The 461,373-nt window shown below is 72.9% G+C and carries 412 protein-coding genes, 2 tRNA genes, 1 pseudogene and 1 riboswitch (2 of these 416 only partly in view); of the genes and pseudogenes, 239 read left to right on the top strand and 176 right to left on the bottom strand.

All coding sequences use genetic code 11. The annotated features are described in order from the left end of the window. The 4 genes in view from J2S58_RS09845 to J2S58_RS09830 are tightly spaced (at most 58 nt apart) and all read left to right on the top strand, a layout consistent with a single transcriptional unit that may run on beyond the window. Positions 1-1,174, top strand: partial view of a GH39 family glycosyl hydrolase gene (locus J2S58_RS09845; RefSeq protein WP_205258066.1) — the 3' portion only. Its footprint begins 449 nt before the window's first position; the window shows 1,174 of its 1,623 coding nt (coding positions 450-1,623); its start codon lies off the left edge, out of view; it ends in the stop codon at positions 1,172-1,174. A gap of 58 nt (positions 1,175-1,232) precedes the next feature. Next, positions 1,233-2,480, top strand: a complete 1,248-nt coding sequence (locus J2S58_RS09840; protein ID WP_205258067.1) for a Gfo/Idh/MocA family protein — start codon at positions 1,233-1,235, stop codon at positions 2,478-2,480. Further along, positions 2,477-3,631, top strand: a complete 1,155-nt coding sequence (locus J2S58_RS09835; RefSeq protein WP_205258068.1) for an enolase C-terminal domain-like protein — start codon at positions 2,477-2,479, stop codon at positions 3,629-3,631. Before J2S58_RS09840 ends, J2S58_RS09835 begins: the two co-directional genes overlap by 4 nt. Further along, on the top strand, positions 3,621-5,126 hold the full coding sequence (locus tag J2S58_RS09830) for an aldehyde dehydrogenase family protein (protein ID WP_205258069.1): 1,506 nt from the start codon (positions 3,621-3,623) through the stop codon (positions 5,124-5,126). The genes J2S58_RS09835 and J2S58_RS09830 overlap by 11 nt, the downstream gene beginning before the upstream one ends. 197 nt (positions 5,127-5,323) lie before the next feature. Here the strand turns inward: J2S58_RS09830 and J2S58_RS09825 are convergent, their stop codons facing one another. Next, positions 5,324-6,289: an SDR family NAD(P)-dependent oxidoreductase gene (locus J2S58_RS09825; RefSeq protein WP_205258070.1), complete on the bottom strand. Its 966-nt coding sequence runs from the start codon at positions 6,287-6,289 to the stop codon at positions 5,324-5,326. A gap of 40 nt (positions 6,290-6,329) precedes the next feature. Here J2S58_RS09825 and J2S58_RS09820 point away from each other — a divergent pair, with 40 nt between their 5' ends. Beyond that, positions 6,330-6,902 (top strand): TetR family transcriptional regulator, encoded by a 573-nt coding sequence (locus J2S58_RS09820; RefSeq protein WP_205258071.1) that lies wholly within the window; start codon positions 6,330-6,332, stop codon positions 6,900-6,902. Positions 6,903-6,959: 57 nt separating this feature from the next. On the opposite strand, the gene J2S58_RS09815 is transcribed toward J2S58_RS09820, so the two are convergent. Both J2S58_RS09815 and J2S58_RS09810 read right to left on the bottom strand, forming a co-directional pair. Then, positions 6,960-7,580 carry a beta/alpha barrel domain-containing protein gene (locus J2S58_RS09815; RefSeq protein WP_205258072.1) on the bottom strand — a complete coding sequence of 207 codons (621 nt, stop codon included), beginning with the start codon at positions 7,578-7,580 and terminating at the stop codon, positions 6,960-6,962. Beyond that, complete coding sequence (locus J2S58_RS09810; protein WP_205258073.1) at positions 7,577-8,539, bottom strand: sugar-binding transcriptional regulator; 963 nt, start codon at positions 8,537-8,539, stop codon at positions 7,577-7,579. Before J2S58_RS09810 ends, J2S58_RS09815 begins: the two co-directional genes overlap by 4 nt. A gap of 131 nt (positions 8,540-8,670) precedes the next feature. Between J2S58_RS09810 and J2S58_RS09805 the strand changes: the two genes are divergently transcribed. From J2S58_RS09805 to rlmB, 16 genes are all read left to right on the top strand, one after another. Next, positions 8,671-9,723, top strand: coding sequence for an ABC transporter permease (locus J2S58_RS09805; protein WP_205258074.1), 1,053 nt, complete (start codon positions 8,671-8,673; stop codon positions 9,721-9,723). A 106-nt stretch (positions 9,724-9,829) separates the two neighbouring features. Continuing rightward, positions 9,830-10,960 carry a substrate-binding domain-containing protein gene (locus tag J2S58_RS09800; protein ID WP_205258075.1) on the top strand — a complete coding sequence of 377 codons (1,131 nt, stop codon included), beginning with the start codon at positions 9,830-9,832 and terminating at the stop codon, positions 10,958-10,960. Position 10,961: 1 nt separating this feature from the next. Next, on the top strand, positions 10,962-12,551 hold the full coding sequence (locus tag J2S58_RS09795) for a sugar ABC transporter ATP-binding protein (RefSeq protein WP_205258076.1): 1,590 nt from the start codon (positions 10,962-10,964) through the stop codon (positions 12,549-12,551). 14 nt (positions 12,552-12,565) lie between these two features. Beyond that, on the top strand, positions 12,566-13,270 hold the full coding sequence (locus J2S58_RS09790; RefSeq protein WP_205258077.1) for a KpsF/GutQ family sugar-phosphate isomerase: 705 nt from the start codon (positions 12,566-12,568) through the stop codon (positions 13,268-13,270). Continuing rightward, on the top strand, positions 13,267-14,751 hold the full coding sequence (xylB, locus tag J2S58_RS09785) for a xylulokinase (RefSeq protein ID WP_205258078.1): 1,485 nt from the start codon (positions 13,267-13,269) through the stop codon (positions 14,749-14,751). Before J2S58_RS09790 ends, xylB (J2S58_RS09785) begins: the two co-directional genes overlap by 4 nt. Before the next feature lie 36 nt (positions 14,752-14,787). Beyond that, positions 14,788-15,438 carry a transaldolase family protein gene (locus J2S58_RS09780; RefSeq protein ID WP_205258079.1) on the top strand — a complete coding sequence of 217 codons (651 nt, stop codon included), beginning with the start codon at positions 14,788-14,790 and terminating at the stop codon, positions 15,436-15,438. Between the two features lie 284 nt (positions 15,439-15,722). Beyond that, positions 15,723-17,015, top strand: a complete 1,293-nt coding sequence (locus J2S58_RS09775; protein WP_205258080.1) for a L,D-transpeptidase — start codon at positions 15,723-15,725, stop codon at positions 17,013-17,015. A gap of 141 nt (positions 17,016-17,156) precedes the next feature. Then, positions 17,157-18,473 (top strand): D-inositol-3-phosphate glycosyltransferase, encoded by a 1,317-nt coding sequence (gene mshA / locus J2S58_RS09770; protein ID WP_306827901.1) that lies wholly within the window; start codon positions 17,157-17,159, stop codon positions 18,471-18,473. After that, on the top strand, positions 18,470-18,961 hold the full coding sequence (locus J2S58_RS09765) for a type III secretion system chaperone family protein (protein WP_205258082.1): 492 nt from the start codon (positions 18,470-18,472) through the stop codon (positions 18,959-18,961). Before mshA ends, J2S58_RS09765 begins: the two co-directional genes overlap by 4 nt. A gap of 274 nt (positions 18,962-19,235) precedes the next feature. Further along, complete coding sequence (locus tag J2S58_RS09760; RefSeq protein WP_306827898.1) at positions 19,236-22,349, top strand: C40 family peptidase; 3,114 nt, start codon at positions 19,236-19,238, stop codon at positions 22,347-22,349. 163 nt (positions 22,350-22,512) lie between these two features. After that, on the top strand, positions 22,513-23,616 hold the full coding sequence (locus J2S58_RS09755) for a DUF4349 domain-containing protein (protein WP_205258083.1): 1,104 nt from the start codon (positions 22,513-22,515) through the stop codon (positions 23,614-23,616). Between the two features lie 84 nt (positions 23,617-23,700). Further along, the gene (locus J2S58_RS09750; protein ID WP_205258084.1) at positions 23,701-24,444 is read left to right on the top strand and encodes a phosphoglyceromutase; all 744 of its coding nucleotides are present in this window, start codon (positions 23,701-23,703) and stop codon (positions 24,442-24,444) included. Positions 24,445-24,624: 180 nt separating this feature from the next. Continuing rightward, entirely contained in the window at positions 24,625-25,860 is a 1,236-nt protein-coding gene (locus tag J2S58_RS09745) for a sensor histidine kinase (protein ID WP_306827895.1), read from the top strand. Beyond that, positions 25,857-26,537, top strand: coding sequence for a response regulator transcription factor (locus J2S58_RS09740; RefSeq protein ID WP_205258085.1), 681 nt, complete (start codon positions 25,857-25,859; stop codon positions 26,535-26,537). The genes J2S58_RS09745 and J2S58_RS09740 overlap by 4 nt, the downstream gene beginning before the upstream one ends. Positions 26,538-26,553: 16 nt before the next feature. Continuing rightward, positions 26,554-27,417: a TIM barrel protein gene (locus tag J2S58_RS09735; protein WP_205258086.1), complete on the top strand. Its 864-nt coding sequence runs from the start codon at positions 26,554-26,556 to the stop codon at positions 27,415-27,417. A gap of 108 nt (positions 27,418-27,525) precedes the next feature. Next, entirely contained in the window at positions 27,526-28,509 is a 984-nt protein-coding gene (rlmB, locus tag J2S58_RS09730) for a 23S rRNA (guanosine(2251)-2'-O)-methyltransferase RlmB (protein ID WP_205258087.1), read from the top strand. A gap of 16 nt (positions 28,510-28,525) precedes the next feature. Here the strand turns inward: rlmB and J2S58_RS09725 are convergent, their stop codons facing one another. The 3 genes from J2S58_RS09725 to J2S58_RS09715 form a co-directional block, all read right to left on the bottom strand. Then, positions 28,526-29,233, bottom strand: a complete 708-nt coding sequence (locus J2S58_RS09725) for an ANTAR domain-containing protein (RefSeq protein ID WP_306827889.1) — start codon at positions 29,231-29,233, stop codon at positions 28,526-28,528. A gap of 40 nt (positions 29,234-29,273) precedes the next feature. Further along, complete coding sequence (locus tag J2S58_RS09720; RefSeq protein ID WP_205258089.1) at positions 29,274-29,945, bottom strand: ANTAR domain-containing protein; 672 nt, start codon at positions 29,943-29,945, stop codon at positions 29,274-29,276. Between the two features lie 168 nt (positions 29,946-30,113). Further along, complete coding sequence (locus J2S58_RS09715) at positions 30,114-30,893, bottom strand: GAF and ANTAR domain-containing protein (protein WP_205258090.1); 780 nt, start codon at positions 30,891-30,893, stop codon at positions 30,114-30,116. Between the two features lie 291 nt (positions 30,894-31,184). Here J2S58_RS09715 and J2S58_RS09710 point away from each other — a divergent pair, with 291 nt between their 5' ends. Beyond that, entirely contained in the window at positions 31,185-31,871 is a 687-nt protein-coding gene (locus J2S58_RS09710; RefSeq protein ID WP_205258091.1) for a GAF domain-containing protein, read from the top strand. A gap of 50 nt (positions 31,872-31,921) precedes the next feature. Here J2S58_RS09710 and J2S58_RS09705 read toward each other — a convergent pair whose 3' ends face one another. Then, the gene (locus tag J2S58_RS09705; RefSeq protein WP_205258092.1) at positions 31,922-32,743 is read right to left on the bottom strand and encodes a GAF domain-containing protein; all 822 of its coding nucleotides are present in this window, start codon (positions 32,741-32,743) and stop codon (positions 31,922-31,924) included. Between the two features lie 373 nt (positions 32,744-33,116). Between J2S58_RS09705 and J2S58_RS09700 the strand changes: the two genes are divergently transcribed. From J2S58_RS09700 to J2S58_RS09665, 8 genes are all read left to right on the top strand, one after another. Beyond that, positions 33,117-33,350: a hypothetical protein gene (locus tag J2S58_RS09700; protein WP_205258093.1), complete on the top strand. Its 234-nt coding sequence runs from the start codon at positions 33,117-33,119 to the stop codon at positions 33,348-33,350. 151 nt (positions 33,351-33,501) lie between these two features. Next, positions 33,502-34,425 carry a metal ABC transporter solute-binding protein, Zn/Mn family gene (locus J2S58_RS09695; protein WP_306827884.1) on the top strand — a complete coding sequence of 308 codons (924 nt, stop codon included), beginning with the start codon at positions 33,502-33,504 and terminating at the stop codon, positions 34,423-34,425. Continuing rightward, a complete protein-coding gene (locus tag J2S58_RS09690) occupies positions 34,418-35,308 on the top strand; it encodes a metal ABC transporter ATP-binding protein (protein ID WP_205258094.1) in 891 nt (296 codons plus the stop codon). Before J2S58_RS09695 ends, J2S58_RS09690 begins: the two co-directional genes overlap by 8 nt. 20 nt (positions 35,309-35,328) lie before the next feature. Then, positions 35,329-36,198 (top strand): metal ABC transporter permease, encoded by an 870-nt coding sequence (locus tag J2S58_RS09685; protein ID WP_205258194.1) that lies wholly within the window; start codon positions 35,329-35,331, stop codon positions 36,196-36,198. A 231-nt stretch (positions 36,199-36,429) separates the two neighbouring features. Further along, the gene (locus J2S58_RS09680; RefSeq protein ID WP_205258095.1) at positions 36,430-39,042 is read left to right on the top strand and encodes an ATP-binding cassette domain-containing protein; all 2,613 of its coding nucleotides are present in this window, start codon (positions 36,430-36,432) and stop codon (positions 39,040-39,042) included. Continuing rightward, positions 39,042-40,046: an ABC transporter permease gene (locus J2S58_RS09675; protein ID WP_205258096.1), complete on the top strand. Its 1,005-nt coding sequence runs from the start codon at positions 39,042-39,044 to the stop codon at positions 40,044-40,046. Before J2S58_RS09680 ends, J2S58_RS09675 begins: the two co-directional genes overlap by 1 nt. Before the next feature lie 94 nt (positions 40,047-40,140). Then, positions 40,141-41,187 carry a substrate-binding domain-containing protein gene (locus J2S58_RS09670; RefSeq protein WP_205258097.1) on the top strand — a complete coding sequence of 349 codons (1,047 nt, stop codon included), beginning with the start codon at positions 40,141-40,143 and terminating at the stop codon, positions 41,185-41,187. A gap of 50 nt (positions 41,188-41,237) precedes the next feature. Next, positions 41,238-42,260 carry a LacI family DNA-binding transcriptional regulator gene (locus J2S58_RS09665; protein ID WP_205258098.1) on the top strand — a complete coding sequence of 341 codons (1,023 nt, stop codon included), beginning with the start codon at positions 41,238-41,240 and terminating at the stop codon, positions 42,258-42,260. A 29-nt stretch (positions 42,261-42,289) separates the two neighbouring features. Here J2S58_RS09665 and J2S58_RS09660 read toward each other — a convergent pair whose 3' ends face one another. From J2S58_RS09660 to J2S58_RS09645, 4 genes are all read right to left on the bottom strand, one after another. Next, entirely contained in the window at positions 42,290-43,345 is a 1,056-nt protein-coding gene (locus J2S58_RS09660) for a CobW family GTP-binding protein (protein WP_205258099.1), read from the bottom strand. Between the two features lie 106 nt (positions 43,346-43,451). Beyond that, positions 43,452-45,683 carry a heavy metal translocating P-type ATPase gene (locus J2S58_RS09655; RefSeq protein ID WP_306827873.1) on the bottom strand — a complete coding sequence of 744 codons (2,232 nt, stop codon included), beginning with the start codon at positions 45,681-45,683 and terminating at the stop codon, positions 43,452-43,454. Next, positions 45,667-45,951, bottom strand: a complete 285-nt coding sequence (locus tag J2S58_RS09650; RefSeq protein WP_205258100.1) for a DUF1490 family protein — start codon at positions 45,949-45,951, stop codon at positions 45,667-45,669. The genes J2S58_RS09655 and J2S58_RS09650 overlap by 17 nt, the downstream gene beginning before the upstream one ends. 96 nt (positions 45,952-46,047) lie before the next feature. Next, positions 46,048-46,698: a trimeric intracellular cation channel family protein gene (locus tag J2S58_RS09645; RefSeq protein WP_205258101.1), complete on the bottom strand. Its 651-nt coding sequence runs from the start codon at positions 46,696-46,698 to the stop codon at positions 46,048-46,050. Between the two features lie 262 nt (positions 46,699-46,960). Here J2S58_RS09645 and J2S58_RS09640 point away from each other — a divergent pair, with 262 nt between their 5' ends. Further along, positions 46,961-47,296 (top strand): hypothetical protein, encoded by a 336-nt coding sequence (locus J2S58_RS09640; protein WP_205258102.1) that lies wholly within the window; start codon positions 46,961-46,963, stop codon positions 47,294-47,296. 18 nt (positions 47,297-47,314) lie between these two features. Then, positions 47,315-47,521: an RNA-binding S4 domain-containing protein gene (locus tag J2S58_RS09635; protein WP_205258103.1), complete on the top strand. Its 207-nt coding sequence runs from the start codon at positions 47,315-47,317 to the stop codon at positions 47,519-47,521. Between the two features lie 141 nt (positions 47,522-47,662). Here the strand turns inward: J2S58_RS09635 and J2S58_RS09630 are convergent, their stop codons facing one another. Further along, positions 47,663-48,799: an ABC transporter ATP-binding protein gene (locus J2S58_RS09630; RefSeq protein ID WP_205258104.1), complete on the bottom strand. Its 1,137-nt coding sequence runs from the start codon at positions 48,797-48,799 to the stop codon at positions 47,663-47,665. A 290-nt stretch (positions 48,800-49,089) separates the two neighbouring features. On the opposite strand from J2S58_RS09630, the gene J2S58_RS09625 reads away from it, so the two are divergent. Further along, on the top strand, positions 49,090-50,163 hold the full coding sequence (locus J2S58_RS09625) for a LacI family DNA-binding transcriptional regulator (RefSeq protein WP_205258105.1): 1,074 nt from the start codon (positions 49,090-49,092) through the stop codon (positions 50,161-50,163). Between the two features lie 16 nt (positions 50,164-50,179). On the opposite strand, the gene J2S58_RS09620 is transcribed toward J2S58_RS09625, so the two are convergent. After that, a complete protein-coding gene (locus J2S58_RS09620; RefSeq protein WP_205258106.1) occupies positions 50,180-52,489 on the bottom strand; it encodes a bifunctional alpha,alpha-trehalose-phosphate synthase (UDP-forming)/trehalose-phosphatase in 2,310 nt (769 codons plus the stop codon). An 80-nt stretch (positions 52,490-52,569) separates the two neighbouring features. After that, the gene (locus tag J2S58_RS09615; protein ID WP_205258107.1) at positions 52,570-53,139 is read right to left on the bottom strand and encodes a peptide deformylase; all 570 of its coding nucleotides are present in this window, start codon (positions 53,137-53,139) and stop codon (positions 52,570-52,572) included. Positions 53,140-53,278: 139 nt separating this feature from the next. Here J2S58_RS09615 and efeU point away from each other — a divergent pair, with 139 nt between their 5' ends. The 7 genes from efeU to J2S58_RS09580 all read left to right on the top strand — a co-directional run bounded on the left by efeU (position 53,279) and on the right by J2S58_RS09580 (position 61,620). Beyond that, a complete protein-coding gene (efeU, locus tag J2S58_RS09610) occupies positions 53,279-55,009 on the top strand; it encodes an iron uptake transporter permease EfeU (protein WP_205258108.1) in 1,731 nt (576 codons plus the stop codon). Positions 55,010-55,081: 72 nt separating this feature from the next. After that, on the top strand, positions 55,082-56,341 hold the full coding sequence (gene efeO / locus J2S58_RS09605; protein ID WP_205258109.1) for an iron uptake system protein EfeO: 1,260 nt from the start codon (positions 55,082-55,084) through the stop codon (positions 56,339-56,341). 71 nt (positions 56,342-56,412) lie between these two features. Then, positions 56,413-57,726, top strand: coding sequence for an iron uptake transporter deferrochelatase/peroxidase subunit (gene efeB / locus J2S58_RS09600; RefSeq protein ID WP_205258110.1), 1,314 nt, complete (start codon positions 56,413-56,415; stop codon positions 57,724-57,726). Positions 57,727-58,196: 470 nt separating this feature from the next. After that, positions 58,197-58,796, top strand: coding sequence for a helix-turn-helix domain-containing protein (locus J2S58_RS09595; RefSeq protein WP_205258111.1), 600 nt, complete (start codon positions 58,197-58,199; stop codon positions 58,794-58,796). A gap of 101 nt (positions 58,797-58,897) precedes the next feature. Further along, positions 58,898-60,826, top strand: coding sequence for a VanW family protein (locus tag J2S58_RS09590; protein WP_205258112.1), 1,929 nt, complete (start codon positions 58,898-58,900; stop codon positions 60,824-60,826). Between the two features lie 117 nt (positions 60,827-60,943). Further along, a tRNA-Thr gene (locus J2S58_RS09585) sits at positions 60,944-61,016 on the top strand. Positions 61,017-61,428: 412 nt separating this feature from the next. Beyond that, positions 61,429-61,620 carry a hypothetical protein gene (locus tag J2S58_RS09580; protein WP_205258113.1) on the top strand — a complete coding sequence of 64 codons (192 nt, stop codon included), beginning with the start codon at positions 61,429-61,431 and terminating at the stop codon, positions 61,618-61,620. 125 nt (positions 61,621-61,745) lie between these two features. Here J2S58_RS09580 and J2S58_RS09575 read toward each other — a convergent pair whose 3' ends face one another. Next, positions 61,746-62,933, bottom strand: a complete 1,188-nt coding sequence (locus tag J2S58_RS09575; RefSeq protein WP_205258114.1) for a TerC family protein — start codon at positions 62,931-62,933, stop codon at positions 61,746-61,748. A 296-nt stretch (positions 62,934-63,229) separates the two neighbouring features. On the opposite strand from J2S58_RS09575, the gene J2S58_RS09570 reads away from it, so the two are divergent. Beyond that, a complete protein-coding gene (locus J2S58_RS09570; RefSeq protein ID WP_205258115.1) occupies positions 63,230-64,693 on the top strand; it encodes an NAD-dependent succinate-semialdehyde dehydrogenase in 1,464 nt (487 codons plus the stop codon). A 47-nt stretch (positions 64,694-64,740) separates the two neighbouring features. Here the strand turns inward: J2S58_RS09570 and J2S58_RS09565 are convergent, their stop codons facing one another. Further along, positions 64,741-65,331 carry an HdeD family acid-resistance protein gene (locus tag J2S58_RS09565; protein WP_205258116.1) on the bottom strand — a complete coding sequence of 197 codons (591 nt, stop codon included), beginning with the start codon at positions 65,329-65,331 and terminating at the stop codon, positions 64,741-64,743. A gap of 79 nt (positions 65,332-65,410) precedes the next feature. Here J2S58_RS09565 and J2S58_RS09560 point away from each other — a divergent pair, with 79 nt between their 5' ends. Next, positions 65,411-65,653 (top strand): hypothetical protein, encoded by a 243-nt coding sequence (locus J2S58_RS09560; protein ID WP_205258117.1) that lies wholly within the window; start codon positions 65,411-65,413, stop codon positions 65,651-65,653. On the opposite strand, the gene J2S58_RS09555 is transcribed toward J2S58_RS09560, so the two are convergent. After that, positions 65,617-66,903: a DUF4032 domain-containing protein gene (locus tag J2S58_RS09555; protein ID WP_205258196.1), complete on the bottom strand. Its 1,287-nt coding sequence runs from the start codon at positions 66,901-66,903 to the stop codon at positions 65,617-65,619. The two genes, J2S58_RS09560 and J2S58_RS09555, sit on opposite strands and share 37 nt — an antisense overlap. Before the next feature lie 64 nt (positions 66,904-66,967). Continuing rightward, positions 66,968-67,372 carry a TOBE domain-containing protein gene (locus J2S58_RS09550; RefSeq protein ID WP_205258118.1) on the bottom strand — a complete coding sequence of 135 codons (405 nt, stop codon included), beginning with the start codon at positions 67,370-67,372 and terminating at the stop codon, positions 66,968-66,970. 71 nt (positions 67,373-67,443) lie between these two features. Between J2S58_RS09550 and J2S58_RS09545 the strand changes: the two genes are divergently transcribed. Further along, positions 67,444-68,892 (top strand): SDR family NAD(P)-dependent oxidoreductase, encoded by a 1,449-nt coding sequence (locus J2S58_RS09545; RefSeq protein ID WP_205258119.1) that lies wholly within the window; start codon positions 67,444-67,446, stop codon positions 68,890-68,892. Positions 68,893-69,144: 252 nt separating this feature from the next. Here the strand turns inward: J2S58_RS09545 and J2S58_RS09540 are convergent, their stop codons facing one another. Continuing rightward, entirely contained in the window at positions 69,145-69,438 is a 294-nt protein-coding gene (locus J2S58_RS09540) for a hypothetical protein (protein WP_205258120.1), read from the bottom strand. Positions 69,439-69,490: 52 nt separating this feature from the next. Here J2S58_RS09540 and J2S58_RS09535 point away from each other — a divergent pair, with 52 nt between their 5' ends. Further along, positions 69,491-69,832: a hypothetical protein gene (locus tag J2S58_RS09535; protein ID WP_205258121.1), complete on the top strand. Its 342-nt coding sequence runs from the start codon at positions 69,491-69,493 to the stop codon at positions 69,830-69,832. Between the two features lie 142 nt (positions 69,833-69,974). Here J2S58_RS09535 and J2S58_RS09530 read toward each other — a convergent pair whose 3' ends face one another. The 3 genes from J2S58_RS09530 to J2S58_RS09520 all read right to left on the bottom strand — a co-directional run bounded on the left by J2S58_RS09530 (position 69,975) and on the right by J2S58_RS09520 (position 73,141). Continuing rightward, positions 69,975-70,919: an HNH endonuclease family protein gene (locus J2S58_RS09530; RefSeq protein WP_205258122.1), complete on the bottom strand. Its 945-nt coding sequence runs from the start codon at positions 70,917-70,919 to the stop codon at positions 69,975-69,977. 4 nt (positions 70,920-70,923) lie between these two features. Then, positions 70,924-72,297: a GntP family permease gene (locus J2S58_RS09525; protein ID WP_205258123.1), complete on the bottom strand. Its 1,374-nt coding sequence runs from the start codon at positions 72,295-72,297 to the stop codon at positions 70,924-70,926. A 127-nt stretch (positions 72,298-72,424) separates the two neighbouring features. Continuing rightward, a complete protein-coding gene (locus J2S58_RS09520) occupies positions 72,425-73,141 on the bottom strand; it encodes a gamma-glutamyl-gamma-aminobutyrate hydrolase family protein (RefSeq protein ID WP_205258124.1) in 717 nt (238 codons plus the stop codon). 128 nt (positions 73,142-73,269) lie between these two features. Here J2S58_RS09520 and pulA point away from each other — a divergent pair, with 128 nt between their 5' ends. Continuing rightward, positions 73,270-79,149 carry a pullulanase-type alpha-1,6-glucosidase gene (pulA, locus tag J2S58_RS09515; protein ID WP_205258125.1) on the top strand — a complete coding sequence of 1,960 codons (5,880 nt, stop codon included), beginning with the start codon at positions 73,270-73,272 and terminating at the stop codon, positions 79,147-79,149. A gap of 86 nt (positions 79,150-79,235) precedes the next feature. Here the strand turns inward: pulA and J2S58_RS09510 are convergent, their stop codons facing one another. Beyond that, positions 79,236-80,234, bottom strand: coding sequence for a hypothetical protein (locus J2S58_RS09510; protein WP_205258126.1), 999 nt, complete (start codon positions 80,232-80,234; stop codon positions 79,236-79,238). A 93-nt stretch (positions 80,235-80,327) separates the two neighbouring features. After that, positions 80,328-80,897, bottom strand: coding sequence for a DinB family protein (locus J2S58_RS09505; RefSeq protein WP_205258127.1), 570 nt, complete (start codon positions 80,895-80,897; stop codon positions 80,328-80,330). Between the two features lie 84 nt (positions 80,898-80,981). Between J2S58_RS09505 and J2S58_RS09500 the strand changes: the two genes are divergently transcribed. After that, positions 80,982-81,962 carry a helix-turn-helix transcriptional regulator gene (locus J2S58_RS09500; RefSeq protein WP_205258128.1) on the top strand — a complete coding sequence of 327 codons (981 nt, stop codon included), beginning with the start codon at positions 80,982-80,984 and terminating at the stop codon, positions 81,960-81,962. Here the strand turns inward: J2S58_RS09500 and J2S58_RS09495 are convergent. The 3 genes from J2S58_RS09495 to J2S58_RS09485 form a co-directional block, all read right to left on the bottom strand. Further along, a complete protein-coding gene (locus tag J2S58_RS09495) occupies positions 81,940-83,178 on the bottom strand; it encodes a sensor histidine kinase (RefSeq protein ID WP_205258129.1) in 1,239 nt (412 codons plus the stop codon). The two genes, J2S58_RS09500 and J2S58_RS09495, sit on opposite strands and share 23 nt — an antisense overlap. A gap of 26 nt (positions 83,179-83,204) precedes the next feature. After that, the gene (locus J2S58_RS09490; RefSeq protein WP_205258130.1) at positions 83,205-83,852 is read right to left on the bottom strand and encodes a response regulator; all 648 of its coding nucleotides are present in this window, start codon (positions 83,850-83,852) and stop codon (positions 83,205-83,207) included. Positions 83,853-83,944: 92 nt separating this feature from the next. Beyond that, complete coding sequence (locus J2S58_RS09485) at positions 83,945-84,589, bottom strand: TetR/AcrR family transcriptional regulator (protein ID WP_205258131.1); 645 nt, start codon at positions 84,587-84,589, stop codon at positions 83,945-83,947. A gap of 138 nt (positions 84,590-84,727) precedes the next feature. Between J2S58_RS09485 and J2S58_RS09480 the strand changes: the two genes are divergently transcribed. The 5 genes from J2S58_RS09480 to J2S58_RS09460 all read left to right on the top strand — a co-directional run bounded on the left by J2S58_RS09480 (position 84,728) and on the right by J2S58_RS09460 (position 89,935). Further along, on the top strand, positions 84,728-86,272 hold the full coding sequence (locus J2S58_RS09480) for an MFS transporter (RefSeq protein WP_205258132.1): 1,545 nt from the start codon (positions 84,728-84,730) through the stop codon (positions 86,270-86,272). Positions 86,273-86,417: 145 nt separating this feature from the next. Beyond that, complete coding sequence (locus tag J2S58_RS09475) at positions 86,418-86,603, top strand: hypothetical protein (protein WP_205258133.1); 186 nt, start codon at positions 86,418-86,420, stop codon at positions 86,601-86,603. Between the two features lie 267 nt (positions 86,604-86,870). After that, the gene (locus J2S58_RS09470) at positions 86,871-87,407 is read left to right on the top strand and encodes a hypothetical protein (protein ID WP_205258134.1); all 537 of its coding nucleotides are present in this window, start codon (positions 86,871-86,873) and stop codon (positions 87,405-87,407) included. A gap of 75 nt (positions 87,408-87,482) precedes the next feature. Next, a complete protein-coding gene (locus J2S58_RS09465) occupies positions 87,483-88,919 on the top strand; it encodes an amidase (RefSeq protein WP_205258135.1) in 1,437 nt (478 codons plus the stop codon). Positions 88,920-88,945: 26 nt separating this feature from the next. Further along, complete coding sequence (locus tag J2S58_RS09460) at positions 88,946-89,935, top strand: NAD-dependent epimerase/dehydratase family protein (RefSeq protein ID WP_205258136.1); 990 nt, start codon at positions 88,946-88,948, stop codon at positions 89,933-89,935. A 51-nt stretch (positions 89,936-89,986) separates the two neighbouring features. Here J2S58_RS09460 and J2S58_RS09455 read toward each other — a convergent pair whose 3' ends face one another. Then, on the bottom strand, positions 89,987-90,817 hold the full coding sequence (locus J2S58_RS09455) for an SDR family oxidoreductase (RefSeq protein WP_205258137.1): 831 nt from the start codon (positions 90,815-90,817) through the stop codon (positions 89,987-89,989). A 991-nt stretch (positions 90,818-91,808) separates the two neighbouring features. Here J2S58_RS09455 and J2S58_RS09450 point away from each other — a divergent pair. Then, positions 91,809-93,971 (top strand): HNH endonuclease signature motif containing protein, encoded by a 2,163-nt coding sequence (locus tag J2S58_RS09450; RefSeq protein WP_205258138.1) that lies wholly within the window; start codon positions 91,809-91,811, stop codon positions 93,969-93,971. A 157-nt stretch (positions 93,972-94,128) separates the two neighbouring features. Here J2S58_RS09450 and J2S58_RS09445 read toward each other — a convergent pair whose 3' ends face one another. Then, entirely contained in the window at positions 94,129-95,613 is a 1,485-nt protein-coding gene (locus tag J2S58_RS09445) for a neutral/alkaline non-lysosomal ceramidase N-terminal domain-containing protein (RefSeq protein ID WP_205258139.1), read from the bottom strand. Between the two features lie 196 nt (positions 95,614-95,809). Continuing rightward, positions 95,810-96,931 (bottom strand): LacI family DNA-binding transcriptional regulator, encoded by a 1,122-nt coding sequence (locus tag J2S58_RS09440; RefSeq protein ID WP_205258140.1) that lies wholly within the window; start codon positions 96,929-96,931, stop codon positions 95,810-95,812. Between the two features lie 450 nt (positions 96,932-97,381). Between J2S58_RS09440 and J2S58_RS09435 the strand changes: the two genes are divergently transcribed. Next, positions 97,382-98,197, top strand: coding sequence for an alpha/beta fold hydrolase (locus J2S58_RS09435; RefSeq protein WP_205258141.1), 816 nt, complete (start codon positions 97,382-97,384; stop codon positions 98,195-98,197). Between the two features lie 89 nt (positions 98,198-98,286). Then, complete coding sequence (locus J2S58_RS09430; protein WP_205258142.1) at positions 98,287-99,654, top strand: NAD(P)/FAD-dependent oxidoreductase; 1,368 nt, start codon at positions 98,287-98,289, stop codon at positions 99,652-99,654. A gap of 5 nt (positions 99,655-99,659) precedes the next feature. Here the strand turns inward: J2S58_RS09430 and J2S58_RS09425 are convergent, their stop codons facing one another. Both J2S58_RS09425 and J2S58_RS09420 read right to left on the bottom strand, forming a co-directional pair. Then, the gene (locus tag J2S58_RS09425; protein ID WP_344470071.1) at positions 99,660-100,304 is read right to left on the bottom strand and encodes a class II aldolase/adducin family protein; all 645 of its coding nucleotides are present in this window, start codon (positions 100,302-100,304) and stop codon (positions 99,660-99,662) included. Positions 100,305-100,332: 28 nt separating this feature from the next. After that, positions 100,333-101,367 (bottom strand): ornithine cyclodeaminase, encoded by a 1,035-nt coding sequence (locus J2S58_RS09420; protein ID WP_205258144.1) that lies wholly within the window; start codon positions 101,365-101,367, stop codon positions 100,333-100,335. A 141-nt stretch (positions 101,368-101,508) separates the two neighbouring features. Between J2S58_RS09420 and J2S58_RS09415 the strand changes: the two genes are divergently transcribed. Then, complete coding sequence (locus J2S58_RS09415; RefSeq protein WP_205258145.1) at positions 101,509-101,934, top strand: Lrp/AsnC family transcriptional regulator; 426 nt, start codon at positions 101,509-101,511, stop codon at positions 101,932-101,934. A 17-nt stretch (positions 101,935-101,951) separates the two neighbouring features. On the opposite strand, the gene J2S58_RS09410 is transcribed toward J2S58_RS09415, so the two are convergent. Further along, positions 101,952-102,512 (bottom strand): DinB family protein, encoded by a 561-nt coding sequence (locus tag J2S58_RS09410; protein ID WP_205258146.1) that lies wholly within the window; start codon positions 102,510-102,512, stop codon positions 101,952-101,954. A gap of 474 nt (positions 102,513-102,986) precedes the next feature. Between J2S58_RS09410 and J2S58_RS09405 the strand changes: the two genes are divergently transcribed. Then, a complete protein-coding gene (locus J2S58_RS09405) occupies positions 102,987-103,277 on the top strand; it encodes a DUF3263 domain-containing protein (RefSeq protein ID WP_205258147.1) in 291 nt (96 codons plus the stop codon). A gap of 24 nt (positions 103,278-103,301) precedes the next feature. Here the strand turns inward: J2S58_RS09405 and pssA are convergent, their stop codons facing one another. From pssA to J2S58_RS09390, 3 genes are all read right to left on the bottom strand, one after another. After that, entirely contained in the window at positions 103,302-104,210 is a 909-nt protein-coding gene (gene pssA / locus J2S58_RS09400) for a CDP-diacylglycerol--serine O-phosphatidyltransferase (protein WP_205258148.1), read from the bottom strand. After that, positions 104,210-104,965: a phosphatidylserine decarboxylase gene (locus J2S58_RS09395; RefSeq protein WP_205258197.1), complete on the bottom strand. Its 756-nt coding sequence runs from the start codon at positions 104,963-104,965 to the stop codon at positions 104,210-104,212. The genes pssA and J2S58_RS09395 overlap by 1 nt, the downstream gene beginning before the upstream one ends. Positions 104,966-105,104: 139 nt before the next feature. Further along, entirely contained in the window at positions 105,105-106,169 is a 1,065-nt protein-coding gene (locus J2S58_RS09390; RefSeq protein WP_205258149.1) for an NADH:flavin oxidoreductase/NADH oxidase, read from the bottom strand. A gap of 150 nt (positions 106,170-106,319) precedes the next feature. On the opposite strand from J2S58_RS09390, the gene J2S58_RS09385 reads away from it, so the two are divergent. Beyond that, positions 106,320-107,306, top strand: a complete 987-nt coding sequence (locus tag J2S58_RS09385) for a cyanophycinase (RefSeq protein WP_205258150.1) — start codon at positions 106,320-106,322, stop codon at positions 107,304-107,306. A 179-nt stretch (positions 107,307-107,485) separates the two neighbouring features. After that, positions 107,486-110,251, top strand: a complete 2,766-nt coding sequence (gene cphA / locus J2S58_RS09380; protein ID WP_205258151.1) for a cyanophycin synthetase — start codon at positions 107,486-107,488, stop codon at positions 110,249-110,251. 64 nt (positions 110,252-110,315) lie between these two features. On the opposite strand, the gene J2S58_RS09375 is transcribed toward cphA, so the two are convergent. From J2S58_RS09375 to J2S58_RS09325, 11 genes are all read right to left on the bottom strand, one after another. Continuing rightward, positions 110,316-110,846, bottom strand: a complete 531-nt coding sequence (locus J2S58_RS09375; protein ID WP_205258152.1) for a YbhB/YbcL family Raf kinase inhibitor-like protein — start codon at positions 110,844-110,846, stop codon at positions 110,316-110,318. Between the two features lie 62 nt (positions 110,847-110,908). Then, positions 110,909-111,193, bottom strand: a complete 285-nt coding sequence (locus tag J2S58_RS09370) for a GlsB/YeaQ/YmgE family stress response membrane protein (protein ID WP_205258153.1) — start codon at positions 111,191-111,193, stop codon at positions 110,909-110,911. Then, entirely contained in the window at positions 111,190-111,459 is a 270-nt protein-coding gene (locus J2S58_RS09365; RefSeq protein WP_205258154.1) for a DUF6457 domain-containing protein, read from the bottom strand. Before J2S58_RS09365 ends, J2S58_RS09370 begins: the two co-directional genes overlap by 4 nt. 48 nt (positions 111,460-111,507) lie before the next feature. Then, positions 111,508-113,133, bottom strand: a complete 1,626-nt coding sequence (locus J2S58_RS09360) for an ABC transporter substrate-binding protein (RefSeq protein ID WP_205258155.1) — start codon at positions 113,131-113,133, stop codon at positions 111,508-111,510. Between the two features lie 55 nt (positions 113,134-113,188). Beyond that, entirely contained in the window at positions 113,189-114,016 is an 828-nt protein-coding gene (locus J2S58_RS09355; RefSeq protein WP_205258156.1) for an alpha/beta fold hydrolase, read from the bottom strand. A gap of 38 nt (positions 114,017-114,054) precedes the next feature. Further along, positions 114,055-114,903 (bottom strand): ATP-binding cassette domain-containing protein, encoded by an 849-nt coding sequence (locus J2S58_RS09350; protein ID WP_205258157.1) that lies wholly within the window; start codon positions 114,901-114,903, stop codon positions 114,055-114,057. Beyond that, positions 114,900-115,904, bottom strand: a complete 1,005-nt coding sequence (locus J2S58_RS09345) for an ABC transporter ATP-binding protein (RefSeq protein ID WP_205258158.1) — start codon at positions 115,902-115,904, stop codon at positions 114,900-114,902. Before J2S58_RS09345 ends, J2S58_RS09350 begins: the two co-directional genes overlap by 4 nt. Further along, positions 115,901-116,788, bottom strand: coding sequence for an ABC transporter permease (locus J2S58_RS09340; RefSeq protein WP_205258159.1), 888 nt, complete (start codon positions 116,786-116,788; stop codon positions 115,901-115,903). Before J2S58_RS09340 ends, J2S58_RS09345 begins: the two co-directional genes overlap by 4 nt. Beyond that, positions 116,785-117,744: an ABC transporter permease gene (locus tag J2S58_RS09335; RefSeq protein WP_205258160.1), complete on the bottom strand. Its 960-nt coding sequence runs from the start codon at positions 117,742-117,744 to the stop codon at positions 116,785-116,787. The genes J2S58_RS09340 and J2S58_RS09335 overlap by 4 nt, the downstream gene beginning before the upstream one ends. Continuing rightward, a complete protein-coding gene (locus J2S58_RS09330; RefSeq protein ID WP_205258161.1) occupies positions 117,741-118,514 on the bottom strand; it encodes a FadR/GntR family transcriptional regulator in 774 nt (257 codons plus the stop codon). Before J2S58_RS09330 ends, J2S58_RS09335 begins: the two co-directional genes overlap by 4 nt. Then, positions 118,511-119,779 (bottom strand): M20/M25/M40 family metallo-hydrolase, encoded by a 1,269-nt coding sequence (locus J2S58_RS09325; protein ID WP_205258162.1) that lies wholly within the window; start codon positions 119,777-119,779, stop codon positions 118,511-118,513. Before J2S58_RS09325 ends, J2S58_RS09330 begins: the two co-directional genes overlap by 4 nt. 221 nt (positions 119,780-120,000) lie before the next feature. Here J2S58_RS09325 and J2S58_RS09320 point away from each other — a divergent pair, with 221 nt between their 5' ends. Further along, entirely contained in the window at positions 120,001-120,438 is a 438-nt protein-coding gene (locus J2S58_RS09320; RefSeq protein ID WP_205258163.1) for a DUF1707 SHOCT-like domain-containing protein, read from the top strand. A gap of 18 nt (positions 120,439-120,456) precedes the next feature. On the opposite strand, the gene J2S58_RS09315 is transcribed toward J2S58_RS09320, so the two are convergent. Continuing rightward, positions 120,457-121,035 (bottom strand): helix-turn-helix domain-containing protein, encoded by a 579-nt coding sequence (locus J2S58_RS09315; RefSeq protein WP_205258164.1) that lies wholly within the window; start codon positions 121,033-121,035, stop codon positions 120,457-120,459. Positions 121,036-121,112: 77 nt separating this feature from the next. Between J2S58_RS09315 and J2S58_RS09310 the strand changes: the two genes are divergently transcribed. Then, entirely contained in the window at positions 121,113-122,093 is a 981-nt protein-coding gene (locus tag J2S58_RS09310) for an NAD(P)/FAD-dependent oxidoreductase (RefSeq protein WP_240189316.1), read from the top strand. Positions 122,094-122,096: 3 nt separating this feature from the next. Here the strand turns inward: J2S58_RS09310 and J2S58_RS09305 are convergent, their stop codons facing one another. Then, positions 122,097-123,026: an acetamidase/formamidase family protein gene (locus tag J2S58_RS09305; protein ID WP_205258165.1), complete on the bottom strand. Its 930-nt coding sequence runs from the start codon at positions 123,024-123,026 to the stop codon at positions 122,097-122,099. A gap of 247 nt (positions 123,027-123,273) precedes the next feature. Here J2S58_RS09305 and J2S58_RS09300 point away from each other — a divergent pair, with 247 nt between their 5' ends. Further along, positions 123,274-124,644 carry an 8-oxoguanine deaminase gene (locus J2S58_RS09300; protein ID WP_205258166.1) on the top strand — a complete coding sequence of 457 codons (1,371 nt, stop codon included), beginning with the start codon at positions 123,274-123,276 and terminating at the stop codon, positions 124,642-124,644. Positions 124,645-124,700: 56 nt separating this feature from the next. Here J2S58_RS09300 and J2S58_RS09295 read toward each other — a convergent pair whose 3' ends face one another. The 11 genes from J2S58_RS09295 to J2S58_RS09245 form a co-directional block, all read right to left on the bottom strand. Beyond that, on the bottom strand, positions 124,701-125,852 hold the full coding sequence (locus J2S58_RS09295) for a Gfo/Idh/MocA family protein (RefSeq protein WP_205258167.1): 1,152 nt from the start codon (positions 125,850-125,852) through the stop codon (positions 124,701-124,703). After that, positions 125,849-126,685: a sugar phosphate isomerase/epimerase family protein gene (locus J2S58_RS09290; protein WP_205258168.1), complete on the bottom strand. Its 837-nt coding sequence runs from the start codon at positions 126,683-126,685 to the stop codon at positions 125,849-125,851. The genes J2S58_RS09295 and J2S58_RS09290 overlap by 4 nt, the downstream gene beginning before the upstream one ends. An 89-nt stretch (positions 126,686-126,774) precedes the next feature. Further along, positions 126,775-127,992 carry a molybdopterin molybdotransferase MoeA gene (gene moeA / locus J2S58_RS09285; protein ID WP_205258169.1) on the bottom strand — a complete coding sequence of 406 codons (1,218 nt, stop codon included), beginning with the start codon at positions 127,990-127,992 and terminating at the stop codon, positions 126,775-126,777. 124 nt (positions 127,993-128,116) lie between these two features. Next, complete coding sequence (locus J2S58_RS09280; protein ID WP_205258170.1) at positions 128,117-128,302, bottom strand: CsbD family protein; 186 nt, start codon at positions 128,300-128,302, stop codon at positions 128,117-128,119. 112 nt (positions 128,303-128,414) lie between these two features. Beyond that, a complete protein-coding gene (locus J2S58_RS09275) occupies positions 128,415-129,176 on the bottom strand; it encodes a TetR/AcrR family transcriptional regulator (RefSeq protein ID WP_205258171.1) in 762 nt (253 codons plus the stop codon). A 129-nt stretch (positions 129,177-129,305) separates the two neighbouring features. After that, positions 129,306-131,015 carry a Mur ligase family protein gene (locus J2S58_RS09270; RefSeq protein WP_205258172.1) on the bottom strand — a complete coding sequence of 570 codons (1,710 nt, stop codon included), beginning with the start codon at positions 131,013-131,015 and terminating at the stop codon, positions 129,306-129,308. A 34-nt stretch (positions 131,016-131,049) separates the two neighbouring features. Next, positions 131,050-131,913 carry an N-acyl homoserine lactonase family protein gene (locus J2S58_RS09265; protein ID WP_205258173.1) on the bottom strand — a complete coding sequence of 288 codons (864 nt, stop codon included), beginning with the start codon at positions 131,911-131,913 and terminating at the stop codon, positions 131,050-131,052. Then, positions 131,910-133,346: a purine-cytosine permease family protein gene (locus J2S58_RS09260; protein ID WP_205258174.1), complete on the bottom strand. Its 1,437-nt coding sequence runs from the start codon at positions 133,344-133,346 to the stop codon at positions 131,910-131,912. Before J2S58_RS09260 ends, J2S58_RS09265 begins: the two co-directional genes overlap by 4 nt. Positions 133,347-133,626: 280 nt before the next feature. Beyond that, positions 133,627-134,313 (bottom strand): GntR family transcriptional regulator, encoded by a 687-nt coding sequence (locus J2S58_RS09255; protein WP_205258175.1) that lies wholly within the window; start codon positions 134,311-134,313, stop codon positions 133,627-133,629. 129 nt (positions 134,314-134,442) lie between these two features. Then, positions 134,443-135,717, bottom strand: coding sequence for a M20 family metallopeptidase (locus J2S58_RS09250; protein ID WP_205258176.1), 1,275 nt, complete (start codon positions 135,715-135,717; stop codon positions 134,443-134,445). Positions 135,718-135,808: 91 nt separating this feature from the next. After that, the gene (locus J2S58_RS09245; protein WP_205258177.1) at positions 135,809-137,302 is read right to left on the bottom strand and encodes a gamma-glutamyltransferase; all 1,494 of its coding nucleotides are present in this window, start codon (positions 137,300-137,302) and stop codon (positions 135,809-135,811) included. 152 nt (positions 137,303-137,454) lie between these two features. On the opposite strand from J2S58_RS09245, the gene J2S58_RS09240 reads away from it, so the two are divergent. The 3 genes from J2S58_RS09240 to J2S58_RS09230 all read left to right on the top strand — a co-directional run bounded on the left by J2S58_RS09240 (position 137,455) and on the right by J2S58_RS09230 (position 139,914). Then, positions 137,455-138,198, top strand: coding sequence for an SDR family NAD(P)-dependent oxidoreductase (locus J2S58_RS09240; RefSeq protein WP_205258178.1), 744 nt, complete (start codon positions 137,455-137,457; stop codon positions 138,196-138,198). Positions 138,199-138,246: 48 nt separating this feature from the next. Then, on the top strand, positions 138,247-139,407 hold the full coding sequence (locus J2S58_RS09235) for a diaminopropionate ammonia-lyase (RefSeq protein WP_205258179.1): 1,161 nt from the start codon (positions 138,247-138,249) through the stop codon (positions 139,405-139,407). 78 nt (positions 139,408-139,485) lie between these two features. After that, complete coding sequence (locus J2S58_RS09230) at positions 139,486-139,914, top strand: MmcQ/YjbR family DNA-binding protein (protein ID WP_205258180.1); 429 nt, start codon at positions 139,486-139,488, stop codon at positions 139,912-139,914. A gap of 39 nt (positions 139,915-139,953) precedes the next feature. On the opposite strand, the gene J2S58_RS09225 is transcribed toward J2S58_RS09230, so the two are convergent. Beyond that, entirely contained in the window at positions 139,954-141,429 is a 1,476-nt protein-coding gene (locus tag J2S58_RS09225; RefSeq protein WP_205258181.1) for a flavin-containing monooxygenase, read from the bottom strand. 146 nt (positions 141,430-141,575) lie between these two features. On the opposite strand from J2S58_RS09225, the gene J2S58_RS09220 reads away from it, so the two are divergent. Genes J2S58_RS09220 through J2S58_RS09210 form a run of 3 tightly spaced genes read left to right on the top strand, consistent with a single transcriptional unit; the run spans position 141,576 to position 144,258 of the window. After that, positions 141,576-142,616 (top strand): ABC transporter substrate-binding protein, encoded by a 1,041-nt coding sequence (locus tag J2S58_RS09220; protein WP_205258182.1) that lies wholly within the window; start codon positions 141,576-141,578, stop codon positions 142,614-142,616. Between the two features lie 45 nt (positions 142,617-142,661). Next, positions 142,662-143,330 (top strand): amino acid ABC transporter permease, encoded by a 669-nt coding sequence (locus J2S58_RS09215; RefSeq protein WP_205258183.1) that lies wholly within the window; start codon positions 142,662-142,664, stop codon positions 143,328-143,330. Beyond that, on the top strand, positions 143,323-144,258 hold the full coding sequence (locus J2S58_RS09210) for an amino acid ABC transporter ATP-binding protein (protein ID WP_205258184.1): 936 nt from the start codon (positions 143,323-143,325) through the stop codon (positions 144,256-144,258). Before J2S58_RS09215 ends, J2S58_RS09210 begins: the two co-directional genes overlap by 8 nt. 44 nt (positions 144,259-144,302) lie before the next feature. Here J2S58_RS09210 and J2S58_RS09205 read toward each other — a convergent pair whose 3' ends face one another. After that, positions 144,303-144,773 (bottom strand): GlcG/HbpS family heme-binding protein, encoded by a 471-nt coding sequence (locus J2S58_RS09205; protein WP_205258185.1) that lies wholly within the window; start codon positions 144,771-144,773, stop codon positions 144,303-144,305. Positions 144,774-144,851: 78 nt separating this feature from the next. Here J2S58_RS09205 and J2S58_RS09200 point away from each other — a divergent pair, with 78 nt between their 5' ends. The 3 genes from J2S58_RS09200 to J2S58_RS09190 all read left to right on the top strand — a co-directional run bounded on the left by J2S58_RS09200 (position 144,852) and on the right by J2S58_RS09190 (position 146,491). Next, the gene (locus J2S58_RS09200; RefSeq protein WP_205258186.1) at positions 144,852-145,652 is read left to right on the top strand and encodes an SDR family NAD(P)-dependent oxidoreductase; all 801 of its coding nucleotides are present in this window, start codon (positions 144,852-144,854) and stop codon (positions 145,650-145,652) included. Between the two features lie 75 nt (positions 145,653-145,727). After that, complete coding sequence (locus J2S58_RS09195; RefSeq protein WP_205258187.1) at positions 145,728-146,105, top strand: hypothetical protein; 378 nt, start codon at positions 145,728-145,730, stop codon at positions 146,103-146,105. Beyond that, entirely contained in the window at positions 146,102-146,491 is a 390-nt protein-coding gene (locus J2S58_RS09190) for an ester cyclase (protein WP_205258188.1), read from the top strand. Before J2S58_RS09195 ends, J2S58_RS09190 begins: the two co-directional genes overlap by 4 nt. Before the next feature lie 31 nt (positions 146,492-146,522). On the opposite strand, the gene J2S58_RS09185 is transcribed toward J2S58_RS09190, so the two are convergent. Further along, positions 146,523-147,920: a M20/M25/M40 family metallo-hydrolase gene (locus tag J2S58_RS09185; RefSeq protein WP_205255632.1), complete on the bottom strand. Its 1,398-nt coding sequence runs from the start codon at positions 147,918-147,920 to the stop codon at positions 146,523-146,525. A gap of 481 nt (positions 147,921-148,401) precedes the next feature. On the opposite strand from J2S58_RS09185, the gene groL reads away from it, so the two are divergent. Continuing rightward, entirely contained in the window at positions 148,402-150,024 is a 1,623-nt protein-coding gene (groL, locus tag J2S58_RS09180; protein WP_205255633.1) for a chaperonin GroEL, read from the top strand. A 204-nt stretch (positions 150,025-150,228) separates the two neighbouring features. On the opposite strand, the gene J2S58_RS09175 is transcribed toward groL, so the two are convergent. Then, the gene (locus J2S58_RS09175) at positions 150,229-151,533 is read right to left on the bottom strand and encodes an ROK family protein (RefSeq protein WP_205255634.1); all 1,305 of its coding nucleotides are present in this window, start codon (positions 151,531-151,533) and stop codon (positions 150,229-150,231) included. A 157-nt stretch (positions 151,534-151,690) separates the two neighbouring features. On the opposite strand from J2S58_RS09175, the gene J2S58_RS09170 reads away from it, so the two are divergent. The 5 genes from J2S58_RS09170 (at position 151,691) to J2S58_RS09150 (ending at position 157,761) form a co-directional block, all read left to right on the top strand. Continuing rightward, positions 151,691-153,211, top strand: coding sequence for a sugar ABC transporter ATP-binding protein (locus tag J2S58_RS09170; protein ID WP_205255635.1), 1,521 nt, complete (start codon positions 151,691-151,693; stop codon positions 153,209-153,211). Between the two features lie 11 nt (positions 153,212-153,222). Then, a complete protein-coding gene (locus J2S58_RS09165) occupies positions 153,223-154,248 on the top strand; it encodes an ABC transporter permease (RefSeq protein WP_275889286.1) in 1,026 nt (341 codons plus the stop codon). Positions 154,249-154,327: 79 nt separating this feature from the next. After that, on the top strand, positions 154,328-155,401 hold the full coding sequence (locus tag J2S58_RS09160) for a substrate-binding domain-containing protein (protein ID WP_205255637.1): 1,074 nt from the start codon (positions 154,328-154,330) through the stop codon (positions 155,399-155,401). Positions 155,402-155,521: 120 nt separating this feature from the next. Further along, the gene (locus tag J2S58_RS09155) at positions 155,522-156,676 is read left to right on the top strand and encodes a Gfo/Idh/MocA family protein (protein ID WP_205255638.1); all 1,155 of its coding nucleotides are present in this window, start codon (positions 155,522-155,524) and stop codon (positions 156,674-156,676) included. A gap of 74 nt (positions 156,677-156,750) precedes the next feature. Next, a complete protein-coding gene (locus tag J2S58_RS09150; RefSeq protein ID WP_205255639.1) occupies positions 156,751-157,761 on the top strand; it encodes a sugar phosphate isomerase/epimerase family protein in 1,011 nt (336 codons plus the stop codon). A gap of 9 nt (positions 157,762-157,770) precedes the next feature. On the opposite strand, the gene J2S58_RS09145 is transcribed toward J2S58_RS09150, so the two are convergent. Beyond that, on the bottom strand, positions 157,771-159,873 hold the full coding sequence (locus J2S58_RS09145) for an acyltransferase family protein (RefSeq protein WP_205255640.1): 2,103 nt from the start codon (positions 159,871-159,873) through the stop codon (positions 157,771-157,773). 305 nt (positions 159,874-160,178) lie between these two features. Between J2S58_RS09145 and J2S58_RS09140 the strand changes: the two genes are divergently transcribed. After that, positions 160,179-161,192 (top strand): glycoside hydrolase family 26 protein, encoded by a 1,014-nt coding sequence (locus tag J2S58_RS09140; protein ID WP_205255641.1) that lies wholly within the window; start codon positions 160,179-160,181, stop codon positions 161,190-161,192. A 47-nt stretch (positions 161,193-161,239) separates the two neighbouring features. On the opposite strand, the gene J2S58_RS09135 is transcribed toward J2S58_RS09140, so the two are convergent. The 5 genes from J2S58_RS09135 to J2S58_RS09115 form a co-directional block, all read right to left on the bottom strand. Next, positions 161,240-163,381 (bottom strand): acyltransferase family protein, encoded by a 2,142-nt coding sequence (locus J2S58_RS09135; RefSeq protein ID WP_205255642.1) that lies wholly within the window; start codon positions 163,379-163,381, stop codon positions 161,240-161,242. Further along, positions 163,378-164,913 carry a glycosyltransferase gene (locus J2S58_RS09130; RefSeq protein ID WP_205255643.1) on the bottom strand — a complete coding sequence of 512 codons (1,536 nt, stop codon included), beginning with the start codon at positions 164,911-164,913 and terminating at the stop codon, positions 163,378-163,380. Before J2S58_RS09130 ends, J2S58_RS09135 begins: the two co-directional genes overlap by 4 nt. Positions 164,914-165,006: 93 nt before the next feature. Continuing rightward, complete coding sequence (locus tag J2S58_RS09125) at positions 165,007-165,174, bottom strand: hypothetical protein (RefSeq protein ID WP_205255644.1); 168 nt, start codon at positions 165,172-165,174, stop codon at positions 165,007-165,009. Positions 165,175-165,444: 270 nt separating this feature from the next. After that, on the bottom strand, positions 165,445-165,795 hold the full coding sequence (locus tag J2S58_RS09120; RefSeq protein ID WP_205255645.1) for a hypothetical protein: 351 nt from the start codon (positions 165,793-165,795) through the stop codon (positions 165,445-165,447). A 319-nt stretch (positions 165,796-166,114) separates the two neighbouring features. After that, positions 166,115-166,327: a PspC domain-containing protein gene (locus J2S58_RS09115; RefSeq protein WP_205255646.1), complete on the bottom strand. Its 213-nt coding sequence runs from the start codon at positions 166,325-166,327 to the stop codon at positions 166,115-166,117. 100 nt (positions 166,328-166,427) lie between these two features. Here J2S58_RS09115 and J2S58_RS09110 point away from each other — a divergent pair, with 100 nt between their 5' ends. Continuing rightward, the gene (locus J2S58_RS09110) at positions 166,428-166,922 is read left to right on the top strand and encodes a methylated-DNA--[protein]-cysteine S-methyltransferase (protein WP_205255647.1); all 495 of its coding nucleotides are present in this window, start codon (positions 166,428-166,430) and stop codon (positions 166,920-166,922) included. Between the two features lie 2 nt (positions 166,923-166,924). Here J2S58_RS09110 and J2S58_RS09105 read toward each other — a convergent pair whose 3' ends face one another. From J2S58_RS09105 to J2S58_RS09090, 4 genes are all read right to left on the bottom strand, one after another. After that, positions 166,925-167,728, bottom strand: coding sequence for an Fpg/Nei family DNA glycosylase (locus tag J2S58_RS09105; protein ID WP_205255648.1), 804 nt, complete (start codon positions 167,726-167,728; stop codon positions 166,925-166,927). 166 nt (positions 167,729-167,894) lie between these two features. Further along, positions 167,895-168,830 carry an aldo/keto reductase gene (locus tag J2S58_RS09100; RefSeq protein ID WP_205255649.1) on the bottom strand — a complete coding sequence of 312 codons (936 nt, stop codon included), beginning with the start codon at positions 168,828-168,830 and terminating at the stop codon, positions 167,895-167,897. Positions 168,831-168,999: 169 nt separating this feature from the next. Beyond that, positions 169,000-170,262, bottom strand: coding sequence for a hypothetical protein (locus tag J2S58_RS09095; RefSeq protein ID WP_205255650.1), 1,263 nt, complete (start codon positions 170,260-170,262; stop codon positions 169,000-169,002). Between the two features lie 120 nt (positions 170,263-170,382). Then, positions 170,383-171,636, bottom strand: a complete 1,254-nt coding sequence (locus J2S58_RS09090; protein ID WP_205255651.1) for a substrate-binding domain-containing protein — start codon at positions 171,634-171,636, stop codon at positions 170,383-170,385. Between the two features lie 459 nt (positions 171,637-172,095). Between J2S58_RS09090 and J2S58_RS09085 the strand changes: the two genes are divergently transcribed. The 4 genes from J2S58_RS09085 (at position 172,096) to J2S58_RS09070 (ending at position 177,373) form a co-directional block, all read left to right on the top strand. Continuing rightward, on the top strand, positions 172,096-172,935 hold the full coding sequence (locus tag J2S58_RS09085; protein WP_205255652.1) for a class II fructose-bisphosphate aldolase: 840 nt from the start codon (positions 172,096-172,098) through the stop codon (positions 172,933-172,935). Positions 172,936-172,944: 9 nt separating this feature from the next. Next, complete coding sequence (locus tag J2S58_RS09080) at positions 172,945-174,390, top strand: FGGY-family carbohydrate kinase (protein ID WP_205255653.1); 1,446 nt, start codon at positions 172,945-172,947, stop codon at positions 174,388-174,390. A gap of 61 nt (positions 174,391-174,451) precedes the next feature. Continuing rightward, positions 174,452-175,879, top strand: coding sequence for an FGGY-family carbohydrate kinase (locus tag J2S58_RS09075; protein WP_205255654.1), 1,428 nt, complete (start codon positions 174,452-174,454; stop codon positions 175,877-175,879). Positions 175,880-176,023: 144 nt separating this feature from the next. Then, entirely contained in the window at positions 176,024-177,373 is a 1,350-nt protein-coding gene (locus J2S58_RS09070; RefSeq protein WP_205255655.1) for an FGGY family carbohydrate kinase, read from the top strand. On the opposite strand, the gene J2S58_RS09065 is transcribed toward J2S58_RS09070, so the two are convergent. After that, on the bottom strand, positions 177,360-178,118 hold the full coding sequence (locus tag J2S58_RS09065) for a GntR family transcriptional regulator (RefSeq protein WP_205255656.1): 759 nt from the start codon (positions 178,116-178,118) through the stop codon (positions 177,360-177,362). The two genes, J2S58_RS09070 and J2S58_RS09065, sit on opposite strands and share 14 nt — an antisense overlap. Positions 178,119-178,322: 204 nt before the next feature. Here J2S58_RS09065 and J2S58_RS09060 point away from each other — a divergent pair, with 204 nt between their 5' ends. Next, the gene (locus J2S58_RS09060; protein ID WP_205255657.1) at positions 178,323-179,324 is read left to right on the top strand and encodes an alcohol dehydrogenase catalytic domain-containing protein; all 1,002 of its coding nucleotides are present in this window, start codon (positions 178,323-178,325) and stop codon (positions 179,322-179,324) included. A gap of 15 nt (positions 179,325-179,339) precedes the next feature. On the opposite strand, the gene J2S58_RS09055 is transcribed toward J2S58_RS09060, so the two are convergent. Further along, positions 179,340-180,011 (bottom strand): hypothetical protein, encoded by a 672-nt coding sequence (locus tag J2S58_RS09055; RefSeq protein WP_205255658.1) that lies wholly within the window; start codon positions 180,009-180,011, stop codon positions 179,340-179,342. Between the two features lie 190 nt (positions 180,012-180,201). Between J2S58_RS09055 and J2S58_RS09050 the strand changes: the two genes are divergently transcribed. Further along, positions 180,202-180,645, top strand: coding sequence for a YdeI/OmpD-associated family protein (locus J2S58_RS09050; RefSeq protein ID WP_205255659.1), 444 nt, complete (start codon positions 180,202-180,204; stop codon positions 180,643-180,645). Between the two features lie 121 nt (positions 180,646-180,766). Beyond that, positions 180,767-181,543, top strand: a complete 777-nt coding sequence (locus J2S58_RS09045) for a class I SAM-dependent methyltransferase (RefSeq protein ID WP_306827747.1) — start codon at positions 180,767-180,769, stop codon at positions 181,541-181,543. A gap of 110 nt (positions 181,544-181,653) precedes the next feature. Here J2S58_RS09045 and J2S58_RS09040 read toward each other — a convergent pair whose 3' ends face one another. From J2S58_RS09040 to J2S58_RS08990, 11 genes are all read right to left on the bottom strand, one after another. Beyond that, positions 181,654-182,355 carry a maleylpyruvate isomerase family mycothiol-dependent enzyme gene (locus J2S58_RS09040; RefSeq protein WP_240188456.1) on the bottom strand — a complete coding sequence of 234 codons (702 nt, stop codon included), beginning with the start codon at positions 182,353-182,355 and terminating at the stop codon, positions 181,654-181,656. A 71-nt stretch (positions 182,356-182,426) separates the two neighbouring features. Next, positions 182,427-183,038 (bottom strand): TetR/AcrR family transcriptional regulator, encoded by a 612-nt coding sequence (locus tag J2S58_RS09035; RefSeq protein WP_205255662.1) that lies wholly within the window; start codon positions 183,036-183,038, stop codon positions 182,427-182,429. A 78-nt stretch (positions 183,039-183,116) separates the two neighbouring features. Further along, the gene (locus tag J2S58_RS09030) at positions 183,117-184,214 is read right to left on the bottom strand and encodes an alpha/beta hydrolase family protein (RefSeq protein ID WP_205255663.1); all 1,098 of its coding nucleotides are present in this window, start codon (positions 184,212-184,214) and stop codon (positions 183,117-183,119) included. Between the two features lie 502 nt (positions 184,215-184,716). Further along, positions 184,717-186,429, bottom strand: coding sequence for a dipeptide ABC transporter ATP-binding protein (locus J2S58_RS09025; RefSeq protein WP_240188457.1), 1,713 nt, complete (start codon positions 186,427-186,429; stop codon positions 184,717-184,719). A 52-nt stretch (positions 186,430-186,481) separates the two neighbouring features. Then, positions 186,482-187,624, bottom strand: a complete 1,143-nt coding sequence (locus tag J2S58_RS09020) for a serine hydrolase domain-containing protein (protein WP_205255664.1) — start codon at positions 187,622-187,624, stop codon at positions 186,482-186,484. After that, positions 187,621-188,169 (bottom strand): GNAT family N-acetyltransferase, encoded by a 549-nt coding sequence (locus tag J2S58_RS09015; RefSeq protein WP_205255665.1) that lies wholly within the window; start codon positions 188,167-188,169, stop codon positions 187,621-187,623. The genes J2S58_RS09020 and J2S58_RS09015 overlap by 4 nt, the downstream gene beginning before the upstream one ends. 2 nt (positions 188,170-188,171) lie before the next feature. Next, entirely contained in the window at positions 188,172-189,362 is a 1,191-nt protein-coding gene (locus J2S58_RS09010) for an anhydro-N-acetylmuramic acid kinase (protein WP_344470069.1), read from the bottom strand. Positions 189,363-189,370: 8 nt separating this feature from the next. Next, a complete protein-coding gene (murQ, locus tag J2S58_RS09005) occupies positions 189,371-190,297 on the bottom strand; it encodes an N-acetylmuramic acid 6-phosphate etherase (RefSeq protein WP_205255666.1) in 927 nt (308 codons plus the stop codon). Further along, entirely contained in the window at positions 190,294-191,181 is an 888-nt protein-coding gene (locus J2S58_RS09000; RefSeq protein ID WP_205255667.1) for an ABC transporter permease, read from the bottom strand. Before J2S58_RS09000 ends, murQ begins: the two co-directional genes overlap by 4 nt. Continuing rightward, positions 191,178-192,137, bottom strand: a complete 960-nt coding sequence (locus J2S58_RS08995) for an ABC transporter permease (RefSeq protein WP_344470067.1) — start codon at positions 192,135-192,137, stop codon at positions 191,178-191,180. Before J2S58_RS08995 ends, J2S58_RS09000 begins: the two co-directional genes overlap by 4 nt. 41 nt (positions 192,138-192,178) lie before the next feature. Continuing rightward, positions 192,179-193,768 (bottom strand): ABC transporter substrate-binding protein, encoded by a 1,590-nt coding sequence (locus J2S58_RS08990; RefSeq protein ID WP_205255669.1) that lies wholly within the window; start codon positions 193,766-193,768, stop codon positions 192,179-192,181. Between the two features lie 239 nt (positions 193,769-194,007). Between J2S58_RS08990 and J2S58_RS08985 the strand changes: the two genes are divergently transcribed. Together J2S58_RS08985 and J2S58_RS08980 are read left to right on the top strand one after the other, a co-directional pair. Next, entirely contained in the window at positions 194,008-194,895 is an 888-nt protein-coding gene (locus J2S58_RS08985; protein WP_205255670.1) for a MurR/RpiR family transcriptional regulator, read from the top strand. Positions 194,896-195,095: 200 nt separating this feature from the next. Then, entirely contained in the window at positions 195,096-196,217 is a 1,122-nt protein-coding gene (locus J2S58_RS08980) for an SGNH/GDSL hydrolase family protein (RefSeq protein ID WP_205256048.1), read from the top strand. A gap of 52 nt (positions 196,218-196,269) precedes the next feature. Here the strand turns inward: J2S58_RS08980 and J2S58_RS08975 are convergent, their stop codons facing one another. From J2S58_RS08975 to J2S58_RS08960, 4 genes are all read right to left on the bottom strand, one after another. Beyond that, a complete protein-coding gene (locus tag J2S58_RS08975; RefSeq protein ID WP_205255671.1) occupies positions 196,270-196,878 on the bottom strand; it encodes a class I SAM-dependent methyltransferase in 609 nt (202 codons plus the stop codon). Between the two features lie 102 nt (positions 196,879-196,980). Beyond that, entirely contained in the window at positions 196,981-197,409 is a 429-nt protein-coding gene (locus tag J2S58_RS08970) for a pyridoxamine 5'-phosphate oxidase family protein (RefSeq protein ID WP_205255672.1), read from the bottom strand. 222 nt (positions 197,410-197,631) lie between these two features. Continuing rightward, complete coding sequence (locus J2S58_RS08965; RefSeq protein WP_205255673.1) at positions 197,632-198,147, bottom strand: MarR family winged helix-turn-helix transcriptional regulator; 516 nt, start codon at positions 198,145-198,147, stop codon at positions 197,632-197,634. Between the two features lie 4 nt (positions 198,148-198,151). After that, positions 198,152-199,009 (bottom strand): MBL fold metallo-hydrolase, encoded by an 858-nt coding sequence (locus tag J2S58_RS08960; protein ID WP_205255674.1) that lies wholly within the window; start codon positions 199,007-199,009, stop codon positions 198,152-198,154. On the opposite strand from J2S58_RS08960, the gene J2S58_RS08955 reads away from it, so the two are divergent. Continuing rightward, positions 199,002-199,328 carry a VOC family protein gene (locus J2S58_RS08955; protein WP_205255675.1) on the top strand — a complete coding sequence of 109 codons (327 nt, stop codon included), beginning with the start codon at positions 199,002-199,004 and terminating at the stop codon, positions 199,326-199,328. The two genes, J2S58_RS08960 and J2S58_RS08955, sit on opposite strands and share 8 nt — an antisense overlap. A 219-nt stretch (positions 199,329-199,547) precedes the next feature. Here J2S58_RS08955 and J2S58_RS08950 read toward each other — a convergent pair whose 3' ends face one another. From J2S58_RS08950 to J2S58_RS08935, 4 genes are all read right to left on the bottom strand, one after another. After that, positions 199,548-200,138 carry a hypothetical protein gene (locus J2S58_RS08950; RefSeq protein WP_205255676.1) on the bottom strand — a complete coding sequence of 197 codons (591 nt, stop codon included), beginning with the start codon at positions 200,136-200,138 and terminating at the stop codon, positions 199,548-199,550. 1,148 nt (positions 200,139-201,286) lie between these two features. After that, a complete protein-coding gene (locus J2S58_RS08945; RefSeq protein ID WP_205255677.1) occupies positions 201,287-202,063 on the bottom strand; it encodes a DUF6228 family protein in 777 nt (258 codons plus the stop codon). Positions 202,064-202,275: 212 nt separating this feature from the next. After that, the gene (locus J2S58_RS08940; RefSeq protein WP_205255678.1) at positions 202,276-203,943 is read right to left on the bottom strand and encodes a DNA repair helicase XPB; all 1,668 of its coding nucleotides are present in this window, start codon (positions 203,941-203,943) and stop codon (positions 202,276-202,278) included. A gap of 91 nt (positions 203,944-204,034) precedes the next feature. Further along, positions 204,035-204,652 (bottom strand): nucleoside deaminase, encoded by a 618-nt coding sequence (locus tag J2S58_RS08935; RefSeq protein ID WP_205255679.1) that lies wholly within the window; start codon positions 204,650-204,652, stop codon positions 204,035-204,037. Between the two features lie 177 nt (positions 204,653-204,829). Here J2S58_RS08935 and J2S58_RS08930 point away from each other — a divergent pair, with 177 nt between their 5' ends. From J2S58_RS08930 to J2S58_RS08915, 4 genes are all read left to right on the top strand, one after another. Further along, positions 204,830-206,374, top strand: coding sequence for an OFA family MFS transporter (locus J2S58_RS08930; RefSeq protein WP_205255680.1), 1,545 nt, complete (start codon positions 204,830-204,832; stop codon positions 206,372-206,374). Positions 206,375-206,520: 146 nt separating this feature from the next. Further along, entirely contained in the window at positions 206,521-207,723 is a 1,203-nt protein-coding gene (locus J2S58_RS08925) for an MFS transporter (protein ID WP_205255681.1), read from the top strand. Positions 207,724-207,728: 5 nt separating this feature from the next. Then, positions 207,729-208,130 (top strand): YchJ family protein, encoded by a 402-nt coding sequence (locus J2S58_RS08920; RefSeq protein WP_205255682.1) that lies wholly within the window; start codon positions 207,729-207,731, stop codon positions 208,128-208,130. A gap of 75 nt (positions 208,131-208,205) precedes the next feature. Continuing rightward, positions 208,206-210,080: a Na+/H+ antiporter gene (locus J2S58_RS08915; RefSeq protein WP_205255683.1), complete on the top strand. Its 1,875-nt coding sequence runs from the start codon at positions 208,206-208,208 to the stop codon at positions 210,078-210,080. 19 nt (positions 210,081-210,099) lie between these two features. Here the strand turns inward: J2S58_RS08915 and J2S58_RS08910 are convergent, their stop codons facing one another. Beyond that, the gene (locus J2S58_RS08910) at positions 210,100-211,575 is read right to left on the bottom strand and encodes a GGDEF domain-containing protein (protein ID WP_205255684.1); all 1,476 of its coding nucleotides are present in this window, start codon (positions 211,573-211,575) and stop codon (positions 210,100-210,102) included. A 253-nt stretch (positions 211,576-211,828) separates the two neighbouring features. On the opposite strand from J2S58_RS08910, the gene J2S58_RS08905 reads away from it, so the two are divergent. Beyond that, positions 211,829-214,306, top strand: coding sequence for a DEAD/DEAH box helicase (locus J2S58_RS08905; RefSeq protein WP_344470065.1), 2,478 nt, complete (start codon positions 211,829-211,831; stop codon positions 214,304-214,306). Positions 214,307-214,454: 148 nt separating this feature from the next. Beyond that, complete coding sequence (locus tag J2S58_RS08900; RefSeq protein WP_205255686.1) at positions 214,455-215,012, top strand: LppU/SCO3897 family protein; 558 nt, start codon at positions 214,455-214,457, stop codon at positions 215,010-215,012. 35 nt (positions 215,013-215,047) lie between these two features. Here J2S58_RS08900 and J2S58_RS08895 read toward each other — a convergent pair whose 3' ends face one another. Continuing rightward, positions 215,048-216,430 carry a sensor domain-containing phosphodiesterase gene (locus J2S58_RS08895; protein ID WP_205255687.1) on the bottom strand — a complete coding sequence of 461 codons (1,383 nt, stop codon included), beginning with the start codon at positions 216,428-216,430 and terminating at the stop codon, positions 215,048-215,050. A 222-nt stretch (positions 216,431-216,652) separates the two neighbouring features. On the opposite strand from J2S58_RS08895, the gene J2S58_RS08890 reads away from it, so the two are divergent. The 3 genes from J2S58_RS08890 to xylB (J2S58_RS08880) all read left to right on the top strand — a co-directional run bounded on the left by J2S58_RS08890 (position 216,653) and on the right by xylB (J2S58_RS08880) (position 219,816). Next, a complete protein-coding gene (locus J2S58_RS08890; protein ID WP_205255688.1) occupies positions 216,653-217,420 on the top strand; it encodes a GAF and ANTAR domain-containing protein in 768 nt (255 codons plus the stop codon). Between the two features lie 114 nt (positions 217,421-217,534). Next, a complete protein-coding gene (locus J2S58_RS08885) occupies positions 217,535-218,167 on the top strand; it encodes a hypothetical protein (protein ID WP_205255689.1) in 633 nt (210 codons plus the stop codon). Positions 218,168-218,286: 119 nt separating this feature from the next. Beyond that, the gene (gene xylB, locus J2S58_RS08880; protein ID WP_205255690.1) at positions 218,287-219,816 is read left to right on the top strand and encodes a xylulokinase; all 1,530 of its coding nucleotides are present in this window, start codon (positions 218,287-218,289) and stop codon (positions 219,814-219,816) included. 332 nt (positions 219,817-220,148) lie between these two features. Here the strand turns inward: xylB (J2S58_RS08880) and J2S58_RS08875 are convergent, their stop codons facing one another. Then, on the bottom strand, positions 220,149-222,422 hold the full coding sequence (locus tag J2S58_RS08875; protein ID WP_205255691.1) for a helicase C-terminal domain-containing protein: 2,274 nt from the start codon (positions 222,420-222,422) through the stop codon (positions 220,149-220,151). A gap of 69 nt (positions 222,423-222,491) precedes the next feature. Continuing rightward, positions 222,492-223,835, bottom strand: coding sequence for a hypothetical protein (locus J2S58_RS08870; protein WP_205255692.1), 1,344 nt, complete (start codon positions 223,833-223,835; stop codon positions 222,492-222,494). A gap of 455 nt (positions 223,836-224,290) precedes the next feature. Between J2S58_RS08870 and J2S58_RS08865 the strand changes: the two genes are divergently transcribed. The 12 genes from J2S58_RS08865 (at position 224,291) to mmsB (ending at position 236,096) form a co-directional block, all read left to right on the top strand. After that, the gene (locus tag J2S58_RS08865; protein WP_205255693.1) at positions 224,291-225,679 is read left to right on the top strand and encodes an ABC transporter substrate-binding protein; all 1,389 of its coding nucleotides are present in this window, start codon (positions 224,291-224,293) and stop codon (positions 225,677-225,679) included. Between the two features lie 4 nt (positions 225,680-225,683). Continuing rightward, the gene (locus J2S58_RS08860) at positions 225,684-226,619 is read left to right on the top strand and encodes a carbohydrate ABC transporter permease (RefSeq protein WP_205255694.1); all 936 of its coding nucleotides are present in this window, start codon (positions 225,684-225,686) and stop codon (positions 226,617-226,619) included. After that, positions 226,619-227,521 carry a carbohydrate ABC transporter permease gene (locus J2S58_RS08855; protein WP_205255695.1) on the top strand — a complete coding sequence of 301 codons (903 nt, stop codon included), beginning with the start codon at positions 226,619-226,621 and terminating at the stop codon, positions 227,519-227,521. Before J2S58_RS08860 ends, J2S58_RS08855 begins: the two co-directional genes overlap by 1 nt. Positions 227,522-227,623: 102 nt before the next feature. Beyond that, entirely contained in the window at positions 227,624-227,800 is a 177-nt protein-coding gene (locus tag J2S58_RS08850; RefSeq protein WP_205255696.1) for a hypothetical protein, read from the top strand. Positions 227,801-227,802: 2 nt separating this feature from the next. Further along, positions 227,803-228,363, top strand: a complete 561-nt coding sequence (locus J2S58_RS08845; RefSeq protein ID WP_205255697.1) for a nucleotidyltransferase family protein — start codon at positions 227,803-227,805, stop codon at positions 228,361-228,363. A gap of 162 nt (positions 228,364-228,525) precedes the next feature. Then, on the top strand, positions 228,526-229,962 hold the full coding sequence (locus J2S58_RS08840; RefSeq protein ID WP_205256049.1) for a malic enzyme-like NAD(P)-binding protein: 1,437 nt from the start codon (positions 228,526-228,528) through the stop codon (positions 229,960-229,962). Between the two features lie 28 nt (positions 229,963-229,990). Next, positions 229,991-230,485, top strand: a complete 495-nt coding sequence (gene moaC, locus J2S58_RS08835; protein WP_205255698.1) for a cyclic pyranopterin monophosphate synthase MoaC — start codon at positions 229,991-229,993, stop codon at positions 230,483-230,485. Between the two features lie 73 nt (positions 230,486-230,558). Next, positions 230,559-231,044: a MogA/MoaB family molybdenum cofactor biosynthesis protein gene (locus tag J2S58_RS08830; protein WP_344470062.1), complete on the top strand. Its 486-nt coding sequence runs from the start codon at positions 230,559-230,561 to the stop codon at positions 231,042-231,044. Beyond that, positions 231,041-231,466, top strand: a complete 426-nt coding sequence (locus J2S58_RS08825; protein WP_205255700.1) for a molybdenum cofactor biosynthesis protein MoaE — start codon at positions 231,041-231,043, stop codon at positions 231,464-231,466. Before J2S58_RS08830 ends, J2S58_RS08825 begins: the two co-directional genes overlap by 4 nt. Positions 231,467-231,776: 310 nt before the next feature. After that, entirely contained in the window at positions 231,777-233,033 is a 1,257-nt protein-coding gene (gene chvE / locus J2S58_RS08820; RefSeq protein WP_275889275.1) for a multiple monosaccharide ABC transporter substrate-binding protein, read from the top strand. Between the two features lie 133 nt (positions 233,034-233,166). Next, on the top strand, positions 233,167-234,843 hold the full coding sequence (gene mmsA / locus J2S58_RS08815) for a multiple monosaccharide ABC transporter ATP-binding protein (RefSeq protein ID WP_205255701.1): 1,677 nt from the start codon (positions 233,167-233,169) through the stop codon (positions 234,841-234,843). Continuing rightward, positions 234,834-236,096, top strand: coding sequence for a multiple monosaccharide ABC transporter permease (mmsB, locus tag J2S58_RS08810; RefSeq protein ID WP_205255702.1), 1,263 nt, complete (start codon positions 234,834-234,836; stop codon positions 236,094-236,096). The genes mmsA and mmsB overlap by 10 nt, the downstream gene beginning before the upstream one ends. A gap of 96 nt (positions 236,097-236,192) precedes the next feature. Here the strand turns inward: mmsB and J2S58_RS08805 are convergent, their stop codons facing one another. The 4 genes from J2S58_RS08805 to J2S58_RS08790 are packed head-to-tail and all read right to left on the bottom strand — an operon-like array spanning position 236,193 to position 240,464. Continuing rightward, positions 236,193-237,650, bottom strand: a complete 1,458-nt coding sequence (locus J2S58_RS08805) for a metallopeptidase TldD-related protein (RefSeq protein WP_205255703.1) — start codon at positions 237,648-237,650, stop codon at positions 236,193-236,195. Further along, positions 237,647-239,176, bottom strand: coding sequence for a TldD/PmbA family protein (locus J2S58_RS08800; protein WP_205255704.1), 1,530 nt, complete (start codon positions 239,174-239,176; stop codon positions 237,647-237,649). Before J2S58_RS08800 ends, J2S58_RS08805 begins: the two co-directional genes overlap by 4 nt. Positions 239,177-239,217: 41 nt before the next feature. Continuing rightward, positions 239,218-239,904, bottom strand: a complete 687-nt coding sequence (locus J2S58_RS08795) for a zf-HC2 domain-containing protein (RefSeq protein ID WP_205255705.1) — start codon at positions 239,902-239,904, stop codon at positions 239,218-239,220. After that, positions 239,901-240,464, bottom strand: coding sequence for a sigma-70 family RNA polymerase sigma factor (locus J2S58_RS08790; protein ID WP_205255706.1), 564 nt, complete (start codon positions 240,462-240,464; stop codon positions 239,901-239,903). Before J2S58_RS08790 ends, J2S58_RS08795 begins: the two co-directional genes overlap by 4 nt. 392 nt (positions 240,465-240,856) lie before the next feature. Between J2S58_RS08790 and J2S58_RS08785 the strand changes: the two genes are divergently transcribed. Then, the gene (locus tag J2S58_RS08785) at positions 240,857-241,768 is read left to right on the top strand and encodes a DUF4394 domain-containing protein (RefSeq protein ID WP_205255707.1); all 912 of its coding nucleotides are present in this window, start codon (positions 240,857-240,859) and stop codon (positions 241,766-241,768) included. A 176-nt stretch (positions 241,769-241,944) separates the two neighbouring features. Here J2S58_RS08785 and J2S58_RS08780 read toward each other — a convergent pair whose 3' ends face one another. From J2S58_RS08780 to moaA, 3 genes are all read right to left on the bottom strand, one after another. Further along, a complete protein-coding gene (locus tag J2S58_RS08780; RefSeq protein WP_205255708.1) occupies positions 241,945-243,126 on the bottom strand; it encodes a hypothetical protein in 1,182 nt (393 codons plus the stop codon). A gap of 201 nt (positions 243,127-243,327) precedes the next feature. Next, positions 243,328-243,633 (bottom strand): MoaD/ThiS family protein, encoded by a 306-nt coding sequence (locus J2S58_RS08775; RefSeq protein ID WP_306827709.1) that lies wholly within the window; start codon positions 243,631-243,633, stop codon positions 243,328-243,330. Continuing rightward, on the bottom strand, positions 243,626-244,699 hold the full coding sequence (gene moaA / locus J2S58_RS08770; RefSeq protein ID WP_205255709.1) for a GTP 3',8-cyclase MoaA: 1,074 nt from the start codon (positions 244,697-244,699) through the stop codon (positions 243,626-243,628). Before moaA ends, J2S58_RS08775 begins: the two co-directional genes overlap by 8 nt. A 113-nt stretch (positions 244,700-244,812) precedes the next feature. Here moaA and J2S58_RS08765 point away from each other — a divergent pair, with 113 nt between their 5' ends. From J2S58_RS08765 to J2S58_RS08730, 8 genes are all read left to right on the top strand, one after another. After that, complete coding sequence (locus tag J2S58_RS08765; protein WP_205255710.1) at positions 244,813-245,739, top strand: AAA family ATPase; 927 nt, start codon at positions 244,813-244,815, stop codon at positions 245,737-245,739. Between the two features lie 57 nt (positions 245,740-245,796). Next, positions 245,797-246,927: a vWA domain-containing protein gene (locus J2S58_RS08760; RefSeq protein WP_344470058.1), complete on the top strand. Its 1,131-nt coding sequence runs from the start codon at positions 245,797-245,799 to the stop codon at positions 246,925-246,927. Next, entirely contained in the window at positions 246,920-248,056 is a 1,137-nt protein-coding gene (locus tag J2S58_RS08755) for an XdhC family protein (protein ID WP_205255712.1), read from the top strand. Before J2S58_RS08760 ends, J2S58_RS08755 begins: the two co-directional genes overlap by 8 nt. Positions 248,057-248,387: 331 nt before the next feature. After that, positions 248,388-248,981 carry a (2Fe-2S)-binding protein gene (locus tag J2S58_RS08750; protein ID WP_205255713.1) on the top strand — a complete coding sequence of 198 codons (594 nt, stop codon included), beginning with the start codon at positions 248,388-248,390 and terminating at the stop codon, positions 248,979-248,981. Further along, positions 248,978-251,509: a xanthine dehydrogenase family protein molybdopterin-binding subunit gene (locus J2S58_RS08745; protein ID WP_306827704.1), complete on the top strand. Its 2,532-nt coding sequence runs from the start codon at positions 248,978-248,980 to the stop codon at positions 251,507-251,509. The genes J2S58_RS08750 and J2S58_RS08745 overlap by 4 nt, the downstream gene beginning before the upstream one ends. Continuing rightward, a complete protein-coding gene (locus tag J2S58_RS08740; RefSeq protein ID WP_205255714.1) occupies positions 251,506-252,354 on the top strand; it encodes an FAD binding domain-containing protein in 849 nt (282 codons plus the stop codon). Before J2S58_RS08745 ends, J2S58_RS08740 begins: the two co-directional genes overlap by 4 nt. Before the next feature lie 55 nt (positions 252,355-252,409). Beyond that, a complete protein-coding gene (locus J2S58_RS08735; protein WP_205255715.1) occupies positions 252,410-252,841 on the top strand; it encodes a YidH family protein in 432 nt (143 codons plus the stop codon). After that, positions 252,838-253,191: a DUF202 domain-containing protein gene (locus tag J2S58_RS08730; protein WP_205255716.1), complete on the top strand. Its 354-nt coding sequence runs from the start codon at positions 252,838-252,840 to the stop codon at positions 253,189-253,191. Before J2S58_RS08735 ends, J2S58_RS08730 begins: the two co-directional genes overlap by 4 nt. A gap of 8 nt (positions 253,192-253,199) precedes the next feature. Here J2S58_RS08730 and J2S58_RS08725 read toward each other — a convergent pair whose 3' ends face one another. Then, positions 253,200-254,186, bottom strand: coding sequence for a TIGR03560 family F420-dependent LLM class oxidoreductase (locus tag J2S58_RS08725; RefSeq protein ID WP_205256053.1), 987 nt, complete (start codon positions 254,184-254,186; stop codon positions 253,200-253,202). 211 nt (positions 254,187-254,397) lie between these two features. On the opposite strand from J2S58_RS08725, the gene J2S58_RS08720 reads away from it, so the two are divergent. Continuing rightward, positions 254,398-255,159 (top strand): HAD-IIA family hydrolase, encoded by a 762-nt coding sequence (locus J2S58_RS08720; protein ID WP_205256054.1) that lies wholly within the window; start codon positions 254,398-254,400, stop codon positions 255,157-255,159. A gap of 92 nt (positions 255,160-255,251) precedes the next feature. Here the strand turns inward: J2S58_RS08720 and J2S58_RS08715 are convergent, their stop codons facing one another. After that, the gene (locus tag J2S58_RS08715; RefSeq protein WP_205255717.1) at positions 255,252-255,758 is read right to left on the bottom strand and encodes a VanZ family protein; all 507 of its coding nucleotides are present in this window, start codon (positions 255,756-255,758) and stop codon (positions 255,252-255,254) included. A 221-nt stretch (positions 255,759-255,979) separates the two neighbouring features. On the opposite strand from J2S58_RS08715, the gene J2S58_RS08710 reads away from it, so the two are divergent. Next, complete coding sequence (locus J2S58_RS08710) at positions 255,980-256,600, top strand: HAD family hydrolase (protein ID WP_205255718.1); 621 nt, start codon at positions 255,980-255,982, stop codon at positions 256,598-256,600. Positions 256,601-256,649: 49 nt separating this feature from the next. Here the strand turns inward: J2S58_RS08710 and J2S58_RS08705 are convergent, their stop codons facing one another. Beyond that, entirely contained in the window at positions 256,650-256,919 is a 270-nt protein-coding gene (locus J2S58_RS08705; RefSeq protein ID WP_205255719.1) for a hypothetical protein, read from the bottom strand. A 185-nt stretch (positions 256,920-257,104) separates the two neighbouring features. On the opposite strand from J2S58_RS08705, the gene J2S58_RS19195 reads away from it, so the two are divergent. Next, positions 257,105-257,494 (top strand): cold shock domain-containing protein, encoded by a 390-nt coding sequence (locus tag J2S58_RS19195; protein ID WP_205255720.1) that lies wholly within the window; start codon positions 257,105-257,107, stop codon positions 257,492-257,494. A 110-nt stretch (positions 257,495-257,604) separates the two neighbouring features. Here the strand turns inward: J2S58_RS19195 and J2S58_RS08695 are convergent, their stop codons facing one another. Next, positions 257,605-258,123, bottom strand: coding sequence for a DUF2771 family protein (locus tag J2S58_RS08695; protein WP_205255721.1), 519 nt, complete (start codon positions 258,121-258,123; stop codon positions 257,605-257,607). After that, positions 258,123-260,075, bottom strand: a complete 1,953-nt coding sequence (locus tag J2S58_RS08690) for an MFS transporter (protein WP_306827695.1) — start codon at positions 260,073-260,075, stop codon at positions 258,123-258,125. The genes J2S58_RS08695 and J2S58_RS08690 overlap by 1 nt, the downstream gene beginning before the upstream one ends. Positions 260,076-260,189: 114 nt before the next feature. On the opposite strand from J2S58_RS08690, the gene J2S58_RS08685 reads away from it, so the two are divergent. Then, complete coding sequence (locus J2S58_RS08685) at positions 260,190-261,707, top strand: DUF3027 domain-containing protein (protein WP_205255723.1); 1,518 nt, start codon at positions 260,190-260,192, stop codon at positions 261,705-261,707. Next, a complete protein-coding gene (locus J2S58_RS08680; protein ID WP_205255724.1) occupies positions 261,643-264,780 on the top strand; it encodes a sacsin N-terminal ATP-binding-like domain-containing protein in 3,138 nt (1,045 codons plus the stop codon). Before J2S58_RS08685 ends, J2S58_RS08680 begins: the two co-directional genes overlap by 65 nt. Here the strand turns inward: J2S58_RS08680 and J2S58_RS08675 are convergent. Further along, positions 264,765-265,091: a DUF2530 domain-containing protein gene (locus J2S58_RS08675; protein WP_205255725.1), complete on the bottom strand. Its 327-nt coding sequence runs from the start codon at positions 265,089-265,091 to the stop codon at positions 264,765-264,767. The genes J2S58_RS08680 and J2S58_RS08675 overlap by 16 nt on opposite strands. Before the next feature lie 179 nt (positions 265,092-265,270). On the opposite strand from J2S58_RS08675, the gene J2S58_RS08670 reads away from it, so the two are divergent. The 5 genes from J2S58_RS08670 to J2S58_RS08650 all read left to right on the top strand — a co-directional run bounded on the left by J2S58_RS08670 (position 265,271) and on the right by J2S58_RS08650 (position 269,270). Next, the gene (locus J2S58_RS08670) at positions 265,271-265,693 is read left to right on the top strand and encodes a MarR family winged helix-turn-helix transcriptional regulator (protein WP_205255726.1); all 423 of its coding nucleotides are present in this window, start codon (positions 265,271-265,273) and stop codon (positions 265,691-265,693) included. Between the two features lie 94 nt (positions 265,694-265,787). Beyond that, positions 265,788-266,699 carry a TetR/AcrR family transcriptional regulator C-terminal domain-containing protein gene (locus tag J2S58_RS08665; protein WP_205255727.1) on the top strand — a complete coding sequence of 304 codons (912 nt, stop codon included), beginning with the start codon at positions 265,788-265,790 and terminating at the stop codon, positions 266,697-266,699. Next, entirely contained in the window at positions 266,696-267,769 is a 1,074-nt protein-coding gene (locus J2S58_RS08660) for a fatty acid desaturase family protein (RefSeq protein WP_306827691.1), read from the top strand. The genes J2S58_RS08665 and J2S58_RS08660 overlap by 4 nt, the downstream gene beginning before the upstream one ends. 62 nt (positions 267,770-267,831) lie before the next feature. Continuing rightward, a complete protein-coding gene (locus J2S58_RS08655; protein WP_205255728.1) occupies positions 267,832-268,743 on the top strand; it encodes a TrmH family RNA methyltransferase in 912 nt (303 codons plus the stop codon). Continuing rightward, positions 268,740-269,270 (top strand): DUF2537 domain-containing protein, encoded by a 531-nt coding sequence (locus J2S58_RS08650; RefSeq protein WP_205255729.1) that lies wholly within the window; start codon positions 268,740-268,742, stop codon positions 269,268-269,270. The genes J2S58_RS08655 and J2S58_RS08650 overlap by 4 nt, the downstream gene beginning before the upstream one ends. Before the next feature lie 46 nt (positions 269,271-269,316). Here J2S58_RS08650 and J2S58_RS08645 read toward each other — a convergent pair whose 3' ends face one another. Continuing rightward, a complete protein-coding gene (locus tag J2S58_RS08645) occupies positions 269,317-271,203 on the bottom strand; it encodes an ABC transporter ATP-binding protein (protein ID WP_205255730.1) in 1,887 nt (628 codons plus the stop codon). After that, complete coding sequence (locus J2S58_RS08640) at positions 271,200-273,083, bottom strand: ABC transporter ATP-binding protein (protein ID WP_205255731.1); 1,884 nt, start codon at positions 273,081-273,083, stop codon at positions 271,200-271,202. The genes J2S58_RS08645 and J2S58_RS08640 overlap by 4 nt, the downstream gene beginning before the upstream one ends. 165 nt (positions 273,084-273,248) lie before the next feature. Between J2S58_RS08640 and J2S58_RS08635 the strand changes: the two genes are divergently transcribed. Next, complete coding sequence (locus tag J2S58_RS08635; protein ID WP_205255732.1) at positions 273,249-274,889, top strand: serine/threonine-protein kinase; 1,641 nt, start codon at positions 273,249-273,251, stop codon at positions 274,887-274,889. A 53-nt stretch (positions 274,890-274,942) separates the two neighbouring features. Here the strand turns inward: J2S58_RS08635 and sepH are convergent, their stop codons facing one another. From sepH to J2S58_RS08620, 3 genes are all read right to left on the bottom strand, one after another. Then, positions 274,943-275,944 carry a septation protein SepH gene (sepH, locus tag J2S58_RS08630; RefSeq protein WP_205255733.1) on the bottom strand — a complete coding sequence of 334 codons (1,002 nt, stop codon included), beginning with the start codon at positions 275,942-275,944 and terminating at the stop codon, positions 274,943-274,945. Between the two features lie 90 nt (positions 275,945-276,034). Continuing rightward, complete coding sequence (gene serC, locus J2S58_RS08625; RefSeq protein WP_205255734.1) at positions 276,035-277,162, bottom strand: phosphoserine transaminase; 1,128 nt, start codon at positions 277,160-277,162, stop codon at positions 276,035-276,037. Between the two features lie 140 nt (positions 277,163-277,302). Then, the gene (locus J2S58_RS08620) at positions 277,303-277,776 is read right to left on the bottom strand and encodes a hypothetical protein (RefSeq protein WP_205255735.1); all 474 of its coding nucleotides are present in this window, start codon (positions 277,774-277,776) and stop codon (positions 277,303-277,305) included. Positions 277,777-277,817: 41 nt separating this feature from the next. Between J2S58_RS08620 and J2S58_RS08615 the strand changes: the two genes are divergently transcribed. Further along, entirely contained in the window at positions 277,818-278,462 is a 645-nt protein-coding gene (locus J2S58_RS08615; RefSeq protein WP_205255736.1) for a TetR/AcrR family transcriptional regulator, read from the top strand. A gap of 30 nt (positions 278,463-278,492) precedes the next feature. Here J2S58_RS08615 and J2S58_RS08610 read toward each other — a convergent pair whose 3' ends face one another. Next, a complete protein-coding gene (locus J2S58_RS08610) occupies positions 278,493-279,593 on the bottom strand; it encodes a citrate synthase 2 (RefSeq protein ID WP_205255737.1) in 1,101 nt (366 codons plus the stop codon). Positions 279,594-279,885: 292 nt separating this feature from the next. On the opposite strand from J2S58_RS08610, the gene pdxH reads away from it, so the two are divergent. The 6 genes from pdxH (at position 279,886) to J2S58_RS08580 (ending at position 284,813) form a co-directional block, all read left to right on the top strand. Further along, positions 279,886-280,509, top strand: a complete 624-nt coding sequence (gene pdxH, locus J2S58_RS08605) for a pyridoxamine 5'-phosphate oxidase (RefSeq protein ID WP_205256056.1) — start codon at positions 279,886-279,888, stop codon at positions 280,507-280,509. Next, positions 280,506-281,789: an MFS transporter gene (locus J2S58_RS08600; protein WP_306827683.1), complete on the top strand. Its 1,284-nt coding sequence runs from the start codon at positions 280,506-280,508 to the stop codon at positions 281,787-281,789. Before pdxH ends, J2S58_RS08600 begins: the two co-directional genes overlap by 4 nt. A 38-nt stretch (positions 281,790-281,827) precedes the next feature. After that, positions 281,828-282,250, top strand: coding sequence for a hypothetical protein (locus J2S58_RS08595; RefSeq protein WP_205255738.1), 423 nt, complete (start codon positions 281,828-281,830; stop codon positions 282,248-282,250). 119 nt (positions 282,251-282,369) lie between these two features. Next, complete coding sequence (locus J2S58_RS08590; protein WP_205255739.1) at positions 282,370-283,233, top strand: hypothetical protein; 864 nt, start codon at positions 282,370-282,372, stop codon at positions 283,231-283,233. A gap of 72 nt (positions 283,234-283,305) precedes the next feature. Continuing rightward, positions 283,306-283,887 (top strand): hypothetical protein, encoded by a 582-nt coding sequence (locus J2S58_RS08585; RefSeq protein WP_205255740.1) that lies wholly within the window; start codon positions 283,306-283,308, stop codon positions 283,885-283,887. Next, the gene (locus tag J2S58_RS08580; RefSeq protein ID WP_205255741.1) at positions 283,884-284,813 is read left to right on the top strand and encodes an aldose 1-epimerase family protein; all 930 of its coding nucleotides are present in this window, start codon (positions 283,884-283,886) and stop codon (positions 284,811-284,813) included. Before J2S58_RS08585 ends, J2S58_RS08580 begins: the two co-directional genes overlap by 4 nt. 73 nt (positions 284,814-284,886) lie before the next feature. Here J2S58_RS08580 and J2S58_RS08575 read toward each other — a convergent pair whose 3' ends face one another. The 4 genes from J2S58_RS08575 to J2S58_RS08560 form a co-directional block, all read right to left on the bottom strand. Next, positions 284,887-286,281 (bottom strand): cryptochrome/photolyase family protein, encoded by a 1,395-nt coding sequence (locus J2S58_RS08575; RefSeq protein ID WP_205255742.1) that lies wholly within the window; start codon positions 286,279-286,281, stop codon positions 284,887-284,889. A gap of 134 nt (positions 286,282-286,415) precedes the next feature. Further along, complete coding sequence (locus tag J2S58_RS08570) at positions 286,416-287,750, bottom strand: citrate synthase (protein ID WP_205255743.1); 1,335 nt, start codon at positions 287,748-287,750, stop codon at positions 286,416-286,418. A 148-nt stretch (positions 287,751-287,898) separates the two neighbouring features. Then, positions 287,899-289,029 carry a hypothetical protein gene (locus tag J2S58_RS08565; RefSeq protein ID WP_205255744.1) on the bottom strand — a complete coding sequence of 377 codons (1,131 nt, stop codon included), beginning with the start codon at positions 289,027-289,029 and terminating at the stop codon, positions 287,899-287,901. 335 nt (positions 289,030-289,364) lie between these two features. Then, positions 289,365-289,802 carry a winged helix-turn-helix transcriptional regulator gene (locus J2S58_RS08560; RefSeq protein WP_205255745.1) on the bottom strand — a complete coding sequence of 146 codons (438 nt, stop codon included), beginning with the start codon at positions 289,800-289,802 and terminating at the stop codon, positions 289,365-289,367. A gap of 71 nt (positions 289,803-289,873) precedes the next feature. Between J2S58_RS08560 and J2S58_RS08555 the strand changes: the two genes are divergently transcribed. The 17 genes from J2S58_RS08555 to J2S58_RS08475 all read left to right on the top strand — a co-directional run bounded on the left by J2S58_RS08555 (position 289,874) and on the right by J2S58_RS08475 (position 307,898). Beyond that, the gene (locus tag J2S58_RS08555) at positions 289,874-290,728 is read left to right on the top strand and encodes an SDR family oxidoreductase (RefSeq protein ID WP_205255746.1); all 855 of its coding nucleotides are present in this window, start codon (positions 289,874-289,876) and stop codon (positions 290,726-290,728) included. A gap of 319 nt (positions 290,729-291,047) precedes the next feature. Next, positions 291,048-291,803, top strand: a complete 756-nt coding sequence (locus tag J2S58_RS08550; protein WP_205255747.1) for a FadR/GntR family transcriptional regulator — start codon at positions 291,048-291,050, stop codon at positions 291,801-291,803. Positions 291,804-291,858: 55 nt separating this feature from the next. Beyond that, positions 291,859-293,385, top strand: a complete 1,527-nt coding sequence (locus J2S58_RS08545) for a four-carbon acid sugar kinase family protein (protein ID WP_205255748.1) — start codon at positions 291,859-291,861, stop codon at positions 293,383-293,385. A 59-nt stretch (positions 293,386-293,444) separates the two neighbouring features. Next, complete coding sequence (locus J2S58_RS08540; RefSeq protein ID WP_205255749.1) at positions 293,445-294,347, top strand: NAD(P)-dependent oxidoreductase; 903 nt, start codon at positions 293,445-293,447, stop codon at positions 294,345-294,347. 74 nt (positions 294,348-294,421) lie between these two features. Continuing rightward, entirely contained in the window at positions 294,422-295,132 is a 711-nt protein-coding gene (locus J2S58_RS08535) for a GntR family transcriptional regulator (protein ID WP_205255750.1), read from the top strand. A 149-nt stretch (positions 295,133-295,281) separates the two neighbouring features. Further along, a complete protein-coding gene (dhaL, locus tag J2S58_RS08530) occupies positions 295,282-296,991 on the top strand; it encodes a dihydroxyacetone kinase subunit DhaL (RefSeq protein WP_205255751.1) in 1,710 nt (569 codons plus the stop codon). A 126-nt stretch (positions 296,992-297,117) separates the two neighbouring features. Further along, positions 297,118-298,083, top strand: a complete 966-nt coding sequence (locus tag J2S58_RS08525) for a 3-hydroxyacyl-CoA dehydrogenase family protein (protein WP_205255752.1) — start codon at positions 297,118-297,120, stop codon at positions 298,081-298,083. A gap of 65 nt (positions 298,084-298,148) precedes the next feature. Then, on the top strand, positions 298,149-298,916 hold the full coding sequence (locus J2S58_RS08520) for an SDR family NAD(P)-dependent oxidoreductase (RefSeq protein ID WP_205255753.1): 768 nt from the start codon (positions 298,149-298,151) through the stop codon (positions 298,914-298,916). Between the two features lie 11 nt (positions 298,917-298,927). Beyond that, positions 298,928-299,098, top strand: coding sequence for a hypothetical protein (locus tag J2S58_RS08515; RefSeq protein WP_205255754.1), 171 nt, complete (start codon positions 298,928-298,930; stop codon positions 299,096-299,098). A 160-nt stretch (positions 299,099-299,258) separates the two neighbouring features. Beyond that, complete coding sequence (locus J2S58_RS08510; protein ID WP_205255755.1) at positions 299,259-300,605, top strand: MFS transporter; 1,347 nt, start codon at positions 299,259-299,261, stop codon at positions 300,603-300,605. A gap of 49 nt (positions 300,606-300,654) precedes the next feature. Next, a complete protein-coding gene (locus J2S58_RS08505; RefSeq protein WP_205255756.1) occupies positions 300,655-301,611 on the top strand; it encodes a sugar phosphate isomerase/epimerase family protein in 957 nt (318 codons plus the stop codon). Positions 301,612-301,622: 11 nt separating this feature from the next. Then, positions 301,623-302,405 carry a triose-phosphate isomerase family protein gene (locus J2S58_RS08500; RefSeq protein ID WP_205255757.1) on the top strand — a complete coding sequence of 261 codons (783 nt, stop codon included), beginning with the start codon at positions 301,623-301,625 and terminating at the stop codon, positions 302,403-302,405. Positions 302,406-302,555: 150 nt separating this feature from the next. Further along, complete coding sequence (locus J2S58_RS08495; protein WP_205255758.1) at positions 302,556-303,074, top strand: ribose-5-phosphate isomerase; 519 nt, start codon at positions 302,556-302,558, stop codon at positions 303,072-303,074. A gap of 186 nt (positions 303,075-303,260) precedes the next feature. Continuing rightward, on the top strand, positions 303,261-304,823 hold the full coding sequence (locus J2S58_RS08490) for a long-chain-fatty-acid--CoA ligase (protein WP_205255759.1): 1,563 nt from the start codon (positions 303,261-303,263) through the stop codon (positions 304,821-304,823). Between the two features lie 4 nt (positions 304,824-304,827). Continuing rightward, positions 304,828-305,607, top strand: coding sequence for an amidohydrolase family protein (locus J2S58_RS08485; protein ID WP_205255760.1), 780 nt, complete (start codon positions 304,828-304,830; stop codon positions 305,605-305,607). A 219-nt stretch (positions 305,608-305,826) separates the two neighbouring features. After that, positions 305,827-307,110, top strand: a complete 1,284-nt coding sequence (locus tag J2S58_RS08480; RefSeq protein WP_205255761.1) for a polysaccharide deacetylase family protein — start codon at positions 305,827-305,829, stop codon at positions 307,108-307,110. Between the two features lie 389 nt (positions 307,111-307,499). Then, entirely contained in the window at positions 307,500-307,898 is a 399-nt protein-coding gene (locus J2S58_RS08475; RefSeq protein ID WP_205255762.1) for a carbohydrate kinase family protein, read from the top strand. Positions 307,899-308,028: 130 nt separating this feature from the next. On the opposite strand, the gene J2S58_RS08470 is transcribed toward J2S58_RS08475, so the two are convergent. The 4 genes from J2S58_RS08470 to J2S58_RS08455 form a co-directional block, all read right to left on the bottom strand. Then, a complete protein-coding gene (locus tag J2S58_RS08470) occupies positions 308,029-308,814 on the bottom strand; it encodes a MerR family transcriptional regulator (RefSeq protein ID WP_205255763.1) in 786 nt (261 codons plus the stop codon). A gap of 226 nt (positions 308,815-309,040) precedes the next feature. Then, positions 309,041-311,191, bottom strand: coding sequence for a glycosyltransferase family 39 protein (locus tag J2S58_RS08465; protein ID WP_205256058.1), 2,151 nt, complete (start codon positions 311,189-311,191; stop codon positions 309,041-309,043). 125 nt (positions 311,192-311,316) lie between these two features. After that, positions 311,317-312,648, bottom strand: coding sequence for a bifunctional glycosyltransferase family 2/GtrA family protein (locus J2S58_RS08460; protein ID WP_205255764.1), 1,332 nt, complete (start codon positions 312,646-312,648; stop codon positions 311,317-311,319). 110 nt (positions 312,649-312,758) lie between these two features. Continuing rightward, positions 312,759-313,058, bottom strand: coding sequence for a hypothetical protein (locus J2S58_RS08455; protein WP_205255765.1), 300 nt, complete (start codon positions 313,056-313,058; stop codon positions 312,759-312,761). On the opposite strand from J2S58_RS08455, the gene J2S58_RS08450 reads away from it, so the two are divergent. The 7 genes from J2S58_RS08450 to J2S58_RS08420 all read left to right on the top strand — a co-directional run bounded on the left by J2S58_RS08450 (position 313,048) and on the right by J2S58_RS08420 (position 318,317). Then, on the top strand, positions 313,048-313,950 hold the full coding sequence (locus tag J2S58_RS08450) for a pepsin/retropepsin-like aspartic protease family protein (RefSeq protein ID WP_306827664.1): 903 nt from the start codon (positions 313,048-313,050) through the stop codon (positions 313,948-313,950). The two genes, J2S58_RS08455 and J2S58_RS08450, sit on opposite strands and share 11 nt — an antisense overlap. Before the next feature lie 50 nt (positions 313,951-314,000). Beyond that, positions 314,001-314,261: an ArsR/SmtB family transcription factor gene (locus J2S58_RS08445; protein ID WP_205255767.1), complete on the top strand. Its 261-nt coding sequence runs from the start codon at positions 314,001-314,003 to the stop codon at positions 314,259-314,261. A gap of 41 nt (positions 314,262-314,302) precedes the next feature. Next, positions 314,303-314,755: an SRPBCC family protein gene (locus J2S58_RS08440; protein ID WP_205255768.1), complete on the top strand. Its 453-nt coding sequence runs from the start codon at positions 314,303-314,305 to the stop codon at positions 314,753-314,755. A gap of 122 nt (positions 314,756-314,877) precedes the next feature. Beyond that, positions 314,878-315,483, top strand: a complete 606-nt coding sequence (locus J2S58_RS08435) for a helix-turn-helix domain-containing protein (protein ID WP_205255769.1) — start codon at positions 314,878-314,880, stop codon at positions 315,481-315,483. Further along, entirely contained in the window at positions 315,476-316,267 is a 792-nt protein-coding gene (locus J2S58_RS08430) for a B3/B4 domain-containing protein (protein WP_205255770.1), read from the top strand. Before J2S58_RS08435 ends, J2S58_RS08430 begins: the two co-directional genes overlap by 8 nt. Beyond that, positions 316,264-317,169, top strand: coding sequence for an EamA family transporter (locus J2S58_RS08425; protein ID WP_205255771.1), 906 nt, complete (start codon positions 316,264-316,266; stop codon positions 317,167-317,169). Before J2S58_RS08430 ends, J2S58_RS08425 begins: the two co-directional genes overlap by 4 nt. After that, the gene (locus J2S58_RS08420; RefSeq protein ID WP_205255772.1) at positions 317,163-318,317 is read left to right on the top strand and encodes an N-acetylglucosamine-6-phosphate deacetylase; all 1,155 of its coding nucleotides are present in this window, start codon (positions 317,163-317,165) and stop codon (positions 318,315-318,317) included. The genes J2S58_RS08425 and J2S58_RS08420 overlap by 7 nt, the downstream gene beginning before the upstream one ends. Before the next feature lie 76 nt (positions 318,318-318,393). On the opposite strand, the gene J2S58_RS08415 is transcribed toward J2S58_RS08420, so the two are convergent. Beyond that, positions 318,394-319,947 (bottom strand): sensor histidine kinase, encoded by a 1,554-nt coding sequence (locus J2S58_RS08415; RefSeq protein WP_205255773.1) that lies wholly within the window; start codon positions 319,945-319,947, stop codon positions 318,394-318,396. Between the two features lie 46 nt (positions 319,948-319,993). Then, positions 319,994-320,749 (bottom strand): response regulator transcription factor, encoded by a 756-nt coding sequence (locus J2S58_RS08410; RefSeq protein WP_205255774.1) that lies wholly within the window; start codon positions 320,747-320,749, stop codon positions 319,994-319,996. A 217-nt stretch (positions 320,750-320,966) separates the two neighbouring features. On the opposite strand from J2S58_RS08410, the gene J2S58_RS08405 reads away from it, so the two are divergent. Continuing rightward, complete coding sequence (locus J2S58_RS08405) at positions 320,967-321,620, top strand: hypothetical protein (RefSeq protein ID WP_205255775.1); 654 nt, start codon at positions 320,967-320,969, stop codon at positions 321,618-321,620. A 17-nt stretch (positions 321,621-321,637) separates the two neighbouring features. Here the strand turns inward: J2S58_RS08405 and J2S58_RS08400 are convergent, their stop codons facing one another. Next, a complete protein-coding gene (locus J2S58_RS08400) occupies positions 321,638-322,510 on the bottom strand; it encodes an oxidoreductase (protein ID WP_205255776.1) in 873 nt (290 codons plus the stop codon). 124 nt (positions 322,511-322,634) lie between these two features. Here J2S58_RS08400 and J2S58_RS08395 point away from each other — a divergent pair, with 124 nt between their 5' ends. Beyond that, complete coding sequence (locus J2S58_RS08395; protein ID WP_205255777.1) at positions 322,635-323,168, top strand: TspO/MBR family protein; 534 nt, start codon at positions 322,635-322,637, stop codon at positions 323,166-323,168. 33 nt (positions 323,169-323,201) lie between these two features. On the opposite strand, the gene J2S58_RS08390 is transcribed toward J2S58_RS08395, so the two are convergent. Together J2S58_RS08390 and J2S58_RS08385 are read right to left on the bottom strand one after the other, a co-directional pair. Next, positions 323,202-323,750, bottom strand: coding sequence for a universal stress protein (locus tag J2S58_RS08390; RefSeq protein ID WP_205255778.1), 549 nt, complete (start codon positions 323,748-323,750; stop codon positions 323,202-323,204). Beyond that, positions 323,747-325,237, bottom strand: coding sequence for an APC family permease (locus J2S58_RS08385; RefSeq protein ID WP_344470051.1), 1,491 nt, complete (start codon positions 325,235-325,237; stop codon positions 323,747-323,749). The genes J2S58_RS08390 and J2S58_RS08385 overlap by 4 nt, the downstream gene beginning before the upstream one ends. Before the next feature lie 414 nt (positions 325,238-325,651). On the opposite strand from J2S58_RS08385, the gene J2S58_RS08380 reads away from it, so the two are divergent. Beyond that, a complete protein-coding gene (locus tag J2S58_RS08380; protein ID WP_205255780.1) occupies positions 325,652-326,461 on the top strand; it encodes an alpha/beta fold hydrolase in 810 nt (269 codons plus the stop codon). Positions 326,462-326,485: 24 nt separating this feature from the next. Here J2S58_RS08380 and J2S58_RS08375 read toward each other — a convergent pair whose 3' ends face one another. Both J2S58_RS08375 and J2S58_RS08370 read right to left on the bottom strand, forming a co-directional pair. After that, entirely contained in the window at positions 326,486-329,488 is a 3,003-nt protein-coding gene (locus tag J2S58_RS08375; RefSeq protein WP_205255781.1) for a PA14 domain-containing protein, read from the bottom strand. A gap of 99 nt (positions 329,489-329,587) precedes the next feature. Beyond that, positions 329,588-330,475 carry an SDR family oxidoreductase gene (locus J2S58_RS08370; protein ID WP_205255782.1) on the bottom strand — a complete coding sequence of 296 codons (888 nt, stop codon included), beginning with the start codon at positions 330,473-330,475 and terminating at the stop codon, positions 329,588-329,590. Positions 330,476-330,816: 341 nt separating this feature from the next. Here J2S58_RS08370 and J2S58_RS08365 point away from each other — a divergent pair, with 341 nt between their 5' ends. Further along, positions 330,817-331,188 carry a hypothetical protein gene (locus J2S58_RS08365; RefSeq protein ID WP_205255783.1) on the top strand — a complete coding sequence of 124 codons (372 nt, stop codon included), beginning with the start codon at positions 330,817-330,819 and terminating at the stop codon, positions 331,186-331,188. A 139-nt stretch (positions 331,189-331,327) separates the two neighbouring features. Here J2S58_RS08365 and J2S58_RS08360 read toward each other — a convergent pair whose 3' ends face one another. Further along, positions 331,328-331,663 carry a histone-like nucleoid-structuring protein Lsr2 gene (locus tag J2S58_RS08360; RefSeq protein WP_205255784.1) on the bottom strand — a complete coding sequence of 112 codons (336 nt, stop codon included), beginning with the start codon at positions 331,661-331,663 and terminating at the stop codon, positions 331,328-331,330. A gap of 1,082 nt (positions 331,664-332,745) precedes the next feature. Here J2S58_RS08360 and J2S58_RS08355 point away from each other — a divergent pair. Beyond that, the gene (locus J2S58_RS08355) at positions 332,746-332,937 is read left to right on the top strand and encodes a hypothetical protein (RefSeq protein WP_205255785.1); all 192 of its coding nucleotides are present in this window, start codon (positions 332,746-332,748) and stop codon (positions 332,935-332,937) included. Between the two features lie 371 nt (positions 332,938-333,308). On the opposite strand, the gene J2S58_RS08350 is transcribed toward J2S58_RS08355, so the two are convergent. The 6 genes from J2S58_RS08350 to J2S58_RS08325 form a co-directional block, all read right to left on the bottom strand. Then, a complete protein-coding gene (locus J2S58_RS08350) occupies positions 333,309-335,291 on the bottom strand; it encodes a VWA domain-containing protein (RefSeq protein WP_205255786.1) in 1,983 nt (660 codons plus the stop codon). Next, on the bottom strand, positions 335,284-336,684 hold the full coding sequence (locus tag J2S58_RS08345) for a sigma 54-interacting transcriptional regulator (RefSeq protein WP_205255787.1): 1,401 nt from the start codon (positions 336,682-336,684) through the stop codon (positions 335,284-335,286). The genes J2S58_RS08350 and J2S58_RS08345 overlap by 8 nt, the downstream gene beginning before the upstream one ends. Before the next feature lie 122 nt (positions 336,685-336,806). Next, positions 336,807-337,154, bottom strand: coding sequence for a UBP-type zinc finger domain-containing protein (locus J2S58_RS08340; RefSeq protein ID WP_205255788.1), 348 nt, complete (start codon positions 337,152-337,154; stop codon positions 336,807-336,809). Then, entirely contained in the window at positions 337,151-338,779 is a 1,629-nt protein-coding gene (locus tag J2S58_RS08335) for an ATP-binding protein (RefSeq protein WP_205255789.1), read from the bottom strand. The genes J2S58_RS08340 and J2S58_RS08335 overlap by 4 nt, the downstream gene beginning before the upstream one ends. Positions 338,780-338,787: 8 nt before the next feature. Beyond that, positions 338,788-340,455 (bottom strand): NAD(P)/FAD-dependent oxidoreductase, encoded by a 1,668-nt coding sequence (locus J2S58_RS08330; protein ID WP_205255790.1) that lies wholly within the window; start codon positions 340,453-340,455, stop codon positions 338,788-338,790. 81 nt (positions 340,456-340,536) lie between these two features. After that, on the bottom strand, positions 340,537-341,532 hold the full coding sequence (locus J2S58_RS08325) for a GGDEF domain-containing protein (RefSeq protein ID WP_205255791.1): 996 nt from the start codon (positions 341,530-341,532) through the stop codon (positions 340,537-340,539). A 138-nt stretch (positions 341,533-341,670) separates the two neighbouring features. Between J2S58_RS08325 and J2S58_RS08320 the strand changes: the two genes are divergently transcribed. The 5 genes from J2S58_RS08320 (at position 341,671) to J2S58_RS08300 (ending at position 345,208) form a co-directional block, all read left to right on the top strand. Then, a tRNA-Arg gene (locus J2S58_RS08320) sits at positions 341,671-341,743 on the top strand. A gap of 240 nt (positions 341,744-341,983) precedes the next feature. Beyond that, positions 341,984-342,997, top strand: a complete 1,014-nt coding sequence (gene add, locus J2S58_RS08315; protein WP_205255792.1) for an adenosine deaminase — start codon at positions 341,984-341,986, stop codon at positions 342,995-342,997. 61 nt (positions 342,998-343,058) lie between these two features. Continuing rightward, the gene (locus J2S58_RS08310; RefSeq protein ID WP_205255793.1) at positions 343,059-343,763 is read left to right on the top strand and encodes an HAD-IA family hydrolase; all 705 of its coding nucleotides are present in this window, start codon (positions 343,059-343,061) and stop codon (positions 343,761-343,763) included. After that, positions 343,753-344,268 (top strand): methylated-DNA--[protein]-cysteine S-methyltransferase, encoded by a 516-nt coding sequence (locus J2S58_RS08305; RefSeq protein WP_205255794.1) that lies wholly within the window; start codon positions 343,753-343,755, stop codon positions 344,266-344,268. Before J2S58_RS08310 ends, J2S58_RS08305 begins: the two co-directional genes overlap by 11 nt. Positions 344,269-344,302: 34 nt before the next feature. Continuing rightward, complete coding sequence (locus J2S58_RS08300; RefSeq protein WP_205255795.1) at positions 344,303-345,208, top strand: DNA-3-methyladenine glycosylase family protein; 906 nt, start codon at positions 344,303-344,305, stop codon at positions 345,206-345,208. Between the two features lie 27 nt (positions 345,209-345,235). Here the strand turns inward: J2S58_RS08300 and J2S58_RS08295 are convergent, their stop codons facing one another. The 5 genes from J2S58_RS08295 to J2S58_RS08275 all read right to left on the bottom strand — a co-directional run bounded on the left by J2S58_RS08295 (position 345,236) and on the right by J2S58_RS08275 (position 349,495). Further along, complete coding sequence (locus tag J2S58_RS08295; protein WP_240188462.1) at positions 345,236-345,928, bottom strand: dienelactone hydrolase family protein; 693 nt, start codon at positions 345,926-345,928, stop codon at positions 345,236-345,238. Between the two features lie 181 nt (positions 345,929-346,109). Then, entirely contained in the window at positions 346,110-347,141 is a 1,032-nt protein-coding gene (locus J2S58_RS08290) for an anti-sigma factor (RefSeq protein WP_205255796.1), read from the bottom strand. Then, positions 347,128-347,787, bottom strand: a complete 660-nt coding sequence (locus J2S58_RS08285; protein ID WP_205255797.1) for an RNA polymerase sigma factor — start codon at positions 347,785-347,787, stop codon at positions 347,128-347,130. Before J2S58_RS08285 ends, J2S58_RS08290 begins: the two co-directional genes overlap by 14 nt. Positions 347,788-347,802: 15 nt before the next feature. After that, positions 347,803-348,672, bottom strand: coding sequence for a class F sortase (locus tag J2S58_RS08280; RefSeq protein WP_205255798.1), 870 nt, complete (start codon positions 348,670-348,672; stop codon positions 347,803-347,805). 13 nt (positions 348,673-348,685) lie between these two features. Continuing rightward, complete coding sequence (locus J2S58_RS08275; protein ID WP_205255799.1) at positions 348,686-349,495, bottom strand: DUF4397 domain-containing protein; 810 nt, start codon at positions 349,493-349,495, stop codon at positions 348,686-348,688. A 358-nt stretch (positions 349,496-349,853) separates the two neighbouring features. Between J2S58_RS08275 and J2S58_RS08270 the strand changes: the two genes are divergently transcribed. The 3 genes from J2S58_RS08270 to J2S58_RS08260 all read left to right on the top strand — a co-directional run bounded on the left by J2S58_RS08270 (position 349,854) and on the right by J2S58_RS08260 (position 356,474). Next, positions 349,854-350,129, top strand: coding sequence for a DUF3072 domain-containing protein (locus J2S58_RS08270; protein ID WP_344470049.1), 276 nt, complete (start codon positions 349,854-349,856; stop codon positions 350,127-350,129). Between the two features lie 169 nt (positions 350,130-350,298). Next, a complete protein-coding gene (locus tag J2S58_RS08265) occupies positions 350,299-355,524 on the top strand; it encodes an Lhr family helicase (protein ID WP_240188464.1) in 5,226 nt (1,741 codons plus the stop codon). A gap of 2 nt (positions 355,525-355,526) precedes the next feature. Then, positions 355,527-356,474, top strand: coding sequence for a DNA-formamidopyrimidine glycosylase family protein (locus tag J2S58_RS08260; protein WP_306827644.1), 948 nt, complete (start codon positions 355,527-355,529; stop codon positions 356,472-356,474). 52 nt (positions 356,475-356,526) lie between these two features. Here the strand turns inward: J2S58_RS08260 and J2S58_RS08255 are convergent, their stop codons facing one another. Then, entirely contained in the window at positions 356,527-357,330 is an 804-nt protein-coding gene (locus tag J2S58_RS08255; RefSeq protein ID WP_205255802.1) for a transglutaminase-like domain-containing protein, read from the bottom strand. A gap of 150 nt (positions 357,331-357,480) precedes the next feature. On the opposite strand from J2S58_RS08255, the gene ligD reads away from it, so the two are divergent. Next, positions 357,481-358,542, top strand: coding sequence for a non-homologous end-joining DNA ligase (gene ligD, locus J2S58_RS08250; RefSeq protein ID WP_205255803.1), 1,062 nt, complete (start codon positions 357,481-357,483; stop codon positions 358,540-358,542). A 37-nt stretch (positions 358,543-358,579) separates the two neighbouring features. Beyond that, the gene (locus J2S58_RS08245) at positions 358,580-359,644 is read left to right on the top strand and encodes an ATP-dependent DNA ligase (protein WP_205255804.1); all 1,065 of its coding nucleotides are present in this window, start codon (positions 358,580-358,582) and stop codon (positions 359,642-359,644) included. Between the two features lie 467 nt (positions 359,645-360,111). On the opposite strand, the gene J2S58_RS08240 is transcribed toward J2S58_RS08245, so the two are convergent. Beyond that, complete coding sequence (locus J2S58_RS08240; protein WP_205255805.1) at positions 360,112-361,104, bottom strand: polysaccharide pyruvyl transferase family protein; 993 nt, start codon at positions 361,102-361,104, stop codon at positions 360,112-360,114. 117 nt (positions 361,105-361,221) lie between these two features. After that, entirely contained in the window at positions 361,222-362,397 is a 1,176-nt protein-coding gene (locus J2S58_RS08235; RefSeq protein WP_205255806.1) for a pyridoxal phosphate-dependent aminotransferase, read from the bottom strand. A gap of 618 nt (positions 362,398-363,015) precedes the next feature. On the opposite strand from J2S58_RS08235, the gene J2S58_RS08230 reads away from it, so the two are divergent. From J2S58_RS08230 to J2S58_RS08205, 6 genes are all read left to right on the top strand, one after another. Then, entirely contained in the window at positions 363,016-363,846 is an 831-nt protein-coding gene (locus J2S58_RS08230; protein WP_240188466.1) for a glycosyltransferase family 2 protein, read from the top strand. Beyond that, a complete protein-coding gene (locus J2S58_RS08225) occupies positions 363,843-364,832 on the top strand; it encodes a glycosyltransferase family 2 protein (RefSeq protein WP_205255808.1) in 990 nt (329 codons plus the stop codon). Before J2S58_RS08230 ends, J2S58_RS08225 begins: the two co-directional genes overlap by 4 nt. Then, the gene (locus J2S58_RS08220; protein ID WP_205255809.1) at positions 364,829-366,244 is read left to right on the top strand and encodes a glycosyltransferase; all 1,416 of its coding nucleotides are present in this window, start codon (positions 364,829-364,831) and stop codon (positions 366,242-366,244) included. Before J2S58_RS08225 ends, J2S58_RS08220 begins: the two co-directional genes overlap by 4 nt. Continuing rightward, on the top strand, positions 366,241-368,511 hold the full coding sequence (locus tag J2S58_RS08215; protein ID WP_205255810.1) for a hypothetical protein: 2,271 nt from the start codon (positions 366,241-366,243) through the stop codon (positions 368,509-368,511). Before J2S58_RS08220 ends, J2S58_RS08215 begins: the two co-directional genes overlap by 4 nt. Continuing rightward, the gene (locus J2S58_RS08210) at positions 368,508-369,431 is read left to right on the top strand and encodes a beta-1,6-N-acetylglucosaminyltransferase (RefSeq protein WP_205255811.1); all 924 of its coding nucleotides are present in this window, start codon (positions 368,508-368,510) and stop codon (positions 369,429-369,431) included. Before J2S58_RS08215 ends, J2S58_RS08210 begins: the two co-directional genes overlap by 4 nt. Before the next feature lie 137 nt (positions 369,432-369,568). After that, positions 369,569-371,161: an oligosaccharide flippase family protein gene (locus J2S58_RS08205; RefSeq protein ID WP_205255812.1), complete on the top strand. Its 1,593-nt coding sequence runs from the start codon at positions 369,569-369,571 to the stop codon at positions 371,159-371,161. A gap of 462 nt (positions 371,162-371,623) precedes the next feature. Here the strand turns inward: J2S58_RS08205 and J2S58_RS08200 are convergent, their stop codons facing one another. Further along, entirely contained in the window at positions 371,624-372,754 is a 1,131-nt protein-coding gene (locus J2S58_RS08200; RefSeq protein ID WP_205255813.1) for a glycoside hydrolase family 16 protein, read from the bottom strand. A gap of 810 nt (positions 372,755-373,564) precedes the next feature. Between J2S58_RS08200 and J2S58_RS08195 the strand changes: the two genes are divergently transcribed. Then, complete coding sequence (locus J2S58_RS08195; protein WP_205255814.1) at positions 373,565-374,695, top strand: adenine nucleotide alpha hydrolase family protein; 1,131 nt, start codon at positions 373,565-373,567, stop codon at positions 374,693-374,695. A 111-nt stretch (positions 374,696-374,806) separates the two neighbouring features. Here J2S58_RS08195 and J2S58_RS08190 read toward each other — a convergent pair whose 3' ends face one another. Further along, positions 374,807-376,429, bottom strand: a complete 1,623-nt coding sequence (locus J2S58_RS08190) for a glycoside hydrolase family 16 protein (RefSeq protein ID WP_205255815.1) — start codon at positions 376,427-376,429, stop codon at positions 374,807-374,809. 556 nt (positions 376,430-376,985) lie between these two features. Between J2S58_RS08190 and J2S58_RS08185 the strand changes: the two genes are divergently transcribed. The 4 genes from J2S58_RS08185 (at position 376,986) to J2S58_RS08170 (ending at position 379,921) form a co-directional block, all read left to right on the top strand. Then, positions 376,986-378,314: a DUF445 domain-containing protein gene (locus tag J2S58_RS08185; protein ID WP_205255816.1), complete on the top strand. Its 1,329-nt coding sequence runs from the start codon at positions 376,986-376,988 to the stop codon at positions 378,312-378,314. A gap of 62 nt (positions 378,315-378,376) precedes the next feature. Further along, positions 378,377-378,943, top strand: coding sequence for a nucleoside/nucleotide kinase family protein (locus tag J2S58_RS08180; protein WP_205255817.1), 567 nt, complete (start codon positions 378,377-378,379; stop codon positions 378,941-378,943). An 84-nt stretch (positions 378,944-379,027) separates the two neighbouring features. Continuing rightward, positions 379,028-379,552: a hypothetical protein gene (locus J2S58_RS08175; RefSeq protein WP_205255818.1), complete on the top strand. Its 525-nt coding sequence runs from the start codon at positions 379,028-379,030 to the stop codon at positions 379,550-379,552. Positions 379,553-379,612: 60 nt separating this feature from the next. Continuing rightward, the gene (locus tag J2S58_RS08170; RefSeq protein ID WP_205255819.1) at positions 379,613-379,921 is read left to right on the top strand and encodes a DUF2516 family protein; all 309 of its coding nucleotides are present in this window, start codon (positions 379,613-379,615) and stop codon (positions 379,919-379,921) included. A gap of 111 nt (positions 379,922-380,032) precedes the next feature. Here J2S58_RS08170 and J2S58_RS08165 read toward each other — a convergent pair whose 3' ends face one another. Continuing rightward, entirely contained in the window at positions 380,033-380,608 is a 576-nt protein-coding gene (locus J2S58_RS08165; RefSeq protein WP_205255820.1) for an inorganic diphosphatase, read from the bottom strand. Between the two features lie 276 nt (positions 380,609-380,884). Between J2S58_RS08165 and dacB the strand changes: the two genes are divergently transcribed. From dacB to J2S58_RS08115, 10 genes are all read left to right on the top strand, one after another. After that, on the top strand, positions 380,885-382,279 hold the full coding sequence (dacB, locus tag J2S58_RS08160; RefSeq protein WP_205255821.1) for a D-alanyl-D-alanine carboxypeptidase/D-alanyl-D-alanine endopeptidase: 1,395 nt from the start codon (positions 380,885-380,887) through the stop codon (positions 382,277-382,279). Positions 382,280-382,348: 69 nt separating this feature from the next. Further along, the gene (locus J2S58_RS08155; protein WP_205255822.1) at positions 382,349-383,401 is read left to right on the top strand and encodes a zinc-dependent metalloprotease; all 1,053 of its coding nucleotides are present in this window, start codon (positions 382,349-382,351) and stop codon (positions 383,399-383,401) included. Positions 383,402-383,516: 115 nt separating this feature from the next. Continuing rightward, positions 383,517-384,542 carry a tRNA lysidine(34) synthetase TilS gene (gene tilS, locus J2S58_RS08150; RefSeq protein WP_205255823.1) on the top strand — a complete coding sequence of 342 codons (1,026 nt, stop codon included), beginning with the start codon at positions 383,517-383,519 and terminating at the stop codon, positions 384,540-384,542. Positions 384,543-384,888: 346 nt separating this feature from the next. Then, positions 384,889-385,416, top strand: a complete 528-nt coding sequence (gene hpt, locus J2S58_RS08145) for a hypoxanthine phosphoribosyltransferase (protein ID WP_338093203.1) — start codon at positions 384,889-384,891, stop codon at positions 385,414-385,416. Between the two features lie 301 nt (positions 385,417-385,717). Next, positions 385,718-388,141 carry an ATP-dependent zinc metalloprotease FtsH gene (gene ftsH / locus J2S58_RS08140; RefSeq protein ID WP_240188467.1) on the top strand — a complete coding sequence of 808 codons (2,424 nt, stop codon included), beginning with the start codon at positions 385,718-385,720 and terminating at the stop codon, positions 388,139-388,141. A gap of 5 nt (positions 388,142-388,146) precedes the next feature. Further along, positions 388,147-388,776 carry a GTP cyclohydrolase I FolE gene (folE, locus tag J2S58_RS08135; RefSeq protein ID WP_205255824.1) on the top strand — a complete coding sequence of 210 codons (630 nt, stop codon included), beginning with the start codon at positions 388,147-388,149 and terminating at the stop codon, positions 388,774-388,776. 80 nt (positions 388,777-388,856) lie between these two features. Beyond that, positions 388,857-389,705 carry a dihydropteroate synthase gene (gene folP / locus J2S58_RS08130; protein WP_205256061.1) on the top strand — a complete coding sequence of 283 codons (849 nt, stop codon included), beginning with the start codon at positions 388,857-388,859 and terminating at the stop codon, positions 389,703-389,705. After that, positions 389,698-390,099 carry a dihydroneopterin aldolase gene (folB, locus tag J2S58_RS08125; protein ID WP_205255825.1) on the top strand — a complete coding sequence of 134 codons (402 nt, stop codon included), beginning with the start codon at positions 389,698-389,700 and terminating at the stop codon, positions 390,097-390,099. Before folP ends, folB begins: the two co-directional genes overlap by 8 nt. Further along, positions 390,096-390,593 (top strand): 2-amino-4-hydroxy-6-hydroxymethyldihydropteridine diphosphokinase, encoded by a 498-nt coding sequence (folK, locus tag J2S58_RS08120; RefSeq protein WP_205255826.1) that lies wholly within the window; start codon positions 390,096-390,098, stop codon positions 390,591-390,593. Before folB ends, folK begins: the two co-directional genes overlap by 4 nt. 10 nt (positions 390,594-390,603) lie before the next feature. Then, positions 390,604-391,095 carry a DUF3180 domain-containing protein gene (locus tag J2S58_RS08115; RefSeq protein ID WP_205255827.1) on the top strand — a complete coding sequence of 164 codons (492 nt, stop codon included), beginning with the start codon at positions 390,604-390,606 and terminating at the stop codon, positions 391,093-391,095. 57 nt (positions 391,096-391,152) lie between these two features. On the opposite strand, the gene J2S58_RS08110 is transcribed toward J2S58_RS08115, so the two are convergent. Further along, complete coding sequence (locus J2S58_RS08110) at positions 391,153-392,145, bottom strand: 3-methyladenine DNA glycosylase (protein ID WP_370881864.1); 993 nt, start codon at positions 392,143-392,145, stop codon at positions 391,153-391,155. Between the two features lie 147 nt (positions 392,146-392,292). On the opposite strand from J2S58_RS08110, the gene lysS reads away from it, so the two are divergent. The 3 genes from lysS (at position 392,293) to J2S58_RS08095 (ending at position 397,216) form a co-directional block, all read left to right on the top strand. Then, entirely contained in the window at positions 392,293-393,762 is a 1,470-nt protein-coding gene (gene lysS, locus J2S58_RS08105; protein WP_205256062.1) for a lysine--tRNA ligase, read from the top strand. 267 nt (positions 393,763-394,029) lie between these two features. Then, positions 394,030-394,395, top strand: coding sequence for a histone-like nucleoid-structuring protein Lsr2 (locus tag J2S58_RS08100; RefSeq protein WP_205255829.1), 366 nt, complete (start codon positions 394,030-394,032; stop codon positions 394,393-394,395). A gap of 295 nt (positions 394,396-394,690) precedes the next feature. Next, positions 394,691-397,216 carry an ATP-dependent Clp protease ATP-binding subunit gene (locus J2S58_RS08095; RefSeq protein ID WP_205255830.1) on the top strand — a complete coding sequence of 842 codons (2,526 nt, stop codon included), beginning with the start codon at positions 394,691-394,693 and terminating at the stop codon, positions 397,214-397,216. Positions 397,217-397,342: 126 nt separating this feature from the next. Here J2S58_RS08095 and J2S58_RS08090 read toward each other — a convergent pair whose 3' ends face one another. Beyond that, entirely contained in the window at positions 397,343-398,233 is an 891-nt protein-coding gene (locus tag J2S58_RS08090) for an HhH-GPD family protein (RefSeq protein ID WP_306827620.1), read from the bottom strand. Between the two features lie 56 nt (positions 398,234-398,289). Beyond that, complete coding sequence (locus J2S58_RS08085; protein ID WP_205255831.1) at positions 398,290-398,880, bottom strand: beta-class carbonic anhydrase; 591 nt, start codon at positions 398,878-398,880, stop codon at positions 398,290-398,292. A gap of 62 nt (positions 398,881-398,942) precedes the next feature. Here J2S58_RS08085 and J2S58_RS08080 point away from each other — a divergent pair, with 62 nt between their 5' ends. After that, positions 398,943-399,878, top strand: coding sequence for a hypothetical protein (locus J2S58_RS08080; protein ID WP_420833835.1), 936 nt, complete (start codon positions 398,943-398,945; stop codon positions 399,876-399,878). Positions 399,879-400,091: 213 nt separating this feature from the next. Here J2S58_RS08080 and disA read toward each other — a convergent pair whose 3' ends face one another. Then, a complete protein-coding gene (gene disA / locus J2S58_RS08075; RefSeq protein WP_205255833.1) occupies positions 400,092-401,183 on the bottom strand; it encodes a DNA integrity scanning diadenylate cyclase DisA in 1,092 nt (363 codons plus the stop codon). A 181-nt stretch (positions 401,184-401,364) separates the two neighbouring features. Further along, a complete protein-coding gene (radA, locus tag J2S58_RS08070; protein ID WP_205255834.1) occupies positions 401,365-402,795 on the bottom strand; it encodes a DNA repair protein RadA in 1,431 nt (476 codons plus the stop codon). A 376-nt stretch (positions 402,796-403,171) separates the two neighbouring features. Here radA and J2S58_RS08065 point away from each other — a divergent pair, with 376 nt between their 5' ends. After that, positions 403,172-404,707, top strand: a complete 1,536-nt coding sequence (locus tag J2S58_RS08065) for a reverse transcriptase family protein (RefSeq protein WP_205255835.1) — start codon at positions 403,172-403,174, stop codon at positions 404,705-404,707. A 27-nt stretch (positions 404,708-404,734) separates the two neighbouring features. Here J2S58_RS08065 and J2S58_RS08060 read toward each other — a convergent pair whose 3' ends face one another. Next, positions 404,735-405,388 carry a copper chaperone PCu(A)C gene (locus J2S58_RS08060; protein ID WP_205255836.1) on the bottom strand — a complete coding sequence of 218 codons (654 nt, stop codon included), beginning with the start codon at positions 405,386-405,388 and terminating at the stop codon, positions 404,735-404,737. A 374-nt stretch (positions 405,389-405,762) separates the two neighbouring features. Here J2S58_RS08060 and J2S58_RS08055 point away from each other — a divergent pair, with 374 nt between their 5' ends. Together J2S58_RS08055 and ispF are read left to right on the top strand one after the other, a co-directional pair. Next, complete coding sequence (locus tag J2S58_RS08055) at positions 405,763-406,245, top strand: CarD family transcriptional regulator (RefSeq protein WP_205255837.1); 483 nt, start codon at positions 405,763-405,765, stop codon at positions 406,243-406,245. Between the two features lie 2 nt (positions 406,246-406,247). Continuing rightward, positions 406,248-407,483 carry a 2-C-methyl-D-erythritol 2,4-cyclodiphosphate synthase gene (gene ispF, locus J2S58_RS08050; protein ID WP_306827614.1) on the top strand — a complete coding sequence of 412 codons (1,236 nt, stop codon included), beginning with the start codon at positions 406,248-406,250 and terminating at the stop codon, positions 407,481-407,483. On the opposite strand, the gene J2S58_RS08045 is transcribed toward ispF, so the two are convergent. Next, on the bottom strand, positions 407,470-408,666 hold the full coding sequence (locus J2S58_RS08045) for an MFS transporter (RefSeq protein WP_205255838.1): 1,197 nt from the start codon (positions 408,664-408,666) through the stop codon (positions 407,470-407,472). The genes ispF and J2S58_RS08045 overlap by 14 nt on opposite strands. Before the next feature lie 91 nt (positions 408,667-408,757). On the opposite strand from J2S58_RS08045, the gene proC reads away from it, so the two are divergent. From proC to J2S58_RS08020, 5 genes are all read left to right on the top strand, one after another. Then, positions 408,758-409,573 carry a pyrroline-5-carboxylate reductase gene (gene proC / locus J2S58_RS08040; RefSeq protein ID WP_205255839.1) on the top strand — a complete coding sequence of 272 codons (816 nt, stop codon included), beginning with the start codon at positions 408,758-408,760 and terminating at the stop codon, positions 409,571-409,573. Positions 409,574-409,937: 364 nt separating this feature from the next. Beyond that, a complete protein-coding gene (locus tag J2S58_RS19190; RefSeq protein ID WP_344470042.1) occupies positions 409,938-410,123 on the top strand; it encodes a helix-turn-helix domain-containing protein in 186 nt (61 codons plus the stop codon). 233 nt (positions 410,124-410,356) lie between these two features. Next, a complete protein-coding gene (locus J2S58_RS08030) occupies positions 410,357-410,458 on the top strand; it encodes a 30S ribosomal protein bS22 (protein ID WP_015746237.1) in 102 nt (33 codons plus the stop codon). A 102-nt stretch (positions 410,459-410,560) separates the two neighbouring features. Next, positions 410,561-411,700 carry an NAD-dependent epimerase/dehydratase family protein gene (locus tag J2S58_RS08025; protein WP_205255841.1) on the top strand — a complete coding sequence of 380 codons (1,140 nt, stop codon included), beginning with the start codon at positions 410,561-410,563 and terminating at the stop codon, positions 411,698-411,700. Next, the gene (locus tag J2S58_RS08020) at positions 411,697-412,647 is read left to right on the top strand and encodes a lysophospholipid acyltransferase family protein (RefSeq protein ID WP_344469980.1); all 951 of its coding nucleotides are present in this window, start codon (positions 411,697-411,699) and stop codon (positions 412,645-412,647) included. The genes J2S58_RS08025 and J2S58_RS08020 overlap by 4 nt, the downstream gene beginning before the upstream one ends. 31 nt (positions 412,648-412,678) lie before the next feature. Here the strand turns inward: J2S58_RS08020 and J2S58_RS08015 are convergent, their stop codons facing one another. Then, positions 412,679-413,665, bottom strand: a complete 987-nt coding sequence (locus J2S58_RS08015; protein WP_205255842.1) for an HAD family hydrolase — start codon at positions 413,663-413,665, stop codon at positions 412,679-412,681. A gap of 226 nt (positions 413,666-413,891) precedes the next feature. On the opposite strand from J2S58_RS08015, the gene J2S58_RS08010 reads away from it, so the two are divergent. The 14 genes from J2S58_RS08010 to ccsB all read left to right on the top strand — a co-directional run bounded on the left by J2S58_RS08010 (position 413,892) and on the right by ccsB (position 427,842). Then, a complete protein-coding gene (locus tag J2S58_RS08010) occupies positions 413,892-415,988 on the top strand; it encodes an AMP-binding protein (protein ID WP_205255843.1) in 2,097 nt (698 codons plus the stop codon). Between the two features lie 96 nt (positions 415,989-416,084). After that, complete coding sequence (locus J2S58_RS08005) at positions 416,085-417,248, top strand: acyl-CoA dehydrogenase family protein (RefSeq protein ID WP_205255844.1); 1,164 nt, start codon at positions 416,085-416,087, stop codon at positions 417,246-417,248. A gap of 28 nt (positions 417,249-417,276) precedes the next feature. Then, positions 417,277-417,513: a glutaredoxin family protein gene (locus J2S58_RS08000; protein ID WP_205255845.1), complete on the top strand. Its 237-nt coding sequence runs from the start codon at positions 417,277-417,279 to the stop codon at positions 417,511-417,513. Between the two features lie 228 nt (positions 417,514-417,741). Continuing rightward, on the top strand, positions 417,742-418,464 hold the full coding sequence (locus J2S58_RS07995) for a redox-sensing transcriptional repressor Rex (RefSeq protein WP_205255846.1): 723 nt from the start codon (positions 417,742-417,744) through the stop codon (positions 418,462-418,464). A 133-nt stretch (positions 418,465-418,597) separates the two neighbouring features. Further along, the gene (locus tag J2S58_RS07990; RefSeq protein ID WP_205255847.1) at positions 418,598-420,121 is read left to right on the top strand and encodes a bifunctional uroporphyrinogen-III C-methyltransferase/uroporphyrinogen-III synthase; all 1,524 of its coding nucleotides are present in this window, start codon (positions 418,598-418,600) and stop codon (positions 420,119-420,121) included. 77 nt (positions 420,122-420,198) lie between these two features. Continuing rightward, positions 420,199-420,954 (top strand): hypothetical protein, encoded by a 756-nt coding sequence (locus J2S58_RS07985; RefSeq protein WP_205255848.1) that lies wholly within the window; start codon positions 420,199-420,201, stop codon positions 420,952-420,954. 138 nt (positions 420,955-421,092) lie between these two features. Further along, positions 421,093-421,641 (top strand): hypothetical protein, encoded by a 549-nt coding sequence (locus J2S58_RS07980; RefSeq protein WP_205255849.1) that lies wholly within the window; start codon positions 421,093-421,095, stop codon positions 421,639-421,641. A gap of 76 nt (positions 421,642-421,717) precedes the next feature. Further along, positions 421,718-422,368 carry a hypothetical protein gene (locus tag J2S58_RS07975; RefSeq protein ID WP_205255850.1) on the top strand — a complete coding sequence of 217 codons (651 nt, stop codon included), beginning with the start codon at positions 421,718-421,720 and terminating at the stop codon, positions 422,366-422,368. Then, positions 422,365-422,805: a hypothetical protein gene (locus J2S58_RS07970; RefSeq protein ID WP_205255851.1), complete on the top strand. Its 441-nt coding sequence runs from the start codon at positions 422,365-422,367 to the stop codon at positions 422,803-422,805. The genes J2S58_RS07975 and J2S58_RS07970 overlap by 4 nt, the downstream gene beginning before the upstream one ends. Then, on the top strand, positions 422,802-423,473 hold the full coding sequence (locus tag J2S58_RS07965; RefSeq protein ID WP_205255852.1) for a histidine phosphatase family protein: 672 nt from the start codon (positions 422,802-422,804) through the stop codon (positions 423,471-423,473). The genes J2S58_RS07970 and J2S58_RS07965 overlap by 4 nt, the downstream gene beginning before the upstream one ends. Next, positions 423,470-424,084, top strand: a complete 615-nt coding sequence (locus tag J2S58_RS07960) for a TlpA family protein disulfide reductase (protein WP_205255853.1) — start codon at positions 423,470-423,472, stop codon at positions 424,082-424,084. The genes J2S58_RS07965 and J2S58_RS07960 overlap by 4 nt, the downstream gene beginning before the upstream one ends. An 11-nt stretch (positions 424,085-424,095) precedes the next feature. Continuing rightward, a complete protein-coding gene (locus tag J2S58_RS07955; protein ID WP_306827593.1) occupies positions 424,096-424,935 on the top strand; it encodes a cytochrome c biogenesis CcdA family protein in 840 nt (279 codons plus the stop codon). After that, positions 424,936-426,639, top strand: a complete 1,704-nt coding sequence (resB, locus tag J2S58_RS07950) for a cytochrome c biogenesis protein ResB (protein ID WP_205255854.1) — start codon at positions 424,936-424,938, stop codon at positions 426,637-426,639. A 147-nt stretch (positions 426,640-426,786) separates the two neighbouring features. Continuing rightward, the gene (gene ccsB / locus J2S58_RS07945; RefSeq protein WP_240188469.1) at positions 426,787-427,842 is read left to right on the top strand and encodes a c-type cytochrome biogenesis protein CcsB; all 1,056 of its coding nucleotides are present in this window, start codon (positions 426,787-426,789) and stop codon (positions 427,840-427,842) included. 175 nt (positions 427,843-428,017) lie between these two features. Here ccsB and J2S58_RS07940 read toward each other — a convergent pair whose 3' ends face one another. Continuing rightward, positions 428,018-428,236, bottom strand: coding sequence for a hypothetical protein (locus J2S58_RS07940; protein WP_205255855.1), 219 nt, complete (start codon positions 428,234-428,236; stop codon positions 428,018-428,020). Positions 428,237-428,552: 316 nt separating this feature from the next. Next, positions 428,553-428,753, bottom strand: coding sequence for a BldC family transcriptional regulator (locus J2S58_RS07935; protein WP_205256067.1), 201 nt, complete (start codon positions 428,751-428,753; stop codon positions 428,553-428,555). Positions 428,754-429,087: 334 nt separating this feature from the next. Here J2S58_RS07935 and J2S58_RS07930 point away from each other — a divergent pair, with 334 nt between their 5' ends. The 6 genes from J2S58_RS07930 (at position 429,088) to menC (ending at position 434,568) form a co-directional block, all read left to right on the top strand. Further along, on the top strand, positions 429,088-429,543 hold the full coding sequence (locus J2S58_RS07930) for an Lrp/AsnC family transcriptional regulator (RefSeq protein ID WP_205255856.1): 456 nt from the start codon (positions 429,088-429,090) through the stop codon (positions 429,541-429,543). 96 nt (positions 429,544-429,639) lie between these two features. After that, positions 429,640-430,038: a DUF4229 domain-containing protein gene (locus J2S58_RS07925; protein WP_205255857.1), complete on the top strand. Its 399-nt coding sequence runs from the start codon at positions 429,640-429,642 to the stop codon at positions 430,036-430,038. Between the two features lie 114 nt (positions 430,039-430,152). Further along, a complete protein-coding gene (gene cds1, locus J2S58_RS07920; protein WP_205256068.1) occupies positions 430,153-431,289 on the top strand; it encodes an L-cysteine desulfhydrase Cds1 in 1,137 nt (378 codons plus the stop codon). A gap of 38 nt (positions 431,290-431,327) precedes the next feature. Further along, positions 431,328-432,440, top strand: coding sequence for a M20 family metallopeptidase (locus J2S58_RS07915; protein ID WP_205256069.1), 1,113 nt, complete (start codon positions 431,328-431,330; stop codon positions 432,438-432,440). Next, a complete protein-coding gene (locus J2S58_RS07910) occupies positions 432,437-433,411 on the top strand; it encodes a hypothetical protein (protein WP_205255858.1) in 975 nt (324 codons plus the stop codon). Before J2S58_RS07915 ends, J2S58_RS07910 begins: the two co-directional genes overlap by 4 nt. After that, complete coding sequence (menC, locus tag J2S58_RS07905) at positions 433,408-434,568, top strand: o-succinylbenzoate synthase (RefSeq protein ID WP_205255859.1); 1,161 nt, start codon at positions 433,408-433,410, stop codon at positions 434,566-434,568. Before J2S58_RS07910 ends, menC begins: the two co-directional genes overlap by 4 nt. Before the next feature lie 11 nt (positions 434,569-434,579). Here the strand turns inward: menC and J2S58_RS07900 are convergent, their stop codons facing one another. Then, the gene (locus tag J2S58_RS07900) at positions 434,580-435,827 is read right to left on the bottom strand and encodes a PucR family transcriptional regulator (RefSeq protein ID WP_240188471.1); all 1,248 of its coding nucleotides are present in this window, start codon (positions 435,825-435,827) and stop codon (positions 434,580-434,582) included. A gap of 122 nt (positions 435,828-435,949) precedes the next feature. Between J2S58_RS07900 and J2S58_RS07895 the strand changes: the two genes are divergently transcribed. Both J2S58_RS07895 and J2S58_RS07890 read left to right on the top strand, forming a co-directional pair. Continuing rightward, positions 435,950-437,053, top strand: a complete 1,104-nt coding sequence (locus tag J2S58_RS07895) for a ferredoxin reductase (protein ID WP_370881837.1) — start codon at positions 435,950-435,952, stop codon at positions 437,051-437,053. Between the two features lie 70 nt (positions 437,054-437,123). After that, positions 437,124-438,317, top strand: a complete 1,194-nt coding sequence (locus J2S58_RS07890; RefSeq protein WP_205255862.1) for a fatty acid desaturase family protein — start codon at positions 437,124-437,126, stop codon at positions 438,315-438,317. A 41-nt stretch (positions 438,318-438,358) separates the two neighbouring features. Here J2S58_RS07890 and J2S58_RS07885 read toward each other — a convergent pair whose 3' ends face one another. The 6 genes from J2S58_RS07885 to thiO all read right to left on the bottom strand — a co-directional run bounded on the left by J2S58_RS07885 (position 438,359) and on the right by thiO (position 443,601). Beyond that, positions 438,359-438,982, bottom strand: a complete 624-nt coding sequence (locus tag J2S58_RS07885) for a hypothetical protein (protein ID WP_205255863.1) — start codon at positions 438,980-438,982, stop codon at positions 438,359-438,361. 70 nt (positions 438,983-439,052) lie between these two features. After that, a complete protein-coding gene (locus tag J2S58_RS07880) occupies positions 439,053-440,324 on the bottom strand; it encodes an NADH:flavin oxidoreductase/NADH oxidase (RefSeq protein ID WP_205255864.1) in 1,272 nt (423 codons plus the stop codon). Between the two features lie 153 nt (positions 440,325-440,477). After that, positions 440,478-441,350, bottom strand: a complete 873-nt coding sequence (locus tag J2S58_RS07875) for a 1,4-dihydroxy-2-naphthoate polyprenyltransferase (protein ID WP_205255865.1) — start codon at positions 441,348-441,350, stop codon at positions 440,478-440,480. A 75-nt stretch (positions 441,351-441,425) separates the two neighbouring features. Then, on the bottom strand, positions 441,426-442,232 hold the full coding sequence (thiG, locus tag J2S58_RS07870; RefSeq protein ID WP_205255866.1) for a thiazole synthase: 807 nt from the start codon (positions 442,230-442,232) through the stop codon (positions 441,426-441,428). 77 nt (positions 442,233-442,309) lie between these two features. Beyond that, on the bottom strand, positions 442,310-442,537 hold the full coding sequence (gene thiS / locus J2S58_RS07865) for a sulfur carrier protein ThiS (RefSeq protein WP_205255867.1): 228 nt from the start codon (positions 442,535-442,537) through the stop codon (positions 442,310-442,312). Continuing rightward, positions 442,534-443,601 (bottom strand): glycine oxidase ThiO, encoded by a 1,068-nt coding sequence (gene thiO / locus J2S58_RS07860; RefSeq protein WP_205255868.1) that lies wholly within the window; start codon positions 443,599-443,601, stop codon positions 442,534-442,536. Before thiO ends, thiS begins: the two co-directional genes overlap by 4 nt. Continuing rightward, positions 443,589-443,700: riboswitch (TPP riboswitch) on the bottom strand. (Overlaps the previous gene by 13 nt.) On the opposite strand from thiO, the pseudogene J2S58_RS19185 reads away from it, so the two are divergent. From J2S58_RS19185 to J2S58_RS07850, 3 genes and pseudogenes are all read left to right on the top strand, one after another. Beyond that, a pseudogene (locus tag J2S58_RS19185) lies at positions 443,674-444,326 on the top strand (thiamine phosphate synthase); the annotation flags it as partial. (Overlaps the previous riboswitch by 27 nt.) Before the next feature lie 113 nt (positions 444,327-444,439). Beyond that, positions 444,440-445,399 (top strand): serine/threonine dehydratase, encoded by a 960-nt coding sequence (locus tag J2S58_RS07855; RefSeq protein ID WP_306827578.1) that lies wholly within the window; start codon positions 444,440-444,442, stop codon positions 445,397-445,399. Positions 445,400-445,457: 58 nt separating this feature from the next. After that, positions 445,458-446,801, top strand: a complete 1,344-nt coding sequence (locus tag J2S58_RS07850) for a Kelch repeat-containing protein (RefSeq protein WP_205255869.1) — start codon at positions 445,458-445,460, stop codon at positions 446,799-446,801. Between the two features lie 80 nt (positions 446,802-446,881). On the opposite strand, the gene J2S58_RS07845 is transcribed toward J2S58_RS07850, so the two are convergent. The 6 genes from J2S58_RS07845 to J2S58_RS07820 form a co-directional block, all read right to left on the bottom strand. Next, positions 446,882-447,553, bottom strand: coding sequence for a class I SAM-dependent methyltransferase (locus tag J2S58_RS07845; RefSeq protein ID WP_205255870.1), 672 nt, complete (start codon positions 447,551-447,553; stop codon positions 446,882-446,884). Then, entirely contained in the window at positions 447,550-448,134 is a 585-nt protein-coding gene (locus J2S58_RS07840) for a mismatch-specific DNA-glycosylase (RefSeq protein ID WP_205255871.1), read from the bottom strand. Before J2S58_RS07840 ends, J2S58_RS07845 begins: the two co-directional genes overlap by 4 nt. Next, positions 448,131-449,315, bottom strand: a complete 1,185-nt coding sequence (menE, locus tag J2S58_RS07835; RefSeq protein WP_306827574.1) for an o-succinylbenzoate--CoA ligase — start codon at positions 449,313-449,315, stop codon at positions 448,131-448,133. Before menE ends, J2S58_RS07840 begins: the two co-directional genes overlap by 4 nt. Position 449,316: 1 nt before the next feature. Then, positions 449,317-450,327: a 1,4-dihydroxy-2-naphthoyl-CoA synthase gene (locus J2S58_RS07830; RefSeq protein ID WP_205255872.1), complete on the bottom strand. Its 1,011-nt coding sequence runs from the start codon at positions 450,325-450,327 to the stop codon at positions 449,317-449,319. A 68-nt stretch (positions 450,328-450,395) separates the two neighbouring features. Further along, the gene (locus tag J2S58_RS07825) at positions 450,396-451,412 is read right to left on the bottom strand and encodes a CNNM domain-containing protein (protein ID WP_205255873.1); all 1,017 of its coding nucleotides are present in this window, start codon (positions 451,410-451,412) and stop codon (positions 450,396-450,398) included. After that, complete coding sequence (locus tag J2S58_RS07820; protein ID WP_205255874.1) at positions 451,409-452,815, bottom strand: hemolysin family protein; 1,407 nt, start codon at positions 452,813-452,815, stop codon at positions 451,409-451,411. The genes J2S58_RS07825 and J2S58_RS07820 overlap by 4 nt, the downstream gene beginning before the upstream one ends. Positions 452,816-453,118: 303 nt before the next feature. Between J2S58_RS07820 and J2S58_RS07815 the strand changes: the two genes are divergently transcribed. After that, positions 453,119-453,433, top strand: a complete 315-nt coding sequence (locus tag J2S58_RS07815) for a hypothetical protein (RefSeq protein WP_205255875.1) — start codon at positions 453,119-453,121, stop codon at positions 453,431-453,433. 178 nt (positions 453,434-453,611) lie between these two features. After that, positions 453,612-453,872, top strand: a complete 261-nt coding sequence (locus J2S58_RS07810; protein WP_205255876.1) for a hypothetical protein — start codon at positions 453,612-453,614, stop codon at positions 453,870-453,872. A 124-nt stretch (positions 453,873-453,996) separates the two neighbouring features. Here J2S58_RS07810 and J2S58_RS07805 read toward each other — a convergent pair whose 3' ends face one another. Next, positions 453,997-454,557, bottom strand: a complete 561-nt coding sequence (locus tag J2S58_RS07805) for a CGNR zinc finger domain-containing protein (protein ID WP_205255877.1) — start codon at positions 454,555-454,557, stop codon at positions 453,997-453,999. Positions 454,558-454,666: 109 nt separating this feature from the next. Here J2S58_RS07805 and J2S58_RS07800 point away from each other — a divergent pair, with 109 nt between their 5' ends. The 4 genes from J2S58_RS07800 (at position 454,667) to J2S58_RS07785 (ending at position 460,343) form a co-directional block, all read left to right on the top strand. Continuing rightward, entirely contained in the window at positions 454,667-455,629 is a 963-nt protein-coding gene (locus J2S58_RS07800) for an EamA family transporter (protein ID WP_205255878.1), read from the top strand. A gap of 78 nt (positions 455,630-455,707) precedes the next feature. Next, complete coding sequence (locus J2S58_RS07795; RefSeq protein ID WP_442413339.1) at positions 455,708-456,694, top strand: o-succinylbenzoate synthase; 987 nt, start codon at positions 455,708-455,710, stop codon at positions 456,692-456,694. Further along, positions 456,691-458,376, top strand: coding sequence for a 2-succinyl-5-enolpyruvyl-6-hydroxy-3-cyclohexene-1-carboxylic-acid synthase (gene menD / locus J2S58_RS07790; protein ID WP_205255879.1), 1,686 nt, complete (start codon positions 456,691-456,693; stop codon positions 458,374-458,376). The genes J2S58_RS07795 and menD overlap by 4 nt, the downstream gene beginning before the upstream one ends. A 377-nt stretch (positions 458,377-458,753) precedes the next feature. Further along, positions 458,754-460,343, top strand: a complete 1,590-nt coding sequence (locus J2S58_RS07785) for a glycosyltransferase family 2 protein (protein ID WP_205255880.1) — start codon at positions 458,754-458,756, stop codon at positions 460,341-460,343. Between the two features lie 133 nt (positions 460,344-460,476). Here J2S58_RS07785 and J2S58_RS07780 read toward each other — a convergent pair whose 3' ends face one another. Beyond that, positions 460,477-461,373 carry the 3' portion of an alpha/beta hydrolase gene (locus tag J2S58_RS07780; RefSeq protein WP_205255881.1) on the bottom strand. 54 nt of this gene lie beyond the right edge of the window, so only the last 897 of its 951 coding nucleotides appear in the window; the start codon falls outside the window, past its right edge — the gene reads right to left on this strand; its stop codon occupies positions 460,477-460,479.

Raw genomic sequence — 461,373 nt, 5'->3', positions numbered from 1 at the left:
CGGCTACGAGGACTACGAGCTGGGCAACTGGAAGTACCCGCCGGCCGACGAGGAGCAATGGTCCGACCTCGTCCGGGCTCTGGTGAACCACTTCATCGAGCGGTACGGCCGCGCGGCCGTCGCCGGCTGGCGGTTCGAGATGTGGAACGAGCCGGACATCCCCAACTACTGGAAGGGGACCTGGGAGGAATACATGCGGCTGTGGGACGTCACGTGCCGGGCGTTCCGCGACGTCCTGCCCGACGGGCAGATCGGCGGACCGGCCACCACTGCCCACGGCTCGACCGAGCTCGACCGGTTCTGCCGCAACGCGATCGACCACGACACAGTCCCGGATTTCCTGTCCTTCCACACCAAGGGGGCCCACTACGACCCGCGGCGCCACTACGACCACTTCACCCCGGCCGAGCGTCAGACACCCTCCCGCGCGGTCATGCTCGAGGACATCTCCCGGAACCTGGCGGTCATCGCGAAGCATCCCGAGCTCGCCGATCTCCCGGTGCTGGTGGACGAGTGCGATCCCGCCGTCGGGACCGTCTACGGCGAGTTCGACAACCCCTCCTTCGGAGTCACCAATTCCGAGTACTACCCCTCGTTCGTCGCCCGGCTCATCCACGACCTGCAGGACGAGCGTTTCGACTCGGTCGAGCAGATCACCCACTGGGCGTTCTACATGGAAGGGAAGCGCTGGTTCGAGGGGAACCGGACGCTGCTGGACAACGACGACGTCGAGAAGCCGATTCTCAACGGCCTGCGGATGCTCGAGTCCCTCACCGGCCTGCCGCGCCTGCCCATCGAGGTACGGGGTGATGCCGCCGGTGAGGTGGCGGCCCTCGGGGGCAGTGACGGTGCGGTGATGCGCGTGCTGCTCACGAATCACCACGACAACTGGTGGGCGGAGGGCGACGCGGAGCTCACCGTCCACCTTCCGGCCGCCGGCGCACTGCGCATGTCACGGCTGGATGCGCGGCACGGCAACACCTACCGCGCCTGGGAACGGCTCGGCCGGCCCGCCTGGCCCGATGCCGGTCAGGTCCAGCAACTCCGCAGCGAGGGCATGCTGACCTGGGAACCGGTCATCGCCGAGCCGGGGGAAGACGGCGGCCGGCTCACCGTCGCAGTCCCGATGCACGGCATGGTGCTCCTCGAGTTCGACCTGGAGACGCCCGCGTGAGCGGGCCGGACGCCGTCGCAACTTCCTTCGCGAGCACCGCGGTAGCGATGCCGGGGGGATGGTGCGTCCGATGGAGTTGATGCTCATCGGTTGCGGCGGGATGGGCCGGCGCTATGTCGCGGGTCTGAGCAGGCTCGTGGGCATCGGACACGAGGGCTTCGACGGCTCCCAGGTGCGGTTCAGCTGTCTGGTCGATCAGGTCCGGGAGCGGGCGCAGGCCCTGGCCGATGAGGTGGCCGAGGCAACGGGGCACCGGCCCGCCGTGGCCGGCTCGATCGCCGCCGGGCTCGCCGCGGCGGCCGTGGACGGTGCCGTCGTGGCCAGTTCGACCATCGCCCACGCCTCCATCTGTGCCGAGCTGGTCGCTGCCGGAGTGTCGATCCTGGTGGAGAAACCCCTGACCACCGACGTGAACTCCGGCGTGGAGACGATGCGGGCAGCCCACGCGGCAGGGGTGGTGCTGGCCGTGGCCGAGAACGTCCGCCGGGAACCGGTCAACCGGTGGGCGCGTTCTGTTCTGCGGTCAGGGCGTCTGGGCCGTCCCCGCTTCGTGCTCGACCAGGTGTTCACCGGTGCCGATGCCATCCAGCTCACGCCCTGGCGGCATCGCGCGGAATCCGGTGGGCTGCTGTTGGACGTCGCCGTGCACAACGCGGACGTGCTGGAGTACCTGCTCGGACCGGTCGCGGCCGTCCTGGGCGGGATCACCAGGCTGGAGGAACCGATCCGGCGACGGGCCAGCACCATGACGGTCGGTTCCTCGGCCTTCTACGACCGCTTCACCCCCGAACTGCCGGAGACCGTCGAAGCAGACGCGGACGACGTGTTGGCGGCCCTGTTGTCCTTCACCGGCGGTGCAGTGGGCCAATGGGTGCAACACCAGGCCGCTCATGGCCTGCGGCGTGCTGAACGCACCATCTGGTGTGCGGCAGGGTCCATCGAACTGCCCCCCGACCGATCCGGTTCGCTGCCCAGGGTCACCCTGGACGGTGCCGTGGTCGGCCGGGAGGAGCTGGCCGCCCTGGCGGACCCGGACGACGGCCCCGCCTGGTCGCTGCCCCCGGTGGAGGCCGGCCTGTGGGGCGATGCGCGCACCGTGGCCGGCGCGGGGGACTTCGCGTACATCGACGGCACCCTGGTGGCCATCGAGCTCGCGGATTTCGTGACGGCGGTCCGCGGCGGCGGCACCCCCGAGGTCGACGCGGCGACCGGGCTGCGGGCCATGGCCCTGGTCGAGGCGGTGGCGCGGGCGGGCCGGGACGGTGGACCGGTGGTGCCCGCGGAATTCGGGAGAGCCCGACCATGAGCGTGCCGCAGATCGACGGGGTCAGGGTGGCGGCACTGGCCGTCCCGACCGTCCTGGCCTCGGCCGAGATCACCTCACCGATGGACGCCGTCCCGGCCCACCGGCACCGGCGGTCCAGCTGGTACGGGTCCATGGGGGAGGTGTTGGTCGAGATCAGCGCCGGACCTCTCCGCGGCATCGGGATGACCCACGGCGGGCAGGCCGTCGCGGCGCTGCTGCGCGAACACCTCGGCCCCCTGCTGGTCGGGACCGACCCCACCGACATCGCGGCCCAATGGGACCGGCTGCGCCGGGCGTGCTACCCGTACGGGACCGGTGGCCTGGCCGCGATGGCGAGGTCCGCGCTGGATCTCGCTCTGTGGGACATGCGGGGGCACGCAGAAGGCGTTTCGGTCACCGCACTCCTGGGCGGCACCGGAACCGAGATACCGGTCTACGCCACCGGCAACCGGGTCGCCGAGTTCGTCGCGGCCGGCTTCCCGGCGGTGAAGATCGGTATGCCCCGCGGCCCCTGGGACGGGCCTTCCGCCGTCGAGGCGGTCAGCCGGGTGCTCGAACGGGCCAGGGTGGAGGCTGGGCCCGAAGCCGCCCTGATGGCAGATGCGTGGATGGGCTGGACACCGGCGTTCGTGGCCGAGGTCGCGCCCGCACTGCACGCCGCCGGGCTGACCTGGCTGGAAGAGCCGCTGCCCCCGGATCACACCGGAGACCTGCCGGCGGTGGTCAACGCTGCGCCGGTACCCATCGCCGGCGGTGAACACCTGACCCACCCGCACGAGTTCCTGGCGCTCGCCGCCGCCGGGGTGGGCATCTGGCAACCGGACGTCATGTGGTGCGGAGGACTCACCGCGGCCCTGCGCCTGGCCGACCTGGCCGACCGCACACCGGTTGCCGGACTCGGACCCTCAGCCCGTTCGCGCCTGGCTCCGCACCTGGGCGCCGGGCCCTTCTCCCTGCCGCTGGTGTCCGCCCGCTGTCCCGATCACCCGGCGGAGTGGTTCGTGGGCACCGCTCAGGGAGCCGCCTGGGACACCGCCCCCACCGTTCTGCACGGCGCCGCATTCCCGGACGCCGGTCGGATCACCCCGTCGTCGGCCGCCGGCTTCGGGATCACCCTCGACGAGGAAGCCGTGAACCGTTATGCCTGTTGACGTCTCGACCGCCCCGGCCACCTCCTCGACCTCCACCATCGATGCCCTGATCGGACGTGGTCAGGAGGTGTACTTCTCGACCCGAGACGCCCAGCCGTCCATGTGGGCCTCCTGGATGACCGCGGTGGCCGATGCGCTGGACGCCGCAGCGGACCACCTCGTCGGAATCGCCGAGCGGGAGACCCATCTGACCCCCGCCCGGCTGAGCGGGGAAGTGACGCGGACCTCCGGGCAGTTGCGCCTGCTTGCCGCGGCTGCCCTCGACGGCAGCTGCTACGAGCTGACGATCGACCACGCCGACCCCGAGAAGACTCCGCCCCGGCCCGACTTGCGCCGGATGCTCCAAGGCGTCGGGCCCGTGGTGGTCTTCGCGGCGAGCAACTTCCCGTTCGCCTTCAGCGTCCTGGGTGGAGACACCGCTGCCGCCTGGGCGGCCGGCTGTCCCGTGCTGCTCAAGATCCACTCCGGTCACCCGGAGCTGTCCTGGGCGACCCTGCAGGTCGCCCGCACGGCCCTGCGGGCCGCCGGGGCGCCGCCGGATTGGATCATCGGATTCACCGGACAGCAGGCCGGCCGGCAGGCTCTGGCCGATCCGCGGGTGAAAGCAGGCGCATTCACAGGGTCGGAGCACGTGGGCCGGCAACTGCTGTCGGTCGCGCAGGACCGGCCGGACCCCATCCCGTTCTACGGCGAACTCGGCTCCGTCAACCCCGTCGTGGTCCTGCCCGCCGCCGCCCGCCACCAGCGCGAACAGATCGCCGGCGGGTTGGCCGCTTCCTTCACCCTCGGACGGGGGCAGTTCTGCACCAAACCCGGTGTCGTGGCCGTGCCGGCATCGGCCCGACTGGGCGATGCCGTCACCGCCCACCTGTCCGGGATGGACACCGGTGCATTGCTCACCGAGAGCATCGGCCGCGCATTCGTCCAGGGGACCGCGGAATTGGGTCAGCTGCCGGGCGTTCTCGTCGACCACGATGCGAGGAGCACCGTCGAGTCGGCCGGGCCGTGGCTCGGTTCCGTGCGGCTCGCGGACGTGATCGCAGCGCCGGACGCATATCTCGCCGAACGTTTCGGCCCGGCCACGCTGTTGATCACCTACGAGGACACCGACTCGACCACCGTGGCCACACAACTGGCATCCCTGTCCTCGATCCTGCCCGGCTCCCTGACGGGGACGGTGCACGCGGATCTGGACGACGAGTCGGACATCGCACTGGCCGGCACCGTCGTCGACCGACTGCGGCACCGGTGCGGCCGGATCATCATGAACAGCTGGCCCACCGGTGTGGCCGTCGCCTGGGCGATGCACCACGGTGGCCCGTGGCCGGCCACCACGGGTTCGCTGCACACGTCGGTCGGCCCCACCTCGATCCGCCGGTTCCTCACCCCGGTGAGCTTCCAGGACATGCCGCAGGGTCTGCTGCCGCCGGTGCTCCAGGACGGCCGTACCGACCTCACGCGGCGTATCGACGGCAGGTTGGTCCCGGCGGCCTGACCCGGGCACTTCCTCTGAGGGAAGTCGAGTCGGGTAGGCCGATTCTTGCCCCCCCTCGGGCGCGTCGGGACCCCACTACCGGCTCGGCCCACCGTTCCGAGACCACCGGCCGGGGCGCCGGTGCCACGGCGTCGATGCGCGACCGACTGAGCAATTCGTCCGTGCACGCGGGCCCTGGGTCGACTCCTCGCCGCACTTCAGGCGGTCGTCCTGGCCCGGGTGATCAGCTGCTCGCTGACGTCCCAGAGCTGCCGGGCCGCCTGCGGGTCCAGGGCGTGCGGGAGGACGCCGTCCAGTCCGTTGAGCTCCGACACGACCTCGGCCTCCTGGCAGTCCTGGAAGTACCGGCCGCCGATGCCGGCGACGAGCGGGGACGTGGCCAGGAAGACCGACGTGGCCGCGCCCTGTTCGGTCGACTTCATGTGGAACAGGCCCGCCGCCGCCGCCCCCCGCGCCTGTTCCTCCGCGGCGGCGCGGCGCTCCGGGCTCCAGTGGCGCTGCAGCGGGGTCCAGATGCCACCCGGATCCAGCGAGTTGGCGGTGATCCCGTCGGCGGCCCACCGGCGGCTGGCCTCGACGGCGAAGAGGGCATCGGCCGTCTTCGACTGCCCGTAGGCCAGGTTGGGGTCGTACGGGCGACGATCGAAGAACAGGTCGTCCAGGACGACCGGCGAGGCGGCGTGACCACTGGAGGAGACGGCCACGATGCGCGCGTCGCCGGCGGCGGCCAGCGCGCCGTGCAGACCGGTGGCGAGCGCGAAGTGACCGAGATAATTGGTGCCGAACTGGGTCTCCCACCCCTGCGCCGTCCGCCCCTGCGGGGAATCCATCACCCCGGCGTTGTTGACCAGGATGTGCAGCGGGCCCTGCCAGGCCCGGGTGAACGCGTCGACGCTCGCCAGGTCGGCGAGATCGAGGTGGGCCACGACGAGGTCCGTCCGGCCGCTGGAGTCGGCGATGTCGGCGGCCACGCGCTCCCCGGCGGCCGTGTCCCGCACGGCGAGGGTCACCTGGGCGCCGGCGTGGGCCAACGCGCGGGCGGTCTCCACCCCGATGCCCGAGGCAGCGCCCGTCACGACGGCCCGTCGCCCGGCCAGGTCGACGCCGTCCACCACCTGCAGGGCGGTGGACCTACTGCTGAACTCACTCCGGATCCGTGTCATGCGACCATGGTAACCAACTAGTTGGTTGTATGCTCGGGCGATGGTGAGGGACGGGGAGGCGAGCCGGCGGCGATTGCTCGCGGCGGCCGCGGCGGAGTTCGCCCAGCACGGCATCGTGGGGGCACGGGTGGACCGCATCGCGGCGTCGTCCGGGGTGAACAAGGCCCAGATGTACGCTTGGTTCGGGTCGAAGGACGGCCTGTTCGACGCCGTCTTCGACGATCAGCTCCACGGCATCGTCGACTCCGTGCCGTTCGACGCCGACGACCTCCCGGGCTACGCCGTCCGCCTGTACGACTCCTACCTGGCCGCACCGGAACTGGTCCGGTTGGCGAGCTGGAACCGGCTGGAACGGGTGCCGACCGGTGATCTGCTCAGCGGCCACCGCGAGCTGTCCGAGCCCAAGAACCGGGCGATTGCCCGGGCGCAGGAGCAGGGCCGCATCCTCGCCGGCATCCGGCCGGACGAGGTGTACTCCCTGGTCATCGCGCTGGCCGGCACCTGGTCACCGGTGAGCGCGACCTACACCGCATCGGCCGCGGACGGCGGGGCCGACCACGAACGGCGCCGCGCCGCGCTCCGATTGGTCGTCACGCGCGCCCTGGGGCCGTGATCGGGGAGACCCTGCAGCCCCGGCCCGGACTCGCGAGACACGGTGGCCTCGGCCCGCTCAGGCGCGCGCGTCCGCCAACCACCCGGCCGGATCGCCCGCGCCGGTCAGGTCGGTCCCGCTCACCAACCAGGACGCACCGGCCTGCCGGATGTCGTCGAGGTGGCGGCGCTGCACTCCGCCGTCCAGTCCGACCAGCCGGTCGGGGTCGCCGGTTCGCAGCTCGCGGACCGTGCCGAGGGTGCTCGGGGTGAAGGTGGATCCGGCCTGCCCGGGGACGATGCTCATCACCAGCACGGCCAGCTCACCGGGCGGCACGACGTCGGCCGGGGTCCCGGGGGAGAGGGCGAGACCGGCGCGGGCGCCGCGCTTCTCGATGCGCCGGAGTGCGGCGAGGTGGTCCGGTGTCTCGGCGTGCACCACGACCAGTTCGCAGAAGTCGGTCCAGGCGTCCACGTGGGCGAGCGGGTCGGTGACCATGAGGTGGGCCTCGGCGCGCAGGCCGTGCGCGGCGGTGAGCGTGCGGGCGCGATCGGCCGGGAAGCCGCCGGCGGCGGCGAACACCCCGTCGGTCAGGTCCCAGTGCACGTGGTCCAGGCCCGCGGTCCGCAGCGTGCTCAGTGTGGGGTCCTGGGCGGGCTCCGGCACCGACCACAGGGAGACCGCCACGCGACGGGTCATGCCGGGGGGTCCGCTCGAAAAGGCATGGCCAGCAGTGCCTCCGCCAGTGCGCGGTCGACGACCAGGGCCGAGATCAGCCCGGACCGGGTCACCGCCATCACCGCCGCTGCCTTGGCCGCCCCTGCCGCGACGGCGACCACGCGGGGGACGGCGGCCAGCTGTGCGGCGGTGATGGACAGGCACCGTTCCGCCATCTCCCGCCCGACCAGGGTGCCGTCGGCGTCGATGAGCACGCCGGCCACCTCGGCCTGCACACCCTGGCGCTCCAGTTCCGCACGGTCCTCCGGCGTCATCACCTCGCGCAGCTGCGAGATCGGCGGGTCCCACGATCCCACCGCGACGAAGGCCACGGTGATCCGGGAGAACAGCGCCAGTGCCTGCGCGACATCGGGCTGCCGGCGCAGCCCGGCCGCGGTGGCCGCGTCGTGCAGGAGCAGCGGGGCGAAGATGGCATGGGCCTGCCCGCCCGCGCGGCGCGACGCCCGCCGCACCACCTCCACGGGCGACTCGGTCAGGTCGGCCCCGACCACCCCGGTGAGCTGCACGATCGAGACCGGCGGCAGGGAGCGGAGTTCCGTGGTCATCGCGGTGATCGTCCGACCCCAGGCCAGGCCGAGCACGTCCCCGTCGCCCAGGGTGTCGGTGAGCAGTGCCGCCGCGGCGCCGCCGACCTGCCGGCGGGCCTCGACGTCACCGCCGTGCGTGCCCACCACCAGGCACTCGGCGAGCTGCAGGTGCTCGCGCAGACGGGCGGACAGCGGGTCGTCCGGCAGGCCGCCGTCGTCCAGCGTGATGGTGACGATGCCCGTCGACCGGGCCTGTTCGAGCAGGCGGGCCACCTTGAACCGGGACAGCCCGAACTCCTGGCCGATCTGCACCTTGGAGATGTCGTCCAGGTAGAAGCGCCGGGCCACCGAGGTGATCAGCCGCCGTTCGGCCAGCGCTCCGTCGCCGCTCATCCGAGCATCCTCCCCGCACAGTCGTGACGTCTTCGTGACCGAAGGGGCTTGTCGTCCCCGAGCCGCCCTCCTAGGGTGGCACAGACGAGCGAGAGTAACGCTCATATGAGCGGTAGCGCAAGGAGGCGCGAGTGACCAAGCGGCGAATCCCGGACGAGATCGGCATCCTCGGGATCCTGATCGTGGTCGTGCTGACCCTGAGCCTGCTGTCCGACAACTTCGGCACCGTCGGTAATTTCCAGGTCCTGCTGCTCAACGGGGCCGTGATCGCCTTCCTCGCCCTCGGGCAGACCTTCGTGCTGCTGACCGGCGGGATCGACCTGTCCACCGGTTCCAACGTCGCCCTCACCGGGATGCTCGCCGCCATCGCCATGCGCGAGGGGGCGTCCTGGCCGGTGGCCGCGCTCATCGCCCTGGTCGCCGGGGTCACCGTGGGCGTCTTCAACGGCGCCGTCATCCACTACCTGCGGCTGCCGCCGTTCATCGTCACCTTCGCGACGTTCGGCATCGCGGCGAGCATCCCGCAGATCCTCACCGGGGCCAGCTCGGTGCCGGTGCGCGAGCAGCTTTTCGCGATCATCGGACGCGGGTCCCTCTACGGCGTCCCCATGCCCGTGGTGCTCGTGGTGATCGCCGCGGTGGTGCTGACGGTCGTCCTCCGCCGGACGGCCACCGGCGTGCACATCTACGCCGTCGGCGGGAACGCCGAGACCTCCCGGCTGGCCGGTATCAAGATCGGCCGCACCACGATTCTGGTCTACGCGATCAGCGGACTGTGCGCGGCCTTCGGCGGGCTCATCACCACCAGCCGGCTCATGGTCGGCTACCCGACCGCGGGATCGGGCAACGAGTTGTTCTTCTCCATCGCGGCCGCGGTGGTCGGCGGCGTGTCCCTCTTCGGTGGCATCGGCACGATCCTCGGGGCCGTCCTCGGCGCCCTGCTGATCGCCACCGTCTCCAACGGCATGAACGTCATCGGGGTCGAGAGCTTCTGGCAGCCCCTGGTCATCGGGGTCATCATCCTCATCGGCGTCAGCCTGGACACCGTGCGCCGGCGGCTGTCCTTCCGGGACCTCGGTCGGCTCCTGGGCCGCCCGGGCGGCGGGCCGCCGACCGGGCCGTCCGCACCACCGGGCCCGGAGAAGGCGGTCGGGACTCTCGACGCCGCCCGTGCCGCGCCCTGACCCCGGCACCCTCCGCACCACCGGACACCGACCCACCTCCCCCTGGCAATCACCCCCCACCCCCCACCCGGCAGTCACCCCCCACCCCCCAAAGGAAGGCAGAACCGTGCGACGAAGCATCGCGTTCACCGGGCTCCTCGCGGCCGCGTCCCTCTCCCTGGCCGCCTGCGGCGGACTGGACACCGGCGCCAGCACCTCCAGCGCGGCCCCCACCGCGACCAGCAGTGCCGCCTCCAGCAGTGCGGCCTCCAGCAGTGCCGCGACGAGCAGTGCGGCGAGCGGCTCGAGCTCGGCCGCCTCCAGCTCGGCCGGCTCCAGCTCCGCATCCAGCGGAGGTGGGGCGGCGGCCGCCGCCATCCCGCGGCCCGCCGCGTGCGACGAGGCGAGCCCGTACATCGCCGTGGCCCTGCCCAACCTGACCAACCCGTACTACGTCGCCATGAAGCAGGGCTTCGAGGACGCCGGGTCCGCCGCCGGCTACACGATCGAGGTGCAGATCGCGAACGACGACGACGCCACCCAGCTCGGCCAGGTGCAGGCCATGCTGCAGAAGCAGCCCTGCGCCCTGGCTCTCAACGCCGTCAAGTCCGAACCGGCCGCGGCCATCGTCAAGGCGGCCAACGACGCCGGCGTGCCGGTGTTCACCGTCAACGTCACCGTCGACCCGGACGCGCTGTCCTCGCAGGGCGCGAGCATCGTGCAGTACCTCGGCGCCGACAACGCCGCCGGCGGCAGGCAGATCGGCGAGCAGGTGCTCAAGGACCTGGGTGCCGACGCCGCGTTCAAGGTCGGGCTGATCACCGAGCCCGACGAGATCCCGGTCGTCGTGCGCGACCAGGGCTTCAAGGACGCCATCGCCCCCGATGCGAACGCGAGCGTCGTCGCCGAGGTGGACGGCAACGTCAAGCCGGACGTGTCGCTGCAGGCCACCACCGAACTGCTGCAGGGCAACCCGGACGTCAGCGTGCTGTTCGCCAGCACCGGCCCGGCGTCCTACGGGGCCCTGCAGGCCATCGCCGGCAACGCGAACGTCAAGGTGTACGGGTTCTGCGCCTCCGAGGAGCCGCTCACCGACGCCTACCCGGCCTGCGTCGCCCAGGAGCCCGCCGACTACGGCAAGCGCGTGGTCGAGCAGATCCAGGGCTGGCTCGGCGGCGGCACCCCCGAGGCCGAGATCCTGCGCCCGCTCAAGCTCTTCGTGAACGGCGAGACGCCCGCACCGGGCGAGGTCGGCTGACATGGCGGACCGGACGGTCGACGACACCGGGCAGGGGGGACTCCGGGCCACGGGCATCGTCAAGCGCTACGCGGGAGTCCCCGCTCTGGCCGGGGTCGATCTGACCGTCCGGCCCGGTGAGGTGGTCGGGCTCGTGGGGCACAACGGGGCCGGCAAGTCGACCCTGCTCAAGTGCCTGTCCGGGGCGGTCCGCCCGGACGAGGGGACGATCGAGGTGGACGGCGTCCCGCTCGCGCTCACCGGCCCGGCGGCCGCGCTGGCCGCCGGGATCTCCACGGTGTACCAGGAGCTGTCGCTGCTGCCGAACCTCACCGTGACCCAGAACGTGTTCCTGGGCGACGAGATCCGTCGGTTCGGGCAGTTGTCCCGGGACCGGATGCGCCGTGCCGCGCGGGAACTCGTCGAACGGTTCGACGTCCAGGTCGACGTGGACCGCCGGCTCGGCGACTACCCCGTGGCCACCCGGCAGCTGCTGGAGATCGCCATCGCCACCCAGCGGGGATCACGGTTCCTGCTGCTCGACGAGCCGACCACCTCGCTGGAGGGGGAACAGGTGGTGCGGCTGCTCGACACCGTCGGGGAGCTGGCCCGCACCACCGGGATCGGCGTGCTGCTCGTCGACCACAAGCTCGACGAGCTGTACCAGGTCGCCGACACCGTGGTCGCCCTGGTGGACGGGCGGGTGCGCATCGCCGGGTCCGCCCGCACGGTGGACCGGGCCGACGTCGTCCGGGCCATCGCGGGGGAGGAGGCCGCCGTCCACCTGTTGCAGGAGGGCCGGGCCGACGAGGGCACGCCCACCGACCCGGCCGGTGCCCCCGGGCATGTCCCGGCGCCGTCCGCGGCGTCCGACCGGCCGGACGGCACCGTCGCCCTGCAGGTCGACCACCTGGCCACCGCGGCGCTGCGCGACGTCAGCCTGAGCGCGCGACCGGGCCGGGTGCTGGGGCTGTACGGGTTGATCGGGTCGGGCCGCACCGAACTGCTGCGCGCTCTGGTCGGCCTGGACACCGTGCAGGGCGGCACCGTCCGGCTGGACGGCCGGGAGTTCCGGCCGCGCAACCCCGCGCAGGCCGCCCGGGCCGGGCTCGTCTACCTCACCGAGGAACGCAAGACCGACGGCATCGTGCCCGGACTGGACTCCGCCACGAACGTCGTCCTGCCGATCCTGCACCGCTTCTCCCGCCTCGGGCTGCTGGACAAGCGCGCGCTGGGCCGTACCGCGACCGAGTACATGGACCTGCTGCACGTACGCGGCAACCGGGCCGCCCCGGTGGTCAGCCTGTCCGGGGGCAACCAGCAGAAGGTGCTGCTCGCCCGGGCGCTGGCCCAGCGCCCCCGGGTCCTGCTGCTGGACGAGCCGACCAAGGGCGTGGACATCGGGGTCAAGTCCGAGATCCACCGGCTGCTCAAGGACCTGGCCCACCGGCAGGGCATGACGGTGGTGGTGGTATCCAGTGAGGAGGAAGAGATCCTGGACGTCGCCGACGATGTCGTCACGTTCAGCTCGGGCCGCTGCGACGGCCGTACCCGGCCGGCCGCGGAGCTCTCCGTGGTCGACCTCCGCCAAGCCGCGTGGGACGCGGCGTGAAGGAAGCAGGAACCGTGACCCACCCCGAGCAGACGGCCGGACAGCAGATGCCACAGCAGACGCCACAGAACGAGGCGGCCGGCACTGTTCTCGCCGAGGCCCGCGAGGCGATCCGGCGCGAGGCGGCGGGCGTGCTCGCCGTCGCCGACCAGCTCGACGACACCTTCCTGCAGGCCGCGCGCTGGCTCTTCGACTGCACCGGCATGGTCTTCGTGACCGGAGCCGGCACCTCCGGGGCGATCGCCCGCCGGATGGCCCACCTGTTCTCGGTCTGCGGCACCCCCTCGGTGCACCTGCCCGGCGCCGACGCCCTGCACGGCACGATGGGTGCCGTCCGCGACGGCGACATCGTCGTGGCCATCTCGCGGGGCGGCGGTTCGCGGGAGATCAACGACCTGACCACCCGGGTGCAGGCCCGCGGGGCCCGGGTCATCGCGCTGACCGCTGCGCCGGAGTCCGAGCTCGGCACCCTGGCCGATCTCGTCGTCACCCTGACCAGCCCGCTCGGCGTCGACCCGGGGGAGGTCATCGCCATGGGGTCGACGCTGGTCACCGCGGCCTGGGGGGACGCGCTCGCGCTGGTCCTCATGCGGTTGCGCGGTTACGGCTGGGAGCAGGTGCTGCACAGCCACCCGTCCGGAGCCGTCGGTCAGCTGCACGAGGCGCCCGACGCGTTGCCGCCGCTCACCCTGGACGCGCCGGCCGGGGCCGGCCGATGAGCGGCACCCACGGGCTGCTCGTCGCCGGCATCGACAGCTCCACCCAGTCCTGCACGGTGGAGATCCGCCGGGCCGACGACGGTGCCCTGCTCGGCTCCGGCGGCGCCCCGCACCCGGTCACCCATCCGCCGGTCAGCGAACAGGACCCGGCCCGCTGGTGGTCGGCGCTCACCGCCGCCCTGGCCGCCGCCTGCGCCGACGCCGGGATCGACGCGGGCGACATCGACGCGGTCAGCGTCGGCGCGCAGTGCCACGGCATGGTCGTGCTGGACGCCGACGACACCGTGGTGCGTCCGGCCAAGCTGTGGAACGACACCACCTCCGGCCCGCAGGCCGCCCGGCTGGTGGCGGAGTACGGCGCGGCGAACTGGGTCGCCGCCATCGGCCTCACCCCGTCCGCCGCGCTCACCGTCACCAAGCTCGCGTGGCTGGCCGAGCACGAGCCGGCGAACCTGGCCCGGCTGCGCACCGTGCTGCTGCCGCACGACTACCTGACCTTCCGCCTGACCGGGGAGAAGGTGACCGACCGCTCGGAGGCGTCCGGCACCGGGTACTACGCCGCGGCCCAGGGGCGCTGGCTGACCGAGATCCTCGAGCGGTTCGTCTCGGCCGACCTGAACTGGGCGGCCGCGCTGCCCCGGGTGCTCGGGCCGGACGAGACCGCCGGCACCGTCCAGGCGTCCGCCGCGGCCGAGCTCGGCCTGCGCACCGACGTGATGGTCGGCGCGGGCGGCGGTGACCAGCACCTGGGCGCGCTCGGGCTCGGCCTGCGGCCCGGCGACGTGGCCTACAGCTTCGGGACCTCCGGCGTCGTGCTCACCACCACCCCGGACTCCGTGCACGACACCTCCGGCTGGGTGGACGGGGTCGCCGACGCCGCGGGCGGGTACCTGCCGCTGGTCTGCACGCTGAACTGCACCAAGGTCACCGACACGTTCGCCCGCGTCCTCGGGGTCACCCCGCCCGAGCTCGGCGACCTCGCGCTGGCCGCCGACCCGTCCCGGCGCCGCCCCGTCCTCGTCGCCTACCTGGACGGGGAGCGCAGCCCGGCCCGGCCCGCCGCCGAGGGACTGTTAGCCGGGCTGACCACCGACCTCACCCGCGAGGACTTCGCGCTCGCCGTCGTCGAGGGCGTGATCAGCGGCATCGTCCGCGGCCACCAGGCCCTCACCGGGGCCGGCATCGCCACCGGCGGGGAGATCGTCGCCGCCGGCGGGGGAGCGCGGTCCACCGCCTACCGGCAGGTGCTGGCCGACCAGCTCGGCCGACCGGTGCACACCCGTGACGCCCCCGAGGCCACCGCGCGCGGCGCGTGCGTCCAGGCCGCCGCGGTGCTCACCGGGCGACCGGTCACCCGGGTCCGGGACGCCTGGTGCCCGCCGACCACGTCCACGATCGAGCCCCGGGTGGAGCGCGCCGTCGGGCTGGATCCGCGGTACACCCCGCTGGCCGACTGGCGCGGCGCCGACCGCCCGTCCTGACCCGCCCGCGACCCGACGAGAAGCACGGAGCCCGTCATGGCCCTCTACATCGACTCCGCCGACCGCCCGGTCGTCGAGTCCCTGCTGGACACCGGGCTGTTCGCCGGGGTCACCACCAACCCGGAGATCCTCGCCCGGAACGGCTACCGCCGTGCCGATCTCCCGGTCGTCCACCGCTGGCTCACCGCCGCCGGGGCGCGGCGGGTGTACTTCCAGACCCTGGGCGACGACGCCGACGCCGTCACCGCCCACGGCCGGGAGATCGCCGCCCTCGGTGACGACGTCATCGTGAAGATCCCGGCCACCCGCGCCGGGTTGACCGCAGCGGCGCGGTTGTCCGGGGAGGGCGTGCCGGTGCTGATCACCGCGGTGCACCACGCCACCCACGCCCAGCTCGCCGTGGCCGCGGGCGCGCACTCCGTCGCCCCGTACGTGGCTCCGATGACCCGGCACGGCCGGGACGGGGCGGCCACCACCCTGGCCATGGCCCGCATCCTGGCCGGCACCGGGGTCGGCATCCTCGCCGCAGGGTTCGCCACCCCGGACGAGGTCGCCGAGCTCGCCGCCGGCGGCATCGTCGACTTCACCCTGGAACCCGCCCTGCTCGAGACGATGCTCGCCGACGAGTACGCCGTGGCCGCCGCCGAACACTTCGAGGCCGTCACCGCCGCAGTCGCAGCGCGCTGATCGTCGTCCCGGGTGCGCTCCGTGACAGCCACTCGCGCTCCGTCGTCGGGTGTCGTTCCGTGCCGTTCCGGGGAGGCCCGGGCCCGCCGGTCGTGATCAGTTCTTGATCCTTCTCTCCCAGGGTGGGGCCGTACCGTGGTCCTCACGTCGGCTGCCGTGGCCCCCTGCGCGTCCCATCACCGCAGGTCCCGGCACTGATCGTCACCGATGTCCGGTTCGTCGCCCGTCGGCGGGACAGCCGACTGGACGCAGCACCCGGCAGGACGCAGCACACAGGGAGACGCATGTTCCGATCGACCCCCGCCCGTCGACGACCGGCCGGTGGCCGCCCCCGCTGGGCGGCGGTGGCGGCCGTCGCGGCTGCCGGGCTGATGGCCCTGACCGCCTGCTCGTCCTCGAACGAGGTCGTCGTCACGGTGACCGCACAGGCCACCTCGAGCGGCGTCACCGCGCCCGGGCTCGGCGCCTCGTCGGCCCCGGCGACCAGCTCTGCCGGTGACCTGGCGACCAAGGTGCGGGTGTCCGCGTTGCCCGCGTTCGGTAGCACCGACCTCCCCCCGAACGACCCCATCACCATCACCGTGTTCTCCGCCAAGATCGGCGAACTGACCGTCAAGGCCGATGACGGCGTCGAGGTGAAGGGGGAGATCGCCGAGGACGGGGCCACCTGGACGTTGACCGATCGGCTCGCCTACAACACGACCTACACCTTCGCCGGCACCGCGGTGGCCGCCGACGGTGCGACGACCCCCATCCAGGGTCAGATGTCGACCGTCAACCCGACCGAGACCATGCGGGCCGCGTTCAACATCCCGACCGGCACCACCGTCGGCGTGGCCGCTCCGCTCATCATCACCTTCGCCGGGCAGGTCACCGACAAGGCCGCGGCCCAGGCCACGCTGCACGTGACCACCGACAAGGGCGACATCGAAGGGTCCTGGGGCTGGCTGCAGGACGAGGACATCCAGGGCAACGGCACGCTGCAGTCGATCGTGCACTTCCGCCCCAAGGAGTACTGGCCCGCCTACACCAACGTGCACTTCGAGGCCGATCTCAACGGGGTCGACTACGGCACGGCCTGGGGCCGGGAGGACATCTCGTCGGACTTCACCATCGGGCGCGCCCAGATCGTCGAGGCCGACGTCAACACCTTCCGCATGGTGGTCAAGGTCGACGGCGCCGTGGTGAAGAACTACCCCGTCTCCTACGGCAAGGAGTCGGTCCCCGGGCGGGCCACGGTCAGCGGCATCCACGTGGTGACCGAGAAGTTTCCGGTGTTCTCGATGTGCAACCAGCAGTTCGACTACTGCGGTGTGGACGAGAAGTGGGCCGTGCGCATCAACAACAACGGCGAGTTCATCCACGAGAACCTCAAGTCTGTCGAGTTCCAGGGCAAGGCGAACGTCTCCCACGGCTGCGTGAACATGGGGCCCGGCGACGCGGAGGACTACTACAACTCCGCGCTGTACGGCGACCCGGTCGAAGTCAGCAACACCGGGACACCGATGACGAACGCCGACGCCATCTACGACTGGAGCTACAGCTGGGACGAGTGGAAGGCGCTGTCCAAGATCTGATCCGGGCTCGGGACCGAGCGGTCGTGCGGGGACGGGCCCGCGTACCGTGACGGGGCAGGATCCGGCGGGCGCCGGCCGTCCGCCGGGGCCGTTGTCCGGGTCTCGCGCGACGGATCGAGGGTGGGAAAGGGCGGTCCTCCGGTGAGTGCGGAACAGTCGTCACTCCCGCACCGGGTCGCGCTGATCAGCCTGCACACCTCCCCGCTGGCCCAGGCCGGCGGCGGGGACGCCGGCGGGATGAACGTCTACGTGGCGCAGACCGCGCGCCGGTTGGCCGACCGCGGCGTGCAGGTCGAGATCTTCACCCGCGCCACCGGGTCCGACCAGCCGCCGGTGGTGCACTGGCATCCCGGGGTCCTCGTCCGGCACGTGGTCGCCGGCCCCTTCGAGGGGCTGGACAAGATCGACCTGCCGGGGCAGCTGTGCTCCTTCACCGCGGGAGTGCTGCGGGCCGAGGCCGCGCGCGAGCCCGGCCACTACGACCTCGTGCACTCCCACTACTGGCTCTCCGGCCAGGTCGGGTACCTGGCCAAGGACCGCTGGGCCGTCCCGCTCGTGCACTCCGCGCACACCCTGGCCAAGGTGAAGAATGCCGCGCTGGCCGACGGCGACCGCCCCGAACCGTTCGGCCGGGTCGTCGGGGAGGAGCAGGTCGTCGTCGAGGCCGACCGCCTGGTCGCCAACACCGCGACCGAGGCCCGGGAACTGATCGAGCTGTACGGGGCCGACCCGGCCCGCGTCGACGTGGTCGCCCCCGGGGTGGACACCGACGTGTTCCGCCCGGGCGACCGATCCCGGGCCCGTGCTCGGCTCGGCCTGCCCGCCGACGCCCGGCTGATCGTCTTCGCCGGCCGCATCCAGCCGCTCAAGGCCCCCGACGTGCTCGTCCGGGCGCTGGGCGAGTTGCACCGCCGGTCGCCGGACGACCGCTGGCGACTCGTCGTCGTCGGTGGGGTGTCCGGTTCGGTCACCACCTCCCCGGACAGCCTGCGCGAGCTCGCCGCCGCCGAGGGGGTGGCCGATCGACTGGAGTTCCGTCCACCGGTCGCGCCCGAGCTGCTCGCCGAGTACTTCCGCGCCGCCGACGTCGTCGGGGTGCCGAGCCACAACGAGTCGTTCGGGCTGGTGGCCCTGGAGGCCCAGGCCGTCGGCACCCCGGTGGTCGCCGCCGCCCGGGGCGGGCTGACCGTGGCCGTCCGCGACGACGAGAGCGGCCTGCTGCTCCCCGGCCACGACGCCCGCGACTGGGCCGACGCCCTGGGCCGGATCTGCCGGGACGCCGCCCTGCGGGAACGGCTGTCGGCCGGCGCCGTACGACAGGCCGCCGCGTTCTCCTGGGAGCACACCGTGGAGAAGTTGCTGGACACCTACCGGCGGGCCATCGCGGACGCAGCGGCCGCCCGCCATCCCGGCCGCTCCGTCCCGGCCGGGACGGGCGAGCGGGTGGGCAGCCGATGAACGGCGACGAGCTCGCCGCCGCCCTCGCCGAGCTGGAGGTCCCGGCCGACCGCACGGAGCAGGACGCGTTCCTGCTGACCCTGCCCGGGGAGCGGCGCCAGCGCACGCTGGTCTGGCTGATCCTCGGGCGTCGCGATCTGCTGGTCGAGTCCTTCGTCTGCCGGGCCCCGGACGAGAACGCCGAGGGGGTCTACCGGTACCTCCTGCAGCGCAACGCCAAGCTCCGCTCGGTGGCCTACTCGATCGACGCCGTCGGTGACATCCACCTGGTCGGCCGGCTCGGCCGGGACACGCTCACCACGGCCGAGCTGGACACCGTGCTGGGGGTCCTGCTGCAGGCCTCCGACGCCGACTTCAACCCCATCCTGGAACGCGGGTTCGCCGGCGCGATCCGGCGGGAGTGGGCCTGGCGCACCTCCCGCGGCGAGTCGGTCCGCAACCTCGCCGCCTTCCGGCACCTGGTGTCGGTCGAGCCTGCCGACGGCTGATCGTTCCGGGTGCATACTCACCGTCAGCGACGATGCACCCCCGGTCAACGACTGGATCGTGTCGTCGACACGACGGACAGCTCGGATCTCACGGACAGCAGGGAAAACGTCATCAACCGTTACCCGGTCAAGGGGATGTGCCCGTCGGTGCCTGTCCCTAGACTCGTGATGTCGGCATGACCGCCCCTTCCCTGCGTCCCGCTCCGGGTCGTCGGCTCGTGCGCGCAGGACTCCGGCACCGGGGACTCGTGCAGTCGACATCAGGGGGAACGGCGTGACCGTGGGGGACAACGAGCTCGGTGGGTCGCTCCACCGCGCGACACCCACGGCGACGGCGTCCGGGTCCCCGTTCCGGGGCCGACTGCGTCGGGCCGGCCGCACCGGCTTCCGCTCCACCCTCGCCCTGCTCGTGGCCGCCGCCATGGCCTCGGCGCTGGCCGGTTCCGCGCTCGCCGACCCGGCCGTCGGGGACGGGGTCGGCGCCGCCGTCTCGGCCGTCGCCCCCGCCGGGACCACCGGGACGGCCGGGACCCCGGCCACCAACCCGTGCCCCACCGGACCCACCGTCGCGCAGGCGGCGCTGACCGTGCCGGCTGTGCCGACCGTGCCGGCCGCCGCCCCCGCCGTCGCTCCGGCGGACCTGCTCGCCGTTCCCGCCCTGCCGACCCAGCTCACCCCCGCCGTCTCCTCGGCTTCCGCCGCTCCCGCTGCTGCGCCCGCCGCCGCGGCCGCCGATCCGCTGCGGACGCTGACCGGAGTCGGCTCCGGCTCGGTCCCGCGGGTCGAGTACGCCGGCGTCGGACTCACCACCGAGCAGGTGCGGACGGCCGCCACCGTGGTCGCCGTCGGCGAGCGGGCCGGGATCACCCGCCGCGGGGTGGAGATCGCCCTCGCCGTCGCCATGGCGCGATCCGGTCTGCAGCCGCAGGTGCTGAACCGGTCCTGGGCCCCGCTGATCGCAGCCGCCGCCGCGCCGCAGGCCGGGCTCTACTCCCAGGGTGACCGGACCGACCCGGCCGCAGCCGCCCGTGCCTTCTACACCGAACTGGTCCGGGTCGTCCCCGGCTACGACACCGACACCCGCCAGGACTGGGAACTCGGCGAGGCCGCCCAGCGCATCACCGACGGGGAGTCCGCCGCCCGGTGGACCGGATTGGCCGGCGCGCTGACCGACTCCCTGCTCGGAACCGCCCCGGCCCAGGCCGTATCGCCGGCCCCGACGGAGATCTCCGCGACCGCCGGGACCGCTCCGGCCGCCCCCACCGACACCCTGGCCTGCACGACGGTCGACACGTTGGCCGACGGCAGCGCCGCAGCCACGTTGACCGATGCCGGCACCGTGTTCGACCCGGGCACGATCATCTCCGACGAGGTCTTCTACGACACGACGGCGATGAGCACGGACGCCGTGCGCCAGTTCGTCGACACCCAGAACGCCGCCTGCTCCGGACCGGCCTGCCTGCGCTCGCTGCGCCTGAGCACCCCCGACCAGCCCGCGGACGCGTTCTGCGCGGCCTACCGCGGCGGGGTGAACGAGGACGTCGCCACCGTCCTGGTCAAGTTCTCCGTCGCCTGCGGGGTCAACCCGCAGGTCATGCTGACCACCCTGCAGAAGGAGTCCGGGCTGCTCACCCGGACCGACACCACGATGAACAGCTACCAGGCGGCCTGGGGCTGGCACTGCCCGGACACCGGCCCCGGCGGCACGGCCAACTGCGACCCCGCGTACGCCGGGTTCTTCAACCAGGGCTACGGCATGGCCAAGCAGTGGGCCCGCTACAAGGTTCAGCCGGAGAAGTACAACTACCGGGCCGGGCAGACCGTGGACATCCTGTGGAACGTGGCCGAGTCCGGCTGCGGCAGCGCCCCGGTGACCATCACCAACACCGCGACGGCCTCGCTGTACAACTACACGCCGTACCAGCCGAACGCCGCCGCGCTGGCGTCCTACCCGTCCACCGGCGACGCCTGCTCGGCGTACGGCAACCGGAACTTCTTCTTCCTGTTCCGCAAGTACTTCGGCTCGACCGGGGGCGGCGCGGCCGGCTCGGTCATCGCCCGCGGGGTCAGCGTGACCATCCCGAACAGCCCGTACGTCGACAAGGTGCTCGCCGGGAAGGCCATCACCGCCCCGAGCCCGGCCATGGCCGCCGGTCTGGCCGCCGGGTTCTCCACCCTGGGCCTGCCCTACGTCTGGGGCGGCGGCGGGTCCGGTGCCGGACCCAACAACGGCTGCACCCGCGGCGGCGGCGAGCTCAACAGCTGCGGCCCGCAGATCGGTTTCGACTGCTCCGGGCTCACCGCCTACGTGCTGGGCCAGGCCGGGTTCTCCATCCCCGGCAACTCCGGCAGCCAGCGTGCCGCCGGTCTCAGCGTCCCCTGGGACCAGGCCCTGCCCGGTGACGTCGTCGGGTTCCCGGGCCACGTGGCGATCTACCTCGGCACCATCGGCGGTGTCCGCTACATCCTCGAGGCGTCCACGGTGGGTCAGCCCATCCACGTCGGTCCGATGCGGCGCAGCGACGCCGACGCGCAGGTCCACCGCTACTGGACCTCGTCGACCACCGCTCCGGCCCAGACCGCCTACCCGTTCCTCGCCGGCAGCTCGACCTCGCCGTACGCCTCGCCCACCCCGGCCCCCACCCGGTCCGCGACCCCCGCCCCGCCCCGCCGCGTGGTCGTCCCGGAGAGCACCCGGCCCGCGCCGGTCCTGCTACCCGTCCCCGATCCGACCCCGGCCCCCGTGGCGCCGTCACCCGCGGCGCCCACCCCGGCACCGGCCGTCCCGGCGCCGGCGCCCGCCCCGCCCGCGCCGGCGACCGACCCGGTCGTCACCCCGGAGACCACCCCGGCCACCTCCGCACCGGCGCCGGAGACCTCGACCGCGCCGACCTCGGACCCGACTCCGGTCCAGCCCCCGGCGGTGACCTCCGAGACGCCGGTGTCGACCGGGGAGAGCACGTCCGGAGCCGCGGAGGGCACCGTCACCGACCCGTCGACGGACACGTCGGCCACGGAGGCCGCCCCGACCACGGACGCCGTGCCGACGACCGACGCCGTCCCGACCACGGACGCCGTCCCGAGCACCGAGGCGCCAACCTTCCCGGCGCCCACCGCCGGCAGCACCGACGCCTCCACCAGCACCGTCCCGCCGGTGACGAGCACGCCCGACGCCACCACCACGGCGCCCGAGACGTGCCCCGAGCCGGTCCCCGTCGACGCCGCCCCGGTCACCACCTCGCCGGAGCCGTCCTGCACCGACCCCGCCGACGGTTCGCCCGCCGGGCCCACCGCACCGACCGGTCCGGTGAACACGGTCGCCGCGCTGCCGGCCGGTCGTCCCGCGGGCCGGCGCACCTCCCGGTCGTCCGGGTGTCGCGTCGCCTGATCCGGGTGTCCCCGCCGCCGTCTGACTCCTGACGGCCGGGATCGGGTGCCCGTCCGCAGGTGTGTCCGGATCGTGACCGGCCCGCCTGCACCCCCACGGGCCCGCACCTCCGTCTGAGCGGTGAACGGGCGCGACCGGCGCCCCGGGGGAAGACGGTTCCGTCATGGCCGCTCCGCACACCGCCCGCCCGTCCCGGGTCCGCCCGTCCCGGTTCCGCGCCGCCCTGATCTCCGGGGTCGCCGTGTTCTCCGCGGGGCTCGTCCTCGCCGCCGCCGGGTGCACCGGCCAGGCGTCCTCCACCTCCGCCGTGGCCCCCGCCATGGAGACTTTCGCGGCCGCCTCGACCATGGCCGGACCGGCGGAGGCCGCTCCGGCACAGGCTGCGTCCTCGGCGGCCGGGTCCGCGTCGGCCGCCGCCGGCGGAGCTGCCGCGGAGGCTCCCGGTGTCGCGCCCGGGTCCGCGCCCGACGTCGCACCACAGGCCACCACCGCACGATCGGTCATCCGGACGGCCGACCTGCGGGTCCGACTCGACGTACCCGCCCCGGCGGCCACCGGGTCCGACGCGGAGGACCGGGCCGCCCGGGACCGGGACCGCGCGGCCGCGCTCGCCGCCGCCGTGAGCTCCGCCCGCAGCACGGTCGCCGGGCTGGGCGGGTTCGTCGCCGCCGCCACCGACGACGAAGCGAGTGCCCAACTGACCCTGCGGGTGCCGACGGCCGCCTACGACCAGGCGCGGGGGACGTTGGCCGCCCTGGGCACCGTCACCTCCTCGACCGAATCCGCCACCGACGTCACCGCCGAGCTGGTCGACGCTCAGAGCCGGGTGGACACCATGACCGCCAGCGTCGCGCGGGTCCGGCAGCTGCTCGCCGGGGCGCAGGCCATCGGGGACGTGCTGGCCATCGAGTCCGAGCTGACCGCCCGCGAGGCCGAGCTGGAGTCCTGGCAGCGGCAGGTCGCCGCGCTCGGCGGGCAGGTCGACCTGGCTACCATCAGCGTCGCGATCACCGCGACCGTGGCGGACGGCGCCCCCGAGGTCGTGGTGGCCGAGCCGGAGCGGAATGCGTTCGTCACCGGTCTGGCCAACGGGTGGGGCGCGGTCACCGCCCTGCTCACCGGGCTGGCCGCGGTCCTCGGGGCGCTGCTGCCGTTCCTGCCCGTGCTGCTGGTGGCCGGGTGGGCGGCGTGGTGGCTGCTGCGGGGAAGGTCCCGCCGGGCGGCGCGGTCCGCAAGAGGCCCGGCCGCAGGTCCGGCCACCGAATGAGCGGCCGGGTGGCCGGGCGGTCCTCCGATGGCCCGGCGTGACCCGTGTTGGGCCCCTCCGGCGACCTGCGGCAGACTGACCGCCATGACTGCGACCCTGATCCTGCTGCGTCACGGTGAGAGCACCTGGAACGCGCTGAACCTGTTCACCGGCTGGGTGGACGTCCCGCTGTCGGAGAAGGGCACGGCCGAGGCGGCCCGCGGCGGACAGCTGATGGCCGAGGCCGGCGTCCTGCCCGATGTCGTGCACACCTCGCTGCAGCGTCGGGCCATCACCACGGCCAACCTGGCCCTGGACGCGGCCGACCGCGGATGGATCCCGGTCCGGCGGTCCTGGCGGCTCAACGAGCGGCACTACGGCGACCTGCAGGGCAAGGACAAGAAGGAGACCCTGCAGACGTACGGCGAGGAGCAGTTCATGCTGTGGCGCCGTTCCTACGACGTCCCGCCGCCGCCCATCTCGGACACGAACACCTACTCGCAGGCCGGTGACCCGCGGTACGCCGACCTGGGTGATGCGGCCCCGAAGACCGAGTGCCTCAAGGACGTGGTGACCCGTCTCGTCCCCTACCTGCAGGCCGACATCTTCGACGACCTGCGTGCCGGGAGGACGGTCCTCGTCGCCGCGCACGGCAACTCGCTGCGCGCCGTGGTCAAGACCCTCGACGGGATCAGCGACGAGGCCATCGCCAAGGTCAACATCCCGACCGGGATCCCGCTGCGCTACGACCTGGACGCCGACATGCGCCCGGTCACCGCGGGCGGGCAGTACCTGGACCCGGCCGCGGCCGCCGCCGCGATCACCGCCGTGGCCAACCAGGGCCGCTGATCCACGGCTCCGCCCCGACCGGATGGTCGGGCGCGGACCGGTCGGGGCGGACCCACCGGGTGACGCCCCGGTGAACGGGGGCTGAAACCTTGCGCACCCGGGCCTGATGGGCGGCCCACCGGGCGGGGACGGGCCGGGAAACGTCCGGGGTGCGCGACACGGCGCCCTACCATCCTGGGTGTGTCGGGAGTCGGATATCTGCTCGCCGCCCTGGGCGGAGCGCTCATCGGCTGGCTGGTCTGCGCCGTGGTGCTCTCCCGGCGGGCGACCCGCTCCGACGAGGTCGGCGCGGCACCGCTGTCCCTGGCCGACGAGGTCCTCGCCCGCTCCGAGACCGGGTATCTGATCCTGGACGCCGACGGGCTCGTCGTGCTCAGCAACGGGCGCGCGGACGAGCTGGGCGTGGTGCGGCACGGCGAGGCACTGCCCGCCGTCGTGTCCGGGGCCAGCCGGGCCACCATCTCCGGCGAGGTCGTCGATCTCTCCCTGGGCGTGCTTCAGTCCGCCCGCGTCGTGGGAGTGGCCCGGGCTCCGTCCCGGACGGTGCACGCGGTCGCCCGTTCCCTGGGAGGCGGCATGGTGATGGTGTCCGCGTTCGACGACTCGGAGGCCCAGCGTCTCGAGGCCGTCCGGCGCGACTTCTTCGCCAATGTCTCGCACGAGCTCAAGACCCCGGTCGGGGCCATCGCCCTGCTCTCGGAGGCCGTGCTGGACGCGGTCGACGACCCCGACACGGTCCGCCGTTTCGCCGGGCAGATGAACCGGGAGGCCCGCCGGCTGGCCGCGCTGGTCACCGAACTGATCACCTTGTCCCGCCTGCAGAGCACCGAGCCGATCCCGGAGCCCACCGTCGTCGAGGTCGACCAGGTCGTCGAGGAGACGCTGAACCGGACGGCGACCAGCGCGGAGCAGGCCGACATCACCGTGGCCACCGACCACCCGTCGGGGCTGCTGGTCCGCGGCGACCGGGCCCTGCTGGTCACCGCGCTGACCAACCTGGTGGAGAACGCGATCCACTACTCGCCGGCCGGCACCCCGGTCTCGGTGACCCGCACCGTCCGCGGCGGTCACGTGCAGATCGCCGTCACCGACCGCGGCCCGGGCATCGCCCAGGACCTGCACGAACGGGTCTTCGAACGGTTCTTCCGCATCGACCCCGCCCGTTCCCGGGCCACCGGCGGCACCGGTCTCGGCCTGTCGATCGTCAAGCACATCGCCGCCAACCACGGCGGGGCGGCGACGCTGTGGAGCCGGCCGGGAACCGGATCCACCTTCACCCTGGTGCTTCCGGCGGTCGACGGCCCGCCGTCGCCGACCGAGCACCGCCCTCCTGCCGGGGAGCTCGTCCCGGCCACCGAGTCGCGGGCCGGATCCACCCCGGCCGTCCCCGCAGAGAACCGAGGAGTGTCGTCGTGACGAAGGTCCTGATCGTCGAGGACGAGGAGTCGATGGCCGATCCGCTGGCCTTCCTCCTCCGCAAGGAGGGGTTCAGCACGGCGATCGCCGACACCGGCCCGGCGGCGCTGGACGAGTACGACCGGCACGGGGCCGACATCGTGCTGCTGGACCTGATGCTGCCCGGGATGAGCGGGACCGAGGTGTGCCGGCAGCTGCGCACCCGGGGACCGGTGCCGGTGATCATGGTGACCGCCCGGGACAGCGAGATCGACAAGGTCGTCGGGCTGGAGCTCGGCGCCGACGACTACATCACCAAGCCGTACTCGACGCGGGAGCTCATCGCCCGCATCCGCGCCGTGCTGCGGCGGGGCAGCGACGCCGAGGAGGCCGGCAACCCGGTGCTGCAGGCGGGGCCCGTCCGGATGGACGTGGAGCGGCACGTGGTGAGCGTGCACGGCGAGCAGATCGCCCTGCCGCTCAAGGAGTTCGACCTGCTGGAGTACCTGATCCGCAACTCCGGGCGGGTGCTCACCCGTGGGCAGTTGATCGACCGGGTGTGGGGCGCGGACTACGTCGGGGACACCAAGACCCTGGACGTGCACGTGAAGCGGCTGCGCTCCAAGATCGAACCGGACCCGGCCGACCCCCGGCATCTGATCACCGTGCGCGGTCTCGGGTACAAGATGGAGCCGTGATCAGCCAGGCCCACCGATGAGCGGCCCCGCGCCGGGCGTCCGCCCCCCGGGGACGTCGGTGCCCGGGCCGGATCCGGCCGGACCCGCGGTCCGGGTGCCCGAGGTACGGATCGGCCTGTCCACCGCCGCGGTCTATCCCGAACCCACCGCGGCCGCATTCAGCCTCGCCGCCGACCTCGGGTACGACGGTATCGAGATCATGGTGCAGACCGAGCCGGCCAGCCAGGACGCCGAGCGATTGGCCGCGTTGGTCGACCACTACCAGGTGCCCGTCCTGTCGGTGCACTCCCCGTGCCTGCTGATCACCGCCGGCGTCTGGTCGACCGATCCGCTGGTCAAGCTGGCCCGGTCGATCGGGATGGCCGAACAGCTCGGTGCGCAGACCGTGGTGGTGCACCCGCCGTTCGTGTGGCAGCGCGCCGCGGCGGCGAGCTTCACCGAGTCCGTCGCCGAGCTGCAGACGCGCACCGATGTGCGCATCGCGGTGGAGAACATGTTCCCGGCCCAGGTGCGCGGCCTGCTGGTGAACACCTACCGCCCGCACTGGAACCCGGTCTCGGCCGGGCACCGCTGGTTCACCCTGGACCTGTCGCACACCGCGACCTCCGGGAACGACGCCCGGGAGATGGCCGCGGCGATGGGGCGGCGCCTGGGCCACCTGCACCTGGCCGACGGGTCCGGATCGGTGCGCGACGAGCACCTGGTGCCCGGCCGCGGCGGCCAGCCGTGCGCGGAGGTGCTGGAGGGGCTGGCCGCCCAGGGGTTCGACGGATCGGTCGTCGTCGAGATCTCCACCCGCGGGTCCGATCACGCCGACCGGGAGTACGACCTGGCCGAATCGCTCTCCTTCGCCCGGCTGCACCTGGCCGTGGGACGCTGACCCACCGACCCGTCGCCGTTCCCGGCATACCTGCTCCCCGCCCTGCGCCCCGTACCATCTGTGCGGTGCCCGCGCCCCGGCGCGAGCACGTTGACGAGGAGGAACACCATGGCCGGCAATTCCCAGCGCAAGGGCGCCGTCCGCAAGACCGGCACCAAGAAGGGCGCGGTGGTCGGCTCGGGCGGCCAGTCCCGTCGGGCGATCAAGCCCAAGGGCCCCACCCCTCCCGGTGTCGAGCGCAAGGGGCATCCCGCCGCCCGGCGCGCCGCGGCCGCCGCCCGCCGGGACGCCCCGGCCGGCACCGCCGCCGCCCGCCCCCGCCGCGAGACCCGCGAGCTGCCGGAGACCGTGGTCGGCCGCAACCCCGTGGTGGAAGCGCTGCGGGCCGGCATCCCGGCCACCGCGCTGTACCTCGCCCAGGGCGTGAACACCGATGAACGGCTGGCCGAGGCGGTCGCGCTCGCCGGCAACAAGGGCATCGCCCTGATGGAGGTCGCCCGGCCCGAGCTCGACCGGCTCACCGGGAACGCCATCCACCAGGGCCTGGCCCTGCAGGTGCCGCCCTACACCTACGCCCACCCGGACGACCTGCTCGCCCGGGCCAAGGACTCCGGCCGGGCCCCGCTGCTCGTCGCGGTGGACGGCGTCACCGACCCCCGCAACCTGGGCGCGATCATCCGGTCCGCCGCCGCCTTCGGCGCGCACGGCGTGATTGTGCCGGAACGGCGCAGCGCCGGCGTCACCGCCTCGGCCTGGCGCACCTCGGCCGGCACCGCCGCGCGGTTGCGCGTGGCGCGCTGCACCAACCTGGTCCGCACCCTGAAGGACCTGGCCGCGGCCGGCCTGATGATCGCCGGGCTGGACGCCGACGGGGACATGGACACCGACACGTTCGAGCTGGCCACCAGCCCGCTGGTCATCGTGGTCGGGTCCGAAGGGCGTGGGCTCGCCCGGTTGACCCGCACCGTCTGTGACGTCACCGTCTCCATCCCGATGGCCCGCACGGTGGAGTCGCTGAACGCGTCCGTGGCCACCGGTGTGGTGCTGGCCGAGGTCGCCCGGCGCCGTCGGGTCGAGGCCGGTCGGGGCTGACCCCGGGGGTGGAGTTCTAGGGGCCGGCCGGCGGGCGGATGCCACCGGGAAGTTCCCCGGTCCGCAGGACGGTCTCCCCGGTCTCGCCCATGCTGCGCCCGCCGGACAACGCGCTGCGGTGCAGCAGGTCGGTCGCCCGCTCCTGACTCAGGCCGTACCGGGCCATCAGCACCCCGACGGCGGCGCCGGTCTGCAGGGTGTCGCGAACCCCGTTCTGCAGCGTCCCGGCGCGGAGCCGGGCCGAGCGGAGCGACTCGGCCAGGCGCTGACGGTAGAGGACGAGCACGCAGTGATCGACGACCAACTGGATGAGTTCGGCCTCCTGCTCGGTCGGCACGTGCCCGTCGTCCCACCGGCAGGTCACCGACCCGCGCGAGGAGGGTTCGGCCAGACCGGCGGTGACGAAACCGACGCTCACCCGGTCCCGTCGCCGGACCAGGCGCCGTGCGGTCGCCGACCGCGCCGGCGGAGCGAAGATCGGGGTCAGTCGCTCCGCGACGTCCCCGCCGTGTTCGGTGCGCATACCCGCCCGGCCCTCCCGGGGGAACAGCTCCACCACGCACCGGTCGGCGGCCGCCGGGACGAGGACGTCCCCGATGCCCTGGAGCAGCACGAGGACGGGATCGGGGTCCGCGTCGAGCGCCTGCAGGCCGTGGACCACACGGGCCACGTCGACCCGGGGCCCGGGACGCCGGTCGGGCGCTTCGCCGGGGGGCGGGGGCACGCCGGGGTCGAACGGCTGGGCCTCGCCCGGCCGTGACATGTCAGTGCGCCGGAGCGCGGTGGGCGCTCTGCCGTTCGGGCAGCGCTCCGGTGTAGATCACCTCGTCGGCGACCTCCCGCAGTTTGCGGTTGGCGGTGTTGCTGGCCCGGCGCAGAGCGTCGAAGGCGGCCTCCTCGGTCAGCGACGACCGCACCATCAGGACCCCGATGGCCGCACCGATGCGGCGGTTGGACTCCACCGCGGCCCGGAGCTGCTCGGTGTGCACGTGCAGCTGGTCCATCCGTTCGGTCAGGCGAGACTGATCGGCGAGCAGGACGCACTGGTCGACGATGGCCCGGATGACGGCGACGTCGGCGTCCGAGGGCAGATGGTCCCCGTCCCAGCTGCACCGCACCACGCCGCGGACATCCGTGTCGATGTCGGAGGTGAAAGTCAACACGAGGAAACCGGATGCGCGCTCGGCGGGCGGGGTCGGGGAGGAGGCGGGGAGGAGCTCGACCGCGCACCGGTCGGCGAGGGCGGGGACGAGCACGGGGACCAGCTCGTCCATCATCGTGCCGGCGGACCGGCGGTCACCGGCGTCCCGACCGGTGAGCACGTGCAGGCGTTCGAGGGCGGCGGCCACACCCACCCGGGGTCGACCGGGGGCATCCGGGGCGGTGGGGGCGGGGTGCGGGATGCCGGCGGGGAGGGCGAAGGGGGAACCAGTCATGCGATCGCTCCGGAGGCGAGCGACGGACAGGGTGCGCGAGCGCAGGACCATCCGCCGTGGGTGAGCAACGGTCGGGCTGGTGTCGAACCCGTCTCAGAGGATAGCGGTACGGCGTCGGAGCGGGAGGGTGCAACCACCCGGGGCGAGGGGATCCGGATCTGCCGCCGGTCAGCGGCTGTCGCGATCCCGGGGCGGCAGGTGCCGATCGATGACGTCCTGGGCGGCGATCACCACGTCGACGTCCTGTTCGGCGGCCAGCCGGGTCAACTCCTCCCGCGCGGTGTCCTGGTCGAGCCCCCGGAGGGCCATGAGCACGCCGGTCGCGCGGCCGATCACCACCCGGGCCCGGGCGGCCTCCCGGATCAGGACGGCCTGATCCTCACCGGGCTGCCGGGCCGAGTACTCGGTGAAGCCCCGGTCCAGGAAGTGGCGCAGCACGGTGAGCACGGCCATGTCGGGCTGCCGGAGTCCGCCGTCGCGTTCGCTGTAGAGATTGAGAGCGCCCACGGCCGTGTCCCGGGCGTGCAGGGGTTCGGCCCGGAACGCCCGCACACCGATCCGGTCGGCGACCTCGGCCAGATCTGCCCAGACCTGGCGGACGTCGTCCAGGGACATCCAGATGGTCTGCCCGGTCCGCATCGCCCGCAGGCACGGACCGTCGCCCTCGTGGTACTGGCCCTCGTCGATGACCAGCATCCGGGCGTCGGTGTGCGCGGCGGTGAACGGCACCCCGTCGACGTGGGCCGTGACGCCCGCCCAGCTGACGTCCGCGATCAGCCGGACGGCCTCGGCCGACGCACGCTGCATGATCTCGATCAGGGCGGCCTCGCTGTCGACCTGCCGGGCCAGCTCCTGGACCAGGCGCGACGCGTCCTGGGGCAGGGCGTCGAGCGCCCGGCGCACCGCGTCCGGGGAGATGTTAGCCCCGGCGGATTCCGGCTCCGTCATCGATCCCGCCCCCGCCTGTGTCGTCCGCCCGCCGACCCGGGAGGTCGGCAGGTCTCGAGCCTCGGATCCGGCCGGGCGTGCCGCCCGGCCGACGGCACGGCCGGGCGGTCCGTTCGTGGTGGTCACGACACTAGTCCGGGACCGTCACCGGGTGCAGCTTGCGTGACAAGCTGTGGATCGGCACGCTTGTCGCATCGGTGCCCGACCCGGCGTGTCGGGGCGGGGCCGCACCGCCGAAAGGGGGACGGGGTGCACGGATCCGAGGGAGAGCAGACCGGAGCGGAACCCCGGATGCAGCTGGGTACGCCGGACGAGGTCTGGGCCGGCGGCATGCCGATCGGTCGGACCGTCGAGCTGTGCCGGCGATGCGTCACCCTGCTTCCCGTCGACGGAGCCGCGGTCACCGTCCGCGGTTCGTTGGTGACCAAGGAACTCCTGCACGCGACCGACCCCGTGGTCGCCCGGCTGGACGACATCCAGTTCGTGGTCGGGGAGGGTCCGTGCCGGGACGCCTATCGCCTGCGCATCCCCGTTCTGCAACCGGATCTCACCGCACCGGACGTGGCGAGGCGCTGGCCTTTGTTCACCCGCGAGGCGCTGGGGTTGGGGGTGGCGGCGGTGTTCGCCTTCCCGCTGCAGATCGGCGCCGTCCCGTTCGGCGTCCTGGAGCTGTACCGCGCCACTCCCGGTGTGCTGGCCCCGGAGGAGCTGGCCACGGCCCTGCTGCTCGCCGACGCGGCCGCCCACTCGGTGATGGACGACTTCACCCGCTCCGAGCTGTTCGCCGGGCCGGGCGAGGACGAGCGGGGCATCGGGGAGATCGAGGTGCCCCGGGCCACGGGCATGGTCGCCGCGCGCCACGGCATCTCCGTGCACGCCGCGCTGGCCGAACTGCGGGCGGCCGCCTTCGCCCAGGACCGGCCGCTCATCGACATCGCCCGGGAGGTGTTGGCCGGGGCGTCCCTGCGCGAGGACTGAGCCGGTTCGAGCACGGTCGGGCCCGGGCGCTCACGTGCCGGCCCGGAGGTTCAGTGCGGCTGGACGTCCGTGGTGGTCAGCGGCATGGGCCCGTCGTCCGCGACAGGTAGGTCGAGGACGGGTGAGCCGCCGGCTGCGATCGCCGCGGTGTGTGCGTCCGCGGTGAGTGCGGCCGGGGTCAGGGCGCGGTCGACGATCTGCCGGGCGATCAGGTCGACGGTGGACTCCAGCCCCCGGGCGTGCCCGCGGATCAGTTCCAGCGCGGTCGCGGGGGACAGGTCCTGGTCGATGACCACCATGCCGACCGCGATGGCCACCGTCGTCCGGGCCCGGGCAAGGGGCGAGTTCAGCCAGATCGGCTCACCGGTCCCGGCGGCGGCCGGGTCGGCCAGCAGGGCCGCTGCGACGGCATCGGCCACCGCCTCGGCGGCGCGGGGATCGTGGGCGGCGAGGGCGGCGTCGGACTCGAAGTACAGGTCCAGGGTGCCGATCCCGGTCAGTCCACCGCGGAGCGGGAGGGCGTGCACAGCCCGGAACGCCGTGCGGTGGACCAGGTGCAGGTGGTAGACCGGCCAGCGTCGGGCCAGCACGGGCTCGGGCGCCAGGACGGCGACACCGGTGGCGTGGGCGTCCAGGCAGGGGCCCGTCCCGGTGGTGTACTGCAGGGATTCCGCGGTGCTGGCGGCTTCGCTGCTCGCGCCCAGCGGGATGCGCAGGTCGGGATCGGTGCTGACGCTGAGGCTGGCGCCGCTGACCCCGAGGACCCGGACGCACGCCCAGGCGAGCTTGTTGGGCAGCAGCGCGGAATGCTCGGCGCGGGAGCGTCCGGTGACGGCGTCCATCGCGGCGGCGAACTCCTCGACCACGTTCATGGCGACCCCCGTACCGGCCCCGGCTCTCCCGGGGTCCCCGCCGCACGCCCGTGCGGTCCGCTCACGTTCCGACGGGTGAACGTCACCATTCCATGCCTGGGCTCACTCTTCCAGGGGCATCACCCCGATCTGCCTGAATCAGAACCTCGGGACGACTCCCCGCGCCGCAGCCGGGTTTAGTGTCGAGGGCGTCGGGTCGGACAGTCGGCCCAGGCGTCGCCCCGGGGAGCAGTGCGCCGGAGCCCGTTCCGAGGACCGACATGCCCCCTCCCCCCGAGACCTTCGGCCCGCCCTTCGGCCCGCCCTTCGGCCCGCCCTCCGGGCGGCCGCCCGGCCGTGCGCCGTCCGGGCCGTCCACCGTGGCCGACCTCCGATGAGCGCCGCGGACACCGATCCCGCCGGTCGTCTGGTCGCCGGGGTGACCAGGTGCGGGCGGCGCGGTCGCGCCGTCGGGATCCTGATGGCGCTGACCGGAGCCTCGGCCGCCGCGGCCGCGACCGATCTCCGGCGACGCGCCGACCGGGCCGGGGTCGAGGTCGACGAGTTCGTCGGGCAGTTGCTGGACGGCCCGGACACACCGCGAGCCCTGGGACGACCGGCCCCGTGACGACCGACGGGGTGGCCGGCCGCCGATTTCTCCCCGGCCCTGGACTTCGCTAGTCTGTCGAGACTGATTCTCAGTCCGATTACAGCGAGGGTGGCAGTCGATGATGGGCAGGTCGATCGGGACATCCCGGGCACGCGGACGGGTCACGGGGGTGGTGGGCGGTCTCGCCGTCGCCGTGGTGGTGCTCTCCGCCTGCGGTTCGTCGAGCACCACCCCGTCGGCTGCGACCGCGGGTTCGGACACCACGGGTTCGGGGGCGGCCGCGGCGTCGGCCGGCACCGTGCAGGTCGTCGCCTCCACCAACGTGTGGGGCGACGTCGCCGAGCAGATCGGCGGCACCCATGTCGACGTGCTGTCGCTCATCTCCGACCCGTCCGCCGACCCGCACTCCTACGAGGCGAACGCGCAGAACCAGCTCGCCCTCTCCAAGGCGGCCCTGGTCGTCGAGAACGGCGGCGGGTACGACGACTTCGTCGACACGATGATGGCCTCCAGCGGCGGCAACGCCACCGTGGTCAACGCCGTCGAGGTCGCCGGGTACAGCGGCGACGAACTCAACGAGCACGTCTGGTACGACTTCCCGACCGTGCAGAAGGTGGCCGCGGCGATCGCCGACGACCTCGCCGCCGCCGACCCGGCCCATGCCGCCGAGTACCGGGCCAACGCCACCGCGTTCAGCGGGAAGGTCGACGCGTTGATCGCCCAGGAACAGCAGATCAAGGCGACCCACGACGGCGCCCCCGTGGCCATCACCGAGCCCGTCCCGGTCTATATGCTCGACGCGTCCGGCCTCGACGACCTCACCCCGGACGCGTTCGCCGAAGCCATCGAGCAGGAGACCGACGTGCCCGCCGATGTGTTGCAGCAGACCCTGGCGCTGTTCGCCGACAAGAAGGTCGACGCCCTGGTCTACAACTCCCAGACCTCCGGCCCGCAGACCGAGGCCGTCCTGCAGGCGGCGAAGGACAACGGCATCGCGGTGGTCCCGGTGACCGAGACCCTGCCCGCCGGGCAGGACTACCTGGGTTGGATGGGGTCGAACCTCACCGCCCTGGACACGGCCCTCGGTGGCTGATCCGCAGGCTCCCGAGGACAGGCAGGCGCTCCGACTCCGGGGCGCCTGCCTGTCCTACGGTTCGCACGCGCTCTGGCACGACCTCGACCTGGACGTCCCGCAGGGTCAGTTCGTCGCCGTCCTGGGGTCCAACGGCTCCGGCAAGACCAGCCTGCTGCGCGTGCTGCTCGGCACCCAGCCGCTGACCGCCGGCCGGGCGTGGGTGATGGGCCGCCCGGTGAGCCGCGGTGACACCCGCGTCGGGTACGTGCCGCAGCGGGTGGCCATCGACTCCGCGACCATGGTCAAGGCCCGGGATGTCGTCCGGATGGGCCTGGACGGGCACCGGTGGGGGATGCCGGTCGCGTTCGGCGCCCGCCGCCGCGCCGACGCCGCCCGGATCGACGCGCTGATGGCGTCGGTCGGGGCGTCCGCATTCGCCCAGGCCCCGGTGTCGATGCTGTCGGGCGGGGAGCTGCAACGGGTCCGGGTGGCCGAGGCGCTGGCCTCCGATCCCGCCCTGCTGCTGTGCGACGAACCGCTGGCCGCCCTGGACATGCGCCATCAGCGCGAGGTCGCCGCCCTCATCGACGAGCAGCGCCGCCGCACCAACACCGCGGTGCTCTTCGTGACCCACGACGTCAACGCCGTCCTGCCCTACGTCGACCAGGTGCTCTACCTGGCCGGTGGGCGGTTCCGGGCCGGGCCGCCGGACGAGGTGCTGACCAGTGAGGCCCTGACCGAGCTGTACCAGGCCCCGGTCGAGGTCTTCCGGACGCAGGGCCGGGTCATCGTCGTGCCCTCCACCGAACTGCACGCGGTGCACCACCAGTCGCACGACGACCACGCCGCCACCGAGGTGGATCAGCGGGTCGTCGCGGGCGGGCGCAGGAGGCGGACGTGACCCCGAGCATCTGGGACAAGATGTTCAACTTCGACAACTACGGCGAGTTGCTCGCGCTGCTGCACAACTCGATCATCGCCGGCGCGCTGCTCGGCATCATGGGTGGCTTGATCGGCGTCTTCGTGATGATGCGCGACCTGCCGTTCGCCGTGCACGGCATCAGCGAGCTGTCCTTCGCCGGGGCGGCGCTGTTCCTGCTGCTGGGCTTGAACGTTGTCGTCGGCTCGGTGGTCGGCTCGCTGGCCGCGGCGCTCATCATCGGCGTGCTCGGGGTCCGCGCCCGGGACCGGTCGTCGGTGATCGGCGTGCTCATGCCCTTCGGGCTCGGGCTCGGGGTGCTGTTCCTGGCCCTGTACCCGGGCCGCTCGGCCAACAAGTTCGGCCTGCTCCTCGGTCAGATCGTCGCGGTCGACGACCCCCAGCTGTTCTGGCTGGGCGGGGTCGCCGTCGTCGTCCTCGGTGCTCTCGCCATCATGTGGCGCCCGCTGATGTTCGCCTCGGTCGACCCGGAGATCGCTGCGGCCCGCGGCGTCCCGGTCCGCGCCCTGTCGCCGGTGTTCATGATCGTGCTGGGCCTGACGGTGGCCATGTCCGTGCAGATCGTCGGGGCACTGCTGGTGCTCTCCCTGCTGGTCACCCCGGCCGCCGCCGCCATGCGGGTGACCGCGTCCGCGCTCTGGGTGCCGGTGCTCTCCACCGTGTTCGCGCTGATCTCGGTGGTCGGCGGGATCCTGCTCGCGCTGGGCGGGAGCCTGCCCATCAGCCCGTACATCACCACCATCTCGTTCACCATCTGGCTGATCTGCCGGTTCGTCGGCGCGCAACGCGCGCGGCGCGGGTGGAGTCGCCGGGAGGCCGACCGGTTCGATCCGGCGCCCGAGCCGGTCTGAGCGGTCAGCACAGAGCCCCCCACCGGTGGTGGGGGGCTTCGTCGTCATGCGGCGGCCGCCATGCAGCTCCCCGCGGGCGGACGTCACGGACCCCGCGTCGTGCCGGCCGAACCGAGGGTTTGCGCCGCGGTCGGTGCTGACGTCGTAAGAAAATCGTTTACGTAAACGATTTGATGGTCTAGCGTCGCGTCCGGCAGAGCACGGAGTGTCACTCGACGGTGAGGATGACCATTGACCAGCACCACTCGACACCCGGACGAGGGCGGCGCCGTCGCTCTGGGTGAGGGCGACCGCGCGACGGCCGAACTCGTCGGCGTATCCAAGCGCTTCGACACCGTCTACGCCGTCCGGGACGTGTCCCTGGAACTCCGGGCCGGGGAGGTGCTCGCCCTGGTCGGTGAGAACGGTGCGGGCAAGAGCACCTGCGTCAAGATGCTCGGCGGCGTCTACCAACCCAGCGAGGGTCAGATCCGGGTCAACGGTGAGGATGTGGCGCTCCGCACGCCGTTGGACGCCCAGCATCTCGGTATCGCCGTGGTCCACCAGCACCCCGGCCTGTTCCCCGATCTGCCGATCTACGAGAACGTCTACGCCGGAAGACCTCTGACCACCCGGTTCGGTCTGCTGGACCACGCCCGGATGAGCCGGGAATCGCGCCGCTGGTTGGAGATCCTGGGCCTGCAGGTCGACCCGGTGATGACCACCGGCCAGCTCAGCACCTCCGAGCAGCAACTGGTGGAGATCGCCAAGGCGCTGGCCTTCGATGCCCGGATCCTGATCCTGGACGAACCCACCGCCTCGCTGACCATGGGGGAGACCCAGCGGCTGTTCACGGTGATCCAGGATTTGAAGGTTCGCGGGGTCGCCATGCTCTTCGTCGGCCACCGCCTGGAGGAGATCATGGCCGTCTCCGACCGGGTCACCGTGATGCGTGACGGTCGTCGGGTCGCCGACCTCGTGACCGCCGACACCGACGAGCACCGCATCGTCGAACTGATGGTCGGCCGGGAGCTGACCGACATCTACCCCCCGAAGGTCGCCACGATCGGCGACATCGTGCTGCGCCTGCGTGATCTCGGCGTCACCGGTCGTTTCTCGGGCATCGACCTCGATGTCCGTGCCGGTGAGATCGTCGGCCTGGCCGGCCTCGTCGGTGCCGGACGGACGGAGGTGGCGCGGGCCGTCTTCGGCATCGACAAGGTCGCCACCGGAACGGTCGAGCTGGACGGCAAGCCGGTGCGGATCGCCTCGCCCGCGGCCGCTCTGGCGCACGGCATCGCCTACGTGTCCGAGGACCGCCGTGGCCAGAGCATCATCGAGGACTTCTCCATCCTGGACAACGCGACCCTGCCCGTCCTGGACCAGGCGTCCCGCGCCGGTCTGATCCGGCGGCGCGCCGAGTTCGCCCTGGTCGACGGGCCGCTGCAGCGGATGCGGCTCAAGTTCGCCGGCTACGCCCAGCCGATCGGCAACCTCTCGGGCGGCAACCAGCAGAAGGTGGTGCTGGCCAAGTGGCTGGCCACCCGGCCACGGTTGCTGATCCTGGACGAACCCACCCAGGGGGTGGACATCCAGGCCAAGGCCGAGGTCCACCACATCATTGCCGAGCTGGCCGAGCAGGGCCTGGCGATCCTGATGATCTCCTCGGACATGCCCGAGCTCCTCGGGACCTGCGACCGGATCTACGTCATGCACCAGGGCCGGATCACCGCGGAGTTCGACGCCGAGCACGCCAACCAGATCGACATCGGACTGGCCGCCACCGGCCTGCTCGTCGCGGGTCGTGAGCCCGGCACCACCACCACCGCCGATGTGCGGGCCCTCGAGGCCCGGCAGGAGTCCGAGCTGGTCAGCGTGGGGGAGAGCCCGGGTCGGCGGCAGTGGTGGCGCAAGGCCCTCGCCCGGCGCGAGTTCGGGCTGCTGATCGCCGTCGCCGCCATCCTGGTACCGCTGGGACTGATCAACCCCAACCTGGTGAGCGCGTCGAACATCGGCGATCTCGGGGTGACCACGGCGCTGTACGGGGTGGCGTGCCTGGGTCAGATGACGGTGATGCTGACCCGGAACATCGACCTCTCCCAGGGGTCCGTCATCGGGCTGTCGGCGTACGTCTCGGCCTGGACGATGAGCTCACTGCCCGACGCACCCGCCGTCCTGGGCATCGCGGTCGCCATCGCGGTGGGTCTGGTCTGCGGTGCGGTGAACGGCGTGATCATCGCCTACGGCCGGGTGCCGTCGATCGTGGTCACGCTGGGGACGCTGGCCATCTTCCGGGGGATCGACGCCATCCTGTCCAGCGGTCGCCAGATCTCCTCGAGCATGGTGCCGCCCGGATGGTTGGCCTGGACGGCCGGCCGGTTCCTCGGGGTCTCCCTGCTGGTCTACATCGGCCTGCTGCTGTTCATCGTGTTCGCGGTCTTCCTGCGGACCACAAGGGTCGGCCGCGACGTCTACGCCACCGGGTCCAACCCCGCCGGGGCCGACCTCATCGGCATCAGGACCAAGGCCCGTACCTTCACCGCCTTTGTCATCTCCGGCACGCTTGCCGGCTTCGCGGGCGCGATGTGGGCCTCCCACTTCGCGACCGTCGACGGCCAGCTCGCGTACGGGCTTGAACTCACCCTGGTGGCCTCGGTCGTCGTCGGCGGGGTGTCCCTGCGCGGTGGCACGGGCTCCGTCCTCGGCGTCCTGCTGGGCACCATCACCCTGATCATCATCCAGAACGCCATCACCGTGGCCAGGATCAATCCGTCCTACCTGCAGGCCTTCTTCGGTGGAGCCATCCTGCTCACCGTTCTCGTCGACACGCTGCTGTCCCGCCGCAGCACCCGGGGAGTGCGCTGATGCTGACCACGGTCAAGACCAAGCTCCGTTCCTGGGAGTTCATCCTGTTCGTCCTGGTGGTGGTGATGCTCCTGGTGGCAGCGGCACTGGTGCCGGGCTTCACCCGCCCCTTCAGCATCTCCACCGGCCTGGCCACGTTCGCCCCCGCGGCGTTGATGGCCCTGCCGCTGGCCCTGCTCGTCATCGTCCGTGACATCGACATCTCGGTGGCCAGCATCGCCGGGCTCTCCTCGGTCGCCGCGGGTCTGGCCATCCGGGCCGAACTGTCCGTCCCGATGGTCGTGGTGGCCGCGCTGGTCACCGGTCTGCTGTGCGGCGCGATCAACGGCTTCTTCGTCGCCGTGCTCGGGCTGCCCGCCCTGCTGGTCACCCTCGGGACCCTGGCCCTGTTCCGGGGGCTGTGCTACGTCCTCCTCGGGGGGACCCCGATCTCGCCGCTGCCCGACTTCTTCACCGTGCTCGGCAACGACAACATCCCCGGGCTGTCGATCCCCTGGGCGATCGTGCCCTTCGTCGTGCTCGCGGTGGTCTTCGGGATCGTGCTGCACCGCGGCAAGGTCGGTCGGCGCATCTACGCCATCGGCGGCAATCCGGAGACCGCCCGGTACAGCGGGGTTCGGGTCGCCCGGATCCGCTTCGTCCTGTTCCTCGTCTCCGGCGTCATGGCCGGCCTGGCCGGCATGATCAACATGGGTATCACCAGCCAGGTCGCGCCCGACGGCGCGCAGGGTTTGGAACTCGACGTCATCACGGTCGTGTTCCTGGCCGGGGTCAGCGTGCTGGGCGGCAAGGGCCGGATCACCGGTGTCGTCCTGGCCAGCATCCTCATCCTCTCGCTGCGCAAGTCACTGCAGCTGATGAACGTCAGCGGCTACACCCAGGGCATCGCCGTGGGCGGAGTCCTGATCGCGTCCCTCCTGGTCACAAACCTCTCCCAGCGCCTACTCGGTTCCGTCCGCGAACGCCGCCGCCCCGTACCGACGCTGGGCGTCGAAGCCGGCTGACCGGACGCAGCACGCGCGTCGGTCTCCTCGCCCCACCCCCCCTGGGCGGTCGCCACCCACGGCGGTCGCCATGTCCACCCACGAAGGGCCCACCATGAAGCGATCCATCCCCCTGGCACTGGGAGCTGCGGCTCTGCTGACGTTCTCGCTGGCCGGCTGCGCCGCGGATGCCGGGAGCACGACCTCCGAGGCCGCCGGGAGCGCCTCCGCGGACTGCACCGACGGCCCGATCAAGATCGGTCTGATCCCCAAGCTGGGGACGGACCCGTACATGGTGACGGTGCAGAAGGCCGTCGAGGCGGCCGCGGCCAAGGACGGGTCCACGGTCATCTACACCTCGCCCAGCGACGCGACGGGCGCCGCCCAGATCCCGTTCGTGAACCAGCTGATCTCCCAGGACGTCGACGTCATCGCGATCTCGGGCAGCGACCTGAACAGTGCCTCGGCCGCGCTGGCCAAGGCCAAGGAAGCCGGCATCAAGGTCATCGCCTGGGACTCCGATGTCGCGACCGACTCGCGTGCCTTCTTCCTGAACCAGGCCGACACCAGCAAGATCGGTGATCAGATGCTGGCGTCGCTGGCCGACATGATCGGCAGTGAGGGGGATTTCGCGATCCTGTCCTCGACCCAGACCGCCGTCAACCAGAACGCGTGGATCGAGAGCATCAAGGACAAGCTGGCCAACGACAGCAAGTACTCGAAGATGAAGCTCGTCACGGTGGCGTACGGCGAGGAGAAGGCCGACGTCAACGCCCAGAAGGCCAAGGAACTCGTGCAGGCCTATCCCGACCTCAAGGGCATCATCGTCCCCGCCGGTATCGGGCTGCCGGCCGCGTCGGAGGCGCTGTCGCAGAGCGGTGACCTCGGCCGGGTGAAGATCTCCGGTCTCGGCCCGGTGTCCCTGGTCAGCCAGTACATCGAGACCGGCAACGTCCAGGACGTGTGGTGGAACGTGACCAACCTCGGCACGCTGACCTTCGCCACCGCCCAGCAGTACGCCCAGTGCAAGATCGAACCCAAGGCGGGGACGAAGTACAGCGTCGACGGCCTGGGTGAGTTCACCGTCGGCGACAACGGCACGGTCCTGCTGGGCGAGCCCACCATCGTGACGCCGGAGAACATGAAAGATTTCTCTTTCTGACAGGTCGAGGTCGGGGGGGCGGTGGGAGCCGCCCCCCCGACCCCGGGTCGATGGGAGAGATACGCCTGTCCACCATCAAGGACGTCGCACGGCAGGCCGGGGTATCGGTGGCCACCGTGTCGCACGTGTTGAACGGCACCCGCTTCGTCCGGGAGGAGACCCGTGAGCGGGTGGAGAGCGCGATCGCCTCGCTGGACTACGTCAGCAACCGGGCGGCGGCGTCGCTGCGGACCGGTCGTACCCAGACCTTCGGACTGATCATGTCGGCGGTGATGAATCCCTACTTCAACGACGTGGTCACCTCGATCGAGGACGCCACGGTCGCCAACGGGTACAGCCTCCTGCTCGCCGATCACCGCGACGAGTCGGAGCTCGAGTACCGCTCGGTGCTCAACCTGTGCACCCGCAAGGTCGACGGTCTGCTCATGCAGCCGTCGGGGGATCCCAGTCGGGCCCTGCAGGTCGTGCGTGACCAGCGGGTGCCCACGGTGTTCGTCGACCGGTTCGACCTGGGTCACGGGGTGGGCGGCCACGATTTCTCGGGGACCGAGAACTACGACGCGACGATCGCGGTCGTCCGCCACCTGATCGACCACGGCCACCGACGGATCGGGATGGTCTGCGGGCAGGCCGGGAGCTCCACCACCGAGGAGCGACTTGCCGGCTACCGGGCGGCGCTGGACTCCGCCGGACTCCCGCTCGATCCGACCCTGATCGAACCCGGGCACTCCGACGAGACGCGGGCCGAGCAGGCCACTCACGCACTGCTGAACCATCCGGATCCCCCCACCGCGCTGTTCTCCGGCAACAACCGCATGACGATCGGCATCATGCAGGCGCTCCGGGCCCGCGGGATCGTCCCGCCGGAGGGCATCGCCCTGGGCGTGTTCGACGACTTTCCGTGGGCCGACCTGTTCTCCCCCCGGTTGACGTGCGTGGCCCAGCAGACCGATCGGATCGGCGCGGCCAGCGTCGCCCTGCTCCTGCGGCGCATCGCCGAACCCGACCGGCCCGCGGAGACGGTGCGATTCACCACGGAGCTCCGACGACGTGATTCCTGCGGTTGCCGGTGATCCCGGCTTCCGCCCGGGAGCCGGGCGGCTCAGCGGGCGCCGAGCCAGTCGTCCAGGCCGTCGGCCCGGCCGGGCCAGTCGGCCGAGGCGAGCTCGGCATCGGTGAGCAGTGACTCGGCGAAGGCGCGGGTGATCCGGGCGCGGTGCTCGTCCAGGCCGGTGAAGACCAGGCGGGTGGACGGGGTGAAGCCCTGCCATCCGCCGGCATCGCCGATGGACAGCTGTCCGCCGGCGCCGTTCCAGACGCCGACGGTGTCGGGTCGGGTGGCGAGCCGGAACCGGCCCCGGGAACGCACCCGGCCGCCGGACAGGGCGCCGAGACGTGCGACGAACCGTTCCGGATGCAGGGGGCGGCGGCTGGACAGGTCCAGGCTCCACACGCCGTGCGCGTTCGCCGCGGCGGGTGGGGCGACGGTGCGGGGGTCGAGCCGGGCCCGGGCGTGGGCGGCCACGTGCCGGGGGGTGAACCATTCCGCCGGGTCGAGCCCGAACAGCGGGAACCGGTGCGAGCGGACGCCGCGCAGGTGGTCGGCCAGGGTGGTGCCGACCTCGTCGGCGCCGACGGTGAGCACCAGGTCGGTGTGGGAGATCTGGGCGGCCAGCGCCTCGCCGACCGACCTCCGATCGTCCACGGACAGGGCCAGGGCGCGGTCGGCGAGCAGGTCCTCGCCCATCACGTCGTGGGCCGCGGTGTCGGTGTCCAGCACGGTGACCACGCTGGCCAGGGCCACGCCCAGTTCGGCGGCGTCCCGCGGATCGCACAGGGCGTGACTGGCGGCGGCCGATTCCGCGGACACGGGCAGGGCCACCACGATGCGCTCCCACCGGCCGGACGCGGCCATGTCCCGCAGGGCGGGCAGTAGGTCGGCACGGACGGCGCAGCCCAGGCAGGTGTGTTCCAGGAGGATCGTCTCGTCCTGGGCGATGCCGGTGACATCGCTGATCACCCGGCGCAGGGTGCCGGCGGCGGGGTCGAGATCCTGCCGGAGCACCCCCGTCCCGGGCAGATCGGTCAGCACCGAGAACACCGCGGTGTCCCGCAGCACGGTGTCGATCGACGACAGCATGGTCACCGGAACGGTCATGGTCTCTCCGCACAGTAATGAGAATCAGTTGCAATAGAGCGTAGCAGGGGACGCGGAGAGCCCGGACGCGGAATGCGCCCGGGCCCTCGGGATGCGGTGCGACCGCTCAGTCGGGTGGCAGTCGGTATCGGGTGAGGCGCGAGCTGTTGCCCACCACGGCCACCGACGAGGCGTTGTGCAGGATGGCGGCCATCACCGGGGACAGTGCCCCGCCCGCCCCCACGGCCAGCCCGACGGCGTTGACGGCGATGGACAGGCCGTAGTTCTGCCGGACCACCCCGATGGTGCGGCGGGCCAGCTCCCGCAGATCGAGCAGTCGGTGCAGGTCGTCCCCGGCCAGCGCGACGTCGGCGGTCTCCACCGCGACGTCCGTCCCGGCCAGGCCCATGGCGATGCCGATGTCGGCCAGGGCCAGGGCGGGGGCGTCGTTGGTGCCGTCGCCGACCATGGCCACCACGTGCCCCTGCTCCTGCAGGGCCCGCACCACGTCCTGCTTGTCCTCCGGCATCACCTGCGCCCGCCACTCGTCGACACCCAGCTCGGCCGCGACGGCGGCGGCGGTGTCCGGGTGGTCACCGGTGAGCATGACGATTCGGCGGATCCCGTCCCGGCGGAGCCGGGCCAGCACCTCCCGCGCCTCCGGACGGACGGTGTCCCGCAGGCTGACCAGCCCGACCAGCTTCCCGTCCACCGCGAGCAGCAGCGGTGTCTCCGCCTCCTGCTGGAGCCGGGTGACCCAGCCCTTCGCCTTGGCCGGGATCCGCACCTTCTCGGCGCGCAGCAGCTCCACGCTGCCCAGCAGCAGCACCCGACCGTCGGCCTGCGTACGCATGCCCAGGCCGAGCAGCACCTCGCACTCCTCGTGGGACGGGATGACGATGTGCCGCTCCTCGGTGGAACGGATCACCGCCTGCGCCAACGGGTGTCGGGAGTGGATCTCCGAGCTGGCCACGTAGGCGAGCACCTGCTCGGGTTCCCACCGCGGGCTGAACGACACCACGTTGGTCACCACCGGACGCCCGGTGGTCAGGGTACCGGTCTTGTCGACGACCAGGGCGTCGACCTGCGCCGCCCGCTCCAGGTGCGAGCCGCCCTTGATCAGGATGCCGCGACGGGCGCCGTTGCCGATGGCTGCGCTGATCGCGGTGGGCGTGGACAACCCGACCGCGCACGGACACGCGACGAGCAGCATGGTCATCGCCCGCCGGACGTCCCGGGTGAGCACCAGGGTGAGCAGGGACAGTGCGAAGGACGCGGGCACGAACCGGCGGGAGAACGTGTCGCCCACGGTCTGGATGGGCGCCCGGTCGTCCTGGGCCCGTTCGACCCGGTCGATGATGCGGCCGACGGCCGTGTCCGACCCGACCGCGGTGGCCCGCACGACGATGCGTCCCCGCAGCAGCACGCTGCCCGCGTGGACGGTGGTGCCCACCGCGACGGCCACCGGCAGCGATTCGCCGGTGATCGCCGCCTGGTCGACGATGCCCTCCCCGTCGATCACCACCCCGTCCACCGGCGCCGCCACGTGCTCGTGGAGGACCACCTCGTCACCGACCCGCAGGGTGTCGGTCGCGACCTGCTGCTCGAGGTCGTCGGCCACCCGGACCCACGCGGTGTCCGCCGTCCCGGTGATCAGGTCGGCGATGGCCCGCCGGGTGCGGCGCAGGGTCAGATCCTGGAGGTACTCGCCGATGTTCAGCAGCCAGATGACGGTCAGCGCCACGACGTTCTCCCGCAGCAGCAAGGAGGCGATGGTGGCGGCGGAGACCAGGGCGTCGGTGCCGGCCGTGCGTCTCCCGCGGAGGGCGGCGACGGCCCCGCGCAGGAACGGGTAGCCGGTGAACAGGGTGACCCCGGAGGCGAACAGTCGGCTGGTCGGGCCGAGCGCCGGGGGGCGGCGCAGAACGTACCGGCGCCCACCCAGGAGGATGAGCGCGGCACCGCCCACGATCATCCGCACCAGATCCGATCCGGTGACGTCGGCCGAGCGGGGCAGCCGGGTGGCCACCGCGGCGGGCGACACCGCACCCGCGGACGCGACGGCGGCCGTGAGCGCGTCCTCGTCGAGCGAGGCCGCCGAGTACCAGACCAGGACGGCGCCGGTCCGGGGGAACGCCTGCACGGCCCGCACCCCGCGCAACGGTCCGACCGCGTCCTCGAGGGCGACGGCCCGGGCGGTGGCGCCGCGGATGCCGTCCACCTGCAGCCGTCGCCGCCCGGCGTGGTCGGACCGCACGAACGCGGTCAGCCCGGCCTCGACGGCGTCCACGGTTCCGACGGCCCGCGCGGCGCGCGCGGTCCGGAGATCCCGTCCCACCGGGTCAGTGCTCGTGATCACCGTGGGTCCCGCCCACGGTGGGCGGGGGAGCCTGCTCACCGACCCGTTCGCGGGCCTCGGCGACGATGTCCCCGGTGGCCAGGCGCACGTTCTCCGCTCCGGTCTCGGCCGATCGGCGGGCCCTGATCCCCCAGGTGGTGACGGCCACGGCCGCCCCGCGCAGGGGGCGCCGCCCCGATCCGGACTTGACCCGGTCGACGACGATCGCACCGGCGATGCCGCTGGCCAGGGCGGCCGCGGCCCGGCCGGCCAGATGTCCGAGAGGCATGGGTTCTCCGTTCCGACGTCCACGACGCCTGATAACGATAATGAATCCTGATCGCGGCGAAGATACCTGATGGTCTTCGCCGTGGTCCGCCGCGCGTCAGTCCCGGTCGACGTCGGGTCGCAGGCCCCGTGGTCGGGGTGCCTGCAGGTCGAAGTGCAGGCCGACCAGTCGGATCCCGAAGCAGACCGCGGCGGCGATCACCGCGGCCACCAGGCCGAGTCGGCCGTCACCCCCGCTCGAGCCCAGCACGGCGATCGCCGCCCCGACCAGGGCCGGGATCGCGTAGAGCCCGCTGCTCAGCACCCCGGGCACCCGGCCGACGAGCACGTCGCGCAGCGTGCCGCCGCCCACGGCGGTGATCGCGCCCAGCAGGATCGCCTGGGCCGGCCCCCCGCCGAGCTGCAGGGCGCGGCCGGCGCCGGTCACCGCGAACAGGCTCAGCCCCGCGGCGTCCAGGACGTCGATGACCCGGATGATCCGGGACAGTGCGCGGAAGAACAGGAAGACCAGCAGGCCGCCGGCGGTGGCCACGGCCAGATAACGCCAGTCGCGGAAGGTGGCCGGCGGCAGGGCACCGAGCAGCACGTCCCGGATGATCCCGCCGCCCACCGCAGTGATCGCACCCAGGGTGATGACGCCGACGATGTCGACGTGCGCCGTCCGGATCGCGGTCAGTGCCCCGTTCAGCGCGAAGGCGAAAGTGCCGATGAGATCCAGCACGAGCAACAGGACGGAAGCGCTGGGCATGGCCCTTCTCTACCGCATCGCCGGCACCATCCGGACACCGCTGTGGTGAGAACGATTACCATAAGCACTAGGGTGTGCAGGGGTCGAGGACGGTCCGTTCGGGAGGCGTCATGCGCAGGAGGCACGGCCGGCGGGCCGAGGGTGGGGACAGCCCACGCGACCGGGGCCATGGGCGCCGCCCGTCGGCACCGGCACCCGTCGCGGTAGCGATACCGGCCGCGGCCGACCCCCTGCTGGTGGTGGCCGTCTGCGTCGGACACCGGTGCGCCGGTCTGCGCCGTCCGCCGCGGGCACCGGTGGCGAAGCCGACCCGGCCGGTGGGGAAGCCCTGCGCGCCGCCGTGCGGGAGCGGGCCCGGGCGGTGCTGATCTCCACCGGTTGCCAGGGGCGCTGTCCGCTCGGACCGGTGGCCACCGTCGGTCACGCCCACCCGTCGACCGGTCCGGCAGTACCGGGAACGCTGACCTGGACGTCCCCTCCGGTCGTGCTGGGGCCGTTGGACCCCCCTGGCGACCGGGCCCTGGCCGCGTGGATCCGCCGCACCGCTCCCCGCCTGGCCGACCTGCCGCCGCGGCTGCGGGCGCTGCTCCCCGGCTGACCGGGGGAGAATGCCGGCATGGACGAGGTCAGCATCACCGGCGAGATGATCAGGCTCGGGCAGTTCCTCAAGCTGGCCGGCGCGGTGGACACCGGAGCCGAGGTCAAGGACCTGCTCGGCGACGGACTGGTCACCGTGAACGGCGAGGTCGACATCCGCCGGGGCCGCCAATTGCACCGTGGGGACGTGGTCGGCCTGGACGGGAAGTCCGTCCGCATCGTCTGACCCGGCACCGTCCGACCCGGCACCGACCGACCGGGCCTGCGCCGGTCGGCCGGCCCCCGCGAACGACGGAGGGCCGGGAGCATCACGTGGATGCTCCCGGCCCGTCGGGGTGCTTCGGCCGGCCCTGGTCCGGCCCGGGGACTACTTGCTCAGGCTGGTGCTGCCACCGGCGACGGCGTCGGCCGGCACGGCCCGGGAGCTGGACAGCCGCAGGCCGGTGCTCGGGTCGAACAGGTGCAGGTGCTCCGGGTCGGTCGGGGTGGCGCGGATGGTCGAGCCCTGGGTCAGCGACTGGCGGGCGTCGATCCGGATGACCAGGCGGCCACCGTCCGGGGAGTGCCCGTGCACGAACGCGTCGGCGCCGAGCTCCTCGACGAGGTCGACGGTGACCGGGATGCCCTGGCCGGAGAGGGTGAAGTTCTCCGGGCGCACACCGAAGATGACCTCCTTGAGGCCCTTGCTGGAGGCCTCCGACATCAGCTCGCGGGGGAGCGGCACGGTGGTCTCGCCCAGCTGGGCGCCCTCGGAGGTCAGCGGGACCGTCACCAGGTTCATCGCCGGGGAGCCCATGAAGCCGGCCACGAAGACGTTGCTGGGCTGGTCGTAGAGGTTCCGGGGGGTGTCGACCTGCTGCAGGATGCCGTCCTTGAGCACCGCGACGCGGTGGCCCATGGTCATGGCCTCCACCTGGTCGTGGGTGACGTAGACGGTGGTGGTCCCCAGCCGGGCCTGCAGCTCGGCGATGTTCGCGCGGGTCTCCACGCGGAGCTTGGCGTCGAGGTTGGACAGCGGCTCGTCCATGAGGAAGACGGAGGGCTCGCGCACGATGGCGCGGCCCATGGCCACGCGCTGGCGCTGGCCACCGGACAGGGCCTTGGGCTTGCGGTCCAGGTACTTCTCCAGGTCCAACAGGCCGGCGGCCTCACGGACCTTGGTGGCGATCTCGGCCTTGTTGACCCCGCGCAGCTTGAGCGCGAAACCCATGTTCTCCGCCACGGTCATGTGGGGGTACAGCGCGTAGGACTGGAACACCATCGCGATGTCGCGGTTCTTCGGCGGGACGTGGGTGACGTCGCGGCCGCCGATGATGATCTTGCCCTCGTTGACGTCCTCGAGGCCGGCGAGCATGCGCAGCGCGGTGGACTTGCCGGAACCGGACGGGCCGACGAGGACGAGGAACTCGCCGTCGACGATGTCCAGGTTCAGCCGGTCGACCGCGCGGACCGGGGGGCTGCCCGGGTAGACGCGGGATGCCTCTTCGTACTGGACCTCTGCCATGTCTGGCTCCTGTTCCTCGTCGAACCGCGGCCACGCGCCACGGCGCAGCCTTCTCGCGGCCGACATTAACCTCTGGCCGTCGGTGACGGAAGGGTGTCGGTAAACGTTTTCCCGCGCATCCGTCGGGCGACGGGTGGGTGCCGGTCGCCCGCGGTGGTGGGTTGGACGGCGGCGGGCGGACCCGATTCACCCGACCGAGGGCGGGACGTGCCGTTGCGGGTGCCCCGAGCGCGAGGTCCCGGCCCGGTCGGGTGGTGCGACCGCCCCGCCCGTCCCACTACCTTTCTTGCATGGAAAGACACGGCTCCCGGCCGCCCGCCACCCTGGCGTCGCTGGCCGCCGAGCTCGGTGTCTCCCGGACCACCGTCTCCAACGCCTACAACCGACCCGACCAGCTCTCCCCGCGGCTCCGCGCCCGGGTCATGGAGGCGGCCCGACGGCTGGGTTATCCCGGGCCGGACCCGGTGGCACGCTCGCTACGCACCCGCACGGCCGGCGCGATCGGTCTGCTGCTCGCCGAGCAGGTCTCCTACGCGTTCCGCGACCCGGCGGCCGTCGCCTTCCTGGAGGGGTTGGCCCTGGAGTGCGACTCGGCCCGGGTGGGGCTGCTCCTCGTCCCGGCGACACCCGGCTCGGACGACATCGCCGCGGTGTCCGGTGCCGCGGTCGACGGTTTCGTGGCCTATTCGATGCCCGACGACGACCCGTACCTCACGGCCGCGCTGGGCCGGCCGGTCCCGGCGGTCATCTGCGACCAGCCGTTCGTCCCCGGGGTCGATCTGGTCGGCATCGACGACCGGGCCGCCTCCCGCCAGATGGCCGACCACCTCGTCCGCCTGGGTCACCGGCGGGTCGGCGTGGTCTGCATGCGGCTCGGCCGGGTGAATCGGGACGGCCCGGTTGACCTGGTCCGGCAGGAGAACGCGCGCTATCACGTGCAGCGGCACCGGTTGGCCGGATTGCGTCAGGCCTTCGAGGCCGCCGGGGTGGCCTGGGACCGGATCCCGGTGGTGGAACGGTTCGACCACACCGAGGACTCCGGCGCCTCCGCCGCGGCCGAGGTGCTCGCCCTGGACCCGGGCATCACCGCCGTCATCGCGACGTCGGACGTGCTGGCGGTCGGGGTGATCCGCGAACTGGTCCGCCGGCAGCAGCGGGTGCCGCAGGACGTCTCGGTCATCGGGTTCGACGGGATCGCTTCGGCGGTCGAGGCCGGCCTGACGACGATGGAGCAGCCGGTCACCGACAAGGGCCGGCACGCCGGCCGGCTGATGATGGACCCGGCGCGCAGTGCCCAGGGGCGTCGCATCACCCTGCCGACCACGTTCGTCCCGGGCCGCACCACCGCCGCGCCCCGGCACTGAGCGGGACGCAGGTCGGTCAGCTCTCGCCGTCCCCCTGGGCTGCGTCCTGCGAGCGGCGGGCAGCGGCCCGCTGCCGGGAGGAGGCGAGAACCCGGAGCACGTCGGCGACCCGGTTCGGGTCGGCGATCCGGACGTCGGCCGCGGTCCGGCCGTTGCCGACCTTGATGCCCAGATCCGGGGCGGTGAGCACACCGAACGCGTTCTCGTCGGTGATGTCGTCCCCGATGTACAGGGTGGCGGTGCAGTGGAACTCGCGGGACAGCCGACGCAGCGCCCGGCCCTTGTCGGTGGTGACCACCGTCAGTTCGAGCACCTTCTTGCCGCGCAGCAGGTGCACGCCCTGCCAGCTCGCGGGCTCCTCGATCAGCTCGGCCACGGCGGCGGCCTCCCGGTCGTCCAGGCCGCGCAGGTGCACCGCGATACCGGTCGGCTTGAGCTCCAGGCGCACCTTCGGGTACTCCGCGGTGATCTGCTGCAGCTCCAGGCGCAGCCGGGTCAGCCGGCGACCCTCCTCCTCGGTCATCGCCGACCCGGGCCGGCCGGGGGTGGCGCCCTCCCCGGCGCCCGTCTCCGCGCCGTGGCTGCCGACCAGTTGCAGGTTGGCGGTCTCACCGAGCAGCTCGGTCAGCACGCTCAACGCCCGCCCGGAGACCACCGCGACCACCGTCCCGGGGATGGCGGCCAGGGTCTGGAGCGCCTGCAGCGACTCGGGCAGGGCCCGGGCCGAGGCCGGGTCGTCGACGATCGGGGCCAGGCAGCCGTCGAAGTCGGTGGCGGCCAGCAGCCGCTCGGTCTCGCTGATCTGGCTGATCGCGGCGACGACGTCCTCGGACAGCCGCCCGGCCGCCTCGGCCAGCACGTCCCGGGTGCCCTCCAGCTCGGAGAGGAACGCCGCCGCCCAGCGGTCGACGTCGTGGGTGAGCACCTGCCGGCGCATGGCCCGCATCCGCCGGCGCGCGTCCACCGTCGGCATGGTCAGCGAGGTGCGGAGCCCCTCCTTCACCCCGTCGGTGTCGTAGGGGTTCACCAGCAGCGCGGTGCGCAGTTCGCGCGCCGCACCGGTGAACTCGCTGAGCAGCAGCACCCCGCCGCCGTCGACGCGGCAGGCCACGTACTCCTTGGCCACCAGGTTCATCCCGTCGCGCAGCGGGGTCACCGTCATGACGTCGGCGGCCACGTAGAACGCGGCGAGCTCCTCGCGGGGGAGCGACTGGTGCAGGTAGTGCACGGCGGGGCGGCCGATCCGGCCGTGGTTGCCGTTGATGGCCCCGACCCGCCGCTCGATGTCCTCGCGCATGCGGATGTAGGAGCCGATGCGTTCCCGGCTGGGGGTGGCGACCTGGATCATCACCGCGTCCTGCACCGACGGGTCACCGGCCAGCAGCAGTTCCTCGAACGCCTGGAGCCGGACGTCGATGCCCTTGGTGTAGTCGAGCCGGTCGATCCCCAGGATGATCTTGGCCGGATTGCCCAGGTCCTTGCGGAGCTGGCGGGCCGTCTCGTGCACCTCGGGGGTGGCGGCGAGCGAGGCCTGCCCGGCGGAGTCGATGGAGATGGGGAACGCGCCGGCCCGGATGGTGCGGCCGTCGAACTGCATGGTCGTCGTCCCGGTGGTGGACACCCCGACGAGCGACTTGGCCAGCCGGACGAAGTTGCGCGCCCCGCCGGGGAGGTGGAAACCGATGAGGTCGGCCCCGAGCAGGCCGGTGATGATCTGCTGCCGCCACGGCAGCCGCATGAACAGCTCGACGGGCGGGAACGGGATGTGCAGGAAGAAGCCGATCCGCACGTCCGACCGCAGCCGCCGGAGCATCTGCGGGACGAGCTGCAGCTGGTAGTCGTGCACCCACACCGTCGCACCGGGCGCGGCGACCTCCGCGGCTCGTTCGGCGAACCGCTGGTTGACCGCCTGGTAGGACTCCCACCAGCTGCGATCGAACGTGGAGGGGTTGACCGCGTCGTGGTAGAGCGGCCAGAGGGTGTCGTTGGAGAAACCCTCGTAGTAGTCGTCCACCTCGGCCTGGGACAGCCGCACCGGGAACAGGCTGATGCCGTCGTTCTCGGTGGGGTCCAGGTCGACGTCGGGGGTTCCCGGCCAGCCGATCCAGGCGCCCTGGCGGCGGGACAGGATCGGGGCCAGGGCGGTGACCAGACCGCCCGGCGCCTGCCGGGCACGGGTGGTGCCGTCGGGCTGCTGTTCGAGGTCGAACGGGAGGCGGTTGGCCACGATGACCATCTCGGCCTGGTGGGTCACCTGCCCGGTTCCGGTCGTCCCGCTCGGGTCGGACTCGGGCTCGGACACGGTTCCAGGGGTGGTGATCGGCACCCCCCGACCCTATCCGGGCCGGTGGACACCCCCGTGCGTGTGCAGGCGCACACGACCGGTGGTCGGACGGATCGAGGAGATCAGTGGCCGAACGGGTCCGGATCCGACCCGGGCAGCCAGGAGAGCCCGGGCACGCCCCAGCCGTTGTCCCGCACCGCCCGCTTGCCGGCCCGGGCGTTCCGGCCGACGAGGCGGTCCAGGTAGAGGAACCCGTCGAGGTGGTCGACCTCGTGCTGCAGGCAGCGCGCGAAGAACCCGGTGCCGGACACCTCGACCGGCTCGCCGTGCACGTCGACCCCGGTCACGGTGGCCGACTCGGCCCGCCCGGTGGGGAAGTTCTCGCCCGGCACCGAGAGGCAGCCCTCGTAGTCGTCGTCCGGGTCGGGCATGGTCTCCGGCACCCCGGAGGTGGTGATGCTCGGGTTCACCACGTAGCCGCGGCGGCGCTCGCCGCCGTCCGGGCAGTCGTAGACGAACACCCGGCGGTCGTCGCCGACCTGGTTGGCTGCGAGTCCGGCCCCGTTGGCCGCGGTGTTGGTGTCGAAGAGGTCCTCGACGAAGTCGGCCAGCTCCTGGTCGAAGACGGTGACCGGGCGGGTGGGCCGGTGCAGCACGGGCTCCCCGACGATCACGATGCGGCGAATGCTCATGGGTGCAGAGATTACGTGGCCGCCGGGGCCGGTTCGGTCGCCGTCGCCGGGTGTAAGGTCGCCCTAACCAAGCCTAGGCTCAGCTCAGGTCTGCAGCCGCTAGTGGCCAGGCCCCCCACCGTCAGGACACCGGAGAATCATGCTCGCGACGTTCGTGATCGGGCTCCGCGAGGGCCTCGAGGCCGCGCTCATCGTCGGCATCATCGCCGCGTTCCTGACCCGCAGCGGCCGTCGCGACGCGCTGGTGCGGATGTGGGTCGGAGTGGGCGCCGCGGTGCTGCTCTGCCTGGCCGTCGGCATCGGGTTGCAGGTCGTCAACGCCGGTCTCCCGCAGCGCCAGCAGGAGATGCTCGAGTGCGTGGTGGCCGCGGTCGCCGTGCTGATGATCAGCTACATGGTGCTGTGGATGCGGCGGCACAGCCGGGACCTGCGCGGCGATCTCCAGGCCGCCGCCGGATCGGCGCTGGCCAGTGGGTCGGCGCTGGCCCTGGCGTCGATGGCCTTCCTGGCCGTCATCCGGGAGGGCTTCGAGACGGCGGTCTTCCTGCTCGCCGCGTTCCAGTCCGCGCTGTCGCCCGTCGAGGCCGTCGTCGGCATCGTGCTCGGGCTCGCCCTGGCGATCGTGCTCGGCTACCTCATCTACCGCGGCGGGGTCCGGCTCAACCTCTCCCGCTTCTTCCGCATCACCGGGGTGGTGCTGGTACTGGTGGCCGGCGGCCTGGTGATGAGCACCCTGCGCGCGGCCTACGAGGCCGGCTGGCTCACCGGCGGCCAGCAGCAGGCGGTCGACCTGTCCGCCGTGGCCCGGCCCGGTTCGGTCGTGGAGTCCCTGCTCACCGGGATGCTCGGCATCCGCTCGGCGATGCCCCTGGTCGAGGTGCTGGCCTGGGTGCTCTACGTCGTGCCGATGCTGGCCGTCGTGCTCTGGCCGGTGAAGCGCATGCCGAGCCCGGCCGGTCTGCGGCGGCTGCTCGCCGGGGTCGGCGCCGGCGCCCTGGTGCTCGCGCTGGCCTTCGCCGTGCTGGCGCCGTCCGCCCCCGCCCCGCTGGTGCAGGCGGGCGCCCCGGCCGGACCGGCCGCGCTGGCCGGCACCCGGGCGACCGCCGGCCAGGCCGACGCGAGCGTCGACGGGACGGCGTCGGTGCAGCTGTCCGGTCTGACCGCCGGCGACACCGGCCGCCTCGCGCTCACCCCCGGTAGCACCGTGCAGGCCGAGATCACCGCCACCGTCGACGGCGGGGCGTCCACCATCACCGTGCCCCTGACGGTCGGCGGGGCGGACACCGTCGGCGGCCTCGCCGCGGTCGACCTGATCGGCTCTGCGGCGGGGACGGCCCTGGACGCCGACGCTGTCGTGGCGGCCGGTCTGCCCGCCACGGTGACCGGCACCCAGGTGGCTGCGGCCAACGGCGGCCGCTTCCCGGTCGGCCTCCGGTCGGGCGACGCCGACACCGCGATGGCCGTCGCCTACGTCGACACCACGCAGGCGACCGTCCGCATCGACCCGGTCTCCGGCGAGATCCTCGGCGTCGACCTGGCCCGGACCACCGCACTGCGGGTGACCACCCCGGCCGGCAGCACCATCCCCGTCGGCGACGTCGCCTCGCTCACCGCGGGCTGGACCGAGCAGGTGCGCGCCGACCAGGTCGCGCTGGCCCGGGCCGCCGCCGGCCAGCGGGATCAGCACCAGGTGCTCGGTCAGGTCGTCCCCGCCCTGGTCGGGGTGTTCGGGGTGACCCTGCTGATCGCCGCCGCCCTCGTCGGCCGCCGCCGGTCCCGCGTCGTCACCGGGTCCGGGCCCGCTCCCGACCGACGGCCGCCCGTCGCGGCTTCCCCGCAGATCCCGGCGCCGAGCGTCACCCGCTCCTGAGCCATCCCGCCCCCGAGCCACCCCCCCCGTCACACCCCGAGCGGCTCCGGCCGCCCACCCCTGGGAGTTCGCATGCGCATCCACCGTCCCGGCTCCGTCCGGCGCCCCGTCGCCGTCACGGCCGCCGCCCTGACCGCCCTCACCCTGGCAGCCTGCGGGTCGAGCCCGGCCGCCTCCACCGGCGCGGCCACCTCGGCGGCCACGTCCGCCGCGGAGTCGTCCGGCGGGGCCGGCTCGACCGGGAGCTCGACGCCGGCCGTGGACGGTCAGGTCACGGTGACCGTCTCCGACGCGGACGGCTGCACCGCCAGCCCGGACACCGTGCCGGCCGGCCCCGTCACCTTCACGGTCACCAACCTGGACGCGGTGGGGGTGACCGAGGTCGAACTGGTCTCCGACCAGCGCATCGTCGGCGAGCGGGAGAACCTGGCGCCCGGCTTCGACAGCACCTTCTCCGCCCGGCTCGACGGCGGCTCCTACGAGATCTACTGCCCGGGCGGGTCCACCGAGCGCCGGGCGTTCACGGTGACCGGCGGACAGGCGCAGGAGCAGGGCGGTGACGTGGGCGCCCTGCTCACCCAGGCCACCGTCGACTACGCCACCTACGTCGACGACCAGATCGAGTTCCTGCTGCCGCCCGTGCAGGAGCTGGCCGACGCGATCCGGGCCGGTGACCTGGCCGCCGCCCAGCAGGCGTACGCCAAGGCCCGCCCGTTCTACGAGCGCATCGAGCCCGTCGCGGAGTCGTTCCCCGACCTGGACCCGGCCATCGACCTGCGTGAGGGCGACGTCGAGGCCGGCACCCCGTGGACCGGTTTCCACCCCATCGAGAAGGCGTTGTTCGTCGACCGGACCACCGACGGACTGACCGAACTGGCCGACCAGCTCGTGGCCGACTGCGCCGAGCTGCAGAGCAAGGCGGCCGAGCTGTCCGCGGCCACCACCGCCGGCTCCGGCGGCTACCAGGCCTTCGAGATCGCCAACGGTGCCTCCGGCCTGCTCGACGAGGTGCTGGCCTCCAAGATCACCGGCGAGGAGGAGGCCTACAGCCGTATCGACCTGCTCGACTTCGAGGCCAACGTGGAGGGTTCGCTGCAGGCCTTCGCCACCCTGAAGCCCGCGTTGGACGTCATCGACCCGACCCTGGTCCCGCAGATCTCGTCCCAGTTCGACGCGCTGACCACGACCCTGTCCGCCTACCGCGACCCGGCGGCGCTGGGTGGCTGGCGGCCGTACGACCAGCTCACGACCGAGGACAAGAAGACGCTGACCGACGCCCTGCTCGCCGTGCAGGAGCCGCTGTCGGCGATCTCGGCCAAGATCACCACCTGATCGAAGGTCCGTTCCACCGTTCGACCCGTTCCACCGCCGCACGTCCGCCCCGCCGCCTGTCTCGGAGAGTCATGAGCCCCACCCGCGAACCCGGGCCGTCCCGCCGCCGCTTCCTCGGTGGTGCCGCAGCGGCGACCGCCGGTCTGGCCGTCGGCGGCGCCGCCGGCTTCGGGATCCGGGAGGCCACCGCCGCCCCGGTGGCGCAGGCCGCGACGGCGGACCTGGGTGCGGCGTCGGTGGACCGGGCGGCCGCGGTGGTGCCGTTCTACGGCTCGACCCAGGCGGGCATCACCACCGCGCAGCAGGAACGGTTGATGTTCGCCTCGCTGGACGTGACGACGACCGACGTGCAGGAGTTGGCGCGCATGCTCGGCCGGTGGGCGGCGATGGCGGCCCGGTTCACCGCGGGGAGGCCGGTCAGCGATTCCCCGGTGCGCGACGAGCAGCCGCCGTTCGACACCGGCGAGGCGGAGGATCTCGGCCCGCACTCGCTGACCATCACGGTGGGGTTCGGGCCGTCGCTGTTCGACGACCGGTTCGGCCTGGCCGACCGGATGCCCCCCGAGCTGACGCCGTTCGGCACCATCCCGGGTGACGCGGTGATGAAGCCGGGTCTGTCCGACGGCGATCTGTGCATCCAGGCCTGCGCCGATGATCCGCAGGTGGTGTTCCACGCGATCCGCAACATGGTGCGCGCGGCGCGCGGCACGGCGGTGCTGCGCTGGTCCCAGCTCGGCTTCGGGCGCGCCTCGGCCACCGGGGCGGGCCAGGTGACGCCGCGCAATCTGTTCGGGTTCAAGGACGGCACCAACAACATCCACGCCGACGACGTGACCGCCGTGCAGGAGCAGGTGTTCGTGCCCGCCGCCGCGGACGCCGGTCCGACGGCGTGGATGGCCGGCGGCTCCTACCTGGTCGCGCGGAAGATCCGGATGGAGATCGAGTCCTGGGACACCGACCCGTTGACCGACCAGGAGCGCATCTTCGGGCGGACGAAGTCCAGCGGTGCCCCGTTGACCGGCGGTGAGGAGTTCACCCCGATCGACTTCGCCGCCCAGGCCGACGGCAAGCCGGTCATCGACGTGGCCTCCCACGTGCGGCTGGCCGCCCCCGAGACCAACGGCGGGGCGCGGTTGCTGCGGCGCGGGTACAACTACACCGACGGACAGGACCCGGATACCGGGAAGCTGGCCGCCGGGCTCTTCTTCATCGCGTTCCAGCGAGATCCGCAGACCCAGTTCAAGGCCATCCAGACCCGCCTCGGCCGGTCCGACGCCCTGAACGAGTACATCGCGCACATCGGCGGCGGCCTGTGGGCCTGCCCGCCCGGGGTGAGCGGAGCGGGCGACTGGTTCGGCAAGGGTCTGCTCGGCGACCTGGTCTGAGGTCGGCCGCCCGTCGACCCCCGACCGGGCCGTCGACATGATCTCGGACTCGTCCTTGTGAACGCTCATACCGGGTGAGCCGCAGTGCGCGCTCCGTGGTCGCCGGCTGCCGGGTTCACCCGACGGTCGCCTGGAGTACCCCTGGGGTTCCCGACGATCTGCGCCGGAGATACCCTCTGTGACCGAGGTCCAGGTAGTCGCTCCGTCACCAACCGCCACCGATAGTGGGCATTGGGGGTGGACACCATGACTATCCGCCATGAAGTCGTCGTAACGGTTACGTCAAGTGGTGCCGATTGCTCCAAAAGAGTCAAAAATCGGCTACTCTGTGGTAGAAATGTTTGAGCGTCGTACGTTCCGTGGTGGGTGATCACCCACCTGGGCTTACGGCCGGGTGGGTCACTCGACATCACGCGGGCGCTCGACCGGGAACACCGCGTTCCCGCACCGACGATTGACGGGGGTCCGTTGTGTCACAGGCGTACGACGCGCACACACAGGAGCTGTTCGCTGCAGCTGTCTGTCGCGCGTTACGCGAGTCCCGGCGTCGGCAGAAGCTGACGCAGGCGGACGTCGCACAGCGCACCGGGGGGCTGGTGAGCAAGGCGGCATTGGCGAACTACGAGACGGGTCACCGCTCGTTGCGGATCGACGTGCTGTGGGTGATCGCCCGGGCACTGGGGGAGGACCTGGGCGGTCTGCTCAACATGGCCGAACGGGGTATCGGCCGGTGGCAGAGCACCGCCGGAACCGGGTCGGTGACGGTCGACATCGACGAGGTGATGGAGGCGGAGGATCCGCGTCTCGCGCCCGTCCGTCGGTGGTTCGAGCTGCGGTCCGGTGGGGGGTCGGCCTCGGCGATGACGTTGGACGACGGCGCCATCCTGGCCCTGGCCGCCCTGATGAACGTGTCTCCGGCCGAGTGCCGGGAGATCCTCGTGGGCACCGCGGCGGAGGCCGGCGGTGCGCCGGTGCCGCTCCCGGAGCAGGACTCCGGGCCCGTCGCCGGTCGGCACGGGGACGATGTGGCCGAGCGCACCGGCTTCCGGGGGGAACCGGCCGCGATCTGAGGCGTCGACCGTCGGGGACAATGGCCCTGCCGGCACTGTGCGTGCCGGTCGAACGTGTCCGGGGTCATCACCCCGACGGTCGAGTCTGCTGAGGAGCCGCGTTGAGCGACGATCGAGTGCCCGGGCCCATCGACCACGAGAGCCCGGAACCCGACCGCCCGGCGCAGGGGGACGGCACCGTCCCGGTGCAGGATGCGGCAGCCGATCCGTCCGTCGGACAGGGCGAGCCGGATCGGTCGGACGAGCCCGGCGGCACGTCCGCCCGCCGCCGTCCCGGGGTCGTCGTCGCCGCCGTGGTCGGGGCGCTGGTGGGTGTGGTGGCCCTGCTCTACCTCATCAACCTGGGCACGACCAGCGGCGAGATCGAACGCAACACGAGCATCGGCGGCGTGCAGGTCGGCGGTCTCACCCCCGAGGAGGCCCGGACCCAGCTCGCCGACCACCTCGGCGGCGACACGTACGGCGCCTCGGTGACCCTGCAGACGGCGTCCGGCCCGGTCGAGTTCGTCCCGCAGGACAACGGTCTGACCTACGACGTCGCGGCGACCGTGGCCGCCGCGCCGCTGCGCGCCGCCGACCCGGTGTCCTGGGTGCGGTCCTTCTTCACCGAGCGGACGGTCGACGCGCAGGTCGGCATCGACGACGCCGCCTTCACCGGCTGGCTGACCAGCACGGCCGCGGCGACCGATGTCGCGGCCGTGGAGGGGGACGTCCGGCTGGACGGCACCACCGTCGTGCAGGTCGATCCGGTCGTCGGGTCGGCCATCGACGTGCCGGCGGCCGCCGCAGCACTCGAGCAGGCCTGGCGGGCCGGCCCGCAGGCGTTCCAGGCGGCCACCCTGCCCCTGGTCCAGTCGCCCGTCCGGGCCGGGGCGCAGGCCACGCAGGCGGCGGCCGATCAGCTGCGTGCCGCGGTCTCCGCACCGCTGGTGCTGGACGCCGGTGGCACGACGGTGGAGCGGACCGCCGCGGACATCGCCGCGGTCACCACCGTCACCCCGGACGCCGCGGACGGGTTCACCGTCGCGGTCGACACCGCCACCCTCCGCGCCCCGGTCACCCCCCAGGTCGAGGCCACGCAGACCGCCCCGGCCGATGCGTCGGTGGCCATCGTCGCCGACGCCCCCGTCATCACCCCCAGCACGGACGGCCGCACCGTCGACTGGAACGCCACCCAGGCGGCGATGTCCGGTGCCGTCCTGGCGGCCGACCCCGCGGCGCGCGCCGTCCCGGTGGTCTACGTGTCCGCGGCGCCGGCGCTGAGCACCGCACAGGTCCAGGCGCTGGGGATCAACGAGGTGATCGGCGAGTTCACCACCGGCGGCTTCGCGTCGAACTCCGGCGAGAACATCCGGGTGGTGGCCGAGAAGGTGAACGGCGCCATCGTGCAGCCGGGCGCCACGTTCTCCCTGAACGACTTCACCGGCCAGCGGACCAGCGCCGAGGGCTACGTGCCGGCCGCGGTCATCCAGGAGGGCCGCATCTCCAGCGCGGTCGGCGGCGGCATCAGCCAGTTCTCCACCACGCTCTACAACGCCGGGTACTTCGCCGGCATGGGCGACGTGACGCACACGCCGCACTCGTTCTACATCTCCCGGTACCCCCCGGGCCGGGAGGCGACCGTCTACGACGGCGAGATCGACATGGCCTTCTCCAACGACTACCCGACCGGCGTCCTCATCCAGACCATCTGGACCCCGGACGACATCACCGTCCGGCTGTGGGGGACCAAGCACGTCGAGGTCGAGTCCGTCACCGGCGACCGGTTCGACACGACCCCGCCGGAACGCGTCGTGATCCCCTACGGCGAATCGTGCAGCGCCTCGGGCGGGACGAACGGCTTCTCGATCGTGGACACCCGGATCATCCGGGACCTCAACGGCGCGGAGATCCGCCGCGAGAACTTCACCACCGTCTACAACGGCCAGCAGAACATCGTCTGCGCCCCGGCGCCGGCGCGCGCCACGCCCTCCACGACGGCGGCGCCGACCACCGCCGCCGAGGTCCCGCCGGCCGCGGCGGGCGGCTGACCGTCGCCGGCGAGCCGATCGCCCCGGGTGGGCGGTCGGGGGCGTGGGCACGTACCGGTGGTGGCCCACGCCCCGATAGGCTCGATCAGCCGTATCCGGACGTCCTGCGTCCGGCCGGCCGCCGTGGCGCAATTGGTAGCGCACCCGACTTGTAATCGGGCGGTTAGGGGTTCAAGTCCCCTCGGCGGCTCCCTGTCGCAACCCCCTCCGACCCGCTCCCGGGCCGATGTCGGGATGGAGACGCATCCCACGACCGGCGCCGATCGGCCGCTCGCCGGGTAGTCTCGGGTCACCACCGAGGAACTGCCCCGCCGGTCGATCCCGCCGGGCGCCCGACCTCCTCCCCGCTCGTCGTCCCTCTCGTGACGCCGAGGCGGATGCCGCCCCCTCGTCGTGCCGGTGCCCGTTCCCGTGCCCGCCCCGTTGACGCTCCTGCTCGCGGCCCCGCTCTCCGATGGACACCGCCGCGATCCGCGGCCCCCCTGAACCGCACCGAACCGCACCGAACCGCGCCCCCCGTGCCGGTCGGCGCCGGCGTTCCTCCTCCTGCGGCGTCGTCCCCGTACCGCCGCCCCCCCCGCCCCCTGCCTGAAGGATCTCCGATGACCGCTCCCGTTCCCGCCACCCGCTCCGGTCGATGCGACTGCTGCACCACCGCCTACGCCTCCGGGGATCTGATCCTGTGGGACTCCGGTGTCCGCGGCTGGGTGCTCGTCCCCCACGAGAGCGCGGCCAGCCGCAACCGCCGGCAGAGCACCACGCCGCTGCGCCGGATGAGTTCCCCGGCGTCCTGACCCGCCCCGGCGCCCGGGCCCGGCGCTCGCCCCTGCGCCCCGAGCGACCATCACCACCGAACGACGAAGCCCCCGTCCGCATGATGCGGACGGGGGCTTCGTGACGGAGCGGGCAGGACCCCGGGTCAGCGGGCGGTCTGCCGGTCGTGCTCGTCGTGCGCCTTGCTGAGCAGCTCCATGAAGTCGTGTTCCTCGCGGATGAACTTGCGCTTCTCCTCGGGAAGCGCCTTGATCGCCGCCTCCTCCTTGACGAAGGAGTCCCAGACGCGGGCGCGCTCGGCCGGGTCGTCGGTGTACTCCGGGTTCAGGTAGTTCTGGGCGTGCACCTTGGCCTCGGTGATCGCGTTCAGGGCCTTGCCCTTGGGGCTGAGCAGCGACGCCAGGACGGTGATGATCAGGACGCCCAGGATGACCGAGAGGGACAGGCCGGTGCTGATCTCGATGACGCCGACCGGCTCCCCACCGTTGATGAACGGCAGGTTGTTCTCGTGCAGCGCGTGCAGGATCAGCTTGACGCCGATGAAGCCGAGGATCGCCGCCAGCCCGTAGGACAGGTAGATGAGCCGGTCGAGCAGGCCGTCGATCAGGAAGAACAGCTGGCGCAGGCCCATCAGCGAGAACGCGGTCGCGGTGAACACGATGAAGGTGTTCTGGGTGAGCCCGAAGATGGCCGGGATGGAGTCGAGCGCGAACAGGATGTCGGTCGCGCCGATGGCCACCATGACCAGCAGCATCGGGGTTAGCGCCCGCTTGCCGTTCTGCAGGGTGAACAGCTTGTCGCCGTCGTAGTAGTCGGTGGTGTGGAAGATCTTGCGGGTGAGCCGGATCAGGAAGTTGTCAGCGGAGTCGTCCTCGTGGCCGCTGGGCTTGAGCAGGTTCCCGGCGGTGAGCAGCAGGACCAGGCCGAACAGGTAGAACACCCAGGCGAAGCTGTTGATGAGCGCGGCGCCCAGGAAGATGAACCCGGTCCGGGCGATCAGCGAGAAGACGATGCCGAACAGCAGCACCTTCTGCTGGTCCTCGCGGGGCACCTTGAAGCTGGTCATGATGATCAGGAAGACGAACAGGTTGTCCACCGAGAGGGCCTTCTCGGTGACATACCCGGCGAAGTACTCCGAGCCCATGGTGCTGCCACCGAAGACCCAGACGCCGATGCCGAACACGATGGCCAGACCGACGTAGATGCTCGACCAGATGGCCGCTTCCTTGAGCGTCGGGGTGTGCGCCTTGCGCACGTGGAAGATGAAATCGAACAGCAGGAGAGCTGCGATCGCCACGATGGTGGCGATCCAGATGACGGGGGACACGGTCATGTCGGAGGGGGACCCTTCGGCGGCGATCTGAGGACGGGAACGACGCACCTCCCGGGGGCGTTCTCCGGGCTGTGCGTCTCGTCCTGTCCACGAACAGGACGGGCGCCGGGTTCCCGGCCGGCCCGCTGGAGTCGTCCGACGCCTGTCGGGTGGATCACTGCGAGGAATCCGGGCATCCCCGGACAGCATCCGTGCCTGATCCCCGGGCCTGGGCCCGCCCCGCCCCGGCCGACCCGGGTGGCAGGATCGGCCCGGCCGGGTCGACGGTCGGCGTACCGGCTGAGAGGTGGAGCGTCATGGGTGTGTCGGCGGAACGCAGTGCGCAGGTCGTCCGCGAGGTTCCCACCGGGCTGTTCATCGGTGGGGAGTGGCGGGCCGGGGAGTCCACGTTCGAGGTGGAGAACCCGGCGACCGGCGAGGTGCTGACCACCGTCGCCGATGCCGGAGTGGCCGACGGTGCGGCCGCGCTGGACGCCGCCGTGGCGGCCGGTGCGGAGTGGGCGGCGACCGATCCGCGGGCCCGGGCGGAGATCCTCCGCCGGGCGTTCGACCTGCTGACCGCGCGCGCCGAGGACATCGCCCTGGTCATGACGCTGGAGATGGGCAAGCCGCTGGCTGAGGCGCGCGGCGAGGTGACCTACGGCGCGGAGTTCCTCCGCTGGTTCTCCGAGGAGGCCGTCCGCATCTCCGGCCGCTACGCCGTCGCCCCGTCGGGCGGGACACGGCTGCTCACCATGAAGCAGCCGGTCGGCCCGGTCTTCGCGATCACCCCGTGGAACTTCCCGCTGGCCATGGGCACCCGCAAGATCGGCCCGGCGCTGGCCGCGGGCTGCACGGTGGTGATCAAGCCGGCGGCGCAGACCCCGCTCACCACGCTCACCCTGGCGTCGATCCTCACCGAGGCCGGACTGCCGCCCGGGGTCGTCAACGTCATCCCGACGACGTCCTCCGGGGCGGTGTCGGCGCCGATCATCGCCGACCCCCGGCTGCGCAAGCTCACCTTCACCGGCTCGACCGGGGTGGGGAAGAAGCTCATCGCGCAGTCCGCGGAACAGGTGCTCAAGGTGTCGATGGAGCTCGGCGGCAACGCCCCGTTCCTGGTGTTCGGCGACGCGGATCTGGACCGCGCCGTCGAGGGCGCGGTGCTGGCCAAGATGCGCAACATCGGCGAGGCGTGCACGGCGGCGAACCGGTTCATCGTCCACGAGTCGGTGGCGAAGGAGTTCGCCGCGCGGCTGGGCGAGCGGCTGGCCGCCATGCCCGTCGGGGCGGGGGTGGACGACGACACGAAGGTCGGTCCGCTGATCGACGCGGCGGCGGTGGAGAAGGTGAGCGCGCTGGTCGCCGACGCCCTCGATGCCGGCGCCACCGTGGTGACCGGCGGTTCGGCCATCGACGGCCCGGGCCACTTCTACCGGCCCACAGTGCTCGCCGACGTGCCGCCGACGGTGCGGATGTTCCGCGAGGAGATCTTCGGCCCGGTCGCCCCGGTGGTCACGTTCACCACCGACGACGAGGGGATCGCGCTGGCCAACGACACCGAGTACGGGCTGGTCGCCTACGCCTTCACCCAGGACCTGACCCGTGCGCTGACCGTCGCCGAGCGACTGGAGAGCGGGATGGTCGGCATCAACCAGGGGGTGGTGTCGAACCCGGCCGCTCCGTTCGGCGGCGTCAAGGCCTCCGGCCTCGGCCGCGAGGGCGGCTTCGAGGGCATCGAGGAGTACCTGGAGACCAAGTACGTGGGGATCGCCCTGTAGTTCCCGCGCACCCGGGGCCCGCCGGTGACGGGCCCCGGGTGCGCAGGTCAGGCCGCCGCAGGCGTGCTGGCCCGGCCGAACCTGCGCACCGTGAACGAGGCGACGGCCAGCGAGATGCCGCCGACGACGGCGAAGACGCCGACGACCCAGAGCACCGACAGGATGCCGCGGCCTGGGTTCACCAGCAGCGAGATCCCGAAGATCACCGCGCAGACGCCGAAGACCATCGTCCAGACCCACTGCTTGAAGCCGGCCTTCCGCAGGGCCAGCGCCCCGGCGATCGAGGTGAACCCGGCGAGCAGGGCCCAGAAGGCGATGACGTAGAGCAGGGCGACCGCGGTGATCACCGGCCAGGCGATCGCGACGACGCCGGCCAGGATCGACACCACCCCGGTGAACACCGACCAACCCCACTTGTGCCCGGCCTTCTTCTCCGACAGCGCCATGACGATGGACGCGATCCCGTCCAGGAACGCGTAGATCGCGAAGACGAAGACGATGGCGAGCACGGTGATGCCCGGCCAGCCGATCGCCAGGACGCCGAAGACCACCGCCCCGACGCCGCGGGCGAGGAGCAGCCACCAGTACTGCCGGGCGAAGGCGCCGAGCCCCGGGCCGAGATCGAGGGTGCTGGTCATGACGGTTCCTCCTGCTCGCGAAACGGGACGCGCCCATCATGACACTGCGTAGTGTTAACTAGACACATAGTCATCCTGGTTGGCGGATGTATCCGGGTGGGTGTTCCTCGCTCCGGTGGTCATGACGACGATCAGCCGCTGGGTGACCGGATCAGGCCTGGCCCCGGCACGGATGATGCCCCCGGCGCAGCGCCGTCCCGCGGAGGTCCGGATGCGCCCCGGTGATCCGAAGGCGGCCCACCGGGTGCCCATGCGGGTTGCGCCCGAGCACGCCGTCCCCGACGGTCAGGACCGGGTGTCCGGGTCGCTGTCCACGGCGTGATCCTCCGGCTCGTCCTCGTCCATCGGGCCGAGCCCCATCAGGCTGGGCTCCAGGAACGACTTCTCGTCGGGGCGGAAGCGCAGCACGTTCTCCACGTAGGACTTCGTGGCGGCGTCCATGCCGACCTCGGACCCCTGCGCCTCGGAGAGGAACCAGCGGTGCTCGAGCACCTCGTGGAACACCTCGGCCGGTTCCAGCTTGGACGACAGGTGCCCGGGGACGGCCTCGATGACGGGCTGGAAGACGTCGGTCATCCAGTGCCGGGCGACGGTGTCCTCGTCGGCCTCGGTGTCGGGCATGACGGCCTGGCCGCGGTAGGTGTCCAGGTCGTTGAGGATGCGCCTGGCCTGGTTCTCCTGGACGTCCATGCCGGTGAGGGAGAACAGCCGCCGCCGGTGGTGGCCGGCGTCGACGACCTGGGTCTGCACCAGGACGTGCGGCTCGCCCTCCTTCTCGTTGATCTGGATCTGGGCGAGGTCGTAGCCGAGCTCGTTGAGCCGGCGCAGCCTGCGCTCGATGCGCCACCACTCGTCCTCGCCCATGGTCTGCGGCTCGGTGAGCTCGGCCCAGAGGCGTTCGTACCGGGAGATCACCGACATCGCGGTCTCGAGCGGATCCACCGACTCGGGCAGCATCTCCGACATCTGCAGGTCGAGCAGCTCGCCGGCCAGGTTCGTCTCGGCGATGTCCAGGTCCTGCAGGCGTTGCCCGGCCGAGAGGCTCGGTCGCAGTTCACCGGTCTCCGCGTCGACCAGGTACGCCGACAGGGCGCCGGCGTCGCGGCGGAACAGGGTGTTGGACAGGGAGCAGTCCTTCCAGGCGAACCCGGCCAGGTGCAGGCGGACGAGCAGTTCGGCCAGCGCGTCGAGCAGCTTGGGTTCGAGGTCGGCGTCCATCCGGCGGGAGAACAGCGCCCGGTAGGGCAGCGAGAAGCGCAGGTGCTTGGTGACCAGGGCGGCGTCCAGCGGTTCGCCCTCGGGGGTCATCCGGTTGGCGACGACACCGACGGCCTGCACGGTCGGGATGCCGAGCTTGGACAGTTCGCGGAGCAGTTCGTACTCGTGCTGGGCCAGCCCCTCGCTGATCTCCTTGACGGCGTACACGGTGCCGCTGATCCGCACGAAGCGCACCACGTGCCGGGAGATGCCCCGCGGCAGGACGACGAGACGGTCCTTGGGCCACTCCAGCAGGGGGGTCGACCAGGGCAGGGTCAGCAGGTCCGTCGGGTCCGGCCCGGTCGCGAATTGCATACGCACCCGGCCAGCCTGGCACACCCCGGTTCCCCGGGCCGGTCTGTTCCCCGGGCCGCTCCGGTCAGGACGACCCGCCCGGGGTCTCCACGATGACGGTGGTCGCCTTGACGACGGCGACGGCCATCCGCCCCGGTTCCAGACCGAGCTCCCGGGCGGCCTCGCTGCTCATCAGCGAGACGACGGTGTGCGGGCCGCACTGCATCTCGACCTGCGCCATCACCCCGTCCGCGATCACCCGGGTGACCAGCCCGACGAAGCGGTTGCGGGCCGAGCGCCGTACCCCGGACGGGTCGGCCGCCGGGGTCGCGTGGTTCCGGGCGAACTCGGCGAGGTCCACCCCGTCGATGACCTTGCGGCCGGAGGCGTCCTTCCCGGCGGGGAGCGTGCCGGCGTCGACCCAGCGTCGTACCGTGTCGTCGCTGACGCCGAGCAGTTCGGCGGACTCCCGGATCCGGTACTGGGTCATGGGGGGAGCGTAGGTGCCGTGCGCCGCGCGCTGGACGATCCGGCGTGGAGCCGTCGGCCGGGAGGAGAACCATGACCGGTGCGCAGCGACCGCCCGCGACGACCCACCCCGCTGTGCTGGTCGTCGGCGCGTCCCGCGGCCTGGGGGCAGCGGTCGTCGAGGAGTACGCCGGCCGGGGGGCCCAGGTGGTGGCCACCGTGCGCGGCGACGCCCCGACCCCGGTGCAGGAGGTGGCCGATCGGGCCGGTGGTGCGGTCGAGATCGAGCACGTCGACATCTCCCGGCCGGGGGAGATCTCCGATCTCGCCCGGCGGCTGGGCGGGCGGCGGTTCGACCTGCTCTTCGTGGTGGCCGGCATCCAGCTGGCGGCGGCCGACGCGTCCGCGGCGTCGTCGAGCGACGCCGACTTCACCGCGATGATGATCACCAACGTGCTCGGGGCCATCCGCGCCGTGGAGGAACTCGGCGAGCTGGTCGACCCGGCGGGGACGATCGCCGTGATGTCCTCCGGTCAGGGCAGCATCACGAACAACACCACCGGCGGGTTCGAGATCTACCGGGCGACCAAGGCCGCGCTGAACCAGCTGATGCGCAGCTACGCCGCCCGCCGCGCCGGGGAGGCGCGCACCCTGCTGCTCATGGCGCCGGGGTGGGTGAAACACCGGACTGGGCGGGGCGGGTGCGCCGTTGACCGTCCAGGACAGCATCCCGCCGCTCGTCGACACCGTGGACGCCTGGCGCGGGCGCACCGGACTGCACTTCCTGGACCGGAACGGGGACACCCTCCCCTGGTGACCGGGGCGGGTGTCCCGTCCCGCCGCGACGGCCTTCCCCGGTTCGGGCCCGGGGGCGTAGAACAGTCGGCCATGGACCGACTCGGGAACCAACGGATCGCCGACGCCCGGCTGACCGACTGGCGCAAGCTCGCCCAGGGCCTCGCGGCCCGCTTCGTGCTGGACGGTCCCGGGGCCGCGCCGGCGTTCGTGTCCGAGATCCACGCCGTCGCCGAGGACGTGGTCGCCCACGCCGACGTCCGGCTGGCCCGGGGGGTGGTGGACATCGCGCTGTGCACCCGGGTCGACGGGCGCTGGGTGACCGACCGGGACGTCGAGCTGGCCCGGGCGATCAGCGCGGTCGCCGCGGCCCGGGGTGCGCGTCCCGCGCCGGCGGAGGTCACCCAGCTCGAACTCGCGCTGGACACCGTGCGCGAGGAGGCCGTGGCACCGTTCTGGGCCGCCCTGCTCACCGGGTCGACCGACAACCGGGTGTACGACAGCGTCTTCGACCCCACCGACCGCATCCCCAGCGCCTGGTTCCAACGCACCGATCTGCCCGGTCCGGTGCCGCAGCGCTGGCACTTCGACCTCTGGCTGGCGCCGGAGGCCGCGGCGGGCAGGATCGCCGCGGCCGTGGCGGCGGGCGGCACCGTCGTGGACGACGCGGGCGCTCCGGCGTTCACCGTGCTGGCCGACGCGGACGGCAACCGGGTGTGCGTGTGCACCTCGCTCGGGCGGGGGTGAGGCGACCGTGCACATTCCCGATGACCGGCCGCCGCCGGATCGACCCGCCCGCGACACGACCGCGCCGGACGTGGTCGCGCTGGACGCCAGGGCCGCGCACGTGGTCCGCAACCATCGGCGCGCGGTCGCCGCGATCGACCGGACTCCGTTCACAGCGCCGGCGGCCGACGAAGACGTGGTCCCTGCGAGCCTCGACCCCATGGGCGCACACATCTTTCGGGGGAATCCCTCCCAGCACAGTCGTTCGACTCGCTAACATTCCCGGATGAGCACCCGCGCCCCCAGGTCCCTCTTCATCGCCACAACTGCCCTTGCTGCCGCTCTGCTGGCGGCGTGCGGTTCGCAGCCTTCAGCCACCGGCACATCCAGTGCCGCCGGCTCGGCCTCGGCGACCATGACGCAGATGTCCACGTCCTCGGCGCCGTCGAGCACATCTGCGCAGTCGTCGTCGTCATCCTCTACTTCGTCTTCGTCTTCGTCTTCGTCGGTGGCGAGCAGCCCGACCTCGGCCACCAGCGCGTCGAGCCAGTCCGTGGACAGCACCACCCCGGCCGGCTCGGCGCCGGGCTCGGAGGCGACAATCTCGGGCAGTGGAGGCGTGATCAAAGCCGGTGCGGGCACGAACCTTCCGGCCCAGGTCGGTACCTGGGTCACGGCGGACGCGGGAGGCCAGTACCCCGTCTACACCAGCGGCGACAGCTCGGTCTCCCTGAGCTTCCTGGCCGGCTCGGACTACGACGGCATCGCCACCAACGTGACCAACAGTCGGACGGTCGTGGGTGCCGGCGTCTGCGGATCCACCTCGGTGGAGACCAACCTGACCTGTTACCTCAAGACCGCCGATGGCGTCATCAACATCTCCGCGGACGGCAGCACCACACCCCTGGTCGCCCTGGTCGATTTCGCCGACCAGCTCACCACGACCCTCGGAACCAGCTGATTCGACCGACCGTCGGTCGATCCGAGGAGCACCTGGGACAGCGACGAGTGGTCCTCGCCGGCCCGGTGCCTGAGACGGGCTGCACCGGACATGCAGCCGCATTCCCCGCTCAGCGAGGCCGGCGCCCGCGTGGCAACGGCCCCTATGTGCGGGGGGCACGCCAGCCCGCGTCCACGGCGTCCTGCTCCGTGCAGAGCCACCGCTCGCCCCGGTCGGTGTCGATGCGGGTCTCGTCGTAGGAGCGGCTCCCGGGCAGGTGGTAGATCCGTTCGCCGTCGCCGTTGATGTTCCCCTTGATCAGGCAGCCGGCCACCGGGGCCGTGGTCGGGACGGCCGTGCTCGAGGTACTCGGGGTAGGTGTCAGGCCCGGTGATCCGGGCAGCGCCTCGCCCGGGCACCCGATCAGCACCGCCGTCATCGCGTCGCGCTCGGTCGGCGTGACCCAGGCCCCGTACCGCTGCTTCACCGCGATCTGCCGCGCGACGTACGGGCAGCGTTCCGTCGCGGCCGGCGGCAGCCAGGAGGCCGCGTCGCTGTCGCCCTTGGCCTGGTTGGCGTCACCGTCGACGGCGAGCAGGTTGAGCGGGTCGTTCGCGAACGCCGTGCGGGTGGGCTCGTCCCAGCTCTGGGCGCCGGTGCGCCAGGCCGCGGCGAGCGCGACGACGTGGTCGATCTGGATGTCGTCGCTGGTGCCGTCACCCCGGAGGAACGGCATCGCGGCCCCGGTGTACGGGTCGGCCAGGACGCCCGACGCGACGACGCACGCCGATCCGGCCCGGAACACCACGTCGGTGAGATCCCGGGCCAGCACGTCGTTGCGGGTGTCGCAGCCGTTGCGGTCGACGTCGGCCCAGCGTTGCCCGAAGGCGTCCCGGGAGTACCCCGTCGAGGGCGCCCGGTCGGCGACGGCCAACCCGGCCAGCGCCTCCGCCGCCGGGCCGGAGGGGGCGACCAGTGCCGCGGCGCCGGTCGAGGGTGCCGCACCCCCGGGGGTCGGCGCCGGAACCGACCCGGTCCCGGTGCAGCCGGCCAGCAGCAGCGCGAGCACCGCCGCCGTCACCGCCGCCCGGCGCAGGGAGTGCCGCACCCGGCTACACGAAAATGCTGATGACCAGCACGCCGCCGAGTCCGCACACCGAGATGAGGCACTCCAGCACGGTCCAGGTCTTCAGCGTCTGCCCGATCGTCGTGCCCAGGTATTCCTTGACCAGCCAGAAGCCGGCGTCGTTGACGTGGGACAGGAACACCGAGCCGGCGCCGATGGCCAGCACCATGAGCGAGACCATCGGGGTGGAGAGGTCCGCGGCGACGGGGGTGAGGATGCCGGCCGCGGTGACGGTGGCGACGGTGGCCGACCCGGTGGCTATGCGGATGAACACCGCGACGAGCCACGCCAGGATCAGCACGGAGACACTGCTGCCCTCGATCGCGTCCGCGATGACCTGGCCGATGCCGGTGTAGATGAGCACCTGCTTGAGTCCGCCGCCGGCGCCGACGATGAGCAGGATGCCGGCGATCGGCGGCAGGGAGCGCTCCAGCGTGCTGGAGATGCCCGCCTTGCCCATCCGACCGCCGCGCCCGAGGACGACGATGCCGACGATCACGGCCAGGGTCAGCGCGATGGTCGGCGTGCCGACGAAGTCCAGGAACGACTTCCACGCCGCGTCCGATCCCTCGGCCCAGATGTCGGCGATGGCCTTGGCCAGCATGAGGACGACGGGCAGCAGGATGGAGAACAACGCCGCGCCGAACGACGGGCGCGGGCGCTCCTTCGCGGCGGCGCCGTCGGCGTCCTCACCGGTGGTGAACAGGGCGGGGACGGAGACCGGCGCCCAGCGCGCGGCGAACGTGCTGAACAGCGGGCCGGCGATGATCACGGCCGGGATGGCCACGATGACGCCGAACGCCAGGGTCAGGCCCAGGTTGGCGTTCAGCGTGGTGATGGCGACGAGCGGGCCGGGGTGCGGCGGGACCAGACCGTGCATGGCCGACAGCCCGGCCAGCGTCGGGATCGCGATCTTCATCAGCGGCAGACCGGAGCGGCGGGCGACCAGGATGATCACCGGCATCAGCAGCACCAGGCCGACCTCGAAGAACATGGGCAGCCCGATCAGCGCGCCGACGAGGCCCATCACCCACGGCAGCGCCTTCTGACTGGACGCCCCGACCAGGGTGTCCACGATGCGATCGGCGCCGCCGGAGTCGGCGAGCAGCTTCCCGTACATCGCGCCCAGGCCGATGAGGATGCCGACGCCGCCCATGGTCGAGCCGAAGCCGGCCGCGAACTGGGCGATGGAGTCGGCGGGGGACAGCCCCGCACCGATGCCGATCCCGATGGCGCCGACGAGCAGGGCGAGGAACGGGTGCACCTTCAGCCAGGTGATCAACGTGATGATCGCCGCGATGCCGACGAGGGCCGCGACGATCAGTTGGGTCTCGCTGCCGCTGGGGGCGACTTCGTCCATGGGGGCCTCGTCAGGTGTGGGGGCGGGGGTCGGTCGGTCCCGGGGAACCGTCGGGCCGACCCTAGACCGGGCGGGCCCTTCGGTGGGCCCCGATCCCGCCACCGGTCCGGGGAGGGGCGGCCGGCACTCACTTCTCGGCCGCGTACCGCTCCGCCGCGTCGGCCAGCGCCCGGAACAGTCGCCGGTCGGTGTCGGTCTCCGGGTGCCACTGCACCCCGACGCAGAATCGCGCCCCCGGCCGTTCCATCGCCTCCAGCGTCCCGTCCGCGGCCCACGCCGCGGATACGAACCCGGGGTGGGTGGCCACGGCCTGATGGTGGTGACAGGGGACGGTGGCGTCCGCCCCGAGGATGTCGGCCACGCGCGAGCCGGCTGTCACCGCCACCTCGACCGCACCGTAGGCGCGGTCACCCGGGCGGTGCCCGTCGTGGCCGACGAGGTCGGGCAGATGCTGGTGCAGCGTGCCGCCCGCCTGCACGGCCAACAGCTGCATGCCCCGACAGATGCCCAGCACCGGGACCCCGCGGTCCTCGGCGGAGTTCAGCAGGGCGAGCTCGCTGACGTCCCGGTCGTCGCGCCAGCCGGCGGTGGCCGGGTGCGGGTCCTGTCCGTAGCGGGAGGGGTTGACGTCGGAGCCGCCGGCGATGACCAGGCCGTCGAGCCGGGCCACCACCGCGTCCACCTCGTCGGCGACACCCAGCGGGGGGATCAGCACGGGGGTGGCCCCGCCCCGGCTCACCGCGTCGGCGTACGCGGCCGGGAGCACGGCGGCGTCCACGCCCTGCCAGATGCCCCAGGTCGCGGGCACCCGGTAGGTGCTGATGCCGATCACCGGTCGCGTCATCCCGTGATCCTTCCCCCCGCGACGACGCCCGGCACAGCTGTTTCGTGACCTGCCGGGAATTGCCGTCACCCGATCCGGTGGTTAGCGTCACACCTGATTCACAACTACCCAGCGTCGGGAGCCTGTGCATGTCGGTCGTCGGTACCCCACTCGGATCTCACACACGACACCGACGGGGGCCGCGCCGCGCGCTGGCCGCGCTCACCGCGCTGACCCTCGGCGCCTCCCTGCTCGGCGCCGTGCCCGCAGCTGCCGCACCCCTCGCACCGCAGGCCCCGGCCGTCCGCGCCGCCGCCGCACCGGTCGTCGCCTCCCTCGCCGGCAGCCTGCAGAGCGAGTTGGGCTGCCCGGCCGACTGGGATCCGGCGTGCCTGGAGACCGTGCTGACCGACGACGGTGACGGCACCTCCAGTGCCTCGTTCGCGCTCCCCGCGGGCAGCTACGAGTTCAAGATCGCGCTGAACGGCAGCTGGGACGAGAACTACGGGCTGGGCGGCGCCGAGAACGGTGCCAACATCCCCGTGGTGCTCGACGGCCCGACCTCGATCACCTTCACCTTCGACCAGGTCGGCCACCAGATCTCGATGACGCCGACGGAGGCGCAGCCCGGCCTGCAGGACTCCGACGCCGCCCTGGCCGGCAGCAGCCTGCGCGACGACCTGACCCGCGAGCAGTTCTACTTCGTCATGGCCGACCGGTTCGCCAACTCCGATCCGACCAACGACACCGGCGGCTACGTCGTGCCGGAGGGCACCCCGGCCGGCGACGAGCGGCTGACCACCGGGTTCGACCCCACCGCCAAGGGCTTCTACCACGGTGGCGACATCAACGGGATCACCGAGAAGCTGGACTACCTGCAGGATCTCGGGATCACCTCGGTGTGGCTGACCCCGTCGTTCAAGAACAAGCCCGTCCAGGGCGAGGGTGACGGCATCAGCGCCGGCTACCACGGCTACTGGATCACCGACTTCACCCAGATCGACCCCCACCTGGGCACCAACGAGGATCTGACCGCGCTCATCGACGCCGCCCACGCCAAGGGCATGAAAGTCTTCTTCGACATCATCGCCAACCACACGGCCGACGTGATCAGCACGCCCGGCACCTACATCACCAAGGCCGACCAGCCCTACCGGGACGCCTCGGGGGCGCCGTTCGACGACCGCGACTACGCCGGCGGCGACACCTTCCCGACGCTCGATCCGGCCGTGTCGTTCCCGTACCCGCCGACGTTCCCGACCGAGGCCGACCGCACGGTCAAGGTGCCGTCCTGGCTGAACGACCCGACCTACTACCACAACCGCGGCAACGCAGCCTTCGACGGCGGCGAGAGCGACATCTACGGTGACTTCGTCGGTCTGGACGACCTGTTCACCGAGAACCCTGACGTCATCGACAAGCTCATCGACGTCTACTCCTACTGGGCCGAGTACGGCATCGACGGGTTCCGCATCGACACCGTCAAGCACGTGAACATCGAGTTCTGGCAGAAGTTCTCGCCGGCGATGCGGGCTGCTGCGGCCACGGTCGGCAAGGACAAGTTCTTCATGTTCGGCGAGGTCTACGACGCGAACCCGGCCAACATGTCCCGGTTCACCACCGAGGGAGACCTGCAGGCCACCCTGGACTTCGGATTCCAGAGCTCGGCGACGGGCTTCGCCCAGGGCAAGCCGACCAGCGGCCTGCGCGACCTGTTCGCGGGCGACGACTACTACACCGACGCCAATTCCAACGTGTATTCCACGCCCACCTTCCTGGGCAACCACGACATGGGCCGCATCGGACGGTTCCTGACGGACTCGATCGCCGCGGACGGTCCGGTGGATCCGGCCGAACTGTTGGACCGGGACGAGCTGGCCCATTCGCTCATGTACCTGACGCGCGGCCAGCCGGTCGTCTACTACGGCGACGAGCAGGGCTTCGTCGGTGACCCGGGCGGTGATCAGAACGCCCGGCAGGACATGTTCCCCAGTCAGGTCGCGAGCTACAACGACGACGACCTGATCGGCACCGACGCCACCACCGCACAGGACAACTTCGGCACCGACAACCCCGTGTTCACCCACATCGCCGAGGTGTCCGCCCTGCGCACCGCCAACCCGGCGCTGGCCGACGGCGCGCAGATCCACCGCTACTCCTCGAACTCCGCAGGCATCTACGCCTTCAGCCGCATCGACGCCACCGACCAGGTCGAGTACGTGGTCGCGGCCAACAACTCCGAGCAGAGCGCCACCGCCACGTTCGACACGTTCACTCCCGGAGGCTCCTTCGGCGGGCTGTACCCGTCCGGGTCCGCCGGTCTCACCGCCGACGACGAGGGCCGGGTCACCGTGACCGTGCCGCCGCTGTCGGTCGCGGTGTGGAAGGCGGCCGCACCGATCCCCGCCTCCGCCGCCGCCCCGGCGATGGTGTTCACCCAAGCCGCCGGCAGCACCGTCGGTGGTCGCGCCGAGGTCGGCGTATCCGTCCCGGCCGGCGGCTTCAACGAGGTGTCGCTGGCCTGGCGGCCCGCCGGCACCACCGACTGGACCCCGCTGGGTACCGACGACAACGCCCCCTACCGGGTGTTCCACGACGTGCAGGGCCTGGCCAAGGGCACCGTGGTGGAGTATCGGGCGGTGCTGAAGGACAACTCGGGCAACCTGTCCGTCGCCGCCACCTCCGCGGTGGTCGGCGACCCGGCCCCCGCGCCGGTCGACCCCGGCCAGCCCGGCGGCCCCGTGGAGCAGCCCGACGCGGTCTCCGTGCCGGGTGACTTCAACAGCGAGATCGGCTGCGCCGCCGACTGGTCGACGGACTGCCCCCACGCCCAGCTGACCAAGCGCGACGACGACGTCTGGTCGGGCACGTTCACGATCCCGGCCGGCAGCTACGTGCACAAGGTCGCCATCGACAACGCCTGGACCGAGAACTACGGCGCCGGCGGAGCCTTCAACGGCGCCAACATCCCGCTGGTCATCCCCGCGGGCGGGGCCGAGGTCACCTTCTACTACGACCACGGCACGCACTGGGTGACCACCGATCTGCAGACGCCGATCGTCACGGCCGCCGGGTCGTTCCAGTCCGAACTCGGCTGCCCGGCCGACTGGTCGCCGGACTGCCTGCGCAGCTGGCTGCAGGACCCGGACGGCGACGGGATCTTCACCTTCGCCACCGCCTCCCTGCCGGCCGGGTCGTACGAGACCAAGGCGACGGTGGGTCTGAGCTTCGACGAGAACTACGGCGCCGGCGGCGCTCCGGGCGGCGCGAACATCCCGTTCACGGTGACCGACGGCGCGGTGGTGCGCTTCAGCTTCGACAGCGCGACGAAGGTGCTCACGGTGACCAGTGCCGCGAACACGGCCGCCGATCTGTCCGCGGCGAAGGGCCAGTGGATCCGACGCGGCCTGCTCGCCTGGGACCTCCCGGCGGAGGCGGCGGGCTGGACGTTCCGGCTGTACTCCGCCCCGACCGGCGGTCTCGGTCTGGACGCCGAGGCGATCACCGGCGGCGACAGCATCCCGCTCACCCGCGATCCGGCGGGGCTGCCCGCCGACCTGGCCGGCACCTGGCCGCAGCTCGCGGCGTACGACACGCTGCGGCTGCGGGACTCCGACGCGGCCGACGCGAACCTGCTGCGGGCGCTGACCTCCGGGCAGCTCGCCGTGGCCGCGTTCGACGACACCGGCGCCCTGGTGGACGCGACCGGCGTGCAGATCCCGGGCGTGCTCGACGATCTCTACCCGGGCGCCAGGAACGAGACGCTGGGGTTGAGCTTCCGCACCATCCGGCTCGGCTTCCTGCGGATCCCGCTGCCCGTGATGAAGCTCTGGGCGCCGACCGCATCCGCGGTGTCCCTGCGCATCGACCCGCCGGGCGCCTCGCCCGAGCGGTTGATCCCGATGTACCGGGACCGCAACGGCGTGTGGACCGGCGTCGGCCTGCCCTGGTGGATCGGGGCGACCTACGCCTACGACGTCACGGTGTACGTGCCGTCCGCGGGTGAGGTCCGGACGACCACGGTCACCGACCCGTACAGCATCGCCTTGACCACCAATTCCGAGCGCTCGGTGGTGGCGGATCTGTCCTCGTCCGCATTGAAGCCGGCCGGCTGGAACTCCCTGCCCAAGCCGGATCTGGCCCAGCCGGAGGACTCCAGCATCTACGAGCTGCAGATCCGGGACTTCTCCATCTCCGACGAGACCGTCCCGGAGGCCGAGCGCGGGACCTACCTGGCCTTCACCCACCCGGAGTCGGCGGGCATGACGCACCTGACCCAGCTGGCCGACGCCGGCCTGAACACGGTGCACCTGTTGCCCGCGTTCGACATCGCCACCATCGAGGAGCGCCGCGCGGCGCAGCAGACCCCGGCCTGCGACCTGGCCGCGTTGTCCGCGGCCGACCCGGCCGGTACCGCGCAGCAGGAGTGCGTCGACGCCGTGGCCGGCACCGACGGATTCAACTGGGGGTACGACCCGTTCCACTACACGACCCCGGAGGGTTCGTACGCGACGAACCCGGACGGTGCCGGCCGGACCCGGGAGTTCCGCCAGATGGTGGCCGGGCTGAACCGTGCCGGTCTGCGGGTGGTGATGGACGTGGTCTACAACCACACCGCCTCCTCCGGTCAGGACCCGACCTCGGTCCTGGACAAGGTGGTTCCCGGGTACTACCAGCGGCTCTCGGCCACCGGCGCCCTGGAGACCTCCACCTGTTGCGCCAACACCGCCTCCGAGCACGCGATGATGGAGAAGCTGCTCGTCGACTCGATCGTCACCTGGGCCGTGCAGTACAAGGTCGACGGGTTCCGCTTCGACCTGATGGGTCACCACAGCAAGGCCACCCTGCTCAAGGTGCGGGCCGCGCTGGACGCGCTCACCGTGGCCAGGGACGGCGTGGACGGGAAGAAGGTCTACGTCTACGGCGAGGGCTGGAACTTCGGCGAGGTCGCCGACAACGCCCGGTTCGAGCAGGCCACCCAGGCCAACATGGCCGGTACCGGCATCGGCACGTTCAACGACCGACTGCGGGACGGGGTGCGCGGCGGCGGACCGTTCGACGAGGATCCGCGGGTGCAGGGCTTCGGCTCCGGGCTGTTCACCGACCCGAACGCGCTGGCCGCCAACGACGGGGATGCGGCGAAGCAGACCCTGCTGCAGTACCAGGACTGGATCAAGGTCGGGTTGACGGGCAACCTGCGGGACTACCCGCTCGTCGACCGCACCGGGGCCACCGTCACCGGCGGCGAGATCCCCTACGGGGCCGAGGGTTCGGCGCCGGTCGGGTACACCGCGGACCCGTCCGAGGTGATCACCTACGTGGACGCGCACGACAACGAGACGCTGTTCGACTCGTTGACGCTGAAGCTGCCGGTGGCCACCACGATGGCCGACCGGGTGCGGATGAACACGGTGTCGCTGTCCACCACGGCGCTGAGCCAGGGGCCGATGCTCTGGCACGCCGGGGTCGACCTGCTGCGGTCGAAGTCGTTGGACCGCAACTCGTTCAACAGCGGCGATTGGTTCAACCGGATCGACTGGACCGGGCAGGAGAACACCTTCGGTTCCGGTCTGCCGCCGGCCACCGACAACGAGGCCAAGTGGCCGTTCATGGCCCCGCTGTTGGCGAACACCGCCCTGCGCCCGCAGGCGGCGGACATGGCCGCGGCCACCGCCGGTGCGCAGGACCTGCTCAAGCTGCGGTTCTCCTCGCCGTTGTTCCGACTCGGGTCCGCCGAACTGATCGAGCAGAAGGTGTCGTTCCCGTTCGGTGGGCCGGACCAGACGGCCGGGGTGATCGTGATGGTCATCGACGACACCGTCGGGCCCGACGTCGATCCGGACCGTGACCGCATCGTGGTCGTGTTCAACGCTTCCGCCGCGGAGCAGACCGTGCCGGTGGCCGACACCACCGGGATGGCGCTCAGTGCCGTGCAGGCCGCCGGGTCCGACGCCGTGGTCAAGCAGTCCACCGTCGGGGCCGGGGGAGTGACCGTGCCCGCGCGGACCGTGGCGGTCTTCGAGGGCTGATCCGCCGATCGAGCAGGACAGCATCGCGCCGGGCCGGTTCCCCCACGGGGGCCGGCCCGGTGGCGTCTGCGGCGGACGGGCCGGAGTCAGGCCCAGGGCACGGGCCGCCGGTCCAGGCCCAGCAGCGTGCCCGACAGCAGGCGTCCGGCCGGCGCGATCACCTGGCACTGCCGGACCGGCTGGGACGGATCGACCCAGTGCCCTGTGCCGCCCTGATCGGCCGCCGATGCCGACCCGGCCGAGACGGCGAGCGAGCCGCCCGCCGTCGGGTCGGGCATCCGGGTGAGCAGGGCGACGAGCCCGGCGCAACTGGCCTGCAGGTCGGCGTCACTCCGAGCGGTCGTGCCGGTCGCCGGGTCGGTCGACAAGGCGTCCAGTGAGGCGGCGAGGTCGTACCCGAACACCTGGACCTGGTGTGGCCGATCGCAAGGAACGGGGCTGAGCACGGCACCGGCCCCGTTCGCAGCCGTGCCGGTGCCGATGGCATCACCGCACTCGCCGGAGCCCGGCGGCGGCGACCCGGTGCCGTAGCTGTCCCGGAGGGTGCTGGGGAAGGTGCCCAGCTCCGTTCCGCCGGCGAAGTGCACAGCGACGCAGGCCGTCCAGTCCCGGCCGGCCGCACGCTGGAGGGCGTCCGCCCGCATCGGCAGGGTGGGGGTGAAGAGCGGGGCGGCCCAGGTGCCGGCGTACAGAGCTCCGTCGCGGAGCTCGGGCGGTACCTCCTGGTACTCCTCGACCATCCGATCGCACGCCGCGCCGGCGAGGTCCTCGTCCGGCACGGCGCTCCGGCCGCTGTCCAGGCTGCTGGAGAGGACCTGTCCGCTGAGCAGGCCGACCACCTCGCCGTACCGCGGGCCGGTGCACGGGCCCACCTGGACCCGGCCGGCGTCGTCGGTCGTCAGCCGCCCGGACAATCCGGACGGCGGACGGGGCGGGGTGAGGACGCAGTCGCCGATCTGCGGCGGGGCGGCGATGTCGATCGCCTGGGGCTGTCCGGGGATCGCGCGTCCCCCCAGGGCGGGAACCAGCACGGTGAGCAGGGCGGCCACTGCGATGGCCCCTGCTCCTGCCCGGCGGCGTTCCATCCTCCGACCCTACGGTCGGCGGCCCTCCCGGAGCCGGGGCGGGACGCGCGGCGCGGCCGAGGGTGGGCGACCCACCTGTGGTGGCCCGTGCCCTCAGCCCATGCTCTTCGCGCCGTCGATGGCCTCGCGGATGATGTCCGCGTGCCCGGCGTGCTGGGCGGTCTCGGCGATGAGGTGGATGAACACGCGGCGGGCCGTCCACCGGGCGCCCGGCGGGAACCAGGGTGCCTCGGGCAGCGGCTGCGAGGCGTCGAGATCGGGGAGGGCGGCGAGGACCTCCGCGGTGCGTTCGGCGACCGCCTGGGACTGCGCGAGGACCGACTCGACCGTGTCCGTCCCGTTCATGGAGAAGGCGGCGGCCCATTCCTGGCCGTTCTCGTCACCCTCGTAGTCCCCGTCCCCGCTGAGGGCCATCGCGGCCGGCCCCTCGAGGATGAACCGCACCCACTGGGCCTCGGTCGCGGCGACGTGCTTGACCAGCCCGCCCAGGCACAACTCGCTGACGGTCGTCCGGGCACCGGCCTGTTCGTCGGTCATCTCGCGCAGGGTGTTGGTGAGGAAGAAGCGGTGCTGGCCCAACGCCTGCAGCAGGTCGGCCTTCTCGCCGGACTGATCGCGGGCGGTGGCAGCGGCCGTGTCGGTCGTGGTCGGGGAGCTCGTCATGACGGTTCCTCTCGTCGGGGTGTGTCACCAGCCTAGGAAGCATCAGTGCCAGCTTCTGGCCGCAATGCCGGGAAAGATGGCGGCATGTCCACCACCGCCCGCGCCCTGCATCTGCTGTCCCTGCTGCAGGCCCATCGGTTCTGGACGGGCGCCGATCTCGCCGCGCGGCTCGAGGTCTCCCTGCGGACGCTGCGTCGCGACGTGGACCAGCTGCGGGAGTTGGGCTATCCGGTGACGGCCCGGCCCGGCGTCGACGGCGGGTACGAGCTGGCGGCGGGGGGCGCACTGCCGCCGCTGGTGCTGGACGACGAGGAGGCGGTGGCGTTGGCCGTAGGTCTGCAGGCGGCCACCCAGGGGTCGGTCGCCGGGATGGCCGAGGCCGCCGTGCAGGCCCTGGCCAAGGTGGTGCAGGTGATGCCGGCGGCCCTGCGCGAGCGGGTGGAGGCGCTGCGGGCCATGACCGAACCGGCGAGCTGGGGGGCCGTCCGCGACCCGATCGACTCCCGGGTCCTCACCACCCTGGCCCAGGCCTGCCGGGACGCCGAGCGGGTCACCTTCGGATACACCGCGGCGGGCCGGGAGCGTGCCGAGCGGGCGGTGGAGCCGTTCCGGCTGGTTTCCCTGGGGCGGCGCTGGTATCTCGTCGCCTACGACCTCGACCGGCACGACTGGCGCAGTTTCCGGCTCGACCGGCTCGACGCGCCGCACCGGACGGGCGCGCGGTTCCGGCCGCGTGACCTGCCGGCGCAGGACGCGGCGGCGTTCGTCCGCGCCGGGGTGAGCCGGCAGGCGGGGGAGCAGATGACGGTCACCGCGGTCGTGCAGGCTCCGGCCGAGGAGGTGCGCGCGCGGATCGGATCGTGGTCGCAGGTGGAGGCGCGGTCCGACGGCAGCTGCCTGGTGACGATGACCGCGGACGTGCTGGACTGGCCGGCGATGGCCCTGGGTTCCGTCGGGGCGGAGTTCTCCGTGCTGGGCCCGCCCGCGTTCGCCGCGTTCCTGGACCAGTGGTCGGGTCGGTTCGCCCGGGCGGTCACCGGGCTCACGCCGCGAACGGCGCCGTGACGTCGACGACGGTGCCGGTGGGCACGGCCGGCCGGATGGTCAGCGAACCCCCGGCCGCCTCGAGGTGGGCCCGGCGCGAGGCGAGCCCGATGTGGCCCTGCGCGACCCGGCGTTCGGCCACCGCCGGGTCCAGGCCGGTGCCGTCGTCGGTCACCGTCAGCCGGGCGAGGTTCCCGACGCGAGCCAGGGTCACCGTCAGGTGGTGGGCGCCGGAGTGCTTGACCACGTTGGTGATGAGCTCCCGGGCGCAGCCGTAGAGCAGACCGTCCAGGTCGGTCCGTTCGTGGGTGGGCCAACCGGTGGTGTCCAGGCGGGCGTCCAGGTCCCCGCGTGCGCCGGCCGCGTCGACCAGGGCGGGCAGGGCCGCGGCCAGGCCCGCCTGTTCCAGTACGGCCGGGTGCAGGCCGCTGACGGTGTCGCGCAACAGGGTGGCCGAGGTCCGCAGGGCTTCGTCCACCCGGGTCGCGGCGGACGCGTCGCCGTCCACCAGGTCCTCCAGGTCGCCCCGGGCGGCGAGGATGTACTGCAGGGCGCCGTCGTGCAGGTTCTCGGCCAGCAGGCGCCGTTCCCGTTGCTCCAGGGTGGTGATCTCGGTCAGCAGCGCGACCCGTTCGGCGACCAGAGCGGCGAGCCCCTGGAAGCGGAACCGCTGGATGCGGGAGAGCCCGACCGCGGCGACGACGACGGCGCTGACCGCGACCGTTCGCAGCGCGATCGACTGCCACGGCTCGTCGTCGATGGGCCGGATCGCCAGGGTGATGCCCAGGTGGACCAGGACGGTCGGCACGCCGACCCCCGCGCAGAGACCGGGACGCAGCTGGGTGGCGGCCAGCACGGGCAGCACGAACAGTCCGCGGACCAGCACGTCGGACGTCCAGGTGTCCACCGCCGACGGCACGGTGGACAGCGTGATGGCGGTGAGCGCGACGAGATCGAGATAGAGGACGAGCCAGCCGCGGCGCAGCGCGGACACCCGGCCCCGGAGCAGCCAGACCGAGCTCACCGCGGTCAGCACCGCGTACAGGCCGGCCAGGGTGAACGACCACGGGGCGTCCACCGCGGGCGGCAGCATCACCAGGGTGGCCACGCAGAACACCACGAGCAGGATCCGCAGCACCACCTGCAGGACGATGCCGCGGGCCGCGTACCGTTGGAGGACCATCCCGGCCGCCGGGTTGCTGCGGCGCAGGTGGGCCAGCCCCGCGTCGGTCAGCACGGGCCCGGTGTCCGTTGCCCCGCCGGTCACTCCAGCAGACCCTGACGCATCGCCTCGGCGACCGCCGCCGCCCGGTCGGAGACGCCGAGCTTCTCGTACAGGCGCTGGGTGTGGGTCTTGACCGTGCTCGGTTCGAGGAAGAGTTCCTTGGCCAGCGCGGGGATGCTCCGACCGGCGGCGAACCCGACGAGCACCTGCCGCTCGCGTTCGCTGAGCACCAGGGCCGGCCGGGAGCCCTGCCGACGGATCTGGTCGACGAGCCCGGCGGCCAGCTCGGGCGGCACGACCGTCCGACCGGCCGCGACATCGACCACCGCGGCGACGATCTCGCTGCGGCGAGCGTCCTTGGACAGGTAACCGGCCGCGCCCTCCTCGAGGGCGCGGAAGACCACGGCGCTGTCGGTCACGGCGGAGAGCAGCAGCACCCGGGTGCGCAGCTTGTCGCGGGTGACGACCCGGGTGAGCTCCACCCCGTCCATCCGCGGCATCTGCTGGTCGACCACGGCGACATCGGGCAGCTCGGCCCGGATCAGCTCCAGCCCGGCCACACCGTCCTCGGCCTCACCGATCACCCGGATGCGGCCGCTGTTCGCCAGACCCCGCGCGACCCCGTCCCGGAAGAACGGGTGGTCGTCGATCACGCAGGCGGTGACGAGTTCGTTGCCAGCTCGCATGGGTCCTGCCCTCGGTGAGATGTCCGGATCGCCGGATCAGGTTCTCACGCCGGTCCGCTGCGCACCGGTGCTGATCTCCGCCGGGCGTGGCCTCAGTCGCGGAAGCGGGTGTAGAAGTGCTCGGACGGAGCGGCCAGGGGCAGTGGCGTGGGGTCGTCGCGCCGGGTGCACAGCCCGTCGAGGAAGACGGCGAGGTAGCGGCGCCAGAGCTCGGGCTGCTCGGGATCGTGGACCGAGCTGACCATGGTGGCGATCACGCCGAGGTCGGTGATCCCCACGTCGGGGCGGACCCGTCCCTGTTCCTGCGCCCGGGCGAGCACCAGCCGCAGGGCCCGGACCAGTCGGCCCTTGAGATCCACCGAGCACTCCGACCACCGGCCGGAGACCTCCATCGACTCGCGCAGACCCCGGTCCTCGATCTGCAGGCCGATGCTGCGATCCAGGAACTCGACGAGACCGACCCAGGCGTCCGGATTCTCCACAGCGCGTTCGGCCAGTCCGGCGAGTTCGTCCAACCGATCGGCGAGCAGGGCCTCGATCAGCTGGTCGCGATGCGGGAACCGCCGGTAGACCGTCCCGGCGCCCACACCGGCGCGGCGGGCGATCTCGTCGAAGCCGGCGTCCAGGCCCTTCTCGGCGAAGACCTGGGCGGCCACCTGAAGGATCAGCCTGCGGTTGCGCTCGGCGTCGGCGCGCAACGGGCGCGGGCCGGCATCGGTGCTGGCGTCGGCGGTCATGACCGTCAGCCTAAGGGAGCGGAATCATCTTTCCGTTTCGATGAGGCGTGCGTCACCATCCGGAACAGAGTTTCCGTTTCGTCGGTTACCGTCCTCGAAGCGGAAGCACCCTTCCGTATCTCTGCCGTTGGAGGCCTGATGTCCACGAACACCGCTCAGCTCGACCCGGAAGGGACAGCGACCTCGACGGCGACCGTCGCCCGTCATGCCGACGACCGACACCCCGACGACCGGGCGTCCCGCGCCCACGGCCGCCGCTGGTGGGTGCTCGGCATCGCCGCGCTCGCCCAGTTGATCGTCGTCCTCGACGCCACCATCGTGAACATCGCGCTGCCCACGGCGCAGGGCGCCCTCGGCTTCTCCAACGACAGCCGGCAGTGGCTGATCACCGGGTACGCCCTGGCCTTCGGTGCCCTGCTGCTGATCGGTGGGCGGCTCAGCGATCTCTTCGGTCGGCGCCTCATGTTCACCATCGGGCTGATCGGCTTCGCCGCCGCGTCCGCGCTCGGTGGGGCCGCCGCCAGCTTCGAGGTGCTGCTCACCGCGCGCGGTCTGCAGGGTGTGTTCGGCGCCCTGATCGCCCCGGCCGCGCTGTCCCTGCTCACCGTCACCTTCACCGACTCCAGGGAGCGGGCCCGGGCGTTCGCCGTCTTCGGTGCCGTGGCCGGCAGCGGTGGCGCCCTCGGTCTGATCCTGGGTGGCGCACTGACCGAGTACGCGTCGTGGCGCTGGTGCATGTTCGTCAACGTCCCGCTCGCGGCCCTGGCCGTGATCGGCGCCGCGGTGTTCCTGCCCAGGCAGGTCAAGGCCGCGGTCAAGCCCGGCTTCGACGTGCCCGGCAGCATCGTCATCGTGCTGGGTCTGGTGTCCCTGGTCTACGGGCTGGCCCAGGCGGAGACGAAGGGCTGGTCCAGCGCGGTCACCCTCGGCTTCACCCTCGCCGGCATCGCCCTCATCGGCGTGTTCGGCGTCATCGAGACGAAGGTGGCGCACCCGCTGCTGCCGATCCGCATCCTGCGTGACCGGACCCGCGGTGGCGCCTACGCCGCGGTGGCCGTGGTCGGTGCGGGCATGTTCGCGGTGTTCCTGTTCCTGACCTACTACATGTCGGCCACGCTGCAGTTCACGCCGTTGCAGACCGGCTTCGCCTTCCTGCCGATGATCGGCGGGATCATGGTGTCGGTCCAGCTGACCCCGGCGTTCGTGAGCCGCATCGGCGCCAAGGTCCCGGTCACCGTCGGCATGCTGGTCGCTGCCGCCGGCATGCTCTACCTGACCCGGCTCGACCTGGACAGCACCTACGTGGCGCACATCCTCCCCGGGCTGATCGTCATGGGTCTGGGCATCGGCGCCGTCATGGGTACGGCCTTCGGCGCCGCCACCCTCGGCGTCGACCCGGTCGACGCCGGTGTCGCCAGCGCCGTGGTCAACACGGTCCAGCAGATCGGTGGTTCCGTGGGCACCGCGGTGCTCAGTGCGGTCTCCGCCGCCGCGGCCACCGCCTACCTCACCGAGAACGGCACCTCCCCGGCCGCGGCCGCGCAGGCGGCGATGGACAGCTACACCACCGCGTTCTGGTGGGCCGCGGGCATCTTCACCCTCGGCGCGGTCGTCTGCGGGGCGCTGCTCCGCCACGGCGCCGTCGCCGTCGATCCCGACGCCCCGAAGGTCGTCGCGCACTGACCCGGGGACATCTCCACCGAACGGCCGGCGATCGGTGATCGCCGGCCGTTCGGCGTCTCGGGGCGACGACCGCGGTCCACCGCGCCGCGCGGCCGCCGGCGGCGCATCATCGACAGGACGAGCAGCACGTTCGGAGAGGACCGCCATGACCAGCAGCAGTGACGCCGTCGGCCGCCAGGACGAGGACACCGACGATCCGCGGGCCGGTGAGCAGCCCACCCACGACGCGTCCGGTCTGATGCCCGCCCAGGAGGACGCCGCCCTGGCCGAGGTCGACCCGGAACGCATCGCCGAGAAGGACGCGTTCGGCCGGACCCCGGACGAACGGTAGGACCGCGTCGCGTCGTCCTCCGGCAGTCGGAGGACAGCTCAGTTCCTGTGGTGCTCCCTGCCGATCTGCGCCGGCGGCCCGTCGCCGCGGCACGCCTGCCAGCCCGCCGTCGCTCTCGCTCGTCACCGTCCTTTCCGAGTGTCTCGGGGGGTTGCCAAGCCCCGGGGCCGGTCTGCTTGGGTAACGGAACGGTCACGGGGGCTCTCCCCCGGTCACGGCCGACAGCTGAACACGCGTCACGGCACCGACTCTCACCAGGAGGACCACATGACGACACTCAAGAACCGTTTCGCCGCCGGCATCGGCGCGCTCGCGCTGTCCGCGGGCGCCGCGCTCGCCGTCCCGGCCACCGCCTCGGCCGCGGTCAAGTGCGACGGCACCAACAGCTCGGGCACGTGCGTCGAGACCACCAACGTGATCTCCAAGATCGACGTGCTGGATCAGGTTCCGCTGATCAACGACTCGCCGTACGCCGCCACCATGAGCTGCTCGTTCTCCGGCACGGTCAGCCGCTCCCTCACCGTCAGCGCGACGGTGTCCGCCGAGGTCAAGGGCAAGATCCCGTTCGCCGCCGAGGCCACCGCCGGGGTCTCCGCCTCGACGGAGGTCTCCGCCACCGCCAGTGACTCGGCCAGCGCTGCCGGCACGGTCCGGCTCAAGCCGGGGCAGTCGGTGACCTGCCAGCGCATCGCCACCGTGCTCAAGACCGACGTCCGATCGTACAACTACAGCGGGACCGGCATCTTCGACGAGAAGCGCTTCACCGCGACGGTTCCGTCCACGATCGGCGCCCGGATCGTCTGAGCTGTCCCGTCACGGGGAAGAATCGCCCTGTGACGGGTCGCCCGGCCCGGCCACGGTCGGAGCGAGGAGTCACGCGTGGGGGACGAGCTGCACCACCGGTCGGCGACGACGCTGGCCCGCATGATCCGCACCCGTGAAGTCTCCGCGCGTGAGGTCGTGCAGGCCCACCTCGATCGGATCGCCGCGACCAACCCGCAGGTCAACGCCATCGTGACGTTGACCGCCGAGTCCGCCCTGGCCCGGGCGGCGGCGCAGGACGAGCTCGCCGCCCGCGGCGAGTTCGCCGGGCCGTTGCACGGACTCCCGGTGGCGCACAAGGACAACCACCTCACCGCCGGTGTCCGCACCACCTTCGGATCCCGGTCCCGCGCCGACTTCGTGCCCCATGTCGACGATCTGGTCATCGAGCGGATGAAGGCTGCCGGGGTCATCACCCTGGGCAAGACGAACGTGCCCGAGTTCGTCGCGGGGGGCCACACCTACAACGAGGTCTTCGGGGTGACCCGCAACCCGTACGACCTCTCCGTCACCGCGGGTGGTTCCTCGGGCGGCGCAGCGGCCGCGCTGGCCGCGGGCATGCACCCGCTGGCCGACGGCAACGACTTCGGTGGCTCCCTGCGACTGCCCGCCGGGTACTGCAACGTGGTCGCCCTGCGGCCGACGCCGGGGCGGGTGCCCCAGTGGCCGGCCGCGGACGGGTTCGTCGGGCTGTCCGTGCAGGGGCCGATGGCCCGCTCCGTGGACGACACCGCACTGCTGCTCTCGGTGCTGGCCGGGCCGGATCGCCGCTCGCCGAGCAGCCTGGAGACCCCGGGTGCGGGGTTCGCCACCGTGCATGCGGCCGACCTCTCGCGCGTCCGGGTGGCGTTCTCCCCGGACCTGGGTGGCCTGGTGCCCGTCGAGGACGAGATCGTCCAGATCGTCCGGTCGGCCGCGCATCGGTTCGCCGAGGCCGGCGCGGTCGTCGACGAGGCCTGCCCGGATCTGACCGAGGCCGACGAGTGCTTCCGCGTCCTGCGTGCGTGGCAGTTCGAGGCCGGTCTGGGGGCCGTCCTCGACGAACACCGGGAGCTGGTCAAGCCCAGCCTGTACGAGAACATGCTGGCGGGCAGGGTTCTCACCGGTCCGCAGGTGGGCCGGGCCGCCGTGCTGCGAACCACGCTCTACCACCGGCTGCGGGAGTTCCTGGAGCCCGACGGCGGCGGGTGGGACGTGCTCGTCCTGCCCACCGCGCCGCTGCGCGCGTTCGATGCCGGCATCGAGTACCCGGACACGGTCCGCGGGGAACACCAGGGCGACTACCTGGGGTGGATGCAGCTCGTCTACGCGCTGAGCGTCACCGGGCACCCGGTGCTGGCCATGCCGGCCGGATTCACCGCCGCCGGCACCCCGGTCGGCATCCAGATCGTCGGCCGCCACCGCGGCGAGGCCGACCTGCTCGCCGTGGGCAAGGCGTTCGAGGCCATCACCGGTTATGCCGGGATGCGTCCGGTCCTGCCCGGGGTCGAGTGATCCGCCCGGGTCGCTAGCGTGGGGGCATGACCCCCTCCACGGCCCTGGTTCTGGGCGGAACACAGTTCGTCGGACGCCATCTCGTCCAGTCCCTGCTCGACGCCGGGTGGGCGGTGACGCTGTTCTCCCGCGGCCGTACCAACCCCGACCTGTTCCCCGGGGTGGCGCGGCTGGTCGGTGACCGGCAGTCCGACGTGACGGCGCTGGCGGCCGGCCGGTGGGACGTGGTGTTCGACGTGTCCGCGTACCACCCGGCCGACGTCACCCGGGTCGCCGATGTGATCCAGGACGGTTGCGGCCACTACGTTCTCGTTTCCAGCGTGTCGGCGTACGCCGATGTGTCCCGACCCGGGGGGACCGAGGACGCGTCGCTGGCGGTGATCGACGGTCCGGTGCCGGCCGAGTACGACAAGCAGTACTACGGCGAGCTGAAGGCACTCTGCGAGCAGGTCGTGGCGGACCGGTTCCCGGTGAGCACGATGATCCGGCCGACGGTGGTGGACGGGCCGTTCGACACCACCGAGCGGCTGACGTCGTGGGTGGACCGTCTGGCCGCCCCGGGCGCCCACCTGGTGCCGCCGGACACCACCACCCCGTTCCAGTACATCGACGCCCGCGACCTGGCCGACTTCATGGTGCGGGTGGCCGCCCAGGGCATCACCGGGCCGTTCACCGCGGCCGCGCGGCCGACCACGTTCCAGGAGGTGCTCGACGGCATCGACGAGGTGGTCGGCGGGGTGCGCACCTTCACTCTGACGCAGGCGGAGCTCGAGGAGGAGCAGGTGCAGCCCTGGGTGGATCTACCGCTGTGGCTGCCGGCCGGGACGCCGGGCCGTGCCGGCTTCTTCGCCCTCGACCCGGGCCGTGCGCTGGCCGCCGGGCTCCGCACCCGCCCGCTCGTCGAGACGATCCGCGACACCCACGCCTGGTCGGCGGCACGCGACGGCTCCGGGCCCCGGATCGGCATCAGCCTCGAGCGGGAGGCCGATCTGGCCGCACGGTACGGCCAGGGCTGAGCGGGACGGGTCCGCGGGTGACCCCAGGAGGGAGCCACCCGCGGTTCCGTATCAGACCTTGCCGTGGGCCGCGACGGACACCGGCTCCCACTCTCGCCACTCGGCGAGCCGGGACTCGTAGTCCCGGGTGGCCAGGGCGAGCGGCCCGTCGCCGAAGAAGATGCGCAGCGGCGGCGTCTCGGCGTCGACGACCTGCAGGATCGCCGCACGGGTGGCGACCGGGTCGCCCGGGGTGCCCTGGCGGGTCTTGCGCAGCTCGGCGGCGTGCTCACGCGCAGGTTCGTACGCCTCGATCGCCGTGGCGTGCTGGGCGGACGAGCCGCTCCAGTCGGTGGAGTAGCCGGCCGGCTCGACGATGGTGACGTGGATGCCGAACGGAGCCACCTCGGCGGCCAGGGCCTGGCTGATGCCCTCCAGCGCCCACTTGGACCCGTTGTAGATGCCGATGTTCGGGAACGCGGAGATCCCACCGATGGACGACACCTGGATGACGTGCCCGCTGCCCTGCTCACGCAGGAACGGCAGGGCCGCCTGGGTCACCCACAGGGCCCCGTAGACGTTGGTCTCGAACTGGCCGCGGATCTCGGCCTCGGACACCTCCTCGACCATGCCGAACTGGCCGAACCCGGCGTTGTTGACGACGACGTCGAGTCGACCGAACCGCTGGTGGGCCTGGTCCACGGCGGCGAACACCGCGGACCGGTCGGTGACGTCCAACGACAGCGGCAGGATCGCGTCGCCGTACTGCTGCACCAGCTCGTCCAGGCTGCTCGCGTCCCGCGCCGTGGCGGCCACCCGGTCGCCGCGATCCAGGGCGGCGATCGCCCACTCCCGCCCGAACCCTCGGGACGTACCGGTGATGAACCACGTCTTCTGCGCCATGCTGACCTCCGTCGTCCTCGTCGAGCACGTGCGACGCCACCGATGAGGGGCGCCGGTGTTCGACCGCGGCACCGTTGCGGTGCCGGGGGGTGCAACGAAGCCGGGCGCCCGATCCATCCCATGACCGGGGCATTCGCACCTGCTGAGCGAGTGCTGGATCGGTCGAAGGCGGACGGACCTCGCATGGCCCCGGTCGGGGCGGGGGACGACGGCGCTCCTGTGATGTCGATCCGCGGGTGGCTCACGAGTCTCGTGGTGGCCGGGACGGTCGCCCCCACCCTTCTCGCGTCAGCCCACGGCAGGAAGTACTCGCCGGCGTCTTCCGGGGCGGAGTGCCCCGCCCTGTCGTCCCCGGGCACGCACGGGCGCAGGGTCCGCCACGGACGGCCCGGGTGGGTCAGGAAGACCGCTGGTCTGTGAGCCCGGTGGGGCGCTGCCCTGCGTTCGTGCCTGCGACACGCGTGTGGGGAGGGTCCGCCGCGGGCGGTCTGGGTGGGTCAGGGGAGCGGTGGTTCAGCCCGGTGGGGCGCTGCTCTGCGTTCGCGCCTGCGCACGCGTGTGGGGAGGGTCCGCCGCGGGCGGTCTGGGTGGGTCAGGGGAGCGGTGGTCCAGCCCGGTGGGGCGCTGCTCTGCGTTCGCGCCTGCGCACGCGTGTGGGGAGGGTCCGCCGCGGGCGGTCTGGGTGGGTCAGGGGAGCGGTGGTTCAGCCCGGTGGGGCGCTGCTCTGCGTTCGCGCCTGCGCACGCGTGTGGGGAGGGTCCGCCGCGGGCGGTCTGGGTGGGTCAGGGGGACGGTGGTTCAGCCCTGTGGGGCGCTGCTCTGCGTTCGCGCCTGGCCGACCGACGCTCGGCTCGGTCGTCCTGGGCGGCTGCATGGGCGGTGGAGGCACATGGCGCGTCTTCGATTCGGCTACCGGTGCGGTGATCAGATCGGCTGCCGTCACTCCGATGGGGTCTCGTAGACCTGCTGTTCAAGCATTAGAATCGAACACATGTACGACGACGGGAACGAGCAGGGCGGGGCGGCGGCCGACGTCGTCCCGCCCCTTGCCGTGCCTGACCTGTTGCGTGCCGACCCGGGTGCGATGTCCGGTGCTGACCTGGTGGATGCGATCGCAGAGTCCGAGCGGCTGATGTCCGCGGTGGCGGCGTGGCAGATGCGAGCTTTGGCGGCGTTCGCCGTCCCGGGCGTGGCCGGAGATCCGTACGCGCTGGCGGGTCGGTTGGCCGGCCGGGAAGTGACCGGTCCAGCCGACTCCGATCCCGATGTGCTGGGGTCTTTCGTGCTGGACGCAGCGCAGTCGATGGCCGCCGGTGAGGTCGCCGCGGCGTTCCGGATCTCCCCGGTCACCGCCGGGGTCAAGGTCCGGGACGCGATCCGGATGTGCACCGAGTTGCCCGCTACCTTGGCGGCGTTGTCGGCCGGGGTGATCGACCGGGGCAAGGCCAGGGTCATCGCGGAGTACACCGCTCCGCTGCCCGCTCACCTCGCCGGTGTGGTGGAAGGCCGGGTGTTGCCGATCGCCTCTGCGCAGTCCACCGCGGCGACCCGCAAGGCCACCGCGGCCGCGGTCATCACGGTCGACCCCCGCGGAGCCCAGGAACGGCACGAGCAGGCGCGCAGGGAGCGGGGGCTGTTGGTGCAGCCCGGCACCGACGGCATGTCCACCCTGAAGGCCTATCTGGCCGCGGACGGCGCGGTCAGCATCTTCCAGTTGGCCGACCTCCTGGCCACGCACACCGTGGGGTTCGCTGACGACGACCGGTCCATCGGGGCCCGTCGGGTTGACGCGCTCACCGACCTGGCCGGGCAGATCCTCACCCACGGACAGGTCGACCTGGCCGACTACCTCACCCCCGACACCACAGTCGCGGCCGACACCACAGTCACGGCCGACACCCCAGTCACGGTCGACACCAATCTCACGGCAGACGCGACCGGCGCGGCTGGCGCTGGCGCGGGTGATCACCGGGTCGGCGGCATGCTTGCAAGCACCGAGATCACCTCCACACCAACGCTTCCGCCGGTGAACGGACCGGCTGTCACCCCCGGTCGCGCTGATCAGCGCGCCACCCGCCGGCTGTCCCGGCAGGGCCGCCGACCCCACCTTCAAGTCACCCTCGGCCTGCACACCCTCGCCGGCCTGGACGACCTGCCCGCCGACCTCGCCGGCTACGGCGCCATCACCGCCGGCATGGCCCGCACCATCGCCGCCTCCGCCGGATCCCTGTGCACCCTGCTCGCCGACCCCACCACCGGCGCCGTCACCCACGCCGGCACCCACCAGTACAGGCCACGCCAAGACCTGCGTGATCACCTCACCGCCCTGGCCGACTCCTGCCGCTTCCCCTCCTGCCGCCAACCCGCCTGGCGCTGCGACATCGACCACCGCAACCCCTACGACCACCACCGACCCACCGCCGGCGGACCCACCACCACGACCAACCTCGACCCGCTCTGCCGCCGACACCACCTGTTCAAACACCACACCGACTGGACCCTGCGCCGAAACCAGCCCTCACCCACCGACCCCGCCGGCCTCGGCATCACCTGGACCAGCCCCACCGGACACACCTACCCCGACCCACCCCGACAGGTCACCGTCCCCCTCCGGTGGAGGAAGCGCGCTGCCGGCGGTCCGGATGGCACCGCGGCGTTGTTCCCCGGGATGAATATCGACATCTACGACCCCGAACCCATGGTCGGTTCTCCCGACCGGGACGACGCCGCTCCCCGTACCAATCCTGAACCGATCCCCGAGGTTCTGGAGCGCCTGCACCGCCGGTGGGACACCGGACCCACCACTGCCCGAGGACTGCGGATCGCCGAATCGGACGGTGCCGGGACCCGAGAAACCAGGATCGGCAGCGGTACCGACGAAGATCCCGCGGGTGTTCGCAGACGCCAGGTCGGCGACATCGACGAGATCGCGACCTCAGGAGGAGACACCGAGAACGACACCGACACCCACACCGAGAACGAGACGGTGGTCAGCACGGAACACGGTCCGAGTACGGGTCTCGTCGAGGACGATCTCGTCTCCCTCCTCCTGCTCCACCACTTCCGCACTCGCTCCGACCGCAGTGACGCGCCAGATGAGGGCGCCGCAGCGCGGCAGCCGGGAGAGGGCCGCGATGAGCCACCACCGTTCTGAGCGTGTGCCACTCGCGGCCATGCCCGAGGCCGAGCTGCGGCAGGGGGCCCGCGCGCCCGGCGGGGTCGGCGCTCGTCCTGTCATCCCCAGTCGGCGAGACGGGGGGAGGGGTGCCCGTCTGAACGGGCACCCCTCCTCGTCGTTCACTCGGCGCAGGTCAGGCTGTCTCGATCAGACCGAGAAGCCCGTCGACGATGGAGTTCTCGGCGCAGCCGGGCTTGAGACGGGACGAGAGAACCTCGAAGGTGGTGAAGCCTGCTGCCTCGTCGTTGTAGATGTAGCCGGAGTTGGCGCGGCCGTTGGTGAGTGTCGTCAGCACCGTGTGCTTCTGGGGGGATTCCTGGATCAGGCGTTGTCCGATCTCGTTGAACACCTCGCCGTCGACCCCCGGCAGATACAGATCGCCGACCCGCAGCAGGCTCAACCGGATGGTGACGTCCTCGCCGTCCTCGTAGGTGCCCGGCTGTCCCGCGCGGCCCTCGTCGGTGCGCGTTCGGCCAGGGCAGGTGACCGTGGTCTGCTGTCCGGTGATCTGGCCGTCCACGTCCCAGATCTCGATGTCGCGGTCCACTGCCAGCACCTCCTCGCCGAGCAGCTGGCCCATGCTCCGGCTCAGCTGTACCTGCTGGTCCAGCAGCAGAGCGGTTCGGGGGTCGTTCCGGTCGAGGCCCTCGCCACCCGGCGGAAGGGCGTTGCTGATGTCCTCGCCCCGTTCCGCGTAGTCCTGGGTGCGGATCTCCCGCAGTTCGTACGTCTGGTTGAAGAACAACGGATTCTGGTCACCGGCCGCACCGCTGGAGAAGAGCGCCACGGTGTTCCCGCCGAGCGAGTCCTCGATGTAGGTCGACGCCGCTCCCGGGTAGTCGGCGCTGATGCGGTCCTGGACCCCGTTGGTCACGGCGTGCATCGCGTAGTTGTAGTGGACGGCGATGGGCTGCCCGTCGAGGGTCTCGAAGGACACGACGGAGACCGTCTTGTCGGACAGGCCGTCCTTGTTCGGACCCTCCCACCAGGTTCCGGTCTTCTCGTCGATGATGTTGCGGTTCACGTTCATGTACGAGGTCCCGGTCCCGAAACCCATCCGAGCCGGCTGGACCGCGGCCACCGCGTCCGACGCAGACCGCACGATCCCGTCGACGTACCCGTCCTGGTTGGCCCGCCCCGCCGAATGACTGTGGGTGGCCCCCAGCATGACGTTCTCCGGCGCGACCCCCAGATCGGTCTGCAGACGGTCGGTGACCTGCGTCCACACCTCGGCGGACACGCCGCCGGCGTCGACGGTGATCATCAACGCCGTCTGGTCCCCGCTGCGCACGGCGATCGAACGCGCGAACAGGGGGTCGAGTGCCTCGGTGTACCGCTCGGGGAGCTGCGCCCCCGTCGGGGTGACGTCGACCTTTGCGGCGCCGACCTGCAGGTCGCCGGCGGGGGTGGGTGAGGCAGGGTCCGAGGCGGCCGTCGTGGCCGAGGTGGATGCGGTGCTGGGGGCGGCGGACGGCGAGGCGGACTGTTCGGCAGGAGCGCCTGCGGCGGACACCGAGTCAGTGCTCGACGTGCACGCTGTCACGCCGCCGAGCCCGATGACGGCCGAGACCATCAGTGCCAAGGGGATCTTCCCCGACCGTCGGGAGAGTGCCTGCATGCGTGTGGCTCCTTCTGCGTTGAAGTGAGCAAGGCCCAGCGGGCAGGACGCGGCGTGGCCTGCCCGGGCGTCCTCCATGGGCATGCCGGGATGCCTGGCGACGAGGAACGGGACCACTGCTCGGCCCGATCCAGGTCCTGCCTGCTGAAATCTGCTAAAGCGAACTAGTACAGGATTATTAGTCTCGGCAACGGTGTCAAGGGGTGACAGGCCGGAGTGGGTGGGTCGGTGAGATCCGGTGGTCCGGACGGCGCGACGACGGAGGAGCCACCGACTCCCGCACCCGCAGCGGCATGGGGATGCGGATCGTCCGAACACCGGACGGCAGATCGCCCTGCTGGGCATCGATCTCGGCCGCGAGCGTCTCGACGGCCACCCGACCCATCGCCTGATGAGGCAGGGCCACCGTGGTCAGCTTGGGGCGCAACCACTGGGCGATGGGTTGATCGTCGAACGACACGAGCGAGACATCCTCGGGGACGACCAGGCGCACGTCGTTCAGTGCCTGCAGGACCCCCAGCGCGAGGCGGTCGTTGAAGCAGATGACCGCCTGCGGGCGGTGACCCGCGAGCAGCTCCACGGCCGCCCGATAGCCGTGCTCGGGCAGCCAGTCCAGGCATCCACGGCGGCTCAACACTTCCACACCCGCCTCGGACAGCGCCGTGTCGATCCCGGCGGTCCGCTCGGCGGCGGCGATCGATCCGGGCGGGGCGTCGCCCGGTCCGGAACCGACTCCGATCAGGTGGATCCCCTCCCGGTGACCGGCGTCGAGCAGGACCTGCGCGGCATCCCGGCCCGCTGCGAACTCGTCCGGCACGACGCTGGTCAGACCCGCCGGACCGTCCGCGACGCAATTCAGCAGCACCGCAGGCGATCTCGCCAGGATGTCCGGCACCCCCACCGCCCGCGTGAACATGGAGGCGAAGATGATGCCGTCGACTCCCCGGTCCAGCATCGTCTCCAGCAGACCGGACTCGAGATCCGCCCGCCCCTCGGTCTCCCCGATCAGCAGCATCATCCCGCGCTCGCGCGCCGCCTCCACGGCTCCCTGGATCATGTCGCCGGCCAGTCGGGAGGTGGCCACCGTGTCGGACACGAAGCCGAGCGTGTGCGTGCGCCCGGTCCGCAGACTCGCCGACACCCGGCTCGAGCGGTACGCGAGTTCCTCGGCCGCCGCCATCACCCGCCGCTGGGCGTCCGCCGAGATGCGGAGCTCCGCGCCCCGCCCCGCCAGCACCAGGGACACCGTCGTCGGGGAGACCCCGGCGCGCTGCGCCACATCGACCAGCCTGACCCGTTGGGCCACGGTGCCTCCCATCGGACGGTCACGCACGGACGACGACCGGGGGTCGATCGTAGGTGCACAGCACCCCCATCCGGGGCGTGCACTGTCCTCACCACCCGGGCGACGGTGCAGGAACGGCGAGGCGGGCAGTACGCCGGCATGCCCGAGGGGTGGAGGCTGACCATCCGGCGGGCGGCAGCACTGCCCAGCCGGAGATCCGGCGGGGCAGTGCTGTTCGGCACCAGCTGGTGGCAACCGGTTCGACGTCGCGGTGCTTCGATGCGGCCCTGCGTGGGTTCGAAATTCGAATGGGACCCGGCGGTGGCCCGAGCTGTGCACCGGCGGCTCGCACGACGGCCAGTGACCCGGCTCGCCCGGCGGCCCGCTGGCCCGGCGCCGCGGTGGCCCGGCGGTCGGACGGCCCGAGCCGTCGGCGTCCCCCGCGACCTTTCCCCGGTGACCACCCGGTCCTACAGTCCTCCCATGGACTCCTTCGCCCGCGCCGGCCTGACGTTCCCCGTCCTGGACGGTGGTCCGGCTGTCGGGCCAATCGTCGTTGCGCTGCACGGCTTTCCGCAGGATGCGCATGCGTTCGACGCGGTGACGCCCGCCCTGCGCGACGCCGGCCTGCGCACCCTGGTGCCGACGTTGCGCGGATACGCGCCGACGGCGCGACCGAAGGGGCGCGCGGCCTATCGGATGGGCGAGCTCGTCGCCGATGTCCTCGCCCTGATCGACACCGCCGACGCGCCGCAGGTGCATCTGGTCGGGCACGACTGGGGCGGGGCGCTGGCCTGGGCGGTGGCCGGCGCGCACCCCGAGCGGGTCGCGACCCTCACCGTGCTCTCCACGCCGCACCCGGCCGCCCTCTACCGCTCCTTCGTGACCAGCGACCAGTTGCTGAAGTCCTGGTACATGGGTGTCTTCCAGCTCCCGGTGCTGCCCGAGATCGCCGCCGGTCGCACCCTGGCCAGGACGCTGCGCTCGTCCGGGCTCCCGCAGGCCGATGTCGACCGGTACGTCGCGGCGATGGCCCAGCCCGGCGCGCTCAGCGGGGCGATCAACTGGTATCGGGGTCTGCCGCTGTCGGTCAGCAGTCCCACCCCCGCGATCTCGGTACCCACCACCTACGTCTGGGGCCGCAAGGACTTCGCCCTCGGCGGGACGGCCGCCCGGCTCACCGCGCGCCACGTCACCGGTCCCTACCGGTTCGTCGAGCTGGACGCCGGGCACTGGCTGCCCGAACGCGAACCCGAACGAGTCGCCCAGGCCGTCCTCGACCAGGTCTCCGCCGCCTGACGAAACCCCTGACGCGCCCCCCGCCACCGGCGCACACTGATCGGGGGAGCGCCGCTGTCGGGGGCGCGCGGGTACGGGGGGAGCGGCTCATGCAACGGGTGATCGTGATCGGGGCCAGCCTGGCCGGCCTGCTCGCCGCGGCGGGTATCTCCGACGCCGGTGGAGCGAACCGGCCGGTGACGGTGCTGGACCGCGACCCCACGCCCGTCGACGGCACCGCCCGGCCCGGGGTCCCGCAGGGCCGCCAACCCCACGTGCTGCTCCGCCGCGGACTGCTCGCTCTCCAGGAGCTGCTGCCCGATCTGCGCCCGGCGTTGCTGGCCCGCGGCGCCGTCCCGCTGGACACCGGCGATCTCGCCTGGCGCGACGTCACCGGCTGGGCGCTGCACGGCGAGCCCGCCCACGAGATCCTCTCCCTCACCCGCCCGCTGCTCGAGGCGGTCGTCGCCGAGCAGGTCGGCGCCCTCCCCGGCGTGACCATCCGCCGGGGCGCCGCGGTCACCGATCTCCGGCGGGTGGGCCGGAGCTGGCAGATACGGCTGGACGACGGTTCCACCCTCACCGCCGACGTCGTCGTCGACGCCTCCGGTCGGTCCTCCCGCCTCCCGCAGTGGCTGGCCGGAATGGGCGTCGGGCCCGCGGACGAGACCGTCGTCGACGCCCGCCTGGGCTACTCCTGCCGGCTGTACGCCGGCGGACCGGACCCCCGGGAGCTGGCCGGGGTCGTCGTGCTCAGTGACCCCACCCTGCCCAAGGGCGGCATCGGCCTTCCCGTGGAGAACGGCGGCTGGATCATCGCGGCCACCGGCACCGGGGACTGCCGCCCGCCCCGGGACGAGGCCGAGTTCGACGCCTACCTCACCGGCCTGCGCGACCCCGCTCTCGCCGACCTGGCCGCGTCCTGCACCGGCGGCGGCCCGGTCGCCGTCCACCGGCAGACGGCGAACCGTCGACGCGCCTACGACCAGGTGCCGCACTGGCCCGCCGGGCTGCTGCCGGTGGGCGACGCGATGTGCGCCTTCAACCCCGTCTACGGGCAGGGAATCACCGTGGCCGCGTTGCAGGCCACCACCCTGCGCCGGGAATGGCCCGCCCGGATGGATCCGGCGGCGACGCGAAAACTGTTGTCGCGCCTCACGTCCACGACGGCACTGCCGTGGGCGATGGCCGTCGGTGAGGACCTGCGCTTCCCGACCACCCCGGGTTCCCAGGGCCTCGTCCAGCAGCTGACCGGCGCCTGGGCCCGGGAGGTCGGTCGGCTCGGCGTGCACGGCGACCGGCGCGCCACCCGCGCCCTGACCACCACCTACCACCTGATGGGTTCACCGCTGGCCATGCTCGACCCGCGGCTGGTGCTCCGCGCCGGTCTCGACCTCGTCGGTGTCCGTGGCGCACCCAACCCGCGCCCGGCCGTGCTGGAGACCCTCGTTGAGCCGGCCCACGCCCCGGCGGGCTGACCCCGTCAGCGGGTCGGCTGTTGCCCGTATCCGTGGAGATCGCCCACCACACCGAGGATCTCGTCGTCGTCCAGCTCGGTGATCGGCCGCCCGGTGGCCAGCGCCCGGAGTGCCACGTCGCACACGTACTCCAGGTAGCCGACCTGGGTGAGGGCGGCGGGCAGGCTGCCGGCCCCGATCACCGCGCCGTGGTTGGCCAGCAGGGCCGCCGTCCGCCCGCGCATCGCCTCGTCGACGTTCGCCGCGAGCTGGTCGGTGCCGAACCGTGCGTACGGCGCCACCCGGATCGGTCCCCCGAACAGCGCGGAGTAGTAGTGCGTGTTGGGCACAGTGGTCACCACGGTCGACAGGGCCGTCGACGCCGGGGCGTGGGTGTGGATGACGGCCGCGATGTCCGAGGACCGGTACACGGCCAGGTGCAGCGGCAGCTCGCTGGACGGCGCCAGGGTGGCCTGTTCGGCCGACCCGTCCAGCCGGTGCACGCCCACGTCCTGCGCCCGCATCGCGTCGTAGGAGACCCCGCTCGGCGAGATCACCACCAGGTCCCCCACCCGGACGGACACGTTGCCGGCCGTGCCGACCACCAGTCCGCGCGCCTGCAGGGTGCGACAGGTGTCGGCGACAGCGGCGCGTTCTTCGGGGAGCAGCATCGTCATGGCCAGATGCTCCCAGACCGGCTCAGACGGCGGCGACCTGCTGGGCCTGGGCGATGAGCGCGTACAGGTTCTTCGGGTCGACCGGACGGGCGACCAGATCGACGTCCTGGACGAACTCGGTGCCGCGGACCGCATCCCGCAGGTACCGCAGGGCGGAGAAGTCCTCGATGGCGAAGCCCACCGAGTCGAACACGGTGATCTGCGTGTCGTCGGTGCGGCCGGGGGCGTCACCGGTCAGCACCCGCCACAGCTCGGTCACCGGGAAGTCCGGCGCGACCTGCTGGATCTCGCCCTCGATCCGGGTCTGCTCCTCGTACTCCACGAACACCGACGCGCGGTGCAGGATCGCGGCGGCCAATTCCGTCTTGCCGGGGCAGTCGCCGCCGATGGCGTTGACGTGCATCCCGGGCCGGACCATCTCGTCGGTGAGCACGACCGCGCGGGCCTTGTCGGCGGTGCAGGTGGTGACGATGTCGGCGCCGCGGACCGCCTCGGCGGCGTCCACAGCCCGGACGACCCGGAAGCCGAGCGGCTCGACGTTCGCGCAGAACGCGTCCACCGCGGCGGGGTCGACGTCGAACACGCGCAGATCGGAGATGCCGAGCACGGCCCGGAAGGCCAGCGCCTGGAATGCCGCCTGGGTGCCGGTGCCGATCATCGCCATCACCCGGGAGTCCGGTCGGGCCAGCACCTGGGCGACCATCGCGGACGTGGCCGCCGTGCGCAGCGCGGTGAGGATGGTCATCTCGGACAGGAACACCGGATACCCCGTCGCCACGTCGACGAGCACGCCGAACGCGGTCACGGTCTGCAGGCCCTGCGCCGGGTTGGCGGGATGACCGTTGACGTACTTGACCGCGTAGGTCTCCCCGTCGCTGGTGGGCATCAGTTCGATGACCCCGACCGCGGAATGGGCGGCCACCCGCGGGGCCAGATCGAACCGCGGCCAGCGGAGGAAGTCCTCCCGCAGGGTCTCGACCATGCCGCGCACGACCGGCTCCACCCCGGTCCGCGCACACCAGCGGGTCATGTCCGTGACGTCGACCAGTTGCACCATGGGGCCTCCCGAGAACGGCAGGGTCACCCCTGCTGAATGCTCCAGCCTAGGAACGCGCAGGTTGCTCCCACAATGGACAGATCACGTCATTCTGAGTACCGGGTTTGACAGGTCGCGCATCACGAACGCACAGTCCGGTGCATGAGCCTGGACGATCTCGACCGCCGCCTGCTGTCCGCCCTGCGCGCGGACGGCCGCGAGTCGGTCGCTTCCCTGGCCCGCCGGCTGCAGGTCACCCGGGCGACGGTGACCAGTCGGCTGGACAGACTGGTCAGCTCGGGGATCGTGCTCGGCTTCTCGGTGCGGGTCCGGGCCCAGGACGACCCGGACACGATCCGCGCCGTCACCCTCCTCGCCGTGGAGGGCCGCAACGCCGACCAGGTCATCGCCGCGCTCCGGGGCATCCCGGAAATCCGGGCCCTGCACAGCACCAACGGCGCCTGGGACCTCGTCGCCGAGATCAGCACCGACTCGCTCGGCGGGTTCGACCGGTTGCTCGGCCGCATCCGTGGCATCCCCGGCGTGGTGAACAGCGAGAGCAGTCTGCTGCTGAGCTCGGTGGTCTGAGTCCCGCGAGGCGCCGTCTACTGACCCACCCGCCCGTCGATGCACTCCCGCAGCAGATCCGCGTGCCCGTTGTGCCGGGCGTACTCCTCGACCCGGTGCACCCACAGCTCCCGGACTGCGATACCGGACGGGCCGACCCGTTCGTGCAGGTCGGGGTGTGCGGCGAGCAGGGCGTCGGTGGCCGCCTGCTCGCGGGCCAGGTCGGCGAACGCCCCGTCCACCACCGCCTGCTCTGGAACGGCGCCGTCGAAGTCCCCGTTGCCCCCGCCGTACAGCCGTGGCTCGGCGACATCCGGGCGCACCCACGTCCGCCAGTCCCGTTCGACCTCGGCGAGATGCCGGACCAGGCCGAGCAGGGACATCGTCGAGGGCGGGACGGACCGTCGAGCCAGCTGGTGGGGATCGAGCCCCGCGCACTTCATCGCCAGCGTCGATCGGTGATCGCTGAGGTAGTCCTGCAGGGTCGGCAGCTCACCGTCCGGGCTGACCCCGTCCGTGTTGCGCGGGTCCACCGCAGGGTCCAGCCACATGTCGGGGTAGACGGTGGCCGCCGTCCAACGCTCGGGAACGTCGGTCATCCGGACGACTGTGCTCGTCCGCGGCAGGACGGGCAAGGGTGCGGGGCCGGGCGTCGCCGACAGGGAACCCCATGTCGATCAGGACTCATGACGCATGTCCTCGTCGGGGGGACCTGCTCCAGCCGGCCAGGGCCAGCCCGGCCGAACCCCTCGGCCCCGCTCCCGCCGCGGTTGCACCGATCGCGGGCGGATTACGGCTGCGATGGGATCTCTGGCCGACGGCACCGAACCTGGCCCGTCCGAGCCCATCGACTTCCGGTCTGTGTGCTGGGGTCGATCTGTGACCGCTGTGACCGCTGTGACCGATGGGAACCCTGATACGACGGACGTCTCGCAGTGTCCCGGTGGCCGGGCGCGCCGCTGGTCAGGCCATCGGTGTCCGTGATGTCATGGGCGCAGCCCGAATGACACGTGTGTGATTCGGGTGGGTCGGGCATGTCAGGGGGCGCTGCCCCGCGGGAGGGGAACACCGGGATGGACACCGCAGCCGCGGCAGCGCAGGAGGAATCCGGCGACGGACTGGACCGGCGGGACCGCGACATCCTGGCCTTCGAACGCCAGTGGTGGCAGTTCGCCGGCCCGAAGGAGCAGGCCATCAAGGAGCGGTTCGACCTCTCCCCGACGCGTTACTACCAGGTGCTCAACGCGATCATCGACAATCCGGCGGCCTTGGCCGTCGATCCGCTGCTCGTCCGCCGGTTGCTCCGGGTGCGGGCCAGCCGCCGCAAGACCCGCTCGGCCCGACTCCTCGGCTTCGACAGCTAGGCCCGGGACGGTCGGCCCAGTCCACTAGCGCAATCGGCGCCGCGCGCCCGGATTGCGCGAACCCGCCGCCCCGCGGCGCCGCTGTGGCGGCAACGGGGAGCCGTCCGGCGACCGGCCGGCGACGCGCTGATGGCGCGGGGCGCGCACGGACAGCCGGACTCGCCGGCGGGTCCGGCGGTTGCGGAAGCGCTGGCCCTCCCACAGTTCCGGGTGGTTCTTCAGGTACTGGAACTTCCACACCGCGTACGGCAGGTGCAGCAGGTAGATGAGCAGGCCCAGGGAGAAGACGATCTCCGGCTGGTAGACCAGCGCGGCCACCGCCACCACCAGCAGCACCAGCATCGGCACGATCCACTCGGTGGTCACCCGCACCGACTTGAGCGCGATGGACGGCACCCGGGACACCATGAGCACGCCGACCAGCACCAACCAGAAGGACACCACCCACGGGTTGTTCCACGGCCCCTGCCCGGTGAGGCGGTTGGAGAGCAGCACCGGCATGAGGGCCAGCAGGCCGCCGGCCGGGGTGGGCACCCCGGTGAAGAAGCCCTTCGCCCAGGGTTTCGGGCTGTCGTCGTCCAACAGCGAGTTGAAGCGGGCGAGCCGGAGCGCCGCGCACACGGCGAAGACCAGGCAGGCCGTCCAGCCGACCGGGGTGTCCTCCAGCAGCCAGATGTAGGTGATCAGCGCGGGGGCCATGCCGAAGGACACGCAGTCCGACAGCGAGTCCAGCTCGGCACCGATCCGGCTGGTGGAGTTGAGCAGCCGGGCCGCCGGGCCGTCGAGGGAGTCGAAGATGGCCGCGGCGACCACCGCGGTCACGGCGAAGAACCACTGGCCCCGGAGCGCGAACGCCACCGAGGTGAGCCCGGAGGACAGCGCCAGCACGGTGATGGCGTTCGGCAGGAAGCGGACCCCCGGAACGCCGGTCATCAGACCCCGCCGGACGGTGCCGCCGGCAACGAGGCCAGCACCGTCTCGCCGCCGATCGTGCGCTGGCCCAGTTCGACACGCAGCTCGCTGCCCGCGGGGAGATAGGTGTCGACCCGCGACCCGAAGCGGATGAGCCCGTAGGTGGAGCCGGTGAGCACCGGCGCGCCGGTGACGGCCTGGCACACGATCCGGCGGGCGATCAGCCCGGCGATCTGGGTGACGACCAGCTCCCCGCCCCAGGTCGGCGCGATGACGACGGAGTTCCGCTCGTTGTCGGTGGAGGCCTTGTCCAGGTCGGCGGACAGGAACTTGCCCGGTCGGTAGGCGATCTTCGTGACGACCCCGTCGACGGGGATGCGCTGCACGTGGACGTCGAAGATCGACAGGAACACCGACACCCGGAGGCGGGGCGTGGGATCCAGGCCCAGCTCAACCGGGGGGACGGCTTCCTCGATCAACGAGACCAGGCCGTCCGCGGGGGCGACGACGAGGCCCTGACCGCGGGGGGCGACCCGGGCCGGGGCCCGGAAGAACGCGGCGCAGGCGACCGTGGCCACCGCGCCGACCCGGCCGACCACACCGCCGGCCTTCTTCAGGCCGACCGCACGCAACAGCTGCCGGGCGGTGACGGTGGCGCCCAGCGCGCCGAGCACGATGGGTCGTCCGCCCGGGTGGATCGGTGGGACGGTCTGCCGGATCAACCCGAGCAGGTGTCCACCGCCGGATCCCGGTGCGGGGGTCTTCGTGCGGTCGATGTCAGCCACTGCTGGGGGGATCCTCTCGCCGTGACCGCCCGGGCCGTCCGTGGCGGTCGCCGTCACGGTATCGGAGGACGCCGGGCGGTCGGCGGAGGTCCGGCCGGTCACCGGGCACGAATGGTCGGCCCGGCGACGCTCAGCGGGTCCGGCCCCGCTCGTACTGGGGCGCCCAGTACGTCTCGGAGCGGAGGGCGGCCGCGGCGCGCTGCGGCCAGGACGGCTCCCGCAGCAGCACCCGGGCCAGCAGCACGGCGTCCGCGGCTCCGTCCACCAGCACCTGCTCGGCCTGGGCGGGCTCGGTGATCAGGCCGACGGCGGCGACCGGCGCACCGGTCCCTTCGCGCAGGGCCCGGGCCAGCGGCACCTGGTAGCCGGGTCCCACCGGGATCTGCTGGTTGGGATGGTTCCCGCCGCTGGACACGTCGAACAGGTCCACCCCCCGACCCACCAGATCGGCGGCCACCGCGGTGACCTCCTCGACGGTCAGGCCTCCGTCCACCCAGTCGCTGGCGCTGAAGCGGACGAACAGCGGCACGTCGTCCGGCACGGCCGCGCGGACCGCCTCGACCACCTCGACGAGGACGCGGCTGCGCCCGGCCAGGTCGCCGCCGTAGGCATCGGTGCGCACGTTGGACACCGGGGAGAGGAACTGGTGCAGCAGGTAGCCGTGGGCGGCGTGCACCTCGACGACCCGGAACCCGGCGCCGACCGCGCGGCGGGCCGCGGCCGCGAAGTCGGCCACCACGCCGGCGATCTCCGCGGCGGTCAGCTCGCGGGGGGTGGCGTAGTCGCCCCAGGCCAGCGCGGACGGCGCGACCGTCGCCCAGCCGCCGTCGGCCGGGTCGACCGATCCGCTGCCCTCCCACGGGATGCGGGTGGACGCCTTGCGGCCGGCGTGGCCGAGCTGGATGCCCGGCACCGCGCCCTGGTCGGCGATGAACGCGGTGATCCGGCGGTAGTCCTGGGCCTGCTCGTCGGTCCAGATCCCCGCGTCGGCCGGCGAGATCCGACCCTCCGGCGACACTGCCGTGGCCTCGGCGATGACCAGACCGGCGCCGCCGCGGGCCAGGCCGCCCAGGTGCACCAGGTGCCAGTCGGTGGGGTGGCCGTCGCGCGAGGAGTACTGACACATCGGGGCCACCCACACGCGGTTGCGGAAGGTCGTCCCGCGCAGGGTCAGCGGGGTGAAGAGTCTGCTCATGCCCGGGACAACGTGGCCCGCAGGCCGGCCTTACCGGGCAGTGGCCGGGATCACGGTGACCCGGACCGGCCTCGCACCGGTGGTGCAGGACACGGACCAGGGGGCCGACGGCGGCCGGACGGCGGTTCCGGCCCGGTTACGGTGGGTGGCATGACCGACGCTGCGCACGAGCCGGCCCCCGAGAGCGCGGCGTCGACCGCCGCCGGGATCGTCATGCCGATCGGCGGCGCCGAGGACAAGGTCGGCAAGATGACCATCCTGCGCGAGGTGGTCCGACTCGCCGGTGGCCCCCGTGCCCGCGTCGTCGTGCTGTCCACCGCGTCCTCGCTGGGCGACGAGATCACCCACGCCTACCTGCAGCTGTTCTCCTCGCTCGGGGTGGAGAACGTGGTCGGCATCCGGCCGGAGAGCCGGGCGCAGGCCGCCTCGCCGGAGCTGGTCGCCACCTTGGACGACGCCACCGCGGTGTTCATGACGGGCGGCAACCAGACCAAGCTGGCCACGGTCGTCGTCGGCACCCCACTGGGCGACGCCATCGTGGCGGCGCACGAGCGCGGGGCCCTGGTCGCCGGGACGTCGGCCGGCGCCAGCATCTGCTCCTCGCACATGGTCTCGTTCGGCACCGGCGGGGCCACCCCGCGCTTCCGCATCGGCCAGGTCTCCCAGGGGCTCGGTCTGCTCGGCGAGGTCATCGTCGACCAGCACTTCACCCAGCGGAACCGGTTCGGCCGGCTGCTCGCCCTGGTCGCCGCCAACCCCGCCCAGCTGGGCATCGGCGTCGACGAGGACACCGCAGCCATCGTGCGCGCCCCCGGCCTGCTGGAGGTCAAGGGACGCGGCGTGGTGACGATCGTGGACGGCAGCGAGGTGGTCACCACCGCCTACACGGCCGCCGGCACCCAGCCGCTGATGCTGTCCGGGATCAAGCTGCACACCCTGCCCCGTGGTGCCGTCTTCGACCTGACCACCCGCACCCTGGTCAGTGCGCCGGGTCTGCCGGACACCTCCACGGCGCCCACGGTCGCGACGGTGGCCGACATCCCCGAGGGCATGCGGCCCTCCCCGCGCCGCATCGCCGCCGAGGGCGCCCACGTGGGCATCGCCGAGCTGCGCCGCCGGCCCGCCCCGGCCGGCTGACCGGAGCCGTCGGGTCGGGGCAGTCGGTCGGGGCAGCCGGGTCGGTCCGGAGCCCGGGGGAGCGTTCCCCGTCCGGGCGGGGCAGAATCGCACGATCGTGTCGCGTCCCCGACGGGGTGGGCGGGCCGTCGATCGTGTCCGCCGTGGTGGACCCCAGCATTCGACCCGAGAGGCAGCCGATGTCCGAGAAGCTGTTCGCCGTGACCATCCAGGAGACACGGATCTACCGGGGGCCCAACTACTTCAGCTACGGCCCGGCCGTCCACCTGACCGTGGACATCGGCCGGCTCGAGCAGTTCCCCACCGACACCCTGCCCGGCTTCACCGACGAACTGATCCGGCTCCTCCCCGGCCTGCACGACCACCAGTGCTCCCGCGGCCACGACGGTGGGTTCGTCGAGCGGCTCATCGAGGGCACCTGGGCGGGGCATGTCGTCGAGCACGTCGCCCTGGAGCTGCAGCGCACCGCCGGTCACGAGATGACCCGCGGAAAGACCCGGTCCACCGGCGCCACCGGTGTCTACAACGTCATCTACGGCTATCTCGACGAGACCGTCGGTTCGCTGGCCGGCCAGCTCGCGGTGCGGCTGGTCAACGACCTCGTCGTCGACCCCGCCACCGTCGGCCAGGCCGCCACCGGTCAGGCGGCCGGGAACCAGGGCGCCGAGGGGGAGCCCTTCGACTTCGCCACCGAGCACGAGGCCTTCCTGCGGACCAGCCAGCGGGTGGCCTTCGGGCCGTCCACCCAGGCGATCCTGGACGAGGCCATGTCCCGCGACATCCCCTGGCAGCGGCTGAACTCCGCGTCCCTGGTGCAGCTCGGGCAGGGCGTCAACCAGCAGCGGATCCGGGCCACGATGACCTCGATCACCAGCTCGCTGGCCGTCGACATCGCGTCCGACAAGGAGCTCACCAACCGGCTGCTGGCCTCGGCCGGTCTCCCGGTACCCGGGTCGGCCATGGTGCGCGAGGTGGAGGACGCCGTGCGCGCGGCCCGCCGCATCGGCTACCCCGTGGTGGTCAAGCCGTTGGACGGCAACCACGGTCGCGGTGTGGCCATCAACCTGCGCGACGGGGACGAGGTCCGGGCGGCGTTCGGGGAGGCCTACGACCAGTCCCGCCGCGGCTACGTGCTGGTCGAGGCGTTCATCACCGGCCGGGACTACCGCGTGCTGGTGGTCGGCGGGAACATGGTCGCCATCGCCGAACGCGTCCCCGCCCACGTCATCGGCGACGGCACGCACACCGTGGACGAGCTCGTCGAGCTGACCAACGCCGACCCCCGCCGCGGGGTGGGGCACGAGAAGGTGCTCACCCGCATCGAGGTCACCGACGGTGCCGTCGCCCTCGTCCGGGCCCAGGGCTTCGAGATGGACCAGGTCCCGCCGAAGGGCGAGACGGTGAAACTCGCACTGACGGCGAACATGTCGACCGGCGGCATCTCCATCGACCGCACCTTCGAGGCCCACCCGGACAACGTGGACATCGCCGAGGAGGCGGCCCGGGTCGTCGGCCTGGACATCGCCGGCATCGACTTCATCTGCCCGGACATCACCCAGCCCGTCCGCGAGACGGGCGGTGGCATCTGCGAGGTCAACGCCGCCCCGGGCTTCCGGATGCACACCCACCCGACGATCGGTGAACCGCAGTTCGTCTCCAAGCCGGTGGTGGACCTGCTGTTCCCGCCGGGCACCAGTTCCCGCATCCCGATCGTGGCGGTGACCGGCACCAACGGCAAGACCACCTGCAGCCGGATGATCGCCCGCATCTTCAAGTCCATCGGCAAGAAGGTCGGCATGACCTCGACCGACGGCATCGTCATCGACGGCCGGTTGATCATCAAGTCCGACGCGTCGGGCCCGAAGTCCGCGCGGATGGTGCTGCAGAACCCGCGGGTGGACTTCGCCGTGTTCGAGGTCGCCCGCGGTGGGATCCTGCGGGAGGGGCTGGGCTACGGCCGCAACGACGTCGCCGTGGTGCTCAACGTGGCCCCCGACCACCTCGGGCTGCGCGGCATCGACACCGTCGAGCAGCTGGCCAAGGTCAAGCAGGTCATCGTGGAGGCCGTGCCCAAGAACGGCTCCGCCGTGCTCAACGCCGACGACGAGCTCGTCGCCGCGATGCGCAAGGCCTGTTCGGGGGAGGTGGTGTGGTTCTCCCTCGAGCCGGACAACCGGATGATCACCGACCACTGCCGGCGCGGTGGCAAGGCCGTCATCCTGGAGCGGGGCGAGCTCGGCGATCTCATCGTGCTGGTGCACGGCCGGCGCCGGATGCCGCTGGCCTACACGCATCTGCTGCCGGCGACCTTCAACGGCAAGGCCATGTTCAACGTGCAGAACGCGATGGCCGCGGCCGCCGCGGCGTACTGCGCCGGCGCCCCGCTGCACGACATCCGCGCCGGGCTGCGCTCCTTCACCCCGTCGTACTACCAGGCCCCCGGCCGCATGAACCTGACCGAGGTGCAGGGCGTCAAGGTCATCGTCGACTACTGCCACAACGTCCCGGCGATGGCTGCGTTGGGTGACTTCGTGGACCGGTTCTTCGACGACGTGCCGGCCACGGTGGAACGTCCCCAGCGGATCGGGGTGGTGGCGACGGCCGGCGACCGCCGCGACCAGGACATGATCGACCTGGGCCGGGAGGCCGGCCGGCACTTCGACACGATCATCGTGCGGGAAGACGAGCGGTTGCGGGGGCGCAAGCCCGGCGAGACCGCGGCGCTCATCGAACTCGGCGCCCGGGAGGCGCAGGCCGGCGGCGGTCGGGTACGGCACATCGAGACGGTGCTGGACGAGATCGACGCCACCCGGGCGGGTGTGGCCCAGGCCAATCCCGGTGATCTGGTCGTGCTGTGCGTGGACCGCGCCCGCGAGGTGTGGGACGCGTTGCAGGCTTTCGGGCACGTCGCCCAGGCCGGCGCGGCCAAGGACGAGCAGAACTGAGCCGTGTCCGTCCGGTGACCCGGGTCGGGAGGGCGGCGTCCTCCCGACCCGGGTGCCGGGTGGGTCAGTTCTGGTAGGTCGGCGTGATGATCGCGCGGGCCAGGGTGTGGAACGCGAGCAGGAACGCCGCCTTGGTCGGGGTGTCACCGGCCTGCACCCCCAGCTTCTCGGTGTCCACGGCGTGCACCACGAAGTAGTAGCGGTGGGCGCGGTCCCCGGGCGGCGGGCCGGCGCCCTCGAAACCCGGTGCGCCACCGTCGGACTCGAGCTGTACCGCGCCCGCGGGCAGGTGTTCGCCGGACCCGTCGCCGAATCCGCGCGGGACGTCGGTGACCGAGACGGGCAGATCGGCCAGCGTCCAGTGCCAGTACCCGCTCGGGGTGGGGGCGTCGGGGTCGTAGCAGCTGATGACGAAGCTCTTCGTCTCCGCCGGGAATCCGCTCCAGCTCAACTGCGGCGAGGTGTTCCCGCCGTCGGCGGCGAACGTCTTGTCCATCGGGGCGCCGTCGGTGACGTCCTGGCTGGTCAGGGTGAAGCGGCCGACCGCCGGCATGCGCTCGTACGGATCGGCGGCGAGGGGGCGTTCCAGGGACATGGGATCTCCAGATCGGTGGGGTGGGAACGGATGTGCGGGACGGGATGGGCGGGGGGAGGACGTCAGCGGCGGATGTTCCGCCGGCCGTTGCGACCACTGCGGCCGACCAGGCTGACGACCAGGGACAGGGCCAGCGCCCCGAGCACGGCGACCCCGAAACTCGGCCAGTCCCAGCGGAACTGCCAGGACCGGCCGGTGGACAGCTGGTACACGAGACCGGCCAGCACCGCGCCGATGATGCCGGTGGCGATGTTCGCCAGGCAGCCACGCGGGCGGGGATCACGGACGATCAGCGACGACACCCACCCGGCCAGCGCGCCGAAGACGATCCAGCCGATGACGCTCACGACTGCCCCGCTTCCGCCGACCCGCTCTCGGCCTGCTCCGCCGGGACCAGCCCGCGCAGGGTCGCGGTGACCTGTGCCGGGTCGTCACCGCGGGCGACGGCCAGGCCGGCCAGGTAGCAGGTGAGCGGCGCCGCGACCCGGGCCACCCCGTGCGCGACGTCCCGGGTGAGGCCCAGCAGGTCGTCCCGCAGGTCCTTCGGCAGCGACCCGGGGGTGAGGTCCAGGGCCTTCTCGGCGTCGGCGATCCAGTCGTCCAGGGTGCTCATGGCTCAACGGTAGCGCCGGGGGACGGGAACGCGCCGTCCGTGGCGCCGTCAGCCGGTGAGCCCCACGTCACCGAGGTTGAGCTCGAGGCTGGGGGTGATCGTCGAGCCGACGACGGCGGTGGTCATCAGGTAGTTCAGCGTCTCGTAGTGGACGAAGGTGATGGGGGCGTCCTCGGCCACCGCCGCGCGGATCGCGGTGTACATCTCCTTGCGCTTCGCCTCGTCGATCTCGGCCGCGGCGGCGTCGATCATGGCGTCCACCTCGGGGTTCGCGTATCCCGTGGTGTTCACCGAGCCGCCCGAGCGGATGACCAGGGAGTAGAAGTTGTCCGGGTCGATGGTGCGCTCCTGGTACGCGCTGGTGATCTCGTAGTCGCCGGAGGAGAACCGGTCGAACCAGATGGAGACGTCCACCTGCTCGATCTCCATGGTGATGCCGATCTCCTTGAGCTGGTCGCGGACGACCTGCCCGGTCTTGAGCAGCTCCGGGTACTGCGGCAGTCCCAGGTAGTTGACGGTCAGCCCGTCGGGGTACCCGGCGGTGGCCAGCAGCGCCTTGGCCTTCGCGACGTCGGGGGCGCCGGCGAACGGGTCCTGGCCGTCGTACCAGACCGACCCGGTGGGGACCTCCTGCACGCCGACCTCCCCGGTGCCGAAGTAGGCCAGATCGCGGATGTCGGACCGGTTGATCGCCCAGGCCACGGCCTGCCGCACCTCCTTCTTGTCGAAGGGGGCCTTGGTGGTGTTCATGGCCAGGAAGTCCGGGATGCCGGAGACCGGGTTGGTGACCAGGGTGAACCGCGGGTCCTGGGTGAGGGTGGCGACCTGCTGCAGTGGGACCGCGTCCATCCAGTCGATCTCCCCGGCGGACAGCGCGTCGATGCGGCCCTGGTCGACGAGCAGGAAGCGGAACTCCACGCCGTCCAGGAACGGGTGTCCCTGGTCGAAGTAGCCGTCGAACTTCTTGACCGTGAGGTGGTCGCCCTGCACCCATTCGACGAACTGGAACGGCCCGGTGCCCACCGGGTTGCGGGCGGGATCCGCTGCGGTGACGGCCTTCTCGTTCATGATCTCGCCGTTGTTGGCCAGGTTGGTCAGGAACGGCGCGTAGGTGGACGACAGGGTGAAGGTGACCTGGGCGTCCCCGGTCACCTCGACGCTCTCGATCGCCGCGAAGAGCGGGGCGTAGGCGCTGGCCGTGGCCGGATCGGCGATGCGCTCGAAGGTGTACTTGACGTCGGCGGGGCCGAAGGTCTCACCGTTGTGCCAGGTGATTCCGGTGGCCAGGTCGAACACCCAGGTGGTGTCGTCCGTGGCGGTCCACTTGGTGGCCAGGTCGCCCACCAGGTTGCCGTCGGCGTCCAGGTCGACGAGCTTGCTGAAGATGTTGTCGTACACCTGGGCCCCGGTGTAGACCGCGGACACGGCGGGGTCGAGGCTGTCCGGCTCCCCGGTCAGCGCCGCCCGCAGGGTGCCGCCCGCGGTCGGGGCGCCGGGGGTACCGGACCCGCTGCCGGCGGCGGCCCCCGTGGACGCGGTGGTCCCCCCGGACCCGCAGGCGACCAGCGCCGGACCGGCCAGGGCGCCCAGCCCCAGCAGGCCGGCGCCGCGCAGCAGCGAGCGCCGGGAGAGGGAGGTGCCGGGCGGGAGCAGGAGGGCGGGCTGGGGCTTCATCGGGGTCTCCGGGTCTGGGGTCTCTGGAACGGGGAGGACGGGCTGGGGCTGGAGCTCAGGACTGCCGGGACTGGAGGAACGCCAGCACGGCGGCGTTGAACGGCTCCGGGCTCTCCCAGAGCGAGGCGTGCCCACCGGGGACGGTGACGAACTGCGATCCGGCGATCCCCTCGTGCAGCCGGCGGGAGAGTCGGACCGGGATGAGGATGTCCTCCTCCCCGGCGAGGACCAGGGTCGGCACGGTGATCTCGGCCAGCCGTGCGGTGGTGTCGTGCACCTGGATGGCGTGGAGCTGGGCCAGGTAGGCCTCCACGGGCATGGTCAGCTGCGCCATCCCGGCCTCGAACTCGGCCGCCTCGTCCGTCCGCTCCTCGAAGAACGGCACGGTGAACGCCCAGAGGGAGACGTCGCGCATGACGAACGGCACGCCCAGCTTCGGGGCCAGGTCCCCCCAGAAGGCGAACATGCGGGAGCAGAACGGCCCCGGGGCGGCGTAGGTGCAGGCCAGCGTGAGGGAGGCCAGGTCCTGCGGGTACGCGAGCGCGTACTCCTGGGCGATCATCCCGCCCATCGAGACACCGAGCAGGTGGAAGTCGGTGAGGCCCAGCGCGTCGACCAGACCCTTGGCGTCGGCGGCCATCCGGGCCGTGGTGTACGGGCCGGCCGGGGTGTCCGAGGCGCCGATGCCCCGGTTGTCGAACGAGAGCACCCGGTAGCCGGCGGCCAGCAGATCCGGCACCTGGTAGGCCCAGGTGTCCAGGTCGTCGGCCAGACCGTTGATCAGCACGACGGTCTGCGGGCCCTCGCCCTCCAGGCGGTAGTTCAGCCGGACGCCGTCGACGGTGATCTCGGTGCGGGCGGGGGCGGGAGTGGTATCGGTCATGACGGCCTTCGGCTCGGTGGGGTTCGGGGGGAGATCGGTCAGGGTGCGAGGGCGGCGGGGTCCGCCCGTGCGGCCCGGCGGGCACGACGGATCCGGGCGCCGACCGGGTCGGGGACGGGCACGGCGGCGAGCAGGGCCCGGGTGTACTCGTGCTGCGGGTCGGCGAAGAGCTGTGCGGCCGGGGCGGTCTCGACCACCGTGCCGTGGAAGAGCACGGTCACCCGGTCGCTGATGTGCTCGACGACGCCCATGTCGTGCGAGACGAACAGGATGGCCACGCCCAGATCGCGCTGCAGCTGGGCGAACAGGTTCAGCACCTGCGCCTGGACGCTGACGTCCAGCGCGCTGACCGGTTCGTCGGCCACGATGAGGTCCGGGCCCGAGGCGAGCGCGGCGGCGATGCCGACCCGCTGGCGTTGCCCACCGGAGAGCTGGCTGGGCCGTCGGTCCGCGGACGAGGCGGGCAGACCGACCTGCCCGAGCAGCTCGCGGACCCGGCGCTCCCGGTCGGCCGGGGTGCCGATCCGGTGGGCGACGAGTGACTCGGCGATGCTGCGGCCGATGGTCCACCGCGGGTCCAGGCTCGCGTAGGGGTCCTGGAACACCGGCTGCACCCGCCGCCGGAACTCCGCGCGGGCCCGGCGGCCCAGCGAGAGCACATCGGTGCCGTCGAAGGTGATGCTGCCGGCGGTCGGCGCCGTCATCCCCAGCACGCACCGGGCCACCGTCGTCTTCCCGCTGCCCGATTCGCCGACCAGGCCGAGGGTCTCGCCGCGGTCGACCGTCAGGTCGACGTCGTCGACCACCCGCACCGGTCGCGAGCCGAACAGGCCGTGCGGGGCCCGGTACTCCTTGACCAGCCCGGTGACCTGCAGCAGCGGGCTCATCGCACACCGTCCTTCGTCAGCGTGGGCGCCGCATCCGGGTGGCCCGGCGCGTGCAGCCAGCAGCGGACCTCGTCCGATCCGACCCGGACCACCGGAGGTGCGGTGTCGCACACCGGCATCCGGGACGGGCAGCGGTCGGCGAACCGGCAGCCGGCGGGGGGCGCGGTCAGGTCGGGGACCTCGCCGGGGATGACCGCCAGCTCGCCGCGCGCCACCCCGGGCGCGGGGGTGGCCGCGAGCAGGGCCCGGGTGTAGGGGTGCCGGGGGTGCGCGAACAGCTCGGCGGCCGGGGCCAGCTCGATGATCTGCCCGGCGTACATGACCGCCACCCGGTCGCAGACCTGCGCGACCACGGCCAGGTCGTGCGTGATCAGCAGGACGGCGGTGGTCCGCTGCACGCACAGGTCGGAGATCAGGTCGAGGACCTGGGCCTGGATGGTGACGTCCAGTGCGGTGGTCGGCTCGTCGGCGATGAGCACGGCCGGGTCGTTGATCAACGCACAGGCGATGACCACCCGCTGGCGCATGCCGCCGGAGAACCGGTGCGGGGGGTCGTCGTAGCGGGCACGGGCGTCGGTGATGCCGACCTGGTGCAGCTGCTGCACGGCCAGTTCCTTGGCTCCCCGGCGGCCGACCGGGCGGTGGGCGCGGACGGTCTCGGCGATCTGCTCGCCGATGCCGGCGGTGGGGTCCAGGCTGGTGGCCGGATCCTGGGTGACCATCGCGATGGCGTCACCCCGCAGCCGACGGTGCGCCTCGGCGTCGAGCCCGATCGTCGGCGTGCCGTCGAGCACCACCTGGCCGGTGACCACGGCCGAGCGCGGCAGCAGCGACATGGCCGCGCGGGCCAGGGTCGACTTGCCGCAGCCGCTCTCGCCGACCAGGCCGACGATCTCGCCGGGCGCCAGCGCGAGGTCCACGCCGTCGACGGCGCGCAGCAGGCCGCGGCCGGTGGGCAGGTCGACGGTCAGCCCGGTCAGTTCCAGGGCGGGGGCGCTCATGCCGACACCCCGTCCGGGTCCAGGGCGGAGCGCAGGCCGTCGCCCAGCAGGTTCAGGGCCAGCACGGTGAGCGCGATGGCGACGCCCGGGTAGATCTCGACCCAGGGCGCCTGGCCGAGGACGTCCCGTCCGTCGGCGAGCATCAGCCCGAGCGACGGGGTGGGCGGTTGCGCGCCCAGGCCCAGGTAGCTCAGCGCGGCCTCCACCTGCATGGCGAAGCCGGCCAGCACCGAGGCCTGGACGACCAGCGCACCCACCGAGTTGGGCAGCACGTGCCGGGTGATCGTGGCCAGGTGACCGGTGCCGCGGGCGCGCGCCCCCTCGACGAACGGCAGCGCGGTGGTGGTCAGCGCCCCGGCCCGCATCACCCGGGCCAGGATGGGCAGGTAGATGATCGCGATGGCCAGCGCGGCGACCAGGCTGCCCGGGCCGATGATGGCGATGAGGGTGACCGCGAGCAGCAGCGCCGGGAGCACCAGCACCATGTCCAGCGGGCGGGAGATGACCGTGTCCACCCAACCGCCGAAGTACCCGGCGAGCAGCCCGAGCGGCACGGCGAACAGGGTGGCCACCGCGACCGAGCCGATGGCCACGGCCAGGCTCACCCGGAAGCCGTAGAGCACGCGGCTGAGCACGTCCCGCCCGAGGGCGTCGGAGCCGAACGGGTGGGCGAACGACGGGGAGCCGAGAACCTGGGTGGCGTCGACGCTCTCCGGGTCGTGCGGGGCCAGCAGCGGCGCCAGCAGCGCGACCGCCACCAGCAGCAGGATCAGCACGGCACCGACCCGGGCCCGGCCGCGGATGCGTGGCCGCCGGCGGCGGCGGACCGACGCCGGTGTCGGCGGGGTCCCGGTGACCGGGGGCAGCGGGACGAGGGTGCTCATGAACTGCTCCGTTCGGCGACGCGCGGGTCGATCAGGGCGACGAGCAGATCGGTGACCAGGGTGACGAGGATGAACAGCACCGCGACGACGAGCACGCCGGCCTGCACCACCGGGTAGTTCCGCTGGGTGATCGAGGTGACGATGAGCCGGCCCAGACCCGGGAGGGCGAAGAGGTTCTCGATGATGATCGCGCCGCCGAGCAGCACCCCGAACTGGACACCGACCACCGTCACGATCGGGGTGGCCGCACTGCGCAGGGCGTGCCGGTACACGATCCGGCTCTCCCGCACCCCCTTGGCCCGCAGGAAGTCCACGAAGGGTTGGTGCAGCACGGTCTCCATCGCGGCCCGGGTGGTGCGCAGGATGTAGGCGGCCTCCCCGACGGCCAGGGTGAGGACGGGCAGCACCATGTACCGCAGGTTGCCCATCGGATCCTGGGTGAACGGCACGTACCCGGACGGCGGCAGCCAGGCCAGCGTCCCGGAGAAGAGCAGCACGAGCATGATGCCGAGCCAGAAGTCCGGGATGCTGACCCCGAGCACCACGAAGCCGTCGGTGGCCCGGCCGACCGTCCCGCGGCGGACCGCCGCCCGGATGCCCAGCGGGATACCGACCAGCAGCGCCACCGCCATCGACAGCACGGCCAGCTCGACGGTGACCGGGAGTCGCTGCGCCAGCAGCTCGGTCAGCGGGGCCTTGCTGATGAAGTCCTGGCCCAGATCGCCGTGCAGTATGCCGCCGATCCACGAGAAGTACTGCGACACCAGGGGTCTGTCCAGTCCGAGCTGGGCGCGGACGGTGGCCACGTTGGCGTCGGTGGCCCGGAAGCCGAGCATGGTGCGGGCCGGATCGCCGGGGACGAGCCGGATGATGAGGAAGACGAACACGCTCATCACCACCAGCACGGGGATGACGATGACGACCCGTCGCACGACGAACCTCAGGGTGGGACTCATGTGCTGTTCTTCCCGACCTTGGTCAGCAGATCCCGGATGAGCTTCTCGGTCAGGCCGAAGTGATCGGCGGCGATGGCGCGGGCCCGCTCCGCGTCCTGGTCGGCGACGGCCTGCACCAGGTCCTCGTGCTGGGTGACGGCCGTGGCCCGCACCTGCTCGGTGTACGGCTCGGCGCCCAGGTTCAACGTCACCCGCGCCCGCATCTGGGTGCTCAGGCCGACGAGCACCGCATTGCCGGAGGCCTGCGCGACGGCCCGGTGCAGCCGGGCGTCGGCGGCGCGGGAGGCCTCCCGGTCGGGGGCGGCCCGGTAGTCGGCGGCGGCCCGGAACATCTCCGGCAGGGCCTCGGCGGGCCGCCGGCGGGCGGCGGTGTCGGCGATCAGGCCCTCGATCAGCCGACGCGCGTCGAAGAGCGCCTCGAAGTGCTCCCAGTCCGGGGAGATGGACCGCTGCACCATCTCCGCGGAGCGTGGACCCCAGCCCGACAGCACGAACCAGCCGCCCGAGCGGCCCCGGCGCACCTCCAGGTAGCCGGCCTCGACCATCCGGCGCAGACCCTCGCGGACGGTGGTCCGGGAGACCTGGAGCATGCCCACCAGATCGCGTTCGGCGGGCAGACGCTGACCGGGCACGTAGATGCCCAGCGCGACGGCGGTCACCAGCCGGTCGACCACGGCATCGGCCGCGCCGGCCACCGCGATCCGTCGACCCAGCGGGTCCGGGTGCGCCTGCAGTGCCTCGGGCAGCAGCAGATCCGGATGGTCGGTCACGAGCCACCCGCCCCGTCTCCGGCCGGCCGGTAGTAGGTGCGCAGGAAGTGGGCCAGGGTGATCGCGCCGTCCACGATGCTCTGCAGTCCGACGGACTCGTCCACCCCGTGCATGCCCGCCGCGTCCGGCCCGTAGCAGAGCGCCGGCACCCCGAAGTGGTTGAGGTACGTACGCGCGTCGGTGGTGCTCCCCATGACGACGGTGTCCGGGCGCGTGCCGTGCGCCTGTTCGTGCGCAGCCCGCACCGCCTCGTCGAGCGGATGGCCCTGCGCCAACGAATACCCCGGTGCCCGCAGCCCACTGGACCGGACGGTCGGCGGTGCGGGAAAGGCTCCGGCGGCAGCGGTCCGCTCGATCACCTCGACGGCGCGGCGCTCGGCCTCCTCGGGGCTCCAGGCGCGGGGGAAGCCCACCCGGACCCGCAGTCGGGCGGTGGCCGGCACGCTGGAGGTCCAGTCCCCGGCGTCCAGCCCGCCGACGTTCAGGTTGTAGGGACTCTCCACCCCGGCGAACACCGGATCGTCGGTGGTCGCCCCGATCCACTGCTGCCAGCCGCGGAGGGCGTCGATGACCTGGTAGGCGAGATCGACGGCGTTGACCGCCTGGTGCGCGGCCTGGGCGTGGGCCGCCCGGCCGGTCAGCGTGATCTCCAGCCACAGCACACCGATGCCGGCGAGCATGACGCCGAGCCCGGTGGGTTCGAGCAGCAGCACGGCGTCGGCGAGCACCCCGGCCCGTGCGGCGGCCAGCGTCCCGTTGCCGGTGTTCTCCTCCTCGACCACGGCCAGGAAGCTCAGTGGTCCGCTGATCGCACCGGGCTCGACCGCGTCGAGCGCGGCCACGGCCAGGGCGCCCATCGCGAAGCCGCACTTCATGTCGCCGGCACCCCGGCCGTACAGCCGGCCGTCCCGCCGTTGCGGGAAGAACGGCGGGCTGGTCCACAGCTCGGGGGACTCCGCCGGGACGACGTCCATGTGCCCGTTGAGCAGCAGCGACGGGCCGTCGGCTCCCATGCCCCGGCGGCCCACGCACACCGAACGGTCCAGCGCGGGGCCGGCCGGGACCCCCGCGCGCGGATCGCCGGCGACGTCGCCCAGCGGGATGTCCTGCACGGCGAACCCCAGCTCGACCAGGGTGGCGGCGAAGACGTCCAGGCCGCCCTGCTCCCGACCGGCCGTGGTGGGTGCGGCGACCAGGCGCTCCAGGTAGTCGAAGGCCCACTCCGATCGGCCGAGCACGGCGTCCCGGATCTGCGTCGCGAACACCGGCGGTCCCTCCGTGGCGATGGTCTCGGGAAAAGGTCTGACGGGCAGACCTCACCACAGAAAACGTCCAGTGCCCAGGCCATTTACACACTGGCAACACGCGACGGCGAAGTGTCGACGGACAGTGACGTGAGATCGCGGACGGTGCTGCCCAGAAGGGGTACTCAGGTGTGACAGGTACAAACGGCAGGGACGCCCTCACGCCGAGAGGATCACCGCCCGTGCCTGATTCGACCGTTCCGCCCCGCCCGCAGCGCGCCTCCGACGCCGACCGCGCGTACGTCAGCCAGGTGGTGCACCGGGCCGTCGGCATGGGGATGCTGACGTTGGACGAGGCCGACGACCGGCTGGGGGCCGTCTACGCCGCTCAGTACCGCACCGAGCTGGCCGCGCTCGTCGACGATCTCCCGGTGGACGAGCCCGCGATGGGGGCCGCGCCCGTCGACGCGGCCACCGTCAACCGCTGGGAGCAGGTGCAGGCCGCCACCTGGCGGCGGGCGGAGACCGCGCAGGACGTGCTGACCCGCAGCCGGATCGGGGCCTGGCTGCTCTTCCTGCTGGTGTTCATGATCATCCTGTCGCTGCTGGCCGGCACCGTCCCGGTCGGCGGGCACGGCGGTGGGATGCCCGGCGGCGGCGGGGGCATACCCGGTCGGTGACCCGGTCCGTCGTGGCCGTCAGCCTTCGCCGGTGCGCAGGTGGGCGCGTTCGCCCTGGCGGCCGAACAGGCAGAGCACCTCGACCGGCCCGGCCGTGGTCGCGCCCAGCCAGTGCGGCTCGCGGGTGTCGAACTCGGCGGCCTCGCCGGTCTCCAGGACCAGGTCCTGCTCGCCCAGCAGCAGGCGCAGCCGGCCGTTCAGCACGTACAGCCACTCGTAGCCCTCGTGGGTGCGCAGGGACAGGTCCGACGGTCGCTCCTCCGGCGGGATGATCAGCTTGAACGCCTGCAGGCCGCCGGGTCGGCGGGTGAGCGGGACGTAGACGCGGCCCTGCCGGCGCACCGGCCGCAGGTGGATCCGCGGGTCGCCGGTGGCCGGTGCGCCCACCAGCTCGTCCAGCGGTACCCCGTAGGCCTTGGCCAGGGGGAGCAGCAGTTCGAGGGTGGCCCGGCGCTGACCGGATTCCAGGCGGGACAGGGTGCTCACCGACACCCCGGTGTCCGCCGACAGATCGGCCAGGGTGAGCTCGCGGTGCAGACGCAGCGCGCGCAGCCGGGGGCCCACCGCGGTCAGGATCTGGTCCAGGTCATCGTCCATGGGCCCATCCTGCGCCTGTCTTGCCAGTACGGCAAGTATCCTTGCTCTTCTGGCGGACCGGGGTGCACGGTGCAGGTATGACCGAAACCCTGCAGTCCCGGTACGACGTCCTGGTGGTCGGCGGCGGCGCCGCCGGCCTGAGTGGCGCCCTCATGCTGGCCCGGTCCCGCCGCGCGGTGCTCGTGGTCGACGCCGGCGAGCCCCGCAACGCCCCGGCCGCGGGGGTGCACGCCTTCCTGAGCCGGGATGGGATCCCACCGCGGGAGCTGACCGCGCTCGGGCGGGCCGAGATCGTCTCCTACGGCGCGGAGGTCGCCACCGGTGAGGTGGTCGCGGTGCGCCGTGACGACCCGGCGGGGGACTTCACCGTCACCCTGGCCGACGGACGCGCCACCACGGCCCGCCGACTGCTCGTCACCTCCGGCCTGGTCGACGAGCTGGCCGACGTGCCCGGCCTGCGCGAGCTGTGGGGCTCCGACGTCGTGCACTGCCCGTTCTGCCACGGCTGGGAGGTGCGGGACACCGCCATCGGCGTGCTGGCCACCGGACCGATGGCCACCCACCAGGCCCTGCTCTTCCGCCGGCTCAGCGAGGACGTCGTGCTGTTCGAGCACACCACCACGCTGACCGACACCGACCGGGAACAGCTCGCGGCGCTGGACATCCCCGTGGTCCCCGGCCTCGTCGAGCGGCTGGAGACCGACCGGGACACCGGGCGGCTGGCCGGGGTGCGGCTCGTCGACGGCTCCGTCGTCGCCCGGCGGACGATGGTGACCGCGAGCCGGATGGTCGCCCGCGGCGGTCTGCTGAGCATTCTCGGCCTGGACCCGGTCCCGCACCCGATGGGTGCGGCGATCGGCGAGTACGTGCCGAACGAGGGCATGGGCCGGACGGCGGTGCCCGGGGTCTGGGTGGCGGGCAACGTCACCGATCTGACCGCGCAGGTGATGGCCTCGGCGGCCGGTGGCGCGATGGCCGGCGCGGCCATCCACGGCGACCTCATCCAGGCCGACCTCGCGGCCGCGCTGGCCGACCGCAGGACCGTCCCCACCGGATGAGGCTCAGCGCAGGGCGCCGTCCGGCAGCACGGCGTGCACCCCGACCGTCTCGTTGACGACCTGGGTGACCCGCATGTGCACCACCACGCTGGCCAGGGCGAAGGCCTCGGACCGTCGGACGCCGTACCGCGCGACCAGCAGGGTGACCATCGCGTCCAGGGCCTGCGCGTGGGCGGTGTCCAGGTCGGGCCCGAGGCCCATGGTGACCCAACCCGCCGGGGTGTGGGCCACCGGTGCGTCGAGCTCCCCGCCGAGCGGGCTGTCCACCAGGTCCAGGGTCGCCGTGGTGGTCATCGGGCACTCGATCGCCGTGCCGCCCACCTCGCCGTCGCCCTGGGCGGCATGCCCGTCACCGAAGGACAGCAGGCCCCCGTCCACCGGTACCGGCAGGTAGAGGGTGCTGCCGGCGACGAGCTCCCGGCAGTCCAGGTTGCCGCCCCAGCGGCGCGGCGGGATGGTCGAGTGCTCGCCCGGCTCCGGCGGCGGCATGCCGATCACCCCGAGGAACGGCCGGAGGGTCACCGTGTGGCCCAGCTGGTTCCGGCCCGTCCGGGCGACCGGGTCGAGCTCCCAGGCCAGCACGGCCGGGTCGTCGCCGGTGCCGTACCGCTCGCCCAGCGGGGTCGGCCCGCCGCTCACCGTGGTGCCCCAGCGGCCCGGAGTGATCGCGTCCAGCCGGACGGCCAGGGTGTCCCCGGCGCGGGCTCCGCGCACGGCCACCGGCCCGGTCAGCGCATGGCCCGATCCCGGCTGGTGCCCGGGCACCCGGGGGCGGTCCCGGTTCGCCCCACCCGGGTACGGCCCGGCCGACCACCAGCAGTCCAGGGTGCCGACCGTGACGGTGTCGCCGGGATCGAGATTGCGGACGGGGGGACGGTCCGGGGAGAACCAGCCGTGCAGGGTGTCACCGGCGGGGTCGAGGGTGGGCGTCACGGGGCTCCGTCCTGCGGGCCGGAGGCGGCCCGACGGGCCCACCGTAGTTCCCGCAACCCGCCCGTCACACCGGGTTGCGCCGTCGGTCATCCCGGTCGGGCACGGTGCACGCACCCGTTCCGTTCCGGACGTCCCCGGGAACGGGACGGCACCTGCGACGATGGGTCGACCCGGCCCCACGAGATCCCTGGAGCGGCACCATGCGCCTGCGCGACACCGTCGATCACCACCACCGCGGGGCATGCCGATGAGCACCCTCGTCCTGGACGGCGGGTACATCGCCACCGTCGACGCGGCCGGTACCGAGCACCTGCACGGACACGTCGTGGTGCAGGGCAACCGGATCGTGGCCGTCGGGGAGGGGGCGGCACCCACCGCCCTGACCCAGGGAGCCGACACCACCGTCGTCGACGTCACCGGCTGCCTGGTCACCCCCGGGTTGATCAACACCCACCACCACCTCTACCAGTGGGTCACCCGCGGCTTCGCCGTCGACTCCACGCTGTTCGAGTGGCTGACCACGCTGTACCCGGTGTGGGGCAACATCGACGCGGAGATCGTGCACAGCGCGGCCACCGGTGGCCTGGCCTGGCTGGCCCGCACGGGCTGCACCACCACCACCGACCACCACTACGTGTTCCCCCGCGACGGCGGTGACCTGCTCTCCGCGGAGGTGGAGGCGGCCCGCCGGGTCGGGCTGCGGTTCCACCCCACCCGCGGTTCGATGGACCTCGGGCAGAGCCGCGGCGGTCTCCCGCCGGACCACGTCGTCGAGGACATCGACGCCATCCTGGCCGCCACCCAGACGGCCATCGCCACCTACCACGACCCGGCGTTCGACTCCATGCTGCGCATCGGCGTCGCACCGTGCTCGCCGTTCTCGGTGACCGGCGACCTGCTCTCCCAGGCGGCCGTGCTGGCCCGGGAGTACGACGTCCGGCTGCACACCCACCTGTGCGAGACGCAGGACGAGGAGCGTTTCTGCCGCGAGCGTTTCGGCATGTCCCCGGTGGAGTACATGGCCTCGCTGGACTGGCTGGGACCGGACGTCTGGCTCGCCCACGCCGTCCACCTGGACGACCCGGCCATCGCCGAGCTCGCCCGCACCGGGACGTCCGTCGCGCACTGCCCGTCGTCCAACGCCCGACTGGGGGCAGGGATCGCCCGCACCCGGGCCCTGCGGGACGCCGGCGTGGCCGTCGGGCTCGGCGTCGACGGAGCCGCGTCCAACGAGGCGTCCAGCCTGCTCGAGGAGGCCCGGCACGCCGTGCTCTTCGCCCGGGCCGTGGGCGGTCCGCAGGCGTTGACCGTCCGCGACGCGCTGGACATGGCCACCATGGGCGGCGCGACCGTGCTGGGCCGGCAGGCCGAGATCGGCTCGCTGGAGCCCGGCAAGCTGGCCGACATCGCCGTGTGGCGGTTGGACACCCTGCCGCACATCGACATCGCCGATCCGGTGGCCGCTCTCGTGCTCGGCAGCCCGCCGCCGCTGGAGCTGCTGCTGGTCAACGGCCGCACCGTCGTCGAGGAGGACACGGTGACCACGGTCGAGGAGGACGACATCGCCATGGAGGTCATCGCGGCGAGCAGCACCCTGCTCGGACGCGCCCGCATCTGAGAACCCGAGATCCCCTGTGCTGCACGCCCTCCGGGGCATGCAGCTCAGGGGCCGGGTCACAGGGTGGCGGCGAAGGGGTCGTCGTCGTCGGACATGGGCGGCACCGGGTCCACCGTGCTCCGCACCGCGACGGTCTGTCCGCTCGTCACGGCCTCGTCGATGCTGACCAGGGTGTCCAGCACGTGGTACCCGAGCTCGCCGGAAGCCAGCGGACGCCGCCCGGTGCGGACGCACCGGGCGAGGTCGAGCACGCCCAGGCCCCGCCCGGCCAGCACCCCGGTGATCGGGATGCTCTCCCATTCCGGGTCCTCGTCGCGGGCGGCCGCGGCGGGGATCCGGGTGATCAGCACCTCGCCGGTGAAGTGGTTCGGATCCGGGATGACGAGAGTGCCCTCGGTGCCGGCGATCTCGACCACACCGGTGCGGGCCAGCGGGGACTGGAAGCTGAACACGCTCTGACTCACCCCGCCGCCGGTGAACCGGGCCAGGGCGCTGACGTGGGTGGGCACCTGCACGGGGAACTCGGTCCCGGCGCGATCGCCGACCTGGACGGTGCGGGTGGCCCGGCTCTGCGAACCGAAGGCGGCCACCGTCTCCACCGGACCGAACACCTGCACCAGGGTGGTGATGTAGTACGGCCCCATGTCGAAGAGCGGTCCGGCGCCGGGCGCGAACAGGAACTCCGGGTTCGGGTGGAAGATGTCCGGGCCGATGTACTGCATGACGGTCTGCGCGGTCAGCGGCGTGCCGATGTCGCCGCGGGCGATGGCCCGCCGGGCGGTCTGCACCCCGGGCCCGAGCACGGTGTCCGGCGCCACGCCCATCAGCAGGCCGGCCTGGTCGGCCTGGGCCAGCAAGGCCAGCCCGCTCGGTCGGTCGACGCTGATCGGCTTCTCGGTCCACACGTGTTTGCCGGCCGCCAGGATCTGCGACGCCACCTGGGCGTGCACGGCCGGGATGGTCAGGTTGACCACCAGTTCGACCTCCGGGTGGTCCAGCACGTCCTGCGCCGAGCCCGACTCCGGCACACCCCACTTCTGCGCCTGCGCGCGGGCCCGCTCCGGATCCAGATCGCCGAGGATCAGCACCCGCACGTCCGGGAACGCGGTCAGGTTCTCCAGGTAGGTGTCGCTGATCATCCCGGTGCCGATGAAGCCGACCCCGACCGGTCCGGAGCCGGTCCCGGGACGGGTCCCGCCGGCGCTCATCGCAGACCGTTCGCGTGGAAGTACTCGACGCTGTCGCGCACGCCGTCCAGGACGTCGCCACCCGCGTAGTGGTCGAACTCGATGACCCCGAACTCGGTCGACGGCGCCGCGGCCAGGTACTCCAGCAGCGGCAGGTCGCCGCGGCCGGCCGGCCGCTGGTCGAGCCGGGTCGGGTCCATCCGGGCCGCGCCGGGTCGGAACGGGTCGTCACCGATCACGCCGTCCTTGAGGTGCAGGGCCCTGACCCGTTCACCGAGCCTGCCGAGCAGGGCGGCGACGTCCTGGCGTGCGGTGGCCGCCCAGTACAGGTCGACCTCCAGGGCCACGTCGTCGCGGAGCGCGTCGGCGAACACCTCGTACCCGCTGACGCCGCGGAAGGACACCGCGAACTCCTGGGAGTGGTTGTGGTATCCGACGCGCAGCCCCTGATCGGCGGCCTTCCCGGCGGCGTCGTTCAGGCGTCGCGCGGTGGCCAGAACCGCGTCCTCGTCCAGCCAGCGGTCGGCGGCCACGAACGGGTCGATGACGATCTCCAGGCCCAGGGTGCGGGCCGCGGTGAACACCCGGTCCTGACCGGGCGGCCCGGCCTGGGCGTCGGCCAGGGCCGGGTCGTCGAAGCCGAGGCCCTCGGAGAGCAACGACGCGTGACCGGTCCGGGCGCGCAGGCCGGCGCGGGACAACGCCTCGGCGAGTTCGGGCGCCCGATCGACGAAGTCGAACACCTCGACCTCGCGCAGGCCCATGGCCGCGAGGGCGGCCAGGGTGCCGTCGAGGTCGGAGGTCAGGGCGTCGCGGACGGAGTAGAGCTGGACGGAGAGAGCCGCACTGGTCATGGATCGACGCTAGGGCGTGCGACGGGGTCGTCGCCAGTCGAGGCATCCCGATCCAGCGTCGGGCGCGGGCCAGTCAGTCAGTCAGTCAGTCAGTCCAGGATCCACACCTCGGCGTGTTCCCCGGCGTCCAGGTGGGTGACGTCCTCCGGGACGACGATCATCGCGTCGGCCCCGGCGAGCCAGCCGAGCAGGTGCGATCCCGGCCCGCCCCACACGGTGACGGTGCCGGCCGCGGCGTCCAGGTGGGCGCGACGGAACTGCCGGCGGCCGGCCGGGGAGTCGAGCGGACCGGTGAGCGGCACGGAGACCATGGGCCGGGTGATCACCGGCTGCCCCATGGCGGCGCGCAGGGCCGGCCGGACGAACACCTCGAACGAGACGTAGGAGCTGACCGGGTTGCCCGGCAGGGTGATCACCGGTGTGCCGTCGAGACGACCGGCGCCCTGGGGCATCCCGGGCTGCATGGCCACCTTGGCGAACTCCACCCCGCGGTCGGTCAACGCGTCCTTGACCACCTCGAAGGCCCCGGCGGACACGCCGCCGGAGGTGAGGATCAGATCGACGCCGCCGGCCGCCTCGGCGGCGGAGGACAGTGCGGCCAGGAAGGTGGGCACGTCGTCGGCGACGAATCGTGCCACCACCGGTTCCCCGCCGGCCCCGGCCACCGCGGCGGCGAGCATGGCCGAGTTCGACTCGTAGATCTGCCCCGGGCCGAGATCGTGCCCGGGCTCGACGAGTTCGGTCCCGGTGGACAGGATGAGCACCCGCAGTGGGCGCCGGACCGGGAGTTCGGCGAAGCCGAGGGCGGCGGCCACCCCGATCTGCGGCGGCCCGATCGGGGTGCCGCGGGTGAGCACCGTGGCCCCGGCCAGCACGTCCTCGCCGCGGCCGCGGATGTGCACCCCGGGAGCCGGCGCGCTGTCGATGCGCACGGTGCCCGCGCCGGGCTCGCCCTGTCCGCCGTCGGTCCGTTCCACCTGCACGATCACCTCGGCGCCGTCGGGCATCGGCGCTCCGGTCATGATGCGGGCCGCGGTGCCCGGAGCCAGCGGGGCGGTGTCCGTCCGACCGGCCGGGATGTCCTGCGAGACGGGCAGGGTCACCGGGCCGTCGACCAGTCCGGTGAGATCGGCCGCGCGCACGGTGTAGCCGTCCATGGCGGAGTTGGCGAAGGGAGGCAGGTCGATGGTGGCGACCAGATCGGCGCCGAGCACCAGTCCCCGCGCCCGGTCGAGCGGCACCGACACGGTCGGGGTGGGGGAGAACAGGGCGGAGACGACGGCGGCGTGCTCTTCGACGGTGCGCATGGGGTCATTCTGCGCCGGGCGGAGTCCGTTCCCGGGGGTGCACCCCGCAGACGCCGACGGCGCCGCCGGGACGAACCCGGTGACGCCGCTGGACGTGCGTGCCGCCCGGTGGGCGGCGGGTGGATCAGCTGCCGAAGACGTTCTTGGCGGCGTCCTTGACCTTCTCGCCGGTCTGCTTGGTGCTGGCGCTGGCCTGGTCGGCCTGGCCCTCGGCCTTGAGGTCGTTGTTGTCGGTGACGTTGCCGGTCGCTTCCTTGCCCTTGCCCAACAGGTCCTCGGCAGCGTTCTTGATCTTGTCGCCCATGCTCATGGGATCTCCCGTCGTTGTTCTCGCCGGCCGACCGGTCGGTCGATCGGCTTCTCCGTGGGTCGCCCGGGCCGGTTCGGCCTTTACGACGTAATTCAGGATACCCGGACGGGGCTCAACGGCCCTGCCCGGCGTGGTGGTCGCGTTCGGCGGCGTCCTCGCTCAGCAGCTGCAGGCGGTCGAGCAGCTGTTCCAGCGCGTCCTCGAACTCCTCCGCCGACCGGTCCTCCGCCAGCGCTCCGCTGAGCCGGTCGATCACCGGGTACTCGCTCAGATCGGTGCCCGCCGGTGTCGCGGTCTCGTCCGGCTCGTCCAACGGGGTGATCTGCGCGTCGAGCCCGGCGACCTCGAGGAGCAGATGCCCGAGCAGGAAGCTGGAGAACGCCCGGTAGGCCGCGACGGCGGCGCGGTCGTCGAACCCGCAGGCGCGCAGGGTGGTCAGGAACGACTCCGTCCACCGCAGGCTGCGGAGCGGTGGGTGGAGCCAGGGAGCGGCCGGTGGGCGGGTCGCCAGCAGCGGGAACACCTTGGGGTGCTTGAGGGCGATGCGCCGCAGCCCGTGGGAGAGCCGCTGCAGGTACTCCTGCCAGTCGGTGGCCTCCAGGTAGACCTCGGGGTCGTCGTAGAGCTCGTCGACCACGCTCTCCACCACGCCGTCGAGCAGGTCCTCCCGCCCGGGCACGTGGTGGTACAGGGCCATCGCCTCCACGCCCAGGTGGGCACCGAGGCGGCGCATGGTCAGCCGCCGCAGGCCGTCCTCGTCGATCAGCTGGATGGCGGCGGTCAGGATCCGGCGTCGGTCGAGCGGTTCGCGCACCCGGGCCTCGCGCACCCGGACCTCGCGAACGGCCCCATCGGCGCTCGTCGGTCGGTTCATCGGGTCCTCCGTTCGGCCCGCGATCGGGCCGTCGACCTCCACCCTAGGCGCCCGCGCGTCGGTCATTCCCCGCCCGGGGGGGTTCAAACACCGGACCCCCCCGGCCGCCGACCCCGGATTCTCCGCAGGTCAGGACCCACCCACCCGGGCCGCCACCTCGGTCGGGCCGGCCTCGCTCCCGCCCCGGCGGGCGATCTCCGCGGCCATCTCGGCCCGGGACTCCAGCGTGCAGACCGCGATCACCGAGCCGGCCGGCAGACCGGCGTCCAGCAGGCGCACCAGCGCCGCGGTCTCCCCGTCGGCCTCGGGCACGTCCATCACGCCCGCCTCGGCGGCGCCGGCCCGCCACAGGCGCTCCATCTCGCCGGGCTCCCGACCGCGCAGGTACTTGCGCTGGGCCGCGATGAGCAGGTGGTCGGCGGCCACCGCCGCCATCGCCCCCATCGCGTGCAGGGCCTCGTCGGGGCGGTCGCCCGCGGTGCCGACGACGACACCGAGCTCCCCGCCGGGCAGCCGCAGGGCGTCGGCCACCTCCAGCAACGAGGCCAGCGACGCCTCGTTGTGGGCCAGGTCCAACACGATCGCCGTGCCGTCCAGCTCGTAGACGTTCAGCCGTCCGGCGTTGTGGGCGGCGTCCGCGGCGAAGGTGGCCAACCCGCGCCGCACGGCGTCCTTGCCCACCCCCAGGCCCAGCGCGGCGGCCGAGGCGGCGAGCACGTTGGCCACGTTGACCCGGGACGAGCCGGCCAGGGTGAGCGGGACGTCGGCGACGGCGATGATCGGGGTCGGGTCCAGCCCGTGGCCGAGCACGACGACCACCCCGTCGATGACGGTCGTGGCCCGGCCGCCGGCGGCGAGAGCCTCGTCCAGGTGCGGGTTGTCGGGATCGGTCGAGTAGTACCAGGGCCGGGCCCGGGACACCGCCCGCATGCCGAGCACCAGGGGATCGTCGGCGTTGAGCACGGTCCACCCGCCGGGCTTGGTGATCCGGACGATCACCGACTTCACCTCGGCCAGCTGCTCGACCGTGTGCACGCCGAGCAGGCCGAGGTGGTCGGCGCTGATGTTGGTGACCACCGAGACGTCGTTGGCGGCCGTCCCGATGCCGCGCAGCAGGATTCCGCCGCGGGCGGTCTCGGTCACCGCGACCTGGACGGTGGGGTCGGCCAGCACCCGGGCGGCGCCGCCGGGCCCGGACCAGTCACCGGTCTCCACCTCCACCCCGTCGATGACGATGCCGTCGGTGGAGGACCAGCCGGGCACCCGGCCCCCGGCCCGGATCAGGTGGGCGATGAGCCGCGTGGTGGTGGTCTTGCCGTTGGTCCCCGTCACCGCGACGACCGGGATGCCCGGGCGCAGGGGGGTCACCGTCTCGCCCGGGTCGTGGCCGGCCAGGGCCGGGCGGATGCCGGCCAGGGCGGCGCCGACCGTCGTGCCCCGGGCGGTGACGGCGGCGAAGGCCTCGGCGACGGCCTCGGCGAACACCTCCGCGGTCCCGCGGTGGCGGAACGGGAAGGCCACGATCACCGTGTCGTCGTCACCGGGCCGGGCGACCGCGGCCAGCCGGGTGGTGATCCGGGCCGCGGCCCGGCGGACCAGGGCGGCGGCCAGCTCGGCGGTGGCCAGGGCACGCGTCTCGGAGAACGGCAGGCCGACGGCCGGCCGGCGCACCCGCAGTGCGCGCTGCCACCCGACGAAGTCGGCGGCGTCGGCGACCAGGGCCGGCCCGGCGTCCAGGGTCACCGCGACCGCGGGCCGGGAGAAGTACAGGTTCGGGCCGGTCAGCACCCGGATCTGCGCCGGCCGGACGACGGGGGACAGGGCGGGCTCCTGGCTCATGGCCGCACCCTAGGGCAGCGGGGGGCCACGGGGACTACCGGTGGCCGCCGGGTGGGTGCGCGATGGCGGCGGTGACGATCTGGTCGTGCCCGGGGATCAGTCGTCCGTGGGTCTGCGCCGCGACGGTCAGCAGCTTGTCGAGCGAAGCGTCGGCCGCCTCCTCGTCCGCAGCGGTCCCGCCGGCACAGGATCCGCAGGTCACCCGGTCGAGCAGGTTCTGGGCCAGGTCCGTGGCATCGGCGGTGAAGATCCAGCTGCCGGTCCGGGGCAGGTCGACCCGGAACGACAGGTGCCCGGGGGTGTGCCCGGGGGTGGTGAGAGCAGTGACCCCGGGCGCGATCTCGGTGTCCTCGTCGAGCAGCTGCCAGGTCGTGGCGGGATCGGAGAAGTCGGGGGCGTGGAACCCGTCGGCCAGTCCGACGGCGCCGCTGCGGGCGAACTCCAGCTCGTGGCGGTGCAGGGCGACCGGGACGCCCGCGCGGGCCAGGGTGGGCACACCACCGGAGTGGTCCAGGTGGAGATGGCTGACCGCGGCCAGGACGAGATCGGCGGGCGCCAGGTCGACGGTGGCCAGGGCGGCGACCATCGGATCCCCGGCCAGGCCCCAGTTCCACCGGGCCGGGTCCGGTGGCTCCGGGCGGAGGTGCCCGCGGACCGGGGTCGGATCGGCGCCACCGGATTCCGCGGCCGCGGCGTAGGCCGCCTGGTTGTCCGCGGAATCCAGTGCGGCACGGGACATCCCGGTGTCCAGCAGCACCCAGCCGTCCTCGGTGTCGACCAGCACGCCGAACAGCGGTTCCCAGCCGAGCCGTGCCGAGCCGCCCCGCAGCGACAGGAACTTGCCGACCCGCTCGGCCCCGTACTGCAGGACGAAGAGCCGGCGGGCGGTCCCGGTCACCGCCGGGTGCCGGCGGTGACCGGGGCGGCCGGTGCCGGTCGGGACGAGACCCCGATCCGGGACAGGATCAGGTAGACCGCGCCGGTGATGAGGATGCCGGGCACCCAGGAGAGGTCGGCCCCGCCCCAGGACGCGGCCACCGATCCCACGAAGGCGCCGTTGGCCACGAAGGGCAGCGAGCCGCCCACCCCGACGAAGAACGAGATCATGGCCTTGCCGTTGACGCCGCCGACGGTCCACGTCGCCGGGTCGTGCATGTACTCACCGCGGGGCACGAACAGCGCCTGCACGTCGTAGACCCCACGCCGGACGAGGTAGAAGTCCAACAGGTTGATGGTCCCCCAGGGCACGAAGGTCAGCATCAGGACGGACAGGAACACCCCCAGCTGGGCGTAGAAGTCGTCCGAGGCGCGCAGGCCGATCAGCACCCCGATGACCAGGGTGGGCAGCAGCATCACCACCCGCACGGTGAACGACGGCTTCAGCCGGACGAACGAGGACACCGCGGTGATCAGGTTGAGCATCGCCCCGTACAGGTTCAGCGCGTTGTTGCCGGCGATGGCCAGGGCGGTGACCAGCAGGACGGCGACCGCGAGCACGTCGTTGCCGATGAGCTGGCGCACCGACTGGAAGACGTCGCCGTCCGGGAACTGCAGGCTCAGCACGACACCGAGCACGTTGGCCCAGATGGCGGAGACGAAGACGCCGGCGAAGGTCCAGCCGAAGGCGGCCGAGGCGGACGTGTCGGCGGGCAGGTAGCGCGAGTAGTCCGAGACGTAGGGCGCGTAGGTCAGCAGGAAGGTGGCGACGAGGCCGACGGCGGTGAAGAACGGACCGGGGGAGAAGGTGTTGTCACCGACCTGCATGCCGCCGCTGCCGACGATCGCCGCCACCGTGACGACGACCAGAGTCACCGCGAGCGGCCACAGCGCCCACTTGGCGGCGAGGTGGATGGCCCGGTAGCCGGCCAGGGCCAGCGCCAGGCTGACCAGGGCCAGCAGCACCAGCCCCTGGTTGACGCTGAACAGGTCCGGTGCCGCCGCCGAGAGGGCCTGCCCGCTGACCACCGCGGTGGTGACGAAGAAGCCCAGGTACAGGAACGCGGCCAGCACCACGGGCAGCAGTGCGCCGTAGAAGCCGAACTGCCCCCGGCTCTGGATCAGTTGCGGCACACCGAGTCTGGCCCCCTGGACGGAGTGCAGGGCCATGAAGGCGCCGCCCACCAGGTTGCCGATGACCACGGCGACCAGGGCCCACAGCAGGCCGTTGCCGACCGCGACGGCCAGCGCCCCGAAGATCGCGTTGCCCAGGCTCAGGTTGCTGGAGAACCACACCGGGAACAGGTCGCGGGCGCGACCGTGCCGTTCCGAGTCCGGCACCACCTCGATGTGGTTGACCTCGAGCTTGCCGGTGGCGGCGGTGGATTCGGTCATCTGGGGGCTCCCGGGGGCCGGCAACGACGGAGGCGGGCAGCGGGCGCCGTCCGGACTGCTGGATAACTTATAATCCGTACCGGTACGGGACAAGGGTCGACGACCGTTCCGGCCCAGGGTTTACACGGCTGTAGCACGCGAGTGTCGGACGGTGCGCGGGCGGCGCCGGACAGTGCCGGGCAGGGCCGGTCAGCGCCGGTCAGCGAGGGACGGCGACGAACGCCACGGGGCCGGGCTCGGGCCCGTCACCGCGCCGGGAGCAGACGTCCGGGGGAGGACGTCAGGGGAAGAGCAGACTCCGCACGGCGGCGCCGGTCTCGGCGATGTGCCGGGCCGCCACCTTGCCGGCCTCCCGGGCCCTGCTCGCCGCCACCAGCTCGGTCAGTTCGCGATGGATCTCGATCCAGTGGTCGCCGAGATCGGCGGCCACGGTGGAGAAGTAGAACCGGGCCCGCTTCTCCATCTCCGCGGAGGTGGCCTCCAGGACGGAGTTGTGCGCGGCCGCCCGCAGCGCGGCGTGGAACCGGGCGGTGTGCAGCACGAGCGAGTCGGTGTCCCGCCGGCGCACGGCCGCGGCCTCCCCGTCCACCGCGTCCTGCAGGGTGGCCAGCTGGTCGTCGGTGCGGCGGGCGGCGGCCCAGCGGGCCACGCTGTCCTCGACCACGGCGCGGAACTCGAAGAGCTCCATCAGTTCGGTCTCCGAGCGCTCGCGGACCCGGACCCCGTGCCGGGGTTTGATGTCCACCCAGCCCGCCTCGTGCAGCGAGCGCAGCGCCTCACGCACCGGGATGCGGCTCACCCCGTAGTGGGCGGCCAGGTCGTCGGCATGCAGACGCTGGCCGGGCTGCAGCGTGCCGGTGATGATCGCCGACTCGAGCTGGTCGTGGATCCGGGACGGCAGGGTGGTGGAGCCGAACATGGTGGGGAGTCGGCCGCCCAGGTCCACCCGCTCGGTCGTCGTGCTCACGCTCGTCCCCACCTGATCACTCCTCGTCCCCCGACAGTCGCGCAGCGCTGCACTGCGCTCGGGATGAAGTATATGAGCGGGGCGTTCGCCGGCCGTCGGGTCGGCGGCTCCGGCACGTGGGCGCACCGGTCACGAGCCCGCCGTCCCGTGCAGGAAGTCCAGGGCGGTCAGGGTGTAGAGAGCGGCGCAGCGCAGCACCTCGTCCTCCTCGGCGTGATCGTCGATGCCGGCGGAGAAGGTGGGTTGCGGGCCGAAGCACAGCGCCGGGACGCCGCGTTGCCGCCACCGGCTCGCGTCGCTGGCAGGCAGCCGGACGGCCGGGTCGTGCGGCGCTCCGCGCACCGTCCGGGCCGCCCGCTGCCAGCTGGTGGCCAGCGCGGAGTCCGGCGAGGTCCAGTTCGCGTCCCAACCCTTGATGCGCGCGACGGCGATGCCGGGGATGTCGCCGAGGGTGTCCCGGACGAGCTGCTCGGCGTCGTCGGCGGGCAGGCCGGGCGGCAGGCGCAGATCCAGCTCGGCCGTCGCGCCGGTCGCGACCTGACCGATGAAGGTGCCGCCGGCCACGGTCCCGACGTTGACGGTCAGCTCCAGTCCGGTGTCACCCGGCACCCCGGTGAGGTCGGCCATCGCGGTGAGGTCGGCGGGCAGTGCGCCGCGTCGGCCCGTCAGGTCGTCGACCCGCCGCACCGCCTCGGCGAGCCGGGCGGTGGCCGAGGCGCCGCGCCGCACCGACGAGGAGTGCCCCGGGTCGCCCACGGCGGTCACCCGGAGCCACAGCACCCCCTTCTCGCCCAGCGCCAACCGCTCGAAGCCGGGGCCCTCACCGCAGATCAGGCCGTCGCCCAGCAGGTCGGGATGGGTGCGCAGCAGGAAGGCGGCCCCGTTGTCGCCGAACACCACCTCGTCGCTCACCGCGGCGAAGGTGATCCGGCCGGGCCAGTCGCCGCGCCGCTGCTCCAACAGGTCGACGGCGGTGACCATGGCGGCCACGGCGCCCTTCATGTTGCCCATGCCCAGCCCGTACAGCCGCCCGTCCCGGCGGGTCAGCTCCCACACCGGGACCGACCAGGCGGCCTCGTCGCCGGGCGGCATGGTGTCCAGGTGCACGTTGAGGATCAGGTGGGCCCCCGGCCGACCCGAGTCCAGGCCGGCCAGCACGGACGGCATCAGCGGATCGGTGTGCTCGGTGCGGGTGTCGATCCCCCGGTCGCCGAGCGCGGCCGCCACCACCCCGGCCACCTGACGGGTGTCGCCGGGCGGATTGACACTGGGTGCGGCGACGAGATCGGCGCACAGGGCGACGATCTCCTCCCGCCGCCCGGCCACGTCCGCCAGCACCTCGGTGCCGACGTCGGTGCCGACCCCGGCGGTGACCGGACCCCCGGGGCTGCTCGTTGCGGTCATCGCTGTCCTCTCCTGTGGCCGTCCGGTCCCGCCGGGTCGTGCCGGTGGGATCGGGTGGGGCTGACGGTGCCGGTCGTGGGTGGGATCGGCGTCAGGCGACGGCCGACCAGACGAACCGCCGCCAGTCGGCGGCGGCGTAGGGGGCCCCGCGCCGGGTGCCGGCGGCCACCACGGCGCCGAAGACCGGGTCGCCGCCGTCCCGGTCGCGGACGCCGTGCCCCCGGGCCGAGAGGTCGTCCCGGGCCGGATGGCCGGCCTCGACGAGCAGTTCGGCGTGTTCGCTGCGCCAGCGGGGCGCGGCCACCGCGGTGGCCAGGTCGTCGCCCCGTCGCAGGGCCGTGAGGACCTGCAGCAGCGTCTGGATCTGTCCGTCCGCACCGGGGGTGGCCAGGGCGAGCACGTCGCCGTTCCGGTCGACCGTCAGCGCGGGGGCCAGGGTGTGCACCGGACGGGCGCCGGCGGCCGGGGCGTTGGCCCCGTCGGTGAAGCCGGCGCCGCGGTTGTTCAGGGTGCAGCCGAGCTCGGGCACCCAGATGCCGCTGCCGAAGTCGTCGAACACGCTGACCAGGCTGGAGACGACCATCCCGGCGGCGTCCGCGACGGCGACGCCGGCGGTGTGCAGGTAGGCGCGCGGGCCGCCGCGGCGGGTGGCCCGCTCGGGATCCACCACGAGCTCGGCGTCCAGCAGGGCCGCCCCGCGGAAGCAGTCCGCGCGGTGGGCGAACACCGCCTCGGTCAGCTCGACCAGCAGGTGGTCGTCGGCCGGTGGCCGGTCCTGCAGCCAGGCCAGCGCCATGGCCAGCAGCACCCCCTGCGACGGTGGCGGCTGGACGTGGGCGTTGCCCCCGTCCCAGGCGAGCGCCAGGGGCGGCGACAGATCGGTGACGTGGGCGGCCAGGTCGTCGACGGACAGCGTCCCGCCGTGCCGGCCGACCGCGGCGGTGATCGCGGCGGCGGCCGGGCCCCGGTAGAACGCGTCGGGCCCCTGCCCGGCCAGCGCGTCGAGCGCGTCGGCCAGCGCGGGCTGCCGCCACCGGTCGCCGGCGGACAGCGCGAGCAGGTCCCAGCCGCCGGCTCCGCCGGCCTGCAACCGGGGCCGTTGCTGGGCCACCGCAGCCGCCAGGTCGGTGTCCACCACGGCGCCGCGGCGGGCGAGTCGGCGGGCGGGGGCGAGGATCTCGGTGACGGGGAGTCGGCCGTACCGCTCGTGCGCGGCGAACCATCCGGCCACCATGCCGGGCACCGTGACCTGGGCGCCGATCCCGATCCCGGTGGCCGACCCGCCGGGCACGGGCCGGGCCGCGCTGCGACCACTGCCGTTCACCGCGCCCACCGTGCCGTCCGGTTCGTGCACCAGGGCGAACATGTCGCCGCCCAGTCCCGCCGAGTGCGGCATGAGCACGGCGACGACGGCCTGTGCGGCGATGGTGGCGTCGACCGCCGTCCCCCCCGCCTGCAGGGCGCGGACGGCGGCCGCGGCGGCCGACGGGTGGGCCGCGGACACGGCCCCGAGATCACCGGTCAGCGCACGGCAGTGCACCGCCGGTCCGGGTCGGCGTGGCGTGGCGTGATGAGGCGTCGTCATGGGTCTCCGGGGTGCGCCGGGACGGTGGGCCTCGACAGTATGAATTATATTTGATTCGATCGGTAGGACACCGATCCCGGGGGAAGCAGGCGCGCAGTGATCATGGCCAGAGTCCGGTCCGCCCCGGTGGGCACCGCTCGCCCGGCGCAGCCGTGAGCTCGATCCTGGTCGTGGGCGGCAGCACCGGGATCGGCGCCGCTGCCGTCCGCGCCTTCCGCGATCGTGGCGACACCGTCACCCTGGCCGACCGTAACGAGGTCGACGGCCGGGCGGTCGTCGGGGAGCGGCGCGCGGGCGCGGCGCACTTCCTGCCCGCCGATGTCGGCGACGCCTCCTCGCTGGGCCCGCTGGTCGCGGCGGCCGCCGACCTCGGGGGTGGCCTGGACACGGTCTTCTACAACGCCGGTGTGCTGCATGCCTTCCCGTTGGGCGAGTGGACGGCCGAGGCGTTCGACCGGAGCGTGGCGGTCAACCTCCGCGGGCCGTTCCTGCTCACCCAGGCCGCCGCTCCCCACCTGCGGGCCTCGACCTGCGGGCGGGTCATCCTCACCTCGTCCACCGGCGCCCTGCGCGGCCACGCCGGGATGGCGCCCTACCACGCGACCAAGGCCGGTCTGCTCGGACTGGTGCGGGCGCTGGCCGACGAGCTCGGCCCGCACGGCGTGACGGTGAACGCCGTCCTGCCGGGGTGGGTGGACACCCCGTTCAACGACGCGTTCTGGTCGCACCAGGACGATCCGCCGGCGGCGTTGGCCGACCTGGTCGGCCGGATCCCGTTGCGCCACCAGGCGTCCGCGGACGAGATCACCGGCCTGCTGACCTTCCTGGCCTCCGCCGCATCGGGCTACATCACCGGCCAGGCCCTGGTCATCGACGGCGGTTACACCGCCGTCTGAGCCGCCCCCGTTCCACCCACCTGCGATCGTCACCTGACGAGGAGTGCCATGGACGTGTTCCAGAACCCGGCGGCCGGCGTGGTCGGCGACGGCGTGTTCGGCCCGGAGACCCGCGAGCCCGCGGCGGTGCACAGCGCACTCCCGGGGTACGCGGCGACACCACTGGTGTCGTGCCCGTCGCTGGCACGGCGGCTGGGGGTGGCGTCGGTCCTGGTCAAGGACGAGGCCAGCCGGCTGGGGCTGCCGTCGTTCAAGATCCTCGGTGCGTCCTGGGCGACCCTGCGGGAGATCGGCCGGGCCTGGCTGGCCGAGGACCCCGCCCCGACGGGCGATCTCGATCTGCTCCGCGAGCGGCTGGCGGGTCTGCCCGGCCGTCGCCGGCTGGTCGCGGCCACCGACGGCAACCACGGTCGCGGGGTGGCCCGGATGGCCCGGCTGCTCGGCCTGGAGTGCGAGATCTTGCTGCCGGAGGGTTCCGCACAGGCGCGGCTGGACGGCATCTCCTCGGAGGGTGCCACCGTCCTCGTCGTGCCGGGCGACTACGACGACGCCGTGGCGGCCGCCGCCCGGTACGCGGCGCCGGACACCCTGGTCATCTCCGACACCTCCTGGCCCGGTTACGATCTCGTTCCCCGGGAAGTCGTCCGCGGGTACTCCACCATGTTCTTCGAGATCGACGACCAGCTGGCTGCGCAGGGGTGGGCCGCGCCGACGGTGGTGGCCCTGCAGGCCGGGGTGGGTGCGTTCGCGGCGGCCGGCCTGCGCCACTACCGGGCCACCGACACCGCCACGCGCACGGTGCTCGTCGAGCCCGACCGCGCCGCGTGCCTGCTGGCGTCGGCGCGGGCGGGCGGTCCGGTCGCCGTGCCCGGCCCGCATCTGTCATCGATGGCCGGGCTCAACTGCGGTGCGCCGTCCCCGCTGGCCTGGCCGGTGGTGGCGGCCGGGACGGATGTGTTCGTGGCCATCGGTGATCAGGCCGCGGAGGAGGCCATGCGGGCCCTGGCCGCCGAGGGGATCGCCGCGGGGGAGTCGGGGGCGGCGTCGCTGGGCGGTCTGCTCGCCGTGGTCGAGGACGGGACCGACGAGCAGCGGGCGGCGCTGGGGTTGACCCCGGCGAGCCGGGTGCTGCTGGTGAACACCGAGGGGGTGACCGACCCGGTCAACTACCGGCGGGCCACCGGCCTCGAGGTCGCGGCCGTGGGGTGAGATGACGGCGGTGGGCCGGATCTGGTGCACTGTCCGGCGATCGGCCGGCACGTGCGACAGCGACCCGGAGGGGGAGTCATGACCTCACCCGTGGAGCCGGGGGCCCCGGGGGCGGACTCCGACGCGCTGCCCGCCGCGGCCGTGCGGATCGCGTCCGGCCTGCCCGATGTGACCGTCACCCGACCCTTCGGGCCCGACTACGACGTCGGCAAGGTGCGCGGCAAGGTGTTCGTGCTGACCACGGCGGTGCCCGGCGCGCCGATCGTCACCGTGAAGTGCGAACCCGAACAGGCGGTGGCCCTGCGCGCGGAGTTCGCCACCATCACCCCGGGGTACCACATGAACAAGCGGCACTGGATCTCGGTCGCCGACGGGCCGGGCATCACCGAACAGCTGGTCACGGATCTCGTCGTCGACGCCTATCTCCTCGTCGTGGAGGCGATGCCGGTGTCCCGGCGTCCGGTCCTGCCCGACCATCTCGCGCGCCACCTCCGCCCACGCCGATGACCCCGGAGCCCGGCGCGGGTGGGCCTGCGGCCCGCCCGGTCAGCTCGTGGGACTGGCCGTCATCTGTGCCCGGTCCCGGGGGACGGCGGTGACCCGGTAGTCCGCCCAGCGGACCCTGCGGGTGCGGAGCCAGTAGGCGATGGCCGAACCGGGCCAGTTCTGCGTGTGCTTGCCGTTCTCGGTGATGAACCAGTTGGTGCAGCCCTGGGCGTACACGGTGCGGCGGCTGCGCTTCTGCATCGTGGTGCTGAACGAGCTGTGCACCTCCGGGCGCAGATCCATCACGGCCGGGGCCTGTCGCTGCAGCCGGCGCACGGCGTCGGTGATGTAGGCCAGCTGCGCCTCGATCATGAACACGATGGAGTTGTGGCCGACGTTGGTGTTGGGCCCGTACACCAGGAAGAGGTTCGGGAACCCGGTGACGGTTATCCCCAGATAGGCCTCCGCGCCCTCCCGCCAGGCCTGGCTCAGTTCCTGGCCGTCCCGGCCGACGATCCGCAGCGACGCGAGGAACTCGGTGGCCCGGAAGCCCGTGCCGTAGACGATGACGTCGGCGGGGTGTTCGGTGCCGTCGGCGGTGACCACGCCGCCGGAGGTGATCCGGGCGACGGCATGGTCGACGACCCGGACGTTGGGCCGGCGCAACGCGGCGTACCAGTCGTTGGAGATGAGGATGCGCTTGCAGCCGAACCGGTCCACCGGATCCACCTTGGCCCGCAGCTCGTCGTCGGGCAGCTGGTCGCGCAGGTAGTGCCGGAACTTGCGTTCCACCGTGGCGAAGAGCGCGGGGTAGTGGTTGAAGCGGATGGAGAACAGTTCCTTGAGCAGGAATGTCCGGTACCGCTCGGCGCGCAGCCGCCACCGGCTCAACGGGGCGTCGTAGACCGCGTCGTCCTTGGCGATGACGTAGCCGGGGGAACGCTGGAACACCGTCAGCGACTCCGGTTCCGCGGCGATGGCCGGGACGAACTGGATGGCACTGGCGCCGGTGCCGACCACGGCCACCCGCTTGCCGGCGAGGTCGACGTCGTGGCGCCAACGGGCGGAATGGAAAGCGGGACCGGCGAAGTCGTCACGGCCCGGCACCGGCGGATAGGCCGGCGCGCTCATCTGCCCGCAGGCGGTCACCAGGATGTCGGCGGTGACGGTCTCCCCGCCGGCCAGTTCCAGGACCCAGATCCCGCGCGCCTCGTCGAAGGTGGCACCCAGCACGGTGGTGTCGAACCGGATGTGCTCCAGGATCCCGAACCGTTCGGCCACCTCGGCCAGGTACTCCAGGATCTCCGGCTGGTGGCTGAACTTCCGGGTCCAGTCGCGCTTCGGGGCGAACGAGTACGAGTACAGGTACGACGGCACGTCGCACGCGGCGCCCGGATAGTCGTTCTCCCGCCAGACCCCGCCCAGCGATGCGGCGCGTTCGAGAACGGTGACCTCGACGCCCATCTCGCGCAGCTCGATGGCTGCGCCGACCCCGCCGAAACCGGCGCCGACCACGGCGGCGCGAAGTGCTCCCATGGCAGGACCGTAGCAGTCGTATTTTTTTGTCAGGAAGCCCCGCGACCAGGTTCGTCGCATCTCTTGACGGGGGGCAGATAATTTATATAGTCATCTCCATCCTCCACAGAGCAGTGGTGTCCGCGCACATCCTGAACGAGGTCCCGATGGCTGCTTCCGTTCTGCGTTCGTCCCTGGCTCTCGGCGCTGCGCTGGCCCTCGCGGTCACCGCCGGCTGCGGGGGATCCAGCACACCGGCGGGCTCGACGGGCGGGTCGGCCGGGGCCATCGGTGCCTCGATCCCCCCAGCCTCGTCAGCCGGCTCCGTGTCCGTCCCGTCATCGGCGGGCTCGTCCGCGGGGGCGTCGTCCTCGGGCGGCTCCGCTCCGGAACTCACCCGCCCGGCCACCGACGGCGCCGTGCCGGCCGCGGTGAGCGCGGCCTGCACGGCCGCGGCATCGCCGACGATCGCCGCGATCCAGGAGCGGGGTTCGATCAACTGGGCGACCGGCATCTCGCCGCCGTTCACGTTCAAGGACTCCAGCGGCCAGTACGCCGGGGTCGAACCGGACAACGCCGCCGAGCTGTCCGCCATCCTGGGCGTCCCGGTGACCATCAACGAGTACGACTACGGCCTGCTGCCGCCGGCCATCACCACCGGCAAGGCCGACATCGTCGGTGCGCAACTGTTCAACACCGAGGAACGCGCCAAGGTCGTCGCGTTCAGCGATCCGTACTACATCTCCGGCCAGCTGTTCTACGTCCTGAAGGACGGCCCGTTCCAGACCATCGCCGATCTGGACTCCCCGGACAACCGGTTCGTCTTCGGGACCGGCAACGCCCAGGGTGGGGTGGCCGAGAAGGTCATCCCGAAGGCTCCGCGGTCCGAGGCGCCGCTGCGCGGACAGCCGCTGCTGGTGGACTTCCTGTCCACGAACCGCGCCGATTCCTCGATGACCGAGGGCGGCCTGATGAAGGTGCTGCTCACCCAGTACCCGCAGCTCGCCGCGATCGGCAACAACGGGCGGGTCACCACCGAGCGTCCCACCGAGGCCGACCAGATCGATCCGTTCGACGTGGCCTTCGCCTTCGGTCAGGGCGACACGGGATTCGCCGGTTGCATCAACGCCTGGGTGGCCGATCTGGTCGACACCGGTCGGATGGCCGAGCGCATCGAGTACTGGTCGCAGGCCATCGAAGGATCCTGAGCCGACCACCGCTCGCCACCGATCACCGGAATCGGAAGGACACCGATGGCCGACTACACGTTCGACTTCTCCTGGGTTCCCGACAACTGGCCGCTGTACCTGCGCGCGGCGCTGATCACCCTGGAGATCCTGGCCTGGTCCGCCGTCTTCTCCCTCGTCATCGGGCTGCTGGTGGGTGTCGGCCTGACATCCACGAAGTGGTGGGTCCGCACGCCGGTCCGGGCCTACGTCGACCTGTTCCGGCTCACCCCGCTGCTGCTGCAGATCATCGCGCTGTTCTTCCTCATCCCGGTGCTCACCGGGGTGAACATCAGTGCCACCTGGAGCGGCATCATCGCGCTGTCGCTCAACTACGGCGCCTTCTTCGCCGAGATCTTCCGGGCCGGCATCACCTCCCTGGAGCGCGGGCAGTGGGAGGCCGGCTCGGCCATGGGGATGAGCCACGTGACGGTGCTGCGGCGGGTCATCCTGCCGCAGGCGGTCCGGCGGATGCTGCCCCCGGTGGGCAGCATGCTGGTCAGCCTGACCAAGGACACCTCGCTGGTGTCGGTGATCGGCGTGGCGGAGCTGCTGTCCATCAGCCAGAGCGTCGGGGCGCAGACCTTCCGGAACATCGAGACGCTGCTCTTCGCCACGCTCTTCTACCTGGCCATCAACATCCCGCTGGCCGTGGCGGTCAACCGGTTGCACCGCAAGCAGGTCGTCGATGCCTGATCAGACAGGAGCCGCAGAGGTGGAGACCGTCGCCGTCCCGACCGGGCCGGTCCCGCCGGCGACCCCACCTCCGGTGCAGGCGCTGCCCGCGGCGCCACCACCCGCCGAGGCGGTCTCCGGTCGAGCCCCCGTCCTGCCGCCCGGGCAGTTCCACCCCGTCGAGGTTCGCGGCCTGCAGAAGTCGTTCGGGCTGGTGGAGGTGTTGGGCGGGGTCGACCTGGACATCCAGGCCGGCGAGGTCGTCGTGATCCTCGGCCCGAGCGGGTCGGGCAAGTCGACCCTGCTGCGCTGCCTGAACATGCTGGAGCGGCCGACCGGGGGCAGCGTGCGCGTGCTCGGCACCGAGGTCACCGGCCGCCGGCCGGATCTCGTCGGGCTGCGCCGCCGGGTCGGGATGGTGTTCCAGCAGTTCAACCTGTTCCCGCACCGGACCGTGCTGCAGAACGTGATGGAAGGACCGCTCACCGTCCTGAAGATGGATCGCGACGCCGCCCGGGACCGGGCCCTGGCCCTGCTCACCCGGGTCGGGGTGGCCGAGAAGGCGGACGTCAAGCCGCGCCGGCTCTCCGGTGGGCAGCAGCAACGGGTGGCCATCGCCCGGGCGTTGGCCCTGGAGCCGGAGATCATGCTGTTCGACGAGCCCACCTCGGCCCTGGACCCGGAACTGCGCTCCGAGGTGCTCGACGTCATGCGGTCGTTGGCCGACGACGGCATGACCATGGCCGTGGTCACCCACGAGATGGACTTCGCCCGCAGGGTCGCCCACCGCGCCGTGTTCCTCGACGGCGGCCGCATCGTCGAGCAGGGCGACCCGCGGACCATGCTGGCCCATCCGGAATCCGCCCGGCTGCAACGGTTCCTGAACCTCGTCTACTGGCACGGCGAACCGGCGCCCCTCCCCGCCGAGGAGACGCCGGGCGCGTCCTGATCGACCGCGCCCGGCGTGACCCCCGGCCCGTGCGGGCCGGGACCTCAGGGGGCGAGCAGCCCCACGGCGGCGGCACCGGCGCGCGCACAGGCTGCATCGACGTCGGCGGCCGCACCGCTCACCCCGACCCCGCCGACCAGTTCGCCGTCGGCGTGCAGCGGGATCCCGCCGGCGAACACGATGAGCCGGCCGTCGGCCGCGGACGCGAGCCCCCAGTCGGAGCCCCCCGGCGCACTGCTCTGCGACCAGGCGTCCGTGGGATGGCCGAAAGCCGATGCCGTGTAGGCCTTGTCGGTGGCGAGGCGGACGGCCACCAGTTGGGCTCCGTCCATCCGCAGGGCGGCCACCAGTTGGCCGGCCGAATCGGTGACGGCGATGCCCATGCGCACGCCGCGCCGCTCGGCCTCCTGTCGGACGCCCGCCACGATCTGCAGGGCGGTCGATGCCGAGACGTCCTGTCGGGCGTGGAGTTCCGGGCGCGGGAGGGACTGGACGGCCGACACCTGCTGGGTCATGGAATCCCTTCCGCACGACGCGGTCAACGTATAAATTATCTGTCAGGCCGATTGTTCCACGCCGACGAGAGGACGTCCATGACCGAGGGCCACGGGCTGTTGACCGGATCGCGAGCCGTGGTGACCGGGGGAGCCCGGGGCATCGGCTTCCAGATCGTCCGGCGCTACCTGCAGGAGGGCGCGGACGTCGTCATCGCCGACTTCTCCGGCGGGCCCGAGGCGGTGCAGGCGTTGCTCGACGAACTCGGGGTCGACCCGGCCCGGATCGGGTCGGTGACGATGGACGTCACCGACCCCGCCTCGGTGGCTGCCGCCGCCGAGGCGGCCGAGCAGCTGATCGGACCGATCGACGTCGTCGTGGCCAATGCCGGGATCCTCGTGCTGGCACCGGGTCTGGAGACGAGCCTGGCCGACTGGAACCGGGTGCTGCAGGTCAACCTGACCGGCGTCTTCCTGACCTGCCAGGAGTTCGGCCGCCGGATGGTGGCCCGCGGTGGGCCCGGCCGCATCGTCATCGCGTCGTCCCTGTTCGGCGTGCGGGGCGGGGTGGAGAACTCGGCCTACTGCGCGTCGAAGTTCGGGGTGCTCGGCCTGATGAAGTGCCTGGCCGCCGAGCTCGCCCCGCACGCGATCACGGTGAACGCGGTGTGCCCCGGCCAGATCATCACCCCGATGATCGAGCAGCTCAGCCGGGACCGGTCGGCGGCCCGGGGCACCACGCCGGAGGCGGAGATCGCCCGACTGGAGTCCACCATCCCGTTGGGCCGGCTCGGCGATCCGGCCGAGATCGCCGACACCTACGTCTATCTGGCGTCGCCCCTGGCCCGGTACACCACCGGGCAGGAGCTGGTCGTGGACGGCGGGGTCCAGGTCGGCTGAGCCGGGTCTGGACCGGTGGGGCGCGGTGGAGGACACTCGACGCGTGTCTCTCCCGTGCCTGTCCCGATCGTGGGCATGACCGACCGGCAGGCGTCGGCGGAGCGGTTGCTCGCCGAGGTGACGGAACCCCTGCGGGTGCGCCCCGATGTGCAGGACGGCCAGATGCTGCGCAGCCGCGGCCTCCGGGTGCCCAGCGGGTTCTTCGCGTTCGTCGGTGGCGACGGCCGGCTGATCGTCAAACTGCCGGAGGAGGACGGGCAGGCGTTGATCGGTTCGGGTCGCGGGGAGAACGTCGTGCTCGGCGGGCGGCACCTGCGCGAATGGTTCGCGCTGCCCTATCCCGACGGCGACGCCGAGGGCCGGGAAGCCTGGGCGCAAGCGGCCGAGGACGCGCTGGAGTACGTCAGCTCGCTGCCGCCGCGTCCGCGCCGTCGGAAGGCGGGCCCGTCGTGACCGACCTGGCCGATCGTTACCGCGCCTACCTGGACTGCCTGAACGCCCGGGAGCTGGACCGGCTGGGGGAGCACGTCCGGGAGGACGTGCAGCACAACGGGAACGCCTTCGGGCTGGCGGGCTACCGGGACATGCTGCGGGACGACTTCCGCCGGATCCCCGACCTGCGGTTCGAGATCGAGATGCTGGTCGTCGACGAGAGCCACGTGGCGGCCCGACTGGTCTTCGACTGCGCGCCGGTGGGGGAGTTCCTCGGTCTCCCGGTGCACGGCCGCCGGGTCCGCTTCCACGAGAACGTCCTCTACACCTACCGCGACGGCCGCATCGCCGACGTCCGATCCGTCATCGACACGGTGGCCATCGCCGCGCAGCTGGCCGGCGGGTGACCGGACGCGCGTCCGGTCACCCGCGACGCGGTCACTCCTGAACGGTCGCGCCCAGCCGCTGCAGTGCGACGACCTGAGCGGCCACCATCCGTTCGATCTCCGCCGGGTCGACGCTCTCGTTCGAGGCGTGGATGCGGGCCAGGGCGGTGTCCTCGGCGCCCCACAGGATGACGTCGGCCCGCGGGCAGGCCTGCTTCAGCGTGTTGATCAACGGGATGGACCCGCCGGACCCGATCGTCTCGACCTCGCGGTCGAACACGTCGACCAGGGCGGACTCGGCGGCCCGGACCGCGGCGCCGTCCATGTCGACGGCGAACGGCCAGCCGGTCTTGACCCGCTGGATCTCCACCTGCACGCCCCACGGCGCCACCGACTCCAGGTGCGCGATGAGCGCGTCCAGGTCGCGGTCCGGATCCGTGCCCGGCACGACGCGCATGGAGACCTTGGCCGTGGCCTGCGGGATGAGGACGTTGGAGGCGTGCGCGACGGTCGGCGCATCGATCCCGATGACGGTGGCCGACGGCTTGGCCCACAACCGCGAGGCCAGCGTGCCCGTTCCGACGAAGGAGACGCCGTCCAGCAGGCCGGCGCTGTCCCGGAGCTGGGCCTCGTCCAGGTCGGCGCCCGACCACTCGCCGCTGCTCACCCCGGGCACCACGGTGTCGCCGGCGTCGTCGTGCAGGGTGGCCAACATCCGGATGAGCGCGATCAGCGCATCGGGCACGGCCCCGCCGAACAGGCCGGAGTGCACCGGGTGGTCCAGTGCGCGGACGGTCACGGTGAGGGAGACGTCGCCGCGCAGCGCCGTGGTCAGCGCCGGGCGGCCCACCTCCTGGTTGCCCATGTCGGCGATGACGAACGCGTCGCACTGCACCAGCTCGGGATGCGCCTCGACGAACTCCTCGAGGTGACTGATCGTCTCCTCCTCGCCCTCGATCAGCAGGACGATGTTCACCGGCGGATCGGGCAGCAGCGCCTGCAACGTCCCCGCGTGGATGACCAGACCGGACTTGTCGTCGGCGGCGCCGCGCCCGTAGATGCGGCCGTCGTCCTTGGTCGTCGCCACCCACGGGTCGGTGTCCCAGCCCTGCTCCGGCGGGGCCGGCTGGACGTCGTAGTGCGCGTAGAGCAGCACGGTCGGCGCACCGGGCGGGCCGGGCACGGTGGCGTACACCGCCGGGTACCCGCCGGGGATCTCCAGCAGGTGCGCGTCGTCGGCGCCGGACCGCTGCAGCAGATCGACCACCGCGGCGGCCATCGCGTCGACGGGCTCGGACGGGAAGCCGGGGAACGCCACCGACGGGATGCCGACCAGGGTCTGCAGGTCGGCCACCAATCCCGGCATCAGCCCGGCGACCCGGTCCCGGACGGTGGTGACATCGGACGGGGTGGCTGGGCTCGACGGGGGCGGGGTCTGCGGATCGGTCATGGGCGGCACGCTACCCAGGGGTGCGGGGGCGCCGGAGGAGCGCACGGGTGGGGCGGGTCGGGTCACCCGGGGCGGGGCGGGGCGGGGCGGGGCGGGGCGTGGTGCTCGGGGTGGGGCGTGGTGCTCGGGGAGCGACGTGCTGCTCACGGGGGACGCGGTGCTCATGGGCGAACGCGTTGCTCAGGGGGGAACGCGTTGCTCGCGGCCGGCCGTGAGCAATGCGGCCGGGCGTGAGCAACGCGGCCGGGCGCGAGCGCCTGCTTCTTGCACTCACCAGGGGCGAGTGCTAGACCTGAGCTGGCACTCGGGTACCCTGAGTGCCAGGTCGGTGAGATGAGAGCGGCCGGCCACCGGGACCACCTGAGTGCCCCGGACCGCCGCTCGTCCGTCGCGGGCATCCCGCCGCCCAGTACACGCCACGTTGTTCCTGTCCGGTGGCCGTTCGCGGCCCGGGGCAGACGAATCTGGAGGATGCACCCTCATGTCCAAGCTGATCGCTTTCGACGAGGAAGCGCGTCGCGGTCTCGAGCGAGGGATGAACATCCTCGCCGACGCCGTCAAGGTCACCCTCGGCCCGCGCGGCCGCAACGTCGTCCTGGAGAAGAAGTGGGGCGCCCCCACCATCACCAACGACGGTGTCTCCATCGCCAAGGAGATCGAGCTCGAGGACCCGTACGAGAAGATCGGGGCCGAGCTCGTCAAGGAGGTCGCCAAGAAGACCGACGACGTCGCCGGCGACGGCACCACCACCGCCACCGTGCTGGCCCAGGCACTCGTCCGCGAGGGCCTGCGCAACGTGGCCGCCGGTGCGAACCCGCTCGGCCTCAAGCGCGGCATCGAGAAGGCCGTCGACGCCATCTCCGCCCAGCTGCTGAGCGACGCCAAGGAGGTCGAGACCAAGGAGCAGATCGCTGCCACGGCCTCCATCTCCGCCGCCGACCCCGCCATCGGTGAGCTCATCGCCGAGGCCATGGACAAGGTCGGCAAGGAAGGCGTCATCACCGTCGAGGAGAGCAACACCTTCGGCCTCGAGCTCGAGCTCACCGAGGGCATGCGCTTCGACAAGGGCTACATCTCCCTGTACTTCGCCACCGACGCGGAGCGTCAGGAGGCCGTCCTGGACGACCCCTACATCCTCCTGTTCGGCTCCAAGATCTCGGCCGTCAAGGACCTGCTGCCGCTGCTGGAGAAGGTCATCCAGTCCGGCAAGCCGCTGCTGATCATCGCCGAGGACGTCGACGGCGAAGCGCTGGCGACCCTGGTCGTCAACAAGATCCGCGGCACCTTCAAGTCCGTCGCCGTCAAGGCTCCGGGCTTCGGTGACCGTCGCAAGGCCATGCTGCAGGACATCGCGATCCTCACCGGTGGCCAGGTCATCACCGAGGACGTCGGCCTCAAGCTGGAGAGCACCGACATCGCCCTGCTGGGCACCGCCCGCAAGGTCGTCGTGACCAAGGACGAGACCACCATCGTCGACGGTGCCGGTGACACCGAGCAGATCGCCGGCCGCGTCTCGCAGATCCGCAGCGAGATCGAGAAGTCCGACTCGGACTACGACCGCGAGAAGCTGCAGGAGCGGCTGGCCAAGCTGGCCGGTGGCGTCGCCGTCATCAAGGCCGGTGCCGCCACCGAGGTCGAGCTGAAGGAGCGCAAGCACCGCATCGAGGATGCCGTGCGCAACGCCAAGGCCGCTGTCGAAGAGGGCATCGTCGCGGGCGGTGGTGTCGGGCTCCTGCAGGCCGCCACCAAGGCCTTCGCCACCCTCGAGCTGGTCGGCGACGAGGCCACCGGCGCGAACATCGTCAAGGTCGCCGTCGAGGCTCCCCTGAAGCAGATCGCCATCAACGCCGGTCTCGAGGGCGGCGTCGTGGCGGAGAAGGTCCGGAACCTGCCCGCGGGCCAGGGCCTGGATGCCTCCACCGGCGAGTACAAGGACCTGATTGCGGCCGGGATCATCGATCCCGCCAAGGTCACCCGGTCCGCGCTGCAGAACGCCGCGTCCATCGCCGCGCTGTTCCTGACCACCGAAGCCGTGGTCGCCGAGAAGCCGGAGAAGGCCGGTGCCGCCCCGGCGATGCCGGGCGGCGGGGACATGGACTTCTGAGTCCAGCCCCACCTGCACCACCCAGAACCACCTCACGAGGGCGGTCCCGCTACGGCGGGGCCGCCCTCGTGGCGTGTGTAGGTGGGGGGACGGCGGTGCGGCCCCGAGCGGGGAGAACGGGAGACACGGCGCGGGGTGGCCGCGATCGGTCCCCAGGCCCGTCGCGGAACCGCTGAGGGGCGTGGGGTCCGCCGAGTCTGCCGGTCAGCTCACCAGGTCGTCGACGGCGTCCGCGGAGAGCACGTGGTCCAGGGCCATCACGCTGGCGCCGATGACCCCGGCCTGCGGCCCGGTCACCGAGCCCACGATGCGCAGGTGCTGGCTGGCCAGCGGCACCGAGCGGCGGTAGACGACCTCCCGGATACCGGCGAGCAGATGCTCGCCCGCCTCGGCCAGCACGCCGCCGACCGCGATCACCGACGGGTTGAGCAGGTTGACGCAGGTGGCGAGGACGGCGCCGACCCGGCGCCCCGCCTCCCGCACGGCCTGGGTCGCGTGGACGTCGCCGGCCCGCACCAGGGCGACGACATCGGCCCCGTTCGACGCGTCGATGCCCTCGGCGGTCAGTGCCTCCGCGACGGCACGGCCGCTGGCCACCGCCTCGAGACAGCCGGTGTTGCCGCATCGGCACGGCACGTCCGGGCCACCCGGGACGGCCACGTGCCCGATGTCGCCGGCGGCGCCCTGCGCCCCGCGCCGGAGCTGGCCGTCGGCGATGATGCCCGACCCGATACCGGTCGCCAGCTTCACGAACATCATGTCGGACACGCCGTTCCAGGCCGTGCGGTACTCACCCAGCGCCATGATGTTGACGTCGTTGTCGATGAGGGCGGCGCAGCCGAAGCGCCCGGCCAGGATGCCGCGCACGTCGGCGTCGTCCCATCCCGGCATGATCGGCGGGTTGATCGGCCGGCCGGTGGCGTGCTCCACCGGGCCGGGCAACCCGACGCCGATGCCCATCAGGTCCGCCGCGGACCGGCCGGCCTGCGCGAGGAGGGCCTCGGCCTGATCACCCACCCAGTCCAGGACGTGCGCGGGGCCGGCGGAGATGAGCAGCGGGGCCTGCACCTGGGCCAGCACGGTCGAGGCCAGGTCGGTCAGCGCGAGCCGGGCGTGCACGGCGCCCAGGTCCACGGCGAGCACGACGCGACTGGCCGGCCGGAAGGCGAACACGGCCGGCGGGCGCCCTCCGGTGGATCCGGCCTCGCCGGCCAGGGTGATCAGACCGGAGTCGAGCAGGGCGTCCAACCGACTGCCCACCGTGGACCGGGCCAGACCGGTCAGGGAGATGAGCTCGGACCGGGTCCGGGGTCGGCCGTCCCGCAGGAACTGGAACACCTCGCCGCTGCCGCCGACCCGGGGGGACCGGTCCTCCCCGGGTATCGGTGCGGCTCCCGCCGGGACGAGCAGGCCCGCGGGGGTGCCGGCGGGCGGCGGCGTCGGTCGGGCAGCGACGGACCGCACCGCGGGCGCCGCCGTCGGTGCCGTGGTCCGCGTACTGGTGCCCATCGTGGTCGACCCGACCCTTCCGCCATCACGATCATCGGAACGAAGATCAACAAAACGGAGTGTAGACGCGGCCTTTCGGTCACAGTCCGACTACATCGGTCGATGATAACCAGACTTTTGATTGACCCTGTGCAAAAGCCGGGTTAGCCTCCGGCACATGGTCACAGCCGACCGTCCCCAGCCGTTGTTGAGCCTGCGGGGCATCGTGAAGCACTTCCCGGGTGCCAAAGCCCTGGACGGAGTCGATCTCGACGTCGTCGCGGGCGAGGTGCATTGTCTGCTCGGCCAGAACGGGGCCGGGAAGTCCACGCTCATCAAGGTTCTCGCCGGCGCCCACCAGCCCGACAGCGGCACGATCGATATCGACGGCGATTCCGTCACGATCCCGAATCCGGTGGCCGCGCTGCGACTGGGCATCGCCACCATCTACCAGGAGCTCGACGTCGTCGACGGCCTGAGCGTGGCCGAGAACATCTTCCTGGGCCACGAGCCCTCGACGGCCGGCGTCTCCCGACGGCGGGCCGAGATCGCCCGCACCCGCGAGATCCTCGCCCGCCTCGGCCATTCCGAGATCTCCCCGACAGGCGACGTCGGGCGGCTGTCCGCGGCCGGCAAGCAGATCGTCTCGATGGCCCGTGCGCTGTCCCACGAGGCCCGGGTCATCGTCATGGACGAGCCCTCGGCCGTGCTGGACTCCGAGGAGGTGACCAACCTGTTCGCCCTCGTCCAGGAGGTCACCGCCCAGGGCATCGCGGTGGTGTACATCTCGCACCGCCTGGAGGAGATCCGGCAGATCGGTGACCGCATCACGGTTCTCAAGGACGGCCGGACCGTGGGGCGTAATCTCGCCGTGTCCGACACTCCGACGGCCGAGCTGATCCGACTGATGACCGGGCGCACCGTGGCCAACGTCTTCCCCGTCGGGCCGGGTGTCCCCGCGGACGCGCCGACGGTCCTGGCCGTCGAGGGCCTCGGGTTGCAGGGCACCTTCGCCGACATCTCGCTGGAGATCCGGGCGGGCGAGATCGTCGGTCTGGCCGGGCTCGTCGGCTCCGGCCGGTCGGAGATCCTGGAGACGGTGTTCGGTGCGCGCAAGGCCACCGCCGGATCGGTCCGGGTGGGTGATCGACGGGTCCGCGCCGGTTCGGTCTCCGCCGCGGTGGGCGCCGGTATCGGGCTGTGTCCCGAGGAGCGCAAGAGCCAGGCGCTGCTGCTCGACGAGCCGGTGTTCCGCAACATCACCCTGTCCAGCTTCGCCCGCTTCGCCCGGGGTGGGGTGCTCGCCGAGGGGGCCGAGCGTGTCGCCGCCGTCGAGCAGGCCCAGGCCCTGCACCTGCAGCCGGCCGGGGTGGAGCGAGCCATCCGCACGCTGTCCGGCGGGAACCAGCAGAAGGCCGTGCTGGCCCGCTGGCTCGTCCACGGCTGCCGGGTCCTGCTGCTCGACGAGCCCACCCGAGGGGTCGACGTCGGCGCACGGGCCGAGATCTATTCGCTCATCCGGGCTCTCGCCGACCGGGGCACCGCCGTGCTGGTGGTCTCCAGTGAGATCCCCGAGGTGCTCGGTCTCGCCGACCGGGTGCTGGTCATCTCCGAGGGCCGGGTGGTCCACCAGGGCCCGGCCGCTTCGATCGACGAGCACGCCGTGCTCGACATGGTCATGGAAGGACAGGTCGCGTGAGCGAGCCCACGATGAAGGCCCCCCCGACGGGAGGGGCCGACCCCGCTGTCCCGTCCCCCAAGCCGGGGCGGCCCAGCCTGCTCAGCGGATCGGTGGGCCGCAACCTCGGCCTGGTCATCGCGCTGGTGCTGCTGTGCATCATCGGCATCGTCACCGGCGGGGAGCGGTTCGCCAGCGTCGACAACGTGCTCACCATCCTGCGGCTGGCCTCCGTGGTCGGGGTGCTGGCCGTCGGGATGACGTTCGTCATCACCGCCGGCGGGATCGACCTGTCCGTCGGTTCGGTGTTGGGCCTGGCCACCGTGTGGGCGTCCACGCTCGCGACACAGACCATGGCGCAGGACATCCACTGGAGCGTCATGGTCGTCACCGCCATCGCGGTCGGCGTGGCCGCCGGTCTGATCAACGGCGTGATCATCGCGTACGGCAACGTGGTGGCCTTCATCGCGACGCTGGCCATGATGATCGCCGCCCGCGGTGTCGCCGAGGTGATCTCCAACCGGCAGACCCAGGTCGTCAACGTGCGGCCGTTCCTGGAGGCGTTCCGCGGCGACATCCTCGGTGTCCCCAAGCTGGTCTGGATCTTCGCGCTGGTCGCCGGGGCCGGCTGGTTCCTGCTCAACCGCACCACGTTCGGCCGCCGGACCGTGGCCCTCGGCGGCAACCCGGAGGCCGCCCGGTTGGCCGGCATCAAGGTCAAGCGGCACACGCTGTACCTGTACGGGCTGGCCGGCCTGACCGCCGGCATCGGCGCGGTGATGATGCTCGTGCGGACCACGGCCGGCACGTCCACCAACGGCATGCTCTACGAGCTCGACGCCATTGCCGCGGTCGTCGTCGGCGGCACGCTCCTCGCCGGTGGCCGGGGCACCATCGTCGGCACCGTCTTCGGCGTCGTCATCCTCACCCTGCTGAGCAACCTCTTCACGATCAACAACATGTCGATCTCGGCCCAGTCCGTGGCCAAGGGCGTGATCATCGTCGTCGCGGTCCTGCTCCAGCAGCGTTTCGTCGCCCACGCCCACCCGCGGAAATAGATCGCCCGGGGCCGGGCTCCGCACCGGTCCCCGCACCACCCGCTCTGCGCAGGCTCGTCACTCGTCAAAGGAGATCGTGATGTCCGTACGCCCCACCCGTTCGCTGGGTGCCCTCTTCGCTCTCACCGCCGTGTCGGCCGTCCTGGTCGCGGGGTGCACCTCCAACACCGCGCCGGCCCCGAGCACCTCCTCGGCCGCCGCCGCGGCCGGGTCCACGGCTGCCGCCGCGACCGGATCCAGTGCGGCCCCGGCGTCCGGTGAGCCCGTCGTCATCGGGTTCTCCGCCCCCGCCGCCGATCACGGCTGGATGGGCGCCATCACCAAGGCCGCGGTCGCCGAGGCCGCCAAGTACCCCGAGGTGGAGCTCCGGCAGGCCGAGGCGACCAACGACGTCAACCTGCAGATCAGCCAGATCGAGACGTTCATCAACGACGGCGTCGACGCGATCGTGCTGCTGCCGTTCGACGGCGCCGCGCTGACCGAGGTGGCGACCAAGGCGATGGACGCCGGCATCCCGGTGATCAACGTCGACCGCGAGTTCACCAGCCCGCTCGCCGCCCGCGCCACCGTGCTCGGCGACAACTACGGCATGGGCGTCAGTGCCGGCAGCTACATCTGCAGCCAGGTCGGCGACAAGCCGGACGCGGTCATCGCCGAGGTCGCCGGCATCGACTCGCTGCCGCTCACCCAGGACCGCAGCAAGGGCTTCGCCGACGCACTGTCCGACTGCGGCCTGTCGGTCACCAACCGGGTCGCCGCCGACTTCACCGTGCAGGGCGGCGAGACCGCCACCTCGAACCTGCTGCAGGCCGCGCCGAAGATCGACGCGCTGTGGAACCACGACGACGACCAGGGCGTCGGCGTGCTGGCCGCCATCGAGAACGCCGGCCGCAGCGAGCTGCTCGTCGTCGGCGGGGCCGGGTCCAAGAACATGATGGACCTCATCCAGGGCGGCGACTCGGTCGTCAAGGCGACCGTCATCTACCCGTCCACCCAGGCCGCCGACGGCATCAAGCTGGCCCGCCTCATCGTCCAGAACGCCAACCTGGGTGACCTGCAGTCCGCCGGGGTGCCGCGCACCATCCAGCTCTTCGCCCCGGTCGTCACCGCGGAGAACGTGGCCGAGTACCTGCCGAACGCCTTCGAGTCCTGATCCCGGCCCGTTCCCGAACGGCCCTGACCGTCCCTGCGTGAGGGGTCGCCCGGGGCGGGTGCCGATCGCGGCACCCGTCCCGGGCGCAGGGCGCCCCCGACGGCCCAGAAGGATGACCCCATGACGAGCTCACCCCCCACCATCGGCGTCGGCATGATCGGCCACGCCTTCATGGGCGCCGCCCACTCCCAGGCCTGGCGTTCCGCCCCGCACTTCTTCGACCTGCCCCTGGTCCCCCGGATGACGGCGATCGCCGGCCGCAACCGGGCCGGCGTCGACGCCGCGGCGCAGCGGCTGGGCTGGGAGTCGGCCGAGACCGACTGGCACGCCCTGATCGACCGGCCCGACATCGGCCTGATCGACATCTGCACCCCCGGTGACACCCACGCCCAGATCGCCCTCGCCGCCCTGCGGGCCGGCAAGCACGTGCTGTGCGAGAAGCCGCTCGCCAACAGCGTGGCGGAGGCGGAGGAGATGGCCGCCGCCGCGCAGGAGGCGGCGCGATCCGGTGTGGTGGCCATGGTCGGATTCACCTATCGTCGCGTGCCCGCGATCCAACTGGCCCGCACCCTGGTGGCCGACGGCCGCCTCGGCACCGTCCGCCACGTGCGGGCGCAGTACCTGCAGGACTGGCTGTCGGACCCGGAGTCCCCGTGGACCTGGCGGATGGACCGCGACCGGGCCGGTTCCGGCGCGCTCGGCGACATCGGCGCCCACATCGTGGATCTCACCCAGTTCATCCTCGGGCGGGAGCTGACGCAGGTCACCGGCCGGCTGGCCACCTTCGTCGACCGGCGCCCGCTGCCCGACGGGGGGACCGGCGAGGTCACCGTGGACGACACAGCTGCCTTCCTCGGCGAGTTCGAGGACGGTGTGCTCGGCGTCTACGAGGCCACCCGGTACGCCCTGGGCCGCAAGAACGCCATCCGGGTGGAGATCAACGGCTCCCGCGGGTCGCTGGCCTTCGATTTCGAGGACATGAACGTCCTGCACTTCCACGACGGCGACGAAGCCGCCGAGACCGCCGGGTTCCGGCGCATCGTGGTCACCGAACCCGTGCACGCCTACGTGGGCAACTGGTGGCCGGCCGGACACGGCCTGGGCTACGAACACGGCTTCACCCACCAGGTCGTCGACCTGCTCCGGGCCATCGCCGGCGGTGCCCCGGCCATCCCCGACTTCACCGCCGGCCTGCAGGTGCAGCGGGTCCTCGCCGCCGTGGAGCGCAGCGAGCAGACCCGCGGCTGGGAGTCGGTGGCCGGCCCCGGGAGCTGATCCCGGACGACCACCGGCCCCGCCGCGCAGCACGCCCGTCCCCGTCCCCCCAGCACGATCCCAGGAGCGCGATCATGGAACGTCCCGTCACCCTCTTCACCGGCCAGTGGGCCGACCTACCGTTCGAGGAGGTGGCCGCGCTGGCCGCCGGCTGGGGGTACGACGGGCTCGAGATCGCCTGCTGGGGCGATCATCTGGACCCGAGCCGGTGGAACGACGCCGCGTACGTGCAGGGTCGTTTGGACATCCTGGAGAAGCACGGGCTGAAGGTGTTCGCGATCTCCAACCACCTCAAGGGTCAGGCGGTCTGCGACGACCCGATCGACGAACGGCACCGCAACATCGTCTCCGACGCGATCTGGGGGGACGGTGACCCGGAGGGCGTGCGGCAGCGGGCGGCCGAGGAGCTGAAGGACACCGCCCGGCTCGCCGCGGCACTCGGGGTGAAGACCGTCGTCGGCTTCACCGGGTCGGCCATCTGGAAGTACGTGGCGATGTTCCCGCCGGTGTCGCAGGCTGCGATCGACGCCGGCTACCAGGACTTCGCCGACCGGTGGAACCCGATCCTGGACGTGTTCGACGAGGTCGGTGTGCGTTTCGCCCACGAGGTGCACCCCAGCGAGATCGCCTACGACTACTGGACGACGGTGCGCACCCTGGAGGCGATCGGACACCGGGAGGCGTTCGGGCTGAACTGGGACCCGAGCCACATGGTCTGGCAGGACATCGATCCCGTCGGGTTCCTGTGGGACTTCCGCGACCGGATCTACCACGTCGACTGCAAGGACACCCGCAAGCGGATGGGCAACGGCCGCAACGGTCGCCTGGGGTCGCACCTGGCCTGGGCCGATCCCCGTCGCGGCTGGGACTTCATCTCCACCGGCCGGGGCGACGTGCCCTGGGAGGACGCATTCCGCATGCTCGACGCCATCGACTACACCGGGCCGATCTCGGTGGAGTGGGAGGACGCCGGGATGGACCGGCTGACCGGCGCGCCGCAGTCGTTGGCCTTCGCCCGTTCGCTGCTGTTCCCCGCACCGGAGGCCGCCTTCGACGCCGCGTTCGCCACCCGCCAGGAGGGCTGATCGGCGGGTTCAGGGCGCCGGGAGCTGCGCTCCGAGCAACGGGGCGATCTGCCGGGAGTACACCGTCGAGATGTGGCTGTTGTCCCGGTAGACCAGCGTGTTGCCGATGACGGCGGGGCAGCGGGCGGCGTCGCAGAACCAGGGTGTGGGGTCGACGACGGTCACCCCCGCCGCCACCGCGTCCGCGGTGGTGGCCGCGCGCCGCGCCGGGTCGCTCTGTCCGGTGGTCGGGGAGAAGGCGCACGAGCCGGCGTCGTCCAGGTGGCCGGCCAGGCACTTGGGGATGTTCCGGCGGGGGAACGGGGTGTCGGCGATCGTGACCACGTCCGCTCCCGTGGCTCGCAGCCGGGTCAGCGTGCTGTGCACACCGGCGGACCAGCGCTCGGTGAAGTCGCCTTCGCGTTCGGAGAAGATCGCCGCCGACGTCACGATCAGGTCCGGGCGTTCGGCGTCGATCCGCGCCCAGACCTTCTCCCGCCAGGCGTAGCACTCGGTGTAGTCCCGGCCGAGCTGGTTGTTGACCAGGGTCACGTCGTACAACGGGCAGGCGCCCTTGGTCAGGTTGATCAGCCGCCAGTCGTCGGCGGCCGCCAGTTCCTGCAGGGCCGGCAGCCACTGGTGCGCGTGCGAGTCGCCGACCAGCATCACCGTCCGGCTCCCGGCCTCGGTGCCTCCGGCGACACAGCTGCCGGTGCCGTCCTCGCTGAGCTCGGCGGAGACGATGCGGGCATGGCACGACTGCCCGTCGGCCGCGGCGAGATCCGGGGCGTCCTTGCCGGCCCGGTCCAGGGGCGGCTGCAGGTTCCCCGGCACGGGCCCGACGACGGCGAAGCCGGACACGTCCACGGCGCCGTCCGCGATCGCGACCTGATCGGCCCGCACCCCCGGGTCGCCGGTGACGGCGTCGGAGGTCCGCAGCACGGTCAGGGTCGCCGTCACGCTGATGACCAGGAAGAACACCCCGACGAGCAGTCCGTTGCCGGAGGAGCGCGCGAACGTCACGCCGGTGCGGAACGGTGTCTCGACCAGCACGGAGGTGAGGGCGGCCAGGACCAGCGTCAACCCGGCCAGGGTCAGCCCCTCGCCGGGCGTGAGGTCCCGTTCCAACAGGGTCGCGCAGAGCACCAACGGCCCCCAGTGCCACAGGTACCAGCCGTAGGACAGCCGGCCCAGCGTCTGCATCGGCCGCAGCCCGAGGAAGAACCGTTGCACGACGTGCGGAGCGCCCAGCCCGCCGGCGATCACCGCCGCCGCGCCCAGCACGGGCAGCAGGGCGGGCGCCCCGGGGAACCCGGTGGACGCGGAGTAGAGCACCGCCGCCGCCCCGATCGCGGCCAGGCCGAGCAGGGCGAGCGCCCCGGTGGACAGCCACCGCAGGCGGACCAGCCACGGCGTCGCCGCGGCGACGACTCCGCCCACGGCCAGCTCCCAGGCGCGGGTCGGGAGGAGGAAGTACGACTGGGCCGGCGCGGTGCGCATCTGGCCGAGGGTCCAGGTGAAGGACACGGCCGCGACGGCCGTCAGGGCCAGCACCATCGCGAGGCGCCGTCCGCGCTCGGTGCGCACCACTCGTGCCGCGAGCAGGTAGGCGCCGAGCAGCAGGAGCGGGACGACGAGGTAGAACTGCTCCTCCACGGCGAGGGACCAGTAGTGGGTGAACGGCGACGGGTCCTGGTCGGCCTGGTAGTCCACCCCGGTGATCGCCAACCGCAGGTTCATCGCGAAACCGAGCGTCCACAGCGCGTCCACCGAGATCTGCCGGGTCTGCAGGGCCGAGGTGGTCAGCGCGTACAGGGCCACCGTGGCCATGACCACCACGCACGCCACCGGCAGCAGCCGTCGGGCCCGGCGGGCGTAGAACCGTGCGAAGGAGATCCGGCCGTGCCGGGTGAGTTCGTCGAGCAGATGCCCGGTGATCAGGTACCCGCTGATCACGAAGAACACGTCCACCCCGACGAAGCCACCCGGTAGCTGGGTGACGCCGGCGTGGAACAGCACGACGAGCAGCACGGCCACCGCGCGCAGGCCCTCGATGTCCGCGCGGAACCGGCGGGTGGTGGTGGGCATGGCGGGAGGTGCCCCAACGGTCGGCAGGGGGCGGAGCAGGGTCATCGGGCCACCTCGGGACGGGGACGGGTGTTCAGGCGTGGCCGGGAGCGGGCGAGGGCCGGCGCGGTCACCGGGTGGAGCCGCCGGACCCCGATCCGGCGGGTGATCACCGGGGGATGGGGCCCCGAACGGGTGGGCCCGGACACCCTGGGTGCACCGGCCCGCCGGACCGCGACGGGGGCCGTCACCCGCGGGTGGACGCGGGAGCGGCGGCGATCGCGGGCCGCCGGTGTGGTCGTCGTCAGGTATTCCGACCCGGTGCGCGGCAACGGTTGACGCCCGTCCGGACGGCGGTGACCGTGGGCCGGATGCACACCCCGGCCGCACCGCCCCGCGCCGGGATCACCCGACGCGGCGCCCTGCGGACCCTGGCCGTGGGCGGGGCGGCCCTGGCGCTGACCGCGACCACCGGTGGCGTGGCCGGAGCCGGCCCGGCCCCGCTGCTGCAGCGGGCCACCTGGGGCGCCTACGCCTCCCGGGTGCCGTTCCCGGACGCCGCTCCGCACTACGCCCTGGAGGCCCTGGTCGGTACCCGCTTCCCGCAGATGTCGTGGTTCTCCACCTGGGGTGTGGCCTGGCCCAAGGGCGGCGGACAGCAGGCGGCGCGGTCCCGGCACGACCTCCTGGTGGCCTGGCAGCCCACCCTGGACGGTCGTCGGCCCGTGCTGTTCAGCGACATCGTCGCCGGTCGACACGACGACTACCTGACCCGGTTCTTCACCGCCGCGGCCCGGCATCCGGGTCGGGTCACCGTCCGGTTCGCCCACGAGCCCAACGGAACGGGGTACCCCTGGTCGGTCGCGGCGGGCGGGTGCGTGCGCAGTACCGCCGAGTACGTCGCCGGCTGGCGGTACGTCGTCGAGTTCCACCGCCGGATCAGCCGTCGGTGGACCGAGCAGAACGTGCGCTTCTGCTGGTGCGTGACCACCCGGGACCGCGGCGGCATCCCGTTGGAGGAGTACTACCCGGGCGACGACTGGGTCGACGTCCTCGCGGTCGACGTCTACAACGGCTACGGCGGCACCTGGGCCTCGCCCCGCGGCCTGCTCGCCGCCCCGTACGCGCGGTTGACCGCCCTGAACGAGGCCGCACCGGTGTGGATCGCCGAACTCGGCTGCCGGGAACCGGCCAAGGACGAGCCCGGCGCCCGGGCCGATCCCCGCCGGAGCAAGGCCGACTGGTTGTCCTCGCTGTTCGCGATGACCGAGTACCCGCGCCTGGAGTCGGTGAACTTCTTCCACGCCGACCGTACCCACGACTGGCGCCTGGACTCGAGCCCGGCCGCCCTGCAGGTCTGTCGAACCGCGCTCGCCGGCCGCTGAACCGGGCGCCCTCAGTCCCGTTCCCGCGGGGCGGAGCCGAAGCGCCGTCATGTGAGCGGGGGCAGGGCGTCGGCGAGCCGGCCGGCCAGCAGGCGGGCGTAGGTCGCGGTCAGGTGGCTGTTGTCGGAGTAGACGAGGTACTGACCCACGATCACCGGGCAGCGCTGCGGCCCGCACAGCCAGGCCTGCGGATCCACGACGACCGCTCCGGCGGAGACGGCAGCAGCGGCGGTGGCCCGGCGCCGTTCGGGGTCGCTCATCGCATCGGTCAGCGTCGGGGTGCAGCTGTCCCGGACGTCGGCGGGGTGCTGGGCCAGGCACGTCGGCACGTCCCGCCGCGGGTAGGGGACGTCGGCCAGCACCACCGGACGGGTGCCGAGCGTCCGCAGACGCTCCATCGTGGTGGTCACACCGGTGGTCCAGCGGGCGGTGAAGTCGCCCTCGCGCTCGGAGAACACCGCGGCGGAGGTGATCACCATGGCCGGCCGCAGGTCGGCGATGCGCTCGAACACCTTCTCCCGCCACTGCGTGCACTCGGTGTACTCGCGCTTGAGCTGCGTGTTGACCATGACGACGTCGTACAGCGGGCACCCGGACTTGGTCAGCGAGATCAGGCGCCAGTTCCGCTGCCCGGCGATCTCCCGCAGGGCCGGGATCCACTGGTAGGCATGGGAATCGCCGGCGACGACCACGGTGGTGGTCCCGTCGGCGGTGCCCCCGGCGACGCAGCTGCCGCCCGGATCCGCGCTGAGCTCGGCGGTGAGCAGGCCGACCATGCAGGAGATGCCGTCGTCGGCGTCCAGAGCGGGCTTGTCGTCGGCGGCCTCGACGAGACCGGGGGTGAGGTCGGCCGGGACGGCGTCGGTGCGCTGGCCGGCCAGCACGGCCGCGTCCAGCTGGGCGCTGTCGGTGATCGCCGCCGCCTGCACCCCCACGCCCATCAGCCGGGGGGCGACGACGGCGGCGGCCGCGGCGACCAGGGCGGTGACCAGCACGAGAACGGCGCCCAGTCGCAGCGTCCGGGTGGTGCTGGCGACCAGGGACGGCATCGAGCGCAGCGGGTTCTCCAGCGCGATCGACGTGCACAGCGCCATCCACAGCGCCACGGCGCACAGTGCCAGCGCTTCGGGCAGCCGCAGGTCGCGTCCGGCCACCAGGGCGGCGAGCACCAGGACGGGCCAGTGCCACAGGTACCAGCCGTAGGAGAGCCGACCCAGGGCCTGCAGCGGTGCCCGGCCGAGCAGCCGCCTCTCCAGCCCGGTGCGCCGGGTGAGTCCGGCGGTCAGCAGCAGGACGGTGCCGGCGACGGGGAGGGCGGCGGCGTACCCGGGGAACGGGGTGGCCGGGGTGAACCGGGTCGCGGCCAGCAGGACGAGCGCCAACCCGGCCCAGGCGACGGGCGTGGTCCGCAGCCACCGGATCCCGGCCAGGCGCGGCGCGGCCACGGCCAGCAGGGCGCCCGCGGCCAGCTCCCACGCGCGCGTCGGGGTGAGGAAGTACGCCGGGGTGGGTTCGGCGACGGTCAGGTGCACCGAGTACGCGAGCGCACCGACCAGGACGAGCCCGGCGACCAGGGCGACCGCGGCCCGGGGGGAGACCCGCCCCGTCCGGCGCGCGACGGCGACCGCGGCCAGCAGCGCCAGCGGCCACCCGAGGTAGAACTGCTCCTCCACGGCGAGGGACCAGAAGTGCTGCAGTGGTGAGGGATCCTGGTTCGCCTGGTAGTCCACCCCGGTCAGCGCCAGGTGGACGTTCATGCCGAAGAAGGTGGCCCACAGGGCGTCCACCCCGACCTGCCGGGCCTGCAGGGCCGAGAGCGACGCCCACGTCGCGATCACGGTGACCACGACGACCAGGGCGGCGGCCGGCAGCAGCCGTCGGATCCGCCGAGCGTAGAAGGCGGCGAGCGAGAACCGTTGCTCCGTACCGGATCCTGCCAGCAGCCCAACCAGCAGATGACCGGTGATCAGATAGCCGCTGATCACCAGGAAGACGTCCACCCCGACGTAGCCGCCGCGCAGGGCCGGCACCCCGGCGTGGAAGAGCACCACCAGCAGGACGGCGACGGCACGCAGCCCCTCCACGTCCGGGCGGAAGCGGCGGAGCTCGGTCGCCGGCCCGGTCTCCTGGCCGGCGGGTGCTGAAGCGGGCGCGGGTGGGGGCGGTGCCGGGTCGAGACCCGCCGTCATCCGACCCTCACCCCGCGGTCGTCACGGACGGGCCGCCCGGCGGGCGCGCGGGGGGTGTGGGGCCCGGCGGGCGCGGTGGACGGACCCGCCGGTTGGGTGGGCAGTTCCGGCGGGACGACGCGGTCGGCGGTCGGCGCGGTGGTGTCCGAGGCGGTCACGGTCGGTGCAGCGGCGGTCCGTGCGGTGGTGTCCGGGGCGGTGGTGGCCGTGGGGTGCAGCCCGACCTCGACCCGCTGCCGGGTGCCCCAGGCCCGGGGGGCCGGCTGGGCCAGGGCGCGGTAGTAGAGGGGGAGCAGCAGGCCGAGGTACAGGGCGCTGGTCAGCGGGCTGACCGCCCAGGTGATCAACCGCTGGTGCAGTGGTTCCTGCTGCTGGGCGATGAGCACGTAGCGCAGGTGCGACAGGTAGCCGATGCCCATGGCGACGAGCACCGACCAGATGAGCAGGTCGACGGAGATCGCCCCGCTGATCGCGCCGACCAGGGCGATGGAGGAGGCGAAGCCGTAGGCCAGGATGCCGAGGGTCTGGGTGGCGGTGAAGAGGAAGTCCGCGGACCGGATCGGGCGGCGCAGCAGCCACAGGGTGCCCCAGCACCACGAACGCGCCCACCGCATGCGCTGCCGGGCCAGATGGCTGAGGTTCTCCGGCAGCGCGGAGAAGGCCACCGCGTACGGCTGGAACTCCGTGCGCCCCTTCTCCTTCGCGAAGAACGTCAACGCCCGGTCGTCCCCGGCGCGTACCGGGACTCCCATGAACCGCTGGTTGAGGAACCGGTGCAGGTTCTCCCGCACCACGTGTCCGCGGTAGGCGGCCAGGATGCCGCAGTTGACCCGGACGGAACCGAAGTAGCCCTCGGCCACCCGGCCCTGCAGGAACGACATGACGAAACCCAGGTCCAGCGACCGGGTCAGCAGATTCTTGCGGTAGTTCTGGCCGTACGCGGTGCCGCCCACGCTCATCACCTCGGGCCGGGAGAACGGGATGAGCAGGTTGGCCAGGGCGTCGGCGCGCAGATAGGTGTCGGAGTCCGTCGTCACGAAGATGTCCGCGTCGGACTCGGCGAACGCCACCGACTGCGCCTCCCGCTTGCCCGAGTTGTCCTGCCGCCGGCAGACGACGGTGATGCCCGCCCGCTCGGCCTCCGCGATCGCCCGCAGGACGGCCGGGTCCTGCAGGGCGAGGACGGGGACGCCGTCGGCCTGCGATCCGTCGTCGACGAGCCACAGCGCCCGCGGCCGGCGATCCTGCCCGGCCATCGCGGTGATGCCGGCGGCGAGCAGGGCCGGGTCCTCGTTGTAGATCGGGACGACGACGTCCACGCGCAGGAGGTCGAGATCGGCTCCCGGGGCGACGGTGTGCGGCTTGGCCGCCAGCGAGGCCAGCATCTTCAGGGCCAGGTGGACGAACATGATCGAGTAGCAGACCGCGAGGTTGGTGAACTTCACGGCGTACTGCAGATGGTTGAACAGCAGGTAGGTCATCATCCCGAGCGTGAGCAGGGAGACGGCGACGAACGCCGGGGTCTTGTGCATGCGGGAATCCCTCTGGCGGGGGCGGTGCGGGGGTCGGACGGGGCGCGGGTGCGGGCGGTGGTCAGTCGCCGGGCACGGTGTACCCGCGGGGCGTCAGAGGGTGCCGCCCTTGAAGATGCGGGAGAGCAGGACGGTCAGCACGAAGACGCCCAGGATCACGCCGATCAGGTAGCCGTTCCCGAAGACGACGAACTGCAGCGCCTCACCGAGCAGATCGCCCAGTGAGCGGGTCGCCTCCTCGGCAGGCTCGGTCTCCGGCATCGCGCCCCCCGGCTGATCCTCGGGAGCAGCCGTCGGTGGCCTGCCCCGGGATGCACGGGTCCGGACCGCAACCGCTCGAGTCGACATCGACCGCGACCGGGCCCAGGCCCTTCCCGGGGTCACCGGGTGGTCGCAACGGGCTGAAGATACCTGACGTTGCGCTCAATTGTTCACGTTCACAGAAAAAAATCTCATCCGCTCGGGGTGCATGACGAAGCATTTCTCACCCTGCGTATCGGTGGGCGTCTCCGGGGGCCCGCCGCCCGGCGGTCAGCAGCTGAAGGTGGACGTGTCCGGTGAACCGCTCTCCAGCAGGCGGAACGAGGCTCCGGTCCCCTCGGCCGCGCACGCTGCACCGGTCGACGGGTAGGCGCGGAAGACCGCGTAGATCGGATTGCCGTCACTGGACGGGGTGAGCGAACTGCAGGCCTGGTCGGTGCGCAGGGAGGACGCGCCCGGATGGTCGTCCAGAGCCTGCTGGACGTCGGCCGCGTAGGCCCCGGGGGTGATCGCCGAGGAGTACAGGACGATCGGCGTCCCCGTGCAGCCCACCGTGCTGATGGGTGTGGCCAGGCCGAGATCGCCGACCCCCCGGCCGGCCGGAGCGGGTGCGGGCACCACGGGCGCGCCGGCTCGCGTCTCGGAGCGTCCGTGCGGAGCGGGGTCACCCGGCGGCAGCGGCGGCCCGACGGCGAAGCCCGGGACGGTCCCGCCGGCCGGTTCGTCCCGGACGGACCCGAGGCGGCCCGGGAATCCGGAGCCGTGCCGGGAGTCGGGTGGGGCCGGCCGAACGGCGGCAGGGCCGCCGGACCAGGCTTGGTCAGCGCGACCGGGGGCGCCGGGGGTCGTGCGGGTGGCGGTGCGGGTGGTGGTGGCACCGGGCTGGTTCGGTCACGGCTGCGCGGCGGGGCAGGACCCACCGCGCCGCGCACCCGTCGGATCAGGCCTTGGGGATGATGATCCAGGCCAGCAGGTAGGCGAGGATCCCGCCGCCGGCGACGAACGCCAGCACCACGGCGATGATCCGCACCAGGGTCGGGTCGACGTGGAAGTAGGCGGCCAGGCCGCCGCACACACCGGCGATCTTGCGGTCGGAGGAGGAGAGGGTGAGTCGGCGGTACGGGGCGGGCGGCGGCGGCGTGGGAATCGTCATGCACCCATCCTGGCCGGTCGGACGGGGTGCCGGCATCAGGGGCAGCCCTGATCGGCCCCTGAGCCGGCCCCGGGGACACCCGGCCGCCTACCGTGGGGTCGTGCCGTCGGGACTCCAGCAGTGGACGCGGATGACCGGCCCGATCGGTGAGCTGCTACTCACCTCGGACGGCGACTCCCTGACCGGCGTGTACGTCGGAGCCCCGCTGCCCGGAGTGGTGTTGGGCGACCAAAGGTCCGCACCGGTCCTCACCGCGGCGCGACGGCAGTTGGACGCGTGGTTCGCCGGGGATCTCCGAGCGTTCGATCTCCCGACCGCGCCGGCGGGCACGCCCTTCCAGTGTCGTGTGTGGGCGGCGGTCCGGGCGATCCCGTACGGCTCCACGAGCACCTACGGTGCGGTGGCCCTGGCCGCCGGCGCCACGGTCGGCGCGGCCATGGCCGTCGGATCGGCCAGTGCCCGCAACCCGTTGTCGATCGTGGTGCCCTGTCACCGGCTGACCACGGCCGCCGGGCGACTGCGCGGTGGGCCGGAGGGAGCGCGCCGCAAGGAGATTCTGCAGGAGTTCGAGCGGCGCGCCCTGGCGTCGACCTGAGCTCAGTGCGCCTGACAGGACGGGCACCAGAACAGGTTCCGCGCGACCATCAGCTCGGTGCGCACCTCCGCCCCGCAGATGCGGCAGGGCTGCCCGGTGCGCCGGTAGACGTAGAACGACTCCTCGCGGCGGGGTCGACCCCGGCGGGGCCGGTCCTCCGGGCGGGTGGTGACGATGCGGCCCGCGCGGACCCCGGCCTTGAGCAGCACGACCAGGTCGGCCCAGACGGCGTCCCACTCCTCGCGGGTGATCTCGCGCCCAGCCCGGAACGGGCTGATCCCGTGCCGGAAGAGCACCTCGGCGCGGTAGACGTTCCCGATGCCGGACAGCACGTCCTGGGACATGAGCAGGGCACCGATGGCCATGCGGGACTTCGAGATCCGCGCCCACGCTCGGTCCGGGTCGGCATCGGTGCGCAGTGGGTCGGGGCCGAGCCGGGCGAGGATCGTGTCGTGCTCGTCCCGGGTGATCAGGTCGCACGCCGTCGGGCCCCGCAGGTCGGCCCAGGCAGTGTCGTTCTCCAGTCGCAGGCGCAACGCGCCGCGCGGGGGCTGCGCCGGCTGGGGCTGGATGGGGAACTTGCCGTACAGCCCGAGGTGGATGTGCACGGTGCTGCGCAGCGCGTCCTGCGAGAAGTGCAGGAAGAGGTGCTTGCCGTGCGCCTCGGTCTTCGCCAGGGTCGTCCCGTCCAGCTTCGCGGCCCCCTCGGCGAACCGCTCCTGCAGGGTGCCGGTGTGCACGGCGGCGCCCGCGAAGGTGGTGCGCAGGTCCCGCGCGAGGCGGTGGATCGTGTGGCCCTCGGGCACGGGGGTCCTTCCGGGTCGGATGAGCACGGGTCGGGAACGGGAACGGGAACGGCAGGACAGGCGTCGACCCCCGCCCGGATGCGCTGGACGGGGGTCGACGGGTGATCCGGAGTGAGTACCGGACCACGGCCCGGGTCGGATGACGGCCCGGGCCGCTACGCCGGGATCACTCGGAGGCGGCGGTGAGCCGGGCGATCTCGTCGTCGGTCAGGGTCAACCGGCCGCCGGCGAGCAGGTCGGGGACCTGCTGGGCGATCCGGGCACTGGCGATCGGGGCGAGGACCGTGGGCTGCGCGGCGAGCCAGGCCAGCGACACCGCGGTCACCGAGGTGTCGTGGGCGGCGGCGATCGCGTCCAGTTCGGCCAGGACGCCGCGACCGCGGTCGTCGAGGAACGAACGGGCCTGCCCGGCGCGGGGGCTGGAGTCGTCGGCGGAGGCATCCCGGTACTTGCCGGTGAGGAACCCGCTGGCCAGGGCGTAGTACGGGACGGTGGACAGTCCGTGCTCGGCGACGACGGGCAGCAGGTCGGCCTCGAACTCCTTGCGGACCACCAGGTTGTACTCGGGCTGCAGCGCCTCGAAGCGGGCCGCCCCGGTGTCCCGGGCGATCTGCAGGGCCGAGCTCAGCCGGTCCGCGGAGTAGTTGCTGGCCCCGACGACACGGACGGTGCCTTCGCGGACGAGTTCGTCGAACGCCGCGACGGTCTCCTCCTGCGGGGTGGCCGGGTCGTCGCGGTGCGCCCAGTACAGGTCGATGCGGTCGGTCTGCAGGCGACGCAGCGAATCCTGCACGGCGCGGCGGATCGTGCTGCGGGACAAGCCCTTCGCCGTCTCGAGCGAACCCACCTTGGTGGCGAGCACGATTGCGTCCCGGTTGCCCCGGGAGGCCATCCAGTTGCCGATGATCGTCTCGGACTCCCCGCCGGAGTTGCCCTCGATCCACGCCGAGTAGACGTCCGCGGTGTCGATGAAGTTGCCCCCGCCCTCGACGAACGCGTCGAGCACCTCGAAGGAGGTCTGCTCGTCGGAGGTCCAGCCGAAGACGTTGCCGCCCAGGGACAGCGGGAAGACATCGAGGTCGGTACGGCCGATGGTGGGCATGGGGCGGCTCCCTGCAGCGATCAGGTGCTGACGTTCAGCACCTGCAGGGTCAACGGTCGACCCGGTCCCAGTCTTCCCGTTCCGCCGATCGGCCCGCGCGCGGGCCACCGTCGAGGGTCGCCGGCCCGGGCCGGAGGGGACACCGGACGGGACGCGGTGACGTCCGGGATCAGCGCGGCGGCCGGTAGGCGTCGATGTCGTCGTCGGACTCGAGCCAGGTCAACGGGGCGAGCCCGGCGGGGGCACCCGGATCGGCCCGGGACATGGCCGAGACCCGGGTCGCCGGCAGGCCGAGGGCGATCGCCCCCGGGTCGGTGGGACCCAGCAGTGAGCCGTCCGGGGCGGGCCCGACGGCGGCCAGCGCGTCGGTGGCCGCCGAGCGGGTCAGGGCGAGGTCGGCGCACATGCCGGTGAGCAGTCGGCCCCACTCGGTGGCGGCGGCGTACCCGGCGAGCAGTCGGGCACCCGGGTCGGTGCCCCCGGCGGCCCGGAACTCCGCGGCCACGGCCGCGGCGGCCGGCTGGTCCGAGCCGAAGGCCGGGGTGGGGGCGGTCACCAGCACCCGGCCCTGCGCGGCGACGGCCAGTGCGGCCGGACTCCACACCGCGGGGTCGTACCCGTCCACCGTCGTCACCACCGTGGTCCCGGCGGGGACCGACTCGGCCAGCCGGGAGACCGCGGCCGCGTCGGCCAGCCCGAGCACGACCGGCGCCCCGCCCCAGTCGGTCAGGTCGGTGTCCGAGCCCACCGGTCGGACGGCCAGCGCCCCGGCGCCCTCCTGCCGGACCCACCAGCGTGCGCCGGTCAACGCGTCGACCGCGCTCGGACCACCGTCGGTGAGCACCCCCACCGGCGCACCGGCGGGCAGCAGGTCGGCGCCCTGCAGGTAGGCCAGGGCGTTAATGGCCAGGACGTCGTCCGTGGCGCCGACGGGGAGCGGGGCGGAGGTCAGCGCGGGGCCTCCGGCGGCCAGCGCCGGCATCGCGTCGGCGGCCAGCAGGTCCGCGAGATCACCCCCGCCGGGGGTGGTGATGACCCCCAGGGCGTCCCGTCCGACCTGCCGGTAGGCCTCGGCCGGGTCGGTCGGCACGCCGCCGGCCCCGGTGACCACCAGGGTGACGGACCGCCCGCACAGTCCACCGTCGGCGTTGACCGAGCCTTGCCACAGCCGGACCCCCTGCACGGTGCCGCGGTCCCGCTCGGGGTCCACGAGCACGGCCAGGGTGATCGCGGTGCTGCTCACCCCGGGACCGGTGACCAGGCCCGCGGGGGTCACCGGGGTGATGCTCACGGAGGTGACCGCGCTCGCCGGGTCGTCGGTGACCGACGCGACGCCGTCCCCGCCGGCGGCGGTACATCCCGCGAGCAGCAGGGCCAGGGCGAGGGGGACGGCCCGCCCGCCTCGACGTGCGGCGCGGCGGGGCGGGGTCACCGGGTCACGGTACCGAGCCCCGGGTGGGGGAACGCCGACGGCGCCGGCCCGGACGCTCCGCCGTGAGTGCGGCGGGCGAACGGACCGGCGCCGTCGGGCACCGCTCACCAGGAGCGGGCATCAGCCCCAGCAGATGTCCTGCGCCTCGGCGCTGGTGATGCTGGGCAGGCCGTCCACGGGGGAGTCGGTGACCAGGGTCAGGCCGGTGTCGAAGAAGTCGAGACCGGGGCTGAACGCGGGGGCCTCGCCGCCACGGGCCAGGGCCGCGACGGTGTCGACGCCGTACGCCGCCATCCGCGACGGGTACTGCAGAGCGGTCGCGCCGATGACCCCGGCGGTGACGTCGGCGATGCCGCCGCAGCCGCCGTCGATCGACACCACGACGGGCGCGGTGATGTTGGCCGAGGTGAGGGCGGCGACGCCACCCGCACCGGCCGGCTCGTTCAGGGAGTAGACGGTGTTGATGTTGGGGCCGCTGTCCTGGGTCAGGCAGAGCTCCATGGCCGAGCGGCCGCCGTCGTTGGACCCGGTGGTCGGCTCGTTGCAGACGATCTCGTACTCGCCGCCCTTGCCGCCGGAGTAGGTACCCGTCGGGTCCTCGTCCCCGTTGACCTGGTCGTCCTTGGTGTCGATGCCCATGCCGGTGAGGAAGCCCTGGTCACGCTGGTGGTCCAGGGAGACGATCTTGTCGTTGAACAGGTCGAGCATCGCGATGGTGGCCTTCTCGCCGTTCAGCTGGGCCGCGGCCCACTCACCGATCAGGGTGCCGGCGGTGAAGTTGTTCGACGCGAAGGTCATGTCGGCGAGATCGGTGGGAGTCAGCGGGGTGTCGAGCGCGATGATGATGATCCCGGCGGCCTTGGCCTTCTCCAGCGCCGGGTTCACACCCGGGCCGTTCGTGGTGATCAGGATGCCCTTGTCGCCGCGGGCGATGGCCTGCTCCACGGCGTCGATCTGGGCCTGCTCGTCACCGTCCGCCGATCCGGACGCCAGGGTCAGGTTCACGCCGACCTTCGCGGCCTCCGCCTCCGCCGCCTCGTTCAGGGCGATGAAGAAGGGGTTGTTCTGGGTCTTGGTGATCAGCGAGACGCCGACCGTCTCCCCCTCGGGGACGACGATGGTGGGCACGGCCGCCTCGGTCGCGGCCGCGGACCCGGAGGTCGCCGAGCCGGACGACGCGGCCGAGGACGACCCCGAGGACGCGGACCCGGACGACGTGGCGGAGCCGGCGGCGCTGCTCGCGGCGGACGACGCGGCCGACGTGCCGCTGCTCGCGGCGGTACCGCCGCTGCCGCAGGCGCTCAGCAGCAATGTGGCCGAGGCGAGGGCGGCCAGCGATCCGGTCCGCCACTTCAGTGCCCTGCTTGACTGCATCTGGGTTCTCCTCCTGGGTTCCGGCGGCTTCGGCGAAGACGCAGGGGTGTGGGGCTGGTCGATCGCGTGCTGCCGGCCACGGACGGGGCGGCCCGCACCGTCCGGGTCGGACGTGGACCCCGGACGAGCTCGGTCGTTCTTGTACGTACAGACCATACGAGTGGGACCAGGGAGCGTCAAGACACGATGCGGACACGGTCGCCCCCGGCGTTCGTCGTTCGTCCGAGAGGCCTACGAGCGCGGGAATGATCGGCGGATTGACAGCAGCAGTCAGCTCGTCCAGTCTGTACGTACAAGCAAGACAACCGCCACGTCATGCCTGGGGTGATCCCCTGCGGGTGGTCGTCCTCACCGGTCCGGCAGCGCTTCCCGCTCTGCGGCCCGTCCTCGCGGAACCCCCTCCGCACCCCGGCGTGCACACCCGCGCGCCGGCCCCATCCGTCCGAAAGGGTCACCGACATGGCGCTGGTCAGCGGTCTCGAGATCATCGAGGAATGCACGTCCCGCAACCTCGTCGCCGGTGCGTTCAACACCACCAACCTGGAGACGACGATGGGCATCGTCGCCGCGGTCGAGCGGGTGGGCGTCCCCACCTTCATCCAGGTGGCGCCGACGAACGTGGCCCTGTCCGGGTACGAGTACATCTACGACATGGTCGCCCGCCGGCTGGCCGACTGCCCCGTCCCGGTGGCGCTCCATCTCGACCACGGCAAGAGCATCGGCGCCGTCGAGGACGCGTTGGCCGCCCGCTTCACCTCGATCATGATCGACGCGTCCGAGGAGCCGTACGAGGAGAACCTGGCCGTCTCCGCCCGGGCGCGCACCCTGGTCGGTCCGGAGCTCGCCCTCGAGGCGGAGCTCGGCAGCATCGGTGGAAAGGAGGACGACATCGGCCCGGAGCAGGAGCACCGCACCGATCCGGCCCAGGTCGGCCGGTTCGTGGCCGAGGTCGGCTGCGACATGCTCGCGGTGTCGGTGGGCAACGTCCACGGTCACGCACCGGATGCCCGGATCGACTTCGACCTGCTCGCCCGCGTCCGGGAGGCGACCACGGTCCCGCTCGTCGTGCACGGTGGGTCCGGTCTGCCCGTCGAGCAACTCGGCCGGCTGCACGAGTTCGGGGTGGTCAAGGTGAACGTGGCCAGCGATCTGCGGAACGCGATGATCCGGGCGTTCGGAGAGGCCTGGGTCGCCAACCCGAACGAGGCCTCGCTCATCCGCGTCTCGCAGCAGGCGGTCGCCGCGATCACCGAGGTCGTCGAACGGCGGATCCGCGTGCTCAACCCCGTCGTCGGCTGACGCCGCATCATGCTCCCGACCGTCACCATCGACATCGGCACCACCAGCGTGAAGCTGTGCCTGTTCGACGCCGAGGGCCGGTCGGTGGCCTCCGCACGGCACTCCACCCCGACCACCGGTGACCGGTGGGGCGAGATCTACGACGTCGAGGCCCTGCACGCGATGGTGCTGGGTTTCGTCCGGGGGGTGCCGACCTCGGTCCGGGAATCGGTCCGGCGCGTGAGCATCGCCGGCGTCGGCGAGTCCGGCGGCCTGGTCCGACCCGACGCCACCCTCGCCTCCCCGATGATCCTGTGGCACGACCACCGCGGGGCCGATCTCCTCGCCGTGCTCACCGACGACCAGCGGGCCACCATCTCGGCGATCACCGGGCTGCCGGTGAATGCGAACTACGGCCTGTCGAAGGCCGCGTGGGCGCTCGCCCACGCCGGGGACGCCGGCCGGGACGCCCGGTGGCTGAACATCGCCGAGTACCTCGCCGCCCGGATGACCGGCCGGCGGTGGTCGGAACGGTCGCTGGCCAGTCGCACGATGGCGCTGGACGTGTCGACCGGGACGTGGTCGGCGGAGGTGTGCGCGCTGCTGGGGGTCGATGTCGGGCTGTTCCCCGAGGTGCGGTCGGCGGCCGAGGGCACCGTCGTGACCGCCGCCTGGGCCGGCGAGGCCGCGCTGGGTCCCGACGTGGTCGTGCACGTGGCCGGCCACGACCACATGGTCGGCGCGATCGGCGCCGATCTGCGGCGCGGCGAGCTGCTCAACTCCACCGGCACCACCGAGGGTCTGCTGTTCCTCCGGGACCACCCCGATCTGTCCGCCGCGGCCCGGCGGTCCAAGCTGGCGAACGGGCTGGCCTGCCGCGGGTCGGACTTCACCCTCTTCGCCTCCATCCCGACGGGCGGATCGGCGTTCGCGACCGTCGGATCGATGCTCGGCATGGACACCGGGAGCCTGCTCGGCTGCCTGCAGGAGCTGCACACCCGTTGGCTGGCCGATGATGTCGACCTGGCTGCCGTTCCGCTGGTGCTCCCGCAGTTCCGCGGCAGCCCGCCGCCGGACAAGTCGGCCGTGGCGCGCGGGGTGATGGCCGGCATCGGGTCGGACACCGCGGTCGAGGACGTCGTGCTGGGCTGCTTCCTCGGGCTGGTCCGCCAGTTCCAGGACGTCCTGACGCTGTTCCGCGTCCCGGTGGAACGGGTCAAGGTCATCGGGCCGGCGGCCCGCAACGATCTCTGGCTCCAGCTCAAGGCCGATCTGCTGGGCATCCCGTTGAGTGTGGCCGCCGTCCCCGAGGTCGTCTCCCGGGGCGCGCAGGCGCTGGCGTCGGGCACCGTGCTGGACTGGGCCGGCTGCTCCCCCCGGGAGATCGCCCCCGACGGCGGGCGCACCGACCGGCTGCGCGAGTGGTCGGCGACCAGCTCGGCCCGGTGGGAGCACATGAAGGCGATGCCGGCGTGAGCGTCCGGCCCGGCAGGCGGAGCGAGGGCCCGGGCTTCCCCGGGCCGGCAGGGGGACGGTCATGACGTTGGTCGCCGGGATCGACTCGTCCACCCAGGCGTGCAAGGTGACGGTGCGCGACCTGGCCACCGGCGCGCAGGTCCGGGAGGGCAAGGCGTCGCACCCGGCCGCGACGATCGTGGATCCCGAGGCCTGGTGGGCGGCCCTGTTGCTGGCCGTCGACCGGGCCGGCGGCCTGGCCGACGTCGAGGCCGTGTCGGTGAGCGGGCAGCAGCACACCCCCGTCTTCCTCGGTGCGTCCGGTGAGGTCGTCTGCCCGTCGCCACTGTGGAACGACACCGGTTCGCACCGGCAGATGACCGACCTGAACGCCGAACTGGGCCGGGACGAGTGGATCCGCCGCACCGGCCTGCCGCTGACCCTGTCCGACACGGTGGCCAAGCTGCGCTGGCTCCGGGACGTCGATCCCACGTCCGCGGACCGGACGGCGGCGGTCGCCGTGGTGCACGACTGGTTGACCTGGCGGCTGCGCGGCTTCGGCCCGACCGGCGGTCCGACGGGTGACCTGGCCGAACTCATCACCGACCGGTCCGAGGCCAGCGGCACCGGGTACTGGTCGCCGGACAGCGGGGAGTACTGCCTGGATCTGGTCGAGCACGCCTTCGGTGCCGCCGTCCTGCTGCCGCGGGTGCTCGGGCCGCTGGAGCGGGCCGGGGTGACCGGGGTCGGCATCCCGGGCATCCCCGCCGGCATCGCCGTCGGCGTCGGGAGCGGCGACAACGCCGCGGCAGCACTGGCTCTCGGCCTGGCCGAGGGGGACACGGTGCTCTCCCTGGGGACCTCCGGCGTGGTCTACACCCGGTCGGCGGAGCCGGTCCACGACTACGCCGGACACGTCTGCAACTACGCCGACGCCACCGGACGGCACCTGCCGCTGGTCGCCACGCTGAACGCCGCGCGCAATCTCGACGCCGGCGCCGCCCTCCTGGGGTGCACGCACGACGAGCTGTCCGATCTCGCCCTGCAGGCGCCGCCCGGGGCGGAGGGGCTGACCCTCGTCCCGTACTTCGAGGGGGAGCGCACCCCGGACCTGCCGCAGGCCCGGGGGTCGCTCATGCAGGCCTCGCTGGCCAACTTCACCCGGCCCAACTTCGCCCGCGCGGTCATCGAGGGCACCCTGCTCAACCAGGTGGCCATGTTGCAGGCGCTGGCGGCGTGCGACCTGCGGACCGACCGGTTGATCCTCATCGGCGGGGCGTCCCGCAGCCCGGCGGTGCGCGAGGTGCTGACCCAGCTCGTCGACGTCCCCGTCGTGCTCCCCGGTCCGGACGAGTACGTCACCAGAGGGGCGGCCATGCAGGCGGTCTCGACGCTGACCGGGTCGTTCCCGGCCTGGCCGGTCGAGCGGGTGAGCCTGCCGGCGGCGGCCAGCGAGCCGCGGATCGGGCAGCAGTACGAGGCGGCCACCGGCGCCCTGGGCTACCGCTGACCTCTCCGCCGGCCCGGTGGGGAACACCGCGGCGGGCCGACGGTGGGCCCCCTAAGCTGGGCAGCCGGGTGGCCTCCCGGCCGCACGACACGGTCCCCGCGCGGGGGTCCCCCGCGGTGGAGCCGCTCGGCGGAGGTGACGGTCATGCCCAGCGCCGCCCGTCGCCCGGTCTCCTGCGGCGTCGACATCGGGAGCACCAACACCAAGGTCGTGGCCCTGGCCGCGGACGGCGTGGTCGTCGCCCGGGCGTCGGGTCCCACCCCGCGCGACCCCGCCGGGTTGTCGCTGGACGTCACCGCCGTGCTCGACACGGTGGACGCCATGATCACCCGGGTCTGCGGGGAGACCCACGAGATCCACGCGATCTGCGTCGTGGGGGTCGGCGAGGACGGGGTACTGGTCGACGCCGATCGGCGACCGCTCGGCCCGCCGCTGGCCTGGTTCGATCCCCGTCGGCAGGGCGTGTTCAGCGGCTTGCGGTCACGTCTGCCGGACGACCGGACCCTGGACGCGGAGAGCGATCCGGCCCGGGCCATGGTCGGGTGGGCCTGGTCCCGCGGCCAACCCGGGGGTGACACCGCGGCCGGCTGGGTGGCCGTGGCCGACCTGGCCGCCGTCCGCTGGGCCGGCCGCGCCTTCCTGTCCGACACCCTCGCCGCGCGCACCGGCGCCTGGCGGTCCACGGACCGGTCATGGGCGGCCGACCGGGTCGAGGCGACGCTGGGTTCGACGGATCTGCTGCCCCGGGTGCTCGGCGCCGGGGAGATCGTCGGCGCGCTGCGCTCGCCGACATGGCGCACGGCCGGGCTCCTCGGCCCGGATGCGATCGTCGTGGCCGGCGGACACGATCACGCCATCGGTGGCTGGGGGGTGGACCAGTGGGTGCCCGGCGTGGTCCTGGACTCGATGGGCACGGCCGAGGTCGCGGTCACCCACTACGACGGGGCGCCGGCCGTGCGCCCCCCGGGGGTGGACCTGGCCCCGGGTGTCCGGTCGGCCGGGCGGACCGTCTCGCGGGTGGAGGAGCTGACCCGGAACGCGGCGTGGGCCGCCCAGGATCCGGCGGTGGGCACCGAGCTGCAGCGGATCCTCACCGGCGAGCAGGCCCCCGTCCCGTCGGTGGACAGCGGACTGTTCCTGCCGGGTCGGCGCGGCGGCGGCCGACCCGGCTACGCCGCCGACGCCCCACGCGATCCCCGGGCCCGGGCCTCGGTCGTGCTGGGCGCCCTCGCCCGGCTGGGCCGGGACGCCGTCGACGCGGTGCAGGAGGTGGTCGGGCGGGGCCGCGAGGTCCGCCTGGCCGGCGGGTGGAGTCGGCAGCCCGGTTGGCTGGAGATCAAGGCCGCCGTCGACGGTGTCGCGGCCCCGGTGATCGCCGAACCGGAGGTGTCGGCGGTCGGTGCGGCCCTGCTGGCCGCGCGCGCCCGGGGCTGGACCCCGTCGCCCGCCGTGGCCCTGGGCGGCGCGGACGGGGTGGCGGTCAGCTGGCGGTGACGTTGACCTCGAGCGGTACGACGTCCGTGAGCACCCAGGTCTCGTAGTAGTCGAAGCGCACCTGCTCGTCGTTCCACGACAGCGAGCGGACCCGGAGCACCGGCTGGTCGGGGTCGATCCGCAGGTGGCCGGCGACCGGCTCGGGCGCCCGCATGGCCCGGATGACGCGCCGCGCGCCGCTGGTCACGAAGCCGGCCTTGCGCAGGGTGTGGTTCACCGAGCCGTTGCCCTGCAACACGTCCTCCGCCGCGGCGATCGCCTGGCCGATGTCCGGGGGGAACCAGTTGGTGCTGAACATGGCGGTCCGGCCGTCGAGCGAACGGAGCCGCTGCAGGGCGAAGACCTGGTCCCGGCCGTCACCGCGGATCTCCAGGGCGTCGGCCACGTGCTGGGCGGGGGCGACGAACCGGGCGTCGACCACCTGTGTGGTGATGCCGGTGCGACCGGTGCTGATCTGCGACTCCAGGAAGCCCTGCGCGTCCTGCACCGTCCAGCCCGACGTCTCCCCGGGGGCGGAGGCGAAGACGCCGCGCCGGGCGACCCGGCGGGCGAAGCCCTCGGACTCCAACTTGGCCAGGGTCTGTCGGACGGTGGCCCGGGACAGACCGAACTCCCGGCACAGCTCGTTCTCGCTGGGCAGGCGGGCGTCCGTGGCGATGGAACCGTCCGCGATGCGGTCGCGGAGGATGCCGAACAGCTGCTCGTAGTACGGGACCGGGGAATCCCGCTCGACGGTCTGCGGCACGGCCACGTTCCTTTCGCGGGGGACATCGGGGCCCGGACCGGTCGTCACGAGCTGTACGTACAGCCTGGACTAAGCATACAATTCGGCCGTATCGTAACAGTCAGCTGATCAGGCCCACCGGAGACGCCGCGAGGCGCGGAGGGCCGTTCTTCAGGTACGCACCGGCCTGCCGCCCGCACCGCACCGACACTCCTGGGAGCTCCGATGAACCCGACCATGCGCGCCGCCCTCGCCGACGGGAACGGCGGCATCGACATCCGGGAGCTGCCGGTGCCCGTGGCCCGGGAGGGGTGGGTGGTCCTCGCCCCCGTCGGGACCGGGGTCTGCGGCACCGATCTCCACCTCATCGCCGGTGACTACCCGCACGGCCGCTTCCCGGTGGTGCCCGGGCACGAGTTCGCCGGGATCGTCACGCAGGTCGGTGCCGGGGTGAGTGCCCTCGCCGAGGGCGACTACGTCGGCGTCGACCCCAACATCACCTGTGGTGTCTGCCCGATGTGCCGGGCGGGGGCGGCCAACCTGTGCGTGGACATCCTGCCCGTCGGGGTGGCCATCGACGGGTCGTGCGCCGAGTACGTCGCCGTCCCGGCCGGCATCGTGCACCCGCTGGACCCGGCGATCACGCACCGCGCCGCCCCGCTGGTCGAACCGTTCGCCTGTGTGCTGCACGCGCTGGACCGGGCCCCGGGGTGGCGGGACGACGAGGTCGTCGTCTTCGGCGCCGGGTCCATCGGGCTGATGGCCGTGGTACTGGCCCGCGCCGAGGGGGCGGCCGGAGTCCGGATCGTCGAGCCCAACGCCTCCCGCCGCGCCGCCGCCCTGGAACTCGGTGCCCTGCAGGCGGTCCCGAGCGTCGAGGAGCTCGACCGGTCGGTGTTCGACCTGGCCGTCGACGCCAGCGGCCACCCGGCGGCGATCACCGCCGCGCTCGCCGCCCTCGGCCCCCGCGGCCGGCTCGTGCAGATGGGCGTGGCCTCACCGGCAGCGTCCGTCGCGCTGAGCCCCTACGAGGTCTTCGCCAAGGAGCTCACCGTCATCGGCTCGAACTCCCTGGCCGACCGCTACCCGGAGGCGGCCGAACGGATGGTCGACCTGCAGGACGCCCTCGTCGGCCTGGTCACCGCGACCTTCCCGCTCGAGCGGTACGCCGACGCGCTGGCCGCCGCCCGCAGCCCCGAGCAGGTCAAGGTGCAGATCACCGGCTGACCCGGTCCGGCGGCGTCACTGCCAGATGTCGCCCTCGGAGTGCAGGATCTCCCCGTCGAGGACGAAGAGCGGGGCGGGGTCCTCGATCGCCGCCTCCAGATCGGTACCCGACATCGCCCTGTCCCGGCCGATGACCAGGGCGATCCCCGCGGTGGGATCCAGCCCGGGGACGTCGTCGAGGGCGTCGAACCCGCCCGCATGGGTGATCTGGTAGATGGCCCGACCCAGATGGTTCACGTCCTCGGCGGCCGCCTCCGCGGAGTCGTCCGGCCAGGCCTGCGCGTAGGCGGCCCGGCCCGCGTCGAGGACGGCGGCCTCCGACGTGAGGCGGTAGTCCCGACGGGTCAGGACGCTCAGCTGGTTGAACTCGGCCGTGTCGTCCAGCGGGTCCGGCTCTCCGTCTTCCTCTCCGTCGTCCTCGTCGTCCGCCCATTCCTCGGTCCGGGCGAGTGGGCTCAACGGGCTGCTCGCGGCCGTGAGGTCGAACTCGGCGTCGGCCAGCACCCCGAACGCATCGGTCACCGTGTCGCCCGACCGCAGGATCGCGAGCTGCTCGGCCTCCCCGGTCGCTGCCGTCACGGTCGCGACGTGGAGGCGGAGGACCTCGATGGCCTCCTCCGCGGCCTGCGCGAACGCAGCCCGCCGTTCGTCCGTCCAGAGACCGGCTGCCCACTTCTCGTTGTCCACGTCCGCAGGCTATGCGTCGACGATCAGGTCGGTCCAGCGCCTTCGGACCTACCGGTCGGACCGGGCTCTCCGGGCCGGAGGGGCACCGGTCGCTGGACGAATGCAGGTGCCTCGTGGTCGGTGGGGTGTCTTGTCAGGGTGCTGCCGGCACGGCACGCTCGGAGACCACCGCTGTCGTGATCGGAGCGCCATGGCCACCGTCCGTACGTTCACCACCACCCTGCTGCAGCAGGGCAACAACGTGGGGATCGAGGTTCCCCCGGACGTCGTCGAGTCGTTCGACGCCGGCAGGCGGGTGCCGGTCAGGGTGTCGCTGCGGGACCACCGGTACGACTCGACGATCGCGGTGATGGGCGGCCGGTTCCTGGTTCCCGTGTCGGCCGCGCACCGCGCAGCAGCGGGAGTGGCCGGCGGTGACGAGGTCTCGGTGACGCTCGAGCACGATCCGCAGCCGCGCACGGTGGACGTCCCGGCCGATCTGGCCGACGCGCTGACGTCGGCCGGCGTCCGGGAGGCCTTCGACGCCCTGCCCGCCGGCGGCCGCAAGGGGCACGTCCGGTCGGTGACCGAGGCCAAGGCCGACGCCACCCGGGCCCGGCGCATCGCCAAGGTCGTCGACCAGCTCGGCGGCTGAAGGTCGCTCCGACACCGCTCGTCACCGTCCGCACCGGTCACCGGGTGCCCCGGTCGGCCGTGCGCCAGACTGTTCCCGGCCTCGAGGCACGCCGGGCCGGGGATCTCTGGGGGACGCAGTGGTGGACTGGGACGGCGCCGGCTACGAGCAGGTCAGCGAGCTGCAACGCACGATGGCCCGTCGGGCCCTGGCCGAGCTCACGGTGCGCGGTGACGAACGCTGCCTGGACGTCGGGTGCGGCGACGGGTACGTCAGCCGGCTCGTCGCCGCCCAGCTGCCCGAGGGCTCGGTGCTGGGCGTGGATCCGTCGCCCCGGATGATCGAGGTGGCCCGGGCCGCGCCGCTGCCGCCGAGCACCGATGTGCGGTTCGCCGCCGGTGATGTGCTGGATCTGCCCTTCCGCGCCGAGTTCGACCTGGTGTGCTCGTTCAACGCCCTGCACTGGGTGCGCGACCAGGCGACCGCATTGGTGAATCTGCGGCGCGCCGTCCGGGACGACGGCCGCCTGCTGCTCCGGTTCGTCTGCGCCGGTGGACGTCCCAGTCTGGACGACGTCGCCATGCAGGTGTGTGGACGGGAACCCTGGCGGGCCCGCCTCGGCGAGATCTCTGCGCCCTTCGCGCATCCCGACCCGACGGAGTACCGCGTGCTGGCGGAGCGGGTCGGGCTGACGGTCCGACGCGCCGACGTGTCGGACGAGTCGTGGGACTTCGCCGACGACGACGCGTTCGCCCGCTGGTGCACCGTGGGGTTCGCGGACTGGACCGCGCGCCTGGCGCCGTCCGCGGTGCAGGACTGGGTGGCCGACGTCGTGCGGGCCTACCGGGCGGTCGTACCCGAGCCGGGGCGGTTCCGGTTCTTCCAGCTCACCGTCGAGGCCGTGCCGGTCCCGTCCTGACCCGTGCTGTGGGTTCCGGGAATCCGGCCGTGGGGTGGGTCGCCTCGTGACGACCACCGTGATGGGTGACAGCGCCGGGGAGAAAGGATCCCGCGCCGGAGTCGGTGGACCTACAGCGGCAAGGTGTTGCGCAGCACCCCTTCTCCCTGTGCACGCCCGGACAGCACGGCGACGAGATCGAGGGCGTCCAGGGACACGGTCTCGCCGCCGCTGCCGGAGGTGTAGGTGCCTCCGGCGGGTCCGGTGAGCTCGACGACGAACGGCTCGCCGTGGGTCGCCGCCCATTCGGCGACGATGTCGGCGACGATGCGGCCGTCATGCGCCGGGTCGAGGTCCATCGGACGATCGGTCGCGGCGGCGATGTCCATGCGGTGCGCCCAGACGTCGCGGGTGAAGCCGATGTCGAACAGGTACGCGAGTGGCTGGCGGCCGACGGGCGCGGGCAGGTTGAGCAGGGGCAGCCGGGTGATCAGTCGCGGCATCCTCGTCCGGGCGGCACGGGCCCGTTCGGCGTTGCGCTCCCATTCCGCGATGAGGTCGGCGGTGGGGAGGGTGGACCGCTCACGGACCTGGATCTCGTTCATGCCGTCCCACCAGTACTGGGCGCCGATCTGCTCCATCAGGGGCCTGCCCGCCCGAACCTGGCGGAGGAACTCGCGGGGCGAGATCTGGCCGGCGGCTCCGCCGACCACGTGGGCCGCCACCGCCCGCACGTCCCAACGGTCGCAGGCTGTGGGCCTCGACCAGTCGTGGGTGTCGAGCGAGTGGAGCTGCTCCAGGAATTTCCTGTTCTCCACACGGGTGATCGCCATTGCTTCGTCGTGTGAGATCCGTTCGATGGTCGTCACATCGGTCGCGGCGGTCGGATTCATGGGCTGGCCTCTCAGGACGGGGAGGGGATGTTCTCGGGGTGCCGCTCGAGTTCGGCGAGGTACATCCGCACCGCGCGCCGGGAGAGACGTACCCAGCGATCTCCGCCCGGGTCGTTGGCGACCTGCTGATCGCTGAGGCCGGCCACGATCGCGGTGAACAGGTCGAGATCCTCCGGTTCGCTGGCACCCGCGGCAGCCAGACGGGCGCCGGCGACGTCGTAGAACGCCACGGCGACCGCGTAGGACTCCGGTGACGGTTCGAAACCGGGCACGGGTCTCTGGAAGAGGAGCTGATACCGGACCGGGTCCTCGGTCGAGAAACGGATGATGGTCTCGACGAGCTCGGCGAGCGCCTCCACCGGATCCTCGCGTTCGGGGAGAGCTGTCGCCGCCGCCAGGAGCTGACGATTGCCCTGGGCGAACATCGCGTCGAAGAGCGCCAGTTTCGAGTCGAAGTACGCGTACAGCGAAGGCTGCCGGAGATCGACCTGCGCGGCCAGATCCCGGAGGGAGATCGCCCCCAGGCCGTCGCGTCGGGCCAGCTTCCAGGCTTCGTCGATGATGGTCGAGCGCTTGGCCTCATGGCGCTCACGTCGCCGGTCGGTGGCGATCTCGGGTGGCAAGATCCGCTCCTTCGATCAGGGGTCGTCGACCTGTCGGCCATGGTGTCGCTCCGGGCCGTCCCGGAGGCGGGTACTCGGTCAGACGCGGTCGAGGATCTCGTCGAGCCAGTCGAAGGCACGCTGGTAGAACAGCGAGGAGGCTCCGGCCTCGTCGTGCTCGCCGGCGCCCTCGGCGTCGGTGAACCGGATGTACTTCTTCTCCACGGTCAGCGCGTCGTACAGCTCCTGCCCCCCGCCCCCGCGGACGTCGTTCTCGGCGGCGCAGATCAATGTCGGGCAGGTGATCCGGTCGGCCAGTCCCTCGATGGTGAAGTCCTGGGCGCCGCGGAGATAGCCGATCGGGGTGGCGGCCCCATGGGTCAGCATGCCGCGATTCAGGATGAACGCGAGTTCCGGCGAGGTGGCCATCCCCGCGGTCAGTGCCTCGTCGAGTTCCGCCGGCTCGCCGGTCAGGAACTCCGACCGCAGCGCCTCGGGCAGCAGGCGGGCGCCCGACGAACCCGGGTCGTACTGGGCGGCGTCGGCCACCAGCGCGGCGATGCGGTGCTCCGCGGTCGCGGCGCGGGGTGCCAGGTAGCCACCCCAGCTCCTTCCCAACACCGCCATCCGCTGCGGATCGACGTCGGGTCGGGTGAGCAACCAGTCCACCTGGGGGGTGAGTACGGCTTCCCAGTCCGGCCGGAAGACCAGGCCCTGCTCGATCAACGCCCCGCCCTGCCCAGGACCGTCGACCAGCAGCGTCGCGTATCCACGCTCCAGGGCAGCCGCGCCCCCGGCGAAGTACAGCTCCTCCTTGGTGCCGTCGTAGCCGTCGACCATCACGAGGACCGGGTACGGTCCCGGCCCGCCCGGGGTGATGAAGTATCCCTCGAGACTGGTTGCTTCGTAGGGGATGTGGACGATCTCGGTGCGGAACCGGCCGAGCGCCGCGCCCTTCTGGAAAGCCTCCCGCTGATGTCGGAAGGACGTCGCCAACGCCGTCGAGACCGGCGGTGCGTAGTGGAAGATGCCGGCGTTGCGGTAGTAGGTGCTGGCCCGGAAGTACGCCTCCCGGGCGCTGACCCGGTGCCCCGCGGCCGCGCTGGCGTCAGCGGCCGCCGAGATGCGGTCGGCCAGCTCGGTCCACCGCTGCGCCCAGCTGTCGTGATCACCGGGTACGACGGTGCGTGCGGTCACGAAGCTCTCTCCGACATCTGCACCGTGGTCCCAGACCGAGGAGAGGACCCGCAGGAATTGGCCGTCGAACTCGGAGTCGGTGAATGCGAGTCGGGTGAGAGTCACCGGTTGCGATGACCCGGACGCGGTCACCGGGCCGACCTCGCTGCGGTGATGGCGATGGTCGCGCCGGTCGCCGGCCCGCCCGACAGTGCGGGCAGGAGTGCTCGGGTGGGCCTTCTCATCGTCAGGGTCCTCCTCGTGGGTCGTCGTCGAGTGGGATCGGCTGATGGACACCCGATCGGCGAAGTCGACTCCGTGCCCGGGCCGGCGTTCACCTCGGTCTATCGATCATCGATCATCTATCAGGCATCGAGATACTATCACCGATAGCTCTTTTGGGAAGGACTCGCTCGCGTTCACGTTTCGCCGGGTGAGCGGCCGGCGCCCCCCCTGTCATCGGCCCCTGCAGCCCGGGGCAGATCACGGTGTGGGACGGACGACCGAACCCGAGCCGGGTCGATCAGCGGCCGGTGAGCCGCGCACCGGGGATGGCGTCCAGCAGCTCCCGCGTGTACGGGTCCTGCGGCGCCGCGAACAGCGCCTCCGGGGCACCGCTCTCCACGATGCGGCCGCCGGACATCACGTGGACGACGTGGGAGATCATCCGCACCACGGCCAGGTCGTGGCTGATGAACAGGTACGTCAGCCCCAGGTTCTCCTGCAGGCCGCGGAGCAGTTCCAGGATCTGCGCCTGCACCAGGACGTCGAGGGCCGACACCGCCTCGTCCAGCACGACCAGCTCCGGGGACAGGGCGAGCGCCCGGGCGATGGCCACCCGCTGCCGCTGTCCGCCGGAGAGCTCGTGCGGCAGCCGGCCGGCCATCGCCGCGGGCAGGGCGACCTGGTCGAGCAACCGGTCGGCCTCCTTGCGGCGGGAGGCGGCCGAGCCGATCCGGTGGACCCGGAGCGGTTCGGCGATGGACTCGGCCACGGTGTACCGCGGATCCAGCGAGGCGTAGGGGTTCTGGAAGACCGGCTGCACCCGCCGCCGGAACGCGAACAGCTCCCGGCGGCCCAGCCCGGCCAGGTCGACCCCGTCGAACTCGATGGCGCCGGAGGTCGGGGTCTCCAGTCCCAGCACGAGGTTGGCCGTGGTGGACTTCCCGGATCCGGACTCGCCCACCACGGACACCGTCTGCCCGCGCGGGATGTCGAAGCCGATGGCGTGCACGGCGGTGAACGTGCGGGGCCCGGCGCCGGGGGAGCGGACGGGGAAGACCTTGGTGAGGTCACGGATCCGGACCAGCGGCCGCGCATCGGTCGGGGCGGCCGGCGGCGGCGCCGCGGTCCGGATCGAGGTGAGGCTCGGTGCGGCGGCCAGCAGTCGCCGGGTGTACTCGTCCTGGGGGTCGGACAGCAGGGCCGCGGCGGGGCCGGACTCCACCACCGTCCCGCGGTGCAGCACCACGACGTGGTCGGCGCGCTCGGCGGCCAGCGCCAGATCGTGGGTGATGAGCAGGACGCTGGTGTCGTCGGCGGTCAGCTCGTCGAGCTGGTCCAGGATGCGTCGCTGCACCGTGACGTCCAGTGCGGAGGTCGGCTCGTCGGCGATGAGCAGCTGCGGCCGGCAGGCCAGCCCCATCGCGATCAGCGCCCGCTGTCGCATGCCGCCGGAGAATTCGTGCGGGTACTGGCGGGCGCGGCGCTCGGCGTCCGGGATGCCCACCTGGTCCAGCAGTTGCATCGCCCGTCGGTGCGCCTCCGCGCCGCCGGCCCGGCCGTGCACCAGCAGGGTCTCGGCGATCTGATCGCCGATGCGCATCAACGGGTTCAGGTTGGACATCGGATCCTGCGGTACGAGCCCGATGCCCGCGCCGCGGATGGCCGTCATCTCCCGCTCGCCCACCGCGGCCAGGTCCCGGCCCTGGAAGAGCACCTGCCCGCCGGTGATCCGGCCGTTGGCCGGCAGCAGCCGGTTCACCGCTGCCGCCGTCGTCGACTTCCCCGAGCCGGACTCGCCCACCACGGCCACGGTCGACCCGCGGGGCACCTCCAGGGACACTCCGTGCACCGCGACGGTGTCCGCGCCGCGCACGCGGAAGGAGACCGACAGGTCCCGGACGGACAGCACGGCCGCGGTCCCGGCGGCATCGGCGGCGGTCCCGACGGCATCGGTCCGGCCGGCCGGGCGGGTCGGTTCGGCGGGACGGGCGGGCTGCTCAGGGCGGGTCATGGTGGGCCTCGGGCTCGGTCGGCGGGGATCTGGACGGTCGACGCGGGGCGGGTCAGGGCGGCGTGGTGAGGGCGGCCCGCAGGACCGGGGCGAACAGCTCGTCGGTGGGCGGCGGCGTGCCGGGCACCAGGAGTCGATTCGTGGCCATGACCACCGCTGTCCCCCGGCCGGGGACGAACGCCACGGCGCAGCCGGTGAAGCCGGGATGACCCAGTGCGGTCACCGGTCCGCCGGCCTTGTCATCGCCGGCGTCGTCGTCGTCATCCTCGTCGATGACGACGGTGGTGCGCCGGAACCCCAGGGCCTGCGCCGGGTTCGGCCCGGCGGTGAAGAAGGTGGCCGCGATCTCGGGCCGCCAGAGGCGGCCGGGCGGCTCCGGGGCGGCCAGGGCGGCGGCCCAGGTGAGCAGTTCCGGCACGGTGGAGAACAGACCGGCGTGCCCGGCGCAGCCGCCCAGCGCGTGGAAGACGTTGCCGTCGTTCGGTTCTCCGACCACCGGGCGGTCGCGCCAGCCGGTGAACGCGGCGGGGTGATCGAGCACCGGGTAGGGCTCGCCGGTGGCGGCCATGCGTCGCTCCACCCGGTCGTCACGCGATCCGGTGGCGACCGGCCCGGGCTCCGGGCGGCGGTAGCGGGTGGCGGTCAACCCGAGCGGCCGGGTGACCAGCTCGGCCACAGCGGCGTCCAGCGTCGACCCGGTGGCCGCCTCGATCACCCGGCCCAACAGGATGAACCCGAGATCGGAGTACGCGCGGCGGGTGTCGGGGGCGTACCGCAGGGGCAGGGTCGCGGCCAGGCCGCGGGCCGCATCCGGGTCGACGGTGGTGCAGTACAGCGGCTGCCACTCCCACAGTCCGCCGCGATGCTGCAGCAGATCCCGGACGGTGACGAGATCCTTGGCGCCGCCGCAGAAGTCCGGCAGCCACCCGGACACCCGGTCGGCCAGCCCGACGACGCGGTCGGAGGCCAGCCGGAGCAGGCAGGTGGTGGTGGCCAGCACCTTGGTCACCGAGGCCAGATCGTGCGCGGTGTCGGGGGTCATCGGCAGTTCACCATCCGGACCGTTCCGGGTCCCGGCGCAGCCCAGATCCGTTCCGGGGCCCCGGCTGATACCGACCACGGCACCCGGGACCCGCCCGTTCGGCCCGTCGACCAGCGCGTCGGCCAGCTGCTGCGCGGTCGGTGCGGCGGTCATCCGGCCCCCTCGTGCCGGTCGGGCCCGGCGGCGGGGCCGAGGTCGAGCGTCAGCCGCAGTTCCCGCGCCCCGAACCGGGCGTCGACGCGTTCGGTGCCGTCGGGTCGCCACCCCTGCCGGGAGTAGAAGCCGCGGGCGGGGGCGTTGTCGGCGAACACCCACAGGATCGCCGTCCGGGAACCGCGCTCACGCAGCCGGTCGGTGGCCGCGGCGAGCAGCCGGGCCCCACAGCCGCCGCCCTGATGGCCGGGATCGACGTAGAGCGAGCCGATCAGTCCGACGCCGTCGGCGTCGTCGGCGAGGGACCAGCGCGTCACCCCGATCACCTCGTCCGCTGCCCCGCCCGCGGGAGGGTCGGGCGCCACGGCGACGAGGACGCCGCCGCCGTCCAGCGCCGTCCGCCACAGCTCCTGCGCGGTGGGCAGGTCCATCCGGGCGACCACGTCGGCGGGCAGCACGGCGGCGTATCCCTGCCAGCAGGCCAGGAACACCCGCACCACACCGGTCAGGTCGGCCGGCGTGGCCGGACGCAGGGTGGGCGGCACGGTCAGGACCCGACCGTGAGACGCAGGGTGGCCGGCGGCGCTTCCATGGGCTCGGGCAGGCGCAACGGACCGGCGCCCGGGGTGAGGGTGCCGAGCACCCGCGGCCCGCGGGCACCGGTCGCGGCGGGGAGCGCACCGGGGAGTCCGTGCCAGCTGCACCAGCCGACCAGGGCGAAGGCGATCGCCTCCTTCTCGTCGGCCGGTGCGCCGAACTCGTCGGTCAGCAGGACCCGCGTCCCATCCAGGGCGGCCCGGAGGCCTTGCAGCAGCACGGGGTTGCGGCATCCCCCGCCGGACACGAGCAACGTGCGCACCCCGGAAGCGCGGACGTCCCGGGCGACCGAGTCCACCGTGAACCGGGTGAGCGTGGCCACCAGGTCGGCGGTCGCGGGGGTCCGCCCCAGCCGGTGCAGGGCCGCGGTGACGTAGGCGCCGTTGAACCATTCCTTGCCGGTGCTCTTCGGCGGCGGCAGCGCGAAGTACGGGTCGGCCAGCAGTTGGGCCAGCAGCTCGTCGTCGACGGTGCCGGCGGCGGCCAGCGCGCCGTCGGCGTCGTACCCGGGACCGTCCGGGTCGTCGGTGGCGACCACCGCGTCGACCAGGGTGTTCGCCGGCCCGATGTCGTGCGCGGTCACCGCGCCCGGGTCGCCGGTCCCGTCGACCACCGTCATGTTGGCGATGCCGCCCAGGTTGAGGGCCGCGGCCGGACCCGGCAGCCCGGCCAGCAGCAGGGTGTCCAGCATCGACACCAGGGGTGCCCCGTGGCCACCGGCGGTGATGTCGCGGATGCGGACGTCGGACAGCACGGGGATCCCGGTGCGTTCGGCGATCCACGCCGGCTGCCCGATCTGCAGCGTGCCCAGCGCGTGGCCGCCGTCCACCCAGTGGAAGACGGTCTGGCCGTGCGAGACGATCAGATCCGGCGGCCCGACCTCCGCCACCGCCGTGACGGCGGCCGCGGCCGCGTCGGCGAACCGCTGGCCGATCAGGGTGTCGAGCTCGCAGATCTCGGCCAGGGTGGTCGGTGCGGGCGGGAGCGCGGCGGCCAGCCGGGCCCGCAGCTCGACCGGGTACGGCGTCCCGGCGGTGTGCTCGACGACGCCGCGCAGCTCGCTCCCGGACCGCTCGAACCGCACCACCGCGACGTCGATGCCGTCGTGCGAGGTGCCGGAGATCATGCCCAGCACCCGCAGTGCGCCGGTCACGACCGTGCCTCCAGGGCGGCGCGGAGTCTGCCACCGGCCCGGGCGAGGCGCCGGTCGGCCTCCTCCGGGTCGATGTGGGAGACCAGCTGCAGGACAGCGGGTTTGACCGACCAGCCGGAGCTCTGCAGGGCGGCGGTGGCGGCCTCCCGCGGTGCTCCGCTGATCGTGCTGACGATGCGCACGGCGCGCTCCCGGAGTTTGTCGTTGCTGGCGCGGACGTCGACCATGAGGTTCCCGTAGGTCTTGCCCAGCCGGATCATGACGATGGTGGAGAACATGTTCAGCACCAGCTTCTGCGCGGTGCCGGCCTTGAGCCGGGTGGACCCGCTGATCACCTCGGGCCCGACGAGCACCTCTACGGCGTGCTCGGCGGCCGCGCTCAGTGCGGTGTCGGGGTTGCAGCTGAGCCCGACGGTGAGCGCGCCGCGTTCCCGGGCCCGCTGCACCGCGGCCACCACGTAGGGGGTGCGCCCGCTGGACGCGATGCCGACCACGGTGTCCAGCGGGCCGATGTCGGCATCGTCGACCGCGGCGCGGCCGGCTCCGGCGTCGTCCTCCGCCCCCTCGCGCGGGGTGACGAAGGCGGTAGCACCGCCGGCCATGATGGCGAACACCTGGCCGGGCGGGGTGCTGAAGGTGGGTGGGCACTCCGAGGCGTCCAGGATGGCCAGCCGACCGGGGGTGCCGGCGCCGATGTACACGAGCCGCCCGCCGGCGGCCATCCGGTCCGCGGCCGCCTCGATGGCCGGGACCAGTTGCGGCAGGGCGCGTTCCACGGCGGCCGGGACGCCGGCGTCGGCCTGGTTCATCACCGTGGCCAGGTCGGCGACCGACCGGGTGTCCAGATCGGCCAGACGGTCGTCCGCCGCCTCGGTGGCCAGGGCGGCCAACTGCCGCACGGCCTCCGGCGTGAGCACGGTCATCGGGTGCCTCCGCCCCGGGTGTCGACGGTGTCCCGCAGGCCGTCACCGAGCAGGTTGAGTCCGACCACCAGCAGCACGACGACCACGCCGGGCGCGATCATCGTCCAGGGCGCGAGGGTGACCAGGGTGCGGGCCTCGTAGATCATCGAGCCGAGCGAGGGTGCGGGCGGGGGAGTGCCCAGACCCAGGAAGCTCAACGAGGCCTCGGTCAGCACCGCCCAGGACAGCGACAGCGTCACCTGCACGATGAGCAGCGGGGCGATGTTGGGCAGGATGTGCCGGAAGATCGTGCTGACCGGTCCCTGTCCGGTGCTCCGGGCGGCCCGGACGAAGTCGATCTCGCGCAGGGTCAGCACCGGCCCGCGGGTCACCCGCACGAAGATGGGCACGTAGACCACTGCGATGGCCACCGCCACGGTGAACCAGGTCCGGTCGAACACCGACGCCAGGCACAGGGCCAGCAGCAGCGGCGGGAAGGCGAACAGCACGTTCGTCACCGCGCCGACGGCTCCGTCGGTCACCCCGCGGAAGAAGCCGGCGAACATGCCCGCGACGGTGCCGATCACGGTGGCGACGGCGACGGCCACCACCGCGACGAGTGCGGAGTTGGCCACCCCCGCCGCGACCCGGGAGAACACGTCGCGCCCGAACTGGTCGGTGCCGAACCAGTGGTCGCCGGACGGCCCCTGGAAGCGGACGACCGGATCCTGGGCCAGCGGGTCGTACGGCCACAGCTTCAGGACCGAGGCCAGCGCGATCAGGGCGAGCACGACGACGAGGACGAGCCCGGTCATCCCGCTCGCGCTGCGCCGGAAGGTGCGGGCCCGCCCGGTGCGCGGCGGCAGGTCGACGGGGATCTCGGCGGTGCGGGCGATGTCGGTCATCGCGCAGCCACCCGCGGGTCGATGACCCGGTAGAGCAGGTCGGTGAGCAGGTTGACCACGACGAAGGCCAGCGCGATGACCAGCACGGTGCTCTGCACCAGGGCGTACTCCTTCTGCTGGATGCCGAGCAGCACCTGCCGGCCAATCCCGGGGATGGAGAAGATCTGCTCGACGACGACGGCCCCGCCGAGCAGGTAGCCGAACTGCAGGCCGCCCATGGTCACGATGGGGACCAGGGCGTTGCGCAGCACGTGCCGGGTCTGCAGACGGCGCGGCGGAACCCCCTTGGCCCGCGCGGTGCGGATGAAGTCCTGCGAGCGGACCTCCAGGACCGCCGTGCGGGTGGTCCGCATGATGGGTGCGGCGATGCCGAACCCGAGGACGAAGGCCGGCACGATCATCTGCTGGAGGTTGACCAGCGGGTCGGAGAACAGCCCGGCGAAGGTGCGGCCGTTGGGGTTGAACCCGAACCAGGCGGCCAACACGGTCAGCAGGGTGGTGCCGAGCAGGAACGCCGGCACCGACAGCCCGGCCAGGCCGACCGCCTGGCCGACCGCGTCCCGCGGGGAGTTCGGCCGGGAGGCCGAGAGCATCCCCAGCGGGACGCCGATGACCACGGCGAGCAGCATGGCCAGCACGGCCAGTTCGAACGTCACCGGCAGCGCGCGCAGGGTCAGGTCGAGCACGCCGGCCTGGTTCCGCGAGGAGTACCCGAGGTTCCCGGTCAGCAGGTTGCCCAACCACGAGAAGTACTGCACGACCAGGGGTTTGTCGATCCCGTAGTACGACTCCAGGGCCGCCCGCTGAGCCGGGGTGAGCGCGGCCGCCTCGGTGCCCAACCCGGCGGTGATCTGGTCACCGGGGATGGCCCGCAGCATGACGAACACCGCGATGGACACCCCGATCAGGGTGAGCAGGGCCGTGCCGACGATGCGCAGCCACCCGGACCGCAGCACCGTCGACGTGCGCAGCCGCGTCACCGCGCCGTTCACCGTGCTCACGAGGCGACCGTGGTGCTCCGCAGGTACTGCAGGGACCCGTTCGCCATCGGGACGAAGCCCTGCACGGAGGTGGCGGTGGCGGTATAGGTGTAGCCGGTGAACAGCCAGATCCAGGCGGCGTTGTTCTCGAGTTCGTCGGACACCTGCGTGTAGATGCCCTTGCGCTCGGCCGGGTCGGAGGTGGCCCGTCCCTGGGCGAACAGCTCGTCGAGGGTGGGGGAGCTGTAGCCGGCGACCTTGTTCAGGTTGCCGGTGCTGGTGAAGTACCGGCTGTACATGCCGTCCGGGTCCGGGCGTCCGCCGTTCAGGGCGACGGCGGCGTCGAAGTCACCGGCGACCCAGCGGTCGACGTAGGCGCCGGACTCCAGCACCTCCAGCTCCAGGGTGATGCCCGCCTCGGCCAGCTGCGACTTCAGGTTCTGCGCCTCGTTGACGGAGGTGGCGTACTCGCCCTGGGACACGATCGTCTTGATGGTGACGGCGCTCTTGCCCGACTTGGCCAGGTACTCGGCGGCCTTGGTCAGGTCGCGCTGCGGGCAGGGCCGCGACGCGGGGTCGGAGCGGTATTCCGGGGAGGTGATCGGCCCGGTGACCTCGCCCTCGCCTAGGGCCGCGGTCTGCAGCACCTGGTCGCGGTCGATGGCGCACTGGATGGCCAGCCGCACGTTGACGTCTGCGAGATCGCCCTTGGTGGCGTTGAGCTGCAGGGCGTGGTAGCTCAGCTGCGGCGTCTTCGCCACCGTGACGGTGCCGCTCTCGGCGGTCTGTGCGACCAGCGGGTCGTCGAAGACGGACATCTGCACGTTGCCGGACTGCATGGCGGCGACGATCGAGGACTCGTCGGGGATGACGCGGAACTCGATGCTGCCCAGCGTGGGGGCGTCGCCCCAGTAGGCGGCGTTGGCCTTGAGCGTGAGCGACTGGCTGGGTACCCGCTGGTCGAACGCGTACGGCCCGGTGCCGTTGGGGGCGGTGTTCAGGGCGTCCTGCGTGTCGTCCGAGGACAGCATGGCCAGGTTGACCACGGCGAGGTTGGCCGGCAGCGCGGCGTCCGGGGCGGACAGGGTCAGCGCGACGTGGGTGGCGTCGGTGGCGTCCACCGACGCCACCGAGGCCAGGGAGCTGCGGGCCACCGCGGCGGTCGCCTCGTCCTTGATCGCGTCCAGGGAGTACTTGACGTCGGCGGAGTCGAACGCGCTGCCGTCGGCGAAGGTGACGCCGTCGCGCAGGGTGAACGTGAGCGTCAGCCCGTCCGCGGAGGTCTCCCAGCTGGACGCGAGACCCGGCACCACACCGAGGTTCTCGTCGAACTCGGTGAGGGTGCCGTAGATGTTCTGCAGCACGTTGACCGCCTGGAACTGGGTGGCCTTCCACGGCAGCAGGGTGTCGGGATCGGTGGTGACGCCGACGACGAGGTTGCCGCCGGAGGGTCCGGGCGCGGCGGAACCACCGGCCGATCCCGAGGCGGAGCTGCCGCCGGTCTCGGCGGAGTTCGACGCAGAGCCCGAGCAGCCGGCCACCGTCAGGGCGGCGGCGGCGACGAACGCCGTGAGGACGCGGCGGCGGCCGCTGGGGCGGAGGGACATGGGGTCTCCTGGCTCGGTCGGGATGGGTGCGGCGGGTTCCGGGGTGGTGGTCGTCCCGGGCTGCCGTCGACGGTAGGTCACAAATGTTCGAGCTGGGTTGCGATGAAGTAACGTTAGGACCGAATGGACCATCCGTCCAGTGGCACAGGGCATCCGGACCGCTACCGTCAGCAGCACCGCCGAGCGGCCGGGGGAGAGCGTCGGTCGCCGAGGGGCCTGGACCGGCCGGAGGGAGACCTGTGGAGCCGTCGGATCGCCCCGACCCCCGCACCGTGCTGGTCCGCATGCGGGCCGCCCTGCCCGACCTGCGTCAGTCCGAACAGCGGGTGGCGCGGCTCTTCCTCGACGACCCGGCCACGGCCGCCAACCGGTCGGTGGCCGAACTGGCCGAGCAGGGCGGGGTGTCCACCGCCAGCGTCGTCCGCTTCTACAAGCGCATGGGGTACGAGCGGTACAAGGACCTGCGGATCGACCTGACCCGGGAGGCCACCCGGGAACGCATCCAGCACGCCAACCTGCCGATGGTCTCCGGTGACATCGACCGCGACGACACGGTCGAGGACATCGTGGCCAAGGTGGCGATGGCCGAGACGCTGTCGATCGCCGACACCGCCGAGGTGCTCGACCGGGGCGCGCTGTCCGCGGCCATCGATCTCGTCCTCGCCGCCCGCCGGGTGGACAGCTTCGGGATGGGCGCCAGCTCCTTCGTCGGCCTGGACTTCCAGCAGAAGCTGGCCCGCGTCGGCCGGGTCGCGTTGAACTGGACGGACACCCACTCGGCGTGGACCTCGGCGGCGACGCTGGACGCGTCCTGCGTGGCGCTGGGGGTGTCGCACTCCGGGGCCACCCCGGAGACGGTGGAGTTCCTGGCCGGGGCCCGCGCGGCGGGGGCGGCGACCATCGCGCTGACCAACCACGGCGGGTCGATCCTGGCCGCACAGGCCGATGTCGTGCTGCTCACCGCGGCCCGCGAGACCCAGTTCCGTTCCGGTGCTCTGGGCAGCCGCATCGCCCAGCTGATGGTGTTGGACTGCCTGTTCCTCGGGGTGGCCCGGGCGTCCTACGACGAGTCGATGGCCGCGCTGCGGCGGACGTACGCGGCGGTGCACGGGGCGGAGCGCGGCTGACCTGCCGCGCCCCACCCCGCGCAGCACCAGCCGGGGCGACTGCGCGACAGGTCCCGCTGGACCCAGCGAGGAGCCCGGGCGCAGAGTGACCCCGAGCCCGGACCTGTGCCGTCCCGCCACCCCCGACCGCCCCGGCACGCCCGACCCGTTACCGAAGGACCCCGTTGACCGATCTGACGACCACACCCGTGACCGCCGCGATGATCCGCGGCGCCGTCGCGGTGGAGACCACCCCGAACGGCCTGCTGCCGCACCGGCTCCCCGACTGGGTCCGCGCCCGCTCCCTCGACGACCAGTTGGCGATGGCGGAGTCACAGCCCTCCGGTGTCCGCGTCGTCCTCCGCACGGCGGCCACCCTCATCCGGTTGACGACGCTGCGGACCACCGTCGTGTACCCCGGCGCGCCCCCGCGGCTTGCCGGCACCTATGCGTTGTTCGTCGACGGTCGCCCCGCGGGGCAGGCGTCCGGCAGCGGTGGCCGCCAGCTGGTCGTCGACCTCCGGACGGGCGGGCGGACCGTGGTGGACGGCCCGCCGGCCGAGGTGACCTTCCCCGTGCTGCCCACCGGGGACAAGGACGTGGAGATCTGGCTCCCGCACACCGAGACCACCGAGCTGCTCGAGTTGACCACCGACGCCCCGGTCGGTCCGGCGGGCGCGGACACCGGCCCGCGGTGGGTCCATCACGGAAGTTCGATCAGCCAGGGATCGAACGCCGACAGCCCAGCGGGGACGTGGCCGGCGCTGACCGCCCGGGCGGCCGGTCTGTCCCTGCTCAACCTGGGCTTCGGCGGGAGTGCTCTGCTCGATCCGTTCGTCGCCCGGACCATCGCCGCGCAGGAAGCGGACCTGATCTCCGTCAAGATCGGCATCAACCTGGTCAACACGGACCTGATGCGGCTCCGCGCCTTCGTCCCCGCCGTCGACGGGTTCCTGGACGCCATCCGCGACGCCCATCCGACCACGCCGCTGGTGGTGATCTCGCCGCTGTGGTGCCCCATCCACGAGGACACCCCCGGCCCCGGCGCCATCGACCCGGCGAGCTGGGGCAGCGGGCAGATCCTCTTCACCGCCACCGGGGACCCGGCCGAGGTCGCCGCCGGCAAGCTGACCCTCACGGTGATCCGGGAGCAGCTCGCCGCCGTCGTCGGTCGGCGCCGCTCCACGGACCCGCACCTGCACCTCGTGGACGGTCGCGATCTCTACGGCCCCGCCGACCACGAGACGGACCCGCTGCCCGACCGACTCCACCCCAGCCCGGCCAGCCACCGACTCATCGCCGATCGGTTCCGGTCCGTCGTGGCGGGTCTCGTGGGCAGCTGACCCCCGTGGCGCTCGTCGACGACGCGGCTCGACGGGGCGATCGGGCCGATGCTCAGGACGCTCGTGCGGCGATGCCGGCGTACCTGCGGTCCGGTCGCGCCGGGAGCCGGTACTGCACCCGCTGCACCTCGGTGAAGCCGGCCGTCCTCAGGTGATGCGCGAACGTGTCGGCCGGCCAGCGGTAGGCGGTGACGACCTGATGGTCGAAGGCGGCGATCTCGTCGTCACTGTCGAAGAACCCGATGACGAGCACCCCGGACGGACGCAGGAGGCGGCGGAACCCGGCGAGCACCGGGTCGAGCTCCGACGGGGGCAGATGGATGGTGGAATACCAGGACAGGATGCCCGCCACGGCGTGGTCGGCGACGTCCACGTCCGTCATGGAGCCGAGCCGGAACTCCGGGCCGGGATGGGCGCCCCGGGCGTGCGCGATGAACTCCGGAACCATGTCGATGCCGGTGATCTCGGCACCCAGCGCGTGCAGACGGGCGGTCCATTGGCCGGGCCCGCACCCCAGGTCCAGCACCGGACCGGCGAGCCCGGTCAGGTGTCGCAGGATGAGTGCGGTGTCGTCCTCGGCCTCCGGCCGGCCGCCGTCGAACAGGGCGATGTACTGCTCGGCGATCGTGGAGTAGGCGTCCCGGACCGGCTGGAAGTCCACTGCGGACCCCTCTCGTGGTGGTGGGTGTGTGCGGTGGGCGCGTGCGCACTCGGAGAAGTCGACGGTCGGGACGGGTCTCCCATCTCCCGGCGGGAGGGCGAGCTAGAAGGTGTAGCGGCGCACCTGTTCCGGGTGGATGACCACGCGGAGCAATCCGTCGTCGGCCAGTATTTCGGCCAGCTGGCCGGCCCGGCCGGGATCGTCGAGATCCCAGTAGCGGGCGGCCAGTCGCTGCGCCAGGGCATGCGCGCCGTCGGGCTCGATGGTCGTGCGACCGGACACCGCTACCCACCGTTCGCGTTCGCCCACCGGCGCGGCCACCACGATGGAGGCGCGGGGGTCGCGGCGGAGCCGCTCCACCTTGGCCGCGTCCGGGGTGGTGAACAGCTCGACGGTCCCGCTGTCGGTCGCCTCGAACCACACCGGCCGGGGTTGGGCCGGGACGGGGCCCGCAGCGACGGACAGGAATCCGTGCAGGGGGCGACGGAGGAACTCACGGTCCTGCTCGGTCAGCACGGCGAGGTCGGTCATGGTGGGTGCAACCGGTCGACCGGATCATCCGTTCCCGACATCGGCGTGACGACCCAGCGGGCGGCCCCGGCCACGCGGACTCCGCCCGACGCGGCCATGGCGAACGCCCCGCCGTGGTGGGCCGCTCACCACCCATGCGGTTCATCGCCGACGCGGCTGTGGACTCCCGCTTCCGCCGGCCCGACAGCCTGTGCGGCTGCCTGGCACCGGTGGGGTGCGGTGTCAGATGCAGGATCCCGGGTCGTCGGTGGCGGCGATGATCGCGTAGAGCGCGTCGCGGAGCGGGCGGAGCAGTGCCGGGTCGACCGACGCGACGGCGGCTGTCTCGGCGGCCGTGGCGTCGACGGCGATCCTCGCCCGGACTCGGTCTCCGGCGTCGGTGAGTGCGGGGATGCGGGCGCGTCGGTCCCGCGGGTCGGCCTTGCGCTCGACCAGGCCGGCCTTCTCCAGTCGATCCAGTTCGGCGACCAGGGTCGTCTTGTCCACGCCCAGCGCCTGTCCCAGTTCGATCTGGGTCAGCCCGGACGTCTTGTCCAGTGCGCTGAGGACGATGTGGTCGCGCAGTGTCAGGCCGTGGCGGGCGGCTTGAGCGCCGACCGCGGTGTGCATGCGCTGGGCGGCCCGGTGCAGCAACCAGGTCAGTTCGGAATCCGGGCCCGGTCCGAGTGGCGGCCGCGGACCGCGCACCGGATCGGGCCGGTCGTCCGCCGGTGGGGGCGTCGGTGCGGTGGGTGCCATGGCCTCAGGCTCCGGCGCGGGTCTGGCGGGTGGCCAGCAGGGGGATGGAGTCGTAGGCGTGCAGGTCGTGTGCGGGGACGATCCGCATGACCCGGCTCAGCGCCACGACGCGCTGCAGACCGAGTCGGACCGTCGCCGCGTCGACATCGGCGACCCGGCGCATCAGCCACGGGCGCTGCGCGCCGCGCGTGATGCCCTCGCTCTGCCACGTGAGGTCGCCGATGAAGGCGTACCGCTCCCCGGTGGGCAGGGTGACGAACACGACGACGGATCCGTGGGTGTGCCCGCCGGCGGGGACGACCACCACCGAGCCGTCGCCGTGGACGTCGGAGCTGGCGGGGAAGCCGAGGTGGGCGGGGCCGTCGAACCCGTACTCGTGCATCTCCAGGCCCTTCGAGACACTGCGGAAGACAGCGCCGTGGGAGTCCGTCGCCGCGTACCGCCGCTCCTCGCCGGTGATCCAGATCGGCACGCGCAGTGAGTCGAGCCCGCTGACGTGATCCCAGTGGGTGTGGGTCACCAGGACGCCGCGCAGCCGGGCGCGGTCATGGCCGACGTCCTCGAGCTGCTGCGCGGCCGTCCGGCCGAGGGTGAACGGTGCGCGCTCGAAGCGCGCGAGCATCCGCACGTGCTCGGCGACACCGGCGCCGAAGCCGGCGTCGATCAGCAGGTCGCCACCCGGATGACTGATCAACACGGCGGTGGCGGCGAATTCGCGGACGTCGCGGAACGCCCCGCCGGTCACCGCGAAGGCAGCCCTGGTGCGGTAGGTCCCCGTCGGGAGACGGTGCAGGGCCATGTCCTCCGGCGGGGCAGCGGCGGGAAGGGGGCCGGACCAGAAGTCGGGTGGGGCGATGGTCATGGGCCGAACCGTACCACTTGAGATGATCCGAGATCGGACGACTTTCGGCTGCGTCTCTCGTGCTGCGTCTCTGACCACGTCGACGACCCAGCTGATCCTGACCTGGGCAAGCCCGACCGCGGTCGATCCCCGGGTCTGCGACGTCGACATCTCCGTCGAGGTGGACGATGTCGAGAGAGCTCACGCCGAGGCGGTTGAGCGCGGTCTGGACGTCGTCTACCCCCTCGCGGACGAAGCATGGGGTATCCGCCGGTTCTTCGTCCGCGACGGCACCGGGCGGATCGTGAACGTGGCGAGCCACCGCAGCGCCGGGCGCTGACGGCCCCGGCGAGTCTCTCCGCACTTCTGCGATGTGGACGGATTCCGCCCGGGGGACGATCGGCACCGCCGGGCGCCCGAGGATTTCAGTCGAGCTCGAGCTGTCCCGGCAGCGGCGCGTGGCGGGCACGGCCACCAGGGGAATGCGGTTCGACCTGACTGAACCGCCCAGGTCGACGCTGGGCCGGATGCCATCGACCCGACCCGGAGGCCTCGATGCTCAGTTGTTCGTCACGACCTGGCGGCTGCAGCTCGACCCGTCGGCCGCGCACTTGGTCACCGTGATGGTGCCGTTCCCGCCGACGTCGTTCGACGCGACGATCTCGTTTCCGTTGCTGTTGACGATCGTGGTGCCCCCGCCGGACTTGTCGGCACCGGAATCGAAGTCCATGGGCGCGAAGGACATGTCGGACGATGCTCCGGTCGTGGCGCCGGCACCGGCCGCGTCCTGCTCTCCACCGCCGGAGCTGTCCTGCACGTCGACCGATCCGTCGGGATGCACCGTCGCCGTGCCGACGGTTGCTCCTGCGGCGTCCTTCAGTTCGGTGACCACGTCCGTCCCTCCGGGCCGGGCGGTCACGGTGTCCGTCCTGGTCATCACCGTGCCGTCCTGCTGCACCGTGGCGGTACCGACCACGGTCCCGTCCGAGGTGGCGAGCTCTACGACGACATCGCCACCCGCCGAGGTGCCCGACGCGGAGGCGGCCGATGCAGCGGCGGATGACGCGACTGCGGGGGTGGAGGCCGCGCTGCCACCGCCGGAGCAGGCGACCAGGGTCAGAGCGGCCAGGCCGAGGCCGGCGAACGTCATCGACCTGTTTCGCGCGAAGCGCGACCGGCGGCCGACCGGGGCAGGGACGGACGGTGGAGCGGACGGATCGACGGCGGCCATGGACGACTCCAGAAGGTGATGTGGACGGTGGACCGGAATCGGTCCGTCCGGACGAAGAACGAGGCGCAGGAGACCGGATCCGGGGCACAGGCTTCAGATGCAAGGCATGATCGATCTCGCGGTCGATGAAAATGTAGCTGACCTGCACCGATGCCCTTCCGGACCGCGTGGAAGTCCACCCCGAAGATTCCGGGACCGCGGGTCTGTGGACCGTTGCGGGTGAACCGGCACCACTGTCGGTCAGCACCGGCGCGAGGCGGCAACCCGTCCGTGAAGGGCGGGAGCGGACGAAGGACGTCATCACCTACACCGGGGTTCCGCCCGCGGCGAGTTCCGCCCGCCGCGCCTTGAGCGACCGCGCTGCCGGGGTCCGCACAAGGCGAATGAGTCGCACAGTCATCTCGATCATCGGCGGACCGTCAACGATGAGGACGCCGGCTGCCATGGCCCATCCCAGCGACAGCAGGCCTGCCAAGGACAACCTCACGAACAGCATCGTGGCGACAGACTGGCCCACTCCGAACTGCCCGACCATCAGCAATCATCCGCCGACAAGCAGCTGGCGGCTTGACCGCGGTGGCCTACCGTCGTCCAGCGTCATAGACACCCCACCCAGCTGGCGCACGTGCCCCCAGCTGATGGCGACCGACAGCGTTTCCGTTGGCCACGACCACGGCGCAAGCAGCAAGCCGCCCGGCAAGCGGGCACAACAGCTCAACACGGTGAACGCCCGCTCCCGACGCCGCCCGATCACGACCGCCTCGGCGGGGAACCGGCAGCATGCAAGCACGGATGGCTGCGATTCCAGAGTTGTTGATTCGCGCCACGTCTGCGCGGGCTCAGTCCGCGCTGGCGCCGGTTCAGCGGGCGGAATCGGCGCCGTGCTTCCTCGATACTGCGGTGCGGTTCACCCGACAGCTCGAAGGGTGAGTGCAGTCGGGACTCGTCGCCCGGCCGTGGTCCGGAACAGCCCTGAGCAGGTCACCGGACCGCTGAGTGGCGCCGTTCGGAGCTCAGGCCAACAGGTGAAGAGGGCGGAGTTCGCCGCGAGCAGGTGGCCCATCCAGTCAGCAACCATTCTCGTCGGGATCGCCGGGATCAATCATGTGTCCCGTTCGGTCGAACCGCGGCAATCGCAATCCCCGCTGCACCTTGGCCACATCCCACCAGAGTTCCGTCAGGAGTTCGGCCGCTTGCGCGGAGATGACCGCGCTGTGGATCTCCTGCTCGTCCGGTTCGTCCAGGGCTTGCAGCGCGATCACCCGAGCCCAGGCGAGCGCCTGCCAATGCGCGGCTGCGGTCTGCACCCGGGTCGCTGCGCCGGCAAGCTCGGGTCGAGGGTGTTCGCGAACCAGGTCCAGGTACGTGCGTTCGTCCTGCTCGTAGGCGTATGCGGCCTCATCGACCGGGTCGGAGGACGGCACGGCATCCGACCTGTCGTACTGCCGATCAGCCCACCCGAACTCGCGCTGAACCTCGGTGGCAGCGTGGGTCAACTCTTCTCCGGCATCGAGACTGACTGAGAACCTCAGGTCCCAGTCGCGCTCAGGGTCGAGCTGCTGGCAACGAAGTCCGACATCCAGGAGCACATGGCTGCCGGTGTGCCGAGCAGTCATTGTCAACTCGCCCTCTCCTGACTCCCACCGGCGCGCGCCCTTCCATCCGCGCCAGTGCCGCTCGAGATCGGCGAAGAAGTCGATCAAGTCGCCAAAGCCCAGATGCCCGGGGTACGCCCAGGCAGTGGCCTGGATGTCCCCGCCCCGAACACAAGCCGTCAGTACGCCGTCGGGCTTCGTAGGCGCCGTGAGTTCGAGGCGTCGACCGTTCCAGCCGAGTCGAATCATCCGCGTGAGACTAGACACGTGGTCGCTTCGCCAACATGAAGCGCATCCAATCCCGGTGCGACTACGCCGCCCTCGAGCCAGATAGGGATATGTCCAAGGCGCCGTGGGACAGAGCTTCGTCTCGCACCCTGCGTTCCATCCGGTGTTAGTGCCGAAGCTGTTGGGGGCGGCAGCAGCGGGATCGGGCTGATCATCCGAGCCCCGGCCTCCACTCAGTCCTCCGCACCCCCCGGCACAGCCGGCCCGAGCAGATCATCGGCGTCGACGATCGTGTAGGCGTACCCCTGCTCGGCCAGGAAGCGCTGGCGATGCGCCGCGTAGTCGGTGTCCAGGGTGTCGCGGGAGACCACCGAGTAGAAGTGGGCCTGGCGGCCGTCAGCCTTGGGGCGGAGCAGCCGGCCGAGGCGCTGGGCCTCCTCCTGGCGGGAGCCGAAGGTGCCGGACACCTGGATGGCCACCGTCGCCTCGGGGAGGTCGACGGAGAAGTTGGCGACCTTGGAGACGACCAGCGTCGTCAGCTCGCCGGTGCGGAACGCCTCGTAGAGCCGCTCGCGCTCGGCGGTCTTCGTCGAGCCCTGGATGATCGGGGCGTCCAGTTCGGCGCCGAGCTCCTCCAACTGGTCGAGGTAGGCGCCGATGACGAGAGTCAGCTCGCCCTTGTGCTTCTCGAGGATGGAGCGCACCACCGGCATCTTCGTCCGGGCGGTCGCGGCGATCTTGTACTTCTCTTCCGGCTCGGCCGTGGCGTAGTTGAGCCGCTCCGCGTCGGTCAGCGTCACCCGCACCTCGGTGCACTCGGCCGGGGCGATCCAGCCCTGCGCCTCGATGTCCTTCCACGGGGCGTCGTACCGCTTGGGCCCGATGAGGGAGAACACATCGCCCTCGCGGCCGTCCTCACGGACCAGGGTCGCGGTCAGGCCCAGCCGCCGGCGGGACTGCAGGTCGGCCGTCATCCGGAACACCGGCGCGGGGAGCAGGTGGACCTCGTCGTAGATGACCAGGCCCCAGTCGCGGGAGTCGAACAGGTCCAGGTGCTTGTAGACGCCGCCGGACTTGCGAGTCATCACCTGGTAGGTGGCGATGGTGACCGGGCGGATCTCCTTGCGCTCCCCGGAGTACTCGCCGATCTCCTCCTCGGTCAGCGTGGTCCGCGCGATCAGCTCCCGCTTCCACTGCCGGCCGGCGACGGTGTTCGTCACCAGGATCAGCGTGGTCGCCCCGGCCTTGGCCATGGCCGCCGCACCGACGAGGGTCTTGCCCGCACCACAGGGGAGGACGACGACACCGGAGCCGCCGGCCCAGAACCCCTCCACGGCCTGCTGCTGGTACGAGCGCAGCTCCCAGCCGTGCGGATCCAGCTCGATCGGGTGCGCCTCACCGTCGACGTAGCCGGCCTGGTCCTCGGCCGGCCAGCCGACCTTGAGCAGCGCCTGCTTGAGGTGCCCGCGCTCCGAGGGATGGACGACGACGGTGTCCGGGTCGATCCGGGCGCCCAGCATCGGAGAGATCTTGCGGTTGCGGAGGATCTCCTCCAGCACGGCGCGGTCCCGCGAGGCCAGGATCAGGCCCTGGGTCGGGTGGGTCTGCAGGACCAGCCGGCCGTACCGACCCATCGTGTCGACCACGTCGACGAGCAGGGCCTGCGGCACCGGGAAGCGCGACCAGCGGACCAGCGCGTCCACCACCTGCTCGGCGTCGTGCCCGGCGGCCCGTGCGTTCCACAGGGCCAGCGGGGTGATCCGGTAGGTGTGCACGTGCTCGGGGGAGCGTTCCAGCTCGGCGAACGGCGCGATGTTGGCGCGCGCCGCCGACGAGTCCGGGTGGCCGACCTCGAGCAGCAGCGTCTTGTCGGACTGGACGATCAACGGTCCATCGGTCACGAGGATCCTCACCACGAGCAGTTGGGCACAACTTGTCCAGTGTGCCCGTCCGCCGCGTCCCCCCGCCCGGTTGCGACTGTGATGCCCTGCGTCAGCCCATCTCGATGGCGCCGGCCCCGCGGGCGTTGTAGACCGTCGCGTCCGACCGCATCCCGTACGCGCGGAACACCGCCAGGGCCTCGTCGCGCAGCACGTCCTGGGTGACGGTGATGCCGCGCTGCTCGAACTGCTCGGCCCAGTCGTCCCGCACAGGGCCCTCGTCGAAACCGCTGAGCCGCTCCAGGTCCGGGCCGGACCCGGCCACGACGAGCCCGCGCACCCCGGACCACAGGGTGGCGCCGTAACACATCGCGCACGGGCGCCAGTTGACGACGAGCTCCCGGTCCGGAGCCCCGTCGGCGCCCAGGTCCCAGCTGTCCACCGCCACCTGGGCCAGCGAGAGCGCCATCACCTCGGCGTGCGTGCTGGACAACCCGGAGGCCAGGACCACGTTGACCCCGATCGACACGATCCGCCCCGTGGTGGTCTCCGCGACCAGGGCGGCGAACGGGCCGCCGTTGCCCTCGCGGTGGTTGCGGTCGGCGAGCCGGTGGACCAGGGCCATCCGCTCCTGCGCCGTCGGCAGCGCGTCGGGAACGTCGGCGATCTCGTCGAAGACCCAGGCGGGCAGCTCGGCCGAGACGGTGGTGGCCAGACGGGAGGTGTCCACTGGGGGCTCCTGGGCGGTGTCGGGTGCGGGGCGGGTGGGCCGGACGTGCGCAGCCTAGGTGTGAACGGTGTGTGGAACGCGCGGGTACGTTTCGGACAGAGGCGGGTCATCGGTGACCCGCGTCACGGAGGGCCAACGAACCCGGTCCGGCCCCCGCATCCCACGCACGGAGGCACCATGAGCTTGGCCCTGCTCGACCGGCGGCACACCATCGCCCCGCCCGGTTACAACCGCTGGCTGATCCCGCCGGCGGCGCTGGCCGTCCACCTGTGCATCGGGCAGGTGTACGCGACCAGCGTCTACAAGAACCCGCTGATCGAGCGGTTCGACGCCAGCTCGACCCAGATCGGCATCGTCTTCTCCATCGCGATCGTCATGCTCGGCCTCTCCGCGGCCGTCGGCGGCACCTGGGTGGAGCGCAACGGCCCCCGCAAGGCGATGTTCGTCAGCGCCTGTCTGTGGGCCACCGGCTTCCTCGTCGGCGCGGTGGGCATCTCCACCGGCCAGCTGTGGTTGCTGTACCTGGGCTACGGCGTCATCGGCGGCATGGGTCTGGGCATCGGCTACATCTCGCCGGTGTCCACGCTCATCAAGTGGTTCCCGGACCGGCCGGGTCTGGCCACCGGCATGGCCATCATGGGATTCGGTGGTGGCGCCCTGCTGGCCAGCCCGCTGTCCCGGCAGCTGCTCGGTCTCTACGACCCCGGCTACGTCCCCAGCAACCCGGCCCCGGTGGCCAGCGTCAGCGCGCTGACCCTGCTGTTCGTCACCCTGGGCATCGGCTACTTCTGCATCATGATGATCGGCGTCACGCTGATCCGGGTGCCCGCGCCCGGCTGGGCCCCCGCCGGTTTCGACCCGGCGTCGATCAAGAAGAAGCCGATGGTCACCACCGAGAGCGTCTCGGCCGCCAAAGCGATCAAGACACCGCAGTTCTGGCTCCTGTGGATCGTGTTGTTCTGCAACGTCACCGCGGGCATCGGCATCCTCGAGCAGGCCAGCCCGATGATCCAGGACTTCTTCCGGCAGGCGGACGGGAAGTCGCTCGTCGCGGTGGCCGCGGCCGGCGGGTTCGTCGGCGTGCTGTCGCTGTTCAACATGGGTGGCCGGTTCGTCTGGTCGGCCAGCTCCGACCGGATCGGCCGCAAGCCGATCTACATGCTGTACCTGGGCGGCGGCATCGCGCTCTACCTGCTGCTGGCCACCGTGGGAGCCACCTCCACCGCGGTGTTCGTGCTCATCGCCGCGCTCATCCTGTCGTTCTACGGCGGCGGGTTCGCCACCATCCCGGCCTACCTGCGCGACCTGTTCGGCACCTACCAGGTCGGCGCCATCCACGGCCGGCTGCTGACCGCGTGGTCGGCCGCCGGCGTCGTCGGCCCGCTGATCATCAACGGGTTCCTCGACGCCCAGGGCAAGCCCGGCACCCTCACCGCGGACGCCTACCGGCCCGCGCTGTTCACCATGGTCGGCATCCTGGCCGTCGGGTTCGTCGCGAACCTGCTGGTCCGTCCGGTGGCCGCGAAGTTCCAGGAACGACGCGACGCCACGGGGGCAGCGGTGAAGGACGACGGTGTGCAGGTCGACACGCACGACCACGACACCCGGACCGAGGTCGGCCAGGCCAAGGTCCGCCTCGTCCTGGCGTGGGCGGTGATCGTCGTGCTGCTCGGGTACGGCGTCATCCAGACGGTCATCACGGCCGCCAAGCTGTTCAGCTGATCCCTGGCCCCCCGGGTGGCGACACCCGGGGGGCCGGCGGCGTCCTGTCGCTGACCGACGCCGCCCGCTAACCTGGGGGACAGCACAGGGTGAGACGGCGCCGGGGGTGGGACGGGGCCGGAAACCGCGAACCCGGAGCATCTCCGATGTCCCTGATCACCCCGTTCCGCGTGCTGCCCGCCCTGGCTGGCCGCACCCTGCTTCCCGTCGCCTTCCTCGCCCGGCTGCCGTCGTCCATGACGCAGCTCGGCACCGTCGTCCTCGTCTCCACCGCCTACGACTCGGTGGGCGCGGGCGGACTGACCGCCGGAGCCCTGGCCATCGGCTCCGCCGGCGGTGGGCCGGTCCTGGGAGCCCTGTCCGCCCGGCTCGGCCAACGCCCGGTCCTGCTGGCGGCTTCCCTGCTGAACGCGGCCGGGGCGGCGGCCATCGTCGTCACCGCGCTGCTCGGCGCCCCGTTGTGGGCGGTCTGCCTGGCCGCCCTCGTCTGCGGGACGTCCACCCCGCAGATCGGTGCGCTCGTCCGCGCCCGCTGGGTCGGGCTCACCCGCGGCGGCCCCGGTCTGCCCGCCGCCATGTCCTACGAGGGCGCGGCCGACGAGGTCGGGTACATCCTCGGGCCCGCCGTGGTCAGCCTCCTCGCCGCGCTGGCCTCCCCGGCCGCGGCCGTCCTGGCCTCCGCCGCCCTGGTCGGGGTGTTCGGGTCGTGGGTCGCCCTGCATCCCACCTCGGCCGCGGCGCCCGTCGCCCACCACGGGCCCCGGCCTGCCGGGACCCCGCGGTGGCTCACCGGCACGGTGGTGCGGGTGCTGTTCGGCGGCACCGCCGTCGGCTGCTTCTTCGGGGCCATGCAGACCGGCGTCACCGGCGTGGCCACCGCCTCCGGCTCGCCCGGCGCCGCCGGCAGCATCTACGCGTTCATGGCCGTGGGCAGCGCCGTCACCGCCCTGGCCGTCGCCGCGCTGCCCGCCCGCTTCGCCCTGCCCGACCGGCTCGTCTTCTTCGCCGCGGCCATGGCCGTGCTCACCGTGCCGGCGCTGCTCGCCGACGGGGTGGGCTGGCTCATCGCGGCCATCCTGCCGCTGGGCTGCGCCGTCGGCCCGTACCTGATCACCGTCTACTCGCTCGCCGAGCGCAGCGTCAGCACCGGCCGGGTGGCGGTGGTGATGACCTCCCTGGGCAGTGCGGTCACCATCGGGTACTTCGTCGGCTCCACCCTCGGCGGGGCACTCGTCGACCGGGTCTCCCCGGCCGCCGCCTTCGGCGTGGCCACCGCCGCGGCCACCGGGGCGCTGCTCAACGCGGTCCTGCTGCGGGTGCGCGGACTGCCCGCCGCGGTGGAGGACTGAGCCGCATGCCGCCGCGCCGACCTCACCGGCCCGCCGGGTGCCCGTGCGGCTCCGGGCTGAACCTCGTGGAGTGCTGCGGGCCCATCGTCGAGGGCACTGTCACCGCCCCCACGGCGCTGCGCCTGATGCGGTCCCGGTACACCGCGTACGCGCTGGGCGCCGTCGATCACCTGCTGCGCACCTGGCACCCAACCACCCGGCCGCCGCCGTTCGAACCGGACGGCCGGCGCCGCTGGCTCGGCCTGGACATCCTCGGCACCACCGGTGGGGGACTGCTGCAGAGCACCGGGACGGTCGAGTTCGTCGCGCACTTCCAGGACGCGGGCGCCCGCCGACCGGACGCGCAGCGGGAGAACAGCCGGTTCACCCGGGTGGCCGGGCTCTGGGTGTACGTCGACGCGCTCTGACGCCCCGCCTGCTTCCCGTTTCCGCTCCTGGCGCAGCGACTCCCCAGCGTCATACCCGGGTGCCAGGATGTCGCGGTGACCGTTGCCCTGACCCTGCTCGTCCTGGTGGCGACCGTGACCCTGGTCAGCTCGCTGTCCGAACGGGTCCGGATCCCGGCGCCGCTGGTGCTCGTGGTCGTCGGGGTCGGGGCGTCGTACCTGCCGTTCGTCACCCCCATCCGGTTGACCCCGGAGCTCGTGCTCGTCGGCCTGCTGCCCCCGCTGCTGTACGCCGCGGCGATCCGCACCTCCCTGGTCGACGTGTCGGCGAACCGGCGATCCATCGGACTGTTGGCGGTCGGGCTGGTCATCGCCACCACCGTGATCGTCGGTCTGGTGACGTGGTGGCTGCTGCCCGTCCCGCTGGCCGCGGCGCTGGCCTTCGGCGCCGTCGTCGCCCCGCCCGACGCGGTGGCCGCGACGGCCATCGCCCGCCGGATCGGCCTGCCCCGCCGGGTGGTGACGATCCTGGAGGGCGAGTCGCTGCTGAACGACGCCACCGCCCTGGTCGCCCTGCGCACCGCGGTGGCCGCCCTCGCCGGTTCGGTGACCTTCTGGGGGGTCGGGGCGGACTTCCTGGTCGCCGCGCTCGGCGGGGTGCTGGTCGGCGTGGTGCTGGCCGTCGCAGTCAGTTTCCTGCGCAAGCGCATCACCGACCCCATCGTCGACACCGCCGTCTCGCTGATGATCCCGTTCGGCGCGTACATCGCCGCGGAGGAGATCCACGCCTCCGGGGTCATCGCGGTGGTGGTGTCCGGGGTGCTGATGGGCCACAAGTCGCCGGTCATCCAGGACGCCCGGGCCCGGCTCAACGAGCGCACCAACTGGTCGATGATCCAGTTCCTGCTGGAGAACAGCGTCTTCCTGCTCATCGGTCTGCAGCTCCGGTCGATCCTGGAGAACGTCGCCGCGTCCGAGCTCTCGCCGGCCACCATCGTCTGGTTCTGCGTCGGGGCGCTGCTGACGGTCATCCTGGTCCGCCCGGTGTGGGTCGTCGCCAGCCGCTTCCTGCTCATCCGGCCCAAGGACGCGACCGGCCAGCCGATCCCGTGGGGGACGACCGCGGTCATCTCCTGGGCGGGGATGCGCGGCGTGGTCACGCTGGCCGCGGTGTTCGTCCTCCCGGAGACGGTGCCGCACGTCGAGGTGCTCGTCCTCGGGGCGTTCGTGGTCACCGCCGGCACCCTGCTGCTGCAGGGGCTGACGCTGCCCTGGCTCGCCCGGGTGCTCCAGGTGCGCGGCCCGGACCCCCGCGAGGACGCCCTGCAGGAGGTCACCGTGCTGCGGGCGGCGGTGCTCGCCGGGCAGGCCGAACTCGACCGGCTGCTCGGGCCCGACGTCGACGACAGCGTGGCCCAGGCGTTGCGCGGGCGCGGGGAGACCCGGCTGAACTCGGTGTGGGAGCGGCTGGGGGCGAGCGGAGCGGACGAGACCCCGAGCCAGCAGTACCGGCGGCTGCGTAGCGCGATGCTGCAGGCCGAGCGGACCGAGGTGCTCCGCATCCGCGACGAGGGCACCGTCGACAGCGAGGTGCTGGCCGCGGTGATGGCCTCGCTGGACGTCGAGGAGTCGCTCATCGACCGGCGCCGCGACGAGGCGGAGATCGGCGAGGCCCAGGGCGACGGCGACCTGCTCACGCCCCTGCGCACGGCGGGGGAGTGCGACGACCTGACCGCGGCCCCGCTGATGGTCACACCGCTGAGCCCGGGGGTGTGCCTGGACTGCGTCCGCGAGGGCACCCGGCCGGTGCACCTGCGGTTGTGCCTGAGCTGCGGCAACGTGGGCTGCTGCGACTCCTCGGTGGGCAAACACGCCGACCGGCACAACGCCGAGACCGGCCACCCGGTGATGCGCAGCATCGAGCCCGGCGAGGCCTGGCGCTGGTGCTACGTGCACGACCTGCTCGGCTGACCCGACCGACCGGCCGGGCTCAGACCCGGGCGCTGCCGGCCCGGGCGACGAGCACCTGCCGCCGGCCGGCGATCTTCGCGCGGTAGAGAGCCTCGTCGGCCGCGGCCAAGAGGTCCCGGCCGTTCATGTCGTCCTCCCAGCGGGCCACCCCGGCGGAGAACGACTGCCCCATCGGCGTGACCCCCAGCATGGCCAGCACCGTCTCGCGCAGGTCCAGCGGATCGGCGCCCAGCGCGATCAGCGCGAACTCCTCGCCGCCGTACCGGGCGAGCACTGCGGCGTGCCGCGGGTGCATCCGGCGCCGCTGCACCACGACCGTCCACTCGGCCGCCGCCCGCCGCAGGAGCTCGTCGCCACCGGCGTGGCCGTGGGTGTCGTTGAATGCCTTGAAGTGGTCCAGGTCGATCATCGCCGCGCACAGCGGCAGGTTCTCGGCGCGGGCGATCCGGATGGCCCGCTGCAGGGAATGGTCGAGGGTGCGGCGGTTGGCCAGGCCGGTGAGCGCATCGCGGCGGGCCTCCCGGGCGTGCCCGTCGGCCTGCCGCTGCACCGCGCGGACCAGCACCGCGAGCCGGCCCAGGATGACGACCAGGGTCAGCATGCCGGCCACCGCGAGGGCGATGGTCCGGTCGCGGTCGTCCTGCACGTGGGACCACACCGCGGCGGCCGGGACGGACAGGCCGGCCAGCGCCAGGACGAGGACGGCATGCCGGTTCAACCGCACCGGCCGCGGGGAGTGCGGTGCCGTCGCGGCGCCGGCCGCGGGGTGCACCACGGCCGCGGCCATCAGGGCCGAGGCGAGCAGCCAACCGCCCTGCAGCGGAGCCGGACCGGCCCAGGAATCGTCGCCCCCGGTCAGCTGGATGCCGTCCATCAGGGCGTCGGCGAGGAAGGTCAGGCCCAGCCCCACGGCCAGCAACACCAGCGTGGTGTTGCCCCGGTCCTCCCCGCGCAGCAGCGTGCAGCCCAGTGCGAGCATGCCCAGATCGGCGAGCACGTACACCGCGGCCATGACCTGCTCGGGGCGGCTGGAGAACTGCGCCCACGGCGGGGCGGGGGAGAGCAGGTACAGCACGCCGCCGGCGGCGACCGTCACCACGGCGGCGTCCAGCAGGGCCGGCAGGTCCCGGTGCCGGTCGCGTCGGTGCACCAGCGTGATCAACCCCGCGGCGACCAGCGCGTACCCGACGAGGAAGACGGCGTCCAGCCAGATCTGGGTGCCGGCGGTGCGGTCGGTGGCGGTGGTCGTGACCCAGGTGAGGGTGCCGGCCAGTTGGACGAAGACCCCGGCGAGCAGCAGGCGCCAGACCCGATCGGCGAACAGGGCCTTGCCGACGGCGCCGGCCAGGGTGACGCCGCCGATGGCGACGGTCCAGCCGACGACGCCGACGGTCTGCTGGGCCGGGCTCAACGGGACGAACAGGAACAGCAGGAAGGCGAGTCCGCCCAGGGCGATCAGCGCGCGCGACGCCTGGGTGGCCGGTGCTGCGGTCATCAGGTCCCCGTCCTGACCGGACGCTCCCACGCCCTGCGATCACTCAGAGCAAGAATACGGGGACGGAGTGTGGGCAACGTGGGAGCACGGTCCCGCTCCCGGCGTGCAAGGGTGGAAGCATGTCCTGCTGCGTGCGTCCCGCCGTCCCCGGTGCCCGATGACCCTGTCCCTGGTGCCGGCCGGCGAGAACGCCGAGAGCTGGCAGGAGCGGCTCGGTGGGCCGGACCACCCGGCGGTCGCCGATCCCGACGCGATGTACGACGCCTTCGCCGGCTGGGCCGGTGAGCGGGGGCTGCCGCTCTACCCCCACCAGGAGGAGTCGCTGCTGGAGATCGTCGCCGACAACAACGTCATCGTGGCCACCCCGACCGGGTCCGGGAAGTCGCTGATCGCCACCGCGGCCCTGTTCGCCGGGCTCTCCACCGGCCGTCGCGCCTACTACACCGCCCCGATCAAGGCGCTGGTGTCCGAGAAGTTCTTCGACATGGTCGACATCTTCGGCGCCGAGAACGTCGGCATGATCACCGGCGACTCGGCCGTCAACTCCGCCGCCCCGATCATCTGCTGCACCGCGGAGATCCTGGCCGGCATCGCCCTGCGCGGCGGCGCCGAGGCCGATCCCGGCGTCGTGGTCATGGACGAGTTCCACTACTACGCCGACCCGCAACGCGGCTGGGCCTGGCAGGTGCCCCTGCTGGAGCTGCCCCGGGCCCAGTTCGTGCTGATGTCCGCGACGCTCGGCGATGTCTCGTTCTTCGCCGAGGACCTCACCCGCCGCACCGGCCGGGAGACCTCGCTGATCACCGGCGTGCAGCGGCCCGTCCCGCTGCACTTCGAGTACACCCTCGTCCCGCTGACCGAGACCATCCAGGAGTTGGTCAGCACCGCCCGCGCCCCGCTGTACCTGGTGCACTTCACCCAGGCCGCGGCCCTGGAGCGCGCGCAGGCACTGTCCAGCATCGCGCTGGCCAGCCGCGCCGACCGCGACCGCATCCTGGAGACGTTGGCGGACTTCCGTTTCTCCGCCGGGTTCGGCCGCACCCTGTCCCGGCTGGTCCGGCACGGCATCGGCGTGCACCACGCGGGCATGCTGCCCAAGTACCGGCGGCTGATCGAGAAGCTGGCCCAGTCCGGGCTGCTCACCGTCATCTGCGGCACCGACACCCTCGGCGTCGGGATCAACGTGCCCATCCGCACCGTGGTGTTCACCGCGCTGGCCAAGTACGACGGCCGCCGCACCCGGGTGCTCTCGGTGCGCGAGTTCCACCAGATCGCCGGGCGGGCCGGCCGCGCCGGGTACGACGTCGCCGGTGACGTGGTCGTCCTCGCGCCGGAACACGTCATCGACAACGAGCGGGCGTTGGCCAAGGCCGGCGACGATGCGGCCAAGCGCCGGAAGGTGGTGCGTCGCAAGGCCCCCGAGGGCTTCGTGACGTGGACCGAGCGGACCTTCGACTCCCTCGTGCAGGGCACCCCGGAGCCCCTGACGTCCAGCTTCCGGATGTCGCACACCATGGTGCTCGGGGTGATCTCCCGCCCGGGTGACGCGTTCGTCGCCATGCGGAACCTCATCGAGGGCAGCCACGAGCCGCGCGTCCGGCAGCTCCGGCACGCGCGGCGGGCCATCGAGATCACCCGCGGGCTGCTGGCCGCCGGCGTCGTCGAGCGGTTGGACACCCCCGACGAGACCGGCCGCCGCTACCGGCTGACCGCCGACCTGCAGGTCGACTTCGCCCTCGACCAGCCGCTGTCCCCGCTGGCCCTGGCCGCCCTGGATCTGCTGGACCGCGAGTCGGAGTCCTATGCGCTGGACGTGGTCTCGCTCATCGAGGCCACCCTGGAGGGTCCGCGCCCGGTGCTCTCGGCGCAGCGGTTCAAGGCCCGCGGCGACGCGGTGGCGGCGATGAAGTCCGACGGCATCGAGTACGAGGAGCGGATGGCGCTGCTCGAGGAGGTCGACCACCCCAAGCCGCTGGCCGATCTCATCGAGGTGGCCTTCGAGTCCTACCGGGCCGGCCACCCGTGGGTCGCCGAGTACCAGCCCGAGCCCAAGGCCGTGGTCCGCGACATGTACGAGCGGGCGATGACCTTCTCGGAGTACGTGGCGTTCTACGGGCTGGCCCGCAGCGAGGGTGTGGTGCTGCGCTACTTCGCCGACGCCTACCGCGCCATGCGGCGCACCGTGCCGCAGGAGGCCCGCACCGAGGAGCTGCTGGACATCGTGTCCTGGCTCGGCGAACTGGTGCGTGGCGTGGACTCCTCCCTGCTCGACGAGTGGGAGTCCCTGGCCCATCCCGAGCCCGAGGAGCTGCTCCCCGGTGGGGGCGCAGGGGTGCGCCCGCCGACCGGTCGCGGCATCACCGCCAACATCCGTGCGTTCACCGTCATGGTGCGCAACACGCTGTTCCGCCGGCTGGAGCTGCTGGCCCACGAGCGCTACGACCTGCTCGGCGAACTGGACGGGGCCGACGGCTGGAACGCCGACGGGTACCGCGAGGCCATGGCCGGGTACTGGGACGAGTACGACGACCTGGGCATCGGGCCGGACGCACGTTCGTCCGCGCTGGTGCAGATCACCCCGGGGGCCACGGTCTGGACGGCCCGGCAGGTGTTCGAGGACCCGGCGGGCGACCGCGACTGGGGGCTCACGCTGGAGGTGCTGGTCGCCGAGTCCGACGACCTCGGCGAGCCGGTGGTGCGGGTGCTCGCGGTGGGTCCGTTCGATGCCTGACGGTCCCGTGGGCCCTGCGCCTTCCGTACCGCGGTGGCGGGCGCTGGAGATCGGACCCGGCGGGCTGCCCCCGGAGCAGGTCCGGCCGATGGGTCCGGGAGCACCGTGGGTCGGGCCTCCGCCGCCGTTCGCCCCGCCGGTCCTGCAGATGCAGCCGGTCGGACAGGGTGCGGTCGACCCGTGGAGCTCCGTCCCGGCCCCGCCGCCGCCCCGCTCCCGTCGCGTCGTCGGGTTCGTCGTGCTGGGCGCGGTGGTCGTCCTGCTGGTGGTGCTGGCGTTGTGGTCGAACAACTCCCCGTCGGGCGCCGCCGAGGTCGCCGCGGGGGACTGCCTGGCCCAGGAGGAGTCGGGCGACTACCGCGTCGCCGACTGCGGATCCGCGGCCGCCTCGCTGCGGGTGACCGCGAGCCTGGCCGCCACCGCGGCCGCCGGGGACTGCGACGACGTCCCCGCCGACGGGGCCCTGCTCACCGACGACGCGGTGCTCTGCCTGGACTTCCTGCTCACCCGCGGCGACTGCGTCCAACTCACCGGCCCCGATCTCGGGCGGACCGACTGCCCCGCGCCGGGGCAGAGCGCGAACGGGATCCTCCGGGTGCTCCACGTCCTGCCCGACACCCAGGACACCGGCTCCTGCCCGGGGACCACCGAGCAGATTTTGTTGCACCCGGCGTCACGGGAAGTGGTGTGCCTCGGCGCTGCCTGACACCGAGGCGAGGCCGGTGTCCGCGGGTGGCGGCGTCAACCCCCGGTCGGATCTCCCCCCGCGAGCGCGCCGAGGTCCGTGAGGGCGTCGGCCAGGTCATGGCCGCGTACTGCCCGGCCGTACAGCCAGCCCTGCCCGTGACGCACGCCCGCCGCCGCGAGATGGTCGCGGACGGCGGTGGTCTCGATGCCCTCGGCGGTGACCTGCAGCCCCAGTCGGCGGGCGAGGTCGACGGTGGACGCGACCATGATGGCGGCGCGCGGATCGTCCAGCACGTGGGCGGCGATGCTCCGGTCGATCTTGATGCCGTCCACGGGCAGCTGCAGCACGCGGGTGAGATTGCTCCAGCCGACCCCGAAGTCGTCGATCACGACGTGCACCCCCATCGCGACGAGGGCGTCGAGCTCGGCGCGGGCCACGGTGACGTCGAGAAGGGCGGTGGACTCGGTGATCTCGAGGGTGAGTCGGGCACCGAGCACGTCATGGCGGCTGAGTGCCTCCACCACCTCGCGGGCCAGTCCCGGTCGGGTCAGTTGGCCGCTGGCGACGTTGACGGCGACCCCGCCGGGGAGATCGATGCCCTGCCCGTGCAGCTGCACGAGACGGCCGAGGGCCGCGTCCAGCACGGCACGCCCCATCGGGACGACCAGGGCACCCGCCTCGAGGCCCGGCAGGAAGGTGTCCGGGGTGAGGAGGCCGGACGTGGGATGTTCCCACCGCAACAGTGCCTCGATCTGGTGGGCACGTCCGGTGCGGATGTCGACCAACGGCTGGAAATGGGGGGTGATCTCGCCGGACCGCAGGGCCGCCCGGAGGCGGACCGGATCCCGGGCGTCGGGCACGACGCGCGCACCCAGCAGGCCGTCCGCGAGGTCGCGTCTGCGCTGCTCGAGGAGGAAGACGACCTGGTCGGCCAGCGTGGTCAGCATGTCGACCTGCTCCGGGCTGAAGGAACGCGTCCTCCGGTCGAGGACGCACAGCGCACCGAGCGGCAATCCATCGCGGCCGATGAGCGGGACGCCGAGATAGGCCCGGATATCAGGTGCGCCGGTGACGAAGGGATTCCACCGGTAGCGGTCGGTGGTGGACACGTCCGAGACGGCCAGGGTCCGTCCGCCGGCGACGACGTCGGAACAGAACGACGTGCGCCGCGGACTCTCCTCGATGTCGAGCCCGTAGGTGGACTTGAACCACTGGCGGTCGTCGTCGATGAGCGTGACGGCGGCCATCGGGGAATCGGACAGGCGGGCGGCCAGAGCCGTCAACGCGTCGTAGGTGGTCTCGCGCGGGGTGTCCAGCACCCCGTAGGAGACGAGCGAATCGAGGCGGTCCCGCTCATCCGCGGGTACCCGGACACTGTCCGCCCGCAGCATCGCGGCAGCCGGGTCCGCACCGGGGACCTCGCCCGGTCTGCGCACCCGTCCTCGGAGCCGCCGACCGACGGCGCGCAGGGGCAGCAACCGCGGGGAGGCCGGCGGAGGTGGCAGATCGGGGCGAGAGCGGGGAACGGTCATCGAACTCCAGCGACACCGGGCCCGCCGCCCTGTTCCACCAAGGCCGGCCCGCACGAACGGTACCAAGCCCACCCGCATCGGTTGTCCGTCGGTGTACGTTCCGTGTTCAGCGGGGGGCTGATGCACATGGTGGACAGGCAACGCGGGGAACCGTCGGACGGATCGACCGGCACCTTCGACCGCGACGACGAGCTCGCTGCGGCATTCGCCGGATTTGCCCGGTCCGTCCAGCAGCAGGACGACCCGGACCGAACCCTGGACGAGATCGTCCGTGCGGCGGTCGACCTCATCCCAGGATGCGACGACGGCTCCATCAGCGTGGTGTTCCGTCGGCGCACCGTGTCCTCGCAGGCAGCGTCGGGCGAGCTGCCCGCGGTCATCGACGCCCTCCAGGAATCCACCGGACAGGGCCCGTGCCTGGACGCCGCCTACGCCCACGAGACGGTGCGCGTCCCGGACATGGCCGTGGAAACTCGCTGGCCGGTCTTCGCACCGCTCGCGGCCGAGGCGGGCGCTGCCGGGATGCTGGCCTGCCAGCTCTACGTCGAGGGCGACGATCTCGGTGCGCTCAACCTCTTCAGCCGCACCCCGGGCGGGCTCGACGAGGAGTCCGAGCACATCGCCCTGATGTTCGCCGCCCACGCCGCCATTGCCTACGCCACGGTGCAGCGGCGGGAGGTCGCGGCGCGCACCGTGGCGACCCGCCAACTCGTCGGCCGCGCCGAGGGCATCCTCATGGAGCGCCACCGGGTGACCGCCGAACACGCCTTCCAGATGCTCGTGCGCGTGAGCCAGCATCGCAACGTCAAGCTCCGCGATGTCGCCGACCGTCTGGTGCACAGTGGCCGGCTCGACGACCCCCGCCCGGGGACGACGGGCACCGGTCGGGTCTGACGAACCGTCGGCGGGCCGCAACCGGCGGCTCGACACCGGACGGTTCCAGCCTCTGTCCCGGGAACCCTGTACGGCGGGGTGCGGAGAGTGGGACCGTGGGGTCCCATGTGGTCCATGCCCCCCGGTCAGGAGTCACCCGAAGAGCACGAACGGCGCCGGGAGCAGATGCGGAGGTTCCAGGTCCCGACCAATGAGGTCGGCGCCCAGGTCCCGTTCGATCCGGTGGTGATGAGCTCACCGGACGCGGCTGTCCTGCTGGAGGGGATCACCGTGTTCAGCACGGGGGTGGTCCTGCGCCTCCGGCGGGTACTCCGGGTCATCCCCCCAGGGGCGGATCCCCGAGGTCGGCCCGGCCACCCCGGGGAGCAGCTGATGGTGGGGGTGACCGTGGCCGACGGTCGGACGGCATCTTCGCTCGGCGGGCGCCCACACGGTGGCCTGCCCGGTCCTGACGAGATGGTCCTCCAACCGCAGCAGGGCGGCGGTGGGGGGAGGATCTGGTCGCAGCAGCTGCTGCTCACCCCGGTGCCCCCGGACGGACCGGTGACCCTGGTGGTGGCCGATCCGTCCGCCGGGATCCCGGAGACCACCGTGCAGCTGGACGGCGCCACTCTGCAGGACGCCATCGGACGCATCCAGGTGCTCTGGCCGCGGGAGCCCGACGACGACCACCCTCCGGTACCACCCCGTCGCCCGGATCTGCCGCCCGGCGGCTGGTTCGAACGGAACGCCGGGCCGCCCGGCTGATCCACCCCGGCCCGGTCCCTCCAGTGCGTCCGGTCCCGGCCGCGCCGGGAGCGGACCCGTCGGGCAGGATCACCGTCGCAGCGGCATCGGTGCCGCTCGGGCCCGACGGGAGCGCGCGGATGACCCGCCCACAGCACACCCCCGACCACTGGCTGGGCATCGACCTGGGGACGTCCAGCGTGCGGGCGCTCGTCCTGGGCGCGGACGGCGTGGCCCGCGGGGTGGCGGGTCGCTCGTACCCGATCGACAGTCCCCACCCCGGATGGGCCGAGCAGGATCCGGACCGCTGGTGGGACTGCGCGGCGGCCTGCGTGCGGGAAGCGTTGGAGCACAGCGGTATCCCGTCGTCGGCGGTCGCCGGGGTGGGGGTGACCGGGCAGATGCACGGCCTGATCTGCCTGGACGCCGACGACCGGCCGGTACGCCCGGCCGTCATCTGGCCGGACCTGCGGTGCGGCGCCGAGATCGCCGATCTCACGGCCGCTCTCGGCCGGGACCGCATCCACGCCATCTCCGGGATGTCGCCGGCCACCGGCCAGTTCGGGCCGACCCTGGCCTGGGTCGCCCGCCACGAGCCGGAGCAGTACGCCCGGACCGTCACCGCGATGCTGCCCAAGGACTACCTGCGGCTGCGGCTCACCGACGGCCGGCACACCGACCCGTCGGACGCCTGCGGCACCCTGCTGTTCGACATCACCACGGGCGCATGGTCGCCCGAGATCGTCGCGGCGCTGGGTCTGGACGCGGGCAAGCTCGTCGACGTGGTGCCCAGCGACCGGGTCGTCGGCACGATCACCGCCGCGGCCGCCGCGGCGACCGGGCTGCGCGCGGGGACGCCGGTCGTCGCCGGCGGGGGCGATCAGGCGACCGCGGCGATGGCCCTGGATCTGCTGGCGGCCGGGCAGACATCGGTCGCGGTGAGCAGCGGCGGCACCGTCGTGCAGATCACCGACCGTCCCGACCACGCCCCCGGCGCCGGGCTGCACACGCTGTGCGCCGCGGACGGGCGCTGGATGCTCATGGGGGCCTGCCTGACCGCGGGCCTGGCGTTGCAGTGGTTCGCCGAGACGGTCGGGCTGACAACGGGTTCGGTGACCCTCGACGGGCTGGTCGCCGAGGCCGGCGCGGTGCCGCCCGGTGCGGAGGGGTTGCTGTTCCTGCCCTACCTGGCCGGCGAGCGCACCCCGCACTTGGACGCCGGGGCCCGCGGGACGTTCCTCGGCCTGCAGCGCACCCACACCCGGGCCCACCTGGCCCGGGCCGTGCTGGAGGGGGTCGCGTTCGCCATGCGGGACTGCCTGGAGACGGTCGCCGCGGCCGGGTCACGCCCCCCGGTCGTCGTCGCCTCCGGCGGCGGCACCCGCAACCCGGTCTGGCGGCAGATCCTCGCCGACGTCCTCGGCGTGCCGATGCAGGCCAGCGCGCACGACGAGCACAGCGCCACCGGCGCCGCTCTGCTCGCCGCCCGGGGCATCGGCGGAATCACCCTTCCCGCACCGGATCCGGGTCCCACCGTGCGACCCGACCCGGCGCTGGGCGAGGTGTACGACGCGCGGTACGCGCTGTTCCACCGGGCCTACGCGGCCAACCGGGACCTGATGCACGAGCTCTCCGGTTCCGGTTCCGGTTCCGGCTCCGGCTCCGGCTGAGCGGGCCGGGCCGGGCGGGGGGTCCTGCTTGCTCGAGCTGGGTGCGCTCCCCTCGCGTCCCGACGCGAGGGAAGCACAGGCTGCGAGAGGGGAGCGCCCCTGGCGGTATCCGGCAGGCCGGGTGCCTCGGGCTCGGGAGGACATGCCGCTCCGGGAGGTGCGTTGCTCTCGGGGGGACGCGTTGCTCACGGCCGGCCGTGGGCATCGAGAGTTCCTGTGAGTACCGCGGTGGCGCGTGAGCAACGGGCCCGCGCCACCCACACCCCCGGCCCGGCTGACCCGCACCCTGGCCCGGCCGACCCGCACCCTGGCCCGGCCGCACGCCGGCCCCGCTACCGGCTGCCGCCCGGGTCCTCCGGGTGGTCCCCGGTGTCCGCGTCCCCACCCGCGGCCCGGACGGCGATGATCCGGTGCAGGGCGAAGGTGCGGACGGCGCCGCGGAGCGGGTCGAAGGCGACGACGGAACCGCCGGAGACGGCGATGGGCTGGATCCGGCGGTGGTTGGTGGAGCCCTCGGAGTCGACGTAACCGATCCACACCGCGGAGCGTTCCTCCACCGCCTCCCGGAGCACGGACAGCGCCTCGACCGGGGTCTGCCCTGTCGTCGGTCCGGCGGCGTCGGCTTCCCTCATCCGTTCGACCAGCCCGGCCAGCTGCTCGTCGGTGGGCACGGCGGGTTCGCGCCAGCGGGTGTGGGTGGGCAGCGCGGGCCGGGTGCGGGACGGGCGGGGGCGCAGGTCGACCAGGGCGCCGGTGACGTCCTCGGCCGCCGGCACCAGGCCGTGCTGGCGGAGTTCGGCGAGCAGGTCGGCGGTCGGGGTCAGGGAGACCGCCACCGTCGGGGCCAGCCGTCGGACGACGATGCCGGCCGCGGTGGCCTGGGCGACGGCCTGGTCGAGCAGCGCCGGGTCGTCACTGCGCAGGTACGACTCGGCCGTGCCGACGCGCAGGGTGCCGTGCCGTCGGCCGACGTCGTCGATCAGGTAGGTCAGGGCCTGCGGCACCCCGGTGGCCGAGTGGTCGACGAAGACCGCGTGGATCTCCGCGGTGGTCAGGCCGCTGTCGAGGCCGCGCCGCACACTGCCGGGGGTGACCCGGTAGACCGCGGCGCCGCCGGAGGACTCCAGCTCGGCGACCTGGCCGAGCAGGAACGCGAGTCCGGGTTGCAGCCGCCCGGGGGCGACGACGGTCAGATCGGCCTGGATGAGCACCTGGGCCACCGGGGTCGGCAGGGCCTCCTCCAGCGCCGCCGTCATCGCCTCGGTGTCGCCGGCGAGCAGCAGCCGACCGGCGGTGGACAGGGCACCGAACGCGATGACGCCGAGCGCGGTCGCCTCGAACACCGTGGACTCCAGGACGGCGTCGCGCCGCTCGGCCGGCCGCAGCGGGGATCGCCAGGCCAGCCGCGCGGCCAGCGGGGCGGGGTCCAGGCCGGAGCCGGGGGGCAGGTCGGCCAGGGCGGCCAGCACGAACCGACGCTCGGCGGGGCCGCGGATCCAGGAGAGCTCGGGTGACAGGGCGTTGAGCACCTTGTCCGCGGAGTCCCGCGCGCCCACCCGGGACGGGTCCCGGCGCAGGTCGAGCCAGACCTGGGCGAGCTGCGTCCACCCGGTCTGCACGTCGGCCTCCAGGAAGGCGTCCGCGTCCACCGTGGGCGTCCACGCCGGTCCGGCGGGCAGGGTGCCCCGCTCGGCACGACCGGGCTCGGACGCGGCGACGAGCCCGGCGGCGGCCAGCACCTCCACCCCCAGCGCGGTCAGGTGCTCGTCGACGTCCAGGATCTTGGCCAGTCGGCGGAGCTCGCGGATGCCGATGCCCCCGGACCGCAGGGCCGGCGGCGGGTGGTGGCCGATGGCCTCCAGCAGGCGGTGCAGCAGGTCGGTGAACTGCAGCGACTGCAGGGCGGCGGTCCCGTCGACGGTGGCGACGCCGCGGTCGCGGACGTCGTCGGTGGACGGGGTGACGGCGACCGGGCCGAGCGGGTGCTTGCCGCGCAGGGCCATGCCGACCTCGAGGGGGAGCTCGACCGTGGATCCGTCGATGCGCCGCAGCAGGCGGGCCTCGACCAGCGACTGGATCGGGGCCGACGTGCGGGCGCCGCTCTCGCTCGTCCCTCGGGGGACGCCCCGGTCGAGCCGCTCCAGCAGCCCTCGCAGCTCGGGCCCGAGGTCCTTCAGTGCCCGGGTGGCCTGCGGCACCGTCAGCTCACCGGGGGAGCCGAGACCCGCCGGATAGGGGCCGAGGGCGGCGGCCACCGAGGCGGGGATCTGCAGCTCGGTGTCCCCCCGGAGCAGTGCCGCGGTCTGCAGGCGTTCCATCGCCCTGGCCAGGTCCGCGGCGGGCACCCCCGGTCCGAGCAGCTTGCCGACCCGGTCGGCGGGGACCGGACGGTGGGAGGCGCCGGAGACGCTCAACGCCTGCAGCACCTGGATGTGGAACAGGTCGAGGTTCTCCATCGCCCGCCACACCGACGGCCCGCTGTTGACCCGCCCGGCCAGCACGCTCAGATCGCTCGGCGCCGGCACGATGAGGTCCGGACGGGACCGCAGCAGGGCGATCACGGCCGTGTCGTCGCGATCACGGAGCCAGTCGTGCGTGGAGGGCATCCGGTCCACGGTAGTGATCGACGGCTCCGTGGTGGTGATCGGGCAGGCGGCTGCCGACGGGATCACAGCTCAGTCGGGCAGCCCGGTGATCACCGTGACGGGCGGGGCGACGTCGGCGCGGCCGAGCCGGTCCATCGCGGCGAGGTACTCGTCGGTGGTCCGTTCCGCACTGGCGTGGCTGCCGCCGGGGATGGGCACGATGGTGACGTCCAGGCCGCGCTCCACCCGGGCGGCCCGCAGCGCGATCTCGACCCGGGCCACGTCGACCGTCGCGTCCTGGGCGCGGTTCTCGGGCAGGAAGTACACCATCGCGGTGTCGGCCGAGAGCGCCGACAGCACGTCGGGGGCGTCCATGCGCCGGATGACGCCGTACTGGTCCTTGATCAGGCCCGTGGAGATCCCGGTGTTGCTGATCTTGTCGCGGACAACCTGACGGATCTTGTACCGCAGGTCGTCGCCGTCGACCGCGATGCCCCAGCGGCCGTCGGACGGCCGGGACCACTGCGAACGCTGGGCGAGGACCTCCGCGACCAGTCGGGTCCCCGCCCCGCCGTCGGTGTGCAGCGCCTCGGTGAGTGCGGTCAAGGTGTCGGCGCGGGTGCGGTTGACCGCACGGACGTCGGACACTTCCAGCGGAGTGCAATCCAGGTAGACGGTGCCGACGACCGGCACCGGTGCGGCCTCGGCCGCAGCAGGATCGGTCGACTCGTCCCCCTGGACCGCGCTGCCCGGATCGGTGCGGCCCGGCTCGACGGCGGAGGCGGTCGCCTGCGCGACGCCGGTGAGTTCGGCCAGGCTCGGCGCGTCCGGGCCGTCCCCGGCGTCCGTCCCGTCCGCCCCTGCGGTCACCCGCTCGGCCGTCCGCTCGTCGATGGCCCGTTGCAGCCGTGCGGCCAGGTTCAGCACCACGTCGCCGCCCATGCTGCTGCCGTAGAAGTCGACCCGGGCCGGGCGGACCCGTTCGAGCAGGCTGTCGAACTTGGCCTCGATGTCCCCGTCGACGATGGCGTTGCCGTACACCAGGCTGACCACCTCCGTCCCGGGGGTGAGCAGCTCGGGCAGCAGGGCGCGGGCGATGGAGGTGCCGTCGCGGCGGTTCAGGCCACCGGCCACGACGACCAGCCGGGGACCGGCCGGGGCGGACGACACTCCGACGACGGCGGGATCCGCGGGTCCGTCGTCCGGCTCGGCGGCCACGGTGACGAACTGAGCTCCCTGGGCGGTCCAGATGAGCCGGGCGGTGAGCTGCTGGTCGGCCCGCAGCAGCCCGAAGATCACGGCGACGACACCCAGCACGACGACCAGCGGGTAGGCCCAGGACCGGCGCCCGGCCGCCGCCCGTTCGTGCCGCAGCCGGCGGCGGGCCCGACGCACCGGGACGGAGTCGTACTCACCGGCGGGCGGCGGGGGCATCGGGATCCAGGGGGCGCGGGGTCGTCGATCGGACACGTCCACCCCCCTTTTTCTTTACTTCCAGTTTACCCTTCGCGGGTCGACGGTAGGCCGTCGGGCGACGGGCTGACAGGGGGCGCCCGGGTGTCCACCGGTTCGGGGTGCGCCGACGGACCGGACGGGGGATGCTCGGCGTGGACGTCGACGGATCGACACCGCGTCACCCGGGAGTGCCCCGGACGGACGGTGACCAGCAGTGCCGCCTTACGGCGTTCTCACCTCGTTCGGATGCACCCCGGCCCGCCGAGAAGCACACAGCGGAGGCACTTGACCCCGGGGAGCGGGTGTCGTGGGATCGACGTCCGGGTTTACCGACCCGGTCCCCGGGTCACTCGTCTGGTGCCCCGGCTTTTCGGGGTGAGCACGACCCCGTCCGGGCGCACCCTGCGGCCGGGTACTCGGTGAGGAGCCCGCCCATGACGTTGTCGCGTCGCCATTTCCTGTCCGGATCCCTCGGTTCGGCCGTCCTGCTCGGAGCCGCCGCGGCCTGCGGCAGCGGGGACACCGGGGTCGGCGGTGGCGGGGGAGCGGCCACCACCGGCGCGGCCGGTTCGGCTGCGGCCCCGTCCGCCGCGGTGGGCGGCAAGGTCGGCGGCGGCCCCGTCACCGGCAACATCTCGTTCGCGTTCTGGGGTGGCAGCGTCGCCGAGCAGACCGGCTTCGAATACGCCAAGAAGATCTTCGAGACGGAGAACCCCGGCGCCACCGTCGAGCTGAAGACCTCGCCCTACGACGGCTTCTACTCCGGGGTCGACCGCAGCATCCAGGCCGGCGACGCCCCCGACGTCTTCCGGGTGGACTACACGACCTTCGGTCGGTACGCGTCCCGGAACGTCCTGCTGGACCTGAACCCGTACTACGACCAGAGCGAGATCGACGCGTTCATCCCGTCGTTCTGGCAGGCGATCAGCTACAACGGCGGGGCCTACGGCGTCCCGCACCAGACCGACACCTCGGCGATCATCTACGACGTCGCCGCCCTGGAGAAGGCCGGCGTGTCCAGCGTCCCCACCACCCTGGAGACGGCGTGGACCTGGGACGAGTTCGCGGACGTCATGGGCAAGCTGCGGTCCTCGTTGCCGGACAACCAGTTCCCGTTCGCCTACAACTGGACGCAGGCCGGCGCGTACCGCTGGCTGTCCTTCCTCTACCAGGCGGGTGGGTCGCTGCTCACCCCCGACCTCGCCGCCGCCGCCATCCCCAGCGACGCCGGCACCAAGGCGCTGGACTTCACCAAGTCGTTCTTCACCGAGAAGTGGGTGCCGGACACCAACACCATCCAGGGCACCCGGTACAGCGACGACTTCTTCCTCAAGCAGACCACCGTGATGTCCTCCATCGGCGACTTCTCCATCCCGGCCGTCGCCGACCCGGCGCAGGGCTTCAAGGGGGAGTGGGGTGCGACCTTCCTGCCCCGCGACGCCGGTGCGGCCAGCGACCTGGGCGGCAACGCCATCGCCGTCTACAACAAGACCGAGCAGGCCGACACCGCGGCGGCCTTCGCCAAGCTGATGGGTCGCGAGGACGTCATGAAGTACTTCTGCGCGCAGTCCATGGAGCTGCCCACGCTGAGCAGCCTGGCCGCGGGCGGCATCGACTTCGTCTACGTGCCGGAGCTGATGTCGGTGTTCACCCAGCAGGCGACGACGGTCTCGCAGTCCGTCGTCGACGCCACCGTCACGCCGGCGTTCAACGACATCAACACCACCCTGCAGGCGCAGCTGGAGACGGCGTTCAAGGGCGGGGACACCGCGTCGGCGCTGGAGCAGATGGCCGCCGGGGTCAACAGCGCGCTCGGCGCCTGACCCCGTGACGCTGATCGACCGCCCGACCTCGGCGGTCCCGCCGCCGGCGCCGGCGAGGCAGAACCGCCGGTCCGGGGAGCAGGGCCGGGCCGCGGCCTGGTTCATGGCCCCGAACCTGCTGCTCATCGTGGTCTTCCTGCTCGTGCCGCTGGGTCTGGCCTTCTGGATCGCCACCCAGCGGTACGAGTCGCTGGGCGACCCGGTCAACATCGGCATGTCCAACTTCGTCGGGTTGACCACGGACCCGGTGTTCTGGGAGTCGCTGCGCAACACCGTGGTGTTCACCGTGGCCACGGTGCCGACGGGCATGGCCCTCGGGCTCGGGATCGCCATCCTGCTGAACTCGGTGATGCCGGCCCGGGCGTTCTTCCGCTCGGTGATCTTCCTGCCGCTGGTCATCTCCGGGGTGTCCGTCGGCATGCTCGGCGCCTGGATCTTTGACCAGTACGACGGTTTCGTGAACAACGTGCTCGCCGCGTTCGGGGTGAGCGGTCCGTCGTGGCAGTCGAACCCGGGCTGGGCGATGACCGCGGTCGTGCTGGTCACGCTGTGGATCCGGGTCGGCTTCGACATGATCATCTATCTGGCCGGTCTGCAGGCCATCGACCCGCAGCTCTACGAGGCGGCCCAGCTCGACGGGGCCGGCGCGTGGAAGCGGTTCACCGCCATCACCTGGCCGATGCTGCGCTCGTCCACGTTCTTCCTGGTCGTGATGAACCTGATCTACTCGTTCCAGGTGTTCGACACCGTCTTCGCGATGACCAGCGGCGGACCGAACAACGCGACGACCATGATCGTGACCTACGCCTACAAGGTCGGTTTCGACGAGCACGGACCCGGCCAGCTCGGCTATGCCGCCGCCGTCGGGGTCGTCATCTTCGCGATCACCATGGTGTTCACCCTGGTGCTGTGGCGCCGCAACTCCGCCGCGGAGGACTGATGACCGCCTCGTCCGTCTCGCTACCGGCCGCCGCGGCGGCGGCTCCCGTTCCCGAGGCCACCCATCGCCCGCGGGGATCGACCCACGGGACGTTCTGGTGGATCCGGCTGGTGCTGGCCGTCGTCATCAGTGCGGTGATGCTGTTCCCGTTCTACTGGATGCTGCAGACCGCGTTCTCCACCCGGGACGCGCTCTACGCGCCCGGGCTGCACCTGTTCCCGACGGAACTGACGCTGGAGAACTTCTCCGAGCCGTTCCGCCGGTATCCGGTCGGCACCTGGTTCCGCAATTCGCTGATGATCGCGGTGGTGACGACGGCGATCACCGTCGTGGTCAACCTGCTCGCCGGGTTCGCCTTCGCGAAACTGCGCTTCCGCGGGCGCTCGGCGCTGTTCCTGGTCCTGCTGTCCACGATGATGATCCCCGTCCAGGCGATCATGGTTCCGCAGTTCCGGTTGATCGCGCAGGCCGGTCTGTACGGCAACGTGTGGGCGGTCATCCTGCCCACCGCGGCCGCGGCGTTCGGGATATTCCTGGCCCGGCAGTTCTTCCTGGCCATCCCGGACGAGCTGCTCGAGGCGGCCCGGGTGGACGGGGCCGGCCGCTGGCGCACGTTCGTCTCCATCGTTCTGCCATTGAGCAAGCCGCTGATCGCCACGCTGATCCTGCTGTCGTTCATGAACGTCTGGAACGACTTCGCGTGGCCGCTCATCGTGTTCTTCGGCAACGAGCAGTCGTTCACCCTGCCCATCGGTCTGGTCACCGACTTCCGCGGCCAGTACTCGGCGAACTACGGCGCGATCATGGCGCTGTCGCTGGTGATGGTGGCGCCGATGGTCATCCTGTTCGTGCTGTTCCAGCGGTACTTCGTGCAGGGCCTGGCCCGCACCGGGATCCGCTGATCCGGGCCCGGGCGGGGGCGGCTTCCCGCCGCCGCCCGGGCGGGGGAGACTGGCGGGGACCGTGTCCCCGGGCCGTCGCCCGGGGTGAGACAGGAGGACCGGATGGCCGGCAAGAAGAAGACCAAGGGCGTCGACCCCACGTGGCCCGAGAAGGAACACCCGGTCAACGAGCTGATCAGCGACATCCAGGGCGCGCACTCGCCGTTCGGTGACCTGGAGTTCCCGCTCAAGCCCGAGGACCTCCCCTACGAGCACCCCACCACGGTCATCAACCGCTGACCGTGTCCGCTCCGGTGGCCGGCCTGCTGCTGGCCGCCGGATCGGGGCGGCGGTTCGGGGGGCCCAAGGCGCTGGCTCGGGACGGCGCCGACGGCGAGCCCTGGGTCCTGCGGGCGCTGCGCAGCCTGGCCGGCTGCGACGAGGTGCTGGTCGTGCTGGGTGCGGCGGCCGTGCAGGTCCGGGCGGTGCTGCCCGCCGGGGTGCGCTCGGTGGTCAATCCCGATCACGCCTCCGGCATGGGCGGCAGTCTGCGCGTCGGCCTGGCGGCACTCGGCTCCGAGGTGCAGGCCGCGCTGGTCCAACTCGTCGATCTGCCCGACGTCACCGCGGCAGTGGTCGACCGGGTGCTCGCCCAGGGTGGGGCGGGTCCGGCCGTGCTGGTCCGGGCCGCCTACCGGGGCACCCCCGGCCATCCCGTCCTGCTGGGCCGGGACCACTGGGCCGGGGTGGTCGAGCTGGCCACCGGTGATCGCGGCGCCGGCCCGTACCTGGCGCGGCATCCCGCCCGACTCGTCGAGTGCGGCGACCTGGCCGGCGGGGCGGACGTCGACCGCCCGGGCTGACCGTGGTGTCTGCGGGGTCGTGCAGTGTTCTGCGGGGTTGTGTGGCGTTCCCCGTCACAGCACGCGTTCTCTATGACCACATCCCCCGCGGGCATCGGCGATCTCGATACAGTTCCTGCGCGGTACGCACAGCTGCGTGCCCGGGAACAGGGAGTGATTGCCATGGCGGTGCCGGGTCCGGGTTACTCGATCACGATGCGCGTGGCCGCACCGCCGTCCGCCTCCGCCGCCGGCGATCTCACCACCGCGGTCGGTCAGGCCGGCGGGGTGATCACCGCGTTCGACGTCGTCGAGTCCGCGGCGGGCCTGATGGTCGTCGACCTCTCGGCCAACGCGCTGTCGGAGTCGCACGCCGAGGCCATCACCGCGGCGGTCAACGCGATGCCCGGCGTCACCGTCCGCAAGGTGTCCGATCGGACGTTCCTGGTCCACCTGGGCGGCAAGATCGAGGTGACCAGCAAGGTCCCGCTGCGCAACCGCGACGACCTCTCCCGTGCGTACACCCCGGGTGTGGCGCGGGTCTGCCAGGCCATCGCCGAGAACCCCGAGGACGCCCGCCGCCTCACCATCAAGCGCAACACCGTCGCCGTGGTCACCGACGGCAGTGCAGTGTTGGGTCTGGGCAACATCGGCCCCGCCGCCGCCCTGCCCGTCATGGAGGGCAAGGCCGCGCTGTTCAAGAAGTTCGCCGGCGTCGACGCCTGGCCGGTGTGCCTGGACACCCAGGACACCGAGGAGATCATCCGCACCGTCCAGCTGCTGGCCCCGGTCTACGGCGGCATCAACCTCGAGGACATCGCCGCCCCGCGCTGCTTCGAGATCGAGCGCCGGCTGCGCGAGCTGCTGGACATCCCCGTGTTCCACGACGACCAGCACGGCACGGCCATCGTAGTGGTCGCCGCCCTGCGCAACGCGCTGCGCGTGGTCGGCAAGGACATCACCGACTGCCGGATCGTCGTCTCCGGGGTGGGTGCCGCCGGCAACGCGATCATCAACCTGCTGCTGCTGCAGCAGCCCGGCGAGATCGTCGCCTGCGACATCGCCGGCGTGGTGTACGACGGCCGCCCCGGCATGGATCCGAACCTCGCGGCGGTGGCCGCCCGCACCAACCGGGCCGGCCTGCAGGGCACCGTGCACGACGCCATCGTGGGGGCCGACGTGTTCATCGGGGTGTCCGCGCCGAACGTGATCAACGGTGCCGACGTCGCGGCGATGGCCAAGGGGGCCGTGGTGTTCGCGCTGGCCAACCCGGACCCGGAGATCGATCCGCTGGAGGCCCAGCAGTACGCCGCGGTCGTGGCCACCGGGCGGTCGGACTTCCCGAACCAGATCAACAACGTGCTCGCCTTCCCGGGCGTCTTCCGTGGGCTGCTGGACGCGCAGGCCCGGCACATCACCGACGAGATGCTGGTCGCCGCGGCGCACGCCATCTCCGACGTGGTCGCGCCCGACCAGCTGAACGCGTCCTACATCGTGCCCAGCGTGTTCGACGAGAAGGTCGCCACCGCGGTGGCCCGCGCCATCGTGCAGGCCTCCGGCATGGGGCGCACCGGTGGTGGGGCGAAGGAGTCCGCGGCGCTGTCCTCGGCGGTGAGCTGACGCGGGTCCGCAGGGGGAGGATGGGTCCATGCCCGACGCCCCCAGCCCGGCCCTGACCCATGTCGACGCCGCCGGCGCCGCCCGCATGGTCGACGTCACCGACAAGGCGGTCTCCGCGCGGACGGCCGTGGCCACCGCCGTGGTGCGGACGACCGCCGAGGTGATCGACCTGCTGCTGCGGGACGGTCTGCCCAAGGGGGACGCGCTGGCCACCGCCCGCATCGCCGGGATCATGGCGGCCAAGCGCACCCCCGACCTGATCCCGCTGTGCCACCCCATCGCCCTGTCCGGGGTGACCGTCGACCTGCGGGCCGCGGGGAGCGAGATCGCCATCTCGGCCCGGGTGCGCACCACCGACCGCACCGGCGTGGAGATGGAGGCGCTCACCGCCGCCGCCGTCGCCGGCCTGACCCTGCACGACATGATCAAGGCCGTGGACCCGGCCGCGGTGATGGACGGGTTGCGCGTGGAGACCAAGGACGGCGGCAAGACCGGGTCCTGGGTCCGACCGGAGGGACGCTGACATGCAGGGCACCGACGCACACGGATCCGACACCACCGCCCCGGCCCCCGTCGGCTCCGGTCGCACCGCCGTGGTGGTGATCGCGTCGACGCGTGCTGCCACCGGTGTGTACCCGGACCGGACGGGCCCGGTCATCCGGGACTGGCTCGCCGCCCGCGGGTTCACGGTCGCCGAGCCGCAGGTGGTCGCCGACGGCCCGGCCGTCGGTGCGGCACTGCGCACCGCCGTCGATCCCGCCCTCGGTGCCGCGCTCGTCCTCACCTCCGGCGGTACCGGGCTGTCCCCGACGGACACCACCCCGCAGGCCACCGGCGAGCTGCTCGACGTCGAGATCCCCGGTCTGGCCGACGCGATCCGGCGGTCCGGCGGCGACGCCGTGCCCACCTCCGTGCTGTCCCGCGGTCTGGCCGGGATCGCCGGGCGCACGTTGGTGGTCAACCTGCCCGGTTCCACCGGGGGCGTCCGCGACGGGCTGGCCGTGCTGGACCGGGTGCTCGGGCACGCGCTGGATCAGATCGGCGGCGGCGGGGACCACCGCCCCGGCGGGGGCGTGGCATGAGCGGCACGGTGGCGTTGACCGGGGTCGGCGAAGCCGTGCTCGATCTGGCCGCGCACATCGCGGCGGTGGACGGACCGCAGGCCGGGGCGGTGGTCTCGTTCAGCGGCGTCGTGCGGGACCACGACGGTGGTCGCGGCGTCACCGAACTGGAGTACCAGGCCCACCCCGGTGCCGCGGCGGTGGTGGCCGAGGTCGCCGCCGACATCGCGGCCCGCGAGGGCGTGCTGGCCGTCGCGGTGTCCCACCGGGTGGGTCTGCTGGGGATCGGGGAGGTCGCCCTGGCCGCGGCGGTCGCCGCCGCCCACCGGGGGGAGGCGTTCAGCGCCTGCCAGGAGCTCGTCGACGAGGTGAAGCGCCGCCTGCCGGTCTGGAAGCGGCAGGTGTTCACCGACGGCACCGAGGAATGGGTGGGCTCCACCTGACGGTCGGGTGTCGGAGGTCCGCCTGTGACCGACACTGCCGGAGAGTGAGCGGATCCGGCCCAGCACACCTTTGTTGCGTGACCGTTACGTCCGATGTCCCCCTGTCCTCCTTGACACCCTTCCCTCCGACGTTAACCTTCACATGCGCCCACACCCGCCGTCGTTCTCTGTTCGTTTCGGCGGCTGTCCCCCTCCGGTCCGGCCCCCTCCCGAGCATCTGCCCGGTGTCGTGGGCCCGGTCCGGTTACCGGTCGGTGGGGCGCGAACAGGAGACACCGCACAGTGTCTCGGTCTCGAGGAGGAGCCAGGAATGACCATGAAGAGAGTGCTTGCTGCCGCGCTGGGGGTGGGCATGGTCATCTCGATGGCTGCCTGCTCCGCCAGCCGCACCACGGCCGCCGGAACCACCACCGCCGCCGCCACGTCGGCCGCGGCGTCCAGTCCTGCGTCGTCGGCCGCCGCGTCCAGCTCGGGTGCGTCGTCGTCGGCCGCCACCTCCGGCAGCACCGGCGGATCGGCCACCTCGTCCGCCGCGACCGCGCTGCCCCAGGGCAACGGTGAGCTGATCGGCGTCACCATGCCGACCAAGCAGTCCGAGCGGTGGGTGGACGACGGCAACAACGTCAAGTCCCAGCTCGAGGCGGCCGGGTACCAGGTCGATCTCCAGTACGCCGAGAACGACATCCCGACCCAGGTCAACCAGATCGAGAACCAGATCACCAACGGCGCCAAGCTGCTGATCATCGCCTCGATCGACGGCACCGCGCTGACCAGCCAGCTGCAGCAGGCGGCCGACGCCGGCATCAAGGTCATCTCCTACGACCGGCTCATCCGCAACAGCCCGAACGTCGACTACTACGCGACGTTCGACAACTTCCAGGTCGGCGTCGACCAGGCCACCTCCCTGCTGGTGGGCCTGGGTCTGCTGAACCAGGACGGCAGCAAGGGCACCGCCACCGGGCCGTTCAACATCGAGCTGTTCGCCGGTTCGCCGGACGACAACAACGCCACCTTCTTCTTCAACGGTGCGATGGAGACCCTGAAGCCCTACCTGGACGCAGGCACCCTCGTGGTCAAGAGCGGGCAGACCGACTTCAACACCGTCGCCATCCTCCGCTGGGAGCCCGCCACCGCGCAGGCCCGCATGGAGAACCTGCTGACCAGCACCTACGCCGACGGCACCCGCGTGGACGGGGTGCTGTCCCCGTACGACGGCCTGTCCATCGGCATCCTGGGCGCCCTGAAGAGCAACGGCTACGGCACCTCGGGCCAGGCCTACCCGATCGTCACCGGGCAGGACGCCGAGGTCGCCTCGGTCAAGTCGATCATCGCCGGTGAGCAGTACGCCACCATCTTCAAGGACACCCGCGACCTGGCCGCCGCCGCCGTCAACATGGCCGCGAACATCCTGGCCGGCAGCGAGCCCGCCGTGAATGACACCACCACGTACGACAACGGCAACAAGGTCGTCCCGACCCAGCTGCTGAACCCGGTCACGGTCTACAAGGACAACTACGCGCAGGTCCTCGTGGATTCCGGCTACTACACCGCGGACGAGCTCAAGTAACTCCGCTGATCCGACGGCGTCCCGCCGGCGACCCCTCACCGGGCGCCGGTGGGGCGCCGTTGCTCCTTCACCGGCCCGGTCCGGTGGCCACCACCACGACCGGGCACGAGCCCATCCACAGACAGGACGGTCGATGGCCGACACCATCCTCGAAATGCGCGGCATCACCAAGGAATTCCCGGGCGTCAAGGCCCTGCAGGACGTCAACCTGGCCGTCGAGCGGCAGGAGATCCACGCGATCTGCGGCGAGAACGGCGCCGGCAAGTCGACCCTGATGAAGGTGCTCTCCGGGGTGTACGGGCACGGCTCCTACGACGGCGACATCGTCTTCGACGGGCAGGTCTGCAAGTTCTCCACCGTCCGCGACAGCGAGGCCCGGGGGATCGTGATCATCCACCAGGAGCTGGCGCTGTCGCCGTACCTCTCCATCGCGGAGAACATCTTCCTGGGCAACGAGCGCTCCCGCCGCGGGGTCATCGACTGGAACCAGACCAACGCCGACGCCGCCGATCTGCTCGAGCGCGTCGGGCTGCACGAGAACCCGACCACCCGGGTGATGGACATCGGCGTGGGCAAGCAGCAGCTGGTGGAGATCGCCAAGGCCCTGTCCAAGCAGGTCAAGCTGCTCATCCTGGACGAGCCGACCGCCGCGCTGAACGACGTCGACTCCGCCCACCTGCTGGGCCTGCTGCGCGGCCTGCGCAACGAGGGCATCACCTGCATCGTCATCTCGCACAAGCTCAACGAGATCAAGGCGGTGGCCGACGCCACGACGATCATCCGCGACGGCCGCTCCATCGAGACCATGCGCATGGCCGACGGTGTCACCGAGGACCGGATCATCAAGGCCATGGTCGGGCGCGATCTCGACCAGCGCTTCCCCGACCACGTCTCGAACGTCGGCGATGAGCTGTTCCGCATCCAGGACTGGACGGTGCACCACCCGCAGCACAAGGACCGCCTGGTGGTCGACAAGGCCAACCTCACCATCCGCCGCGGCGAGATCGTCGGGCTGGCCGGCCTGATGGGCGCGGGCCGCACCGAGCTGGCGATGAGCGTGTTCGGCCGTTCCTACGGCTCCGGCATCTCCGGTCAGCTGTTCAAGGACGGCAAGGAGATCCGCCCGAGGACGGTGCGCGAGGCCATCGACCACGGTCTGGCCTACGCCACCGAGGACCGCAAGGTCTACGGGCTCAACCTCATCGAGGACATCAAGCGGAACATCTCGGCGGCCTCCCTGGACAAGCTGGCCACCCGCGGCTGGGTCGACGACGGCCAGGAGTTCCAGGTCGCCAACGAGTTCCGCGACAGCATGAACATCAAGGCGCCCTCGGTGCTGTCCGTCGTCGGCAAGCTGTCCGGCGGCAACCAGCAGAAGGTCGTGCTGTCCAAGTGGATCTACTCCGACCCGGACGTGCTCATCCTGGACGAGCCGACCCGCGGTATCGACGTCGGCGCGAAGTACGAGATCTACACGATCATCAACCAGCTGGCCGACGCCGGTAAGGGCGTCCTGGTCATCTCCTCGGAGCTGCCCGAGCTGCTCGGCCTGTGCGACCGCATCTACACCCTGTCCGCGGGTCGCATCACCGGTCAGGTGGACCGCGCGCAGGCCTCGCAGGAGGTGCTGATGCAGTTCATGACCCGCGACCAGGCGCCCCTCACCGACGTCCCGGCCGAGGCGCTCACCGCCGACGAGGACCCGCTGGCCGGCGGACACCTCGACGACGCCCGGACCGGCAGCACGCAGAACGACAGCGCCGCCCCCCTGAACACCACCAGCAAGGAGAACGGACCGTCATGGCAGTGAACGCGGGCATCACCAAGAACCCGGCGCCGCAGATCCCCAGCGGCCCGGGCGGGTCGTTCCTGACCACCGCACGGCGCAGCCTGGGGCAGAGCGGCATCTTCATCGCGTTCATCGTCATCCTGCTGCTCTTCGGGATCCTCACCGACGGCACGATCCTGGTGCCGCAGAACATCTCGAACCTCATCGTGCAGAACGCGCACATCCTGATCCTGGCCATCGGCATGGTCATCGTGATCATCGCCGGGCACATCGACCTCTCGGTCGGGTCCATCGTCGGGTTCGCCGGGGCCATGGCCGGGGTGTTCATCGTCCGGATGGGCATGCCGATCTGGGCCGGCGTCGTCCTGGTGCTGCTCATCGGCGGTCTGGTCGGGGCGTGGCAGGGCTTCTGGGTCGCCTACTTCGGGGTGCCGGCGTTCATCGTCACCCTGGCCGGGATGTTGATCTTCCGCGGTGCCACGTTGCTGGCCCTGGGCGGTCTGCAGATCTCGCCGTTCCCGGACAGCTTCCGGAACTTCTTCTCCTCCGGCTTCATCGACGGGGTGGGCGGCTACATCGACCTGCCGAACATCCCCGGGCTGGGCGGCGGTTCCGCCGACGTGTTCACCCTGGTGCTCGGTCTGGTGGCGGTCGCCGCGCTGCTGTTCACCCAGATCAAGGCCCGGCGGAATCGGGCGAAGTTCAACCAGGGCGTGAGTTCCACCGGTGCGTTCACCGCCCGCATGGTGATCAGCGGCCTGGCCATCATGTACTTCGCGGTCAAGCTGTCCCTGTTCAAGGGCCTGCCCTACATCCTGATCATCCTGGCCGTGCTGGTGCTCGTGTACTCGGCGCTGATGACCCGTTCGGTCATCGGCCGCCACGTCTACGCCATCGGCGGCAACCTGCATGCGGCCGAGCTGTCCGGCATCAAGGCCAAGCAGGTCACCTTCCTGGTCTTCGTGAACATGGGCGTGCTGGCCGCCCTGGCCGGTGTGGTCTTCGCGGCCCGGCTGAACCTGGCCAACCCGACGAACGGCAACGCCTTCGAGCTCGACGCCATCGCCGCGGCCTTCATCGGCGGCGCCGCGGTGACCGGTGGTGTCGGCCGCGTCATCGGGGCCATCGTCGGTGGTCTCACCGTCGGCGTGCTCAACAACGGGATGTCCATCCTGGGCGTGGACATCGCGTACCAGCAGGTCATCAAGGGCGCGGTGCTGCTGGCCGCGGTCGCCTTCGACGTGTACTCCAAGCGGCGGGCCGGCGCCAGATAGCTGCGCCCACCCGACAGGACGAAGCCGCCCGGTCCCCCCTCGTGGGGGACCGGGCGGTTCTGCGTTCCGGGCGTGCTGGTCCTGAGGCCGTCGTGGCTACTTCGCCTGGGAGACCGACGACATGACGAAGTCGTGCACGACCATCGGCGGCATGGCGGTGCGGGTGAACCAGTCGCTCCACTCCCGGGACAGGGTGGGCTGGGTGGCGCCGACGTCCCCGGCCCGGCGCAGCACGTCCAGCGGTGACATGTTGAACCGGAAGTTGTTGCAGGCCCCGACGATCTCGCCGCCCTCGACGAGGAACACCCCGTCCCGGGTGACGCCGGTGGTGAGCATGCTCTGCGGGTCGACCTCGCGCAGGTACCACTGCGAGGTGAGCAGCAGACCGCGCTCCAGCCCGGCGATCAGGTCGGCCGTGGTGCGCCGCTGGTCGCCGCCGATCAGGGTCAGGTTGTCGGTCACCGGGGTGAACGGTTCGTCGTACCGCTGCGCGGAGGCGCGGGTGTGGGCCAGCGACCCGACGGCGCCGCCCTGCACCAGGGTGGTCCGGCCGACCGGGGCGCCGTTGTCGAAGACCGACAGATCCTCCGACGACTCGGCCGCGACCACGAACGGTGCCGTCTCGATACCGTCGGCCAGCGGGTCGGTGTAGAGCGACAGGGCCTGATCGGTGAGGCGTTCACCGGCGCGGGTGCCGCCGCCCGGCGCGGAGAACGGTGACCGGCCCTCGTGCGCGGCGCGGGCACCGGCCCGCCAGACCAGCGGGATCATGAAGTCGGCCACGGCGGTGGGCGGCAGCAGGGTGTCGTACCGGCCGGCGGGCAGCTCGATCTGCCGGGTGCTCCAGCCGAGCCGCTCGGACAGGTTGTCGGCCATCGCGGACACGTCCACGCCCACGAAATCCGCGGTGGACAACGCGCTCCAGGACGAGCGGGCCAGGTCGGCCGACTTGGCATTCAGCTCGACGGTGCCCGTCGGCTGCACCCACCGGCGCCGCAGCCCGGTGGACGTCCCCAGGTAGGTGGTGGCCTGCTCGTGCCGGGCGAAGCCGTACAGGATCTCGTCCCGGCTCCGCGCGGCGCCGAACGCGGCACCGAGAGTGGGCAGCAGGTCCCGGTAGACCGCGAACGAGGTCTGCGCGGGGGCGGTGGCGAACGCCGCGTCGTCCGTGCCCGTGCTGTCGTCGCCGGTGCCGACCAGCGGCTGCAGATCCTGCGCCGGGCCGGCCTGCGCGGCGGCCCGGGCGGCGTCCTCGGCCTGCCGGACGGTCTCCGCCACCTGTTCGCGGCTCCCGGCTGCGGAGGCCGAGGCGGCCACGGTGCCGGCGGCACCGCCCTGCACGGCGATCACCCACCAGGTCAGCGTGTCCGAGACGCCGTTGGTGGTGACGGTGTTGTTGGCCCATCGCACGTTCGCCCGGCTGGTGGGCTGCACGATGACGATGCAGCCGTCGGTGCGGGAGGCGGCCAGCGCGATCTCGACGATGTCCTGCGGGGCGAGCAGCCCGGGCGTGGCCGGGCCGGCGGGGGGCAGGGCGCCGGAGGCGGGTGTCATCGGCCCTCCTGTTCGGTGTTGAGGATGGACACGGCGCGGAACCGTGCGCTGGGGGTGCCGTGCGAGACGGGCGCGGTCTGACCGGGCTGGCCCTTGCCGCAGGTGAAGACGCCGGCCAGGAGATACGTCGAGGGCCCGCCCACGGCGTCCATCGCCCCCCAGAAGTCGGTGGTGGTGGCCTGGTAGGCGACGTCGCGCACCTGACCGGCCAGCTCGCCGTTCCGGATCCGGTAGAAACGCTGCCCGGTGAACTGGAAGTTGTAGCGCTGCATGTCGATGGACCACGACTTGTCGCCCACCACGTAGATGCCGTCGTCGACGCCGGCGATGAGATCCGCGGTGCTGCCACCGGCGGGGTCGGGTTGCAGGCTGACGTTGGCCATGCGCTGCAACGGGATCGACGACGGGGAGTCGGCGAACGCGCAGCCGTTCGACCGGTCCAGGCCGAGCCGGCGGGCGAAGACCCGGTCGAGCTGGTACCCGGTGAGCACGCCGTCGGTGATCAGGTCCCACCGCTGCCCGGCGACCCCGTCGTCGTCGAAACCGACGGTGGCCAGGCCGTGGTCGACGGTGCGGTCACCGGTGACGGTCATCAGCGGGGAGCCGTACCGGAGGGTCCCGAGCTGGTCGGGGGTGGCGAACGAGGTGCCGGCGTAGGCGGCCTCGTAGCCGATGGCCCGGTCGTACTCGGTGGCGTGCCCGATGGACTCGTGGATGGTCAGCCAGAGATTGGTGGGATCGACGACCAGGTCGTAGCGGCCGGCGGTGATCGACGGCGCCTTCACCTTCTCGGCCAGATGCACCGGCAGGGAAGCGATCTCGGCGTCGAAGTCCCAGCCGTCGACGAGGTACTCCCAGCCGCGCCCGGCCGGCGGGGCCAGCGTGCTCATGTCCTCGAAGGCGCCGGTGGCCACGTCGACGGTGACGGCGGTCAGCGCGGGCTCGATGCGGACGCGCTGCTGGGTGGTGGTCGTCCCGGCGGTGTCGGCGTAGAAGGTGTTCTCCTTCACGTGGGACACCGCGACGGCGGTGTGCGCGACCCCGTCGGCGGCGAGCAGGCGTTCGGAGCGGTCCAGCAGCAGGGCGATGCGGTCCTGCACGGGGACGTCGAACGGGTCGACCTCGTACCGGCTCACCCACACCTGGTCGGCGTGCACCGGCTCGTCGGCCCGCTCCACCCGCTCGCCGGCGACCCCGTGCAGGGCGCGGGCGACCTCGACGGCCCGGCGCGCGGTGGCCGCCGCGGCCTCCGGGGTCGGTACCACCGCGGCGGCGAAACCCCACGTGCCATCGACGAGAACCCTGACGGCATAACCGGTCTCGACTCCATCGGTGGACGACTCGAGTGCGGTGTCGCGGATCGACAGCGAACCGGACCGCAGTCGCTGGGCGCGGAGGTCGGCGTGGCTGGCGCCGAGTTCCAGCGCGGTGGTCAACGCGGCGTCGGCCAGCGCAGCGAGCGGCAGGGCCAGGAACTCCGGGTCGAGGGGCTGCTCGCCGGAACCCGGCGCTCTGGTGGTGGGCACGGGGACAACCCTAGGCGGAAAGGATCGCCTCCGGACCCGGCTCAGGCCACGACCGCGTCCATCACCACCACTCCCGCCGCGTCGGTGATCTGCACCTCGGCCGTGTCGTCCAGCGGCAGCGCCCCGTTCATGCTGCAGGTCAGGGTGGCCGTGCCGGTGCCGAGGAACGTCCCGCCGGGGACGGTCCCGCCGTCCTCGCGGACGAAGGTGACGGTGTACGCGCCGCCGGCGGCCAGGCCGCTGGCCTGGAGCTTGAGCTCGGTGCCCCAGGTGTGCCGGACGAGGCCCGCGTCGGCCTGCACCCCGGAGGCCACGTCCTGCAGCTGGAGGGCGATGACCGGGGGTGCCGCGGGAACGACGGGGCGCACGTTGACGCCGAGCACGAACACGCCGACCAGGGCCGCCGCGATCAGCGCGCCGCCACCGGCCCGCCGGACCCAGCGGCTGCGGTTGCGCTCCCGGGTGGCGGTGCGCACCGAGGCCAGGATGTTCTCCCCGAGCTCCGGCGGGGGAGCGGCCGGAGCGTGGACGCGGTCCGCGTCCAGGCCGGCCAGGGCCGCGACGACCGGGGCGATCTCGTCGAGCTCGGCGCGGCAGTCCGCGCAGCCGTCGAGGTGCGCCTGCACAGCGGTCCGTTCGCGGTCGTCGAGCCGGCCCAGCGCGAAGGCGCCGAGCATCTCGCGGAGCGCGCGGTGGTCCGCGGAGTCCGCGGTGCTCGCCGTGTTCACAACGTCACCCCCATCTCGTCCATGGCGACCCGAAGGGCCTTGAGGGCGTAGAACGCCCGGCTGCGCATCGTTCCCGTCGGTACTCCGCTCTCCGCGGCGACCTCGTCGTACGGCCGACCGCGCAGGTGTGTCTGCACGATGACATGCCGGTGTTCGGCGCTGATACGGCCGAGCGCCTCCTCGACGAGCCATCGGTTCACCACGGCGTCCGTGTCGTCCGGGGTGGGGTCCAGGGCGGCCACGATGTCCTCGTCGCCGCCGCCGGGGACGTGCGCGAAGGAGGCGGCGGACCGGCGGCGGGCCAGGTCGATGACGACGTTGCGGACGATGGCGAACAACCAGACCCGCAGGCTGGCCAGCTCGGGATCGAACCGGTCGGCGGCCCGCCAGGCACGCAGGAAGGTCTCCTGGACGGCGTCCTGGGCCAGGCCCGGATCGCCGAGCGCCCGGAGCGCGAAGCGGTACAGCTCGGCCCCGTGGGCGGTGTAGGCCGCCTGGACCGCGGCCTCGTCCCTGAGCCCGGGGGGCCGCGCGCTCCGCAGTCGTGTCAGTGCCGGCATGGACGTCCCACCTCCCTCGGGGGTGCATACGCAGCCCCGGTGGGTCGCGTTCAGCGATTCCCGGATCGGGCCCGGGGGCCTGCCCGTGGCGTGCTGATCCCGGCGTGGGGAGACGGGCCACGACCCTCGGTCGGGTCGGGCTCGCCGGTGATCCGGCGCCGGGTCGACCACGGACGGGTCGGAGTCGGAACCCGGTGGGCGCACGGGGCCAAGCCGGGCGGTGTCGGGTGGCCGGCCGGGCAGCGTCGGCGGGTCCGTCCGCCCCCGTCCGTCGAACGTTTTCCGCCACGGCTGAACACGGGCAGTGGCGGCTGCGTATGGACCGTCACCGCCGCTCGGCGGACGCGCTCGGGCCCAACCGGTCGGGGCGTGACCTCACGAAAGGACGCGTCATGCGCAAGCGCACCCTGGGAACCACCACCGCGGCCGTCGCGGTGTTCGTCGCCGTGGGCCTGGCCCTGCCGGCGGGAGCCGCTGCCTCGGCGCGGACCGCCGTGGCGCCGGCGGTGTCCGTCGATCTCGGCGTCGCATCGGTGTCGGCCGGGAAGACCGGCGGGATCACCGCGGTCGGCCTGACCAACGGCGGCAAGGCGCTGGTGACCTTCGCGGTGAGGAACCCCGGCGCGGCCTCGGCGCCGATCGTCATCACCGGGCTCGGTGGCGACGACTTCCTCATCGGCATCGATCACCGCGTGCAGAACGGCAAGCTCTACGGCGTCGGCAACAACGGCGGCATCTACCTGCTGTCCGATCGGGCGATCGCCGGCCGGATCGGGCAGATCCAGGTGCCGTTGTCCGGCAAGGCGTTCGGCGTGGACTTCAACCCGGCGGCGAACGCGCTGCGGGTCATCAGCGACACGGGCCAGAACCTGCGCCACCCGTTCGCCTCGGGTGACGCGCCCGGTGGCGCCACCGTCGTGGACACCCCGCTGACCAACCTGGCCGCCCCGGCGTCCGGCGTCAGCGCGGCGGCGTACACGAACAACGACCTGAACCCGGACACCGCCACCACCCTGTTCGATCTCGACACCGTCGCCGACCAGGTCGTCCTGCAGTCCCCGGCGAACGCCGGGACCCTGGTGGCGACCGGAAAGCTGGGCGTGGCCGCGGATCTCGATGCCGGGATGGACATCCTGTCCACCCTCAGCGGCGATCGCACGGTGAAGAACACCGCGTACGCCACCATCGGCACCAACGGGAAGTACAAGCTGTACGAAGTCGACGTCCTCTCCGGGGTGGCCTCCTCGCTGGGTTCCTTCCCGCGGGCCGTCACCGACATCGCCCTGCCCCTCAACCAGCGCTGACCCGTCCCGGGCGGCCCCCTCGTCAGGAGCTTGACGGGCCCGGCGCTGCGGGGTCGCCGGGCCCGTCGGGAGCTGTCGGGGCCGGGTCGTCCCGAGGTCTCGCACAGACGCCTGTGGCCGCGCCCGCTGGAGCGGAACGCGGCCACAGGCGGCGGCGGCGGCGTCGGTGCGACGGGTCAGCGAGGCCCGGGCACCGTGACCGGGAGCTTGACGCCGGACTGCTGCGCCGAGAGGGCGGTGAAGTAGGTCAACGCCGCCGTGGTGACCAGCACGAAGAACACCCCGAAACCGGGCCCGGCGTCGTCGCTCTCGCGCAGCAGGGTGTGCAGCAGGACGAACAGCATCAGCACGAACGAGGCCGCCGCCCCGTAGAGGGGCCACAGCGGCTTGACCTGGTCCCGGGTGACGATCTTGGCCACCTGCAGGGCGTAGACCACTCCGACGGCCACGGCCAGGAGCACGGGGATCCACCACCACGAGGTCCAGGCGTTGAATCCGACGCGGAAGTAGTAATAGGTGTCGACCGACCAGAAGCGGAAGAAGCTCCCGATGAAGGTCAGGCCGGCCGCTCCCAGCACGCCCCACCCGGCGACACTGACGTTCTTCGGATCGAACGACGGGCCCGTGCGGGGCGGCGTGTACTGACCGGGCGGCGGCGGGTAGCCGCTCTGCCCCGGGAATCCACCCTGGGCGGGGGGCTGCCCGGGCTGACTGCCCTGACCTGTGTACGGCTGACCCGCGGAGGGCTGGCCTCCGTACGGCTGGCCGGCATAGGGCTGGCCCGCGTACGGCTGACCCGGGTACGACTGGCCGGCGAAGGGCTGGCCCGGGTTCGGCTGACCCGGGTAGGGCTGGCCGGGCCCGGCCTGACCGGGGGGAGTGTTCCCCGCGCCCGGCGGCGGGTAGCCACCCTGCTGGCCGGGGTATCCGACGGGTGTGCCGCCGGGCCCGTAACCGGCGGGCCCGGGCGGGGGATACCCGCCCTGCACCGGACTGCCCGTGGGGGCGTACCCGGGCGGGGCGTAACCGGGCGGGGCGTATCCGGGCGGGGTCTGACCCGACGGCGGGTAGCTGGGCGGCGGACCGTATCCCGGCGGGGGTGGCGGGTAGCCGGCGCCACCGACCGGGGGACCGGCGACGGGCGGCGGGGGGTAGCCGCCGGTCGGCGGGGAGTAGCCACCGGTCGGCGGGGCGCCGGCCGGTCCGGTCCCGCTCGGGGCAGCGTCCTGCTGGACCGGGACACCGGTGGGGGGTGTCGGATCCCCCTGCGGCAAGGGGGCCCCGCTGTCCTCGTGACGGGCGGGGTCGGGACCGGCCGGGTCGTCCGGTTCGGGCTCTCCGGGGTGGGGATGGGACACGGCTGGCTCCTTCTCGCGAACGATCACCATGCGTATCCGCAGGTGGAGGGGTCTGACCCTGAGGGAACCGTAATCCGACCCGCGGGGTGCCCGACAGGTCGACACGCGACGGGACGGGGTGGGCGACGGGAGGACGGCCGGCGGGCGGAGCTCGACCGGCGGACCCGTTCTCACCCGGCGGCGGGACGGGCGGAGGGTGCGTCAGCCGCCGGCGAACGGCGGCAGGACGTCGAGGACGGCGCCGTCGGTCAGGACGGTGTCCCGCCCGTGGACCGCGATCTCGTCGACCAGGAAGCTGCACCGCTGCAGGACGGTGGCCAGCATCGCGCCGTGCCGCCGTTCCGCCTCGGTCAGGGCGAGCCGCACCGTGGCCGGGTCCGGGAGGGTCAGTCGTTCCTCCGTCACCCCCGCCGCTGCCCGGGCGGCCGCGAAGTACCGCACCAGGACCTCGACGGGACGATCCGTCGGGACCGCCGCCGAGCCGGCGCCGATCACCGGGTCATCCACCGATGGCGCTCATCGGCCGGTCGGGCTGCAGGAAGGACGGGTCGTCGATGCCGTGGCCGGCCAACTTCCCCCACATCACGGTGCGCCAGACCTCGGCGATCTCCTCGTCGTCGGCCCCACCGCGCAGCAGTGCCCGCAGGTCGGTCTCGGAGCGGGAGAACAGGCAGGTCCGGATCTGGCCGTCGGCCGTCAACCGGGTCCGGTCGCAGTCACCGCAGAAGGGGCGGGTGACCGAGGCGATGATGCCGACCGTCCCGGATCCGCCGTCCACCTCGAACAGCTCGGCCGGCGCGCCTTCCCGGGCCCCGGGGTGCGGGGTCAGGGTGAACCGCTCCGACAGCCGTTCCTGGATCTCGTCGGCGGTGACCATCCGGTCCCGGCTCCACGAATGGCCGGCGTCCAGCGGCATCTGCTCGATGAACCGCAGGTGGAAGCCGTTGCGCAGGCTGAACTCCAGCAGATCGGCGGCCTCGTGGTCGTTGACGCCCCGCATCAGCACGGTGTTGATCTTCACCGGGGTGAGCCCGGCGGCGTCCGCGGCGGCCAGGGCGTCCAGCACGTCGGTCAGCCGGGGGCGGCGGGTGAGCTGGAGGAACACCGCGGGGTCCAGGGAGTCCAGGGAGATGTTCACCCGGTCGAGACCGGCGTCCCGGAAGGCCTGCGCCCGGCGGGCCAGTCCGATGCCGTTGGTCGTCAGCGACATCTCCGGGCGGGGGTCCAGCCGCCCGACCTCGGCCACCAGATCCACGATCCCCTTGCGCAGCAGCGGTTCTCCGCCGGTGAAGCGCACCTCCTGGACGCCGAGGCGTTCGACGGCGATGGCGATGAGCCGGACCAGTTCGGCATCGGTCAGCACCTGGGCCGCAGGCATCCAGTCCATGCCCTCGGCGGGCATGCAGTAGGTGCAGCGCAGGTTGCACTTGTCGGTCAGCGACACCCGCAGATCGCGCGCACGGCGGCCGTGGGAGTCGATGAGGAACGGCGAGGACGGACGGTCGGGCGATGCGGTGGGCACGCCCGGCGCCGCGATCCGCGGCCGGGGAAGGCCCAACCCGATGGTGGTCACTCCGCCCAGGGTAGTCGTGCGGAGTGCGGGTGCCGTCGGGCGGCGATCGCCGCCGGCGGTCGTCCTGCGTCCGGCACCCTCCGTGCGACGACACCACGACCTACTGTGTGCCGATGTCCGCAGCTGCACCCGACGACCCGTTCGGCAGCCCCGCTGCGCTGTCCGCCGCGCTGACCGGGGCTGGGTACCTGTCCGATCCGGGGCTCTCGACCGTGGCCTACCTCGCGCAGGCCCTCTCCCGGCCGTTGTTCCTGGAGGGCGAGGCCGGGGTGGGCAAGACGGCCCTGGCCCTCGCGCTCGCCGAGCTCCGCGGCGTCGAGGTCATCCGGCTGCAGTGCTACGAGGGCATCGACGCCAGCCAGGCCCTCTACGACTGGGACTTCCCCCGGCAGATCCTCCACCTGCGCGCGGTGGAGGCGGTGGCCGCGACCACCGCCGGCACCCGGGACGGGAGCGCCGGTCGCCTGGCCGAGATCGAGGCCGATCTGTACGGCGAACGGTTCCTGATCGCCCGGCCCATCCTGACCGCGCTGCGCACCCCACGGGCGGTGCTGCTCATCGACGAGATAGACCGCGCCGACGACGAGTTCGAGGCGTTCCTCCTCGAGGTCCTCTCGGAGTTCGCCGTCACCATTCCCGAACTCGGCCGCATCCGGGCCGTCGAACCGCCGCTCGTGGTGCTGACCTCCAACCGCACGCGGGAGGTGCACGACGCGCTGAAGCGCCGGTGCCTCTACCACTGGGTCGAGCACCCCTCCCTGGACCGGGAGGTGGAGATCCTCCGGCTGCGGCTGCCGCAGATCACCGAGGCACTCGCCACCGGGGTGGCCACCGCCGTCGGACGGCTGCGAGAGGCCGAGCTGATCAAGCCGCCCGGTGTCGCCGAGTCGCTGGACTGGGCCCGTGCGCTGCACGCGCTGGGCTGCGACCGGCTCGACCCCGAATCGGCCGCCGTCACCCTCGGCGCCGTCCTGAAGTACCGGGAGGACACCGAACGGGTCACCGCCGCCGGGGTCGCGGCCCTCTTCCCGGTGGCCTGACGTGGGGACGTGGTGAGCGCAGGTCCGGCGGGGGACAGCGGGTCGAGCGCGGCCGCGGTGGGACCGCTCGCGCCGGTCGTGCGCGACGGCGCCGCGATCCTCATCGGCTTCACCCGGGCCCTGACCGCGGCCGGCCTCGTGATCGGTCCGGCCCGTTCGGCCACCTTCCTCGCCGCCACCGCGGCTCTGCACGTCGACGACCCGACCGACGTCTACTGGGCCGGGCGTGCCTGCCTGACCGCGGGCCCGGACGACATCCCCGTCTACGACGCGGCCTTCGCCGCGTACTTCGGTGGGCGGCGACCGCGACGGCCACCCGGGGCGCCGCCGCCGGTCACCGTGCTGCGGTCCGTGCTGCCCGAGTCGCAGCCGCCCGCCGGCGGCCCCGATCAGGACGACGACGAGGAGCCCCCGATCCGCGCCGAGGCGTCCGGCGCGGACATCCTGCGGCACCGGGACCTGGCCCTGCTGTCGGCCGCCGAGCGGGCCGAGCTGGCCCGGATGCTGGCCCTGCTGCGGCCGGGCCTGCCCTGGCGGACCTCCCGCCGCCGCCGGCCCGCCCGCCGCGGAGCCGTCGACCCCCGCGGCACGGTGCGCCGGGTGATGGCCGCCGGCGGTGAACCGCAGCGCCCCGCCCGGCAGCGCCGTCGGGTCCGCCCCCGCCGCATCGTGCTGCTCGTCGACATCAGTGGATCCATGACCGCCTACGCCGACTCGCTGCTGCGCTTCGCGCACGTGCTCGCCCGACGGCGGCCGGCCGATGTCGAGGTGTTCACCATGGGCACCCGGCTCACCAGGGTCACCCGCGCCCTCGCGTCCCGCGACCCCGACCGGGCGCTCGCGGCCGCGGCCCAGGCCATCCCCGACTACTCCGGGGGCACCCGGCTCGGCGAGGTGCTGCGCGCGTTCGTCGACCGCTGGGGACGACGCGGCACCGCCCGCGGGGCCGTGGTCGTCGTCTTCTCCGACGGATGGGAACGAGGCGCGCCCGACCTGCTCGCCGAGCAGGCCGCCCGGCTCCGGCGGCTGGCCCACACGCTGGTCTGGGTCAACCCGCACAAGGGGAAGGACGGCTACCGGCCCCTGCAGGGTGGCATCGTGGCGGTGCTGCCGTCCGTCGACCACTTCCTGGCCGGCCATTCGCTGGCGACCCTGCAGGACCTGGTGGAGGTGATGCGCGATGCGTGACGTGATGGCGGATCTGCTCCGGTGGTGGCGGGCCGGCGAGGCGGTCGGGGTGGGCACGGTGACCGGGACCTTCCGGTCCGCGCCGCGACCGGCCGGCGCGTCCATGCTGGTGGGACCGGACGGCACGGCCGTCGGATCGGTGTCCGGCGGGTGCGTCGAGGGCGCCGTGTACGAGCTGGCCAGCGGCATCCGGGACGGTGCCGAACCCCGGCTGCAGCGGTACGGGGTGTCCGACGACGACGCGTTCAGCGTCGGGCTGACCTGTGGCGGGATCATCGACGTGTTCGCCGAGCGCATCGCCCCCGACTCGTTCCCGGAGTTCGGCGAGCTGGCCGCGGCCGTCGACGCCGGTGATCCCGTCGCGCTGGCCACCGTCGTGGCCGGTCGTCCCGGTCAGGTCGGAAGGCATCTCCTCGTGTGGGACGACCGGACCAGCGGCGGCCTGGGGGCCGACCGCATCGACGACGCCGTCCGCGACGACGTGCGCGGGCTGCTCGCCCACGGCAGCACCGCGACCCTGACCTACGGCCTGGACGGGCAGCGGCGGGGCGAGGGCCTGCAGATCTTCGTGGCCTCGTTCGCGCCCGCACCCCGGATGCTCGTCTTCGGGGCGATCGACTTCGCCGCCGCCGTGGCGCGGATGGGCACTTTCCTGGGGTACCGGGTCACCGTCTGCGACGCCCGTCCGGTCTTCGCGACCAGCCGCCGGTTCCCCGAGGCGGACGAGGTCATCGTCGACTGGCCCCACCGCTACCTCCGCGCCCAGATCGACGCCGGCGCCCTGGACGTGCGCACGGTGATCTGCGTGCTCACCCACGATCCGAAGTTCGACGTCCCCGTGCTCGTCGAGGCCCTCGCCGCGGACGTCGCCTACGTGGGGGCCATGGGGTCGCGCAGCACGCACACCGACCGGCTCGACCGGCTCCGCGAGGCGGGGATCACCCCCGAGCAGCTCGACCGGCTGTCCTCGCCCATCGGGCTCGACCTCGGTGCGCGGACCCCGGAGGAGACCGCGGTGTCCATCGCCGCGGAGATCATCGCCCAGCGCTGGCGGGGCGGTGGGCGGCCGCTCTCGGCCACGACGGGCGCGATCCACCGGGAGCCGATCGCCGAACAGATCGGCCGATAGGGCGCTGCCGGGCTCGGGCCGGGGGGCGGATCCCCGCGTGTCGGATCCTGCCCTCGGGGCCGGGGGGCTCAGCTTCCGGGACGGAACCGTTCGGGCACCGGGTCGGCAGCGTCGACATCTCCGCGGAGTTCTTCCCCCACGTCACGGCGGACGCGGCGGACGGGTTCGGTCTTCCCGTTGATCGAAGGTCCGGCCGTTCCGCCGGGCCGATGATCACGCCGGTTGCGGAATGTCCGATCCGGGGGCATCGTCGTGACCACGGTCACGTGACGCCCGGTGCTCCCGGGTGTCGTCGGCGGCCCTTCCGGCTTCCACTCGAAGGAGAGTGTCGATGACGTCCGTGTCGGTCAAGGTGGACGGGGTCAGGTACTCCGACGACGTCGAGCCCCGGATGCTGCTCGTGCAGTACCTCCGCGAGAAGCTCGGCAAGGTCGGGACGGTCGTCGGCTGCGACACCAGCAACTGCGGGGCGTGCACCGTGCACCTGGACGGCACCAGCGTGAAGTCCTGCGCCGTGCTGGCCGTGCAGGCGGACGGCGCCGAGGTCACCACGATCGAGGGGCTGTCGCCGCTCGGCGGGCCGCTGCACCCCGTGCAGAAGGCCTTCCACGAGCACCACGGCCTGCAGTGCGGTTTCTGCACCCCCGGGATGATCATGCAGGCCACCTGCCTGCTGGCCGAGAACCCCGACCCGGACGAGCAGGAGGTCCGAGAGGGGTTGGAGGGCAACATGTGTCGGTGCACCGGCTACCAGAACATCGTGGCCGCCGTCCGGGCGGCCGGCCAGGAGATGCGCGGGGCGACCGCCGGTACGGCCGCGGTCGCACCCCCGACGGGCGCCGGCCGCGCCCCCGACCGGGTGCCCGCCACCGCCGGTGCGGCCCCGTCCGACTCGTCCGAGACCCTGGAGGGACAGCGCCCGTGACCGCCACCCTGGACGAACAGGCCACCGCCGCTCCGGAACGCGAGATCGGCCGGGAGCGCCGCCGCAAGGAGGACGACCACCTCATCACCGGTCGGACCCGGTGGACCGACAACATGGTGCTGCCGGGCATGGTGCACCTGGCCGTGCTGCGCTCGCCGATGGCCCACGCCACCCTGGACTCGGTCGACACCTCCGCGGCGAAGGACGCGCCCGGGGTGTTCGGGGCCTGGTCGGGCGCCGACCTCTCCGAGCAGGGCGGGCTGCCCTGCGCCTGGCCGATCACCGCGGACATGCTCTCGCCCACCCACAACCCGGTGGCCGTCGACGAGGTCCGCCATGCCGGGGAGATCGTCGCCGTGGTCGCCGCGCGGACCAAGGCCGAGGCCGTCGACGCCGTCGAGCTCATCGACGTCCGGTACACCGCCCTGCCCGTGGTCACCGACATGGTCGAGGCCCTCAAGGACGGCTCGCCGCTGGTCCACGCGAGCCTGGGCAGCAACCGGAACGCGGTGTGGCGCTTCGACTCCGCCGACGCCGGCACCGGGTCGAGCGTGGACGACGCGCTGAGCACCGCCGAACGGGACGGCGACCAGATCGTCGTCGAGCGGACCTTCCGCCAGCAGCGGTTGATCCCGGCGTTCATGGAGCCGCGGTCCACCGTGGTCGACCCCACGGCCGAGCAGATCACCATGTGGTCGGCGACCCAGGTGCCGCACATCCTGCGGCTGATGATCGCGATGACGCAGGGCATCCCGGAACACAAGGTCCGGGTCATCGCCCCCGACGTGGGCGGTGGCTTCGGCGGGAAGCTGCAGGTGACCGCGGAGGAGATCGTCACCCTGATGATCGCCCGGCGGCTGGGCAAGCCGGCCAAGTACACCGAGACCCGGTCGGAGTCGCTGCTGGCCGCCCACCACGGCCGCGACCAGATCCAGAAGCTGCGGCTGTCCGCCCGCCGCGACGGCACCATCACCGGGCTGGACGTCGACCTGCTCGCCGACATGGGCGCCTACCTCGGCCTCGTCGGCCCGGGCGTGCCCATCCTCGGGGCGTTCATGTTCAACGCCATCTACAAGATCCCGGCCTACCGGTTCACCTGCACGAACGTGTTCACCAACAAGACCTTCACCGACGCCTACCGCGGGGCCGGCCGCCCGGAGGCCACCTTCGGCATCGAACGGATGATGGACGAGCTGGCCGTCGAGCTGGCCATGGAGCCGCTCGAGTTGCGCAAGAAGAACTGGATCGCCCACGAGGAGTTCCCGTTCACCACCGTCGCCGGGCTCACCTACGATTCCGGCAACTACGAGGCGGCCACCGACGAGGCCGTCCGGCTCTTCGACTACGACGGCCTGCGGGCCGAGCAGCGGGCGCGGCGGGAGCGCGGTGACGTCGTCCAGCTCGGTATCGGCATCTCCACCTTCACCGAGATGTGCGGCCTGGCCCCGTCCCGGGTGCTGGGCTCGCTCAGCTACGGCGCCGGCGGCTGGGAGTCCGCGTCCATCCGGATGCTGCCCACCGGTTCGGTCGAGGTGATCACCGGTGTCTCCGCGCACGGCCAGGGCCACGAGACGGCCTGGTCGCAGATCGTCGCGGACAAGCTCGGGGTGCCGTTCGACAAGATCGAGGTCATCCACGGCGACACCCAGTCCTCCCCACGGGGTCTGGACACCTACGGGTCGCGCTCGCTGGTGGTCGGCGGCATCGCCGTGGTCAAGGCGGCGGAGAAGGTCATCGAGAAGGCCCGACCCATCGCCGCGCACATGCTCGAGGCGTCCGCCGACGACCTGGACTTCGCCGACGGCGTGTTCACCGTCCGCGGGACGCAGAGCAGCAAGTCCATCGGGGACGTGGCGCTGGCCGTGTTCACCTCCCACGACCTGCCCGACGGTGTCGAGCCGACCCTGGACTCCGAGGCCGCCTACGACCCGGAGAACTTCTCCTACCCGCACGGCACCCACCTGTGCGCGACCGAGGTCGACACCGAGACCGGCAAGGTGACCATCCGCAGCTACGTGTGCGTGGACGACATCGGCACCGTGGTCAACCCGCTGATCGCCGACGGGCAGATCCACGGCGGACTCGCCCAGGGCATCGCGCAGGCCCTGTACGAGGAGGCGCTGTACACCGAGGACGGGCAGCTCACCTCGGGCACGCTGGTCGACTACCTGGTGCCCACCGCCCCCGACCTGCCGCACTTCACCACCGGCCGCACCATCACCCCGGCGACGTCGAACCCGTTGGGCGTCAAGGGGGTCGGCGAGGCCGGCACCATCGCCTCCACCCCGGCGGTGGTCAACTCGGTGCTCGACGCGGTCCGGCATCTCGGCGTCCACGACATCGAGATGCCCTGCTCCCCGCAACGGGTCTGGCGGGCACTGCAGGACGGCGCCGCCGGTGCCGACACCGACGGCACCCCCGTCACCCCCGCCCCCGCGGTCGCCACCGGCGGGCCGTCCGGCACCCCGAACGTGCTGTCCACCGGTGCGCCGGTGGAGGGCTCCGTCCAGCCTGGAGGAGAGCAGTGATCCCCACCGCGTTCGACTACACCGCGCCGACCACCCTGGACGAGGCGGTCGCCGCCCTCCAGGAGGGCGGCGACGAGGCGAAGATCCTCGCCGGCGGGCAGTCGCTGGTGCCGGTGCTCCGGCTCCGGATGGCCGACCCCGGCGTGCTCGTCGACCTGCGGAAGATCGCCGAGCTGCGGGAGATCACCCAGGACGGCGACGGCGTCCGCATCGGTGCGATGGCCACCCACCACGCCGTGCTCAGCCACCCGCTGGTGAAGGAGCACGTGGCGCTGCTGGCCGAGACCGAGGGCACGGTGGCCGATCCGCAGGTCCGGCACCGCGGCACCCTCGGCGGGGCCCTCGTCCACGCCGACCCGGCCGGCGACCTCGGCGCGGTCGCCGTCGCGCTGGACGCGGAGTTCGAGATCGTCGGTCCCGGCGGTCGGCGCACGGTGCCCGCGGCCGAGTTCTTCGTCGACTACTTCGCCACCGCCGTCGAGGAGGACGAGATCCTCTCCTCGATCCGCTTCCCGTCCTACGCGGGGTGGACGGCCCGGTACGAGAAGTTCCAGCGGGTGGCGCAGTCGTGGTCGGTGGTGTCGGTGGCCTGTGCGATCCGCACCGGCGGCGCCGGGATCGCCGAGGCGCGCATCGCCCTGACGAACATGGGGGCGACGCCGATCCGGGCGACCGCCGTGGAGGAGGCACTGATCGGGCCGGCCACCACGGAGGCGATCACCGCGGCCGCGGCCCACGCCGCCGACGACACCTACCCGGTCGACGACACCTCCGCCTCCGCGGAGTACCGGCAGCATCTCGCCCGGGTGCTCACCGCGCGCGCGGTGCGGGCGTGCGTGGGCTGATCCGTCACGAACCGGTGGGCGTGGGGCCGGCACCTCTCGGCCCTACGCTCACCGGGTGAACGCCCCCGAGTCCGACGGACGCACCGACGGCCCCGACTCCGATGCGGGGTCCGACCACGACGATCGTCGGCCGCACTCGGTCTACCGGGTCGGGACCGACCCGGACCCGCGCTGGACCCTGGCCAACGAGCGCACCGCGCTGGCCTGGGTGCGCACCGGACTCGGGCTCATCGCCGCAGGCCTGGCGCTGGTCTCGCTGAGCCTCATCGCCCGGCTCAGCTGGATCGTCCCCGCACTGGCGGTGATCATCTGCCTGGGCGGCAGCGCCCTGGCCGTCTCCGCCCTCGGGTCGTGGCGCCGCAACGAGCGGGCCATGCGGACCGGCCGACCGCTCCCGGCCCCGACCGCGCTGCCCTGGCTCGTCGGCGGGGTCGCCCTGGCCGGACTGGTGCTGGCCGGGTACGCCGTCGTGGAAGCCGTGCGGTGAACGGCGGCGGTCCGGTGGACGGGGACGGGGCGAGCGCCGGGCGCCGCACGACCGACCCGGGGCTGCAGCCGCAGCGCACCGCCCTGGCCTGGCAGCGGACCGGCTTGTCCGTGCTGGCCGGCGCGCTGCTGGTGGGCGTGGTCGGCGTCCGGCTGCGGGCTCTGCCGGTGACCCTCGTCGCCGTCGCGCTCGGTGTCGCGATCGCCGTCCAGATCCTCCGGCGGCCCACCGCCGACCGCCCCGAGCAGTCCGCCGCACCGTGGCCGGCCCTGGTGCTGATGGTCGGGGCGGTGGTGGCTCTCGGCCTGACCGGTGCGGCCGCCGGCATCCTCACCCTCGTCCGCCGCTGACCGTGCACTCACTGCAGGGCGGGGATGACCTCCTGCTCGAAGAGCCGCAGGCCGGTGGTGTCGTAGGCGAGCTCGGGGAAGTAGAGGATCGCGTACGTCATGCCCGCGTCCCGCAGCGCCGAGAGGTTGGCGATGATCTGGTCGGGGGTACCGGCCCCCGGCAGGTCACGGATGGACCCGAGCTGACCGGCGGCCTGCTCCGCACCGATGGAGGCGGTGAGGTGACCCTCCAGCCAGCTCAACCGGTTGTCGACCTCGTCCTGGGTGTGGCCGATGGCGATGTTGTAGTTCGCCGAGCGGGTGATCGCGGTGAAATCGGTGCCCACCTCGCGACAGTGCTCGGCCAGCACCGACGACTTGTGCGTGAAGCCCTCGAGGGTGCCGTCGAAGTTGGTGTACTGCGCGTACTTCGCCGCCGTCCGCAGGGTCTTGCGCTCCCCGCCGCCGGCGATCCACAGCGGGATACCGTTCTCCTGCAACGGCTTCGGCTGCACGATGGCGCCGTCGACCTGGTAGTGCCGGCCGGCCAGGGTGGCCGAGCCGTCGCGCCACGCGTCCCGCATGATCTGCACGCCCTCGTCCAGCGCGGCCAGCCGCTCGCCCGCCGAGGGGAAGCCGTAGCCGTAGGCGCGCCACTCGTGCTCGTACCAGCCCGCGCCGATGCCCATCTCGACGCGGCCGCCGGAGATGGCGTCGATGGTCGACGCCACCTTGGCCAGGTACGCCGGGTTCCGGTAGGCCATGCACGTGCACATCTGACCGAGCCGCACCCGCGACGTGGTCGCCGCGAACGCCGCCATCAGCGACCAGGCCTCGTGGGTGGCCTCCTGTGTCGGCACCGGCGTGGTGTGGAAGTGGTCGTACACCCAGATCGACTCCCACGGGCCGGCGTCCGCGTGCGCGGCCAACCCGGACATGGTGGACCAGTGGTCGACCGGGTCGATGCCCACCAGGTCCATCCGCCAGCCCTGCGGGATGAAGAGTCCGAAACGCATCGGGGTGTCAGCCATCGGGTCAACGTACGCGCCGGGGGTGACCGGCCACGGGGGCGGTGCGGCCCCGTCCCGGTCCGCCGTCCGGGTCCGGGATGTGACCGGACACCGCCCGGGAGGGGTACTGCGTGCGTCGCCCACCCGGGATCATGGGGTGGTGACCGCACAACCGACCATCGCCCGCCCGGTCCAGGGGTGGACATACCTCACGGACATGGACGGCGTCCTGGTCCACGAGGAGCACCTCATCCCCGGGGCGGATGCGTTCCTGGCCGAGCTGACCGAACGTGGCGCGAACTTCGTCGTCGTCACCAACAACCCGATGTTCACCCGGCGCGACCTGCGGGCCCGGCTGCACGGCAGCGGCCTGGACATCCCGGAGGACCGCATCTGGACCTCGGCCATGGCCACGGCGAAGTTCCTGGCCAGCCAGCGCCCCGGCGGGTCCGCGTTCGTCATCGGGGAGGTGGGCCTGACCACCGCCCTGCACGAGGCCGGATACGTGCTCACCGACCGGGATCCGGACTACGTGGTGCTGGGCGAGACGCGGACGTACTCCTTCGAGGCCATCACCACCGCCATCCGGCTGATCGAGAAGGGTGCGCGGTTCGTGGCCACCAACCCGGACGCGACCGGGCCGAGTCGGCACGGCATCATGCCCGCCGCGGGTGCCGTCGCCGCGCTCATCCGGGAGGCGACCGGGAAGACGCCGTACTTCATCGGCAAGCCCAACCCGCTGATGATGCGGTCGGCCCTGCGGGCCATCGGCGCCCACTCCGAGGGCACGATCATGGTCGGCGACCGGATGGACACCGATGTCATCGCCGGTCTCGAGGCGGGCCTGGCGACCATCCTGGTCATGTCCGGCATCTCCACGCCCGAGTCGGTCGAGCAGTACCCGTTCCGCCCGTCGCTGATCGTGGACTCCATCGCCGATCTCGTCGGCCGCACCGAGGATCCGTTCGCCGGGCGCTGACACGCGCTGCCGGTGACGCCCCTGCCCGGAGTGCCCCGGCGGGCGAGGCCGCCGGACGGTCGCGCTGCGGGTTCGGCAGGGACGGGGTCGGATCAGCCCCGGCGGGCCGGGGTCGGCTCCGCCGGGTCGGGCCGACCGGTCCGCAGCACCCGGGTGCGGTCGCGGTGCGTCCGTCGCATGTCCCAGATCCAGGCGAACACCAGCCCGATCAGCGCGCCGCCGGTGTTGGCGGCCACGTCCCGGGGATCGGCGAACCGCCCGGGCAGCAGCACCTGCTGGGTGAGTTCGATCAGGCCGGACGCGGCGGCGGCGGCCAGCACGACCAGCCAGCGCCGGCGGGCCAGCGACAGTGCCCCGAAGACCCCGATGGGGACGAACATCAGCCCGTTGGACACCGACTCCACGAGCGAGAAGCTGATCCAACCGGGCAGTCCCTTCGCGTGCCAGCGCCGCAGGAGTGCGCCGAGCCCCTCCTGGGCCTCCTGGGCCGGCGGCGACGGCCAGAAGACGATGAACGCGACGACCACGACGAACACCACCAGTGCCACCCGGGCCCGCGTCCGACGGCGTCCGTCGAGGTCACGGGGGATGAGGGTCACCGGACCAGGGTAGGTGCGGACGGGGCCCCGTCCGACGAGCCGTTCGTCACCCCCACCCGGTTGCGGTACCGGGAGGTGGTTCGCGGGTCGGGATGCGTCACCCTGACGGGTGATGACGATGTGTGGCACCCGTCACGCCGAACGTAACGTGTCGGTCCCAGTCCGGCCTCGGTGGATCTTTCGGCGAGGGTGGCCGGAGCGGGGGAACGTACGCTGCCCCGGTGGCTTTCACCGTCGGCTTCGACCTCGACATGACCTTGATCGATCCCCGCGAGGGGATGGTCAAGGTGTTCGAGGCGCTCGCGGCCGAGACGGGGATCCCCCTGGACGGGGCCGGCTTCGTCACCCGTCTGGGCCCCCCGCTGAGCCACGAGTTCGCCCGGTACGACCTGGCCCCCGACCAGGTCGACGCGCTCGTCCTCCGCTACCGCGAGCTCTACCCGGAGTTCGTCCTGCCCGGCACGGTCGCGCTGCCGGGCGCCGCCGCCGCCGTGGCCGCGGTGGTCGACCGGGGCGGCCGGGCCGTCGTCGTCACCGCCAAGCACCGCGGCAACGCCGTCCTGCACCTGGAGCAGCTGGAGATCCCCGTGACCGCGGTCGTCGGCGATCTGTGGAGCGCCGGGAAGGCCGTCGCGCTCCAGGAGTACGGGGCCGAGGTCTACGTGGGCGATCACCTGGGGGACATCACCGGTGCCCGCGCCGCAGACGCGTTCGCCGTCGCCGTGGCCACCGGCCCGATCAGCGCCGAGGACCTGCGCTCGGCCGGGGCCGACGTGGTGCTCACCGACCTGACCGAATTCCCGGAATGGCTCGACACCTATCTGCAGGCCACCGTCCACTGAGTCCTCGCGGGGTCCTCGCGAGGTCCTGACGGCAGCTCGGACGATCCGATCAGGCCTTGGCGGCCGCGCGGGCCTCCCGGGCCGGGCGGCGGATCTCGCGGAACACCCCGACGAGCCCGACGCCGAGACCGACCGGGGCGAGCATGGCGGTGACGTTCAGCCAGACCGGGAGGTCGCGGCCGCCGGTGGCGAACAGCACGATGATGACGACGATGGCCACCAGGCCGACCGCGAAGAGGACCATCCCGACCTTGGCCCAGGTCCCGGCACGGGGCGCCGAGCGACGTGCGGGGGCGGGGGACTCGACCGGTTCGGACACCACCCCAGGATAGCCAGCACGGCCCGGCTCACGGCCGGGTGCGACCGGCGGTCACCGTGACGCGGACCGTGTCCGCGCCGGACGGCAGTAGGCTGGAGGTTGCTCGACGAACCGGCCCGCGCCATCGCGGTCGGCATCCCGGCCGACGGGAACCGAGCCTCCCAGCATCGAAGGACGTGAGCGGCGTGCCCAGCGGCAAAGTGAAGTGGTACGACTCGGAGAAGGGCTTCGGCTTCATCGCCCAGGAGGGCGGTGGCGACGACGTCCATGTCCGGTCGTCCGCGCTGCCGTCGACGGTGACAGCGCTCAAGCCCGGTCAGAAGGTGGAGTTCGGCGTCGCCGACGGCCGCCGAGGACCGCAGGCCCTGCAGGTCACGATCATCGACGCACCCCCGTCGATCGCGGCCGCCAGCCGTCGCCCGGCCGAGGAACTGCACGGCCTGGTGGACGACATGATCAAGATGCTCGAGTCCAAGGCGCTCCCGGACCTGCGCCGGGGGCGCTACCCCGAGCGGGCCATGGGCGGACGCATCGCCACCGTGCTGCGCGCCGTGGCCAACGAGCTCGACGCCTGAGCGCAGCTGCAGCGCACCACAGGACAGCGCACCACCAGAGACGCAGCAGGGCCCGGCACCGATGGTGCCGGGCCCTGTTGCGTGTGCGGGTGCCGGTGTCCGACTACGGGTCAGGCGGACGGGTCGACGGTGAGCACCCAGCTCCGGGTCGCCCCGATGTCGAAGCCGGTGCTGTTGGGGTCGGCAGTGGTCTGCGGGCCGACCTCGAAACCGGTCACCACCTCGACCCGGAGCAGCTGATCGCCGGACTCGATCGGAGTCAGCGTGTAGGACAGGTCGTGATCGTCGAGGACCTCCGAGCGTCCCTGCAGCTGCTCACCGTCCGCCGTGCGGTAGACGAAGGTGGCCAACCAGGGCTGCTCCGCGATGGCGTCCGGCACGTTGATCTGCACGCTCTGCCCTGGTCGCAACGACAGGCGTGCCTCCCCGTCGGGCCCGTGCGGCTGGTCGCACTCGAACTGCGTGCGGTCCTGGTTGGGCGAGCACCACAGGGTGTACCCCGACTCCACGGCGGTGCGGTTGCCGTAGAAGGTGACGTCCGGGCGGGGGGCCTGGCAGGCGCTCAGGGCCAGCACCAGGGCAGCGGCGCCGGTCAGGCGGAGCAGGCGGGACGGGGAGCGGCGGTCCATCAGGGTCTGTCCTTCGGGGTGCGGGCGGAGCGACGACGGGGGCGGCCGGGGATCGGTCCCCGGGTGGTCGACGGCGGGGTCTCGTGCGGGACGGTCGGGGGTGCGGTGCGGGTGGTGGGCGCGGTCGGGTCCGCGGGGGCCAGGTCGGTGCGGGGGTGGCGGCGGCCGAAGCGTGGGCGGGGCAGCCGGACGCCGGCCGGGACGATCGTGCGGCCCGACCGCACCAGCCAGGTCTGCAGCAGGCCGACGGCCAGGAACGCGGTGACCACGCCGAAGCCGACGGAGTAGACCTCGTCGTGCCCGAACGACCACACCCCGCCGATGAGCAGTCCGACGACGCCGCCGAACACCCACGACAGCTGCAGGACGGTCTCGCTGCGGCCGAAGGCCGACGCCCGACTCGCCTCCGGCAGGTGGTGCTGCAGTGACGAGTCCAGGCAGACCTTGGCCAGCGACGACGCCGTCGATCCGACCAGGCCGACCACGGCGGCCGTGGCCAGACCGGGGGCCAGCACGGCGACCAGGGTGGTCAGGGTCACCGCGCCCAGGGCGAGCAGCGCCGTCAGGTCCGGGGTGCGCAGCGGGATCCGGGCGCCCAGGGCGTTGCCGAGGAATCCGCCGAGACCGGCCGCTGCGCCGACCACCCCGAGCAGCAGCAGCTGGGTGAATCCGCCGGCGGTCGGGTACTCGCTCTTCACCACGAACGCGATGAACAGGGCGAGGAACCCCGTCTCCACCCGGATGGTGCCGTTGGCCCAGAGGGTCGTGGTGACCTGGACGGGGAACGTCGCGCCCTTCCCGGTCACCACGGCCTCGACGGGCACCTCGCCGGCGGTCGACTCCACCCACGCCGGGATGCGCAGGCACAGCAGCCCGCCGCCCACGGCGAGGGCCGCGGTGAACCAGAGCGCCCCGCCCGAGCCGAAGACCGCGGACAGGCCGGCGGCCAGCGCGCCGCACACCCCGCCGGCCATCAACCCGAAGACGGTGAGCCGGGAGTTGGTCTTGGTCAGCGTGCTCTGCTCGGGCAGCACCCGCGGGGTCAAGGCGGCCTTGAGCACCCCGAACGACTTGGACAGCACCAGCATCCCCAGGGCGCACGGGTACAGCGCCCACGTGTCGAACTGGAACACCATGATCAAGGCGAGCACGGCCCGGGCGAAGCTCGATGCGGCCAGCGCGACGCGGCGACCGTGCTGCAGGCGGTCCAGCGCCGGGCCGATGAAGGGCGCGATCACCGCGAACGGGGCCACCGTGATCAACAGGTACAGCAGCACCTTGCCGGTGGACTCCGCGGTGGCCGCCGCGAAGAAGAGGGTGTTGGCCAGGGCCACGGCCAGGGCGGCGTCCACCGCGTAGTTGCCCATGACGGCGTAGGTGAGGTTGGTCAGCCCCGACCGGTCGGCGCCGTCCGCGGTGGCCGCCCGCCGGAACATCTGCACGCCGCGGTTGGTCAGCTCGCGGCTGCGCCACGCGGCGACCCGGGTGACCGTGACCTTCTTCGGGAACGGTGTGGACGCCTCGTCCGGCCCGCGGCCGTTCCGGGTGCCGGTCCGGCTCGTGTCCGGTGGCGGTCCCGTCGGGCCGGCCGGCGGGCGCAGCGGCTCGCGGTACGGCGGGAGATGGGCACCGCGCCCCGGTGAGCGGGGGAGTGCGGTGGTGCGCTGGTCGTCCGGCCCGGGCGCCAGCGGGGGCACGTACGGGGGCAGATGGCCGCCGGTGACCGGGGGGCGGGGACCCGGGCGCCGCTCGCCGTCGGCGCGACGGGTCCACTGCCGCGGCGGTTCGGCGTCGCGTGGTCCGGAGGCCGGACGGGGCAGCGCAGGCGGTCGGCGCGGCAGGTGGACGGTCTCGGTGGTGTCGGCGGCCTCGTCGGCAGGTCGGTCGGGAGCGCGGGGACGATCCCAGGAACCGTCGTCCACGGCTCCCTGATCTCCGCCGGGCCTGTCCACCCGCCCATCCTGCCCCACCGGGCCGGTCCCGACGGTGCCGGTCGCTCCGCGTGCGGGCCGGACGGACGTGCCCGCGGGCTCCGGACCGGGCTGACGTGCGGCATCATGGCCTGCGTGATCGCCCCCTCGTCGCCCGTCGACTCCACCGCCCCGTCCGAGACGTCGGGCCCGGTCGACACCCCGGTCGACGGGTCCCTCCTCGAGCTGGCCCGGCGGGTCGCCCAGGAGGAGGCCGGATCGGCGGATCGGGTCGGTGACTTCCTCGGGTCCCGCGCCGAGGACGACGTCGCCAGCACCCTCTCCTTCGCCGCGCTCGATCCCGGCTACCGGGGCTGGCGCTGGTCGGTCACGGTGGCCCAGGTCGGTGACGACGCCCCGACCGTCAGCGAGGTGCTGCTGCTCCCCGGCGACGAGGCACTGGTCCCGCCGCCGTGGCTGCCGTGGGCCGAGCGGGTCCGCGGCCAGGACGTCGGCCCCGGTGACCTGCACCCCGTCGGCCCGGACGACGAACGGCTGGTCCCCGGTTACCTGGAGTCCGACGACCCCGCCATCGAGGACGTCGCGCTGGAGGTCGGCCTCGGCCGGACCCGCGTGCTCGGCATCCTCGGCCGGCTCGACGCCGCCGAACGCTGGCACGCCGGCGAGTTCGGCCCGGAGACCGCGATGGCCGAACAGGCCCCGGCCTCCTGCATCAGCTGCGGTTTCTACGTCCCGCTCGCCGGTGCCCTCGGCGCCGCCCTGGGGGCCTGCGCGAACGAGTTCTCCCCCGCCGACGGCCGCGTCGTCGACGCCGCCTTCGGCTGCGGCGCCCATTCCGAGACCGAGATCGACATGCCGATGCTCTCGGCGCTCCCGGACATCGCCCTGGACGACGGGGTGCTGGACGTCTACCGGCGGGGCGGGAACGCGGCCGTCGTGGACGACGATCGCGCAGAAGTCGGTGCGGTGGATGCCGTGGACGGGGCCGAGGTGGTGAGCACGGACGACCACGGCACCGTCGAAGGCGGCACGGATCAGGGCGGCGCCGGCGGGTCGGCCCCCACGGACACCGCGGACTCCGTCGTCACCGAGCCCCTTTTCGATGACGAGGGCGGGACCGAGGTCGACGCGTCCGACCAGGCCGTGTCCGAGAACGTGGCCGACGAGCAGCCCTCCGACGGGAGTGCGACCGAGCAGGGCGAGACCGACGTGGTCGTCCCCGATCCGACGGCCACCGACGGCGCAGCGAGCGACGAGGTGCCGTTCGACGAGGCGGTGCTCGATCAGGTGTCGCTCGACGAGGTGCCCACCGACGAGGTGCCGATCGACGGACCGCTGGAGATCTCCGACAGCGAACCCGTCGTCGAGGACGCGGTGGTGTCCGCGGACGCGGTCCTGTCCGAGGCTCCGGCGTCCGAGGCTCCGATGACCGGAACCCCGGTGACCACCGAGGATTCCGACCTCGCGCCCGTCACCGAACCGGCCACGGAGTCTCTCTTTGACACGACCTCCCTCGAGCCGGCCGACGACCTCGTGGCCGATGGCGATGCCGATGCCGATGTCGCTACCGACGCCGATGTCACTGCCGATGTCACTGCCGCCGCCGACGCGTCCGGTTCCGCTGCCGATCCCACCGCCGACGATCAGCGGTAGTCCGGGCGGCGACCCGTTCGGCACCGCGGCACTGCGCGAGGTCGTCCTCGCCGCGTGGCGGGCCTCGCCGGCCCGGTTCCGGGAGGACGCGAACGCCGAGGAGTCGCTGGCCGTCGGCGGCTACGCGGGGCGGGTGCTCGTGGAGCTCACCGCCAACGGGGTGGATGCCGCCGTGGCCGCCGGCGTGCCGGGACGGATCCGCATCCGGATCCAGGACGACGAGCTGCGGGTGGCCAACACCGGTGCGCCCCTCACCGCCGACGGTGTCGCCGCGCTGGCGTCCCTGCGGGCCTCGGCCAAGCGGGACGGGTCCGGCGTCGGACGGTTCGGGGTGGGGTTCACCGCGGTCCTGGACGTCTCGGACGCGCCCCGGGTCGTCTCCACCACCGGTTCCGTCGCCTTCGACCGGGCCCGCACCGCAGAGCTGGTCTCCGGTACCGGGGGCGTCGGGTCCGGGCACACCGGTCTGGCCGCAGAGGTCGACCGACGGGGCGGCCAGGTGCCGGCCCTGCGGCTGCCCTGGCCCGGCCCGGACGGGGAGCGGCCGCCACCCGGGTACGCCACCGAGATCCGCCTGCCGCTGCGCGACACCCCGGCGGACGTCGCGGGCTGGCTCGCCCCCACCGACGACCTCGCCGGCCTCTTCTGGGCCCTGCCCGGCCTGGCGGAGATCGACACCGCCGGTGGGACCATCCGCCGCCGCGACGAGCCCGACGGGATCGTCGTGCTCACCCGGGACGGGCTGGACGAACGATTCCTGGTCGTCGACGTCGCCGTCCCTCTTCCCGCCGCGTTGCTCGCGCACCGGCCGGTGGAGGAACGCGTCCGGCCCGACGCGTTCGTCCGCTGGGTCCTCGAGCTGGACCCGGCGACCCCGGACCAGGACGGCACCTCCGTGGTGCCCCGGACCGCCCGGTCCGCGGCCGGGCGGACCGTCGGCGCCCCCACCCCCACCGACGAACCGATCAGCTTCCCGGCCCTGCTGATCGGGCGGTTCCCGGTGGACGACACCCGCCGCCGGCTGGCCGACGACCCGATCACCGATCTCCTGCTCGACGCGGCGGTCGTCGCGTACCTGGACCTGCTGGCCACCGTGGACGCCGACCGGCGGCTGGATCTGGTGCCGGCCGTCGGCTTCCCGCTCGGCACCGTCGACGGCCGGCTGCGGGACGGCGTGCTGGCCGGCCTGCGCACCAGTCCCGTCCTGACCTCCGTCACCGGCGAGGGGGTGACCGCCGACCGGGCGGTGGTCCTCCCCGGGCTGCGCGCCGAGGGCGCCGTGCTGGTCGGCGAAGCGGTCCCCGGTCTGTTGCCCCCGGTCTCGGGAACCGCGGCCATGGCCGCGCTCCGCGCCCTCGGCGTCCGCACCCTCACCCCCGCGGAGGTGACCGGTGCGCTGGCCGGGCTGGACCGGGAGCCGTCGTTCTGGCGGTCGGTCTACGACGCGCTCGCCGAGCAGGACCCGGCCGAACTGGCCGACATCCCGGTGCCGCTCGTCTCCGGCCGACGGGCCGTCGGGGCCCGCGGCGCGCTGCTGCCCGCCGACGGTGACGCATCGACCGCGCGGGCCGGCCGGCTCGTCCCGGCGCTGCCCGTCGTCCACCCCGACGCCGTGCACCCCCTGCTCGTGCGGCTCGGCGCCGTGCCGGCCGAGCCGGACTCCGTGCTGGGGCACCCCGCCCTCCACGCCGAGATCCTGCGCCGACACGACGATCTCGAGCACGGCGACACCGAACCCGACCCGGACGAGGAGGAACCGTTCAGCTCGATGGTCCTCGATCTCGTCGAGGCGGGCGCGCGGACCGACCCGGACGTCCTCGGTCGGCTGCTGATCACCGATGCCGACGGGTCGGTGTGGCCGGCGGGTGAGCTGCTCACCCCCGACGCGCCCATCGCGGCGCTGCTGGTCGACGACGCCGATCTGCCCACCGTGGACGGGAACTGGCTGGACCGGTATCCGGCGGCGGTGCTCACCGCCGTCGGTGTGCGGGACGGCTTCCGGGTGCTGACCCTGCACGCGCCGACCGATCCGCAGGACGCCCCGGACTCCCTGCCCGACCTCGATCTGTGGTGGGACGAGGTGGTGGGGGAGCAGGCACCCCCCGAGACCCTGGTCGCCCTGGCCGATCTGGATCTCGTCCGTGACGACAGCTGGCCGCAGGCCCTGGCCCTCATCGCCGCCGACCCGGCCGCCCTGGACGCCGTGGACGACCCGTCGACATCGGTGTCCTACACACGCTGGTGGCTGGCCCGGAACGCAGCCGTCGACGGCGTCCCGCTCCGGCACCACCGCACCGCGGACGCGGCCGACCTGACCGGCCTGTTCGACCTGCTGCCCGTGGAGCTGCCGCCCCGGCTGGCCGCTCGGCTCGGGGTGTGCGATTCCCTCGACCGGGCCGTCGCCGACGACCCGGCGGAGGTGCTCCACCGCTGGGCCGACCCCGACCGCACGGTGCCCCCCGCCCTGGTCGGGCCGCTCACCCGTTCCCTGGCCGGCGCCCTGGACGCCCGTGCCGGGACCGGTCGGGGCTCACCCGAGCTGCCCGACCGGGCCCGGGTGCTCTCCGGCGGGACCGCGGCCGCCGACGACGTCCTCGTCCTCGATGCGCCCTGGTGGGCCCAGGTGCTGCCGGCGGACCGGATCGTCCCCGGGGCCGACGATCCCGAGCTGGTGGCCCGCGCCCTGGACCTGGCCCTGGCCACGGAGGAGGACGCCCGCGTCGGCTGGGCGGGATCCGGCCCCGGCACCTCCGACATCACCGCGCAGCTCGCCGCGGCACTCGCTGCCCTGGGACCGGCGGCGGCCGGCGCCGACATCCGCGCGGTCGCCGGGCTGCGGGTCGAGTGGGCGGGCCGGTCCCGGCCGGTCACGTGGTGGGGTGCGCCCGACGGGTCGACGTTGTGGGTCGACGGCTCCGCCGCAGCGGTGGGCCGGGCGGCGGCCTGGGCCTGCGGGCGCTGGGCCGACCGTCATCTCGCGGTCGCCGCGGCTGCCGGCGACGACACCGCCCTCGCCGAGTACGCGGTGGGATCGCCCGCGCGCGACGGCGACGGGACCTACCAGCGTTCCTGAAGGGCCATCGCGTTGGCCGACCGGCGCCCCTGCCGGGCGGCGCGTCGTTGCCAGCCGTAGACGGCGAGTCCGACCAGGCCCAGCAGTCCGCCGGCCAGGCAGGTCCACAGCCAGATCATCGCCTGGTGGGCCCGCAGGTCGTCGAGGAAGAACAGCAGCACCACGAACGCCACGAACCAGACGACGGTCGCCGGGATGACGATGTGGGCCAGATCGGCCCGGACGGGCGGCAACTCCGGCGGTGCGGGGGGTGCGACCGCCATCGGGTCGTCGGCCCGGTCGGGCGAGGGGTGCGGGTCGGCCGTGGACACCCCGGCAGCCTAGTGGGGCGCGAAACACTGCCCGATGTGTCCGTGGAGTCCGATCCGCGACGCAAGCCCGGCCCCGACCGCGGACCGGGGACTCCCCTTGATCATTTCCGTCCGATGGACCCGGGCCTGACCAGGCACGACGGTGCCGGGGGCGCGGGTGGGGCCGCTACCCTGTCGGCGTGCCCGATGTCGCCCCCCTCGCCAGCGAACTCCGCCTCGCCGTCCACCGGCTGACCCGGCGGCTCCGTCAGGAGGACCCGGTCGACGAACTGACCCTCACCCAGCTCTCCGCGCTGTCGGTCATCTGGCGCGAGGGCCCGCTGACCGCCGGCGACCTGGCCGCTCGCGAGCAGGTGCGCCCGCCGTCCATCACCCGGGTGGTCACCGCCCTGGAGGCGCGCGGCGTGGTCACCCGTGCCGGCAACCCGAAGGACGGGCGTCAGGTGCTCGTGGAGATCACCGACGCCGGTCGACAGCAGATGGAGGTCTACATCCGGGCGCGTGAGCTGTGGTTGGCCCAGAAGCTGGCCACCCTCGGGGTGCGGGACCGCGACCTGCTGCGCCGCGCCGCCGTCCTGCTGACCTCACTCGCCTCCGACTGATCCCTCGGCCGCTCGCCGGCGGCTGGATGCGTCCATCCCGCTACGCCGTAGCGCTGTCGCGTAGTGTGACGGTGTAGACGACCGGGAGGTGCGCATGACCGTTCCGTCCCACGCGCGGGCGTCGCGCCCCGGATCCCGCCGGCCCGCCCGCGTCGCGCATCCCGAGCCGCACGACGCCGAGCACCGTGCCGATGCCGAGTACGAATCCGATGCCGAACGCGACGGCGGGCACGGTCCGGTACCCGTCGACGCCCCGCTGACCCGCGATCGGGTCCTCGCGACGGCGCTGGCCATGATCGACCAGGACGGCGTCGACGCGCTGTCCATGCGTCGGCTCGGACAGGCCCTGCACCGCGACCCGATGCGCCTGTACCGCCACGCGGAGAGCAAGGCCGCCCTGCTCGACGCGGTCACCGAACTGGTGCTTTCCGAATTCGTGATCCCCGAGGTCGTCGACGGCGACTGGGCGGGCTCGCTGCGCCGGGCTGCGGAGAGCTACCGCCGGGTCGCGCTGACCCATCCGCGGATGGTCCCGCTCATGGTGACCCGGCCGCTGTCCACCCCGCTCGGTCTGCGACCGCTCGGGACGTTGCGGTCCCTGGAGCAGCTGCTCGGCCTGTTCCTCGGCGCCGGCTTCGACGGTCGCGGCGCCCTGTACGCCTACCGCTTCTTCGTCGGTTTCCTCACCGGCCACGTCCTGCACGAGGTGCAGGAGCTCGTCGCGGACCCGGACGAGACCGACGCCCTGCTCCAACTCGGCCTGTACCTCCTGCCCAAGGACCAGTTCCCCCACATGCGTCTGCTGGCGCCGGTGCTGGCCGCGTACGACGGGGCGGCCGAGCTGCAGGAGGGTCTGGACGTCGTCATCGGCGGTCTCCGCGCCCGGCTCGACCCGGCCTCTCCGCCGGGAGCTCGTCCCGCCCCGCCTGCTGCACCGCCCGCTGTACCGCCCCGGTCGGCTCCGACCCCTCCGGCACCACTCCGATCGGAACGAGGACCAGCGTGACCGCCGCACCTGTGGAGACCACCGCCCCGCGCCCCCGCGCCCGGGTCCAGACCGATTACGCGCAGCTGCTCAAGCAGGTGCAGGCCGACGGATTGATGTCCCGCCGCCGCGTGTACTACTCGATCCGCATGATCGTGCTGCTGTCCGTCCTGGCCGGGGTGATCGTGGCCGCCGTGTTCGTCGGCGACTCCTGGTGGCAGCTCGCCGTCGCGGCCGCGCTGGGTGTGGTGCTGACCCAGGTGGTCTTCCTCAGCCACGACGCCGCCCACCGGCAGATCTTCCGCACCGGCGGCGCCAACGAGGCGGCCGGCTTTCTCATGGGGACCGGCATCAGCGGCATCAGCCTGGCCTGGTGGAACAACAAGCACTCCAAGCACCACGGGGCGCCCAACCAGATCGGCAAGGACCCGGACATCACCCCGTCCGTCGTCAGCTTCTACCCGCTGGAGAACCCGCCGCGGCTGGCCGTGCTGCGCTTCCTGCACGAGCGTCAGGGCTGGTGGTTCTACCCGCTGCTGGTCGTCGAGGCGCTCAACCTGCACCTGTCCAGCTTCTGGGCCCTGCTGACCCGGCCCGAGCTCAAGCGGCGGGCCCTGGAGATCTCGGTGATGACGGTGCGGCTGGCCGGCTACCCGGCCCTGCTCTTCGTCTTCCTGCCCGCGGGCAAGGCCGCGGCCTTCCTCGGCCTGCAGCTCGCGGTCACCGGTCTGTACCTGGGTGCCTCGTTCGCGGTGAGCCACATCGGCAAGCCGGTGCTGGACCCCACGGCCCGGGTCGACTTCTTCCGCCGGCAAGTGCTGATGAGTCGGAACGTCGCCGGCCGGAAGATGATGACGCTGGCCATGGGCGGGCTCAACTACCAGATCGAGCACCACCTCTTCCCGTCGATGCCCCGTCCCAACCTGCGGCGTGCCCAGCTGATCGTGCGCAGCTACTGCGAGACCCACGCCGTCGAGTACGAGGAGCGTCGTCTGCCCGAGGCCTGGGCCATCGTCATCCGGTACCTGAACAAGGTCGGCATCGCCTCCCGCGATCCCTACACCTGCCCGACCATGGCCGCCCTGCGCTGACCGGCCCCGGTCCGGAGCCGCTGGGGCGGGCGGCACCGGACAGGTCCGGCACACTCCTGGCCATGTCTGCGCATTCCGGCCCGGTGCTGGTCACCGATCCCGACGACCCGTCGCTGGACGACTTCCGCGACCTGAAGCGGGCCGACCGGCGGCCGGACCGGCCCGGCGGCCGGGGTCTGGTGCTCGCCGAGGGAACCGTCGTGGTGCGGCGGTTGCTGGCGTCGGCGTACCCCGTGCGGGCCCTCATCGGGGTGCAGCGCCGGTACGACGAACTGGCCGCCGACCTGGCCGATGTCGACGTCCCGTTCTTCGTGGTCACCCCCGAACTGATGGCCGAGGTCGTCGGGTTCCACCTGAACCGCGGGGTGATCGCGGCGGCCGACCGGATCGCCTTCCCGCCCGCCGCGGAGCTGCTCGCCCGCTCCCGGACGGTCGCCGTCCTCGAGGGGGTGGGTGACCACGAGAATCTCGGCGCGCTGTTCCGCAGTGCCGCCGCCCTCGGTGTCGGCGCGGTGCTGCTCGCCGCGGACTGCGCCGATCCGCTCTACCGCCGCAGTGTGCGGGTGTCCATGGGCACCGTCCTCGGCGTGCCGTTCGCCCCCCTTCCGGGATGGGTCGACGGCGGGGTCGAGCTCCTGCACGACCACGGCTTCCGGATCGTGGCGATGACCCCGCGGGCGGACGCGGTGCCGATGCGGCGGGCGGATCTCGGCGGGCGCATCGCGGTGCTGGTCGGGTCGGAGGGCCCGGGGCTGTCCGCGGCCGCCCTGGCCGCGGCCGACGTACCGGTCCGCATCCCCATGGCGCCCGGGGTGGACTCGCTGAACGTGGCCACCGCGGCGGCCATCGCCTTCGCCGCCCTGGACACCGGTCTGGACGACACCGGGGTCGACGGTCCCGGGTCGCCGGTCGGGCCGGACGGGGCCGGGGCCTCACCGGGGGGCGGCGGCCGACCCGGCACACTGACCCCATGAGCCGCCCCGTGGATCCGCCGGTCGAGCCCGCCACCGCCGCCGACCCGTCCGGTGGTGTGGTCGTCGACGGACGTGCTGCCGAGGATGCGGAGCGCCCCGTCGACCCGGCCCAGGACGCCGCCGACCATCAGGACGCCGCCGACCATCAGGACGCCGCCGACCGTCAGGACGCTGTCGGCGAGGGCGCCGGGCCCGGAGAGGCGGCATGGGACGAGGCGGAGGCCACCCGCGACTGGCGGTGGATCGAGGAGTGGCGTGCGGGTCGGGAGGACACCCCCTGGGCCTACGGTCTCGGTCTGGCCGCGTTCGCCGCCCTGGTCGCGATGGTCGGGGTCATCGCGCTGACCGACAGCCTCGCCGCCCAGCTGTGGCTGGCCGTGATCATCAACGTGGTCGTGGCCGCCGGCATCGCCCCCGCCCTCTGGCTGTGCCGCGGGCTGCCCGTGCTGCGCTGGGTCGCCGGCGGGGTCGCGGTCGGCCTGGTGCTCGGCTGGATCGGTGCGCTGGCCGTGGTGGTCCCGGCCTGAGGCCGGCCCCGCCGCCCGGGTGGTCCGGGAGGCAGGGGCCGGTGGCTCAGACCAGCGACGCCCGCCAGGCCTCGTGCAGATCGGCGTAGGCGCCGTCCCCGGCGATGAGATCGGCCGGGGCGCCGTCCTGGACGATGCGCCCGTCCTTCATCACCAGCACCCGGTCGGCGATCTGCACGGTGGACAACCGGTGGGCGATGATCATCGCCGTCCGCCCGTGCAGCACGTTGTGCAGGGCCCGCTGGACGGCCTGCTCGGACGGGATGTCCAGCGAGGCGGTGGCCTCGTCCAGGATCAGCACCGCGGGATCGGCCAGGAACGCCCGGGCGAACGCGACCAGCTGCCGCTGCCCGGCGGAGAGCCGGCCACCCCGTTTGCGGACGTCGGTGTCGAAGCCCTCCGGCAGGGCGCGGATGAACTCCCCGGCGCCGATCTCGTCGGCCGCGGCCTCGATCTCGACGCGGGTGGCGTCCGGCCGGCCCAGGGCGATGTTGTCGGCCACCGACCCGGAGAACAGGAACGATTCCTGGGTGACGAGGGTGACGGCCCGGCGCAGGTCGTCGTCGGCCAGCCGGGACACGTCGTGCCCGTCCAGCAGCACCCGCCCCTGGGTGGGGTCGTAGAAGCGGGCCATCAGCTTGGCCAGGGTGGACTTGCCGGCGCCCGTCGCACCGACCACCGCGACCGTCTGCCCGGCCGGGATGTGCAGGTCGAACGGGGCGAGCACGGGCACCCCGGGCTTGTAGGAGAACGCGGCGTCCCGGAAGTCGACGGCCCCCGCCGCGCCGGACAGCCGCTCCGGGTCCACCGGCTCCGGCACCGCCGGTGCCTCCTCCAGGAGACCGGAGATCTTCTCCAGCGCCGCCACCGCCGACTGGTACCCGTTGTAGAACATCGCCATCTGATCCAGCGGGTCGTACATCCGGCGGACGTACAGCAGGAAGGCCACCAGCACGCCGACCTCGAGGTTGCCGTCGATGACCTGGAACGACCCCAGCACCATCGTGGCCACCAGGCTGAGGTTGCCGGCCAGCCGCACGGACGGGATGTAGGCGGCCAGCAGCATCATCGACTCGATGTTGGCGTCGGCGTTGCGTTGGTTGAGATTGCCGAAGATCGTCCGGCCGCGCTTCTCCCGACGGAACGACACGACCGCCCGCAGTCCGTTCAGCGTCTCGGTGAAGTGGACGATCAGGGTGGCGATGGCCGAGCGGGTCCGTCGGTAGACCGACCGCGACCGCGCCTGGAACCACCGGGTGACCAGCACGATCGGGATGAACGCGAGCAGGGCGACCGCGCCGAGCGACAGGTCCAGCACGAGCAGCGTGACGCTGATGGTCACCACCGACAGCAGGCCGGTGACCAGCCCGTCCAGGCCCTCGTCGGCCAGATCGGCCAGCGTGTCCAGGTCGCTGGTCATCCGGGCGATGACCTTCCCGGAGGTGTACGACTCGTGGAAGGAGACGCTCAGCCGCTGCCCGTGCGCGAACACGTCGGCCCGCAGATCCAGCAGCACGGCCTGGGACAGCAGGGCGGCCGAGCGCACGAACATGGCGCGGAACAGGGCGTTCAGCACCCCGGCCAGCAGGTAGGCCGCCGTGGCCCCGAGCAGCGGGCGGCTGTCCCCGTCGGTCAACGCGGGCACCGCGCTGTCCAGCCCGTAGGCGATGATCAACGGCCCGGCCAGGTAGGTCAGCTCGCCCAGCACCCCCAGCAGCAGTGTCCAGGTCAACCGGCCGCGGTGCGGCGACACCAGGCGGCCGAGCAACCGGCGCGACCGGGCCTGCAGCTTCGCGCCGGAGGCCGCGGTCAGGTCCTGCTCCTCGACGTCCTCGGCGGCGACACCGCGCCACTCCTGATCGGGGACGGGGAGGTCGACCGCCGGGGCGGTGTCGGCGGACAGGCCCTGCCCGGTGCGCTGGTCGGTGCTCATAGGTGTCCTCCGGCCGAGGCGGTCCCGGCGGCAGTGTGCAGATGGGGGGCGGTGTCGTCGGGGCCGGGCGCGTACGGCTCGCTGGTGAGCAGGCTGCGGTAGGCCGGGACGGTCTCCATCAACTCGCTGTGCGTCCCCACCGCGGTGATCCGGCCGTCGGCCAGCAGGGCGACCCGGTCGGCGAGCATGACCGTGGAGGCGCGGTGGGCGACGATCACCGCGGTGGTGTCGGCCAGCACCGAGCGCAACGCCTGCTCGACGAGCGACTCGGTGTGGATGTCCAGCGCGGACAGCGGGTCGTCCAGGACGAGCAGCGCGGGACCACCGAGCACCGCCCGGGCCAGGGCGAGTCGTTGTCGCTGGCCGCCGGACAGGCTCAGCCCCTGCTCGCCGATCCGCGTCTGCCAGCCCCACGGCAGGTCGTCGACGAACTCCGCCTGGGCGACCTGCAACGCGCGGCGAACGGCGGCGTCGTCGGCGTCCGGTCGGCCCAGCACGATGTTCTCCCGCACGGACGCGGAGAACAGGGTGGGCTCCTCGAAGGCCACCGAGACCAGTTCGCGCAGATCGTCCAACGACATCGCGCGGACGTCGACCCCGTCGATGGACACCGCCCCGGAGGTGACGTCGTACAGCCGGTTGACCAGCGAGGTCAGTGCCGTCTTGCCCGAGCCGGTCGCGCCGACCACGGCGACGGTCTCGCCGGGTTCCACGACGAGATCGACGCCGCGGAGGAGTTCCTGACCGGCGGAAGCGTCCGGGAAGGCGAAGTGCACGTCGCGGAACTCGAGACGACCGCGGGCGGGGCGGTGCGCCGGAACGGGGTGTTCCGGCGAGGTGATCGGCACCGGAGCGTCCATCACCTCGAAGTAGCGGGTGGCGGCGGAGGCGGCGTCGTTGGCCATGGCCATCAGCCAACCCAGGGACTCCACCGGCCAGCGCAGGATCATGGACACGCCGAAGAAGGCGACCAGGGTGCCGAGCGAGACGGTGCCCTGGGCGACCTGCCAGATGCCCAGGCAGAGCGCGGCGCCGATGGCCACCTCGGGCAGGACGATGATCGTCGCCCACAGCCGGGACACCACCCGGGCCTTGCCCAGCTCGGTGGTGCGCAGATCCGCGGCCTGCCGACCGAAGCGGGCACCGAGGTGCCGGCCACGCCCGAACGACTTCAGGATGCGGATGCCCAGCACCGACTCCTCGACGGTGGTGGCGAGATCGCCGACCTGGTCCTGCGAGCGGCGGGCCAGCAGCTGGTACCGCGATTCGTAGGAGAAGCAGAGCACGACCAGCGGGAGCGCGAGGGCGCCGACGATCAGCCCCAGCGGCCAGGACAGGGCCAGCAGGATGCCGACCCCGGCCACGAAGGTGATGACGTTGACGACGAGGAAGACCACGCCGAACAGCAGGAACCGACGGATGGTGGCCAGATCGGACACCGCCCGGGAGAGCAACTGACCGGCCGGCCACTGGTCGTGGAAGGACACCGGCAGCGCCTGCAGGCGGTCGAAGAGATCGTTCCGCATCCGGGTCTCGGCGCGCATGATCGGCCGGGCGATGATCAGTCGACGCAGCCAGAACAGCACGGCCTCACCGACGCCGAGGGCCAGCAGGATCAGCGCCAGCGGCCAGATGCCCGACGCGTCGCGCTGCCCGATCGGTCCGTCGACGATCTGCTGCAGGACGAGCGGGATCACCAGGGCGCAGCCGGTGGCCAGCCCGGCGGCCAGCGCGGAGAAACCGAGGGCGGGCAGGGCGGGACGCACCCAGGGCAGCAGGCGCAGCAGCGGCCGGACGGTTCCCTGGGACGAGGGCGTGGAGGAGGGTCCGGCCGGATGCTGGGCCGGAGGGGCGAGCGGGGTGGGGGCGGTGGTCGTCATCTCGGTCCGAGGTTACGTCCGGCCCCCGACACCCACGAGCGGATTTCCGCCCGCCCCGGGTGCAGGCGGCGACGACGACCGGGTGCCGGGTCGTCGCTGTCGTCGGCCTGGAGCCGGGCTGATGCACAACGGGTGACGAACCGGACCGCCGGTTAGACTGTCCGGGTGATCGACGATGCTCCGGGGACCGTTCCTGCCGTCGATCGGACGACGGCCGGGACCTGGAGTGCTGGCCGTGCCGACGGTGCCGACGGTGTCGGCAGCGCTCTGCTGGACGACCGTTATCGCGTCGACGAGCTCATCGGCCGGGGCGGCACGGCCGACGTCCACCGCGGGACCGACCTGCTGCTCGGTCGCGAGGTGGCGATCAAGGTCTTCGACGCCCGGCTCACCGGGCTGAACTCACCCGTCCGGCAACGGTCCGAGATGCGCGCGCTGAGCTCGGTGGACCACCCCCACCTGGTGACCGTCTTCGACGCCCGGGTGGGGGACGGCGAACGGCCCACCTATCTGGTCATGGAGCTGGTCGACGGGGCCACGCTGGCCGACCGGCTCGCCGACGGGCCGATACCGGCCGGGGAGATCGCCGGCATCGGGGTGGCCCTGGCCGGGGCACTGGCAGCCGTGCACGCCGCGAATCTCGTGCACCGCGACATCAAGCCCGCGAACGTCCTGACGACCCGGGCCGGCGAGGTCAAGCTCGCCGACTTCGGCCTGGCCCGGCAGCTGGACGCCACGTCGCGGGTCACCACGGGGCCGGACACCCTGGGGACCGCCGCCTACTTCAGCCCGGAACAGGCGTGCGGACAGGAGGTGGGCGCGGCCGGCGACGTGTACGCACTCGGTCTGGTGCTCCTGGAGTGCCTCACCGGCCACCAGGAGTTCCCGGGCGGTGCCCTCCAGGCCGCGGTGGCCCGACTGCTGCGCGATCCGGTGATCTCGGCGGGGCTGCCCGAGCCGTGGCCGGGGCTGCTCACCGCGATGACGGCACGGGAGCCGGCCCGGCGGCCGACCGCTCTCCAGGTCGGCCAGGTGCTCGGCGACGATCCCGCCGACCTCCCCGGGCCGCCCGACCCGGCGACCCTGGTGCTGCCGGCCGGGCCGCGGATGTCGACGCCGCCGATCCACCCTGCGAGAACCACCGCGGTCACCCGGCCGGTCACCCGCGCGATGCCGACAGCGCCGCGGCGACGGCGGCGCGCGCCCTGGGCGGTGCTGGCCGGTGCGGTGGCGGCCATCGGTCTGACCCTGGCCCTGACGGCCGGCACCGCCCCCGACGATCGACGGCCGCTGGTGCCGGCTGCACCCGCCCCGACGGCCACCCCCGCGGTCACGAGCTCGGCGGGGACGTCCACGATCGACGCCCCGACGAGCAGCGCGGCGACCACCCCGACGGTCGTCGTCGCAGCGGACGCCGCCCCCGTGGAGATCGCCTCACCGACACCCGCGGCCGTCGCCGCGACCTCGGCCGCGGCTCCACCGTCGGCCGGGACGCCGGCCGCAGCCACGGTCGCCCCGGCGGAGGTCACCCCCGTGGCGCAACCGGCCGCGGCGAACGAGGCACCTGCGGTCGGGCCGCCGGACCCGAGCCCGGCCACGGCTGCGCCCGCTCCTGTACCGGCGGACCCCGCACCCGTCGACCCCCCGGCCGGTGACGCCGGCAACGGCGGCGGGAACGGCAACGGCAACGCAGGGGGCAAGGGGAACGGCACCGGAGAAGCGGGTGGCAACGGCAACGTCAACGGCAACGGCAACGGCAACGGCGGTGGCAAGCCGGTGACGCCGCCCGGCAGGACGAAGGGCTGACCGGATCCGTCGGTGGGAACGGATCCGATCAGCCCCGGGTCAGGCTCGGGCGATCAGCGCTGGGTGCCGCCGAGCAGGACGTCGTCCCACGACGGCATGGCGGCCCGGGCTCCGCGTCGCGGCTGGCGACCGGCGTCGGTCCCGGTGCGGGCCATCGGGGAGGTCAGCGAGTCGAGCATGGACCGCTGCTGACCGGCGGCCGGGTTCCGCCGCTCCGGCTCGACCGGGGGAGCGATGTCCGCCGGGATGACCGAGCCGGCGGTGGCCGGCGGGACCTGACGGCTGATCGCCGCCTCCGAGACGGGCGCCGCCGCCGGTGCGGACTGCGCGGCGGGTGCCTCGGGGGTCGGCGTCGGCCGGGTGCCGGTGCGACCGTGCAGCGCGGGGTGGTGCGAGCCGGCAGCGGGTGCGGTGAACAGGTCGCCGCGGGCCGGGCCGTCGATGGTGCGCAGCGGCTGGGGGGTGGGGTCCAGCAACTGGGTGGCCGCGTCGTCGAGTGCGGTCACGGTGCCGGAACCCGGACCGGCGTGCATGGCCCACTCGGCGCGGTTCTCCGAACGTCCGGCGCTCCAGCGCAGGCTGAGCACCCAGCCGTCGGGACCACGGTGTGCGTCCCAGCCGAGCGCCCCGCCCTGCCCGCGGGCGCCGAGGGCGGAGGCCACCAGCTCCTCGAGGGTGCGGCGGGACGTGGTGCCGCCGATGACGGCGACGGCCTTGCGGCCCCGGTCGGCCATGGTGGAGCGCTCCAGCAGGACCGGGTAGGCGAAGCGTTCGATGCGGCTGACGGTGGTGCCGGCGGCCTGGGCGACCTGTTCGGCGGACTCGCCGGCGCGGATGCGCACCTGGATCTCCCGGGGGCGCAGCAACGACTCGCCACCCTCGTCGGCGGTCGCCCGCGGCTGGCCCTGCCGGGCCGCGGCGGCGGACGGGCGGGCCGACCCGCGGACGGCCTGGCGGAGGTCGGCGTCGATGGCCAGGCTGAACCGCTCACCGGACTCGTCGGTGCAGATCACATGGTCGTCCTCGGTGGCCCCGAGTACCCGCAGCGCGCGCATGGCGTTCCCTCCTGAACCTGATGTGGGGCAACGGTATGCCCGGACCCGCCGCGCCCGGTCCAGGCGCGCCGGGCCCGGGGTCGGCGACCGTCAGAGGCGTTCGGCGATCCAGTCGACGGCCCGGGTCAGGGTGCGGACGTCGGCCGGGTCGACGGCGGGGAACATGCCGATGCGCAGCTGGTTGCGGCCGAGCTTGCGGTAGGGCTCGGTGTCCACGATCCCGTTGGCGCGCAACGTCTTCGCGATGGCCGCGGCATCCACCGAGGCGTCGAAGTCGATGGTGCCGACGACCTGCGAACGCAGTGCGGGGTCGGTGACGAAGGGGCTGGCGATGCTGCTGGACTCGGCCCAGTCGTAGAGCGCGGAGCTGGACTCGGCGGTGCGCTTGACGGCCCAGTCGAGCCCGCCCTGGGCAAGCAGCCAGTCGATCTGGTCGGCGAGGAGGAACAGGGTGGCCACCGCGGGGGTGTTCAGCGTCTGGTCCTTGGTGGAGTTGTCCAGGGCGGTGGCGATGGAGAGGAACTCCGGGATCCACCGGTCGCTCGCGTCGATCTCGGCGATGCGCTCCAGTGCGGCGGGGGAGGCCAGCGCGATCCACAGCCCGCCGTCGGAGGCGAAGACCTTCTGCGGGGCGAAGTAGTAGACGTCGGTCTGGCTCACGTCGACGGGGAGCCCGCCGGCGCCGGAGGTGGCGTCGACGAGGACGAGCTGATCGGCGGTGGCGCCCACGGGCCGCTGCACCGGAACGGCCACCCCGGTGGACGTCTCGTTGTGCGCCCAGGCGTAGACGTCGACATCGGGATCGGACACCGCGGCCGGGGCGGTGCCCGGCTCGGTGCTGACGACGATCGGGTCGGCCAGGAACGGGGCCTTCTTCGTGACGGTGGCGAACTTCTGCGAGAACTCGCCGTAGGTCAGGTGGTGGCTCCGGTCGCGGACCAGGCCGAGCGCGGCGGCGTCCCAGAACGCGGTGGTGCCGCCGTTGCCGAGGATGACCTCGTACCCGTCGGGGACGGAGAACAGCGTGGCCAGTCCCTCCCGGACGCGGTGCACGAGCGACTTGACCGGGGCCTGCCGGTGCGAGGTCCCCATCACCGCCCGGCCGGAGGCGGCCAGCGCGGCGAGCGCCTCGGGGCGCACCTTCGACGGGCCGCAGCCGAAGCGGCCGTCGGCCGGGATGAGCTCGTCGGGCAGGACCAGCGTGGTCGCATCGGGCATGGCGGGGAGCGCTCCTCGTTCGTGGGTGCCGGGCTTCACGTCCCGGACGGCCGGACGGTGCGTGCGGTGGGCGCGGTCATCCTCCCACCGCACCGCCGGCCGGCCGTACCCGCGGTGACCCGTCGATGCAGGTGCGGGGATCAGGGCAGCGCGACCAGTCCGGCGAGGGTGGCCAGGAAGGAGACACCGGTGGCGACCGTGCGCAGGCGGAACCACCGTTCCCACCGGGCCTGCCAGGTGCGCCAGTCCGACGGCAGGTGGTCGCCCACCCAGTCGGCCATGCGGAGGTTGATGGGCAGATCACCGCGCAGCACGCCGAGCAGGGCGACGAGGCCCGCGATCAGTCCGACCGCGTCCAGGGCGGCCACCGTCGACCGCCCGTCGATCGCGGCGAGGACGGTCAGCCCCAGCAGGACGCCGATCCCGGCCAGCGTCAACGGCCGCATCAGGGCGGGGAAGTAGCGGTCCGTGGACTGTTTGACGGCGAGGTAGACGGGGCCGTCCAACGCGCGCAGGGCCGGGTTGAGGGCGGCGACCCCGCAGAGGTGGATGCCCGCGCTCAGCCCCAGGAGGATCACGGCCAGACCCGACAGGACGAGCAGCGGACCGGTCACGACAATCGAATACAGTGAGCTGTCATGAAAGGAGTGTGGGCGTGGTGGACGAGTCCGTCAAGGGACGCCGGCAGTACGACGCCACCGGCCGTCGGGAGCGGGCGGCGGCCTCCCGCCGGGCGGTGCTCGCGGCCGCCCACCGACTGCTGCTGATCGACGGGTACGCGGCCACCACCGTCCCGGATGTCGCGGCCGCGGCCGGAGTCTCGGCCGAATTCGTCTACAAGAACATCGGCCGCAAGGCGGCCCTGCTCGGGGCCGTGCTCGACGTGGCCCTGGCCGGCGACGACGCTCCGCTGGCCATGGCCGAACGGGAGTCGATCGCCGCTCTCCGCGCCCTGACCGATCCGGCGGAGGTGTTGGCGGGTTACCTGGTGGTGATGGTCGGGGTCCAGGTGCGGGTGGCCCCTTTGCTGCTGCTCGCTGCCCGGTCGGCCGATCCGGACGCGGGCGCCCTGGTGGTCAAGGCGGACACCGAGCGCCTGGCCGGTATGACGGGCCTGGCCCGGCATCTGCACGGACTGGGCGGTCTCCGACCCGGGCTCGACGTCGACACCGCCGTCGACCTGCTGTGGGCCTACACGGCGCCGAGTCTGTACGACCTGCTGGTGCTCCGGCGCGGGTGGTCGCCGTCGGCCTACCGGGAGCACGTCCGGGCGGCGCTGACCGCGGCGCTGCTGGGGTGACCGGGCGGCGCCCGCCGCCCGGCCCGTCGCTCAGACCAGCCGGTCGGCCCCGGCGACGGCGTCGACGGGTCGCGGTGCGTGCCCGTCGTACACGGCGGCCGGGCGGACGATGCGGCCCAGCCGCTTCTGCTCCAGCACGTGCGCGCTCCAGCCGGCGGTGCGGGCGCAGGTGAACATGGCCGGCATCATCGCCGCGGGCACCCCGGCGAAGTCCAGGATGACGGCGGCCCAGAACTCGACGTTGGTCTCGATGGGCCGGTCCGGCCGGCGTTCGCGCAGTTCGGCCAGCGCGGCCTGCTCGAGAGCGGCGGCGGCCTCGTACCGGGGGGCGTCGAGTTCCTGGCAGGTCCGGCGCAGGACGCGGGCGCGGGGGTCCTCGGCGCGGTAGACGCGGTGCCCGAAGCCCATCAGGCGTTCCTTGCGGTCCAGGATGCCGCGGACCAGCCCGGCCGGATCACCGTCCCGTTCCACCTGCTCGATCATCGGCAGCACGCGGGCCGGGGCGCCGCCGTGCAGCGGGCCGGACATCGCGCCCACCGCTCCGGACAGGCAGGCGGGGACGTCGGCGCCGGTGGAGGCGATGACCCGGGCGGTGAACGTGGAGGCATTCATGCCGTGCTCGGCCGCGGACACCCAGTAGGCGTCGATGGCCCGGATCTGTTCCGGTGACGGCTCACCCAGCCAGGCGGTGAGGAACCGTTCGACGATCGTCGGACACGCCTCGAGCAGGCTCTCCGGCACCTCGGGCAGATCGCCCCGGGCCGAGCGTGCCGCGTAGGACAGCGCCGCCGCGGTGGTCTGCGCGAGCTGGTCGCGGGCCTGGTCGTCGGTGATGTCCAGCAGGGCGGCGAATCCGCGGGCAGGGGCCAGCAACGGCAGACCGGCCTGCACGTCGACGCGGACGTCGCCGGAGCGCACGGGGGAGACGGAGGTGTCCATCGGGAGGGCGGTGCCGAACGCGTCGTCGACGAGCAGCCCCCAGACGTCGTCGAAGCCGACCCGGCCGACCAGGTCGGTGATGTCGACCCCGCGGTAGCGCAGGGCGGATCCGTCCTTGTCGGGCTCGGCGATCTCGGTGTGGAACGCGACCACACCCTCCAGGCCGGGGACGAACGTGGCGGGACTCGTCATGCGAGGTCCTCTCCGATGAGGTGGGGCCGGTGGTGGGTCGGCAGCAGGATGGTTGCGCGACCACCGGGGCGGCCCGGGGATGGGGTCACTGTGCCGCGCGCCGCGTGTCTCCACCAGAGCCCGGACCTGGGGCGACCGGTGGGCTTGGTCACCCGGGTCCGCATGGCGCGTAGCGTGCGGACGGCGGTGGCCACCCCCGCCCCGGGACGGCGCGACCACCCGTCGCCCGTCCCGTTCCGCCCCCGTCCCGAGGATCGCCGTGAGCCACGACCGCCTGCCCGACCTGGCCGACATGCGCCGCACCTACGCCCAGGCCGGGTTGGCCGAGGACGACCTCGCCGCCACCTGGCCCGAGCAGTTCGCGGCCTGGATGGCGCAGGCGGTGGACGCCGGTGTGCTCGAGCCGAACGCGATGGTGCTGGCCACCGCCGGCCCCGACGGCGACGTCGCCTCGCGGACCGTGCTGGCCAAGGGTGTCGACGACGACGGCATCGACTTCTTCACCAACTACTCGTCGGCCAAGAGCCGGCACCTGGACGCCAACCCGCGGGCGTCGGTCACCTTCCCCTGGTACGCGCTCGAGCGGCAGATCCAGGTGCGCGGCACCGTGCACCGGTTGTCCGCCGAGGCGACGGAGAGCTACTGGCGTACCCGCCCCCGGGCGTCCCAGGTGGGTGCGTGGACCAGCCCGCAGTCCACCGTGATCGCCGGCCGGGACGCCCTGGCCGCGGCGCAGGCCGAGGTCGAGGAACGCTTCGCCGGGCAGGAGGTGCTCCCCGTGCCGCCGTTCTGGGGCGGCTGGCACCTGACCGCCGAGTCGGTCGAGTTCTGGCAGGGCCGGCCGAGCCGGCTGCACGACCGGCTGCGGTTCCGTCGCGGGGGATCCGCCTGGGTCGTGGAACGACTCGGGCCGTGACGGACCCGGCCTCGGCCGTCCCCGAGGAGGCCGGTCCGCCCGGGCGGGCCCGCCGCTGGGGTCCGGACACCCGGCCGCTGGCCGTCCCGGCCTACCGCCGCCTGTTCATCGGCCAGGTGGTGACCGTGGTGGGCACCCAGCTGACCGCGGTCGCGGTCCAGCAGCAGATCTTCCAGATCACCGGGAGTTCGGCCTGGGTCGGCATCGCCTCCCTGGTCGCGCTGGTGCCGCTGGTGGTGTTCGGTCTGCTCGGCGGGGCCATCGCGGACACCTACGACCGCCGCACGCTGCTGATCATCACCTCGACCGGCATCGGGCTGACCAGCGTCGCTCTGTGGCTGGCCACCTTCGCGGGCGGCGAGTCGGTGTGGGTGGTGCTGGCCCTGCTCGCCGTCCAGCAGGGCTTCTTCGCGGTGAACCAGCCGACCCGGTCGGCGATCATCCCGCGGCTGATGCCGGCCGCCCTGGTCCCGTCGGCCAATGCCCTGGGCATGACGGTGTTCTCCGCGGGCGTCATCGTCGGGCCGCTGCTGTTCGGCGTGCTCGTCCCGGTGCTCGGCCTGGGCTGGCTGTACTTCCTGGACGCCGTGCTGACGGTGGCGGTCATCTGGGCGGTGGTGCGGCTGCCGGCCATGCCGCCGCTGGGCGGGAAGCGGTCGCGGGCCAAGGTGGTCGACGGGCTGTCCTACCTGTGGGTGCGTCCGTTGCTGCTGATGACGTTCGTCGTGGACATCATCGCCATGGTCTTCGGCCTGCCCCGGGCTCTGTTCCCGCAGATGGCGCAGGAGATCTTCGGCGGCCCGCCGGAGGGCGGCCTGGCCCTGGGTGCACTGAACGCGGCGATGGGGATCGGGGTGCTCGTCGGCGGGCTCACCGGCGGCTGGATCCAGCGCATCCACCGGCAGGGCAAGGCCATCGTCGTGGCCATCCTCGTCTGGGGCGCGGCGATGAGCGTGCTCGGGCTGACCTCGGCACTGTGGGTGGCCGTGCTGCTGCTGGCCGTCGGCGGCTGGGCCGACATGATCAGCAGCGTCTTCCGGTCGACGATCCTGCAGGTGCAGGCGACCGACGAGATGCGCGGCCGCATGCAGGGGGTCTTCCTGGTGGTCGTGGCGGGCGGGCCGCGCGTCGCGGATCTGCTGCACGGGCTCGTCGCGTCCGCGACCACCACGCAGATAGCGGTGACCGGCGGCGGGATCGCCTGCGTGGTGCTGACCCTGGTCGCCGCGGCGTGGGGGCGGACCCTGATCCGGTACGACACCCGTGACGCCCGCGACTGACCCGGCGGATACTCGACGGCTCGAGGGGGAGTGGGTCCGTGGTGGAGTTCCCGACGGGTGACGGGCATGTCGGGCGCCCCCGCGCCCTGCTCGTCCTGGGCCGTCTGCAGGTGGGGTTGCTGCTGGTCTGCGCCGTGATCCTGCTCGGGGTGATCCTTCTCGGCTGGGTGTTCTCCGGCTGGGTCTGGCCGGCCGACAGCGTGGCCGAACTGCTCACCGGCATCGGCGCCGTGCTCCTCGGCGGCCTGTGGCTGGCGGCGACCCGACCGGCGTGGCGGGGCCGCACCCGGCCGCTGATCGCGACGGCCGTGGTGACGATCCCCGTCGCGGTGGGTTCCGGCCTCTGGCTGTCCTCCCGCGGTGTGCTGCCCGTCCCGTTCCTCGCCGGGGTGCTCCCGGTGGCGATCCTCGTGGTGTGGATCCGTCGGCGATCCCCGGGGCCGCATGCAAGCTCGGGTTGACGGCCGTCCGGGTTCTGCCGCCACCCCGTCCATCACCCGACCGGGCCGGACCGGGGGGCTCCCGGGCGGGCAGAATGACCGGCGAGTCGGCGGCGGTCGGCAGGGGTGGAGCGCAGCGGATGACGCAGGGGCCGGGGCAGTACGGAGGGCAGGACCCGTGGGCCGGCGACCCGGCGTCCGCGCAGGCCTGGGGTGCACAGGGGTGGGGCGAGCAGGGGTGGGGGGAGCAGCCCGTTCCCGGTGCCGGCCAGGAGCAGCCCTCCGCCGGTCAGCCGGGCCGGCCGGGCCGGTGGGATGAGTGGCCCGGTCCGCACACCGGACAGCACCCGGGTGCGCATCCCGGGCAGCCGTATCCGGGTGGGTCCTCCCCTGCACAGCCCTATCCGGGCCAGCAGTTCCCGGGCCATGCCCACCCCGGCCAGCACCACCTCGGTGAGCAGTACCCCGGTGAGCAGTACCCCGGTCAGGCGTACCCCGGGCAGGCCTGGCCCGGGTACGGGCCGACCGGTGGGTGGACCGGGTATCCGGCGCCCGGCCCCGCCTACCCGGCGCCGGTGCGGCCGTTCCGTCCGGGCGGGGTGACCGCGGCGGCGGTCCTGGCCTTCGTGCAGAGCGGTCTGCTGCTGTTCGCGGGCCTGTTCGTCCTGGCCGGCGCCGATGTGGCCGGCGTCGTCCAGGACTCCGGATCGGGCCTGGACGACGAGTTCACCGTCGTCGCCCTGCTCACCTGGCTGGCCACCGGACTGCTCATCGCCGGTGGGGCGCAGGTGCTGAACGGCCCGCGCGGCATCCTGATCGGCGGATGCGCCCTGTCCCTCGCGCTCAGCGTCTACTGGCTGGTCCGGATCCTGGGTGAGGTGGCCGTCCGCGGGGTGGTGGCCTGGCCGTTCCTGTTCGCCGTCCTGCCGATCATCAGCATCTCGATGATCAGCACGGGCGCGGTGCGGCACTGGTCGGCGACGGTGGCGTCGGTCCGCGGCTGACCGGTGCCCTGGTCCGGAACGTTCACCGGCATGGGGCAGGATCGGTGCCCTGAACCCGGGAGGCCCCCACCCATGTCGTCCTCGTCGCCGTCGTCGCACCCACCCCAGGACTGGGCCCCGTACCAGGGTCTGGCCGATGCCGTCCACGCCTACATCCGTGACGCCGAGATCGCCCTGGACGCGTTGTCCGGGGTGCTCGACTTCGGTGACGTCACCGCCTTCACCTGCGAGCGGTTGACCACCGAGCAGCCGTGGGGCGAGTCGTTGTGGCAGGAGGTGGCGGTGACCGACGGCCGCCGGCTCGTGCTGTGGCACGGCGACGACGAGGTGGACGACGACGCGCCGGGTGAGTCGTTCTTCACCTCGTCGCTGCGGACGGTGCCGCTCGCCGCGATCGTCGACCAGGGCCTGCGCCACCGCTTCCACAACCAGCCCGACGGGTCGCGGACCATGCACACCGTCATGCTGTACCTCTCCACGCAGACCCCGGAGCGCTCGCTGACCGAGCTGACCGAGGCGAACGAGACGCGTTCCCTGCAGTTCATGGAGACCTACCGGTTCTCCAAGTCGATCACCGATGGAGGGCTGGCACAGATGCAGAGGTTGCTGCAGTTCGGGCGGGCGTTGTCGGCGGCGAGCGGGGGCACCCGGTGACCGCCCGCCCGGCCACCGGTCCGGTGCACGAGCTGCGACTCGGCGAGGCCACCGCCCACATCGGCGAGCTCGCCGCCGTGCTCCGCGGGTTCCAGGTCGGCGGCGTCGCCTACACCGAGACGTGGGACGACGCCGAGCTGCCGCCCATGGGCTGCGGCATCGTGCTCGTGCCCTGGCCCAACCGCATCCGCGATGCCCGCTGGACCCACGACGGGGCCGTGCAGAAGCTGGACATCACCGAGCTGTCCAACGGGCACGCCACCCACGGGCTGCTGCGCAACACCGCCTACCGGGTCGTCGAGCAGCAGGACGACCGCATCACCCTGGCCGCGACGATCTACCCGCAGCACGGCTACCCGTTCGTCCTGGACACCCGGGTGACGTACGCGCTCACCGCCGACGGGCTCGCCGTCACCCACGAGCTGACCAACCCGGGCGACGCTGCGGCTCCGTTCGGCGTGGGTACCCACCCCTACCTGCGGGTCGGCGACCACCCGGTGGACGACCTGGTGCTGACCGTGCGCGCGGAGACCTACGCGCCGTGCGACGAGCGGCTCATCCCGGTGGGCCGGGAGCCCGTGCAGGGCACCGGTCTGGATCTGCGCTCCGGGGTGCGGCTCGGACACCTGGACGCCGACGTCGCGCTGACCGACCTGGCGGCGGACGGGGGCCGGGTCGAGCACAGCCTGACCGCTCCGGACGGCACCGGCCTGGTGCTGTGGGCCGACGAGGTGTTCGGCTGGGTCCAGGTGTTCTCGCCGACGAACTTCCCGAGCCCGTCCGCCCCGCAGCAGCGGCGGGCCGTCGCGGTCGAGCCGATGACGTGCGCGGCCGACGCGTTCAACAACGGCTGGGGGCTGCTGACCCTGGAACCGGGCGACACCTGGTCCGCCTCCTGGGGTCTGCGACCGGTCGCCGCGGGCTGAGCCATGGCCGCCCCGGTGCGGAGGCCCGTCACGGGTGCCGCACCGGGCGGCTCGTACCGGACCCGGCCGGCGCTCAGCGCTTGGGGCGCTCCTTGAACCGCCGGAGCGCCTCCTCCCGTTCGGCCTTGTGGTCCACGATCGGCTCGGGGTAGCCGTCCGGGACGCCGTCGGGCAGCAGCCACGGCTGGTGGACGGCCTTGCCGGACACCCCGGCCAGCTCGGGGACGTACTTGCGGACGTACTCGCCGTTCGGGTCGAACTTCTCGCCCTGGGTCATCGGGTTGAACACCCGGTAGAACGCGGCGGACGCCGACCCGGACCCGGCCACCCACTGCCACCCGTGGTTGTTGGACGACAGATCACCGTCGACCAGGTGCTCCATGAAGTGCCGGGCGCCGATCTGCCACGGCAGGTGCAGGTCCTTGATCAGGTACGAGGCCACCACCATCCGCAGTCGGTTGTGGATCCAGCCCTCGGCCAGCAGCTGGCGCATGCCCGCGTCGACGAACGGCACCCCGGTGCGGCCGTCCTTCCAGGCCTGCAGGTGCTCGTCGGCCTCGGCGCCGCTGTCCCATTCCATCGCCTCGATGACCGGGTCCAGCGAGGTCCGGGTGGATTCGGGTACCCGGTGCACGACATCGGCGTAGAACTCCCGCCAGGCCAGCTCGGAACGGTAGGTCTCCGCGCCCTCCCCGGACCGCCCGTCCAGGTCGGCGAGCAGGGTGCGCGGGTGCAGGCAGCCCCACTTCAGGTAGGCCGACATCCGGCTGGTGCCGGGCAGGTCGGGCCGGTCGCGGTGGTCCTGGTAGTCGTCCACCGGTCCGTCCAGGAAGTCCTTCCAGTGGGCCAGACCGGCCTTCTCGCCCGGCTCGATCAGCGTCATGCCCTTCGGCAGCGGCCGGGCGAGCAGGTCCGGGTCGTGCCGGGTGATCCCGGTGACCGAATCCGGATCGATCCAGCTCACGCCCTTCCCGGAGACGGCCGGCTTGCGCCAGCCGTGCTGCTTCCACGCCCGGTAGAACGGGGTGAACACGGCGAAGGAACTGCCGTCGTCCTTGGTGACCCGGCCGGGCGCGATGGCGTACGGGGAGCCGGTGGTGACCAGCTCGATGCCCTTGTCCTGCAACGCTTTCGCGACCGCATCGTCCCGGCGACGCCCGTAGGGCATGAAGTCGGCGGAGATGTGCACGCTGTCGGCGCCGATCTGCGCCGCCAACCGGGGGATCACCGTCTCCGGCCTGCCGTGCACGATCAGCAGGCGGCCGCCCATCGACTCGTCCAGGGCGGACAGGCAGCCGGCCAGGAAGTGCCGGCGGGGGGCGCCGGAGGGCTTCATCAGCGCGTCGTCGGCGACGAACACCCCGAGCATCTCGCGGTCGGCGTCTCCGTCGTGGGCGGCGGCGAGCAGGGCGGCGTGGTCGGACAGACGCAGGTCACGACGGAACCACAACAGGCTGGGCGTACTCATCCCCCGATCATGCCCGGCTCCACCGACAGTGCCGGACCCCGCCCTGCGGCAGCCGGTTCCGACCCTGGCATCGGCAAGGACGACGACGGGCCCGGGCGATCATCGCCCGGGCCCGCATCGAGGTCGTGGTCGGCTCAGCGCTCGGCCATCCCCGTCCAGTCGCGCTCGGCGTAGCCGGTGTAGACCTGCCGCGGGCGGCCGATCTTGGTGGTGGGGTCGGCGATCATCTCGCGCCACTGGGCGATCCAGCCGGGCAGCCGGCCCAGCGCGAACAGCACGGTGAACATGCGGGTGGGGAAGCCCATCGCCTTGTAGATCAGCCCGGTGTAGAAGTCGACGTTCGGGTAGAGCTTGCGGGAGATGAAGTACTCGTCGGAGAGCGCGACCTCCTCGAGCTGCTTGGCCAGCTGCAGCAGCTCGTCGTCGGCGCCGAGATCGGCGAGGACCTCGTCGGCGGTCGCCTTCACCAGGGCCGCGCGCGGGTCGTAGTTCTTGTAGACCCGGTGCCCGAAGCCCATGAGCTTCACGCCGGGCTCCTTGTTCTTCACCCGCTTGACGAACGCGTCGACCCCGCCGCCCTCGACGCGCATCTTCTCGAGCATCTCCAGCACGGCCTGGTTGGCCCCGCCGTGCAGCGGGCCGAACAGCGCGTTGATGCCGGCCGAGACGGAGGCGAACAGGTTCGCGTGCGAGGAACCGACCAGGCGCACCGTCGAGGTCGAACAGTTCTGCTCGTGGTCGGCGTGCAGGATCAGCAGCTGGTCCAGCGCCTTGGCCATCTTGGGGTCGACCTCGTACGGCTCGGCCGGGAAGCCGAACGACATCCGCAGGAAGTTCTCCACCAGCCCGAGCGAGTTGTCCGGGTAGAGCAACGGCTGGCCGATGCTCTTCTTGTAGGCGTAGGCCGCGATGGTCGGCAGCTTGGCCAGCAGGCGGACGGTGGCCAGTTCGACCTGCTCGGTGTTGAACGGGTCGAGACCGTCCTGGTAGAAGGTCGACAGCGCGCTGACCGCGCTGGACAGCACCGGCATCGGGTGCGCATCCCGCGGGAACCCGTCGAAGAACCGCTTGAGGTCCTCGTGCAGCAGGGTGTGCCGGCTGATCCGCGAGGTGAAGGCGTCGAGCTCGGTCTGGGTGGGCAGCTCGCCGTAGATGAGCAGATAGCTGGTCTCCAGGAACGTGGAGGACTTGGCCAGCTGCTCGATGGGGTAGCCCCGGTACCGCAGGATGCCGGCGTCGCCGTCGATGTAGGTGATGGCCGACGTGGTCGACCCGGTGTTCATGAAGCCCGGGTCCAGGGTGATCACCCCGGTGGTGGCCAGCAGCTTGGAGATGTCGACGCCCGAGGCGCCCTCCACGGCCGCGACGGTCTTCAGTTCCAGGGTGGTCTCGCCCACGACCACGCGGTCCGGCCCGGCGTCGGCCGGTGCGGGGGAGGTCGACTGCGGTGTCTGCGTCACGTCGGACATTCCGGTTGCGCCTCTCGCTCGTCTGCGATGCGCACGGGGCGATCGCGACTGAGGGCGACAGCCGCCCCCAGGCCAGGATGAGTCCTTCGAGGTTACTGGCCCGGGGCGGGTCCGCCGACCCGGGGCCGGGGGAGCGGGCCCGGGTCGGTCAGCGCGCCGGTGGGGTGGCCGGGATGCCGAAGTCCGAGGCAACGGCGGGCTTGCGGCTCTTCCAGATGAAGCCGTCGTAGAGGAAGTGCAGCAGCCCGATGCTGTAGACGATGATCAGGTACGTGGCCGTGGGGAGCACACCGCGCATCTGCAGGTCGATCACCGCGAACACGGCGAAGAACCCGACGAGCAGGGCGACGCGCTTGAGCGGGGTCCCGGCCAGGAAGGCCAGCAGCCCGCGGCCGCCGGCGCCCCGGGCGTCCGTGCCGTACCGACTGATGAGCGTGCGGTGCACCACGACGACGTACTCGATCGCGTGGGCGGTGATGTAGGCGACCAGTCCGGCGACCGGGTTGACCATCAGGGCCACGAGCAGGGCCAGCGAGCTGGCCAGGTAGTTCCACTTCGCGGGGTTGGCCCGGCCGGCGATCACCGCCTGCCGCTCCTGGCGGCCGTAGGCCAGGAGCACGACCACGGCGGCGACGGCGAGCGGGACGGCGACCCACAGCAGCAGCGACCGGGCGGAGAGCAGCAGCTCGACCTCGCTGGCGTTGTCCGAACCGAGCCCGTCGGCGAAGCGCGTGAGCTGGTGGGCGGTGCCGGGCAGCAGGGCGACGGCGGCGATCACGGCGGCGAGCGGCACGTAGGACACCGCGCGATCCAGCGCCACCGAGCCGTACTTCGCCTTGCGGGCGTAGATGCGGAGCAGCCCGTAGCGCTGCTGCTGGGTGTGGTAGAGCTGCCACACCGCGGCGATCGGGATGATGATCCAGAGGTCGAGCAGCACGGCCGCGGTGATCAACGGGATGGCGACGATCGGCGTCCAGACGAACAGCGCGCGCCGCATCCGGAACTGCGCCTTGTCCCCGTAGACCAGCAGCAGGGTCAACGGCTGGTGCAGCAGGCTCACCAGGAAGACCCAACTCATCACGGCCAGCGTGGCGCGGTCGAAGGTCGGGGTGGACGGCAGGCTGAGCCCCGCGGTCAGGGCGAAGAGCGGCAACCACGACCAGGCCAGCAGCTGGTCGGTGCGCAGCGAGTAGATCCACTTCGTCACGGTTCCGGCCGAACCGGCGGCGCCGGGGGAGGTGGGCGTGCCGGTGCGGGCGGGACGGGGCAGAACGACCATCGAACGGGCTCCCTCGTGGGCCGTCCAGCGTGGCGCCGAGGCAGGCGGGACGGGGTTGACGCTCCGCTCAGATCGATGACAGAACGTGAAAACGACGGTAACCGTGTGTCGTCAAGGCTCTGTGGGCCGCGCGGTCGGGGAGGGGCGGGAACGGCCCGGGGTCGATCACCGTGTGTCACGCGTCGGCGGAGACGTGGAGTGGCCGACACGGCCGGGACGATCGGCCCGGTCGACCGTCCGACGGGTTCGTGGCCGAGCGTGCCCACCGGCCGGGGGACCCGCGTCGGCCAGGGCCGGGCCACCCGGGAGGGTGAACTTCCCGGCGGATGTCGACCTCAGGAGCGGTGGTCGAACCGATCCTGGGCGGCGACGATCTCCGGCACCGCGTCCTCGAGGAGTGCGGTCAGGTCGGCGATCCGACCGGCGACGCGCACGCCCAGGGGGGTGAGGGAGTACTGCACCCGCGGCGGGATGGTGGTGACCACGTCACGGACGACCATGCCGTCCCGCTCCAGGGTCTGCAGGGTCTGGGCCAGCATCTTCTCGCTCACCCCGTCCACCCGCCGGCGCAGGGCGTTGAACCGGTAGTCGCCCTCACCCAGAGCGAGCAGGGCGAGGAACCCCCACTTCGTGCCGATGTCCTCCAGGGCCCCGCGGGAGGCGCACGCGCGGGCGAAGACGGTGACGGCGAGATCCGTGGCCGGGTCGACGGCCTCGTGCTCCCGCTGCGGGGTCGCCCCGTCCGATCCGCTGCGGTCCGCTGTGCTGGTCACTCCCTCATCCTATGGCACTGTCGGGATCAGCTACGCTGTGGAATAGTAAGCACTCACCACGAGGGAGCGTCATGTCCGTCATCGCCATCACCGGAGCCACCGGCCAGCTGGGTCGCCTGGTCGTCGAGAACCTGCTCGAGTCCGGCATCCCCGCCGGGGACGTCGTCGCCGTCGTGCGGACCCCCGGAAAGGCCGCCGACCTGGCCGAGCGGGGGGTCCAGGTCCGGGAGGGCGACTACGACCGCCCGGACACCCTGACCACCGCACTGGCCGGGGTCGACGTCCTCCTGCTGGTGTCCGGCAGCGAGCCGGGTGGCCGCGTCGCCCAGCACACCGCCGTCATCCGGGCCGCCGAGAACGCCGGGGTGGATCGGATCGTCTACACCAGCCTGCTGCGGGCCGACACGTCCCCGCTCGTCCTCGCCCCGGAGCACAAGGCGACCGAGGAGATCCTGGCCGCGTCCGCCCTGCCGACCACGATCCTGCGGAACGGGTGGTACACCGAGAACTACACCGCGCGGCTGGGGGAGTACCTGGACCGCGGCGTCATCGTCGGGGCCACGGGTGACGGGCTCGTGGCCGCGGCCACCCGCGCCGACTACGCCGCGGCGGCGGCCGTGGTCCTGACCACCGACGGCCACGAGGGCGCGGTCTACGAGCTGGGTGGAACCCCGTTCACGCTGACCGAGCTCGCCGCCGTCATCACCGAGGTCGCCGGTCGTCCGGTGACCCACCAGGACGTCTCCGTGGCCGAACTGCGCGGCATCCTCACCGGGGCCGGTCTCGACGAGGGCACCGCCGGATTCGTGGCCGCGCTGGACGAGGCCACCGCGCAGGGTGCGCTGGACACCGACAGCACCGATCTGGCCCGTCTCATCGGCCGCCCGACCACCCCGCTCGCCGACGCGGTCCGCGCCGCCCGCTGACCCTCGCGAGGCCGCATCTTCCGGCCGCCCGGGTCTCTCGGGGCCTGTCGGAGGTGCGTCCTGTTCCACGCGCCCCGGTCTCTCGTTCGCGCTGCCGATGGTGGGCGCGGACGAGAGGTCGGGGCGCGTGGACGGCGGGATGGGGCCGGGTCCGTCTCGCCGGCCCGCGTGACCATCGGTGAATCACCCGGATGCCTGCTCCCGGCGGGGCGGGACCTGTTGACACCCTCCCCGGGCGGGGCCACACTCGCTCTACACATCAGACATCTGATGTCCCCGACATCTGTGCGCGATTCTCGACGACGAGGAGGCCGGCCCGGTGGGTTATCCCGAGGAACTGGCCGACGGCATCCTCACCGCGGTGATCGAGGGCAGCTTCGTCGCCGGGTCCGCGCTTCCGTCCGAGGGTGAGTTGGCCCTGCGCTACGGCATGAGCCGACTGACCGTGCGCGAGGCGATCCGGATCCTGCGCTCCCAGGGAGTGCTCGAGATCCGCCGCGGGCGCGGCACCTTCGTCAACGTCCCCGACCGGTGGACCTCCCTCGAGGCGATCGTCCGGGCCGAGCACCACCGCGATCCCTCGTCCGGCGTCTCGGAGAAGTTGCTTGAGGCCCGGCGCATGGTCGAGGTGGGCGCCGCGCAGCTCGCCGCGGCGCGCCGCAGTGAGGAGGACCTGGACGAGCTCGCCTCCTGCATGCAGGAGATGGCCGCCGGTCACGACTCCGGGGACGTCGACCTGTTCGTGGAGGCCGACATCGCCTTCCATGCCGTGATCATGCGCGCGTCGGGCAACATCTTCGTGCCCTTCATGTTCGAACCGTTCGGCGAGCTGCTCACGCACACCCGCCGGCAGACCTCCACGCTGCCGGTCATCCAGGCCAACGCGATCCGCGAGCACGCCGCCATCGCCGAGGCCCTGCGCGCAGGGGACGCCGACGCGGCCCGCGGCGCCATGGAGTCGCACATGGACCAGACGCGTGACGATCTCCGCCACCATGTCCTGGAGGCAGCGACCGGCGGCGCGGGAGACCCGTTCGCGGCACCGCCGCCACCGTCCCGGTCCGCCGTCCGGTAGCGGTCCACCCCGCCACACCATCCGTCACAGCGCGAGAACCCCTGGGAGTGCATCGATGTCCGTTCCGCCCGTGCCGCACCGCGAGCCGGTCACCCTGGCCGAACTGACCCGGGACCTGCCGCCGGGACGTCCCGTCGACCCGGCGGATCTCGCCGCGACCGTGGCGACCGCACGACGGCTGGTGGTGCTGGACGACGACCCGACGGGCACCCAGAGCATCGCCGATCTGCCCGTCCTCACCACGTGGTCGGTGCAGGACCTGCGGTGGGCCCTGCAGCAGGACACCGCCGGCTTCTTCGTGCTCACCAACAGCCGCAGCCTGACCCCCGAGGACGCCGCCGACCGGAACCGGGAGATCGTCCACGCGCTCGCCGAGGCGGCCGCCGCGGAGGGCGTGCAGTACGCGATTGCCAGTCGGTCGGACTCCACCCTGCGCGGACACTTCCCGCTGGAGACGGACGTCCTGGCCGCGGAGCTCGCCGGGCTGGGCTCCCCGGTCGACGGTGTCCTCGTCGTGCCGGCCTACCTGGAGCCGGGCCGGATCACCATCGACTCCGTGCACTGGACGCGGACCGCCGAGGGCATGGTGCCGGTCGCGCAGAGCGAGTTCGCCCGCGACGCCACCTTCGGCTACCACGAGAGCGATCTGCGGTCCTGGGTGCAGGAGAAGACCGACAACCGCATCGCCGCCGGGGATGTCGCCGCCATCACCTTGGACCACCTGCGGGTCGGTGGACCCGACCGGGTGCAGGAAGTCCTCGGCGCGCTCACCGGCGGCGTCCCCGTCGTGGTGGACGCCGTCACCGACGACGACCTGCGGGTGCTCGTCCAGGCCGTGGTCGCCGCCGAGGCCCGCGGGCGGACCTTCCTCTACCGGGTGGGGCCGTCGTTCGTCCGGGCCCGCGCCGGCCAGCAGGCCCGCCCGGCCATCGACGCGGAGCGGCTGCACGCGATCGTGCGGGACGCCCGGCAGGCGGCCGAGCGCACCCCGGAACCGCAGGATCCCCGTCCTGCGGCGCCGCACGGGCTCATCGTGGTCGGGTCGCACGTCGGGCTGACCACCCGGCAGCTCGACGCGCTGCGGAGCCGCGGGCACATCGTCGAGCTGGAGCTCGAGGTCCCCACCCTGCTCGACGAGCAGACCGCCCCTGCGCATCTCGCCGACATCGTCGACCGGGCGGTGGAGCTGCTCGCCGACGCGAGCTCCGCGGACGACGTCGTCATCCGCACCAGCCGGACCCTGGTCACCGGCCGGGACGCCCAGCACAGCCTGCACATCTCCCGCACGGTCAGTGCCGCCTCGGTCGCGGTGGTCCGGGCGATCGCCGCGCGCATCCGCCCGGCCTTTGTCGTCGCCAAGGGGGGGATCACCTCCTCGGACACCGCCGCTCTCGGGCTGTCGGTGGTGCGGGCCTGGTCCCGGGGCACCCTGCTGCCCGGGATCGTCTCCCTCTGGGAGCCCGTGGCCGGGCCCGCCCAGGGCATCCCGTACGTGGTCTTCGCGGGCAACGTCGGGGACGACGACGCCCTGGTCGACGTGCTCGACACCCTCCGCACCCTGTCGCCGGGTTCGCCGGCCTGAGTCCACCCGCTGCGGCCCGCACCCTCCGCCCCGACCCCCACCCCTGAACAGGACACGTCATGCCGCAGAACACTTCTCCGCACGTCGCCGTCATCGGACTGGGGGCCATGGGGCTCCCCATGGCCACCCACCTGGCCGGCGCCTTCCCCGTCACCGGCTTCGACATCGCCCAGGCCCGGCGGGATCTGCTCGTGGCGGCCGGTGGTGGGCAGGCCGGCACCCCGGCCGAGGCAGCCGCCGCCGCGGACGTGGCGCTGCTCGCCGTCCGCGACCACGAGCAGGCGTCGGCGGCGCTGTTCGGCGAGGGGGGCGTGACGAGCACGCTGCGCCCCGGTGGCGTCGTCATCCTGACCAGCACCATCGGCCCCGACGCGGCGCGTGAGCTGCACGCGCGGCTGCAGGCGACCGGGCACGTCCTCGTCGACGCCCCGATCAGCGGGGGACCGGTGCGTGCCGGGCAGGGCGACCTGCTGATCGTGGTCGGCGCGGAAGACGCTGCGCTGCAGCAGGTCCGCCCCGTCCTGGACCGGCTCGCCTCCACGCTGACGGTGGTCGGGCCGCGACCCGGGGACGGTCAGGCGCTCAAGACCATCAACCAGCTGCTGGCCGGCGTGCACATCGCCGCGGCCGCCGAGGCCGTCGCCCTGGCCCGCGGGTTGGGCCTCGACCCGGCCGTCGTCGTCGGCACGCTGGCCCAGGGCGCGGCCGGGTCGTTCATGCTCGGCGATCGCGGCCCGCGGATGCTCCAGGCCTACACCGACGAACCGGCCGAGGTGAAGTCCCGCATCGACATCTTCGTCAAGGACATGGGCATCGTCACCGGTGTGGGTCGCGAGGCCCACGTGCCGCTGCCCCTGGCGGCGGCCGCACAGCAGCTCTACCTGATCGCCGAGGCCAACGGGCTGGGCGCCCAGGACGACTCGACGGTGGTGACCGTGCTGTCCCCCGCGACGCGGCCGTGAGGCGGCCCGGCCGGGTCACCGGCTGCGGGCGCCGACCCGGACAGCGTCCGCGGCATGCCTATAGGATCCCGCAGATGCCCGGAGGAGTGCGTCCGCGTGCCGTCAATCGGCAGGTGTTGACCGATCGCGTCTACGAGGAAGTCCTGGCCGGGCTGATGGACGGCCGGTTCACGGCCGGGGCCGGGATCAGCATCGACGGACTGGCCCGGGATCTCGACGTCTCGCCCACCCCGGTCCGCGAGGCGCTGGCCCGGTTGGAGTCCACCGGGATGGTGACCCGGGTGGCCCTCAAGGGGTACCGGGTGGCCCCGCTGTTCACCACCGAGGAGCTGGGCGAGCTGATGGACGCCCGGTTGGTCCTGGAGCCCGTCACCGCAATGCGTGCCTGCGAGCGCGCCACCCCGGAACTCGTCGCCGAACTCGCGCGGTCGGTGGCCGATCTGCGGGACGCACCCCGCGGTGGGTCGTTCGCCGAGTTCCGCGACTACTGGGAGGCCGACGAGCGGCTCCACCGGTTGATCGCGGAGCATTCCGGCAACCGCTTCCTGCTCTCCGCCTACGAGGGACTCGGCGGTCAGATCCAACGATTCCGCTACTTCAACGGGGTCGGGGTGACCGATGCCGAGGCCGCCATCGAGGAGCACACCGCGATCCTGGCGGCGTTCCGGACCGGAGCGGCGCACTCGGTGGGGGAGGCGATGGTCGCCCACCTGGCGGGGGTCAAGGCCCGGGCGCTGGGCGACGTGCGGTCCCGGGACATCCCGATGGCCCATCCCCGGCGCTGAGCCGGCGCGCAGGGTCTTGACACCGACCTCACATGCGTAGATCCTATAGGAAACGCCCCGAATGCTGATGGGGCCGCACGGCACCTGACCGGAGCGCGGACCGTCGTCCACAGCAGTGGGCCGATCCGCCGGAGATTCAATGAGGAATCATGACTGTTCTGTTCGATGATCCCGCCGCCTTCGCCGACGAGGCACTGGACGGTTTCGTGGCCGCCAACCGCAGTCACGTCGCCCGGGTCGACGGTGGCGTCGTCCGGTCCACCGAGATGACGCCCGGTCAGGTGGCCGTGGTCATCGGTGGCGGTTCCGGTCACTACCCGGCCTTCGCCGGGCTGGTCGGCCCGGGACTGGCGGCCGGTTCCGCCTGCGGCAACATGTTCGCCTCGCCCGCCGCCGGTCAGGTGTACCGGGTGGCCAAAGCCTCGCAGGTCGGCGGGGGAGTGCTGCTGAGCTACGGCAACTACGCCGGCGACGTCCTGCACTTCGGTCAGGCGCAGCAGCGGCTGAACGCCGAGGGGATCGAGACCCGGACCGTGCTGGTCACCGACGACATCGCCAGTGCACCGATCGAGACGATCGAGCTGCGTCGTGGCATCGCCGGCGACCTCACCGTCTTCAAGGTGGCCGGCGCCGCCGCGGAGGCCGGGCTGGACCTGGACGAGGTGGAACGCCTGGCCCGCAAGGCCAACCACCACACCCGCACCCTGGGCGTCGCCTTCGCCGGGTGCACCCTGCCCGGTGCCGACGCCCCGCTGTTCACCGTCCCCGACGGCCAGATGTCCCTCGGTCTGGGCATCCACGGCGAGCCCGGCATCTCCGAGCACCCCATGCCCACCGCGTCCGAGCTGGCCCGGTTGCTGGTCGACAAGCTCCTCGCCGACAAGCCGGAGGACGCGGGCAGTCGGGTCGCCGTCATCGTCAACGGGTTGGGCACGGTCAAGTACGACGAGCTCTTCCTGCTGTACGGGAAGATCGAGAAGCTGCTGCTGGCCGCCGATCTGGAGATCGTCGAGCCGGAGTGCGGCGAGCTGGTCACCAGCCTGGACATGTCCGGCGTCTCGCTGACCCTGTTCTGGCTGGACGACGAGCTGGCCACCTGGTGGTCCGCCCCCGCCGACACGCCCGCCTTCCGCAAGGGCACCGCCGACGCCCGCCCGCAACGCGACGCCGCCGAACTCACCGAGGCCACCGCGGAAGCGGTCCAGGCCGGTACCCCGGCGGCCGTCGCCCTGGGGCGCAGCGCGATCGCCGCCCTGGAGTCCATCCGCGCGACCGTCGAGGAACACGAGCAGGCGCTGGGTGATCTGGACGCCATCGCCGGGGACGGTGATCACGGCATCGGCATGCGCCGTGGCATCGAGGGCGCCGTGGCAGCGGCCCGGGAGTCCGACGGGGAGAGCGTGCAGACCGTGCTCACCCGCGCCGGCGAGGCCTGGAGCGAGAAGGCCGGCGGCACCTCCGGCGCGCTCTGGGGCACCGCGGTCATCACCGTGGGGCTGACCCTGGGCAACCGGGAGAGCTACGACGCGCAGGACGCCGCCCGCGCCGTGCAGGCGTTCGCCGATTCCATCACCGGGTTGGGCAAGGCCGAACTCGGTGACAAGACCATGGTGGACGCCCTCCTGCCGTTCGCCGAGACCTTCGCCGCGCAGATCGCCGGGGGAGACCCCGTCTCCTCGTTCGACGCCGCGGCCCGGGCCGCCACCACCGCGGCCGAGGCGACCGCCGAGCTCCGTCCCCGCAAGGGCCGGGCCCGTCCGCTCGCCGAGAAGAGCGTCGGCCACGCCGATCCCGGCGCCATCTCCTTCGGCCTGATCACCACCGCCCTGGCGGAGAGCTTCCGGCCCGGCCGGTCCTGACACCGTCCGCGCGCCCTGCCCGGGGCCGCGGAGCACAGCAGTCCCGGACGGGCCCAGGCCCGCGGCAGTCCCGCACGGGGACCCCGGCCGTCCGCATCCGCACCAGCACCACCGAGAGGACACCACATGACCACATCGTTGGACGGCCGCAGGATCGCCGTCGTCGGCTCCGGATACATGGGCGGCGGCATCGCCCAGGTGCTCGCGCTGGCCGGGGCCCGCGTGGCTCTCGCCGACGTCAGCGCCGAGGTGGCGCAGCGGAACTTCGACCGGCTCATCGCCGAGTCGAAGGACTTCGTGGCCGACGGACTCTTCCCGGCCGGCGCCACCGAGACCCTGCAGAAGAACCTGTGGCCGGCGGAGTCGCTCGCCCAGGCCGTCGCCGACGCCGACTTCATCGAGGAGGCCGTGCCCGAGGTCCTGGCCATCAAGCACGACACCCTGCGGCAGATCACCGCCGCGGCCCGGCCGGACGCCATCATCGGGTCCAACACCTCGACCATCTCCATCGGCGACATGGCCGACGCGGTGGGCAATCCGGAGCGCTTCCTCGGAGTGCACTTCTCCAACCCGTCCCCGTTCATCCCCGGTGTCGAGATCATCCCGCACGCCGGCACCGATGCCGATGTCGTCGCCCGGGCGCAGGACATCGTGCACGCCTCCGGCAAGTCGACCGCGGTCGTCAAGGACGTCACCGGGTTCGTGCTGAACCGGTTGCAGTACGCGCTCTTCCACGAGGCGACCAAGCTCGTCGAGGACGGCACCGCGACGGCCGAGGACATCGACACGCTGGTGCGCACCACGTTCGGCTTCCGACTCCCGTTCTTCGGTCCGTTCGCCATCGCCGACATGGCCGGGCTCGACGTCTACGACTTCTGCTACAAGTCCCTGCAGACCGGCTTCCCGGAGCGGTTCGCCACCCCGAAGATCCTCAGCGACCTCGTCGCCGCCGGCAAGCTCGGCACGAAGACCGGCGCCGGCTTCCTCAACGTCCCGGCCGACCGGACCCCCGAACTGATCGCGTACCGCAACAAGGCGTATGTCGCGATGCAGAAGCTCCTCGAGGACCTCGGTCCCGCCCCCATCAACTGATCCGCCGCGGTCGCCTCCCCGGCCGGGGAGGCGTCCGGCCCGGAACGACTGCGGAAAGGCCTGCCATGACACAGTTCCCGAGTGCCAGGACGGTGATCGTCACCGGCGCGGTGTCCCCCCGGGGCATCGGCCGCTTCACCGTGGACCACCTGGCCGCCCAGGGGTGGAACATCGGGGTCATCGACCTCGACGACGCCGCCAGCAAGGCCCTCGCGGCCGAGCTGGCCGAGAAGCACGGTGTGCAGGCGGCGGGCGCCGGTGCCGACATCGGTGACGAGACCTCCGTCCGCGCCGCGATCGACGAGCTGGAGGCGGCCCTGCCGCAGATCGTCGCCCTGGCCAACATCGCCGGGGTCAGCTCCCCGGTCCCGTACCTCGAGCTCGACGCGGCCGAGTGGGACCGCGTCCTGAACATCAACCTCAACGGGGTGCACTACGCGACCCGTCGGGTGGCCGAGACCATGGTGCGCAACCGCATCGGCCGCATCGTGAACATCTCGTCGATCTCCGCGCAGCGGGGCGGCGGCACGTTCAGCAAGACGCCCTATTCGGTGGCGAAGGCCGGCGTCATCGGTCTGACCCGCGCGGTGGCCCGTGAGCTGGGCCCGTACGACATCACCGTCAACGCCATCGCTCCCGGCCCGATCGACACCGACATCATGGGCGGAACGCTGAGCCCGGACCGCAAGGACGAGCTCGCCGCCGATCTGCTCACCAACCGCATCGGCAGCCCCCTCGACATCGCCGCCGCCATCGCCTTCCTCATCAGCGAGGACACCGGCTTCATCACCGGCCAGACGCTGAATGTCGACGGTGGCCTCTACATGCACTAGGAGCTGCCGTCATGTCCAGCCCGCGCCCGTCCCGCCCGGACCCCGCCGCCCCGGAACCGGCCCGTCCGAACTCCGCCCGTGCCACCCCCGCTCCCGCGTGGAGCCGGGAACGCAAGATCTACCTGGCCGTCGGCATCGTCATCCTGCTGGTCGCCCTGGTCCTGCTGCTCGTCTCGCTCTGACCCCGGGCTCTCCCGCCCCGGCGGGTCCGCGATCCGCCCGGCCTCCGCCGGGCGTGGCCCCCGCCGCGACCTCCGCATCCCGAGGCCGCCCGCCCCGGCCGACCCGGCATCCCGGGTCCGCCGCCCTCTTCCCGGCTTCCCCTCCCCGCAGGAGCCCATCATGTCCACCACCCCCATCCCCAAGACCAGCCGTGAGCTGCTCCAGTCACCCGTCCTGAAGTCCGCGATCAGCAAGGCCGCCAAGCGGCTGATGCCGATGCTGGTGATCCTGTACGTCGTGTCCTTCCTGGACCGCACGAACGTCGGCTTCGCCGAGGCGGGACTCGAGGTCGACCGCGGGATCTCCGCCTCCGCCTACGCGTTCGGCGCCGGGTTCTTCTTCGTCGGTTACGCCATCTTCGAGATCCCGAGCAACCTTCTGCTGCAGAAGGTGGGCGCCAAGATCTGGCTGGCCCGCATCGCCATCACCTGGGGCATCGTCTCGGCCTGCTTCGCCTTCGTGCAGGGCCCGACCTCGTTCATCCTGCTGCGCTTCCTGCTGGGCGTCACCGAGGCCGGCCTGTTCCCCGGCGTCATCCTGTTCCTCTCGCAGTGGTTCCCGAACAAGGTCCGCGTGCAGATGTTCGCCATCTTCTATCTGGCGCAGCCGTTCTCGCAGATGATCGGCAGCCCGCTGTCCGGCTGGCTGATCAACGTCGGCAACGACCTGGGGTCCATCCGCGGCTGGCAGCTGATGTTCGCCGTGGAGGGCGGGCTGGCCATCCTCGCGGGCATCGCCTGCCTGTTCTTCCTCATCGACAGCCCGGCCAAGGCCAAGTTCCTGTCCGTCGAGGAGAAGGCCGCGCTGGCCGAGATCATGGCCCTGGAGGACACCGTCAAGGACGAGACCGGGCCACGCGGCGTGGGTGCCGCGCTGCGCAACGGCAAGGTCTGGTACTTCACGGTCATCTACTTCTGCCTGCAGATCGCCGTCTACGGCGTGACGTTCTACCTGCCGCAGCAGGTGTCCGCGCTGACCGGGACGAAGGTCGGACTGCAGGTCGGACTGCTCTCGGCGATCCCGTGGTTCTTCGGCATCTTCGCCTGCTACTTCGTGGGCAAGGCGGCGACCACCGTGGAGCGCCGCCGCAAGTTCGGTGTCGTCCTGTTCATCACCACCGGGTTGTCCCTGTTCGGGGCGGCCTACGCCGGGTCCAACTCGCTGCCCACGCTGGGCATCATCTTCCTGACCCTGACCGTCTGCAGCTTCCTCGCGGTGGGTCCGGTGACCTGGTCCTACCCGACCGCGTTCCTGAGCGGCACGGCGGCGGCCGCGGGCATCGGCCTCATCAACTCGCTGGGCAACCTGGGTGGGTTCGTCGCCCCCAACCTGCGCAACATCGTCAACGGCTGGTTCGACTCCGACGGCCCCGCCGGTGTCGTCGCGCTCGGCATCCTGCCGTTCGTGGCCGCGGTGATGATGTTTATGACCTACCGGTTCAAGAACAAGGCCGACGAACTCCTCTGACCCGGCCGCCTGTCCCCTCCCCGCACGACCGCCCCGAGAAAGGCACCCCATGGCCACCACCGGCCCGACCACCGCGCTGAACAACGAGAACTGGCCCATCGCCGCGGCGATGATCTCCTACGCCGGCGCCCTGCCCGACGGATCCTCCCCGCAGGACCAGAGTGCGCAGGGGTGGGCGGAGACGGTGCAGGACGTCGTCGACGCCGGCTTCACCGAGATCGACCCGACCGACTCCTGGCTGCGCATCGCCGATCTCAGCCCCGAGCGGCTCACCGAGTTCCAGGACGTCATCGCCGCGGCCGGACTCACCATCCCGGCGGTGTCCACCGCGCGGCGCAGCGTGGTCGACCCGGAGTTCGGGGACGAGTACCTGGCCTACGGCCACCGGGTCATCGACGCGTCCGCCACGGTCGGCGCCTCGGTCGTGTCGTTCGGGTTCTTCCGGGCGCTCACCCCGGAGCAGAAGCGCGCGCTGTGGTTCTGGACGGTGCAGGGGCCGATCGACGACCCGGACCCGGAGGTGTGGAACCTGGCCGTACGGCGCACCCGGGAACTGGGCGAGCACGCGGCCCAGGTCGGGTTGGGCATCACGCTCGAGATGTACGAGGACACCTACCTCGGCACGGCCGACAGCTCGGCGCGCTTCGTCCAGGACGTCGGCCTGGACAACGTCGGGCTCAACCCCGACCTGGGCAACCTGGTCCGCCTGCACCGCCCGGTCGAGCACTGGGAGGTGATGGCGGAGAAGACCCTGCCCTACGCCAACTACTGGCACGTGAAGAACTACACGCGCGACGAGGACGAGTCGACCGGACTGATCACCACCGCCCCGGTGCCGATGGAGTACGGCGTCATCAACTACCGCAAGGCGGTGAAGATGGCCATCGCGCTGGGCTACCGCGGTGCGTTCTGCACCGAGCACTACGGTGGCGACGGGCTGTCGGTCAGTGCCACCAATCGGGAGTACCTGCGCCGGATCCTGCCCAAGCAGCCCGTCCAGATCTGATCGGAGCCGTCATGACGCAGCCGAAGCCGACGCGCACCTCGGTGGTGGGTGTCAGCCTCAAGATGTACCTGGACAGGGCCCGCACCCGGACCTGGCTGCGCGCCGTGGCCGAGGTGGCGCCCGAGGCCGGCGGGGTCGAGATGTTCGTCCTGCCCAGCTATCTCGCGATCGCCGATGCCGCCGAGCTGCTCGCCGGTACCGGGGTGGCGTACGGCGCCCAGGACGTGTTCTGGGAGGACTCCGGCGCCTACACCGGTGAGGTGTCCGCACCGATGCTGGCCGACGCCGGGTGTTCGTTCGTCGAGGTCGGTCACGCCGAGCGGCGGCGGTTGTTCGGGGAGACCGACGAGATCGCCGCGGCCAAGGCCGCGGCGGCCGCGCGCTCGGGCCTCACCCCGATCGTGTGCGTCGGCGAGCTGGGTGACGGCAGTGCGCTCGGCGGGCCGGGAGGACAGGAACAGGTGGACGCGGCGGTGCGGGAGTGCGTGCCGCAGGTCCGCAGCGTGCTCGCCGCCCTGCCCGCGGGCAGCCCGGTCGTGTTCGCCTACGAACCGGTGTGGGCGATCGGGGCCGCGGAACCCGCGCCGCCCGAGCACGTGGTCGCGGTGGTGAACGCGTTGCGGGCGATCGCCGAGAACGGCACCCCGCAGGCCGGCCTGCGCTTCATCTACGGCGGCAGCGCGGGCCCGGGCACGTTCGCCGCCCTGGACGGCGCGGTGGACGGTCTGTTCCTCGGTCGGTTCGCGCACGATCCGGCGAACCTGCGCCGGGTGGTGGCGGAGGTCCGCGGCTGAGCCGGTCGCGGACACCGGACCGGGGCGAGGACACTGGACGACGGACCTGCGGACCGCACGCCGGTGCAGCCGGACGCCCAGCGCTCGCAGACGGGTGTGCACGGCCATGAACGAGCAGACGATGAACAGCGAACGAGCAGAGGGAGAGCGATGAGCAAGCAGTGGAAGATCGTGGTCGGCTGTGACGACGCCGGCCTGCAGTACAAGGAGACCATCAAGGCCGATCTGCTGAAGGATCCGCGGGTCGCCGAGGTCCGCGACGTCGGCGTCAAGGGCGACGAGACCACCGCCTACCCGCACGTCGCCGTGGCCGCCGCCCGCATGGTGGCGGACGGCACCGTGGACCGCGCGCTGCTCATCTGCGGCACCGGCCTGGGTGTGGCCATCGCCGCGAACAAGGTCCCCGGCGTCCGCGCCGTGACCGCCCACGACGGGTTCTCCGTCGAGCGAGCGGTGCTGTCCAACGACGCGCAGGTGCTGTGCATGGGCCAGCGGGTCATCGGCGTCGAGCTGGCCCGCCGGCTCGCCCGCGAGTGGCTCGGGTACGAGTTCGACACCACCTCGGCCTCCGCGGCCAAGGTCGACGCCATCCGCGCCTACGAGGCCACCGGTGACGGCGCCCCCGAGCTGGCCACCGCCGACGACCTGGTCCGCGCCGCCTGCGACTGAGCAGCACCAGTACCGCATCGCACCACCACCGCCCCGGGCCGATCGGCGAGATCATCCCGGGGCGGTCGTGTGTCCGGTGCCGGCGGGCGGGGTCGGGTGGGGTGCGGCGGTCCACCCGGTCGGGTACCGGTCGGCGACCTACCATGGGCGCACGGCGACGAGGCCGGTGAGAGGTGGTCCACCCCGATGACCCTGTCCCTGGCCGCGATCCTGGCCGAGTCCGCCCGGCGGTACCCCGAGCGGGACGCGGTCGTGCTGGGCCCCTCCCGGATCACCTACGCCCGGCTCTGGGAGGAGACCCGCCGCTACGCCGCCGTCCTGCGCGAGCAGGGGGTCGGTCCCGGGGGCCGGGTGGCCGTGCTGCTGCCGAACGTGCCGGACTTCCCCCGGGTCTACTACGCGGTGCTCTCGCTGGGGGCCGTCGTGGTCCCGGTGCACGCCCTGCTGGTCGCGCGCGAGATCGGTTACGTCCTCACCGATTCCGCCGCCACCATGATCGTCGCCGGCGGCCCGCTCATCCCGCAGGCACTGCAGGCGGCGCAGCAGGCGGGCGTACCCCTGCTCACCGTGCTGGCCCCGCCGGCGGCGGAGGGGGAGAAGGAGGCGGGGGAGAAGGAAGTAGGGGAGCGCCCGCTCGCCCTGGACCGGGCGGCGGCCCAGGCCACCCCGATCGACAGCTACACCGAGCGGGCGGCCACCGACGAGGCCGTCATCCTCTACACCTCGGGAACCACCGGCGCCCCGAAGGGGGCGGTCCTCACCCAGCTGAACATGACGATGAACGCCACCGTCTCGGCCAACTCGGTCATCGACCTCACCCCGGACGACGTCATCCTGGGCTGCCTGCCGCTGTTCCACTCCTTCGGCCAGACCTGCGCGATGAACGCCGGGTTCTCCGCCGGTGCCACCCTGGTGCTGCTGCCGCGGTTCGACCCGGCCGCGGCGCTGGACCTGCTGGTCACCGAACGGGTCACCGTGTTCGAGGGCGTGCCCACCATGTACATCGGGTTGCTGGCCGCGGCCCGGGCCGACGACCGCCGGCCCACGCTGCGGCGCGCCATCTCGGGTGGGGCGAGCCTGCCGATGACCGTCATCGAGCGGTTCGCGGAGACCTTCGGCGCCGACATCTACGAGGGATACGGGCTGTCGGAGACCTCGCCGGTGGCCACGTTCAACCAGCAGGTGTTCGGCCGCAAGCCCGGCACCGTGGGCTGCGGGATCTGGGGGGTGCAGGCGGCGGTGGCGGCGGCCGAGGTCGAGGGCCGGATCGACCTGCTGCCCCTCGGGGAGATCGGCGAGATCGTCATCCGCGGCCACAACGTGTTCGCCGGATACCTGAACAACCCGGCCGCGACGGCCGAGGTGCTGGTGGACGGCTGGTTCCGCACCGGCGACCTGGGCACCCAGGACGCCGACGGTTTCATCACCATCGTCGACCGCAAGAAGGACCTCATCCTGCGGGGCGGGTTCAACGTGTACCCCCGCGAGGTCGAGGAGGTGCTCGCCGGACACCCGGGCGTCGCCCAGGTCGCGGTCCTCGGCGTGAGCGACGCGGTGCAGGGCGAGGAGGTGTGCGCCGTGGTGGTCCGGACGGCGGACGCGGGCGCGCTGACCGAGGTCGAGTTGATCGCCTGGGCGCGGGAGCAGATGGGGCGGCACAAGTACCCGCGCCGGGTGGAGTTCGTCGAGCAGATGCCGCTCGGCCCGTCCGGCAAGGTGCTCAAGCGCGAACTGGCCAAGGGCCTGTGAGCAGGTGACCCCCGTTCCCGACCTGCCGTTGTTCGACGCCCACGTGCACGTCATCGACCCCCGGTTCCCGCTGGTGCCCAACCGCGGCTTCCTGCCCGACCCGTTCACCGCGGCGGACTACCGGCGGTCGATGGCCCACCACGACGTCCGGGGCGGGGCCGTGGTGTCCGGGTCGTTCCAGGCCGACGACCAGACGTATCTGCGGGCTGCCCTGGCCGAACTCGGCGACGGCTGGGTCGGGGTCACCCAACTGCCGGCCGGCGCGGACGCCGTGATGATCCGCGACCTGCACGCCGCGGGGGTGCGCGCGCTCCGGTTCAACCTGGTCCGCGGCCCCTTCACCGATCTGGACACCCTGGTCGACCAGGCCGTGCTCGCCCACGACCTGGTCGGCTGGCACGCCGAGATCTACGTCGAGTCCAGCGTGCTGCCGCAGCTCGCCCCCGTGCTCGACAGGCTCCCGGCGTTCGGCATCGACCACCTCGGGATGACGGCCGACGGCCTGGACGCCCTGCTCGGCCGGGTCGCGCGGGGCGCGAAGGTCAAGGTCAGCGGCTTCGGCCGGCTGGCCTTCGACCGACCGGGAGCCGGGATCGTGGAGGCCATGCGCCGCATCCACGCCACCGATCCCACCGCGCTGGTGTTCGGTTCCGATCTGCCCGGCACGCGGGCGCCGCGCTCGTTCCGCGATGCCGATCTCCTGGCGATCGCCGAGGCGGTCGGTGACGATCTTCCCCGGGTGCTGTCCGACAACGGCCGGGCCTGGTACGGACTTCCGGCCTGAGCGGGTCCGATCGCCCGGGGACACGGCGGACAGCCTGCCCGGGGACACGCGCCGGGTGACTACCCTGGCACGGGTTGCCAGGAGCAACCTGTGCTGCGCCTGGGCGTCCATCCTCGGTGTGCGGCGCACCGTCCCGCCCGATCCGCGTCCACCGGGATCCCGGGACCACGCACCCGGGTGTCGCACGACGCCCGCGCAGACGAGCAGAACGGGGAGTTCATGCGAGGCCGATATCTGGTCCTGGGGTTGGCAGTGGTGCTGGCCGTGGTGACCACGGTGCTGGTGATCCAGAGCCGGAACAGCCAGAGCACGACCGCCAGCGGCGCGCCGGTCACGGTGACCAACACCCGGACCGTCCCCGGTCAGGCCAGCACCGACCCGGGCTCGGCCACGTCCGCCGCTGATCCGGCCTCCACCACCCCGGCCACGGACGGCTCCACCTCGGCCGAGTCGAGCGCCCCGGCCACCACCGCCGGTGCCGACGGTCGCCCGGCCAGCAACGTGCCGATGACGAAGTTGGCCGCGGGCGAGAAGCCCCCGCAATTCATCATCTTCTCGTTCGACGGCGCCGGCTCGCACGAGCGCTGGAACACCTTCATGGACGCCGCCGCCGAGTCGAACTCGCGGTTCACCGGCTTCCTGTCCGGTATCTACCTGCTCGGCGACCCGGCCAAGAACGCCGCCGTGTACACCGGTCCGGGTCACGCCCCGGGCAAGGCCTCCATCGGCTACGGCGGCCCCGAGGAGGAGATCGTCACCGAGGTCAACGACCTCAACCTGGCGTACTCCCGCGGGCACGAGATCGGTACCCACTACAACGGGCACTTCTGCGACGACAACCTGCCCGGCGGCAACCAGTGGAGCACCGCCGACTGGACGAGCGAACTCACCCAGTTCTTCACCTTCATGAAGGACTGGAAGACCCTCAACGGTTACACCGACGCCCCCGACCTGCAGGTGCCCACCAGTGAGGTCAAGGGCGGCCGCACCCCCTGCCTGACCGGTTCCCTGGACACGCTGATCCCGGCGTGGAAGCAGTTCGGCATGACGTACGACTCGTCCATCCCGGCGCCCTACAACGGCATCGCCTGGCCGGAGAAGGTCGACGGCATCTGGGAGTTCTACATGCCGCAGGTCTACTCGCCCGGCCTGGGCAAGATGACCACGGCCATGGACTACAACTTCTGGGCCCAGTTCAACGGAGCGCAGGAGGAGCCGGAGACGGCGCCCGAGCTGCAGGGCATCGTCAAGGGCACGTACGAGTTCATGTTCGACAAGGTGTTCAACGGCAACCGCGCGCCGATCCTCATCGCCAACCACTTCAACAAGTGGAACGGCGACTCGTTCAACCCGCCGGCCCTGGACTTCATGAAGGAGAAGTGCGGCCAGCCCGACGTCTACTGCGCCACCTACCAGGACGTCATCGCCTGGATGGAGATGCAGGACCCGGCCGTGCTGCAGAGCCTGCTCGACCAGGCTCCGGTCGCCGGCCAGGCCGAGTGACCCCACAGACCCACCGGCGGGCCACCCTCCGCCGGTGACCAGGCGGGCACCGCGGCATCCAGCGGGCCCGTCGAACACCGAAGGCCCCACCCGTACCGGGTGGGGCCTTCGTGCTGTGCGGGGGCGGGTCAGGCCCGCGCCGGCCAGGCGAAGAAGTCCTGGTCCTCCGGGCGCAGGTGGGGGCGGGTGCGTTCCGGGTCCAGGGTGACACCCAGGCCGGGGGCATCCTGCACGTCACCGGGATCACCGCGGCCCTGTCCGACACGGCGCGGCAGACCGTGGACGACGCGGTGCGCACCGCTCGCACGGCGGGTGTCCCGGTGAGCGTGGACCTGAACCAACGGTCGGCCCTCTGGTCGGAAGCCGCTGCCGCATAGTGGTACTCCTCGGTGCTGCCGTTCGCCGACATCGTCTTCGCCGGGCTGCGGGAGGCTGCGATCGCGACGGGCATCGACGGCCCCCCGGACCGTTGCGCCCGGGTGCTGCAGGAGATGGGTGCCCGCACGGCCGTGGTCACCCTCGGGTCGCTGGGCGCCCTGGCCCGGCAGGGGGAGGTCGTCCACCGCGCCCCGGCCCGGGCGGTCACCGCCGTGGACACCGTCGGAGCGGGGGACGCCTTCGTGGCCGGCTACCTGGCCGAGGCCTGGGCCGGAGCCGGGGTGGAGCAGTGCCTGGCCACCGGGAACGCCGCGGGCGCCTTCGCGTGCACCGTCCCCGGGGACTGGGAGGGAGCGCCCGGCCGCGCCCAGCTGGAACTGCTGACGGCGGACGACCCGGTGATCCGCTGATCCCGTGACCCGTGACCCGTGACCCCCGTGCCACCCACCTCGCAGACGCGCCCGGGACTGTCGTCCGCGCCCGCCGTGGGGGGCGCGAGGGACAGTTCCGGGCGCGTGCGCGCGGTGCCGACAGCCGCGGTCAGGCCCGGTCGGCGGCCTCGAGCCGGTCCGCGTTCGCGTGGATGGCGTCGCGCAGCCAGGCGGTGAGGCCGGGGGTGACCTCCTCGTAGCCACGGGCGAACCGTTCGTCGGCCACGTACATGTCGCCGAGGTTGCGGTGCATGGCCGGCGGGCAGTCGTAGAACACCGCGATGGAGTCGCGGTGCTCCTCGGCCAGGGCCATGCCCGCGTCGGTGTCGGGCGCCACCCCCGCCGCGACCGCCTGCCCGAGCCGGGCGTTCAGTGCGTCCGTCGCCTCCTTGATCCCGATCCAGTCCTGCTTGGTGAAACGCGAGGTGCGGGCCTGCGACTGCCGCCACATCTCGGTGTCACCCCAGCGCTCCTGCGCCTCCTGCTCGTAGCCCTCGCTGTAGGTCGGTCCGAAGATCTCGAACTTCTCCTCCGAGCTCAGATCGATGCCCATGGTGCGTGCCTCCAGTTCCTTGTCGACGGCGGCGACCATCCGGGTCAGGCGATCCGTCCGCTGCAGCAACAACTCCCGTTGCCGGCGCAGGTGTGCGGTGGTGTCCACCGCGGGATCGTCGATCAGGGTCGCGATCTCGTCCAGGGTGAAACCCAGTTCCCGGTAGAAGAGGACGTGCCGCAGCCGGTCGAGATCCGCCGCGGAGTACCGGCGGTAGCCGGCGCCGGTGCGGGCGGAGGGGACCAGCAGACCGAGGTGCTCGTAGTGGTGCAGGGTCCGCACCGTCACCCCGGCCAGCTCGGCCACTCGGCCGACCGGGTACTGCTCCCGGCTCTGGTCCATCGCTGCTGCTCCTCACGAGATCTGCGGGGTCGTTCGCCCCGCACCCGGACGACGATGCCGCCTGACGCTACGTCAGGGTCAAGGGCACGGTCCGGGAGTCCTGCGCGCGCCACCGGTCCGGGCGCGGCCGGCGGGGCGGACGCAGACGGACCCGGGCCGTGCGGCCCGGGTCCGTGCGGTCCGGTCGGGGTCGAGGGGGCGTCCCGACCGGCGTCTCGGTGCCGGGTCAGCCGGTGGGCGCCGTGAGGTCGTAGACGGTGGTGCCGCCGACGGTGGTGGCGGTGAAGTTCGCCGTCACCCACGCACTGATCTCGCTGCCCGTGCTGGTGGTCCCGCCGCCGCCCATGCCGCCGCCACCCATCCCGCCGCCGGCGATGAAGTACGTGATGTCGCCGTCGGCCACGTACTGCTGGAACTCCGCCAGCGTCGGGGCCGGGTCGCTCCCGCCCCAGCCGCCGATGGCCATCACGGCGGTGTCCGAGTTCAGCACGTACCCGGCCGCGCTCTGTGACCCGAGAGCAGCTGCGGACCAACGGGTGTCGGTGGCGTTCAGCAGGGCGATCAGCTCGGCACCGGTACTCGACCCGCCGCCCATGCCGCCCCGGGTCGTGCCGGTGGTGCCGCCGGGCGCCGTGCCCGTCCCGCCGGTCGTGCCGGTCGTGCCGGTCGTGCCGCCGGGCGCGGTACCCGTCCCGTCGGCGGTGCCCGTCCCGCCGGGTGTGGTGCCCGTGCCGTCGGGCAGGGTGCCGTCGTGAACGGCGCCGGTCGGCGGGGTGCCGGTCATGGCGCCCGGGGTGAACCCGCCCATGCCGCCCATGCCACCCGAGGAGGCCGACGCGGGACCGGAGGTCGGGATGGAGCCGCTGTGGGCCTGGGCGGCCGTGGCCACCGTCCAGGCCGCGGTGCCGCTCAGTGCGGTGATCGACCCGAGGAGCAGGCCGATGACGGCGAGCTTCTTCAGGCGCCCGCCACCGAGGGCGAGCAGGACGGCGCCCACGACCGCACCCACGACGACCAGCCAGCGCAGCCAGGGCAGGAACGTGGCGTCCCGGCCGAGCAGGACGAACGACCAGATGCCGGTGATGGCGATCATGGCGCCGAGCAGGGCGCGCACGGTGGGGTTCTCCCGCCCCCGCCACAGCTCGCGACCGGAGACGGCGACCGTTCCGGCCAGGAACGGGGCCAGGGCGACGGCGTAGTACGGGTGGATGGTGCCCGCCATGAACGAGAACACCAGCGCGGTGACCACGGTCGAGCCGCCGAAGAGGATCAGCGAGGCGCGGACGCGATCGGTGCGGGCGTACCGGCGGGTGAACCAGGCACCGGCGACCAGGCCGACCAGCGCAGCCGGGATCAGCCAGGAGATCTCGCTGCCGAAGGCGGAGTTGAACAGCCGGCCCAGGCCGGCGGTTCCGCCGAACCCGGTGTTGCCGCCGCCCATGCCGCCGCCACCGTTGCCCTCGCTGCCGAAGATGCGGCCGAGGCCGTTGTAGCCGATGGCCAACTCCCACAGCGAGTTGTCCGTGCTGCCGCCGATGTACGGGCGGGACGCGGCCGGCCACAGGGCGACCAGGGCGATGAACCAGCCCGCGGAGACGACGACCGCACCGGCCGCGGCGAGCAGGTGCCAGATGCGCGTCCACAGGCCGCGGGGTGCGGCGAGCAGGTAGGCGGCACCGAAGGCGGGGAGCACCAGCAGGCCCTGCAGCATCTTGGTCAGGAAGGCGAAACCGATGGCCACCCCGGCCAGCAGCAACCAGCGCAGAGCGGTTGCGCCCCGGGGGGTCTCGATGGCCCGGACGACGAAGTAGGCGGCCACGGCCATGAGCAGGACGAGCAGGGCGTCGGGGTTGTCGAAGCGGAACATCAGCGCGGCGACCGGGGTGAGCAGGACGAGCCCCCCGGCGACCAGGCCGGCGGCCGGCCCGGACCAGCGCTTGACCGCCGCGTAGGTGACGGCGACGGTGCCCACGCCCATCAGGGCCTGGGGGAGCAGCAGCGAGAACGAGGAGAAGCCGAGCAACCGCGCCGAGAGGCCCATGATCCACAGCGAGGCCGGGGGCTTGTCGACGGTGATCGCGTTGGCCGAGTCCAGCGAACCGAACAGCCAGGCGGTCCAGGACTGCGTGCCGGACTTCACCGCGGCGGCGTAGAAGTCGTTGGCGTACCCGGACACCGACAGGTTGATCAGGTACAGCGCCGCGGCGGCGAGGAGCAGGGCCCAGAGCGCGGGGCGGGCCCACCGCGGGTCCCCCACCGGCCCCAGGGCCAGCCGGGCGAGCCGGCCACGACGGGGCGGCACGGCCGGAGCCGGGGAGCTGCCGGCGGGGGGAGTCACCTCCGTGACAGCCGGGGGGTGGTTCAACGTCGCGGTCATGGCGGTGTCCTTCTCGGTGCTGGTGGCAGGGGAGCGGGTGGCGGGGTAGCGGGTGACGGGGGAACCGGAGACGGAGGAGGGAGCGGGGGTGGCCGGCCGGGCCGGCGGGGTGAGCAGCGACATGGTCAGCCGGCCGTCTCCGGTGCGACCTGCGGACGCGGCGCGGAGCGACGGAAGACCCACCCGCGCAGCAGCAGGAACCGCAGCACGGTGGCGACGAGGTTGGCCAGCACCAGGACGCTGATCTCCAGGCCCGGTCCGGCCGCCGGGTCCAGGTGGTTCAGGGCGAACAGTGAGCCGCTGGTCACGGCCAGGCCGAGGAGGAACACCCCGAAGCCCTGCAGGTGGTGGCGGCCCATCCCGGACCGGCCCCGCACGCCGAAGGTCAGCCGGCGGTTCGCCGCGGTGTTGGCCACCGCGGTGATGGCCAGGGCCAGGAAATTCGCACCCTGGTTGCCGGCGAGATCGCGCAGGGCCACGAACAGGACGAGGTAGGCCAGGGTGCTCAGCACACCGATCGCGCCGAAGCGGACCAGTTGACGAACCATCCCGTTCGGCACCCCGGGGGTCTGCGGTTCCAGCGGGGCCCGGCCGAGCTGGGCGCGGATCTGCGCCAACGGCAGCCGGCCGGCGGCCAGCGCGCGGCCGACCCGGGCGACGCCCTGGAGATCGGCCTTGGCCGTGGCGAGCACGTCGACGCTGGAGTGCGGGTCGTCCACCCAGTCGACCGGGATCTCGTGGATGCGCAGGCCGCTGCGCTCGGCCAGCACCAGCAGTTCGGTGTCGAAGAACCAGCCGGTGTCCTCGACCAGCGGCAGCAGGCGCCGGGCCACGTCCGACCGGATGGCCTTGAACCCGCACTGGGCGTCGGAGAAGTGCGCGGACAGCGTGCCGCGCAGGATCAGGTTGTAGCAGCGCGAGATGACCTCCCGCTTGGCTCCGCGGACCACCCTGGACCCGCGATGCAACCGGGTGCCGATGGCCAGGTCGGAGTGCCCGCTGATCAACGGGGCGATCAACGGCAGCAGAGCGGCGAGGTCGGTCGACAGGTCCACGTCCATGTAGGCCAGGACCAGGGCGTCCGAGTCCGACCAGGCCTGCTTCAGAGCCCGTCCCCGGCCCTTCTCGGCGAGGTGGACGACGCGGACCCCGGGCAGCTCGCGAGCCAACGCGTCGGCGATGGCGCCGGTGGCGTCGGTGGACGCGTTGTCCGCCACGGTGATCCGGAACGTCAGCGGCAGGTGGTCGCGCAGATGGGCGTGCAGTCGGCGCACCGCCGGTTCGAGGTCGTCCTGCTCGTTGAACACGGGGATCACCACGTCGAGTGCCGTGCTGATCCCCGGCGTTCCGTGGCCGGCCGGGCCGGGCCGGCCCGACTCCCGGGCGACCGTCGGGACGGTGGACGGGGGGAGCGGATCCATGGTGCCTGCCCGGGCGGTGAGGGTCTCGGTGGTCATGACCGCGACTCTCGGTCGGCCCGCTGTGCCGGTCCCCGCGCTGAGCTGTGCCGTGGCTGTGTTCCGCCGCCAGCAGACGGTCACTTGACGCAGTGGATGGCTACCGTGAGTCACGAGGGCGCATGCCGGGCGCCGTTCGGGGAAGGAGCAGCCATGCGGCGGCGCAGGAACGGGTGGGCGGTGCACGCTCTGGCCGTCATGGCGGTGCTGGTGGGAGTGGCCGGGTGCGGGGGCGGCGGAGCTCCGTCGGCCGGGGTCGCGGCGGCGGAGTCGTCACCGCCGCCGCTGCCGTCGTCGTCGGGTGGGGTGACCTCGTCAGGCGCGGCGTCCGCGGCGGCCTCCTCCCCGGCGGCGTCGGCGGCTCCGACCCCGTCCCCGGCGGCCGGCGGCTCCGTGGTCGTGCCGGTCACCCTGGCTCCGTCCACCGTGGCCGCGCTGGACGGCGCGCTGATCGCCACCGTGCAGATCACCGTCGGCGGGGGTGCGCCGGTCACCGTCCGCCTGGACACCGGCTCCTCCGGTCTGTTGCTGGCCAGTGGTGCGGCCGGTCCGGGCACCACCGACACCGGCCGGGCCGTCAGCACCGAGTTCGGTGGCAGCACCGCATCCGGGACGCTCGGGCAGGCCGTGGTCGAGCTGGGCGGGGTCAGCACCGCAGCCCCCATCGGCGTCACCCTCGTCGACACCTCGGCCGGGGCGCCGGGCACCTTCGCCGGCACCGACGGCATGCTCGGGGTGGGGACGGGCAACAGCTCGACCACCGCGGCCGGCGACGTGTACGCACCCACGCTGCAGCTGCCGGGTACGGCCGCACAGGGCGTCACCCTGGATCTCACCGGCTCCGGGGGCGGCACCATGACCCTCGGCCCGGTCACCGCGCCCGCGGGTGCGACGGTGCTGCCGATGTCCCGGATGACGGGCACCCCGGCCACCTATCCGAACGGGGCGGTGGGGTACGACCGCCTGGTGTCGCTGTGCTGGACCGTCGGCACCGCACCGAACGCGTGCGCACCGACCGATCTGGATCTGGGCAACCCGGTGTTCGGCCTGAACGCGACCACCTTCGCCTCCCTCGGCGCGCTGGACACCTTCCTGCCCGCCGGGCAGGCGGTGAGCATCTCCGCGCCCGGCGCCGCGGCCCCGCTCTGGTCGACGACCTCGGCCGCACCGGCCTCTCCCGAGGCCCTGCTGCTCACCGGGCTGGGCGACGCGACCTACAACACCGGGATCGGCCTGTTCCAGCGGGCGGTCGTCGGGATCGATTACGCAGCCGGCCGTTTCGTCGTCCAGCCCGCGGGCTGAGCAAGCACCTGGTCTTGACACCGACGCCCAGACGGTCAATGGTGAACCTTATGGTTCACCAACAGTTCGCGGCGCTGGGGGACCCGACCCGGTTGGCCATCGTGGAACGCCTCGCCCGTGGGCCGACGTCCGCCGGTGCCCTGGCCGCGCCGACGACGCTGTCCCTCCCCGCCGTCCTGAAGCACGTGCGCGTGCTCGAGGAGGCGGGGCTGGTGACGACGGTCAAACGCGGCCGGATCCGCGAATGCCGGCTGCGCGACGACGCTCTCGTCGCGGTGGCCACGTGGACCGCACAGCAGCAGGCGCTCTGATCGACCCGACTCGACGCTCTCGGCATCCTTCTGGAGGAGACATGACCACCACCGGGCTCCTGTCGTTCGATCTCGACCGCATCCACTCCGCGCCCCCCGAGCGGGTGTGGGCCGCCTTCACCACCGCCGATCTGCTGCGGCGCTGGGTGTGTCCGGACCCGGAATGGAGTGTCTCCTCGTGCGAGGTGGACGCGCGGTCCGGTGGGGGCTACGCGATCCGTTTCGGGCCCCGCCCGGCCGGCGACGAGTACTGCGAGACTGCGACGTTCTCGGTCTACGAGCCGGTCACCCGGCTCGTGCTCGACGTGCGCACCGCCGGTGCGGACATGGACGAGACCACCAGCTGCACGGTGCTTCTCCGGCCCGTCGACACCGGAACCCGGCTGGATCTCACCGTGGCGGGCCTGTCCGGCGAGGACGTGGTCGAGAGCATGCGCACCGGGTGGCAGTGGTGTCTGGAGGGCATCGCCGAGCAGCTGGCGCCGGCGGCCTGACCGGGGTCGGCGGCGGTCGGGCGACCGGCGCCGGCGCGTGACCGTCCCGGAGTCCGGCATCGCGTGCACAGGTCACCGCCCCTCCGCCCGCCACTGCACCAGCAATGCACTATGCTGCACTCATGGACGAGGACACCGCAGCACTGGCGGGACGCATCGGTGCCCGCGTGCGGCAGGGGCGCCAGGCGCAGCGCCGCACCCTGGACCAGTTGGCCGAGGCCGCCGGGGTGAGCCGCCGCATGGTCGTCAACGTCGAACAGGGCGTGGTCAACCCGAGCATCGGGACGCTCCTGCGCCTGGGTGACGCCCTCGGCCTGAGCCTGCCGGCCCTGGTGGGTGACCCGCAGCCGGCCTCGGTGGTGGTGACCCGCCGCGGGGAGGGCGCCGTGCTGTGGCGCGGCGACTCCGGCGGGCGCGGCGTCCTGCTGGCCGCGGCGGCCGACACCCCGGACGCCTGCGAGTTGTGGGAGTGGACCCTGCACCCCGGCGAGCAGCGGGTCAGCGAGCCCCACGAGCCCGGTACCCGCGAGCTCATCCACGTCCGGCAGGGCACCCTGACCGTCACGACCGACGGCCGGGCGACCACGCTCGCCGCCGGCGACGCGGTCGCGTTCCCGGGCGACGTCGCGCACGCCTATGCCGACACCCACGACGAGCCGGTCCGCTTCGTGCTCACCGTCTTCGAGCCCGGCGCGGCCCGGGCCGGCCGGGCGGTGGGCGATGTCTGAGCCCGTGACACCACCCGATCCGACGAGACGGCCTGGCCTGCAGGGGGTCCTGGACGGCGCCCGGGTGGACGACGCGGTGTTCGCCCTCCGCCCGGACTACCGCGCCGTTCTCGTCGTGGTCGACGGGTTGGTCTCCGGCCCGAGCGACGCGCGATCCGAGGCGATGGTCGCGGCGGCGGAGGAATCCGCCCGGATCACCCTGCGCGACACGCCCGTGGACCGGCTGCCGCTGGTCGCCTGCTGGCGGGACGCCTACCGCGCCTTCGGGGCCAAGCCGCAACGCACCCGCAGCAGTGTCGAGGCGCTGCTGCGGCGCGCGGCGACCGGGCTCCCGCGGGTGAACCGGCTCACCGATCTGTACAACGCCGTGTCCGTCCTGCACCGGATCCCGCTGGGTGGGGAGGATCTCGCCCGCTACGTCGGTCCGCCGGCGCTGATCCGGGCCACCGGGACCGAGGTGTTCGACACGGTGGACGGCGGGGTCCCGGTGGTCGAGCACCCCGAGCCCGGGGAGGTGATCTGGACCGACGACGCGGGCGTGACGTGCCGGCGCTGGAACTGGCGCCAGGCCCGCCGCACCCGACTCGAGGACGACACCACCCGCGCCCTGTTCATCCTCGACGCCCTGGACCCGCTGACCGACGACGCGCTGGGTGCCGCGGCCGACGACCTGTGCACGGCGCTCGGCCGGCTGGGCCCGGACGTCCGCATCGCCCGCCGGACCATCGCCGCGCCGGGTCCGCACGTCGACATCCCGGCTCCGACAACAGGTCCCGTCCGATGAGGGCCGGAGTCGGTCGGGTGCCGCCGTGGGGGCTGGCGGTCACGGCCATGTTCTCGGTCCAGCTGGGCTCGGCCCTCTCGGTCGGTCTGGTCGACGAGATAGGTCCGGCCGGGACCGCCTGGCTCAGGCTGTCCTTCGGAGCCGTCGTCCTGGTGCTCCTCGCCCGCCCGCCGCTGCGGTCGGTCCGTCGCGCTGATCTGCCGACCCTGCTCGGCCTCGGCGTGGCCACCGGCGGCATGACCATCGCCTTCCTCGCCGCCCTGGAACGGATCCCCCTGGGGACGGCCGTGGCCATCGAGTTCCTCGGCCCGCTGGGGGTGGCCGCCCTGCGCAGCGGGAGTCGGCGTGCGCTGGCCTGGCCGGGCCTCGCCCTGGTCGGGGTCGTGCTGCTCACCGAGCCGTGGACGGGGCGCGTCGACGCCGTCGGGATCGCCGCCGCCGCGGCGGCGGCCGTCGGGTGGGCCGTCTACATCGTGCTGACCCGGCGCATCGGCGACCGGTTCAGCGGCATCCGGGGATTGGCCTTCACCATCCCGGTCGCCGCGGTCACCGCGGCCCTGGTCGGGGTGCCGCAGTCCGCCGGCCGGATGACCGTCGGCGTGCTGCTCGTCGCGGCCGGGGTCGCGTTGCTCGTCCCGGTGCTGACGTTCGCGCTGGAGATGCTCGCGCTGCGGCGGATGACCGCCACCGCCTTCGGCACCCTGATGGCCGTCGAACCCGCGTTCGCCGTCCTGCTCGGGTTGCTCGTCCTGCACCAGCGGCCGAGCCCGGCGCAGGCCGTGGGGATCGCGATGGTCGTCGCCGCCGGTGCGGCCGCGCAGCGCGGCGGACGACGCGATCGTCCCGGACCCCGCCCGGGCGGTCCGGGCACCCCGACCCCGGCCCAGGAGGCAGCATGCTGATCACCGCGGACACCGTCGTCGCCGGCGGCCGGCTGCTCCGCCCGGGGTGGGTGCGCACCGACGGGGCCGTCGTCGTCGCGACCGGCGCCGGGCCGGTCGAGCCCGATCCGGGTGGGCCGGAGGTCGCCCTGGGGGCCCGGGTGGTCGTCCCGGGGTTCGTCGACGTCCACGTGCACGGCGGCGGGGGCGGCAGTTTCCCGGACGGGGATCCGGTCGGGGCGCTGCGCGCCGTCGACCTGCACCGGCGCCACGGCACGACCACGCTGCTCGCCTCCCTGGTCACCGGCTCGCCCGGTCGACTGGTGGCCGCGGTGTCGGCGCTCCGGGAACTCGTCGCGGACGGGGCGCTGGCCGGGATCCATCTCGAGGGCCCGTGGATCTCGGAGAAGCGCTGCGGTGCACATCCTCTCGCGGAGCTCCGGGATGCCAGCGACCAGGAGGTCGACGCGCTGGTGCGGGCCGGTGCCGGTGCCGTCCGGATGGCGACCCTGGCCCCCGAGCGGTCGGGAGGTCTGCGAGCCGTCGGTCGGCTGGTCGACGCCGGTGTCGTCGTCGCCGTCGGGCACACCGATGCCTCGTACGAGGTGACCCGCGCGGCCGTCGACGCCGGCGCCACCGTGGGCACGCACCTGTTCAACGCGATGCGCCCGGTGCACCATCGCGAGCCGGGGCCGGTGCCCGCCCTCCTCGAGGACGACCGGGTCACCGTCGAACTGATCATGGACGGGGTCCACCTGCACCCGGCGGTGTACCGGCTCGTCGCGGCGTCGGCCGGGGCCGGGCGCATCGCCCTGGTCACCGACGCCATGGCCGCGGCCGGGGGCGGCGACGGCGCCTTCACCCTGGGCGATCTGCGGGTCGAGGTCCGGAACGGAGTGGCCAGGCTGCCGGGCACCGAGGTGGTGGCCGGGAGCACGGCCACCATGCCGGACGTCTTCGGCGGGGCCGTCCGGGCCGGCGCCGACGATCCCGATCGGGCCCTGCTGGACGCGGTCCGGCAGACCTCGACCACGCCCGCCGCGGTCCTCGGTCTGGGGACGGTGGGTGACCTGGTCCCCGGGTCGTCCGCCGATCTGGTCGTGCTGGACGACGGGTACCGGGCCACCGCCGTCCTGCACCGCGGTCGATGGGTGGACGGGGTCGGCTGAGGGCGTGGCGGCCGTCGCATCCGCGGGTCCGCCCGGTGCCGACCCGGCCGCCGTCGGGGTGGCGACGGGGATCACCTCAGGGGCGGTCGGTCTCGGCCGGGACGAACGATTCCGGGACGGCCGGCGCGACGTCGGCCCCGGAGACCGGCAGGTGGACGGTGAAGACCGTCCGGCCCGGTCGGCTGTCCACCTCCACCCGACCGGTGTGCGCCGCGGTGACCGCGGCGACGATGGCCAGCCCGAGGCCGGTCGATCCCGCGGTCCGGGACCGGGACGAGTCGCCGCGGACGAAGCGGTGGAAGATCTCCGGCTGCAGCCCGGCCGGGATGCCGGGGCCGTCGTCCCGGACCTCGATGCGGACACCGTCGGCGTCCCCCGCGACACCGGTGACGACGGTGGTGCCGGGCGGGGTGTGGGTGCGGGCGTTGGCCAGCAGGTTGGCCACGATCTGGTGCAACCGGGCGGGATCGCCGACGGTGGCGACGGGTTCGTCCGGCAGGTCCAACCGCCAGTGGTGGTCCCGGCCGGCGACCTGCGCGTCGGACACGGCGTCGATCACCAGCATGGTCAGGTCGACCTCGGTGCGGTCCAGTGGCCGCCCGGAGTCCAGTCGGGCCAGCAGCAGCAGGTCGTCGACCAGGCTGGTCATCCGCTCGGACTCGGACTGCACGCGGCGCAGGGCGTGGGCGACCCCCTCGGGGTCGTCCCCCTCCCGGCGGGCCAGCTCGGCGTACCCGCGGATGGCGGCCAGCGGGGTCCGCAGCTCGTGGGAGGCGTCGGCCACGAACTGCCGGACCCGGGTCTCCGAGGCCTGCCGGGCCGACAGCGCCCCGGACACGTGCCCCAGCATCTGGTTGAGGGCGGCGCCGACCTGACCGACCTCGGTGCGGGGGTCGGTGTCGCGGGCGGGCACCCGCACGCCCAGGTCGACCTCGCCGCGGTCCAGCGGCAGGGTCGCCACCTCCCGCGCCGTGGCGGCCACCCGCTCCAGCGGCCGCACGGCTCGGCGGACGATCAGCAGGACGGCGAGACCACCGGCCAGCAGGGCGATCCCGGACACCAGGGCCATCACCACGGCCAGCCGGCGCTGGGTGTCCTGCACGTCGGCCAGGGGCAGGCCGGTGATCAGCACGTCGCCATAGCGCCCCTCGGCGGCGCTCACCCGGTAGTCGCCGAACCCGGCCAGGGTGATGGTCTGCGGTGTCGCACCGGGGACCAGCCCGGCCAGCTCCGCGGCCACGGCGTCCGGGACCACCGTGCAGGACGCGGCACTCTGCACGACCCCGGCCGACTCGACGGTGCCGTCGACCACCCGGGCCCCCAGAGTGCCGTCCGACGCCCCGCCGGCGACGAGGAAGGACGGGCCACCGCAGTCCGTCCCGGTGGTCGGGTACGGGCGGGGCACGATCCCCCCGCCCGCGTCGCCGTCGCGGTCGATCCCGCCGGCGCCCTGCTCGGTGCGTTTCTGCGCCGAGGTCAGCCGCTCGTCGAGCTGGTGGACCAGGTACCCGCTGATCGCCACCTCGGTGGCCACCGCGATGACGGCGCAGACCGCCACGATCAGCGCGGTCATCCAGACGGTGAGCTTGGTGCGCAGGGTCAGGGTGCGGCGCCGTCCCGTCGGTGCCATGGGCGGTGCTGTGGTCGGGCCGGGCGGAGCGGGAGTCGGGGCCGGGTCAGACCGCCGGCTTGAGGACATATCCGAAGCCCCTCATGGTGTGGATCATCGGGGCGCGCCCGGCGTCGATCTTCTTGCGGAGATAGGACACGTAGAGCTCGACGATGTTGGCCTGGCCGCCGAAATCGTAGTTCCACACCCGGTCCAGGATCTGCGCCTTGGACAGCACCCGCTTGGGGTTGCGCATGAAGAACCGCAGCAGCTCGAACTCGGTGGCGGTGAGCTGGATGAGCTCGCCGCCCCGGTGCACCTCGCGGGAGTCCTCGTCCAGGGTGAGATCTCCGACGGCGACCATCGACGAGTCCGACGTCAGCGCGACGTGCGAGCGACGCAGCAGGGCCCGCAGGCGCAGCACCAGTTCCTCGACCGAGAACGGCTTCGTCACGTAGTCGTCCCCACCGGCGGTGAGGCCGGCGATGCGGTCGTTGACGTCGTCGCGGGCGGTCAGGAAGAGCACCGGCATGCGCTCCATGTCGGTGCGCAGCCGCCGCAGCACCTCCAGGCCGTCGATGTCCGGCAGCATCACGTCCAGCACGGCCAGGTCCGGGCGGAAGTCCCGGGCGATGGCCAGCGCGGTCATCCCGTCGCCGGCGGTCCGCACGTCCCATCCCTCGTAGCGCAGCGCCAGCCCGACCAGTTCGGCCAGCGTCGACTCGTCGTCGACGACCAGCACCCGGATCGGGCGGCCGTCGGGTCCCTTGAGCGACGCGCGCTCCTCGCGGGCCTGCACGGAGGGGAAGGGTGCGTTGGTCATGGGCACCACCTTGATCGCCGGGAGTGTGTCCGAGCTAGGTCGTTGCTGTGCGTGCGCTGTGCGGGCGGGCCGCCGGCGGGTGCGTGCTCCCGATGGGTCGCCGACGTCCCGGTGGGGTCAGGGTACGACCGGCCGGCCCCGCGGTTCCCGGGCGGGACCCAGCAGTTCCCCGGCCGGGACACAGCCGCCGGACAGGTCGGCGCCCGACGGTGTGCCCATGGCCGCGACCCCCGAGAATCCCCCGAATCCCGACATCCCCGCTGTGCAGCCCGACCGGTGGGGCGACGCCCAGGCACCTTCGGGCGTGCCCCGGCACGACCTGCCCGACCACGCGTGGACGGCCCCCGCCGGCCCGGACGGCCCCGGGACGACCGCAGCCCCGTCGGATGACCCGTGGAGCGCGGCCGGAGCCGGAGCGACCCGGCCGGTGGGGCCGACGGGCCCGGATGCCGCCCCGGTGTGGGGGGCGCCCGATCCGAACCGGCGACCGCCGGCGGGGTGGCGGCGGGCGGCGGGAGCGGTGGCCGTGGCGGCGGCCGTCGCCGTGGTGGGTGGCGTGACGGTCGCCACCGCCGCCACCGCCGGGACGACCTCCACCGAACGCTTCGGCGGCCCCGGCGGGACCGACGGGCGGTCGCGGACGATGCCCGGCGAGGACGGCACGCTCGCCCCGGTGCCGGACGCCGGTACGGGTGGCACGGGCGGCACCGGGACCGGGGGCCGGCCGCCCAAGGGCGGGGTTCCCGGGCAGCGTCCGGGCGGTGCGATGCCCGGGGGCGAGCTCCCGGAGGGGGTGGTCCCCGGACAGCGCGAGGACGCCACCGGCACCGGCGGGTCGAGCGGCGGGGCCGCGGGCGGCACCGACATCTGACCCGTGCCGGCGGCGGGTCAGCGGCCCAGCGCGTCCAGGTCGGCCAGGTCCTCGTCGTCCAGCAGGATGGCGGACGCGTCGAGGTTCTCCTCCAGGTGGGCGACCGAGGACGTCCCCGGGATGGCCAGCACGGCGGGGGAGCGGGCCAGCAGCCAGGCCAGGGCCAGCTGCATCGTCGTGGCCCCCTTCCGCTGGGCCACCTCGGCGAACAGGTCGGCCTGCAACGGGGCGAAGCCGCCCAGCGGGAAGTACGGCACGAAGGCGATGCCCTCCCGGGTGCACTCGTCGAGGAGGGCGTCGTCGGCGCGCTGGGTGACGTTGTACGCGTTCTGCACGCACACCACCGGGGCGATGGCGCGGGCCTCGCGCAGCTGACCGGCGGTGGCGTGGCTGATCCCGAGGTGACGGATCAGACCCTGCTGCTGCAGGGCGGCGAGTGCCTCGAACGGCTCGGCCAGGCTGCGGTCGTCGGGCGTCTCCGGGGTGCCGGGCATCCGCAGGTTGACCACGTCGAGCCGGTCCAGCCCGAGATTGCGCAGGTTGTCGTGCACCGCGGCGGTCAGCTCGTCGGCGCCCAACGCCGACGGCCAGCCACCGTCCGGGGTGCGGCGGGCGCCGACCTTGGTGACCAGCACGAGATCGTCCGCGTACGGGTGCAGGGCCTCCCGGATGACCTCGTTGGTGGTGTGCGGGCCGTAGAAGTCACTCGTGTCGATGTGGTTCACGCCGAGTTCGACGGCCCGGCGCAGCACGGCGAGCGCCTCGGCGCGGTCCGCCGGCGGGCCCATGATGTGCGGCCCGGACAGTCGCATGGCGCCGTAGCCCATGCGGGCGACGGGGAGATCCCCGCCGAGGGTGTACGTGCCGGCAGCGCTCGCGGTGGTGCTCATGGTTCCTCCTGGATCGGACCCGACCCGAGGCGGTGGGGCCGCGTCCAGTGTGCGCCGGGCGGCCGGGGCGGCATGATCGACAGCGCCGCCGGTGGCGGCGGGGACGAGGAAGGCAGGATCGGCGATGAAGCTGACGACAGTGGCGGCGACGGGTGCGGCGGCCGTCGGCACCGCGGTGGCCGGCGGGCTGGCCGTGGACCCGGACGGCCCGTACTACCGGAACCTGATCAAGCCGTCCTGGCAGCCGGCGCCGACCGTCTTCCCGATCGTCTGGACCCCGCTCTACGTCGACATCGCCGTCACCTCGGCGGTGGCCGCCGACGCGCTGGCGGCGCAGGGGCGGCACGACGAACGGTCCGCCCTGCTCCGGGCGCTGGCCGTCAACCTGGGGCTCAACACCGGCTGGAGCTGGCTGTTCTTCCGGGTGAGCCGCCCGTGGTTCGCCGCGGCCGAGTGCGCGGCACTCGCCGTGTCGACCGCCGATCTGGTGCGGCGGGTGGGCGCCGCCGACCGCCGGGCCGGCTGGGCGCTGCTGCCCTACCCGCTGTGGTGCACCTTCGCGACCGCCCTCACCGTGGCTCTCGCCCGCCGCAACCCGGTGCGCGTCATCGAGGGCGGTCCGGTGCGTCGACTGGCGCAGCGGGTGCGCCGGGCCTGATTGCGCCGGTTCTGAGGTCCCGCCCCGGGACGGTCAGTCCTTCTCGCGTTTCTTCTCGGACTTCCTGGTCTTCTCGGCCTTCTTGGTCTTCTCGGACTTCCTGCCCTGACCGGACGCCCGGTCGGCGTCCACCGGTTCGGCGACCGCCGCCGTCTCCGTGGTGTCGTCCTCGGACGCCGGCACGCACAGCACGGGTCGGGTGGACCACTGCAGCAGCTTGTGCGGGGTACTGCCCAGCATCGCGCCACGCAGCGGGCTCTCCCCCCAGGTGCCGACGACGATGAGCCGGGCGTCCAACCGGTCGGCGACGTCGGTGATCGCCGCGGCCGGCTTGTCGGACACCAGCTCGACGACGGCGTCCACACCGGCGGCGGCCGCCTGGTCGACGGCGTTCTGCAGCATCGTGCGGGCCAGCTCGGTCAGGGCCCGCTGGTGGGACTGGAACTCCTCGCCCAGGCCGCCGGGTGGGCTGACCCCGTAGACCACCACCAGGCGCTCGTCGTAGCGACCGGCGATGTCGATGGCCTGGTCCAGTGCCCGCTTGGCGCCGGGCGATTCGTCGTACCCCAGGACGACGGTCATGGTCGGTTCCCTCTGTCGTGGATGTCGGGCCCGGAGGCGTTCCGGTCGGGTGCGGTGCGGCTGCTGCGGCGCGGTGGGACGGCCGCCAGCTCCGGGTCGGCCACCCCGGGACGCTCCAGCCAGAACGTCCGGTGGGCCAGTCGCCAGAAGACCATGTAGACGATGCCGAACCCGAAGATCGCGATACCGATGACCAGGGGCGGGCCGAGCCCGAACCACGCCTCACCGGTGGAGGAGTTGGCCGGGTCGGCCTGGTCGATGATCGACTCGACCAGCAGCCAGAGCAACATCAGCGCGCCGACCACCGGACCGACGCCGATGAGGACGAAGTTGCGCACGCTCTTCGTCAGCTCGCGCCGGTAGTAGATCGCGCACGCCAGCCCGGTCAGCGCGTAGTAGAAGGCGATGAGCAGGGCCAGGGCGGTCAACGAGTCGAAGAGGGCGTTCTCGCTGATCGCGTTGACCACCAGGTACCAGACGATGGCGATCCCGGCGACGAGCCAGGTGGACACGTCGGGGGTGCGGAAGCGGGGATGGATGTGGGCCAGCGCGCGGGGGAGGGCCGCGCGCCGGGCCATGGACAGCCCGGTGCGGGACGCCGGGATGATCGTGGTCTGGGTGGACGCGATCGCCGAGGTGGCCACGGCCAGCAGCACCACCCAGGACCACCCGCCCATCACGTCGCCGGCCAGCGAGGCGAAGATCGCCTCCTCCTCGCCCGCGTTCTCGGTGAGGAAGTCGACCCCGGCGTAGGCGACGACGGCGACGGCCACGGCCAGGTAGGTCACCAGCAGCACGACGGTGGAGACGATCGCGGCGCGACCGGGGGTGGTGGACGCCCCCGCGGTCTCCTCGTTCAGGTTGACCGCCGACTCCCAACCCCAGTAGGCGAACACCCCGAGCAGCAGGCCGCCGGTGAGGGCGGCGCCACCGGCGCCGAACGGGTTGAACCAGTCCCAGCGGGGGCTGATGGCGCCCAGCGCGCTGGTGCCGTCCAGCGCCTTGACCAGGGCGACGACGGCGAAGGCGAGCAGGGCGACGATCTGGGCGATGATGAGCACGTTCTGCAGCCGGGCGGAGAGCTCGGTGCCGATGACGCAGATGCCGGTCATCACCAGGATCAGCAGCACCGACAGGACGCGGACGACGGTGACGTTCTCGGCCAGGTCGTCGAGGTTCAGGGTGAGCAGGGTGTACTTCACGCCGACGTCGGCCAGCGACCCGACGACCAGGACGCCGGTCATGGCGATGGCCCAGCCGCCCAGCCAGCCGAACCACGGGCCCATCGCCCGGGTGACCCAGGAGAAGGTCGTGCCGCAGTCCTGGTCGACCCGGTTCAGGTAGTGGAACGCCGAGGCGATCAGCAGCATGGGGACGAACGAGGCGAGCAGGACCCCGGGCGCGAAGATGCCGACGAGGGCGACGACCGGGCCGATGATGGCGGCCAGGGAGTAGGCCGGGGAGGTGGCGGCCAGGCCGATGACCATCGAGTCGAGGAATCCGATGGCGCCGGGTTTGAGGGTCTGGCCGGTCGGGGTGGCCGGAGAGGACGGGTGGACCGAGGGGGGGAGGGGGGGATCCGTGGTGGCCATGGCAGCTCCTGGTCGCCGCGGGACCCTGGGAGTCGGGCCCGTGCAGCAGGCAGTGTGGCAACGGGGATCTGCCGTGTCCACCGACCCCACGGCACCCGGCGGTGTGACGTCGGCGGCGACGCCCGGACGGGGTCGTGACGAAACGTCATCAGAGAAATACACTCAGTGACACCAGTCGAGACCACGGCTGGCCGAGGCGCCGCTCCAGCCGGCGCGGGGGAGGCGTGCCCGGATGTCGCGGAAGCGCAGGCAGGACCCGATTCCGGTGGTCGGCGGGTGCGCCCGGCGTGCCGGCGATCGCGGTGACCGGTGAGCGCGAGCGTCGTTCCCGGTGTGCTGCACGTGCGTGGGGCGGACCTGTACTACGAGCTCCGCGGGGCCGGACCCTTGCTGGCCCTGATCGGCGGACCGATGGATGCCCGGGGATTCGCCGCGCTGGCCGACGAGCTGGCGCGTGACCACCGGGTGCTGACCACCGATCCCCGGGGTGTGCTGCGCAGTCCGGTCGACGACCCCGAGCAGGAACGGTTCCCCGAGCTGCGCGCCGCCGATCTCGCCCGCCTGGTCCGCCACGTCGGGGCCGCGGGGGCCACCGGGGACTCGGGCGTGGCCGTGCTGGGCACCTGCGGCGGCGCGGTGGCCGCCCTCGCCCTGGCGCTGGCCCAGCCCGACCTGCTCGGCACCGTGGTCGCCCACGAACCGCCCCTGCCCGAGCTGCTGCCCGATCGGGCCGAGCGGCGCATCGCGACCGAGGAGACCGTGCGGCACTCCCTGGAACGGGGGATCAGCGACGCCTCGGTGGCGGTCCACTTCGCGGCCGGACGTTCCGGCGGGGAGGCGGTGGCGCAGGACGGGGCCGACGAGCAGCGGTTCCTGCAGCACGAGATGCTCTCGACCACCCAGTGGGTGCCGGATGTCGCGCGGTTGCGCGGGTCGGGTACCCGCATCGTGGTCGGGGTCGGGGAGGACTCGGCCGGTCAGACCTGCGGCCTCGCGGCCCGGGCCCTCGCGGCCGACCTCGGCACCGGGGCCGTCGAGTTCCCGGGGGGTCACCTCGGCTTCGTCGACCATCCGGCGACCTTCGCCGACCGGCTCCGGGCGGTGCTCGCCGAGGGGTGAGGGGTGACCGACCCGGGTCGGCCGTCAGCGCAGTGACACCTCCACGAAGCTGATCTTGCTGTTCCGGGCGACGCCGGAGTCGGTGATGCTCAGCCGGCCGTCGGACACGGTGACCGCGGCCGTCCGATCCAGCCAGCGGGCCGCGGCGGTGGCCCGGCCGGTGACCACCGGAACGCCCTCCGCGGTCAGCGCGTAGATCGAGTCGGTCCAGCTCGGGTCGCCGGCGACGATCCGCACCCCGTAGCTGCCGGACGGCAGCGCCAGCTCCCACCGGGCCGTGGGATTGGGCGCCTGCTGGAGCAGGGCCAGGGTGTCGTACCGCTCGTCGGGGATGTCGGTCGCGCCGCGGTCCCGGACCAGCACGGGGGCGTTCCACCCGTACCGGAGCCCCGCCCGGGCGGCGAACGCCCCGCCGGAGTCGGTGGTCCACCCCGGGACGGTCGGGCTGGTGGCCGGCCGGAACGTCACCGCGTACCGCGGGAAGAGCCGGTCGGTGGGGACGATCTGCGTGCCCTGACCCGGATACGACCAGCGCAGCTGGGCCACCGCCGCCCCGCCGGTCTCGTGGTACTCCATGGCCACCGGGTACCGGACGCCCGCGGTCAGGGTGATCGTCGCGGTGTCCGTCCGGCGGGAGTGGTCGGCCCACTGGTCCACCAGCAGACGTCCGCCCACCCAGAGCCGCACGCCGTCGTCGCTGGTGGTGGAGAACGTGTAGGTCCCGCTCACCGGCGCCTGCACCTGGCCGGTCCAGCGCGCCGAGAACGTGTCCGGCCCCAGCGACGGGGCCGGGCTCCCGCTGCCCCAGTCGAAGGCCACGGTCGCATCGAGGCGGTCCACCCGCGCGCCGGTGAAGTCGGCCCCGTCGAAGTAGGCGGCCTGCAACCCGCGCAGCGACAGGGCGGCGGTGAGGGTGGTCGCGGCGGCCGGGGTGGTGACGGTGTGGGCGTTCGCGCCGCCGTCCGACCATCCGTCGAGACCGTAGGAGCGACCGGCGGTGTCGGTCTGTGCGGGTACCGACACCCGCAGACCGAAACCGGCCCACGAGGTGATCGTCGTGCCGCCGGTGACCGTCTCGGCATTGACCAGCACGCGTCGTCCCGCCGGCTCGGTGGCCACGGTGACCGGGACCAGCCGCGGACGGAACTCCCGGGACACGGTGGTGGTGGCGCCCTGGGCGTCGGTGGCCGCCAACTGCACCTCCAGCCAGCTGTTCCGGGTGGCCGAGAGGTCCTCGGGCTCCGGGCCGAGGAGGCTCAGCGCATTGCCGGTCAGCGGGCCGAGGTAGGGGTGGGTGTGGGTGTCGTGGTGTCGGATCACCGTCCAGCGCAGCGCGGATGCCGGCATCACCCCGTCCTGCGCGTCGGTGGCCTCCCCGCGCAGGGGGTAGCTGGTACCCGTGGTGAACAGGTCACCGGACGCCGGGGCGAGGATGCGCACCGACGGGGCGGTGTTGCCGGAGCGCACCACCACGGTGGCCGGGGCGGACGTGGCCCCCGCGGAGTCGACGACGGTCAACGACGCCGTCCACGTACCCGCCGGATAGTCGTGCCGCACCGACGGTTGCGCTCCATTCACCACCCCGGAGCCGTCACCGGGGTCGAAGCGGTAGGTGAGGGCCTGGCCGTCCGGGTCGCTGCTCGCCGAACCGTCCAGGGTGACCGCCAGCGGGGCGGGTCCGTCGGTGGTCGACGCGGTGAGCACGGCGTCGGGTGGCCGGTTCGCGGTCCCGCTCGCGGTGATCGCGTGCAGCTCGCCCCCGCCGAGATAGGTGGTGTAGTAGAGGGCCTGGCGTCCGGGGACGACCGCGCCGTCGGCGGCGAACTGCGGGCCGAACGCCATGGCCACGGCGCTACCCGTGCCCAGCTCGGTGGCCAGGTCGGTGGTGGATCCCGAGGGGGACACGGCGACGATCTTCCCGCAGACGTAGTCGGCGTAGAGGTAGCCGTCGGTCAGCGCGGCCGGCCAGCCGGCGGCGTCCGGGACGTAGGCGCCGCCGGTGATGGACGCACACCCGGAGCTGTGCGGATAGGACAGCACGGGATCGGTGAGACCGGCCGGCGTCGGGCTGCACGGCGCCTGCGTGCCGGTCGCGCATGGTCCCTCGCGAAGATTCCAGCCGTAGTCGGCACCCGCGATGCCCTGGTCGATCTCCTCCCAGAGGTCCTGCCCGACGTCGTGGATGCGGAAGGACGTGGTGGCGGCGTCGGGGTCGAAGGCCATCCGGAACGGGTTGCGCAGGCCGGTGGCGTACATCTCCCGGCAGGTCAGGCCGACGGCCACCGGTCCGGTGCGGCAGGATGCGGTCCCCGACCCGCTCGCGAACGGGTTGTCCGCCGGGACGGCGCCCGACGTGGTGATCCGGACGATCTTGCCGACCAGGGCGTTGCGGTCGCGGGCCGCGTCGTTCGCCGGGCCGCAGCCACTGTCGCCCGCGTAGTCGCACATCCCGTCCCCGGTGCTGACGAACAGCGTCCCGTCCTGGCCCAGGTGGAGGTCGCCGGCGTTGTGGTAGCCGCTGGCGGACGAGATGCCGTCCAGCAGCACGGTTTCGCTCCCCGGCACGACGCGGTCGTCGGCCCCGAGCAGGAAGCGGGACACCCGGTTGCGGGGTGCCCGGGCGTCCTGACCGGTGTACGCCTGGGGGCAGTTCCGCGCGGTGTCAGCCGGGTTGCGGGCGGTGTAGAAGAGATACAGCGGGACGGTGCCGGCGCTGGCGGGGCCGGCGGCGACACCGAGCAGACCGCGTTCGTAGTTGCTGCACAGCACCCCGGCCGCGGCCAGATCCAGGGCCGGCGTGGGCACCAGGGCGCCGTCCCGGACGACCCGCAGCTGCCCGGTCTGGCTCGCCACCAGGACCCGGCCGTCGCCGGTCGGCGCCACCGCGGTGGGCCGGGCCACCGCGGCGACGGTGGTGTCGGTGAATCCGTCGGCGAGCACGGCGGCCGACGCCGGCCGGGGTGGGGACAGCACCGTCAGACCGACCGTCAACAGGAGGACGAGCAGAACCGGCAGACCACGACGCACGACGACCCCCGACGGTCACGGAACGAACCCGGGGTCAGCATCCACCCGGGCCCGCCGTCCGGCCAGGGGTGCGCGGCGCGGCGTCGGTGACGCGCCGGGTCAGCCGCGCCAGTCGTCCGTGGCGATGAGCGACCCGCCCAGCGGGGCCATCTGCATCATCCCGCCGTCGACCGCCCACGACGCCCCGGTGACGTACCCGGCCCCGGGTGAGGCCAGGAAGACGACGACGTCGGCCACCTCCCGCACCGAACCCGGTCGGGCCAGGGGGATGCCGGGCCGGTGGTGCACGTCCAACGGATGGGGCGGACGGTCCCGGTGGCCGGGATGCGCGCCGGAGGTGCTCGTGCTCCCGGGGTCGGTGGCCGGATCGTCGTCCGGGGCCATGCCGTTCATGGCGGTGGCGATCTCGCCGGGGGCGACGGAGTTCGCGGTGATCCCGTACCGGCCGAGTTCCACCGCCGCGGTCTTCATCAGCCCGCCGAGGCCGTGCTTGGCGGCGGTGTACGCACTGCCACCGGCCTGGTGCTCGTGCACGCTGGTCACCGCGATGATCCGGCCGCCCCGGCCCTGCTCCACCATCAGCCGGGCCGCCCGCTGGATGCAGACGAAGGCGCCGTCCAGATCGACGGCCATGGTGTTCCGCCACTCGTCGAACGCCATGTCGATCAGACGTCCGGAGCCGCCGGCGCCGGCGTTGTTGACGAAGACGTCCAGTCCTCCGAGGTCGGCGGCGAGGGCGTCGACCACGTCTCCGCAGTCCGGGACGGCGGTCAGGTCGAGCGGGGCGAGGACGGCGTGCGCCCCGGTGGCGCGGACCAGCTCGGCGGTGCGCCGCCCGTCGGCCTCGTTCCGGAACCAGGTGACCCCGATGTCGTACCCGGCCTCGGCCAGGGCGACCGCGGTGGCCCGGCCGATCCCGGACTCGGACCCGGTGACGACGGCAGTGCGGCGGGGGGGCGGGGCGGGGGACGCATCGGTCGCGGTCATCCGGTCCATCCTGCCGTCCGCCGGGGTCCGGTGCGGTCGTCCGGATGGTGGGACCGGGTGGATGGGACAGAGCGCCCGACCGGTGGTGCCGGACTGCGGGGAAAAGGGTGAGCCGCCCGACACGGAGGATCGGGCGGCTCGGTGACGGCCTGCCGCCGATGCGCCTCTCGGCACGTGGTCGCACTCGGCGACGAAAGGGGTGGAGCCCGGGGCACGGATCGGCAGGCCGTCGAGCTGTTCAACACCGGACCCGGCCGTCGGCGTTCCCGGGCCGGGTGAGACGTGGATCACAACATCGGCTCTGCTCGGGGAGTGGTGGCCCGGCGCGGCAGGCTGACCGGATGGTCGTGCTGGTGGTGGACGTCGCGAACGTGATGGGTTCCCGACCCGACGGATGGTGGCGGGACCGGCCCGGCGCCGCGACCCGCCTGCTCGACCAACTGTGCGTCCTGCCCGGCCGGGTGCTGGAGCCGGGGGTCGTCGTCGGCCGGGTGGTGGCCGTGCTGGAGGGCGCCTCCCGGTCTGCGCGGGCGCCGGCCGGTATCGACGTCGTGCTGGCTCCGGCGGACGGCGACAGCGAGATCGTCCGCCTCGCAGCGGGTCTCGTCGAACCGGTGGTGGTCGTGACGGCCGACCGCGGACTCCGGGCGCGGTTGCCGGACGGGGTGGGGGTGTGCGGACCCCGCAGACTGCTGGACGTGGTGGGGGGATGACTCCGGCGGGATCCGGGTCGGACGATGTCGGCGGCTCCGGAACACCAGGTCGGCCGTCGTGTCCGAACCGACCGGTCCACCGACTGCGGACCACACCCTGCGGTGCAGCCCCACCCTCCCGCAGTCGGCGGCGGTGCGATCAGGCCTGCGACTCCTGGTACCGCCGGACGACGTCCGAGGCGATGCGACCGCGGGGGGACACCGAGATGCCCTGTGCCGTAGCCCATTCCCGCACGGCGACCGGGGACGGTCCGTCGGAGCCGGCGGTGCGCCGTCCGTTGCGTCGCTGGGGCTGATCGCCACGCACCTTGCGGCCGTGCTCGACGAAGTCCGACAACGCCTTCCGCAATGCGTTCGCGTTCTTCTTGTTGAGGTCGATCTCGTAGGTCGATCCATCAAGGCTGAACGAGATGGTTTCGACGGCTTTGCCACCGTCCAGATCGTCGACAAGCGTGATCGATGTTTGCTGAGCCATTTGGCTCCCTTCCGGGGGGTTTGTCGAACTGGGTGACCTCCTGTTGCAGGGGTCCACGGCGACAGCATAGGTCTCCCGACGATGGCCCGGAAAGCGGGACACGCGACGGCCAACCGCCGGTAGATCCGTCCGGAGTGTCCGGACGGTCGGCAGTTCACGCGGTCTGAGGTGATCATCATCCGGTTCGTCACCTCTTGGGCCGCCGATCGTCCGGGGCGCGGTGGGGAATCGACGCCGCACCGGCCCGACCCATTCCTCGTCCGTCACCTGCCAGGGGGGTTCTGATTCGTTCCCCGTGCACCATTCGGGATCGGTCGGTGATCATCGACCCGGGGTGTCGGGCGGGCCGGAGAATAGTTATTCCTCGAACCGGTGACCGATATCCCGCACGGTGGGCAAAAATGACGCAGTGTCGGCTTCCCGTATCGCCGGGCGGTGCCGCACGGTGGCCCACGGCGCCCTGTCACCGGGGACGGGTTCGGCGGGGGTCGGGATGAGCAACCCGACGGGGCGCGACTCGACGGGGCGACCCGACCGGGCAACCCGACGGGGTACCTCGACGGGGCGACTCGACCGGGCAACCCGACGGGGCACCTCGACGGGGCGACTCGACGTCGACGACGACGGGTGGTGCATCGCAGCACGCATCGTGGCGTCTCCGCGTGGAACGGATCGCCGCGGCGACCGGAGCGGGCCCGCACTGCCCCGCGGGCAGTCGGGTCGACCGGCCACGGGAGGCCGTCGCGGGCGGCTTCGGAGGGCGAACCGCCCGGCCCGTGGGTGAGCCGGGTCACCACTCCCGCGTCGCTGGGGGTGACCGAGCCCCGACTGCCGGGGCGGATCGGCCGCACAACCACCCGAGCGGGGGATCGGGAGCGGCCGGACGATCACCGCAGCGTCGTCGACCGGAGAGGTTGCGTCTCGGATGTGCCGGCCGCTGCAACGAAGGACACATCTGATGTCTCCCGTTTGGCCTGCTCACAGGCGCATAATCGATTCAGACGGCGAGAACGTCGTCGGTCGGCCGGAGCGGTCGACCAGCAGAGCGCAACGAAGCCTCGATCCTTTTCAGGAGGCATCTCATGTCCATCTCCACCCTGCAGTCCCGCCTGGCCGACCACCGCGCCCGCAAGGCCGCGATGAAGCAGCTCGAGCAGGAGCTCGCCAGCTACTCCTCCCCGTCCGACCGCGCCGAGATCGAGGCCATCGTGGCTCGTCACACCGGCAAGGACGCACGCCTCGTCGAGGAGATCCTGACCCGCCAGGCTGCCTGATCCACCCGGGCCCGCCCGGCACCGACGATCTCGTCCGGTGCCGCCGCGGGTCAGCACCACCCGACGACCGGCCGGGTTCCCCCAGGGAACGGGCCGGTCGTTCTTCGTTCTCGGGCCGGTTCTCGGGCCGACCGCGGCGCGGTCGAGGGCTTGCCGATACCGATCGGGCCGCGCCGGCCGCCCTGCCCGCACGAGAAAGACGGTCGGCCGAACCCGGCGGTCAGCGACGACACCGGCGACCGCCGGACCCCCGCTGCCGCCGGGTCGGCGTGGGCCGGGACGGAGGAGCTGCCGGGAGCCCGCCCGGCCCGTCCGCGTCGGGCTCCGCGACCCGACACCCTCGACCTGCTCGGGCTGGTCGAGCTCCGTGCTCAGTGGCGGCGACTCAGGTAGTCGGCGACGACATCGGCGCCCAGCCCGTCCAGGGTGGGCGCCACCACCCGGCCGCCGCACCGACGGGCCAGCCCGTCCAGGAAGCGCACCAGGCGGGGGTCGTCACCGAGGACGAAGAAGGTGATGGCCGCCCTCGTGGCGGTCAGCCGGTCCAGTTCATCCACCGTGGCCGCCAGGGTCTCCGGCTCGGGTGGGTAGGAGAACGACGCGTGACCGTCGGCCTCCAGATGCGCGGTCGGTTCGCCGTCGGTGATGACCAGCACCACCGGGGTGGCGTCCGGGTGCCGGCGCAGATGCTGACCGGCCAGCAGCAGGGCGTGGTGCAGGTTGGTGCCCTGCTCGTACGCACCCTCCAGGCCGACGAGTTCGCCGAGCTCGAGTTTCCGGGCGTGCCGGCCGAAGCCGATGACGGCCAGGTCGTCGCCGCGGAACCGGGTACTGATCAGCTGGTGCAGGGCCAGGGCGGTCTGCTTCATCGGCACCCACCGGCCGTCCTGCACCATCGACCAGGACGTGTCCACGCACAGCGCGACCGCCGCCCGGGTGCGTTGCTCGGTCTCCACGACCTCCACGTCGGTGACGTCCAACCGTCGGGTGTCGCCGCCCGCCCGCCGGACCGTGGCGTTGAGCAGGGTCCGGGGGACGTTCCAGGCCTCGGTGTCCCCGTACGCCCAGGGTCGGCTGGCTCCGGTCGGCTCGCCGGCGGCGCCGGAGCGCCGGGTCTGCCGTTCCCCACGCCGACCGCCCAGGGACTCCACCACGTCCCGCAGTGCGGATTCGCCGAGCCGCCGGAGCGCCTTCGGGGAGAGCTGCAGCGAGCCGTCGGGGGCGCGGGAGAACAGGCCCTCCTGCTGGAGCTGTCGCTCGAGCTCGGCGAGCGCCTGCGCGTCCACCCGGGCCTGCTTCCCGAGCAGCGACTCGAGGGACTCCAGGTCGATGTCGTCCAGTCGGGCACCGGCGTAGGACTGCCCGAGCTGTTCGGCCAGGTCGTCCAGCCGGCCGAGTTCCTCCAGGGAGCGGGTGGCCTCACCCATGCCCATCGGATCCTGTCCGCGGAAGCGGCCGGACCCCGACCAGTCCTCACCGGGTCGCAGACCCTGCAGCTGCCCGTCGAGTTGTTCCAGGGCCTGGGCCAGGCGGGGATCGCCGAACGCCTGCTGGCTCAGTTCGGCCAGGTCGGCCCGCTGCTCGGGCGTCATCGAGTTCAGCATCCGCTGCGCGGCGGCCGAGCGGGCGGCGAGGATGTCGACGAGTTCATCCGTGGTGGAAGGGTTCTCGGGGAAGAACTCGCCGTGCTCGGCCATGAAGGAGGCGAACTGCTCCGCGGTGTCCTGCCCGGAGGCATGCGCGGCGAGCAGCGCGTTGAGATCGTCCAGCATCGCGCGGATCTGCTCCACGTCCTGATCGGTGGCCTGCTCCATCGCCTGTTTCATCCCGGCGAAGCGCTGGTCGAGCATCTCCCGCCCGAGCAGATCGCGGATCTGCTCGTAGGCGGCGCGGGCCTCGGCGGACTGCCAGTCGTACTCCGCGAGCTCGCGGACGGCGCCACCGGTGTCCGACGGCAGGGCGGACAGTTGGAGTTCGCGGAACCGGGCGTCGTCGGAGTCCTGGCGGGCCAGGCTGTCCCGCTCGGCATCGAGGGCCTGCGCGAGCAGCTCCCGCACCTCCCGCAGGGTGCCGTCCAGGTTGGTCTCGCGCTGCAGCTTCCGCCGCTTCTCGTAGGCCTGCCGGGTCAGCTCGTCCAGCCCGGTGCGCTCGGGCATGCCCTGCCGCAGCAGTTCCCGCAGCGCCCGCGCCGGGGTGCTGCCCTCCATGACCTCGCGGCCGATCCGGTCGATGGCCGCCCGCAGGTCCACCGGCGGAGCCAGCGGGTCCGGTCCGTCGACGTAGGGGCCGTAGGCGTACCGACCCGGTGGACGATTCCGCCGGGCCGGGTCGGGCGGGAGGGCCTGATCAGCCATAGCTGACCGTGTCCCCGTCGTCGGACGGGTCCTTGGCCAGACGCCGGGTGAGGAACAACAACTCCAGGGCGAGCTCGGCCGCGGACGCCATCGGGCCCGGGTCCTCCGTCCCGGCGGCGCCCAACCGGTTGGCGATCTCGGCGAGGACAGGGATCTTGGGCAGAGCGACGACGACGTCGGCGGCCGGCACGCGTTCGCCGGTCCGGACGGGGTGCGCGGTGACCGCCTCGGCCAGCGCGGTCAGGTCGACGCCCCGGAGCCGGGCCCGGGCGGTGTCGGCGGTGGCCCGACGCAGCAGATGCCGCAGGATCTCGTCCTCGCGCCCCTCCTCGCCCGAGGCGAACTCCAGCTTCCCGCGCAGCACCGCGGGCACCGATTCCAGGTCGACCGGTCGCGCGGTGGCCCCGGTCTCGCCGGTCAGGGCGGCGCGGCGCAGGGCGGCCGCGGCGACCGTCTCCGCGGCGGCCACCGAGAAACGGGCGGACACCCCCGAGCTCTGGTCGACCGCGGTGGACTCCCGCAGGTGTCGGGTGAACCGGGCGATGATCTCCAGCAGATGGGCCGGGACGTCGGCGGCCAGCCGCGCCTCCTGCTCGATCACACCGATCTCGTCGGACAGCTCGAGCGGGTAGTGCGTACGGATCTCCGCGCCGAACCGGTCCTTGAGCGGGGTGATGATCCGGCCGCGGTTCGTGTAGTCCTCGGGGTTGGCCGAGGCCACCATGAGCACGTCCAGGGGCAGGCGGAGCGTGTAACCCCGCACCTGGATGTCGCGTTCCTCCATCACGTTGAGCAGCGCGACCTGGATGCGCTCGGCCAGGTCCGGGAGTTCGTTGATCGCGACGATGCCGCGGTGCGCGCGGGGTACGAGGCCGAAGTGGATCGTCTCCGGGTCGCCGAGCGACCGGCCCTCGGACACCTTGACCGGGTCGACGTCACCGATCAGGTCGGCGACCGCGGTGTCCGGCGTGGCCAGCTTCTCGGTGTACCGCTCGCTGCGGTGCCGCCAGGTGACCGGCAGGCCCCCGCCCAGCTCGGCCGCGCGCCGGACGGAGGCCGGCGTGATCGGGGCGTACGGGTGCTCGCCGATCTCCGACCCCTCGATGACGGGCGTCCACTCGTCGAGCAGGGAGATCATCGTGCGCAGCAGCCTGGTCTTGCCCTGACCCCGTTCGCCCAGCAGCACCATGTCGTGCCCGGCGATCAGGGCCCGCTCCACCTGCGGGATGACCGTCGAGTCGAAACCGACGATGCCCTGCCACGGATCGGTGCCGGCTCGCAGGGCGGCCAACAGGTTCTCGCGGATCTCGGTCTTGACGTCACGGAGCTGATGACCGCTGGCGCGCAGCTCGTCCAGGGAGCGGGGCAGGTCGGCCGGGAAGGTTCCATCCACGTCCTCGACGCTACGCCCGGCCCCCGACAGTGCGGCCGGATGTGCGCCGAGAGATGAATCCCCGGCTGCCGCTCGGCCGGCCGGGTACACGGCGGCACCGGGCGGACACCGGACCCGGACGGTCAGTGCAGGTGGCTCTGCCAGTCCGCCGGGACGAGGCCCGCGGGCCCGGGGGTGGGCTGGTCGGCCGGGTGCGCGGTGGGCGGCGCGAGATCCGGTCCGTCGTAGAACTGTTCGTCGTCGTAGTTGTAGAACCAGTCCTCCCCGGCCTCGAAGCTGGTGATGAAGGGGTGCCCGGCCGCCTTCACGTGCGCGGTGGCGTGCTGGGCGGGGGAGGTGTCGCAGCACCCGATGTGTCCGCACTGCGCGCACCTCCGCAGGTGGAACCACCACCCGGAGTCGGCGAGGCACTGCACGCACCCGGTGCCACTCGGTGCTGCCGTCGGGTCGATGCCGGGGATCTCGCTCATCTGTCCTCCAGGTCGGGGTGGTCGGTCGGGGCGTCGGTGGGGGAGTCCGCCGGGATGCCGGCCGGGATCTCGGTGCGGGGCGCAGCGGGGGTCGGGTCCGTGGTGATCGGGTCCGTGGCGCCGGATCCGGCGGCGACCGGGTCGGCCGTGGCCAGCACGCGGTCGGGAGCGCGGAACGGCAGGCGCACCTGGAAGCGGGTGTCCCCGGGGACCGACTCGAACCGGAGGTCGCCGCCGTGCTTGCTGGTCACCACCCGGAACGAGATGTCCAGGCCCAGGCCCGTCCCCTGCCCGATCGGCTTGGTGGTGAAGAACGGCTCGAAGATGCGGGTGCGGATCTCGGCGGGCACACCCGGCCCGGTGTCACCGATCTCGACCAGCAGCTGCTCGTGGTCGCGTGCGGTCCGCAGGGTGAGGGTGCCGCCGGTGGGCATCACGGCCAGGGCGTTGTCGATGAGGTTGGTCCAGACCTGGTTCAGCTCCGCCGCGTAGGCGGGGATGGGCGGCAGGGTGCGGTCGAAGTCCTTCACCACGGTCAGCCCGGGGACCGCCTTGATCTTCCCGCTGAGCATGAGCAGGGTGCTGGTCAGGAGCTCGTGGACGTCGACGGTCTGGTACGGCGCGCGGTCGAGCTGCGAGTACTGCTTGGCCGCCCCGACCAGGGTGGAGATGCGGGTGGTCGAGTCGTGGATCTCGTCCAGCAGCTGCTCGGTCTCCACCGTGTACGCCAGCCAGCGGACGGCACCCTCCAGCCCGGTGGGGTCCACGGTGGCCGAGACCCGGTCGAAGAAGGCCTGGTCCATGCCGCCCTGGACGAAGGTCGGGGCGAGCTCCCACCCGCCGCGCACGCCGTTGTCGTCGAACCAGTCGCTCAGCACGTCCTCGCGATCGGCCGCCTCGAGGGGCCCCAGGTCAGGAGCCTTGGCGACCATGGCCACCGCCTCCTCCTGCAGGCCGATCAGCGACTCCATCACCGACCGGTCCAGCCGCCCGGAGGCCAGCATGGCGAGTTTGTGCCGCATCCCGGCGAGCCGTTCCCGCAGGGCCGCGGTGGCCCGGACGGCGGCGGCCGCCGGATTGTTCAGCTCGTGGGTGAGTCCCGCGGACAGCGACCCCAGGGCCAGCAGGCGCTCGCGCTGCCCGACGACCTCCTGGGTGTTGCGGATGCCGAAGAACAGGCCCTCCAACAGGTGCAGCGCCATCGGGAACCACTCCCGCATGACGTGGGCGAAGTCGTCGGCGGGCAGGACGAAGTACCGGGCCGTGCTCACCACCCGCAGCGAGTTGTTGTAGACCTGCGGCACCCGGTCGCCGAGATAGGCCTGGAAGGCGCCCGAGTAGACACCCCGCTGGTCGGTACGGGTGACCTCCACGTCGTCCTGGCCGACCTGTCGGCTGAGCACCACGGTCCCGTCCAGGAGCACGTAGAAGCAGGTCGCCGGTTCGCCCTCGCGGTACAGGAAACCCGGCGGGAAGACCTCCACCGATCCGCGGCCGCACAGCCAGCCGAGCTGCTCCGGGGTCAGCTTGTCGAACAGGAACAGGCTGCCGATCTCCCGCGGGTCGCAGGCCGGCGGCGCGGGCCGCGGGTGCAGATCGGCGTCGGTGGTGACGGGACGGGTCATGGTGCGCCTCAGGGGTTCTCGAGATAGCGGTGGACGAGCATGACGGCCATCGACCCCTCGCCGACCGCCGAGGCGACCCGCTTGGGGGATTGCGAGCGGGCGTCACCGGCCACGAAGACGCCGGGCAGGGAGGTCTCCAGGTGGTACGGCGGGCGATCCCGGGGCCACGCGTTCTCCGGTGCCGCCGCCAGCAGATCCGGCCCGGCGAGCACGAACCCGTGCTCGTCCCGCTGCACCACCCCGGCCAGCCAGTCGGTGCGGGGGGCGGCGCCGATGAAGACGAACAGCCAGTGGGCGGGGATCACCTCGGTGGTCCCGGACGCGTTGTCCCGCAGGGTGAGTGTCTCCAGGTGGTCGTCACCGGACCCGGCCACGACCTCCGTGCACGGACGCACCGAGATGTTCGGCACGGCTTCGATCTGCTGGATCAGGTAGTGCGACATCGACGCCTCGAGCGAGGGCCCACGCACGAGCATCGTCACCGAACGGGAGTTCCGCGCGAAGAACATCGCGGCCTGTCCGGCGGAGTTGGCGCCGCCGACGACGAACACGTCCTGCCCCGCGCAGTTCCCGGCCTCGGTGGTGGCCGAGCCGTAGTACACGCCCCGCCCGGTCAGCTCGTCCAGGCCCGGCGCGGACAGGTACCGGTAGGAGACCCCCGTGGCCAGGATGACGGCGTGCGCGTCCAGCCGGGTGCCGTCGGCGAACAGCACGGTGCGGGCGGACCCGTTGGCCTGCAACGAGACCACGTCCTGGGCGGTGACGAACTCGGCGCCGAACCTGGCCGCCTGTCGCCGGGCCCGGTCGGTCAGCTGGCTGCCGGACACCCCGTCCGGGAAGCCGAGGTAGTTCTCGATCCGCGAGCTCTGCCCGGCCTGACCACCGGCCGCGGTGCGTTCGACCATGATGGTCGACAGCCCCTCGGACGCCCCGTACACGGCGGCGCCGAGGCCGGCCGGCCCCGCCCCGATCACGATCAGGTCGTAGAACTCCCCGACGGGCACCGTGTCCAGGCCGACACGGGTGGCGAGTTCGACGTCGGAGGGGTTCAGCAACGCATCCCCCTCGACGGTGATGACCACGGGCAGGGCGCTGTCGTCGGTGCCGGCGGCGGCGAGCAGTCGGGCCCCCTCCGGGTCCTCGCTGAAGAACCAGCGGTAGGAGACCTGGTTGCGGGCCAGGAAGTCGCGCACCGCCCAGGACCGGGCCGACCAGCGGTGCCCGACCACCTTGGTCTCCGGGACCGGACGGTGGTCGCTGGCCCGCCAGGCGCGCAGCAGGTCGTCCAGCACCGGGTAGAGCTTCTCCTCCGGCGGATCCCACGGCTTGAGCAGGTAGTGGTCCAGATCGACCACGTTGATCGCCTCGATCGCGGCGTCGGTGTCCGCGTAGGCGGTCAACAGGACCCGCCGGGCGAAGGGATACAGGTCCATCGCCTGCTCGAGGAACTCGATGCCGGTCATCTCCGGCATGCGGTGGTCGGCGAGCAGGACGGCGACCTGGTCACCGCGGAGCGTCATCTCCCGCAGTGCCTGCAGGGCCTGGGCGCCCGACTCCGCCCGCACGATCCGGTACTCCTCGCCGTACCGGCGGCGCAGGTCACGGGCCACCGAGCGGGACACGCCCGGGTCGTCGTCCACGGTCAGGATCGACGGGCGGGCCACGGGAGCGGTCATCGGCGGATCACGGCGCCGAGCGTAGGCCGACCGCGCCCGATGAGGAACGGTGTTCACCGGCGGCGGACGAGCATCGGACGGTCAGCCGGCGTCGCCGGCCCGTTCCTTGCGCGCCCGCTTGTCCCGGTACAGCCGCCGGTCGGCCCGTTCGGTCAGGGTGGCCACGGTGTCCGACGACCGGGACGTGGCGACCCCGCAGGAGAAGACGTCCCCGGTCCCGGCCCGCAGTCGGGCCAGCACCCCTTCGGCATGCCCGGGGGTCAGGCCCGGCATGAGCACCATGAACTCGTCCCCGCCGAGACGGGCGATCCCGTCGTAGGGCCGCATCTCCTGCCGGAGCCCCTCGACCACGTCGACGAGCAGTCGGTCCCCGGCGGCGTGGCCGCGGGTGTCGTTGACCGCCTTGAAGTCGTCGAGATCCAGCACGGCCACCGTGAGCGGCGTCGAGGTGCGGGCCGCCCGGGCCAGCTCCTGCGTGGCGCGGTCGGTCAGGCCGGTCCGGTTCAGGGCGCCGGTCAGCGGATCGGTCCGCGCCTGGCGCTCGAGCCGGATGTGCAGGTACGCGGCGCACTCCAGGCAGAACACCGAGGCGAGGACCAGGTTCAGCCAGATGGTGGCGATGCCCAGGAACGGGTTCAGAAGCAGGGCGGCCCCGGAGGCGGCGGCGGCCGCGGCGACGACGGACCGCGCCACCCACCGGGGGTAGAACCACCCCATGTAGCAGGCGACCAGGGGATACAGGACGAGGTTGTTGGCGGAGACGACGGGCCGGTCCGCGGTGGCCAGCTGGAGCACGGTCATCCCGAGGAAGACCACCGTGCCGGCCAGACCGACCCAGCGGCGGCACCGGCCGGCCAGCACCAGGGGCGCGGCGGTGATGGCCAGGGCCAGACCGGTGAACGACCAGGTCCACGTGCCGACCAGGGGGCCGGTGTCGGGGGTCTGGGTGAGGGCGTCGAGCAGGCCGCTGGCGCAGACGACGGCCGCGGCCGCCGCGGTGACCACCGCGAACGGGGTCAACGGTCCCCGCCAGCGCAGGAAGCGGGTCACCGGGGCCGGGAGCCTGTCCGTGCGCACCGACGAATGGTGCCACGTCCCGGCTCCGGAAGGATCATGACCCGGGGTGCTCGGGCCGCCGTCCGACGGTCCCGGACGCGGCCGCCGGGACGGTGCATCGATGCGGGGGCGGGTCGGGCCGCATAGGCTGTGCCCGCCGCCTCCGTAGCTCAGGGGATAGAGCAGCGCACTCCTAACGCGCTGGTCGCAGGTTCGAATCCTGCCGGGGGCACAACTCGGACCTGCCGGCGCGGTCGGACGGCGCCGGGGTGCCCTGGCCGGACCGGGCACCGCTGAGCCGTCACCCGATGTCCTCCCGCGTGTCCCAGCGTTCACAGTCGGTTACCTCCGGGAAACCCACCCGGGCCGGCCGCTCCCTAGGGTCGACGGGAACGGCCCGTGCCGCCGCTCCCGTGCACCCGCGTTCGGAGCCGCCCCTGACCGACACCGGTCGACCCGAACGGACCCGTGAATGCGCGACCTGCGCCTGCTGCCCAAGGCCCACCTGCACCTGCATCTGGAAGCCGGCATGCGACCCGGGACACTCTCCGAGCTGGCCGCCCAGAAGGGTCTTCAGGTCCCGGAGGTCGGGGCCTACGGGGACTTCTCGGCCTTCTCCGCCGTCTACGACCTGGCCACGCGGGTGCTGTGCACCCGGGCGGACTGGGAACGGTTGGCCGAGGAGATGATGGTCGACGCCGCCGCGGAGGGGTGCGTCTACCTCGAACCGGCGTTCTGGGCCGCGCGGTACCGGGACACCCTCGGCGAGGACCGGGACGTCTGGGCGGTGGTGCTCGAGATCTTCGGTGCCGCGGCCGCGCGCCACCGCATCGGCATCGGGTTCATCGTCGCCGTCGACCGGGTGCACGACAGTCCCGCCGACGCCCAGCGGACGGCCGAGCTGGCGGTGACCCTGAAACCCTGGGGTGTGGTCGGTCTCGGTCTGCACAACGACGAGATCGGCCACCCACCGGGTGATTTCGCCCAGGCGTTCGCCATCGCCCGGGCGGGTGGGCTCCGTTCGGTGCCGCACGCGGGGGAGTTGGACTGCGGGCAGACGGTCCGGGACGCGGTCGACCTGCTGGGCGCCGTTCGCGTCGCCCACGGCGTCCGGGCGGGCGAGGTGCCGGGTCTGCTCGAGCGGCTCGCCGCCGACGGCATCTGCCTGGACGTGTGCCCGACCTCCAACCGGGTGCTCGGCGTGGTGCCGGACACCGCCGGTCATCCGCTGCGCGAACTGCTGGCCGCGGGGGTGCGCTGCACGCTCAACGCCGACGACCCGCTGTTGTTCTCCACCACGCTGCTCGGCGAGTACGAGGTGGCCCGCACCGTCATCGGTCTGGACGACGCGACACTGGCCCGGATCGCCCGGGTCTCGGTGGAGGAGTCCCGCCTGCCCGTCGGGGCCAGGCACGCGGCCCTGGCCGGGATCGTCCGCTGGCTCACCGAGGACGAGACCGCCCTCCCCGTTCCGCTGGCCGGCTGACCCGATCCGGCCCCGGGGTCGCCGCCCACGTCGCCGGAGGCGGTGTGTCAGGGTTGGACCCATGTCGAGCCCCCACCCGGACCCCACCGCCCCGTCCGCCACCGCGCCCGCTCCCGGCCCCGTGGAGTTCTCCGTCGAGGCCATCCTGTTCGACCTGGACGGCACCCTCATCGACTCCACCGGCAGCGTCGAGCGCAACTGGGGGAAGCTGGCCGACCGGCTCGGGGTGCCCTTCGCCGAACTGGAGCACCACATCCACGGCGTCCCGTTGGCCCAGGTGCTGCGCCGGTTGTATCCCGGTCGCTACACCGAGGAGGAGATCGCCGGGCACGCCGCGTTCCTGTCCGAGGGCGAGTCCACCGACACCGCGGGCATCGTCGCGCAGCCCGGTGCCCGGGAGCTGCTGGAGCGCCTGCCGGCCGACCGCTGGACCATCGTGACCAGCGGCGACAGTCGGCTGGCGCCGGCCCGGATCGCGGCCGCCGGCCTGCCCACCCCGGCCGGCATGGTGACGGCCGACCAGGTCGCCCTGGGCAAGCCGCACCCGGAGCCCTATCTGCTCGGTGCGCAGCGACTCGGCCGGGAGCCGGGTCGGTGCCTGGTCCTGGAGGACGCTCCCGCCGGGGTCGCGGCGGCGAAGGCCGCGGGCTGCCCGGTGATCGGTCTGCTCACCACCCACTCCGAGCTCGACACCCTGGTCGCGCCGTCCCTGCAGGACGTGCACATCACCGTCCGGGAGAACGACCTGCTCGTCCGTGTCGGCTGAGTCCGGCGACCGGCGGCACGCCGTCCTGGACTCGCCCGTCGGTCCGCTGACCGTGGTGGCCGGCCGCGAGGGACTGACCGGCGTGTACTTCGCCGACCACCTGCGCAGGCCTGACACCGCCGGATTCGGGCCGGCGGTCGACCCGGTCACCGACGAGCTGCTGGATCGGGCGGCGCGGCAACTCGGTGAGTACTTCCTCGGCGACCGGCGCGCCTTCGACCTGCCGTTGGCCCCGGCGGGGGCGCCGTTCCAGCGGGCGGTGTGGGACCTGCTCACCGGCATCCCGTACGGCGAGACCCGCAGTTACGGCGCCCTCGCCCGACGGCTCGGCGACGTCGGGCTGGCGCGCGCCGTGGGGACCGCCAACGGCGCGAACCCGCTGTCCGTCGTCGTCCCCTGCCATCGTGTGGTCGGGTCGGACGGGTCGCTCACCGGATACGCCGGTGGTCTGGCCCGCAAGCGCCTGCTGCTCGATCTGGAACGGCCGGGATCGACCCTGTTCTGACCGACCGGTCGGCCCGGTCGGGGAGACTGGCCGGGTGATCGCCCCCGTTCCCGAGGCCGCTCCCGGGCAGCTCGGATGGACCACCGTCGACCTCCCCGTCCACCCGCCGTTCCCCCTGGCCCCGGCGGTCACCTTCCTGGCCGGGCACGCCCTGCCCGGGCTGGAGACCGTGCTGACCGACGAGCGCGGCGTCACCCGGGTCGAGCGGTTGCTGCCGGTCGAGGGGGAGCTGGTGCAGCTGCGGCTGACCCTCGGGCCGGACGCAGTGCACCTGGAGCACACGGCCCCGCCCGGGGAGGCGGCCCGCCGGACGGTCGCCGAGGTGCACCGGTGGCTGAACCTGGATCTCGAGCCCGCACGGCTGCTCGCCGATCTGGGTCGGGATCCGACGATCGGGGACCTGATCCGGGCCCGCCCCGGACTGCGCATGATCGGCCACCCGGACGGGTACGAGGCCGCGGTGATGACCGTTCTGGGACAACAGGTCTCGGTGGCGGCCTGTCGCACCTTCGGGACGCGGCTGGCCCGGGCGTTCGGCTCGGCCCACCCGAGCGGGCTGTGGGCGTTCCCCGCCGCCGGGGTGCTGGCCGGGATCACCGCCCAGGACCTGCAGGCCGAGGTGCGGATCACTAACGCGCGGGCCCGCACCGTCCTCGCGGTGGCCACGGCCTGCGCCGACGGTCTGCGCATCGACGCGGAGGGCGATCACGGGGAGATCCGCCGGCACCTGCTCGCCCTGCCCGGGGTCGGCCCGTGGACCGTGGACTACCTGGCCGTCCGGGCGCTCGGCGACCGGAACGCCTTCCCGGTCGGCGATCTCGTGCTGCGCCGGGCCATGGGGGTGGACACCCCCGCCCAGGCGTCGGTGATGGGCCGGGCCTGGGAGCCCTGGCGGGCCTACGCGCTCATCCATCTCTGGGGACGTGCCCTGGGCCTGTAGGACCCGGATCGGGTCCCCGTCGGAGGATCAGTGCTCGAGCGGCACGGCCAGCTCCCCGTGGGCGCCGGCCGTCCAGGCCCGGGCCAGGACCGGGTCGACGGTGCCGCCGAGCAGGGCGGTGGTCGCCCGGACCGCGAGCCGGTGCCAGCGACGGGGGTGCCGGATCATCATGTGGTTGTCGCCGGGTACCACGAACCGGGCCAGTGCGTCCGGCACGCCCTGCGCCCGCTCGGCCCACCGGGCCGACAGCGAGGCCGGCACCCAGCGGTCACGGGCCCCGTGGGCCAGCACCACCCGGCGGCCCTGCACGGTGCGCACCGGATCCTCGTCGGTGAGCCAGGGAGCCAGGCCCACGACGCCGACCACCCGTGGGTGACCCGCGGCGTGGACGGCGGCACGGCCGCCCATTGAGTGACCGACGAGCACCACCGGAGCGCGGCCCGGCAGTCCGTCCAGGACGGCGCAGACGTCGTCCACCGGATCCTGTCCGGGGGCGTTCCAGCCCCGCACCCGATAGCGCACCAGACCCACCGAGGTGTCCGGGACGTGGGTCAGGGCACTGACGAAGCCGCGCATCCGCAGGCGCCCGACCGTCCGGTCCGACACCGGCGTCGTGGACCGGGCCGTTCCGCCGGGAAGCACCAGGACGGTCGGGGCGGCGGTGTCCACCTGCCGGCGCCAGTCGACGCCCGGAACGGTCACGGGCGGGGTTGTGGTCATGGCAGAACCCTTCAGGAGTGTCGAGACCCGGCGCAGGAGGCCGCCGCGTCCGATGCGGGATCGTCCCGTCGTCGACCACTGTCGTTCGGAGCGGGCCGGGCCCCGGTGAGGTGCCGCGGCACGATGGTCTCGGGTCGCCGGTCACGCCTGGCCCACCGGAGCAGCGTGCCGACGGGTTCGATCAGAGGGTGCCGCGCACCAGGCTGTCGCCGGAGTGGGTCGGAACACCGTCCGGCGGTTCCGCGGAGATGTCGACCACCGGGAACTGGGTGTAGTCGATACCGGCCGGGATGGTGAAGGTGCCGGCGCCGTCGTGCAGCGCGCCGAGCGACACCATCTTCTTGTCCTGGCCGATCAGCCACACCTCGTAGGAGTCGGAGGTCGGGGGCAGGGACGCACCGCTCACCTTGACCCACTGGGTGCCGTTGGCGAACACGACCTCGGCGACGCCGAAGTCCTTGCCGGCCTCGTCCCCGAGCTGACCGCCCGGGACGGGCGTCAGCTGCGTGCTGGCCAGCACGTCGGGACCGGAGTCGGTCGAATCCCGGCCCACCAGCGCGACCACTCCGCCGCCGGCGACCACGCCGATGACGGCCGCCGCCAGCAGGGGCATCCAGCGTCGGCGGCGTGAGCGGGCCGCCCCCGCCGCGGCGATGTCCGTCGGAGGCGTGCCCCCGGGCCCGTCGGCGAGGGTCTGCCCGTCGGTGGCCGCCGTGCCGTCGGTACGGGCGGTGCCGTCGGGGGCGGACCGGAGGGTGCTCGTCACCGGCCGGCCCGAGGGCCGGGCGTCGCCGATGCCGGCGCGACCCGCCGGCCGGTCGGTCGACGGACGGCTGCTGCCGCTGCTGGCCAGGGTGCCCTGGCGGCTGATCCGGACGGCGGCCGGGTCCACCGGGATGGACACCCCGTCCAGCACCGAGTTGTCCTCCGCGGCACCCAGGTAGACCGGGTCGGCGAAGGTCTTGCCCAGCCGGTCGTACTCGGGCAGGCCGTCGACCTCCGGCCCGACCTCGGCGAGGATGGCGGACCACACCGCCGGCGACGGCCCGCGCCCCGGTCCGTTCTCGGCCGCCGCGTGGCCGACGACGACCTGCAACTCGGTCAGTTCGTCGCTGCACCGGTCGCACTCGACGACGTGCTCGTACAGTCCGTCCTCGTCCAGATGGTCACCGAGGGCGAGCACCGCGAGGTCGGCGGGATCAGGATGCTGCACCGTCCACCTCCCATTGACGTCGGAGCTGGGTGAGCGCCCGTCGGATGTGGCTCTTGACCGTTCCCAGCGGGAGGTTCGTGGCTGCGGCGATCTCCGTATGGGTCAGACCGTCGAAGAAGGACATCCGCAGCACGGAACTCTGCTCGATGGGCAGTCGGTCGAGCTTGTCGCCGACCACCACGCGATCGACGATCTCCTCGGTGCGTCCGGCGTCGGTCTCCGGGGGAGCGACGACGACGGCGGCCGCCTGGACCTTGCGGTCCCGGTCCAGCGAGGCGTACCGGTCGGCGATGAGCCGGCGGGTGATCCCGAGGAGCCATCCCGCCAACGAGCCGCGGTCGGCGTCGAACCCGGCCCGGCCCCGCCAGGCCCGGACGAACACCTGCTGGACGAGTTCCTCGGCGTCGTGGTGGTTCTTGAAGGTCATCATGCCGACCCGGTAGACCATGCCGCTGTACCGGTCGTAGGCGGCCTTGAGCGCATCACCGCCACCCTCGCGGAAACTCAGGGTCAGCTCGCGGTCCTGTTCCGGGGTGGGACCGGCCGGCAGGACGGTGGGGATCTCGGCGACGTCGGAGCTCGGCACGGCGCTGACCGGGGGATTCTCCGGACGCCGTGCGGCGGTGGAGGGTTCTGCGCCGGACATCTGTCCGAGGATAGGTCATCCCTCCGACAGCACGGCGGTCACAGCGATGTTGTCCTGGTAACCCAGGGTCTCCCGGTCGAAGGCGCCGCCACAGGTGATGAGGACGAGACGACCTTCGCCGCCCCGGTCGAAGATGCGGTCCAGGGGCACGTCCGCCTTCTGCCATTCCTCCCGGGCGACCACGGAGAAGGAGCGGCTGGCGCCGGTCGAGTCGGTGACCTCGATCGCGTCCCCGGGCTGTAGGTCCCCGAGCCGGGCGAAGGTGCCCGGGCCCTGATCGGCGGCGTCGACATGGCCGCTCAGCACGGCGGAACCGGTGTCGTTCCCGGGGGTGGGGCCGTAGCGGTACCAACCGACGGTGGCGACGTCGGCGGGGATCTCCAGTTCGCCGGAGGCCTGCACGCCGATGGGCACGACGCTCGCGTCCACCCCGAGGGCGGGTACCCGGATGCGGGTCGGGTCGGCCGGGGCGGCGGGAGCAGGTGGGGCAGCAGGGGCCGCGGCCGGGACTGGTGCCGGATCGGCCTGCGGCGTGCTCGGCACGGGGGTGTCGATGGCGGTGGCGGCCGGGGCGGTGGTGGGGGCCACCACCGGCACGGCGGCGTCGGCGGTCACGTCGACCGGTGGGGTGGGAGCGGCCTGCAGGGCAGCCGCCCGGTCGGCGCCGACGGTGTCGACCTGCTGGCCGGCCGGGTCCGGTCGGAGGGCGAACCAGGCGACGGGCGCACTCACGAGCAGGAGCAGACCCACCGCCAGGCTGAGGACAGCCTGGCGGCGGGCGCCTGCGGCGGGCCGGTCGGGTGCCGACGGGACGGTCGACGACCCGGCCGCGGGCAGCGGCGAGGTGTCGGTCGTCCCGTTCGGGGCACTCGGCCGGTCCGTCATGGTGACTCCTCGATCAGCTGGTGCGGCCGGCGAGCAGACGACGCCCACCGAACACGGTGGCGCCCGCACCCGCGGCGAGCAGGCCGATCAGCAGCACGGTCGCGGCCGGGCTGTCGGCCGGGCCGGAACCGGCCGGCACGCCGGACGGGGAGGAGTGCAGGCCGGTGATCGTGAAGGCGACCAGGGCGAGGTTGCCCGCCTCGGCCGAACCGACGGCGTGCACGAACGTCGCGGTGCCCTCGGCCAGGGTCAGATCGGCCGGCCCGATGGCCACGGTGCTGGTGCCGGCCAGGGTGACGTCGGCGGAGACGGTCCCGGCGGGGATGTTCAGCTCGCCCTGCTGGGGGTTGGTGACCCCGGCGAGGACGACCGCCCCACCGGCGCGCACGTCCACGGCGGGAGCGGCGGCGGTGTGCCGCACCACGAGGCGGGTCTCACCGGCGGCGATCGTCGAGGTGTCGTTGACGAACGCGGTCAGCGCCGGCTCACCCGCGGCGGTCAGGTGGGCGACCAGGGAAGCGCTGACCCCGGCGGCCACCTCGGCCGAGCCGGACAGCACGGGGGAGGAGTCGTCCGCGGCGTCGGCCGCGGTGATGGCGACGTCGTAGGTCCCGGCGGGCAGCGCGAGCGGTCCGGCGACCGTCCCGGGCTGGAAGTCGTCGAGGGTGAGGGCGCCGTCGACGTAGACGTCGACCGGGGTGTCGGGGATGCCGTGCACGACGTACACGGTCCCGGTGTCGGCGGCGGACGCGGAGCCGGCCCCGATCAGGGTGGCGGCGGTGACCATGCCGGCAACGGCGGCGGCGGTGACGAGACGTCTCATGTTTCCTCCAGGCGATCGAGCGGGGAAGAGCGGTCGATGGCTCTACCCACAGGCCGGAGGTGGCGGATGCGATCGGCGTGAAATCGGTGTGAGGAAAAGCCCGGACGGCGTGGTTCGCGTCCTGAAGTCCGATTCACCGGCGGGCCGGGCGCCGCATCTCGACGGATGCGGCCGCGGTCGTGTCACCGACCCCCGCGTCCGGGTGGACGTGGCCTGGCCCGGCACGCTGTCGGACCCCACGCCTACAGTTCTCGTCATGACCGAAGCCCCGCACGACACCTTCCAGGACAGCGCCGCCGCTGATGGCGACGCCGCCGATCCCGACACCACCGTCGACTCCACCGATGCGGACGCCGTCATCGGCGGTACCGACCCCGACCGCCGCGACGACGCCGCGGCCGACGCCGAGCCCAAGGGCGAGACCCTCGGCGGCGCCCGGCCCGACCCGAGCACCACGGCCAGCAAGGACCCGTCCGACTGGGTGACCGGCGACGAGCCCATCACCGGCCCGCAGAAGAGCTACCTGGACACCCTCGCCCGGGAGGCCGGCGAGGAGCTCCCCGCCGACATGACCAAGGCGGAGGCGTCCGAGAACATCGACCGGCTGCAGCAGGAGACCGGTCGCGGGGCCTGACGGATCGCCCGCGGGCTGCGGGCCGGAGCCGATGCGCTCCGGCCCGTAGCTCCTTCCCGGCTCCGGCCGGACGGCACGGACGTCCACCGGACCGGCCGGGCCCGGTCCTCCGTCGCCGGTCCCCCCGGCAGGAAGGTGCGTTGTCGGTGGTCCGACGCACAATGAGCCGATGACCACCCGGACCGCCCAGTCACCCGCGCCCCGTCGGCGTTCGCGGGTTGCCGAGTCCGCCGCGGCGGCTCCCTCCGTCCCGGCCGTGGTCGGCGGAGCCGCTCCCGGCGGGCCGGTCGATCCCGTCGCGGACCCGGTCCGTTCCCTGGACCGGTTCTCGCCGGTGGTGCGGGAGTGGTTCACCACCTCCTTCGCCGAGCCGACGCAGGCGCAGGCGGGCGCATGGGATGCCATCGGTCGCGGTGAGCACACCCTCGTCGTGGCGCCCACCGGATCGGGCAAGACGCTGTCGGCGTTCCTGTCCGGCATCGACACCCTGGTCAACACCCCACCGGTCGAGGACGCGCAGAAGCGCTGCACCGTCCTCTACCTGTCCCCCCTGAAGGCGCTGGCCGTCGACGTCGAGCGAAACCTGCGCTCCCCGTTGATCGGGATCGGCTCGTTGGCCGCCCGGGCCGGTGTCCAGGTGCCCGAGATCAGCGTGGCCGTCCGGTCCGGTGACACCCCCGCGGGGGACCGCCGGGCGTTCGCCAAGGACGGCGCGGACATCCTCATCACCACCCCGGAGTCGCTGTTCCTGCTGTTGACCAGTCGGGCCCGGGAGATGCTGTCCGGGGTCACCACCGTCATCCTCGACGAGGTGCACGCCGTCGCCGGTACGAAACGCGGTGCCCACCTTGCTGTCTCGCTGGACCGGCTGGATGCCATGTTGGATCGCCCCGCGCAGCGCATCGGCTTGTCGGCGACGGTGCGACCCGTCGAGGAGGTGGCCCGGTTCCTGACCGGCGGCCGCCCGGTCACCGTGGTCCGTCCGGTGTCGACCAAGCGCATCGACGTCGACGTGGTGGTCCCGGTCGCCGACATGTCCGCGCTCGGTGCGCCGTCCGGGGACCTGACCGGGGTGGCGGCCGGCGAGGTCCCTCGGACGTCGATCTGGCCGCACGTCGAGGAACGCGTCGTCGACCTCATCCTCGAGCACCGCTCGACCATCGTCTTCGCCAACTCCCGGCGCCTGGCCGAGCGGCTGACCGCGCGGCTCAACGAGATCCACGCCGAACGCCTGGCGCTGGCCGACCCGCCCGCCGACGCGGACGATGACGACGGTGCCGTGGCCGGGAACCGACCCCGGCAGCCCGGTCTCGGCGCGCCGGCCCACATCATGGCCCAGGCCGGATTGACCGGTGGGGCGGCAGCGGTGCTGGCCAAGGCCCACCACGGGTCGGTCTCCCGCGAGCAGCGCGCGCTGATCGAGGACGAGTTGAAGACCGGCCGGCTGCCCGCGGTGGTGGCCACCTCGTCGCTGGAGCTCGGTGTCGACATGGGCGCGGTCGACCTGGTCATCCAGGTGGAATCGCCGCCGTCGGTGGCCAGCGGCCTGCAGCGCATCGGCCGGGCCGGTCACCAGGTCGGGGCACCCAGTCACGGTGTCGTCTTCCCCAAGTACCGCGGCGATCTCATCTCCTCCGCGGTGGTCGCCGGTCGCATGCGGTCCGGGTCCATCGAGGCGCTGCGCGTGCTGTCCAATCCGCTCGACATCGCCGCGCAGCAGATCGTGGCCATCTGCGCGATGGACAGCATCACGGTGGACGACCTGCACGACCTCCTGCGCCGGTCGGCCCCGTTCGCCGCGCTCGGCCGCGGTGCGCTGGAGGCCGTGCTGGACATGCTGTCCGGCCGCTACCCCAGCGAGCAGTTCGCCGAACTGCGCCCCCGGCTCACCTGGGACCGGGTCACCGGCGAGCTGACCGGCCGGCCGGGTGCGCAGCGGCTCGCCGTCACCTCCGGCGGCACCATCCCCGACCGGGGGCTGTACGGGGTCTTCCTGGCCACATCCGAGTCCAGCTCGGGCCGGGCGCCCCGGCGGGTCGGCGAGCTGGACGAGGAGATGGTCTACGAGTCCCGGGTGGGGGACGTCTTCGCGCTCGGGTCGAGCTCCTGGCAGATCGTGGAGATCACCCACGACCAGGTGCTGGTGCTGCCGGCGCCCGGGCTGCCCGGCCGGCTGCCGTTCTGGAAGGGCGACACCCTGGGCCGACCCGCCGAACTGGGCCGGGCGCACGGCGAGTTCGTCCGCGAGATCTCCTCGCAGGACCGGGTCTCGGCCACCGCCCAGCTGACCGCGGCCGGTCTGGACGCCTTCGCCACCGACAATCTGCTCGCCTACCTCGACGAGCAGCGCGCCGCCGTCGGCGTCGTCCCGGACGAGAAGACCCTGGTGCTGGAACGTTTCCAGGACGAGCTGGGTGACTGGCGACTGGTGCTGCACTCCCCGTACGGGGCGGCCGTGCACGCGCCGTGGGCCCTGATCATCGCCGCCCGGATGCGGGAGCGGTACGGCGTCGACGTGCAGGCGATGCACTCCGACGACGGGATCGTGCTGCGACTGCCCGATGTCGAGTACGGCGCCGGCGATTTCGGCGGCGGCGCGGGCGACCTCGGGGACGACGGGGACGGTGGCGGCGGGGGAGCGATGCCGTGGGGTGACCTCGGGCCGTTCTCCGCCGGTGGACCCGGTGGCGGGGGGTTCGGCGCGGGTGGCTTCGGTGCGGGTGGAGCCACCGGCGGGCCGGCCGTGCTGGACGCGATCGCGCTCGACCCGAACACCGTCGAGGCCGAGGTGACCGCGGAGATCGGCGGCTCGGCCGTGTTCGCCTCGCGGTTCCGGGAGTGTGCGGCCCGGGCACTGCTGCTGCCGCGCCGGCAGATCGGCAAGCGGCAGCCGCTGTGGCAGCAGCGTCAGCGCGCCTCCCAACTGCTCGAGGTGGCGGCCCAGTACCCGAGCTTCCCCATCGTCGCCGAGGCCGTCCGCGAGTGCCTGTCCGACGTCTTCGACGTGCCGGCCCTGGTCGACCTGATGCGCCAGCTCGACGGCCGGGTCGTCAAGGTGGTGGAGGTCAACACCCAGACCCCGTCGCCCTTCGCGAAATCCCTGCTGTTCGGCTACGTCGCACAGTTCCTCTACGAGGGTGACTCCCCGCTGGCCGAACGGCGGGCCGCCGCCCTCACCGTCGACCCGGCCCTGCTCGCCGAACTGCTGGGCGGCGGTGACGGTCTCGCCCTGCGCGACCTGCTGGACCCGGACGCCGTCCGGAGCACCGAGCAGGACCTGCAGCGTCTGACGGAGAACCGCCGCGCCCGCAACCTCGACGAGATCGCCGACCTGCTGCGCATTCTCGGACCGCTCACCCAGGCCGAGATCCAGCAGCGGAGCCTTGTCGAGGACGTGGCACCGGTGCTCCAGGACCTGCTGCTGGCCCGACGCGCGATCCTGGTGCGGATCGGTGGCCTGGAACGCTGGGCCGACCCGGCCGACGCGTGGATGCTGCGCGACGCCCTGGGCACCGCGTTGCCGCCGGGGATCGCCGCGTCGCTGATGGAGTCGCAGCCCGACCCACTGGGCCGGCTGCTCGGTCGGTTCGCCCGCACCCGCGGCCCGTTCACGGTGGGGGGCGCCGCCCTGACGTTCGGGCTGGGCACGGCCGTGGTCACCGATGCGTTGCGCCGGCTGGTCGGCTCCGGGCGGCTGGCCGAGGGCGAGTTCCGCCCACCGGGGGCGGCGGCCGTGCCGATCGCCGGTCAGGACCCGGGTGATGCCGCCGACGGCGGCCCCACCGGGCGCGAGTTCGTCGACGCCGAGGTGCTGCGGCTGCTGCGCCGGCGGTCCCTGGCCGCACTGCGCGCCGAGGTGGAACCCGTTCCGCCGCAGGCCCTCGGCCGGTTCCTCCCGGCCTGGAACGGCGTCGCCTCGAGCCGGGCGTCCGGCCGGGCCCGCGGGGTCAGCGGCGTGCTCCGTGCGGTCGAGCAGTTGGCCGGGGCGATCGTGCCGGCCAGTGCACTGGAATCGCTGATCCTCCCGGCGCGGGTCGCCGGGTACCAGCCGGCGCTGCTCGACGAGCTCACCGCGGCCGGGGAGGTCATCTGGACGGGGCACGGTGCGCTCGCCGGCTCGGACGGCTGGGTGTCCCTGCACCTGGCCGACTCGGCCGCGCTCACCCTCCCGTTGACCAGCGCGGAGGGCATCCAGCTCGGCGGTCCGCCGGTGCCGCCGGCCGTCCCCGCGGCGGATCCGGCTGCCGCTCCCGCCGTGACACCCGCCGCGGACGGGGCGACCCCCGCCGACGCCGCCGCGGCCGCCGACGTGCCCTCGCCCGGGGATCCGGTGCCACCGGTGCGTCCGCCAACCGAGCGGCCCACCGGCGCCCTGCCGCGGGCGGTGCTCGAGGTGCTCTCCCGCGGCGGGGCCTACTTCTTCCGGCCGCTCGTCGACGCGGCGCAGACCGCCCTGCTCGCGGCCGGCGGGTCCCGCGCGTCGGACAAGGAGTGGGAGGACGTGCTCTGGGAGCTGGTCTTCGCCGGGCTGGTCACCGGGGACACCCTGGCCCCGCTGCGGGCCCGGCTCACCTCCGGCTCCACCGCGCACAAGACGGCCGCGCCCACGGCCCGGCCCCGCCAGCGCAGCATGTCCGGGCTGGCCCTGCTGTCGGCGCGCGGCCGGGCGGCGCCCACCGCCCGGCGCGGCTCCCCGGCGACGGTGGCCGGTCGCTGGTCGCTCATCCCCGAGGTGGAGACCGACCCGACCATCCGCGCCTCGGCCACCGCCGAGGTGCTGCTCGACCGGTACGGCATCGTCACCCGGGGCGCCGTCGTCGCCGAGGGCACCCACGGCGGATTCGCCGGCGTCTACCGGGTGCTGTCCGCGTTCGAGGAGGCCGGCCGGGTGCGGCGCGGGTACTTCGTCGAGGGCCTGGGCGCCGCCCAGTTCGCCGGGCCCGGCGCCGTCGACCGGGTGCGGGCGTTCGTCCCCTCGCCCGACGAGGAACGGCCCGCCCTCGAGGCGTTCGTGCTCGCCGCCGCCGACCCGGCCAACCCGTACGGGGCGGCCCTGCCCTGGCCGGACCGGAGTGCCGACGTCGCCGACAAGCACCGGCCCGCGCGGCGGGCCGGCGCCATGGTCGTCCTGGTCGACGGGGCCCTGGTGTTCTACGCCGAACGCGGCGGCCGCTCCCTGCTCTCCTTCGCCGACGATCCGGACGTGCTGCGCGCCGCGTCGCAGGCGCTGGTGGAACGGGTGCGGGCCGGCAGCCTCGGCGCGCTCACGGTCACCCGGCTGGACGGCGCCGATGTGCTGCTCGACTCCGGCGCCGTGGTGCAGGCGCTGACCGCGGAGGGTTTCACCATCACCCCGCGTGGTCTGCGGCTCCGCCCGGCCCCCCGGGGGGGCTGAACGTGCCCGAGGGAGACACCGTGCTGCGCACCGCCCGTCGGCTCGATCTGGCCCTGGCCGGCCACGAGCTCGTCCGGGCCGAGCTGCGCTGGCCGGATCTGGGCGGGGTCGACCTGGCCGGGCGGCAGGTGCTCGAGGTGCGATCCTACGGGAAGCAGATCCTGACCCGGCTGTCCGGGGGTACGGGGGCGCCACGGCGCATCGCCACGGTGACCGCGGAGCCGTTGACCCTGCGGTCGCACCTGCGGATGGAGGGCCGGTGGACCGTGATCCCCGGCGGTCCTGCGGGCTGGCCGGCGGCGGGCGGGGCTTCCGTCCGGGCCGTCCTCGGCGTTCCCGACTGGACGGCCGTGGGCACCTGGCTCGGCCTGCTCGACCTGGTGCCCACGGCCGGGGAGTCCGACCTCATCGGCCATCTCGGCCCGGACATCCTGGCCGACGCCTTCCCGGCGGACGGGCTCGCCCAGAGCCTGGAGCGGCTGGCCCGGCACCCCGCCCGGACCGTCGGCGACGCCCTGCTCGACCAACGCAACGTGGCCGGGATCGGCACCATGTACATGGCGGAAACCCTGTTCCTGCAGGGGGTCTCGCCCTGGCAGCCGGTCGACGAGGTCGATCTGCCGGCCGCGTTGCACCGGGCCCGCCGACTCATGGTCCGCGGCGCCACCCAGGCCCAGCAGAACACCACCGGGGACCCGCGCCGCGGGCAGGACATGTTCGTGCACGGGCGGTCCGGTCGGCCCTGCCGGCGGTGCGGGGGATCGGTGCGGGTGGCGATGATCGGCGAGCCGACCCGGGAACGCACCGCGTTCTACTGCCCCGCCTGCCAGCCCGGGCCCACCCCCACCGACGACGGACGCCCGCAGCGACCACTGGGGACCGGGTCGCGTCGCCCCGTCGGCGGGAGCACCCGGGTGCAGACCTACCGTCCCGGACGGGCCCGGGGCTGAGCCCAGCGGGCCGACCCGGACCACGGCGGGCCGGGACGACGCCGGGTCGCGCTCAGGTCAGCGAGACCAGCTCGCGCGGGTCGTCGTTGGGCAGGGTGCCGTCGACGATCGCGGAGACGATCGCCGAGTTGAAGGTGATCCCCCCGTCGTGGTTGTCCAGGAAAGCGGTGTCGGCGGCGTCCCGACCGGTGGAGATGCGGACCAGGGACGACCGCGGGGCCAGCAACGTCCCGTCCACCACACGCCACTGGCCCTGGATGTAGGCCTCGGCCACCGCGTGGAAGTCCATCGGGTCCAGCCCGGGGGCGTACACCGCGACCAGCCGCGCCGGGATCTGCCGGGCACGCAGCAGGGCGACGACGAGGTGCGCGTAATCGCGGCACACGCCCTGGCCGAGGAGATAGGTGTCCACCGCGCCGTCGATGGGGTCGCTGCTGCCCGGCACGTAGGTCAACCGGGTGCTGACCCACGAGGACACCGCGGCCAGCAGTTCCTCGTTGGCCGTCAGATGGCCGAACTCGCGTGCTGCCACCGAGGCCAGCTTGTCCGACTCGGCGTACCGGCTGGGCCGCAGGTACTCCAGCAGCTCGGCCTCGTCGACGGGGGCCTGCTCGGCCTCGCCGTCGACGGTGGCCCGATAGGAGATGTACAGCTTGCCCGGATCCGGCTCGACCACGTGGAGCCGCGTGCCGGTGACGCCGTGCACCACCCGGGGGGTCAGCGCCTTCCCGTCCAGGGTGATGACCAGGTCCTCGGTGTAGGAGGTGCCGGGCAGATCGGCCACCGCGATCTGCAGGACGACCGGGCCGGCGGCGACGACATCGACATCCAGGGCGGCCGACACGATTCTTCTCATGGTCGACAAGCTTGGCGGTTCGGGTCGACGGCGCCAACCGACGGGGGACCATGATCACGTGATGTCGGACTCACCCCGGCTTCACACGGCGGGGGGACGGCCGACCGCCTGCCCCGGGTGGCTGTCGGGGGCGGCGGGTACGGTTCGGCCATGGCGCGCGCCACACCAGCGGTGGAGATCGAGGTCCGGGGTCGGGCCGTCCGGGTCAGCAACCCCGACAAGGTGTACTTCGCCGACCGGGGGCTGACGAAGCGGGACGTCGTCGAGTACTTCGTCGCCGTCGGCGACGGCATTCTCGGTGCCCTGCAGGACCGGCCGACGACCCTGGAGCGGTGGCCCGGCGGGGTGTTCGAGGGCGCGAAGCTCTCCACCCGCGCCGACAACCGGGGTGACGCCTTCTACCAGAAGCGGGTCCCGGCCAACGCTCCCGACTGGATCCCCACGGCGACGGTGGCCTTCCCCAGCGGCCGGACCGCCGACGAGATCTGCCCCGACGACCTCCCGGTCATCGCCTGGTGCGCGAACCTCGGCACCCTGACCTTCCACCCGTGGCCGGTCACCCGGGCCGACGTGGACGCCCCCGACCAGCTCCGCATCGACCTCGATCCCCAACCGGGGACGGATTTCTCGCATGCGGTGCAGGTCGCCCCGCTGCTGCGGGAACTGCTCGAGGAGCTGGGCATGCAGGGGTTCCCGAAGACCTCCGGGGGGCGCGGGCTGCACGTGTACGTCCCCATCGAGCCGCGGTGGACCTTCGTGCAGGCGCGGCGCGCGGTGATCGCGCTGGGCCGGGAGCTGGCCCGTCGCCGGCCCGAGCTGGTCACGGTCAACTGGTGGAAGGAGGAGCGCGGCGAGCGCATCTTCATCGACTACAACCAGATGGCCCGCGACCGCACGATCGCGTCCGCGTACTCGATCCGGGCCAACCCGCGGGCCACCGTGTCCACCCCGCTGCGCTGGGACGAGTTGGCCGACGTCACCCCGCTGGACTTCGACATCACCACCGTGCCGGCCCGGTTCGCGGAAGTCGGTGATCTGCACGCCGCCGTGCGCGAGCAGGCCTTCGGTCTGGAGCCGCTGCTCGAGCTCGCGAACCGGCAGGAGCGCGACGAGGGCCTGGGCGATCTGCCCTACCCACCCGAGTACCCGAAGATGCCGGGGGAGCCCAAGCGGGTCCAGCCCAGCCGGGACACCGACCGTCCCCGCGAGTAGCCCGCGCCCGCCTCTCCCCGATCCGTCAGGAGCACCCGTGCAGCTGCCCGTCATGCCCCCCGTCAAACCCATGCTGGCCAAGCCGGTGTCCGACGTCCCCGAGGGGGAGCTGTACGAACCGAAGTGGGACGGGTTCCGGTCGATCATCTTCCGGGACGGCGACGAGGTGGAGATCGGCAGCCGCAACGAACGCCCGCTGACCCGTTACTTCCCCGAGGTCGTCCGCGCCGTCCTGGAGAACTTCCCCGAGCGGTGTGTGGTGGACGGCGAGATCATCGTCGCCGACACCGCCGGCAACCGGCTGGACTTCGAGGCGCTGCAGCAGCGCATCCACCCCGCGGTCAGCCGCATCACCCTGCTCTCGGAGAGCACCCCGGCCAGTTTCGTCGCCTTCGACCTGCTGGCCCTGGGCGACGAGGACCTGACCGGTGTCCCGCTGGCGCAGCGCCGGGCCCGACTGGTCGAGGCGTTCGCCGACGTCCGCCCGCCGGTGCACGTCACCCCGGCGACCCAGGACGTCGAGCTGGCCCGCCGGTGGTTCGCCGAGTTCGAGGGAGCCGGGCTGGACGGGCTGATCGCCAAGAAGCTGGACCTCCTTTACCACCCGGACAAACGGGTGATGAGCAAGATCAAGCACCAGCGCACCGCGGACTGCGTGGTGGGCGGGTACCGGGTCCACAAGAGCGGGCCCGACGCCGTCGGTTCGCTGATGCTGGGGCTGTACGACGATCGCGGCGTGCTCGCCTCGATCGGCGTCATCGGTGCGTTCCCGATGGCCACCCGCCGGGCCCTGTTCACCGAGATGCAGGAGCTGGTGACCACTTTCGACGAGCACCCGTGGAACTGGGCCGCGCACGAGGACGGCGAGCGCACCCCGCGGAAGAACGAGACCAGCCGGTGGAACGCCGGCAAGGATCTTTCGTTCGTGCCGCTGCGTCCGGAACGGGTCGTCGAGGTGCGCTACGACTACATGGAGGGGGAGCGGTTCCGGCACACGGCGCAGTTCGTGCGCTGGCGACCGGACCGCGACCCCGAGTCCTGCACCTACGCCCAGCTCGACCGACCGGTGCGCTTCGACCTGGCCACGGTGCTCGGCAGCTGACGGACTCGATTCCGGGATGACGGGCCCGGACCTACGGACGTCAGACGTCGGTGCGTCGGGTGACAGGCGTGATCCGGGGTCCCGCCCCGACGGGCGGGACCCCGGCGGTGACAGGGCCCTGGCCGGGGGGCGCTCCGATGCACATCCCCGGCGGACGTCGGGCCGCAACCCGATCCCGTCCCCCGGGATCCTGCCCGGGCGACGTCCGGCCACCGGGCCGGTGACGGCTCACCGGACGCTGTGCTCGTGACCGGCGGGGTCGCGGCGCGCATCCGGTGAGCCGTCGACCGGCCCACGGCGGGCGATGCGGGACGGCCCGGGCCTGCATGGGCCGGGCCACCGGCCGGCACCGCCCGTGGCCTGCCTGGTCTACCGCGCCCCGCGCTCGCGTGCAAGACGCCGAACCGGCTCGACCGATCAAGACGACCGGGTGGCCGCGGCGGTACCGGTGGGTGACCCGTCCAGGATCAGGCGGCGAGGCTCTTCACGGCCTGCCGGACCTCTTCGGCCGACTCGACGAAGCGGATGCCGTCCAGGGTGTGCATGTAGTCGTTGTAGATCGACGAGATCTTGCCGTAGGAGTTGTCCAGCGCGATGGTCGGGCGGCGCATGAGCGCACCGAGCACCGCGGCGTGCAGCCGGTCGGTGACCAGCACCCGGCCGCGGGAGACGATCCTGCGTGCCGAGCCCATGTTGAGCGCGACCTGGGCGCGGTAGCCGGCCACCGTCAGCGGGTACAGGGCGGGGGTGCGGGTGGGGAACTTCTGCGCCAGCACCTTGTGCACCGATAGGCCCATCCAGGCCAGCTGGGCCGGACCGTGCAGACCCCAGTCCACCGCCCGTCCGGTGACGGCGTCCTTGACACCGCGCTCGACGCCCTCGGAGTCCTCGCGCAGCACCATGACCACGTCCTCGGTGGCCGGGGCGACCTCGGGGAGGTAGCCGACGCCGAACGCGGCGTCCGGGCAGTACTCCACCTGGTTGTCCGGGAACATCGTCTGCGCCCGCTCGAACGACGGGGTCTCCCGGACGAGGATCACGAAGCCCGGGTGGGCGGCGAAGACGGCGCGGGCCTGGGCCAGCCGGGCGGCGTCCCGGAACTCCACGCTCTGCGGGAGCTGGATGATGCGGCGGTCCGGGAAGTCCTTGACGACCTGCTCGCGGAGTTCCTGCATGTGCTGCCAGCGGTCACCGAAGTTGCCGCCCCCGCGGAGCAGGATCGGGCCCTCCGGGTGGTGCTTGCGCAGCACCTCCGGCCGGTACCGGGCATGGTCGGCGAGATAGCGGACGGGAACACCCAGGCGGTCCAGGTACGCGCGCTCACCCACGTAGATCAGGGTGTCGCCGGCGTTCTGGTACGACGGGAAATCGAGCAGGGCCACGGGCTCGCCGGGGTGCAGGTGCTTGCTCAGGGCGGCGAGGGTGCGCTGCTGGATGACCTCGAGCGGATCGGTCGACATGGGCGGAACTGTCGCACACCCGTGACCTGTCGACCCCCGAACGGGGCACGAGTGTGGTCAGGCCGACATCGGCCCGGCCCATTCCATTCCGTCCATTCCCGGTGGTGTCCGCGCAGGTCAGCGCGTCAGGGACTGCAGTCGATCAATGGCTTCGTCGAGAACGGCGTCGGTCTTGCAGAACGCGAACCGCACGAATGGGCGACCCGGTGCGGGGTGGTCGTAGAACACCTGGACGGGCACCGCGACCACGCCGGCGCGACGGGGGAGGTCCAGGCAGAAGGCGAGCCCGTCGGTCTCGCCGAGGGCGCGGATGTCGGCCACCACGAAATACGTGCCCTGCGGACGCACCACCGGCAGCCCGGCCGCGTGCAGCCCGGCGCAGAGTCGGTCCCGCTTGGCCTGCAGGTCGGTACGCATCCCGGTCACCCATGCGGTGTCCCGGCCCAGTGCGGCGGCCACCGCCGGCTGGAAGGGGGCACCGGCGGTGAAGGTGAGGAACTGCTTGGCCGCGCGGACCGCGGCGACGAGCGGGGCGGGCCCGCACACCCAGCCGATCTTCCAGCCGGTGACGCTGAACGTCTTGCCCGCGCTGGACACCGACAGGGTGCGTTCGGCCATGCCCGGCAGGGTGGCCAGGGCGATGTGCCGACCACCGTCGAACACCATGTGCTCGTAGACCTCGTCGGTGAGCACCAGCAGGTCGCGTTCGACGGCCAGCTCGGCGATCGCCTGCGACTCCGCGGCGGTGAGCACGGTGCCGGTCGGGTTGTGCGGGGAGTTGACGACCAGCATCCGCGTGCGGGGGCCGACCGCGGCACGCAGTTCGTCCGGGTCCAGGCCGAACCGCCCGGTCGCGTCCGGTCGCAGGGTGACGAACCGCGTGATTCCGCCGGCCATGGCCACGGCGGGCGGGTAGGAGTCGTAGCAGGGCTGCAGCAGCACCACCTCGTCGCCGGGCTCGACGAGGCCGAGCATCGCCGCGGCGACGGCCTCGGTCGCGCCCACCGTGATCAGCACCTCCGTGGCCGGATCGACGAGATGACCGTGATCCCGCAGGCGGGCGGCGGCGACCGCTTCTCGCAGCGCCGGCAGTCCCGGCCCCGGTGGGTACTGGTTGACGCCCTCCCCGATGGCCCGCTGGGCGTCCCGCAGCAGTTCCGCGGGCCCGTCGGTGTCCGGGAAGCCCTGACCCAGGTTGACCGCCCCGGTCGCCACCGCCAGCGCGGACATCCGGGCGAAAATGGTCTCGCCGAACGGCCGGAGACGCTGTGTCAAGGGGTTCGCGGCACTCATCACGCCCATTCCTTTCCGCGTGGCGACGATCACGAAACTATCTCCGGTCGGGACACAACCGTTTCGGTTGCGCGAATGAGTCGAATCCGTTACGGCGGCCTTCCCATCGCGTGAACGCGAATGGCGACCGCGCCTGATAAACCTCTGTGAACAGTATGAGACCGGTCACAGTCGGGCTGGTCACGGACGCCGTCGGCGCCCGGGGAACAGCCATCGTCGGCGGTAGCGATGACACGCCCGGCCAGCGCAGATGGCGCAGTCCGTGCCGGCGCGGAAGTGTTCGTGCGCGCTGCGGGGATGCCCGCACCGACAGGGTGCATCGGCGTTCACGGGAGAGTTCCTCTCTGACGGTGGGTAGTTCGCAGGGAGCTCTTGGTATGGTTCGGCCGTCATTCGGGTGGAGGACGAGCTCCCCCGGTCACACCATCGTGGAAAACGGACGGCCCCGGTCTCCAGGGCCGCACTGTGGATCTGGTTCATCGGAGACCCAGTTTTTGTCCGTCTTCCGTTCGTGCAAGTCCCTGCCAGCCGGTCGCCGACGACCTCATCGGTTCGTGCTCGGCCCAGTAGTTGTGCCCGATCCCGCACAGCCGCCCCCCCTCGAAAGCTGCGGAGCTCATGTCACCTCATCATGCTCGTCGTCCCCGTCCGACCGTGTCCGTGGTCATCCCCACGCGCAACGAGGCAAAGAACGTCCCGTTCGTGCTGGAGAACCTGCCCTCCGGCATCGACGAGGTGATCCTGGTCGACGGCAACTCCGTCGACGGGACCATCGAGGCCGCCCAGGCCGTCTACCCCGACATCAAGGTCGTGCACCAGTCCCGCAAGGGCAAGGGCAACGCCCTGGCCGCCGGGTTCGCCGCGAGCACCGGTGACTACATCGTCATGATCGACGCCGACGGGTCCATGGACCCGCGGGAGATCCCGGACTACCTGGCCGCGCTGGACGCCGGCGCCCACTACGCCAAGGGCAGCCGCTTCTGCGCCGGCGGTGGCAGCGACGACATCTCCCTGCTGCGCGACCTGGGGAACAAGGGCCTGAACGGGATCACCAACATCCTGTTCCGGACCAAGTTCTCCGACCTCTGCTACGGCTACAACGCGTTCCGTCGCGAGTGCCTGCTGGCCTTCGGGCTGCCCGCGGCCCACGACACGACCGTCGACGCGGTGTGGGGCGACGGCTTCGAGATCGAGACGCTGATCAACGTGCGTGTCGCGAAGTCGCGGCTCAAGATCGCCGAGGTGCCCAGCTTCGAGTACCCGCGCCGTTCCGGCGAGAGCAACCTGCGCACCTTCCGCGACGGCTGGCGCGTGCTGTTCACCATCATGCGTGAGCGCGTCACCCCCCAGCAGGCCGCGGCCCGCTCGCTGCAGCACACCGCCCCCGCCGTGGTGGTTCCCCTGCCCGAGCGCGCCACGACCGCCGCCCAGCGGTCGGAGGCAGTGTGACGGTCGGCCCCTCCGCGCCCGGCACGGTCGCCGTCGTCATCTGTGCCTACACCGAGAAGCGCTGGGACGACGTCCTGGACGCCTATCACTCGGTGCTCGGACAGTCCGTGGTCCCCGACGAGGTCATCCTCGTCGTCGACCACAACCCGGCTCTGCTCGCCCGCCTGACCCTCGCCTGCCCCCGGGCGCTGGTCATCGCGAACACCGCCGGCAACGGGCTCTCCGGTGCACGCAACACCGGTATCGAGGCCGCGGACTCCGACATCGTCCTGTTCCTGGACGACGACGCCCGGGCCGCGGACGGGTGGGTGGAGCAGATGGTCGCTCCGTTCACCGACCCGCAGGTGCAGGGTGTCGCCGGCTGGGCCGACCCGAACTGGGACGGCGCCGGGCAGCCGCGCTGGTTTCCGGAGCCGTTCCTCTGGGTGGTGGGCTGCAGCTACGAGGGCATGCCGACCACGCAGGTCCCGGTGCGGAACCCGCTGGGCTGCTCGATGGCCTTCCGGCGCCCCGCGCTGGCCGAACTGGGCGGCTTCACGTCCGGCATCGGCCGGGTCGGTACGCACCCGGTCGGTTGCGAGGAGACCGAGTTCTCCATCCGGCTGCGTCAGCGTGATCCCGCGGCCCGCATCCTCAGCGCCCCCGGCGCCGTGGTGCACCACCGGGTGACCGAGAACCGGCGCACCCTGGGCTACTTCTCCCGGCGCTGCTACTGGGAGGGCGTGTCCAAGGCGCTCGTCGCCAAGGGGGTCGGTCGCAACGACGCGCTGGCCACCGAGCGGTCCTACGTCTCCACGGTGCTGCCGCGTGCGGTGTTCCGCGGTGTGAAGGACGCGCTGCGCGGCGATGTGCACGGCCTGCTGCGCGGTGCCGCCGTCGTCTACGGGCTCGGTGCCACCTCGCTGGGCTACGTGCGTGGCCTGCGGGCCGCCGCGCAGACCGAGCTGGTCGAGGCCACCCCCCTGGTGCGGAGCGAAGCCGCATGAGCACCCGACCCGACGCGGGCGTCGGGTCGGGCGAGGGATCCATCTGGATCACCGAGCTCGATGCCGCCCACCTGCCGACCGAGACCCACACCATCAGTGCGCCGACCACCGCCCACGTGGTGGCCCGGGTACTGATCCGTGTGTACGGCGAACCGGTCGGTGTCGTCCAGCGACCGCTCATCGGCGGTCGCCTGGACGTGCGTGCCGCCCTCGCCGCCCTGCCGACCGTCGAACACGACCGGCTCACCGCCCTGCTCGCCGCCGGCACCCCCGCGGCCCCGAGCTTCCCGGTGCTGCGCCGGCTCACCCCCGAGGACGGCACCCCGTCCGTCAGCGTCGTGGTGTGCACCCGCAACCGCGGTGACGCGCTGCGCATCGTGCTCGCCGATCTGCAGGGCCTGGACGCCACCGGACTGCCCGGCGGCTTCGAGGTCGTCATCGTCGACAACGCCCCGTCCGACGAGACCGGGCGGGCCGCGTTCGACGCCCAGGTCGGGCAGGACAGCCGCTTCCGGTACGTCCGTGAACCGCGCCCGGGCCTGTCCTGTGCGCGCAACCGCGGCCTGGCCGAGGTCCGCGGTCCGGTCATCGCCTACACCGACGACGACGTGCGCGTCGACGCCGGTTGGCTGCTGGGCCTGGCCCGCGGTTTCGACCGGCGTCTGGACGTCGGCTGCGTGACCGGCATGGTCTGCACCGCCACCCTGGACACCGCGGCGGAGCGGTACTTCGACGCCCGGGTCTCCTGGTCGGACGGTTGCACCCCCACGGTCTACGACGCGTCCTCGCACCCGGAGGATCCGCTGTACCCGTACGCGGCCGGCCGCTTCGGCACCGGGGCCTCGATGGCCTTCCGCACCCAGGTCGTCCGCGAGCTCGGTGGTTTCGACGAGGCGCTCGGCGCCGGCACCGCCACCAAGGGCGGTGAGGACCTGGACATCTTCCTGCGCATCCTGCAGGGCGGGTACACCCTGGCCTACGAGCCCGCGGCGCTGGTCTGGCACCGGCACCGCAGCGACATGGCCGGTCTGCGCAAGCAGATCTTCGGGTACGGCTCCGGTCTGACCGCCTACGTCACCAAGCTGTTGTTGGACTCCCGGAGCCGCCGGGCGCTGCTGCGCCAGGTCGGTCCCGGGCTCGCGCAGGCCGTCCGGGTCACCCGGAGCAGCAAGCGCGTCCAGGGCAGTGCGCCGGCCGAGGAGCCGGTCGCCACCGCCCACGACCTACCGGCGGACGGACAGGTGCAGGCACTGCCGCCGGCGCCCCCGCTGCCGACCACCACCCTGCGACTGCGGGAGCTGGCGGGCATGGCGATGGGACCGGTGCTGTACTTCAAAGCATGTCGGCACATTCCCCAGGCCACGGCCGCGACCCCGGTCCGCGAGAAACCCGCGAGGAACGAGGTCGCATGAGCATCAGCGACGCCCCGACCAGGACATCCCTGATCACCGGCACCACCGACCAGGCCCCCGGGGCCACCGGCTCGCACGCCCTGACCGACCGGCTCCCCGCCGGCGGGCAGGACGTGGGCGGGGACCTGTCGGATACTCCCGCCCCGTCCCGCCGCTCGCGCCGGGAACGGTGGCGCGCCCTCCCCGTCCTGCGGCGGGCCGGCTCGTCGGCCCCGATGCCGGGGGTGGCCCGCCTGCTCGCGGCGAGCTGGGTGCTGCTCACCCTGCTGGCCGGCGGCATCGGTGCCCTGGCCGGACTCGGTGACCTGCGGGCCGTCGCGCTCACGCTGTTCCTGACCACCGGGCTGGCCGTCGCGCCGGTCCTGGTGCTGAGCCGGACGGCGGTGCTCTCCACCTCGTCGTTCGTGCTCATCGCGGTGGCCGGCAGCATGGCTGCCGCCACCACCGTCGGCTTCGTCATGGCCACCGTGCCGGTGTGGCAGCCGGTGGCCGCCTTCTGGATCGCCGTCGCGGTGACCCTGGTGCTGCTGGCCCTGTCGGTCGTGGCCGAGGGCCGCCAGTGGCTCGCCGAGGTCCGCGAGCTCGACCTCGCCGCCACCGCGCGCACGTTGCGGCCGGGTGCCGTCGCCGCCGTCGGGCTCGTGCTCACCCTGGTCGATGCGCTGACCCACCGCACGGACCCGCAGCCCGCCGGTCTGCTCGGCAGCGTCGGACCGCTCTGGTTCGTCGGCGCGCTGCTGATCCTGGCCGCGGCCGCGCTCGCCTGGGCCACCGGCGGCAACCTCGCCGTGCCGGTCCTCGCGCTGGGCGTGCTGGCCGTGCTGTCGCAGGCCGCGCTGTACGGCACCCCGACCGTGGTGTCCGCCGCCCGGCACGTGGGCGTCGTCGACTACATCCGCGTCAACGGGCAGCTCGACCCTTCGACCGACATCTTCCAGTCCTGGCCCGGCCTGTTCACCGCGGCCGCCTGGGTGGTGGACGCCGCCGGCATCTCCGACCCGATGATCCTGGCCACCTGGCTGCCGGTGCTCTTCGCCGCGGCCACCGTGCTGGCCGTCCGCGTGCTGGCCGGTCGCTTCCTGGCCACCCCGGCCCTGGCCTGGGCCGCCGGCCTGCTCTTCATGATGGCCAACGCGGTCAACACCATCTACTTCGCGCCGCAGTCGATCGGCCTGGTCTACTCGCTGCTCATCCTGGCCCTGGTGATCGCCCGGCCCGACGAGTCCGCCCGTGCCCGGCTGCTGCGCTTCGTGCTGGTCGGCTGGCTCACCGTGGTGGGCGTGGTCACCCACCAGATCTCGCCCTACCTGCTGGTCGCCGCGCTCGTCGTGCTGGTCGCCTTCCGGTTGGTCCGGCCGTGGTGGCTGCCGATCGCGCTGCTCGTCCCGGCCGTCGGCTGGGCCCTGATCAACGTGAACATCCTGGGCAACTTCCTGTCCATCGAGGCCCTGGGCCGGTTGTTCGACAACCTAGCGCCGCCGGTCAACGACGGCCTGGTCAACCCGCCGGCGCTGATCAACACGATCGTCTACGCGGTCCCCGCCCTGCTGCTCGTGGTCATCGGCGCGCTCGCGGTCCTCGCGGTCGTCCGGCACCGCGACCGGCTCCGGTTCGGCCTGCTGGCCACCGCGGCCAGCCCCGGCACGCTCTTCCTGGCCACCAGCTACGGCCAGGAGGGCATCTTCCGGGTCGTCATGTTCGCGTTGCCCTGGCTGAGCATCCTGGCCGTCATGGCCCTGCCCTCCGGGTGGCTGCGTCGCCGCGTCGTGCAGACCGGGTTGGTGCTGTCGCTCGTCGGCATCACGGCCGTGAACGTGTTCGCCCTCACCGGCATGGACTGGGCGCGGATCATCCGGGCCGACTCGACCGAGGCCGTCCGCGTCTTCGAGAACACCGCCCCGGATGACGCCGTCATGCTGGTCACCGGCACCGGCCGGGCCACCCCCGGTCGCGTCACCGCCCGGTACCAGGACGTCCGCGGCATCTCCCGCGACACCCTGCTGAACTACCCGGGCCTGACGGCCGGCTACGACGCCGCCGCGGACGAGAGCCAGCTGACCACCGACTTCCTCGGCCAGTTCCCCGGCGTCGCGCACTACGCGCTGGTGTCGGACGCGATCGGGGCCTGGGGGGATCGTTACGGCATGCAGTCGTACGAGGACTACCAGGAGCTGCGCGACGTGATGGCGCAGTCCCCGGACTGGCGGGCCATCTTCCGTGGTCCGACGACGACGCTGTACGAGTACACCGGGCCGGGCGCTCCGTGACCCCGGGCCGCGACCACGACGGTCGGGGGGCCTCGGACACCTCCGGGGCGCGAGCGGCCCTGGCCTGCGTGATCGCCGCCCACACGGACCCGGCCCAGCTGCACCGGCTCATCGCGGCGCTGGACCCGTTCCCGGTGTTCCTGCACTGCGATGCGGCCACCGCGCCGGACGTCTTCGCCGCGATGACCGCCGATCTGCCCGCACGGGTGACGGTGCTGCCCCGGTTCGCCACCCCCTGGGCGGCGTTCGGGGTGGTCGACGCGGAGATCGCCGGCTACCGGGCCGCGCTGGCCGGTACCTCGGCGACGCACATCGCGATGATGACCGGAGCCGACTACCCCCTGGCCGGCAGCGACGAGATCATCGCCTTCCTCTCTGACCACGTCGGGCGGTCGGTGACGAACTTCTTCCCGCTGCCGCAGCCGGCCTGGGGCCGTGGCGGCGGCCTGCCCCGCCTGCGCTACCGGCACAAGCCGTGGGGCCGGCGCATGCTCCGGCTGCCGATCCCGCGGCGCATCCCGGCCGGACTGGTGCCCGCCGGCGGCGCGCAGCAGAAGGTCCTCGCGCGCCACCACGTCCAGGCCGTCGTGGACGCCTACGACGCCCGGCCCGACCTGGTGCGGTTCTGGCGGACCGTGTGGGCGCCGGACGAGAGCTTCGTGCCCACGATCCTGCACTCGCCCGGATTCACCCCGGACTGGGCCGACGCCCATCTGCGCACCAACCTCTGGTTCCAGGACTGGGGGACCGGTGGGCAGAAGGGCCCGTCCTGGCTCACCGTGCGCCATCTCGACGCCCTCGCCGAGCGCCGTCGGTCGAACCCGCCCACGTTGTTCGCACGCAAGTTCTCCCCGTCCCGGGACGCCGCCGTCCTGGACGCGGTCGACGAGATGGTGCGGGCTCCGTCGAGTGCGGCGTGACCCCGGTGGAGGACGGCCGGACCCCGCCGACGCGTCCGACGACCGGCTCCGCGACGACCGCCTCCGCGACGACACGGGCGGACCGTCCCGTCCTGCCGGGCCAGGCCCGTGGTGAGGCCGACCGCACCGGGTCGCCGATGACCACCCCCGACCCGGGCTCCGCACGGGACCGCGGCGACCTCGACCCGGAGCAGCCCACCCCCGCCCCGACCAGTCAGGAGCCCGGTATCAGCGCGACCGGCGACGCCCCCTCGACATCCGCGGCCCCCACCGCGGCTGCTCCGGACGCCACGAGCGGCCAGCCCCTGCCGGGCGGGCCGACCGCCGCGCCGGCCGCTCCCGGTCTGGGCCGACTGTTCGGCCGCGACCTGCTGTACGTGGTCATCTGGTCGTTCCAGCTACTGAGCTCCGTGCTGATCTCCCCGGTGCTCGCCCGCATCCTCGGCCCGGCCGAGTTCGGTCTCCTGGCCACGGCCATCGCCGTCTACCAGATCCTGATCGTGCTCGCGGTGATCGGGTTCGACCGGGCCATCAGCCTGCAGCGCGCCGAGGACGGTGACGACCACGCCGCCCGCAAGCTGCTGACCGTCGGTGCCCTGCTGTCGGTGGCCGTCGCCGTCCTGGTCGGGCTGACCGGATGGGTCTGGAGCCCGGCCATCGGCTTCGACGGCTACAGCGAACTCGCGTTCGTGGTCGTGCTGTGGACCGCGCCCGGGGCCGTGGTGATGATGGTGCTGGCCATGCTCATGGCCGCCGACCGGATGCCCGCGTTCGCCGCCGTCAGCATCCTGTCCTCCGTCGGCGGGCCGGTGGTCGGCATCGTCCTGCTGCTGGCCGGTGAACGCAACGCCACCACCTACGCCTGGGGCGGGGTCATCTGCCAGGGCGCCGCGATGATCGTCGGCCTGCTGCTGGCCCGCCCCGCCCTGCGCGGGGCGTTCGACAGGGTGCTGCTCGGCCGCGCGCTCCAGGTCGGCATCCCCGTCGCCATCAGCGGGCTGACCCTGTTCGTGCTGAACGCCAGCGACCGCATCGTGATCCAGCGGATGCTCGGATCGGTCGAGGTCGGCCGCTACCAGGTCGCCTACACCGTGGGGTACGTCGTCGTGCTGCTCCTCGGGTCGGTGAGCCAGGCCTGGACCCCGCGGATCGCCGCCGTCCGCGACGAGCAGCAACGGTGGGACCTGATCGGCCGGTCCCGTGACGAGCTCTACCTGCTGCTCGCACCGATGGTGCTCGGGGTGACCCTCGTCGCGCCGATCGGGCTGCGCATCGTCGCCCCCGCCGACTACGACCTCGAGCCGCTGCTGCTCGTCGTCTTCCTGGTCGCGGTGTCCGCCTTCCCGGTCGCCGCCGCCGGGGCCAGTCAGCGCGCGCTGCTCACCGGTCGGCGGACCCGCCCGCTGGCCTGGGCCGGTCTGCTCGCGGCCGCGTCCAACATCGCCCTGAACATCGCCCTGATCCCGTTCTGGGGCATCACCGGTTCCGCCGTCGCCACCGTGCTGGCCTTCGCCCTGCAGGGTCTGCTGCAGCGACTGCTGCTGCCGCGCACCGCCCGGTGGCCGCGGGCGCCGCGCCAGGTGCCCGTACTCATCGGGGTGGCCGTCGTGATCGCGGCCGGGTCGGTGCTGATCCCGCAGACCCTGACCTGGAACCTGGTCCGGGCGGCGGCCGCCCTGGCCTGCGCCCCCTGGTTCCTGCTGCGACTGCGCGCCTCCCGCAAGGCCTGAGTCCCCGCACATCCCGGTGCACCCGGTGCACCCGGTTCACCCGGGACTCCGGGAGCAGCCGGGGTGACCGTGGCCCGGTCCGGCCGGCCGGCACCTGGCTGGGCCCGGAGGTGCTGCGCACCGGGTCGGTCGCTGCCGCCCACGAACGTCCCACCCCCGTCCGCGGTGGGCACGAGGCGGCCCGGGCGCGGGTGGTCGCCCGACGGCATCCCCGGGCAGGCGAACGGACCGGGACGCGATCCGGTCGGCGTTCCCTCCATCCATCCACCTGCCCGGCCGGTCGTCCCGGACCGGTCGTCCCGGACCGGATCGGTCCGGCGGGCGCTCCCCCGGTGCTGCTCCCCGCGCAGGGGCGGGGTGATCCCGGGGATCGGCCCGTACCCGGTGGAGACGCCGAACGGCGGCCGCCCCGCGGGCGGCCGCCGTTCGATGGTGCGTGATCCGCCGGGGCGGACGACAGGGTCAGGCGCCGTTCCAGGCGTAGATCGACACCCAATCGATCAGGACGTGGCCGGCGGTCGAGTCGGCCGGGGTGCCGGCGGACGCGGTCTGCAGGACCCACTGCATGGGCTTGCTCGGCACGCTCTTGGTGGTGGTGCGGTAGGTGACTCCGTCGAGGATGAAGGTGATCCGCGACGGGGTCCACTCCAGGGTGGCCGTGTGCCAGCCGCCGGCGAACGGGACACCGGTCTCGACGATGGCGCAGTTCACCGAGGGATTGCCCAGGCAATGGTTGTAGCCGTGGATCGTCTTGCCGAGGTCACCCTCGGGGAAGTCGATCTCCCCGTCGTTCCAATTGCCGCTGGTCGGCCACAACAGCCAGCCCATGCCGTAGTCGGGGAGCTTGTCGGCCTTGAAGCGGACGCTGTACCGCCCGTAGGTCTGGCCGGTGACCTTTCCGCTGTCGTCCAACAACGGGATGGGGGCGGCGCCCTGCGGCATTCCGTTCTTGCTGTGCAGGCGCATGTCCAGGTATCCGTCGTGGACGGAGATGATGTCCTGGTTGTACCAGCCGTTCTTGTGGGTGTCGGGAAACCCGTCGTAGCTCTTCCAGTTGGCCGCGTACACGCCGGGGAACCGGCCCTCGGCCTGATCGGTCCGGAAGTCCTCGGTGAAGATCTGCCGCCAGCCGGACAGGTTGCCCACCGGCATGCTCGACCCGCCGGCGGACACGGCCGGGGCGGGGGAAGCGCTGCCGCCGCCCACGGTGAAGCTCTCGCGGGATCCGGCCTGGTACCAGGCACCCTCGTCCAGGACGCAGGCCCAGTAGGTGTAGGTGCCGGACGGCAGATCGCCGGAGACGGTCAGGGTCCTGCCGTCGGAGTTCAGCCAGGTGCGCCCCCACTTGGGAAAGTCCTCGTTGCCCCCGTTGGCATCTCGGACACAGATGCCCACCTGGCGCACGAGGGCGGCGGCGTCGGACGCCACCTTCACGGAGGCGGTGACCGACGTGCCGTCCACCGAGGCGGTCAGGCCCGACGCGGAGAACGAGACGTCGGCCGAGGCCGGGGTGGCGCCGGTGACGGCGAGGCCGGCCGTCATCAGGGCGACCAGGGGCAGGGCCCAGGTTCGCGATTTCCGCGGGGTCTTCATCGGCATTCCTCTTCGGCTGCGGGGTCATCGGCACCCCCGGCCGTCACGGGCGGGGGTGCAGGTGTCGACGGGTCGTGCGGGTGATCCGGTGGAGCAGGGCAGGCCGGCGTTCCCGGCATTCCGGGAAACACGAAGACCGCGGGTGCGCTGACCGTGGGCACGGCGAACGCTGGGATGTTTCTCACGGCGCGAGCCGTCGATGACCGGGTGCGCGTCCGGGGAAGCAGTGGATCAAACAATTCCTCGAATGGCGGCCCGATGATCTCGAGATCATCACGATGAACTCGGGGGAAGACTAACAGCGGCTTACGCCCGACGATCCGGTCCGCCATTTTGTCACCCGTTCGCCACGATGCTGAGCAAGGCAAAGGAATTTGGCGACGGTGACGGTCGTCCGGACGGCGATACTCCCTCCGGGTTCTTCTCCCCGCACGACGACCCGTTCGCCGACCATCACGCCTGTCGATCCCGGCAGATGGGGCCATTCGCCTTCGATGCGTGGGCATGGAGTCACCCGGTGTGCCGGACGGACGTGACGCAGGTTACGTATCCCGACCCGGTCCGCAGGCAACCCGCCGGCGACCCGTGACGGACTTTCCCGGCGGTGGGTGCGTTCGGGAATGACCGGGGAGGAGCGGGGGGAGGACCGGCGTGGTCCACCGGCACCCCACGATCGGACCCGGCCGACCGGTGGGTGGTCCGCCCGACCCGGTGGTCCGCCGGTCCCGGGGCGGCACCGGCCGTCCGGCGGGTGATGGGGCGGACGGTGACCGGCTAGGGCCCGGGCCGCACCGCTGGTACTTTCCGCAGGTGGCTTCCGGCGGCATGACGATGACCGTGGTCGACCACACGGGGCGATCGGTGGTGGCCGAGCTCAGATCGGGCACCCGTCGCATCGGTCGGATCTCCATCACGGCCAACGTGGACCTGGACACCGAGACCACGCCCTGGCTCGCCGCGGCCCTGCCGTTGGCCATGTACTCCGACGTCCCCCTCCACCTGAACGGTCCGGTCGACGGAACCCTGCTCCGGTCGGCCCCGGCGATCACCCGGTTCCTGTCCAACTGGCACCCGGGCCTGCACGAGGTGCCGGTGACGGCGGACAGCATGCCGGAGCCACGCCCGCCGGCGAAGGGGGTCGGCTGCTTCTTCAGCGGTGGCGTCGACTCCTTCTACAGCGTGCTGGCCCGCCGGTCGGAGATCACCCACCTGGTGTTCGTGCACGGCTTCGACATCGACATCGACGAGCACGAGGTGGCCGACCGCGCGCTGCGGGCCAACCGGGAGATCGCCGAGCAACTCGGCATCCAGCTCGTCGAACTGACCACCGACATCCGGCGCATCTCCGACCGGTACACCGACTGGGGGGTCGAGTACCACGGCGCGGCCCTGGCCCTGGTCGGCCTTCTGCTCGCGCCGATCCTGGGCGAGATCCTCATCCCGGCCAGCTGGAACGTCGACGACCTGCGTCCCTGGGGCTCGCATCCCATCCTGGACCCGCTGTGGAGCAGCGAGTCGGTGCGGTTCGTGCACCACGGGGCCGACGTCCGTCGGCCGCGCAAGGTCGCGCTGATCGCCCAGAACCCGGTGGCCATGGACCACCTCCGGGTGTGCTGGCAGAACCGGGACGGCTCGTACAACTGCGGGCGGTGCGAGAAGTGCGTCCGGACCATCCTCAACTTCCGTGCCGTGGGCGCGCAGGGGGCCTGCCACACCCTGCCCGCCGAGGTCAGCACCGCCTTCCTGCAGCGGATGCGCTTCGACCGCAACTCCCAGACCCACGCGCGGGAGAACCTGAACGAGATGCGCTGTCTGCCCGAGCCCGATCGCGAGCTGGAGGCGGCGTTGGTCAAGGCCATCCGCCGGGGTGAGATCTACGGGCCGATCGGCACCGTGCGCACCCGGGCCCGGAAGATGCTGGTCCGCATCGCCCGCCGCTGATCGCGGCCCCCGACCAGCGCCGCGCCCGCCCCGGACAGCACGATGCCGGCGACCCGGGCGGGTCGCCGGCAGGTGCCGGCCGGGCGGTGGGGGGACCGTCCGCCAGGTCTGTCAGCCGTTCCAGCGTTCGACGGTCACCCAGTCGATCAACAGGTGGCCCTTGGTGCCCTTCGCCGGACCGTCGCCCATGGTGCCGGTCTGCAGGACCCACTGCATGGCCTTGGTCGGCACGCTCTTGGTGACGGTCTGCAGGACCTTGCCGTCCAGGATGTAGTTGATCCGGCCGGGCATCCACTCGATGGTGGCGGTGTGCCATCCGCTCCAGCCGACGCCGGTCTCCAGGTAGGAGCAGTTCTTCTGGGGGTTGCCCACGCAGTGGGTGTAGGCCCAGATGCCGCCGTCGAAGGCACCCTCGGGGAAGTCGATCTCGCCGTCGGCCCAGGTGCCGCTGGACGGCCAGAGCAGTCCGGCCATGCCGTAGCCGGGCATGTTGTCGGCCTTGAACCGCATCGTGTAGCGACCGTAGACCTGGCCGGTGACCTTGCCGCTGTCGTCGAGCAGCGGGATCGGCGCGGCGCCCTTGGGGCGGCCGTCGGCACCGGTGCCCAGGTTCACGTCGAGCGCGCCGTCGTGCACCGAGATGATGCCCTGGTCGTAGTCACCCTTCTGCGAGGTGTCCGGGAAGCCGTGGTAGCTCCGCCACTTCGCTCCGTACACCCCGGGGAAGTGCCCCTTGTCCTGGGCGGTGGCGAAGTCCTCGGAGAAGACCCGCGTCCAGCCACCGGGCGCGTCGGCGGGCATGTCCTCGCCACCGGCGGTGGCCCGGCCGCCGTCCGCGGCCCGGACGGTGAAGGTCTTCTTCTCGCCGATGTTGTACCAACCGCCGTTCACCATCGCGCAGCCCCAGTAGGTGTAGGTGCCGGGGACGTAGGACTTGGTCTTGGTGAAGGTCCGGCCGCCGGTGCCCAGGGTGACCCCCGCGTCCTTGACGAAGTCCTGGTTGACACCTGCGGCGTTCTTCACGCAGATGCCGGCCTGACCGGCCGTCACCGACCGGGTCGCGGCGATGGTGACCTTCGCGGTGACCGAGGAGCCGTTCACGGACGCGTCGAGATCCCTGGTGCTGTAGGACACGTGGGCGGTGGAGGTGGTCGCCCCGGCCTTGATGGTGAAGGCCTTGGCCTGACCGACGTTGTACCAGCCGCCGTTCACCTTGGCGCAGCCCCAGTAGGTGTAGGTACCCGGCTGGAAGGTCTGCGTCTTGAGGATGGTCCGGCCGGTGATCGGCAGGTTGCCACCCTGGTCCTTGGGGAAGTCCCGGTTGCCGGACGCGGAATCCCGGACGCAGATCCCGATCTCGCTGACGTCGACGGTGCGGGATGCCTTCAGGGTGACCGATGCGGTGACCGTGGAACCGTTCACCGCGGCGACCAGGCCGGAGCCCGTGTAGCTGACGTGGGGCTGGGCGGCGACCTTCTCGACCTCCGCCGCGCTGAGCGTGTCGTCCCGGGACGTGCTGGACAGCTCGATCGACGGGCCGGCTGCGGCGGCATCGGCGGCAGCGGCCTCCGCACCGTCGGCGTCGGTGTCGGCGGGCGCGGCGGACAGCGCCGGCAGAACCGGTGTGGGCGAGGGCATCTGGGCGCTGGCCAGGGTCGAGCCGGACAGCGCCAGGACGGCGACACCGAGGATCACGCCGGCACCGCGGGCGGAGAACGAGCGCAACACAGACATGGGAGGTCCTTCAGGAGAGGGAGCGGCGGGGCTGCGCGGCCACCGGGGCCCGGACAACACCGATTCATGCGACCCGCCAACGGGTCGGGAGTACGCGGACGCAGTGCGTCCGGGTATGCGTGGACGCTGGGCGTCCGTCGGGTCCGCGGCCCGGCGACGGCCGGGCGGCGGCGAAACCCGTTGCGCCACAGGCACCGATGGTGTGCGACGACGGGGACAGGTCGATCGGCGAGCGATCCCTGCTGGAGCGGCCTGCGGATGTCTCCGCTGCTGCGCTCTGAGGAGAGATTAACAAAGCGGTGGTGCGCTGGGAACGCCGTCGGGGGGAGTCCACTCCGACGGGCACCCCGTCCACCCGGGCGCGGTCCGGCCACTGCACGCGGTGGCCCGCCGGTGACCCGGCCGTGCGCCCCGGGGGCCCGTCCCCCCGAACGGGACCGACCCCGACATCGCTCACCGTGACGGCCGCGAGCACCACCGCGGGACGTCGCGCCGGCCGGGCCGGTCCGGCCGGCCGCCGTGTCCCGCCGTCGGCGGTTGCCAGCAGAATGACCCCATGAGCACCCCCGCCGCGGACCCGACCGCGCCCCGTCCGGAGGCGTCCCGGCCGTCCCGCGCCCGTTCCCGGGTCACCGATCTGAGCCCGGCCGACCAGGAGCGACGCCGCCGGCTGAACGTCATGAAGGCGGTGGCCACCGGGGCCCTGGTCTTCATGGCGGTGCTGTTCGTCGTCGCCTACCTGCTGCAGGACCGCCACCCGTGGCTCGGGTACGTCCGGGCCATGGCCGAGGCCGGCATGGTCGGCGCGCTGGCCGACTGGTTCGCCGTGACGGCGCTCTTCCGCCGACCGATGGGGTTGCCCATCCCGCACACGGCGATCATCCCGAACCGCAAGGACGCCATCGGCTCCTCGTTGTCGGAGTTCGTGGCCACCAACTTCCTGTCCGAGGACGTGGTGCGGGCCAAGCTCGCGGACTTCTCCGTGGCCCGCCGGGCGGGGGCGTTCCTGTCCCGGCGCGAGACCGCGGAACGGGTCACCGCCGAGATGGCCAGCGCGGTCCGCGGGCTGACCACGGTGCTGCGGGACGACCAGGTCGCCCAGCTCTTCGAGTCCATCGCGCTGCGCAAGATCGCCGACACCAAGGTCGGTCCGCCGCTCGGGCGCATCGCCGGGGAGGTCTTCGCACGCGGGGACCACCACGCCCTCGTCGACTTCGTCGTCGACCGGCTGCACGCCTGGATCCGGGACAACTACACGACGGTGTCCCGCGTGGTGTCCGAACGTTCCCCGTCGTGGTCGCCGCGCTTCCTGGACTCGATGGTCTCCGACCGGCTCTACCGGGAGGTGGAGGCCTTCGCCCTGGCCGTGAAGACCGACCCGCAGCACCAGATGCGCCTGGCCCTGGACACCTTCCTCGCCGAGTTCGCCCAGGACCTGCAGGACGACCCGGCGACCATCGAGCGCGCCGAGAACATCAAGGATCGCATCCTGAGCAACGAGCAGGTCCGTTCGCTCGCCGCCAGCGCCTGGTCGTCGGTCAAGTCGGCCCTGATCGAGGCGGCCGAGGACCCGGACTCCACCCTCCGGCGGTCGGTGACGACCTCCCTGCAGGAGTTCGGGGTCCGGCTGACCGAGGACGCCGAGCTGGGCGCCAAGGTGGACGCCTGGGTGGCGGACGCGGCCGGTTACCTGGCCCGGCACCACGCCCGGGGGATCACCGGGATCATCGACGAGACCATCTCCCGTTGGGACGGTCAGGCCACCAGTCGCAAGATCGAGCTGCAGGTCGGCCGGGATCTGCAGTTCATCCGCATCAACGGCACCGTCGTCGGCGCCCTGGCCGGACTGGCCATCTACACCTTCGCCCAGCTGGTGCTGTCCTGACCGCTGCGCGCCGGTTCCGCCCGGTCGACCCCGCGGGGCTGGTCGAGGTGCTCGCCGACCGGGTGGCCGGACACCCGGACCGTTTGCGCGTCGGCATCGACGGACTCGCCGAGGCCGGGGCCGGGGAGCTGGCCGACCGGCTCGCCGAGGTGCTGCGCACCCGGGGGCGGGGTGTGGTGCGGGTCGACACCTCCTGGTGGTGGCGGTCGGCGGCGCTGCGCCTGGAGTACGGGCGGCAGGACGTCGACATGCTGCTGGACGGCTGGGTGGACGCCGGGGCCCTGCGCCGGGAGGTGCTGGACCCGCTGGGCCCCGGCGGGTCGGGGGAGCACCTGACCCGGTTGCGGGACCCGGCGGCCGACCGGTCGGTGCGGGAGAGTCGTCGGCCGTCCCCGGCGGGCACGGTGCTGGTGCTCGACGGCCCGTTCCTGCTGACCGGGGCACTGCCGCTGGACCTCACCGTGCATCTCGCCGTGTCGCCGGGCCGGGTCCGCCGGATCCTGCCGCCGGACCGCGACTGGTGGGCCGAGGCCGTCGAGCGGTACGCCCGGACCGGCCCGGCCGACCGGGCCGATCTGGTGGTGTCCTACGACCATCCCGGAGCCCCGGCGGTGGCGGGGACGCCCTGAGACTCCGGACCCACCGGCCGGTACCGTCGGCTCCGACCCGGACCGGCCGTGCGGCTCGATCCGGTCGGACCGGAAGGAGAACCCATGTCGGTGCTGGGCGATCTGCGCACGGCGTCCACCGACGCGGTGACCCGGCTGGCGGTCCGGTTCTCCGATCTGCCGCGCCCGGTGCTGGCCGTCATCGGCGCGGGGGACTTCATCGCCGAGCAGATGCAGGAGCTGCGCGAGGCCGCAGCCTCCGTCGTGGACGGCCCCGCCCCGGCGCCGGCGGGCGACCCCCGGGCCGACGCCGGATCCCGCGTTCCGCACGGGGACGACGGGACGCCGGGGGCGGATCCCGTCGAGCGGGCCCGGCAGGCAGCGGCGGACCTGGCCGCACAGATCCCGGACCGGGTCGGGCGGATCGCGGCAGAGTTCCCCGAGCGGGTCGCCGACCTCGGTGCCCTCGCGGGCCAGTTCGCCCCGGATGCGTTGCGGGACACCGCGGAGGCCTACGGACACCTGGCCGGGACGGTGTACAGCGCGCTGGCGGTCCGGGGGCGGCGCACCTGGTCCCGGGCGCGGGCCGGCGGCGGCCCCGGATCGGTGGTCGACGGCGTCGCGTCCTGATCCCCGTCCCCGATCCGGACGCGGCCCGGCGTCGCGCGGTGCAGGCCGTACGCTGGGGGAGTGGAACTCGTCATACCGGTGATCATCGCGATCGAATGGGTGCTGGCCATCGGCGGGGCGCTGCTGGGGGTCTTCGCGGTCGTCGACGCGTTGAGTCGTCGCCCGGACGCCTACGCGGCCGCGGACAAGCAGACCAAGGGCACCTGGACGGGGATCACCGTGGCTGCGGCCGTGGTGCTGGGTCTGGGTATCCCCGGGCTCTTCCCGCCCCAGTCGCTGCTGTGGCTGGCCGGCCTCGTCGGTTCCCTGGTCTATCTGCTCGACGTCCGCCCGCGACTCCGCGAGGTGCAGAGCGGTGGACGCTGGTAGTCCCGTCGACCCGTCGGGGCCACCGTCCCGCGACGACCTGAGCCCCGCAACGACCGAAGGCCCCCGCTGAGCGGGGGCCTTCGTCGTGTGTCCGGGGCTATCGGGTGTCGCTCAGTCGGTGACGTCGCGACCCGGGCTGGGCGCCTCGACGGCGTTGCCGTGACCGGTCGGCTCGCTGTGGCCCTTCTGGGCGGCCTCGGCGGCGAGGCGCTTCTTCTCGCGGTCGAAGGAGATGCGGATCTCGGTCTCCGCGTCACCGCGGCCGACCCAGTTCGCGCCCTCGACGCTCTTGCCGGGCTCCAGGTCCTTGTAGACCTCGAAGAAGTGCTGGATCTCGAGCCGGTCGAAGATCGGCAGGTCGCCGATGTCCTGCAGGTGCTCCTGGCGCGGGTCGTTGGCCGACACGCACAGCACCTTGTCGTCCGGACCCTGCTCGTCGGTCATCCGGAACATCCCGATGGCCCGGGCCGAGATGAGGCAACCGGGGAAGGTCGGCTCGGTGAGCAGGACGAGGGCGTCCAGCGGGTCACCGTCCTGGCCGAGGGTGTCGTCGATGAACCCGTAGTCGGCCGGGTACTGCGTCGAGGTGAAGAGCGTCCGGTCGAGCCGGATCCGCCCCGAATGGTGATCCACCTCGTACTTGTTGCGGCTCCCCTTCGGGATCTCGATGGTCACGTCGAAGTCCACAGGTGTCGCCTTCCACTTCGGGCGGTGTGTACCCCGCGCCCAGTCGTCGCGTCCGAGGGCAGAACGGGGCCACCGCCTCGTCGGCGGCGACGCCCGGAGCACGAGTGGACGCGGCGCGGCCCCACTAGACCGCCCGGGCAGAGCCTAGTCTGAGGGCGCCGCGCCGGTCCTGCCCGGTCGCTGTGACGTTCGCGGCCGCCCGGCTCCCGGGGGGCCGTCGGCACGAGTCCCCGGCCGTCGTGGCCGGTGACCGGCCTGATCGATCGGGAGGTTCGGGTGTCGGTGGTGGCGTCCAAGCGGCGGACCGTGGTGATCTCGGTGATCGTGGCCGCCGTGCTGCTGATCGCCGCGGTGACCACGGTGCTGCTGCTGAACGGATCCGGCGGGTCCGACTCGACCGCCTCCTCCACCACCACGGTGGCGGAGGTGCCGGACCCACCGGTGAACGCGCCCGCCGCGCGCATCGTGCCCATCACCGGTTCGGACGCGGTCCCGACCGAGGCGGGCGTGGCCGCCCAGTTGGCCGGCCCGCTGAGCAACCCGGAGCTGAAGCAGTTCACCGGCATCGTCGTGGACGCCGCCACCGGGCAGACCTTGTGGAACACCGACGCGGCGACGCCCCAGCTGCCGGCGTCCACGGCGAAGCTGCTGACCGGCGCCGCCCTGTTGACCTCGCTGGATCCGGACAGTCGGTTCACCACCCGCGTGGTGCAGGGTGACCAGGCCGGCGACGTCATCCTCATCGGCGGCGGGGACGTCACCCTGTCGGCCCGGGCCGAGGGCGCGGCCACCGTCACGCCGGGGGCGGCCTCGATGGCCGACCTGGCCGAGCAGGTCAAGGCCACCGGCGTGCCGGTGCAACGCATCGTGCTGGACACCTCCTACTGGTCGGGACCGGCGCTGGCCGACGGATGGCTCACCGAGGACATCGGCAAGGGGTACCTGACCCGGATGTCACCGCTCATGGTCGACGGCGACCGCATCGACCCGGCCACCGAGAACTCCCGCCGGACCGGCGATCCGGCTGTCACCGCGGGGAAGGCCTTCGCCACCTTCCTGGGGCTGCCGGACGTCCCGCTCGTGCCCGGGACCGCCCCGGAGGGAACCGCGGTGCTCGGCGAGGTGCAGTCGCAGCCGATGTCGGTCCTGCTCGCCCAGGCGCTGGAGAACTCGGACAACATCCTGGCCGAGGCCCTGGCCCGGCAGGTCGCCATCGCCCGCGGGGCACCGCCCAGCTTCGCCGGCGCGTCCGCGGCGACCCTCGAGGCGCTCGGGGCCCTGGGGATCGACACCATCGGGGTCGAGTTGTCGGACGGTTCCGGGCTGTCCACGTCCGATCGCGTTCCGCCGGCGGTCATGGCCCAGGTGGTGACCCTGGCGGTGAACGGTCAGGTCCCGGCCCTGCGCAGCATGCTCACCGGACTGCCCATCGCCGGCGCCACCGGGAGCCTGAAGGACCGGTACCTGCGGCCGGAGAGCAATGCCGCCGCCGGGTGGGTCCGGGCCAAGACGGGCTCGCTCGACGTCACCTACGCCCTGGCCGGTTACGTGCCCGATGTCGACGGCCGGATCCTGGTCTTCTCGTTCAACTCCAACGGGGTGAGCGGCGACGCAGCGCGGTGGGCGCAGGATGCGGTCGCCGCCGCCCTCCGGGGATGCGGCTGCCGCTGACGCCGGCCACCGACCCGTCCGGTGCGGAGCACCGGGGGCTTGTCGGGGCGCTGCTCTACCGTGGGCGCCATGCCAGCTGACGCGATCGACTGGGCCGCCGCCGTGCGTGCCGGGCACCGGGTGGCACCGACCGGCCCGGCGGTCGGCCCGGCCGAGGCCGCGGCCGTCGTCCGCGATCTGCGGGAGTTCTCCGCGCGGGCCGAGCTGGCCGTCCGGGTCACCACCCGGCTCGGGGCCGAGCTGCCCGTGCAGGACGCCGAGGTGGTGGACCGGCGCGGCTGGATCACGGCCACGGCGCAGGGCATGGAGCTGCTGACCGAACCCCTCTCGGCCAAGATGTCCGCCGCGCTGGCCAAGGCCGGCGGCAAGGGGGGCCGACGGGCGCCGTCCGCGGCGGGCAGTCAGATCGGTGCGGTGCTCGGCTTCCTCTCCGGCAAGGTGCTCGGCCAGTACGACCCGCTCGGTGGCGACCCGGACGATCCCGGTCGGCTGCTGCTGGTCGCCCCGAACATCGTCAAGGTCGAGCGGGAGCTCGAGGTCGACCCGACCGACTTCCGGTTGTGGGTGTGTCTGCACGAGAGCACCCACCGCCTGCAGTTCACCGCCGTGCCCTGGCTGCGTGATCACTTCCGCGCGCAGGTGGCCGCGTTCGCCGACGCCACCGAGACCGATCTGCCGGACCTGCTCAAACGGATCCTCGAGGGCGTGACCGCGCGGCGGCGTTCGTCCGCCGATCCGCGGTCGTGGGTGGAGACCATCCAGACGCCGGCCCAGCGCGCGGTTTTCGACGACCTGATGGGCCTGATGAGCCTGCTCGAGGGGCACGCGGACTTCGTCATGGACGCGGTGGGCCCGGATGTCGTCCCGTCCGTGGAGAAGATCCGGGCGGCGTTCACCGTCCGCCGCCGCAAGGGTCAGGGCCCCTTCGACCGCATCCTGCGCTCGCTGCTCGGCATGGACATGAAGACGGCCCAGTACGTCAGGGGCGCCGCCTTCGTCGGCGCCGTGGTCGACCGGGTCGGCATGGACGGGTTCAACACCGTCTGGACCTCCCCGCAGACCCTGCCCACCCGGGCGGAGATCACCGACCCGGACGCCTGGGTCACCCGCGTCCTGGGCTGAGCATGCGACCCCCGTCCGCACCGCGCGGGTCCGTGCCGCCGGAGTTCGCACCGGCGGGATCAGCACCGGCGAGGCCGGCACCGCCGACATCCGCACCGACACCGCCGATCGCGGCATGACACCGGTCGATCACCCGTCCGGGGTGGACCGGGCCGTCCGGAGGTGGCTCGACGCCACCCTGGGCCCCGACGATCCGGTGTGCGTGGCCTGCTCCGGCGGAGCCGATTCCCTCGCGCTGGCTCTGGCCGTCCGCGCCGTCGCCGGCCGTCGCCCGACGAGCGCCGTGACCGTCGACCACGGTCTGCAGGACGGTTCGGCCGACCGGGCCCGAACGACCGCCACCGTGCTGCGCGACATGGGGTATTCCGCCGTGGACGTCCGCACCGTGCGGGTGGACGGGCCCGGGGGGCCGGAGGCCGCGGCGCGCCGGGCCCGGTACGCCGCCCTGGCCGAGAGCGTCCGGCCGGCCGGACCGGCGGCGGCCGTGCTCCTCGCGCACACCGCCGATGACCAGGCCGAGACGGTCCTGCTCGGTCTCGCCCGGGGTTCGGGACCCCGTTCGCTGGCCGGGATGCGGGCCTGGCGGCCGCCGTGGGGCCGTCCCCTGCTCGGGGTCCGTCGGGCGGACACCGAGCGCCGGTGCGCCGAGGCCGGGCTCACGCCCTGGCAGGACCCGCACAACCTCGACCCCGCGTACACCCGGGTGCGGGTGCGCCGCGAGGTCATGCCGCTGCTGGACGAGGTGCTGGGCGGAGGGGTCGTCGCGGCCCTGGCCCGGACGGCCGAGCTGACCGCACAGGACACCGATGCACTCGACGAGCTGGCCCGGGCCCGCCTGTCGGCGCACGCGGATCCCGCGGCGGGGGCGTCGACGGGGGACGGGCCGGTCGGCGGCGCGGTGACGATCGGGTGCGACCGGCTGGTCGGGGAGCCCACCGCCGTCCGTCGCCGGATGCTCCGGGCCTGGCTCGCCGACGCCGGTGCCGGGCCGCTGACCCACGAACACCTGACCCGGGTCGACGCGCTCACCCGGCCCGGCCCGGCCGGCAGTGCCGTCCGCGTGCCGCCGGGACTCGACGTGACCAGGCGGGCCGGGCGGCTCGTCCTGACGCCGGTCGTGACGGGCCACCGACCGGGGTGATCGTGGCCGACGCGCGGTACCCGGCGATCCGGCCCTGCCGGGTGGGTGACACTCTGGGAGCGCGACCGGACGCGAGCCTGGCCCGGAACGGACCGGAACGTGATCGGTGGCATCCTGCTCGGCTGGCCCGAGCCCCCCGACCCCTGCGGAGCTCATCGTGACCAGCAAGTCCCCGGAGTCGTCGCCCGCATCCGCCCTGCCCGAGTCGGCCGCCGGCGCCGCCGCCCGCGATCGGTCCGCAGGCGCAGGTCAGGCCCTGACCACGGCGGTCTCCGCACCGGCCGAGCGTCGGGCCCCCGGATCGGACGCGACGGATTCCGGTGCGCCCCACGGGTATGCCGACGAGCTGTCCGCCGTCCTCATCGACGGCGCGACCCTGCAGGCGAAGATCGCCGAGCTGGCCGCCGCGGTGGCCGCCGACCACCACCTGGACACCCCGCCGCTGCTGGTCTGCGTCCTCAAGGGGGCGGTGATGTTCGTCACCGATTTCGCCCGGGCGCTGCCCATCCCGGCCGAGCTGGAGTTCATGGCGGTCACCTCGTACGGCTCGGCGACCTCGTCCTCGGGGGTGGTGCGGATCCTGAAGGACCTGGACCGCGACATCACCGGCCGCCGCGTGATCATCGTCGAGGACATCATCGACTCCGGTCTCACGCTCTCGTGGCTGCTGAAGAATCTCGCCACTCGCGGGCCGGCGGCCATCGACGTGGTCGCCCTGCTCCGGAAGCCCGAGGCGGTCAAGGTCGACATCGAGGTCGACTACGTCGGCTTCGACATCCCCAACGAGTTCGTCGTCGGCTACGGGCTCGACTACGACGAGCGCTACCGCGACCTGCCGTTCGTCGGCCTGCTCGGGGAGCACATGTACCGCTGATACCGGGATCGGGCCCACGAGTCCGACGGGCCTGCCCGTGGCCCGGTCACCGGGCGTGTTCGGGCCGCGCCAGGCTGTCGAAGGTTCCCCGTTCTCCCCGCAGCGAACGCCCCGGTCCGCCACAGGCTGCGCGGTAGGCTGAGCCGATCGGCCGCGCTCGGGCGCCGCTCCTTGACGTCACTTCCAATCACCGGCAGTGACGCCAAGGCGGGGTACGCGCCGGCACCGCCGCCCGTTCTGCCCGCGAGGGCGCCCGGTGATGTCAGGGAGGGTCGAGGCCGCCTCAGCGGCCGCACGCCACATGGATCGTAAGCGCCTGCTCCGCTCGCCACTGGTCTGGATCGGACTGGTGCTCGTCGTCTATCTGACGTTCTCCTTCCTCTCGGACGAGACACGCGGATACGCCCAGCAGCCCACCTCGGTGGCCCTGGCCCAGATCCAGTCGGGGAACGTCGCCGAGGCGCTGATCGACGACAAGGAGCAGCGGCTCCGCCTGACGTTGAACACCCCGCTCGACGGCGCGACCAAGATCTACACGCAGTACCCCTACGGCGCGGGCGACCAGATCTTCTCCGACGTCCAGGCGGCCAAGGACGCCGGACGCATCGGGGGCAACTTCGACACCACGGTGACGAGCGAGTCCACGCTGTTCTCGCTGCTCATCTACCTGATCCCGGTCGGGCTGATCATCCTGTTCCTGCTCTGGATGATGAACAACGCCCAGGGTGGCGGCAACAAGGTGATGTCGTTCGGCAAGTCCAAGGCCAAGCTGCTCACCAAGGACATGCCGCAGACGAAGTTCACCGATGTCGCCGGGGCCGACGAGGCCGTCGAGGAGCTCGACGAGATCCGGGACTTCCTGCAGAACCCCGGCCGCTACCAGGCCCTCGGTGCCAAGATCCCCAAGGGCGTGCTGCTGTACGGGCCCCCCGGAACCGGCAAGACGCTGCTCGCGCGGGCCGTCGCCGGTGAGGCCGGCGTGCCGTTCTACACGATCTCCGGGTCCGACTTCGTCGAGATGTTCGTCGGCGTCGGCGCCTCCCGTGTCCGTGACCTGTTCGAGCAGGCCAAGCAGAACGCCCCGGCGATCATCTTCGTCGACGAGATCGACGCCGTCGGCCGGCACCGTGGCGCCGGCATGGGCGGTGGCCACGACGAGCGGGAGCAGACGCTGAACCAGCTCCTGGTGGAGATGGACGGCTTCGAGGCCAAGGGCGGCATCATCCTCATCGCCGCCACCAACCGCCCGGACATCCTGGACCCGGCACTGCTGCGGCCCGGCCGGTTCGACCGGCAGATCCCCGTCGGTTCGCCCGATCTGCGCGGCCGGCAGGCCGTGCTGGCCGTGCACGCCAAGGGCAAGCCCTTCGCGGCCGACGTCGACTTCCTGGCCCTGGCCAAGCGGACCGTCGGCATGTCCGGCGCCGACCTGGCCAACGTCATCAACGAGGCGGCGCTGCTGACCGCCCGCGAACACGGCACGATCATCACCGACAAGGCGCTCGAGGAGTCCGTCGACCGCGTGGTCGGCGGGCCCGCCCGCAAGGGCAAGCTCATCTCCGAGAAGGAGAAGAAGATCACCGCTTACCACGAGGGCGGACACGCCCTCGCGGCCTGGGCGATGCCCGATCTGGAGCCGGTCTACAAGGTCACGATCATGCCGCGCGGTCGCACGGGCGGGCATGCGCTGGTCGTCCCCGAGGACGACAAGGGCCTGATGACGCGCTCGGAGATGATCGCCCGCCTGGTCATGGCCATGGGCGGTCGGGCCGCGGAGGAGCTGGTCTTCGCCGAGCCCACCACCGGGGCCTCGTCCGACATCGCCCAGGCCACCAAGATCGCCCGCGCGATGGTCACCGAGTACGGCATGTCCGCGCGCCTGGGTGCGGTGAAGTACGGCTCCGGCGACGACGAACCGTTCCTGGGTCGCACCTACGGTCACTCGCCGGACTACTCGATCGAGGTGGGCAGCGAGATCGACGGCGAGGTCCGTGCGCTCATCGAGGCCGCGCACACCGAGGCCTGGGCCGTGCTGAACCACTACCGGGACGTGCTCGACGAGCTGGCCTTCGCGCTCCTGGAGAAGGAGACGCTGGAGCGCCGCGATCTCGAGGTCATCTTCAGCGGGATCGCCAAGCGCCCGCGCATCACCACCTTCGACCAGTTCGGCACCCGGCTGCCGTCGGACCGCCCGCCCATCAAGACCCCGGGCGAGCTGGCCATCGAGCGCGGCGAGCCGTGGCCGCCGCCCGTGCCGGAGAAGGTGCGACCGAACGTCGAGCTGCCGCCCACCGGTGTGCAGCCGGTCCCGGTCGGCGCCGGTCAGTCCCAGCAGTACGGCGAGTGGCCGGTCCCCGGCACCACGCCGGGGCCCGGCTCGAACTGGACGGGTGGCGTGCTGCCCGGCCCGCTCGCGCCGATGCCCGGGTGGGAACAGCCGCAGGATCCGGGGAACGGGGCCGGTCAGCCGACCGCCCCCCAGTACGGCGGTCCGAACGGATACCCGCCCGCTCCCGGGGCGTCGGGATGGAACGGCGCCGGCCAGAACGGGGCCGGCCAGAACGGTCGTCCCCAGTACGGCGATCCCCAGAACGGTGGCGGCCACAACGGTGGCTCGGGTACGAACGGCCACGGCAGCACTCCGACGGGTCGGACGGGTCCTGGCCCGGACGGCGAGCCGCCGCTCGATCCGTGGGCGCCGCCGCCGAGCGGCCCCCGGCGGTGAGCCCGATGGTCTCCGCGCACGCCGTGGGGGTCGACTCCCCCCACGGCCCGGTCGGAGACCCCGTGTCGGGCGTGGACCTGGTCCGCGCCCGGGCCGCCGTCCGTGAACTGCTGCTGGCCATCGGCGAGGACCCCGACCGGGACGGTCTGCTGGCCACCCCGGACCGGGTGGCCCGGGCGTACGTCGAGCAGTTCTCCGGCCTCTCCCAGAACCCCGACGACGTGCTGGACACGACGTTCGACGAGAACCACGCCGAGATGGTGCTGGTCCGCGACATCGAGCTGTTCTCCACCTGCGAACACCACCTGTTGCCGTTCTTCGGCAAGGCCAACGTCGGCTACATCCCCGGGCGCGACGGCCGGGTGACCGGGCTGTCCAAGCTGGCCCGGCTCGTCGACGGGTACGCCCGCCGACCGCAGGTCCAGGAACGGTTGACCACGCAGATCGCCGATGCCCTGGTCCGCCGGCTGCACCCGGTCGGCGTCATCGTGGTGATCGAGGCCGAGCATCTCTGCATGGGCATGCGGGGCATCCGCAAGCCCGGCGCGGTGACGGTCACCTCGGCCGTCCGGGGTGCGTTCAAGACCGAGGCGCGCACGCGGGCCGAGGCGATGAGCCTGATCACGGGCCGCTGACCGTGTCCGTCCGTCCCGCGCGTTCCGGGCGCCCCGACGGCCCCGTGCCCGGCCTGCCCCACCCCGATCGCTGCCTGGTCATGGCCGTGGTGAACGTGACCGCCGACTCGTTCTCCGACGGCGGCCGTTTCCTGGACACCGACCGGGCGGTGGCGCGCGGCCGGCAGCTGCACGCCCAGGGTGCGGACATCGTCGACGTCGGCGGGGAGTCGACCCGCCCCGGCGCGCACCGGGTACCGGCCGACCAGGAACGCGAGCGGGTCCTCCCGGTCATCCGCGAGCTCACGGCCCAGGGCGTGCCGTGCAGTGTCGACACCACCCGTGCCGAGATCGCCCGCGCCGCGGTCGCCGCCGGGGCGGTGCTCGTCAACGACGTCTCCGGCGGTCTCGCCGACCCGGCGATGATCCCCGCCGTGGCCGAGCTCGAGGTGCCCTGCGTGCTGATGCACTGGCGCGGCCACAGCGCGGACATGCAGAGCCGGGCCCACTACGACGACGTCGTCGCCGAGGTACGCGCCGAGTTGCTGGGCCGGGTCGGCGTGGCGCTGGCCGCCGGGGTCCGCGAGGACCGCATCGTGCTCGATCCCGGATTGGGGTTCGCCAAGACCGGGCGGCACAACTGGGCCCTGCTCGCCGCGCTGGCCGAGCTCGCCGGGCCGGTGGACACCGGCGGGATGGGCCTTCCGCTGCTGGTGGGCGCCTCCCGCAAGCGCTTCCTGGGTGATCTGCTCGCCGTGGACGGTGAGCCGCGCCCGGCGGCGGGGCGGGAGGCCGCGACCACGGCCGTCTCGGCCCTCGCCGCCGCGGCCGGCGCCTGGGGCGTGCGTGTCCACGAGGTCGGCGACAGTCTGGACGCCGTCCGGGTGGTCGACGCCGTCGACCGGGCGCGGCCGGTCCCGGCAGTCCGGGTGGGTGGAGCTCATGGCTGATCGGATCGCCCTCACCGGCCTGCGGGTCTTCGGTCGTCACGGGGTGTTCGAGCACGAGCGCCGCGACGGGCAGGAGTTCGTCGTCGACGTGACCCTGTGGTTCGACGCTTCGGCGGCGGCCGCGTCCGACGACGTCACCGACACCATCCACTACGGCGAGATCGCCCAGCTCGCCGCGGATGTCGTGGCCGGACCGCCGGCGAACCTGATCGAGGTGGTGGGGGCCCGGATCGCCGACGCGATCATGGACGGGTATCCGGTGCACGCCGTCGAGGTCACCGTGCACAAGCCCGCCGCACCGATCCCGCTCACCTTCGACGACGTCGCGGTGACCGTCCGCCGGTCGACGCGCGGCGGCCGCACCGGAGCGGCCACCGGGCCGGGGCCCGGATGAGCCGCGCGGTGCTGTCCCTGGGCTCCAACCTCGGCGATCGTGCGGCGCACCTGCGGACGGCCGTCGCCGCTCTGGGGCCGGCCGTGCTCGCTGTGTCCCATCTGTACCGGACGCCGCCGTGGGGCCCGGTCCCGCAGCCGGACTACCTCAACCTGGCGCTGGTCGCCCGGGACGACGACCTCGGTCCGGCCGGATGGCTGGCCCGCTGCCGTGAGCTCGAGGCGGCCGCCGGGCGGGATCGATCGGTCCGGTGGGGGCCGCGGACCCTGGACGCCGATGTGGTGACCGTGCGGATGGGCGACCTCGACGTGGTCGACGACGATCCCGAGCTGACCCTGCCCCACCCGCGGGCCGCCGCGCGTGCGTTCGTGCTGGTGCCGTGGGCGGAGATCGACCCGGACGCCGAGCTGCCCGGACACGGCCCGGTGGCGGCCCTGCTGGCCGGGCTGGACACCAGCGACGTGGAGCGGATCGGCAGCGTCCATGGGGGGTGACCCGGGGGTGATGTTCACCCGAGGCCGCGATCTGGTCGCCGTCGTTCTGGTCGCCGCCGTGGTCGGGTTCCTGCTCGTGCTGGCGGGTTACTCGAGCCTGCCGCCGTTACCCCGCCTGGCCGGCCTCGTCCCCGCCCTGCTCGGGGTGGGGGAGGCCGTCGTCGGGCACGGCTTCCGCGCCCGCATCCAGGACTCCGCCGATCGTCGGCCCGACGGCACGCCGATCGGTGCCCCCGGTCCGTCACGGCGGCCGGTGCCGCCGTTGACCGCCGCCCGCGCCCTGATGGCGGCCAAGGCCACCTCGCTGGCCGGGTCGGCGCTGCTCGGTCTGTGGGTCGGGCTGCTCGCCTACGTGTGGCCCCGCTCGGCCCAGGTGCTCGCGGCCGCGGCCGACACCCCCAGCGCCCTGATCGGGGTGGCCGGCGCTCTGGTCATGGTGGGCGGCGGGCTGTACCTGGAGCACTGCCTGCGCGCTCCGGACGCCGGCCGCTCCGGCCGCTGACACTTCCCCGGCAGGTCGACCCCGGTCCGGACCGCCGACGCCGGCTCCCCCCGGGTGTCAGTTGCCCGGTACCGGCGGCGTGGCCGCCCGCAGTTCCGCCACCACCGCGCGCAGGCGCTCGCGCAGCGGCCGGGCCCGGACGGTCATCGCCCGCTGCTCGGCGGCGTACCGGGAACGGCCCTGAGCGGTCTCGATCGGGACCGGGGAGTACCCCAGGGCGGTCAGGTCGTACGGGGAGGCCCGCATGTCCAGCTCGCGGATGTCCCGAGCCAGGACGAAGCAGTCCACGACCAGCTCCGCCGGCACGGCCGGGGCGAGCTTGTAGGCCCACTTGTACAGATCCATCCCCACGTGCAGGCAGCCGGGCTGGTCGTCGTGCACGGCACCCTCGCGCGTCAGGGCGCCGGCGTTGCGGGGTCGGGCCTCGGGGGTGAAGAAGCGGAACGCGTCGAAGTGCGTGCACCGGACCCCCGCCTCCTCGACCACGGCGTCCGTGCCGGCCGCACCGAGGCGCAGCGGGTACTGCGCGTGCCGCCGACCGCCCATGCCGCCGGATGTCGCCGTGGTCGGGCCGGCCGGGCTGCCCGGCGCCTCGTCCCCGCCGGCCCCGTCCCGGTAGACCATCGCCCACTCGTGCAGGCCGAAGCAGCCGAACACCGGGGTGGCCGAGGCGGTGGCGGCCAGGTAGCGGTGCAGGAAGGCCAGCAGGGGCGCCCGGCGCTCGGCGAACCCCGCGGCGTCCAGGACGACCCCGGACGGCCGGTCCGTGCCGGGCACGACCAGGGCCCAGGGTTGCCCGACGCGTTCATCCGCGTCCTGGAGCACCACGCCGACGCCGGGGAACCATCGCCGCAGGTGCCCGGGGCGCTGGGAGTAGTAGGTGAAGAGGAAGTCCTCCACCGGGTGCGCCCGGCCGCGGGCGGCCCGTTCCCGGTGCCCGGCGAGCAGGTCGTCGACCCGTGTCCGGTGCTGCTGTTCCTTCTCGAGCCACTCGGCGCGGGTGAGCGTCACGGACCCGGCGTGCCCGGCCGGGTCGGCGGCGGGGTCCACGAGCGAGGGGGTGAGGGGCGGACGGGGCACCGGAGCAGTATCGCCCGGCCAGTAGGCTGATCTTCCGTGAACTCCGACCCGCGCCCTGCCGATCCGGTCCTGCCCGATCCCGGCTCCCAGACCCTCGACGAGGACCTGCCCGAGCAGATGCGGGTGCGACGCGAGAAGCGCCGGCGGTTGGTGGAACAGGGGATCGAGCCCTATCCCGTCGGCGTGGCCCGGACCACCACCCTGGCCCGACTGCGCGCCGATCATCCCGATCTGCCGCCGGACACCGACACCGGTGAGATCGTCGGCGTCACCGGTCGTGTGTTGTTCCAACGGAACTCCGGGAAATTGTGTTTCGCGACCCTGCGCGAGGGCGGTGCCGGGGAGACCGGCACCGAACTGCAGGTGATGATCTCGCTGGCCGCCGTGGGGGCCGATTCCCTCGCCGCGTTCAAGGCCGACGTGGATCTCGGTGACCACCTGTTCGTGCACGGCACCGTCATCACCTCCCGGCGCGGCGAACTGTCGGTGATGGCGGATTCCTGGGCCATCACGGCCAAGGCGTTGCGACCGCTCCCGGTGGCGCACAGGGCTTTGTCCGAGGAGAGCCGCGTCCGCCAGCGCTACGTCGACCTGATCGTGCGCCCGCAGGCGCGCCGCACGGTCCAGACCCGCGCCGCGGTGAACCGTTCCATCCGGACGACCCTGTACGACCGCGGTTTCCTCGAGGTGGAGACGCCGATGCTGCAGGTGCTGCACGGTGGCGCCGCCGCCCGCCCGTTCTCCACGCACATGAACGCGATGGACATGGACCTGTTCCTGCGTATCGCGCCGGAGCTCTACCTCAAGCGGGCCCTGGTCGGCGGGATCGACAAGGTGTTCGAGCTCAACCGCAATTTCCGGAACGAGGGCGCCGACTCCTCGCACTCGCCGGAGTTCGTCATGCTGGAGGCCTACGAGGCGTACAGCGACTACGACGGGATCGCGGCGCTGACCCGGGATCTGGTGCAGCAGGCCACGATCGCCACGTTCGGGTCGACGGTGGCCGTGCACGCCGACGGCAGCGAGTTCGACCTGGGCGGGGAATGGCAGTCCGTCACCCTCTACGGCGCCATCTCCACCGCATTGGGTGAAGAGGTGACCGTGGGCACATCGATGCGTGAGCTCGAGCGACATGCAGCGCGCATCGGGGTCGAGGTCGCCCCGCATTTCGGGCCGGGCAAGCTCGCCGAGGAACTGTTCGACGAACTGGTGGCGCGGACGTTGCAGGCGCCGACCTTCGTGCGTGATTTCCCGGCCGAGACGGCTCCGTTGACGCGCGGGCACCGCGACGATCCGCGGTTGGCCGAGAAATGGGATCTGTACATCCGCGGTTACGAGACGGCGACCGGTTACTCCGAACTCGTCGACCCGGTCGTGCAGCGGCAGCGTTTCGTCGACCAGGCCCGGTTCGCCGGTCTCGGTGACGACGAGGCGATGGTGCTCGACGAGGACTTCCTGCGTGCCATGGAGTACGGCATGCCGCCGGCCGGTGGCATGGGCATGGGACTGGACCGTTTGCTGATGGCGCTGACCGGGTTGGGAATCCGGGAGACCATCCTGTTTCCGTTCATCAAGCCCGCGGAGTGAAACTCCGGCGACCGCCGGGACAACGGCGGTCGCCGACGGTCCGCGTCGTCACGGGAAGATCGGTTGCCCGCCCCGACGGTGGTCTTCGACACGTTTTCCCGCCGTTCCCCGGGAAGGGCGGCAACGAAATGATGTCGATGTGTGGCGGCGTGCGCACGGCGCCCGTGACCCGTCGATCCTGCGGTTATCATCGGCTCGCCGCGGAATCACTGCGCCAACGACCTCCAAGAATTCCACGGCCGGGAAGGCCGTAGGAGAGGAATTGCTATGGCGACCATGACCACCGTCTCCCTCGTCGACGATCTCGACGGGACCGACGCCGACGAGTCGGTCTCCTTCGGTCTGGACGGCACCGCCTACGAGATCGACCTCAACGACGCCAACGCCCAGCGTCTGCGCGAGGCGCTCGGCGTCTACGTCGAGCACGCCCGTCGGGTCGACGGCCGCCGTGCCGCCGCCCCCCGGGCCCGCGCCCGCGCCGCCCGCGGCGGATCGGCCAAGCCGGCCCGGACCGCCCCGGACCGCGAGCAGACCGCCGCCATCCGCGAGTGGGCCCGGTCCAACGGCCACGAGGTGTCCGAGCGTGGCCGGCTGTCCGCAGCCGTCATCGAGGCGTACCAGGCCGCTCACTGAGCTCACCGACCGCATCGTGGACGTCGGCGGGCGGGCCTGTTCGCCGTCGGCGTAGCCGGGGTCGTGGCGGAACGCCTCGCGCTCGGGCAGCGTTGAAGGACACGGCGGCACAGTGCGCAGTGCCGTCGGAACCACCGGCACCACACCTGTGGACCAGCGGCCCAGACCGGGCCGCCGGACTACAGTCCAGGACATCGGCGCGCGGCGGGGAGACCATCCCCACCGGGCGCCGTCGGATTCAGTCCGTGCATCGTCCGCCGTCTCATCTCTGCGCGCACGCCCGTAAGGAGTGCACATGTTCGAACGGTTCACCGACCGAGCACGGCGGGTGGTCGTCCTGGCCCAGGAAGAGGCCCGGATGCTCAACCACAACTACATCGGGACCGAGCACATCCTGCTCGGCCTGATCCACGAGGGCGAGGGTGTCGCCGCCAAGGCCCTCGAGTCGCTCGGTATCGCGTTGGAAGGGGTGCGCGCCCAGGTCGAGGAGATCATCGGCCAGGGCCAGCAGTCCCCGTCCGGCCACATCCCCTTCACCCCCCGGGCCAAGAAGGTCCTCGAGCTCAGCCTCCGCGAGGCGCTGCAGCTCGGTCACAACTACATCGGCACCGAGCACATCCTGCTCGGGCTCATCCGCGAGGGCGAGGGCGTCGCCGCCCAGGTCCTGGTGAAGCTGGGCGCCGATCTCAACCGGGTCCGCCAGCAGGTCCTGCAGCTGCTGTCCGGCTACCAGGGCAAGGAGACCGCCGCCGCCGAGGGCGGGCGCTCCGAGGGCACCCCGTCGACCTCGCTGGTCCTGGACCAGTTCGGCCGCAACCTGACCCAGTCCGCCCGCGAGGGCAAGCTCGACCCGGTCATCGGGCGCGAGAAGGAGATCGAGCGGGTCATGCAGGTGCTGTCCCGCCGCACCAAGAACAACCCGGTGCTGATCGGCGAGCCCGGCGTCGGCAAGACCGCGGTGGTCGAGGGCCTGGCCCAGGCGATCATCCGCGGCGACGTCCCGCAGACCCTGAAGGACAAGCACCTCTACACCCTCGACCTCGGTTCGCTGGTCGCCGGCTCCCGCTACCGCGGTGACTTCGAGGAGCGCCTGAAGAAGGTGCTCAAGGAGATCCGCACCCGCGGCGACATCATCATGTTCATCGACGAGATCCACACCCTGGTGGGTGCGGGTGCCGCCGAGGGCGCGATCGACGCCGCCTCGATCCTCAAGCCGATGCTGGCCCGTGGCGAGCTGCAGACCATCGGTGCGACCACCCTCGACGAGTACCGCAAGTACGTCGAGAAGGACGCAGCGCTCGAGCGGCGCTTCCAGCCCATCCAGGTCGGCGAGCCCTCGGTGGCGCACACCATCGAGATCCTCAAGGGCCTGCGGGACCGCTACGAGGCGCACCACCGCATCACCATCACCGACGACGCGCTGGTCGCCGCGGCCACCCTGGCCGACCGGTACATCAGCGACCGCTTCCTCCCGGACAAGGCGATCGACCTGATCGACGAGGCCGGCGCCCGGATGCGCATCCGTCGGATGACCGCGCCGCCGGACCTCCGCGAGTTCGAGGACAAGCTGGCCGTCGTGCGTCGCGACAAGGAGTCGGCCATCGACTCCCAGGACTTCGAGAAGGCCGCTGCCCTCCGCGACAACGAGAAGCAGCTGCTGACCAAGAAGGCCGAGCGCGAGAAGGCCTGGAAGGACGGCGATCTCGACGTCGTCAGCGAGGTCGACGACGAGCAGATCGCCGAGGTGCTGGGCAACTGGACCGGCATCCCCGTGGTCAAGCTGACCGAGGCCGAGACGACCCGCCTGCTGCGCATGGAGGACGCGCTGCACAAGCGGATCATCGGCCAGGAGCCGGCCGTCAAGGCGGTCTCGCAGGCGATCCGCCGGACCCGTGCGGGTCTGAAGGACCCGAAGCGTCCGTCGGGCTCGTTCATCTTCGCGGGGCCCTCGGGCGTCGGGAAGACCGAGCTGACCAAGGCGCTGGCCGAGTTCCTCTTCGGTGACGAGGACGCACTCATCCAGGTCGACATGGGCGAGTTCCACGACCGCTACACCGCCTCGCGGCTCTTCGGTGCCCCTCCCGGGTACGTGGGCTACGAGGAGGGCGGCCAGCTGACCGAGAAGGTTCGCCGGAAGCCTTTCTCGGTGATCCTCTTCGACGAGATCGAGAAGGCCCACCAGGACATCTACAACACGCTGCTGCAGGTGTTGGAGGACGGCCGGCTGACCGACGGCCAGGGCCGCACGGTCGACTTCAAGAACACGGTGATCGTGTTCACCTCCAACCTGGGCACCTCCGACATCTCCAAGGCTGTCGGCATGGGCTTCTCCCAGGGGACGACGGAGTCGAATTACGACCGCATGAAGGCCAAGGTCAACGACGAGCTCAAGCGCCACTTCCGGCCCGAGTTCCTCAACCGCATCGACGACGTCGTCGTGTTCCACCAGCTCACCAGCGTCGAGATCCACCAGATGGTCGACCTCATGCTGAAGCGGGTCGAAGGTGCGCTGAAGAACAAGGACATGGGCATCGAGGTGACCGACGCGGCCAAGACGCTGCTCGGCGAGCGTGGCTTCGATCCGGTGCTGGGTGCGCGGCCGCTGCGTCGCACCATCCAGCGGGAGATCGAGGACAAGCTGTCCGAGAAGATCCTGTTCGACGAGGTCCGCGCCGGCCAGATCATCGTGGTCGACGTCGAGGGAGAGGGCGCGGAGCAGCAGTTCACCTTCCGCGGCGTCCCCCGGGAGGAGCTGGTGCCCGAGACGGTGCCGGCCGGCCTCACGATCGAGACCGACGGGATCAATCTCGAGAAGGAGTGACCCTCCAGCTCTGACGTCGATCGCGCGCACCACCGGAACGGCCCGTCCCCTCGCGGGGGCGGGCCGTTCCTGCGTTCCCGTCCCGCCCGGACCAGCGAGTCCCGTTCGGTGCGAGAACTGTCGGGGTCAGCGGGGGAGGGTGATCCGGCCGGAGCCGTCGGGGACGGCCAGGCCGTCGACGATCAACGAGTCCAGGCAGCGACGCCACTGGACGGGGTCGGGCCACAGGGTGGCGAGATCGTCCTCGCTCACCGACTCGCCGCCGGCGCGCAGGGCACCCACGATCAACCCCCGCACCTGGCGGTCCGTCCCGGCGAACCCCTGCGCCTTGCGACGGACCGTCGGCGGTGGCCGGCCCGCGGCCCACCAGGCACAGTCCGGCCGGACCGGGCATCCGTCGCAACCGGGGGAGCGGCTGGTGCACACCAGGGCACCGAACTCCATGACCGCCACCGACAGGACCGCCGCGACCGCTGCGTCCTGCGGCAACAGCGCGGCCATCTCCCGACGGTCCGCCGCGGTCGCGCTCGCCTGCGTGTCGACCCCCCGGACCACCCGGGACAGCACCCGCAGGACATTGGTGTCGACCACCGGCTCCCGGCGACCGAAGGCGAACGCCGCGACGGCCCGGGCGGTGTACTCCCCGACCCCGGGCAACGAGAGCAACTCCTCGACCGTGTCCGGGACGACCCCGCCGAACCGCTGCACCAGGGCGGTCGCCGCGGCGTGCAACCGCAGCGCGCGACGCGGGTATCCGAGCCGGCCCCACGCCCGGACGGCGTCGCCGGGGGCGTCGGCCGCGAGATCGGCGGGCGTGGGCCATCGGGCGACCCACTCGAGATAGACCGGCAGCACCCGCGCGACCGGGGTCTGCTGCAGCATGACCTCGCTGATCAGCACGGGCCAGCCGCCGACACCCGGTGCGCGCCAGGGGAGATCACGGCGGTGATCGGCGTAGAACTGCAGCAGGTCGTCCACCGGGAACACCGTGCCCGGTGCGCCCCCCGGTGGGGTCACGGTCGTGCGGTGCGCCGGACCGGTCGGCGCGGTGCTTCGACCGGGTCCCGGTCCGGTCAGTGCTGATCCGCGGACGCGGACCCGCCGACCGGAGCGGGCGTCGCGCCCGCGACGTCGTCGCCCGGCTGGACGGTCGGCGGTGAGATGCCGTCGTCGTCGGCGAAGACCTCCTCGAGCAGGCCGGACTCCACGTCGAAGATGAACCCGCGGACCCCGTCACGATGAGCCAGGAAGCGGGAGTCGCGGATGCGGCGCAGCGATTCGCGGACGGAGTCGTGCGGGTCCTTGAACGCCTGCACCGACCAGGTCGGGCGGTACCCGGCGAACTGCGCCAGGTGTGCGCGGAAGGAGTCCTCCTCGAGCCGGGCCAGGCCGCAGTCGGTGTGATGGATGACCATGATCTCGCGTGTCCCCAGCGCGTGCTGGGAGATGGCCAGCGACCGGATGACGTCGTCGGTCACCACCCCGCCGGCGTTCCGCATCAGGTGGGCCTCGCCGGGCTGCAGGCGAAAGGCCGCGTGCGCGTCCACCCGCGCGTCCATGCACATGACCACGGCGACCCCGAGCGTCGGCTTCGGGCCCATGAAGCCCGGGTGCGACAGGGCGGTGGTGTGGTTGCGGCGCAACAGTTCTTCGATGGCGGTCACAGGGGTCCCCTCGGCGTTGCAACCCGGTTCGACGTCAGCCGCAGACTACCGTCGCCCGAGTGATGCACCCCGTCGGCCCCCTCTCGCCCACGGTGTACTGGCTTCGCCGGATCCTGGCCATCGGCGCCGCGGTCGTCGTGCTGATCGGCGTCGTCTGGTTCCTCGCGGCGCGCAGCTCCCGTTCCTCCGGTGAGGATCCGTCCACCGCCACCGCCGCCGCGGTCGGGTCCGCCGCCCCGACCTTCACCGGGGTCCTGGCCAGCACGAGCACCCCGCCGCCCACCTCGACGCCGCCCGCCACCCCGACGACCGACCCGGCCGCGGCGAGCACCACCCCGAGCAGCGAGGTGCCCACCAGCCCGGCCGCACCGACGACCGCCGCGCCGAGCACCCCCGAGGCCGCGCCCGCGTCCACCGAGCCGGCGCCGCCGCCCGCCGAGAGCCCCGCCCCGGCGGAGACCCCGGCCCCGGTGGAGACACCCGCCCCGGCTCCGGCCGAGACGCCCGCCGCGCCCCCGGCCGGCGAAGGCTCGATCGGCCCGGCCCCGGCCGAACCGGCGCCGGCCCCCGCGCCGGAGCCCGCTCCCAGCTACGACGCCCAGGGCCGGTTGATCTGCGCGGACAGCGCGATCGCCGTCACCGCCGGCACCGATCAGGCCCAGCTGGCCACGGGCCAGCAGGCGAACCTCAGCATGGTCATCACCAACACCGGTACCCAGGCCTGCCAGCGGGACGTGTCCGGCACGCTGCAGGTCTTCACCGTGCTGGGCGCCGACGGCAGTCGCCAGTGGTCCACCGCCGACTGCTTCCCGGGCGAGGGCACCGAGGTGCGCACCCTCGAGCCCGGCCAGCAGGTCCGGTACACCGTCAAGTGGTCGGGGACGACCTCCGCACCGGGCTGCGTCGGGGACCGGGTGCCCCTGGCCCCGGGTGCCTACACGGTGGTCGCCGCGCTCGGCGGTCTGAGCAGCGGCCCCGCCGGCTTCATCGTCGGCTGAGCCGGATCCAGCTCGCAGCAGCGGATGCCGGCCGGCGCCGAGCGGGCCGCTGACGTCGGTAGGCGAGGCCGGTCGACACCGGACCCCGGCAGTGCCGGCGATACCGTTCGCGCCCCGGTCGGTCGACGGGGCCGAGCCGGATCAGAGGGCCGAGCCGGATCAGAGGGCCGAGCCGGATGAGAGGGCCGAGCCGGGTCAGAAGGCCGAGCCGGATCAGAAGGCCGAGCCGTACCGGTCCACGATCGAGGACTCCGCCAGCCGGGACAAGCCCTCCCGGACCCCGCGGGCGCGGGTCTCACCCACGCCGTCGACCGCCTGCAGGTCGGCCGCGGTGGCGGCCAGCAGACCCTGCAGGTTGCCGAAGTGGCTGATGAGCCGGTCGAGGATGGCCGGCGGCAGGCGGGGGATCCCGGACAGGAGTCGGTACCCGCGGGTGCTGACGCCGGTGTCCAGGGCGTCCGCCGCGGTCGAGGAGTAGCCGACCGCCCGGGCCAGCGCGTTCAGGTCGAGCAGATCGGTGTCGTCCATCCCCTCGAGGGTCCGGGCGCTCTGCTCCACCGCCTCGGCGGTCGGGTCCTCGGGGAGGTAGTCGCGGATGAGCATCTCGCGCATGCCCTGCGTGCCGTTGAGCAGTTCCTCCAGCTGCAGTGCCAGCAGGCGGCCGTCCGTGCCGAGTTCGACCACGTCACTGGTCAGCTCCTCGGCGATGCGCCCCACCATGAGCAGTCGTTGCAGCACCGTCATGGCGTCCCGCAGGGTGGAGAAGTCCTCGATCTCCACCGCGGACAGGCCGCGGGCGACCTCGTCGAGCCGGGCCCGGTAGCGCTGCAGGGTGGCCAGGGCCTGGTTGGCCCGCCCCTGGATGGTCGGCGGATCGGCGACGACGTGACGCCGCCCGGCGAAGTACAGGCTGATGATCGACATGGAGTGGCTGACCGAGATGACCGGGTGACCGGTCTGCAGGGCCGTCCGTTCCGCGGTGCGGTGCCGGGTGCCGGATTCGACGGTGGGGATCGTCGCGTCGGGCATGAGCTGCACGTTGGCCCGCAGGATGCGGGTTGCGTCCTCGTTCAGGACGACCGCCCCGTCCATCTTGGACAGCTCCCGCAGTCGCGTCGGGGAGAACTCGACGTCGAGCCGGAAGCCGCCGTCGCAGATGGCCTCCACCGTCCGGTCGAAGCCCAGGACGATCAACGCCCCGGTCCGTCCCCGCAGGATCCGCTCCAGCCCGTCGCGGAGTTCGGTCCCGGGCGCGACGCGCGCGACCACCTCGCGCTGCGCGGCGACGGCCGCCCGTTCATCCACCCCTGGAACCCCCTTCGAGCCGGTCGGGGCCAGTCTAAAGTCGCCCGCCACCCGCCCGGACCAGGCAGGGCCGTTCCCGGGCCACCGGTCGACGACCCACCCGACGGCGGGATCACGCCCGCCCCCGTCGTGATCGGACCGGGCTGTTCGCCCCCCGACGGATCACCGCCGTCCGGTGGGATCAGCTGCCCCGCTTCTTCAGCCAGCGCACCACACCGTCGTCGTTGCCCATGCACCGGAAGGCCTGACCGAGATCGGCGACCTGGTCCACCCGCATCCCGGCCGGGACGGCCAGATCGGCGGTGACCGGGACGATCGCATGGGTGAACCCGAGCCGGCGGGCCTCCACCAGCCGCCGGGGGAGCCCGGTGACCGGCCGGACCTCGGCGGACAGGCCGAGCTCACCGAGCACCACCAGGGACCCGTGCAGGGCGATGTCCCGCGCGGAGGACCACAGGGCCAGGGCCAGGGCGAGGTCCGCGGCCGGCTCGACCATCCGAGCCCCGCCGACCGTCGCGGCGAGCACTTCCTTGCCGGCCAGGCTGACCCCGCCCCACCGCTGCAGGATGGCCAGCACCATCGTCATCCGGGACATGTCCAGCCCGGAGACGGTCCGCCTGGCGTGCTCGCCGGACGACTCCGTCACCAGGGCCTGCAGCTCCACGGGCAGCGCCCGGCGGCCCTCCAGGGCAATGGTGGCGCAGGTTCCGGGGACGGCGCTGCGCCGACCGGACAGGAACAGACCGGACGGATCGCTGAGACCGACGATCCCGTCGTGCACCATCTGGAAGCAGCCGACCTCGTCGGACGGGCCGAAGCGGTTCTTCACCCCGCGGATGAGCCGCAGGCTGGAGTGCCGGTCGCCCTCGAAGTGCAGGACCACGTCGACCAGGTGCTCCAGCACGCGCGGCCCGGCGATGGCCCCGTCCTTCGTGACGTGCCCGACGAGCACCGTCGCCACGCCCCGCTCCTTGGCCACCGCAGTGATCGCGGCGGCCACCGCGCGCACCTGGGTGACCCCGCCCGCGGTGCCCTCGGCCTCGGCGCTGGCGATGGTCTGGATCGAGTCGAGGATCAGCAGGGTGGGGGAGACGGCGTCGAGATGACCGAGCACGGCGGACAACTCGCTCTCCGCGGCCAGGTACACCTGCGGATGCAGGGCGCCCATCCGGTCCGCCCGCAGCCTGATCTGGGCCGCGGACTCCTCGCCGCTGACGATGAGTACGGCGCCCTGGCCGCCGGCCGCCCAGGCGGCCGCCGCCGACAGCAGCAGCGTCGACTTGCCGACACCGGGTTCACCGGCCAGCAGCACGACACCACCGGGCACCAGGCCGCCACCGAGCACCCGGTCGAGCTCGGCCAGCCCGCTCGGCCGGGCCCGCACCGAGTCCGCCGGGACCTGGGCGATGGGCACCGCCGGTGCACTCACCGGGCCGGCGGTGACGCGGCGCAGGCTCGCCTTCGGTGCGCCCACCTCGAGCAGCGTGCCCCAGGCCTGGCACTCCGGGCAGCGGCCGTGCCACTTGGCCGCGGCGTTGCCGCACTCGGAGCACTGGTAGGCCGGGCGGGCCGGCTTGGCCGCGGAGCGGGACGAGGGCGGGGCGGAAGGCATGGCGTCACGGTAGGCCCGACCCCCGACAGTCACCCCCGAACACGCGTACGACTCGCCCGCGTCGCCGGGCGGCACGCGGACCACCGCCCCGGGGCACCGCCCCGTCTCGCCCGGGAACGATCACCCGCGGTGTGGCAGGCTGGCCCGCGAACGGGACGAGCGCACGAGAACGTCCGAGTCCCCGGGTCCGCCCGGGGCCGGGACTCTCCGGGGTACCCCCGGGGTCGAGCAGGTCAGCTCCACCAGCACGCCGCAGGCAGGCGCATGGCGCTCCGCGCCAGGACCTGCCCGCACAGCGACACCGGTCGTGCGTCTCGTCCCGTCGACATGCGTTCACGACCGAGCGAAGCGCGGACGGGCTCCGGGGGGAGAGGCGATGGCCGGCCGTTCGTTCCCTCGTCCGCACGCCCGCCCCGCGCTGGTCGCCGCAGCGTCCGACGCCCTGCTGGCCGGTCCGTGGACCGCCGCCGCCATGCTCGCGCGGCTGGCGGAGAGCATCGACCCGGTCGGACCGTGGGGTGCGGACCTGGTCGGGGCCGTCCTCGCCGCGCATCCGTTCCCGCCGGCCGACGCCCCACGGGAGTTCATGGTGTTCATCGACCTGGCGCTGCCGCCGGACGTGGGAGTGACGACGTGGCAGTCGGTTCTCGTGCCCGCGGGGGAGCCGACCGGAGCAGGACACCGCGCGGACGAGCAGGACGAGGACGAGCAGGACGAGGACGACGGGGAGGACGACGACGAGGAGGACGACGAGGAGGACGGCGGAGGTGCGTTCACGGGTGCCTGGCCCGCCCTGTTCGAGCCGGTGCCCGGCCCGGTCGTGGTCCGCCGCCTCGCCGCCTCCACCGCGATGGGCCCACGCCGCTGGCCGGTCCCGGCGGTGGACTACATCGCTGCTCTCGCCTCTCGTCTCGCCCTCACGACGGGCGAACTGCTGTGGTTCGCCGACACCCGGGGTTTCCAGCGCCGGGACACCCGGTCGGAGCTGAGGCACTACCGGTTCGCCTGGGTGGAGCGGCCCGGCCGGGTACCGCGGTTGCTGGAGGCTCCGCGGCCGCGGCTGCGCAGCATCCAGCGGCGGATCCTGGACGGGCTGCTGGCGCCGCTGCCGATGCATCCGGCGGCCCACGGCGTCACCGGGCGGTCGGCGATCACCGGCGCCCGGGTGCACGAGGACGCCGCCGTGGTCCTGACGATGGATCTGGAGTCGTTCTTCTCGGCGGTGACGGCGGGGCGGGTGTACGGGGTGCTCCGGTCGGCGGGGTATCCGGAGCCGGTGGCCCACCTGCTGGCCGGGGTGTGCACCCTGCGCACTCCGGTGGACGTACGACGGCGCATGCCGACCGGTGCGGCCGCGACGACGTCCGCGGCCTGGCGACTCGGCCGCCGGTTGGACGTCCCCCACCTCCCGCAGGGGTCACCGACCTCACCCGCGCTGGCCAACCTGGTCGCGTTCACCTTGGACCGGCGGCTGACGGACTACGCAGCGCGCGCCGGCTGGCGTTACACGCGGTACGCGGACGACCTGACGTTCTCCCTTCCGGGAGGCGGCACCGGCGGAGCCCGCGCCGGGCGGGCCGCGCTCCGGCTGGCCGAGGCCGTGACCGGGATGGTCGCTTCGGCGGGTTTCCGGGTGAACGAGGCCAAGACCCGGATCCGCGGAGCGCACCAGCGGCAGCTGGTCACGGGTCTGGTGGTGAACGCATCCGCAGCGGTACCCCGCACGGAGTACGACCGGCTGCGGGCGGTGCTCCACCGGTGCGGGACGGACGGACCGGCCGCTCAGGCCGACGACCACCTTCGCTTCCGGGAGCACCTGCAGGGCCGGATCGCGTACGTCGCCGCGTCCCACCCGGGACGCGGGGCGCGCCTGCTGGCTGCGTTCGACGCCATCACCTGGCCCGACGACTGAACCCGGAAACGTCCGGGCTCCGGGCGATCAGCCCTCGGAGCCCTGCTCCGGGACGGCGCCACCGGTCGGCACGGCGGCGGTCGAGGTGGAGTCCATGTGCCCCTCGGTGCCGCCCTCCTCGCCGTGGCTCTCCTCTTCCCACAGGGGGACGGGATGAGCCGGGAGGATCTCGACCGTCGGCCGGTCGGTGGAGCGCTCGGTCGGGACCTCGACGGGGACCTGGACCGTCATCGACCCGGCGTTCTCGAAGGTGAAGGTGACCGGGATGGACTGCCCGAAGAAGACGTCCCGGTTCAGGTCCTCCAGGGCGATCTGCACGCCGGTGTCGGTGGCCATGTCCACGAGGGTCTGCGGCGGGACCTCGGCGGTGCCGTCGATGGTGGCGGACCCGGCGACGGAGGAGCTGACCGAGGTCAGGGTGTCGGCGTTCAGGCCGATGTTGGACACGTAGAGCAGCACCCGGGCGTCGGAACCGGCCGGGTAGCCGTTGGTCCGCTCGGGCTCGGCCAGCAGCACGTTGCGGATGCTGATCGAACCGGTGTCGGCGTTGGCGCCGTCGATGGCGGCGACCTGCTGCGCGGTCTGCGAGATCTGGCCGGCGGCACAGCCGCTCAGGGCCAGGGCGGCCGCGGCGGCGACGCCGGGCAGGAGGAAGCGCGAGGGTCGGGTGCTGCGGAACACGACGGTCCCCTTCTCTCGGCGTTCGGCCGGTCCGTGCGAAATGCGGCGGTGCCCACCCGGAGGGAGGGTGCGACGGCGCCGACTGCGGCGACGACCCGGGGGGACAGGTCCCAGGTTAGCCGCCGGGCGACCCCGGTGGCGCGACGGGCGCACCGGGCGTGCGACCGCTCGGGGGCCGGGGCGGGCGGCGCGGTCGGTGCGCTCGCCCCGACGGGGCCACCCCCGTGCCGCCGGGCCGGGCGGAATGACTCACCTGCTCGATGCACGATCGTTCACCGTTGTCAAGTGTTCGACCTGCTCTGACCTGCGAGAACACCGGGAAAGCCCAAGTAAAGTCGTGTTAAGATGGGGCCAGCGAAAGGGGCTGCGAAATCATGGTTTTCAAGGTCGGCGAAACTGTTGTGTACCCCCACCACGGGGCGGCGCTCATCCAGGCCACCGAGACCCGGATCGTCAAGGGTGTCGAAAAGCTCTATCTCGTCCTCAAGGTCGCCCAGGGCGACCTCACCGTGAAGGTCCCCGCCGACAACGCCGAATTCGTGGGGGTTCGTGACGTGGTCGACCGCACCGGGCTGGACAAGGTCTTCGAGGTGCTCCGGGCCCCGCACACCGAGGAGCCCACCAACTGGAGCCGTCGCTACAAGGCCAATCTCGAGAAGCTGGCCTCCGGCGACGTGAACAAGGTGGCCGAGGTCGTCCGCGACCTGTGGCGTCGCGATCGCGAACGCGGTCTGTCCGCCGGCGAGAAGCGGATGCTGGCCAAGGCCCGGCAGATCCTGGTCTCCGAGCTGGCCCTGGCCGAGGGCACCAACGAGGACAAGGCCGAGCTGATCCTGAACGAGGTCCTGGCTTCCTGATCGTGGGTACCGCTCCGCTGCACGTCGGGCCCGGGCGGGTCCTGGCCGTCGTCCCCGCCGCCGGCAGCGGCGACCGGCTGGGTCTCGGCGTCCCGAAGGCGTTCGTCGAGATCGGCGGGGACTCCCTGCTCGTCCACGCTGTCCGGCGACTGCTCGCCGCCGGCGTGGACCACGTCGTCGCGGCCGTGCCGTCGGCCGACCTGGACACCGCCCGGCTGGCGCTGGGAGCGGTCACCGGGGGATCGGTCGAGGTGGTCGTGGGCGGGGCCGACCGCGTCGCCTCCGTGCTGGCCGGCCTGCTCGCCCACTGGCCGATCGGCGGGACGCCCGCCGATCCGGTGCCGACCGACGTCGTGCTCGTGCACGACGCCGCCCGGGCCTTCCAGCCCGAGGTCGTCATCCGCGCCGTCATCGCCGCTGTCCGGTCCGGGGCCCCCGCGGTCATCCCGGTCCTGCCCGTCGTCGACACCATCCGCACCGTGTCTCCGGACGGCGCGTGCGAGCAGGTGGTCGACCGGGCGAACCTGCGCATCGTGCAGACCCCGCAGGGCTTCCGCCCCGACATCCTGCTCGCCGCCCACGGGCACCCCGGGTACGCGGTGGCCGGACCCGGGCCGCTCGTCGCCGTCACCGACGACGCCGCGCTGGTCGAGGCGTCCGGGGTGCGCGTGCACACCGTCCCCGGGGACCGGGACGGTCTCAAGATCACCACCCCGGCCGATCTGCAGGAGGCCCGCAGGATGACCGGTTCCACCCCCGCCGCACCCCGGGTCGGCACCGGTACCGACGTGCACCCCGTCGAGGCCGGGCGGGACTGTCACGTCGCCGGCCTGTTCTTCCCCGACGTGGACGGCTGCTCCGGGCATTCCGACGGGGACGTCGCTGCCCACGCGATGTGCGACGCCCTGCTCTCCGCCGCGGGCCTGGGCGATCTCGGCACCGTGTTCGGCACCTCGGACCCGCGATGGGCGGGTGCGTCGGGTGCCGAGCTGCTGACCGAGGTCCGCCGGCGGGTGGAGGCCGCGGGCTACCGGATCGGCAACGTCGCGGTCCAGGTGCTGGCCAACACGCCCCGTCTCTCACCCCGGCGCGTCGAGGCGGAGGCGGTCCTGACGGCCGTCCTCGGCGCCCCGGTGTCCGTCGCCGGGACGACGACCGACGGACTGGGGCTGACCGGTCGCGGTGAGGGTCGGGCGGCCACCGCCACCGCCCTGCTGATGCCGGTCACCGCCGGCTGAGCGCGTCCTCGATGTACCGGGGGCGGGTCGCGGACAGGCCCAGGACGGCCTGCGCGACGGCGACCACGAGCAGGGCCAGCAACGGCACGGTCCAGTCGCCGGTCGCGTCGTGCAGCGCGCCGAACCCGACGGGCCCCGCCGACGCCAGCAGATAGCCGACGCTCTGGGTGAAGGCCGACAGGGAGAGCGCCCCCGCGGTGGTCCGCGCCCGCAAGGCGATCAGGGTCAGCACGAGCGGGAAGACCCCGGTGCCGACCCCGATCAGCGTGGCCAGCAGCCAGATCGGGCCGACCTGGAGGATCAGCCCACCGAATCCGAGCACGTAGCCCGCCGACAGGGCGAGCACCAGCAGGCCGGGACGGCGGGCCCGACCCAGGATCAGCGGCACGATCGCGGCGACGGGCAGACCGACCGCCGTGGCCAGGGTGACCTGCAGACCGGCCGCCGTGGTCGACAGACCGCGGTCGACGGCGATGGACGGCAGCCAGCCGAAGGTGACGTAGGCGATGAGCGCCTGGGTGCCGAAGAACCCGGCCAGCACCCACGCCATCGAGGTCCGGGCGAGACGCCCGAGTCCGATGCGTTCCGGGGTGTCCGCCCGTTCCTTCTCGGTCGGCACGTGCGCGACCGCCAGCCACGGGACCATCGCCACCGCCGCGGTGGCGGCCCACAGGGCCAGCCCGGTCCGCCAGCCGCCGCCCACCGCGTCGCCGAACGGCAGGGTCACCGCCGCCGAGAGCGCCGCGCCGAGGGTGAGCGCCACGGTGTAGGCGGCCGTCATCCCGGCGATCCGGTCGGGGAACGACTTGCGCACCAACCCCGGGATCAGCACGTTGGCCACCGCGATGCCGGTGAGGGCGATCAGCGAGCCGCCGAACAGCGCCGGCAGGCCTGGGACGAGCGAGCGGAGCACCTGGCCGACGATCATCGCGGCGAGAGCGGCGACGACGGTGCGCTCGGCGCCGAACCGTTCGGCGACCCGCGGGGCGCTCAGGCCGAGCACGGCGAACGCCACGGTCGGCAGGGACAGCAGCAGGCCGCTGCCGGTGCCGCTCAGGCCGACATCGGGCTGCAGGACGGGGATGACGGCACCGACCGCGTTGACCGCGGGCCGCAGGTTCAGGGCCAGCAGGACGACGCCGGCGCCGACCAGCAGACGGGTCCGGGCGGGGGACAGGGGCACCCGTGGACAGTAGAGCCCCGGCCGGTCGTCACCCTCGTCCCGGCCGGGTGGCGGAACGGGTGCGTCCCGGCACCGTGGGACGCTGTCGGCCATGACGACGATTGCGATCCTGGGCGCCGGCAAGATCGGCGAGGCGTTGCTGGCCGGCCTGCTCAAGGCCGGCCGCCGACCGGCCGATGTGCTGTTCACCGAGCGCTACCCGCAGCGGGTCGTCGAACTGACCGAGCAGTACGGGGTCCGCGGGGTGGAGAACGACGAGGCCGCCGCCCTGGCGGACGTGCTCGTGGTCGCGGTCAAGCCGCAGGACATCGAGCCCCTGCTGGACGCCCTGGCCCCGGTCGTCCGGCCCGGGACCCTGGTGGTGTCGCTGGCCGCCGGGCTGCCGACCTCGCTGTACGAACGCCGGTTGCCCGCCGGCACCGCGGTGGTCCGGGTGATGCCGAACACCCCGATGCTGGTGGGTGAGGCGATGAGTGCGATCTCGGCCGGGAGTCACGCCACGGCCGAGCATCTGGCTCTCGTCGAGGAGATGCTGGCCTCGGTCGGGAAGGTCGTCCGGGTCCCGGAGAGCCAGCAGGACGCGGTCACCGCGCTGTCCGGGTCCGGGCCGGCCTACTTCTTCTTCCTCGTCGAGGCGATGATCGACGCCGGGATCCTGCTCGGGCTGCCGCGGGGGGTCTCCACCGACCTGATCATCCAGTCCGCCGTCGGGGCCGCCCTGATGCTCCGGGACTCCGGCGATCATCCGGTGCTGCTCCGCGAGGCGGTCACCTCGCCCGGGGGGACCACCATCGCGGCCATCCGGGAGCTGGAGAACCACGGCGTGCGGGCCGCCCTGCTGGCCGCGATCGAGGCCGCGGCGCTGCGGTCGGCCCAGCTCGGTCGGGCGCACGAGCCGTCGGCGTGACCGGCTCCCGACCGACCGGGCAGGGGTGTCCGTTTCGTCCGTCCACGCAGGTCGTGGGGTCGTCCGTCCCCTCGGTCGTCCCGAACGGGGTGTGAGGATCGCATGAACGGGGCATCGCTTCCGTCCCATCCGTACCGCTAGAGTTCATCCAGCACGCGGAGGTCGGCGGAGGGGAAGCCATCGGCCCGGTCCGTGCCCGGAGAGGCTGTGCACGATGAAGCAACCGGAACCACCCAGCGACCCGACGGAGCGTTCGGGGGTCACGTCGCCCGAACCCGGGCTGCGCGCCGCCCCCGGCCCCGGCAAGGTCACCCGACCCGCGCCCCGGCCGGCGGTCCGCGCCGAGGCCGTCCCGCGGGACGCGCTGCTGTCCGAGATCCGATTCCTGACCGTCGCCGAGGTGGCCGCGGTGATGCGGGTGTCCCGGATGACCGTCTACCGGATGGTCCATTCCGAGGAACTGCCGGCCGTGCGCGTGGGCCGTTCGTTCCGGGTGCCGGAGCACGCCGTCCACGAGTACCTGCGCACCGCCTTCAACGACGTCGGCTGACCGGCCGCCCGCGTTCCGTCCCCGGCCGGGCGTCCCGGTTCGCGGCGCGACGGGGTGGGTCGGCCGGACGGTACGATGACCCGAGTTCCATCCTGTCCGGCGTGTCCGGGCGCCCCGCGGTCCTGTCGCGGGTGTGCCGGTGTGTCCGGCGGGTGGAGGTCCACGAGAAGGCCGCTCCGGTCGTCTCCCGTTCCCGTCGGCACTCCCGGCGGCATGGTCATTGAGGGTGTGGCATGGGTTCTGTCATCAAGAAGCGGCGCAAGCGGATGGCCAAGAAGAAGCACCGCAAGCTGCTGCGCAAGACCCGTGTGGCCCGTCGCAAGGCCGGCAAGTAGTTCTCCAGCGGGGATGAGCGCTGGAACGGGTGGGTCCGCGAACGACGGCGGCCCACCCGTTTCGCGTTCCCGGGTGTGCGATGTGCGCGGAGAGGGGCGGGGATGAGCGGCCGGATCGTCCTGGTCACCGGGGTGACGCGGTACATCGGCAGCGCCCTGGCCGGGCTGCTGGCGGCGCACCCCGATGTCGAACGGGTCATCGGGGTGGACGCGGCCCTGCCCGAGCCGGCCGCCCGCGCCCGGATGGCCGGGGCCGAGTTCGCCCGGGTGGACATCCGCAACCCGCTCATCTCCCGGGTCATCGACGCGGCCGGGGTGGACACGGTCGTGCACGCCTCGGCCTCGGCTGCGCCGTTGTCCTCCGCGGCCCGCACGATGGCCAAGGAGATGAACGTCCTGGGCACCATGCAGCTGCTCGCCGCCTGCCAGCGGGCGGACAGCGTCGCCCACCTGGTGGTCCGCTCGACGGCCGCCGTCTACGGCTCGTCCCCCCGGGATCCGGCCGTCTTCTGCGAGGACGTGGTGCCGCGCGGCGTGCCCACCAAGGGTCCGGCCCGGGACGCGGTCGACATCGAGGGATACGTGCGGGGTTTCGGCCGCCGCCGGCCCGATGTGCGGGTCGCCGTCCCCCGGTTCGCCGAGATCATCGGGCCCACCGTGCAGACACCCGCCACCCGGTACCTGAGCCTGAGCCCGATCGTGCCCACCCTGTTGGGTCGGGACGCCCGCCTGCAGCTCGTCCACGAGACCGACGCGGTGGCCGTCATGCAGCATCTCGCGCTCGGTGACTTCGCCGGCATCGTGAACGTGGCCGGCTCGGGTGTGCTGACGCTGACCCAGGCCGTCCATCGGGCGGGCCGGGTGCCCCTGCCGCTGCCGTCGGGATCCCTCGGGATCATCGGTCGCCTGGCGGCGCTGGCCGGGGTGCGTGGGTTCGCGCCCGAACAGCTGCGGGCGCTGTCCTCCGGGCGGGTGCTGGACACCCGCCGGCTCACCGGGGTGGCCGGCTTCCGCCCCGCGTTCACCACGGCAGGCGCGTTCGACGACTTCGTCGCCGGTCTGAGCCCCGCCCTGTCCGCCGAGCAGGTCCGCGCCGCCCAGGACAAGGTCGCCGCCCTCCTCGGCGTCCGCAGCGACCCCGGGCCGGCCACGGCCGACGCAGCCGACGCAGCCGCCCGCCCCACGCTGATCGGCATCCCGGGCGACGCACCCGGCGCGCCCCGCCGCCGGAGGACCCGATGACCCCTCACGACCCGTCAGCGCCCGGATCGCCAACGCCTGGATCCCCACCGCCCGGGGCCTCCGTGCCGCCGGTCGGCGCCGTTCCCGAGACGTCGTCGGGGGAGACCGGATGGAAGCGGTCGCTGGCCGGGGCACTGGCCTTCGCCCGCCGCCGGATCACCGGCGACTACCAGGTCGACGACTTCGGGTACGACCCCGACTTCACCGACACGGTGCTGCGGCCCCCGCTGCGCCTGCTGTACGAGAAGTGGTTCCGTGTGGAGACCGTCGGGATGGAGAACATCCCGGCCACCGGCGGGGCGCTGCTGGTGGCCAACCACTCCGGGACGATCGCCGTCGACGCGTTGATGGCCGCCGTCGCCGTCCACGACCACCATCCGCAGCACCGCCTGCTCCGGCTGCTCGGTGCGGACTTCGTGTTCGACACCCCCGTGCTCGGGCCCGTCGCCCGCAAGGGCGGGAACACGTTGGCCTGCAACGAGGACGCCGAACGGCTGCTGCTCGGCGGTGAGCTGGTCGCCGTGTTCCCGGAGGGGTTCAAGGGCGTCGGCAAGCCGTACTCGCAGCGCTACAAGCTGCAGCGGTTCGGCCGTGGCGGCTTCGTCAGCGCCGCGCTGCGCACCGGCGTGCCGATCATCCCGTGCTCGATCGTCGGGGCGGAGGAGACGTACCCGCTCCTGGGCAATCTCAAGCCGCTCGCCCGGGCCCTGGGCCTGCCGTACTTCCCGATCACCCCGACCTTCCCGCTGCTGGGTCCGCTGGGGGCCGTCCCGTTGCCGAGCAAGTGGATCATCGAATTCGGCGAGCCGATCGACACCAGCGGCTACGCGGAGGGGTCCGCCGACGACCCGATCGTCGTGTTCAACCTGACCGACCGCGTGCGGGAGACCATCCAGCAGTCGCTGTACCGCCTGCTGCTCCGCCGCGGACACCCGTTCCTGGGCTGATCGCCCGGCCCCCGGGTGGGTCGGCGACGGGTCAGAGCCGACGGATCCAGCGCCGGGTACCCGCCGGCAGCACGGCGATGATCCGGTTCAGCCGGCGCCGACGCAGGAAGGCCCGGACGGCGACGCCGAGCCCGCCGGCCAGCAGCAGGCCGGCCAGCGAGGGCACGCCGATCCGGGCGGCCTTGCGGCCGGTGCGGTAGTCCACGATCTGCCACTGCTGTTCCCGGGCGACGTCCCGCAGAGCCCCGTCGGGGTTGACGGCCACGGCGGTGCCGACCGCCGACAGCATCGGCACGTCGTTCACCGAGTCCGAGTACGCCGAGCACCGGCTCAGGTCCAGACCCTCCCGGGCGGCCAGCGCGCGGACCGCCGCGGCCTTGGCCTGGCCGTGCAGCATCTCGCCGACCAGCGCGCCGGTGTAGAGCCCGTCGGCGTCGACCGCCGCCACCGTGCCGAGCGCGCCGGTCAGTCCCAACCGGCGGGCGATGATCTGCGCCAGCTCGGTGGGTGTCGCCGTGACCAGCCAGACGCGCTGGCCGGCGGCCAGGTGCCGGCGGGCCAGGGCCAGCGTGCCGGGGTAGATCCGGTCGGCCATCAGCTCGTCGTAGATCTCCTCGCCGAGCTCGACGATCAACCCCATCCGGCGGCCCACCACGAACGACAACGCCTGCTCGCGGACCGTGGTCATGTCCAGCTGGTTCTCCCCGCCGACGCGGAAACGGACCTGCCGCACCGCGAAGCGCACGAGGTCGCCGGTGGTGAAGAACTTGCGGGCGGCCAGCCCGCGGGCGAAGTGGAAGACCGACGCGCCCTGCATCATCGTGTTGTCCACGTCGAAGAACGCGGCCGCGGTGAGATCCACGGGCGGCGGTGGGGCCTCCGCCCCGTGATCGGTGTCCGGGGCCACCCCGGTCAGCACGTCGGCGTGGTGCTCGGCCTCGTAGGTGGCCGCCGCGGACGCCTCGCCGGCCAGCTCGGCGCGCAGGGCCCGGGACCGCCGGAAGGGCACGCGGACCATCACCCACCCCCTCGCCGACTCCCGCGCGGCTCGTGGTCGACGACTGCGCAGCTCGAGATCACAGTACCGAGCGGAGTCGTGCGTGACGGTCGGTCGGCGCCGCGGGGCACGCGCCGGGGAGGCGGGTGGACGTCCGGTTGCGGCGCCCGGGTGATGCCCGGCGTCCCCACCCGGTGTCGGGGGGTCGTGACGACCGGCACCCGGCCCGGCGGGGAGAATGATCGCCGTGAACACCGACCCGCCCGTCAGTCGACCGGAGACCGCGTCCCGCCCGCCGCGGAACGTCGCCGATCTGGTGCGGTCGGCGGCCGTCCGGTTCGGTGACCGCCCCGCCCTGCTGTCCTCCGGCCCGGAGCGGACCTGGGCCCAGGTCGACGCCGCGGTGGACGCGGGGGTCGCGGACCTGGCCCGTTTCGGTCTGGGCGTCGGCGAGCGGGTGGTGGTGGCCCTGCCCAGCGGCCCCGACCTGGTCGTCACCCTCCTCGCGCTGGCCCGGGCCGGCCTGGTCGCCGTTCCCATCGGGCCGGACCGTCGGGATGTCGGGGCGGTCGCCGATCTGGTGGGTGCGGCCGCGGCCATCGCCCTGGACCGCGGTCACTGGCTGCCCATCGCCATCGACGCCCCGCGCGTCGCGCAGTGGTGGGACCGCACCCCGGCCGGTGGTGCGCCCACGGAGTCGACGCCCGCGGTCGCCGGCGGGGAGGACCTGGTCTGGTTGGCCCGGGCGGGCCGCGGGCCCCGCCCGGTGATGATCTCCCACCGGGCGATCCTGGCCGGTTCGGCCGCCGTCCCCGCCCTGCCCGGCCTGGCCCTGACCGGCGACGACCGGGTCCTGCAGCTGCTCCCGCTGCACCACCTGGCCGGCTGGGTGACCTCCTTCCTGCCGCTCACCGTGGTCGGGGGAGCGGCCGTGCACCCCGATCCGGTGCCGCCGACCGCCGCAGCCGATCCGCATCCGGCGCGGGGCCCGGCTCGCGCCGGGCTGGTCGCCATCGCCCGGCACCGGGCCACCGTGCTGCCCACCACCCCGGGCCTGTGCCACGAACTGCTGACCGCCCCCGGCGCCGCGCAGGCGCTGGCCTCGGTGCGGCTGATCACCTCGGCCACCGCCCCGCTGGCCCCGGCCGATGTGGCCCTGGCCCGCGAGGTGACCTCCCGGCCCGTCTGGGAGGGGTACGGGATCACCGAGTCGTGCGGGGTGGTGACGAGCACCCTGACCACCGCCGAACCCCGCCTGGGCTCGGTGGGTCGGGCCCTGCCCGGCGTCCAGGTCCGGATCGTCGGGCAGGACGGCCGGGACGTCGAACCCGCCCCCGGCCCACAGCCGTCGGACGACACCGACGACGGGGGCGGTCTGGACGACCCGTCGGCCGATCTGGGCTCGGACGGCGAGGTCGGCCGCATCGTGGTCCGCTCGCCCAGCCTGTTCTCCGGCTACTGGCCGGACGGCAAGGCGGGCCCGGGTGTCGACGGGTGGTTCGTCACCGGCGATCTCGGCTACCAGGACGAGACCGGCGAGCTGCGGCTGGTCGACCGGTTCGCCGAGACCATCAGCGTCTCGGGGTTCACCGTGTACCCGCGGGAGGTCGAGGACGTGCTGCGGGCCCACCCGCGGGTCGCGCAGGCCGCCGTCGTCGGGGTCCCGGGACCGGCCGGTCAGCAGGTCGTCGCCGTCTACACCGTCCGGCCCGCGCCGGGGACCGGGGAGGACGAGACCGCGGACCCGGCGGACGGGTCGGCGGGCGGGGACGGCGCGGCGGTGGACGGCGCGGACGGCGCGCCGGCCGTCACCGCGGGAGCCGAGCCGTCCGGCGAGGTCGCCGAGGTCGCCGAGGGAGCAGGGGCCACCGACCGCGCCGACGGCGCCCGGACGCAGGACCGGCCGTCGACGGCTGCCCCGTCGAAGGCTGTGACGTCGGAGGCTGTGACGTGGAAGGCTGCGACGTCGAAGGATGCGCCGCCCGCCGGTGCTCCGCTGACCGTGGCCGAGCTGAGGGCCCACGTGGAGGCCCATCTGGCCCAGTTCAAGTACCCCGCCGCGTACCAGCAGGTGCCGACGTTGCCGCGGACCGAGGTGGGCCGGATCGACCGGCCCGAGGTGGCGCGGGACTACGTCCGGACCTGGGGGCGGCACCGCCCGCCGCAGCTGACCGCCGTGCCGCCGTCCGGCGCGACTCCCGACGACGCCGGATCGCCCGACGACGCCGCGGTCGACGTCACCCCGGAGCAGGTCGGCGACATCACCCAGTTGGGCACCCGCCTGCCCGCCCCCGGCGACCGCCGGCACCGCGGGCGCCGGGACACCGACGACGACCTCTTCTGAGCGCCCTCCCACGCGCGGCGTGGATACTCGGAGGTCCGACAGTCGGTCATCCCGTCAACGATGACGGGCCGGCTCCGGGGCGGACGGGGGAACGGCATGCCCAGCACGGTCGACCGGGAACTGCCCACGCCGGAATCCGTCGAGCTGATGGATCTGGTGCGGCGGCTGGTCCGCGACGAGCTCGCCCCGCGGGTGGCCAAGGCCGAGGCGCAGAGCGCCTTCCCCCGGGACGTGCTCGCCCAGCTCGGCGATCTCGGACTGCTGTCGCTGCCCTTCCCGTCGCGGTGGGGCGGCGGGGACCAACCGTCGGCGGTCAACCTGCAGGTGATCGAGGAGCTGGCGCGCGGATGGCTCACCGTCGCCCTCGGCGTCAGCGTCCATCTGCTGGCCTGCGGCGCGGTGGTCGACTTCGGCACGGCCGACCAGCAGGACGCACTGCTGCCCGACATGCTCGGCGGGGCCACCCTGGGCGCCTACTGCCTGTCCGAGGCGCACGCCGGCTCCGACGCCGGGGCGCTGCGCACCCGGGCGGTACGCGACGGCGACGAGTACGTCCTCACCGGTGACAAGGCCTGGATCACCCACGGCCCGGTGGCCGACTTCTTCCTCGTCGCCGCCCGGACCGGGGACGACGCCTCGCACGGCATCAGCACCTTCCTGGTCCCCGGCGGGACGCCCGGGGTGGTCGCCGGGCCGCCGGAACGCAAGATGGGCCTGCGCGCCTCGCCGACCTCGACCCTGCACCTGGATTGCGCGCGCGTGGCCGCCGACCGGCGGATCGGCTTCGAGGGCCAGGGGTTCCGGATCGCGATGAGCTCCCTGGACTCCGGGCGCCTGGGCATCGCGGCCTGCGCCGTGGGGTTGGCCCAGGCCTCGCTGGACTGCGCGGCCGAGTACGCGGCGCAGCGCACCGCGTTCCGGCGGCCCATCGACGAGTTCCAGGGCGTCTCGTTCCTGCTGGCCGACGCGGCGGCCCGGATCGCGGCCGCCCGTCAGCTCTACCTGTACGCGGCCCGCCGCAAGGACGCCGGCCGCCCGTTCTCGACCGAGGCGGCGATGGCCAAACTCATCGCGACGGACACGGCGATGGCGGTGACCACCGACATGGTGCAGGTGCTGGGCGGGGCCGGTTACGTCGAGGACCACCCGGTGGAGCGCTACATGCGCGAGGCCAAGGTGCTGCAGATCGTCGAGGGCACGAACCAGGTGCAGCGCGTGCTCATCGCCCGCTCGCTGCGCCAGGCGCCGCGCCGGCCCTGACCGGCCGGGCCCGGGGGAGACTGGTGCCATGCACCAGGTCATCCTCTACACCCGCGTCGGCTGCCACCTCTGCGATGTCGCCAAGGACGTCGCCGTCCCCGTGTGCGCCGACACCGGCGCGGAGTTCCGCGAGGTCGACGTGGACGCCGACCCGGAGGATCGGGCCGAGTACGGCGACCGGGTCCCGGTGGTGGTGATCGACGGGGTCGAGCACGGCTACTTCGAGGTGGACGCCGACCGTCTGCGCCGTGCCCTGACCGGATGACGAACGTCGAATAAATACCCCTGTTCGGGGGCTGTTCACCGGCCGGACCGGGCCCGGGTGCGGACCGGGAAACCCGCCGTTCACCGGTTCTCACATGCTGGGAGCGGCCCGGCCGGACGACTTGGTGTCGTCCCTCACCTGTGGTTACTCTGCGGCTACCAGCGACCTACCACACGTGGATCGCCACAGCTCAGGGCGGGGCCCTTCCCCCTCCCGTGGAGGCAACGGGTGACAGCGCAGGTCCCAGACGCCCCGGACGGCGGCCACGGCCGGCCCGTTCCGGACGCCACCGTGGCCCGGCTCGCCGTGTATCTCCGCGTTCTCACCGAGTTGCGCTGGGCGGCAACGGGTCCGGCCGCCCCGCTGGGCCACCCGCGGACGATCTCCTCCGCCGACCTCGCCCGCCTGGCCGGCGTGAAGCCGGCCAATCTCCGACGTGACCTGACCTTCCTGGGCTCCTACGGTGTCCGCGGTGTCGGGTACGACATCCACCTGCTCACCACCGGGATCAGCGCGGCGCTCGGCGCCGACCGGTCCGCTCCGGTCGCCCTGGTCGGCCTGGGCAACCTCGGACAGGCGCTGGCCGGGTACGCCGGGTTCGGCGGTCGCGGGTTCCGGATCGCCGCTCTCTTCGACGCCGACCCGCAGCGCATCGGCCGCACCGTCGCCGGCCTGGTCATCCAGGACATCGGCGACGCCGGGCGGGTGTGCCGGGAGGCGGGCATCGCCATCGGGGTGATCGCCACCCCCGAGCACGCCGCCCAGCCGGTCGCCGACGTCCTCGTCGGGGCCGGGGTGCGTTCCATCCTCAACTTCGCCCCGGGCGTGCTGCTGGTCCCCGACGACGTGCAGGTGCGCCGGGTCGACCTCGCCCTCGAGCTGCAGATGCTCGCCTTCCACGAGGGTCGCCGCGCCGATCCCGCCCCGACCGGGGTGGCGGTGTCGTCATGACCTCCGCCGGCCCCGCCCGCAGCACCACCCGTGACAGCACGACCGCGTCCGCCCCCCGGGCGTCCGCGGAGCTCTTCCCGGTCGGTGCCGAGGATTCCGGCGCCGGCGTTCCCTCTCGCCCTAGGAGCAGGACATGACCCGTGCGCGCAGGACCGGCGGCCGGATTGCCTTCGTCGGAGCCGGTCCCGGAGACCGCGGTCTCCTGACCGTCCGAGCCCAGGAGGCGCTGCGGGCGGCCGCCGTCGTCCTCACCGATCCGGACGTTCCCGCCGAGGTGACCGAGCTGGCCGGGCACGCCGAGGTGCGGCCCGCGGTGGGGGAGCCCGCCGACGTGGCCAAGGCCCTGGTCAACGGGTACCGGGCCGGGCAGTACGTGGTCCGCCTGGTCGCCGGCGACGTGCTCACCGCCGATCCGGTCATCAAGGAACTGCAGGCGGTGGCCCGCAGCTCGGCCGTCTTCGAGATCATCCCCGGGGTGTCCGCCGCGGCGGCAGCCGCTTCGTACTCCGGCATCCCCGTCGGGTCCGTGCACACCGTCGCCGACGTCCGGTCCGCCTCGGACTGGCACGCCCTGGCCGGCGCCCCGGGCACGTTGATGCTGCAGGCCTCGGCCGGGCACCTCGCCGACACCGCGACCCTGCTCGCCGAGGCCGGTCTGGCCGCGGAGACCCCGGCCGCCGTCATCTGCGGCGCCACCACTCCCCACCAGCGCACCGTGGACGGCACGCTGGCCACCCTGGACGGCATCGGCCGCGAGCTCCCGGGGCCGCTCGTGGTCACCGTGGGAGCCGGCGTGTCCTCCCGGGCCAAGCTCTCCTGGTGGGAGTCCCGCGCCCTGTACGGGTGGCGGGTGCTCATCCCGCAGACCCGGGACTCCTCCGACGACATGCTCGACCTGCTCCGGCAGCACGGTGCGATCCCGCAGCGGGTCCCCACCGTCGCGGTGGAACCGCCGCGCACCCCCGCCCAGATGGAGCGGGCGGTGAAGGGCCTGGTCGACGGGCGCTACCAGTGGGTCGTGTTCACCTCGACCAACTCGGTGCGGGCGGTGTGGGAGAAGTTCTGCGAGTTCGGCCTGGACGCCCGTGCGTTCGCCGGCGTGAAGATCGCCTGCGTGGACTCCGCCACCGAGCATGCGCTGCGCGCCCTGGGTCTGCGCTGCGAGCTGGTGTCCGCCCACGAGGGGTCGTGCGTCGGACTGCTGGAGGACTTCCCGGACTTCGACGACGTGCTCGACCCCGTCGACCGGGTGCTGCTGCCCCGCGCCGACATCGCCACCGAGACGCTGGCCGAAGGCCTGCGGGAACGCGGCTGGGAGATCGACGACGTCACCGCGTACCGCACCGTGCGGGCGGCGCCGCCGGCCGCGCCGGTCCGCGAGGCCATCAAGACCGGCGGCTTCGAGGCGGTCTGCTTCACCTCCGCCTCGACCGTGCGCAACCTCGTCGGCATCGCCGGCAAGCCGCACACCCGGTCGATCGTGGCCTGCCTGGGCCCGAAGACGGCCGAGACCGCCCGCGAGTTCGGCCTCCGGGTCGACGTCCAGCCGGAGATCGCCGAACTGGACGCCCTGGTCGAGGCGCTCGCGGACCACGCCACCCGACTGCGGTCCGAGGGTGCGCTGCCGCCGCCCCGGAAGTCCCCCCGCCGACGCTGAGCGCGGGGGCGCCGGTCGGCCCGGACGGGTCGGCCGGCCCTGTGCCGTCGGGCCTCGGCGGCGCTAATCTGCCCGCCATGACGAATCCTCCGCCGTACCCGGGGCAGCAGCCGGGGCAGGATCCCTGGTCCGGTCAGTCGGGCTCCGGCCGGCCGGGTCAGCCCGGGCAGCCCGGAGACGGGTACCAGCAGGGGTACGCCGGCCCCCAGGGTTACGGGCAGCAGCCGGGCTACCCGGGCCAGCAGGGCTACCAGCCCCAGCAGGGCTACCCGACCCCGCCCAGCTCCTCGCCCTACCCCGGTGCCTACGGCGGGGGAGCGGAGCCGGCGAAGCCGACCCGACCGGGCACGGTGACCGGTGCGTTCGTGTGCTGGGTGCTCACCGCGGTCGCGTCGATCGTGGGTGTCGTCGTCGTGCTGACCTCGCCCATCTGGCAGCAGGCCATCGACGAGGCGGCCCGCCAGGGCAACCTCGACGCGTCCGGCATCGACGTGAACAACCTGGTGACGGTGGGCAAGGTCCTCGTCATCGGGGTCGCGGTGGTCTTGGTGGCGCTGTACCTGCTCTTCGCCTTCAAGATGCGCGCGGGACGCAACTGGGCGCGCATCGTGCTCACCGTGCTGGGGGCTTTCACCGTGCTCAGCGCATTCACCCCCACGACCAGGGGTCGGGTCACCGTGAACGGGCAGGAGTTCGTCGCCAACTCCGGGCCGGGTTGGATCACGGCCGTCCTGGCGATCGCCGGGCTCGTGCTCATGTACCTGCCGGCGTCCAACGCGTACTTCGGCGCGGCCAAGCGTCACAAGGCGTGGCTGGTGGCCCAGGGGCGGTGAACGGGCGCTCGGCCGGAGGCTCCCAGCTCGGTCGGACATCCGTGACCAGGACCTGCGGCCTCTCTGCAGGCCGCCGTTTCCGGCCGGACGGACTACACGGAGCGTTGTTTTTTGCCCACGGGGAGTTACGATCATGGCATGTCGACCCCACAGAATCCGCCCCCGGCGTCACCCTGGAATGCCCCGTCCGGCTCCGCCTATCCCGGTGGCAGCGATCTCCCGCCCGCCGTGCCGCGCCCTGGCACCGTCGAGGCCGCCTTCTGGATCTACCTCGTCTCCGCCATCGCCTCCTTCGTGCTGTCGCTGCTCGTGTTCACCGAGTCAGGCAAGCAGACCCTCCGGGACGCCGTCCGCCAGGGCGAGCAGGTCCAGGGCATGACCGAGGACCAGCTCGTCCAGACCTTGCAGATCGTGGCCGTGGTCGTCGGGGCGGTCGTCGTGGCCATCGCGCTGCTCTTCGTGTTCAAGATGCGGGCCGGTCGCAACTGGGCGCGGATCGTGATCACCATCTTCAGCGTCCTGAACCTCCTCAGCCTCTTCGGCGGGGTGCGGTCCGGTCTGTCCACGACGGACTTCATCGGCCCGGTCATCGCGATCGTCGCCCTGGTGCTCATGTGGCTGCCCGCGTCCAACGAGTACTTCGCCGCGGCCAAGCGCCGTCGGGCCGCCGAGATCGCCCGCGGCTGATCGCCGGCAACTGATCACTGCGTGGTCAGGATCGAGGGGGCCGGGGCGGCTGACCAGGGGCGGTAGATTCGAGGCCATGAGTTCCGCCTCGGGTGCCCCCCGGAAACGTCCCGGCTTCCTCGACACCTTCCGGGCGGCCATGACCCCGCCGCCGCTGCCCGAGGACACCGGCGGCCCGCTCGTCCGGCCCCGCTCGGTCACCGTGGCGATGGTGCTGGCTCTGCTCGCCGGCGCCATCCTGTTGTTCGTCGGGGTCAGTTCGGCCCTGGCCACCGGCTCGAGCACCGATGCGCAGGTGACCCGGGTGAACGAGGCGATCGCCACTTGCAACAGCCAGGGCATCGGCACCGGCCCCTCCGTCGTGGTTCCGACCGAGGGCACCGACGAGGCCAAGACCACCGCGACGAACTGTCAGGCGCTGAGCACCCCGACCGCCGACCAGATCGCCAGCGCCAAGCGCTTCAACGTCATCCTCAGTCTGGTCGTCGCCGTCCTCGGCGTCGCGGCCGTGGCCGGCGGCATCCTGATCAACCGCAGCCAGCGCCGGGGCCGCACCGTCGTGGTCGTCACCGTCGGCGTGCTCGTCGCGATGACGCTGTTCCTGCAGGTGCAGAACCCGCTGTTGCTGCTCTCCACGCTGCTGCTCGTCGTCGGCGTGATGCTGACGTTCATCGGCCGGGGCAACCTGTACTTCGTGATGCTCCGCCGCCGAGGCGCCCAGAAGTGAGCACGGCCGCAGCCCCGGCTCCTGCGGCCCCGGCCGCTGGGGTGACCCGGCGACCGCATCCCGGATGGTCGATCGCCGTCGGCGCAGGCGCGGTGGCCGGGCTCGTCGGCTCCGTCCTGCTCTACCGGCACGCCGTCCGGATCGACCGGCAGCCTTCACCCGCGGCCGGGGCGCCGGACGTCGCGGTGCCGCACTACGCCACTCCGTGGGTCCTCGCCGCGGCCGGTGCCGCCCTGGTCGGCCTCTTGCTGGCCGTCACCCTGGTGACCGCTCTCGTCCGCCGCCGGACCGACGCCGTGCTCGTCCCGGACGTGTCCGTGCTCGCCGCAGCACCCCATCCGTACCCCGCACCGGACGGTCCGGAATTCCCTGCGCCCGCCGCCGTGGGCACCCACCCGGACGACGTCTGGCGGCCGCCCGTGCAGGCCACCGGATGAGCGCCCCGGAGCTGACCACCGTGCACCTGCTCCGGCACGGGAAGGTGCACAACCCGGACAACGTGCTCTACGGGCGGTTGCCCGGCTACGTGCTGTCCCGGTCCGGGCACGCGATGGCCCGGGCCGCGGCGGATTTCCTCGCCGGCGCCGACGTCGCCCACCTCGCCGCGTCCCCGCTGGTGCGCGCCCAGCAGACCGCCGAGCCGATGGTCGAGCGGTTCGGTGTGCCGATCGTCACCGACGAGCGGCTGATCGAGGCCGGGAACTCCTTCCAGGGGCGCCGGATGGACCGGTCCACCGCGCTGGAACTGGCCACCCGGCCGTGGCGCTGGCCGGCCCTGCGGGACCCCTTCACCCCGTCCTGGGGCGAGCCGTACCTGGACATCGCCCACCGCATGTTGGCCGCCGTGTCGGTCGCGGTGCAGGTCGCAGCGGGTCGGGAGGCCGTGCTGGTCTCCCATCAGCTGCCCGTCTACACCGTCCGCCGCTTCCTGGAGGGGCGGCGGCTCTGGCACGATCCGCGCCGCCGGCAGTGCTCGCTGGCCTCGCTCACCTCGCTGCACTTCCGGGACGGGATCTACGTCGGGCTCTCCTACGCCGAACCGGCCCGTCACATCGCGGCGGAGAATGACGGGGACACCACCCCGGCCGCCGGGGTGGCCCCATGACCGGGAGGACCACCGTGCGCGACCGGCGCCGAACCCGCCCGCGGCTGCTGGCCGCGGGGCTCGCCGTTGCCCTGCTGACCGCCGGCTGCAGCAGCGGCAACGATGCCGCCGTCTTCGGCGGCACGTTCACCTTCGTGTCGCCGGACGGCAAGATCGATCTCTCGTACCCGACCGCGGAACGCGGCACGGTGCAGAACCTGTCCGGCACCAGCGTGTCCGACGCGGCGGAGACGGTGAGCCTGGACCAGTACACCGGCAAGGTCGTGGTGCTCAACTTCTGGGGTTCCTGGTGCGCCCCCTGCCGGGCCGAGGCCGACGACCTGAACCGGGCCGCCGACGAGCTCGCCGGCGACGGCGTGCAGTTCCTCGGCCTGAACGTGAAGGACGCCCGGGACAGCGCCGCCGACTTCGCGTCGGGCAAGCAGACGCCGTACCCCTCGATCTACGACCCGGGGATGGCGACGCTGCTCTCCCTGCGCGGGTTCCCGACCAGTGGCATCCCGTCGACGATCGTGCTGGACCGCGAGCACCGGGTGGCGCAGATCTGGCTCCGCGGGGTCACCGCCGACGAGATCGTGCCGGTCATCCGGCAGATCGCGACCGAGCAGTGATCACCTCGGCGGTGCTCGCACAGGCCCCGGGGATCACCGGGACCGTGCAGGACGGGCCGTTCCTCGTCGCCGCCGGTCTGTCCGTCGCGGCCGGGGCCGTCTCGTTCGCCTCGCCCTGCGTGCTGCCGTTGGTTCCCGGATATCTGTCCTACCTGCTGTCGCTGACCGGAGCCGAGGCTCGGACAGCCGTTCCGGCGCAGACGGTCCCGGCCGGTGCGGCGGGCCTGCCCGAACCCGCGCCGCAGGAGGCCTCGGCCCGCCCCGCCCGCCGTCGGCTCGTCGGCGCGACGGCGCTCTTCGTGCTGGGGTTCACCGTCGTCTTCCTGCTGCAGTCCTGGGCGGTGCTGGGCCTGTCCCGGCTGCTGCTGACCAACCAGGACGTGCTGCTGCGGGTCGGCGGCGTGATCATCATCGTGCTGGGCGTGGCCATGGCCGGGTTCGTCCGCCCGCTGCAGACCGAACGACGCCTGCACCTGCGCCCGCGCGGCCGCATCCTCGGCGCCCCGCTGCTGGGCGCGGTCTTCGCCCTGGGCTGGACCGTGTGCCTCGGGCCGACCCTGGCCGGGGTCCTCGCGCTGGCCGGTTCCACCAGCTGGGGGGACTCGTCGGCGCGCGGTCTGGTCCTGGTGCTCTGCTACTGCGCCGGCCTGGGCGTGCCGTTCCTGCTGCTGGCGCTGGGCTTCGGCTGGGCCGGTACCGCGGTCGCCGTGCTGCGCCGGCACAGCCGGACCATCCAGTTGGTCGGTGCCGCCGCGCTGGTCGTCCTCGGCGTCCTGATGGTGACGGGCGTCTGGGGTCAGGTCATCGCGTGGCTGCAGGTGTCCGTGTCCGGCAGCGGGACGGTGCTCTAGATGTCCATCCAGGACCGGATCTCCACCCGCGACGACACACCCGATCCGCAGCCGCCGCGGCCGGGCCAGGGCCCGGTACGCGCTGCGCTGGCCTTCCTGCGCAACACCTGGCGGCAGTTGACCAGCATGCGCACCGCGCTGGTGCTGCTGTTCCTGCTCGCCCTGGCCTCTCTGCCGGGCGCGCTGCTCCCGCAGTGGTCGCTGAACGCGGCCAAGACCCAGACCTACATCAACACCTATCCGACCCTCGGCCCGATCCTGGACCGACTGGGCTTCTTCGAGGTGTTCGCCTCCCCCTGGTACGCGGCGATCTACCTTCTGCTGTTCACCTCCCTCGTCGGCTGTGTGCTGCCGCGCTGCCTGGACTTCTACCGCCAGCTCCGCCAGCCGCCGGTGGCCACCCCGCGCAACCTCTCCCGGCTGCCGCACGCCGACACCCACCAGGTCGCCGGCGCGCCGGACGAGGTCGCCGACCGGGTGCTGCGCGGCCTGAAGGGCTGGCGTGTCACCCGCCGCGAGGAGCCGGGCGGGGTGGTCACCGTCTCTGCGGAGAAGGGCTACCTGCGCGAGGTCGGCAACCTGGTCTTCCACCTGTCCCTTCTCGGGCTGCTCGTCGCCATCGCCGTGGGCAAGCTCGTCGGCTACGAGGGCTCGGTCATCCTCAACGCCGGCCCGGACGTCAACGGCGTCACCCAGCCGTTCTGCTCGACCTCGCCGTCGAACTACGACAACTTCCGCCCCGGCCTGACCATCGACGGCACCGACATGGCGCCGTTCTGCATCAAGGTCGACTCCTTCGACGCCGGGTACACCGAGCAGGGTCAGGCCATCGCCTTCGAGGCCGGCCTGCAGTACCAGTCCGGCGCGGACGCCGGGACCGATCGGTGGGGCACCGACCTGCTGCAGGTGAACGACCCGCTGCGGATGGGCCAGGAGCGGCTCTACCTGCTCGGTCACGGCTTCACCCCGCAGTTCACCGTCACCTACCCGGACGGCACCGTCCGCCCCTACGAGGCGGTCTTCCAGCCCGAGAACGGCAATCCGAACTTCCTGTCCTCCGGGGTGGTCAAGGTGACCGACCCGCCCGGTTGGGTCGGTGACGAGGTCCGCCAGCACCAGTTGGCCGTCGTCGGGTTGTTCGCGCCGACCCAGGTCATCCGGAACGGCCTGATGGACTCGCAGTTCCCGTCCCCGCGGGACCCGGGTGTGGCCGTCGACGTCTACGTCGGCGACCTCGGGCTCGAGGGCGGCCTGGCCCAGTCGGTGTTCACCATCGACCAGAACCAGGTCGACAAGGGCGCGCTGGTCAAGCAGGCCCGGGAGAACCTGAGCATCGGGCAGTCCATCACCCTGGACGACGGCACGGTCATCACCTTCAGCGGGTTCCGGCAGTGGGTCGCCCTGCAGACGTCCTACGACCCGGCGCAGGGGTACGCGCTGGTGTTCGCGGTGCTGCTGCTGGTCGGCCTGATGATCTCGTTGACCGTCAAGCGGCGTCGGGTCTGGTTCCGACTGCGGCCGGTCGCCGCCGTCACACCCACGGGGTCGGCCTCGGCCTCCCCACCGTCGGTGGTCGGACGTACCGTGGTGGACGTGGGCGGGTTGGCCCGCACCGACCAGGCCGGGTACGGCGAGGAGTTCGACCGCCTGGTCACCCTGGGCCGCCCGGATCCCGCGGCCGGCAAGGGCGGCTCGGCTCGCTGAGCCGGCTGCATCGGGCCGGCTCGGCAGAGCAGGGCCCACGAGGCAGGGTCAGGCACCACCAGCACGACCACCACCAGCACGACGCGATCCCCACCGGGCCGCGTTCACGATCGTGATCAGCAGGACGTACCGGAGGCAGGAACAGCAATGGTGAACGAGACGCTCGCCGACTGGTCGAACATCGGCTTCGAGCTGGCCCTGGCCGGGTACGTGGTCGCCCTGGTCTGCTACGGGATCGAGTTCGCCGCCCGTCGCGGCGCGGTCCCCACCGAGGCCGAGGCGGCCAGCGTCAGCCTCCGGCAGGGGCAGCGCGGTGGGACGGCGACGCTGCAGGGGCCGATCGGGCACATCGGGTCGGCGCCCCGCCGGTCGGCGGCTCCGCTCGGTGCCCGCTTCGGCACGGCCGCGGTGCTGGTCACCGTCATCGGGTTGGCCGCCAACATCCTGTCCATCCTGTTCCGGGGGTTGGCCACCTCCCGGCTGCCGCTGGCCAACATGTACGAGTTCACGTCGATGATCTGCGCGGCCGCCGTGCTGTGCTGGGTGATCGTGCTGGTGAAGACCAGGGCCCGCACCCTCGGGTTGTTCGTCATGCTGCCGGTGGTCATCCTGGCCGGTGTCGCCTTCTCCGTTCTGTACACCCCGGCCGGGCCGGTCGTCCCCGCGCTGAACTCGTACTGGAAGTGGATCCACGTCTCCACCATCTCGATCTCGTCGAGCATCCTGCTGGTGACGGGCGCCGCTTCGGTGCTGTACCTGATCCGTGGTCGCTACGAGCGGCGGCTGTCCGCCCAGGAGACCCTGGTCGCGTCGGCCGGTAGCGGCACGGTCGCGGCGGGGGAGGCGCGGTCCCTGGCCGCCGACACCTCGCTGCTGTCCCGGCTGCCGTCCCTGGCCACCCTGGACCGCATCGCCTACCGGACCGCCATCGTCGCGTTCCCGCTGTACACCTTCGCGGTCATCGCCGGTGCGCTGTGGGCCGAGGTCGCCTGGGGTCGGTACTGGGGCTGGGACCCAAAGGAGACCTGCGCCTTCGTCACCTGGGTGGTCTACGCGGCGTACCTGCACGCCCGGGCGACGGCCGGCTGGCGCGGACGCCCCGCGGCCTGGGTGTCGGTCGTCGGCTTCGCGACGATCGTCTTCAACCTCTTCTTCATCAACATGGTCGTCTCCGGCCTGCACTCCTACGCCGGCCTGAACTGATCGCCCGCCGGGACCGCGCGCTGCCCGGTCCCGGACCCCGCCGGCGGTCATCCGACACGACGAAGCCCCTGACCGCGATGCGGTCAGGGGCTTCGTCGTGCGTACCGGCGGGGCGGGGTGCCACCGGTCCCGTGGGGGGCTCACGGAACCATGGGCGGACCCGGCTCCCGGTGGATCAGCTGCTCTTGTCCTCGCCGCGGAGCTTGCGGTCGATCTCACCGAGGAACTCCGGATCGTCGTCCGGGGCGATCGTCCGGGTCGGGCGCGTCGGCCGGGACGGGTGCCGGGCCTGCGGGCCGCTCGTCTCCGTGGCGCCGGACGGGTGTGCCCCGATTCCACGCCAGGCCAGAAAAATGACGACTGCGGTCACTACTATCGCGATGAGCATGTACATCTGTGCCTCCCTTGTCCCGTTCAACAGTACGCATTTCCGCCGGGGTCGGCGGGTCTCGGTCCGGCGTCGATCGACCGCCTGCGATCGGACCGGGACGCTACCCACGGTCGTGATCGATGACGGTGAGCCGGTCGTCGTGCCCGGGCATCCGCCGCCGCCGTGGGGGCGCCGTCCGTTCGGGATTCGGGCCAGGTCCGGCCGTGGATCGCTGGGCCGACCGACGGCCCGGAACGGGTCCACGCCTCGGCGATGCACCGCCCGGGGAACGACGAACGCCCCGGCCGCGACGGCCGGGGCGTTCGTGGTGCTGCTGGGGTCACGCGCTGGTGCGCGAGGCCTCCACGGTCAGATCGGCGAGCAGCGAGCTCACCTCGGACTCGCGGAACCGGCGGTGCCCACCCGGCGTGCGGATGGAACCGATCCGGCCGGCGGACGCCCAGCGGGTGACGGTCTTGGGATCGACCCGGAACATCAGCGCCACCTCCCCGGGAGTCAACAGTCTCTCGGCCGTATCCATGGTCACGTGCCACCTCCTCAAAAGAGGCCCCGACTGGCCTCGCACGCCACGGTGGCGCAGTGTCCATTGTGCTCCTTTCGCCCTGGTTGATCGACCCCCGTGGCTTCCCGATGTGCACTATTTTCGTGGTCACGGTGCGTGGCCGAAAACCGCACAGCGAATCGCCAGGGTGACCACGGCTGGGGTGATGGGGTGAGCGGGGGAGTTCGGCTCCTTCGGCGAACTCGCTGCGAAGATCCCGCCGTCAGTGCTGATCAGCGGCGGGGTGGATCTCCCGACGATTCGGGCGGGCGGCGCTACGGTCTGCGTACGGCCTTCAGGGGGAGGGGTTCGCATGGACTCGGTCGACAGAACTTTGATCACGGCGCTGCGGACGGACGGGCGGGCCAGTTACGCGGAGTTGGCGCGGATGGTGGGTCTGTCCTCGTCCGCCGTCCACGAGAGGGTGGCGAAACTGGAGTCCTCGGGGGTGATCACCGGTTTCCGGGCCACCGTGGACCCGGAGACCATCGGCCTCGGGGTGACGGCCCTGGTCGGGATCGAGCCGGGGGAGAGCGGCAGCGACGAGGTCATCGCCGCGGCCCTGCACGCCATGCCGGAGGTGGAGAGCTGCTACGGGGTGGCCGGGGACGAGGCGTTCGTCATCCAGGTGCGGGTGCCGACCGTGGGACTGCTGTACGAGTGCCTCGGCCGCCTGCGGTCCATCGAGGGGGTGGCCCGCACCCGGACGACCGTCGTGCTGGCGACCCGGTTCGAGCACCGGCCCGCCCGGTTGGCCGACCCGGTCTGATCACGGCGGGCGCCGGGGGCGGATCGGGTCCCCGCGCGGCCGGCCCGCTCCGCGCGGGCCGGTTCGTCGAAGCGCCCGGCGCCTATCCTGGAGGACGTGTCCGGACCCCTGCCGCCCGATCGTCCCGTCCCGTCCGCCGAGCGCGTCCCGACCGGCGGGTTCGAGGGATACGCCGCCGCGGCGGACGGTGTCGCCGGGGCGGACCGCCCGGATGCGGCGGACGGGGCGGCCGGGCCGCCGGCCCACCTCGGTCGGGACCTGGCGATCTACACCGCGCTGCGCTTCGTGATGATCGCGGTGCTCACCGGCATCCTGACCCTCTTCATGCCGCTGGTCGTCGCGCTGATGTTCGCGATCATCATCCAGCTGCCGCTGGCCTGGCTGATCTTCGCCCGGCAGCGCCGCAAGGTGAACGAGGCGGTCGCCACGGCGTCGGCGTCCCGCCGTCGGCACCGTCAGGAGCTGCGCGAGGCTCTCGAGGGCGGCCGGGACTGATCCGGCCGGACCCACCGATCCTCCCGGCGCGTGCTCCCGGTCCCGGCACGTGACGGCGGGACAACCCCACCTGGATACCCTCCGGGAATGCAGCGCGAGCCGGTGTCCCTCGACATGTCCGCCCCGGCCAGGGTCGTCGGGCCACCGGGTGAGGCCCGGTCGGTCGACCGGTTCGACGGCGAGGACCGCGCCTGGGTGGCCCGGTCGGTCCGGCTCATCGAGGCCGACTCGCAGCGCAGCGCCGACACCCATCTGCTGCGTTTCCCGCTCCCCGCGGTCCCGGGCATCGACCTGTACCTGAAGGACGAGTCGACCCACCCGACGGGCTCGCTCAAGCACCGGCTGGCCCGCTCGCTGTTCCTCTACGCCCTCTGCAACGGATGGCTCACCCCGGGGACGACGGTCGTGGAGTCCTCCAGTGGGTCGACGGCGGTCTCCGAGGCGTACTTCGCCCGGCTGATCGGGCTGCCGTTCGTGGCCGTGATGCCGGCCCGGACCTCGCCGGAGAAGATCGCGCTGATCCAGTCCCAGGGCGGTCAGTGCCATCTGGTCGAGGACCCGGCCGCCATCTACGACCGCTCCCGGCAGCTGGCCGCGGAATGCGGCGGGCACTACATGGACCAGTTCACCCACGCCGAGCGGGCCACCGACTGGCGCGGCAACAACAACATCGCCGAGTCGATCTTCGCCCAGCTGCGGCTGGAGCCCCATCCCGTGCCCGAGTGGGTGGTCATCGCCGCCGGCACGGGGGGCACCAGCGCGACCATCGGCCGCTACCTGCGCTACCGCGGCCACCAGACCCGGCTGTGCGTGCCCGATCCGGAGGGTTCGGTGTTCCTGGACGCCTATCGTGAGGGTGACCCGTCGGTGGTGGGTGCCGGGTCCCGGATCGAGGGCATCGGCCGCCCCCGGGTCGAGCCGTCGTTCGTGGGGCAGGCCATCGACCGGATGATGCGGGTGCCCGATGCCGCTTCGGTGGGCACCATGCGCGAGGCCGGTGCCGTGCTCGGCCGCCGCGTGGGGCCGTCCACCGGGACCAACCTCTGGGCCTGCTTCGAACTCATCGCCCAGATGCGCGACCAGGGCGTCCGGGGGTCGGTGGTCACCCTGCTGTGCGACGGGGGCGAGCGGTACGCCGGCACGTACTACGACGACGACTGGGTCGCCGCCCAGGGGTGGGACCTCGCCGGACCCCGCCGCACCGTCCGGGACTTCCTGGCCACCGGCGCCTGGCCGCGGGACCGCCGGTGACCGCCCTGCTGGCCGCCACCCGCGCCCTGCTCCCGGCCATGACGGCGGACGTCCTGGCGCTCGTCGGCTGCGAGTCCCCGTCGCACGACCGGGCGGCGGTCGCCCGCAGCGCCGACCTGATCACCACGACGGGCACCCGCCTGGTCGGGGTGCCGCCGGAGCGGATCGAGCGGGACGGCCGGATCCATCTGCGCTGGCGGTTCGGCGCCGGTCCGCGCCGGGTGGTCGTCCTGGCGCACCACGACACCGTCTGGCCGATCGGATCGCTGGCCACCCACCCCGCCCAGGTGCGGGACGGCGTGCTGCGGGGGCCGGGCGGCTTCGACATGAAGACCGGGATCGTGCAGGCGCTCACCGCGATCGGGTTGCTCGCCGACGGGCGGCCCGACCGGCTGGACGGGCTGTCCCTGCTGGTCACCGCGGACGAGGAGATCGGTTCGCCCACGTCGCGCGAACTGATCGAGACCGAGGCGGCCGGCTGTGCGGCGGCCTTCGTGCTCGAGGCGGCCGGCCCGGACGGCGCCCTGAAGACGGGCCGCAAGGGGACGTCCTGGTATCACCTGCGGATCACCGGCCGCGCGGCGCACGCCGGTCTGGAGCCCGAACGCGGCGCGAACGCCGGCATCGAGCTGGCCCGGCAGATCCTGTCGGTGGTGGAGTTCGCCGACCCTGCCGCCGGGACGACGGTCACCCCGACCACCGCGTCGGCCGGTTCCACGGCCAACACCGTCCCAGCCACCGCCGGGCTGGACATCGACGTCCGGGTGTGGACGGTGGCCGAGCAGCACCGGGTGGACCGCGCGATGCAGGCCGTCGCCGCGACCGTGCCCGGCTGTTCGGTGGTGGTCGAGGGCGGCATCAATCGGCCGCCGATGGACCCGGCGTCCGGCGCCGGGCTCTTCGAACGGGCCCGGACGCTGGCCGGGACGCACGGTCTGGGCGAGCTCGCCGCGATGAGCGTGGGTGGCGGCTCGGACGGCAACTTCACCGCCGGCATCGGCGTGCCCACCCTGGACGGGCTGGGGGCCTGCGGCGGCGGGGCGCACGCCGACGACGAGCACGTCCTGCTCGAGGCTCTGCCCGGGCGCACCGCCCTGCTGGTCGCCCTGCTCGCCGACCAGCTGGGACTCGCGCTGCCGGGGACCCCGTGAACCCGACGCCGGACCCGGTCGAACCTCGGGCCACCGCGGCGGCCGCGGCGGACCGGGCGGGCGTGCAGGTCCGGGAGCTCGACGGGCTGGCCGAGTTCGTCGCCGCCGCCGACCTGCTGGACGTGGTGTGGGGCCGGCGCCCCGAGGACCCGCCGGAGTTCAGCCCGGCGCTGATGGTCGCGATGCGGCACGCCGGCAACTACCTGTCCGGGGCGTGGGCCGGCGGCGGGCTGGTCGGCGTGAGCGTCGGGTTCCTCGGCCGGGACGCCGACGGGTCGACGGTGCACTCCCACATCACCGGCATGCTGCCCGGCCACCCGGGAGGCGGGGCCGCGCTGAAGTGGCACCAGCGGGCCTGGGCGCTGGACCGCGCCATCACCCGGGCCACCTGGACGTTCGACCCGCTGATCGCCCGGAACGCGTTCTTCAACCTCGAACGCCTCGGCGTGGACATGGCCGCCTACCTCGTCGACCACTACGGCCCGATGAACGACGAGCTGAACCGCGGCCAGCCCACCGATCGGATCGCCGCCGTCTGGAACCTGACGGGTGACCGGGTCCGGGCCGCGGCCGCGGCGGTGTCCGCGGGCAGGGCGGGCACGGATGGTTCGACGGGGGCGGCGGATCCGGATGCGGGAGCCCTGGCCGCGCTGGGGGCCCGGGTGCCGTTGCGGGTCGGACCGGACGGGACGCCGGAGATCGGCGCCCCGGTCCCGCCGTTCGCCGCCGCTGATCCCTCCATCACGGCCGACGTGCTCATCGGCATCCCGCCCGACATCGAGGACGTGCGCCGCCGCGACCCGCAGCTGGCGTCGGTCTGGCGGCTCGCGCTGCGTCGCGCCTTGCGTCCGCTGCTGGCCTCGGACCGGCTGCGCGTCGAGGGCTTCCTGCGATCCGGGTGGTACCTGGCCCGGACCGTCGGCGCTGCCCGCACCACCCCGGCTGCACCGTCGACCTGGAGGACCCCGTGAAGATCACCGGTGTGGAGCTGCGCACGGTGCGCATGCCCCTGGTCAGCCCGTTCACCACCTCCTTCGGCACCGAGACGGACCGGTTGGCGGTCCTGGTCCGGGTGGTCGGCAAGGCCGGCCGGCCGCACTCGCAGCCCGTCGAGGTGCAGGGCTGGGGTGAGTGCGTGGCCATGGAGCGGCCGCTGTACAGCTTGGAGTACGCGGCCGGCGCACTGGAGGTGATGCGGCGCTTCCTGGTGCCGGTGCTGTTCGGCCAGGGCCCGACCGGGCTCGGCCCCGACGGCGAGATCACCGCGGAACGGGTCGCCGCCCTGCTGGAGCACGTGGTGGGCCACCGGATGGCCAAGGCGGCGGTGGAGATGGCCGTGTTGGACGCGCAGCTGCGGGGCACCGGGCAGTCCCTCGGCGGGTACCTGGGCGCCGAGCGGCACCGGGTCCCGGCCGGGGTGTCCGTCGGGGTGCAGCCCTCGATCCGCGAGCTGATCGACGTCGTCGGCGACTACCTGGCCCAGGGGTACCTGCGCATCAAGCTCAAGATCCGGCCGGGCTGGGACGTCGACCCGGTGGAGGCGGTGCGGGAGCGGTTCGGCGACCGGGTGGCCCTGCAGGTGGACGCGAACGCGGCGTACACGCTGGCCGATGCGCGCATCCTGCGCCGGCTCGACGCGTTCGACCTGCTGCTCATCGAGCAGCCGCTGGCCGAGGACGACATCCGTCAGCACGCCGAGCTGGCCAGGCTGATCAGCACGCCGATCTGCCTGGACGAGTCGATCGTCTCCGCCCGTGCCGCCGCCGACGCCATCGCGCTGGGCGCCGCGCAGGTGATCAACATCAAGGCCGGCCGGGTCGGCGGCTACCTCGAGGCCCGCCGGGTGCACGACCTCTGCCGCGCCGGCGGGATCGCCGTGTGGTGCGGCGGGATGCTGGAGACCGGGCTGGGCCGGGCGGCCAACGCGGCGTTGGCCGCGCTGCCCGGGTTCACCCTGCCCGGTGACGTGTCGGCCTCCGACCGCTTCTACGCACGGGACATCACCACCCCGTTCGTGCTGGCGGACGGGCACATCACCGTGCCCACCGGCCCCGGGCTCGGCGTCGCCCCGATCCAGGACGTGCTGGACGCGGTGACGGTGGACAGCACCTGGCTGCAGCCGGACTGAGCCGGGCGGGTTCAGTCCGGTCGGCCGGGATCGGCCCGGGTGGGGTCGGTCCGGGTTCCGTCCGTCGGGTCGGCCGGGGTGACCAGCAGGGCGATGATCAGGGCGGCCACCTCGGCCGGGTCCTCCAGGCGCCCGCCGAAGTGCTCGCGGAGCTGGCTCACCCGGTAGCGGACGGTCTGCGGATGGATGTGCAGCGCGGCGGCGATGTCCTCGCGCCGGCCCTGGTGCAGCAGCCACGCGCGCAGGGTCTCGGTGAGCCGGGCGGCGGTGGTGGGGCGCAGGCCGGCGAGCGGGGCCAGGGCGCGGGCGCGCAGATCGGCCAGCGCGGCCGGGTCGGCGCCGACCACGAGCTCGGCCAGGTGGTCGTCGGTGTCGCACACCCCGGTGGTCAGCGGGAGGCCGAGTCGCCGGGCCCGCAGCGCGCGCAGGTACGACACCCGGGCCTGCTCCCACGGTCGGGCCGGCCCGACGTAGGCGTTCCGCCGGGCCAGCGATCGCAGCACGGCCGGCCGGCGGTGGTCCACGGCGTCGGGGACGAGCAGCACGCTGAGCTCGGCCTGTTCGTCGTCGCGCAGGTCCGGGGCCTCGTCCACCCGGAGCGGGTGACCGTCCAGGGCGGCGGCGGCCCGGGCGGCGTCGGTGGTGGGGAGCAGGACGGCGGAGAAGGTCGCGGGCGGGTGCCAGTCGGCCCGGGTGGCCCGTTCGGCCAGTCGGTCGGCGGACTCACCGGTGAGCAGGCCCAGTGCTAGCTGGGTCAGGTGACGGTCCCGGACCCGGCCGGTGGTGGACAGCTCGTCGGCGTGGCCCGCCGCACTGGCCGCGGAGAGACTGTCGATGTAGGCGAAGACCAGCTCGGCGAACCGGGCGATACCGCTCGCGGGCACGCCGGTGTCCAACGCGGTCCGGGAGAACTCTCGCCAGGCCTCGCGTGCGCCGACCCGGTAGGCGGTGAGCAGGGCGTCCATCGTTCGGCCGCCACGCGCCTCCCCCCGGCCGAGGTCGTAGGCGCCGGCCAGGGCGGGGCTGGTGGCGTTGCGGCCGCCGGCGGCCGGGGTCGGTTCGACGGCCAGCCGGAGGAATCCGCGCAGGGCCAGGGCGACCGCCGAGGTGATGCTGGCGCCGAGCGGACCGGCCAGGGCGTTGCGGTAGGCGGGTACGTCCGCGGTGATGGCCTGGACCGTGCGGGCGGCCAGTTCGGGCAGGCGGCCGAGGATGAGCGCGACGGTCGCCCGGTCCAGCAGCACGTCCGGTGTCGCCATGGGTGACGACTCAGCGCCGCTGCGTACAGAGGGTGGTGGCATTTGTTCTCCCGGAACAGTTCGGGCCGGAACGTTCACGTGCTGCGGTCATGAAAAGTATCCCCCGGAACAGGAATGGTGAGGTGATGAGCAGTGAACCGGGAGCAGGCACGCGCGCCTCGCTCCGCCGACGCCTGTGGACGGTGGCCGACAGCCTGGCCTCTCCCCGCAAGGCGGCGGACTACCTCGACATGTTCCGTCCGATGCGGCGGGGCGCCGACCTGCGCGCCCGCGTCATGGAGGTGCGCGACGAGGTACAGGACGCGGTGACCGTCGTGCTGCGTCCGGGTGTCGACTGGCGGGGGCACCTGCCCGGCCAGTACGTCCGCATCGGCATCGACGTCGACGGCATCCGCCGCTGGCGCTCCTACTCCATCACCTCCACCCCGGCGATCCCGCGATCCTCCGAGGGCGAGGCCACCCTCTCGGTGACGGCCAAGGCGGTGCCGGGCGGGCTGGTGACCAACCATCTCGCGCAGGAGCTGCAGGTCGGCGATCTGGTCCACCTCGACCAGGCCTGCGGCACCTTCGTGCTGCCCGACCCGGTGCCGCGCAAGCCGCTGTTCATCACCGCCGGCAGCGGCATCACCCCGGTCGTCGGCATGCTGCGGTCGGGTCTGGACCGGCTCCGCGACGCCGTCCTGCTGCACTCCGACCGCACCCCGGGCGACGTGCTGTTCGGCCCCGAGCTGCGCGGGTTGGCGGCGGCCGGCAAGGTCCGGCTGATCGAGAACCACACCGACGCCGACGGCCGGCTGGACATGGCCGCCATCACCGAGCTGGTGCCCGATCTCGCCGAGCGACAGACCTGGGCCTGCGGCCCGGCGGGCCTGCTCGACGCCATCGAGGAGCACTGGGCCGAGCTGGGCATCGCCGAGCAGCTGCACACCGAACGCTTCCGCACCGCGCGGGCCGAGCCCGGCCAGGGCGGAACCGTCCGGTTCGGGTCCGGCACCGAGATCGCCGTCGACGGGTCCACCGCCCTGCTGGACGCCGGGGAGCAGGCCGGTCTGCTGCTCCCGTCCGGCTGCCGCATGGGCATCTGCTTCTCGTGCGTGCTCCCGCTGCGCGAGGGTGCCGTCCGCGACCTGCGCAGCGGCGAGCTGACCATCGCCTCCCCCGGCGACGGCGTGCTCGTCCAGACCTGCGTGTCGGCCGCGGCCGGCGCCTGCCAGATCGACCTCTGACCAGATCCGTCCAGCCCGTCTGCGATCAGTACCGGGACCGAACCACCGATCACAGGAGAACCCGCCCTTCATGACCGTGCTGCAGAAGAAGTCCGACAACCCGATCGCGCACCTGTCCGCGGACGACATCGACGAGATCGGTCGCCGTCTGGACGCCATCCGCGCCGAGGTCATCGCCGCGCGCGGAGCGTCCGACGCGGCCTACATCCGCCGGGTGATCGGCGTCCAGCGCACGCTCGAGCTGGGTTCCCGGGCCGTCCTGCTGTTCTCGAAGTTCCCGCCCGCGTGGTTCCTCGGGACGGCCGGGCTGTCCGTGGCCAAGATCCTGGAGAACATGGAGATCGGGCACAACATCATGCACGGCCAGTGGGACTGGATGCGGGACGAGAAGATCCACTCCACCACCTGGGAGTGGGACAACGCCTCCCCGTCCGAGCAGTGGAAGCACTCCCACAACGATCTGCACCACACGTACACCAACGTGATCGGCCGCGACAACGATCTCGGATACGGCATCATGCGGGTCGACGAGGACCAGCGCTGGGTCCCGATGTACCTGGCCCAGCCGCTCTGGAACTTCGTCAACGCCTGCTTCTTCGAGTACGGCATCGCCGCCTACGATCTCGAGCTCGGCAAGAACCTGTCCACGCCGAAGCGGCGCAACGACCCGGAGTTCCGGGCCCGCGGCCGGCAGGTGCTGCGCAAGATCCGCTCGCAGCTCCTCAAGGACTACGTGGTGCACCCCGCGCTGTCCGGCCCGTCCTTCGTGAGCACGATCGCCGCCAACGCGACGGCCAACTTCGTCCGCAACATCTGGACCCACTCGGTCATCATGTGCGGGCACTTCCCCGAGGGCGTCGAGACGTTCTCGCGCAGCTCCATCGAGGGCGAGACCCGCGGAGAGTGGTACCTGCGCCAGATGCTGGGCTCGGCCAACATCTCCGGCACCAGGGCCATGCACGTGATGACGGGCAACCTGAGCTACCAGATCGAACACCACCTGTTCCCGGACCTGCCGAGCAACCGGTACCACGAGATCGCCCCGAAGATCCGGCAGATCTTCCACGACTACCAGCTCACGTACACCACCGGCCCGCTGCCCAAGCAGGTCGCCTCGGCGTGGAGCAAGGTGTTCCGGCTGTCCCTGCCCAACGATTTCACCGCGACCCTGCGCACCGAGCCGAAGGTGGCGCTGAAGAGCCTGTTGGGTCGCCGTCGTCGTCCGACCCGTCGCCCGGCCGCACCGTTGTCCGCGGCCGCCTGACCGGTCCTGCGAGTCGTCCGCCCGTTGCTCCGAGCTCCTGCTCAGAGCAGCGGGCGGATCCGCATCCGGAGCCAGTCCAGGGCGTTGTCCTGATCGGCGATGAGGGCCCGGGTGACCAGCAGGTGGTCCGGGCGCAGCACCCACCCGCGCTTGCCGGCCACCGGCAGCACCGTGACCCGCAGGCGGAAGTCCGCCGGGGTGCCACCCCGCTCGTCCTCCAGGCCCTGGACCAGCCCGCCCAGCGCCCGCCACGGTCCGGACAGATCCCGGCGCCGGCGGGGGTCGTCGTGCAGGCCGTCGGTCCAGGCCTCGGCGTCCCACCAGTGGTGGCGCACCAGCTCGCGGAGCGCCGGGGAGCCGGCCAGGGCCGGGAAGGCCGGTGGCCGCAGGTCGCCGAAGCCGTCCTGCCCGCTGAGCAGCAGATGCGTCCACCACCCGGCCCACTGCTCGGACGCCGACGTGGGATCCACGGTCGGCGCCGGCCGCGACGTCCCGGACGGCCGACGGACCCACACCGGCCACACCGTCGCGGGTGGATCCAGTGCCGGGATCTCCGGCCGGATCTCCGGCCGCAGCCCGGCGACATCGCGCACGTACAGCGCGATCTGCAGGGCGGCGGGTTCGTCCAGCCGGATGCGCCAGCGGTCCCGGCCGGCGATGAGCATCGAACCATCGTGCCAGTCGGGGCACCGGGGCGGGCGGGATCGCTGTGCCCGCCCCCGGTGCCGCCGGCGGTCAGGCGACCTGGCGCTCCTCCTCGTCCGGGAGGTCGGCCGGGACGCCGTCCAGGGTGACCGCTCCCGGTTCGACCGGCGCCGTGCCGACCGTCAGGCCCTGGGTGGGCGTCGCGTTGGCGACCGGGGCCCCCGCGGTGTCCTCGCTGACCGCCGGGAAGCCGATCGACTCCTGGTCGGCGCGGAAGTTCCGCAGCCACCAGCCCCAGTCGTCCGGCACCAGGCCGAACGGGTTGTCGTAGCCCAGCTCGCGGGCGGCCCACACCGGCCAGTGCGGGTTGGACAGGGCCGGGCGGCCCAGGAACGCCAGGTCGATCAGCTCCTTCTGGATGACGTCGTCGGCGTTCTGCGGCTTGCCCAGGTTCCAGCTGGCGCCCACCGGGATGCCGACCTCGCGGCGCACCCGGTTCGCCCGCTCGACGAAGGCGCCCGGGGTGTTGAAGATGTTCTCCCGCATGTCGTCGGTGTTCCCGCCGAACGAGAGGTCGGCCAGGTCCAGGCCGTGCTCCTTCATCCAGCCGATGGCGACGACCGAGTCGTCGAACTGGGTGCCCTCGGGGTTCAGGTCGTCCGAGCCGAGCCGCATCGTCAGGGGGATGCGGTCGGGCAGCACGGCCTTGACGGCGTCGAGCGCCTCGAGGTGGAACCGGGCGCGGTTCTCCAGGGACCCGCCGTAGGCGTCGGTACGGGTGTTGGCCAGCGGGGAGAAGAACTCCGCGCCGAGATAGCCGTGCGCGTAGTGCATCTCGATCCACTCGAACCCGACCTCGACGGCCCACTTCGCGCTCTGCGCGTAGCTGGCGTAGATGTCCTGGATCTCGGCGATGGTGAGGGCCTCGGGTGCGTACGGGAGGTCACCGCCGTAGGCGATGGCGGACGGCGCCTTGGTCTGCCAGCCGTTCGGGTGGTCCGGCGGCAGCATGTACCCGCCCTCCCAGGGTGTGACGACGCTGCCCTTGCGGCCGGTGTGACCGAGCTGGATCGCGGCGACGCCGCCCATCGACTTGATGATCGAGCAGACCCGCTCCAGCCCCTCGAGCTGGCTCTCGTCGTAGATGCCGCCGCAGCTGACCGTCGTGCGGCCGTCGGGGGTGATGGCGAGCTGCTCGGGGAAGACGAGACCGAAGCCGCCGGCGGCCCGGGCCCCGAGATAGGAGACGTGGTAGTCGTCCATCTTGCCGTCGACGGAGCGGTACATCGTCATGGGGGACATGACGATCCGATTGCGCAGGGTGACGCCCTTGAGGGTGAAGGGCGAGAACAGATTGGGCATCGAATGCCTTTCGACGGGAGGACACGAGCGCCGGGGGAGCGATGGACAGCAGTCCACCAGCGGTCCTGATCGCGCCCGTTTCCCGATCGTTGCGCTCGAGTCACCTTCTGCTCACGCTGCGGCGGCGTCGCCCGTGAGGGTCGCGCCCGGGGGTCAGCGGGAGAGGACGAGGCCCAGGGTGAGCAGGGCGGCGTAGACGATCTCGAGCCGCCCGGTCGCGCCCAGCACGACGATCAGGTCGCGCCCACGCCCGCCCCGGAGCACCGTGCGGACGGGCGGCCAGGCCAGGGGCAGGGCCAGCAGGGCGAGCAGCGCCCAGGGCTGGCGGATGCCGATGATCGCGGCGGCCAGGAACGCGCCGCCGAGCATCAGGGCGTACACCCGCCGGGCGGCCACCTCGCCGAGCCGGACGGCCAGTGTCCGCTTGCCGACCTCGCCGTCGGTGTGCACGTCGCGCAGGTTGTTGACCATGAGCAGGGCGCAGGCCAGCAGGCCGACGCCGACGGCCCCGAGGACGGCGGCCGAACTCACCGTGCCGGCCATCGCGAACGTCGTGCCGAGCACGGCGACCAGGCCGAAGAACACGAAGACGAAGACCTCACCCAACCCGCGGTATCCGTAGGGGCGGGACCCGCCGGTGTAGAACCACGCGGCCAGCACGCTGACCGCGCCGACCGGGACGAGCCACCACGAGCTGACCGCGGCCAGGACCAGCCCGGCCAGCCCGGCCACCGCGAAGCATCCGAACGCCGCGAGCTTGACCGCCCGGGGTTCGGCGGCGCCGGAGCCGACCAGCCGCATCGGGCCGACCCGCACGGTGTCGGTTCCGCGGACCCCGTCGGAGTAGTCGTTGGCGTAGTTGACCCCGACCTGCAGGGCGAGGGACACCAGCAGGGCGAGCAGGCCGCGGCCGAGGGAGAACGCCCCCAGGGCGGCGGCCGCACCCGAGCCGATCAGCACCGGGGCGACGGCGGCCGGGAGTGTGCGGGGACGGGAGGCGGACAGCCACTGGGTACTCGTTGCCACGTGCACTGACCCTACGGGGCCGGTCGCCACGGGCCGAAACCTGCGATCCCGGTCACGGCCCGGCCGGCGGTCGGGTCAGGACAGGGCGGGGGAGGACGCGTGCGCCCAGAACCGGCGCGGGATCCGCCCGGCCAGGCGCGCGTCCCGGCCGGCCCGGACCCCGGCGGCCATCGCCCGGGCCATCCGGACGGGGTCGTCGGCCCGGGTCACCGCGGTGGCCAGCAGCACCGCGTCGCAGCCCAGCTCCATGGCCAGTGCGGCGTCGCTGGCCGTGCCGATCCCGGCGTCCAGCACCACCGGCACCTGCGCCTGGCTGACGATCAGCTCCAGCGCGTGCGGGTTGGAGATGCCGAGCCCGGACCCGATCGGAGAACCCAGCGGCATGACGGCGGCGCACCCGACGTCCTGCAGGCGCCGGGCGATCACCGGGTCGTCGGTGGTGTACGGCAGGACGACGAACCCGTCGTCGACGAGCCGCTCGGCCGCCCGGACCAGCTCGACCACGTCGGGCCACAGGGTCTGCTCGTCGGCGATGACCTCGAGCTTGACCCAGTGGGTCTCCAGCGCCTCCCGGGCCAGCTGCGCGGTGAGCACGGCCTCGGCGGCGCCTCGGCAGCCGGCGGTGTTCGGCAGCACGGCGATGCCCTGGTCACGCAGCACCTGCAGCACGCCGCTGCGGCCGGCCGCGTCCACCCGGCGCAGGGCCACCGTGGTCAGCTCGGTGCCCGAGGCGAGCAGGGCGTCCGCGAGGACCTGCTGGCTGGGCGCGCCCCCGGTTCCCATGATCAGCCGGGAGGTGAACGTCCGCCCCGCGATGGTCAGCGGATCGTCGCCGTCGGCCGCGGTGGGGGCGGCGGAGGTGTGGGACGTGCTGGTGGTCATCTCGCTCCTGGTCGGGGCCGGTGGTGAGCAGGGGTGGGCAGCGGTGGGTCGGGCAGCGGTGGATCGGGCAGCGGCGGTCAGCCGCCGGGGACGGCGGACAGCACGTCCACGACGGCCCCGTGGGGCAGCGGGCGCCGCCAGCCGGCCCGGGGGGCGACCGATCCGTTCACCGCGACGGCGAGCCCGTCGGGGTGCAGACCCAGCAGGCCGAGCAGGGTCTCGACCGTGCAGGCCGACGGCACGGTGCGGGCGGCACCGTTCACCGTGATGGCGTTGCCGGTCGGGTCGGGGTGCTGCGGGGTCATGCGAACCTCCCGGGTGCGGCGGCGGCCAGGGCCGGCAGCGGCTCGCCGGCCAGTTCGGCCAGGACGGCGTCGGCGGTGATGGGGGCGAGCAGGATGCCGTTGCGGCCGTGCCCGGTGGCCAGCACGGTGCGGGCGTCGACGCGGCCGATGAGCGGGAGCCCGTCCGGGGTCATCGGTCGCGACCCCGCGATGACCTCGGCGAACTCGAACTCGGCCAACCCCGGTAGGACGGCGGTGGCGTCGTCGAGCAGATCCCGCACGCCGCCGACGGTCACCGTGGTCTCGTGGCCGGTCTCCCACTGGGTCGCGCCGACGACGAGACCGTCGTCGCGGGGGACGAGGTAGACGTGCCGACCGTGGGCCAGCGCGCGGACGGTGTGGGTGGGCGGTGGGAGGGCGCCCGGGCGGTGATGGAGCCGGACGATCTCGCCCTTCACCGGGCGGACCGGCAGGCCGGGCAGGACGTCGGCGACCCGGGCGCCGGCGGCCAGCACGATCTGGTCGGCGTCCAGCGCGGTGAGGGCGGCCGGGTCGGCGACCGGTGCGGCGACGTGCACGACGCCGGCCCGCTCGCCGGCCGCCTGCAGGGCGCCCAGCAGGGCCCGGTTGTCCACGGCCAGGTCCCCGGGCACGGACAGCCCGCGCCGGATCCCCGGGGCCAGGCCGGGTTCGGCGTCGCGCAGTGCGTCGGCGTGCAGGGTGGCGACCTGCCGACCGCGGGCGGTGAGCCACTGCACGAGGTGGTCGAGTTCGCTGCGGTCGCCGGGGTCCAGCCCGACGACGAGGGTGCCCTGGGTCCGCAGCCCGGCCGGCCGGCCGGCCGCGGCGGACAGTTCGGTGGCGAAGTCCGGCCAGCGCTCCAGGGACAGCGAGCCCAGGTCCTGGGCCGCCTCCTCGCCCGGTCGGCCCTCGGTGACCGGGGCGAGCATGCCGCCGGCCACCCAGGACGAGCCACGGCCCGGGTCCGGGTCGTGCACGGTGACGTGGTGTCCGGCATCGGCCGCCCGCCAGGCCACGGTCAGCCCGATGACCCCGCCGCCGACGATCGCGAGTCGCATCCGCATCTCCTCCCTGCGCCGGCATGATCCGGATCAGGTTCGACGGTCGGGGCGCCCGCGCCCCCTCTCAGCCCCGCGATGCCCGGGACTCCCGTGGTGTGTGCCGACCACTCTAGGCGCCGGTGTGTCCGGCAGGCGTGGGGCCCGCGTTACCGTCCCCGGGTGACCGCAGATCTCCCCACCCGTGCCACCCGCCTCGCCCGTCTGGCCGACACCCGGCTCTACCTGTGTACCGACGCCCGCCGCGAGCACGGCGACCTGGCCGCCTTCGCCGAGGCCGCGCTGGCCGGCGGGGTCGGTGCGATCCAGTTGCGCGACAAGGGTTCTGCCGGTGAGCGCAGGTTCGGCGCGTTGGAGGCCCGGGAGGAGCTCGCTGCCCTGGCCGTGCTGCGGGACGCCTGCCGTCGGCACGGCGCGCTGCTCAGCGTGAACGACCGGGCCGACCTGGCCGTGGCCGCCGGCGCGGACATCCTGCACGTCGGTCAGGACGACCTGCCCGTCCCGGTGGCGCGCGGGTTCGTCGGCCCGGAGATGCTGATCGGGTTGTCCAGCCACGACGTCGACCAGGCGGCGGCCGCCGCCGCGGATCCGGACGTGGACTACTTCTGCACCGGCCCGTGCTGGCCCACCCCGACCAAGCCGGGCCGACCCGCCCCCGGGCTCGACCTGGTCCGCGCGGTGGCCGCCGCCACCCCGCCCGCCCTTGGTTCGCCATCGGCGGCATCGACGGGGACCGACTCCCGCAGGTGCGCGAGGCCGGAGCGGACCGCGTCGTGGTCGTCCGGGCCATCACCGCGGCCGACGACCCGCGCGCGGCCGCCGCGGCACTGCTGGCCGGGCTGCGGTGAGCGGGACCGACGTGCTCACCGACGCCGACGTCCGGGCCGCCGCCGGCCGCATCGCCGGCATGGTGCGCCCGGTGACGGTCGCCCCGACCGGGCCGGACGGGGTCGGGACGGCCGGCGAGGTGGTCCTGGCGCTGGAGTACCTGCAGCTGACGGGCAGCTTCAAGGCCCGCGGGGCGGCGAACTTCCTCCTCGCGCACCGCGACGCCGGGACGCTGCCGGCGGCCGGGGTGACCATCGCGTCCGGCGGCAACGCCGGGCTCGCCTGCGCCTGGGCGGCACGCGAGGTGGGGACGAGCGCGACCGTGTTCGTCCCGACGACGGCCCCGGCGGTGAAGGTCGACCGGCTGCGGACGCTGGGCGCGGACGTGCGCCTGGTGGGCCGGGAGTATGCCGAGGCCCTGGTCGCCTGTCACGGGTTCGCCACCGACAGCGGTGCGCTCGCCTCCCACGCCTACGACCATCCGCTCATCGCCGCCGGCGCCGGCACCCTGGTACCCGAGATCGCCGACCAGGTCGACGGTCTGGACACCGTGGTCGTCTCGGTGGGCGGCGGCGGGCTGTTCAGCGGGGTGGCCGCGGCCGCCGCCGCCCGTGGCATCCGGGTGGTGGCGGTGGAGCCGCGGGGCAGCAGTGCCCTGCACGCCGCGCTGGCCGCCGGTGGGCCCGTGGACGTCGCCGTCGACTCCGTCGCGGGCGACTCGCTGGGTGCCCGCCGGGCCTCGGCCATGGCGGTCGACCTGGCCCGGGCCGGTGACGTGGTGCCCGTGCTGGTCGACGACGCGGACATCGTCGCCACCCGCCGGATGCTGTGGGAGACCCGGCGCATCGCCGTCGAGCACGGTGCCGCCACCGCCCTGGCCGGTCTGCTCACCGCCGGTGGGTACCGGCCCCGGGACGACGAGCGGGTGGCCGTGGTGCTCTGCGGGGCGAACACCGACCCGGCCACGCTGCGCTGAGACCCGGGAGCGCCCGAACCACTGCAACCGATCGAGGGTCGTCCGCCGTCCTGCTGTCATGGGGACGCGGTCCGGGACGGGCGTCGCGCTGCTGGCGACCACGCTGCTGCTGCTCGGTGCCGCGGGCTGCGGCGACAGTGCGGCACGCGACGGGGTGTCGTCGGCGGCGTCGAGCACGGCCGGACCCCCGCCCGCATCGCCGCCGGGATCCGGTGACCACGACGAGCCCCCTCCGCGCGGCCCGGCTCCGTCGGGGTCCGCGCTCGACCGGGCCACCTGGTCGGAGTTGCCGGAGGCGCCCATCGCGGGCCGGCGGTCCGCCGCCGCCGCGTGGACCGGGACGGAGATGCTGGTGTGGGGCGGGACCGCCGACTTCCAGCAGTCCTTCGCCGACGGGGCCGCCTACGACCCCGCCGCCCGGACCTGGCGCACCCTGCCCGCGTCGCCGTTGTCCGCCCGCGTGCCCGGCACCTCGCTGTGGACGGGGAACGCGTTCTTCGTCTGGGGTGGGACGCCCGACGGTGATGGTGCCCTGTACGACCCGCGGTCGAACAGCTGGACGGCGGTGCCGGGGTTGCCGGCCGGCCCCACCGCGGACGCCGTGTCGGTGTGGACCGGTTCGGAGATCCTGCTCTTCCCGTACGACCCGGGCGACGGCACCCGGACCACCGGCGTCCAGGGATGGGCGTGGGTCCCCGGGCAGACCCGGTGGACCGCACTGCCGGAGCTGGTCCTGCCGACCGGTCATCCCGCCCTCAAGCTCACGGCGGTCATGGCCGGGGATGTCCTGTACCTGTGGTCCGCCTGGAGCCGGACGGACGACACCAGTGCGAGCACCCCGGGCCGGATGTCCTCCACCACCGTGAGCGGGATCGACACCTTCCGGTTCTCCTCTGTCGGAGCGCCGGGCTGGGCGGCGGCCCCGGAGGTGATGGGGACCCGCGACGGGCTCGACAGTGTCATCTGGACGGGGCAGGAACTGGTGCTGACCGCCGCCCCGGAATGGCTGCCTCGGAGTGCCGGCCCACCGCGACCCTCCCGACCGGGACGGCGGTACACCCCGGCGAATGGCGCCGGCGGGGCCGTGGCCGTCGGGCCCCTGGACGACACGACGACGCAGCAGCTGTGGGCCGGTGACCGGCTGATCGCCGTCGATGCGCCGGGCTGGTGGCGGATCCTGTCCGGTACCCCCGCGCCGGCAGCCGGATCGGCGGCGGCCTGGGATCCGGCCACCGACAGCTGGACGCCGCTGGCCACGGCCCCGTCGAGCTCGTCGGGACACGGGGTGGCGGCGGTCTGGACCGGGACGAGTCTGGTGCTCTGGGGTCTGCTGACCTCCGATCCGCCGAGCGCGCAGTGCATTCGGTTCCACGGCGCGGGCCTGCAGCTGGCGGCCGGATGAGCGTGGCGGGCCGGCGTCGATCGCCCCGGGCGAGCTCGGTGGGTGCGGCAGGACTGTCCACCGTCCGCAGGTCGACGGGATCAGGCCGGGCGTTCCCACACCAGCGCGTACCGCCAGAACAGCAACCGCCGCACCCGGGCCCCGGGTAGCACTGCGCGAGCGGCCCGACGTACCTCGCGCAGGGCGAGGGGCGCGGCCGCCGTGGGCATGCCGTCGTCGTCGTCGGCGGCCTGTTCGACGGCCAGGCGATGGTCCCGGCCGGTCAGCCGCTGACGCAGCAGCAACCCGGCGGCGACGGCCCGGTGCGCGGCGGCGGCGAGAAGCTGGACGGCCAGATCCCGGCGCAGGTCGGATCGGGGGAGCGCGATCAGGACGAGCCGCCCGCCCGGCCGGAGCGAACCCGCTGCCGCCGTGAGGGTCTCGGTCAGGGGCAAATGGTGCAGGACGGCGACCGAGCAGATCGCGTCGTAGGTGTCCGGATGGGCGAGCAGATGGGTCACCGCATCCGCCTGGAGCCAACGCACGGGGGAGCTCTGCCGACGGGCAACCCGGACCATGGCCGAATCGCGGTCGACGGCGTCCACGGTGGGACGGGACGGCAGGGCGGCGAGGCGCCGGGCCAGCGTCCCGCGTCCACAGCCCAGGTCCAGCACCCGCCGGGTGTCCGGGGGCAGCCGGCGTTCGACGAACGGGTGGTACCAGGCGTTGTGGCTCCACGCCGGCAGGCCGGGTCCGGTCGGGCGGCCGCTCACCCCGGTACCACCCCGGCGGCGACGGCCGCCGCCCGATAGGCCCGGGCCAGGCTGTCCGCGGTCTCGTGGGCGTTGAGCCCGCTGGGGTTGGGCAGCACCCAGAGTTCGGCGCCGGCCAGGTCGACGTCCTGCCGGCCGGCCTTCGCGCGGGGGCGGGCGAACGCCTGCCGGTACGCGGTCAGGCCGAGCACGGCGACCACCGCGGGCCGGGTCCGGGCCACCAGGGCGGTGAGCGAAGTGGCGCCCTCCCGCAGCTGTTCGGCGGTCAGCTCGTCGGCGCGGGCGGAGGCGAACGGCACCAGATTGCTGATGCCGACACCCTTGTCGACCAGCTGGCCCAGGTCGGCCGGGTCCATGCCGGCGGAAGCGTCGACGAGGTGGCCGGTGATGCCGGCGCGGTACAACGCCGGCCAGAAGCGGTTCCCGGCCCGGGCGAAGTGGGCGTTCACCGCCGCCGTCCAGAGACCGGGGTTGATGCCGACGAACAGCAGCCGCAGCCCTGGCCCGACGAGGTCGTCGACCCGCGCGCCGTGGAAGGCCTTCAGCTGATCCCGGGTGAACCGGGGGCGGGTGGGCGTCACCGGTCGGCGAGGGCGAGCAGGGCGACGCGGTCCGGCTTGCCCGGCCCGCGCACCGGCAGGGAGTCGAGCACCACGATCTGTCGGGGCAGCAGGGCCGCGGCCAGCCCCTGCCCGCGCAGCAGCTCCCGCAGTTCGTCCAAGGTGGGCAGGGCGCGGCTGCCGTCGGGCACCAGGACGGCGCAGACCCGTTGTCCCCATTCGGGATCGGGCGGGCCGACCACGGCGGCGGCGGCCACCCCGGGCAGGCTCGCCAGGGCGTCCTCCAGGACGACCGGCGGCACCTTCAGCCCGCCGGTGAGGATCATGTCGTCCATCCGTCCCAGCACGTGCAGCTCCCCGTCGACGATCTCGCCGCGGTCGTTGGTGCGGTGCGTGCCGGGGCGGGGGAAGGCCGGGTCGGCCGGGCGGCCGTGGTACCCGCGGGCCACCATCGGTCCGGTGAGCAGCACCCGCCCGTCCGGGTCCACTTCGGTGCGCACCCCGGCGAGCGGGCGACCGTCGTACACGCAGCCGCCGCAGGTCTCGGTCATCCCGTAGGTCAGGTGCAGTCGCACCCCCGCTGCCCGCGCGCGCCCGGCGAGCACCGGCGGGGTGGCCGCCCCGCCGACCAGGACGGCGTCGAATCCGGCCAGGGCCGCAGTGGCCTCGGGATCGAGCAGGATGCGGGTCAGCTGCGTCGGTACCAGCGAGACGTACCGGCGGGACCCGGACATGGCGGTCACCGCGGCGGCGAAACGGGCAGCGGTGAAGGGCATGTCGACGTCCAGCACGGTGAGTCCGGTGCCGGCTCCGGCCGCCCGCAGGAGCACCTGCAGCCCGGCGATGTGGTGGGCGGGCAGAGCCAGCAGCCAGTCGCCCGGCCCGCCCAACCGCTCCTGGGTGGCCCGGGCCGAGGCGAGCAGCGCCGACGGCGGCAGCAACACCCCGGAGGCGCCGCCGGTCGACCCGGAGGTGGGGACGACCAGCACGGTGGGGTCGTCCGGGTCGTCCTCGGTGGCGGCCAACGGGTCACCGAGGCCGATGCCGGCCGGCAGCGGGGGAGCGGCCGCGGTACGGGTCGACGCCGGCACCGGGAACCAGGCCGGCCCCCGCCCGGCGAGGGCCTCGGCCAGGGTGGGCAGCAGGTCCCGGACGGCGTCCCCCGACGGCACAGGCAGGGGCAGCAGCAGGCGCTGCGCCACGTCAGTACGCCCAGGGGTAGGGGGAGAAGTCCGGCGGCCGCTTCTGCAGGAACGCGTCCCGGCCCTCGACGGCCTCGTCGCCGGCGTAGGCGAGCCGGGTGGCCTCCCCGGCGAACAGCTGCTGACCCACCAGCCCGTCGTCGACCAGGTTGAACGCGTACTTCAACATGCGCTGCGCCGTCGGCGATTTGGCGTTGATCTCGGCGGCCCACTGCAGGGCTACGGTCTCCAGCTCGGCGTGCGGGACGGCCTCGTTCACCGCGCCCATCTCGACCATCCGCTCGGCGCTGTACTCCCGGCCCAGGAAGAAGATCTCCCGGGCGTACTTCTGGCCGACCATCCGGGCCAGGTAGGCCGAGCCGAAGCCGCCGTCGAACGAGCCCACGTCGGCGTCGGTCTGCTTGAAGCGGCCGTGCTCGCGGCTGGCCAGGGTGAGATCGCAGACCACGTGCAGGGAATGGCCGCCGCCGGCCGCCCAGCCGGGCACCACCGCGATGACGATCTTGGGCATGAAGCGGATGAGCCGCTGCACCTCCAGGATGTGCAGCCGCCCGGCCCGTCCCGGGTCGACCGTCTCGGCGGTGTCACCCTCGGCGTACTGGTAGCCGCTGCGCCCGCGGATGCGTTGGTCGCCGCCCGAGCAGAACGCCCACCCGCCGTCCCGCGGGCTGGGGCCGTTCCCGGTGAGCAGCACGACCCCCACGTCGCTGGTCATCCGGGCGTGGTCCAGGACCCGGTACAGCTCGTCCACGGTGTGCGGGCGGAACGCGTTGCGCACCTCGGGTCGGTCCAACGCGACGCGGACCGTGGGCAGGGTGCGCATCGCGCCGTCCGGGCTCCGTTCCACGGCCCGGTGGTAGGTCACGTCGGTCAGGTCGAAACCGGGCACCGGACGCCACCGCTCGGCGTCGAAGAGCTCGCTCACCGCGGCCTGCGCACTCCCACCGGGAGGTCGCTCCCCGGGGGCGGGGGATCCGGCGGGGCCGGGCGGGGCGGCAGGCGGGGTGGACATGACCGTCGAGCCTACGGCGGTCGCCGACCGCCGGTCCCCGGCCGCCCCGGGGGACGGCCGGGGACCGATCAGCCGACCGGGACGGGCTGCGGGAACAGCCGCTGCAGCACGTCGGTCATGGTGACCACGCCGACGGCCCGTCCGGAGTCGGTGATGACGGCCAGATGGTTGCGGGTCTCCCGCATGCCCTTCAGGGCGGCGTGCATGGTGGTGTCCGCGGGCAGGGTGAAGACCGGGCGGCCCAGCGCGGCGGCCGCGGTGTCGTCCGGCTCGGTCAGCGTGTCGCGGACGTGCACGACCTGGTGGAAGTCCGGCGCCCGGCCGAGCAGGATCCGCAGATGGCCGGTGCGCCGGGTGGCTGCCCGGACGTCGGCGGCGGACGCGTCCAGCGGGACCGCGGTGACGGTGGAGCCCGGCCGGAGCAGATCGCCGACCGTCATGTCCTGCATGGCCAGCGCGCCGGAGATCTGGGTGGAGAACTTCTCGTCGAGGGCGCCCACGTTGACCGAGTGCTCGACCAGGTGCCGCAGCGTGGCCGGGCTGTGACCGGAGGCCACCTCGTCGACCGGCTCGACCCCGACCCTGTGCAGCAGCGCGTTGGCCGCCGCGTTCAGGCCGCGCAACAGCGGCCGGAACAGGCCCATGAAGGCCCGCATGGCCGGGGCCAGCAGGGTCGCCGACCGCTCGGGATGGGCGATGGCCCAGGACTTCGGGGCCATCTCCCCGACCACCAGGTGGATGAAGGTGATGACGAGCAGGGCGAGCACGAAACCGGCCACGTCGGCGGCGACCAGCGGCACCCCCCACGCGGTGAACAGCGGGGTCAGCCAGTGGTGCACCGCGGGCTTGCTCACCGCGCCCAGGGCCAGGGTGCAGGCGGTGATGCCGAGCTGCGACCCGGCCAGCACCAGGGTGAGCTCGGAGGAGTTGCGCAGTGCGGCCCGGGCGGCGCGGCTGCGCGGTGCGGCCTCCTCCAGCCGGTGCCGCTTCGCGGCCAGGGCCGCGAACTCGACGGCGACGAAGAACGCGCTGAGCGCGACGAGCAGCACGGTGACCGGGACGACCACCCAGGGACTCTCGTTCATCGGGCTTCCTCCACGATCGCGGTGTCGGCCTCGGACCGTTCGTCGGCCGAGGGGTCCTGCAGCTGCAGGCGCAGCAGGGACGGGACGAAGCGCTCCACGGCCATCACCTCGACGTCCAGCGTGCGGACGATGGGTTCGTCGTTGTGCACCAGGTCCGCCGGGTCCACCGGCAGTTCGACCTGCAACCGGTCGCCCGTCTCCAGCAGGCCGCCGTGCGCGGCGATGGCCAGCCCGGCGATGGTCTCGTAGTCCCCGCGGGGCAGGTCAACGCCGACGGCCCGCTCGACCTCGTCGATGTGCACCTCCCCGCCCATCTGCCAGATCCCGTCCCCCTCGACCGGGAAGTACCCGGGGTCGACGTCCGGGTCGTGCTCGTCGGTGATCTCGCCGACGAGCTCCTCGCCGAGGTCCTCCACGGTGACGACGCCGGCCAGCCCGCCGTACTCGTCGACCACGCAGGCCAGCTGGTTCTTCGTGGCGGCCAGTTCCCGCACCAGGTCGGGCAGGGACGTCAGGTGCGAGACGACCAGCGGCGGCCGGGCGATCGCGGTCACCGGTGCGTCGTCGCCCCGGTCGGTGGACAGCAGGTCGGCCAGGTGCACCACGCCGACCACGTCACCGGTCTCCGCATCCAGCACCGGGTACCGGGAGTGCCCGTGCGCCATGGTCTCCCGCAGGTCGGCCAGGGTGTCGGTGTCGGCGACGGTGGCCACCCGCGGCCGCGGGATCATCGCGTGCTCGGCGTTCTGGTTCGGGAAGTCCAGGATGCGGTCGAGCATCACCGACAGCTCGTCGGGCAGCTCGCCGCTGTCCCGGGAGTCCTCGACGATGCTCTCCAGGTCGCGGGCGGTGGCGGCGTGCTCGACGTCGTGCACCGGCTCGATCCGCAGGGCCCGCAGCAGCAGGTTGGACGACTGGTCGAAGAACCAGATCAGCCAGCCGAACACCTTCAGGTAGATCACGGTGGAGGTGGCCAGCCACCGCGACACCGGCTCCGGCCGGGCGATGGCCAGGTTCTTCGGGAACAGCTCCCCGAAGAGCATCTGCACCAGGGTGGAGAGCAGCAGCGCGGCCACGGCGCCCACTCCGATGCCGACGGCGGTGGGGATGCCGACCCCGCCGAGCAGGGTGCCGAGGCTCCGGCCGATCAAAGGCTCGGCGACGTAACCGACCAGCAGGCCGGTGACGGTGATGCCGAGCTGCGCGCCGGACAGCATGAACGACGTCCGCCGGGTCACCGTCAGCGCCCGTTGGGCGGCGGCGTCACCGTCCTCGGCCCGGGCCTTGAGCCGGGACCGGTCGACGGACATGTAGGCGAACTCCTGCGCCACGAAGTACCCGGTGGCCGCGGTGATCAGCACGACCACCACGACCCCCAGCAGCAGGGTCAGGACGGCGGTCACCGGCCGCTCGCGGGGAGCGGGGCCGCGTCACGGCCGGTGCGGATACTGGGGGGCTCGCTCATGACTCTCCTCGGACACACGGGGAATTCGGGCCGCGGCGGACCGGACCCTCGGACGGAAAACGGCCCGACCCGTCGCCCCGTTCCCGACCGACCGGGTGAGGACGATCGCCCTCCCGCCGTGCGGTTCCGGGCCGGGCGGTCGGGGTGGACCGGTGCGCCGGTGCAACAGGGCGGGGATCGGGGGGACATACAGGGGTGGGGACGGAGAGTCTCCGCCCGCCGGACCCGATCAGGAGCCCCCATGACTGCTGGCCTCGCCGCGCCCACGGACCACGCCCATCGGCGGGTCGGCGGGTTGCGGCGGTCCGGCATCGTGGCCGTGCTGGTCCTGGCGTCCGTGTTCGCGGGGGGCGGCTCCGGATGGGCCGTGGCCACAGGCCCGGCCGACACCGCCCTCGCCGCTTCCCTCCACCGTCCGTCGTCCTCCGCCCAGGGGGTGCACGGCCACGTCCGACCGGGGAGCAACCGCGGCAAGCTGGCCGAACTGGTCGCCCGGTGGGAGCGGCTGCACGGCCGTCGTCACGCGCTCGGGCAGGGACCTGTGGCCCGGCACTGACCGGCCACATCCGATTGCGTACCCGTGCCCCGGTTCCTGCGGTCCGTTTCCCACGGGGGGCTTGCACGCTCTCCCCGGGTGCACCCACCGGCGCCCGTCCGGACTCGGGGCGAGCACCAGCCGTTCCGCCTGCACCGACCGGCGTCCACGCCGATCCCGCTTCCAGGAGGACCCAGCCATGCCGTCGACCGACACCGCCCCGCCCCTCGCTGCCGGCCCACCGGCCGCGCCGCAGCCACCCGGGCCCCGGGCCGGGGCCGGTCTCCTGCCCTGGCCCGTCGCCGTCCTCGGTGCCCTGGCCTGCTTCGCGAGCGGGGTCTGGTTCTTCCACCACCGGGCCGGCGGTGACGGGCGACCTGCCCTGATCGCCGTCTCCGTGGTGCTCGGCGTGCTCTGCCTGGCGTACGCGGCCCTCGCCGCCCGTTCCCGCCGCCGCTGACCCGCACCCGCCCGGTCACCCGGGCATGCCCCGCTTCCCTCGCAGTCCGTGCGCCTGCCTCGCGCCGGGACACGAGGGGAGTGGTTGCCACACCAGGGGAGTGAGGATCCGAGAAGGTCCGGAGTCAGCCCTGCCCGGCGGCGCGGCGGGCCCGGTAGGCGGTGACGTTCGCCCGGTTGCCGCAGTTGCCGACGTCGCAGTAGCGCTTGGAACGGTTGCGTGACAGATCGACGTAGACCGCGTCGCAGTCCGGCGCGGCGCAGATCCGCATCCGGTCGTAGGAGTCGGTGCGGATGACGTCGATGACCGCCATGGCCGCCTCGACCTCCATCCGGACGTCCAACGGGTCCTCGTCGGCGGTGGCGTGCAGGTGCCAGTCGACGCCGTCGTGCCGGACCAGCCGGGGGAGGGCCCGGGCGCGGGCGAGGATCTCGTTGACGAGCCCGACGGCCTCGTCCCGATCGACCGTCCACAGCCGGCGCAGTCGGGGCCGAAGGTCGCGCACCCGGGCGAGCTCGGCGTCGTCGTGGGTGCGGCTGCCGGTGAAGCCGTATCCGGTGAGGTAGGCCTCGAGCTGGGCCGGTTCGGCGAGCTCGTCGGTCCCGGAGTCCGATGCTCCGGGCAGGGTGTTGATCAACGCCGCCGAGGACTGCAGCACCACCTCCGTGTCATGAGCGAAAGCCATCTTGACTCCTGACTGGTCGGCCTCGTACGGTTCGGCGTGTCACCACCGTCGAGTCCGACGGTCATGACAATCCTAGCGCCGGTGGCGCCCGCCGGCAGGAAGGCCCGTCATGACCACCTCCGTCCCCACCCGTGGATCCGTCGGCGTCCTGCTCGTCGGCGTGCTGTCGGCCGTCGCCTTCGCGGCCAGCGGCCCGTTCGTCAAACCGCTGCTGCTGTCCGGCTGGTCCTCGGCTGCCGCGGTGATGGTGCGGGTCGGGATCGGCGGCCTGCTGCTCACCCCGCTCGCGCTGATCGCCCTGCGCGGCCGGTTCGCCGCGCTCGGCCGGTCCTGGCGCCGCATCACGCTGTACGGCCTGATCGCGGTGGCCGGCACCCAGTTCTGCTACTTCGCGGCCGTGCAGCGGCTGCCTGTCGGGGTGGCCCTGCTCACCGAGTACCTCGCCCCGGTGCTGCTGGTCGGCCTGGCCTGGGCCCGGGGCCGGCGTCCTTCGCTCGTCGTCGCGGCTGGCGCCGTGCTCTCCGTCCTGGGCCTGCTGCTCGTGTTGGACCTGACGGGCGGGGTGCGGCTCGACCTGATCGGCGTGCTCTGGGGCCTGGGCGCCGCGGTGGGTCTGTGCGGGTACTTCCTCATCAGCGCGGCCCCGGCCGACGGGCTGCCGCCGGTCGCCCTGGCCGCCGGGGGTCTTCTCGTCGGTTCGCTCGCCCTCGCGCTCACCGGGGTGGTGGGTCTGCTGCCGCTGGAGGTATCCTGGGCTCCGGTCGCGCTGTTCGGGGGCACGGTGCCGTGGTGGGTGCCGATGGGCGTGGTCGCGGTGATCGCGACCGCGGTGGCCTACGTGACGGGCATCGTGGCCGCGGCCGGGCTCGGGTCCCGCGTCGCGTCCTTCCTCGGCCTGCTCGAGGTGCTGGCCTCGGTGGCCATCGCCTGGCTGCTGCTGGGCGAGGTGCCGACCTGGTTGCAGGCCGCGGGGGCCGTGCTCGTGCTCACCGGGGTCGCCCTGGTGCGGGCGGACCGCGCGGGGCGGGAGCAGATCGTCGAGATCGTGCCGCCGGTGACCGCTCGGTCCTGAGTCCGGCTCGGCAGGGGGAGGATCGGACGGGTGACCGTCCCCCCCGCCCCGTCCGCCCCCGGCCCGGACCCGGCCGACCTGCTGGCCACCGCGCGGGTGTTCGCCATCCCGATGCGGGTGCCCTTCCGGGGGATCACCGTCCGCGAGGGCGTGCTGGTGCGTGGCCCGGCGGGTTGGGCCGAGTTCGCCCCGTTCCTGGACTACGACGACGCCGAGTGCGTGCCGTGGTGGCGCTCGGCCGTGGAGTCCGCGACGGTGCCGTGGCCGGCGCAGCTGCGCACCGAGATCCCGCTCAACGCCACCGTTCCCGTCGTCCCGCCGGCTCGCGCGGCGGAGATCGTGGCCGCGTCCGGCTGCTCGACGGCCAAGGTCAAGGTGGCCGACCCGCGCACCACGCTCGGCCAGGACGCCGACCGGGTCGCCGCCGTCCGGGAGGCGATCGGACCGGCCGGGCACATCCGGATCGACGCCAACGCGGCCTGGACGCAGGACGAGGCCGTCACCGCCATCGGTGTGCTGGACCGGGCCGCCGGCGGGTTGCAGTACGCCGAGCAGCCGTGTGCGAGCCTGGCCGACCTGGCCGCCGTGCGCCGCCGGGTGGCCGTGCCGATCGCGGCGGACGAGTCGATCCGCCGGGCGGCCGACCCGCTGCGGGTGGCGGTGGCCGGTGCGGCCGACATCGCGGTGATCAAGGTGGCGCCGCTCGGTGGGGTGCACGCGGCACTGGCCGTGGCGCGGGCCGCCGGGCTGCCCGTGGTGGTGTCCTCGGCGGTGGACACCGTGGTCGGTATCGCCGCCGGACTGGCGCTCGCCGCCGCTCTGCCCGAGCTGCCCTACGCCTGCGGGCTGGGGACCGCGTCCCTGCTCACCGCAGACGTGGGCGGACCGCTCACCGGGCGCGGACCGGGTTCGTTGACCGCCCTGAGCGCACCGCCCGCTCCCGACGACGACCCGCGGTGGGTCGCGGACCCGGCCACCACGGCGCGCTGGCTGGACCGGCTGCACCGGGTCGCCGCCCTCGCCGCGCAGGGACCCGACACGGAACGGGACAGGATGGGGTCATGAGACCGTCGACGGCTTTCGCCGAGGTGCTGGTGGACGAGCTGATCCGGGCCGGGGTCCGCGAGGCCGTGCTGTCGCCAGGATCGCGCAACGCACCCTTGTCCCTCGCGCTGCACCGCGCCGAACTGGCCGGGCGGTTGCGGCTGCACGTCCGCATCGACGAGCGCACCGGTGCGTTCCTCGCGCTGGGCCTGGCCCGCGGGTCCGGCCGACCGGCCGTCGTGGTCACCACCTCGGGGACGGCGGTGGCCAATCTGCACCCCGCGGTGCTGGAGGCGCACCACGGGCACGTGCCGCTGCTGGTGCTCTCCGCCGACCGGCCCGCCGATCTGCGCGACGTCGGGGCGAACCAGGTCATCGACCAGCGGACCGTCTTCGGCGGCGCACTCCGGCTGTTCCACGAGTTCGGCGAGGCCCGGCCCCTGACCGACCCGGCCGTCGCGTCCGCGCAGAACGCCCGGTGGCGCAGCATGGTGTGCCGCGCGGTCGCCGCGGCCGGCGGCGCGTTCGGCGCGCCCGGCCCGGTCCAGCTGGACGTCCCCCTGGTCGAGCCCCTCCTCCCGGACGGCACAGCGGCCCCAGCCGAGCTGGCCGGCCGGCCGGACGATGCGGTGTGGACGGCGATCGGTGTGCCCGGCCCGCATCCCGGTGCGGTGCTCGCGCCGCGGTCGGGTGAGCGGGTGCTGTTCCTGGCCGATCTCACCGACCCCCGCGCCGTCGCGCTGGCCTCCGCCGGTCAGGTGGTGGTGTCCGAGGCCGGTGGCGCCGCGGGCCGGGAGGTGCTGGCCGCGGGGATGCACCTGCTGGCGACACCGGAATTCCTGGCCGCGCACCGGCCCGACCGGGTGGTCGTGCTGGGCCGGCCGACCCTGTTCCGGGCGGTGACCGGGTTGCTGGCCGACCCGGCCGTCCAGGTCGACATCGTCGGTCCGGCAGCAGGTTTCGCCGATCCGTCCGGTCGCGCGCACGCGGTGCTCCCCGGGGTGCAGACGTCGGAGGCCCGCCCGGACCCGGTCTGGGCCGACGCGTGGCGGGCGGCGGACGATCGGGCCGGCCGGGCCGTCCAGGCCGTGCTGGACGACTGGGATCTGTCCAGCTCGCCGCGGCTCGCCCGTGACGTGGTCGCCGCGCTGCCCCGGCGGGCGACGCTGATCCTGGGCAGCTCGCAGGCGCCCCGTGACGTCGGGCTGTGCAGCGCCGGGCGCAACGGGATCACCGTGCTGGCCAACCGTGGGGTGGCGGGCATCGACGGGATGATCTCCACCGCGATCGGCGCCGCGTTGGCCGTCCCGGACAGCGCGGCGGTGGCCCTGGTCGGTGATCTGACCTTCCTGCACGACGCGACCGCCCTGGTCATCGGTCCGCGTGAGCCCCGGCCCGATCTGACCGTGGTGGTGAGCAACAACGACGGCGGCGGCATCTTCGAGACCCTCGAGCCGGGGGCGCCCGAGCACCGTGACGCCTTCGAGCGGGTGTTCGGCACCCCGCCCGGGGTGGATCTGGGCGGTTGGGTGCAGGCCTGCGGTGCCGACTACGTCGAGGTCGGCGGGCCGGGTGAGCTGGCCGAGTTGGTCGCCGCTCCCCGGGGGCTGACCGTCGCCGACGTCCGGACGGGCCGTCGCGACCTGCGTGATCAGGTGCGGGAGCTGCACCGGGCCGCGGCCGAGGCCGCCCTGGACGTCTGAGTCGTCCCCGTTCGGGTCGGTTCTCCTCGTTCGGGGCGACCACACCGGCCTCGACTTCACGTAGTGAAGTTTCACCGCAAGACACTGCCTGGTACTTGAGGCGTCAAATGTGTGCGGAGCGTCATCTGGTCGAGCGACGATCGAGGTGGGATTCCGGCCAGATCACGCTCAGCGAGGGTCCGGCGTCACCCGAATCGGGTCCGCAATTCCCCGTAGGACTGGACATCGCGCCCAGATCTACACAAAGCGTGATGCGGAGAGTAACTTTCTCCTTGTCACCAGCGAGCGGGAACGTCCACTCGAACGGCGGCTCGCGACATCGGATCGATGACGTTCCGTGGATGTCGCCACACTCCCACTCCCAAGGACCCACTCCCATGACCATGACCCTCGGCTCCCGCCCCCGCGCCGGACATGCGACCGACATGCCCGCCGGCTTCTCCGCCCTCCGCCACGACCTGTCCAGCGCCGACCAGGGTGTCCTCGCCCTGCTGCCCGGCCCGGTGCGCACCGCGCCCCTGGAGCTCGAGGCCGCGCCGGCCGCCCAGGCCCCGGCTGCCGACAAGGCCGCGAAGGCCGCGAAGGCCCCGAAGGCGACCCGCACCGAGAAGCGTTCCTGGCGCGACATGTTCGGTCGCAAGGAGGTCCGCCACGACCAGCCGCGCACCGCGCGCATCGTGGCCCTGGTGCCGGCGCACAACGAGGAGAGCGACATCGCGCGGACCGTCGACGCGCTGATCAACCAGACCCGCAAGATCGACCGCATCGTGATCATCCTGGACAACTGCACCGACGGCACCGAGAAGATCGTCCGGGCCTACAAGGGTGTCACCGTCCAGATCACCAGCGGCAACATCGACAAGAAGGTCGGTGCGCTCACCCAGGGCTGGCAGCGCTGGGCCGCCGACTTCGACTTCGTCCTCGGCGTGGACGCCGACACCGTGCTGGCCAAGGACGCCGTGGAGCAGCTCGAGGCCGAGATGATCCGGGTGCCCTCCGCCGCCGGCGTCATGTGCCGCTACACCTTCGACGTCAACCTGGGCACGACGTTCTTCGCCCGCCAGCTGATCCGCGCCCAGCGCATGGACTTCGCGTCCTGGCTGACCGACATCATGGCCCGCAACCGCTCCACCTACGTGCTCGGTGGCCAGGCCACCCTCTTCCGCATCAAGCACCTGCAGCAGGTGACCGTCGACTTCGAGCGGAACTCCCCCTGGGACCCCGACGCCCAGGTCGAGGACATGGAGCTGACCTGGCGTCTGCACGAGGCCGGTCGCAAGACCCTCGTCTCGGCGACCGCCCGCGCCTACGCCGGCCCGATGGTCACCCTCAAGGGCCTGATGGGCCAGCGTCGCAAGTGGGACGAGGGCATGGCCGCCCTGCTGTGGCAGAACAAGATGCCCGACAAGAACACCCTGATCCCCTGGAAGCAGCAGTTCTCCATGGGCGCCAACGGTCTCGTCCGCCTGATGTTCGCCCTGATGCTGCTGATGGCGCTGACCGTGCACCAGTTCGTCTGGTCGCCGCTCTGGCTGCTGCCCGTCCTCGTCGGTGTCGCGCTCAACGTCAAGGTGGCCTGGCGCGTGCCGGACCGCACCCCGGCCGACATCGTCTACGCCCTGCTGGTCTTCCCGGCCGAGCTGTGGCTGCTCACCCGCGTCTGGTCGACCTTCGTGTCCTGGCTGAACATCTGGTTCGGTGCCCGTCGTGACGGCTGGGCCGCCCAGGCCGCCGCCGAGTCCGGCAAGGGTGGCGGGTCCACCGTCATCGGCAAGATCGTCGGCTACGGCCTGCTCATCGGCGCCGTCGTGGCCGTCGGGACCTGGTGGTGGATCGAGAAGGCCGGCGTCGCCGTCCAGGAGGCCGTCCTCACCACCGGCTGGAGCATCGTCACCGTCACCACCCTGGTCCTCACCGGCTTCGCCCTGATCAAGCTGCTCAAGCCCACCCGCGGCTACAAGCCGTGAGCTGAGGCGCCACCCAGACCCGGTGCCGCTGGAGAGCCGGGAGTCTCGCCCGCGGCACCGCACCACCCCAGGACCCCGGTCCGGCCTCGCGCCGGACCGGGGTTCTGGCGTTCCCGGACCACCGGGTGGCCGATCAGAGGGCGGCGATCACCCGGTGCCGGTCGGCGTTCACGCGCCGGGCGATGTCGGTGTCCGGGGCGAGAGCCTCGGCAGCATGGGGGATGTCGGGGTGCAGGTGGAGCTCGACGCTCACCCCGGCGGCGATCAGCCGCTGCGCGTAGGCCAGGTCCTCGTCGCGGAAGATGTCCAGCTCGCCGACCTCGATGTAGGCCGGCGGCAGGCCGGTGAAGTCGGTGAGCCGGGCGGCCGCTCCGTAGGCGTCCACCTCGGGTCCGCCGGCCGCCCCGCCGAGCAGCGCACCCCAGCCGGTGATGTTGTCGTCGTAGGTCCACGTCAGGAACGGCACCAGAGCGGGATCGGGCTCGGTGTTCCGGTCGTCGAGCATCGGGTAGATCAGGATCTGCTCGGCGACGGCCGGGCCGCCCTGGTCGCGGGCGTAGACGGCCAGGCTGGCCGCGACCCCGCCGCCCCCGCTGTCACCCATGATCGCGATGCGGGCCGGGTCGACGCCGAGCTCGTCGGCGTGCTCGACGAGCCACCGCAGGCCGGCATGGCAGTCGGTCACCGGGGTCGGGGCGGGATGCTCCGGGGCGTACCGGTATTCCACGGACAGGAACGGCACCCCGGTGGCCGAGACGTACCGCGCGACCGGCCCGTCGTAGATGGCCACGGTGCTCAGGATCATCCCGCCGCCGTGGGCGTAGAGCACGGCCGACCCGGGGGAGGAGCCCTCCTTGGCGTACCAGCGCAGCAGCAGGGTGGCCCCGTCGGCGGTGGTGGTCTCGAAGTCGCGGACGGCGACGTCCGACGGGGTGGGCAGCAGGGCGTGGGCCACGGTCTGCAGGGCCTCCACGGCGGCCCGGCGGCCCTCGACGTCGCCGGCGGGCAACGGCGGGGGCGGCTCGTCCGG

The organism is Nakamurella flavida, assembly GCF_030811475.1.
Taxonomy (GTDB): domain Bacteria; phylum Actinomycetota; class Actinomycetes; order Mycobacteriales; family Nakamurellaceae; genus Nakamurella; species Nakamurella flavida.
This window is presented reverse-complemented; position numbering and strand designations above follow the sequence as displayed.

Bases quoted from the DNA above. Each gene is read 5' to 3' on its own strand.
- J2S58_RS09840 (WP_205258067.1), top strand. From the start codon at position 1,233: ATGGTGCGTCCGATGGAGTTGATGCTCATCGGTTGCGGCGGGATGGGC.
- J2S58_RS09835 (WP_205258068.1), top strand. From the start codon at position 2,477: ATGAGCGTGCCGCAGATCGACGGGGTCAGGGTGGCGGCACTGGCCGTC.
- J2S58_RS09830 (WP_205258069.1), top strand. From the start codon at position 3,621: ATGCCTGTTGACGTCTCGACCGCCCCGGCCACCTCCTCGACCTCCACC.
- J2S58_RS09825 (WP_205258070.1), bottom strand. From the start codon at position 6,289: ATGACACGGATCCGGAGTGAGTTCAGCAGTAGGTCCACCGCCCTGCAG.
- J2S58_RS09820 (WP_205258071.1), top strand. From the start codon at position 6,330: ATGGTGAGGGACGGGGAGGCGAGCCGGCGGCGATTGCTCGCGGCGGCC.
- J2S58_RS09815 (WP_205258072.1), bottom strand. From the start codon at position 7,580: ATGACCCGTCGCGTGGCGGTCTCCCTGTGGTCGGTGCCGGAGCCCGCC.
- J2S58_RS09810 (WP_205258073.1), bottom strand. From the start codon at position 8,539: ATGAGCGGCGACGGAGCGCTGGCCGAACGGCGGCTGATCACCTCGGTG.
- J2S58_RS09795 (WP_205258076.1), top strand. From the start codon at position 10,962: ATGGCGGACCGGACGGTCGACGACACCGGGCAGGGGGGACTCCGGGCC.
- xylB (WP_205258078.1), top strand. From the start codon at position 13,267: ATGAGCGGCACCCACGGGCTGCTCGTCGCCGGCATCGACAGCTCCACC.
- J2S58_RS09780 (WP_205258079.1), top strand. From the start codon at position 14,788: ATGGCCCTCTACATCGACTCCGCCGACCGCCCGGTCGTCGAGTCCCTG.
- J2S58_RS09775 (WP_205258080.1), top strand. From the start codon at position 15,723: ATGTTCCGATCGACCCCCGCCCGTCGACGACCGGCCGGTGGCCGCCCC.
- J2S58_RS09765 (WP_205258082.1), top strand. From the start codon at position 18,470: ATGAACGGCGACGAGCTCGCCGCCGCCCTCGCCGAGCTGGAGGTCCCG.
- J2S58_RS09755 (WP_205258083.1), top strand. From the start codon at position 22,513: ATGGCCGCTCCGCACACCGCCCGCCCGTCCCGGGTCCGCCCGTCCCGG.
- J2S58_RS09750 (WP_205258084.1), top strand. From the start codon at position 23,701: ATGACTGCGACCCTGATCCTGCTGCGTCACGGTGAGAGCACCTGGAAC.
- J2S58_RS09735 (WP_205258086.1), top strand. From the start codon at position 26,554: ATGAGCGGCCCCGCGCCGGGCGTCCGCCCCCCGGGGACGTCGGTGCCC.
- rlmB (WP_205258087.1), top strand. From the start codon at position 27,526: ATGGCCGGCAATTCCCAGCGCAAGGGCGCCGTCCGCAAGACCGGCACC.
- J2S58_RS09720 (WP_205258089.1), bottom strand. From the start codon at position 29,945: ATGACTGGTTCCCCCTTCGCCCTCCCCGCCGGCATCCCGCACCCCGCC.
- J2S58_RS09715 (WP_205258090.1), bottom strand. From the start codon at position 30,893: ATGACGGAGCCGGAATCCGCCGGGGCTAACATCTCCCCGGACGCGGTG.
- J2S58_RS09710 (WP_205258091.1), top strand. From the start codon at position 31,185: ATGCAGCTGGGTACGCCGGACGAGGTCTGGGCCGGCGGCATGCCGATC.
- J2S58_RS09705 (WP_205258092.1), bottom strand. From the start codon at position 32,743: ATGAACGTGGTCGAGGAGTTCGCCGCCGCGATGGACGCCGTCACCGGA.
- J2S58_RS09700 (WP_205258093.1), top strand. From the start codon at position 33,117: ATGAGCGCCGCGGACACCGATCCCGCCGGTCGTCTGGTCGCCGGGGTG.
- J2S58_RS09685 (WP_205258194.1), top strand. From the start codon at position 35,329: ATGTTCAACTTCGACAACTACGGCGAGTTGCTCGCGCTGCTGCACAAC.
- J2S58_RS09675 (WP_205258096.1), top strand. From the start codon at position 39,042: ATGCTGACCACGGTCAAGACCAAGCTCCGTTCCTGGGAGTTCATCCTG.
- J2S58_RS09670 (WP_205258097.1), top strand. From the start codon at position 40,141: ATGAAGCGATCCATCCCCCTGGCACTGGGAGCTGCGGCTCTGCTGACG.
- J2S58_RS09665 (WP_205258098.1), top strand. From the start codon at position 41,238: ATGGGAGAGATACGCCTGTCCACCATCAAGGACGTCGCACGGCAGGCC.
- J2S58_RS09660 (WP_205258099.1), bottom strand. From the start codon at position 43,345: ATGACCGTTCCGGTGACCATGCTGTCGTCGATCGACACCGTGCTGCGG.
- J2S58_RS09650 (WP_205258100.1), bottom strand. From the start codon at position 45,951: ATGCCTCTCGGACATCTGGCCGGCCGGGCCGCGGCCGCCCTGGCCAGC.
- J2S58_RS09645 (WP_205258101.1), bottom strand. From the start codon at position 46,698: ATGCCCAGCGCTTCCGTCCTGTTGCTCGTGCTGGATCTCATCGGCACT.
- J2S58_RS09635 (WP_205258103.1), top strand. From the start codon at position 47,315: ATGGACGAGGTCAGCATCACCGGCGAGATGATCAGGCTCGGGCAGTTC.
- J2S58_RS09630 (WP_205258104.1), bottom strand. From the start codon at position 48,799: ATGGCAGAGGTCCAGTACGAAGAGGCATCCCGCGTCTACCCGGGCAGC.
- J2S58_RS09625 (WP_205258105.1), top strand. From the start codon at position 49,090: ATGGAAAGACACGGCTCCCGGCCGCCCGCCACCCTGGCGTCGCTGGCC.
- J2S58_RS09615 (WP_205258107.1), bottom strand. From the start codon at position 53,139: ATGAGCATTCGCCGCATCGTGATCGTCGGGGAGCCCGTGCTGCACCGG.
- efeU (WP_205258108.1), top strand. From the start codon at position 53,279: ATGCTCGCGACGTTCGTGATCGGGCTCCGCGAGGGCCTCGAGGCCGCG.
- efeO (WP_205258109.1), top strand. From the start codon at position 55,082: ATGCGCATCCACCGTCCCGGCTCCGTCCGGCGCCCCGTCGCCGTCACG.
- efeB (WP_205258110.1), top strand. From the start codon at position 56,413: ATGAGCCCCACCCGCGAACCCGGGCCGTCCCGCCGCCGCTTCCTCGGT.
- J2S58_RS09580 (WP_205258113.1), top strand. From the start codon at position 61,429: ATGACCGCTCCCGTTCCCGCCACCCGCTCCGGTCGATGCGACTGCTGC.
- J2S58_RS09575 (WP_205258114.1), bottom strand. From the start codon at position 62,933: ATGACCGTGTCCCCCGTCATCTGGATCGCCACCATCGTGGCGATCGCA.
- J2S58_RS09570 (WP_205258115.1), top strand. From the start codon at position 63,230: ATGGGTGTGTCGGCGGAACGCAGTGCGCAGGTCGTCCGCGAGGTTCCC.
- J2S58_RS09565 (WP_205258116.1), bottom strand. From the start codon at position 65,331: ATGACCAGCACCCTCGATCTCGGCCCGGGGCTCGGCGCCTTCGCCCGG.
- J2S58_RS09555 (WP_205258196.1), bottom strand. From the start codon at position 66,903: ATGCAATTCGCGACCGGGCCGGACCCGACGGACCTGCTGACCCTGCCC.
- J2S58_RS09550 (WP_205258118.1), bottom strand. From the start codon at position 67,372: ATGACCCAGTACCGGATCCGGGAGTCCGCCGAACTGCTCGGCGTCAGC.
- J2S58_RS09545 (WP_205258119.1), top strand. From the start codon at position 67,444: ATGACCGGTGCGCAGCGACCGCCCGCGACGACCCACCCCGCTGTGCTG.
- J2S58_RS09525 (WP_205258123.1), bottom strand. From the start codon at position 72,297: ATGGACGAAGTCGCCCCCAGCGGCAGCGAGACCCAACTGATCGTCGCG.
- J2S58_RS09520 (WP_205258124.1), bottom strand. From the start codon at position 73,141: ATGACGCGACCGGTGATCGGCATCAGCACCTACCGGGTGCCCGCGACC.
- pulA (WP_205258125.1), top strand. From the start codon at position 73,270: ATGTCGGTCGTCGGTACCCCACTCGGATCTCACACACGACACCGACGG.
- J2S58_RS09510 (WP_205258126.1), bottom strand. From the start codon at position 80,234: ATGGAACGCCGCCGGGCAGGAGCAGGGGCCATCGCAGTGGCCGCCCTG.
- J2S58_RS09505 (WP_205258127.1), bottom strand. From the start codon at position 80,897: ATGACGAGCTCCCCGACCACGACCGACACGGCCGCTGCCACCGCCCGC.
- J2S58_RS09500 (WP_205258128.1), top strand. From the start codon at position 80,982: ATGTCCACCACCGCCCGCGCCCTGCATCTGCTGTCCCTGCTGCAGGCC.
- J2S58_RS09490 (WP_205258130.1), bottom strand. From the start codon at position 83,852: ATGCGAGCTGGCAACGAACTCGTCACCGCCTGCGTGATCGACGACCAC.
- J2S58_RS09485 (WP_205258131.1), bottom strand. From the start codon at position 84,589: ATGACCGCCGACGCCAGCACCGATGCCGGCCCGCGCCCGTTGCGCGCC.
- J2S58_RS09480 (WP_205258132.1), top strand. From the start codon at position 84,728: ATGTCCACGAACACCGCTCAGCTCGACCCGGAAGGGACAGCGACCTCG.
- J2S58_RS09475 (WP_205258133.1), top strand. From the start codon at position 86,418: ATGACCAGCAGCAGTGACGCCGTCGGCCGCCAGGACGAGGACACCGAC.
- J2S58_RS09470 (WP_205258134.1), top strand. From the start codon at position 86,871: ATGACGACACTCAAGAACCGTTTCGCCGCCGGCATCGGCGCGCTCGCG.
- J2S58_RS09460 (WP_205258136.1), top strand. From the start codon at position 88,946: ATGACCCCCTCCACGGCCCTGGTTCTGGGCGGAACACAGTTCGTCGGA.
- J2S58_RS09455 (WP_205258137.1), bottom strand. From the start codon at position 90,817: ATGGCGCAGAAGACGTGGTTCATCACCGGTACGTCCCGAGGGTTCGGG.
- J2S58_RS09450 (WP_205258138.1), top strand. From the start codon at position 91,809: ATGTACGACGACGGGAACGAGCAGGGCGGGGCGGCGGCCGACGTCGTC.
- J2S58_RS09445 (WP_205258139.1), bottom strand. From the start codon at position 95,613: ATGCAGGCACTCTCCCGACGGTCGGGGAAGATCCCCTTGGCACTGATG.
- J2S58_RS09440 (WP_205258140.1), bottom strand. From the start codon at position 96,931: ATGGGAGGCACCGTGGCCCAACGGGTCAGGCTGGTCGATGTGGCGCAG.
- J2S58_RS09435 (WP_205258141.1), top strand. From the start codon at position 97,382: ATGGACTCCTTCGCCCGCGCCGGCCTGACGTTCCCCGTCCTGGACGGT.
- J2S58_RS09430 (WP_205258142.1), top strand. From the start codon at position 98,287: ATGCAACGGGTGATCGTGATCGGGGCCAGCCTGGCCGGCCTGCTCGCC.
- J2S58_RS09425 (WP_344470071.1), bottom strand. From the start codon at position 100,304: ATGCTGCTCCCCGAAGAACGCGCCGCTGTCGCCGACACCTGTCGCACC.
- J2S58_RS09420 (WP_205258144.1), bottom strand. From the start codon at position 101,367: ATGGTGCAACTGGTCGACGTCACGGACATGACCCGCTGGTGTGCGCGG.
- J2S58_RS09415 (WP_205258145.1), top strand. From the start codon at position 101,509: ATGAGCCTGGACGATCTCGACCGCCGCCTGCTGTCCGCCCTGCGCGCG.
- J2S58_RS09410 (WP_205258146.1), bottom strand. From the start codon at position 102,512: ATGACCGACGTTCCCGAGCGTTGGACGGCGGCCACCGTCTACCCCGAC.
- J2S58_RS09405 (WP_205258147.1), top strand. From the start codon at position 102,987: ATGGACACCGCAGCCGCGGCAGCGCAGGAGGAATCCGGCGACGGACTG.
- pssA (WP_205258148.1), bottom strand. From the start codon at position 104,210: ATGACCGGCGTTCCGGGGGTCCGCTTCCTGCCGAACGCCATCACCGTG.
- J2S58_RS09390 (WP_205258149.1), bottom strand. From the start codon at position 106,169: ATGAGCAGACTCTTCACCCCGCTGACCCTGCGCGGGACGACCTTCCGC.
- J2S58_RS09385 (WP_205258150.1), top strand. From the start codon at position 106,320: ATGACCGACGCTGCGCACGAGCCGGCCCCCGAGAGCGCGGCGTCGACC.
- cphA (WP_205258151.1), top strand. From the start codon at position 107,486: ATGTCCGAGAAGCTGTTCGCCGTGACCATCCAGGAGACACGGATCTAC.
- J2S58_RS09375 (WP_205258152.1), bottom strand. From the start codon at position 110,846: ATGTCCCTGGAACGCCCCCTCGCCGCCGATCCGTACGAGCGCATGCCG.
- J2S58_RS09365 (WP_205258154.1), bottom strand. From the start codon at position 111,459: ATGAGCACCCTGGACGACTGGATCGCCGACGCCGAGAAGGCCCTGGAC.
- J2S58_RS09360 (WP_205258155.1), bottom strand. From the start codon at position 113,133: ATGAAGCCCCAGCCCGCCCTCCTGCTCCCGCCCGGCACCTCCCTCTCC.
- J2S58_RS09355 (WP_205258156.1), bottom strand. From the start codon at position 114,016: ATGACCGATACCACTCCCGCCCCCGCCCGCACCGAGATCACCGTCGAC.
- J2S58_RS09350 (WP_205258157.1), bottom strand. From the start codon at position 114,903: ATGAGCCCGCTGCTGCAGGTCACCGGGCTGGTCAAGGAGTACCGGGCC.
- J2S58_RS09345 (WP_205258158.1), bottom strand. From the start codon at position 115,904: ATGAGCGCCCCCGCCCTGGAACTGACCGGGCTGACCGTCGACCTGCCC.
- J2S58_RS09340 (WP_205258159.1), bottom strand. From the start codon at position 116,788: ATGAGCACCCTCGTCCCGCTGCCCCCGGTCACCGGGACCCCGCCGACA.
- J2S58_RS09335 (WP_205258160.1), bottom strand. From the start codon at position 117,744: ATGAGTCCCACCCTGAGGTTCGTCGTGCGACGGGTCGTCATCGTCATC.
- J2S58_RS09315 (WP_205258164.1), bottom strand. From the start codon at position 121,035: ATGGACGATGACCTGGACCAGATCCTGACCGCGGTGGGCCCCCGGCTG.
- J2S58_RS09310 (WP_240189316.1), top strand. From the start codon at position 121,113: ATGACCGAAACCCTGCAGTCCCGGTACGACGTCCTGGTGGTCGGCGGC.
- J2S58_RS09300 (WP_205258166.1), top strand. From the start codon at position 123,274: ATGAGCACCCTCGTCCTGGACGGCGGGTACATCGCCACCGTCGACGCG.
- J2S58_RS09295 (WP_205258167.1), bottom strand. From the start codon at position 125,852: ATGAGCGCCGGCGGGACCCGTCCCGGGACCGGCTCCGGACCGGTCGGG.
- J2S58_RS09290 (WP_205258168.1), bottom strand. From the start codon at position 126,685: ATGACCAGTGCGGCTCTCTCCGTCCAGCTCTACTCCGTCCGCGACGCC.
- moeA (WP_205258169.1), bottom strand. From the start codon at position 127,992: ATGCGCACCGTCGAAGAGCACGCCGCCGTCGTCTCCGCCCTGTTCTCC.
- J2S58_RS09280 (WP_205258170.1), bottom strand. From the start codon at position 128,302: ATGAGCATGGGCGACAAGATCAAGAACGCTGCCGAGGACCTGTTGGGC.
- J2S58_RS09275 (WP_205258171.1), bottom strand. From the start codon at position 129,176: ATGAACCGACCGACGAGCGCCGATGGGGCCGTTCGCGAGGTCCGGGTG.
- J2S58_RS09270 (WP_205258172.1), bottom strand. From the start codon at position 131,015: ATGAGCCAGGAGCCCGCCCTGTCCCCCGTCGTCCGGCCGGCGCAGATC.
- J2S58_RS09260 (WP_205258174.1), bottom strand. From the start codon at position 133,346: ATGACCGAATCCACCGCCGCCACCGGCAAGCTCGAGGTCAACCACATC.
- J2S58_RS09250 (WP_205258176.1), bottom strand. From the start codon at position 135,717: ATGACCGCAACGAGCAGCCCCGGGGGTCCGGTCACCGCCGGGGTCGGC.
- J2S58_RS09245 (WP_205258177.1), bottom strand. From the start codon at position 137,302: ATGACGACGCCTCATCACGCCACGCCACGCCGACCCGGACCGGCGGTG.
- J2S58_RS09235 (WP_205258179.1), top strand. From the start codon at position 138,247: ATGGACGTGTTCCAGAACCCGGCGGCCGGCGTGGTCGGCGACGGCGTG.
- J2S58_RS09230 (WP_205258180.1), top strand. From the start codon at position 139,486: ATGACCTCACCCGTGGAGCCGGGGGCCCCGGGGGCGGACTCCGACGCG.
- J2S58_RS09225 (WP_205258181.1), bottom strand. From the start codon at position 141,429: ATGGGAGCACTTCGCGCCGCCGTGGTCGGCGCCGGTTTCGGCGGGGTC.
- J2S58_RS09220 (WP_205258182.1), top strand. From the start codon at position 141,576: ATGGCTGCTTCCGTTCTGCGTTCGTCCCTGGCTCTCGGCGCTGCGCTG.
- J2S58_RS09215 (WP_205258183.1), top strand. From the start codon at position 142,662: ATGGCCGACTACACGTTCGACTTCTCCTGGGTTCCCGACAACTGGCCG.
- J2S58_RS09210 (WP_205258184.1), top strand. From the start codon at position 143,323: ATGCCTGATCAGACAGGAGCCGCAGAGGTGGAGACCGTCGCCGTCCCG.
- J2S58_RS09205 (WP_205258185.1), bottom strand. From the start codon at position 144,773: ATGACCCAGCAGGTGTCGGCCGTCCAGTCCCTCCCGCGCCCGGAACTC.
- J2S58_RS09200 (WP_205258186.1), top strand. From the start codon at position 144,852: ATGACCGAGGGCCACGGGCTGTTGACCGGATCGCGAGCCGTGGTGACC.
- J2S58_RS09195 (WP_205258187.1), top strand. From the start codon at position 145,728: ATGACCGACCGGCAGGCGTCGGCGGAGCGGTTGCTCGCCGAGGTGACG.
- J2S58_RS09185 (WP_205255632.1), bottom strand. From the start codon at position 147,920: ATGACCGATCCGCAGACCCCGCCCCCGTCGAGCCCAGCCACCCCGTCC.
- groL (WP_205255633.1), top strand. From the start codon at position 148,402: ATGTCCAAGCTGATCGCTTTCGACGAGGAAGCGCGTCGCGGTCTCGAG.
- J2S58_RS09175 (WP_205255634.1), bottom strand. From the start codon at position 151,533: ATGGGCACCAGTACGCGGACCACGGCACCGACGGCGGCGCCCGCGGTG.
- J2S58_RS09170 (WP_205255635.1), top strand. From the start codon at position 151,691: ATGGTCACAGCCGACCGTCCCCAGCCGTTGTTGAGCCTGCGGGGCATC.
- J2S58_RS09165 (WP_275889286.1), top strand. From the start codon at position 153,223: ATGAAGGCCCCCCCGACGGGAGGGGCCGACCCCGCTGTCCCGTCCCCC.
- J2S58_RS09160 (WP_205255637.1), top strand. From the start codon at position 154,328: ATGTCCGTACGCCCCACCCGTTCGCTGGGTGCCCTCTTCGCTCTCACC.
- J2S58_RS09155 (WP_205255638.1), top strand. From the start codon at position 155,522: ATGACGAGCTCACCCCCCACCATCGGCGTCGGCATGATCGGCCACGCC.
- J2S58_RS09150 (WP_205255639.1), top strand. From the start codon at position 156,751: ATGGAACGTCCCGTCACCCTCTTCACCGGCCAGTGGGCCGACCTACCG.
- J2S58_RS09145 (WP_205255640.1), bottom strand. From the start codon at position 159,873: ATGACCCTGCTCCGCCCCCTGCCGACCGTTGGGGCACCTCCCGCCATG.
- J2S58_RS09140 (WP_205255641.1), top strand. From the start codon at position 160,179: ATGCACACCCCGGCCGCACCGCCCCGCGCCGGGATCACCCGACGCGGC.
- J2S58_RS09135 (WP_205255642.1), bottom strand. From the start codon at position 163,381: ATGACGGCGGGTCTCGACCCGGCACCGCCCCCACCCGCGCCCGCTTCA.
- J2S58_RS09130 (WP_205255643.1), bottom strand. From the start codon at position 164,913: ATGCACAAGACCCCGGCGTTCGTCGCCGTCTCCCTGCTCACGCTCGGG.
- J2S58_RS09125 (WP_205255644.1), bottom strand. From the start codon at position 165,174: ATGCCGGAGACCGAGCCTGCCGAGGAGGCGACCCGCTCACTGGGCGAT.
- J2S58_RS09115 (WP_205255646.1), bottom strand. From the start codon at position 166,327: ATGACGATTCCCACGCCGCCGCCGCCCGCCCCGTACCGCCGACTCACC.
- J2S58_RS09100 (WP_205255649.1), bottom strand. From the start codon at position 168,830: ATGCCCACCATCGGCCGTACCGACCTCGATGTCTTCCCGCTGTCCCTG.
- J2S58_RS09090 (WP_205255651.1), bottom strand. From the start codon at position 171,636: ATGCAGTCAAGCAGGGCACTGAAGTGGCGGACCGGATCGCTGGCCGCC.
- J2S58_RS09085 (WP_205255652.1), top strand. From the start codon at position 172,096: ATGGCGCTGGTCAGCGGTCTCGAGATCATCGAGGAATGCACGTCCCGC.
- J2S58_RS09080 (WP_205255653.1), top strand. From the start codon at position 172,945: ATGCTCCCGACCGTCACCATCGACATCGGCACCACCAGCGTGAAGCTG.
- J2S58_RS09075 (WP_205255654.1), top strand. From the start codon at position 174,452: ATGACGTTGGTCGCCGGGATCGACTCGTCCACCCAGGCGTGCAAGGTG.
- J2S58_RS09070 (WP_205255655.1), top strand. From the start codon at position 176,024: ATGCCCAGCGCCGCCCGTCGCCCGGTCTCCTGCGGCGTCGACATCGGG.
- J2S58_RS09060 (WP_205255657.1), top strand. From the start codon at position 178,323: ATGAACCCGACCATGCGCGCCGCCCTCGCCGACGGGAACGGCGGCATC.
- J2S58_RS09050 (WP_205255659.1), top strand. From the start codon at position 180,202: ATGGCCACCGTCCGTACGTTCACCACCACCCTGCTGCAGCAGGGCAAC.
- J2S58_RS09040 (WP_240188456.1), bottom strand. From the start codon at position 182,355: ATGGCGATCACCCGTGTGGAGAACAGGAAATTCCTGGAGCAGCTCCAC.
- J2S58_RS09025 (WP_240188457.1), bottom strand. From the start codon at position 186,429: ATGACCCGCCCTGAGCAGCCCGCCCGTCCCGCCGAACCGACCCGCCCG.
- J2S58_RS09020 (WP_205255664.1), bottom strand. From the start codon at position 187,624: ATGACCGCCGCACCGACCGCGCAGCAGCTGGCCGACGCGCTGGTCGAC.
- murQ (WP_205255666.1), bottom strand. From the start codon at position 190,297: ATGACCGTGCTCACGCCGGAGGCCGTGCGGCAGTTGGCCGCCCTGGCC.
- J2S58_RS09000 (WP_205255667.1), bottom strand. From the start codon at position 191,181: ATGACCGACATCGCCCGCACCGCCGAGATCCCCGTCGACCTGCCGCCG.
- J2S58_RS08990 (WP_205255669.1), bottom strand. From the start codon at position 193,768: ATGTCCCTCCGCCCCAGCGGCCGCCGCCGCGTCCTCACGGCGTTCGTC.
- J2S58_RS08980 (WP_205256048.1), top strand. From the start codon at position 195,096: ATGATCCGCGGCGCCGTCGCGGTGGAGACCACCCCGAACGGCCTGCTG.
- J2S58_RS08970 (WP_205255672.1), bottom strand. From the start codon at position 197,409: ATGACCGACCTCGCCGTGCTGACCGAGCAGGACCGTGAGTTCCTCCGT.
- J2S58_RS08965 (WP_205255673.1), bottom strand. From the start codon at position 198,147: ATGGCACCCACCGCACCGACGCCCCCACCGGCGGACGACCGGCCCGAT.
- J2S58_RS08955 (WP_205255675.1), top strand. From the start codon at position 199,002: ATGGTCATGGGCCGAACCGTACCACTTGAGATGATCCGAGATCGGACG.
- J2S58_RS08960 (WP_205255674.1), bottom strand. From the start codon at position 199,009: ATGACCATCGCCCCACCCGACTTCTGGTCCGGCCCCCTTCCCGCCGCT.
- J2S58_RS08950 (WP_205255676.1), bottom strand. From the start codon at position 200,138: ATGACGTTCGCCGGCCTCGGCCTGGCCGCTCTGACCCTGGTCGCCTGC.
- J2S58_RS08945 (WP_205255677.1), bottom strand. From the start codon at position 202,063: ATGATTCGACTCGGCTGGAACGGTCGACGCCTCGAACTCACGGCGCCT.
- J2S58_RS08930 (WP_205255680.1), top strand. From the start codon at position 204,830: ATGAGCTTGGCCCTGCTCGACCGGCGGCACACCATCGCCCCGCCCGGT.
- J2S58_RS08925 (WP_205255681.1), top strand. From the start codon at position 206,521: ATGTCCCTGATCACCCCGTTCCGCGTGCTGCCCGCCCTGGCTGGCCGC.
- J2S58_RS08920 (WP_205255682.1), top strand. From the start codon at position 207,729: ATGCCGCCGCGCCGACCTCACCGGCCCGCCGGGTGCCCGTGCGGCTCC.
- J2S58_RS08910 (WP_205255684.1), bottom strand. From the start codon at position 211,575: ATGACCGCAGCACCGGCCACCCAGGCGTCGCGCGCGCTGATCGCCCTG.
- J2S58_RS08905 (WP_344470065.1), top strand. From the start codon at position 211,829: ATGTACGACGCCTTCGCCGGCTGGGCCGGTGAGCGGGGGCTGCCGCTC.
- J2S58_RS08900 (WP_205255686.1), top strand. From the start codon at position 214,455: ATGCAGCCGGTCGGACAGGGTGCGGTCGACCCGTGGAGCTCCGTCCCG.
- J2S58_RS08890 (WP_205255688.1), top strand. From the start codon at position 216,653: ATGGTGGACAGGCAACGCGGGGAACCGTCGGACGGATCGACCGGCACC.
- J2S58_RS08885 (WP_205255689.1), top strand. From the start codon at position 217,535: ATGCCCCCCGGTCAGGAGTCACCCGAAGAGCACGAACGGCGCCGGGAG.
- xylB (WP_205255690.1), top strand. From the start codon at position 218,287: ATGACCCGCCCACAGCACACCCCCGACCACTGGCTGGGCATCGACCTG.
- J2S58_RS08875 (WP_205255691.1), bottom strand. From the start codon at position 222,422: ATGCCCTCCACGCACGACTGGCTCCGTGATCGCGACGACACGGCCGTG.
- J2S58_RS08870 (WP_205255692.1), bottom strand. From the start codon at position 223,835: ATGCCCCCGCCGCCCGCCGGTGAGTACGACTCCGTCCCGGTGCGTCGG.
- J2S58_RS08865 (WP_205255693.1), top strand. From the start codon at position 224,291: ATGACGTTGTCGCGTCGCCATTTCCTGTCCGGATCCCTCGGTTCGGCC.
- J2S58_RS08855 (WP_205255695.1), top strand. From the start codon at position 226,619: ATGACCGCCTCGTCCGTCTCGCTACCGGCCGCCGCGGCGGCGGCTCCC.
- J2S58_RS08850 (WP_205255696.1), top strand. From the start codon at position 227,624: ATGGCCGGCAAGAAGAAGACCAAGGGCGTCGACCCCACGTGGCCCGAG.
- J2S58_RS08840 (WP_205256049.1), top strand. From the start codon at position 228,526: ATGGCGGTGCCGGGTCCGGGTTACTCGATCACGATGCGCGTGGCCGCA.
- moaC (WP_205255698.1), top strand. From the start codon at position 229,991: ATGCCCGACGCCCCCAGCCCGGCCCTGACCCATGTCGACGCCGCCGGC.
- J2S58_RS08825 (WP_205255700.1), top strand. From the start codon at position 231,041: ATGAGCGGCACGGTGGCGTTGACCGGGGTCGGCGAAGCCGTGCTCGAT.
- chvE (WP_275889275.1), top strand. From the start codon at position 231,777: ATGACCATGAAGAGAGTGCTTGCTGCCGCGCTGGGGGTGGGCATGGTC.
- mmsA (WP_205255701.1), top strand. From the start codon at position 233,167: ATGGCCGACACCATCCTCGAAATGCGCGGCATCACCAAGGAATTCCCG.
- mmsB (WP_205255702.1), top strand. From the start codon at position 234,834: ATGGCAGTGAACGCGGGCATCACCAAGAACCCGGCGCCGCAGATCCCC.
- J2S58_RS08805 (WP_205255703.1), bottom strand. From the start codon at position 237,650: ATGACACCCGCCTCCGGCGCCCTGCCCCCCGCCGGCCCGGCCACGCCC.
- J2S58_RS08790 (WP_205255706.1), bottom strand. From the start codon at position 240,464: ATGCCGGCACTGACACGACTGCGGAGCGCGCGGCCCCCCGGGCTCAGG.
- J2S58_RS08785 (WP_205255707.1), top strand. From the start codon at position 240,857: ATGCGCAAGCGCACCCTGGGAACCACCACCGCGGCCGTCGCGGTGTTC.
- J2S58_RS08765 (WP_205255710.1), top strand. From the start codon at position 244,813: ATGTCCGCAGCTGCACCCGACGACCCGTTCGGCAGCCCCGCTGCGCTG.
- J2S58_RS08755 (WP_205255712.1), top strand. From the start codon at position 246,920: ATGCGTGACGTGATGGCGGATCTGCTCCGGTGGTGGCGGGCCGGCGAG.
- J2S58_RS08750 (WP_205255713.1), top strand. From the start codon at position 248,388: ATGACGTCCGTGTCGGTCAAGGTGGACGGGGTCAGGTACTCCGACGAC.
- J2S58_RS08725 (WP_205256053.1), bottom strand. From the start codon at position 254,186: ATGCGTTTCGGACTCTTCATCCCGCAGGGCTGGCGGATGGACCTGGTG.
- J2S58_RS08720 (WP_205256054.1), top strand. From the start codon at position 254,398: ATGGACGGCGTCCTGGTCCACGAGGAGCACCTCATCCCCGGGGCGGAT.
- J2S58_RS08695 (WP_205255721.1), bottom strand. From the start codon at position 258,123: ATGGACCGCCGCTCCCCGTCCCGCCTGCTCCGCCTGACCGGCGCCGCT.
- J2S58_RS08680 (WP_205255724.1), top strand. From the start codon at position 261,643: ATGTCACTGCCGCCGCCGACGCGTCCGGTTCCGCTGCCGATCCCACCG.
- J2S58_RS08665 (WP_205255727.1), top strand. From the start codon at position 265,788: ATGACCGTTCCGTCCCACGCGCGGGCGTCGCGCCCCGGATCCCGCCGG.
- J2S58_RS08655 (WP_205255728.1), top strand. From the start codon at position 267,832: ATGTCTGCGCATTCCGGCCCGGTGCTGGTCACCGATCCCGACGACCCG.
- J2S58_RS08650 (WP_205255729.1), top strand. From the start codon at position 268,740: ATGAGCCGCCCCGTGGATCCGCCGGTCGAGCCCGCCACCGCCGCCGAC.
- J2S58_RS08645 (WP_205255730.1), bottom strand. From the start codon at position 271,203: ATGAGCACCGACCAGCGCACCGGGCAGGGCCTGTCCGCCGACACCGCC.
- J2S58_RS08640 (WP_205255731.1), bottom strand. From the start codon at position 273,083: ATGACGACCACCGCCCCCACCCCGCTCGCCCCTCCGGCCCAGCATCCG.
- sepH (WP_205255733.1), bottom strand. From the start codon at position 275,944: ATGCGCGCGCTGCGGGTACTCGGGGCCACCGAGGACGACCATGTGATC.
- serC (WP_205255734.1), bottom strand. From the start codon at position 277,162: ATGCCCGATGCGACCACGCTGGTCCTGCCCGACGAGCTCATCCCGGCC.
- J2S58_RS08610 (WP_205255737.1), bottom strand. From the start codon at position 279,593: ATGACGAGTCCCGCCACGTTCGTCCCCGGCCTGGAGGGTGTGGTCGCG.
- pdxH (WP_205256056.1), top strand. From the start codon at position 279,886: ATGCGCCGCACCTACGCCCAGGCCGGGTTGGCCGAGGACGACCTCGCC.
- J2S58_RS08590 (WP_205255739.1), top strand. From the start codon at position 282,370: ATGACGCAGGGGCCGGGGCAGTACGGAGGGCAGGACCCGTGGGCCGGC.
- J2S58_RS08585 (WP_205255740.1), top strand. From the start codon at position 283,306: ATGTCGTCCTCGTCGCCGTCGTCGCACCCACCCCAGGACTGGGCCCCG.
- J2S58_RS08575 (WP_205255742.1), bottom strand. From the start codon at position 286,281: ATGAGTACGCCCAGCCTGTTGTGGTTCCGTCGTGACCTGCGTCTGTCC.
- J2S58_RS08570 (WP_205255743.1), bottom strand. From the start codon at position 287,750: ATGTCCGACGTGACGCAGACACCGCAGTCGACCTCCCCCGCACCGGCC.
- J2S58_RS08565 (WP_205255744.1), bottom strand. From the start codon at position 289,029: ATGGTCGTTCTGCCCCGTCCCGCCCGCACCGGCACGCCCACCTCCCCC.
- J2S58_RS08555 (WP_205255746.1), top strand. From the start codon at position 289,874: ATGTCCGTCATCGCCATCACCGGAGCCACCGGCCAGCTGGGTCGCCTG.
- J2S58_RS08545 (WP_205255748.1), top strand. From the start codon at position 291,859: ATGTCCGTTCCGCCCGTGCCGCACCGCGAGCCGGTCACCCTGGCCGAA.
- J2S58_RS08540 (WP_205255749.1), top strand. From the start codon at position 293,445: ATGCCGCAGAACACTTCTCCGCACGTCGCCGTCATCGGACTGGGGGCC.
- J2S58_RS08535 (WP_205255750.1), top strand. From the start codon at position 294,422: ATGCCCGGAGGAGTGCGTCCGCGTGCCGTCAATCGGCAGGTGTTGACC.
- dhaL (WP_205255751.1), top strand. From the start codon at position 295,282: ATGACTGTTCTGTTCGATGATCCCGCCGCCTTCGCCGACGAGGCACTG.
- J2S58_RS08525 (WP_205255752.1), top strand. From the start codon at position 297,118: ATGACCACATCGTTGGACGGCCGCAGGATCGCCGTCGTCGGCTCCGGA.
- J2S58_RS08520 (WP_205255753.1), top strand. From the start codon at position 298,149: ATGACACAGTTCCCGAGTGCCAGGACGGTGATCGTCACCGGCGCGGTG.
- J2S58_RS08515 (WP_205255754.1), top strand. From the start codon at position 298,928: ATGTCCAGCCCGCGCCCGTCCCGCCCGGACCCCGCCGCCCCGGAACCG.
- J2S58_RS08510 (WP_205255755.1), top strand. From the start codon at position 299,259: ATGTCCACCACCCCCATCCCCAAGACCAGCCGTGAGCTGCTCCAGTCA.
- J2S58_RS08505 (WP_205255756.1), top strand. From the start codon at position 300,655: ATGGCCACCACCGGCCCGACCACCGCGCTGAACAACGAGAACTGGCCC.
- J2S58_RS08500 (WP_205255757.1), top strand. From the start codon at position 301,623: ATGACGCAGCCGAAGCCGACGCGCACCTCGGTGGTGGGTGTCAGCCTC.
- J2S58_RS08495 (WP_205255758.1), top strand. From the start codon at position 302,556: ATGAGCAAGCAGTGGAAGATCGTGGTCGGCTGTGACGACGCCGGCCTG.
- J2S58_RS08490 (WP_205255759.1), top strand. From the start codon at position 303,261: ATGACCCTGTCCCTGGCCGCGATCCTGGCCGAGTCCGCCCGGCGGTAC.
- J2S58_RS08480 (WP_205255761.1), top strand. From the start codon at position 305,827: ATGCGAGGCCGATATCTGGTCCTGGGGTTGGCAGTGGTGCTGGCCGTG.
- J2S58_RS08470 (WP_205255763.1), bottom strand. From the start codon at position 308,814: ATGGACCAGAGCCGGGAGCAGTACCCGGTCGGCCGAGTGGCCGAGCTG.
- J2S58_RS08465 (WP_205256058.1), bottom strand. From the start codon at position 311,191: ATGACCGCGACGTTGAACCACCCCCCGGCTGTCACGGAGGTGACTCCC.
- J2S58_RS08460 (WP_205255764.1), bottom strand. From the start codon at position 312,648: ATGACCACCGAGACCCTCACCGCCCGGGCAGGCACCATGGATCCGCTC.
- J2S58_RS08445 (WP_205255767.1), top strand. From the start codon at position 314,001: ATGGTTCACCAACAGTTCGCGGCGCTGGGGGACCCGACCCGGTTGGCC.
- J2S58_RS08440 (WP_205255768.1), top strand. From the start codon at position 314,303: ATGACCACCACCGGGCTCCTGTCGTTCGATCTCGACCGCATCCACTCC.
- J2S58_RS08435 (WP_205255769.1), top strand. From the start codon at position 314,878: ATGGACGAGGACACCGCAGCACTGGCGGGACGCATCGGTGCCCGCGTG.
- J2S58_RS08430 (WP_205255770.1), top strand. From the start codon at position 315,476: ATGTCTGAGCCCGTGACACCACCCGATCCGACGAGACGGCCTGGCCTG.
- J2S58_RS08425 (WP_205255771.1), top strand. From the start codon at position 316,264: ATGAGGGCCGGAGTCGGTCGGGTGCCGCCGTGGGGGCTGGCGGTCACG.
- J2S58_RS08420 (WP_205255772.1), top strand. From the start codon at position 317,163: ATGCTGATCACCGCGGACACCGTCGTCGCCGGCGGCCGGCTGCTCCGC.
- J2S58_RS08415 (WP_205255773.1), bottom strand. From the start codon at position 319,947: ATGGCACCGACGGGACGGCGCCGCACCCTGACCCTGCGCACCAAGCTC.
- J2S58_RS08410 (WP_205255774.1), bottom strand. From the start codon at position 320,749: ATGACCAACGCACCCTTCCCCTCCGTGCAGGCCCGCGAGGAGCGCGCG.
- J2S58_RS08405 (WP_205255775.1), top strand. From the start codon at position 320,967: ATGGCCGCGACCCCCGAGAATCCCCCGAATCCCGACATCCCCGCTGTG.
- J2S58_RS08400 (WP_205255776.1), bottom strand. From the start codon at position 322,510: ATGAGCACCACCGCGAGCGCTGCCGGCACGTACACCCTCGGCGGGGAT.
- J2S58_RS08395 (WP_205255777.1), top strand. From the start codon at position 322,635: ATGAAGCTGACGACAGTGGCGGCGACGGGTGCGGCGGCCGTCGGCACC.
- J2S58_RS08390 (WP_205255778.1), bottom strand. From the start codon at position 323,750: ATGACCGTCGTCCTGGGGTACGACGAATCGCCCGGCGCCAAGCGGGCA.
- J2S58_RS08385 (WP_344470051.1), bottom strand. From the start codon at position 325,237: ATGGTCATCGGCCTGGCCGCCACCTCCCCGGCCTACTCCCTGGCCGCC.
- J2S58_RS08370 (WP_205255782.1), bottom strand. From the start codon at position 330,475: ATGACCGCGACCGATGCGTCCCCCGCCCCGCCCCCCCGCCGCACTGCC.
- J2S58_RS08365 (WP_205255783.1), top strand. From the start codon at position 330,817: ATGGTCGTGCTGGTGGTGGACGTCGCGAACGTGATGGGTTCCCGACCC.
- J2S58_RS08360 (WP_205255784.1), bottom strand. From the start codon at position 331,663: ATGGCTCAGCAAACATCGATCACGCTTGTCGACGATCTGGACGGTGGC.
- J2S58_RS08355 (WP_205255785.1), top strand. From the start codon at position 332,746: ATGTCCATCTCCACCCTGCAGTCCCGCCTGGCCGACCACCGCGCCCGC.
- J2S58_RS08350 (WP_205255786.1), bottom strand. From the start codon at position 335,291: ATGGCTGATCAGGCCCTCCCGCCCGACCCGGCCCGGCGGAATCGTCCA.
- J2S58_RS08340 (WP_205255788.1), bottom strand. From the start codon at position 337,154: ATGAGCGAGATCCCCGGCATCGACCCGACGGCAGCACCGAGTGGCACC.
- J2S58_RS08335 (WP_205255789.1), bottom strand. From the start codon at position 338,779: ATGACCCGTCCCGTCACCACCGACGCCGATCTGCACCCGCGGCCCGCG.
- J2S58_RS08330 (WP_205255790.1), bottom strand. From the start codon at position 340,455: ATGACCGCTCCCGTGGCCCGCCCGTCGATCCTGACCGTGGACGACGAC.
- add (WP_205255792.1), top strand. From the start codon at position 341,984: ATGCGCGACCTGCGCCTGCTGCCCAAGGCCCACCTGCACCTGCATCTG.
- J2S58_RS08310 (WP_205255793.1), top strand. From the start codon at position 343,059: ATGTCGAGCCCCCACCCGGACCCCACCGCCCCGTCCGCCACCGCGCCC.
- J2S58_RS08295 (WP_240188462.1), bottom strand. From the start codon at position 345,928: ATGACCACAACCCCGCCCGTGACCGTTCCGGGCGTCGACTGGCGCCGG.
- J2S58_RS08285 (WP_205255797.1), bottom strand. From the start codon at position 347,787: ATGTCCGGCGCAGAACCCTCCACCGCCGCACGGCGTCCGGAGAATCCC.
- J2S58_RS08280 (WP_205255798.1), bottom strand. From the start codon at position 348,672: ATGACGGACCGGCCGAGTGCCCCGAACGGGACGACCGACACCTCGCCG.
- J2S58_RS08275 (WP_205255799.1), bottom strand. From the start codon at position 349,495: ATGAGACGTCTCGTCACCGCCGCCGCCGTTGCCGGCATGGTCACCGCC.
- J2S58_RS08265 (WP_240188464.1), top strand. From the start codon at position 350,299: ATGACCACCCGGACCGCCCAGTCACCCGCGCCCCGTCGGCGTTCGCGG.
- J2S58_RS08255 (WP_205255802.1), bottom strand. From the start codon at position 357,330: ATGAGAAGAATCGTGTCGGCCGCCCTGGATGTCGATGTCGTCGCCGCC.
- ligD (WP_205255803.1), top strand. From the start codon at position 357,481: ATGGCGCGCGCCACACCAGCGGTGGAGATCGAGGTCCGGGGTCGGGCC.
- J2S58_RS08240 (WP_205255805.1), bottom strand. From the start codon at position 361,104: ATGTCGACCGATCCGCTCGAGGTCATCCAGCAGCGCACCCTCGCCGCC.
- J2S58_RS08235 (WP_205255806.1), bottom strand. From the start codon at position 362,397: ATGAGTGCCGCGAACCCCTTGACACAGCGTCTCCGGCCGTTCGGCGAG.
- J2S58_RS08230 (WP_240188466.1), top strand. From the start codon at position 363,016: ATGTCACCTCATCATGCTCGTCGTCCCCGTCCGACCGTGTCCGTGGTC.
- J2S58_RS08220 (WP_205255809.1), top strand. From the start codon at position 364,829: ATGAGCACCCGACCCGACGCGGGCGTCGGGTCGGGCGAGGGATCCATC.
- J2S58_RS08215 (WP_205255810.1), top strand. From the start codon at position 366,241: ATGAGCATCAGCGACGCCCCGACCAGGACATCCCTGATCACCGGCACC.
- J2S58_RS08205 (WP_205255812.1), top strand. From the start codon at position 369,569: ATGACCACCCCCGACCCGGGCTCCGCACGGGACCGCGGCGACCTCGAC.
- J2S58_RS08200 (WP_205255813.1), bottom strand. From the start codon at position 372,754: ATGAAGACCCCGCGGAAATCGCGAACCTGGGCCCTGCCCCTGGTCGCC.
- J2S58_RS08190 (WP_205255815.1), bottom strand. From the start codon at position 376,429: ATGTCTGTGTTGCGCTCGTTCTCCGCCCGCGGTGCCGGCGTGATCCTC.
- J2S58_RS08185 (WP_205255816.1), top strand. From the start codon at position 376,986: ATGAGCACCCCCGCCGCGGACCCGACCGCGCCCCGTCCGGAGGCGTCC.
- J2S58_RS08175 (WP_205255818.1), top strand. From the start codon at position 379,028: ATGTCGGTGCTGGGCGATCTGCGCACGGCGTCCACCGACGCGGTGACC.
- J2S58_RS08155 (WP_205255822.1), top strand. From the start codon at position 382,349: ATGCCAGCTGACGCGATCGACTGGGCCGCCGCCGTGCGTGCCGGGCAC.
- tilS (WP_205255823.1), top strand. From the start codon at position 383,517: ATGACACCGGTCGATCACCCGTCCGGGGTGGACCGGGCCGTCCGGAGG.
- ftsH (WP_240188467.1), top strand. From the start codon at position 385,718: ATGGATCGTAAGCGCCTGCTCCGCTCGCCACTGGTCTGGATCGGACTG.
- folE (WP_205255824.1), top strand. From the start codon at position 388,147: ATGGTCTCCGCGCACGCCGTGGGGGTCGACTCCCCCCACGGCCCGGTC.
- folP (WP_205256061.1), top strand. From the start codon at position 388,857: ATGGCCGTGGTGAACGTGACCGCCGACTCGTTCTCCGACGGCGGCCGT.
- folB (WP_205255825.1), top strand. From the start codon at position 389,698: ATGGCTGATCGGATCGCCCTCACCGGCCTGCGGGTCTTCGGTCGTCAC.
- folK (WP_205255826.1), top strand. From the start codon at position 390,096: ATGAGCCGCGCGGTGCTGTCCCTGGGCTCCAACCTCGGCGATCGTGCG.
- J2S58_RS08115 (WP_205255827.1), top strand. From the start codon at position 390,604: ATGTTCACCCGAGGCCGCGATCTGGTCGCCGTCGTTCTGGTCGCCGCC.
- lysS (WP_205256062.1), top strand. From the start codon at position 392,293: ATGCGGGTGCGACGCGAGAAGCGCCGGCGGTTGGTGGAACAGGGGATC.
- J2S58_RS08100 (WP_205255829.1), top strand. From the start codon at position 394,030: ATGGCGACCATGACCACCGTCTCCCTCGTCGACGATCTCGACGGGACC.
- J2S58_RS08095 (WP_205255830.1), top strand. From the start codon at position 394,691: ATGTTCGAACGGTTCACCGACCGAGCACGGCGGGTGGTCGTCCTGGCC.
- J2S58_RS08080 (WP_420833835.1), top strand. From the start codon at position 398,943: ATGCACCCCGTCGGCCCCCTCTCGCCCACGGTGTACTGGCTTCGCCGG.
- radA (WP_205255834.1), bottom strand. From the start codon at position 402,795: ATGCCTTCCGCCCCGCCCTCGTCCCGCTCCGCGGCCAAGCCGGCCCGC.
- J2S58_RS08065 (WP_205255835.1), top strand. From the start codon at position 403,172: ATGGCCGGCCGTTCGTTCCCTCGTCCGCACGCCCGCCCCGCGCTGGTC.
- J2S58_RS08055 (WP_205255837.1), top strand. From the start codon at position 405,763: ATGGTTTTCAAGGTCGGCGAAACTGTTGTGTACCCCCACCACGGGGCG.
- proC (WP_205255839.1), top strand. From the start codon at position 408,758: ATGACGACGATTGCGATCCTGGGCGCCGGCAAGATCGGCGAGGCGTTG.
- J2S58_RS08030 (WP_015746237.1), top strand. From the start codon at position 410,357: ATGGGTTCTGTCATCAAGAAGCGGCGCAAGCGGATGGCCAAGAAGAAG.
- J2S58_RS08025 (WP_205255841.1), top strand. From the start codon at position 410,561: ATGAGCGGCCGGATCGTCCTGGTCACCGGGGTGACGCGGTACATCGGC.
- J2S58_RS08020 (WP_344469980.1), top strand. From the start codon at position 411,697: ATGACCCCTCACGACCCGTCAGCGCCCGGATCGCCAACGCCTGGATCC.
- J2S58_RS08015 (WP_205255842.1), bottom strand. From the start codon at position 413,665: ATGGTCCGCGTGCCCTTCCGGCGGTCCCGGGCCCTGCGCGCCGAGCTG.
- J2S58_RS08005 (WP_205255844.1), top strand. From the start codon at position 416,085: ATGCCCAGCACGGTCGACCGGGAACTGCCCACGCCGGAATCCGTCGAG.
- J2S58_RS08000 (WP_205255845.1), top strand. From the start codon at position 417,277: ATGCACCAGGTCATCCTCTACACCCGCGTCGGCTGCCACCTCTGCGAT.
- J2S58_RS07990 (WP_205255847.1), top strand. From the start codon at position 418,598: ATGACCCGTGCGCGCAGGACCGGCGGCCGGATTGCCTTCGTCGGAGCC.
- J2S58_RS07985 (WP_205255848.1), top strand. From the start codon at position 420,199: ATGACGAATCCTCCGCCGTACCCGGGGCAGCAGCCGGGGCAGGATCCC.
- J2S58_RS07980 (WP_205255849.1), top strand. From the start codon at position 421,093: ATGTCGACCCCACAGAATCCGCCCCCGGCGTCACCCTGGAATGCCCCG.
- J2S58_RS07975 (WP_205255850.1), top strand. From the start codon at position 421,718: ATGAGTTCCGCCTCGGGTGCCCCCCGGAAACGTCCCGGCTTCCTCGAC.
- J2S58_RS07965 (WP_205255852.1), top strand. From the start codon at position 422,802: ATGAGCGCCCCGGAGCTGACCACCGTGCACCTGCTCCGGCACGGGAAG.
- J2S58_RS07960 (WP_205255853.1), top strand. From the start codon at position 423,470: ATGACCGGGAGGACCACCGTGCGCGACCGGCGCCGAACCCGCCCGCGG.
- resB (WP_205255854.1), top strand. From the start codon at position 424,936: ATGTCCATCCAGGACCGGATCTCCACCCGCGACGACACACCCGATCCG.
- ccsB (WP_240188469.1), top strand. From the start codon at position 426,787: ATGGTGAACGAGACGCTCGCCGACTGGTCGAACATCGGCTTCGAGCTG.
- J2S58_RS07940 (WP_205255855.1), bottom strand. From the start codon at position 428,236: ATGTACATGCTCATCGCGATAGTAGTGACCGCAGTCGTCATTTTTCTG.
- J2S58_RS07935 (WP_205256067.1), bottom strand. From the start codon at position 428,753: ATGGATACGGCCGAGAGACTGTTGACTCCCGGGGAGGTGGCGCTGATG.
- J2S58_RS07930 (WP_205255856.1), top strand. From the start codon at position 429,088: ATGGACTCGGTCGACAGAACTTTGATCACGGCGCTGCGGACGGACGGG.
- cds1 (WP_205256068.1), top strand. From the start codon at position 430,153: ATGTCCGCCCCGGCCAGGGTCGTCGGGCCACCGGGTGAGGCCCGGTCG.
- J2S58_RS07915 (WP_205256069.1), top strand. From the start codon at position 431,328: ATGACGGCGGACGTCCTGGCGCTCGTCGGCTGCGAGTCCCCGTCGCAC.
- J2S58_RS07900 (WP_240188471.1), bottom strand. From the start codon at position 435,827: ATGGCGACACCGGACGTGCTGCTGGACCGGGCGACCGTCGCGCTCATC.
- J2S58_RS07890 (WP_205255862.1), top strand. From the start codon at position 437,124: ATGACCGTGCTGCAGAAGAAGTCCGACAACCCGATCGCGCACCTGTCC.
- J2S58_RS07885 (WP_205255863.1), bottom strand. From the start codon at position 438,982: ATGCTCATCGCCGGCCGGGACCGCTGGCGCATCCGGCTGGACGAACCC.
- J2S58_RS07880 (WP_205255864.1), bottom strand. From the start codon at position 440,324: ATGCCCAATCTGTTCTCGCCCTTCACCCTCAAGGGCGTCACCCTGCGC.
- thiG (WP_205255866.1), bottom strand. From the start codon at position 442,232: ATGACCACCAGCACGTCCCACACCTCCGCCGCCCCCACCGCGGCCGAC.
- thiS (WP_205255867.1), bottom strand. From the start codon at position 442,537: ATGACCCCGCAGCACCCCGACCCGACCGGCAACGCCATCACGGTGAAC.
- thiO (WP_205255868.1), bottom strand. From the start codon at position 443,601: ATGCGGATGCGACTCGCGATCGTCGGCGGCGGGGTCATCGGGCTGACC.
- J2S58_RS07850 (WP_205255869.1), top strand. From the start codon at position 445,458: ATGGGGACGCGGTCCGGGACGGGCGTCGCGCTGCTGGCGACCACGCTG.
- J2S58_RS07830 (WP_205255872.1), bottom strand. From the start codon at position 450,327: ATGTCCACCCCGCCTGCCGCCCCGCCCGGCCCCGCCGGATCCCCCGCC.
- J2S58_RS07825 (WP_205255873.1), bottom strand. From the start codon at position 451,412: ATGAACGAGAGTCCCTGGGTGGTCGTCCCGGTCACCGTGCTGCTCGTC.
- J2S58_RS07815 (WP_205255875.1), top strand. From the start codon at position 453,119: ATGACTGCTGGCCTCGCCGCGCCCACGGACCACGCCCATCGGCGGGTC.
- J2S58_RS07810 (WP_205255876.1), top strand. From the start codon at position 453,612: ATGCCGTCGACCGACACCGCCCCGCCCCTCGCTGCCGGCCCACCGGCC.
- J2S58_RS07805 (WP_205255877.1), bottom strand. From the start codon at position 454,557: ATGGCTTTCGCTCATGACACGGAGGTGGTGCTGCAGTCCTCGGCGGCG.
- J2S58_RS07800 (WP_205255878.1), top strand. From the start codon at position 454,667: ATGACCACCTCCGTCCCCACCCGTGGATCCGTCGGCGTCCTGCTCGTC.
- menD (WP_205255879.1), top strand. From the start codon at position 456,691: ATGAGACCGTCGACGGCTTTCGCCGAGGTGCTGGTGGACGAGCTGATC.
- J2S58_RS07785 (WP_205255880.1), top strand. From the start codon at position 458,754: ATGACCATGACCCTCGGCTCCCGCCCCCGCGCCGGACATGCGACCGAC.